This window comes from Bacillus sp. PS95 (assembly GCF_037963565.1).
Taxonomy (GTDB): domain Bacteria; phylum Bacillota; class Bacilli; order Bacillales; family Bacillaceae; genus Bacillus; species Bacillus subtilis.
The window spans coordinates 2,905,162-3,366,534 of record NZ_CP150160.1 but is presented as its reverse complement, the minus strand read 5'-3'; the positions used below and the strand labels follow the sequence as shown (position 1 = coordinate 3,366,534).

Genomic DNA, 461,373 nt, shown 5'->3' with positions numbered 1-461,373 from the left:
CTTCAGTTGGAGCTGTTGTGACTCTGTTCTTAGGTCTGCACCTTCCTGTCATCGGAGAGTTTACACTCCCGGTTGTGAGTGTAGCCGCGGCACTTGCCACGATGGCGGCGGTCCTTTTCTTCAGCCGCCTCGTTCATGCTTCGATGTCTGTTTCCACCCTCATTTTGACCGGTGTCATCACTAACTCTTTTTTGGGCGCATTTATTTCTCTTATCATCGCCTTGACAGGAGACAACCTGCTTCCGATTGTGCATTGGCTGCTTGGCAGCGTCTCAATGAGGGGCTGGAGCTATGTTATTTTGTTTCTCCCGTTTTTTCTTTTGGGAACCATTTTATTGATTATAAACGGAAGGGAACTAAACGTGATGACATATGGAGAAGATAAAGCAAAGCTTCTTGGAGTCAGCGTTCAGCAGAGGAAGATGATGATTCTAATAGCCGGATCTCTTTTGACGGGAAGCGCTGTGGCAGTATCGGGTACGATTGGCTTTGTCGGCCTTGTGATTCCGCATATCACAAGGTTTTTGTGGGGAACGGACCATCGGCATTTACTGCCGCTGTCCGCCTTGCTCGGGGCAGGATTTCTCGTTTTAGCCGATCTGCTTTCCAGAACCATCATTGAGCCGATTGAACTGCCGATCGGGATCATTACGTCCTTGGCGGGAGCGCCTGTGTTCGCTCTTATTTTAATTCGGCAGCACCGCGGGAGGAGAAGCTTATGATGAAGGCAGAAGGGCTGTCGGGAGGATACGGTGACAGCCGCCTAATCAACAATGTCAGCTTAACAGTGGAGAAGGGAGAATTTCTCGGAATTCTTGGCCCTAATGGAAGCGGAAAAACCACGCTTTTGCACTTGCTGACAGGTACGCTGCCGGCCAAGGAAGGCAGGGTTTATCTGGCCGGAAAACTGCTGGCGGACTATAAACCGAAGGAACTGGCGCAAATCATGGCTGTCCTGCCGCAAAAAATGGATCAAGCCTTCACCTTTACCGTCGAAGAAACTGTAGCCTTTGGCAGATATCCATTCCAAACGGGGCTGTTCAGACAGCAGACTGAAAAGGATGAAGCCATTGTACAGGAAGCAATGGAGCAAACAGGAGTGGCCGATTTTGCGCAAAAGCCGATTCGCGAACTAAGCGGAGGGGAACAGCAGCGGGTGTATTTGGCACAAGCTTTGGCGCAGCAGCCGCGTATTTTATTTTTGGACGAGCCGACTAATTTTCTCGATCTGGCTTATCAAAAAGACCTGCTTGATCTGATCAAACGCCTGACGAGAGAAAGCGGATTGGCAGCTGTCAGCGTTTTTCATGATCTGAACACCGCAAGCCTGTACTGTGATGAGCTCATGTTTATGAAAAACGGTACCGCCGGGCCTAAGCAAAAACCGGAATATGCTGTTACAGAACAAAGCATAAAGGCGGTGTACGATACAGATGTCACCGCCTTGGTTCATCAAAGCTCACCTAAACCGATGATTGTGATTCAGCCTGAAAAAGATAGCGTGAAGCGGCAGTCTATCCCATTTGAAGCATTGCTCCAAGCGGGGCGTGATGACATTCTTCTGCAAACGGAAATCCCGCTTCGAACATTGTCCTCGACGCCTATCGGTGCAGGGTTTTCGTGGAGCAGGACGCTGATCCATAAACGGCTGCCAGATCAGCCAGATCCGATAGAAGGACTTACGGCCTGTCTTTCAGAAAGCGGTTTTCAACTGCAGGAGACGTGTGCGATGGCTTCTTCAGAAAGACTTGACCGTTTCGTATATCGAACTTATGAAGACGGAGAGTTATCCGTTTTCATATGCGTTCAGACCGGCTTTTCGATTTGGATTTTGATTAACGGCTATGCGGCAGATCAATTCTTCATCAAAGCTCTTATGGCTGCCGAAGCAGAACGGACGAAAGTGCTGGGAGACGGAGGAGGCACAGGTGATATTCTCATCGCCGCGACTCAAACTCAGCAATCCGAAAACATAGAACAGCGGCTGAACCAATTGATAAAGAAAGGGACAGCTGAATGTGTAAAAGAGGCTGCTGAGTTGTTTGAATAAGTCTGTAAAGGAGATTCAGGGTATGAAACTATATACAAAAACAGGCGATAAGGGACAAACGGGCTTAGTCGGGGGCAGAACGGACAAGGACAGCCTACGCGTCGAAAGCTACGGCACGATTGACGAGCTTAACAGCTTTATCGGGCTTGCTTTGGCAGAGCTTTCCGGGCAGCCCGGCTTTGAAGATCTGACAGCCGAGCTGCTGACCATCCAGCATGAGCTGTTTGACTGCGGAGGCGATCTGGCAATCGTCACAGAAAGAAAAGACTATAAACTAACGGAAGAATCTGTTTCCTTTTTAGAAACGCGCATTGATGCCTATACAGCAGAAGCGCCGGAACTGAAGAAATTTATTCTTCCAGGCGGATCAAAGGGTGCTTCGCTTCTCCATATCGCACGCACCATTACAAGGCGGGCAGAACGAAGAGTGGTGGCGCTGATGAAATCGGAGGAGATTCATGAAACAGTGCTGCGTTATCTCAATCGTCTGTCCGATTATTTCTTTGCCGCCGCCCGGGTTGTGAATGCAAGAAGCGGTATTAGCGATGTAGAATATGAAAGAAGTGCCATTGTGTTTCGGGACCGAAACAGCAGCGAATCATAAAAAGTGAAAAGGAAAGCCGGCGTGTTCAAATATATGCCGGCTTTTTTTGTTTTTCACTCTGTCAATTTCCCATTTTACGACAAAAAATGAACCTTATGAATTATTGACTGAAAAATGGAAAAATGAGATATTGTAATAAATAGATGTAAAAAATAGGCAACGGGGGGCTCTGATGGATGGTGAAATTGATTGAAAGTGATAGCATCTGGAAGAGAAATTTCAATTATCTGTTTTTCTCAAGAATAGTCAAGATATCCGGCGATATGTTCGCATTTAATTCAATATTATGGTTTTTAATTTATGACGGCAAAGGTGCGATCGGCACTGCTTTATTGATTGCTGTCACGTTTTTGCCGGAAGCCGTTCTGGCGCCTGTGACGGGGCCTTTTATGAAACAGACCACGCTGAAATTTTGGATGTACTTTTCAGATCTGACAAGGGCTGCGATTGTTTTGATTATCCCTCTATGTCATTTTGCGGGCTTCTCTCCGCTGTGGTTTGTCATGACGCTTATGATTGTGCATTCAGCTACTGGAGCTGCCTACAATCCCGCCTCTATCGCTTTGATTCCTCAAATCGTCAATGAACAGGGCATTCAAAAAGCAAACGCTGTGCTGCAATCCTCCGCTCAAATTGTCCGGCTTGGGGCTGTCACATTATGCGGCGCTTTTCTTACATTTATCAGTCCTTCTTATACCATGCTTATCGCACTTGTGCTCTATTTGGTGTCAGGTTTTCTCGTTCTTTTTATTAAGTACACTGCGGTTGAATCTCAATCAGAGTCTGCGGTTGTTACACAGAGAGGCACATATATCGGAAGACTGAAACGCGGCTTTAGGCTCGTCAGAAAACACCAGATTTTATATCCGCTCGCCATTTACTGTATCTTTATGAATTTCGCGGCTGCCCCATGGGAAGCGCTCTCTGCCGTATACGTTGCGGAAGATTTAAACGGCCAGCCGATCGTATACTCGCTTTTAAAGGCCACCACCGCCGCGGGCGCGTTTTTATTAGGGTTTGTGCTGGCGAAAGTCAAGGTAAACAGGTACGGCTTGTTATTCGTCACTGCCGGTATTATTGAAGGATTTGCTTTCTTTATTACCGGGATGAATACCTTTTTGCCGCTCGTCTTTTTCGCTGCTTTTACCTTTGGCGCCGCAGTCAGTGCTGTTAATGTTCCTGAGTACACGATTATCCAGACGTCTGTGGATAGTGAGGATCAGCCGCAGGTTTACGCCGTTATACATATGATCTCCAATATTTCGATCCCAGCCGGAGCTGTCATTTGCGGGTATGCCGCTAATGCTTTCGGCTCAGGTAAAGTGATCGCTGCCGGCGGGATTGTCGAAATTATTGCGGGTATCGGAATTTTGCTGTTTACAAAACTGGCCAAAGCAGAAAGGTCCGACCTGATTAAAGAAAGGGAAGCAAGTGTTCATCTGTAAAGGGTTTTAAAACGCCATGCCTCGTGCATGGCGTTTTTTTGTGCCAATGGGTCCGGTGCGAGATACGACTCCGGTCTTATATAAAAATCAATCTCTGATTCGTTTTGCATATCTTCCAACTTGTATAAGATGAAGACAAGGAAAACGAAAGGAGGATCTGCATGAAGATAAACAAGAAAACAATAGGCGGATTCTTATTAATTGTATTTGGGATCTCTGTCTTTTTTGGAGGAGGAAGCTTCGGCTTTATCATCCCGCTCGCCATCGGGAGCTTGATGACATACGCAGGAATCAAAAGGTTTGCCGCGGGAAAAACCATCACGGGAATCATCGTGGGCGGTATCGGAGCCATTATGCTCATCTGCTCACTTCCGTTTGTCGTCGGAATCGCATTGGCGGCCGCTATGGTGTATTACGGCTGGAAGCTGATGAAAAACGGATCAGCTGATAACGGTGTATCATCTTTTGATCCTGAACCGGCTTCTGCTGCCTACCAATCTCACTTTGATGATGAATGGGAAGAATTTTTGAAGAAAAAATAATATCAATATATTAGGAGGAATTAGGTATGGTATTAAAAAGAATCAGAGATATGTTTGTTGCGTCAGTTCATGAAGGACTTGATAAAATGGAGAATCCAAAGGTGATGCTGAATCAATATGTACGCGATATGGAAAGCGACATCGCAAAAGCAAAGCAAACAATTGTGAAACAGCACACGATTGCCTATCAATTTAAGAAAAAATATGAAGAAGCCGCTGAAGTGGCTGGAAAACGGAAAAATCAGGCACAGCTCGCATTTGACGCAGGTGAAGAAGAACTGGCGAAAAAGGCGCTGACTGAAATGAAGTATTTAGAAGGAAAGGCGGCTGAGCATAAAGCTTCCTATGAACAGGCAAACAGTCAGCTGGCCGATCTGAAAGAGCAACTGGCTGCACTTGAAACAAAGCTTCAGGACGTAAAGGATAAAAAACAGGCGCTGATTGCGCGGGCAAATGCGGCGAAAGCTAAAGAGCATATGAATACCACATTTGACAAAATTGACAGTGAAAGCGCGTATCGTGAATTTTTGCGTATTGAAAATCGTATTGAAGAAATGGAAATCCGCGCGAATTATTCAAAGTCAGCGGAAGCCGGCACAGAACTTACACGTAAAGAATTCGCAGACGATGTAGAAGCGGAGATTGAAAAAATGCGGACACTTTCACTGCAAAAATCAGACCAGACACAAGCGGCAAATGAATAAGCGGAACGGGGAAGGATTTGCGGTCAAGTCCTTCCCCTTCCGCACGTATCAATTCGCAAGCTTTTCCTTTATAATAGAATGAATGAGAAGGATGAAACCGAATGAAAAAAATGCTTGGCAAACTGTTGATCACTGCCGGTATTCTGGTTTTTTTCGCTGTTGTCGTAAAAGATGTGTTTGCTGCAGGCCTAGGTTTCATAAATGGCACAGAAGCTGATTCAGCCAGCGCATCGCCGCGGGACATTGACAGCATGGTCATTGAGTCGGATAGCAAGGATGTCCGGATTATAGCGGAAGAACGAAGTGACATATCGGCAGGCATTTCAGGAGACTCAGGAAAGTTATTTGTTACTGAAAACAGAAGAAAACTGGAGCTGACCGTAAAGGAAAAAGAATTTCAATTTTTGAATGGATTTAACCGTTCAACTCTTATCGTCAGGCTTCCGTATGATTATAAAGGTGATCTGGCAGTACGAACCTCAAGCGGTGACGTGTCTGTGGCCGGGAATGACCATCTTGCGCTTTCCGGGCTGAACGCAGTATCTGCGAGCGGAAATACGAGCGTGACGGACGTCCGCATTCAAGATCTGAAAGTGAAGGCATCATCGGGGGATGTTTCCATTTCAAATACCGTCTCCAAAACAGCCGGCATTGATTTAGCTTCAGGGGACGCAAATCTGGTTCATGTATCAGGCTCTCTTGATGTGAAAATGACTTCAGGAGATTTTAATGCTGTATTGAAAAAGGTAACCGGTCCCGTATCTGTCACGCTGACAAGCGGTGATGCTAATGTAAGCCTTCCCCAAAACGGCAGCTTTGCAGTCAATGCTTTATCAGCAAGCGGTGACGTCAGTTCGCCGTATTCATTTGCTGATAAAGCACATAAAGAACAGCATCACATCACAGGCACGCAAGGAAGCGGCCAGCATCCAATCGACATCAAAACGGACAGCGGGGATCTAGCGATACGGTAGCACTAGGCAGAAGAAAGGAGGCGGACACCAGGAATGACAAAAAAACAGCTTCTCGGATTGATCATTGCTTTATTCGGCATCAGTATGTTTTTGCAAATTATCGGAATAGGCGATCTGCTGTTTTGGCCGCTCTTTTTTCTGATTGCCGGCTATTTCCTTAAAAAATATTCCCGTGATTGGCTTGGCTCCGTCATGTATATCTTTGCCGCGTTTCTATTTTTGAAAAACCTCTTCAGCATCACCTTTAATTTATTCGGCTATGCGTTTGCCGCATTTCTGATTTACGCCGGCTACAGGCTTGTCAAAGGGAAGCCGATATTCGAACCGAATGAGAAACAGGTCAACCTCAATAAAAAAGAACATCATGATCCGCCAAAAGATGTAAAACATCCCGACATGCGCAGCTTTTTTATCGGTGAGCTGCAAATGATGAAGCAGCCGTTTGACCTGAATGATTTAAATGTCTCTGGTTTTATCGGTGATATCAAAATCGATTTATCTAAAGCGATGATTCCTGAGGGAGAAAGTACAATCGTCATTAGCGGAGTCATTGGAAACGTTGATATTTATGTACCATCGGACCTTGAAGTGGCTGTCAGCTCAGCTGTTTTTATAGGTGACATCAATCTGATCGGCTCGAAGAAAAGCGGATTAAGCACGAAGGTATATGCCGCGTCAACCGATTTCAGCGAGTCAAAGCGCCGTGTCAAAGTGTCCGTTTCCTTATTTATCGGTGATGTGGATGTGAAGTACGTATGAGAAAAAAAATGCTTGCCAGCCTCCAATGGCGCGCCATCCGCATGACAACGGGAATCAGCCTGCTCCTTTTTGTTTGCCTGATTTCCTTTATGATGTTTTACTATCGGCTCGATCCGCTTGTTTTGCTGTCATCTAGCTGGTTCGGAATTCCGTTTATCCTGATTTTGCTTCTGATCAGCGTGACCGTCGGTTTCGCCTCAGGGTATATGTACGGCAACCGGTTGAAGACAAGGATTGATACATTAATTGAATCCATTTTAACCTTTGAAAACGGCAATTTCGCTTATCGGATACCGCCGCTCGGTGATGATGAAATCGGCCTGGCCGCTGATCAGCTGAACGAAATGGCGAAGCGCGTGGAGCTTCAAGTCGCATCCCTCCAGAAACTTTCCAATGAACGTGCGGAATGGCAGGCTCAAATGAAGAAGTCGGTTATCTCAGAAGAACGCCAGCGATTGGCTAGAGATCTTCATGATGCGGTCAGCCAGCAGCTCTTTGCCATATCGATGATGACATCAGCCGTGCTGGAACATGTCAAGGATGCTGATGACAAAACAGTCAAGCGGATCAGGATGGTAGAGCATATGGCAGGCGAAGCCCAAAATGAGATGAGGGCGCTGCTGCTCCATTTACGGCCTGTTACCCTTGAAGGAAAAGGGCTGAAGGAGGGCCTTACGGAGCTTTTGGACGAGTTCCGAAAAAAGCAGCCGATTGATATTGAGTGGGATATACAGGACACAGCGATATCCAAGGGTGTTGAAGACCACTTGTTCAGAATCGTGCAGGAGGCCCTTTCAAACGTATTTAGACATTCAAAAGCGTCAAAAGTAACCGTGATTCTGGGCATAAAGAACAGCCAGCTCCGTCTGAAGGTGATTGATAATGGAAAAGGCTTTAAAATGGACCAGGTGAAAGCCTCCTCATACGGCTTGAATTCTATGAAAGAACGTGCAAGTGAAATCGGCGGTGTCGCCGAAGTGATTTCAGTAGAAGGAAAAGGCACTCAAATCGAAGTGAAGGTCCCGATTTTTCCGGAAGAAAAAGGAGAGAACGAACGTGATTCGAGTATTATTGATTGATGATCATGAAATGGTCAGAATGGGGCTCGCGGCTTTTTTGGAGGCGCAGCCCGATATTGAAGTCATCGGCGAAGCATCGGACGGCAGCGAAGGTGTTCGGCTTGCTGTGGAACTGTCGCCTGATGTCATTTTAATGGACCTTGTCATGGAGGGCATGGATGGCATTGAAGCTACAAAGCAAATTTGCCGGGAGCTTTCCGACCCGAAAATTATTGTGCTCACTAGCTTCATTGATGATGACAAAGTGTACCCGGTTATTGAAGCTGGCGCGCTCAGCTATCTGTTGAAAACCTCAAAAGCGGCAGAAATCGCCGATGCCATCCGCGCCGCAAGCAAGGGAGAGCCGAAGCTGGAGTCAAAAGTGGCGGGAAAAGTATTATCCAGGCTGCGCCACTCAGGTGAAAACGCGCTCCCGCATGAATCGCTTACAAAACGGGAGCTCGAAATACTCTGCCTGATCGCAGAAGGAAAGACAAACAAAGAAATAGGCGAGGAACTGTTTATTACGATTAAAACAGTCAAAACACATATTACGAATATTTTATCAAAGCTGGATGTCAGTGACCGGACGCAGGCGGCGGTGTACGCACACCGAAATCATCTCGTGAATTAGGCGGCTGCTATTTGTTTGCGCCTTTCGTTCCGAAGTCTCTGACAATCACATTGACCCGGTAGTCTATTTCCGCATTGCTGAAATAATCATCATCCCATTTTCTTGAAATCTTTTTCCATTTTTGAGGATAATGAATTCTGACCTCGTTTCCCAGCCCGGTTACGTCCGCTTTGATCTCTTTCTGCAGCTTCTCTGTAATAAATGACGTTACTGTTTCGTGTACTCGTTTTTCGACTGTCTTTTCAATACTTTTAATATATGAATCCTTAAACGAGTCTTCATTGGGATTCCAGTCCTCAGATAGACGACCTTCAATATTGCGGGTAACGGTGAATTTGAACTTTCCGTCCTTGTATGCCGTCTTGATCTTCCGATTGCTTGAATATACTTCATAAGAAAAGAGATGGCCATCGCGCTTCAAGTCAATGACGCCTCCCTCGACAGTGCCTGAAAATAAGCTGATATTTTGAACCTCAATCGGGGTGAGGTCCCGGTGCCATAATTTATTTTTTATGATAGAGGCTCCGTTTATCGCGAGCTTGCCGTTTTCCTTACCGACATGAGGGATGAGGAATGAATCGTCAGAGGTTAAGTGTTCTGAGATCTCCCCCAATGTAACTGGCTCCATCGTTCTGATCGTCACCTTATTATTCTCTGTCAGATCATATATCACGTTGGATGCGGGTTCGCCTTCATCATTCATGTTAAATATATCCTTAGTTCGGCCGTTGGTGATAAAGACGTAGGAACTCCTCCTTGTTCCGTTGTCTCTGACAAACTGGTTAATAATGGCGTCCATTCCAATTTGATCCGCAATCACGCTTTTGGAAAGCAGAATGAGACGCAAATGCTGTGAAAACGTAGGCTTATGCTTTAATGCAGAGGTTCTCATCATTTGATGGACAGTTTTACCCTTTGTGATAGAAAGCTGTGTCGGATCAGATGAAGAGCCCTCCTTGGCGCTGATTATTTTCGGCACGAGAATTTGCTGTGTCAGCTCTAAATTTTCATCGTCAGGCTTGTCTAGCCCTACTCCGATCACTAAGCTTAATTCCTCGATATTCTCACTGTCCCAGCATCCGGACAGCAATAGGGTGCATATAAACATACATAAAATCCGGATTTTCATTTTGTTGTAATCCTCCTCTTGAGAGCTACAATGAAAAAGAGAATGAACGGAAGCAGAAACAGGGAGACAAAAATATAGCCAAGATAATCGCTATACATCATGACTTGATTGGCGTCATCCGGCCAGAGAGAAAAATAAAAGACCGTTATGCCGATAATCACCATGCTTGTTTTAGTCGATAATCCAAATGTCTTCTTTAGCCCGTTAGCGGCAAAGTATCCGTAAATGACAAATGTGGTGAAAAACTGGATAATCCAGACCACCAGTAAAAAGGATTCAAACCGTTCAATAAATATGCCTTTAAGCTCAAAGGACTGAAAGAGAGAAATAGTCGGCCAAATCAGCGTTTTCACCTCGGGAGCGGTCAAAGCTCCGACAACGATAATATACGTAAGGATATATAAGATAATCGGAATCAGAAATCCTAGAGACGCATATCTGAACGTGTATTTCTTTTTCTTCATATGTTCAGGAAGAAACAGCATCACTTCCATTCCTAAAAAAGAGATGGAAACGACGGTAAGGGAGTTTGCAATGGGTCCAAGGCCTTCGCCTAAAACAGGACGCAAATTATTGATATCAAAAATTTTAAAACTGATCCCGAACACAATCAGCAAAATAATAATGGTTACCGTTAAATAAAAGGGAAACAGCCGCGACACATCGCTTAAGCCCCCAACCATTAAATAAATGCCGCAGCAAATAAACGTTAAAATAATGACTTGAATTGGGGTTCTCTCCAGCAGGAAAAACTTCACCATTTCAGCCATTGCCCGTGTCTCGAAGCTGGCTACGCCGAGGAAATAGCCGCAGATCAAAAGGCCGATGATGCTGCCGATCCATTTCCCAAGCCCTTCCTTCAAATATTCAAAGAGTGAAGGGTATTGATGTTTTTTCTGAATGAGCGTGTTTAAATAAATGAAGAAAATAAAAATGAAACCTTCTAATATCAGCGTGATCCAGCCGTCAGGCGTATTAGCCTTAGTGGTCAGCGCTCGCGGCAATGTTAAAAGTCCGGCCCCAAGCATTGTATTTGCAACAATAGAAATACCTTGAAAGGTATTAAGTTTCAGTGGAGTCTGTTTTTGGCTCATTTGGATTATTCACCTCTTTTGGTTTGTTTTTAATTGGGAGACGGATAATGGAGTCATCCGTATTTTTCAGGCTAAAGAATCCGTTTGGCGAAAAATACGGAGACCCAAAGCTCGTTTGTCTCGTTAAGTGCGTATAAACGACAAGCATAAATAAAATAATGCCGTATAGCCCTAAAATAGCGGCGGAAAACATCGAAATAAAACGCAGCACCCGGAAAGACAGACCCATTCCGTATTGAGGAACGGTAAAGGATGCCAGGGCAATGACACTGACGACAATGACCATAATCGAACTGACGAGATTCGCTTCTACAGCAGCCTGTCCGATGACTACGCCCCCAACGAGGCCGATCGTCTGTCCGAGCGGATTGGGGAGTCGCAGTCCGGCTTCCCTTAGCAGCTCGATGGTTACTTCCATCAGCAGGGCTTCAAATATCGGAGGGAACGGCACGTTTTCCCTGTTCGCCGAAATCGTGACGGCGAGTGCGGTCGGCAGCAGCCCCTGATGGAAGGAAACAAGTGCTATATAAATCGATGACAAAAACAAGGTGATAAAGATAGAAGCAAAGCGCAGCGACCGGATAAGAGATGCTGAAATCCAGCGTTCATAGTAGTCATCCGGGGATTGCATCAGGATGCCGAGAGAAACCGGCACCAGCAGCACAAATGGTGAACTGTCGACCAAAATTGCCACACGGCCGTTAAACAGGGCTGAAGATACTTTGTCAGGTCTTTCCGTATTTTGTATCTGCGGAAATGGTGAATATTTATTATCTTCAATGAGCTCCTCGAGCGTTCCGCTGTCCTGGATATCTTCCAGCTGGATATTTTTAAGCCGCGCCTTCACTTCTTTTATGACGGACTTTTTTGCTTTGCCTTCAATGTACATAATGGCTGCAGGCTTCAGCTTGTTTTCGCCGATCATGATTTTTTTGGTGATCAATTTCGGATGAGAGGTTCTTTGTCTGATCAGAGCGAGATTTGTATCAATATCCTCTACAAACGCTACTTTTGGGCCGCGAACCACTTTTTCAGTTGTCGGCTCTGTCAGGCTTCTTGTTTTTTTCTTTCCTGTGGTCAGAATATAGGCTTTATCCAATCCGTTGATAAACACAGCACAATTGCCGTTGAGAATCGATTCAATCGTTTTTTTTGCAGTTTCAACAGGTCTTGCGTCAAGCTGGTCAAGGCGTTTTTTGACCTGGTCAAGCGTTAAGGTCTCCTCATCTTTAATCAAAGTTTTAATGGCTTCTGACACCTTATTCTCATCAGTCATTTCACTGAAATAGAGATAGTAAAAAACCAGTCCGTTCGCAAGCATTTTTTTGTTTTTCACCAGATCATCGTTTTCTTTTAATTTTGGCAGCACCAATGCTAAATTATCGTGTATATATTCCTTAAACTCTGTTTGTTCCAATGAGGTCACCTCTTATCCAAAACCTTAGTAGAGGTTATCTTTTCCTGTTAAAAAAATGATATACTGTGTTAGAGTATTTCATGGAGTAAGTTTTTTTATGAAAGCGGAGGATACGAAGTGGCACAGGTAAGGCTAGCTGGAAAACAAGAAGAAATTGAACAGCTCATTAGATCATTTGAACAGCATTATGATGTCTCTTATACATCAAAGGAGTACGGCAGGACAAATCCAAAATACAAATATTCAAAGGATTCCCGCGTATATCTTGAATTAAAATTAAAATCTGCCAAGATCGAAAAATAAAAAGGATTTTTTGTGTCATTGGCGAATTATGATCTATTGAAGCAACCGTTATGGAGGGATACATAAATGGAATACAGAATTGAACGAGACACCATGGGAGAAGTAAAAGTTCCTGCTGATAAATTTTGGGGCGCCCAAACACAGCGAAGCAAGGAGAACTTTAAGATCGGTTCTGAAAAAATGCCGATGCGTGTTGTGAAGGCGTTTGCAATTTTAAAACGAAGCACTGCTCTAGCTAATAAACGCCTCGGCAATCTGGACGCTGAAAAAGCAGAAGCGATTGCAGCGGTTTGTGATGATGTGCTCAAAGGCAAGTACGATGACAACTTCCCGCTTGTCGTATGGCAGACCGGAAGCGGCACACAAAGCAATATGAACATGAACGAAGTGGTAGCCAACCGTGCGACTGCTTTATTAAAAGAGAAGAACTCTGATCAAACGATTCATCCAAATGATGACGTGAACCGAAGCCAAAGCTCAAACGACACATTCCCGACTGCGATGCATGTTGCCGCTGTTTTGGCTGTTTACGAGCAGCTTGTGCCGGCGCTTGATCAGCTTCGCAATACACTGGATGAAAAAGCAAAAGCATACAATGATATTGTCAAAATCGGACGCACGCATCTTCAGGATGCTACGCCACTGACCCTCGGACAGGAAATCAGCGGATGGGTTCACATGCTGGACCGTTCGAAGGAAATGATTTTGGAAGCGACAGATAAAATGCGTGCGCTTGCAATTGGTGGAACGGCTGTCGGAACGGGTATCAACGCTCACCCAGAGTTTGGAGAGCTTGTCTCAGAAGAGATCACTAAGCTGACCGGCCAAACGTTCAGCAGCTCGCCGAATAAATTCCACGCGCTGACAAGCCATGACGAAATCACTTATGCGCATGGCGCATTAAAAGCGCTTGCGGCTGACTTAATGAAAATCGCGAACGATGTCAGATGGCTCGCAAGCGGACCCCGCTGCGGCATCGGGGAGATCGTCATTCCTGAAAATGAGCCGGGAAGCTCTATTATGCCTGGTAAAGTCAACCCGACACAAAGCGAAGCGTTAACAATGATCGCAGCGCAAATCATGGGGAACGATGCGACAATCGGCTTTGCGGCGAGTCAGGGGAACTTTGAACTGAACGTGTTTAAGCCTGTTATTATTTACAACTTCCTGCAATCTGTGCAGCTGCTCAGTGACGGCATGAATTCATTCCATGATAAATGTGCTGTCGGTATTGAGCCTAATAAAGAAACCATTCAGGAAAACCTGTCAAATTCATTAATGCTTGTTACGGCGCTGAACCCGCATATCGGTTATGAAAACGCGGCGAAAATCGCCAAGCTTGCCCATAAAGAGGGATTGACGCTCAAAGAAGCAGCTTTGAAGCTTGAATTGCTGACAGAGGAGCAATTTAACGAAATGGTTAAGCCGGAAGACATGGTAAAACCAAAGGCGTAATAGGAAGAAAGAACGGCTGCTTTTTAAGCAGCCGTTCTTCTAAATATGTTGCTGTTTTAATAAATATTTAAGCTGTTCCGCATCTTTGGCGAGAGCTTCAGACTCCGTCAGATTATGAATCATTCCTTTTATGATCGCCAGCTTCGGTGTTTTTTTCTTCATTTCTGCTTCAAGTATGTCTAAGCTCTCCGATAATTCAAGAGAGGAGTTTGTGTTTAAGCTGTTAATTTTGTCACGTAGGCTTTTCACAATTGATTCAGTCAGCGGGTCAGGCCGTCCGTGCGTAAGAGGCCCGAATAAAGAGCTAGCGTCTTCCAATGTGATGAAAGGCTTATCGTTTCGTTCAGACATGCCTTTTACCATATCATCAATTCGATTCATAATGATATTAGCTAATTGAGACGGCTTCACAGTGTACCCGAGCAAAATCATGCATTCCAGGTAAATCTGGCTGATGCCCTCTATTAAAAAACAAAGCTCAGCAGTGTAGGGTTCCGCTTTTTTTCCATAGATGTTCAGCAGGCTGTCGATATGAAATTGAAGTGAGGACTGGCGGATTTTTTTTGCGCATTGCTCCACTTCTTCTGTGTAAGGCAGAGAACCCTCCTTCAACTGCATGCTGATAAAATCTTTGTGTTCAAGAATGTTTTCATAGAGGACGGTCAGCTGTTTACGGTAAGCCGTTCTGGGGCTGTCGCCCTTCGTTTTAATATTTAAAATTCGGGTAAACGTTTTATCATAATAGTAGTTCAGCATAGAGAGAAGAAGCGCTTCTTTCGAAGGAAAATAAATATAAAAAGCGCCTTTAGATATTTTGCATTCTTTTGCGATTTCCTGGACTGATGTTGAGTTGTATCCTTTTTGGGCAAATAGTTTTAAGGCTGTTTCAATAATCAGTTTTTCTTTTTCCTTCAATGGTTCCACCCTTTCGGAGCCCGGAGGCCTGCTAGGATATGACCATATAGTCACACCGTCTGTTATAAAATTAACCTTATTGTAACTTGTTTTTTTATCATGTATTATTTATATTATAAATTGAGATGACCGAATGGTCAAAGCTCAAGTGAAAGGGTGAATCTAGAATGAGAGAATTGGACGAAATGATCAGCCGCTTGCGAAACAGAGGAATCAAAGTGGAGAAAGTCAAATATCCGAAGCAGACCTTGTCAGAGAAAAAATGGGTTCATCAATGCAAACAGCCGCTCAAAACAAATTACAGAGATTTTAACGGCTATTCTTTCACATAAAAAAATAGACTGCAAAACATCTACAGTCTATTTTGGCACTGCTATGCGGTATGTTACACCCGTTTTGTCATTTTCAATTGAGATAGATGCCTTATGAAGAGTTAAAATTCGTTTTACGATGCTTAGACCAATGCCGAATTCGCCTTTCTTCCCTTTATTAAAAGGCTCATAGAGGCTGGAGAGCATCTCATCTTCAATATGCGGACCGTCATTTTTAATGGTGATCACGATATTTCGATCATCTTGTTTCATGCTGATTTCTATTTTTGTCTCAGCATAGCGGATTTGATTTTCCAGAATGTTTTCGAGGAGTTTGTTCCATTGCTCCGGATCGCCCGGCATCAAAATATCCTCTTCTACATCAATTTCCCACGATAGTTCTTTCCGCGCCCACTTCAATCGTTCGATGACTTCTTCTGTCACTTCCACAATACTGAACATGTCGTGCTGCACTTTTTGCTTCGCTAAATAATCCAGCTTCGTTAAATATAATAAATCCTTTATTTTTTTCTCCAGCTTAAGGGCTTCGCATTCAATAACATCTACAGTGTTTTCAAGGTCTCCTTTAGGAAAAATCCCGTCTTTAATTGATTGTGTATAGCCTCTGATGACCATGACCGGCGTTTTTAAATCATGAGAGATATTTTGCAATAGAGTTCTTTCTGTTTCATCCTTTTGCACAAGCTTTTGGCGCATCTCTTCGATGGTATGGCCCAATTTGCCGATTTCATCTTTCCGATCCACTTTTACTGGGTCATCCCAATCCTGTTCAGAAATCCGTTTGACGTGTTTTTCAAATGATACAAGAGGCCTTGATAAATACTTTGCAAGCCAAATAGCCGGAATCCAGCTTAATAAAATGACGACAGCTATAATAAACAGAAGCTGTTTGAACAAGGTATAGGCCAAATCGTCCCGATAAGAATCAAGCGCGTAAGAGAGCATCATCGCTGATTGTCCATTGACGGAAAGTCCCTTTTTAATGACAAAAAACACTTTCTCTCCATTGACGTCGGCGCTGTAACGTTTCTTTTTAGCTTCCTGCTTATCAGCCAGCTTGTACACCTTGTGGATAAATGAAGATGACAGAATGCTTAAATCCTTGTCTGAAGAAGCCTCTTCATTTTCAGGAAGGAGCACGTGCTGTACGGAGCGGACAGTTGTCGGCGCCGTCGCCTCCTCGCTGTAATAGCGCCTTTCAATCGAACCTGGCAGGCGGTACTCTGTCAGCACATGCTGCTCATTTTCAATCGTCGTATACGTTTCATTAGTGAAAAAATCTCGCAGCGTGTTTGAAAATAACACAAGCAGTAAAATCGATATCGCTAACAGGATGCCGGATATGACAACCCATATCTGAAACGCGAGCGGCTTGTTTTTCATGATGACATCATCCTGTAGCCGAAACCGTAAATCGTCTCCACCTTCAATTCAGGCATCTTTCTGCGCAGTCTCCGGACGAGATCATCAACGACCCGATCTGTTCCGAAGTAGTCATGTCCCCACACTTTTAGGAGGATATCCTCACGAGAGTATGGATGCCCTTTATGATGGATAAATAATAGCAGCAGATCAAATTCCTTTGACGTCAAATTGATGATATTTCCGTTTTCGTCATAGACCTCGCGGGCGTCTTCAGCGACCCGATACGAGGAGACGGCAATTTCATTTTTTTGGACAGGAGGAGCTTCCTTATATACGAGCTGCAGCAGCTTTTGCACACGGATAATCAGCTCCCGCGGCAGAAACGGCTTTGAAATGTAGTCATTGCTGCCAAGCTCTAAGCCAAGCACTCTGTCAATATCCGCATCTCGGGCGGAAATAAAAATGACCGGCACGTCAGGATCTTTCGCCTTGATTTCTTTTATTAATGTATAGCCGTCGGTATCCGGCAGCATGATATCGAGAATCCATAGGTGGGGAGACGGTGTCATTTTCTTTCTGGCGTCTTCACCTTTCGTAAAAGATGTAATGTTCCAGCCCTCATTCTCTAAATACTTCGTTAGCAGTTCATTCAGGTTATCCTCATCTTCAACTAGATAAATGGTGTATGACAAGGCTCTTCACATCCTTTCAACGTCATTATAAACTAGTTTTAACATACGGCAGGCAATTTTCATAATTTCACATATTCTTTTCATTTTTATCCCACAATGTTTGTTTATGATATGGTTAAGGGAAGAAAGGAAGAGAAAAAGAGCGAGGAAGATGTAGGATGATCAAACATATTCTATTTTGGTGCTTTGCTTTTCTCCTCATTATTGGGACAATTGAACTTGTACATGCGATGAATATGTAACGATAAATGAATAACCGTTAAAGGAGTGTAAGAACATGGATTATCGACGTGATGGCCAAAACGATCAACATCAAACTGAACCTTCACATACAGAACAGCAGAATACAGAAAACCAGAAGCTGATTGGACATTCTGAACAAGAATTGCTTGACGCGCCTGTGTCGTATGAAGCGGGACGGCAGGAAACGGCTTCTGCTTTAGAAATGGAAAAGCAAGAAACGGCTGTGAAAAAAGAAAAGAAACGGAGAGCCGCATGGCTGAGCCCGATTTTAGGCGGTATTATCGGCGGGGGCCTCATGCTTGGCATCGCGCCTTATCTGCCGTCAGACCAAAATCAGGCGACCGAGACCGCTTCCGCAAATAAACAGGTGCAGTCTGATAATTTTACAACGGCGCCGATAACGAACGCATCAAACATCGCTGATATGGTAGAGGATTTAGAGCCTACGATTGTCGGAATCTCAAATATCCAAACCTCTCAAAATAACACATTCGGCACGGGAGGAGGCTCCAGCTCAGAAAGTGAAAGCGGAACCGGGTCAGGTGTTATTTTCAAAAAAGACAGCGATAAAGCGTATATCATTACAAACAACCATGTCGTTGAAGGCGCGAACAAGCTGACTGTTACGCTATACAACGGAGAAACGGAAACTGCCAAGCTTGTCGGCAGCGATACCATTACTGATTTGGCAGTTTTGGAAATCAGCGGCAAGAATGTAAAAAAAGTGGCGAGCTTTGGTGACTCTTCACAGCTGCGCACTGGCGAAAAGGTAATCGCTATCGGTAACCCGCTCGGACAGCAGTTTTCCGGTACAGTGACACAAGGTATCATTAGCGGACTGAACCGGACAATTGATGTGGATACAACACAGGGGACGGTGGAAATGAACGTGCTGCAAACCGATGCAGCGATCAATCCGGGGAACAGCGGAGGCCCATTAATCAATGCAAGCGGCCAGGTCATCGGCATCAACAGCTTGAAGGTGAGCGAAAGCGGCGTGGAATCACTTGGCTTTGCGATCCCAAGTAATGATGTCGAGCCGATTGTTGACCAGCTGCTGCAAAACGGGAAGGTGGACCGTCCGTTTTTAGGCGTGCAGATGATTGACATGTCACAAGTTCCTGAAACCTATCAGGAAAATACGCTCGGCCTGTTTGGAGATCAATTGGGCAAAGGTGTTTATGTAAAAGAAGTTCAAGCAAATTCGCCGGCAGAAAAAGCAGGTATTAAATCTGAGGATGTCATTGTCAAACTAAACGGTAAAGACGTGGAAAGCAGTGCGGATATCCGTCAGATCCTTTACAAAGACTTAAAAGTCGGAGATAAAACAACAATCCAAGTGCTGCGAAAGGGAAAAACGAAAACGTTGAACGCAACACTGACCAAGCAGACAGAAAGCAGTTCAAGCTAAGAAAAAACAAAAAGCTGAACCCGATTAAGGTTCAGCTTTTTTGTTACCCTAAATAAGAGGAAAGCATCCACACTTGTTTTTCAACTTCTTCAATTAATCCGACAAACAAGTCCGCTGTCGCATTGTCTTGATTTTCTTCAGCCAGGCCGATCACGAATTTAGATTCGCTGCTGATTTGTTTGTAGTCGTTTACCAATGCTTGTACCATTTCTGATGCTGATGTTTCGTTTCCGCCGTCTGTGATAGATGCATGCTCAGTGTATTCTTTCACTGTGGCAACAGGCTGTCCGCCAATCGCCAGCAGGCGCTCAGCGATGGTATCCACTGTTTCAGCCGCATGGTCATAAAGTTCTTCAAATTTCTCGTGCAATGTAAAGAAATGAGGCCCTTTCACATACCAATGGAAACGGTGGAGCTTAGAGTATAAAAGAAACCAGTTTGATAATTGTGTGTTCAGTGAATTCTCAACTAATGTTTGATTTGTTTTTGCGTTTTCAGTTTTCATAAGATAACGTCCTCCTTGTGATCTGTTGTTTTAATTATATCATATACTAAATAAAAATCAATACTAAATTATAATAATTATAATTTAGGTTATTTGAATAGCTTTTTCTTCAGGATAGACTCCCACGCAGACCAAGGAAAAAGCGATCGGAATAGCAGGGTGAGCTTGATGCCCTTTCCGATCGGGTATCGCAATTTCTTTATGTGCTGTTTTGTTGCCAATTGATAAATGAGGTCGGCAACCTCTTGGGGATCTCCGCTTTCTTCTCCGTTTTTTTCAACGTAGGAAAGGATCTTTTTATAGTATTGATGATAGGCTGAATCGTCAGCAGGCACCGACATAAAATTTGATAATGACGTTGACCAGATCGATGTCTTGTATGAGCCCGGCTCGATCAAAGCGGTTTCGATACCGAACGGAAGCAGCTCGATACGCAGGCTTTCAGAAAAACCTTCCAATGCATGCTTAGAAGAAACATATGGCGACAGCGCTGGGAATCCGGTCAGTCCGCTGATGCTGCTCACGTTTATAATCTTTGCGCCGCCATGCTTTCTTATGTAAGGCAGAACGGTTTTTGTCACATGGATCACACCGAAGACGTTCGTTTCAAATTGTTGTCTGAAATGTTCCATCGGCACATCCTCGACAAAACCTCCATAAGCCGTTCCGGCGTTGTTAACGAGTAAGTCGATCGGGGCGTAAGCACTAACGGCTTTTCCGAATGAGACTATAGATTGTTCATCGGTGACATCGAGAGCTGTAATGAGAATGGAATCAGACACATTGTGTGCTGCAGCCAATTCCCGAAGCTGTTCCGCTTTTTCAGGCTGTCTTGATGTGGCTATCACGAAAAATGATCGGGCAAGCTTTACAGCTGCCAGCAGACCGAAGCCGCTGGACGCTCCTGTTACGATGGCTATTTTTTTATTCATCCTAACCCTCCTATTAAACTGCTATAGCTATTGTACAATCCTGAACAGGAAATGACGTCTGAAAAAAGAAATTTTTATACAACAATTCAGAATTGTTCTATAATAGAACGAAAGAAGGAAAGGGGTTTTGTGATATGGCGCTGCAAGGGGTAGGCCAAAGATGGGATCTTGATTCATTTTTTAAGGGCGGGAGCCAATCGGAAGAATTCAAAGGATATATTGAGAAGCTGTCACTAAGTCTGCGTGCATTTCAAGACAGGACTGATGCGTTTCAGGTGCCTGAATCGCCTGAAGAGGCTGAAGGGCTGACCGCGTTGCTTGATTTATTCGAACAGACATCCGTCAAACTTCAGCAGGCCGGCGCTTTTGTTGCTTGCCTCCAGGCCCAGAATATCAATGATCAAAAGGCTATAGAGCATCAGGCACTCATGAACCGGCTTTCCGCAGATTTTCAATCGTCGCTCGTTACATTAGATCATAAACTAATGGACATTGATCAAGACGTGTGGAATGAATTGTTAACAAAACCGGGATTGCGCGATGTTTCTTACATATTAAATGAAAGAAGACAGAGGGTTGCCGAAAAGCTTAGCCCCGGTAAAGAAAAACTGATCGGGAATCTTGCCGTGGACGGATATCACGCTTGGAGTGACTTATACAATATGGTTGTCGGGAAAATGACGATCCCGTATGAGGAAAACGGTGAAAACAAGCAATTGTCTGTCGGTCAGGTGGAGAATATGATGGACCATCAAGACCGTACTGTCAGAAAAACAGTATATGAACGTTTCCGCCAAGCTTGGGAGAGCAAGCAAGATATTTTCAGCAGCACGCTGAATCATTTGGCGGGATTCCGGCTTGAAACCTATAAAGCGCGCGGCTGGGAGAATGTCCTGAAGGAACCGCTGCAAATTAACAGGATGAAAAAAGAAACACTTGATACGATGTGGCAGGTCATCACTGAAAACAAGCAGCCGTTCGTTCAGTTTTTGAACCGGAAAGCATCCATGCTCGGCCTTGAAAAGCTTAGCTGGTACGATGTTGAGGCGCCGATCGGTTCTAACGGAAAGGCCTATTCGTATGATGAAGCCGCAAATATCATTACCAGCCAGTTTTCAACGTTTGGCAAAAAGCTGTCCTCATTCACTGAAAAAGCGTTTCGGGACGGCTGGATTGAGGCGGAAGACAGGAGTGGAAAAAGAGTCGGCGGCTTTTGCACCAGTTTTCCTGACAGCGGGGAATCCCGGATTTTCATGACATTTTCGGGCAGCGCCTCAAATGTCTCTACTCTTGCGCATGAACTCGGGCACGCGTTCCATCAGGAAGCAATGCTCGACGTCAGGCCGTTAAACCGCTCCTATGCCATGAATGTTGCAGAAACAGCTTCAACGTTTGCAGAGATGATAGTCGCGGACGCGACTGTCCAGCAGGCCGAGACGAGGGAAGAAAAGCTTGTTCTTCTGGAGGATAAAGTGCAAAGAAGTGTTGCGTTCTTCATGAACATTCACGCAAGATTTCTATTTGAAACGAGATTCTACGAGGAACGAAAGCGGGGAGTGGTACCGGCCAGCCGCTTGAATGAGCTGATGGAAGAGGCGCAAAGAGAGGCATACTGCAATGCGTTAGAAGAATATCATCCGCTTTTTTGGGCATCAAAGCTTCATTTTCACATCACGAGGGTGCCGTTTTACAATTTCCCTTATACATTCGGCTACCTGTTTTCTCTTGGCATTTACGCGCTGGCGCTTGAAGAAAAAAATGCATTCGAAGAGAAGTATATGGCGCTATTGCGCGATACGGCTTCTATGACAGTGGAGGATTTGGCGATGAAGCATTTGGGCGCTGACATCACAAAGCGCGATTTCTGGGAGAATGCCATCAAGCTGACTGTGCGTGACGCCGAAACCTTTTTACAAATGACCGAATCTTAAAGAAAAAGCCGTGGCGTTAAATGCTCCGGCTTTTTCAATTCTTCTCTGAATGAGGATTTCATTCTCTGGATATACCTAAAATAAATGGAATCCTACAGGGGGGAAACATATGCATTTGATCAGAGCAGCCGGGGCTGTATGTCTCGCAGTGGTTCTGATTGCGGGCTGCCGTTTCAATGAAGACCAGCAGCAGGCAGAAGGAGAAAATACAGCCGTCACCCAGCTGAAGTCCGTTCCCTACAGTAATTTTTCGCTTCGTGTGAGCTACGGGGATGGTGAGCATAACCGTTATGAAGGAATCTATACAAAGAACGGAACTCAGGAAAAAGCGGAAATACAGGATAAGCTCTCCGGTGTCAATCAGGAGGGAGAAGAAGCATTGGATGAGATGAAAATGATTTTGAGCGAGCTTTCCGTAACAGACCAAATGGCTGAAACAGAAGTGATACACAGTGTGCTGGCAGCATTTAATCTGGACAGTCATTATGATCATATCGATTTAAAATTGAAGCTGAAGGACGGCTCCATCAGAGAAATCAAGAAGTAATCTTGTGATAAAAAACCCATAAACGTCAATTATGTCCATAAAACTAATTGAAAATGATTTTCAAAGTCAGTGTTTTCTGCTACAATGAGGGATATATGACCATATCAAATGGCTGAATATCGGAATCACTTGCATTGATGATAATTGACTTAAAAGCATGTATATAGAAAACGTGCAATACATAGTGCTGCTAAAAAGCCAGCAAAAAGGAGCGGTTATGGGTATGAGTGCAATTTCTACAGAAACGCTGAGCTTAGGATACGGGGATGCCGTTATTATTGATGAGTTGAATTTAACAATTCCCAAAGGTGAAATTACCGTATTTATTGGCAGCAATGGCTGCGGAAAATCGACACTTTTACGTTCATTAGCGCGCCTGATGAAGCCGAGAGGCGGTTCAGTGCTGCTGGAAGGAAGAGCGATTGCCAAGCTTCCGACGAAGGAAGTCGCAAAAGAGCTCGCAATCCTGCCCCAAGGTCCTTCGGCTCCAGAGGGGCTGACGGTGCATCAGCTGGTGAAGCAAGGAAGATATCCTTACCAAAATTGGCTGAAGCAGTGGTCAAAAGAGGATGAGGAAGCAGTTGAAAGAGCGCTTAAAGCAACAAAGCTTGAGGACATGGCTGATCGTGCCGTTGATTCTTTGTCAGGCGGACAGCGCCAGCGGGCTTGGATTGCGATGACGCTTGCCCAGGAAACGGATATCATCCTTCTTGACGAGCCGACGACGTATTTAGACATGACGCATCAAATTGAAATTCTTGATTTGCTGTTTGAGCTGAATGAAAAGGAAGACCGGACGATTGTTATGGTTCTCCATGACTTAAACTTGGCGTGCCGCTATGCGCATCATCTTGTGGCCATAAAAGATAAACGGATTTATGCAGAAGGCCGTCCGGAAGAGGTCATCACTTGTGATCTTGTGCAAAATGTGTTTTCTATGAACTGTCAGGTTACACAGGACCCGCTCTTCGGAACGCCTCTTTGCATTCCTCATGGCAGGGGCAGATGCATTGTCCAGGAAGCGGCTTTCACATCACATGGATAAATAACGCAGCGAAGGAGCTTTCAATTGAGAAAGCTCCTTGCTGTTTTTTCGAAAGGAAGATGGAAAATGGAACAAAAACTTCAGGAGCAGCTGGATGGATTGCTGGAGAAGTATACTGAGCTTCTGCTTGGTGAAACAAACGATGAGCTAAAAGAAGAAGTGAAGCAATGGATTTTGTACACCCATATAGCCAAAAGCATGCCTCCGCTCGCTAAGCATTGGAATGCGACATACCCTGATGCAAAGCAGGGCATTAAAGAGATCATTCAGCATATTAAGGAATTAAATGAAGCGCATCGAAACAAACAATAGCCAAAAAGCAGTCTGTTCATTATAGCAGACTGCTTTTTTGTGATTCAGCCGTTTTATCTGGCGTAAAGGAATCCATAAAGGTTCTCAGCGCGCTGCTGATAAACGAATCTTTTCGAACAATAAACTCTGTTTTCATCTGGCTGAGAGCTTCAGGCAGCGGGTACAATCGAATTGATCTTTCTGCTTCATGTTTCTGCACAACCGTTCTTGGCAGCAGCGAGATGCCAAGACCTGCTGTAACCCCGCCGATAATTGCTTCAAGCGTCCCAAATTCCATAATGACCGGCTGTGTGACACCGACGGAACGCAGCCATTTTTCAAGTGTTTCTCGATACGAACAGCCTGTGCTGTAAACGAGAATCGGCTTTGTGATGGCTTCCTCAACATCGGGCACGGAGGCAGCCGAAACAACTACTGGTTCTTCCTCAAACGCAGGATAGGATTCGAGCTCAGGATGATGGCATTCGCATCCGATAAACGCGCCATCCAATTCATAACGAAGAACTTTATCAAGGAGAAATTGCGTATGTCCTGTTGTTAAAGACAGCTGGACGTTTGGATGTTCTTCATAATAAGATGCCAGGAGCTTTGGAAGCCTTACCGCGGCTGTTGTCTGAGTGGAGCCGATCATAAGCGGCCCGCTTGGTTCTGCGGAGGATGAGAGCGCTTTAGACGCTTCATCAAGCAGGCCGATAATTTTATTTGCGTAGTCCAGCAGCAATTTTCCGCTTGCAGAAAGTGTCATGCCCCGATTATGGCGCAAAAACAGTGTGGTACCCAGCTCAGCTTCCAATTGTTGAATTCTGGCCGTGACATTCGATTGTACATAGCCAAGCTGCAGGGCTGCTTTCGTAATGGTCCCTTCACGAGCTACCATTTGAAACACACGTAAATCTCCGCTTTCCATTTTGAACTCCTCCGTTCGTTTGCTATCAATCTGAATGATATCTAGTATCTTTAACAATCATTATACGTAACATCAAAGCTGGATTACAATGGAATCAGAAATATACTTTAGTCAACAGCAAGGAGTGGCGGCAATGAATGTCTTGAACAAAATAGCTCTCGTAACGGGGGGCGGCACAGGAATCGGAAAAGCAGCCAGTATGGAATTGGCAAAGCGCGGGGCGATTGTGGCGGTGAATTATTCACGCTCGCAATCAGAAGCGGAGGAAACAGTGGAAATGATTCAAAAAGCTGGCGGGCAAGCCTTCGCCATCCAAGCAGATGTATCCAAAAACAGCGACGTGCAGGATATGATTCAAGCAATCGTGAACACACACGGCACGGTTGATATTTTAGTCAACAATGCCAGCATTACACGGCATATTCCAATGGATGATCTTGAGGCTGCGACAGAAGACATATGGGATGAGCTGTATGCCGTCAATGTGAAAGGGATGTTTTTCTGCGCGCGGGCAGTGGTTCCGTTCATGAAGAAAAACAGGGCCGGGGCGATTGTAAACGTCGGCAGCATCGCAGGGATAACTGGTGCCGGCTCATCTATGCCTTACGCAGTATCAAAATCAGCGGTGCACGGTTTAACGAAATCATTGGCCCACGCCTTAGCGCCTGAAATCAGAGTGAGCGGTGTAGCACCAGGAGCTGTGGCAACGAGATGGTGGGCCGGACGGGAAGAAAAAATGAAAAGCATGATTGGCTCTTTGCCGCTGCAGTGTATTGCTGAACCAGATGATGTTGCCAAATTGATTTGTTCACTAATTGAACAGGAATCACTCACAGGCCAAATTATCACAATTGACAGCGGACAGACGCTGTAAAGAAAGGGATGCAGGGAGATGCCATTTGTACAGATTCATTTACGGTCGGGAAGAAGCGAAGCGTGGCTTCAAAAACTGAGCAGGACTATCCACCAATCGATGATTGAAGAAATCAATGTGCCGGAAGATGACTATTTTCAAGTCATCAGACAATATGAAAAAAGCGAATTTTTTTATGATCCATTTTATCTCCAAGTCGAGCGAACTGATGAACTGATATACATTCATTTTACACTGAAACAGTCAAGAACAACTGAACAGAAAAAAGCACTTTACCGCTCAATCGCGAGCCGGATTCATTCCGAGCTTGGCGTCAGAAAAGAAGATGTGTTTATCATGCTGGCCGGAAATCAGGCTGAGGATTGGTCTTTCGGAAATGGAAGAGCCAGATGATTGAATAAAAAACCCCGCGGATTGATACCCGCGGGGTGCTCTATTAATGGGAAGGTGATTCAACGGCTTTTGCCGCCTTCTCTTTTTCTTGTTGGTCTTCCGCTTTCTTATTTGATAGCTTGATAGGTTTTAAGAACAAGGTGAATACGGCTCCGACTGCGATAAAGATCAGGCCCGTATAAAACACGCTGTGGAGCGAATCCATCAACGATGTTTTTAAAATCGGCACAATATGGGATGAGAAAGCCGCAGGGATTTGTTTGACCGCGTCCGGACTGAACAGTGATTGCAGCAGCCCTTGCGGATTTGTATCAATCATACCCTTTAGCTGGGCGGCAAACGAGCTTGCCTGTGCCGGAAGAGAGTCTAAATATGGAACCAATTTATCTGTTAATAGATTTCCTGATCTCGCATTCATTACGGCTCCCAGCATGGTAATGCCGAATGTTCCGCCGATAGAACGGAAGAATTGGCTGGATGAAGTGACAACTCCAAGCTCCTCCTTCGAAAAGCTTTCCTGTAAAGCCAATGTCAGAATCGGCATAACAAGACCCATTCCCAGACCAATAATCGCCATAAAAGATGTAGCGACAAGCTTGCTCGTGTCGAGATCCAATGTCGTTAACAGCAGGAATCCGCCGGCCATAACCAGCATGCCTGCAATGATTTGCGGTTTAATCCCGATTTTATAAACAAGCTGTCCGCCGATGATACTTGTAATAATCATAGAAATCATCATCGGTGTCATAATTGTACCCGATTCAGACGCACTTACACCGACAATTCCCTGCATAAAGAAAGGAACAAACGTAATGGCGCCAAACATACCGATACTCATAAAGAAGCCGATCAAGTTTAGAAATGTAAATGTTCTGTTTTTAAATAAATACATTGGCAGGATTGGCTCTTTTGCTTTTGATTCTACGATGATAAAGCTGACAATGCCGATCAGTGCGAGAGCGAACAACCCAAGAATCTGCCATGAATCCCATGCATAATCTTTTCCGCCAAAGCTTAAGGCGAGCAGGAGGCTGACCACACCGACAATCATTGTGAAAATACCAGCGATATCGAAGTTGATCGGACCAGTCTGCTGGCGTCCCTGTAATCCTCTGGCAATAAAAATAACCGCAATAATTCCGACTGGCAGGTTAATATAGAAAACCCATTTCCAGTTTAACGAGTCTACAATCCAGCCGCCGATTTGCGGCCCAATCACTGAAGCCAGCCCGTAAATTGCGCCAAAGACACCTTGGAATTTAGCACGCTGTTTTCCTGTGAATAAGTCACCGATAACAATCATCGCCATCGGCATCATGATGCCTCCGCCGATTCCCTGCAGTCCACGGAAGATAATCAATTCTGTCATGTTGTTGGCCATTCCGCATAAAGCAGAAGCGGCCATAAAAATAATCAAACCTGATACATAGACAATGCGGCGTCCCAATAAATCAGCCAGTTTACCGGCAATTGGAACAATGGTTGTTGATGTTAACAAATATGCAGTTGTCAGCCAGGTCATCATGCTCAAACCGCCCAGATCACCGACAATTTTCGGCATGGCCGTTCCGACAATGGTACCGTCAAGGGCTGAAAAAAACATGGCAATAATTAAGCCTGTTATTAATAACGTTCGTTTTGATTGTTTGCCTTCTTTACTCATTTTCATCCGTTTCCTCTTTTCATGTTTTGCTTTTCATCCGTTTCTGCTGCTTGTGCGAGCTTTGCTGTAATATGCGCCGCCTGCAGCATCTCCTCCTCCGTCAAAAAGGAAAGATAGCGCGCCATAATGGCCTTTCTGCCTGCCAGAATCTCCTCGAACTTTCTGTCTCCTTCGTCAGTAAGACTGAGATCAATCACTCGCCTGTCTTTTGTGTTGTGTGTTCTGGCGATAAGATTTTTTTGTTCAAGGCGATCTGCCATCAGCGTCACCGCGCTTGGCTTCACCTCCATACGCTCGGCAATTTCAGAAACTTTGAGGCTGCCGTGTTTCTTTAGGCTGGCCAGCACAAACAGCTGCGCTGGGGTGACACCTTGTTTCTCCATGCTTTCCAGCATTTCAGGCTGTATCTTTTGAAAGAGCGCCTGAAGCGATAATTGAATATCGGACATTAACTGATCCGCACTCTTCATATTCATTTCCCCTCTGTTACATACACTGTATATATATTTTAATGACAAAATAGTTAATGCTTATTAAATATAAATAAGCGTAAATGAAAAGTCAACTGATTTTAAACAAAAAAAGGATAGATGCCCTAAAGAACATCGTATCCTTTTTACTAATGTTGTTATTGCTGATAAGGAGACTGCTGCTGAATGGTCTGCTGGAATTTTTGATAGGACTGCTGCAGCTTTTGTGCATCCTCCGCTTCAACAGAATACCATCCATATTGGAACATGAGATCATATAGTTTTCTTTGCGCTTTTTGTAACTCATCAAAAATGGATTGAATATCCTGATAAAGAGACTCGTGGCTGAATTCGTGCAAAGCAGTGCAATAAGCTGTTGTCATGTATTTTTCGGTTGTCAGCAATTCGTTGACGAAATCTCTGTCATTCATTTCCGATGTTGTCGGTACAGGTGTCTGCGGGTTGCTGATTTTTTGATTTTGCTGATTCATTCTGGCGCCTCCTTATTGGATGTAGCCGGACTGCTGCTGGCCTGGCTGCAGGTGCTTTAATATTCTTTGATAGTGATCATGATGCATGTGTCCGACGCGGTCGAGTTCTTGCTTTAACGTTTGATCCTGGCACTGCTGCGCCATGAAATGCGCTTTTTTCATCGCGAGCAAATTCCAGTTCAGCATGTCATTGAGATACAAATGATCCTTTGTCGAAATAACGGAAGGCGGCATTTGAGATTGCTGCTGATTATCCATTGTGATCCTCCTTTGGTTTCTGTTCATTTTATAGTTTCCTTCAGACTGGGAGTTATATACAGGTGTTTTGAAGATGACGGCGGGAGGGAGTCGGATGTTGAGACATGTGTTTTTATTCTTATCTCAAAATAAAACACTTACCAAGTTCGCAAAAGCATACGGAACGCGGCTTGGAGCACGAAGGTTTGTCGCAGGGGATACGATTGAATCGGCGGTTAAGACCGTCAAAAGGCTAAACAGATCCGGTTTGTGTGCAACAATTGATTATTTAGGCGAGTATGCAGCTTCGGAAAAAGAAGCAAACCAAGTCGCAGAGGAATGCAAGAAAGCCATTCAAGCCATTGCCGAACATCAATTGGACTCAGAGCTTTCACTTAAGCTGACCTCAATCGGGCTCGATCTTTCAGAAGAACTTGCTCTTACTCATTTGCGCGCCATTCTTTCCGTTGCGAAGCAATATGATGTTGCTGTGACCATTGATATGGAAGACTATTCCCATTATGAACAGACACTTTCTATTTACAGGCAATGCAAACAGGAATTTGAGAAGCTCGGCACGGTCATTCAGGCGTATCTGTACCGGGCGGCAGAAGATATCAGAAAGATGCGGGACTTAAAGCCGAATCTCAGACTTGTAAAAGGCGCTTATAAAGAATCTGCGGCCGTAGCGTTTCCCGACAAAAGAGGAACGGACCTTCATTTTCAGAGCTTAATAAAGCTGCAGTTGTTAAGCGGGAACTACACGGCTGTCGCCACACATGACGATGACATCATTGCATTTACGAAACAGCTCGTCGCCGAACATCAAATCCCCGCATCGCAATTTGAGTTTCAAATGCTATACGGCATCAGGCCGGAGCGTCAGAAGGAACTCGCCAAGGAAGGCTACAGAATGCGTGTGTATGTCCCATATGGAACGGACTGGTTCAGCTACTTTATGAGAAGAATTGCCGAACGGCCTGCCAATGCAGCGTTTGTGTTAAAAGGAATTTTGAAAAAGTGAAAGCAGCCGCGGGAAGCAGCTGCATTATGATTGTTCCATGTTATGTTTTTTATACTGCTGATTTTGACTTGTCCGTTTTCCGCCGCCGTAATGCTGAGTCGGACCGGCATCTCCCTTTACGCTCGCCGCGCTGACTGCCGCTGAAGACGGATTTTTTTTCTCTCGTACCATTCCCTTCACCTCCGGGCTTAAGTTGCCCGACTTTTATAGGCTTCATACAAAAAAAATAACAAATTAGCTATTGAAGTCGAACCGGAAATCTTTTAAGATGAAAGAAGAAACGGGTTTCATTTTTTTTAGTCAAAAAATGAATGACTATTCATTCAATGTTCAAGGGGGATATCTCATGCACAAACACATTCGGAAGGCAGCCGTTTTAGGATCGGGGGTAATGGGTTCCGGGATTGCGGCGCATTTGGCTAACATCGGAATTCCTGTCCTGCTGCTAGATATTGTGCCGAACGATTTGACAAAGGAAGAGGAAAAAAGGGGGCTGACGAAGGACAGTCCGGAGGTGCGCAGCAGGCTGAGCCGGCAGGCGATGAAAAAACTGCTGAAACAAAAGCCCGCTCCCCTCACATCAGCGAAAAATACCTCCTATATTACACCAGGCAATCTGGAGGATGATGCAGAAAAACTGAAAGAAGCAGATTGGATTATTGAGGTCGTTGTCGAAAACCTTGAAGTCAAAAAGAAAATTTTCGCTCTTGTGGATGAACATCGAAAGACTGGAAGCATCGTCTCTAGCAACACATCCGGCATATCAGTGCAGGAAATGGCTGAAGGCCGGTCGGATGATTTTAAAGCCCATTTTCTCGGAACACATTTTTTTAATCCCGCACGCTATTTAAAGCTGCTGGAGATCATTCCGATTAAGGAAACGGATCCTGATATTTTAAAGTTTATGACAGCTTTCGGAGAAAATGTCCTCGGGAAAGGCGTTGTTACAGCAAAGGATACACCGAACTTTATCGCAAACCGCATCGGGACGTACGGGCTTCTCGTGACAGTCCAAGAAATGCTGAAAGGCGGCTATCAGGTCGGGGAGGTTGATTCGATCACAGGACCGCTGATCGGCAGGCCGAAAAGCGCTACCTTTAGAACGCTTGATGTGGTCGGTCTCGATACATTCGCCCACGTTGCCCGAAATGTGTATGACAAAGCTGATGGCGATGAAAAAGAAGTGTTTCGCCTTCCAAGCTTCATGAACGATATGCTGGAAAAAGGGTGGATCGGAAGTAAGGCCGGCCAAGGCTTTTATAAAAAAGAAGGAAAAACGATTTATGAGCTTGACCCAGTGACGCTTACTTACGGCGAGCGGACAAAAATGAAAACACCGGCACTTGAAGCGGCAAAACAGGCAAAAGGGACAAAAGCCAAAATGAAAGCGCTTATTTATTCGGATGACAGAGCCGGCCGATTGCTGTGGAATATCACATCTCAAACCCTGCTTTACTCAGCCGAGCTGCTTGGCGAGATTGCCGATGATATTCATGCGATTGACCAAGCCATGAAGTGGGGATTCGGCTGGGAACTGGGACCTTTTGAGATGTGGGACGCCATCGGCCTCAAGCAGTCAGCAGAAAAGCTCGAGCAGCTTGGAGCAGATATGCCTGGCTGGATAAAAGAGATGCTGGACAAAGGAAATGAAACCTTCTACATCAAAGAGAACGGAACGGTATTTTATTATGACCGCGGCGAATACAGAGCCGTGAAAGAAAACAAAAAACGAATTCATTTACAAGCACTTAAAGAAACAAAAGGCGTGATTGCGAAAAACAGCGGAGCAAGCTTAATTGACCTTGGAGATGATGTGGCCCTTCTTGAATTTCATTCGAAAAGCAATGCGATCGGCCTTGATATCATTCAAATGATCCACAAAGGATTAGAGGAAACAGAACGGAATTACAAGGGGCTTGTCATCGGCAATCAAGGGAAAAATTTCTGCGTCGGCGCGAATCTCGCCATGATCTTAATGGAAGTCCAAGATGACAACTTTTTGGAAGTTGATTTTGTGATCCGCCGTTTTCAGGAGACGATGATGAAGATCAAATACAGTGCGAAACCGGTCGTCGCCGCGCCATTTGGCATGACGCTCGGCGGAGGAACGGAAGTATGCCTGCCTGCGGCGCGTACTCAAGCGGCAAGCGAAGCCTATATGGGCCTTGTTGAATCAGGTGTCGGCCTCATCCCTGGCGGAGGGGGAAACAAAGAGCTGTACATCAATCATCTACGCCGTGGCCTTGATCCGATGAATGCGGCAATGAAAACATTTGAAACGATTGCGATGGCGAAAGTGTCCGCTTCCGCTCAAGAGGCTCGTGAGATGAACATCTTAAAAGAAACGGATCAGATCAGCGTGAATCAAGACCACCTGTTATACGATGCGAAGCAGCTGGCCGCATCTTTATACGATACCGGCTGGCGGCCGCCTGTAAAAGAAAAGGTCAAGGTGCCGGGAGAAACCGGTTATGCGGCACTCTTGCTTGGCGCTGAGCAGATGAAGCTGTCCGGCTATATATCTGAGCATGATTTCAAGATCGCGAAAAAACTCGCTTATGTCATTGCGGGCGGAAAAGTGCCGTTTGGTACAGAGGTTGATGAAGAGTATTTATTGGAGATCGAAAGAGAAGCGTTTTTGAGTTTGGCAGGAGAAGCAAAATCTCAAGCGAGAATGCAGCATATGCTTGTGAAAGGTAAACCTTTACGGAATTAGGAGGGAGCTTATGAAAGAGGCAGTCATTGTGTCAGGTGCAAGAACACCGGTTGGAAAAGCAAAAAAAGGATCGTTGGCCACCGTTCGCCCGGATGATTTGGGAGCGATTTGTGTAAAAGAGACACTGAAACGGGCAGGCGGTTACGAAGGCAATATTGACGATTTGATTATTGGCTGTGCAACGCCTGAAGCGGAGCAGGGGCTTAATATGGCGAGAAATATCGGTGCGCTCGCGGGCCTGCCGTACACGGTTCCGGCGATTACAGTTAACCGTTATTGCTCTTCAGGCCTTCAGTCTATTGCATATGCAGCAGAAAAAATTATGCTGGGCGCCTACGATACAGCGATCGCCGGCGGAGCAGAATCCATGTCGCAAGTTCCGATGATGGGGCATGTTACCCGTCCGAACCTTGCTTTGGCAGAAAAGGCACCGGAATATTATATGAGCATGGGCCACACAGCCGAGCAAGTCGCGAAAAAATACGGCGTCTCCCGTGAGGATCAAGACGCGTTTGCCGTTCGCAGCCACCAAAACGCTGCTAAAGCCCTTGCAGAAGGAAAATTTAAAGATGAAATTGTACCCGTAGAAGTGACGGTGACAGAAATCGGAGAAGACCATAAGCCTATGGAAAAACAGTTTGTGTTTTCTCAGGATGAAGGTGTTCGCCCGCAAACGACTGCAGACATCTTATCGACATTGCGCCCGGCCTTTTCCGTTGATGGGACGGTGACTGCGGGCAATTCCTCGCAGACAAGTGACGGAGCGGCGGCTGTCATGCTGATGGACCGGGAAAAAGCCGATGCTCTTGGCCTGGCGCCGCTTGTGAAATTCCGTTCCTTTGCAGTAGGCGGCGTGCCGCCGGAAGTCATGGGAATCGGACCGGTGGAAGCGATTCCGCGCGCTTTGAAGCTTGCCGGACTTCAGCTGCAGGACATCGGCTTGTTTGAACTGAATGAAGCTTTTGCCTCACAGGCCATTCAAGTAATCAGGGAATTGGGAATTGATGAAGAAAAAGTGAATGTCAACGGGGGCGCAATCGCGCTTGGACACCCGCTTGGCTGTACGGGCACAAAGCTTACACTCTCACTCATCCATGAAATGAAACGGAGAAACGAGCAATTTGGAGTCGTGACCATGTGTATCGGCGGCGGAATGGGAGCGGCCGGTGTATTTGAATTATGCTAAAGGGGGAAAAACAAATGGCAAAAAAAGCGGCTGACGTACAAAAAGGCGGCGGATTTTTAATCGAGGATGTCACATACGATCAAATGTATACACCGGAGGATTTCACTGACGAGCATAAAATGATTGCGAAAACAACAGAGGATTACATCGAGCAAGATGTTCTCCCTCATATAGATGATATCGAAAACCATCAATTCGAGCATTCTGTCAGACTGTTGAAGAAAGCGGGCGAACTAGGGCTGCTTGGTGCCGATGTGCCGGAAGAATACGGCGGGCTCGGCCTAGATAAAATCAGCTCGGCACTCATCACTGAGAAATTTTCGCGTGCGGGAAGCTTTTCTCTTTCTTATGGCGCGCATGTCGGTATCGGTTCCTTGCCGATCGTCTTTTTCGGATCAGAAGAACAAAAGAAAAAATATTTGCCTGGACTCGCTTCAGGCGAAAAGATCGCCGCTTATGCTCTGACTGAGCCTGGCTCTGGGTCTGATGCACTTGGAGCAAAAACAACAGCTGTGCTGAATGAAGCAGGAACCCATTATGTATTAACAGGGGAAAAACAGTGGATTACCAACTCTGCTTTTGCCGATGTATTTGTGGTTTACGCTAAGGTAGACGGCGACAAGTTTTCAGCCTTTATTGTAGAAAAAGAGTTCCCGGGTGTCTCCACGGGACCGGAAGAAAAGAAAATGGGAATCAAGGGATCATCGACAAGAACCCTCATTCTGGATCAAGCTGAAGTGCCAAAGGAAAACTTGCTCGGAGAAATCGGCAAAGGGCATGTCATCGCCTTTAATATTTTAAACATCGGCCGTTACAAACTGGCGGTTGGCACAATCGGCGCATCTAAACGCGTCATCGAGCTGTCTGCGGCATACGCAAATCAGCGCCGCCAATTTAAAACGCCGATTGCTGGTTTTTCATTGACACAGGAAAAAATCGGGACAATGGCCTCAAGGCTGTATGCGATGGAAAGCTCTGTATACAGAACCGTCGGGCTGTTTGAAGACAATATGAGCCAGTTCACGGCAGAAGATCTCAAGGACGGCCGGCAAATCGCCAAATCGATTGCGGAATACGCCATCGAATGCTCTCTGAATAAGGTATTCGGCTCTGAAACGCTTGATTATATCGTTGATGAAGGCGTGCAGATTCATGGAGGCTACGGCTTTATGCAGGAGTACGAAGTAGAAAGGGCCTATAGGGATTCAAGGATCAATCGGATTTTTGAAGGCACAAACGAAATCAACCGGTTAATCGTGCCAAGCACCTTCCTGAAAAAAGCGCTTAAAGGCGAGCTGCCTTTATTCGAAAAAGCGCAGTCGCTGCAGGAAGAACTCATGATGCTTATGCCTGAAGAGCCTGGAAGCGGCGTCTTAGAGCAGGAGAAATATATCGTCAAGCAAGCCAAAAAAATTGCGTTGTTTGCTGCCGGCCTAGCCGCGCAAAAATACGGAAAAGCGATCGATCGTGAGCAAGAAATTCTCGTGAACGTAGCGGATATCGTCAGCAATGTATACGCAATGGAATCAGCCGTGCTCAGAACGGAAAAGGCCATTGCCGCACAAGGCGCTGAAAAAGCAGCGCAAAAGGTGCTGTACACAGAAATTTTCGTTCAAGAGGCCTTTAACGAAATTGAAGCGCATGCGAAGGAATCCCTTATCGCAATGGAAGAAGGAGATTCACTCCGCATGATGCTTTCCGCTCTGCGCAAGCTGACACGCGTAACGCCTAAAAACGTGATTCAGAAAAAACGCGAGGCGGCGGCAGGCATTTTTGAGGCTGAGAAATATATTGTCTGATTGGCCATGAGCTCCGCATGCGCGGAGCTCTTTTTTAAGAAGCACTGTTTTAGGTTTTTAAAACAAACTGTGTTAAAATAACCTCGATTATTTTATTGAGGGGGAAGAAGATGTCGTTAACTTTTTACTGGTACCCTAAATGCGGAACGTGCCGCAAAGCAAAGAAGTGGCTTGAAGAGCATGGGAAAGAAATAAACGAAATACATATTGCTGAGCAGCCGCCAAGCAAAGAAGAATTAAAAGCGCTTTATGAAAAAAGCGGGCTGGATCTCAAGAAATTTTTCAACACGAGCGGCATGAAATACCGCGAGCTCAATCTCAAGGAAAAGCTGTATCACATGTCAGAGGACGAACAGCTCGAGCTGCTGGCTTCAGATGGTATGCTGATCAAACGCCCGCTTACAACAGACGGCGAAAAAGTGACTGTCGGATTTAAAGAAGACCAATTTGAAGAAAACTGGGCTTAATGTAAATTTTTTTTGAAAAGTGTGGTATCTTCTTATTGTAGTGCTGTAAAAAATGGAGGGATTCAATTGAGCATACCAAAAGATTTGCGTTACTCAGGAGAACACGAGTGGGTAAAAGTTGAAGGAGAAAAAGCCAGAATCGGAATTACGCATTTTGCCCAGTCCGAACTAGGCGACATCGTGTTTGTCGAACTTCCTGAAGTGGGCGCTGAAATCAAAGCGGACGAGCCATTCGGCAGTGTTGAATCCGTTAAAACGGTATCTGAGCTTTATGCACCGATTAACGGAACGGTTGTGGAAGTAAACGAAGATCTTGATGACAGTCCGGAATTCGTCAACGAATCTCCGTACGAAAAAGCATGGATGATCGTCGTTGAGCCATCTGACGCTTCTGAAATTGAAAAACTGATGACAGCAGAGCAATACGAAGAGATGACACAAGAAGACTAAAACAGGATAGCCGTAAAAGCAATTGGACACGCTAACGTTATGGGAGGTGTCCAATATGGCTTTCGACAAACAAAAGCTCGATGTCACCAATGACGTGACAGGCCGCTTTCAAAATGGCCGGCTCTCGTTATATCATGATAATGAGATGATCGGCCAAATGACAAGCATGAATGAATATGAGCTTAAGTCCGGTTATTCCTTTGAAAATGAGAAATTTTATAAGACAGCCGATGTGGTCTCTGGAGACGACGCAAAATATGTAGATTGTGACTACGAAAACGGCTGGTGTTAATGTTGGCGGTGAATTTCACTGCCTTCTTTTACAATCTGAACGTTTCAAATTTGACGCGGCAGGTGAACAAGATGAAGATGGATGAGCTGCAAAAGGTTATGATTGTCGAGGGGAAATCAGATAAAGAGAAAATCGAAAGCGTCCTGAATGAACCGATGCGCATTATCTGCACAAACGGAACAATCAGCCAGCTGAGGCTCGAGGAATTGGCTGACGAGCTTTATGATAAAGACGTCTATATATTAGTTGATGCTGATGAATCAGGTGAGAAATTGAGAAAACAGCTGAAGCGTGAATTTAATGAAGCCTGCCATCTCCATATCGACAGAGCCTATAAGGAAGTAGCGGCTGCGCCCAGGCACCATGTCGCTTCTGTATTACTGCGTGCGAATCTGAATGTCCATACTATTTTTCTTGAAAGAAAGTCCCGAGGTGTATAGCATGAAAGAACTCCAAGAACACGAACTTGATCACATTGAAGATGATGTGTACCTTCTATATTTATATACTCCGTTTTGCGGCACCTGCCAGCTTGCAAGCAAAATGCTGACAGTGGTGAAAGAAATGCTGCCGGATGTCGCCTTCTATCAAAACAATGTCAATTACTCTCCGACATTCGCAAAAGCGTATCAAATTGAAAGCGTCCCTTGTTTTCTGCTGTTTAAAGGCGGAAAGGTGGTCGAAAGAGGATATGCATTTCATTCCGTTTCTTATTTATATGAGCTGATCAAACAAAAATCATCTTCCGCATCCCATTTATGACATATTTCTCAGCATATCCAATGAAATTGTCGTTCGTTTTATAAAGGGGTTCTTGCGACAAAGAGAGAAATGTGTATGTATGACCAACAAATAGGAGGTTGTACATATGGAGAAAGCGGAAGTTTTAGAAGATGAGTATCAGCATCTGTTTTTAAAACCCCTTTTGAATGCCTCAACATTGCTCATTACCTTCCAAGGAGAAGCAGAAGCCTTAACCGTCTCAATAAACGAACAGGGAGAAATGAAAAAAGTTTCTCCGCCCCAAACGTCCAACCTGACCTTTTACGGAAACCAAACGGAAATTATTGATTTATTGCACGGAGACATTTCCCTTCAGCACCTGATTCAGAGCGGAAGCCTCAAAGTAAAGGGGTCATTCAGGGCCCTGTTAAAACTGGAAGCCATTCTCTGGCTGACAAATGGATTTTTTCAGAGGATTTTAAAAAATTAAAAAATAATAAATTATTATAATAGTAAAAGTTGACATCATTTATTTTGTTGACATTTAATCATTCGCCGTGCTATTCTACATTAAGAATTTCCGGACGAAAAAGACTATATATTTCTCTTATCAAGAGAGGTGGAGGGAAGTGCCCTATGAAGCCCGGCAACCATCAACGCTGTTGAAATGGTGCCAATTCACACGAAGCGTTCAGCTTTGAAAGATGAGAGAAAGGCATTTTATATAAGCCTTTCTGCTCAAGTGTGCAGAAAGGCTTTTCTTTTGCAGAAAAAACCGGAAGATTTCTTAGAATAGTGTTAAGGCAGGTGATTGCTTTGATCAATCTTCAGGATGTTTCAAAAGTTTACAAGTCGAAACATGGAGATGTCAATGCTGTCCAAAACGTCTCGCTTTCCATTAAAAAAGGTGAGATTTTTGGAATTATAGGATATAGCGGAGCTGGTAAGAGTTCCTTAATCCGTCTGCTGAACGGCCTTGAGAAACCAACCTCAGGAACCGTGGAAGTGGCGGGAACCAAGATTAATGAAGTAAATGGACGCGGTTTAAGAAAAGCACGCCATGAGATCAGTATGATTTTCCAGCATTTCAATTTGCTTTGGTCGCGGACTGTCAGAGATAATATCATGTTTCCTTTGGAAATTGCCGGAGTGAAAAAGAGCGAGCGGATCAAGCGCGCCAATGAACTGATTAAACTGGTAGGTTTAGAAGGAAAAGAAAAATCTTATCCGTCTCAGCTGAGCGGCGGTCAGAAGCAGCGTGTCGGAATTGCCAGAGCGCTTGCAAACAATCCGAAGGTTCTCCTTTGTGACGAAGCGACATCAGCATTAGATCCGCAAACGACAGATTCAATTCTGGATCTATTGTCCGATATTAATGAAAGACTCGGTTTGACGATTGTGCTGATTACGCACGAAATGCATGTCATCCGCAAAATCTGCAACAGAGTCGCCGTCATGGAAAACGGCAAGGTGGTCGAAGAAGGCGAGGTTCTCGATGTCTTTAAAAATCCAAAGGAACAAATGACAAAACGATTTGTTCAGCAGGTGACAGAGCCGGAAGAAACGAAAGAGACGCTTCAGCACCTTCTTGATGATACAGCATCAGGAAAAATGGTTCAGCTCACATTTGTCGGTGAGTCAGCTGAACAGCCTCTGATTACAGAGATGATCAGAAACTTCAATGTCAGCGTCAATATTCTGCAAGGGAAAATTTCGCAGACGAAGGATGGGGCTTACGGTTCATTGTTCATCCACATTGACGGGGACGAGGAAGAAGTGCAAAACGTGATCCGATTCATTAATGACAAACAGGTGAAAGCAGAGGTGATCACGAATGTTTGAAAAATACTTCCCGAACGTTGATTTAACTGAATTATGGAACGCGACATATGAAACACTTTATATGACGCTGATTTCTTTACTGTTTGCTTTTGTCATCGGGGTCATCCTCGGCTTGCTGCTCTTTCTGACGAGCAAAGGAAGCCTCTGGCAGAATAAAGCGGTCAACTCTGTGATTGCGGCCGTTGTTAACATATTCAGATCGATTCCGTTCCTTATTTTAATTATTTTACTATTAGGTTTTACGAAATTTTTAGTCGGCACGATCTTAGGGCCAAACGCCGCATTGCCGGCGCTGGTAATCGGCTCGGCACCATTTTACGCGCGCCTTGTTGAAATCGCGCTGCGTGAGGTGGATAAAGGTGTGATTGAAGCCGCTAAATCAATGGGCGCGAAAACGTCTACGATTATTTTCAAAGTGCTGATTCCGGAATCAATGCCTGCTCTTATTTCTGGCATTACGGTTACTGCCATCGCTTTGATCGGCTCAACGGCAATTGCCGGAGCCATTGGTTCAGGAGGCCTTGGAAACCTTGCGTACGTAGAAGGATATCAGTCTAATAACGCTGATGTTACCTTCGTTGCTACTGTGTTTATTTTAATCATCGTGTTTATTATTCAAATCATCGGTGATCTAATAACAAATATTATAGACAAACGATAAGGGAGGATTTACATTGAAAAAGCTATTTTTGGGTGCATTACTGCTTGTATTTGCAGGAGTTATGGCTGCCTGCGGTTCGAATAACGGCGCTGAATCTGGCAAGAAAGAAATTGTCGTTGCGGCAACAAAAACACCGCATGCGGAAATTTTAAAAGAAGCTGAACCATTGCTGAAAGAAAAAGGCTATACGCTGAAAGTGAAAGTGCTTAGTGATTACAAAATGTACAATAAAGCTTTAGCTGATAAAGAAGTGGACGCGAACTACTTCCAGCACATTCCTTACCTTGAGCAAGAAATGAAAGAAAACACAGATTACAAACTTGTGAATGCCGGCGCTGTTCACTTAGAGCCATTCGGTATTTACTCTAAAACATACAAATCACTGAAAGACCTTCCAGACGGTGCGACAATCATTCTGACAAACAACGTTGCTGAACAAGGACGTATGCTTGCAATGCTTGAAAACGCTGGATTAATCACTCTTGATTCTAAAGTGGAAACAGTTGACGCAACATTGAAAGACATTAAGAAAAACCCGAAAAACCTTGAATTCAAAAAAGTAGCGCCTGAATTAACGGCAAAAGCATATGAAAACAAAGAAGGAGACGCGGTCTTCATCAATGTAAACTATGCGATCCAAAATAAATTAAATCCTAAAAAAGACGCAATTGAAGTAGAATCAACGAAAAACAACCCATACGCTAACATCATCGCAGTAAGAAAAGGCGAAGAAGATTCTGCAAAAATCAAAGCGCTGATGGAAGTTCTTCACTCTAAAAAGATCAAAGACTTCATCGAGAAAAAATACGACGGAGCTGTGCTTCCTGTATCTGAATAAGACTGAAACCCCGGATGAGAATTCCGGGGTTCAATTATTGACAAAGCCCTAAAACGATATTCGTTTTAGGGCTTTGTCATCTTTTCAGCGTGATTGAAAACCCTTGAAGTCTAGGAAGGCCGAGCATTGGAGCGGAGCGAATGTTGCAATTCGTGAGCACCAACGCGCAGGTCTGACAACGAATGCGAGGGTTTGCTGACACGGTGAAACCCCGGATGAGAAATCCGGGGTTTTTTTCGCGTATTTTCCTAAAAGCTGTTCATAATAAAAAGGAATGTTAAACAGATGGAGGGATTTTCTTTGAATCAAGACAGAGGAAGCATGCAGGACGCGTTAAAACAATATAAACATGGTTTAGGTACATTTGAACAAAAGATGCCGCTGATGGGAAGAAAATTTAACGAATTTACTGAACAGTGCTTTGCCGGGAATTCTCTGACTGAAAGAGAAAAACAGCTGATCGCCCTCGGAATTGCCATCAATGCTCAGGACGAATATTGCATGATCTATCATACAAAAGGCTGTCTCGATCAGGGAGCGACAGAAGAAAACATTCTCGAAGCCGTCAGTGTGGCAGCGGCATTTGGAGGCGGCGCGGCTTTCAGCCAAGGCGTGACAGTCGTTCAACAGTGCATTGAGGAATTCGGAAACACCACGCATTAAGAGAAGGAATATTCCGAAAAACCATTCTCATTTGTTCTGAAAGGATGCTTTCGTCTCATCTGCCGCTATTTCACGCCAAATCGTTTTTGCGGCATCCAACGCAGCACTGGTACAATAAAAAGCAAATATATGAAGGGATTGATTCATTATTTGCAGCAGCCAGGACAGACTGAACCTCGATTATACGTCAGAAATGGAAAAAGCGATGCAGCTGTCACACGGAATTGGATACGAGGAATATGGACGCCGGCTGGAAACAAGAATGAAAGTAGAGCGGCAGAGAGAGCTTGATTATGAAAAAAGCAAGCGGATTTCTGCGGGAGCTTATTGAGAAAATCAATCTTTTAAAAAAGGGTGGGAATCCACTCTTTTTCTTTTTCAATCGCTTTAATAAAGTGCTGATCTTTGTTAAACTTGAGGAATGTGCAAGGCACGATAAAAAGTTGTATTTACTTTTCATTTGTTATAAAATTAGAATGAGAATAAAATGAGAATAATGATTATATATTTTTGGAGGTATAGATATGGCTGCTTCAACATTAACGATCAAAGATCTTCACGTTGAAATCGAAGGGAAAGAGATCTTAAAGGGTGTAAACCTTGAAATAAAAGGTGGAGAATTCCACGCAGTAATGGGCCCGAACGGAACTGGTAAATCCACTTTATCAGCTGCTATTATGGGGCATCCTAAATATGAAGTAACAAAAGGCAGCATCACGCTTGACGGCAAAGATGTACTGGAGATGGAAGTGGACGAGCGTGCGCAGGCAGGCTTATTCCTTGCGATGCAGTACCCAAGTGAAATCAGCGGTGTGACAAATGCCGACTTCCTTCGCTCAGCAATCAACGCGCGCAGAGAAGAAGGCGATGAAATTTCTCTCATGAAATTCATCCGCAAAATGGACGAAAACATGGAGTTCCTTGAAATGGACCCCGAAATGGCTCAGCGCTATCTTAACGAAGGCTTCTCAGGCGGGGAGAAAAAACGCAACGAAATCCTTCAATTAATGATGATTGAACCGAAAATCGCCATCCTTGATGAAATTGACTCAGGTCTTGATATTGACGCTTTGAAAGTTGTATCAAAAGGGATCAACAAAATGCGCAGCGAAAACTTCGGCTGCTTGATGATCACTCACTATCAGCGCCTGTTAAACTACATCACTCCGGATGTTGTTCACGTTATGATGCAAGGCCGCGTTGTAAAATCCGGCGGTGCAGAGCTTGCACAGCGTCTTGAAGCAGAAGGTTATGACTGGATCAAACAAGAACTTGGCATTGAAGACGAAACTGTTGGCCAAGAAGCGTAAGCGTTAGGGGGATTAATATGACACTAGGTACAAAACTATCCGTAGATCAGGAGTATCTCAAAAGCTTTTCCGAAAAGCACCAAGAACCTGCCTGGCTGAAGAACCTGCGCTTACAGGCTCTTGAACAAGCTGAGGATCTGCCGATGCCGAAACCTGACAAAACAAAAATCACAAACTGGAACTTCACGAATTTCGCGAAGCATACAGTGGATAACGAACCGCTTTCTTCATTAGAAGATTTGACTGATGAAGTAAAAGCGCTGATCGACATTGAAAACGAAGATAAAACATTATACGTACAGCGTGACCAGACGCCGGCACATCTTTCTCTTTCTCAAGAATTGAAAGACAAAGGCGTCATCTTCACTGATATTCTGACTGCTGCACGCGAGCACAGCGACTTGGTGGAGAAATACTTTATGAAGGACGGCGTGAAGGTTGACGAACATAAGTTAACTGCACTTCACGCGGCTCTTGTTAACGGAGGAGCATTCCTTTATGTTCCGAAAAATGTTCAGGTGGAGACGCCGGTTCAGGCTGTTTATGTCCACGAAAGCAATGATACAGCTCTATTCAACCACGTGCTGATTGTGGCTGAAGACCACAGTTCTGTAACATATGTAGAAAACTACATCAGCACTGTAAACCCGAAAGACGCTGTCTTCAATATTATCAGTGAGGTCATCACAGGTGATAATGCCAGCGTGACATACGGTGCGGTGGATAATCTGTCAAGCGGTGTGACAACTTATGTGAACCGCCGCGGTGCTGCGCGCGGACGCGACAGCAAAATCGAGTGGGCTCTTGGCCTGATGAACGACGGCGACACGATTTCCGAAAATACAACAAACCTTTACGGTGACGGCACATACGGCGATACGAAAACGGTTGTTGTCGGAAGAGGAGAGCAGACAGAAAACTTCACAACACAAATCATCCATTTCGGTAAAGCTTCTGAAGGCTATATCTTGAAGCACGGTGTGATGAAGGATTCCGCTTCTTCTATCTTTAACGGAATCGGCAAAATCGAACATGGCGCTTCTAAAGCGAATGCGGAGCAAGAATCACGCGTGCTGATGCTTAGCGAAAAAGCACGCGGAGACGCAAACCCTATTCTTTTAATTGACGAAGACGATGTAACTGCAGGACATGCGGCATCTGTCGGCCGTGTGGACCCTATTCAGCTTTACTACCTGATGAGCCGTGGAATTCCGAAAGAAGAAGCAGAACGCTTAGTCATTTACGGATTCCTTGCACCGGTAGTAAATGAACTTCCGATTGAAGGCGTTAAGAAACAATTAGTTTCTGTTATCGAAAGGAAAGTGAAGTAATGAATATCACAGATATTCGTGAACAGTTCCCGATCCTTCATCAGCAAGTGAACGGACATGATCTCGTTTATCTCGACAGCGCGGCGACTTCTCAGAAGCCGCGTGCTGTCATTGAAACACTGGATAAGTATTATAACCAATACAATTCCAATGTTCACCGGGGCGTCCATACACTTGGAACCAGAGCGACAGATGGTTATGAAGGAGCGCGTGAAAAAGTCCGCAAGTTTATTAACGCGAAGTCAATGGCTGAGATTATTTTCACAAAAGGCACGACCACATCACTGAATATGGTGGCGTTAAGCTATGCACGCGCCAACCTGAAACCTGGTGATGAAGTGGTCATCACCTACATGGAGCATCATGCGAATATCATTCCGTGGCAGCAGGCTGTAAAAGCAACTGGCGCCACATTAAAATATATTCCGTTGCAGGAAGACGGAACGATTTCTTTAGAAGACGTCAGAGAAACGGTCACAAGCAACACAAAAATTGTTGCGGTGTCTCATGTATCTAATGTCCTCGGCACGGTCAACCCGATTAAAGAAATGGCGAAAATCGCTCATGACAATGGGGCTGTCATTGTGGTGGACGGTGCACAAAGCACGCCTCACATGAAAATTGACGTGCAGGATCTCGATTGCGACTTCTTTGCGCTTTCTTCCCATAAAATGTGCGGACCTACTGGTGTTGGTGTGCTGTACGGAAAGAAAGCCCTGCTGGAAAACATGGAGCCTGCCGAATTCGGCGGTGAAATGATCGACTTTGTCGGGCTTTATGAATCAACTTGGAAAGAGCTTCCGTGGAAATTCGAAGCGGGTACGCCGATTATTGCAGGAGCAATCGGCCTCGGTGCCGCCATTGATTTTCTCGAAGAAATCGGTCTTGATGAGATTTCCCGCCATGAGCACAAGCTTGCAGCTTATGCGCTTGAACGCTTCCGCCAGCTTGACGGCGTAACGGTTTACGGGCCGGAAGAGCGTGCCGGGCTTGTCACATTTAACCTTGATGATGTTCATCCGCACGATGTGGCGACTGTGCTTGATGCGGAGGGAATTGCAGTCAGAGCCGGCCACCATTGTGCGCAGCCGCTGATGAAATGGCTGGATGTAACTGCTACTGCAAGAGCAAGCTTTTATCTGTATAATACAGAGGAAGAGATTGATAAGCTTGTGGAAGCTCTTCAAAAGACAAAGGAGTATTTTACAAATGTCTTTTAATGCAAACTTAGATACATTGTACAGACAGGTGATTATGGATCATTACAAAAACCCGCGAAATAAAGGGGTTTTGAATGACAGCATTGTCGTGGATATGAACAATCCGACATGCGGCGACCGCATCAGACTGACAATGAAGCTTGACGGAGACATCGTGGAAGATGCGAAGTTTGAAGGGGAAGGCTGTTCCATTTCAATGGCATCCGCTTCGATGATGACTCAGGCGATTAAAGGGAAAGATATTGAAACTGCCCTTTCCATGTCTAAGATTTTCTCGGATATGATGCAAGGGAAAGAGTATGATGATTCTATAGATCTCGGGGATATTGAAGCCCTTCAAGGCGTTTCAAAATTCCCGGCCCGTATCAAATGTGCAACCCTGTCATGGAAAGCACTTGAAAAAGGAGTCGCGAAAGAAGAAGGCGGCAATTAAAAGGATTGGAGTGAAAATGGATGGCTAAAAAAATGCCTGATATTGGTGAATACAAGTATGGTTTTCACGACAAGGACGTTTCCATTTTCCGTTCAGAGCGCGGATTGACAAAAGAAATCGTAGAAGAAATTTCTCGCATGAAAGAAGAGCCTCAATGGATGCTTGACTTCCGCTTGAAATCACTTGAGCATTTCTACAACATGCCGATGCCTCAATGGGGCGGAGATTTAAACTCACTGAACTTTGACGAAATTACGTACTACGTAAAACCGTCTGAGCGTTCAGAGCGTTCTTGGGATGAAGTTCCTGAAGAAATTAAACAAACATTCGACAAGCTCGGTATTCCTGAAGCTGAACAAAAATACCTTGCGGGTGTTTCTGCTCAGTACGAATCTGAGGTTGTATACCACAACATGAAAGAAGATCTTGAAGCACAAGGCATCGTCTTTAAAGACACTGACAGCGCGCTGAAAGAGAATGAAGATATTTTCCGTGAGCACTGGGCAAAAGTAATCCCGCCGACTGATAACAAGTTTGCGGCGCTTAACTCAGCTGTTTGGTCCGGCGGATCTTTCATCTACGTGCCTAAAGGCGTGAAGGTTGAAACACCGCTTCAAGCTTACTTCCGTATCAACTCTGAGAACATGGGTCAGTTCGAACGTACACTGATCATTGTTGACGAAGAAGCAAGTGTTCATTATGTTGAAGGCTGTACTGCGCCTGTTTACACAACAAACTCACTTCACAGTGCGGTCGTTGAGATCATCGTGAAAAAAGGCGGCTACTGCCGTTATACAACGATCCAAAACTGGGCGAACAACGTTTACAACCTTGTAACAAAGCGTACAGTCTGTGAAGAAAACGCAACAATGGAATGGATCGACGGCAACATCGGTTCTAAGCTGACAATGAAATATCCGGCTTGTATCCTAAAAGGCGAAGGCGCGCGCGGTATGACGCTTTCTATCGCTCTTGCGGGTAAAGGCCAGCATCAGGATGCAGGTGCGAAAATGATTCACCTTGCACCAAACACATCATCTACAATCGTATCAAAATCGATTTCAAAACAGGGCGGAAAAGTAACGTACCGCGGAATCGTCCACTTCGGACGCAAAGCGGAAGGCGCCCGCTCTAACATCGAGTGCGATACGCTCATTATGGATAACAAATCAACTTCAGACACAATTCCTTACAATGAAATCTTAAATGATAACATTTCATTGGAGCACGAAGCGAAAGTGTCTAAAGTATCTGAAGAGCAGCTCTTCTACTTGATGAGCCGCGGTATTTCTGAAGAAGAAGCAACTGAAATGATCGTAATGGGCTTCATCGAGCCATTCACAAAAGAGCTTCCAATGGAATACGCAGTAGAAATGAACCGTTTGATTAAGTTCGAAATGGAAGGTTCTATTGGATAACTAACGATTAACCCTTGTTTATCAAGGGTTTTTCTTATTTTTGATACGTGCCAAGTTTCTGTCATGCCAACTTTTTGCCAAGCTTTTATTATCTTAATATGTAAGATGCGAATTTTGCAAGTTCATCCTGTTCGATTTTTTCCATTATATGATGGTTTCACTTGTTGTTTTTATGCCCCAATCTTTTCGATACATAAATCAGGGAAGGGATGCACCTCATTCAAGCACAAGACAGTGTGTGGCCCCTATATTCGACCCCCGAAGCTTTATGTTAGTTCTGTTCTTATACAGCTATTTAATTTAGCTGCTCTTTATATTGAATTAACGGGGCAGGATAGTTGAAGAAGAAAGGTTCGTAACATAAACTAAATATGTACATAAATATGGAAGGATTGCTAGAAAAGAAACTTATATCTGGTTCAATAATTAAGAGATAAGGAAACATTTTCTGGAAGGAATGAAAGGGAATTATTATGAGTGAAACAATGCAGCGGATTAATCAATTTAGAGATGAGCGCAACTGGCGGCAATTTCATAATGAAAAAGATCTGGCCATTTCCATCTCTTTAGAAGCCAATGAATTATTGGAATTATTTCAATGGAAAACACCAGAGGAATCCAAGGGAAATCTTGAGCGACTTAAAGAAGAACTGGCAGATGTGCTGATTTACTCTTATATGATGGCTGATAATCTAGGATTTGATATTGATGAAATCATCGCCGAAAAATTAAATAAAAATGCCCGGAAATATCCAGTTCCCAAAAGCTTTGGTCAAAAAAAGAAATATAATGAACTGGATGAGGTAGATTAAGCAATGGCTAAGTACAAATGTATAACATTGAAAGTGAAAAATGGAGAATTGGATGGTTTCGATAGACTTCGTCAGCCTGAACAAAATATCCTTAAAAATGGCAATGTCGTTTATATCTATAAAGGGTCGAAGTCGAAAAAGATTTACATTGGACAAACGAAACAATTTACTGTGCGGAATAAGCAACACTACAATGGTGAAGATGAAAGATTTAATAATGCAGATTTCGACCAAGTGATTATTCTTTGTTCAGTTTATTTAGATGGTGGTACAGCTTTATATGATGTCGAAAGCCAGCTAATCACATACTTTAAGGCAGAGAATTCAAACTCTAGAAAGCAACTGGTTCATTATGACAATGATGACATTACTAATGGAAATAAGGGTATCAGCGTCAATGCCTATCGAGACCAAGAAAAGGTTGCTTCAGAAGTTGTTTTGCCTTTTTGGGAAAACGAGCTATACCCTAATGGATGGGTAAGCACACCGACTTTAAAGAAGTTGCGCAATGAAGCACTGGTCAAATATAGCCCAATCAAAGTAATAACAGAACAGCAAATGGACATTCTAGATGAGATTGAATCAAATCCTGATATAAGCTTTGTGATTAATGGTGATGCAGGTACTGGCAAAACCGTGCTACTGACTCATTTGGTCGCTAAGCTGTTGAATGATAAACCTAATCATAGAATAGCAGTCGTTTTGCAGCCTAACTGGATTAAAACGGCAAAGCAAATCTTTAGAGTATATGGAATGAACAACAGTAACCTTACACTTGCTACTTCGACAAAGTTGATTAATGACGATGAAAATTATGATATTGTAATTGTTGACGAATCTCATAAGCTTTCCAGAAAATTTTCAAAGCAAATGGCATCTTTTAATAGTGTGTATAAAGGAAGATTTGCACAGGATGAGAACCACTTAGAGTGCTTAAAAAAATTAGGTCGTCAAATTGTGTTAATGTATGATGTATTGCAAGCTATTCGCCCTGCCAATATGACACGTGCGCAATTTAAGGAAGCAACCACAGATTTTGAAAAGAGATACTTAACAACGCAATTTAGAATTCAAGCTCCAAAAGGCAAGAACTATACATCAGAGGATTTCGTAAATGGCATAAAATATCTTTTGTATAAGGATACAGGTCTATTAGAACAAGAAGCAACGAATTTTAACCCGAATTTTAACAGAGCGGTTTTTCATGATGATGATGCAGATGCTTATTTTGGATATTTTGAAACAGAACCTTTAAAGAATTTGATTGATTGGGTAGAAGAAGACAGAAATTTCAATCCTGAACACATAAACCGCGTGTTAGGTGGATTAGTTGAACCTTGGAAGCAGGCTGATGGCAAAGACCATTCGATCACTCATTGGCATGAAGGGAATATCAAACGAAGATGGAATTCTACTCAAGAAAATTGGGTTTTTTCAGAGGATGCCGATGCCGAAGATCAGATTGGCTCTGTCTTCGCAGTTCAGGGAATCGATTTGAATAAAGTCGGTGTTTTAATCGGCAATGATCTGCAAGTCGACGCAAAGGGTCGGTTATTCGGTAATCCAGAGAATTTTCATAATGTAAACGGTAAGTTCTCAAAAGACGATGAAAGCCCTAAAAATGCACAAGAGTTTACCTTATTTGTGTTGAACATTTACTATATTTTGATGACTAGAGGAATTGACGGGATTCGTCTGGGATTCTGGAAGAATGAAGCATTTAAAAAGTATATGAAGGAAATATTGGAGATTAAATAAGTATCTGATACTTTGCATGTTCAAATTTTTTACAACTATTAACTAGTATTCTCAGGACTTATCTTTTTAGGATTGGCTGGGTTATTTGAGCCAAGTCACAATAGCTGTCTTCGACGATACATGCGGGTAACCTTATTCACATTGTATAGGAGTAATCAATGCATGAAATAACCATATTTCTAAACGATTTATTGGTGAATTCTAATCAAAAATTATAACTGTATTATTTACGATTAATTAAAGTTCATTCGGTTAATTCCTTCATAAAAAAGGACGTGACTGGTTTTCAGTCGCGTCCTTTTTGTATGCAGAAGAAAAACCGCTGGCCGAGGGGCCGCGGTTTTTTACTCTTCTTCTGTCTCTTGATTGATAATTTGCTTTACAGATGATCTGCTGTTATTTTCTCTGTTCATCTCTCGCAATTGAGTATAAGCCATATCGAATTCCTCTTTTGTCATCTGCTTTGCGGCTAATGCAGAGCATAATATAGCAAAAGCAATTGGCATTGTATCAATGTGAATGTCGATATGGACCTCTGAGTTGCCGCTGTTTTTGATAACAGATTCAGTAGTGGGTATCTCTTGAGTATGTCTGTTGAGAGGAATGATGTTTTCGTTCATTAGTCTTCTCCGTCTTGTGACTGCGCCTGTGCCTGATCCTGATCTGTATTCACGCTGACCACAACTTTTGCATTACCGCTGTTTTGGACTTTTGCGACTGCCGCATCGCGTCTGTTTTCTTCATTTTCATGACGATTTTCGCTCATGGTATCATCCTTTCTCTATTGATAGTGACAGGATATTCGATAGGAGAGTAAAGAGATTGGACGAACTTCGCGGTTTTTCCACATTAGGGCAAAAGGTCGAAGGAAAGCATTCTATTTGGTAAAATGAATAGACATTATAATAGAAAAGGTGTTTGCATATGAAATCGTACATCATCGTCGGCGCAGGGATTCTGGGCGCGTCGACGGCTTATCATCTCGCAAAATCAGGCGCTCGCGTTACTGTCATTGATCGGAAAGAGCCGGGACAAGCGACTGATGCGGCGGCGGGGATCGTCTGTCCATGGCTCTCGCAACGCCGTAATCAGGATTGGTACCAGCTTGCTAAGGGGGGAGCCAGGTACTATAAGGATTTAATCCATCAATTGGAAAAAGACGGTGAAACGGATACAGGATACAAACGTGTCGGTGCCATCAGCATTCATACTGACGCGTCTAAACTCGATAAAATGGAGGAAAGAGCGTATAAGAGACGGGAGGATGCGCCGGAAATCGGCGACATTACCCGCTTGTCTGCAAGTGAAACGAAAAAGCTGTTTCCGATTTTAGCTGACGGCTATGAATCGGTTCATATCAGCGGTGCCGCCCGTGTGAACGGAAGAGCGCTGTGCCGGTCGCTTTTAAGCGCTGCAGAGAAACGCGGCGCAACGGTCATCAAAGGAAATGCGTCCTTGCTTTTTGAAAACGGAACAGTCACCGGCGTGCAAACAGATACAAAGCAGTTTGCGGCTGACGCGGTCATTGTGACGGCGGGAGCATGGGCCAATGAGATATTGAAGCCTCTTGGCATTCATTTTCAAGTGTCATTTCAAAAAGCGCAGATTATGCATTTTGAAATGCCAGATGCAGATACAGGATCGTGGCCGGTTGTAATGCCGCCGAGTGATCAGTACATTCTTTCGTTTGATAACGGCAGAATTGTAGCCGGCGCCACACACGAAAACGATGCCGGCCTTGATGATCTTCGTGTGACAGCCGGAGGCCAGCACGAAGTATTGAGCAAAGCGTTAGCCGTTGCACCGGGTCTTGCTGATGCGGCTGCTGTTGAAACAAGAGTGGGCTTCAGGCCGTTTACACCCGGATTTCTGCCGGTCGTAGGGGCCGTGCCGAATGTTCAAGGCCTGTACGCTGCAAACGGTTTGGGTGCTTCTGGACTGACGATGGGGCCGTTCTTGGGTGCAGAGCTCGCAAAGCTAGTTCTCGGAAAGCAGACAGAATTAGACCTTAGTCCTTATCATCCAGCCGGAGCACTTGCATAATAAGCAAGAGCATAACAAACAAATATAATAAAGCTGTTCTAGCTTTTCTTTTCTGTATGTGTTAGCATTTATCTTTAATGAAAAAGAGGACGTGAACTGATTTTGATAAAAATTGATATACCCGCACCGAATGTCACCATCACTGAACGACAGCAGTCAGCTAATGATAACGAACCGAAGATAAAACCGATTCACGGATTCATCGACTTTCACCAGATCCCAAGGGACAAAGGCGGCATTTTTATGTTTTACAACATTCATGACGAGCTGCTGTTTGTCGGTAAAGCCAGAAAGTTAAGACAGAGAATTAAGAAGCATTTCGAAGACACTGTTTCACCAATCAAACATCACAGAGATGAAGTTTATAAAATTGAGGTATGTGTAGTTGATGATCCAATGGAAAGAGAGATTTACGAAACATATATCATCAATACACAGCACTCGAAGTACAATATAGACAAGGTATTTTTTAAATAAGACGTCAGTCTGCGGATTGAACAGCGAAGCCAGAGCTTAAGTCAAGTTCTGGCTTTTGATTTGGGCATTTTTTCGCATATAGACCCTTTGTCTATCATTCGAATAAATTATTGAGAAATTTCAGAAAATAATATTGACAATCCTACCCGCGGACTTTAATATAACATTATATAATGTTATATAACGTTATATAATAAAAACGGGGAGTGAAGGATTTGAGTCAGGCCACAGCAAAAGTAAATCGTGAGGTTCAAGCTTTCTTGCAGGATTTGAAAGGGAAAACCATTGATCATGTATTCTTTGTCGCATGCGGAGGGTCTTCTGCCATTATGTATCCGAGTAAGTATGTGTTTGACAGAGAGTCAAAATCAATAAACTCCGACCTCTACAGCGCCAACGAATTTATTCAGCGCAACCCTGTTCAGCTTGGTGAAAAGTCTCTTGTTATTTTGTGCTCGCATTCGGGAAATACCCCGGAGACAGTCAAAGCTGCTGCGTTTGCAAGGGGCAAGGGCGCACTTACGATTGCGATGACGTTTAAACCGGAGTCTCCTTTAGCGCAGGAAGCGCAATATGTTGCCCAGTACGATTGGGGTGATGAGGCGCTTGCGATCAATACAAACTATGGCGTTTTGTATCAAATCGTTTTTGGCACCCTGCAAGTATTAGAAAACAATACGAAATTCCAACAAGCAATTGAAGGCTTAGATCAATTGCAGGCTGTATATGAAAAAGCCCTTAAGCAGGAAGCTGACAACGCCAAGCAATTTGCAAAAGCCCATGAAAAAGAAAGCATTATTTATACCATGGCAAGCGGTGCAAACTACGGTGTCGCTTACTCCTACAGCATCTGCATTCTCATGGAAATGCAATGGATTCATTCCCACGCCATTCATGCCGGAGAATATTTTCACGGACCGTTTGAAATTATTGATGAATCCGTGCCGTTTATCATCCTGCTCGGTTTAGATGAAACAAGACCTCTTGAAGAGCGGGCGCTTACCTTCTCGAAAAAGTATGGCAAAAAGCTCACTGTGCTTGATGCTGCATCTTACGACTTCACTGCAATTGACGATTCAGTTAAAGGCTATCTTGCTCCGCTCGTTCTCAATCGTGTGCTGAGAAGCTATGCAGACGAGCTGGCAGAGGCGAGAAATCATCCTTTATCTCATAGAAGATACATGTGGAAAGTTGAGTATTGATCTGAAAATGAAGAACCATTATGCATTAGACTATAATGTTATATAACATTATAGTCTAATGTCCAGAGGAGGCCAACCCTTTGAAGAAAATGTTGTTGTTCTTGATCATTGCAGCTGTCAGTATGTTCACCATTGCAGGCTGTTCGAGCCAAAGCAGTTCATCGGACGGAAAGGTGACATTGAAATTTTTCCACAGATGGCCGAAGGAGCCGGAAAAAAGTTATTTTGAAGAGGTTGTTAAGGAATTTGAAAAAGAACACCCAGATATCGATATTCAAATTGAAGCCGTTTTAAATGACTCCTATAAAGATAAAATTAAGGTCATGCTGGGAACCACCAGCCCTCCTGACATTTACTTCTCTTGGAGCGATGAGTTTGCTTTTAAATTTATCAGAGGCAATAAAGCACTTGATCTCTCGTCCTACTACAAAAATGACACCGATTGGTCATCACAGCTCGTTCAATCGCAAATTACACCATTTACTTATGAAAACAAGCAATATGGCGTACCGTGGCAAATGGACGCTAAATCATTCTTCTATAATAAAGACATTTTCCAAAAGCTGAATCTTGATCCCCCGAAGACGTGGGATGAATTAATCGATGTGTCAAAAAAGCTGAAAGAACATGGCTACACACCGATCAGCTTTGGAACAAAGGCGACTTGGACAATCTCGCACTATATCGGCACGCTTAATCAGCGGATGGTCGATGAAAAAACGCGAGACAAGGACTATAACGCCAAAACGGGTGAATTTACTGATGAAGGCTACGTAAAAGCACTTGAAAAGCTTCAAGAGCTGATGCCTTACTTTAATAAACATGTAAACTCCGTCGACCACGAATATGTGAGACAGCAATTTAAGAGCGGAAAGTCGGCGATGATATATGCGGAAACAGCGGAAATCAAGCTGGTTGAACCGGTTAATCTCGGGATGTTCCCATTTCCTGAAATCAGCGGGCAGAAAGGATCTTCAGAAGCGTTAACGGGAGCGCCGGAAGGATTCATGATTTCCTCAAGAACAAAACATCCGAAGGAAGCGATGGAATTTTTGCAGTTCTTGACGTCGAAAAGAATGGGCGAAAAGCTCGTGAAAGATGTCGGGAAATACAGTGCAGTGCAAGGTACGGCTACTGAAGAAAATGCAACAGCTATTCAGCGTGAAGCCGTTCAGCATATTGTTGATGCCAAATCAATGGTTCCATGGTTTGATATGGATGTCGATGTTGAAGTCGCAGATGCGTACCTAACAGGCGTCCAGCAAATGCTTGGCGGCGACATGACACCGCAGCAGGTGATGAAAGCCGTTCAAAAGGCAGCAAAGCAGGTGAGGGCGTCAGCTGAATAAATCAAAGAAAAGGTGAAGCTTCGCACCTTTTCTTTTTATAAAGGAGATGAGATACCCTTGGTCAATCAGAATAAAATAATCCCCTATTTGTTTTTGGTGCCCGCTCTCGTTTTTTTACTTTTCGTTTATATCCCGATTTTTGAGAATGTATTCCTCAGCCTGTTTCAGTGGAGCTCATTTTCTCCGGAAAAAACGTTTATCGGCTTAAAAAACTATGTTGAATTATTTCATGATCCTGTCTTCTATCAGGCACTGACCAATAATGTGCTTTATGCAGTGATCTCAATTGTATGCCAGGTATTTGGCGGTTTGATTTTGGCGGCGGTGCTTGAGGATAAGCTGGTCAGAAAATGGTCGCCGTTTTTTCGTACCGTTTTCTTTTTGCCGGTTGTCATCTCAATGACTGTGATCGCGCTTTTGTTTGATTTTATTTACAATCCGGAGACAGGGCTTTTGAATCAGCTGCTTCAGGCCATCGGTCTTGATCAGCTGACGAGGGCCTGGCTCGGGGATGACAGCACAGCTATGCTTTCTGTCATTTTTGTGTCCCAGTGGCAATCTGTCGGTTATATTGCGATGCTGTACATCGTGTCGATTCAAAAAATACCGGATGAACTGTATGAAGCGGCCCGGCTTGACGGCGCGGGTAAAATTCAGCAGTTTTTTCATATTACTGTTCCCCAGACGAAAGAGATGTCTTTTGTTGCGGTGGTCATGACGCTGACCGGGGCCTTTACGGTCTTTAATGAGCCGTACATTTTGACAGGCGGCGGGCCGGGAAACGCGTCAGAAGTCTTGAGCACGTTTTTATATAAAAGCGCCTTTACAAAGGATATGATGGGCTACGCCTCAGCGATTGCCACTGTCGTGTTAATCATTACGCTTGCATTATCGCTCATGCAAATGAAGTTCTTTAAAACCGGAAAGGAGGAGTAACTGATGCTGCCTCAGAAGAAGACAGATTCGTTCAGATTGGAGCCTGTGCCTGACCAGCACATTGAGGTGAAAAGAAAGCCTAGACGAAAATGGTATATCGGAGAAACGTCTGTGTGGGTTTTTCTGTTTCTTTATCTGATTGCGATTGCCTATCCGCTTCTCTGGATGGTGATGAGCGCCTTTAAAAACTCTGACGATATTTTTGAGCACAGCTGGTCGCTGCCGTCTTCGTGGCATCCGGAAAATTTTGTTTCCGCCTGGAACCAGGGGATTTCTTCTTATTTTATGAACAGTGTCATCGTTACGGCGCTGACGTGTGTGATCACTGTCTTTATCAGTGCATGGGCAGCGTATGGCCTTTCCCGGTTTGAGTTTAAAGGAAAAGGATTCTTTTTGGTGCTATGTCTTGGCGGATTGATGCTGACGCCGCAGGTCAGTCTTGTGCCGCTTTATTCTATTATTCAGTCGCTTGGCCTGTACAATACGTATTGGGCGTTAATCCTGCCGTATGCGGCTTATCGGATCCCATTCACCATCATTTTGATCCGCTCTTATTTTTTTTCTATTTCAAAAGAATTGGAGGAGGCGGCCTATTTGGATGGGTGTACAAGTTTTGGAGTATTTTTCAGAATTTTCTTACCGATGAGCGTGCCGATTTTGGTGACATCCGGCATTTTGACGGCTTACCATACATGGAATGAGTTTATGTTTGCGATTATTTTCATAGATGATGAGAATTTGCGGACCATTCCAGCCGGGCTGATGCAGTTCAGAGACGCGCTGCAGACAAACTGGGGCGTCCTGCTGGCGGGGTTAACGATTTCAGCCGCGCCGATTATTATTCTATTTTTATTGATGCAGAAATATTTTGTCCGCGGGATTGCAAGCGGCAGTGTAAAAGGATAAAGGAGGAAGCGCTATGAAATTGATTGCGGTTGGAGATAATGTTGTAGATTACTACCAGGATCAAGAAACATTTTACCCGGGAGGAAATGCCTTAAACGTTGCTGTGCTTGCCAAGCGGCTCGGGCATGAGTCTTCCTATATCGGAATCGTCGGCAATGACGAAGCCGCGGCGCATCTGTTGAACGTTCTCAAGCTGGAGCAGGTCAATGCAGATTATATCCGCCAGGCGCACGGGGAAAACGGGATGGCGATTGTCACCCTTGATGAACAGGGGGACCGTATTTTTGTCAGGTCAAATAAAGGCGGCATTCAGTCCCGGCTTCGGCTCGTGTTCCAGGAGAAAGATATAGCCTTTATCAGCGGACATGATCTGCTGCATACGAGCGTGTACAGCAGGCTTGAGAACGATCTTCCGAAGCTGTGCGGGCTTGTCCCGGTCTCATTTGATTTTTCAACCAATCGGGAGGATGATTATTTGAGGAGGGTCTGTCCTTATGTGACGTATGCGTTTTTTTCAGGAAGCGATTTGAGTGAGTCGGAATGCGGTGAGCTTGCCAAAACAGCTCATGGATACGGAGCCAAAATGGTTTGTATGACCCGAGGGGGCCAAGGAGCAATCCTGTCTGCGGGTGATCGAGTCTATCATCAGCCGATTGTGGAAGCTGATATAATAGATACACTTGGGGCGGGAGATTCTTTTATAGCAGGCTTTTTGACTGCCTTTTGCGTGAAGCAGGATATAACGTACGCTTTGCGCCAGGCTGCTGAAACGGCTGCGAAAACATGCGGTGTGTACGGAGCTTTCGGCTATGGCTATCCTTATCGCTTGGAGGACGGGGGAAGCAGTGAAAAAACGAGAATACTATAAGCAGTGTCTCGTTTTTTATGCCTGTTATGTGTAGGGGCTGTTGATGGTAAAAGTGACACGGTTTGTGTGCATCAAAAACAATGAGCAATAGATTGGCTGGTCGTTTGATGTAAAAGCCGTTTTATCAATTTCAAACAGCGCATCCCCGATATCACAATCCAGGTATTTGCTTTCCTCCTGCTGGGCATATACAACGTTTAATAGCTTCGTATTGTGCGTGGGTACAACTTTGTATTGCTGTTTCAAAATATCATGCATGGAGACGCCGTCAGCAATAAAGGTATCAATGCCGGGAAACAAATCAAGCGGATAATGCGTCACTTCAAAGGTGAGAGGCTGATCATCATTATATAAAATCCGTTTTAATTCAACGACAGGGCTCTCGGGTTGGATTTGAAGCTTTTCTGCGATGGGTTTTGACGCTGGAATGATGTCATGGGACAGCACATGATGCTTCGGTTTTTTGCCGGTTGATTCCATAAATTCCGAGTAGCCGTTTACAGCGATCAGCTCTCGTTTTAATTTAGGGCTTTTAACGAACGTTCCCTTTCCCTGCTGCCTGATCAGATAGCCTTCTTCGACTAAATCGAGAATGGCTTTCCTGACGGTGATGCGGCTGACGTTATACTTGGTGCAAAGCTCGTTTTCGGTAGGCAGCTTGGCGGTTGGGGAATACACGCCCTTTTTGATGTCATCAGTGATGATTTGTTTTAGCTGAATGTATAAAGGTGTAGAACTTCCGTTGTTTAACAAAGGGTAGCCTCCTTTTAACCTATTATTTATATTATAATGTATTATGACGTTATAATACAAATTTACATTTTTTATTTTAGAAATATAGCAAAAATGGGAATCGATTACTCTAAAAATAACAGAAAGACCAAGTTGTTTCCAGTGACGAAATAACGGGTCAAAAGATAGGGGGACTTTTCTGATGGCTTCATTAACATTTGAACACGTCAAAAAATCATATCACTCACAATTAACCGTGAAGGACTTTGATTTAGATGTAAAGGATAAGGAGCTTTTGGTGCTGGTGGGGCCGTCAGGATGCGGAAAATCAACAACGCTGCGGATGGTGGCTGGATTAGAAAGCATTTCTGAAGGAAATCTTCTTATTGATGGGGAGCGGGTCAATGATCTTCCGCCGAAAGAACGTGATATTGCGATGGTATTCCAGAACTATGCGCTTTATCCGCATATGACGGTTTTTGATAATATGGCGTTTGGATTAAAGCTCAGAAAGATGGCGAAACAGGAAATTGCCGAGCGGGTTCATGCGGCAGCCAGAATTTTAGAAATTGAACATTTGCTGAAGAGAAAACCGAAGGCGCTCTCCGGCGGGCAGCGGCAAAGGGTGGCGCTTGGCAGGTCGATTGTGAGGGAGCCGAAGGTCTTTTTAATGGACGAGCCGCTTTCTAATCTGGATGCAAAACTAAGAGTGACGATGCGGACAGAAATCAGCAAGCTGCACCAGCGATTAGAGGCAACGATCATTTATGTCACGCATGACCAGACCGAAGCAATGACTATGGGAGATCGGATTGTCGTCATGAATGAAGGGGAAATCCAGCAAGTGGCGAAACCTCATGACATTTATCATTACCCGGCCAATTTGTTTGTCGCAGGCTTCATTGGCTCTCCTGGGATGAACTTTTTGAAAGGCATCATAGAACAGCAGCATGGCGAGCTGTTTTTCACAAATTCTTCGATCCGGCTTCATATTCCTGAAGAAAAAGCAAAGCGGCTGAAGGAAAAGGGATATGCCGGAGAACAGATGATTGCCGGTGTACGGCCGGAGCACATCACACAAATGACAGGAAATGACCAGTTGTTTGATTCAGTGTTTCAAGCGAAGGTGGAAGTGAATGAAAATCTGGGCTCGGAGCTCATAGTGCATGTCATGGCTGGGGACGAGCGGCTCAAGGTCCGCCTGGACGGAAACACGCGAATCGATGCAGGCGATTCAATCCAGCTCTCAGTGAAAATGGACCACGTCGTCTTTTTCGATGCGGAAACGGAAGAGGCTGTGTATTAGAAAAAGGTGCTCCTAAAAAGGAGCACCTTTTTCTTACGGCCAAATCTCATCCGCCCATTCAGGGTGGTCGATAAATGGATTGCGGTTGTGCTGATATTTTTCATAAATGATTTCATTTCTTTTCCGCTCGCGGTCGTCAACCGGATCCTGCTTATTCCATTCGAGCAGGACAGATTGTTTGCCATGATAAGGAGCTGAGCCGTTGCCTGTCTTATCATTAAGCTCAAGATCAGGATAGCCGTCATCACCCTCGTAACGGACAGCCATGTAAAACAGCATGCGGGCAACATCGCCTTTCACATCATCGCGGGGCTCCCATGAATCGCCGTCATAATAATTTCCGGGTGCCTTCGCATATTCAGTGCCGCCATTGTCAAAATCCATATTTCCTCTGGCGCTGTTAACTTGAACATCAGCCGGGCGCAAATGATGAATATCAGTACCAGGTCCCTTGCTCGTACCAAAATCGCCATGGGATTTCGCCCAGACATGCTCGCGGTTCCAATCGCCGACATTGCCGCCGTTCAGGTTTTTGGAACGCGATTCATTCGTATAGAGCAGGATGACGTTATTCGGATTTCTTGGGTCTTCATCCGTTTCTTTCAGCGCGTTCCACACTTCGCTGTAGGACAGCATCGTGTGTCCGCTGATAATACGGTGCAGGGTGCTTTTTAGCGAGTCTCCTGTTTTACCTTCAGCCCCTTCATAATAGGTATCTGTGTCAGCATAGGGTGCAGCGGGGGCGGCTAATGAGAGAAGGCTTCCCGTTCCTGAAGGGGAAGACGCCAATCGGTCATTAAGGCTTAATGTGGTTTGCGCGCTTGCTGAAGCTGCTGGCGCAAGCCATCCGGAAATCAGTAATACACAGACGAGCGGCAGAAACCATGCTTTTTTTGTCATCACTTGCCCTCCTTTTATCAGATCATGTCTATTATCTAAAATTGAAATAAAGGATAGAAGTGTCATTTTGTATATTTTTCATTAAAATTGTAAATTAGTCCCTTTGGAGGAGGCGGAAATCTCCTGTTTCCATATCTTTAGGTCCTGTTTTTGCGGGCTGCCGGCATTTCTGTTTTCATCCGTTCCGCGAACATCGCCTCTCCAGCTTAGCTTGTTCATATGAAAGGCATTTTGACCCTCTCTTTCGCTCTTGCTGGCTCTCTTCCTTACCGTGTTTTCTTTTGACCTTTACATCAAAATAGTTGTGACATGTAGGGTGTATCTGGTTGCTGGATGGATACTGTGGCTAAAAAATAAACGTTTTTTTGGTTAATCTGTCAATGAACTATCATGTTGCTCCTTCTATAATGAAGTCACCATAGCGGCCAGAGGGGGGAGTACATGGAAAAGCAGAAGCTTTCAGTAAAAAACAGCATCACAGATTATATTGAATGGCTCGCCCAATACGGTGCGTCTGCGGATGGCGGCGTAACGAGGCTTTTATACACAAAAGAGTGGATGGACGCACAGCTTGCTGTGAAAACGGAAATGTCTTCTTTCGGGCTTGACACAAGATTCGACGATGTCGGCAATGTGTTTGGAAGGCTTTCGGGCACCCAGTCTCCGGATGAAGTCATTGTAACCGGGTCACATATCGATACTGTCATCAATGGGGGGAAATACGACGGCGCCTATGGTGTTCTGGCGGCAATGCTTGCGATAAAGCGGCTCAAAGAGACATATGGAGCGCCGAAAAAAACACTCGAAGCGGTATCCTTATGTGAGGAGGAGGGCAGCCGTTTTCCAATGACCTATTGGGGATCAGGGAATATGACGGGTGTTTTTTCATTACAGAATGGAGCAGAGCCAAGAGACGAATCAGGAGTCTCGCTGCAACATGCGATGCATGAGAACGGTTTTGGCAAAGGTGTGTTTCAGGCAGCATATCGGACAGATATCAGCGCTTTTGTTGAGCTCCATATTGAACAGGGACAGACATTGGAAATGTCAGGACGGGATCTCGGGATTGTGACAAGCATTGCGGGACAGAGGCGCTATCTCGTCACGCTGGAGGGGGAATGCAATCATGCGGGAACCACCTCCATGAAATGGCGCAAGGACCCGCTCGCAGCCAGCAGCCGTATCATTCATGAGCTGTTGCTGCGGTCGGAGGAGCTGCCGGATGAGCTCCGTCTGACATGCGGAAAAATAACGGCAGAGCCCAATGTAGCCAATGTCATACCGGGCCGCGTCCAGTTTTCAATCGATATTCGCCATCAGCATCAGCATGTGCTGGAACAGTTTCATCAAGACATGGTTGCTTTGATCAACGGCATTTGCCATCAAAAAGGAATTCGCGCCGTGATTGATGAATATATGCGAATAGAGCCTGTGCCGATGGACGAAAGGCTGAAGGCTGCGGCTTTTGAAACAGCATTAGAAAACGGCTTCAGCTGTGAGAAAATGGTGAGCGGAGCAGGGCATGACGCGCAAATGATCGGAAGGCGCTATCCTGCTTGTATGCTGTTTGTGCCAAGCCGAGGCGGCGTCAGCCACTCACCGAAGGAATATACGTCAGCCAGACAGCTTGAGATCGGCATCCGCGCACTGACTGATTTATTATACAAACTGGCTTACTGATAAAGGAGGAATGGCTGTGTCAGGCAGAAGAGAATTATGCACCCCGTTAAGAACGATTATGACGCCGGGGCCTGTTGAGGTTGATCCGCGTGTATTAAGAGTAATGAGCACCCCGGTTGTCGGCCAATTTGATCCGGCGTTTACAGGCATTATGAATGAAACGATGGAGATGCTTCGGGAGCTGTTCCAAACAAAAAACCGCTGGGCATACCCGATTGACGGCACTTCACGGGCGGGAATTGAAGCAGTGCTGGCTAGTGTGATAGAGCCGGAAGATGATGTGCTCATTCCCATTTACGGCCGTTTCGGTTATTTGCTGACTGAAATCGCCGAGCGATATGGGGCAAATGTTCATATGCTTGAGTGCGAATGGGGAACGGTTTTTGACCCGGAGGACATCATACGGGAGATAAAAAAAGTGAAGCCGAAAATTGTGGCCATGGTGCATGGAGAAACATCGACAGGACGGATTCACCCGCTGAAAGCCATCGGCGAAGCCTGCCGCACCGAGGATGCATTGTTTATCGTCGATGCAGTCGCAACAATTGGGGGCTGCGAGGTTAAAGTCGATGAATGGAAGATTGACGCTGCCATCGGCGGAACGCAAAAATGTTTATCTGTGCCCTCAGGAATGGCGCCGATTACATATAATGAGCGGGTGGCGGACGTGATTGCAGCTCGCAAAAAGGTGGAGCGGGGGATTGCGTCACAAGCTGACAGGGCAGCGCTTTCGGGAAATCGGCCAATTACAAGCAACTACTTTGATTTGAGCCAGCTTGAGGATTATTGGAGCGAAAGACGGCTCAATCATCATACAGAAGCGACGACGATGCTGTACGCCTTACGTGAGGGAGTCAGACTGGTGCTTGAAGAAGGCCTTGAGGCGCGTTTTGAGCGGCATCGGCACCATGAAGCCGCATTAGCAGCAGGGATAAAGGCAATGGGGCTAAGATTGTTTGGAGATGACAGCTGCAAAATGCCTGTTGTCACCTGTGTCGAAATTCCCGGCGGCATTGACGGCGAGTCTGTCCGTGATATGCTGCTGGCACAATTCGGCATTGAAATCGCCAGCTCATTCGGCCCGCTTGCAGGGAAGATCTGGAGGATCGGCACGATGGGGTACAGCTGCAGAAAAGAAAACGTGCTATTCGTGCTTGCCGGGTTAGAGGCTGTGCTTCTCAGACATAACGCAGGAATCGAAGCAGGAAAAGCGCTCCAAGCAGCGCTGGATGTGTATGAAAACGCTGGCCGCCAGGCGGCGGTGTAAAGAAAAGCTTGCGGAACTCCGCAAGCTTTTTAACGATATGATTTCGTGTTTTCTCCAATCTGATTTTCTTCGTTTGACTCTTTTTACAAATCCTCTTTCTATGTGTTTCATTTTCTGACAAATCATGAGTCATTTTTTCTTCCATCGTCTATTCTTTATACAAGTTACCTATAAAATCATGCTGAACTAGTTGTTTCTCACGGCAATTTTCGAGAGGAGGATGCAGCATTGGGGAATTTTCACAAGATGTTAGATGCGCTCCTGGAAGACCAGGAGGAGGCTGTACTGGCGACAATTGTTCAAGTTGAAGGCTCCGCGTATCGAAAAGCAGGCGCCTCTATGCTCTTTAAGAAAAATGGCAGACGGATTGGCTTGCTGAGCGGCGGGTGTGTGGAAGAAGATGTATTCCAAAGAATCAGTGCGCTGGGCGATCAGCTCACACCAACGCTGATTCCCTACGACATGAGGTCAGAGGACGATCTTTCTTGGGGCATGGGAGCCGGGTGCAATGGCATTATTCATGTTCATGTGGAGCGAATCACTCAGGAAAAAAGGCGGCACTATGAGAAAGTGAGGGATTGCCTTCATTCAGGCAAAGCTGTCACTTCTGTTATAAAGATTGGATCCTCACATTATTTATTTCTGACGGAGAACGGGCATTTTGGCAACTGGCCGGACGCGCCTCTGCAAGATATTCAACGTACTGTTTCAACGCTTCATTTACCGCATTTCGATCAAACCACTAACATGTTTATTCAGCGAATTGAACCGAAGCCGCGTTTCATTCTGTTTGGGGCGGGACCGGATACTGTACCGCTGGCCAATTTGGCGGCTGACACAGGGTTTTCTGTTATCGTGACGGATTGGCGGTCCGCTTATTGTACATCCTCTCTTTTTCCAAAAGCGGATCAGCTGATCACCGCTTTTCCGGAACAAATGCTTAGCGAATTTCAATTTTTTCCGCATGATGCAGCTGTTGTGGCAACGCATCATTATCAGCACGATAAAACGATCATCAACTTCTTATTTTCTCAAAACCTCCATTATATTGGACTGTTGGGTTCGGCAAACCGCACGAAACGGCTGCTGAACGGAAAACATCCTCCGTCGCACTTTTACAGTCCGGTCGGGCTGAAAATCGGTGCGGAAGGTCCCGAGGAAATTGCGGTAAGTGTAGTTGCAGAAATTATTCAAACAAGAAAACGGCTGGCGGTTGTATGAGAAACCCCTATCTGATCGGCGTGTTTCTCGCTGCTGGCAAAAGCAGAAGAATGGGTCAAAACAAGCTGGCTTTGCCGCTAAAAGGAGAAAACATAGGCTCCCTTTCTTTGAAAACTGCTCTGTCGTCCCGCCTTGATCACGTGCTGGTCGTCGAGCGGACAGAACATGCTTCCCTTGAGTGGATAGGGGCGCCGTATCACGCTCCGCCTTTTCAAAAACGCTGGAGCCTGCACGTTTGCCAAGACGCAGAAAAGGGTCAGGGGCATTCAGTCAGCAGCGGGGTGAGAAAAGCAGAAAGCATGGGGGCGGACGGCGTTGTCATTTTGTTAGCCGACCAGCCTCAGCTTTCCGTCGATCATCTCGATGCCCTTATGGCACTGGCTCCTGAGTCATTTGCCGTGTCATCGTTTTTAGGGGCGTTCACCCCGCCAATCTACTTCTCGTCGGCTTGTTTTCCTTATGTAAAGGGGTTAACGGGAGATGAAGGGGCTCGCAGGCTCCTGAAAAGCGGACAGCTTGGAGCAGGAGCGGTTTTGGAGGCAAAGGATACCGGCGAGTTGGACGATATTGATACACCCGAGGAATATGACATGGTAAGGAGGGCGATGGCTTGAACGGCCAAGTGACAAAAGCAAGGATGAATATTCAATTATGGAGGCCGACAGCGCTTGATGAGGCCTATTCGCTTTTAGAGAAGCTTGCTCCGGATGTGTGTGCCGCATCGGGAAGCACGCTGCTTCAGCTTCAGTGGGACAAAGGAACTCTGCCGAAACAGCACCTTGTCAGCCTTGAAGGGATTGACGAGATGCGAGGGATCAGCGCCAGTGACACCCACGTGTCGATCGGGGCGCTCACATCACTGAATGAATGCAGAAAGAACCCTTTGATCAAGAGCGCGCTTGGCTGTTTCAGTGACGCTGCTTCCGCTGTCGCTGCACCGGGGATTCGCAGCCGTGCCACGATTGGCGGCAACATAGCGAGTAAAATCGGTGATTTCATTCCGCTTCTGCTTGTGCTTGGTGCTGAGCTTATCGTATATCAAAAGGAGCTAATCAGGCTGCCGCTTGGCGCTTGGCTCAGTGAGGAAGACTTTAGAACGGCTATCGTCACGCGTGTCATCATTCCGCGGGCGGAGGGAGAGCGTGTATTTTATCACAAGCTTGGAAGGCGCCAGGCTTTTACAGGAGCGGCTGCTGTTGCAGCTGGACGTTTTTTGAAAGACGGCGGCATTCGCCTCGCCGCTGGCCATGCCGATATCACTCCTAGGAGATTATTGGACAGCGAAGCGAAATGGATGGCACCAGGGTGGGACTCGCATGAGCTGTACAAAACACTTATTCATGAGCTGCCGTTTTCCTCAGATGCTTTTATGTCAGCGGCATACAGAAAAAAAGCCGCTGCCAACGTCATCATGGCAGAGCTGATGGCTGAGGGAGGGGAATAAATGATCACCAACAAACCGTCAAGAGTCAGACCGGATGGAAGGGATAAGGTCACAGGGGAATTGAAATATATGACCGATCTCAGCTTTCCAGGAATGCTGTATGGCAAGGTGCTGAGAAGTGCTTATCCTCATGCAGAGATTGTGTCGGTTTGCACTATAAAAGCTGAGAAAATGGAAGGCGTGCAGGCCGTCGTCACACATAAAGACGTTCCCGGCTTAAACCGATTTGGCATTGTCATCCCTGATCAGCCGGTTTTATGTGAGGACAGGGTGCGGTATGTCGGGGATGCGATCGCCGCAGTTGCTGCGGAAACGGAAGAAATCGCGGAAGCGGCGCTGGAGCTGATTCGAGTTGAGTATAAAGAGCTGGAAGTCATGGATTCACCAGAAAAAGCGCTTCGGCCGAATGCGCAAAGACTGCATGAGGACGGGAATATCCTGCACCGCGCATTTTTTTCAAACGGCGATGTGGAAGAAGGGTTTCAAGCATCTGACACAGTCCTTGAAGAAACCTATGAGCTGCCGCGGCAGATGCATACGTATATGGAAACGGAGGGAGGCGTAGCCGTTCCGGAAGACGACGGGGGTTTTACGATGTATGCAGGAACCCAGCACGGCTATAAAGACCGTTTCCAGCTTGCCCGTATTTTTGACATTCCTGAAGAGAAGATCAGGATTGTGTCAAGTCCGATGGGCGGCTCGTTCGGAGGGAAGGATGAGCTGAATATTCAGCCGTATGCCGCGCTTTTGTCACTGAAAAGTGGACGTCCTGTCAAAATCCATCAGACACGAAAGGAATCTGTACGGTCTGGCATTAAGCGCCATCCGATGAAGATTACGATAAAAACGGGTGCGGATCATTCGGGAAATCTATTGGCGCATGACGTGAAAATTGTGGCGGACACAGGCGCATATGCTACGCTCGGACCGGCTGTTCTTGATTTTTCTGTCGAGCATGCCGCGGGGCCGTACCGTATTCCGAATATCCGGACTGAAGGAATATCAGTATTTACGAACAACGGGGTGGCGGGGGAATTTCGAGGTTTTGGCGGCAACCAAATCACATTTGCACTCGAAACCCATCTCGATCGTCTCAGCGGCATGCTCGGCATCGACCCGCTCGAGCTGAGAAGAAAAAATATCAGAAAACCGCATGACTTGGGGCCGCTTGAGCATCGAATTACACCAACTGACGGAGCGGCACAGGTGTTGAATGCCATATCTAAATCTCCCATTCTTACAAGAACCAGCCGGAACTGCGGGTATCTGCAAAGAGGCACGGGAGCGGCAATTACAATGCACGGCGGCGGGCTGGGGTATGGCCGAATGGATGCGGCAGGAGGCCGTTTGTCCCTTTCGAGTGAAGGCAAAATCACAGCATCGTTCGGATTTGAAGAATGCGGACAGGGGATTCTAGCAGCGATTGAACAGATTGTCATGGAGGAGCTAGGTTGTGCCGCAGAAGATATTTCCATTGTTATTGGGGATACCGCAAAAGTGCCGAAGTCAGGCTCCTCCACAGCATCCCGCGGCACAAGCATGGTGTGGCACGCGATCCAGCGTTTGAAGAAGCCGTTTCTAGCCCAGTTGAAAAAACGGGCGGCAGAATGGAGCGGCTGTTCAGCGGAAAATCTTATTCCCGGCGCTGCAGGCTTGCGTGACAAAAACACAAAGGCGCTCGTGGTGACGTATAAGGAGCTGGCTGAAAAAGGCCCTTTGGCAGAGGAAACGGCCTTTGACTTTCCAACAACGCCTGATCCTGTGGTGGGCGGCCATTTCCTCTACTCATTTGGAGCGGCTGCCGTTGAGGTGGAGGTAGATCTGTTAACAGGCGATGTCAAATTGATAGATTGTGAGCACGCTATTGCGGCAGGTCCGGTTGTCAGTCCGCAGGGATATCGAGGTCAAATTGAAGGCGGCGCTGCCATGGCACTCGGCTACACACTGATGGAGGAAGCGAAAATGACGGATGGCCATTATGCTGCGGAAAATCTCGATCACTATTTGATTCCCGGAATCAAAGATGTTCCTGACATGAAGCTGATTGCAATAGAAGACTTAATGAAGGGAGACGTATATGGACCACGCGGTGTTGGCGAAATCGGAACAATCGCCATCACTCCGGCGATTGTAAAGGCAGTACATGATGCGGTCGGATGCTGGATAAACAAGCTGCCAATTTCAAGAGAAGAGCTGCTTGAAGCGATAGACAGAAAGGGGCTGAAGCAATGGACGTAAAAGAGGCCGGGCCATTTCCTGTAAAAAAGGAACAGTTCCGGATGACCGTGAATGGGCAGGAGTGGGAGGTTGCTGCCGTTCCTACGACACATCTGAGTGACCTGCTTAGAAAGGAATTTCAGCTGACCGGGACAAAGGTGTCCTGCGGAATCGGCCGCTGCGGAGCCTGCTCTATTTTAATCGACGGAAAACTGGCCAATGCGTGTATGACCATGGCTTATCAAGTGGACGGCCACTCCATTACAACAATCGAGGGCGTACAAAAAGAGGAACTGGATATCTGCCAAACCGCTTTTTTGGAAGAAGGAGGCTTCCAATGCGGCTACTGTACCCCAGGAATGATAATTGCGCTTAAAGCACTGTTTCGGGAAACCCCTCAACCTTCTGACGAAGATATAGAAGAAGGGCTGGCGGGGAATTTGTGCCGGTGTACCGGGTACGGCGGGATTATGCGGTCAGCTTGCAGGATTAGAAGAGAGTTGAACGGAGGGAGACGGGAGTCCGGCTTTTAAAAGCCGGACTTTTTTAGCCTCAGTCAGACAGCGCGATCAAGACGCAGAAGCGTTGTGGGAAAACACACGATAAATCTCGTAGAACTTGACAGCTTCTGAATTACAAAAAGATTAGTGAGCACATAGCAAAGACGCCATAAAAACTTCTTATGGCGTCTGTCGGACAGGGAGGTGTTGGATACGGCGGAGGCAAGGAAAGTTAAACTTAATAATTAAAGATAGCTGCTCCAACAATGATCAACAAAATGAATAGCACCACGATCAAAGCGAAGGAGCTCCCGAAACCGTTTGAGTAACCAGAGTTTCCACTGTATCCACCAGAATTGTAGAATCCCATAATGTCACCTCCTTTAGTGGAGATAGGATAAGATATGCCAACGATTATTTTCGACATAGATTTAAGTCTAAAAAAGAAAAAATGAATATTTTGTCTAAAGGTGTAAGAGAGAACGCGTTATCAAAACTATTAAAAACGCAGCAATTGTCTTCAGAGTATTTTTTCGAGAAAAAACGCGGTCTGTTTATAGGATTGGAGAAGGGAGCTCGGCTGCTAAGAGCTGACTTATTAGTTTGAAACCTCGATTTATAAATGAAAGGACTACAGGATATTTTTCTCGTAGGCAATTATCCTGAAAAATATAGGTGAATGTTTATTCTAGCTGTTGTTTCACTAAGTGTGGGGATCACTTCAAGTACTGTCCTAGGATCAAAAGTTTATTGAAGTGCAAAAAGAAGCCCGCCGGTGAGGCGGGCTTCCTTCTTAACTCCCCCTATACACCTGATAACCAAACGGCGACAGCAAGAGCGGGATATGATAATGTGCATCTGGATCTGCTAGCTGAAAACGGACGGTGACTATGGTTAAAAACGGCTGGTCGACCGTATTCACGTTTTTATTCGCAAAATAGTCTCCTGCATGAAATTCCATCACATACTCTCCGGACACCAGCTCTTCACCAGCCAGCAGAGGGACATTGACTCTGCCGTCATTGTTAGTGTAAACCTCTTTCAAAATACTTTCGCCCAGCCGCTTCAATTCAATTTTTACGTTCGCCGCTGGTTTGCCGCTGGTTAAATCTAAAATATGGGTTGTCAGTTTTCCCATCAGGCTTTCAGGCTCCGACATTTTTCAGCGGCTTTCTGTTTTTCTTTCTCGGCGTCTTCTCTTGTCACGGTAAAATATTGGAAACCGTATGGCGGGCGCGGTTCGGTGTAGACTTTTCCTTTTGAGCCCGGGATTTCTTCGACAACCGTATCCCACGTGTGATTTTGAGATTGGAAGCTGACATCAGTGAGCTGCGGGAACCTCGCTAATATTCTGCAGCCGATATGATAGATTAGGTTTTGGATTGAAGGGGTTTCGAGCTCGTGAAAAACGGTGCTCGCTAAGTCGCGGACTTGTTCAGCCGCAACGTAGCGGGCTGGATCAAAAGCGTATGCGTCATTGGTATTTTCATATTGCCAGCTGATGTTTAAATAGACAAACAGCGGGCGGTTGCCGTCTTCCGGGAGAGTCGTATATTCGTCCCGGATGAAGCCGACGAAGGAGTTGCCGCTCACCTTGACGAGCTGAAGATCCATGATTTCGCTGTATTGCTCTGTAATCGTTATGGTATTCCCGCTTCGTTCTGCTTTCAGCACAGAGCGGCTTCGTTCATTACGCGATCTTCTGAAGACGAGGCGGCTTGTGCTGAGCTCTTTCTCCTCGTATGCAGGCATTGCTTCAAACGGAATGTCTTCGCCAGTCAGAGTGATCGTGTCCATATGAGAATAAGTATCTAAAAATCGGTGAGCTACATAGTGTAGGAACCCCTCGGTTGTCGTTCCTTCATAGGATGCGAGATGGCGCTGGATAAAGTTTTTCATTGAATCCGTTGCCACGACGAGAGTGTTGTCTCCGTCTGTAAATGATGGCAGGAAGGCTTCTCCGCCAATTTCGCATGTCACATCAACGCCGACAACGGTATTGCTTCTCCCGGCAAAAGATGATTCTGGGATTTGCTTCACTCCAGTGAGCGGTTTTAAAAACGTTCGGTATGCAAATACATTTCCTTTGCCATAAGACATGGTTCTTTTCATTTGCGTCTCTCCTTTTTCAGTGATGATGTCAGCCAGACGAAAGCGGGCGATTCGGTAAATTTCTATAAGGGCCTGCTGGAACTCCGTTTCTCGTTCGCTCTCAAGCCTTGCCAGCAGGGCTTGGTGAATGTCCTGTTTCGTCTTTCCCTTCACCGCTAAAATAAAAGGAAAGCCGAAGCGATCATAATAGTGTTCATTCAGCATGAGAAACTCCTCGTATTCCTGCTGTTCTAATTTGCTGAGCCCCGCGTTCTGCTGCTCTCGTACCGAGTCATCGCTCATTGTTTTCTTTGTTCCGAGCCGGGGATGCTTTTTGATTAAATCAAGCTGTGTCTCGCGATCCGCGGCTTTTACAATGCCAGTCATTTTGCGGTGAAGATCAGAAAGCGACGAAAACGGCCGTAGTGCTGCGGATCTCTCCGCAATCCATGAAGAGTGTTCAAAAATAGAGCCAAGTGTGTCTGTCAGTGTTTGTGTGTCCATTTGGTTCAGGTCATCCATTGTGAACATTGGCACCTTCCTTTACGTTTTTATGTCTGCGCCATTCGACTGTTTGGTTTGAAAAAAAGCGTGCAGTGCAATGGCCGTCAAACTGCCGATCACAATTCCGCTTCCTGCCAAGACAGAGGCCGCGCCCGGAAGAGATGAAAACAACGCGGGAACTGTTGTAGCGCCAAGCCCCAAGCTGACGGAAGAGGCGATAATCAGCAAGTTGCCTTGCGAATCAAGGTCAACGCTGGATAGCATTTTGATCCCGTAAGAAATGACCATGCCGAACATGACGATCATTGCGCCGCCGAGAACTGGGGTGGGGATCACTGTTGTCAGGGCCGCTGCTTTTGGAACCAGCCCGATCGCGACCAGTATGATTCCTGTGATGGCGATGACGTTGACACTTTTCATCTTTGAGAGCTGAACGATGCCGACATTCTGCGAGAAAGCTGTATAGGGAAACGCGTTAAATAAGCCGCCCAGCAAAATCGCAAGGCCTTCTGCCCGGTAGCCTTTTTCCAGATCCTTCTCCGACAGCCTGCGGTTTGTGATATCAGCGAGGGCAAAATAAACGCCTGTCGATTCAACGAGGCTGACAATCGCAACGAGAAGCATCGTGACAACAGCCGGCAGCTCAAAGGTTGGCGGTCCGAAATAAAACAGAGACGGAACATGAAGCCAAGACGCCTCCAAAACCTCAGAAAAATCGACCTTTCCCATGAAATATGCAGCCGCTGTTCCTGCGATAAGACCGAGTAAAATCGCTATGGAGCGGATAAAGCCTTTAAAGAAATAAAACAGCAATAAGATAAAAGCTGTGACGCCAAACCCGAGGAGCACGTTGTCGAGTGAGCCGAATTCTTTGCTTCCTTCACCTCCGGCCAGGTTATTCATTGCCGTTGGAATCAGGCTGATGCCGATGATCATGACGACTGATCCGGTTACGACAGGCGGAAAAAAACGGACAAGCTTCCCGAAGAAGCCCGCGGCTAAGACGACAATCAGTCCTGCGGCGATAATGGCACCATATATCGCTGGGACACCGTAAGTGCTGCCGATGGAAATCATCGGGCCGACTGCGGTAAACGTACATCCGAGCACAACGGGAAGGCCGATGCCGAAATATCGGTTTCTCCAGAGCTGCAAAAGAGTTGCCGCCCCGCACATAAACAAATCAATCGCGATTAAATACGTCAGCTGCCCCGCATTCAGCCCGATCGCCGCTCCGACAATCAGCGGAACGAGAATGGCTCCCGCATACATGGCAAGCATGTGCTGAAGCCCCAGCATCATCAGCTGTAAGGCATTGTGCTGTTCCTTCATCTTTTTTACACCTCTTTTTCTAATACGAGTGTATGTTCTAATACCGGAAGTTCTGTTTGCTGTGCTGTTAATTCTTTTTTGTCGCGCAAGCTGAAAAATAGATTCAAAAAGATGGCGGTCAGGCTTCCAGTGATGGTGCCGTCACTGACCAGAATTCTAATCGGAGCGGGGAATTCAGCAAAAATCCCGGGGGCCGTGCTGGCGCCGATGCCGAGTGCGATTGAGCATGCGATGGTCAGGAGGTGGTATTGATTTTTGAGATCCGCTGTGCTGAGCATTTTGACGCCGGAGGCAATCACCATGCCGAACATGACGACGGTCGCGCCGCCAAGTACAGCAGCAGGAACGGCAGATGCAAGGGCGGCAATCTTCGGAATCAGTCCGAGACAGACAAGGATACAGCCTGCGGTAACGACGATGTTTCTTGTTTTCACTTTGGTCAGCTGCAATAAGCCGGCGTTTTGCGCAAAGGTATTATAAGGAAAGGCATTGAACAGTCCGCCGATGAGAATGGCGATTCCTTCCGCTCGATAGCCTTTGACGAGATCTTTTTCAGTTAAAGGTCTGCCGCATATCTTTCCGATTGCGTAAAAAACGCCGGTTGATTCCACAATAATGACGATTCCGACGATCAGCATCGTTAAGATCGGACCGATTTCAAACGCAGGGGCTCCGAAGTAAAAAGGCTTCGGGATTTGGAAGAACGGTGCTTCTGTAACAGAAGAAAAGCTGACTTTGCCCATGATCGCTGCTGCCGCTGTTCCGGCGGCGATGCCGATCAGAACGGACAGTGTTCGGGCAAATCCTTTGAGAAAGCGGTTGAGGACTAAGATCAGAACAAGGACACCGACAGAGAGAAGAAGGTTTTCGAGCGAACCGTATTCGGGGTTGGCGCTGCCGTTTATTTTTTCGCCGCCAGCCATATTTTTCACACCTGTCGGAACAAGTGAAAGGCCGATCAAGGTCACAACGGTACCTGTTACGACAGGAGGAAATAACACAGTCAGCTTGCCGAAAAAACGCGCAAACAAAAAGATGAACACACCGGCCACGATGATGGAACCGTAAATCGCGTGAATGCCGTAATTGCTGCCGATTGCAATCATCGGGGTGACGGCCACAAATGAACTGCCAAGCATGACGGGAAGCCCGATGCCGATGTATGCTCCGCGCAAGGTTTGCAAAAGCGTCGCGACGCCGCATGTTAACAGGTCAATCGCCAATAGGTAGGACAGCTGTTCAGTTGTTACATTCAGCGCCCTGCCGACAAGCAGGGGCACCAAAATCGCACCTGCATACATGGCGAGCACATGCTGCAGGCTAAGCGTAAACACCTTAAACGATCTTTTTTTCACTATAGTCCCTCCTTGTATGTGAACTTTAGTAACATGATATCGTGCCGATCGAGGGGTGTCATTGGATACAGTAGCTGAAAAAGACAGGTGTGATTGCTGAAAGTGACGAAAAATGATTCATTTTGTAATAAAATGTAACAAACATTAGCTGATCAGCCGCTGCATACGTAATGCAAGCCGCAAACGCATCGTTGTTTCAGGATCTTTTAAGCTTTTCCCCAGAAGCTCTTCGCATTTTTCAAGGCGGTATATGACCGTATTGCGATGAACGTACAGACGCTTTGCCGTCTCTGAAATTTGGCAGTGTGTCTCTAAATAGACGGAAAGCGTATGAAGCAGGCTTTGATCCTCCTGCTGTTTTTCAGCGAGGCTCTGAAGCGTGGAGTTGTAAAATTTCTTCAAATCCTCAACCGGGAGCAAGCGCAGAAGCTCAGGCACATCTTTGGCGTGATACACCTGGATAAATGCGGTGCTTCTTGACAAATGCCCCGATTGCAGAGCATCAGAAGCTTCTGTGAAAGCGTCGGGAACATCAATGAGCTTTTGGCAGATATTGCTGATGCCAAAGGACACGGTTCGTTTAAATTGAGTGCTGACCTGTATTTGAAACTGTTCTAAAAAGCTGATCACCGAGGCGTGCATTTCACTCCAGCTGTCTGTCGCCTCGATTAGAATAATGCCGACATTTCCTTTCATAAAGAAGTGAGGCGGAAACGGGAAGGCTGATAATTCACCTTCAAGAAATTCGAATACGCTGTCGGAAGCGAGCTGATTTTCTGTAAAGCTGATTGATTCGTCATTGCGATCGAGTTTGCCGGCAATGCACATGTATTTTTGATCCCAGCGCAGCTTGAATTCTTTCGCCCGGTTTTTGATTTCGTCATCTGAAGAAAAGGACCGCTCAATAAAATTGTTGAAAAACTCATTGCGGGCCCGCCGGCTGAACTGCTTCAGCGCATTTTCCTTCAGCAGTTCAAAGGAAATGACGTTGGCCGCTTGTTCAATCGTGAGGATCAATCCTTTGTCGCCTGCCTGCACCATGTCGGGTATCAGCAGGTAGCCGCAGTTTTTTTCGTGATTATAAATAGGCAGGACAGAATATGTTTTCTGATCTGAGATTGTAGAGAAACAAGTGAAAAATGGCCCGGATACGGTATTCAGGGTGCCTTTCAGCTTTTCGGTCTCAACTGAAATCTGATGAGACGCAGACAGCATTTTGGCATGCTGGTCAAGCAGCAGCACGGGAAGCTGAAGGAGGTCTGACACCTTTTTGAGGAGGGATTGCAGCCCCTTGCCGCTCATAATGTGGTTTGTGAATTTTTTGTGCGCGTAAATGGCTTGCTGCAGCTCGTTAGAACGCATATCGAGAATATGGCTGAGTGTGGCATTCACAATATCGCCGAGTCGGATGTGTTCCGGAAGCTCAATGATCGGAAACGCATATGAATCGGCCAGTTCGATGATTTCCTTCGGGATATCTTCCAGATAGCGCTTTGTTTTAATGCCGAGGCCCGCGCAGCCGCGTTTTGCCATTTGCCGAATCAGTTCAGATAATTGATGCGGGTGATCCTTCAGGTGATAGGCGGTGGTGACGAGCAATTCATTCTTATGCAAAAAGTCTGCGATATCCGGAGCGTCCATCATATTGACATGCTGAACCTCTCTTTCCCCTCCTGCTTTTCCAGCGATTAAATTGGCGTTTTTAAAAGCCGGTATTTTCATCACATCAAAAATATTCATAGCGCATTCTCCTTTTCTATAAAAACATTGGTTAAGGTGAATAATTTTCAATAGGAATTCTAGCGGTTTTGCTGATGTAATACGATCATAGTAGCAGTAAACTGTTGAAAATAGAACTGGTTGTGTTACATAAACTGACATGAAAAATCGTCATCCTTACATGGGGGGATCAATATGGCTTACGATATGGTGATAAAAGGTGCGAAGGCAGTTACGCCAGATGGCGTTATAGAAGCTGATATTGCAGTTCAAAACGGTGTCATTGCCGAGATAGGTTCTGACATTGAAGCAAGCGGGACGGAAATCATCCAGGCAGACGGGAAATACGTGTTTCCTGGTGTGATAGACTGCCATGTTCATTTTAATGAACCGGGCAGGGAGGATTGGGAGGGGTTTGAAACAGGTTCTCAAATGATGGCCGCAGGCGGCTGCACCACCTATTTTGATATGCCGCTCAACTGTATTCCATCAACCGTGACGGCAGAGCATCTTCTCGCAAAAGCTGAGCTAGGCAGGCAAAAATCTGCCGTGGATTTTGCGCTATGGGGCGGCCTTGTGCCAGGCCATATTGAGGACATCCGTCCGATGGCTGAAGCGGGAGCGATCGGGTTTAAAGCGTTTTTATCAAAGTCAGGCACTGATGAGTTCCGCTCTGTTGATGAACGGACATTGCTCAAAGGCATGGCAGAAATCGCGGCTGCAGGAAAAATCCTCGCTCTTCACGCAGAAAGCGACGCGATCACAAGCTACTTGCAGATGGTTTTGGCCAATAAAGGAAAGGTGGACGCGGATGCGTACGCCGCCTCCCGCCCGGAGGAAGCAGAAGTTGAAGCGGTGTATCGCACGATTCAGTATGCGAAGGTGACAGGCTGTCCGGTTCATTTTGTCCATATCAGCACGGCGAAAGCGGTCCGGCTGATCAGAGAGGCGAAACTGGAAGGTCTTGATGTTTCGGTTGAAACATGTCCGCATTATGTCTTGTTCAGCCATGACGATTTACGGCAAAGGGGCTCTGTCGCAAAATGCGCGCCTCCGCTCCGGTCGCGGCAATCAAAAGAGACGCTGATCGAGACGCTCATTGCCGGGGACATTGACATGGTTTCCTCAGACCATTCCCCCTGCCGTCCATCCTTGAAGCGGGAGGATAACATGTTTTTATCATGGGGCGGAATCAGCGGCGGGCAGTTCACTTTATTAGGAATGCTGGAACTGGCGCTTGAGCATCAGATTCCATTTGATACCATCGCAGAATGGACAGCGGCGGCCCCTGCAAAACGATTCGGCCTTCAGAAAAAAGGGCGGCTTGAGGCGGGGTGTGATGCAGATTTCGTGCTCGTCAGCATGGAGCCGTACACTGTTACAAGAGAATCGATGTTTGCAAAGCATAAAAAAAGCATTTACGAAGGACATACATTTCCCTGCAGCATTACGGCCACTTACAGCAAAGGCCGGTGCGTGTACAATGATGGGGAAAAAGTCATTGAAATAGACGGAGCTCTGGTCGTTCCTTCGTAAGCCCGGCGGATTTTACCGCCGGGTTTTTTGATTTCCTCGGTTCTAGTTTTTAAAATCTCATCAACGTGGTATCTTTTTTTAAAGGAGGCGGAGGCAATGGAGCATGTCAAATACATACTTAAGCAATCCTGGTCGCGCCATTCGAGCTCTAAATGGACGGAAGAATGCCCGTCATGCGGCCAATGCGGCGTGACGGCATTGGTGATTCAAGACCATTTCGGCGGCACGATTTTCAAAACAAAAGTCGGTGAGAGCTGGCATTTTTACAACAGCATCAATGGTGTGATGTACGATTTTACGAGTGAGCAGTTTCAGGCGCCTATTGAATATCAGCATATTCCTTCCTCAAGAGAAGAGGCGTTTTTAGATACGAATGAGGAACAATATCAGCATCTTCGTTCTGCATTTTCCCGCCATATGAACAGCATTTCCAAGGAAACCTGAAAACACGTGTGATAAACTGGAAGAGAGGTGAATGAGTGTGATTTATATCGGACTGACGGGGTGGGGGGATCATGACAGCATCTATCCGCCGAAAACGGCCAGCCAGAAAAAATTGCAGGCCTATTCCTCCCATTTTCCGATCGTGGAATTAGACGCGAGCTTTTACGCGATTCAGCCGGCGCGCAATAATGAAAAGTGGGTGAAGGAAACGCCCGAAACCTTCCAATTTATCGTGAAAGCATATCAGGGCATGACAGGGCATCAGCGCGGCGAAATTCCCTTTGACTCAAAAGAGGAGATGTTTGATGCGTTTAAGGTGTCTCTAACGCCATATTTACATAGCAATAAGCTCGCCATGGTGCTGTTTCAATTTCCGCCGTGGTTTGACTGCAAGAAGGAGAATGTCGCCTATTTGAGATGGTGCAAGCACCAAATGGGAGATATTCCTTGCGCGCTTGAATTCAGAAACCGTTCCTGGTTCTCGCCGCCATTTTATGAGCAGACGCTTTCATTTATGAAAGCGGAAGGCTGGATTCACAGTGTCTGTGATGAACCGCAAATCGGAGAAGGCAGCGTTCCTACTGTGCTGCGCGCGACCGATGAAAACAAAACGCTCGTCAGGTTTCACGGACGCAACAAGCAGGGCTGGATGAAGCCTGATGGCGGGAAAAACTGGCGGGAGGTCAGGTACTTATACCGCTACAACCAACAGGAGCTGGAGGATTGGAAAAAGCACCTGAATGAATTGCAGCAGCAATGTAAGGATGTTTTTGTCCTGTTCAACAATAATTCCGGCGGTGACGCTGCGGATAATGGCAAGCAGATGCTTGAACTGCTTGATATCGAGTACAGCGGACTTGCTCCGAGACAGCTCGATTTATTTTAGAAAAGAGGTTTTTATTGATGTCGTTTGTGATTTTGGTCGTACTGGGATTAATCGCAGGTACGGTAGGAAGTCTGATCGGGCTTGGCGGCGGAATTGTCATTGTGCCGTCTCTGATGTTTTTAAGCACAGTGACGCAGCTGTTTCAGGATGTGACGCCGCAGGTTGCGATTGGAACTTCGCTTTTGGTCATTATTTTTACGGGCCTTTCTTCAACTTTGGCTTATATTAAATATAAAACAGTTGATTATAAGAGCGGGCTCATTTTCTTTATCGGTTCAGGTCCCGGCAGCATGATCGGGGCTTACGTGTCAAAGCTGTTCAATTCAAACTCGTTTTCCGTTTGGTTTGGCATTTTTATGATTCTGATTTCATTATCCTTAATGCTGAAAGCGAAAGCCCGGCCAATCAACAAAGCGCACAAAGGAATTATCCGGACATTTCAGGATGATGCCGGTGAGCCTTATACGTACTCATATCAGGCCCCTGTCGGTATTGCCATTGCCTTTGTTGTCGGTTTTTTAGGCGGACTTTTCGGTATAGGCGGCGGATCACTGATGGTTCCGGCGATGATGCTGTTATTTCTGTTTCCGCCGAAGGTTGCGGTGGCAACGTCCATGTTTATTATTTTCCTGTCTTCTATGACAGGGTCTGTTTCACATATGATTTCCGGGCACGTCAATTGGCTGTACGCCCTCGCGCTTGTGCCCGGCGCTTGGTTCGGCGGAAAGCTTGGCGCCGCCATCAACAGAAAAATGCAGACGAAAACGATCGTTATGATCATGCGGATCGTATTGATTTTGATCGGCTGCCAGCTCATTTATGAAGGCATTTTCAGCTGAACGATTAGGGAGAGATATTATGAAGGAGAAGCTCCGCTTATATCATACAAATGATTTGCACAGCCATTTTGAAAACTGGCCGAAAATTGTAGATTATATCGAGCAGAAAAGAAAAGAGCATCAGTCAGACGGCGAAGAGACGCTCGTTTTTGATATTGGCGATCATCTAGATCGTTTTCAATTCGTGACAGAGGCGACATTCGGAAAAGCGAATGTCGATCTCTTAAACCGCCTTCACATTGATGGAGCGGCGATCGGCAATAACGAAGGGATTACGCTTCCGCATGAAGAGCTTGCTGCCTTATATGATCATGCTGAATTTCCTGTCATCGTCTCTAATCTGTTTGATAAAAATGGAAACCGTCCGTCCTGGGCGGTGCCTTACCATATCAAATCATTGAAAAACGGCATGTCCATTGCTTTCTTAGGTGTAACTGTGCCGTATTATCCTGTATATGACAAGCTGGGATGGACAGTAACGGATGCCCTTGAAAGCATAAAGGAAACCATTCAGGAAGTGAAAGGGCAGGCTGATATTATCGTTCTGCTGTCACATTTAGGCATTCTTGATGATCAGGCAGTGGCTGAAGCGGTACCTGAGATTGATGTAATCCTCGAATCACATACCCATCATTTGCTCGAAGATGGACAAGTGGTTAATGGGGTACTGCTGGCCAGCGCCGAGAAATACGGCCATTATGTCGGCTGTGTAGAAATCACGGTGGACAGCGTACAGCGAAGCATCATCAGCAAAACGGCTTCTGTGCAGAACATGGCGGAATGGACAGGAGAATCCGCAGAAACAAAAGCGTTTCTCAATGAAAAAGAACGTGAAGCCGAGGAGAAGCTGTCCGATGCCGTTGCAGAGCTTGCACAAGATGCTGAGGTGAAGTGGTTTGAAGAATCAGAGCTGCCTTTGCTTTTGGCATACGCCTTAAAGGAATGGTGCGAGACGGACATCAGTATGGTCAATTCAGGTGTCATTCTCGGTCCGCTAAAAGCAGGTCCTGTGACAAAGCTGGATCTGCACCGCATCTGTCCGCATCCGATCAACCCGGTGGCTGTCCGCCTGACGGGAGAAGAACTGAAGGAAACCATTGTCCATGCCGCTTCCGAACAAATGGAGCAGCTCCGGATCAAAGGACTCGGCTTCCGCGGAGAAGTGATGGGGAAAATGGTGTATGCCGGCGTTGAGGTAGAAACGAAACGGCTCGATGACGGGATCACCCACGTCACTCGGATCACACTGAACGGGGAAGATATTGAAAAACATAAACAATACTCCGTTGCGGTGCTTGATATGTTTACGCTCGGCAAACTGTTTCCGTTGATTCGCGACGCTGCAGAAAAAGAATATTTTATGCCGGAATTTTTGCGGGATCTGCTGGCTTGGAAGCTTGCGCAATAAGGCAGTCAGCCCACAACAAGCTGTGCCCTTCATCATAAAGTGATGAATGAAGGGAGTGGTTGACGTGGTAAACCTGACACCGATCATGATAGAAGGACAGCCTTTTACAGCTGTGACAGTAAAGCTTCCCAAAACTAATTTTATGGCCGTCACCAATGATCACGGATACATTATGTGCGGCGCGCTTGATGTGGCGCTGCTGAATGAAAAATTAAAGGAGCGCGGCATCGTGGCGGGGCGGGCAGTTGGTGTCCGCACCATTGACCAGCTGTTAGACGCACCTTTAGAATCCGTCACGTACGCCGCGGAAGATCTTGGCATTCAAGTCGGCATGAGCGGCAGAGAAGCGCTTTTAAAAATGGTGAAATAAAATAAATTGGCTCCGGCTATTACTATGTCCCCTCTTACAAGCATACATTGTGATATGTAAGGGGGGATTTTCTTGCCAAGATATCGCGGCCCTTTTCGCAAGAGAGGACCTTTGCCTTTCCGTTACGTGATGCTCCTGTCCGTTGTCTTTTTTATCCTGTCAACAACGGTCAGCCTTTGGATGATCAATGGCTCGATCAAACCTGTTTTAATGGACATCGGCGAGATGGAAACGAAGCGTATAGCGACAGAGGTGATCCAGGATTCGATTGAGGACTATATGTCTGACAGTGAAAATATGAAAGATATGTTTCAAATGAATTCTGATGAAAACGGAAACTTAACGACAATCGATTTTAATACACAGGTTGTAAACAGTGTGAAAACAAAAGTGACAAAGCAGCTTCAGGCTCATTTGAAAGAGATGGAAACCCATACCGGACACAGCGGCGCCAGTGAAAACATTATGATCAACATTCCGCTGGGACAGGTAACCGGCAACAGCCTTCTTGGAAACCTCGGGCCGAAAATCCCGGTCCGGTTCAATTTAATCGGTGACGCTTTTACAGATGTCAAAACCAAAATCAAGCCGTATGGCATAAATAACGCACTTATTGATATCAGCATCTTTGTCGAAATTAAAGTGAAGGTCATCATTCCATTTGCCAGCAAAACCGCTGTCGTCACAAATAATGTTCCTGTATCGATTAAAGCAGTGCAGGGCGAAGTGCCGCAGTTTTATAATGGAAGCGGCGGCTCGGGTGTCACGCCTTCTGTCCAGCTCCCGAGCAGCAAAGAAGAAGACGGTGCTGATTCAAAAAAAGAAAAAAGCAGCAAATAAGCCGCCTGTCGAAGAGGCGGCTTTTTGTTACTTCTTTTTTTGGTATTCATATCGCTCCCACGCCCTCAAATGCGGGTATGGATCAAATGACCATTCGGTTCTTCCGTTATCTTTGTACATGCCATAGTGCAGATGCGGCGGGAACTTCCCGGCGGTTCCCGGCGGGCCGTATCCGGAGCTGCCGACTGATCCGATCACTTGGCCAGGCTCAACGATTTGTCCTGTTTTAATCCCTTTGGCAAACCCATTGAGATGGGCAAAATAATGATACGTATTGTTAATGTCCCTGATGCCGATTCTCCATCCTCCGAAGCGGTTCCAGCCCTTCATTTCAACTACGCCGTAACATGTGGATTTGACAGGAAGGCCGTAATGGGCAAAGATATCCGTACCTTCATGAATCCGCCTTCCACCGAAGCCGCGGGCATCTCCCCACGTGCTTCGGTAGCTGTAATCGGTTCTGATCGGAAGCGGGAATGCATGCTCGCCCAGATCAATATGGCCGTAGGCTTTAAACAGCTTCATGAATTCAGATATAATCCCCACTGTCTGATCACGCCGATAATAATTCCAAAGCCCGATCCGGATGTTGTCTTCATCTGTGCCATACGACAGTAAGTATTGGCTGAACGTATACAAGATATCTTCATCGTTGCTGACCTCGGCTTTCCCGTCTCCATCGCCATCCATTCCGATTCCGTCAAACACTTTAATGCTTAACGGCGCATCATCTTTCGGATTCGGGTTTTCAGGCCCGCTCCAGATATCATCGGGTATATAGATGCTGATGATTCCCGCCTTGTCAGGCAGATCTTTCCGGTTGCTCCGCACGTTTTCTTCGTATTGATCAACAGCCGCGAGCGCATACCAAGGGATCTGCGTCACAGCTTCGATTTTATGATATAATTCCATCCGTTTCGACAGCACTGGATCTGAAAGCTTTTTTCCAGACGCAGAAGGCTCAAATGCAAACAAAAGGAGAAGAAGAGCGGATAACAAAACTTTCACAAAATAATCTCCTTTCATATTGAATACACATAGTTTGCGGCAACCCGGCTTAAAAATGTCAGTAATCATCTTCCCTTGTCGAGAAATTTTTCCTATGTTAAAGTGTCTAAAGAAAAGACTTTCTTTAGTTAGAAAAACATTATTTTTGTTGCAGAACTAAAACCTGCACCTTTCTCGTTTTCAGAATGTTTCGTGTCAGAAATTGAGTATATTGGATATTGGAGATGATGGGAATTGGCAAAGAAAGACGAACACCTCAGAAAGCCCGAATGGCTTAAAATTAAATTAAATACAAATGAAAACTATACAGGGCTCAAAAAACTCATGCGGGAAAACAACCTTCATACCGTATGCGAAGAAGCAAAATGTCCGAATATTCATGAATGCTGGGCTGTCAGACGTACAGCGACATTTATGATTTTAGGTTCTGTTTGTACAAGAGCATGCCGTTTCTGTGCTGTCAAAACAGGCCTTCCAACTGAGCTTGACCTGCAAGAGCCGGAACGCGTAGCGGATTCAGTCGCGCTTATGAATCTGAAGCACGCGGTTATTACGGCTGTTGCGCGTGACGATCAGAAAGATGGAGGGGCAGGCATTTTCGCGGAAACTGTCCGTGCGATCCGCAGAAAAAGCCCGTTCACAACAATTGAGGTGCTGCCGTCTGATATGGGCGGAAACTACGATAACCTAAAAACCTTAATGGATACACGCCCAGACATCCTGAATCACAATATCGAAACGGTTCGCCGCCTGACGCCAAGAGTCCGCGCGCGTGCGACGTACGACCGTTCATTGGAATTTTTGCGCCGTGCGAAGGAAATGCAGCCTGACATTCCGACAAAATCAAGTATCATGATCGGGCTCGGCGAAACAAAAGAAGAGATTATTGAAGTAATGGACGACCTCTTGGCGAACAACGTGGATATTATGGCAATCGGCCAATATCTGCAGCCGACGAAGAAACACTTGAAAGTCCAAAAATACTACCATCCTGATGAATTTGCAGAATTAAAAGAAATCGCGATGCAAAAAGGCTTCAGCCATTGTGAAGCCGGCCCGCTTGTCCGTTCCTCTTACCATGCGGATGAACAAGTAAACGAAGCATCTAAAAAGCGTCAAGCACAAGCATAATGCCAAAACGCCAGATTATCTGGCGTTTTTGTCATTCCTATCGATTTTCATGTCCTGACGCGTTTCTCCATTGGCATTTTCATTCTCTGAGACAGGGCTTCCTTGCGGGGAGGTTTTCATTTCTTGAATCGTCCCCGACATGATCTCTCTGATATCCCTTGAACCAGAGCCGAGATTGCTGTAATTTTCGACGGATTGCATATGGTTTGGATTATCGGAAATATACACGTGATAGTATCGCGGTATCACGGAGGCCGCTGTTTTTTTCACCTGATCGGCGGTCAGCTCCCGGTTTTTAGAATCGGTTTTGTATACGACAAGCGCTTCTCGGTCAGTCACCAATGTCGCAGCATCTTGAATATGGGGGAGCTGAACCGTTAAACTTGATATCATGTGAGCGGTTTCTTCCCGGTTCATCACCGGCGTTTTCTGCTGGTCTCCGTCAAATTGTTCTCTTTGATAGCGGACATAGCCAAATTGTTCGTTCTCATTATGCCTGTTAAAAGCCTCGTTGCGGTCCGACACATGAATGGGTTTGGTTTGATTCTGCGTCTGATTCCGGACATTTTGGGCATTATCCAATCCTGCGCCTCCGCACCCGGATAATAGTCCGGTTAGCAGGAAGAGGCTGACAGCGGTTCGTTTCATTTATCAATCCCTCCTCATGTGTAGGGTAGCCAAATCGCATGATTTATTCTTTAGCAATTGATGGGGACGGGGCAATGAATTATGATAGGAATGAGTGAAAAAGAGGTGAGATCATGATTCTTATTCAAAATGCCGAATTTGAATTGGTGCACAATTTCAAAGACGGCTTCAACGAAGAGGCTTTTAAAGCCCGCTACTCCGATATATTAAATAAATACGATTATATTGTGGGAGACTGGGGATACGGTCAGTTAAGGCTCAAGGGCTTCTTTGACGACCAGAATCAAAAGGCAACCTTCGAAACGAAAATCAGCACATTAGATGAATATATTTACGAATACTGCAATTTCGGCTGTGCGTATTTTGTCTTGAAACGGATCAGAAAATAAATATACACAAAGGGGATGCTGTCATGTATTTTGTTGACAGAAGCAAAATCGAGAAAACACTAGGGTTCTTCGAGCACCAGCTGGCGCTATTTGACTCACAAACAGACTGGCAGTCTGAAATCGGGGAATTGGCACTTCAGCGTATAGGCCATCTGTTAATCGAATGCATTTTGGATACAGGCAATGACATGATTGACGGCTTTATTATGCGGGACCCGGGCAGCTATGACGACATTATGGATATACTTGTTGATGAGAAAGTTGTCACAGAAAAAGAGGGTGATGAGCTCAAGAAATTGATCGCCTACCGCAAAACGTTGGTTCAACAGTATCTGCTCGCTGACAGCGGCGAGCTTTACAGACTGATCAAGGCGCATCAAACAGCTCTTCAGGACTTCCCGAAACGGATCAGAAGCTATTTGGAAACAGAGCTAGGACCTGTTTCCGCGTTTAAATAACAACTGGAAAGCCACAGGAGTGTTGGATATGAAAACATATAAAGGGTATTTAATTGATTTAGACGGAACGATGTACAATGGCACGGAAAAAATCGAGGAAGCGTGTGAATTTGTCAGAACGCTGAAAGATCGCGGCGTTCCTTATCTTTTCGTGACAAACAACTCTTCGCGTACACCGAAGCAGGTAGCGGACAAGCTCGTGTCTTTTGATATTCCGGCAACAGAAGAGCAGGTCTTCACGACCAGCATGGCAACTGCCCAGCACATTGCACAGCAGAAAAAAGACGCGTCTGTGTATGTGATTGGGGAGGAAGGAATCCGCCAGGCGATTGAAGAAAACGGCCTGACATTTGGCGGAGAAAACGCGGACTTTGTCGTTGTTGGCATCGACCGTTCCATTACATACGAAAAATTTGCTGTCGGCTGCCTGGCAATCAGAAATGGCGCCCGCTTTATTTCCACTAACGGAGATATTGCGATTCCGACTGAAAGAGGGCTTCTGCCGGGAAACGGCTCACTGACATCGGTGTTAACCGTATCTACAGGTGTACAGCCTGTATTTATCGGCAAGCCGGAATCAATTATTATGGAGCAGGCGATGCGCGTTCTCGGCACAGATGTGTCTGAAACACTCATGGTCGGCGACAACTACGCCACTGATATTATGGCCGGCATAAACGCGGGTATGGATACGCTGCTCGTTCACACAGGCGTAACGAAAAGAGAACATATGACAGACGATATGGAAAAACCGACTCACGCCATTGACTCTCTGACTGAATGGATTCCATACATTTGAAAAAAGGGCGCCCTAAAAGGGTGCCCTTATTCTGTATGCCGCGCGCGGTGAGCAAGTCTGCTTGAAGCCGCGGCGGAAATCGCTCCGACGATGTCATCTAAAAAGGTATGGCATTCACCGGTTGATTTATCATTCAATCGTTTAAGGATTCCGGGTTTTTCTTTGTCGATGTAACCGTAGTTCGTAAACCCGATCGATCCGTAAATGTTCACAATGGAAAATGCCAGAACTTCATCTACTCCATATAGGCTTTCATCTATTTCCAGCATCGTTTGCAGCGGTTCAGACAGTTTTTTCTGCTCAGCAAGAACATCCAATTCAATGCCCGTTAAAATCGCGTTTTGCACCTCGCGTTTTGCGAGAACACGATTGACGTTCAGCGTGCATTCATCAATGGTTAAATCCGGATGATATTTTTTCTGCAGAAAAAAGACAAGCTCGGCAATGTCTGATACCTCAACGCCGCGCTCCTTCATCCGTGCTCTTGCTTTAGCTTCCATCTGACTGAATTGTTCGTTTTCTGACATCAGCTTCACCCAATCTTTTTTACTAGTTTATACAAAATGCTTGAGAAGTTTACGACTTTTTCTTGCGCCTTCTTCGGATTAAAATATGTATTCATAATTCCGGCTGTGTATGACTACGATGTGATGAGCCCTAATTCAACAGGCAGGTGATCATGGTGAAAGGTACAATAAAAGAAAAATACGGCATTCACATCAGGCAGCTTTCCATGTACCAGCACACATATCAATGCTTTCAGACGCCTAATTCATACTTTCTGATTGTCCCCGTTTCCCAATTCTCAGAAACAGAGCTGGCGGAGCTTTATTACATGAGTCAGTATTTACAAGAACAAAGTGACCCATACGTTTCGGTTTTTATCTTTACAAAAGAAGGTGAACTGACATTTGAACATGAGGGAAAAACGTACGCTCTGCTGAAGGCGGCCCCCCCTTATTCAAACAGGGCGTTCTCCATTGGAGCGGAGCTTGCGGAATTTCACCGAAAAGGCCGAGGATATCCATATGAGGTGAAGGCGGCCGGAAGAATCGGCCAGTGGAAGGATCTGTGGGGAAAACGAATTGATCAGCTGGAAGCATTTTGGCAGAGAAAGGTTCAGACCCCTCCGCATGAGCCATTCGATAAAAAAATGATCGAATCATTTCCATATTATTTAGGACTGTCAGAAAACGCGATACAATATTTAGTGGACACTGAGCTGGATGACAAGCCCCAAGCCGCTGATTCAGGAACGATATGCCATCAGCGGATGGAAAGGCATACATGGTCACCGGAATCATTGATCAGGATTCCGGCGGATTGGGTGTTTGACCACGCTTCCCGTGATTTGGCTGAATATATGAGGCATACGTTTTTGCATCACAGACAAGATTTTAATCAGCAGGGCTTTCTCTTTTTACAGGAATACGAGCAAGTCACACCGCTGTCTTCATTTTCGAAACGCCTTTTATACAGCCGTCTGCTTTTCCCGCTTCATTATTTTGAAATCGTAGAAAGCTATTACATGTCATCAGAATCAGAAAAGCATTATTTTGAAGAACAGCTTAACTTCATTCTTAATGACTGTGGGCGTTATGAACAATTTCTCAATACAGCGCAGGAATTCATGAATATGCGGGCGCAGAAGCTGTTTGTTCCACGCGTCAGCTGGCTCGGCAAAGGCAGCTCAGGGTGAGGAGAAAATCTGACAAAAATAATTAGAAAATAAAGAATCTTGTCATATCAATGCGTTAAGCGTTTACATTCGCAAAATTCAGCCTAATGCTGTCTTGTCAAAACAGGAGCGGGCTTATATAATGTTTGTAACTTATATGTCTGTGTTGAGTTAACAATTGTCTTTTCCAAGAGGACAATCAAAAGAAAGGTGGAGTTTTTTTGAAAGCGATTCGTGTAGGGCTTTTAGGTTTAGGTACCGTCGGAAGCGGTGTCGTTAAAATTATTCAAGACCATCAGGATAAGCTTATGCATCAGGTCGGCTGTCCGGTTACGATAAAAAAAGTGCTTGTAAAAGATTTAGAGAAAAAGAGAGAAGTAGATTTGCCGAAGGAAGTGCTCACGACAGAAGTGTATGATGTCATTGATGATCCAGATGTTGATGTCGTCATCGAGGTGATCGGCGGCGTTGAACAGACAAAACAATATTTGGTCGACGCGCTGAGATCGAAAAAGCATGTTGTCACAGCAAACAAGGACTTAATGGCTGTGTACGGCTCCGAGCTGCTTGCCGAAGCGAAGGAAAATGGATGCGATATCTACTTTGAAGCCAGTGTTGCCGGCGGGATTCCGATTCTGCGCACGTTAGAGGAAGGCCTCTCATCAGATCGAATTACAAAAATGATGGGAATTGTGAACGGCACAACAAACTTTATCTTAACCAAAATGATCAAAGAGAAAAGCCCATACGAGGAAGTGCTCAAGGAAGCGCAGGATCTCGGTTTTGCCGAAGCTGATCCGACTTCTGACGTGGAAGGGCTTGACGCCGCACGGAAAATGGCGATATTGGCGCGCCTCGGCTTCTCGATGAACGTGGATCTGGAAGACGTCAAAGTAAAGGGGATCTCCCAAATTACAGACGAGGACATCAGCTTCAGCAAACGCCTCGGCTATACAATGAAGCTGATCGGGATTGCTCAGCGTGACGGCAGCAAAATCGAGGTCAGCGTACAGCCGACACTGCTTCCTGACCATCATCCGCTTTCTGCTGTTCATAATGAGTTTAACGCTGTTTATGTATACGGCGAGGCTGTCGGTGAGACGATGTTCTACGGGCCGGGAGCCGGAAGCATGCCGACAGCGACATCCGTTGTTTCTGACCTCGTCGCTGTCATGAAAAATATGCGCCTAGGTGTAACCGGCAACAGCTTTGTCGGACCGCAATATGAGAAAAACATGAAATCGCCGTCTGACATTTATGCACAGCAGTTTTTAAGAATTCATGTAAAAGATGAGGTTGGTTCATTCTCGAAAATTACATCTGTGTTCTCAGAGCGGGGCGTGAGCTTTGAAAAAATCCTTCAGCTGCCAATTAAAGGCCATGATGAGTTAGCTGAAATCGTAATTGTCACACATCATACATCAGAAGCTGATTTCAGTGATATCCTGCAAAACCTAAATGATTTGGAAGTCGTTCAAGAAGTCAAAAGCACATATCGTGTAGAAGGGAACGGTTGGAGCTAATGTGGAAAGGACTTATCCATCAATATAAAGAATTTTTACCTGTAACAGATCAAACACCGGCGCTAACTTTACATGAAGGAAACACACCTCTTATTCACCTGCCGAAGCTGTCTGAGCAGCTCGGAATTGAGCTTCATGTCAAAACGGAAGGCGTCAATCCTACGGGATCATTTAAAGATCGCGGAATGGTTATGGCTGTGGCAAAGGCAAAAGAAGAAGGCAATGACACGATTATGTGCGCGTCAACAGGTAACACTTCCGCTGCTGCGGCAGCATATGCAGCCCGTGCTAACATGAAATGCATTGTCATCATCCCGAACGGAAAAATTGCATTTGGAAAACTCGCTCAAGCTGTCATGTACGGAGCCGAGATTATCGCAATTGACGGAAACTTTGACGATGCGCTTAAAATTGTCCGTTCCATCTGTGAGAAATCACCGATTGCCCTTGTCAACTCAGTCAACCCTTACCGCATTGAAGGCCAAAAAACTGCTGCCTTCGAAGTGTGCGAACAGCTGGGGGAAGCGCCTGATGTTTTAGCGATCCCGGTCGGAAACGCGGGAAACATCACTGCGTACTGGAAGGGCTTCAAGGAATATCATGAGAAAAACGGCACAGGCCTTCCGAAAATGCGTGGCTTTGAAGCTGAGGGTGCGGCGGCAATCGTGCGCAATGAAGTGATTGAAAATCCTGAAACAATAGCGACAGCCATTCGTATCGGAAACCCGGCAAGCTGGGACAAAGCTGTAAAGGCAGCCGAGGAATCCAATGGGAAAATTGACGAAGTCACTGATGATGAAATCCTTCACGCATATCAGCTGATCGCCCGTGTAGAAGGCGTGTTTGCAGAACCGGGTTCTTGCGCGTCTATCGCAGGAGTGCTGAAACAGGTGAAATCCGGAGAAATTCCGAAAGGCAGCAAGGTCGTAGCTGTGTTAACAGGAAACGGACTGAAAGATCCGAACACAGCGGTCGACATTTCAGAAATCAAGCCTGTCACATTGCCGACTGATGAAGACAGCATCCTTGAATATGTAAAAGGAGCGGCCCGTGTATGAACGAAGCCGACATGCTGTTCTCTGTCACTGTTCCCGGAAGCACAGCTAACCTAGGCCCCGGCTTTGATTCAGTCGGAATGGCGCTCAGCAGATATTTGAAGCTGACCGTCTTTGAAAGCGACAAATGGTCTTTTGAGGCTGAAACAGAAACAGTCGCCGGAATTCCGGCGGGTACAGATAACCTGATCTATCAAGTGGCTAAACGGACCGCAGATTTGTACGGAAAAGAAATACCTCCTGTCCATGTGAAGGTGTGGAGCGACATCCCGCTTGCACGCGGCCTTGGCAGCAGCGCCGCGGCGATTGTAGCGGCCATTGAACTGGCTGATGAATTATGCGGCTTAAAGCTGTCTGAAGCGGACAAGCTGCATTTAGCCAGTCTAGAAGAAGGACACCCGGACAATGCTGGCGCTTCTCTCGTCGGCGGACTTGTGATCGGCCTGCATGAGGATGACGAGACCCAAATGATCCGCGTCCCGAATGCTGACATTGACGTAGTCGTTGTCATTCCTTTTTACGAAGTGCTGACAAGAGACGCGAGAGACGTGCTTCCGAAGGAGTTTCCATATGCCGACGCCGTAAAAGCAAGTGCTGTCAGCAATATACTCATTGCTGCGATCATGTCCAAGGATTGGCCGCTTGTCGGGAAAATCATGAAGAAGGATATGTTCCATCAGCCGTACCGGGCGATGCTTGTGCCTGAGCTGTCAAAAGTAGAGCACGTCGCCGAGATGAAGGGCGCATATGGAACGGCTCTCAGCGGAGCAGGCCCGACGATTCTCGTCATGACCGAAAAAGGAAAGGGAGAAGAGCTAAAAGAACAGCTCGCGCTTCATTTCCCTCATTGTGAAGTAGACGCTTTGACCGTCCCGAAAGAGGGAAGTATAATAGAGCGAAATCCTTTATATCAAGTAAAAAGTGTATAGATCATGCCAAGCGTTCCTCAGCGTCAGCAGAGGGCGCTTTTTTTGCTGGAGATAAAGGAGTTTTTATTTAGAAAAACGAAATACATGTAAAAAGGAGGAGATGAATATGAAAAAGCTGATAACCGCAGACGACATCACAGCGATTGTCTCTGTGACCGATCCTCAATACGCCCCAGACGGCACCCGTGCCGCATATGTAAAATCACAAGTGAATCAAGAGAAAGATTCGTATACATCAAATATATGGATCTATGAAACGAAAACGGGCGGGTCTGTTCCTTGGACACATGGAGAAAAGCGAAGCACCGACCCAAGATGGTCTCCGGACGGGTGCACGCTTGCCTTTATTTCTGATCGAGAAGGCGATGCGGCACAGCTGTATATGATGAGCGCTGAAGGCGGAGAAGCGAGAAAACTGACTGATATCCCGTATGGCGTGTCAAAGCCAATATGGTCCCCGGATGGCGAATCGATTCTGGTCACTGTCAGTTTGGGAGAGGGAGAAAACATTGATGACCGAGAAAAAACAGAGCAGGACAGCTATGAACCTGTTGAAGTGCAAGGCCTCTCCTACAAACGGGACGGCAAAGGGCTGACGAGAGGTGCGTATGCCCAGCTTGTGCTTGTCAGCGTAAAGTCGGGTGAGATGGAAGAGCTGACAAGTCACAAAGCTGATCATGGTGATCCTGCTTTTTCTCCTGACGGCAAATGGCTTGTTTTCTCAGCTAATTTAACTGAAACAGATGATGCCAGCAAGCCGCATGATGTTTACATAATGTCACTGGAGTCTGGAGATCTTAAGCAGGTTACACCTCATCGCGGCTCATTCGGATCAAGCTCATTTTCACCAGACGGAAGGTATCTTGCTTTGCTTGGAAATGAAAAGGAATATAAGAATGCTACGCTCTCAAAGGCGTGGCTCTATGATATCGAACAAGGCCGCCTCACATGTCTTACTGAGATGCTGGACGTTCATTTAGCGGATGCGCTGATTGGAGATTCATTGATCGGTGGTGCTGAACAGCGCCCGATTTGGACAAAGGACAGCCAAGGGTTTTATGTCATCGGCACAGATCAAGGCAGTACGGGCATCTATTATATTTCGATTGAAGGCCTTGTGTATCCGATTCGTCTGGAAAAAGAGTACATCAATAGCTTTTCTCTTTCACCTGATGAACAGCACTTTATTGCCAGTGTGACAAAGCCGGACAGACCGAGTGAGCTTTACAGTATCCCGCTTGGACAGGAAGAGAAACAGCTGACTGGCGCGAATGACAAGTTTGTCAGGGAGCATACGATATCAATACCTGAAGAGATTCAATATGCTACAGAAGACGGCGTGATGGTGAACGGCTGGCTGATGAGGCCTGCACAAATGGAAGGTGAGACAACATATCCACTTATTCTTAACATACACGGCGGTCCGCATATGATGTACGGACATACATATTTTCATGAGTTTCAGGTGCTGGCGGCGAAAGGATACGCGGTCGTTTATATCAATCCGAGAGGAAGCCACGGCTACGGGCAGGAATTTGTGAATGCGGTCAGAGGAGATTATGGGGGAAAGGATTATGACGATGTGATGCAGGCTGTGGATGAGGCTATCAAACGAGATCCGCATATTGATCCTAAGCGGCTCGGTGTCACGGGCGGAAGCTACGGAGGTTTTATGACCAACTGGATCGTCGGGCAGACGAACCGCTTTAAAGCTGCCGTTACCCAGCGCTCGATATCAAATTGGATCAGCTTTCACGGCGTCAGTGATATCGGCTATTTCTTTACAGACTGGCAGCTTGAGCATGACATGTTTGAGGACACAGAAAAGCTCTGGGACCGGTCTCCTTTAAAATACGCAGCAAACGTGGAGACACCGCTTTTGATACTGCATGGCGAGCGGGATGACCGATGTCCGATCGAGCAGGCGGAGCAGCTGTTTATCGCTCTGAAAAAAATGGGCAAGGAAACCAAGCTTGTCCGTTTTCCGAATGCATCGCACAATTTGTCACGCACCGGACACCCAAGACAGCGGATCAAGCGCCTGAATTATATCAGCTCATGGTTTGACCAATATCTCTAATAAAAAAAGCCAGGCTGATCAAATATCAGCCTGGCTGCTTTATTAAAAGACTTGTTCTACTTCAACGACACCCGGCACTTCTTCTAGAAGAGCGCGCTCAATTCCGGCTTTCAGCGTAATTGTTGAACTTGGGCAGCTGCCGCATGCGCCTAGAAGACGAAGCTTAACGATACCTTCATCTACGTCTACAAGCTCACAGTCACCGCCGTCACGAAGTAAAAACGGACGAAGTTTGTCCAGTACTTCCTGCACCTGTTCTTTCATTTCAACTTCAGTCATGACATTCGCTCCTTTCGTCGTCATAAAACCATTATATTCAGTGTAACAATAAAAATCTATTGTTTGGTTTGCAAAGTTGCTTTCCCTATTATAGCACATTCAGACTTCAACACAAAAACGGTTTTTTTCTATAAAAACGCCCTTTGGCTCTGTATACTTAAAAGAAAGGACTTACATAGGAGAAGGGGGCGTCTACAAGTGATGAAACCAGTCATTCTAAGCGTGTACGGGGCAGAAACCGTTTGTGCGAGCTGTGTCAATATGCCGACAGCCAAGGATACATACGAGTGGCTTGAGGCTGCGCTGAAAAGAAAATATCCAAATCAGCCTTTTGAGATGCAGTACATCGATATTCATGAGCCGCCTGACAATGAACATGCGAAAGAGCTTGCGGAAAAAATCAGAAATGACGAGTATTTTTATCCGCTTGTGCTCGTAGAAGACAAAATTGTCGGTGAAGGCAATCCAAAATTAAAAGACGTTTATGAGGAAATGGAGAAGCATGGGTATACAGAAAACCGCTGACTTGATCAGCGGTTCTTCTCTATCATTAACCGTTATGGTGTTTATACATCCACAGCAAGCCGGATTTCAGCATACGCGGAACACGGCCGATCAGCGGACGGTCAGCAACAAGCCCGAAGCCGGCTTTTTTTCCGAGTGAACCGAGGACGCCTTTCAGCTTAAACTGCGGCATTGATTCAGGCAGGGCTTCTCCATTCCAGCGTTTTTGCAAGATTTGGACAATCTGCTCTGCTTGAGCCTCTGCCAGCTGGGCGCTCGGTGCATGAGGAAGGCTGGCGCAATCGCCGACAACGTACAGATGTTCATCACCTGGAAGATTGTGATGAGGCGTTAATACAATACGCCCTTGTGCGTCCTTCTCCACATCTAAGTCTCTGACGACTTTGTTTGGCTGGATGCCGGCTGTCCACACGATGGCGTCTGCAGAAATCGGATCATCGTGGTTATACACAACGCCTTCTTCTACTTTTGTGATATTTGCCCTGTTAATAATGCGGACACCGTGCTCTTCGAACCATTTTTGCACATATTTGCTTAAACGCTCGGGAAAGCTTGATAAAATGAGATTACCGCGGTCGAACAAAATAATGTTCAGGTCATCACGGCTTTCTCTCAATTCACTTGCAAGCTCAACGCCGCTTAAGCCCGCTCCGACAATGGCGACGGTGGCATTAGCGCTCAGATTATTCAGCTTTTGGTAGGTTTCGCGGGACTGATCGATGGTTTGAATACTGTAGGTGAATTCAGGCGCTCCCGGCACGTTGTGATATTTATCCTCACAGCCGAGCCCGATTACGGCGTCATCGTAAGAAATCGGTTCACGATCTTGGAACAGCACTTGTTTTTGTACAATATCAATTGATGTGATATCACCGTATTGGACATCCAGGCGAGGGTGCTCTGGGAATGACACTCTGATATGATGGTCAGAAATTGTGCCTGCGGCAAGGGCATAATATTCTGTTTTCAAGCAGTGATAAGGATTTCTGTCAATTAACGTGATTGAAACATCATCAGGCAGCTGGTTTGGCAATAAGCGATGAAGAACACGCATGTTCCCGTAACCTCCGCCGATCAAGACCAATTTTTTCATTTGAATTCCCCTTTAATCCGAAGAGTATGATAGATACATTGAAGAAAATACGAACTATGTAAAATAACATCTAGAATTATATCGAATTTGATCTAAAATCACAATAATAGTTTCAAAATAACCTACAATTTAGCCTGAAAACACAAATTAGTAAAACGTTATTTGAGAAATAATATGTTACGATAATAAATTTTGAATCATCCGTTGTCTTTGACGAATAGTGAAAAATTCGCGATAATGGACATATGTGAGGTGAAACCGCATGAATCCAATGATTGAATTTTGTGTCAGCAATCTGGCTCACGGCTCTCAGGAAGCCCGGGCGATTTTGGAGAAGGATCCCAACCTTGATGTCCTTGAATATGGCTGCTTAAGCTACTGCGGGACATGCATGGAATCGCTTTTCGCTCTGGTAAACGGAGAAGTCGTCATGGGTGAAACGCCTGCTGAGCTTGTTGAGAATATATATACCTTTATTGAAGAAAATCCAATGTTTTAAAGAAAAGGGCCTGGACAGGCCCTTTTTTATTTTGCTGTACAAAAGAACTAAAAAAATGTGTAGACATCAAAAAATATTATTGTTATCGTATAAAAGATATTTTTTTAAATAAAATTTAAGAGGTGTACGAGTATTCATGAATGTTCTGTGGGGGCTGCTGGGCGCAGTTGCGATCATTGCTATCGCGTTTTTATTTTCAGAAAAGAAAAGCAATATTAAGATAAGAACCGTCATCGTTGGTTTATGCACACAGGTGGCGTTTGGATACATCGTGTTGAAATGGGAAGCGGGACGCGCTGTTTTTTTATGGTTTTCAAGCCGTGTACAGCTTCTGATTGACTATGCCAATGAAGGCATCAGTTTTATTTTTGGACCGCTTCTAAAGGTCGGAGACAGTCCGGCCTTTGCATTAAGTGTACTGCCCGTTATCATTTTCTTCTCAGCACTGATTGCAGTTTTATATCATTTGAAAATCATGCAGCTCGTTTTCCGTGTCATTGGCGGCGGATTGTCGAAGCTCCTTGGAACAAGCAAAACGGAATCTCTGGCGGCTGCTGCCAATATTTTTGTAGGACAATCAGAATCTCCGTTAGTGATCAAACCCCTGATTGCGGGACTGACGCGCTCTGAGTTGTTTACGATTATGACGAGCGGTCTATCGGCAGTTGCGGGATCTACCTTGTTTGGGTACGCGCTTCTCGGTATTCCGATTGAATACTTGCTGGCGGCCAGCTTTATGGCTGCTCCAGCTGGACTAGTCTTTGGTAAATTGATTATACCCGAAACGGAAAAAACGCAAACCGTAAAAAGCGATTTCAAAATGGATGAAGGCGAAGGCGCAGCCAATGTCATTGACGCAGCGGCAAAGGGAGCGTCAACAGGACTGCAAATTGCGTTAAACGTTGGGGCGATGCTGCTTGCGTTTGTTGCGTTAATCGCTGTAGTAAACGGTATTCTCGGTGGGGCTTTCGGCTTGTTCGGTTTAAAAGGCGTAACATTAGAATCCATTCTCGGCTATGTGTTTTCTCCTATCGCCTTTTTGATTGGCGTGCCTTGGCATGAAGCATTGCAGGCGGGAAGCTATATCGGCCAGAAATTGGTGCTGAATGAGTTTGTCGCTTATTCTAACTTCGGTCCGCACATCGGCGAGTTTTCTAAGAAAACTGCTACCATTATCAGTTTCGCGTTATGCGGATTCGCCAATTTTTCATCAATTGCGATTATGCTTGGTACGCTGGGCGGATTAGCACCCAGCCGCCGTTCAGATATCGCGCGTCTCGGCCTGAAGGCTGTTCTTGCAGGAACATTAGCCAATCTGCTCAGCGCAGCCATTGCCGGCATGTTTATATAAACGATAAAAGCTCCTTGCGTCAGTGCAAGGAGCTTTTATGTATGAAAAACGGGGGATAATTGTATTGTGTCCGCTTATAATAGCTTTTATACTAAGAAAAAGAAAAAAAGTTGGAGGCACCTATGAACTCATTTCGATTTACCAAAATGCACGGCCTAGGAAACAGTTATATTTATGTGAATCAATTTGAAGAACAGCTTCCAGAAGAAAAACTGTCAGAGATTGCAATTCAGGTTTCTTCTGTTTATACAGGGATCGGATCCGACGGAATGATCCTGATATGCCCATCAGACCAAGCGCCTGTTAAAATGCGGATTTTTAATAATGACGGGTCTGAAGGGCAAAACTGCGGCAACGGCCTGCGCTGCGTCGCAAAATACGCATATGAGCATAAGCTAGTTGAGGAAACATCTTTTCTGATTGAAACTCTCTCCGGGCTTGTGAAAGCGGAGGTTCAAGTCGAAAACGGAAAAGTGAATGTGGTCACTGTCGATATGGGCGAACCGCGCTTGACAAAATCCGAGCTTCCGATGCTTGACGGCGGGGAAGAGCACACAATCAATGAAACGATGGCATTTGGTGAAGTAGAACTAACAGGCACTGCCGTTTCAATGGGAAATCCGCATATCGTTTTTCCGATCGCAGACATTGAACAGGCACCCTTAACGACACTGGGACCGGTGATTGAGAAAGATCCGAGATTTCCGGAAGGCATCAATGTGGAATTCGTTGAAACCGTGAATGAACAAGAATTGCATTTCCGCGTCTGGGAACGGGGATCAGGGATTACTCAGGCATGCGGGACAGGAGCTTGTGCAGCGGCAGTCGCATCTGTATTAAACGGCGTATCAAAGCGAAATCAAGACATCACGGTGCATTTAGCAGGCGGGGATTTGGTGATAAACTGGAAAGATAACGGCCATGTAATGATGACAGGGCCGGCTGAAACCGTTTGTGAGGGTGTCTATTTCTTGTAAAACACCTTGTTTGAGAATTGGAACGATCATGTTTATAATAAAAGACAGCAACCGGTTTTTAAAAGGAGGTTCACAATGATGAGCAACCCGGTAACAATTACAGAAGCAGCAGCTTTGCATATAAAAGATATGATGAAAGAGCATGAAGAAGAAAACGCGTTTCTGCGTGTAGGCGTCAAAGGCGGCGGCTGCAGCGGACTTTCTTACGGCATGGGCTTTGAGCATGAAAAGAGTGAATCAGACAGTGTGTTTGATCAGCACGGCATCACTGTTCTAGTTGACAAAGAAAGCCTTGACATCATGAACGGCACCGTGATTGATTATAAACAATCCATGCTCGGCGGCGGCTTCACCATCGACAATCCAAACGCCATCGCTTCATGCGGCTGCGGTTCTTCGTTCAGAACAGCAACGAATGCAGGCAAGCCTGAAGAGTGCTAAGCACTAAAAACGGATAGCAACTATTACTGACGCTTTTCTTAGCGATAAATCATCGTTAAGGGAGGCGTTTTTATTATGGGGAAATGATGCAGAGAGTTCCGGGAACTTCGGCAAGAGAAACGCTGCTTTGTTGTTTGATTTTTGTTGTAAATACAGCAAAGTTACGCTATATTTAATGCGGAGTATATTTTATTGCATTTACAACAAAATCACGATAGGGAGTTGGTGATGAAGAAGATTTTTGGAATGGTAACAAGGTCAGTATGTGTTCCGTGTTTAAATATATAAAAGGGACACAAGACAATTGAATTTTAAATAAAGGGGCTGAATCCGAACAATGAGTGTAAAAATGAAAAAATGCAGCCGGGAAGATTTACAAACACTTCAACAATTGAGTATTGAAACATTCAATGACACTTTTAAAGAACAGAACTCACCTGAAAATATGAAAGCCTATTTAGAAAGCGCATTTAACACTGAGCAGCTGGAAAAAGAGTTATCCAATATGTCTTCGCAATTCTTTTTTATTTACTTTGATCATGAAATCGCTGGATATGTAAAGGTCAATATCGATGATGCTCAGTCTGAAGAAATGGGTGCTGAATCACTTGAAATCGAGAGAATTTATATAAAGAACAGCTTTCAAAAACATGGGCTTGGCAAACATCTGCTGAATAAAGCGATAGAAATTGCGCTGGAACGTAATAAAAAGAACATTTGGCTAGGTGTGTGGGAAAAAAATGAAAATGCCATTGCCTTTTATAAGAAAATGGGGTTTGTTCAGACCGGCGCCCACTCATTTTATATGGGTGATGAAGAACAAACGGATTTAATCATGGCTAAAACACTCATATAATATTTTTCGAAGGGTGGATGATGATGTATATTCCAAAATATTTTAAAGTCACAAATGCTGAAGAAATTTGGAATTTTGTACAAGAAAACTCCTTTGGTACGGTTGTCACAACAGAACAAGGAAAACCAATTGCCACACATTTGCCGTTAGGATTCAATAAAAAAGACGATCATTACTATATTACGGGGCATTTCGCTTATGGAAATCCTCAGTGGAGAACGTTTGAAGCCTGTGAAGATGTGCTTGTGATGTTTCAGGGACCGCACGCTTATATTTCTTCTTCCTGGTATGCGCGCGAAAATGTTCCGACGTGGAATTATCAGGCTGTCCACATGTATGGAAAAGCAAGTATGTTAGAGAAAGATGAATTAGCAGAAGAATTAACAATCATGCTGGAGAAATACGAAAAACATCGTGACAATCCTGTTTTATGGGATAAGCTTTCTCCAAAACTCTTAGAACGTGAATTGAAAGGTATCGTTGGATTTAAGATTAAGGTGGAAGACATTCAAGCGGCATATAAATTAAGCCAGAACCGAAATGAAACGGATTATATGAACATCATTGAACAGTTGCAAAATGAAGAAAATCCAAATGCAAAACAAATGGCAGAACTGATGGAAAATAAATTCAAAAAGCAAATATAAGCTTACTTTGCTGAAGAAGTAGCAGAAAACGCCAAGTCAAGCGGAGAACCGCTGACTTGGCGTTTTTTTATGATTAATATTTATCCCCATTAAAAATGGAATTTTTCACAATCACATAATCCACATTGCGGATGGCTTCAAGCTTTGTTCCGCCTGCATAAGAAATAGAAGATTGAAGATCCTGCTCCATTTCAATCAGTGTATCCTTGATTGAGCCTTTATGCGCCACGTGCATTTTTTTGCCTTCGACATTTTTCTTTTCGCCTTTTTGGAATTCAGAGGCTGAGCCGAAGTACTCCTTGTAAAGCTTTCCGTCTTTTTCGATCGTTTGGCCTGGCGACTCTTCGTGTCCGGCAAATAGTGAACCGATCATGACCATCGTTGCGCCGAATCGGATTGATTTTGCGATGTCGCCATGGGTACGGATGCCGCCATCCGCGATAATCGGTTTGCTGGCAGCCTTGGCACACCAGCGCAGCGCCGCTAATTGCCAGCCGCCTGTGCCGAAGCCGGTTTTGATTTTCGTAATACATACTTTTCCCGGTCCGATGCCGACTTTAGTGGCATCCGCTCCCGCATTTTCAAGCTCTCTGACCGCTTCTGGCGTTCCGACATTGCCAGCAATAACAAAGCTGTCCGGCAAATGTTTTTTAAGGTGCTGGATCATTTCAATGACAGCATTTGAGTGCCCGTGAGCAATGTCAATTGTCACGTATTCAGGCGTCAGATTTTCTTCTGCCAGCTGGCGGACAAATTCATACTCCTCATCTTTGACGCCCACGCTGATAGAAGAGAATAACCCGCGTGCGTTCATATCTTTAATAAAATCAATTCGTGTCTCAGGCTCAAATCGGTGCATGACATAAAAGTAGCCATTTTCGGCTAATTGAATCGCTAGCTTTTCATCTATAATCGTCTGCATATTGGCAGGGACGACGGGTAATTTAAATGTACGTCCGCCTAAACGTACGGATGTATCACATTCTGAACGGCTATTTACAATGCATTTTGCAGGAATTAGCTGAATATCTTCGTAATCAAATACGTTTTCCATGGTTTTCACTCCTAAAAACGAATATTTAAAAGTATAATATATGAAATGTTCGCCTTCTATAATGTACTCTGTTTTATTTAGGATGTCAAACATTATGATTTGCTGGCAGGTGTGGTGCAAGTGCCGAAGCTTGTCATGCAGGGTGAGTTTAGGTATCATAGTTTTAACGAATGGTCTTAGAGAGCGGATCAAAACGCGAATGATATACGTTCAGCAAAGCTTGGTCGTTCAGCACCAGGCTTTCTTTATGGCATGGACATGGGAAAGGAGCGAATAAGATGGCCCAAAACGAAGAAAAAACACCGAAGTCCCAAAAGATTCAGGACCGCATTATTATGGCAATGATCTGGGTAGTCGCAGCCCTTGTGATTGCGCTGGTTGTAGGAACTGCATTGAATTATATAAATATCTTCAAATAAAAAAGGAGCTGTGTCGCAGACACAAGCTCTCTTTTTTTATTATTTATTTTCAAAAAGACTTGTTGAGTGAAGAGGCTGTACGCGGGCTTTCGGGTCCATGTAAGCCTTGGCGTTGTTCACTGCTGTCGGTGCCTCGCCGAAGCCGCTGGCAATCAGGTTGACTTTTCCTTCGTATGTACAAATGTCACCTGCTGCAAAGAAGCCTTCGATATTTGTTTCCATTGTTGATTTCACGACAATGGAATTTTTCTCGATGTCCAGGCCCCAGTTTTTGATCGGTCCAAGAGATGAAACGAAACCGTAGTTGACGATTAAGTCATCAATTTCTAAAATCTCTTTGCGGTCGCCTTTCACTTCTTCAAGCACTAGCTGTTCGATTTTGTCTTCGCCGATCAGCTCCGCAGGGACGAATGGTGTCAGGACATTAACCTTCGACGCATGAAGGTTTTCCACACTGTGCTCGTGCGCACGGAACTTGTCGCGGCGGTGAATGATCGATACTTCTTTTGCGATTGGCTCAAGCATAAGCGCCCAGTCAACCGCGGAATCTCCACCGCCAAGGATCGCAACGCGTCTGCCGGCGAATTTTTGCAGATCATCAACGAAGTAATGGAGGTTTTTGCCTTCATACTGCTCGGCATTTTCAAGTTCCAGCTTTCTCGGTTTGAATGCGCCGTTTCCTGCAGTTATGATGACCGTTTTAGAGTAGTGGGTTTCTTCATTTGTTACAAGCTTAAACACGCCGTCCGCTTGTTTCTCAACAGATTCAACCGCTTGCTCCAGACAAATGGCTTGGTCGAATTTCGCCATTTGCTCTTTTAGGTTATTGATAAGCTCTTGCGCGCGGATTTTCGGGAATCCCGCTACATCATATATATACTTCTCAGGGTATAGGGCGCTAAGCTGTCCGCCGAGCTGAGGCAGGCTTTCGATAATTTTGACGCTTGCCTGTCTCATCCCGCCGTAAAAAGCGGTGAATAAGCCGACCGGTCCCCCGCCTATAATTGTAATATCATAAACCTTTGTATCCTCTCGCATACGAAAATTGCCTCCTAAATGAAAATTGTTATTAATTATACCATATTGCCGTTCAAATTGACGAGTCAGCAGAAAAAATCGTAAGGATCTAACGTGCCCATCCGTTCTTGAAAATATTTCCGCAGGCCGCTACGATAATAACCAAATGAAATGATCTTTTTCTGAATGTTTCTTGGGCCAGCCGGATAAACATGATAATAGTGCTACGGGTAAGGACTTCACAAAAAACTTTTCAATATATTTCATAAAATCCCGCCAATAAGCTGAAGCTAACACAAATGATGATTTTATTATGGGTCTAACAAAAGCAAAAAAAGAGAAGGTGGATGTGATGGCATTGAATAAGCCCAAAATCGTGATTTTAGGTGCAGGATATGGCGGATTGATGACGGTGACAAGGCTGACGAAGTATGTCGGGCCGAATGATGCTGACATTACGCTTGTAAATAAACACAATTATCATTATGAAACGACATGGATGCATGAAGCGAGCGCGGGTACGCTCCATCATGACCGCTGCCGTTATCAGATAAAAGATGTAATCAACCAGTCACGGGTGAATTTTGTACAGGATACCGTAAAGGCAATCAAAATTGATGAGAAAAAAGTTGTGCTTGCGAATGGAGAACTGCAGTACGATTATTTAGTCATCGGGCTCGGCGCCGTGCCTGAAACGTTCGGCATTAAAGGCTTAAAAGAATATGCGTTTCCGATTGCCAACATCAACACGTCGCGCCTGCTGCGGGAACATATTGAGCTGCAGTTTGCGACTTACAATACGGAAGCGGAAAAACGGCCGGACAGGTTAACGATCGTTGTTGGCGGTGCCGGATTTACGGGAATTGAATTTCTTGGCGAACTGGCTGCTCGCGTGCCGGAGCTCTGTAAGGAATATGACGTTGACAGAAGCCTTGTCCGCATCATTTGTGTGGAAGCAGCGCCGACCGTTTTGCCGGGCTTTGATCCGGAACTTGTTGACTATGCCGTACATTATCTTGAAGAAAACGGAGTTGAGTTCAAGATCGGCACGGCTGTACAAGAATGTACACCGGAAGGAGTCAGAGTCGGCAAAAAAGATGAGGAACCAGAGCAGATCAAATCGCAAACCGTTGTATGGGCGGCAGGTGTCCGCGGTCATCCGATTGTGGAGGAAGCCGGTTTTGAGAATATGCGCGGCCGAGTCAAAGTCAACCCTGATCTCCGCGCCCCGGGACATGACAATGTCTTTATTCTCGGCGACAGCTCGCTGTTTATGAATGAAGATACAGAGCGCCCGTATCCGCCGACTGCGCAAATTGCAATGCAGCAGGGCATAACGGTCGCTAAAAACCTTGGCAGGCTTATTAAAGGCGGAGAGCTTGAGGAATTCAAGCCGGACATTAAGGGAACAGTGGCTTCTCTTGGCGAGCATAACGCGGTTGGGGTTGTTTATGGCAGAAAGCTAAAAGGCACGCCCGCTTCGTTTATGAAAAAAGTCATTGATAACCGCTCGCTGTTTATGATTGGCGGACTCGGACTGACATTGAAAAAAGGCAAGTTCAAGTTTTTCTAAAAACCCGCGGAAGCGGGTTTTCTTTATTAAAAAACGCCAAAATAAAAAGAGAACGAGAGGAAAATAAGTATGTTTCCGCTTACATCAAAAGATTTGTCACATGATCTGACTTTATTGTTGACAGCTTGATATGATATATTATCAGAAAATTAAGAAAAAGGGTGATGATTAGATGAAAACTGCAACGACAACCGCTTCACATGCATGCCCATTTTGTTCAGGAAAAGGATATTTTCAATTGATTCTCGGCGGTTCAGAGACTTGTCCGTCTTGCCAGGGGACAGGAAAAGACAGTCATTCTTTTTCCAGCCGTTGACTTTATTTCAGCCCCCGCGTTACACTAAAAACAACGCAGGGGGGTGGAATAGGTTGATTAGTCTGCCAGTCGTAATCATCTCAATTGTTTTGTTTTTTGTCTTGTTTTTTGGAATCGGTTTCTTATTAAACATGCTGCTGAGAATGTCTTGGATTATGGCTGTGATTTATCCAATTGTATGCCTTTTCATTATCAGCAAAGAAAAGCTGATCAGCTATGTCCAGTCGCCGGGAGAATCCTTTGCCAGTCTGTTTCATCGTGTCTTATCATTAGCGGCTGCTGATGTGCTGATTTTAGTCAGCGGTTTGGCCGGCGCCATCGTGTCCGGTATAGCGATCAACATGCTCAGAAAAAGAGGATATCAAATGTTTTAAATGCCGCTTTCTTCTAAAGAAAGCTTTTTTTATGCGTTCAGCTCATTCACCATTTTGAATAATGCTCTCTCCACTTGGGAACAATGATTCGGAGGAGAGGTGAATGATGTTGAATATGATCAGACGTTTGCTGATGACCTGTTTATTTCTGCTTGCATTTGGCACGACATTTTTATCAGTGTCAGGAATTGAAGCGAAGGACTTGTCAAAATGGGTGCAGGAACATCAGGAAAAGCACTTGAAGCATGCAGGACTGACATTAAAAGCATTGCAGCAGAAACAAACACAAACCACGTCCGCGGCTGAGGATAAAACAAAACCGTTAGAAGAGGCATTTGATTGGGATGAATATCCAGTCCAAAGAGTAACAGCAACAGGCTACACAGCAGGAGCTGAGTCGACGGGCAAAAATCCCGGTGATCCATTATACGGGCTTACATATTCAGGTGTGAAAGTGAAACGGGATTTATATTCCACGGTTGCTGCTGACCCGTCCGTTTTCCCGATCGGAACAATTTTATTCATTCCGAACTACGGTCTCGGAGTTGTGGCCGACACAGGATCAGCTATTAAGGGAAACCGCCTTGATCTGTACTTTGAGACAGTCAAAGATGTATACAATGAATGGGGCAAAAAAACCCTTGATGTATATGTGATTAAAAAGGGAACGGGAAAGATTACCGAGGATGAGCTTGAGAAGCTCAATGAAACAAAATCTTTGCAAGTGTTCAGAAATCAATATAAAACTGTGAAAGAATAAAACGCTCCAGCGAAAGCAGGAGCGTTTTTTTACATGAAAAAGTAAGCGAGTACCAATGTCAGTAAAATACCTGTTAATCCTCCGAAAAAGACTTCGATCGGCTGATGTCCGAGAAGCTCTTTCAGCTTTTTTTGCTTTTCTTTCTCTGCAGCCTTAGGGAAGTCCTTCGCTTCATTTACGAAACGGTTAAAATCAATGACAAGCTTATTAATGACTGTTGCCTGCTCACCGGCGTGGCGTCTGACGCCAGTTGCGTCAAACATGGTTATGACGGCGAAAATGGCGGAAACCGCAAAGAGTGAGGAGTCTAATCCATGCTCCAAGGCTACGCCTGTTGAAAGTGCAGTGACCGCTGCGGAGTGAGAGCTGGGCATGCCGCCTGTGCTTGTGACCAGCGACCAGTCCAGTTTTCTGGACACGATAAACTGTATGGGCACTTTGATGACCTGAGCAAAAATAATTGCGGCCAGGCTTGATAATAAAGGAAAATTCGTTAAAAGTTCCATCGGCGACATCCTTTCTATTTGAAAAATCCTTCGTGTTTCAAAAGAAAAAAGCAAGTCTTAGACTGTTGTTTGTTAAAATAAGTATAGTGGAAAGAATGTTTTTCCTATTATACCATTGTTCATTACAAATACCCATTACGTTAGGAGTGTAAGCCTCATGTTTTATGCGGTTCAACAATCAGAGCATACAGAAACCCTTGTGGTCGGGCTTTTTCAAAAAAGCCAGCTGACAGGAAAAGCGTTGGAAATTGATGAAATGCTCGAAGGCCATCTGACACAGCTTTTAAAAGAGGGTGATGTCTCTGCGAAACCGAATCAAGTATCAAAAGTATTCCCTCCATCTTCTGCGGGTATGAAACGGATTTATTTCGTTGGTCTGGGGAGAGAAGCAAATTATTCGTTTGAACAGGTGAAGGAACGTTTTGCTCATGTTTTTCAAGCCATTCATAAAGATCGAAAACAAGAAACTGCTGTTCTGCTTGATACGTTTATTTCGGAAGACGTGCCTCCAGCCGATGCCGCTCATGCTTTAGCTGAGAGCTGCCTGCTTGCTTCCTATGAGGTGCAGGATTATAAGCACAAATCAAATGAGCCTGACAAACAAATTGAAGCCGTGTATGTTGTAACAGATGAAGATACACAGGAAGTGCAGGCAGGGCTTCGCGTCGGCCAGGCATACGGACAAGGGACAAATTCGGCTAGAACGCTGGTGAATATGCCGGGAAACATGCTGACAGCGACTGACCTCGCTTCGTATGCTGAAGAGCTTGCGGCGAAATATGATTTTGAGTGTGAGATATTGGAGAAATCAGAGATGGAAGAGCTCGGTATGGGCGGAATACTTGCGGTAAACCAAGGCTCCACCGAACCGCCGAAAATGATTGTGTTGAAATATCAGGGCAAAAAGGAATGGGAAGACGTCGTCGGACTAGTCGGGAAAGGAATTACCTTTGACACAGGCGGCTACTCCATTAAAACGAAATCTGGAATTGTCGGCATGAAATCAGATATGGGAGGAGCAGCTGCGGTTCTCGGGGCTATGGAAACGATCGGAGAGCTTCGTCCTGAGCAAAACGTGCTGTGCGTTATTCCATCAACCGATAATATGATCTCCGGCGGGGCCATGAAGCCGGATGACGTGATCGTATCTTTAAGCGGAAAAACAATAGAAATCCTTAATACGGATGCTGAAGGAAGGCTAGTGCTTGCAGATGGCATTACATACGCGAAACAGCATGGCGCGTCAGTTCTTGTCGATGTAGCTACGCTTACCGGCGGCGTCGTTGTGGCATTAGGAACAGAAACAACCGGTGCAATGACAAATGATCAAAGCTTTTACCAGCAGGTAGCTGATGCTGCACAAGAGTGCGGCGAGGCGATCTGGCAGCTGCCGATAACAGAGAAGGATAAAAAACGCGTGAAAAGCAGCCAAATGGCGGATCTCAGCAATTCGCCGGGACGCGAAGGGCATGCGATTATGGCTGGAACGTTTCTTGGTGAATTCGCTGAGTCAACACCTTGGGTTCACCTTGATATTGCAGGAACAGCGACTGCCAATAAAGCAACCTGCTTCGGGCCGGCCGGGGCTACTGGCGTTATGGCAAGAACACTGGCTACACTTGCGGAGCGATTTACATTGGAAGAAGATAAAAACGAGTAATGAAAAATCCCTGCTGTATGATGAGGCAGGGATTTTTTTCTTCTGGAATCTTTAGTTGACTAAAGTGGATCGGTTATGATACGATACGTTTGTACTTTATTTATCTACTACATTAGCAAACTAAAGGGTTTTTGGAGGGGTATCATCATGAATGCAGTCGTCATCGCAGTCCTGCTTATGCTTGTATTAAGCCTGCTGCGTGTCAATATTGTTATCGCATTAATTATAGGCGCCTTGGCCGGCGGGTTAACAGGCGGGCTCGGTCTTGGCGAAACGGTTAAAGCTTTCACAGACGGTCTCGGCGGAAATGCCACCGTTGCAGTTAGCTATGCCATGCTTGGCGCGTTTGCCGCCGCTTTGACGAAAACGGGTCTTCCGGACGCAATGGTGGAAGCCTCCGTTAAATTAATCGGAAATAAAGAAGATTCTCGAAAAAAAGCACTGTCTAAGGTGCTGATTGTGCTGATTATTTTAATTGTATCTTGTTTTTCGCAAAACGTCGTTCCGGTTCACATCGCGTTTATTCCGGTGCTGATTCCGCCGCTTTTGAAAATCTTTAATGAACTTGAAATGGACCGCCGTCTGATCGCGTGTGTAATTACATTTGGCTTAACGGCTCCTTATATTTTGCTTCCGGTCGGTTTCGGCCAAATCTTCCAAGGCATGCTGAAGGACAATATGGCGGATGCCGGGTTAAACGTTCCGCTTGCTGATATTCCGTACGCACTGATTATTCCAGTTGCAGGTATGGTTGTCGGCCTTATTTTATCAGTGATCGTATACCGTAAACCGAAACAATATGAAACAAAAGACATTTCAGGTGCAGAAGCATCGCCATATACGAGAAAAAGTATTGGTATCGCGGTTCTAGCCATTGTTGTGTCACTCGGCGTCCAGCTTTACTTATCTCAGACTTTGGGAGTAGAAGGAATGATTATGGGGGCGCTCGCTGGTCTGATTGTTCTGTTTGTCAGCGGTGTGATGAAGCGTGATGAAGCGGACTCACTGATTACTGATGGAATGGTTTTAATGGCCTTTATCGGCTTTGTCATGCTTGTTGCAGCCGGGTTTTCAAACGTATTGACGAAAACCGGGGATGTCGAGTCACTGGTCAAAACGTCAGCTGGTTTTATCGGACACAGTCAGTCCTTGGGCGCATTGCTGATGCTCATTGTCGGCTTATTAATTACAATGGGGATCGGATCTTCTTTTGCGACCATTCCTGTTATCACAACCATTTTCGTGCCTCTATGCATGCAGCTTGGATTCAGCCCGATGGCAACGATTGCGATTATCGGGGCTGCTGCTGCGCTTGGCGATGCCGGTTCACCTGCCAGTGACAGTACGCTTGGGCCGACTTCAGGTTTGAGTGCGGACGGCCAGCATCACCACATTTGGGATACTTGTGTGCCGACATTTATATTTTATAATATTCCGCTTGTCATCTTTGGCTGGATTGCAGCGCTTGTTTTATAGGAAAAAGGCTCCCCTTTACTGGGGAGCCTTTTCTCGTTATGATAAAAAAACCGTCCAATAGAACGGTTTTTACGTAGATGATATGTGATTTCTGTTAAAGCCGGTTGCTTTATGAATAGAGCGGTAGATTGCTGGTGCGATAAACGACAGTATCACAGCCAGCGCTGTATCTTTTACCATAAACCAAATCATAAAGCCCCAAGCCGTGCCGTAGCTCACTGGCGTATGAATCCACAGCTTCAGTGCAAGATACATATAGGTAGTGCCGATGAGATACATGATCGCCGTTCCGATAAGTGAAGCAATGAGAAATCGAATTTTACTTGGCTGAATGTTTCGTTCTAAAAACCATCCCGCTGCAAATGCTGCCGGAATGTATGAGATAATAAACCCGCCGCTTTTCCCTGCAAACGGTGCGAAGCCTGCTGAAAATTGAGCAAACACAGGCGCTCCGGCCAATCCCACAAGTGCATATACAATCATGGCAATCGCTGCTCGTTTGCTGCCAAGAAGCAAAGCTGCCAAGAGACAGAAAAACGGCTGCATCGAAAGCGGAATGCCGGCTACTTGTAAAAAGGGTGCTACTGATGTAATGTTGGCCCCGACAGCCATAAGTGCGGCGAACATGCCAATCAGCGCCATATCTCCCGCACGAAGTTTACGTTGTTTCATCGTTGTTCCCCCTTAGGTTGACATACACAATCATAGAGTAATAAAGAACAAAAAGATTGTCAACATGATTTTAAATTAGGTTAACAAAAAGGAGGCCCATATGTATTTCGGAAAAACAAGACAGTCCGATCAATCTGGAAGAGTGCCGCCAAATCAAAACGTCACCACTTCATTTCCTGTGCTTCATACCGGAGATGTCCCATATTACGAAGATATGACGAAATGGAATCTTCAAGTATACGGTTTGGTTGACCATCCGATGCTGCTAAGCTTTGAAGATGTCAAAGCCTTTCCACGGTATGAATCGAAAAACGACATTCATTGCGTCACGGGATGGTCAAGGCTTGATAATGTGTGGCAAGGCGTGCGGGCTTGTGATATAGCGGAAAAAGCGGGTGTAAAAGAAGAAGCGGGCTACGTCATTTTACATGCTGAAGAGGGCTGGACGACCAATCTGCCGCTTGATGATTTCTTAGCGGAAACTTCCCTTCTGGCTTATGCGCATAATGGCGAACCTTTAACCCCTGAACACGGCTTTCCGCTGCGGGGTGTATTTCCGCATCTATATTTTTGGAAAAGCGCCAAGTGGCTGCGCGGCATCCAATTTACGAAAGAAAATCACCCTGGCTTTTGGGAGCGGAATGGCTATCACATGAGAGGCGACCCTTGGCAAAATCAAAGGTTTACATGGGATTAAGGTTCTATTTCAAATAGGACAATACGCATCTTTATTAGGTTTTTACTTCCATATTGATAGTCTGCAGGTACCTTATTTGATCAAGGTACCTTTTTTATTCGGGAAAAAGTTGACTTTCTTTGGAAGAAAACCTATTATTTGAGGTGTCTAGTTGATAGTGAAAATCATTATCATACATTGCGGTTTAGTTTAAGGAGAGGAATGTCGTACTGCATGAAAGAACAAACAACAGACCGGACAAATGGCGGGACATCAAACGCATTTACGATTCCTGGTACGGAAGTGCGTATGATGTCTTCACGCAATGAAAACCGTACCTATCACATTTTTATCTCGAAACCTAGTACGCCGCCGCCACCCGCTGGTTATCCTGTGATTTATCTGCTGGATGCCAATTCTGTCTTCGGAACGATGACGGAAGCCGTTCGAATACAGGGACGCCGACCCGAAAAAACCGGGGTGATCCCTGCAGTGATCGTCGGCATTGGCTATGAGACAGCGGAGCCGTTCTCCTCAGCACGCCACCGGGATTTTACAATGCCAACAGCCCAATCGAAGCTGCCGGAAAGGCCCGACGGCAGAGAATGGCCGGAGCATGGCGGAGCAGAGGGCTTTTTCAGATTTATTGAAGAGGATTTAAAACCGGAGATAGAACGAGATTACCAGATTGATAAAAAAAGACAAACAATCTTTGGCCATTCGCTCGGAGGGCTTTTCGTGCTGCAGGTGCTGCTAACAAAGCCCGATGCGTTTCAAACGTATATCGCAGGAAGTCCGTCCATTCATTGGAATAAACCGTTTATTCTCGAGAAAACGGACCATTTCGTCTCTCTCACCAAGAAAAACAATCAGCCTATCAATATCCTGCTTGCCGCAGGAGAATTAGAGCAGCATCATAAAAGCCGGATGAATGATAATGCAAGGGAGCTTTATGAGCGGCTGGCCGTTTTATCTGAACAAGGCATACGAGCAGAATTTTGCGAGTTTTCAGGAGAAGGACATATTTCAGTTCTTCCTGTTTTGGTCAGCAGGGCGCTGCGTTTTGCGCTTCACCCTGACGGACCGCATCTATCAATGGGCTGAGATATACTCAGCCTTGCCTTTAAAAAAATATTTGTCACTGAAATTATATTTGACTGTCACATGACATTTGGATATGATTATTTTTATAATTGATAATGATAATCATTATCAATAGATTGCGTTTTTCAAGGCGCAGCAGTCTTTTTCGCTGGATGTCTGTTCGGCATTTAGAGCGAAGAAAGGAATTGATGATATGAATGCAAAGAGTATAGAGGGAAAAATTGCTTTTATAACAGGGGCTGCCCAAGGAATAGGCGAAGCTGTTGCGCGGACGCTTGCCAGTCAAGGCGCACATATTGCGGCAGTTGATTATAATCCTGAAAAGCTGGAAAAGGTTGTGAGCAGCCTCAAAGCAGAAGGCCGCCATGCAGAAGCTTTTCCTGCGGATGTGAGAGACAGCGCGGCGATTGACGAGATCACGGCGCGCATCGAACGTGAAATGGGGCCGATTGATATTTTAGTGAATGTAGCGGGTGTCCTTCGCCCGGGACTGATCCATTCGCTTAGCGATGAGGAATGGGAGGCGACGTTCTCAGTGAATTCGACTGGCGTATTTAACGCCTCGCGTTCAGTCAGCAAATATATGATGGACCGAAGATCAGGTTCGATTGTAACAGTCGGATCGAATGCTGCCGGTGTACCAAGAACATCTATGGCGGCATATGCGTCCTCAAAGGCTGCGGCTGTGATGTTTACGAAATGCCTTGGTCTTGAGCTTGCAGAATACAATATTCGCTGCAACATTGTATCTCCCGGATCAACGGAAACAGACATGCAGTGGTCATTATGGGCCGACGAGAATGGAGCGGAGCAAGTCATAAAAGGATCACTTGAGACATTTAAAACAGGGATCCCGCTCAAAAAACTAGCCAAGCCTTCGGATATTGCGGATGCGGTGCTCTTTTTGGTTTCTGGCCAGGCAGGGCATATTACGATGCATAATTTATGCGTAGATGGCGGCGCGACCTTAGGCGTGTAACTGAATTTAAAGGAGGTTCATGAGAATGTTGGATCAAAACGTTATAACAGAAACAAAAGCGGAGCATTTGCTTCATGAATATCAGCCGGGCGCCTTTTTCTTAGCGTCTCCTCATCGTGTACTGTTAGCGAAAGGCATATGTGAAATCGTACCGGAGGCAGACGGGCAAAACCAAATGGAAACCCTTTCTGGCCGAATTGCAGAGGCGTTACGTCAGGCAAAACAATCAGGGCAAAACCGGCCGCTTGTTGTCGGGGCCGTTCCTTTTGATCAAGTAAAAGCAGCGCGGCTCGTTGTACCTGAAGAAGTGCGCTGGTCAGGACCGCTTCAATTTGATCATGAGGAAAAGGAACAGCAGGCTGGGCATACATACCACATAAAGCCTGTTCCTGAACCTGAGGATTATAAAAATGGTGTTGAACAAGGGCTGGCGCGCATTGCCGATGGAACACTCAGCAAAATCGTCCTGTCCAGATCGCTGCATTTGACATCGCCTGAACCGATTCAGACGGATGAATTGCTTCGCCATCTGGCTCAGCATAACACGCATGGCTACACGTTTGCCACAGACGTGTCCAGTCAGGAGGAAACGTCTCCCCGCCGAACATTGCTCGGAGCAAGTCCGGAGCTTCTCGTTTCAAGGATGGGAACACAGGTCGTTTCCAACCCATTAGCCGGCTCAAGGCCGCGCAGTAATGATCCTGTTGAAGACCAGCGCCGGGCAGCTGAATTGCTTTCTTCCGCAAAGGATCTTCATGAGCACGCGGTTGTCGCTGACGCGGTTGCGGCAGCGCTGAGACCTTTCTGCCGGACGCTAGAGGTTCCGGAGAAGCCTTCACTGATCAAAACGGAAACGATGTGGCACCTGTCCAGCGTGATTAAGGGAGAGCTTTCCGACCCGTCTGTAACCGCACTTGAATTGGCGGCGGCTCTCCACCCGACGCCAGCAGTCTGCGGAACACCGACTGATCTTGCAAGAGAAGCGATTCTCAGCATTGAACCATTTGACCGCGGTTTCTTTACCGGCATGGTCGGATGGTGTGACGATGCCGGTGACGGAGAATGGATCGTGACCATCCGTTGTGCAGAAGCAGAAGAACGCTCTCTCCGCCTGTATGCTGGAGCTGGTGTTGTGGCCGGTTCAAAGCCCGAGGACGAGCTTCAGGAGACGTCCGCAAAGTTTCGGACAATGCTGCGGGCAATGGGCGTGGATCACATATGAACAGAATGAATTGCTGGAGGGATGCAACATGCTGAAAGGATTTACGCCTTGGCCTGATGAGTTAGCTAAGACCTATCGAAAGAACGGCTGCTGGGCCGGTGAGACGTTTGGAGATTTGTTAAGGGACCGGGCAGCCAAATATGGTGATCGCATTGCCATTACATGCGGAAACACCCATTGGAGCTATCGAGAGCTTGACACAAGAGCTGATCGCCTGGCTGCCGGATTTCAAAAGCTCGGCATTCAACAGATGGATCGTGTTGTGGTGCAGCTGCCAAATATCAAAGAGTTTTTTGAAGTCATTTTCGCGCTTTTCCGTCTGGGGGCGCTTCCAGTCTTCGCACTGCCTTCTCATCGAAGCAGTGAAATTACATATTTTTGCGAGTTTGCTGAAGCGGCTGCATATATCATTCCCGACGCTTATTCCGGTTTTGACTACCGTTCGCTTGCCAGACAGGTTCAAAGCAAGCTGCCGACTTTGAAAAACATCATTGTCGCAGGTGAGGCAGAGGAATTTTTGCCGCTGGAGGATTTGCATGCAGAACCTGTAAAACTGCCTGAAGTCAAATCTTCGGATGTGGCGTTCCTCCAGCTTTCTGGCGGGAGCACCGGGCTATCGAAACTGATTCCGAGGACCCACGATGACTACATATACAGCCTGAAGCGGAGTGTGGAGGTCTGCTGGCTCGACCACAGCACGGTGTACTTGGCCGCGCTGCCGATGGCACACAATTATCCGCTGAGCTCACCCGGCGTTCTCGGCGTATTATACGCTGGAGGAAGAGTGGTATTATCTCCTTCTCCAAGTCCAGATGACGCATTTCCTTTAATTGAACGGGAAAAGGTCACGATAACCGCTCTTGTTCCGCCTCTTGCGATGGTATGGATGGATGCGGCATCCTCACGCCGTGATGATTTATCCAGCCTTCAAGTGCTGCAGGTCGGCGGTGCCAAGTTTAGTGCTGAAGCCGCGCGCAGGGTAAAAGCTGTTTTCGGCTGCACGCTGCAGCAGGTGTTCGGAATGGCAGAGGGTCTCGTCAATTATACGAGATTGGATGATCCTGAGGAGATCATTGTCAACACCCAAGGAAAACCGATGTCTCCATATGATGAAGTGCGTGTTTGGGATGATCATGATCGCGACGTAAAACCTGGTGAAACAGGCCATCTGCTGACGCGGGGACCGTATACAATTCGAGGTTACTATAAGGCGGAAGAGCATAATGCCGCTTCATTTACTGAGGATGGTTTTTACCGTACGGGTGATATCGTCAGGCTGACACGAGACGGCTATATTGTCGTTGAAGGCCGGGCGAAGGATCAAATTAACCGTGGAGGAGAAAAGGTTGCGGCTGAAGAGGTGGAAAATCATCTGCTGGCGCATCCGGCTGTCCATGATGCGGCAATGGTCTCCATGCCTGATCAATTTCTTGGCGAAAGATCTTGTGTGTTCATTATTCCCCGGGATGAAGCCCCAAAAGCCGCAGAGCTCAAAGCATTTTTGAGAGAGCGCGGACTGGCGGCATATAAAATCCCTGACCGAGTTGAATTTGTCGAATCCTTTCCGCAAACAGGGGTAGGAAAGGTAAGCAAAAAGGCTCTTCGTGAAGCCATTTCCGAGAAACTTCTTGCAGGGCTAAAAAAATAAAACAACAATTTGAGAGGAAGTGTTCAAATGGCTATACCTGCCATTCAGCCGTATCAAATGCCGACAGCATCTGATATGCCGCAAAACAAAGTATCATGGGTGCCTGATCCGAATCGGGCTGTCTTGTTAATACACGATATGCAAAACTATTTTGTCGATGCTTTCACAGCGGGAGCGTCTCCGGTAATAGAGCTTTCAGCGAATATACGAAAGCTGAAGAATCAATGTGTTCAGCTTGGGATTCCTGTTGTCTATACCGCACAGCCGGGAAGCCAAAATCCGGATGACCGTGCGCTGCTGACAGACTTTTGGGGCCCGGGATTAAACAGCGGTCCTTATGAGGAGAAAATTATAACCGAGCTGGCACCAGAGGATGATGATCTTGTGCTGACAAAATGGAGATACAGCGCGTTTAAGAGAACGAATCTGCTTGAAATGATGCGCAAAGAGGGACGCGATCAGCTGATCATTACAGGAATTTACGCCCATATCGGCTGTCTTGTTACAGCATGTGAAGCATTTATGGAGGATATTAAAGCCTTTTTTGTGGGAGATGCAGTTGCTGATTTTTCATTAGAAAAACATCAAATGGCGCTGGAATATGCGGCTGGACGCTGTGCGTTTACCGTGATGACTGACAGTCTTCTTGATCAGCTGCAGAATGCGCCGGCAGACGTTCAAAAAACGTCAGCAAACACTGGCAAAAAGAACGTGTTTACATGTGAGAATATCCGTAAACAAATTGCTGAGCTTCTACAAGAAACACCGGAAGACATCACAGATCAAGAGGATTTGCTCGATCGTGGTCTTGATTCGGTAAGGATCATGACATTGGTGGAACAATGGCGCCGTGAAGGGGCAGAGGTGACTTTCGTGGAATTGGCTGAACGCCCAACGATCGAAGAATGGCAGAAATTGCTCACAACCCGCAGCCAGCAAGTGCTGCCAAACGCGGATTATTTATAAAAGGAGGGTAAACAAACGGATGCCTGATACAAAAGATCTTCAATATTCTTTGACCGGGGCGCAAACTGGCATATGGTTTGCTCAGCAGCTTGATCCGGACAATCCAATCTACAATACAGCGGAATATATAGAAATCAATGGACCAATCAATATTGCTCTTTTTGAAGAAGCTTTGCGGCACGTGATCAAGGAAGCGGAATCGCTGCATGTCCGCTTCGGTGAAAATATGGACGGGCCTTGGCAGATGATAAACCCGTCTCCGGATGTACAGCTGCACGTCATTGACGTCAGCTCTGAGCCTGATCCGGAAAAAACAGCATTAAACTGGATGAAAGCTGATTTAGCAAAGCCGGTTGATTTAGGGTATGCCCCTTTGTTCAATGAAGCTCTGTTTATTGCCGGGCCTGATCGTTTCTTTTGGTATCAGCGCATTCACCATATAGCGATCGACGGCTTCGGTTTTTCCCTGATAGCCCAGCGTGTGGCAAGTACATATACTGCCCTTATAAAAGGACAAACAGCTAAAAGCCGTTCCTTTGGGTCTCTCCAGGCCATTTTGGAGGAGGATACAGATTATCGCGGATCAGAGCAGTATGAGAAGGATCGTCAATTCTGGCTGGACCGTTTTGCAGATGCACCTGAAGTTGTGAGCTTGGCTGATCGGGCGCCAAGAACATCTAACAGTTTTCTTCGTCATACGGCATATCTGCCTCCGTCTGATGTAAACGCGTTAAAAGAAGCGGCGCGCTATTTCTCAGGAAGCTGGCATGAAGTCATGATTGCGGTGTCAGCTGTTTATGTGCACCGTATGACCGGCTCTGAGGATGTTGTGCTCGGCCTGCCCATGATGGGTCGGATAGGGTCCGCGTCACTGAATGTACCGGCTATGGTGATGAACCTTCTCCCGCTCCGGCTGACGGTAAGCTCTTCGATGAGCTTTTCTGAACTGATTCAGCAAATTTCCCGGGAAATCCGCAGTATTCGGCGACATCATAAGTATCGCCATGAAGAGCTTAGGCGCGATCTGAAATTGATAGGAGAAAATCATAGATTATTTGGCCCTCAAATCAATCTTATGCCGTTTGATTACGGTCTCGACTTTGCCGGCGTCCGGGGCACAACGCATAATCTTTCAGCCGGTCCTGTTGATGATCTATCAATCAATGTATATGACAGAACAGACGGCAGCGGGCTGCGAATTGATGTTGATGCGAATCCCGAGGTATACAGTGAGTCTGATATTAAGCTTCATCAGCAGCGTATTTTGCAGCTGCTGCAAACGGCTTCTGCCGGAGAGGACATGCTGATTGGGCAAATGGAGCTTCTGTTGCCAGAGGAGAAAGAAAAAGTCATTTCTAAATGGAATGAGACGGCAAAATCCGAGAAGCTGGTCAGCCTTCAGGACATGTTCGAAAAGCAGGCAGTTCTTACGCCAGAACGTATCGCTCTCATGTGTGATGACATTCAAGTCAACTATCGAAAGCTCAATGAAGAGGCAAACCGCCTCGCGCGTCTGTTGATCGAAAAAGGGATTGGTCCGGAGCAATTTGTCGCTTTGGCGCTGCCGCGTTCCCCTGAGATGGTGGCTTCAATGCTTGGTGTGCTCAAGACTGGTGCGGCGTATCTCCCCCTTGATCCGGAGTTTCCAGCCGACCGCATTTCTTACATGCTGGAGGATGCGAAACCTTCATGCATCATAACGACTGAGGAAATAGCAGCCAGTCTGCCTGATGACCTGGCTGTACCTGAGCTTGTGCTTGATCAGGCTGTTACACAGGAGATTATAAAACGCTATTCGCCGGAAAATCAGGATGTATCGGTTTCGCTTGACCATCCTGCGTATATCATCTATACCTCAGGATCAACAGGAAGACCGAAGGGAGTCGTTGTGACACAGAAAAGCTTAAGCAATTTTCTGCTGTCTATGCAGGAGGCATTTTCTCTAGGAGAAGAAGACAGGCTGTTGGCTGTGACGACTGTCGCTTTTGATATTTCAGCATTGGAGTTATATCTTCCGCTGATTAGCGGAGCGCAAATCGTGATCGCAAAGAAAGAAACGATCCGTGAGCCGCAGGCATTAGCTCAAATGATTGAAAATTTCGATATTAACATTATGCAGGCGACACCGACACTGTGGCACGCTTTGGTAACGAGTGAACCTGAGAAACTTCGGGGGCTTAGAGTGCTTGTAGGAGGCGAGGCGCTGCCGAGCGGTCTTTTGCAGGCGCTTCAAGACCTTCATTGTTCAGTCACGAACTTATACGGTCCCACTGAAACAACGATTTGGTCTGCCGCAGCTTTTCTTGAAGAAGGGCTGAAGGGCGTTCCTCCGATTGGGAAACCGATTTGGAACACGCAGGTGTATGTGCTTGATAATGGATTGCAGCCGGTGCCGCCGGGCGTTGTCGGAGAGCTTTATATTGCAGGAACCGGCTTGGCCAGAGGTTATTTCCATCGTCCTGATTTAACGGCGGAGCGCTTCGTTGCAGATCCATACGGACCGCCGGGAACTCGGATGTATCGGACCGGAGACCAGGCCCGCTGGCGCGCCGATGGGTCTTTGGATTATATCGGGCGGGCGGATCATCAAATCAAAATTCGCGGATTCCGAATTGAACTTGGAGAAATTGATGCCGTGCTTGCCAATCACCCGCACATTGAACAGGCCGCGGTTGTCGTACGGGAAGATCAGCCGGGAGACAAACGATTGGCGGCTTATGTAGTCGCTGATGCTGCTATTGATACTGCAGAGCTTCGTCGTTATATGGGGGCCAGTCTTCCTGATTATATGGTACCGTCGGCGTTTGTGGAGATGGACGAGCTGCCGTTAACACCTAATGGCAAGCTTGACCGGAAAGCACTGCCGGCACCAGACTTCAGCACATCTGTCAGTGATCGGGCCCCGCGGACTCCTCAGGAAGAGATATTGTGTGACTTGTTTGCAGAGGTTCTCGGTTTGGCACGCGTCGGTATCGATGACAGTTTCTTCGAGCTTGGGGGCCATTCTCTTCTTGCAGCCCGTCTGATGAGCCGCATTCGCGAGGTAATGGGAGCCGAACTTGGTATCGCCAAGCTCTTTGACGAACCGACAGTAGCCGGACTCGCTGCCCATCTTGATTTGGCGCAGAGTGCACGTCCCGCTTTGCAGAGAGCTGAGCGGCCTGAAAAGATCCCGCTCTCATTTGCCCAGCGCCGGCTATGGTTCCTGCATTGTCTGGAAGGACCGAGTCCTACTTATAATATTCCGGTTGCTGTCCGTTTGTCAGGTGAGTTGGATCAAGGATTGCTGAAAGCGGCACTTTATGACCTCGTCCGCCGTCATGAAAGTCTTCGGACGATCTTCCCTGAATCACAGGGGACATCCTATCAGCATATTTTAGATGCCGATCGAGCCTGTCCCGAGTTACATGTTACTGAAATTGCTGAGAAGGAGCTTTCTGATCGGCTTGCCGAAGCTGTACGCTACAGCTTTGATCTTGCAGCTGAACCTGCTTTTCGTGCCGAGCTTTTTGTGATCGGTCCTGACGAGTACGTGCTGCTTCTTCTCGTCCATCATATTGTCGGGGACGGCTGGTCCTTAACACCGCTGACCAGAGACCTTGGGACAGCTTATGCGGCTCGCTGCCACGGACGATCTCCCGAATGGGCGCCTCTTGCTGTGCAGTATGCAGACTATGCGCTTTGGCAGCAAGAACTGCTTGGAAACGAGGATGATCCAAATAGCTTGATTGCCGGACAGCTTGCTTTCTGGAAAGAAACCTTGAAAAACCTGCCTGATCAGCTTGAACTGCCAACCGATTATTCACGTCCGGCTGAGCCGAGTCATGATGGAGATACGATTCATTTTCGTATTGAGCCCGAGTTTCACAAGCGATTGCAGGAGCTGGCTCGCGCAAATAGGGTGAGCCTGTTTATGGTGCTTCAATCCGGTCTCGCCGCTTTATTGACAAGGCTCGGGGCGGGCACCGATATTCCGATCGGCAGTCCGATCGCGGGACGGAATGATGATGCGCTGGGCGATCTTGTAGGGCTGTTCATTAATACATTGGTGCTCAGAACTGATACGTCCGGTGACCCAAGCTTTCGTGAGCTTCTAGACAGAGTACGGGAAGTGAATCTGGCCGCCTATGACAATCAGGATCTGCCGTTTGAGAGACTTGTAGAGGTGCTCAATCCGGCTCGTTCGCGTGCGACGCATCCTTTATTCCAAATCATGCTTGCGTTCCAAAACACACCGGACGCTGAACTGCATCTTCCTGATATGGAGAGCAGCCTGCGAATCAACAGTGTCGGTTCTGCCAAGTTTGATTTGACGCTGGAAATTAGTGAAGATCGCCTTGCTGACGGGACACCAAACGGAATGGAAGGACTGCTTGAATACAGCACTGATCTTTTCAAGCGGGAAACTGCTCAGGCTCTTGCTGACCGATTGATGCGCCTGTTGGAGGCTGCCGAGTCTGATCCTGACGAGCAAATCGGAAATCTGGATATTCTTGCGCCAGAGGAACGCAGCAGCATGGTGACTGATTGGCAAAGTGTATCTGAAAAGATTCCGCACGCATGTTTGCCAGAGCAATTTGAGAAGCAGGCTGCTTTACGTCCTGATGCCATTGCCGTTGTATATGAAAATCAGGCACTGAACTATGCAGAGCTGAATGAAAGAGCAAACCGGCTTGCCCGAATGCTGATTAGTGAAGGTGTCGGGCCGGAGCAATTTGTGGCATTGGCACTGCCCCGATCGTTGGAAATGGCTGTCGGCCTATTGGCGGTGCTAAAAGCCGGGGCTGCTTATCTCCCTCTTGATCCGGATTATCCGGCTGATCGAATTGCTTTTATGCTAAAAGATGCCCAGCCTGCGTTTATCATGACGAACACTAAAGCTGCAAATCACATTCCGCCAGTTGAAAACGTGCCGAAAATCGTGCTGGATGATCCCGAGCTGGCAGAGAAACTAAACACGTACCCTGCAGAGAATCCAAAAAATAAGGATAGGACTCAGCCGCTTTCGCCTTTGAATACGGCGTATGTCATTTATACATCCGGCTCAACAGGTGTTCCAAAAGGTGTGATGATTCCTCACCAAAATGTAACACGTTTATTTGCAGCGACCGAGCACTGGTTCCGTTTCAGCTCAGACGATATCTGGACCATGTTCCATTCCTATGCGTTTGATTTTTCGGTGTGGGAGATCTGGGGTCCTCTGCTGCATGGCGGACGTCTTGTAATCGTGCCTCACCACGTCAGCAGATCGCCAGAAGCGTTTCTGCGCCTGCTTGTCAAAGAGGGGGTGACTGTTCTGAACCAGACACCGTCTGCTTTCTATCAGTTTATGCAGGCGGAACGGGAACAGCCGGATCACGGACAGGCACTCAGTCTGCGCTATGTCATTTTTGGCGGAGAAGCGCTTGAACTCAGCCGTTTAGAGGATTGGTACAACCGCCACCCTGAAAATAGACCGCAGCTTATCAATATGTATGGTATTACAGAAACGACGGTGCATGTGAGCTATATCGAATTAGACCGAAGCATGGCAGCTTTACGGGCAAACAGCTTGATCGGCTGCGGCATTCCCGATCTTGGTGTATACGTGCTGGATGAACGCCTGCAGCCGGTTCCGCCGGGTGTTGCCGGAGAGCTGTATGTATCAGGAGCGGGGTTAGCACGAGGTTATCTAGGCCGGCCTGGTTTAACATCTGAACGCTTCATAGCTGATCCGTTCGGTCCTCCAGGCACTCGGATGTACCGCACTGGGGATGTGGCCCGCCTCCGCACTGACGGTTCTCTCGACTATGTAGGCCGTGCAGACCATCAAGTGAAAATTCGGGGATTCCGGATTGAATTGGGAGAAATTGAAGCCGCGCTTGTTCAGCATCCGCAGCTTGAAGATGCGGCAGTGATCGTTCGTGAGGATCAGCCGGGAGATAAACGGTTAGCAGCTTATGTCATCCCTTCGGAAGAAACATTTGATACGGCGGAACTGCGCAGATATGCTGCTGAGAGACTGCCGGATTACATGGTGCCTGCTGCCTTTGTGACGATGAAAGAATTGCCGCTGACACCGAATGGAAAGCTTGATCGTAAAGCGCTGCCCGCTCCGGATTTCGCAGCGGCAGTGACAGGACGAGGACCGAGAACGCCGCAGGAAGAAATTCTCTGTGACCTCTTTATGGAGGTGCTTCACTTGCCGCGTGTCGGCATTGATGACCGTTTCTTTGATTTAGGCGGACATTCCTTGCTTGCTGTACAGCTCATGAGCCGCATTCGTGAAGCGCTCGGCGTTGAACTCAGCATCGGCAACTTGTTCGAAGCACCTACTGTAGCTGAGCTCGCTGAAAGACTTGAAATGGGATCAAGCCAAAGCGCTCTTGACGTTCTGCTGCCGCTCCGAACAAGCGGAGACAAGCCTCCTTTATTCTGTGTTCATCCAGCAGGGGGACTCAGCTGGTGCTATGCCGGTTTGATGACGAATATAGGAACGGATTATCCGATCTACGGCTTGCAGGCACGGGGAATCGGGCAGCGCGAGGAGCTTCCGAAAACACTTGATGACATGGCTGCCGATTACATTAAACAAATCCGAACGGTCCAGCCGAAAGGCCCGTACCATCTGCTGGGCTGGTCTCTGGGCGGGAATGTCGTTCAAGCGATGGCTACCCAGCTGCAAAATCAAGGAGAAGAAGTATCCCTGTTGGTGATGCTGGACGCCTATCCGAACCACTTCCTTCCTATAAAAGAGGCACCGGATGATGAGGAAGCGCTTATTGCCCTTCTGGCGTTAGGCGGGTACGATCCAGACAGCTTAGGGGACAAACCGCTAGATTTTGAAGCGGCGATTGAGATTCTTCGCCGTGACGGCAGTGCGCTTGCGAGCCTGGATGAAACGGTCATTTTAAATTTGAAGAATACGTATGTCAATTCTGTCGGCATTTTAGGTTCCTATAAGCCGAAAACCTTCCGTGGAAATGTTTTGTTTTTTAGATCAACAATCATTCCTGAATGGTTTGACCCGATTGAACCTGACTCATGGAAGCCTTATATTAACGGACAGATTGAACAAATCGACATCGACTGCCGTCATAAAGATTTATGTCAGCCGGAACCTCTGGCTCAAATCGGCAAGGTTCTCGCTGTCAAATTGGAAGAGTTGAATAAATGGGAGGAGAAATAGAATGGCAAATCCTTTTGAAAATGCGGATGGCACATATTTGGTGCTGGTCAATGAAGAAGGCCAATATTCCCTATGGCCGGGTTTTATAGATGTGCCGAGCGGCTGGACAGTCGTTCATGAGGAAAAAGGGCGTGAAGCTTGTTTGGACTATATCCAATCGCATTGGAGCGATATGAGGCCAAACAGCCTAAAGACTGTTGAAAATGTGTAATCGTATCAAAAAGAGACTGCTCGCCGCAGTCTCTTTTTCTATCTTACGCAGACGTTTGGGTATGATCACAATCCCTGACCGGGTTTCCGTTTTCATCGGTACACCAAGATTGGGATAAAAACGCTAAAAACACAGCGGCCCACTGATCTGCAAACTGAATCAGAATACCCCCGTCATGCCAAGAGCCGTTGTCTTTTTTCCAGCGGGTATCCATTGCATTCCCTTGATTCATATGGATATTGTGCATTCCGTTGGTCGGGGTAAAGCCGAATATTTTATCTGCAGCCTGTTCAGGTCCGAATTTTGAACCAAATATATAAACCGGCGCTTTCTCATCTTGTGCTTTCTTCATATAGGTTTCAATAAAATCATTTAAATCATTATCAGGTCCTGTGATTTCATGAGGCAAAGGCTTCATTTCCCGCGGGTCAAACAAATTGCCCCGCACATAATCCAGTGCCACTTCACGGTTTGCTTCATTGATCCTTGTATATCCATACGGCATGTTCGGAAGGATGGTAATTGAGCCCGAATCAAACTGATCGTCAGCCAAATACAATACTTCAGATTCCTCAGAACTGGACATCACATTGATGGCGCACCTGTAATACGTATTCTCTTCACCGAGCATTTTGACTTGGAAATGAGGACTGTCATCATCTGTTTCCCGCTTCATGTCTAAGACTATGCCTTTTAACACGCCATATTGCTGAACAGCCATATGAATCCTCCTTTATGATCAACTTCATAGTCATAATTCGTGAAATGGTCTCTTTTTTCCTTTTAAAAAATAAAAAAGCCTGCAGAAATCTTTCTGCAAGCTCATTGTGAATTAAGCACCCGCCACAGATGATTCATCCTGTAAAGCTTTCTCGGCAGGAACATACTCATAGCCTAGATCTCTTGCTACAGCTTCATAGGTCACGTGTCCGTTTGCGGTGTTTAAACCCGCTCTCAGTGCTGCATTGTCTGCGAGCGCTTTTACTGCCCCTTTGTTCGCGATTTGCAGCGCGTATGGAACAGTAACGTTAGTCAGGGCGATTGTTGATGTACGAGGGACTGCGCCTGGCATGTTCGCTACAGCATAATGCACAACCCCGTGTTTTTCATATGTTGGCTGATCATGTGTTGTGATATGGTCGACAGTTTCGACGATGCCGCCTTGGTCGATCGCTACATCAACAATGACTGAACCGGGTTTCATTTGTTTTACCATTTCCTCAGTGACAAGAGTCGGAGCTTTAGCACCCGGAATTAATACCGCGCAAATGAGGAGATCCGCTTCCGCCACAGCATCAGCGATATTGACCGGATTAGAAATTAACGTTTTAATCTGATGGCCGAAGATGTCATCAAGCTGGCGCAAGCGGTCTGCGTTTAAGTCAATGATCGTCACATCTGCACCGAGGCCGACAGCCATTTTCGCCGCGTTTGTCCCGACAACGCCTCCTCCGATAATTGTTACTTTTCCGCGGGAAACGCCAGGCACCCCGGCAAGCAGAATGCCTTTTCCGCCTTTAGGCTTTTCTAAGAATTGAGCGCCGATTTGTGCTGCCATTCTGCCCGCAACCTCTGACATTGGCGTCAGAAGAGGCAATGTCCGGCCTTCACTGACCGTTTCATATGCGATGGCAGTTACTCCTTTATCCTTCAAGGCCTGTGCAAGCTCAGGCTCAGCTGCTAAATGAAGGTACGTAAACAGCACAAGTCCTTTGCGGAAATAAACATATTCTTCCGGCAGCGGTTCTTTTACCTTCATGACCATTTCGGCGTCCCAGACCTGCTTCGGATCAGCAATGATTTCCGCTCCTGCTGACTCATAGGCTTCATTTTCAAATCCGCTTCCAAGGCCCGCGCCTGTTTCAACCAGCACCCGGTGGCCGTTTGAAATGAGCTGAGAAACGCCCCCGGGTGTTAATGCGACACGGTTTTCATTGTTTTTTATCTCTTTAGGAACCCCTATGATCATATCTGTCTCCTCCTGTATCTGTGATATTTTTAGTGTAGCTTGATATTTTGGAAAATTCTTTGTTTGATTAAGAAAATAAAAAAACATGGATTTGTGAAATTTCACAAATCCATGTGCCGAAGTTTGATATCTAAATAGATGGTGAATTTTTGATTCACATTTTTCAAATCAATTTCAGCGATCTGGCTGATCCGCTTAAGGCGGTAATTCAACGTATTAACGTGTATATTTAACAGCTTAGAAGCGGTATTCACGTTGCTGTCTGCTTCAATAAAGCGCTCTAGTGTTTCTACCATATTTGACTGGTGATCCCGGTCATATTGTTCCAGTTTGGAAAGCGAGTAATTATAATGGCCCGCCTGTTTACGTTTTTCATTTAAGACATCTAAGTATTGATAAATGCCTAACTCAGAAAAGCTGAAAAGATGTTTGGTCTCTTCAGCGAACCGTTCCTTCGTTTTTAAGACGGACAATGCTTCCTGATAGGAGCGGGAGACAAAAGAAATAGAGTTGTATATTCCGCCAAAAGCGATAGAAACGTCTTCTATTTTATACCGCTCCTTCAGCTGTTTTTGCGTACTTAAAGCAAACTGTTTTAAATCTTGAAAAGGATGATCTGTTTTGGGTGAGGTTAATATAATAAGTTCATTGGAATCTACGGTCGCCAGCAGCACGTAAACCTGCTGGGTCGTTTCCTGTAAATATTGCAGCTGCTGTTCGATTTTTTCAGTCAGCTCGCCATTTATGCGGATGATCATAACGGAAAACTCTGAAGGAGCGGCCATTCCAAGCTTATGGAACCCATCCGCCATATCATCCTCCTGATGGATGTGTCCGGTCAGCATTTTCCAGAAAAATTCTTGGCTGCGTTCTTCATTTTTCGTTTTTCTGATTTGAAGTTTGAGAAGCTTGTTTTTCACTGCTTTTGCTGCCATTTGCAATGTCAGCAGATCTTCATCGGACAATGTTTTTTGGATCTCAAGCGCCCATATGAAGCCAAGTACTTGCTTGTTTTTCCAAATCGAAATAGCGACGCGATTGCTCAGCCCGACTTCATCAATTTGCTTGACTCTGATCGGCTGGTCCGTTTTTAAGAGAGCTGGAATTGTCCCATCTTTCCACAACTTGTTAATCACCTTCTCCGGTACCCTTCTGCCAATAATGGTAGACGTCCGGGCAGGGTCTGTGCAGTCGCTGTGTGTACTGTAGGCAAGCAGCTTGTGGTTAACATCCTCTATGGTGATCGGGCACCGCAGAACGTCGCTGATATGATCAGCCACATCTTCAAGTCTGTCAAAACTATATTTAAACGGATCATTCGGCATGGTCATAAATCTCCCTACTTTTCGTGCTTGATTTCTCTTTGACATCTCATCCCCTTCCTTTTATTATGATTGTTGTTGTTTGTGAAAATCAACAACAAAGAACAGAAGCAAAAAAACAATTTCATGAGAGAAACATTCTATATACATTTGGCGGTGTAATCGCCTTTTTGCAGGACAGTTGTATGCCTCATATAATACGACAGCTTATCCTATTAATCTTCTAAGTAAGTCATCGGAGGCGAGACTAATTAAGGAAAGAAAAAATTGAACCTTTCAGAAATGGTGCTGTAGCATCAAATTTTCTGAAAGGTTTTTTTTGGGAGTTGGGGAGTTATTTGGGTCTTTTGGATTATTCGGAGAATGAAGAGAAGATTAAGAAAATAAACCTATTTACTTTACAGTATATGTCATTTTTAAGTGATTCGGGGTAAACCATTGGACTCATTTTGTAAAATTAAAACATATTTGTTTGACTATGCCGAAAAACTGTTTTTATAATAATGACGTTCTAAAAATAAGTGAATTAGCCCATATTTAGGCTGATGGCACAGGAGGTAATGAGGAATATGGCAGGATTAATTCGTGTCACACCCGAAGAGCTAAGAGCGATGGCGAAGCAATACGGCGTTGAAAGCCAAGAAGTATTAAATCAGGTTGATCGTTTAAACCGAATGATCTCTGATTTGAAAAGCATGTGGGAAGGTGCTTCAAGCGAAGCGTTCGCAGATCAATACGAGCAGCTCAAACCTTCATTTATCAAAATGTCAGATTTGCTTCAAGATGTGAATCAGCAGCTTGATCAAACAGCAAATACACTTGAGTCTACTGACCAAGACATCGCAAATCAAATCCGCGGATAACAGTATGAAAGGGAAGGAGCGCCTGATTCAAAAGAAGACGGCGCTCTTTCTATGTAAGGGTGATCCTAAATGTATATTGATATTACAATAGATTTGAAACATTATAACGGCAGTGTCTTTGATCTCAGATTGTCAGATTACCACCCGGTGAAAAAAGTAATTGATATTGCTTGGCAGGCCCAAAGCGTATCTATGCCTCCGCGCGAAGGGCACTGGATCAGAGTGGTGAACAAGGATAAGGTGTTTTCCGGAGAATGCAAGCTGTCTGATTGCGGCATTACAAACGGAGACCGGCTTGAAATATTATGAAAGGATCTGGTTGAATGTCAGGTGAACAAAAATCATATTTAGAAAACCAATTAGAAGCTGTTGCCGAGAAAACAGATGCCGGCTATACATTTACCTTTCAACGGGAAAAAATAAAGCTTCTCGACGGTCTTGAAGCTAATGTGATCAAAGATATAAATCCATTTTTTCATAAAGAAATCGATGTGACGGATGATGAAGTAATCATCACAATCCAACCTCCCTCCTCCTATAAAGCATTCCGCTTCATGAAAGCTAAGGATAAAAAAAGTAAATGGCAGTTTGCCTATCAGCTTGTTCAAGCCGTACAGCAGCACAATCTGTCGAGGCTGAATTTGATTGTCGCTCCTGAAAACATTGTATTCGATAAAGGGCTTACGCCTTATTTTCTCCATTATGGAGTAAAAGAAAGCATTCCTCCTTACGAGCGTGATGAGGAAAGAGTATGGCAGGAGCTGAAAGCGGCAGCGGCTTTGGCAGTTGACGGCGCTTTTGCGTTTGAAGACTACCTGAAATTCAATGAAACGCTGACGTTCTCCGCAGAGGCAAAGGCGATATTAGATGCTGAATCCTATGATGATTTGCTCGAGCTGATTCAAACCCATATTGATGAGCTCGAAGCCAAAGCAAAAACATACATACATATCCCGAGAAAGAAGTGGAACATCCAGCGATATATCGGCCTGGGGCTTATTGTTTTGCTTGTACCGGCACTTATTTATTCGATGTACGCCTTATTTTTCGCGCAGCCAAAGCACCAGGCGATAGTGGACAGCAACCGTGCGTTCTTAAACAAGCAGTACAGTGAAGTCATCAGCACACTGTCCAAGTACGATGCGGAAAGCCTGCCTGAATCGGTGCAGTATCAGCTGGCGACGTCCTATGTTGAGGTCGAAAACCTGGGGAGTGCAAAAACCAAAAATATAGAAAATAATTTAGTTACTCTTCAATCAGACCCTCAGCATTTCTTATATTGGATTGATTATGGTAGAGGAGAATACAAAGAAGCGATCAGTATCGGCCGTAAGCTTGAATACAATGATTATATTTACTTTGCCCTAGCTAAATATAAACAGCAGCTTTTATCTGAGGATACAAATGATGAAGACATACAAAAAGAACTTGACTCAGTAAATAGTGAGCTTGAAAAAGCCCAAAAAGAACGTCAAGAAAATAAACAGTCTAATTCTGAAACATCGTTAGTCGATACAAGCGAAGAACAGACACAAACAGACGAAGAAAAACAAGCAGAAGAGAAAGCGGCAGAAGAAAAAGCCGCAGCCGAGGAAAAAGCGAAAAAAGAAGAACAGAAGAAAAAAGAAGACGAGAAAAAAGAAACAGAAAAGAAAGATGAGAAAAAAGATGACAAATAACGTGAGACATGAAGCGCAGGTCATCGCATGCTGCCATTCGGCCGTAAGGGGGTTCGCCATTTGAGTCTATTATGGGTTTTTTACCAAAATAACGTTCAAAAATTAAATCTGTCTAACCTCCCGTCGTCTCATCCGGTGACCATAGGGCCTGATGTGAAGGATTCTGTTACGATCAGCACCATTCCATTTAATAGCGGCGTGGTTTCTCTTAAAAGAAAGGAATCCGGCGGCCAATACGAAGTTTTCCTGGGAAATGATTGTCTCGGCACGATTGAGACGGATATATCATTTACTCTCCAAACGGATCAGCAGGATATACGCTTGATATTGACAGGCAGTGAACCTGAGAAATCCGTTTATTTTACGGGAAATCGGGATGAAATTGTATGTTCCTCAAAAAAAACGAATGCAGATATTTATCTGAATCCGCAAGACTTTGCATTTGCAGAACAAAGCACGTTTTCTTTGCTTCGTTCAGGCGGCAGCTGGTCGGTCCGCCCTGAAAACGGGTCTATCTTCTTGAACGGAGAGAAAATCAACGCCAATACGCCGCTTAAGCCGGGGGACGAAATATTCTGGAACTTCACGCAAATGAGGGTGACGGAACAAGACCTTTTAGAAATTGTTCATTATGCCCAGTTTGAAACAGCGTTAACAGAAACGGTCAAACCGAGTACAGAGATGCAGAAAAAATATCCGCAGTACAGAAGAACGCCGCGGATGGTATACGATCTGCCGGATGACCGCGTTTCTTTCAGTTTTCCCTCTCAGGAGAGCGATCAAACCAACAGAGGGCTGTGGCTCGTCATCCTGCCTCCGCTTGTGATGCTGATCGTGATGGGCGTAGTTGCCATCATCCAGCCGCGCGGCATATTTATACTCGTTTCTTTGGCGATGTTTATGATGACTCTCATTACCTCGACAGTGCAATATTTCCGGGATAAAAACCAGCGGAAAAAACGCGAGGAAAAACGGGAGCGTGTATATAAGCTTTACTTAGACAATAAGCGGAAAGAGCTTCAGGCACTTGCTGAAAAGCAAAAGCAGGTTCTTGAATTTCACTTTCCTTCATTTGAACAAATGAAATACTTAACAAGTGAAATCAGTGACCGGATCTGGGAAAAATCACTTGAAAGCAAGGATTATCTCCAGCTGCGGCTTGGGACGGGAACAGTTCCGTCAAGCTATGAAATCAATATGAGCGGCGGAGACTTGGCGAATCGTGATATCGATGACCTCATGGAGAAATCGCAGCACATGCAACGCGTCTATAAAGATATCCGTAATGCGCCGGTGACGGTCGATTTGGCAGAAGGTCCGATGGGGCTTGTCGGTAAATCACAAATTGTGAAAAATGAGATTCACCAGCTAATCGGACAGCTGTCGTTCTTTAACAGCTATCACGATTTGCGTTTTGTATTTATTTTTCATGAAGAAGAGTATAAAGACTGGGAGTGGATGAAGTGGCTTCCGCAATTTCAAATGCCCCATATTTATGCAAAAGGATTTATTTATAATGAGCAAACGCGAGATCAGCTCCTGTCTTCACTTTACGAATTGATCAGAGAGCGTGATCTCGAAGATGACAAAGAAAAACTGCAGTTCAAACCGCATTTTGTATTTGTCATCACGAATCAGCAGCTGATCTCTGAGCATGTCATTCTCGAATATTTAGAAGGACAGCATGAGCATCTGGGCATCTCGACAATTGTCGCGGCGGAAACAAAGGAAAGCTTGTCGGAAAACATTACAACTCTTGTCCGCTACATCAATGAGCATGAAGGCGACATTTTAATACAAAAGAAAAAAGCGGTAAGAATTCCGTTCCGTCTCGATCATCATCAGCGTGAGGACAACGAACGGTTTTCACGCACACTGCGGACGCTGAACCACCAGGTCGGCATTACGAATTCCATTCCGGAAACGGTATCGTTCCTGGAGCTTTTTCATGCGAAGGAAGTAAAAGAAATCGGCATTCAGCAAAGATGGCTGACAAGTGAATCGTCGAAGTCGCTGTCAGTGCCGATCGGCTATAAAGGGAAAGATGACATTGTGTATCTGAACCTTCACGAAAAAGCACACGGTCCGCACGGCTTGCTTGCGGGGACAACGGGATCAGGGAAAAGTGAATTTCTCCAGACCTACATCTTGTCACTTGCAGTGCATTTTCATCCGCATGAAGCGGCTTTCTTACTAATTGACTATAAAGGCGGAGGAATGGCGCAGCCGTTCCGCAACATTCCCCACCTCCTCGGCACGATCACAAATATTGAAGGAAGCAAAAACTTCAGTATGCGTGCGCTTGCTTCCATTAAAAGCGAGCTGAAAAAAAGGCAGCGCCTGTTTGACCAGTATCAAGTCAATCACATCAATGACTATACAAAGCTATACAAGCAAGGGAAAGCAGAAGTGGCGATGCCTCACTTGTTCTTAATTTCTGATGAGTTTGCCGAGCTGAAAAGCGAGGAGCCTGATTTTATCAGGGAGCTTGTCAGTGCCGCGCGTATCGGACGAAGCCTCGGCGTTCATTTGATTTTGGCGACACAGAAGCCAGGCGGCATCATCGACGACCAGATCTGGAGTAACTCGCGCTTTAAAGTAGCGCTCAAGGTCCAGGATGCCACCGACAGTAAAGAAATTTTGAAAAACAGCGATGCCGCAAACATTACCGTAACAGGCCGCGGCTATTTGCAGGTCGGAAACAATGAAGTGTATGAGCTGTTCCAATCTGCATGGAGCGGGGCGCCTTACTTAGAGGAAGTCTACGGTACCGAGGATGAAATCGCGATCGTTACAGATACGGGTCTGATCCCGCTTTCTGAGGTTGATACCGAAGATAACGCGAAAAAAGACGTTCAAACCGAAATCGAAGCTGTAGTTGACGAAATTGAACGCATCCAAGATGAAATGGGAATCGAGAAGCTGCCAAGCCCTTGGCTGCCGCCGCTTGCGGAACGTATTCCGCGCACTCTTTTCCCTTCAAACGAAAAAGACCATTTCCACTTTGCGTATGTAGATGAACCTGATCTGCAAAGACAGGCGCCAATTGCTTATAAGATGATGGAAGATGGAAATATCGGCATCTTCGGCTCTTCGGGCTACGGAAAATCGATTACAGCCGCAACGTTCCTGATGAGTTTTGCGGACGTATACACACCTGAAGAGCTTCATGTCTATATCTTTGATTTCGGAAACGGAACGCTGCTGCCATTAGCGAAGCTCCCGCATACCGCGGATTACTTCCTGATGGACCAGTCAAGAAAAATTGAAAAGTTCATGATTCGCATCAAAGAAGAAATTGACCGCCGTAAACGTTTGTTCCGGGAAAAAGAAATCAGCCACATCAAAATGTACAATGCGCTGAGCGAAGAAGAGCTTCCGTTCATTTTTATCACCATTGACAACTTTGACATTGTCAAGGATGAGATGCATGAGCTTGAATCGGAATTTGTCCAGCTTTCCAGAGACGGACAAAGCTTGGGTATCTACTTTATGCTGACAGCAACGAGGGTGAATGCTGTCCGCCAGTCATTGTTAAATAACTTGAAAACAAAGGTTGTCCATTATCTCATGGATCAATCAGAAGGATATTCCATTTACGGCCGTCCGAAATTCAATCTTGAGCCGATTCCGGGACGCGTCATCATTCAAAAGGAAGAGCTTTATTTCGCGCAAATGTTCCTGCCTGTTGACGCCGATGATGATATCGGCATGTTCAACGAGCTGAAATCAGACGTACAGAAACTTCAAGGGCGATTTGCTTCAATGGAGCAGCCGGCACCGATTCCGATGCTGCCTGAGAGCTTGTCTACGAGAGAATTGTCTATCCGCTTCAAGTTGGAACGCAAGCCTTTATCTGTACCGATCGGGCTTCATGAAGAAACAGTCAGCCCAGTCTATTTTGATTTAGGCAAGCATAAGCACTGCCTGATTTTAGGCCAGACTCAGCGCGGGAAAACAAACGTCTTAAAAGTCATGCTCGAACATCTGATTGATGATGAAACTGAAATGATCGGCCTGTTTGACTCGATTGACCGCGGCTTATCTCATTATGCGAAGGAATCAGATGTTTCATATTTGGAAACGAAAGAAGATATTGAGCAGTGGATTGAAACAGCTGAAGACATTTTCAAAACAAGAGAGGCCATGTATGTAGAAGCCGTCCGCCAAGGAGACGCACAAAATCTGCGATTCTCACAAGTCGTGCTGATGATTGACGGGATAACGAGATTCCAGCAGACGATTGATACGAGAATACAAGATCGTCTCGCTAACTTCATGAAATCATACGCTCATCTTGGGTTCAGCTTTATCCCGGGCGGAAACCACAGCGAATTCTCAAAAGGCTATGACTCCTTGACGACTGAGATGAAGCAAATCCGCCACGCGATTCTGCTGATGAAAAAGTCTGAGCAAAATGTCATTCCTCTCCCGTACCAAAGACAGGAGCCTGAGATTCAGCCGGGCTTCGGATATGTTGTGGAAAACGGGAAGGAGCAAAAAGTTCAAATTCCTTTATGTTCTGCTGAAAGGGAGAGTGCTAGATGACAGAACAACGAAAAAGCTTGATCAAGTTAATATCCGCCGTCATCATCATTTTGCTGCTGCCGGTTTTGTTTTTCCGATTTATCGGAGACGATCCGACGAAAAAAGCAGTCAATTCCACCCGGCAAATCGCGGTGGTGAATGAAGACACAGGCGTATTGAGTGATGAGGTAAAGTCTGATGAAGAGGACAAATCCGCCCAGTTCGGCAAGGAAGTAGCGGCCGTTCTGGGTGAACGTCCTGATTATTCGTGGACGGTCGTAAACCGAAGCGCGGCCGAGACCGGTCTCGCTTCAAAGAAATACGATGCGATTGTCTACATTCCCTCAGACTTCTCAAAAAACATTTTGAGCTATGACAAAGACCATCCTCAAAAAGCAACGCTCGAATTCAGCATTCAAGATAACCTGAACGCGGTTAACAAAGAAAAAGTTCAGCGTGAGCTTGAGGATGCCCAAAAGACAATGAACAAAAAAATGTCGGCCTTATACTGGAATTTTGTTTCACAAAAAGTGGACAACATCAGAGGAGAATTTGACAAGATCGTCAATAAAGAATCTGAATTCCAGAATGTCATGTACAACTTTTACAAACCAAGCTCTAATGATTTAGCAGGTGAAATCAAACAGCAAAAAGACTTAATCGATGAGCTGAAGAAATCAATGAATGAAGCGCAAGGCACGACAAAAGAAAAAGCTTCTACAGCGGAGGAAGCCAAAAATACGCTGAAAGAATTCATTGATACAGTTGAAAGATACAAGGAATATCAAGAAAATCAGAAAAAGCTGCTTTTGGCAGCCCAGGATTCAACACAGCAGCAAATCCGGACAGGTCTGGATGCCATCCAGGCACAGCAAAAGGCGAATCAGTTCAGCGAACGCATGAGCGGATTGGCAACCGGGATCAGCCAAGCGAAGACACAGCTCGGACAAACCAGCAATGTGCTGGCAAACGCCCAGCAAATTAGGGAAGGGCAAGTGTCCCAGCAGGAACTTGGCATGGCAAAAATCCAAAGTAATTTAATCGAACAATATCAGGCCGCATCAAGACAGGCTGCACTAAATCAGGTGTATGAATTGCTTGTCCCGGCACGTCAGGCATTGACAGTTGCGAAAGGGGACGACCCAGTCATAGACGATGGCTCTGACAACAATGATAAAGATAAAGACCCGAAAGAAGAAAATCCTGAAGAACTGAAAATCGATCTTGAAAAACAGCGTGAAGAACTGAAAAATATCGCTGCTGATATTCAGGATATTTCAGATAATCTGAAAGAGCCTGAAAAAGAGGACTCTACTCCAGAGCCGGATACAAATTCCGGAAATAATGATGGAGACGGGACAATTCCAAATGATCAAAATGGTAATTCTGGAGAAGACAATAACAGCAGTGATACCGGTAATGACGGACAAACGGACGGCAATACTCAGGATCAGGACCAGCAGCAGGGAACTGACGGTCAGAAGCAGAACGATGATGCCTCTAATGGCGAGTCGAACAGCGGACATACCGAAACGGGTACATCTGCTGAACAGACTGCTTCATCTGATTCAGCCCTTCAATTGATCCGGCTGGCAAATGAAGACGGAACCGGAGATTCAGGAGACAACGGCGGCACGACTCAGCCTGAAGATGACGGTGAGGTTTCGGATATTGCAAAAGCAAAAGAACAGCTCAGCAAAGCGTCTGAGCGAATCAAACAGATCGAAGAAGAGCTCGAAGAAAAAGAAACGGCTCATAATGAAGAGCTGAAAAAGAAACTAGAAGAACTAAAAGAGCAAATGGATGGTCTCAACGATGAAATAGATGATCTCAAAGGCCAAGTGAAAACGCTCGAAGATAAACTTAAAAAGCTTGAAGCGAAACGCAAGCAAGAACTTGAAGGTATTTATAGAGATATGTATAATGCCATTCAAGAACTTGAAAATAAAGCTCAGCTGCCATTTACCGAAGCAATCTATATAAATAAAGAAAATATAAATGCAGCAATGAGATATTATAAATATCTATCTGTTTATGACTCTGTATTATCCGGCACGATAGACAGCGCTGCGAAAACCAATGCCATTGAAGGCCAGCAGGGCAACGTCAAATCAGTCCTGGCTCTCACACCTGAAGAATCAGCCAGCTGGGAAGCTCTCAAAAACAACACGATGCAAACTGATGAAGATATTAACAGCTTCATCGACGGCATGACCAAATTTGCGGACGACTACAGCGGCTATATCCGTGACTCTCAAGCAGGTGTTCTCGACGAACTGACGAAAATCTCTGAAAGTGCCGCAAAAGCGTCAGAACAGCTTGTAACGGGCGCAACACAGGAATCTGCGACGTTCAGCAACGATGGGCTGTCTGGCACCATGGCACTGAGTGTCCAAGATACGGTCGGCCAGGAAGTGCTGCAAATGTCAGACATGATGGGTTCATTGTCTGATCGCCAGTCAGGCATCATTGATTACACAACCAACATGCAGCAAAGCGTCAATGATGTTCAAGCGAAAGCCGACACCTTAAACAACAACTGGGGGAAAAATGTAGCCTCCACGAAACTCGTGCGAAATGACGTATACGGCATACTCGGAAATACATTAGTAGACGGGCAAAACAATGGCTATGTATATGATTACTTAGCGAATCCGCTTAAAATCAGCGGAGAGGTTCCGGAAGAAAAAATTCAGACGGTACCTCCGGTTGTCATCCTTGTCATTGTGTTGATCAGCAGTCTGTTAATAGGCTATTTCAGCTCGTATTACCAAAACGCACCGCTTCTCGTTAAAGGAGCGTTATTCGGAATTCTGAATATCCTTGTCGGACTTATGATCAGCTTGTTCGGCTTGAATATTTATTCACTGCCGGACGATCAGATGATTAAGTGGTCGGTGTTTACGATTCTATTGCTGGTCGCAAGCTCTGCCTTCATCCGGACGGCATTCAGATTCGGATCAATCCCTGGCTGGGTTGCTTCAGCGGCAATGATTCTATTCTATGTCGCACCGCTTATTGATTTGATCATGCCGAACTTTACATTTGAAGATCCGGTTTCGAAAGTATATATCGACATCCAGTACGGTACTGGGCACTTGTTTACAATGGGAATAACAGTTCTGCTGATCATTACGGTGATTGCCGCGGCTCTGCCGCTGATTATCCGGCTGATGGCTGAACACACAGCAGAAAGCGATGAAACGTATGAAGCGTGATCGCAGCATGGAAAAGGGGATCATGATTTGTATGCTCTCCTTTTCCCTTTTCATACCCTCTGCAGCGGCTGCCCAAACTGAAGAAAATACAGATGTCGCGCCAAACCAGTATGAGAAAAAAGACATCGAAATCGATACGAATTATTTGCATGAAGATACCTACTATGAAGAAAAAACAGAACTGCCTGAGGAACAGAAGGATATTACTTTTGATAAACCGAAGGACAAGGACGCCGAGCTGATAAAAGATTTGTTTACATCAACAAATGCCGAGGATTCCAACACGATTGCGGCCCAGTCGAAACAGCTTGGAATTACATTTGCAGAAAAACCAATAACAAAGACATCATCAACGGAAACAGAAGATGAAGAAGAAACATCATCATTGCTGCTGCCGATGATCTATGTCGTACTGATCCTGCTCGGAATTGCAGGCATCGTGTTCCTCATCCCAAAAGTCACAGCGCAGGAAAACAAGAAGGCGTAGGCCGCGTGCTTGTGTTGTGTAAAAGCGGTGCCGTACAATAATAACGGAAAAGGAGGTTTCCAATGGAACTTTATATCATCACCGGAGCGTCAAAAGGGCTGGGTCAAGCCATTGCATTACAGGCTTTAGAAAAGGGGCATGAAGTCCATGCCTTATCCAGAACGAAAACAGATGTCTCTCACAAAAAACTAACGCAGCATCAAATAGACCTCATCAATCTCGAAGAAGCTGAACAGCAATTTGAAACATTGCTCTCATCCATCGATCCAGATCGTTATTCTGGTATTACCCTGGTCAATAACGCCGGAATGGTAACGCCGATCAAACGTGCCGGCGAAGCTTCTCTTGACGAGCTTCAGCGCCATTATCAGCTGAACCTGACTGCGCCCGTGCTTTTGAGTCAGCTGTTTACAAAACGGTTTGCTTCATACAGCGGCAAAAAGACGGTTGTCAACATTACTTCAGGAGCCGCCAAAAATCCATATAAGGGATGGAGCGCGTATTGCAGTTCAAAAGCCGGGCTCGACATGTTTACGAGGACATTCGGATTTGAACAGGAGGATGAAGAGCTGCCGGTGAACATGATTTCGTTCTCACCTGGAGTGATGGACACTGAGATGCAGGCCGTAATCCGTTCTTCATCGAAAAAGGATTTCCACCACATTGAACGATTCCGGAAATTAAATGAAACAGGAAGCCTTCGCAGTCCGGACTTTATTGCCGGCACGCTGCTTTCTTTACTAGAAAAAGGGACGGAAAACGGCCGCATTTATGATATTAAAGAGTTTTTGTAGAGCAGATATTTTCTGCTCTTTTTTTATACAAAAGGCTACAGCCAGCGCATTTTATTGAACAGCCGCATATACTGACTGAAACGCTGCTTTTAGGGTATAACAATGATGATAAGAAGATCAAAATGATGTGACATAAGAATTGAGTTTCTCTGCAAATTATGTTAGGATTCTAAAAATATCTAAAGGAGGGGTTTCCATGAGAAAGGTTACATTAATGGATGTTTTCACCCATCCAATTGCACAAAAATATCTTCAGCGTTCCGGCGTGGCACATGCGATTGCCTGCGCTTATCATGCATACAGGCTGTCTGTGAAGGCTGACATTAATCCTGATTTAGCAGCAAAAGCGGCACTGCTTCATGACATCGGCCATTATGAATGGTATACAGACGGAAAGTGGGATTATGAGAAATACAAAAGAAATGACATTCATGCCATTAAAGGGGCGGAACGGGCGCATAAGCTTCTGATTCGGCTTGGCGAGGAACCGAAAGCGGCAAAAGAGATTGCACTAGCCATTTTGCTTCATACAGATTCCTATTTGCCTGAAGGCGAATTAGATAAAAACACGCTGCAGCAGATTGTCAAAAAAGCGGACGAACTGGATGAAGAGCCGGGCGGCCACCATCATTACCGCCAAATTGATCCTTCAACCGCACGAAAAAAAATAGAAAAGCTGGACCAATTAATCGACCAAGCCCAGGCATCCGTGATAAAGCCTGTATAAGTACGGAACAGCGCCAGCTTTCTTCGCTGTCTCCGCTTCATCGATACTTCCTTTACACCCGCTTCCAAACGTATTCTCCTAAAATCTCCGCACTCCTTTGTTTTATCAGGTAAGCCTGTGTCATTATCCATAAGCGCGGCATAAGCTGAGATAAAACACACAAAGGGGATAAAAGTATGGTCAACCAAGGTAGTCCGCAACTGGTCTCTTTAGTCGATCCTTATGTCTATCAGACCATTAAAAAGCTCATCGGCTCAAGGTTCGTTATACAGACAGTACGAGATACGGTCAGAGGCAGACTGATCGATGTAAAACCTGACCATATCACAATTGAAGGAGCCCGAAATTCTGTTTGTTTGATCAGAATCCAGCACATGATTTCCGTCACCCCAGATTACAGTGAGCGGGTCTAACAGTGCTTGCGCATGAAAAATAGGCGTACACCGGGACGTCCTATTTTTCAGTTAAGCGCTGTAAAAACGCACTATGATACATTGTTCCATCAAGGTCAAAGCCGGCAAATTCCTGATCGTCACCATCTGAAAAACAGAAAGTGACACCGTACACCGTATAGCAGGAACGGACTGAAGCATGCTGGCAGACCCGAAAATGATAACCGTCTGAAACTTTTACATATAGCCGGTATTTCCCGGCAAATGGGGCACAGAGGTGTGCTGCCTCACCAAAACATTCGAATCCGGCAATTTTGCCGTCTTGGTCGATATACAGCAGGATACAATCATTGACTTTAAGCTCCTCAGACCGTATATTCCTGTTCCTTTTCGGAGGAAGAACATAGATATAAGCCAGTTCTGAATCTGTATCGTATGTCACGGCCTTCATCACCAACACTCCTTTCATTATATTAAGAGTTCTGATATGGGTTCATTTTTGTTACAATGATGGGGTATAAGTTCTTTTATCTGACAGACAAAGAAAAACTAGGAGGAACAAAGCTTGTTGAAATCAAAAGTCCATTTTTGGACATTGCAGATTTTATTTGTTTTGCTGATTATTTATGTAGCAACAAAAGTTTCATTTGTATTTCAGCCGTTTATTGTTTTTATCTCGACATTGTTTTTCCCGATGCTGATTGCGGGAATTTTGTATTTCATATTTAATCCGGTCGTCCGCCTGCTTGAGAAAAAAATTCCGCGGACATTATCCATCCTATTGATCTATTTACTGTTTATCGGTTTGCTTGCCTTTATTTCAGCGTCAGTCGGACCTATCATCACCTCACAGGTGACAGGGCTGTTTAACAACCTTCCTGATTATATAAAACAGATTCAGGCGCTGACAAAGGATTTGTCCCATTCTCAATGGTTTACCTGGATGATGAACCAGGATTATGTATCGATATCAAAAATTGAACAGTCATTGACAAGTTTTCTCCAAAACCTGCCGCAAAATATCACGTCCAGTTTATCTGCGGTGTTTGGTGTCGTGACAAACATCACGCTTGTTATTATTACTGTTCCATTTATCCTTTTTTACATGCTGAAAGACGGACACCGCTTTCCACATTTGGCAGTAAAAATTCTACCGGCTTCTTATCGGACAGAAGGCTTAAAGATTTTTAAAGATTTATCCGATACGCTTGCGGCATATTTCCAGGGGCAGCTGTTAATCTGTCTTTTTGTCGGAACAGCGTGTTTTATCGGCTATTTAATTGCCGGACTGCCGTATGCCCTGATTCTTGGGATTGTCATGGCGATTACCAATATCATTCCCTATGTCGGGCCTTTTCTCGGTGCCGCGCCGGCTGTCATTGTCGGTTTTATGGACTCGCCGGCCAAAGCGCTGTTTGCGATTATTGTGGTCGTCATCGTTCAGCAGCTGGACGGAAACCTGCTGTCTCCTCTTGTGATCGGAAAGCGGCTGAATACCCATCCGCTTACGATTATTTTGCTATTAATCGGAGCGGGAAGCTTCGGCGGAATTCTCGGCATGATTTTAGCGGTGCCGGTTTATGCGGTAGTGAAGGCGTTCTTCCTGAATATTGTCCGCTTGATCAAGCTGCGCCAGCGGTCACGACTCGAGGAAAACGCAAAGCCAGCTGAATAGGCGGGCACCATTATCGGCTCTTTGCATATGATGCTGTAAATCAATGCGGAGGTGGGGAAATGCCTGCAATTGTGGGGCCGATTTATATCATGTCAGTTACGGGTAATGCCGCGGCAAGCTTTGGAGACGTATTTGCGATTTCGCCCAAAAGCGTCGCTCATTCAGGGGCGGGGTCAGGCACATTTCAGCTTGGTGATTTTGTGAAGATTAACAACCAAACGAGTAAAACTCTTTTCAAAGATGCCGATATCACTGATGGAACAGTTTCGTTTAACGGGTAACAGCCTTTTCACAAGAGGCTGTTGCTTTTTTATTGTATAATATGGGTAGTCTTTGAATAGAGAGGTCATGTTATGAAAATCAGAAAAGCAAATATCAATACGCAAACCGGAATGATCACGGACGTGTATCTGCATGAAAACAGAAAAGAACTGCGCACGCTTGTAGCGGTACCGCAGCTGGAGTGGAGCACGATCATTTCCTATGAAGAAGATAAAGCAACTCTGCCTGAACGGCTGGAAGCGTCGTTGCGCCGGCATACAGAGGAAATCCCTGCTGGTGAGCTGGCCAAAAAAATCATTCATTGGGTAACAGAAATGTAAACGGCGCTTGAAAGTTTAGCTCCTGCCTGATCAGGTGATAATGAAGACAAACAAGACGGGAGGACAGGCTTTTGAGTGAAGATAAAATGGATCTCTATTTGCAGCAAGGAATGTATGGGCCTTTGGAGACAAAGCCTGACGAGCGCCACTTGTTTTTAGGTTCTCTAAGAGAAAGAGTCGTTTTGGCACTGACGAAAGGACAGGTGCTTAGAAGCAAACCGTATAAAGAGGCGGAGCACGAGCTGAAAAACAGCCATAACGTCACCCTTTTGATTAATGGAGAGCTTCAGTATCAGTCTTACTCTCCTTATATCCAAATGGCGAACCGGTACGGAGTGCCCTTCAAGATTGTATCTGATCTTCAGTTTCATACGCCTTTAGGCATCGTCATTGCGGCTGACATCGCTGTGAATCGTGAATTGATATATATTCAGGACGACATTTATAATCGGTCAGTGCTGAAATCTTAAGAGACAAACGGACCGTTTGTCTTTTTGTTCATGGCAATTCACTTACAACTGGAGATAAGATATAATGTTCTCATACTGATGGCGGGGAGGCCGGCTATGAAAAAAGCACTTATTTGTATTGATTATACGAATGATTTTTTGGCGAGTGACGGAAAATTGACCTGCGGGGAGCCCGGCAGAATGATTGAAGAGGCGATCGTCAATTTAACTGAAGAATTCATCACAAACGGTGATTACGTCGTATTAGCAGTAGATTCTCATGATGAAGGGGATCAATTTCACCCTGAAACCCGTCTTTTTCCTCCGCATAATATAAAAGGCACGGAAGGAAAAGATCTGTACGGAAAGCTTTTGCCTCTATATCAGAAACATGAACATGAGCCTAATGTTTACTACATGGAAAAAACGAGATATTCTGCTTTTGCGGGAACTGATTTAGAGCTCAAACTCAGAGAGCGGCAGATTGGCGAACTGCACCTTGCCGGTGTCTGCACAGATATTTGTGTGTTGCATACAGCTGTTGACGCATATAACAAAGGTTTTCGGATTGTTGTGCATAAACAAGCTGTTGCCAGCTTTAATCAGGAGGGGCACGCATGGGCTCTTTCCCATTTTGCAAACAGCATCGGAGCGCAAGTGGCAGAGTAAGGAAGGGGAAAAACAGTGTTAGAGTACGGATTTAAAGATGACAGCCTGTCATTACATACAGACCTTTATCAGATCAATATGGCGGAAACGTACTGGAGAGACGGCATTCATGAAAAGAAAGCGATTTTTGAGCTGTTTTTCAGAAGGCTTCCGTTTGAAAATGGCTATGCCGTATTTGCGGGCTTGGAAAAAGCCATTGAATACTTGGAAAATTTCAAGTTTACGGATAGCGATTTGAGTTATTTACAGGATGAACTCGGGTATCATGAAGATTTTATTGAATATTTGCGCGGCTTATCTTTTACAGGTTCACTTTACTCCATGAAAGAAGGAGAGCTCGTTTTTAACAATGAGCCGATTATGAGGGTGGAGGCACCCCTGGTAGAAGCGCAGCTGATTGAAACAGCTTTGCTCAACATTGTGAACTATCAAACATTAATCGCAACAAAGGCTGCCCGGATTAAAGGCGTCATTGGTGATGAAGTTGCGCTTGAATTCGGAACAAGACGGGCGCACGAAATGGATGCGGCCATGTGGGGAGCGAGAGCAGCCTTAATCGGCGGCTTTAGCGCGACAAGCAATGTAAGAGCCGGAAAGCGCTTTAATATCCCGGTTTCCGGCACACATGCGCATGCGCTTGTGCAGGCTTACCGCGATGAATATACAGCTTTCAAAAAATACGCGGAAACACATAAGGATTGCGTCTTCTTAGTTGACACGTATGACACGCTTCGTTCAGGCATGCCGAACGCGATTAGGGTTGCCAAGGAATTCGGCGACCGCATTAATTTCATTGGCATCCGTCTGGACAGCGGCGATTTGGCGTACCTGTCAAAAAAAGCCCGGAAAATGCTTGATGAAGCAGGATTTACAGATGCGAAGGTGATTGCTTCAAGCGATTTGGATGAGCACACCATTATGAATTTAAAGGCTCAGGGAGCGCGCATTGATGTCTGGGGTGTCGGTACGAAGCTGATCACTGCCTATGACCAGCCGGCTCTCGGCGCAGTTTATAAACTCGTTGCCATTGAAGAAGACGGGAAAATGGTCGACACGATCAAAATTTCGTCCAATCCTGAAAAAGTGACGACACCGGGCAGAAAGAAAGTCTACCGCATTATTAATCAGTCCAACCATCATTCTGAAGGCGACTATATTGCGCTTTATGATGAGCAGGTGAATGATCAGAAGCGGCTCAGAATGTTCCACCCGGTTCATACATTCATCAGCAAATTTGTCACGAATTTTTATGCGAAGGATCTTCATGAGCTGATTTTTGAGAAGGGTATTCTTTGCTACCAAAACCCTGAGATTTCAGACATACAGCAGTATGTGCAGGATAACCTCAGCCTGCTTTGGGAGGAATATAAGAGAATCAGCAAGCCGGAGGAATACCCGGTTGATTTAAGCGAGGACTGCTGGAGCAATAAAATGCAGCGGATCCACGAAGTGAAAAGCAGAATTGAAGAAGAGCTTGAGGAAGAATAAAGAAAAACTGGCCTTTCATTCGCGAAGGGCCAGTTTTCTTTATGTATATATTATTTTTCATGTTTAGACAATTTTCGTCAAATTATTTGATATACTTAGGGGTGAAAGCCGCGCGTATTGTAAGGGGGATAAATCAATGAGGGTGTTTGTTGCAAGACAGCCTATTTTTAATAGAAAAGAACAGGTTGTTGCTTATGAACTGCTGTATAGAGAAAGCGAAGAGAACGTGTATAGCGCTAAAGACGGCGATCAGGCAACAACAGATTTGGTGATCAACAGCTTTTTAAACATCGGAATTGAGAAGCTGACGGAAGGGAAACGCTGTTTTGTTAATTTTACGGAAAGCCTGATGTTTTCGAATCTTCCCACCTCCTTCAATCCGAAACAGCTTGTCATTGAAATCCTTGAAGATATACCGATCACGCCGGCCCTCATTTCTAGATGCAAAGAATTGAAAAAAATGGGGTATATGCTGGCGCTTGATGATTTTTATGCAATAAATCCGCAAGATGAGGACTTACTGGAAAAACTCATGAGCTATATTGATATATTGAAAATTGATTTTCTCAAAACAACACGAATGGAACGCAGAACAATTTTGCAAACCTACGGCTGCCGCGGCCTGATTTTTTTAGCGGAAAAAGTAGAGACCCGAAAAGAATATAAACAGGCGGTCCAAGACGGATTTCAATTATTCCAAGGCTACTTTTTCAGCGAGCCGCGCATCATCAGCGGGCATGACCTATCGACTCATTTCTATTCTTACTATGAACTGCTTAACGAACTGAGCAAAGAGCAGCCTAACATAAAGCGTGTGACAGAGTACATAGAGCGGGATTTATCACTGTCCTATCAAATTTTAAAATTTTTAAACTCATCCCACAGCCGTTTGAGCCAGAAAATTGAAAGCATTCAACAAGCCATTATGCTGCTGGGTTTTAATGAAATCAAACGGTGGATCTATATTCTTTCCTTTAAGGATTTAAGCAGGAAAGGGCATTCCAGCAAGCACGAAATCATTAAGATTTCTTTGATAAGAGCAAAGCTTTGCGAACTGCTGGCGAGAAAGACATCCCGGCCGCAGCCTGCTTCTTATATGCTGATCGGAATGTTTTCTCTCATAGACACCCTCCTGCATAGAGAAATAGAGGAAATTGTTCAAGAATTGCCTTTAAAAGATGAAGTCGGGCAAGCATTATTAGGCGATCAAAACGACTACTACCAAATGCTTGAGCTTGTGAAATTAATTGAAAGCAACAACTGGGACACTTGCTCAGAATTAGGCAATCAACTCGACAAAGAAGAAGCGTATGAATGTTATCTTGAGGCTCTGGAATGGTGTCATAATCTTATGGACGCAAAATGATTGCGGTCCTCTGACCACCGCAAAGCAAGAATCATTCGGCTTTGCGTTCCGATAAGGCTGATATAGATGCCGTCGGGATTAAAGACCGTATCCACTTCATGCCGGACGCCCATTTGTTTGATCAGGCGCTTGATGGTTTGTTTATCGGACTGCTCGGCTGCCGTCAGAATGCGGCGCGAAAGCTCCCGCGAGCCCGCAATGCGGCCGAGAACGAGCTGGGCATCCGCAAATATCCCTGCGGCCTGCTTCGCTGAACGGATAAAGGTATCAATATTGTTGGCAGGAGCGGGCAGACGGCGTACCTCATACGGATACACGTAAAACCAGGGATAACGATATCTCATGGGAGCACCTCACAAAAAAAGGATGTTTCTATATGTATAGATCCCTAATTGCCGAATATGACAAAGCGAAAAGGCCACAACTTTAGCGTTGCGGTCTTTTTCGGTGTTTGTCGGTCAGGAAACGCCAAGAATCGCATATTCAATTTTGAAAATACGGTATGAAGGACTATAGTCTTGCTTAATGAAAATGCGAAACCCGTTAAAATCAAGGAGATTAAGAATCTTTCTCAATTTCAGCACATATAAACGCTCTTTCGCATAGAAAGATAGTCCCGTTCTTGTTGTGATTCCTTTGAGTATAAGGACCTATTGAGATTTGCGGTGTCACGCAGGACTTTTTTGCATACTTTTCGGTGAAAAATGAGCCGAAAGCAGATACACTATTAGTAACAGATCAAATACCTAGGACTCGTTCACCATACACAATTCATTGATCTTTCAAAAAAAGGAGTGTGGAAACGATGGAAAAGAAACTTGAAGAAGTAAAACAATTGTTATTCCGACTCGAACTTGATATTAAAGAAACGACAGATTCATTACGAAACATTAACAAAAGCATTGATCAACTCGATAAATACAATTATGCAATGAAAATTTCGTGAAAAAGACTTGGAAACAAGTCTTTTTTTTCGTTCTACCGATACAATAAATGGATAAAGTATTATATGATTGTTAAAAAACGAAAAACCTGCTGTCCTTTAAATGTCCCATTTAGTAAAATGGAATGGGAGGGGGGAAGTCGTTATTGAGCAGATATGTTTAGATTCTGTCCGGATCAAGGAGAAAATGAAGGAGATTGTAAGCCAAAAAATAATGAATCAGGACTTGGAACGATATCTTCAGAATTTTATTGAGTCTAAGGATACGTTTGAGTTTGCCGATTTGGCTCTTCATCATTATTTAGCTTTTAACGGTCAGGACCAAAAAGCAATCGAATGGCTAGCTGCCGGAATTGAATTGCTTATACTCTCATTCGATATTTATGATGACTTAGAGGATCAAGATAATGGAAGTGCTGTCTGGATGAAGATTGACTCGTCAATCGCTTTAAATGCAGTTACAGCTCTTTACACCCTAAGTATACAAGTGATGTGTCAAGCTAGTCATGAACCAGAATTTTCACAAGAGATATTGAATTTTGCGTTACAATCAATTCAAGGCCAGCATGATGATATTGTGAATGCGCCGCAAACTGAAGAAGCCTGTCTTGAAATGATCAAAAATAAATCAGGAGCGCTAACGGCATTGCCCTGTGTAATGGGAGTAATGCTGGCAACAGGCAAATACCATCCCATTGTAGCTTCTTATTCTTATGAACTTGGGATTATTGCACAAATCGAAAATGATTACCGAGGTTTATATTATCTAAATAACGATTTTATTCAGAAGAAAAACACATTGGCATACTTATACTTAAATAAACGTTTTAATGCAGCTTCTGCAGAAATCTTGAGTTGGTATGAAAATACTGAGTTGTTCTTATCATTGAATTCCAAACAAATAAAAGAAAAATTAACTGAGGCAGGCGTAGTGCAATATTTACTTGTAATGAAACACTTGTCATTACAAAAACTAAAGAAAGAAATTGCTAGCTTAGAATTGCAAGAGAATAAAATAAAAAAATTAATAACAGGAATCATAAAATAAAGGAGGATTTATATGCAGGAAATAGTCGGATACTTAGTAAAAAATCCAGAAGTTTTAGATGAGGTCATGGAAGGCAGAGCCTCTTTATTAAATATAGATAAGGATCAATTGAAAAGTATAGTTGATGCCTTTAGAGGGCTGCAAATTTATACTAATGGTAATTGGGTTCCTTCGTGAGGCTTTAATAAATGAAGGCATGGTACAACAAAGTTTCAATTTTTTTGATTTTAGTTAGTTTAGTCTATGTAACTTATTTAACGTATATAAGTTCGAGTAAACTTTTAGTTGGTGCAGCAGTAGCTGAAAATCAAGACAATGAAGTTGTAATAACAAATATTGAGGAATTTTCTACGGCTTATTACTCAGGCATACAAAAAGGGGACGTCATCAAAAGTATCAATAATCATAAAGTTAAGCGTCCTCTTGAAGTTCAAAAATATAATTCAAACCATGTGAGTTCTATAGTCGTCGAGAGAGATGGAGAAAAGGTTAAAATTAAGCCTGATTTAATGAATGATGGGAATTTTACTACTTTTGTGATCCCATTAATATTTTATATAGCCTGTCTATTTTGCTGTTTCTTCATTCTAAAAATAAATGAATCGAAAAAACTACTCTCTGCTTTGATTTTAATCATTTTCTTGTTATCTGCTTCTTTAGCATACTTAAGTGCGGGTGGATCTGCAAAGGGAGATTGGTTAAGCAGATGTATAATGGTATTCACTTTAACTTCTGTAATGTTTAATTATCTTCTTTTCTTGTATCAGTATTTTAAAGAACTAGGCACTGTGTTATTCAACAAAAAAGTTTTTATATTATATGCAATTCCAGTACTAAATCTAGTTTTTGAATTGTTGCGAACTCAACTTTTCTTTAGACATTATGTGCCTAAAATAAATTTACTTTCGTTCTTTATTTCATTTATAATCGTGAGCGTATATTTTGGATCTATTTTAATTAAAAGTAAGGATACTGAACAAGCACATATTATAAAAGTTCTTACCATAATTAATATCTTATCTTTTTCGCCGTTTTTGTTTTTATATATAATACCTTATGTATTCTTAAGCACTGATGGGATTTCTTCTTTTGTAGCTGCTTCATTTATGTTCCTAATACCATTTTCTTTGGTTTATCAATTTATGACAAATAAAATTTATAATGTGGATTTTATTTTAAGTAGGTTAAAATATTATGGAATATTAGCATTAACGCCCACAATTATTTTAGTTACGGTATTCGAGTTAATAGGAAATCCAGCTGGAGATTTCTATTATTTCAGACTGGCGATTCTTATGTATATTATTATGGTGGCGGTCTTTTATTATAAAGAAGTACTTGATTTCAGATTTAGATTAAAAAGGGTTTCGGAAAAATTCAATTATCAAGACAGTATATATAAATTTACGCAGTTGATTAGAGATTCAACTTCTTTGACCCAAGTATTTGAGGAACTGAAAACCACGATACTTGAGGTTTCGCTTGTAAGCCGAGCCCATATTTATGAGGTTTCAGTTGATGGAAGTATTAAACTCTATGAAGAACTTAATCAAAATTCATTTGAAAAAGTCTATGAAAAAGAATTTAGAAAAGTAACATCCGAAATAGGGAAAATCGTTGAATTTAATAAAGGCTTTGTCATGAAAATAGGTGAACGCGGTGGTAAATCATTTGTGATCCTTTGTTTATCTAAAATGAATACGCCTCGTCTCACACTCGAAGAACTTTCTTGGCTGAAAACTTTGGCTTTTTATACAAACGTATCGATCGAAAACGTCATGAAAATCGAAGAACTGATGAGTCATTTAGAAGAAATAAAACAACAAGAATCCAACCCCGTATGGCTCAAAAAACTCATGTACACGATCGAGGAAAAACAACGCTCGGATCTCGCCCGCGATCTCCACGATTCGGTTCTTCAGGATTTGATTTCCTTAAAACGCCAGTGTGAGCTGTTTTTGGGTGATTTCAAGAAGGATGATAATCCGTGCCGTGAAGAGGTGCAGGACAAGCTTGTACAGATGAATGAGCAGATGTCTGATGTGATTTCGATGACGAGGGAGACGTGTCATGAGCTGCGGCCGCAGCTTCTGTATGATCTCGGATTGGTGAAGGCGCTGTCGAAGCTGGTGGCGCAGCAGCAGGAGCGGGTTCCGTTTCACATTCGTTTAAATACCGGGAGATTTACGGCTTCCCTTGATCTGGATTCGCAGCTGAATTTGTACCGGATCATTCAAGAGTTTCTGTCTAATGCGGTCAAGCACTCTCAGGCGACGGATGTGCTGATTATGCTCATCAGTATTCAAAACAAAATCGTTCTTCATTATGAGGATGATGGCGTAGGGTTTGATCAGGAAAAGAATACTGAGCATTCCATGAGCATGGGGCTTTCTGGCATTAAGGAGAGAGTCAGGGCTTTAGATGGGCGCCTTCGGATTGAAACAAGTGAAGGAAAGGGCTTTAAGGCTGATATTGAAATCGAATTGTAATGGATTTATAACGGAAACGACTTGGCACAGGCCAAGTCTTTTTTATAAAATGGAAAAGAGTGAGTAAAAGGGAGGAAAACATGAAAAAGATACTAGTGATTGATGACCATCCGGCTGTCATGGAAGGCACCAAGACAATTTTGGAAACGGATTCGAATTTGTCTGTTGATTGTCTCAGTCCTGAACCGAGCGAACAGTTTATCAAGCAGCATGATTTCTCGTCATATGATCTCATTTTAATGGATCTGAATTTAGGCGGCGAGGTCAATGGGATGGAGCTTTCTAAACAGATTTTACAAGAGAATCCTCATTGTAAAATTATCGTGTATACCGGTTATGAGGTCGAGGATTATTTCGAGGAAGCGATTCGTGCGGGTCTGCACGGTGCCATCAGCAAAACGGAATCTAAAGAAAAGATCACCCAATACATATACCACGTACTCAACGGAGAAATTTTAGTCGATTTTGCTTACTTTAAACAGCTGATGACTCAGCAAAAAACAAAGCCGGCTCCTTCCTCTCAAAAAGAACAAGATGTGCTCACACCTAGAGAATGCCTGATTCTTCAAGAAGTTGAAAAGGGATTTACAAACCAAGAAATCGCAGATGCCCTTCATTTAAGCAAGCGGTCCATTGAATACAGCTTGACATCGATTTTCAATAAGCTGAATGTCGGTTCACGGACGGAAGCGGTTTTGATTGCGAAATCAGACGGTGTACTTTAAATGTTGGGGGTGTAGATGATGGATACGAAACACACATTGCTTGAAGCGCTTGGTATAGAGATTGTTGAAAACACAGCGGAACGATGCGTTGCGGTCATGCCGGTGGATCATCGGACGGTTCAGCCGTTCGGATATTTGCATGGGGGCGCTTCAGTGGCCCTGGCGGAAACAGCGGCGAGCGCAGGTGCACAGAACCTGATTGATCATTCAACACAGGCTTGTGTCGGTTTGGAGATTAACGCCAACCATTTAAAATCTGTAAAGGAAGGAACGGTAAAGGCGATAGCCGAGCCCGTTCATATCGGCAGAACGACGATTGTCTATCACATTCACATATATGACGAGCAAGAGAGGCTGATCTGTATATCCAGATGCACGCTGGCTGTCATCAAGAAATAAAAAAACAGCCGGAACTCTGCTTGTCCGGCTGCTATTATTTTTATAGATAAGAATCCTCTTTTCGTTTAATCACAAAGTTTCTGATTCCGTTATAGTCATCCTGTACGCTTCTCTCATCAAGCTTGACGCCGGAGTTATACGCAGCACGGCAGATCAAGTGCCCGCCGATAGGCGACGTAATAAAGATAAAGAGAATTCCAAGCAGGATTTTAGCGGAGAGCTCCCCCGTCACAAACCACAAATAGAAGAAGACACCGAGCAGAATCATATTGACACCTAATGTTGAGCCTTTAGAAGCAGCATGAGCGCGTGTAAACACATCGGGAAGGCGAAGTACGCCAAATGAAGCAATGAGGCATATAAGAGCACCCAGCAAAATGAATACAGCCACAACGACCTTAGCGGTTTCGATCATTTTCGATAATCTCTCCTTTCTCCAGGAACTTGGAAAATGCGATCGTTCCGATAAACGATAAAATCCCCAGCAGCAAAATAATATCTAAAAACGCACTTGTTTTCAGCAAGATGGAGACAAGCGCCGTGATTGCGATCAGATTGATGCCGATTGCATCCAGAGCCACGACCCGGTCAGGCACAGTCGGCCCTTTAATGACACGAATGACATACAAAAAGGTAGACACTGCCATAATGCCGAGCGCGATTTGCAGGATCAGCGTAAACATCACCGGCTCACCTCCTGTATGGCTTTTTCAAATGACTCCCGAATGTCAAAAATCGCTTTTTCCGCATCCTCGATATCCATTGCATGAATATAAAGTATTGTTTTGTCATCTGAAATATCCATCACCAAGGTTCCCGGCGTTAATGTAATGAGCAGAGAAAGCAGGGTGATTTCCCAGTCCTTCGTCAGTTCAGTTTTAAAAGCAAAAATACCCGGTCTGATATTCAGTTTTGGAGATAAGACTGATTTCATCACACTGACATTGGCAAGGTACAGTTCCTTTATAAAAATGAAACAGAGCTTGATGATAGAAATCAATTTCCATAGATAAAACTGGCGAGTGAAAAAGCGCCGGAAGAAAAAGAGAGAGAGCATTCCCAGAATATAGCCTGTAATGAATCCTGCGGCGCTTGGACTGTTGCTCAAGAACATCCAGCAAAAAGCGAGAAACACATTTAATAAAATTTGAAATGCCATGCGATCTACTCCTTCAGAACAGCTTCGATATATTTTTCCGGATTCAGCAGCGTCTCGGCCGCTTGATCAACGTAAGGCGACACCCATTCTGTACCCAATCCGAAGAGAAGGGACAGCAAGAGAAAAATAGCTGCCGGATAAAGAAGTCCTTTAGCTGTTCGATGATTTGGTTTTGGCGTTTCTTTTTCTTCGCCCCAAAACGCATGTATAAAGATCCTCAGCACAGAGTACAGTACGAGCAGACTTGAAAGCAGAATCAGCATGGATATCGTAAATTCACCTTCTGCGAAGCCGCCCTCCGCAATTTTAAATTTGCCGACAAATCCGCTCAGTGGCGGAATGCCTGCAAGAGAAATAGCGGAAATGAAAAACATCCATCCAAGAACAGGATAGCGTTTGATCAGCCCGCCCATTTTATGCAGGCTCGCGGTTCCAGTCAATGCGATCAGCGTACCCGCCAGCATAAACAAAGCGCCCTTAATCAGCATATCGTGAATTAGATAGTAGATCGCGCCCTGAATGGATGCGGGGGTGTGTACTGCCACACCGAACAAAATCACGCCGACAGCGGTAATAATGTTATAGATCACAATTTTCATGACATTCGAATAAGCGAGTGAACCGATCACACCGAAAATCACAGTCAGCGCCGCCAGCCAAATCATCAGCTGATGGGTAAAGGCAGTATCGTGAATAAAAATCAATGTGAAAACCCTCGTAATCGCATATAACCCGACTTTTGTCAGCAAAGCGCCGAACAACGCGGAGATTGCCGCCGGTGGCGCGTAATAAGAGCCTGGAAGCCAAAAGTAGAGGGGGAAGATTCCGCCCTTCATGCCAAATACCAAAAGCAGCAGGACACCAATCACAGTGATCAGCCCGGTTTGTCCTGATTCGCTGATTTTCACGCTAAGATCCGCCATGTTTAACGTACCGGTTACAGCGTATAAAAAGCCGACCCCTATGACAAACAGGGCAGACGATACAATATTAAACACAATATATTTAAGGGATTCCCGCAGCTGAATTTTTGTGCCGCCTAATACAATCAGCATATAGGAAGCAATAAGCAGAAGCTCAAAAAATACGTACATATTAAATAAATCGCCTGTTAAAAACGCTCCGCTGACGCCGGCAAGCAAGAACTGAACGCCGGAGTAGTAAAAGGAGCGCTCCCGTTTTTCACCGACAGAACGGAAGGAATAAAGCCCAACCAATAAACCGATGATCGCTGTTGTGAGAACGAGAAGGCTGGCGAATTGGTCTGCGGCAAGCACAATGCCGTACGGCGCTTTCCATCCGCCTAGGCTGAGTGTCTGGATGCCTTTTGTGAAGACAGTCTGTACAAGTATGCCGCTAATCACAATCCCGATGGCCGATGCCGCCGTGCTGAAGATTCTCATGAGCATAAGATTCTTCGTCATGAAAATCAGAAGAATAGCCGACAAAAGCGGGATCAGGATTGGCAAAATAACAAAATTATTCATGTTGATCATTTCCCCTCATTTGATCCATATCGTCCGATTTCAATTCCTGATAAGCGCGAAAGGCCATGACGAGGATGAATGACGTAACGCCAAAAGAAATGACAATTGCGGTCAAAATCAGGGCTTGCGGAAGCGGATCGACAAATGATTTGGCATGCTCGCTCAAAATCGGAGCGGCGCCTTTCTTTAATCCTCCCATAGTCAAAAGCATTAAATGAACGCCATGGCTTAACAGTGCTGTTCCGATAATGACGCGAAGCAGGCTTTTAGACAGCAGCAAATACGTAGCAGCCATAAAAATAATACCGGCTAATACAGCCATTAAGATTTCCATTATTCTTCCTCTCCAATCGTTTGAATAATGGTCATCGTTATGCCTACGACAACAAGATAAACGCCTAAATCAAATATCGTCGCTGTGGCGAGCTCCGTTTTCCCAAGGATCGGCAGCTGAAAGTATCCGAATGTGTGGGTTAAAAAAGGAGCCCCGAAGACAAAGGAGCCAACGCCTGTTAATACAGCGAGCAGAAGGCCGGCTCCCGCGACATAAATGAAATTGACAGGCAAAAGGGAACGCACGGTTTTTAAATCATATGCCAAGAGCAAGAGAACGATGGAAGAGGACGTGATCAGTCCGCCGACAAAGCCTCCTCCGGGCGCGTTATGCCCTGATAAAAATAAATAGAAAGAGAAAAGCAAAATGATAAAGGATACAAGCTTTGTCGCGGTTTGAAGAATCAAGTCATTTGTTTTTTGTTCATTCACCGCTTTTCCCCTCCTCTTTTACTTTTGTTTTAATCATGCTGTAAATGCCGAGAGCGGCTATCGTTAATACCGTAATTTCAAACATTGTATCAAATCCCCTGAAATCAACGAGAATGACATTGACGACATTATCCCCTCCGCCGAGATCGTGGCTGTGTTTGACAAAGAAGGACGCAATGCTGTCTTTTGTCCGCTGGCTTGAGGATGCGATGCCGAGCAGAGTAACGATAACACCGACGCCTAAAGAAATGATAAAATTCGTCATCCGGAACGTTCTCGTTTTTGTTTTCAGCCTCAGTTTCGGCAAATGGTAGAAGCAAAGCAGAAACAGTGCCACAGAAATCGTTTCAATGACGAGCTGAGTCAATGCCAAGTCCGGCGCTCTGAAAATGACAAAAAACAATGCAAGCGTATAACCGACAACACCGAGTGCAATGATCGCCGTCAGTCTTGACCTAGCAAAAACAGTCGCCACTGTGGCGCTGATCATGACAAGCGTCAAAATGATTTCGTATACACCGATTTTAGCCATGCCTTCCGTTTTAAATGAAAATCCGCCTTTAATGGCAAAAGCTCCGCCTATCAGAATGATGAAACCAGCGAAGATATACAGCAAATAATCTCTTAAAAACCCGGTCATATATTGTTTTGTGACCCGGTAAGAGCCTTTCTCCATCAGAGTCAAAAGCTTATCGTATAACCGGTTGAGTGTGAGTTTCGAAGGAAACAGTTTATAGATTCCCTTCCACTTATTCAGCGACAAATAACCAATTGTTCCGATCACAACAATACCCGCAGTCATGAGCAATTCCGTTGTAACCCCATGCCACTGTGAAATGTGAACGTGGAATTTCTCATGGCCGTCAAGCAGTGTCGGATAGATTGAGTTCATCGCAGGCTCTATCAGGCTGTACGACAATATATTCGGGAAAAAGAAGAGACTGACAGCCAAAGCGACAAGAATGACCGGTGGAACGAGCATACCGACAGGCGCTTCGTGAGCCTGTTTTTCAAGCTGTTCAGGCTGGTAATTTCCTCTGAATGTTTTAAACAGCAATTTCATGCTGTAGATAAACGTAAATACACTTCCGATCCAGGCGAAAAGAGGGAACAGAACGCCCCATGTCTGCACGTTGAACAGGTCAAAATGTGTCACGCGAAGCATGCTTGTGAAAAACATTTCTTTACTCAAAAATCCGTTAAACGGCGGTAGGCCGGCCATTGAAAATGTCCCGATTAAGGAAATGGTAAAAGTAATCGGCATAATCGCCATCAGGCCGCCTAGCTTCCGGATATCCCGTGTGCCTGTTTCGTGATCGATAATCCCGACTGCCATAAACAAGCTTCCTTTAAAGGTTGCGTGGTTGATCAAATGGAAAATGGCAGCCATAGCGGCAACTGTATAATATTCTGTATGTCCGTAATGAAGGGCCGCAGCACTGACTCCGAGCATGGAGATGATCATGCCGAGCTGGCTGACGGTTGAAAACGCCAAAATCGATTTTAAATCAGTTTGTTTCACGGCATGGAATGAACCCCAAACCATCGTAAAGAGGCCAACGAGGGACACGATCCAAAACCACTGAGCTGAAAAGGCGAAAATAGGGCTGAATCTCGCAATCACATAAATGCCGGCTTTTACCATAGTAGCTGAATGGAGATAAGCGCTGACAGGCGTCGGAGCTTCCATCGCGTCAGGGAGCCAGATGTAAAAAGGAAATTGCGCTGATTTCGTAAAAGCCCCTAATAAAATGAGAATCATAGCCGGGATAAACAATTCGTGGCCGGCAATTAATTGAACCTGGTGAACCATCTCTCGAATACTGAAGGAATCCGTTATCAAATAAAGGAGAATAAAGCCGCCGAGCATGCACAGCCCGCCGCTGACCGTAATCAAAAGTGATTTGGCTGCGCCATAGCGCGACTTTTCCCGCTTATACCAATAGCCGATCAGCAAAAAAGATGAAAGGCTTGTAAGCTCCCAGAACATGTAGAGAACCATGACATTGTCTACTAGAACGACGCCGAGCATGGCGCCCATGAACATCAATAAGTAGACATAAAAGGGCCCAAGCTGTTCTTTTTCTTTCGATAAATAAAAAATGCTGTAAAGAGTGACCAAAGAGCCAATGCCTGTGATCAGTAAAGCGAATAATAACCCGAGGCCGTCTATATAAACGGTAAAGTTAATGCCGAGTGACGGAATCCACTCTAATACCGATCGAAGTGTTTCTCCAGACTGTGTCATCCTGATCATTGGGAGAAAGTATATAAACAGCAAGACGGGCAGGATCAACACAAACCAGCCCGTATGCACTCTTTTTGCGTATTTTGCCAAGAAGGGAATGATAAAAGCAAATAAAAAAGGCGATAAAATAGCAAGATGTAAGAGCTGCAAAGATAAGACCTCCTTTTCTCGTTCTCAATTGAAAAATGCGCTATGTATGAAATATACGGTCAAACGACCTAGTCCAAATTATATCGCACTTTTATGCAAGCTGCCACGCTTCGAACTGCTGTAATGGGTTTTATGAGTTCTTTTGACCTCAAAATAAGTCTAACAAAAAAGAGGTTATTTGTATATTTAAAATCAATCCTGATCAAGCTGAAGGAAAGGAGCTGGTCATGTGAAAAGAAAAGTCGTGATGTGCTCAGGTTTATTCTGCTCAGTATTTGCAGGGGCATTCATGTTGAATCAATATGACGGGCGCAGCGGTGTGGCGGCTAGTGATGAGTGGGAGCTGTATTTACTGGAGCACCACCTGTCAGCCAGAATGAGTGAGATGGAATCAAAGGATCTGCCGTTTGGTCCCCGAGAGTATATTCGGATTGTGAATAAATAAAAAAAGAGTTCCGCATAAAACGGAACTCTTTCTGTTTATGAAGTGAAAAAACGAAGCAGCACTGTCGCGCAAATAACTGTGCCTGCACCGCCGAGACGGGTTGAAATTTGGGCAAACGGCATAAGGCCCATTCTTCCTGATGCCGATAAAATGGCAACATCACCCGTTCCGCCGAGGCCGCTGTGGCAGCAGGTAACGATTGCGGATTCAACCGGATACATGTTCATCAGCTTGCCTACGAAATATCCAGAACCAATCATCGCGATAACAACTGAAATACAGATGATGACAAACGGTATAGAAATCACAGACGCTACGTCATCCAACGGAATAAAGAGGATGCCGAGACCGACCATCAGCGGCCATGTAAAGCTTGAAGAAATAAACTTATAAAGCTGGTAAGCGCCTTCTTCCATTTTTTTCGGAAGAATATTTGCATACTTGACAGCCGCAGCTGAAATAATCATTAAGATCGCGCCCGGGATGAAGATGAATTTCTCCAATAACCCGCCAAAAATAAAGAATGTACACGCGAGCAGAACTCCTGCTCCCATTAGTTTAAAATCAATTTTTGCTTCGGCTTCTTTTTGATTGAAAATCTCATTTGCTTTTTTAGATTTTACGAGACGTCCGTTCCCATTTAGATCTGGACGCTTGTCGCCAAGCTTTTTCATTAAGGCTGCACATATGATAGCAAAAACGTTTCCTATAATTGCGGCTGGAACCAACTGAGACACAAATACATCGGCGGATGAGCCCAGTATTTGTGAATAGGCGATTGAAAGCGGCAAAATCCCTTCACCTATTCCCCCGGCAATAATCGGGACAACAACAAAGAAAAAGGAATCATAGGCACTATAGCCAAAAATAAATCCGACAAGGATGCCGGCTGCAACGGCCGCGATCGTTCCTGCAACCAGTGGAACGAACATTCTGATAAACCCCTGTATTAAAACAATTCTGTTCATACCGAGGATACTTCCCACAACAAGGCACGCGATATAGAAATAAAGGAAGTTAGACGTTTTCATCAAGTTGGTTACAGCGTCTAAAGATGTTGAATTCAGTACATTGTAAAAGACTAAAAATGAAGGAACAAACAAAGATAAAATAGCAGGGCCGCCTATATCCTTCAATATCGGTATGCGTTGGCCTATGTCTCCGAGAAACACACCAAGAATCATAATGATGGCAAACCCGCCAAGCATATTTGCCGGCAGCTCATTGTAATAGGCTGCAAGAATAATAATAACAGCTAATACTGTGTATAATGGCAAAGGAATCACACCGATTTCCCAAGACCAAATTTTTTGAAACAGGTTTTTCTCCTGTGAGTCTTTTTGCTCAGGTGAAATTGTCCCCGTTTTTGGAATTGCTCCCATGTCATACACCCCCATGTATTGTTTGTTACAGTCTACAAGAAAGCGTTAACACTTCATATTTTTTTAAGTTAAAAAACTAATAAACAATTAAATTAAGAGGGTCTTTTGAATTAGAAAAAAACCCCTGAGAATCGTCTTCCCAGGGGAGAATGTTTATCTTTTTCCTTTAATATAAGGCACGCCATTGGCTTTTGGCGCATCTGCCCGCCCGATAAAGCCGGTTAAAGCGAGAATCGTTAAGACATAAGGAGCCATCAGCATATACACATTTGGTATGTCTTTAAAAAGAGGGAGCAGCGATCCAATGATGCTTAAGCTTTGGGCGAATCCGAAAAACAGGGCGGCCCCCAGTGCTCCGATCGGATGCCATTTTCCGAATACAAGCGCTGCCAGGGCGATAAAGCCTTGCCCGGAGATGGTAGAGTGCGTGAAATCAAGCGCAATTGTGGAGGCATATACGCCGCCGCCGAGACCGCCGAACAATCCGCTGATCATCACACCGATGTAGCGCATTTTATATACGTTGATTCCCATCGTATCGGCCGCCATCGGATGCTCGCCGACAGAACGGATACGAAGGCCGAACGGCGTTTTGAACAAGATAAACCAGGAAATAAAGGCAAGTGCTATTGCAAGAATAGACGTATAATAGACATCCGAAAAGAAGATCTTTCCCAAGACGGGAATATCGCCCAAACCGGGGATTTTCGTCTTATAAAAAGGCTCTGGAATTTTGTCTGTCTGCGCTTTGCCGTAGATCAGTTTGACGATAAATAAAGTTGCCCCAAGCGCCAGCATGTTAATGGCGACACCGCTGACTGTCTGGTCGGCGCGAAACGAAATCGCCGCTGCCGCGTGAATCAGTGAAAACAGGGCGCCTGCTGCCATGGCGGCAAGGAGCGAAAGCCAAGGTGCGGCGGCACCTAATTCCGGGCCTAAAAATAGATTAAATAGCACGCTGGTGAACGCCCCGATAATCATGAGGCCTTCTAAGCCGATATTTACAACGCCTGATCTCTCGGAAAACACGCCGCCGAGAGCAGTTAAAATAAGCGGGGCCGCATAGACGAGTGTGGCAGGGACAATGATAGATAAAATCTGCACAATGTCCACTTAGTTCGCCCCCTTTTTCTTCAATTTGCCCATGACGAAACGAATCGCATAGCTTGAAGCCACAAACAGAATAATAATAGCAATCACAATATCAACGACCTCTGATGGAACGCCTGATTCAATCGGCATATTTAATGCGCCGATTTTCAGCCCGCCAAGCAGGCATGCTGCCAGTACAACGCCGATGGCTGTGTTTCCCCCGAGAAGAGCGACAGCGATACCGTCAAAGCCTACGCCGGTAAATGCGCCTTTCACTGCGGCGTATTCGAATGTTCCTAGCCCCTCCATGGCTCCGGCAAGGCCTGCAAAAGCGCCGGAGATAAGCATGGAGGTCATGATATTCTTCCGCACGCTCATGCCGGCATACTGGGAAGCGTGCTGGTTAAACCCGACCGCCCGGAGCTCAAATCCTTTTGTAGTTTTGTTGATGATAAACCACATGATAACTGCTGCGAGAAGGGCAACGATGATTCCCAAATGCAGCCGTGAGTAATCGGTGATCTGTTCAAGAAAAGGAGAGCGGAGGGAGGCGGATTCGTGAATTTTCCCCGTCTTGTCCTGATGATCTGTCAAGACGTTTGAAATGATGTAATTGGTCATGTGCAGCGCGATATAATTCATCATAATGGTGACAATGACTTCATGAACGTAAAATCGCGCTTTCAAAATGCCGGGAATAAACCCCCATAATCCTCCTGCAGCTGCCGCTGTAATCAATGCGAGCGGCAAGTGAATATATGCCGGTCCGTCAAACGCCGTACCGACCCAAACCGCTGCTGTCCAGCCGACGAGCAGCTGTCCCTCGACACCGATATTAAAGAGTCCGGTTCGGAATGCAAAGGCGACAGCCAATCCGGATAAAATATAAGGCGTAATTTGCCGGATTGTTTCTCCGACATAATAGATTTCTCCGAATATCCCATTCCACAAAGCCGAATATCCGCTAGCCACACTGTAGCCGCTCACAAGCATAATCAACGCGCCGGCCGCAAGACCAAGTATGATTGCGATGAGCGGCACGAGTAAATGAGAGAGTCGTTTAACCATTTGCTTTCCCCGCTTCCTTTTGCGTGCTTCCTGCCATCAAGAGACCAAGCTCCTGTTCAGTGGTTTCCTGCGGATTAACGCTGGCGATAATGCGTCCTTCAAAAATAACGGCGATTCTGTCACTGAGATTCATAATTTCTTCAAGCTCAAACGAGAGGAGAAGAACGGCTTTCCCGGCATCACGCTGCTCAATGAGCTTTTTATGGACAAATTCAATCGCTCCGACATCAAGGCCGCGAGTCGGCTGGGCGGCAATTAATAAATCAGGATTTCGGTCTATTTCCCGCCCGATAATCGCTTTTTGCTGGTTTCCGCCTGACAATGCCCGAGCGTGTGTATATTCATCCGGCGTTCTGACGTCGTACTCGCTGATCAGGCTGCGTGCTTTTTTGTACATTTCGCCTTTATGTAAAACGCCCAATGCTGAATACGGCTTTTTGTAATAGCTTTGCAGCAGGATATTCTCTCCGATTGGAAAATCAAGGACGAGACCGTGTTTATGGCGATCCTGAGGAATATGCCCGATCCCGGATTCAGTGATTTTTCTTGGCGTCAGGTTTTGGATCTGTTTTCCGTTTAAGGTGATTGTTCCTGAATCTGTTTTGCGGAGTCCTGTCACCGCTTCGATCAGCTCTGATTGCCCGTTTCCGTCGACGCCTGCTATGCCGACTATTTCTCCCGCTTTGACAGAAAGAGACAAATCTCTGACTGTCTCTATTCCGCGGGTATCCTTTACAGTTATGCCGTCAATCGCAAGCACTTCCGCTCCCGGCTGAGCAGCTCTCTTTTCAGTTTTGAACGATACCTCGCGGCCGACCATTAGACTGGCGAGTTCGTCTTGGTTTGTATCACGGACATCAAGGGTTTTGATGCCTTTTCCTTTACGGATAACCGTAACGCGGTCACAAATCTCCATAATCTCTTTCAGCTTATGGGTGATTAAGATGATGGACTTCCCTTCTTTGACCAGGTTCTTCATAATTTGCATCAGTTCCTTAATTTCATGAGGCGTCAAAACAGCCGTCGGTTCATCAAAAATCAGAATGTCGGCACCGCGGTAGAGGGTTTTTAATATTTCTGCGCGCTGCTGCATACCGACTGATATGTCAGCTGCTTTTGCTTCAGGATGGATCTGCAGGCCGTATCGATCGGAAATGTCCTGCACCTCTTGGCCAGCACGCTTCCGGTCAATTCTGCCAAACTTCTTTGGCTCCTTCCCGAGAATAATATTTTCAGCAACTGTAAAGGTGTCAACAAGCATAAAGTGCTGGTGCACCATTCCAATTCCAAGGTCATTCGCTTGTTCGGGCTGTTGATGTGCACCTTCTCGCCGCGCACCCGAATTTCACCCCGCTCCGGCTGATACAGCCCGAAAAGGACATTCATCAACGTTGATTTCCCCGCTCCGTTTTCACCGAGCAACGCGTGTATTTCGCCTTTTTTGACTTGAAGATTGATATTGTCATTGGCGACGATACCTGGAAACGCCTTGCGGATATTGAGCATTTCAATGACATATTCCATTGATTGACCGCTCCTTTATTTCAAAATAAAAGAAAAACAAGGGATAAGGGCTCGACCTCCTTATCCCTGCGATTCTTATTCAGCTTTGAAGGTTTTCAGCTCTTTCTCAGTTGCCGGGATTTCCAATCCGTCGATGATTTTTTTCTTCCATTTAGCGACCGCTTTGATCACATCATCCGATAGATTTTGTTTAGATGGAGAAATGCCGACTCCGTCTTGATCAAGCCCGTAGGTAAGTGTTTCGCCGCCCGGGAACTTTCCGTCACTCGCTTTTTTCGTTACATCTTCAACGACTGTATCTACTTTTTTCACCATGGAAGTGAGGGTGACGTTATCATCTGTTCCTTCTACCTGGCCTTCTGCGTATTGGTCTTTATCGACACCGATGACCCAGACATCGCGTTTTGGATCTTCTTTTTTCAGGTTTTTCGCTTCAGTAAAGACGCCTGTGCCAGTGGCGCCCGCAGAGTGATAAATAACATCTACGCCTGATTTATACATGCTTTCGGCGGTTGCTTTACCGACATCGGTTTTATCGAAACCCCCTGCGTATTTCACTTCTACAACGGCTTTAGGGTTAACTGCTTGCACGCCGGCACGGAAGCCGACCTCGAATTTTTTGATTAACTCTGATTCCATGCCGCCTACAAAGCCGATTTTTCCTGATTTGCTTGATAGGGCTGCGGCCACTCCGACGAGAAATGAGCCTTCCTGCTCTTTAAACGTAATACTTGCGACGTTGTCTTTATCGACAACAGCATCTATAATCGCAAAGTTTGTATTTTTACGCTGGTCAGCAATTTCGCTGATTGAATCCTCCATTAAGTAGCCGACGCCGTAAATTAAGTCAAAATTCTCACGCGCCAATTTATTTAAGTTCGTTGTATAGTCTGCATCAGATTTGGATTGAAGATAGTCGTAACCGTTTTTGCCTTTTTTCAGCCCATTCTCTTTCCCAAAGGCTTGGATGCCTTCCCAGGCTGATTGGTTGAAGGATTTGTCATCCACTCCGCCTACGTCAGTAACCATCGCCACACTGAATTTGTTTTTGCCTTCGCCTGAGCCGCTGCTTTTTTCGCTGTTTCCGCATGCTCCTAATATGGTGCCTGCTGCGATCACAAGTGACATCGCCAATCCGATTTTTCGTTTATTCAAGATATAACCCCCCAGAAAAATTTGGTTCAAAGCTGATCCGGCCAGTCATGTGATGGGCTGTCCTGAACAATTTCTTAGAATCGATAAAATTTTCTGATAATAACAAATGGAATGCGCTGAGACAGTTCTATTCTTCCCTGAATAAGCGTGGTGTGAGTATTTCCTTCGAAAGGCGGGGAAGAGAAGGATGCGGAAGGCGTTCCGGGCGGAAAACCGTGACATCGTTTTCTGAAGTAAGACTTATGACTTAGTTTTTCGGGATCAACTAACCAATCATAATTTATCATTTAACTAATAAGAAATAAATAGAATTTCACATAATTTTTTAAAAAGTATCTATTTTTAGAATTATTTGCTTAAAAATGTGAAAGCCCTTTGTTATTCTTGTATAACTTATCAACAATAGAATCAAGCATCTTGGCAAGAGATATGACAGAAAAACGCACTGCTCAAAGCAAGCAGTGCGTTTTCTTATAGATATTGCTTTATTCCGTTAAGGTTACTGTTGTTGACGTTGTACTGAAACACAGGTCTTCCGATCGTTCCGTACGCCATTTCTACATTCAGAACTTGTATATCTTCAAGAAACTTTAAGTATTTTCGTATGGATACTTGAGAGATTTCTGTGTGCTTTGCCAAGTCTTCTGTCGTAAAAGATTCATTTTCAAATGACTGGATACTGGACCAGATCAGCTTCAGCGTGCTTTTTGTCAGGCCTTTAGGAAGCTGCACTTTTTCTGTTGCTTCTTTCTTTTGAAAAAGCTCGGCGTCCAGTTCTTTTTGGCTCATGTTGCGATGGGTTGAATACACCTTTTGTTTTCGTCTGTAATCAGACAAAGCCGTTTGGAAACGTTCAAATTCAAACGGTTTGATTAAATAATCGACAGCTCCGTACCGAAGTGTTTTCTTGATTACGTCAAGCTCGCTGGCCGCTGAGATGACAATCACGTCAACCGCTTCATTTTGGGCTCTCAATTCCGTCAGCAGTTCCAGCCCGTTTTTTCCCGGCATATAAATATCAAGCAAAATGAGGTCGATATGGTGCTCGCCTAAAATATGCAGAGCGCTTTGAAAGGAAGAAGCGATGCCTTTCAGCTGAAAGCCATCTATTTGGCTTAAGTATCGTTTATTTAATTCACCCACCATGGGGTCATCTTCAACTATTAGTACATTAATCATGATTTTCCTCCTTCGGTTCGTACGGGATGCGAATACTGAATGTCGTTCCTTCATTCTTTTCGCTTGTGAGGATCATTTGGCCTTTTAAATTTTCGATGCTTTGCTGTGTGAAATAAAGGCCGAATCCCCGGTTTTTGCCCTTTGTTGAATAGCCTTGTTCAAATACTTTGGCTTGGTCTTCTTCAGACATGCCTGCTCCAGTATCGGTAATTTCAATATCAAGTATGCTGTTATGGAAGCGCATGGACATGGTGATTTGTTTTTTCGGCATATCGGCAACGGCGTCTAAGCCATTGTTGATGAGATTTCCGATGATTGTAATAAGTTCATGGATGACAGAAGGGTCTGCCGCGTTCGGGATGACACCGTTGCATTCAATATCAAGATTTGCGCCCTGCTCACGTATAAAGCTTTGCTTTCCGAGCAGAAAACCGGCCAGTACGGAGCTTTTGACATCATTTATAATTTCACTTGTTTCTGATTTTTGCTGTATGGCTATATCTTTAATATAATCTCCAAGATCATCATACTCTTTCAGCTGGACGAGACCTAATATCACATGCAGTTTGTTCATAAATTCATGAGACTGCGCTCTCAGTGCGTTTGCATACATTTTAACACCGGAAAGCTGTTCAGCTAAATGTTTTACCTCGGTCTTGTCGCGGAATGTTGCAATCGCTCCGACAGTTTGTCCTTTCAGCTGGATAGGAACTTCATTAAACACAAGCTCCAGCCCGTTAATGCGGACGTCTCTGTCTTGAAGAGGTTTTTTTGTCTCAATGACCTTTTTCAAGCGGCTTTTCGGCAAGATGTCATCTACATCCTGATCAATGGGATTTGTGTTGATGCCCATTTTGACGAATAGGCGTTTTGCTTCCGCGTTGGCAAGTTTAATTTTGCCATGTTCATCGACAGCGAGTATTCCTTCCTTCGTCGATTCCAGCATCGCGCTCCGTTCTTCAAGCAGAGTCGCAATTTCATAAGGTTCAAGTCCGTACATGATATTTTTCACTGTACGGGCGACGATAACGGCTCCGATCACACCGACGAAGATGCTGACGCAAATAATAAAGTAAAGCGGCCGTAAGCTATGGCTGATCACTTCATCAATTTCATTTACGGTGATACCGACCGCGACTGCACCGACCTGTTTTCCATTCTCTGCGTAGACAGGGACGAACGCTCTCTGCGATTTCCCGAGCGTGCCAGAGGCTGTGCTGATATGGACATGCCCTTTTAATACCTCGGACTCATCACCGCCCCTGAATTTTTTTCCGATTTTGCTCGGGTCAGGATGAGTTTTGCGGATACCGTTCATATCCATGACGACAACAAATTCCGTGCCGGTGATTTTCTGAACCCGCTTTGTGTAGCTCTGCAGTTCCTTTTGTTTTTTTCCGCTTTCTAAAGCAGCGGCTGTCATCGGCGCTTCAGCTACCATTTCAGCAGTCTGCAGCGCAGTGGCCTTTTCCTGATCTCTAATTCGTTTGGTGGTTTGGGCACCGACTGTAAAAAACGTAATAAGCAATGCGATTAATACAACGATACAAACAAATATGGTGAGTCTGGTTTGCAGTTTTAATGTTTTTTTCATATAAAACTTCCTTACGTTTTATGATTCCTGCGTACTACTTTACTCTCAAAATGCTGCTTTGTGAAGATTTGGGACCGTAATTCGTAAAAAGGAGAAAAAATGGAATAATTTATCTTGTCAATGTGTTTTAAGTCCTCCATAATAAATGAGGTAGATTATAGAAAGGGACTTTTTTATATGAAAAATACTTATTTGACAGGATATTTTCCGCTGATTGCGATCCTGCTTTTTAGTTCGTCCTTATCCATCTCAACTTCACTTTATGCGTTGAAGATGCTGTCTTCATTTGGAATGTATGATGGAATGCTCGATTATTTTTCAGAGAAAGGAATCAGGCTTGCGTTATTTGCTGCCTTTGCACTTTTATATTTTATGGTTCTGTCCGCTCTGAAATTAATTGCAAATACCGTGACCGAGCTGTCATTGCTGTTTTTTGCTAATGATCCGGAAGGGAACAACCTGAAAAAACTCAGAATGGGTTCCATGATTTATTTGGGCGGCGGGATTTTATCCTTTGTGCTTTTGCAAAATGTCATTTGGATTGTGATCTGGTTTGCGGTCGTCACGCTCGCTTACTTTGTGTTTACCGTGTACCGGATTTATTCGACGCTTTCTCTCATGTCATTAGTCGGATTCATTCTATTGGAACTGCTGTTTTGGTTTACCTTTGTTATCGGTATTCTGTTCATATTTATCAAGCTTTATAATAGCATAATGGCTAGCTTACCTGTGTAAGCTAGCCATTTCAGCGTTTGGTGGTCAGATTTGCGCTTCGTGCTCTGTACGCAATGAAACGGCGGTAGATTCTCAGGTTTCCGCCGTTTCACAACTTCAAAAGTTTTCAATCACGCTGAATAGATGACAAAATCCTAAAACGAAGCCGTTTTAGGATTTTGTCAACAATCTGTGATGGCTAGCGTCCTAGCCATTTTTTATTTACGGTAAAAATCTTTTTTTAATAGAAGGGGAGGGGAGCATACATTCATTTTTTTTGCCAAACCACTTATAGCGGTTTTTGGCAATGAAAGAATAGACCATATCTCTGACAGGCTTCGGCACTGCGAAAAAAAGGACGAAGAGCCGCCATGGGCCTCGCAGATGCCTGAAAACCTTAATGGCTGCAGTTGACTTTGTGTACACTTGGCCGTCTTCAATAAAGACAAAGCTGTCAAACCGATCAGTCGGAAGCCCGCTTTTTTTCAGCAGGCTCTGTCCTGTTTCCGACTGCAGCGATGTGAAAGAAATCAATCCGTCCGGATCACGTTTAATGATAAATTGCACGGCGCCATTGCATAAATTGCAGACACCGTCAAACAGCAAAACGCGATTTGGAATTTGTTCTGAAGTCACCCCATATCCCCTCCGATCCTTTAATAAGCAGCTTGCAGCGTTCCTTTCCAGATGGAAAGCTGAGGGCTGATGCTGTGAAGATATTCAACGCTGGTCGGTGTATCCTTTCCGACCCAGACACCCATTGTATACGTATCAGTCAGGCCGACAAACCACATATCGTGATAATCATTTGATGTTCCGGTTTTACCGCCGATGTAAGGCGCATTGAAATATGCTTTTTTCCCTGTTCCGCTTTTCACAACGGAAGACATCAGTTTTTTCAGCTGCATGTTCGTGCGGACGCTGAATATTTGAGTCGCTTTATCATTCCATTTATAAAGTGTTTCTCCTTTAAGGTCTGTCACCTTTGTAATCGCATGGCTCGGCGTATAGCTTCCGCTGTTGCCGAATGTCGTATAAGCCTTTGTCATCTCAAGAGGCGTCATGCCGTTTGTAAATCCGCCAAGCGCCGCCGGAAGAAGATAGTCACTGTCGACAAGTTTGGCAAAATGATACGGCTCAATATAACTGAATGCCTTTTGGATGCCGACGCGGTCGAGCATTCTAATAGCCGGTGTATTATATGAATTTTTAAACGCCGTATCAAGCGTCACTGTGCCGTAAGTGCGGTTATTGTAGTTTTGCGGACAGTAGTCTTTGCTGCAAAACTTGCTGGCATCAATGGTGCTGCTTGTTGTCGCGCCGGTCTGTTCAATATAAGGGCCGTAATCAAGAAGCGGCTTAATGGATGAACCCGGCTGCCTGTACGCCTGGTAGGCGCGGTTAAAGTCATATTTTTGATAGTTTTTCCCGCCGGATAGAGCGATGATTTGATGCGTCTGGTGATTAATCACAGCCGCTCCGCCCTGTACGTCCGCATACGGGAGCTTGGAATTCATTTGTGCCACAACTTGATTTTGCATATACGGATCAAGTGCAGTATAAATTTTCACACCGTCTTTCATCAGCGTGCTGACTCTTGCGGACAGCTCGTTTTCGATCTTTTCTTTTTGTTTTCCTGATGCTTTTTGAAGGCGTTTATCAAAGCCTTCTGATTCAGACACCAGCTGAGTGAATTCATCATTGACGTAGGAAACGTAGTCAGGATATTTGTCTTCTCTTTTTTCAACATCCAGTTTGATTTTTTGTTTTACGGCTTTTTTCAGCTCTTTGTCCGTAATGACCCCGGCATCTTTTAGCCCTTTAAGCAAACGTTCTTGACGGCTTTTCGTGTAGTCAAAATGCTTGAGAGGATCATATAATGTAGGGTTATTAGGTATAGCACAGATAAAAGCCATTTCTCCCACTGTGAGAGATTTCAGCGGTTTGCTGAAATAGAATTCAGCCGCTGAACCGACGCCATAAACACCATTGTTAAAATAAATGGTATTTAAGTAAGCTTCAAGAATTTCATTTTTCGTATATTTTTTCTCCAGCTGATAGGAATACGCGAGCTCTGTCAGCTTGCGGCTGAAGGAGCGTTCGTGGCTCAAATATAAGTTTCTTGAAAGCTGCTGTGTGATGGTGCTGGCACCCTGGTCAATTTTCTTGTCTTTTACGTTAGAAGCAGTAGCCCGCACCATTCCCATAAAGTCAAAGCCTTTATGCTCGTAAAAATGGCGGTCCTCAGATGTTAAGAAAATCTGTTTGACTTCCTCGGGAATCTTGTTAAATGGAACGAGCACACGGTTTTCGTGGTCGCTGACGATTTCCGAGACAAGGGAGCCGTCCCTGTCATACATGTAGCTGTTCTGAACAAGGCTGATATCTTTCAGATTAATATTTTTATCAAGCACCTGATCCAGGGACTTCATTTGTTTTACTTCTTTTCCGGAAGCGATAACTGTAAATGCAAACAATGGGATTATGCAAAGGAGCAAAATCCATCCGATTATTTTTCGTAACATGGTCACTCTCTTTTCTCCTAAATTCTAGCCATATCGTACCATTCTTTTGAGATTACGAGAAGGTTAAATTTAGAAGATTCCTCAGTTTTTTCTCGGAATCAGCTTGCTTTGGCATAAGAATCTTTCCGAAGTTTCTGCATGATCCAAAGCATGCAGGCGCCGGCGAAAAAGAGAAACGCTGTGACGTAAAAGGTGGCCGAAATGGTAAAGTGGCTCGATATGATTCCGCCGAGCAGAGGCCCGAGCACGTTTCCTAAAAAGCGAAAGCTGACATTGTAGCCGAGAACTTCACCTTGAATGCTGCCGGGAGCCTGAACGCGGATCGCTGCCGTAATGCATGGCAGCAAACCGCCCATCGCCATTCCGAATAAAAATCTGAAAACAAGGAGCACGCTGAGTGAGGACACGAGCGCCTGCGGAATAAAAAAGAAAGAGGCGGCGAGCAAAAGTCCGATTAAAATGCGGCGGTGGCCGTAGCGGTCGCCCAGATCACCCCATTTTCTAGCCAGCAGCAAACTTCCGAGCCCCGTTGCTGAAAATGCCATGCCGGAGAAAAAGGCAAGATTGACAGGTCCGTGCAGCTCATTTACATATAAAGCGAGCAGGGGCTGGATACTGAAATTGCCTGTTTGAATCAGCATGGTTAACAGCATCATGACCCACAGCGCCGGATGGTGAAAAATATAGGAGAGCACTTCTTTTCTCGAGTAAGACGTACGTTTGGCTGTTTTCTCTGCAAGAGGCTTTTCTTTGACACCAAATAACACGAGAAGAACAGACGAGAAAATCACAAAGGATGTGATAAAAAAGGTATACGTAAAGCCGAAACGATCAGCAAGCATGCCTCCCAAAAGCGGGCCGAACAAGCTTCCGGACACTTGCCCCATTTGCAGCGTGCCGAGTGTTTTGCCAGCTGAGCTCTTCGGAGTCTGTGCCGAAATCATCGCAAGAGATGTCGGGATGAATCCGGTTACAAGACCCATTGCCATACGCAGAAAAAACAATTGGTACACCGATGTAACAAAGCCCATGAAGAAAATGCTGAGGGCAATGCCTGTTCCGGTTGCCATAAGGATTTTCTTGTATCCGCGTTTGTCTCCGAACCGTCCCCAAAACGGGGATACCAAAAACGCCATGAGAAATGTAATGCCGAACACATAGCCGCTCCACCTTTGCACAAAGCCGTTTGAAAAAGAGCTGAGCGTCTCAATGTATAAGGAGAGAAAAGGAACGATCATCGTTGTGCTAGCGGAGACAAAAAAGTTCGCCAGCCACACAATGACAAAGTTTTTCTTACGGATAGAAATAACATCACCTTCTTATTATTTCGGGTTCCTTACTAATTATAAAGAAACGATTCACAATTTAAAAGAAACGAAGCGGCTGGGAAAATTCATTATTTTTAGAAAATGAAGAAATGTCGAGAAGGGGAATTGATATACTATAAAGATAGCATTTTCTGATCGGAGGAAAGGCAGGTGTAAAAAGGTGACGACAAACAGCTTACTCATTATTGATTTCGAATTTACAATGCCTGATGGAAAGTACAGTCCTCAAAACTTCTTCCCGGAAATCATTGAAGCCGGAATTGTAAAGTCGATTGATGATGAAGTGGTTGAGACGTTTTCTAGCTATGTTAGACCGAAAAAGTTCCCGAAGCTTACGAAACGATGCAAATCATTTTTAAAAATAACCCAAAAACAGGTAGACGAAGGAATGAGATTCGAGGATTTCATCCGTAAACTAAACGAGCTGGATCCTGAGAAAAACAGCACAATTATTACGTGGGGAAACATGGATATGAAAGTGCTGAAGCAAAACTGTATGTTTAACCATATCCCTTTCCCGTTTAAGGGAGAAATGAGAGATTTATCGCTTGAATACAAAAACTTTTTTGGAGACCGGACATTGACGGGTTTATGGAAAGCTGCCGAAGAGTATGGAGATTCCGGAACCGGCACCCATCATAAAGCGCTTGATGATGCCCTTACAGCATATAAACTTTTTAAGCTTGTTGAGCAGGATAAGCAGTATCTCGAAAAGCCAAAACCGCCCACAATCGGCGAAAGAATCGATTTAACCGAACTGTTGAAGCGCGCGACGTGAAAAACCCAATTTATGGCAGGTTAAAATATTCTTTTTCTAAAATGTCCAGATTATGAAGGGAGCGCTTTGCCCACTCCGAACCATCCTCATTCAATTTGGCTCTCATCTGTGCTGTCGCCTCTCGCAGAGATTCGGTATAATCCGGCACTTCACCGTCATAAGGCTTCACCATATGGTGGGGGATATTGGTCTGTTCACCATGTGCGAGCGCTTTTCTCTCATGAAAAAATGGCACATCCGCCTGTTTTGGATGATGAAGGTCTCCCTGAGCGGGATGGGTAAGAACCGCTTTCACTTTCACTAAATAATGCTGCGGCCTGCAAGCCGTGATTTCTCCTATGTATACACCTGTTTTGTAAAATCCTTTAACGATAGAGCCTGTCTCAAACGTGCTCATCTGTCATCACCTCGCATTTATTCTATTAAAGTTCCAATCGATTTGCTAGTGAGGAAGATCAGCGGGAAGCTTAATGGTCACCGTAGTGCCTTTTTGGAAGCTGCTGTTAAATGAAATGGTCCCGTGATGATGTTCAATAATGGAAAAGGTTACGGTGAGGCCGAGTCCCGTTCCGTTCGTTTTTAAGGAATAATAAGGTTCGCCGAGTTTTTGCATTTGATGGTCTGTCATCCCGACCCCATTGTCTGTGATGTTAATCATGATCGTATGGCCGTTTCTTTTGGCTGATATGTGGATCATCCCCTTCCCGTGAGGAACCGCTTCAATACTGTTTTTCATCAGGTTGATGACAGCCTGCTTCAGCTTTGTTGCGTCTCCGTATATCAAAAGGTCCGGTTCTGTTTCAGCCTCGACGGTTACTGACTTGTAATTGGCGTACGACACCATAAGGGAGCTTGTCTCTTTGATAAGGGCAGATAGGTCAAAAACCTCTTTTTCGTATAATTGCTGTTTGGCCATATCGAGATAGTTTGTGATAATGCCTTGCGCCCGGTCAAGCTCTGACAGTACAAGCTTTTTGTAATCTGCACTCGACTTGTTTTGTAAGGTTTCATCATTAAAAAGCAGCTGGACAAACCCGCGGACAACTGTCAGCGGATTCCTGACCTCATGAGCGACGCTCGCTGCCAGTTCACTCACAATCGTCATTTTTTCAGAATGGATAAGCTGTGAGCGCAGGGCGATATTTTCGGCGATGCTTTCGATAATATAGATGCTTAATAGAAGAACACTGGAGCGGAAAAGCCCTGAGACTGCCGCCTCGTAAACGAAAATTCCTGATTTTTGAAAATTTAAAATATTCAAGGCGGAAAGAATCCAGCTTGAGGCGAAAAATAGGAAAATCTCCACGCAGCTGATCAATAAAGACAGCAGCAGTTTTTTCGCTTTGGACATGAATGGCCATTTTTTCTGAAATAAGATTGGGATAATGATAAGAAAAGGCAGCAAAGTGAAAACAAACATTGCGGAAGGTTCGTAAAAAAGCAGTTCAAAACATAGGACAGATGCGGCGACTGTAAGTCCGGAAGCGGTACTAATGTAAAATAAACAAATGATAACGGGAATCATCTGAAGGCCGTATTGTATGTAGTCCATTTCATGAATCGGGAAAATAATGCATAAAACGGAGGCGCCGCAGGCGAAGAGCGTGACCAAACGGCTGTTTATTTTTGGCACAAGAATCGCAGGTTTTCCAAGCCAAAACACTTGGTAAAGAAGAATAGGAAACAAAATAAAGCAGATGTGCAGAAGATAGTCTTTTAGAATTTCCATTCGTGTGAAATCCTTTCGTATAAAATATGAATCTATTATAACACTAATTATTAGAAGTAAAATATAAAATTCCTTTATTAAGAACGCCTTTACAAATGAAGACGTAAAGGCGTTTAACAGCTATATTTACGATAATGCGGCTTTGATGCGGCGCAGGCCGTCCTGCAGGGTTGCAAGAGAGCATCCTGCGTTCAGGCGCATAAATCCTTCTCCGCCAGGCCCGTATTTCGTCCCGGGCTCTAAAATAACTTTTCCTTTTTTTAGCATTCTTTGCTGAAGCTCTGCATCGGACAAGCCGTAAGCGCTGAAGTCGAGCCAAATCAAGTATGATGCATCCGGCTTCATCATTTTGACCTTTGGCAGCTCGGTGCTCAAAAAGGCTTCCGCTTCGTTCATGTTTCTCTCAATGTAAGAGATCAATCCATCAAGCCACGGTCCCCCTTTTGAATACGCGGCTTCGATTGCAGTGACGGCAAACGCGTTCAGTCCGCCTAAACCATTGCGCTGAAGGCTTGCGGAAAACTTGGCGCGCTTCAGGCGATCCGGAATAATGATTGCTGAAGCCTGCAATCCGGCGATATTAAATGTTTTGCTTGGAGCAGCACATGTCACAGAAATATCAGCGAAATCGTCAGAGAGCGAAGCGAACGGCGTGTGTATGTGTCCGTACAGCATTAAATCAGAATGGATTTCATCCGATACAACTGTGACGCCATGCTCAAGGCACAATTCGCCTAGCTTCAGTAAGTCTTCCCGGCCCCATGAACGCCCAGAAGGGTTATGAGGATTGCATAAAATAAACAATGTAACACTTGGGTCACTAAGCTTCGTCTCCAAATCTTCAAAATCCATTGCATATGCGCCGTCTTTTTCTAGCAGCGGATTATGTAAAATGTGCCGGCCGTTTTTCTCCACCATATGGTAAAAAGGCGTATAAATTGGAGGCTGAACAACTACTTGATCGCCCGGCTCCGTAAAAGCTTGTACCGCCATGCTCAAAGCCGTTACAACGCCGGGGCTGAATGTGATGCTTTCCGGATTCACCTTCCAGCCGTGCCTGTTTTGCATCCATCCGCACACAGCATCCCTCGTTTTTTGATCTGGAGTTGTATAACCAAAAATACCGTGGTCAAGACGCTCTTTTAAAGCTTCAGTTATCGCTTCTGGCGCGCGAAAATCCATATCCGCCACCCACATCGGGAGTGCGTCTGTCACGCCAAATAATTCGCCTGTTTTGTCCCATTTGACCGATTGGGTGCCAAGGCGTTCTTCTCGTTTATCAAAGTTCATTCTGTTACCCCCTCATGTATGTTTATTCTTCTAAGCTTCACTATGATAAGATAGAACTGCAAATTTTATTATAAGCGGTGATGAATATGGAAGAAAGTCAAGCGGTCAGGGAAATGATTAAGATCATTGCCAAATGGGACCCGTTTAAATATGGAGAAGAGTTTTACGAAACGGAGGCTGTTGATGTCGTGCAGGCAGTCTATGATGAAGACGATCCCGACGTGCTGGCGAAAAGCATTCAGCAAATATTTGAAACTTCTTTTGAACAAACGCTGCCGATCGCCAGCTGCCGGGAAGTGGCTGGCCAGCTTTTATTCATTAAAAACAGCAGCTCCTGCACGCCTTAAAAAAACCGGTTCAGCACCGGTTTTTTTAATTGATAAAATCAGCAATGTGTTCAGAAACAAGTTCAGGCCGTTCTTCAGGCACCAGATGTCCGGTCTGGCCAAGTGAGTACAGCACGGAATTAGGCAAATCTGCGTGCAGCCGTTTACCGATCTCCATTGGGACAATTCGATCCTCCTCGCCCCAAATCAATAGAGCAGGCTTGTTCATTTTCTTCAATTGCTCGGGTTCTAAATCTCCTTCTCTGTGGCGGATAAACCTTGTCATGGCTTTGAAAATCTGCTCGTCCTGAAACGGTCTGCCATAGCCGTCGATCATCTCCTCATCAATCAGCGATTTGTCATGCACCACATTTAATAAATTTTTCATCACGCCTTCTTTCGAGAGCCAGCGTTTGATGTAAAGATGAAAATACGGGATATGGGTCCCGAAAATGATCGTCGGGTGTGAACGTTTTAAATACCCTGAACTGCAAAGCAGCACAACCTTTGAAAAAAGCTCAGGTTTTTGGAGAGCAGCAGACAGCGATATCTGCCCGCCCATAGAATGCCCGACAAGCACAGCCTGTTTCACTTGCAAGTGCTCCAAAATCCCAATGACAAGCTTAGCAAGGTTTTGATAGGTATAGATAAACGTTCTTGATTTTTCAGATTGGCCGAAAGGAGGCAAATCAAGCGCGATGATGTCGTACTTGTCCCGAAGGAGAGGGATTACTTTTCTGAAGCTGAATGCAGATGATAAAAAACCGTGTACGCAGACCAGCGTTTGCCTGCCGGGATTTTGATAATGTTCGTAGTATACATTGACTCCATCGACCGTAAACCGCCTTATTGGTGAAACCGCCTCCATTCTGTGTCACTCCCTTTTTTTGATGGTTGTATTATGCCCTGAAATTGTAAATTCTAGCGGAAGTTTCTCCTCGTTTTTTCTTAGCATTCGTCAAAAAACGTGATATAATGTCATGAGATTTCTTGACATTGCAAAGGTGTGAATCAAATGAAATTGACAGAAAAAGAAACAGAAATATTAGAAATTTTAGACGAAAACAGCCGCGCCGATTTAGAAACAATCGCAAAGATGGCGGGCATCCCTGTAAATGAAGTAAAAACAATTATTGACAAACTGGAGAAAGAAAAGGTTATTATCGATTATTCCGCTATGATTGATTGGCGAAAAGTAGACGGACATGAGGGCGTTACGGCCATGATCGACGTCAAAGTAACGCCGAAGCGGGGCGTCGGTTTTGATGAAGTGGCGGAACGGATTTACCGATTCCAAGAGGTTGAATCAGTTTACCTGATGTCAGGCGTATACGATTTGTCTGTCGTGATTCGCGGCAATTCGATGTCTGACGTAGCGCGTTTTGTTTCGGATAAACTGTCAACGCTTGATTCAGTTGTATCTACGACAACCCATTTTATCCTGAAAAAATACAAGCATGACGGCAAAGTGTTTGAAACAGGAGACGACGACAAAAGAATCGTGGTGTCACCGTAAATGACTTCGTATTTATCAGACTATGTACAACAAATAAAACCATCCGGCATCCGCAAATTCTTTGATTTGGCGGCAACGATGGAAGGCGTCATTTCTTTAGGCGTCGGCGAGCCTGATTTTGTTACCGCGTGGAATGTCCGCGAAGCAAGCATTCTCTCTCTTGAACAAGGATATACGTCATACACGGCCAATGCGGGTTTATACTCATTGCGGGAGGAAATCAGCCGTTATTTGAGCAACAGGTTTGATCTTAGCTACTCGCCAGATAATGAGCTGATTGTGACAGTGGGGGCAAGTCAGGCTTTGGATATTGCGATCCGCGCCATTGTGAATCCAGGTGAGGAAGTCATCATTCCTGAGCCGTGTTTTGTGGCGTATGATGCGCTTGTTTCTTTGGCAGGCGGTATCCCGGTTCACGTTCATACAACGGCAGACAAAGGATTTAAAGCAACGGCTGCTGATTTTGAAGCGGCAGTCACTGAAAAAACAAAGGCCATTCTCATCTGCTCACCATCGAATCCGACAGGTTCGGTTTATTCGAAGGAAGAGCTGAATGAGATTGCTGAGTTTGCCAAAAAACATGATGTCATCGTCTTAGCCGACGAGATCTACGCGGAGCTGACATATGATGAGGAATTTACAAGTATAGCGGCATTACCGGGAATGAAGGAACGGACGGTAGTCATCTCAGGCTTTTCAAAAGCATTTGCAATGACGGGCTGGAGGCTCGGTTTTGCCGCGGCACCATCCTTGCTTCGGGATGCCATGCTTAAAATTCATCAATATGCGATGATGTGTGCGCCCGCAATGGCGCAGTTTGCCGCCCTTGAAGGCCTGAAGAACGGCATGGAAGACGTAGAAAAAATGAAAAAAAGCTATCGAAGAAGACGGAATCTGTTTGTAGAATCGCTCAATGAAATCGGTCTCAGCTGTCATCATCCGGGCGGCGCTTTCTATGCTTTTCCATCAATTAAAAGCACGGGGATGAGTTCAGAACAGTTTGCCGAGGAGCTTCTTACGCAGGAAAAAGTGGCAGTTGTTCCTGGAAGTGTGTTTGGTCCGAGCGGTGAGGGATATATCCGTTGTTCATACGCAACCTCGATTGAACAGCTTCAAGAAGCGTTAGTCAGAATGAAACGCTTCCTGCACAAAACAACATAAAAAAAGATACGAACCTTTTGTTCGCATCCAATAAAAGGGGGGAATACTAGAAAGCCTTTGGTATTTTCAGTTTACCCCCTTTTTGCTGTGCATAAACCTGATTTTTTTATGAAAAAGTTTTCTTTGCGGAAATAAGACATGTGTGATATAATTTTAAATTGCGTATAAACAGATATTTAATTTAACTTAGGAGTTGTTATGAATGGCAGCAAAATTTGAAGTGGGCAGTGTTTACACTGGTAAAGTTACAGGATTACAAGCGTATGGTGCGTTTGTTGCATTAGATGAAGAAACTCAAGGTTTAGTACACATTTCTGAAGTGACTCACGGTTTCGTAAAAGATATCAACGAGCACCTTTCAGTTGGCGACGAAGTACAAGTAAAAGTACTTGCTGTTGATGAAGAAAAAGGCAAAATCAGCCTTTCAATTCGTGCGACACAAGCTGCGCCTGAGAAAAAAGAAAGCAAACCAAGAAAACCTAAAGCTGCTCAAGTAAGCGAAGAAGCTTCTACACCACAAGGTTTCAACACATTAAAAGATAAGCTTGAAGAGTGGATCGAAATGTCCAACCGCAAAGACCTTATCAAAAAATAAGCATGAAAAAAAGCACCGGACAGGAATGTTCGGTGCTTTTGATTTAATACAAAATCCTATTTCAGCGTGATTGATATCCTATCGCATTTCAGGATTTGCTGCTTCTTCACGTGATCTTTCCTCGTTTGGCTTAAATAGCAGACCGAGGTTGATTAAGCCGGCGATTCCGACAAGTCCGTAAATGATTCGGGAAAGAGCTGACCCTTGGCCGCCGAAGATAGCCGCTACTAAGTCAAATTGGAAAAATCCGATCAGTCCCCAGTTAATGGCGCCAATGATGGTTAATACAAGACAAATTCTTTGAATGGTACTCATGTTTTGCAACCTCCTCCATGAATTATTAAAACAGTTATAGATTGTGACATATTGGAGAATCTATACATGCATTCTCCATATGAGGGAAGCTGGCCTGCCCTCGCTTATATCAGCTTCTTTCCCAGCATCTTGCAAAATAAAACCATCTGGTATGCTGACCGGTGAGAGCTGATTGCTTTACATGTGGTGAGGACATTCTGCATAATAAAAAATCTAAGGAGGAGATGTCATGCAAAACTTTACATACTGGAATCCGACCAAATTAATTTTCGGGCGCGGCGAAGTGGAAAGACTTCCGGAGGAACTCAAACCTTACGGAAAAAACGTATTGCTTGTGTACGGAGGCGGCAGCATTAAACGCAGCGGCCTGTATGATCAAGTGATTGAACAGCTGAATAAAGCCGGAGCGACCGTGCATGAATTAGCAGGTGTGGAACCGAATCCTCGTGTGTCAACTGTTAATAGAGGTGTTGCCATCTGTAAAGAACAAAACATTGATTTCTTGCTGGCTGTCGGAGGCGGAAGCGTAATCGACTGTACAAAAGCGATTGCCGCAGGAGCGAAGTATGATGGTGATGCGTGGGATATCGTTACGAAAAAGCATCAGCCAAAAGATGCTTTGCCATTCGGAACGGTATTGACTCTCGCTGCGACTGGTTCAGAAATGAACTCAGGATCTGTTATTACAAACTGGGAAACAAAAGAAAAATACGGCTGGGGCAGCCCGCTCGTATTCCCTAAATTCTCGATTCTTGATCCGGTGAATACATTTACCGTACCTAAAAACCACACGATCTACGGGATGGTTGACATGATGAGCCACGTATTCGAACAATACTTCCATCATGTATCAAACACGCCGTATCAGGACCGCATGTGTGAATCACTTCTGCGTACAGTCATTGAAACAGCGCCTAAGCTGATTAATGATCTCGAAAATTACGAATTGCGTGAGACGATCCTGTACACAGGAACAATTGCATTAAACGGCATGCTTTCTATGGGTGCAAGAGGGGATTGGGCTACTCATAATATTGAACATGCAGTATCAGCCGTTTATGATATTCCGCATGCCGGCGGACTGGCAATTTTGTTCCCGAACTGGATGAGACACACATTGTCTGAAAACCCTGCCCGCATGAAACAGCTTGCAGTTCGCGTGTTTGATGTTGAAGAAGCAGGTAAAACAGATGAAGAAATCGCACTTGAAGGTATCGATAAGCTGTCCGCATTCTGGACAAGCCTTGGCGCTCCGAACCGTCTTGCTGATTATGATATTAATGATGAGCAGCTTGACACAATTGCTGACAAGGCAATGGCTAACGGTACATTCGGCCAATTTAAATCACTCAACAAAGAAGATGTGCTGTCAATTTTGAAAGCATCACTATAAAAAAGGGGAAATAGCCGTTTGGCTGCTTCCCTTTTTCTTTTTGTCAACTTATGTTACAATGGAAAATCTGTTTTTCACCAGCATCATTTGGAGGTTTTACTATGGAAAATTTCACTTATTATAATCCGACAAAGCTGATTTTTGGAAAAGGTCAGCTTGAACAATTAACAAAAGAATTCAAACGATACGGCAAAAATGTACTGCTTGTTTACGGGGGCGGCAGCATTAAACGCAACGGCCTTTATGATCAAGTCACAGGCATTTTAAAAGAAGAGGGCGCTGTTGTTCATGAGCTGTCAGGTGTAGAGCCGAACCCGCGTCTTGCAACAGTGGAAAAAGGCATAGGCCTTTGCAGAGAGCATGACATTGATTTTCTGCTTGCTGTCGGCGGAGGCAGTGTGATTGACTGTACAAAGGCAATCGCAGCTGGCGTCAAATACGATGGCGACGCTTGGGATATTTTCAGCAAAAAAGTAACAGCGGAGGATGCGCTGCCGTTTGGCACTGTTTTAACGCTTGCTGCAACAGGCTCTGAAATGAACCCTGATTCCGTGATTACAAACTGGGAAACAAACGAGAAATTTGTATGGGGCAGCAATGTCACTCATCCGCGTTTCTCTATTTTAGACCCTGAAAATACGTTCACGGTTCCGGAAAATCAAACAGTATACGGCATGGTTGACATGATGAGCCACGTATTCGAACAATACTTCCATAATGTTGAAAATACGCCGCTTCAGGATAGAATGTGCTTTGCTGTTTTGCAGACGGTCATCGAAACAGCTCCTAAGCTTCTTGAAGATCTGGAAAACTACGAGCTTCGTGAAACGATTTTGTATGCTGGTACAATCGCTTTAAACGGCACGCTCCAAATGGGCTACTTTGGTGACTGGGCTTCTCATACAATGGAACACGCCGTTTCAGCTGTGTATGATATTCCGCACGCGGGCGGTTTGGCGATACTGTTCCCGAACTGGATGAGATATACTCTTGATACAAATGTAGGCCGCTTCAAAAACCTCATGCTCAACATGTTTGACATTGATACTGAAGGCAAAACAGATAAAGAAATTGCGCTTGAAGGAATCGATAAACTATCTGCGTTCTGGACAAGCCTCGGTGCGCCTTCTCGTCTTGCTGATTACAATATTGGAGAAGAAAAACTTGAGCTGATTGCTGATATCGCAGCCAAGGAAATGGAACACGGCGGCTTCGGCAACTTCCAAAAACTGAACAAAGATGACGTGCTTGCCATCCTTCGCGCGTCTCTATAAACTCAAAGGGCGGAATCCAGTCATTCCGCCCTTTCTTCTTGACTTGATTTCACAGATAAGTTCATATAAAGTGAAAGATGAAAACATTATACCGTTATGGAGGGACAAGCAATGACGCATGTACGCTTTGACTACTCAAAAGCGTTGACTTTCTTCAACGAACATGAACTTACATATCTGCGGGACTTTGTAAATACAGCACACCATAATATCCATGAAAAAACAGGCGCGGGCAGCGATTTTCTAGGCTGGGTGGACCTCCCTGAACATTATGATAAAGAAGAATTCGCGCGCATCAAAAAAAGCGCGGAAAAAATCAAATCTGACTCTGATGTCTTGCTTGTTGTCGGCATCGGCGGTTCTTATCTTGGAGCGCGGGCAGCGATTGAAGCGCTAAATCACGCGTTTTATAACACTTTGCCAAAAGCAAAACGCGGCAATCCGCAAGTCATTTTTATCGGGAACAACATCAGTTCATCTTATATGAGAGACGTCATGGATCTTCTTGAAGATGTTGACTTCTCTATTAATGTGATTTCTAAATCAGGTACAACAACTGAACCTGCAATCGCTTTCCGTATTTTCCGCAAGCTTCTTGAAGAGAAATACGGTAAAGAAGAAGCGAAAGCGCGGATTTATGCAACAACTGATAAAGAGCGCGGCGCATTAAAAACGCTTTCTAACGAAGAAGGCTTCGAATCATTTGTTATTCCTGACGATGTCGGCGGCCGTTATTCAGTTTTAACAGCTGTAGGTCTCTTGCCGATTGCTGTCAGTGGCGTCAACATTGATGACATGATGAAAGGCGCCCTGGATGCGAGCAAAGATTTTGCAACATCTGAACTGGAAGATAACCCAGCATACCAATATGCGGTTGTTCGCAATGTCCTTTATAATAAGGGCAAAACAATTGAAATGCTCATCAACTACGAACCGGCGCTTCAATACTTTGCGGAATGGTGGAAGCAGCTGTTCGGAGAAAGCGAAGGGAAAGATGAGAAGGGCATTTATCCTTCTTCAGCGAACTATTCAACAGACCTTCATTCTTTAGGCCAGTATGTACAAGAAGGCCGCAGAGATTTATTCGAAACGGTCCTGAACGTAGAGAAACCTAAACATGAACTGACAATTGAGGAAGCGGATAACGATCTTGACGGCTTGAACTATTTAGCCGGTAAAACTGTTGATTTCGTTAACAAAAAAGCATTCCAAGGTACAATGCTTGCCCATACAGACGGAAATGTTCCGAACTTAATCGTTAACATTCCTGAGCTGAATGCATATACTTTTGGATACCTTGTATATTTCTTCGAAAAAGCCTGCGCGATGAGCGGTTACCTCCTTGGCGTCAATCCGTTTGACCAGCCTGGTGTAGAAGCGTATAAAGTCAATATGTTTGCGTTACTCGGCAAACCTGGCTTTGAAGAGAAAAAAGCAGAGCTTGAAAAACGTCTGGAAGATTAATGTGAGAAAGCTGACTGGCATTTGCCGGTCGGCTTTTTATAAAATCAGAAAGGGTGCTGATGTTCATGAAACAATTGGTTAAACATCTCATCATTGCCGGTTTTTCTGCAGCTATTTTAAGTTTCCTTATCTCCTTTGATGCCGTGTATACAGAGTTTTCTTCAAGCTTTGGCGGCACGCTTTCACATTTTTTCATCCACGCCTTTCTTCTCATTGGTTTGCCGCTTGCCCTTTTTACCGATGCAGTACATCGGATTTTGCATTTAAAACGAACCCATACTCTTTTCACTAAATTAGGACTCTATGCAACGGTTGTTTATGTGTCTTGGGATTCAGCTGTATGGCTTGCAGCGGCAATGGCTGTTTACTTCTTAATTGAATGCGCTTTCTTTTCTGTTGGCCGCGCGAAAGAAACAACGATTTCCATGTAGGCGCCTCTGAATGAAGTCTTGTTCGGCAGGACAGGATAAGTGAAAAAAGGGGCATTCTGATGATACCAATACCTTCCGCGATAGATGGGCAGTCTTTTCTGCTTCAAGAACTGGAACAAGTGATGAAGCCGCTCGGTTATGTGATAAACGGCGGCTGGGAATACGATCATGGCTACTTTGATTATAAAATTGATGATAGAGACGGCTATTTATTTTTAAGAATTCCCGTCAATTCGGTACAGGGCAGTCTCGATGAACGAGGGGCGGCCGTCCGGATCGGAACGCCATTTATGCTGAGACAGGTGTTTCAGGCGGATGTTGACGATCACGCCGAGGGAGGGCCTTTCCAATCACTGTTTAATCAATTTTCCGAACCGGAAAGGCGGGACGCGGAAATTGATCCGGCATTTTTGGATATCGGCGCCTCTCTCGTGAAAGAATTGGAGGATGTTCTGTTACACTAGATGGCAAGGAATTGATCTGTTTCGAGCACCTTGTATGTAAGAGGAGGGGAAAGCATCGGCCCCTCCTTTTTTTGTACGCCTATAATTGTTGTGTTGTGATCAAGGAAATAGAGAACACAGGTTTTGTAAGCCGCTCCCTTTAGTTCGTCAGGAACAGCAAGAAGCTCCACATGCTGATCAAGTGTCAGCTTGATTCCGTTCTGCTGTTTAGGCGGCCGTAACTTGACTTGGTAATGCTGCAGCATCGCCCGGCTGATAAATTCTGAAGTTCCGATGATTTGGTTTGCGCCTGCCCGCTCTGCATTTGTGACAAAACGGTCAGTCAAAATCTCGACGATGCAGTAAGCAAGGGGATTAAGCCCTTTAACAGATAAAAGAGTCAGCACTGACAGCATATCAGCATCAGTTTCACTTTTATACTGATCGGCAGTAATCATCACTGATTCCGCTTCAGTGATATTGGCCCGTTTCAGTGTCCCATCATCGGCAGCGTGCCCGCGTATGAAATGAACGTTTTCAATAAGCGGGCCTTCTGTTAAGGATTCATCGATTAGTACGACCGTTTTGGAAGGGGCGGCAAGCTGAAGGTCCTTCAGAAGCCGGTTTGTTTTTTCATTCCACCCGATCAGAATGATGTGGTCACGGCCTTTGTAAGCAACTTTTCCTTCGATGTAGCGATGCTGTCTGCTGAATGCGGCCGCTGATAACGTAGCGAAATATGCTGTGACAAAGCTTGCTCCGCTCAAAATCAGCAGTATTCCGGCTGCCTGTCCCAGCGGCGTGTGCGGCACATAGTCTCCATAACCGACTGTCGAAACTGTAACGACAGCCCACCAAATGCCTTCGAATACCGAAGTGAACTGCTTAGGCTCAAGTATATAAATGATTTGGCCGAACAAAAGAATCAGACATAAAATAATAACCCCGATTCGGATAAATAACGGCCACCTGAGCCATGAAATAAATATCCGATTTGATTTCATTCTTTTTCTCCTTCTTCAGATACTGAGATGGATAAAATCTGTTTAATAATTGTATTTAATTTTTCATTTAGCTTTTCCTGGCCGTACTTATCTCGGGCCTGCTTCATTAACTCGGCTGTATCATCATCAAGCTGAATAAGCGGTTCATCTATTTCCGATTCATTATAAAGCTGGATAAACGCGTCCAGTCCTTCATTCATTCGGTCGATTGCTGTGCTCAGCTGTTCCTTTTCCTCACTCGTCACTTTCATAGCTTCCATCACACCCGTGCTTTTTTCTAACAGTATGTCCCACTTCCGGTGATGTTTTTCAAAAAATGTACAAAACATATAAAACTGGATTTCTCCATAAACTAAAACAAAAAGGATGAAAAAGATGACGATCTTTCAAAAAACGATCGTGGTTTTAATCGGTACGCAGCTGGCGGCATCCGCGATGATTTTGTTTATTTTCGATTTGAACTCATATAATCACTTTTCCGGAAGCTTCTCATGGCTTCATTTTCTGAAAGAACTGGCCGGCAGTTTCGCCTTTTATTTGTTTTCAGCAGGCCTGTTCTTTCTGCTGATTGGATTGTGTGCTCCAAGCCGGAAGAAAAAGCGCATTTCTGTACACGGGAAAGAAAACTCATTAAAATAATCGTAATAGAGAAATGATCATGGAAAAAGGATGATGAAAAAATGCTGTTTATATTTTTAACAATAGCCGCATTGGGATTGTCGTTTTGGGCACAATTTAAAGTAAAGAGCAACTTTGAAAAATATTCAAAAGTGGAAGCCTCAAGCGGACGTACAGGGGCAGAAACGGCAAGACGGATTTTAGATATAAACGGTCTTTACGACGTGCCGGTCGAACCGGTAAGAGGCACTTTAACAGACCATTACGACCCGACAAGACGGGTAGTGCGTTTATCTGAGCCGGTCTATTACGGCCGCTCAATTTCCGCCATATCCGTAGCTTCCCATGAAGTCGGACATGCCTTGCAGCATCAGGAGTCATATGGTGCGCTTGTGCTGAGACATAAAATCTTCCCAGTCGTGAATTTTGCATCCGGTGTAGCTCCTTTGCTTTTCTTAGGGGGCATGCTTCTCGGCAGCCTGAATTTGATCGGGCTTGGCATCATACTGTTTTCAGCGGCAGTCTTTTTCCAGCTGATTACATTGCCTGTCGAATTCAATGCAAGCTCACGCGCGAAGCAGATTATTGTGTCAGAAGGATTCATCCGAAACAATGAAGAAAATGGGGTAAATAAAGTGCTGAGCGCTGCTGCCTTAACGTATGTGGCCGCCGCCCTGGTTTCCCTGTTTGAACTACTTCGTTTTGTGATGATCTTCTTAAACGGTCGTGATGAGAATTAACGTTAAGGAGGTGGCCCCTTACCATTTATGGTAAGGGCTTTTTTTGCTTATTTTACAATTGATCGCCATTTTTGTTTTGATTGGCATTACGGCTGTTTTCGTTGCAGCGGAATTTGCGATCGTCAAAATTAGAGGTTCAAAAATCAATCAGCTCATCGAAAGCGGTGACAGCCGAGCACTAGCCGCACATAAAATCATCTCCAATCTTGACGAGTATTTATCAGCCTGCCAGCTCGGGATTACGATTACAGCCCTCGGCCTTGGGTGGCTTGGTGAACCTACATTTGAACGTTTTCTTCATCCCTTATTTACAATGACAGGCATGCCGGAACCGTTTAACCACATTGTCACATTTGTAGTTGCATTTATCATCGTCACTTTTTTGCATGTGGTGATGGGGGAGCTTGCCCCGAAAACGGTTTCTATTCAAAAAGCTGAAGCTGTAAGCTTATGGATTGCAAAGCCGCTGATCTGGTTTTATAAAATCACGTACCCGTTTATTAAGGCATTAAACGGCTCTGCAAGCTTTCTTGTGAAATTGTTTGGCTTTCATTCAGTAAAGGAGCATGAGGTTGTCATCAGTGAAGAGGAACTAAGGCTGATCCTTTCTGAAAGCTATGAAAAGGGAGAAATCAATCAGTCTGAATTCCGCTATGTAAATAAGATTTTTGAATTTGACAACCGGGTAGCGAGAGAGATTATGATTCCGCGGACAGAAATTGCGGTTATCTCTCTGGAGCAGTCGCTTGAAGAGGCAATTCATCACATCATTAATGAACGGTATACACGCTACCCTGTCATCAAAGATGACAAGGATCATATTTTAGGGATCATCAACAGCAAAGATATGTTTAAAGCTTATTTTCTCGGCCAGCCGATAAAGCTGGAGCAAATCATGAGGCCCGTTATCAGAGTCATTGAAAGCATTCCTGTTCAACAGCTTTTAATCCGCATGCAGAAGGAGCGGATTCACATGGCGATTCTCGTCGATGAATACGGGGGAACGGCGGGGCTTGTCACTGTAGAGGATATTATAGAGGAAATCGTCGGGGAAATCCGCGATGAGTATGATCAGGATGAAACACCGCACATCCTGAAAAAGGGCGAGCACCATTATGTGATGGATGGAAAAGCGCTAATAGACGAAGTGAATGACCTTCTCGACATTGCGATTGAAAATGAAGAAATTGATACGATTGCAGGCTGGCTTCTAATGCAAAAAATGGAGCTGAAAGCAGGAGATGTGATACACGCGGAGGGCTGTGAATTTAAAATCCTCGACGCCGAAGATCATCACATCCGTTTTGTAGAAATTAAAAAAACTGATTTTTAATAAAAAACAGTCGGGGAACGAACGGCTGTTTTTTGTGTCATCAAGTCATTTCTTAAAAAGCAATGCTGTAAAGACCTTTTTCTACATAGGATATATAAGACCGGTACACTGGGAAGGAGTGGCTGTATGAAAAAGGCTTGGTGGAAGGAAGCCGTTGTTTACCAAATTTACCCCCGCAGTTTTAAAGATTCAAATGGCGACGGAATCGGGGATATTCAAGGAATCAGATCCAAGCTTTCTTACATAAAAGAGCTGGGCGCTGACGTCATATGGATTTGCCCGCTGTATGACTCACCGAATGCTGATAATGGCTATGATATCCGGGATTATCAAAACATATTAAGCGAGTTTGGCACCATGGAAGATTTTGATGAACTGCTTGGTGACATTCATGATCTGGGGATGAAGCTGATTATGGATCTCGTTGTGAACCACACAAGCGACGAACATCCATGGTTCATAGAATCCCGTTCATCCATACACTCGGAAAAGCGCGACTGGTATATTTGGAAAGACGGCAAAAACGGAAAAGCGCCCAACAATTGGGAAAGCATTTTCGGCGGGCCGGCTTGGGAGTATGATCAAAAGACAAGCCAGTATTATCTGCACCTTTTTGATAAAAAACAGCCTGATTTGAATTGGGAAAATGAACAGGTGAGGAATGCCGTTTATGACATGATCAATTGGTGGCTTGATAAAGGAATTGACGGATTTCGGGTGGATGCCATTACGCATATTAAGAAAAAAGAAGGGCTTCCCGACATGCCGAATCCAAAGGGATTGGACTATGTCCCTTCCTTTCCTTATCATATGAATGCTGACGGCATTATGGATTTGTTAACAGAGCTGAAGGAAAACACATTTTCCCGCTATCCGATTATGACAGTTGGTGAAGCAAACGGCGTCGCTGCAAAAGAAGCAGCTGATTGGGCTGGAGAAAAAAACGGCATATTCAGCATGATTTTTCAATTTGAGCATCTCGGCCTGTGGGATGTAGAGATCAATGAAAGTATTGATATCGTTGCATTTAAACGAATTTTAACTGACTGGCAGGACAGTCTGGAAGGGATCGGCTGGAATGCTTTGTTTATGGAGAATCACGACCAGCCCCGTTCAGTTTCTGTGTGGGGAGACGACGGAGTGTACCTGAAAGAAAGTGCAAAAGCGCTTTCCTCTGTTTATTTTCTCATGAAAGGCACACCGTTTATTTATCAGGGACAGGAACTCGGGATGACGAACGTGGCTTTTCCCTCTATTGAGGACTATGATGATGTCGCAATGAAACGCCTGTATGAAACAAAAACAGCGAAAGGCACATCACACGAGGATGTGATGAAGATTGTCTGGAAAAAGGGAAGAGACAATTCAAGAACGCCGATGCAATGGAATGCAGGTCCATACGCCGGATTTTCTGAGGCCAAACCGTGGATCGGAATCAATGAGAATTACAAATGGCTGAATGCCGAGGCGCAAAAAAACGATAAAACATCCGTTTACCATTTTTACAAAAGCTTGATCAAGCTGCGCCAAACATATGATGTTTTTATTAACGGGACATACGAGCTCATTTTACCGGAAGATCAGCAAATCTTTGCATATCTTCGGAAAAACGAGAGCCATACTGCACTGATTGCGGCCAATCTGACAGGAACACCGGCGTTGTTCAGGCACTCTGGATTGCCATTGTCATCAGATGCACTCGTCTTGTCAAATATTGAAACAGAGCCGCACAAGCATATGACATCAGTACTCTTAAAGCCGTATGAAGCAAGAATATATCTATGGTGCTAAACTCCAGCCTTAGACTGGAGTTTTTTTGTTTTATCGGGTTTATGAGAGCGGTTTAACAGGAAAAAAAGAACACAGAACGAATTAAGCGATGAGAGCGGACAAACGAAAGGAGAAACAAATGCTGAAAACACTGCAAATCAAAACAACCAAACGAGATGAAATGATTGATATCACCCGGGAGGTGGAAGCGTTTCTTCAAGAAACAGGTATAACGAGCGGCGCAGCGCTGATTTACTGTCCGCATACGACTGCGGGCATTACAATTAATGAAAATGCCGATCCGGACGTCAAAAAAGATATGCTCAGAAGGTTTGATGAGGTATATCCGTGGAAACATGAGCTGGACCGCCATATGGAGGGCAATACAGCTGCACACATGAAGTCGAGTACGGTCGGAGCTTCACAGCATGTCATTGTGGAAAACGGCCGGCTTATTCTTGGAACGTGGCAGGGCATTTATTTCTGCGAATTTGACGGCCCTCGCACCCGGACATGCTATATCAAAATGATGGGATAATAGGCTGTTTTTTTGACAAAAGCATGATCGCTGAACAAACGCCGATAGCCGGAGGGCTTGTCACACCCGCCCACGCTGCGGCTTTATCGAATGAAGGCGCGCTTGGCATTCGTCCATATGCGAAATAAAAAGCGAGGGAAAGAGACACGCGCCTCACCCTTTGTTTTCAGGAAAGCCTGCATGAGGGATAGTCAATCAATGGATGTGAACGTACCGAGCTTTGCCGAACGTAACTTGATAAACTGAGGTGACAGATATGAACATTCTTCAATATTCTTATAAAAAAAGAGGGAAAATTGAGTTTGTATTTGAAGGCTGGCCTCACTCAAAAGTTACAATGGTTCCTATCAAAGGCTACTATTTTGTCCGCTTTATCAAATGGAGCAGCCAGGATCCAATCGTGACAAGAAACGACCTTGAAAAAATGGAGTGGGCTGCGAACCAATATTTCGGCACAGCCCCCTTCTATCGAAAACGAAAGGCATTTGAAACCCCATCGTCCCGAAAATAGGCGATGGGGCTTTTTAGCGGACGATGCGGAAAAGAGACGGAACATCCAGTCTGGTCGCCTGAGACAGAAGGTAGGCTGACTGTAAGGCTCCTTTTTTCCTAAAAGAATTCAGCTTATCAATAATTTGCTTTCCGTTTAAGATTCCAAGACCATGGGCAAAATATTTATCTTCCCCCAGTAAAATCACATTTTCGCCTCTCCATTGCGCTTTTTGCGGATCAAATTCAGGATTCTTAAAATACAAACAATCTCCAAGGAAAAAGTGGTGTCCTGTTTCCGTATATATCGGCAATTTCTCATAATGCCAGTCATATAAAATAATTCTGTCAAAGCTGGCATTGAATTTATCTTCACCGATTGTATCGATTAAGGCCAAGTAATAAATGATAACGATTGCGGTTGCGCATTCAAACGCATAAAACGGGCCGTTCTCTGCAATGTCCCGAATCGCTTTTGAAGGCGGCATTCTGTATTTCAGCTCCAAGGCGCCCTCCGGTGAAACCCTCCAATACGTTGTATTCCCGTATGTTTTTAAAAAAGTGGCAAACTTCGCCCCGCTTTTGTGCAGCGTCTTTGCCGCTGCTACAATATTCATCCGCAGTTTAAGCTCAAACATCAGTTCAGCAATTGAATGATAATCAAACTGAACAGGCGTCTCAATCATCTCTTTTAACAGCGGGTTCAGATTTTGATCAATCTGCCAATTTTCAATATCCTGGGGACGGAGCAATTGTCCTGATACAATAATCATGTTTAGCCCCCCTTGTTTTTTATAAGATATGCAAAGAGCTTGGGCAATGAAAGTTAAAAAGACAGAAGACAGCCAAAAAGAACTTCTTCCATTTTTATTTTAAAACTTTTTTAAGCAGCCGATATATACTGTATCAAACCTGAAGGAGCAAGTGACATGAAGACTTTTATCAATTGGTTGAAGAAACCGTCTATTTCAAAGAAATTAATCGTCTCATTTATTGCGATTCTCATTATCCCTATTCTTATATTAGAATTTAGCTCTTACCGAAGCGCCAGCGGAAAGCTGGATCAGGAAATTATGGGAAATGCGAAAAACAGTGTCGATACATTTAATACAACTGTTACAAATGATCTGGGAGAAAAAGCGAAAGCAGTCACCTTTTTCAGTGAATCTCTTAAAAGGTCCGCATTCAAAGGGAAATCGAATCAAGAAGAGATCAAAGCTAAATTTTCACAATATGTATCTATTAATCAAGGAGTAGCCAGAATTTATGGGGGCGCAGATAACGGCACTTATGTACAAGCGCCAAAAGAAAAATTGCCGGAAGGATACGACCCGAGACAACGGCCTTGGTACCAGGATGCGATGAAGGCCGGCGGTGAAATTGTCGTGACAGATCCTTACGTGGCTGCGAGTGACGGAAGCATGGTCATTACCATTGCACAGGAGCTGAAGGACGGATCTGGCGTTGTCGCCATGGATATTACCATTGATAAATTGTTAGAACAAATGAAACAAATCAAGGTCGGAAAAGAAGGTTATGCTTTCATTGCAACAAAAAACAAAACCTATGTCGCCCACAAGAACCATAAGGCTGGAGAAAAGCTTTCAGGCGACTGGGTAGCCAAAATGTATGCGAATGACAGCGGTGAACTCCAGTATACTCTTAATAACGAAGATAAAAAGATGACCTATACTACAAACGAACTGACTGGTTGGAAAATAGCCGGCACAATGTATATGGATGAAATTAAGGATGCCTCAAAGTCTGTGCTGACAACAGGAATGATTGTGCTGATTGCTTCCATTGTGGCAGGCGGAATTTTAATTCTGTTTATCGTTCGTTCGATTACAAAACCGTTAAAACGTCTTGTTCAATCATCGAAAACGATCAGCAGGGGGGATCTGACCGAAACGATCGAAATCCATTCAAAGGATGAGCTTGGAGAGCTTGGGGAAAGCTTCAATGAAATGGGACAATCTCTCCGCTCTCTGATCAGCGCTATTCAGGACTCGGTGAACAATGTGGCCGCATCTTCCGAACAGCTTACCGCATCTGCCGGGCAGACGAGTAAAGCCACCGAGCATATTACGATGGCGATTGAGCAGTTCTCAAACGGAAACGAGGAGCAAAGCGAAAAGGTTGAATCCAGCTCTCATCAGCTGAACTTAATGAATGAAGGACTGCAGCAAGTCTCACAAACATCGTCAGATATTACAAAGGCATCTATCCAATCAACGGAAATCGCCGGAACGGGTGAGAAGTTTGTGCAGCAGACAGTCGGACAAATGAACTCGATTAATCAATCTGTTCAGCAGGCTGAAGCTGTTGTCAAAGGCTTAGAAGGAAAATCAAAAGACATCACAAGCATTTTGAGAGTCATCAACGGAATCGCTGACCAAACAAATCTGCTTGCACTAAACGCAGCCATTGAAGCGGCGCGTGCCGGAGAGTCAGGACGCGGCTTCTCTGTCGTAGCGGAGGAAGTGCGCAAGCTGGCTGTCCAATCAGCCGATTCAGCAAAAGAAATCGAAAAGCTGATCCAAGAAATCGTCGCAGAAATCGACACCTCTCTTCACATGTTTAAAGAGGTCAATCAGGAAGTACAGTCCGGACTTGTTGTCACAGACAATACAAAAGAAAGCTTCCAGAGCATTTTCAGCATGACAAACGAAATCGCGGGCAAGCTGCAGACGATGAATTCCACCGTCGAGCAGCTGTCAGACCGTTCACAGCATGTTTCAGCAGCAGTCAGCGGCATTGCAGACGTGTCGAAAGAAAGCTCGGCAAGCATCCAGGACATTGCCGCATCAGCTGAAGAACAGCTTGCTTCCATGGAAGAAATCAGTTCCTCAGCGACGACTCTTGCGCAGATGGCAGAAGAGCTTCGCGATCTGACGAAACAATTTAAAATCGAGTAAAAGCCGAAAAACAGCGCTATCAAAGCGCTGTTTTTTTATATGGTAAACAATAATAAAGTCCTAGTTTAACAGGTGAATTTAGAACTATTTTTCATTTTTTCCTCCATTTTCAATGTAATTTAAAGGAAGATCCGCCGATATAATTTGTAAATTATTGAAAGAAGGTTCAAAAGGAAATGAAAAAAACACTCACCACTATTCGCAGATCATCAATTGCAAGGAGACTTATTATTTCTTTCCTGCTGATCTTAATTGTTCCGATAACCGCCCTTTCGGTTAGCGCTTATCAATCAGCAGTTGCCTCACTTGATGTACAGATGACGCAAAGCGCAAAGGAAAATGTTCAGATATTAGATCACATCATTGATGATAAAATCAGCACGACTGAAAAAAGCCTCGCATATTTCAGCGATTGGGCTACAGAAGAAAAATTTCAGGATAAAAAGAAAACAGAGCTGAAACAGGAATTTAAACAATTTATCCAAATGAATGATAATGCCGCTGCGGTATTTTCAAGCGGCAAAGACGGGGAATTCACCCGTTATCCGTACGCTGACATGCCAAGTGACTTTAATGCTTTGGAACGAGATTGGTACAAAGAAGCAATGGCCAATAAAGGCAAAACAATTGTCACTGAGCCTTATGAATCGATTTCATCAGGAAAAATGGTCGTCACCATCGCCCGTCAAACGGTGGATGGGTCAGGCGTTGTCGCCATTGATATGAAAATTGATGACTTAGTCACTACCGCGAAAGGAATCAATATCGGAAAAGAAGGCTATGCTTTTATTTTGAGCCAAAACAAGAAAGTCATCGCCTACTCCGGAGAAAAAGCGGGAACAGAGCTAAAAGGGGACTGGGTTGATAAGCTCTACAAGGATAAAAGCGGGGACTTTGAATATACGTACAAAGGCAAAAAGAAAAAAATGGCATTTGCAACAAGCGAAACAACAGGCTGGAAAATCAGCGGCACGATGTATGCAAACGAGATTCACGATGCTGCAAGCAGGGTTCTGATCATGGCTTCAATCGTTCTGGCGATTGCCATCGCAGCTGGAATGACGGCGATTTATTTTGTGATTCGATCCATCACAAAGCCATTGAGACGTATTGTCGCATCCGCTGAAAAAATTAGTGAAGGCGATCTAACCGAAACGATTGAAATCAATTCAAAAGATGAACTCGGTGTTCTGAGCGAGAGCTTCAATCATATGGCACACTCGCTTCGCTCGCTCATTCACGGGATCAAAGACTCAGTAGAGCACGTTGCCTCATCGTCTGAAGAGCTGACTGCATCGGCAGACCAGACAAGCAGAGCCACTGAGCACATTACGATGGCTATCGAGCAATTTTCAAACGGCAGTGAAAGCCAAAGCGAGAAAATAGTAACGACAACCGAACAAATTAATGAAATGAATGACGGATTGGCAGAGCTGGCGCGGGCTGCAGCAGTAATTACAGAAACATCCGCAGATTCAACAGAAGTGTCAAGTAAAGGGGAGACACTCGTCCAGAAAACAGCCGGCCAAATGAACACAATTGACCATTCTGTAAAAGCAGCGGAACAAGTGGTGAAAGGGCTGGAGATCAAATCAAAGGATATCACGAATATTTTGCGTGTCATCAACGGCATTGCGGATCAAACCAATCTTTTGGCTTTAAATGCCGCCATTGAAGCGGCCAGAGCGGGTGAATACGGACGGGGCTTCTCAGTCGTCGCTGAGGAAGTGAGAAAGCTCGCGGTACAGTCGGCTGACTCGGCAAAAGAAATTGAATCGCTGATCAGTGAAATAGTAAAAGAAATTCACACATCACTGAACGTGCTTCAGTCCGTAAACAAAGAAGTTGAAACAGGGCTTGTCATGACGGATGAAACTAAACAGAGCTTCAAACATATATCGCAAATGACCAATCAAATTGCTTCCGAGCTGCAAAACATGAATGCGACGGTTGAGGAGCTGTCAGCGGGAGCTCAAGAAATTTCCGCAGCTTCAAATGATATCACAGCCATTTCTAAGGAAAGCTCGGATGGCATCCAAGATATTGCTGCTTCAGCTGAGGAACAGCTGGCATCCATGGAGGAGATTAGTTCATCTGCACTGACGCTTGAAAGAATGTCTGAAGAACTCCGTGATCTGACAAAACAATTTAAAGTAGATAAATAATAGGTCTAAAATACTATTTATTTATGGGAAATTAGTTACTTTTGTTAAATTTCTTCTTTTTTGCTGTATATATTTACCCATTTCCAGCCGATATGAAGGGTAGCATAAAAAAGGAGAAATGAATGATGAAAAAAATACTCCAACTCATAAAACAAAGATCAATTACACGGAAGCTTCTCGTTTCCTTTCTGTCGATCCTCATCATACCGGTTGTTATATTGGCGATCTTTGCCTATCAATCGGCTAGCAGCTCACTCGACAGACAGATGATGGGGAGCGCATTGGAAAATGTACAGCAATTAAACGAAATCATTAACACCAGCATCGGCGAAAAAGAAAACAGTGCTGATTATTTCAGCGAATGGCTGACAAAAGAGAAATACAATGCAAAAAGCAATGCAAGCATTGCAGAGAAATTCTCACAATATATCAGCATTAACAAGGATGTAGAATCCATTTATACAAGTGACACAAAAGGGCACTTTACCCGCTATCCGGATCTTCCGATGCCAAGCGGCTATAATCCGGTTGAACGCGACTGGTACAAAAAAGCGGTTGCAAATAAAGGAAAAGTCGTTGTGACAGATCCTTATAAAACTGCTTCTACAAATACGATGGTTGTGACAATCGCCCAGCAGACAAAAGATGGTTCAGGCGTTATCGCAATCAACATGACGATTGAAAATCTGTTGAAAACAACCAAAAAAGTCAACATCGGCACACAAGGCTACGCATTTATCATGACGAAGGACAAAAAAGTTGTCGCTCATCCTAATGAAAAATCAGGAACTGAATTAAAAGGCGACTGGCTCGATAAGATGCTGAACGCTGATAAAGGCGATTTTCAATATACCATGGATGGCGATAAGAAAAAAATGGCCTTTGACACAAACAAGTTGACGGGATGGAAGATCGGCGGCACCATGTATTTGGATGAAATCCATGAGGCAGCCCAGCCTGTCCTTCACCTTGCTTTAATTGTCTTGGCCGCAGCTATTATCATAGGGATTATCGTCATGACTTTGATCATTCGGTCGATTACAACACCGCTGAAACAGCTTGTCGGTTCCTCTAAGCGGATCAGCGAGGGAGATTTGACGGAAACCATTGATATCCGTTCAAAAGATGAATTGGGCGAGCTTGGCAAAAGCTTTAACAATATGGCGTCGTCACTTCGTTCTCTCATACACGCCATCCAGGATTCGGTAGATAATGTTGCCGCTTCCTCTGAGGAGCTCACTGCATCAGCTGCGCAAACGAGCAAGGCAACAGAGCACATTACATTGGCGATTGAACAATTTTCTAACGGCAATGAAAAACAAAACGAAAACATTGAAACGGCAGCAGAGCACATTTATCAAATGAATGACGGGTTGACGAATATGGCTCAAGCTTCTGAAGTGATCACTGATTCATCTGTTCAATCGACAGAAATTGCAAGTGAAGGCGGCAAGCTTGTTCACCAAACCGTCGGCCAAATGAACGTCATTGACAAGTCCGTTAAAGAAGCGGAGCAAGTTGTACGCGGATTGGAAACGAAATCGAAAGACATTACAAACATTTTGCGTGTGATCAACGGCATCGCAGACCAGACGAACCTGCTTGCCTTAAACGCAGCAATTGAAGCAGCGCGCGCAGGCGAGTACGGCCGCGGCTTCTCCGTTGTAGCGGAAGAAGTAAGAAAACTGGCAGTACAGTCAGCAGATTCAGCAAAAGAGATTGAAGGATTAATCATCGAAATTGTGAAGGAAATCAATACATCTCTCGGCATGTTCCAATCTGTCAATCAAGAGGTGCAGACAGGCCTTGACATCACAGATAAAACAGAAATGAGCTTCAAACGCATTTCTGAAATGACGAACCAAATCGCCGGCGAACTGCAAAATATGAGTGCGACGGTTCAGCAGCTTTCTGCCAGCTCCGAAGAAGTTTCGGGAGCGTCTGAGCACATTGCATCGATTTCAAAAGAAAGCTCAGCGCATATACAAGATATCGCGGCGTCAGCCGAAGAGCAGCTTGCTTCCATGGAAGAAATCAGCTCGTCTGCAGAGACCCTTTCCTCTATGGCGGAAGAGCTTCGCGATATGACCAAACGATTCAAAATCGAATAATAAGCCTTAACACCCAAGCTTGTTGCGCTTGGGTGTTTTTTTTAGTTTTTTTATTAAACCTTTTATCCTAGTTTGACGATATTAGATTTATCTTAAAGGAGGAGTCAACAAGAATGGGAAAATTCATACAATGGATCAAACAGCCATCGATCAGCAAACCGCTAATCGCTGCGTTTCTGGCAGTGCTTATTTTGCCGGTTGGGGTTTTAGCATATTTCAGTTATCAATCAGCTTGGAACGCGTTAGACAGAGAGCTCATAAGCAGTGCGAAGGGAAATGTTGAAGAACTAAACAGTACGCTGCAAAATAAATTAGAAGATAAAGTAAAAGCAATAGATTATTATAGTGAGACAGTCGATAAAGACGTATTGTTAGGCAAAAACAAAACATTACTGAAAGAGAAATTTAAGCAGTACACGACACTTAACGACGATGTAGGCGCAATCTATGCTGCTTCAGAAGATAAGAAGCTTTATAAATATCCGGATAGCGGTGTTCCGAAAGGTTTCGATCCGACAGGACGTGACTGGTACAAACAGGCGGTTGCGGAAAAAGGACAAGCTGTTTTCTCAGAACCGTATACCGATGAAGCGACAGGAGATATTGTTGTCACAATTTCAAAACAATTAAAAGACGGTTCAGGGGTTATAGCGCTGGATTTAAACCTGGATGAAGTGCTTACTGCATCACAAAGAATCAAAATCGGTAAAGAAGGCTTTGCATTTATTACGACAGGCAACAAAAAATATATCGCCCATCCGACCATTAAGCCGGGGACAACTGGATCCGGCGATTGGACAAACCAAGTATATTCCAAAAAAGAAGGCTCATTTGAATATACATTCGAAGGCAAAGAAAAGAAAATGGCCTTTACGACAAATAAACTGACTGGCTGGAAAATCGCAGGCACATATTTTGTCAGTGAATTGCAAGATGCTTCAAGTCCGGTGCTGAACACTGCGGTTATCATTCTATGCGTGTCAATTGTAATCGGCGGCATACTCATACTCTATATTATCCGTGCCATCACCAAGCCGTTAAGAAAACTTGTCTCAACGTCTGCAAAAATCAGCAGCGGAGATCTCACAGAAGTCATTGACATTCACTCGAAAAACGAGTTTGGCCAGCTTGGTGAAAGCTTTAATGAAATGTCTGCATCATTGCGTTCTGTAATCGGCGTTATTCAAACGTCTGTAGAAAACGTTGCTTCATCCTCTGAGGAGCTGACGGCAAGCGCAGCCCAAACGAGCAAGGCAACTGAACATATTACACTTGCCATCGAACAGTTCTCAGATGGCAACGAGGCACAAAGCGAGAAACTGGAAACAAGCTCAAATCATCTTTCTCAAATGAACGAGGGGATTTCAAAAGTGGCTCAGGCCTCTTCAACCATTACGAAATCATCAATTCAGTCCTCTGAGGCAGCGGGCAGCGGAGAAAAGCTGGTGGAGCATACAGTCGGCCAGATGAAAACAATTGACCAATCCGTTCAAAAAGCGGAAGCGGTTGTGAAGGGCCTTGAAACAAAATCGCAAGACATCACAAGCATCTTGAATGTGATTAACGGCATTGCTGATCAAACCAACCTGCTTGCATTAAATGCTGCGATTGAGGCGGCAAGAGCGGGAGAATACGGAAGAGGTTTCTCAGTAGTTGCGGAAGAGGTTAGAAAACTTGCTGTACAATCAGCAGACTCCGCCAAGGAAATTGAAGGATTAATTCAAGAGATTGTCAGGGAAATCAGCACCTCACTTTCGATGTTCCAATCCGTGAATCATGAAGTGAAAGAAGGCTTGCAGATTACGGATCAAACAGCGGAAAGCTTTAAACAAATCTATGAGATGACAACCCAAATTTCCGGCGAATTGCAAAACTTGAACGCGACGGTTGAACAACTGTCAGCCGGATCACAGGAAGTGTCAAGTGCTGTTGAAGATATTTCTGCAGTGGCGAAAGAAAGCTCAGCAGGCATTCAGGATATCGCAGCTTCGGCGGAAGAACAGCTTGCGTCCATGGAAGAAATCAGCTCTTCAGCGGAAACGTTGGCAAACATGGCGGAAGAACTTCAGGACATTACGAAGAAATTTAAAATTGAATCTTAATAAAAAAAGAAAGCGGCATATCTGCTGCTTTCTTTTTTGTTAAAAGCAAAAATAAACAAAAACGATTCAAAAACAAACAGAAATCATATATAATGAAAACGGATACAAATAAAAGGGGATGGAGGAATATCAAATATGGCGAAACATATATGGGATTCAGAGCGAGCTGCACGGCTGCCTAAAGGTGTAGAGGAATTGGTGTACAGGTCCAATCTGATCGGGTCAGACCGCACTGTCTGCAACTGGGGTGGGGGGAATACATCTATGAAAACAACGGAAAAGGATTTTAGAGGCCGTGAAATAGAAGTCATGTGGGTAAAAGGAAGCGGTTCGGATTTGGCAACAATGACAGCGCATAACTTTACCGGTTTGAAATTAGATGATATCCGCCCGCTGATTAAAAGGGACCAAATGCCCGATGAAGAAATGGTAGACTACCTGTCTCATTGTATGATAGACAGCAAACATCCCCGCCCTTCAATTGAAACGCTATTACACGCTTTTCTGCCATACAAACATGTTGACCATACCCATCCAGATGCGATTATCAGCATATGCTGTGCAGATAATGGAAAACAAATCGCTGAAGACATTTACGGAAATCGGTTTGTATGGGTGCCATACGTCCGCCCTGGATTTACTTTGTCTAAAATGATCTCTGAAGGCGTAGCAAACAATCCCCACGCCGAGCTTGTATTAATGGAGAAACACGGCTTAGTCACTTGGGGAGAGACGTCTGAAACATGTTATCAAAAAACGATATCCATCATTCAAGAAGCCGAGCAGTATATTAACGATCGTATCAATCAGCATGAGGTATTCGGAGGCAAAAGGTATCAGCCGCTGCCGGAGGATAAAAGAAAACAAATCTTGGCAGGCATCATGCCTGTGATCAGAGGAGCAGTAAGTGAAGAAAAGAAAATGATCCTTTCCTATGATGATCATGACGATGTCTTGGAATTTGTAAACAGTGTCCAAGCGCCAGCACTTTCGCAAATCGGTGCGGCATGCCCGGATCACCTTGTTCACACAAAACGGGTTCCGCTGTACATTGATTGGAATCCGGAAACTCAAGATGTGCACAAGCTTGCAGATCTGATCAAGTCAGGAGTCGAGACCTTTACATCAGAGTACCAGGCTTACTTTACACGCAATCAGCAGGATGGGGATCAAATCTTTGAATCCGCCCCGCGGGTGATATTGATTCCTGGAGTCGGAATGGTGAATACAGGAAAAAGTTATGCCATGTCTAAAGTAAGCGGGGCTTTATATCGGAGGGCCATCGCCGTGATGAAAGGAGCAACCGCTCTGGGGCAATTTGTTTCTTTACATGAAAATGAATCCTACCATGTCGAATATTGGCCGCTCGAACTATATAAACTCACGCTGGCCCCGCCGGAAGCAGAATTTTCCCGAAAAGTAGCGTTGATAACTGGAGGAGCCGGCGGAATCGGCAGTGCAGCATGCCGCCGATTTGCAGTTGAGGGAGGGCACGTGATCGTAGCTGATCTGAATATAGAAGGTGCACAGAAAATTGCCGGGGAAATAAACGATGCATACGGAGAAGGACGGGCAATGGCTGTCAAAATGGATGTGACAAAGGAGGAAGACGTACAATCAGCTTTTGAACGAGCGGCGCTTGCTTACGGCGGCATTGATATCGTCGTCAATAATGCCGGGCTGGCCACATCAAGCCCATTTGACGAAACAAGTCTAAAAGAATGGAATCTTAATATGAATGTTTTAGGAACAGGCTATTTCCTTGTAGCCCGTGAAGCGTTTAAACAGATGAAACACCAAAATAGAGGCGGAATCATGGTATTTGTCGGATCGAAAAATTCGGTTTATGCGGGCAAAAACGCCTCTGCCTACAGCTCGGTTAAGGCGCTTGAAACCCATTTAGCAAGATGCATTGCTGCAGAAGGTGGAGAATTCGGCATTAGGGTCAACTCCGTTTTGCCTGATGCGGTTCTTCAAGGATCGGCAATCTGGGGTTCAAGCTGGCGGGAGGAACGAGCCGCGGCGTACGGGATTGAACCAGATCACCTAGAGGAACATTACCGGAAACGGACAGCATTGCTCGTCAATATTTACCCGGAGGATATTGCTGAAGCCATTGCATTCTTCGCTTCTTCTAAAGCCGAAAAAACAACGGGCTGCATGATCACGGTAGACGGCGGCGTCCCTGCTGCTTTTACGCGTTAGAAATATGCTATGATAAAAAATATAAGACGGACTACGATATGAGGAAGGGCGTTACCGATGCTAGTAGCAGAACGGCAGCAAAAAATAGTGGAAATAGTAAATAAGCGTTCAAGCATCCGCGTTTCCGAATTAAGTGACATATTTTCAGTCACAGAGGAAACCATTCGGCGTGATCTTGAAAAGCTTGAAAAAGAACATAAACTGAGCCGGAGCCACGGAGGAGCGGTCAGTATTCAGCAGAAGGAATCAGAAATTCATTTTTCTGAACGGGAAATCACGAATGTCATCGAAAAAAAAGCCATCGCTCACGAAGCGGCCAAATATGTAAAAAGCGGAGACCGAATCATTCTCGATGCAAGCACAACCGCTTGGTACATGGCAAAAATACTCCCTGACATTGAGCTCACCGTGATTACAAACTCAATGAAAGCAGCTATTGAACTCAGCAATAAAGAAAACATATCAGTCATTTCAACAGGCGGCATTTTGCTGGAAAAATCATTATCATTTGCCGGCCCGTTAGCAGAGCGTTCACTTGAGACCTATCATGTCAATAAAACCTTTCTGTCATGTAAGGGATTTGACGTACACAACGGGATGAGTGATTCAAATGAGTGGCAGGCGCTGCTCAAAAAACGGATGATCGAAAGGTCGGACCAGACCATTTTGATGGCCGATTCAAGCAAATGGGGGAACCGCGAGTTTTCACATATCGCCTCGCTGCAAGATGTCAGCCGCCTAATTACGGATTCTGGACTTGATCCGGCATCGGTAAAAGCTCTTGAGGACAAAAAGGTGAAGGTGACAGCTGTTCCTCTTTCGAAGAGAGGGTGAAAGAATGATTTATACTGCCATTGATATAGGCGCATCAAGCGGGAGAATCATGGTAGGTGAACTGAATGAAGGGAAGCTTGACATACAAGAGATTCACAGGTTCGCTAATGGTTTCAGTCAAAGAGACGGGCATTGCTTTTGGGATATTGATCATTTGCTAAAACAAATCCTGCAAGGACTGCAAAAAGTAAAGACGCTTGGGTATGAACACTGCACCGTAGGCATTGATACATGGGCAGTTGATTATGTCTTACTGGACGAAAAAGGCGATCGGTTGCGGGAAGCAATCTCCTACCGTGATAGAAGAACAGATCATACAATAGACAAACTGGAACATACCCTCTCAAAAGCCGCAATTTATCAAAAAACAGGAATACAATTTCAGCCTTTCAACACGATCTATCAATTGTATGAAGAAGACCGTGAGCTGCTGAAAAAGACAGACAAAATTATGATGGTTCCTGATTATTTAGGCTATTGTTTAACCGGAAAAGCTGTAACGGAAATCACAAACGCGTCCACAACACAGCTTTTAAACGCCTCAACGGGAAATTTTGATCCTGAATTGCTTGAAGCCGTGTCTGTTCTGGAACAGCAATTTGCGCCGCTGACTGAACCGGGGGGTGAGCTCGGGAAGCTAAGAAATGAGTGGTTCCCGGATTATGATCTCCCGGCGTGCAAGGTGATGACAGTCGCAACACATGATACGGCCTCGGCCGTCATTGCGGCGCCAGGCGTACATGATGGCTGGGCGTATATCAGCAGCGGAACATGGTCGTTAATCGGGGTTGAAAACAAAACACCGATAATAACTGATCTTGCTTTAGAAAACAACTATACAAATGAACGCGGCGCAAACAACACCATTCGCTTTCTCAAAAACATTATAGGCATGTGGGTGATACAAGAAGTCAGACAGCGGTTACAAGCAGATTACTCTTTCCAGCAGCTTGCAGAAGAAGCCGAAAAAACAGAACCATTCCAGCAATTTATAAACTTAAATGATAAACGATTCCTGAATCCAGAAAACATGATAAAGGAAATACAACATTATTGCAGACAAACCCGCCAAAAGATTCCCCGCACTGCAGGCGAACTTGCCTGCTGCATCTACAGCAATTTAGCCATCATCTATGCGATAGCCATCAAAGAGCTCGAAACAATCACAGAAAAACCGATCGAGCAATTTCATATCATCGGCGGCGGAGCCCGGAATGATTTCTTAAATCAATTAACGGCAGACATGAGTGGAAAAGCGGTATATGCAGGGCCGATAGAGGCAACTGCCACCGGAAATCTTTTGATGCAAATGATTGCTGCCAAAGAAGTCAAAGACATAAAAGAAGCCCGGCAAGTCGTCAGAAATTCCTTTCCGATCAAAGTGTTTACACCTAAAGACATTGACAGAAGCACAATCATTCAGTCATTTCAGCAAACTGTTTTGAAAGCGCTATCTAAATGATGAAGAGGTGAAAAGGTTTGAAAAGAAAAGCCAGTATCATGTTTGTCCATCAAGACAAGTACGAAGAATACAAACAGCGGCATGATGACATTTGGCCTGAGATGGCAGAAGCACTCAAAGCTCATGGAGCACACCATTATTCCATTTTTCTAGACGAGGAAACAGGCAGGCTTTTTGCATATTTAGAAATAGAGGATGAAGAGAAATGGAGAAAGATGGCGGACACGGAAGTTTGCCAAAGATGGTGGAAATCGATGGCGCCATTAATGAAAACAAATTCGGATTTCAGTCCTGTTTCGATAGATCTAAAGGAAGTTTTTTATTTGGATTAAAAAACCGATAAAGGGAGAGAGCCGCATGACCATAAAAGCCAATTATGACAGTGCAAAACAGGCATATGAAAAATGGGGAATTGATGTTGAAGAGGCGCTTCGGCAATTAGAGCAAGTGCCCATTTCGATCCATTGCTGGCAGGGTGACGACATTGAAGGCTTTGAAGTAAATAAGGGCGAGCTTTCAGGCGGAATTAACGTGACTGGCAATTATCCCGGAAAAGCGCAAACTCCTGAAGAATTAAGAAGAGATTTGGAGAAGGCTCTTTCTCTCATTCCTGGAAAGCACCGCGTAAACCTGCATGCGATATACGCAGAAACAAACAGGGAAGCGGTAGAACGTGACGAATTGAAGCCGCAGCATTTTGAAAACTGGGTGAAATGGGCAAAAAACCTTGGGCTCGGTTTAGATTTTAATCCAACCTTGTTTTCGCATGAGAAAGCGGCTGACGGACTCACCCTTTCACACCCTGATCCGGACATCAGAGAATTTTGGATCAGGCATTGCATCGCTTGCCGCCGTATCGGGGAATACTTCGGGAAAGAATTAGGAACACCTTGCTTGACGAATATTTGGATTCCCGACGGCTATAAGGATATCCCGAGTGATAGAATGACACCGCGTAAAAGACTAAAAGAATCACTGGATCGGATCTTCGCAGAGGAGATCAGTGAACAACACAATCTTGATGCAATCGAGAGCAAGCTGTTCGGGCTTGGCTCCGAATCATATGTTGTCGGATCTCATGAATTTTATTTAGCTTATGCTTTGATGAATCATAAGCTTTGTTTACTTGATACAGGCCATTTCCATCCGACTGAGACGGTATCAAACAAGATCTCGTCCATGCTGCTTTACACAGACAAGCTTGCCTTGCACGTATCGCGGCCTGTTCGTTGGGATAGCGACCATGTAGTGGTTTTGGATGATGAATTGAGAGAAATCGCTCTTGAAATTGTACGAAATCATGCTCTTGAGAAGGTCGCCATCGGTCTGGATTTTTTCGATGCCAGCATTAACCGTGTAGCCGCCTGGACCATCGGAACGAGAAATATGATCAAAGCTTTATTGTATGCCCTGCTTCTCCCGAACGGCTATTTAAAACAATTGCAGGAAGAGGGCCGCTATACAGAAAGGCTGGCCCTGATGGAGGAATTCAAAACATATCCTTTCGGAGCCATCTGGGATTCCTACTGTGAGCAAATGGGCGTTCCGGTAAAAGAGGCATGGCTTCATGACATCAAAGAATATGAGCAACAGGTGCTTTTAAAAAGGAAGGCGTCTTCTCCGATTGTCTAATAAAAAATCCGCCGCGGCATTTGCACGCGGGCGGATTTTTTTAAGCTTGATCAGCAGGGTATACAATCCCCATTTGCTTTCTTGCTTCTTCCATAATCTTTGCAGTGGTCAAAGACCGTTCAAATGTATTTTCTTCAGATTCCAGCTTATTTTCTTTTATGAGCGTGACAAATTCTTCTGCTTCATAGAACATCGCTGGTTTAGGATCAGGGATCGCGATGTTTTCAAGGCGGCCGTCCCGGTAGCGGATTTCAACACGTTCAGGCCGGTGAATCGTATCGATTACAATCGTCCCGTCTTCACCCTGGATTTCAGCCGGGGCATAGGAAGTAGAGATTTTGGAATGCATCAGAACAGCTTCGAACCCGTCGTAAGACAGAATGACAGTTCCTTCTCCGTCCACTCCGGAGGATAAAGCATATCCGTTTGCTTTTACATCCTTCGGCGCGCCAAACAACACAACAGCCGGATAAATACAATAGACGCCAATATCCATTAATGACCCATTGGAAAGCTCAGGCTGAAACGCATTCAAAACAGTTCCGCTTCTGAACGCGTCATATCGTGAGGAATACTGGCAGTAGCTTGCGGTAAATCTGCGGACAGTGCCGATTTTATGCAGGTGTTTTTTCAGCTCTTTGAAATTCGGCAGGAAAGTGGTCTTCATTGCTTCCATGAGAACAACGCCGTTTGCCTTAGCCGCTGAGATCATCTCTTCTGTTTCTTTTGTATTCGAAGCAAACGGCTTCTCACAAAGCACATGCTTGCCATGGTTCATAAAGAGAACGGCTTGTTCCTTGTGAAGAGCGTTCGGGCTCGCTATGTATACGGCATCAAAGCAATCGCTCGCCGCCATTTCCTGAAGGTCTGAGAAGGCATGCGTAGCGTTGTGTTTAGCAGCAAACTCGCCAGCGCGTTCAGCAGATCTTGAATAAACAGCAGTCAGCTGAAAATCTTCGATATCCGCTGCTGACTCAAGAAAGCGGTCTGTAATCCAGTTGGTTCCTATTATTGCAAAACGTATCACTCGTATCGCTCCTTTTGTATGATATAGCTAAATTATAGCTTAAAAAGAACAAAATCACATGATAGATATAAATAGAATGTTAAAACCGTGAAAGCTTTTCCAGCAATTAACGGTTTTTATTTTTCATTATAGGGACGATAGTGTACAATTTAATTAAACTATGTATGACGGAGGAACGATAGTGGAGACGTTGCAAACATGGAGCGGCAGATTCAAGCGATTCTTCTTGGATAATAAGTTTGTTTTATTTTTGCTTGTGCTGCTGCTGATTGGTTTAAATATTCTAGTATTTACAAAAACATCATTTATTTTCACCCCGATTATTGTTCTGCTCAAAACGATATCACTTCCGATTATTTTGACAGGCATTGTTTTTTATCTGTTAAACCCAGTCGTCGATTTTCTGGAGAGAAGAAGAATAAGAAGAATCTATTCTATATTGCTGCTATATCTATTGGTTATCGGGCTGATCACGATCACGATCGTGTCCATCATTCCCTTCTTAAAAGAACAAATTATGAGTTTGATTGACAATATCCCAAGATATGTGGACGTCGTAGAAAATCAGACGAAACAGCTGATCGGCAGCAACTTCGTCAACCAGGCCCAGCAAACGATGAACATTAATATATCTGATCTTGCTACAAAGGTTTCGGATCAGGCAGCGACGATCGTGAACAGCACCTTTACCGGTGTTGGGAATTTTATCGGCGCACTGACTGAGATTATCATTTCGATCGTCACGGTTCCGTTTATTCTATTTTATTTGCTAAAAGACGGAAGAAAATTACCGGTCTACATACTGAAGTTTGTGCCGACTCGATTGAAAGAACAGACATATACAGTCTTAAGCGAAATGAATCATCGGTTAAGCTCTTATATCAGAGGCCAGATCATTGTCAGCTTCTGTATCGGGTTTTTGCTGTTTATCGGTTATTTGATTATCGGGCTGGATTATGCTTCATTGCTTGCAGTCATTGCGGCTTGCACAAGCATCGTTCCATATTTAGGGCCAACGATTGCCATTACGCCTGCGATTATCATTGCCATAGTGACATCGCCGCTCATGCTGCTTAAGCTGGTGATCGTTTGGACGATTGTTCAGCTGATTGAAGGGAAGCTGATCTCTCCGCAAATTATGGGAAAAAACCTTCACATCCATCCGATTACGATTATTTTTCTGCTGTTAACAGCCGGCAAGCTGTTTGGTGTTGTTGGAATCATTCTTGCCATTCCTGGCTATGCAGTTGCCAAAGTCATTACGACACATTTATTTGACTGGTTTAAAATGCGGTCACATTTATACGATGAAGAAAAAAATGAAAATACGCCGGGGCATAAAGTGTGATTTTCGTTTATAGTTATATAAGACGGGCTTTCCATTTATGGAAAGCTCCCGTTATGTAAAAAAATAAATGTCTAATGGGGAGAATCAAAATCATGACTCTATGGGAATTGTTTGTAGCCGCCATTTTAGGAATCGTAGAAGGATTAACAGAGTACGCGCCGGTTTCTTCGACAGGACATATGATCATAGTAGACGACATCTGGCTTAAATCAAGTAATCTGATGTCAGAAGAAGCTGCTAACTCATTCAAGGTGGTTATTCAGCTAGGCTCCATTTTAGCAGTAGCTATCGTGTTTAAAGACCGAATTTTAAATTTACTCGGCTTGAAAAAAAATATTACAAGCGACCAGGAGCAGGGACATAAATTAAGCATTGCCCAAATTGCTGTCGGACTCGTGCCTGCAGCTGTTCTCGGCTTTTTGTTTGAAGATTACATTGATGAATATTTATTTTCTGTCAAAACTGTGGCCATCGGTTTAATTGCCGGGGCAATCCTCATGCTTTTTGCTGACTGGGTCAATAAGCGGAAAACAGCGACAGACACACTTGACCGCATTTCCTATAAACAGGCGATAGCCGTCGGCTTATTCCAATGTCTTGCCCTTTGGCCGGGTTTCTCGCGTTCGGGTTCAACCATTTCCGGCGGTGTTATTCTCGGATTAAACCACCGAGCTGCAGCCGACTTTACGTTTATTATGGCGATGCCGATCATGATGGGAGCCAGCTTTCTAAGCCTCGTGAAGCATTGGGACAGCTTAAGCTCGGATCTGATGCCATTTTTCATCGTCGGCTTTATCTGTGCCTTTGTGGTCGCACTGTTTGTCGTCCGTTTCTTCTTGAGGCTGATTAACAAAATCAAACTTGTCCCATTTGCAATCTATCGAATTATTCTCGGTGTGATTTTACTTTTGATCATGATGTAAGTCGAAAAATAAGGCTCTTTTCCGAGCCTTATTTTTTCTGTCAATTCAAGAGGAAACAGCTTGTTTTTCAAAAAAAAATCATCTATAATAAACATGACGTTACATACGGGGCCATAGCTCAGCTGGGAGAGCGCTACGCTGGCAGCGTAGAGGTCAGGGGTTCGAGCCCCCTTGGCTCCATACCTTTAAACCCTTATTCTATAAGGGTTTTTTGTTTTGAGGAAAAGGTTCATTCTCTGAATCCTCCAGTTGAGCGAAGTCAAAGTGAGCAGTTTATCTGTCAATCATGAATTTTCCAATACCTCCTTTTGTTCCTCAAAGACCGTCATGTCTTCCAAAGGAGGAGAGTAGACATGAAGAGACACCATTCGTTCGGATGTGGGATTGGACATTTTGTGAATTAAACCTTTGGTTGAAATAAGGCATTCTCCTTCGTGGACAAAGTATGAATTGGAGAGTTCTGCGTGTTCGCCGGCTGAGCGATAAATAGAATTAAGAAGCTTTCCTTCTAACACCATTGCACAACCAATGGATTGACCATGATCATGTACAGTTGTCTCCTTGTTTGGCGGAATGTTAATCACGATAATTTCCAATTCATTATTTCGATAGATGGCATTTCGGCCGTAAGCGTACTGGTCTGGTTCCTTAATATACGGTTGACTTAATTTTGCTGCGTTTGGAATTTGTTTTAAAGACGTTGCTAAATCTTTAACCGATGGATTTTTCAAGCCGCCAAAAATGTCTTGGATACACTCATACAGTTCCATTCGTTTTTGCCTCCCGGAATATTTAGAATTTCCTTACATTGGTATTTCATAGGTTAATTCATGGTATTTACCCATATACAATTTAGAGGCGGCAAACGCCCAGTGAACACAAAAAAATGTGCGGCCAAAATGTTGTCTTATCACCAACTTATTCGAGTTTATTAGTTGGAATAGTGGATTGAAAGGATTAAAACGGCCTGATTTAATTCGCTTGAGGGAACGAGCAGGGATTCATAAGTGCAGTTCTAGACACAATATCGGGGAAAAGCTTTTTATGTTGTGCTTGAAATTTACTCCATTGACAAAACACAATCGATTTGAAATAATATTTGATTATATGCTCATTTATTCACATAATTATAATAAAATAATATCATTTCCCCTGAAAGGGATAATATTAGAATGAAAGCTAATGGTATGCAAAATCTATTAGCTTCTTTTGGTTTCAAAAAATGATGTGTTTCGCATGTATTCATATAGGAAGGAATGACAACATGAAGACAAAACACTATTGGGTGATTTCTTTGCTCGCCGTCTTAGCGGTCGGGCCGGGATTGATGTCTAACACGGCATTGTCGTCAGTTCAAGGCCTTGTTCAGAAAGCGGTTGGAACAAGTGTCTTCACATCAGTAAATCCGATATTGATCGGCAATATGGCCTTTGCCTTATTAGTTCCGGCAGGACCGCTTCTGAGGAAAAAATTCGGTGCGCGTCCCGTCTATCTGGCTTCATTACCTGTTTTTATACTAGGCTCACTGCTCATCGCATGTTCAGGCGATATTGCATGGATGGCGGCAGGGCGCTTTTTACAGGGGGCGGCAACAGGCATCATGCTGATGATTATGATTCCAATGCTTGTACTGTCATTCCCGATTGAACGCAGGAACTATGCACTGTTTGTGCTGATCGGGGGATTCTATGGTTCTGTTATCATCGGCACAATCCTCGGAACCATTGCAACAAGCTGCGGGCATTGGAGATGGCTGTTTTTCATCTTTGGCACCTTGTCCCTGATCGGTGTCGCGGTGAGCTATTTCTTTCTCCATGACGAACATCACGGAGCGGCGGATCAAGAACAGCCGCTTGATCGTGCGGGAATTCTTTTATCTGTTTTCCTTGCCGCAGCCTCAGCGGTTTCATTCATTTTTCTGCAAAAATGGGGGCTGTCATCGGGTTATGTATGGATTGGTTTCGGGGTGACGTTATGTTTGCTCATTGGTCTATTGATTGTGGAATATAAAGTGAAAAACCCATTCATATCTATTAAACTGATGCTGCTGCCAAAACCGGTGCTTGGCTTATTGATCATAGCTGCAGGGACGATAACGGTAGCTGTCAGCCTGTCTGCTTTTCAAGGCTTGCTCCGTCAAATGTATGATATTTCTCAGGAGCATCTCATTCTTTTAAACTTGACTCTTTTAATCGGAGTGGCGATCGCGGCCATTTTGAGCGCTCTGTTTTACGATAAAGTCGGACCAGGGATGCTCGGTATTATCGGCGGACTCATTCTCGTCTTTGTGAATTTTCAATGGCTGCATATGCAGGATCGATCATCTCTTTATATGTTCGCGGCACTGTTTATCATGCTTGCAGCGGGAACAGGCCTGACAGTCGCCGCAGGGCTGATGGGAGCTGCCATGGGAGGCCCGCTGCCTGATTTGGTCAAGAGAATGACAGCTGTTCAGTTTTTAAGATTGTTTGTCTATATGGGAGTTCCTATTCTCATCGGCTTTTTCACGAAAAAAGATGCTGCCAGACAAAGCGGTTCGGTACAGGATTCTATGATGACTGCTTATCATGATCTCTTCTTCATTTCTTTTATCCTTAGCGTGCTGCTCGTCTGCCTGTCATTTTGTATGAATGCCACTGGAATGGGGCACAAGCTGGCACATAAACCAAATGATAAAGCGAAAACAGCTCCGGAAAAACCGGCCGTTTCAGCACAAGGTTTGTCGAAGGCAACTGTCAAATCATATAAAGTAATAAATGATACGGAATATCGGAATGCACTCAGAAATTTACAAAAATAGAAACATGGTAAAAACCTTTTCATTGAGCGAAAAGGTTTTTATTTTGCAATCTTTTCCCAACTTTATCCCTAAAGAATTGAAAAATATTAGAAGTGCAAGTAAAATTCTAAAAGGTAGATTCTTTTACATTCGTAATCTTTTAATTCGAAGGAAGGTTTTCATGGCCCGTAAAAAACTTAAAAAACGTAAACTCTTGATTTCACTATTTTTCATTGTATCGATTCCGCTAGCTCTGTTTGTTTTAGCGACAACTTTATCAAAACCGATTGAAACATCCAAAGAAACTGAAGAAATCGATGAACAGCAAGTATTTATAGACAGTCTGTCCGGACATGCCCAAATTTTGTATGAAAAATACCATGTTCTCCCCAGCATCACAATTGCTCAGGCCATTCTCGAATCGGACTGGGGGAACAGTGAACTGGCTGCTAAGGCCAACAACCTTTTTGGCGTAAAAGGGAATTATAAAGGCCATCATGTCACGATGGAAACGGACGAAGTTGAAAAAGGGAAAAGAAAAACCATTCGCGCGAAGTTTCGAAAATACAGCACGTTTTTTGAATCTATGGATGATCACGCCCAATTGTTCGTCCGTGGCACATCGTGGAATAAAAAGAAGTATAAACCGGTGCTTGAGGCAGGGAATTATAAGGAAGCGGCAACCGCCCTGCAAACATCAGGATATGCTACAGACCCTGACTACGCTGACAAAATCAGCGCTATTGTGGAAAAATACGATTTAGATGAGTACGATGAGGTAAATCCATCCCTCAAATCTGTGGATTTAAACGCCTCTATTAAAGACAGTGCCGTTCAAGACGTATGGTCCAAGCCCTCTACTGATGATCGGTCCATAAGGCTTACCTCTGCCCAATCTTACGTCGGCAAAGACATAAAGGTTGTGTCTAGAAAACAGAAAGGCCAGTCTGTATGGTACCAATTCCAAATCAATGATAAACTTATCGGCTGGATTGATGATTCAGCTGTTGAAATAAAGGAGGCAACCTAAGCCCTTTTTACTGGTATTTTTAATTCTTTGTTCCATTACGGGGAATTTGAGGTATAATATTCCACGGAAGTTATCACTTTTTAACTATGCTTTCGGGAGGGAACAAAGGTGCAGAAATATAGACGCAGAAACACGGTTGCCTTTACAGTATTAGCTTATTTTACTTTTTTTGCGGGAGTATTTTTGTTTAGTATCGGACTCTATAATGCTGATAACCTGGAACTCAATGAAAAAGGTTATTACATCGCTGTTATGATACTTGTAGCAGTTGGTGCGATTCTTACACAAAAAGTGACCCGTGATAACGCGGAGGATAACGAAATCATCGCGGAACAGGAAAAAAGACAAAATCAATCTCATATCGAATCATAAAAAAATCCGGCGACTGCACGCCGGATTTTTTGATATCACCCTGTAAACACTTCGCCGTCAGGGTAACGGATATTTGATTGCTCTGTTTTTGCGAATGAAAACACGAACGTTAAAGGACCAATTCTTCCGATAAACATGATGACAATAATGATACACTTGCCAGCTGTTGTCAGTTCAGGAGTAAGCCCCATCGTAAGGCCGACAGTTCCGAATGCGGAAAAGGTTTCAAACACAATTTGAAGAAATGGCGCTTGTTCTGTGATCGTCAGGGCGAAAATCCCTAAAAACACGATGAACAAACTGGTGACGCTCACAGCTAAAGCTTTAATGATAATCGGATATTTGATGGAACGGCGGAAAATAACCGTTTCTTTTTTACCTCTCAAGTAAGCAATAACAGATGTTAAAATCACGATGAACGTAGTCAGCTTAATGCCGCTCGCCGTTGATGCGCTTCCTGCTCCGATAAACATCAATAATAAAGTAAATACAATTGTTCCTTCTCTCATGCTTCCAAAATCTAGAGAATTGAAGCCTGCGGTTCTCGGCGTCACTGCCTGAAAATAGGACGCCCACAGTTTATCCACTATATGCAGGTGGCCGAGCGTGCCGGGGTTGCTGTATTCTAAAATAAAGACCGTAAGCATAGCAATCGCATTCAACATCAGCGTTCCTGTAAGCATGAGCTTTGTATGTAAAGAAAAAGCTTTAAAACGCCGATTTTTCATCACATCAAACAGAACCGTAAATCCGATCCCTCCTGTGATAAATAAGAAAGTAATCACGAGGTTTACTGTAGGATCGCCAACGTAGCTCATCAAATTATCAGGCCACAGCGAAAACCCGGCATTGTTAAAAGCAGAAATTGCGTGAAACAAACTTGCAAACAAGCCGGATGACCAGCCGTACTGAGGTACAAGCCGGATGGATAAAATGAGTGCTGCTATCAATTCAATACTGATCGAAAACAGAAACAGGACTTTGACAAGGCCAATGACACCGCCGATTGTCGGCTGGTTTAAGGCTTCCTGGACGAGCATTCGTTCTTTTAAGCCGATTTTTTTTCCTAATATCATGACGATCAAGACCGCAAATGTCATAAATCCAAGCCCGCCAATCTGAATCAGCCCCATAATAACTGTTTGCCCGAATACCGTAAATTGAGTACCGGTATCGACAACAGCAAGCCCTGTAACAGTTGTAGCGGAAGCCGCAGTAAAAAGGGCATCTATCCATGACAATGGCTTCGTAGTGGAAATCGGAAGCATTAATAGGACAGCCCCGATGATAATGGTAAGGAAAAAACCAATGGCAAGCACTTGAGGCGGTGTAAACCGAACCCATTTGATCACTTTATCCCTTTGAAGTGTCACTTTTGTCTACATCCCTTCGTTTTCAAAACGTTTAATATCCTTTTTGTGGCCCATGATCACCAGGCAATCTTGCTCGTGAATGATGTCTTCAGGCGCGGGGGAAAGACAGATATCTCCATGATGTTTAATGGCCAGGATCGTGCAGCCGTACTTTGCTCTTACATTCAGGTCAATAATCGATTTTGAATCAAGCTTGCGCGTAGCCAGCAGCTCGACAATACTGTATTCATCAGATAGATCAATGTAATTCAAAACATTTTCGTCTGAAAGGCTTTGTGCGATTTTAACTCCCATATCTTTTTCAGGATGAATAATGCGGTCAGCGCCTATTTTTTCAAGCACCTTGTGATGATAATAGTTTTGAGCCTTCACCCAAATATTTGGAACATCAAGCTCCTTTAATAATAGGGTGGTCAGCGTACTCGCTTGAATATTTGCTCCGATGGCAACAATCACATATTCAAAATTGCGTATTCCTAATGAAAGCAATTCGTTTTCTTCGGTGGCGTTGGCAATTACCGCATGAGTGGCGTAAGAAGCATATGCATTGACCTTTTCTTCGTTGATATCAACCGCAAGGACCTCATGCCCCATTCTATGAAGTTCTTTACAAATGCTGCCGCCAAATCGGCCCAGCCCGATCACGGCAAATTGCTTATTTTTAATTCTTCCCAATGTTCATATCTCCCTTAGTGAATTAACGTTTTTGAAGCAAAAAAGACCATTGCAAAGAATGGCCGATAATAGACCTCCTCTCTGTATACGCCTACGAGGTTAGCTGTCGGATTAGGGATTCAGAGTACCCCCTCTTACTTAGTAAGATTCACCCCAAGGCTGTTAATAAAACAGCCAATCGTTGGTTCCCCCGTTCGTGTTTGATTAAGCGGTAAAAGAGACTGTATGAAATTGAACACTCAAGAATTTACTCCTGTTTCTAGTGTTTGTCAATTTAAATTTTAAACCAGAAAAAAGATAACGGGAATTAGAGAAAAAGGGGAGGGTAAAACGCAAAAAAGACCGGCGTTAACCGGTCTTTTACATTAGTTGCAACCGCAAGGCTGAGTCGGAGGAGTGCTGCGCTTAGCCACGTCAATGCTGGCTTCTGCGTAAAATTTATTTCCGATGCTTAATGATTTATTCTCTGCACGGAAAGTATATGTACCTGCGGCAGGAAGTGTTTTGTTATTCAGTTTTAATTTGAATTCGCCAGCTCCTAATAAATCAAGTGCCAAAGGAACTCTTACTGTTTTCCCGTTATTGAGGATCTGTGTTGTACGCAAGGCATTTCCGTTCAATGTGTCTTTCGTGTTTGCAGTAAATCCGCTTGGCAATGTAAACTCCATAACGCCAAGGCTGAGAAGCGTGTTTGGACGGTAAGTCAATTCGATATCTGAGAAAGACCATTCCGTTTTGCTGGCGCCAGTGATTGTTGCGAACAATGAAGCTGTAGACTGTGTTCTCATAGTAGATCCAGTATGAGCTTTAGTTGATGTAGATTCAGCCGCGAAAGAAGCTGTAGGTGCAGAAACGAGTAACCCGAGACTTAATGCACTAATTGCCAAAGAAGATAATAATTTGCGTTTCATAACAAAATTCCCCCTAAAAAATGATAAATTAAACAGGCCTGCCCGCTTTTCACCTCCTCTGAAAGGCCAAATACAAATTTTACCTACATAAAATTACCATCAAATATTTTGGAAGTAAATGGGGTGTTTTTCCCGTATTTTTCAAATTTGTAGTAGTTACATCAAAAAACGCCTGCTTTCCCAGGCGTTTTCTGCTTTACTTTGTTTCGATCGGTATAAATTTAAAAATTTCTCCGGTCTGCACCGATTCAGCAAGCCGTTTCAGCCAGTCATAGTAAGCTTTAGAGCTTTCCAGCTGATCATATAACTGCAGTGCTTCATTTTTGATATCCTCATCGAGATCTTCCTTGCATAAAACCTTTTGTAAATCATCTTGAGCTTCCTCGATCGCTGCTACATTCACTTGAACCTCCCGCTCCCATTTAGGTGGAAAGAAATTTGTGAAAAATTTAAAGAAATCCTTCTCAGCCACAAATGTATGCTTACGGATGCCCCGGTGAAATGTTTTTTTCACTACATTTAAGTCTTGAAGCTTTTTGACGCCTGTGCTCATGCTTGGTTTGCTCATTTGCAACTCCTCACGCATTTCGTCAAGCGTCATCTCATCCCTCATATACATCGTCCCATATAAAATCCCGACACTGCGGGTAATTCCGTAAAGATCCATCGTTTCAGCAATGGAGTCAATAACAAGATCCCGAGCCTGTTCTATAGCTGCAAATTCTGGATTTTCATCCATACTGACCCTCTTTTCCTTTAGAAAATTAAATTCGTTAAGTTATTTCTTTATGTTCTTTATCTTAACGAAACATGAGGAAAAGTCAAAAAGAAAAATCGAAATGGGACTTTGACAGTTTAAAAACCATGTGTTAGATTAAGGTTGTTAAAAACATTAAATTTTTATTTAACGAACTTTATTTACGTCAAGGAGGCTTATATGAGTCAAACATTATTCATTGACGGAGAATGGATCAGTGCCGAAAAAGAACAGATCCGCAGTATTATCAACCCATTTAATCAAGAAGAAATTGCAACTGTAAGCGAGGGAGGGCGAGAGGACGCCATCAAAGCAATCGCAGCCGCACGCAGAGCATTTGACAAAGGAGAATGGTCTGCGCTATCCGGGCTTGAACGCGGGAAAATTGTTCTGAAAATTGCGGAATTAATCAGACGCGATCTTGAGGAGCTGGCTGAGCTTGAATCTCTTGATACAGGAAAAACACTCGAAGAAAGCAAGGCCGATATGGACGATATCGCCAATGTTTTTCAATATTACGCCGGCTTGGCAGACAAAGATGGCGGAGAGATCATTTCATCTCCGATTCCTGATTCAGAAAGCAAAATTATTAGGGAGCCAATCGGGGTTTGCGGCCAGATCACTCCATGGAATTATCCGCTCCTTCAAGCGAGCTGGAAAATCGCCCCTGCACTGGCCGCAGGAAACACAATCGTCATGAAGCCGAGTGAGATTACGCCGCTGACGACAATCAAAGTCTTTAAGCTGATGGAAGAAGCCGGTGTTCCAAAAGGTGTCGCAAATCTTGTTCTTGGACCGGGAGCCACAGTGGGCGACGAGCTTGCCGTAAACAAAGACGTCGATTTGATTTCATTTACGGGCGGAATTGAAACAGGCAAAAAAATCATGCGGGCGGCAAGCGGAAACGTCAAAAAAATCGCCCTTGAACTTGGCGGGAAAAACCCAAATATTGTTTTCAAGGACGCGGATTTAGAAGTTGCGGTTGATCAGGCCTTAAACGCTGTATTTTTCCACGCCGGCCAAGTATGCTCTGCAGGTTCCCGCTTGCTTGTTGAGGATGCCATTCATGATCAATTTTTGGCGGAGCTGGTCAAACGGGCAAAACGCATAAAACTCGGAAACGGTTTTCATGCTGAGACAGAAAGCGGTCCGCTTATTTCGGCTGAGCACAGGGCAAAGGTAGAAAAATATGTAGAGATCGGAATAGAGGAAGGCGCGAAGCTGGAGACAGGAGGCAAACGCCCGGAAGATCCTGAGCTTCAAAACGGCTTTTTCTATGAACCTACTATTTTCTCAAACTGTAATTCTGACATGAGAATCGTTCAGGAAGAGGTTTTCGGTCCTGTATTGACAGTCGAAACCTTCAGCTCTGAAGAAGAGGTAATCGAGCTTGCGAATGATACCATCTATGGCTTGGCTGGAGCGGTATGGTCAAAAGACATTGAAAAGTGCGAACGGGTAGCAGCCCGCTTGAGAATGGGAACCGTTTGGATCAACGATTTTCATCCGTACTTTGCACAAGCGCCATGGGGCGGATATAAGCAATCCGGGTTCGGACGCGAGCTTGGAAAAATAGGCCTTGAAGAATACACAGAAGTCAAACATGTATACCGCAATACAAAACCGGCAGCGGTTAACTGGTTTAATTCATAAGAGGGGGAGATTGATGATGACATTAAATATGAAGGTAGAAAGCATGCAGAAATTCCACACATTTGAAATTCCGACTGTGATTAAGCATGGAATCGGAGCCATCAAGCATACGGGTGAGGAAGTAGCTGCACTGGGCGTTTCAAAAGCGCTCCTTGTCACAGACCCAGGGATTTATAAAGCCGGTGTTGCTGATCCTGTAATCGAATCACTTAAAGAAGCAGGCATTGAAGTGGTGCTCTTTAATAAAGTTGAGCCAAACCCGCCTGTCCGTCTGGTGAATGAAGGATCTGAGCTTTACAAAAAAGAGAACTGTAATGGTTTGGTGGCAGTCGGAGGCGGAAGCTCCATGGATACAGCTAAAGCAATCGGAGTAGAAGCGACTCACGAAGGAAGCGTGCTTGATTATGAAGCGGCAGATGGGAAAAAACCGCTGGAAAACCGCATTCCTCCGCTGACGACAATTCCCACTACAGCTGGAACAGGATCAGAAGTAACTCAATGGGCGGTTATCACAGATGAAGAAAGAGAATTCAAATTCAACACGGGCGGTCCGCTGATTGCAGCGCACTTGACCATCATTGATCCTGAGCTTCATGTTTCAATGCCTCCGCATGTAACAGCTATGACGGGAATTGATGCGCTCGCCCATGCCATTGAGTGCTATACAATGAAATTTGCACAGCCAATCACGGATGCGGTTGCCCTAATGGCGATTGAGTATGCCGCTCATTACATTAAGAGGGCATTTGCTGACGGAGAGGATCTGGAAGCAAGGTACGGAATGGCGCAGGCAGCGATGCTTGCCGGTCTTTCTTACGGAAGTGAATCAGCGGGCGCGGCTCATGCGATGAGCCAAACGCTTGGCGGTATTATCCCAGTCGCTCACGGCCAATGTGTAGCGGCGATGATGGGCCCTGTCATGGAATACAACTGGAAGGGCTATCCTGAGAAGTTTGCGCGTATTGCGAAAGCGTTCGGTATTGATACAAGCAAGATGACAACAGAAGAAGCTGCGAAAGCATCTGTCAATTGGATGTATGATCTGGTCGAAGATTTAGAAGTGCCGACTTTAGAAGAGCAGGGAGTATCACCTGATATGATCGAACGCTTGTCTAAAGAAGCAATGAAAGATCCGCAAACCTTCGGAAACCCTAGAGATTTAAATGAAAAAGCATACAACTGGATCTACAAGCGCTGCTTTAACCTTACGCCTAAAACGGTATAATCAAAATCCCGCTCCTTTACAGAGCGGGATTTTTTGGGATAATGAAGCATAGGTGGAAATTTTAGATAAGAAAGAAGGTGCCAGCTGATGTGGAAGCGGATGACTGCAAAAGCAGAAGGCTTATATATCGCAGATACAGAAAGTTTCGTAACAAAGCAAATGGACAAGCTTGATTTTGATTATGGCGGCATCCCTGGCGATTTGCATTTTGGCCTGACTAAAAAAGCGGGAGCCAGAGAACCAATGTTTTCAAGAGGGACTGAAATTTTCAACCGCAGACAAATTTCAATTGTTTCAATAGAGGAATGCAACGAAATCGCTTTAAAAATGGGAGTGCCGAGGATTTTGCCGGAATGGCTCGGGGCGAATGTGGCAGTCAGCGGTATGCCAGATCTTACTTCATTAAAAGAAGGAAGCCGGATTATTTTTCCAAGCGGAGCGGCTCTGCTGTGTGAGGGCGAAAATGATCCGTGTATCCAGCCGGGAGAAGTCATTCAGTCTTATTATCCGGACCAACCGAAGCTGGCGTCGGCTTTCGTCCGCCACGCACTGGGCATTAGAGGGATTGTCTGTATTGTGGAGAGACCTGGTGCTGTTTACACAGGTGATGAAATAGAAGTTCATTCCTATCAGCGAAAAGTCAAACGAAAAGCAGAAAGGGTCTGATTAAATCAGGCCCTTTCTATCTTTTCTTTAATTTCTTTCATTTGGCTGAGGTGCCGTTTTTCATGATGGCCGATAAAATCGATCCACTGTCTGACAGTCAGCTCTTGAAACACAGGATGCGGAAGCACTCTTTCAAAATCTTCTTCTTTCAGAGAGGCAATCGCAGCAGTCAGCTGCTCTCTTACCACATCAAGCTCACGTTTCATTTGGCTGCCTGAAATAAAATCATGCGCAGGCTCAAGATGACTCGGGGCTTTCCGTTTATTATTTCTGTCCTGTGCTACCTCAAGCGGTTTTTCTTCAATTTCTTTAATCGGAGCGTCCTTTACACGTTCCTTCAACATTTTTTGTGCGGTCATATCGATTTTTTTCAAATGGTCAAGAACTTCCCGTATGCTCCATTCTTCAGCAGAAGGCTTTTGATTCAGCTTTTCGTCAGAAAGTCCTTTCAATTCGTTCCACGTTTCTAATCTGGCTTCATTAAAGATACTCATCATATCTCCTCCTAAAATGACATTACCATATATATAAGCAATTATCATTTATAAAGCACTTCAAATGGGTTATTTATCTTAAAATTTTGAAACTTTTCCTGGGGTGTCTCGTATTAATGGTAACGGCAGCCGTTCATCAATGCATTGATGAAGAAAGGATGAGGAAATTGGAGTTATTTGGAGTACCTATACAAACAATTTATCTTTATACGCTTATTATTGCGGGCAGCCTTACGCTGTTATTCCTGTTTTTCGGAGATGTATTTGCAGGGCTGCCAGAAGGCATTCCGTTTCTTAATCCGACATTAGTGCTCTCATTTTTCACATGTTTTTCAGCGGGCGGATATATAGGTGAACTCGTATTGCCTCTGTCAAGCTTGCTGATTGCGCTTTTATCTTGCATCCTTTCAATCATGCTGGTGGTATTGCTTCACATCTTTGTACTGGTACCATTATCATCTGCAGAAGAATCATTGGCATATAGAGAAGATGATCTCAGAGGAAGACTCGGTAAAGTGATTACAGCTGTTCCGGTTGACGGGTTTGGTGAAGTGGTCATAGAAGGGATAGGCGGCACCATTTCAAAGTCAGCGGTCAGTTTTGATAATCAGCAGATCAGTTACGGGACAACGGTGTTAGTCGTAGATATTAACAACGGAGTTCTTTCGGTTACTCCGCATGAACCCATTTAACATAAAAGGAGGAATTTGATATGACAATGCCGATTATAATGATCATCGGAGTTGTATTCTTTTTATTAATTGCACTAATAGCTGTGTTTATTACGAAGTATCGTACAGCAGGGCCTGATGAAGCGTTAATTGTAACAGGGAGCTATCTGGGCAATAAAAATGTTCATGTCGATGAAGGCGGCAACCGTATTAAAATCGTCCGCGGCGGAGGAACCTTTGTCCTTCCCGTCTTCCAGCAGGCAGAGCCGCTAAGCTTATTATCAAGCAAACTCGATGTTTCGACACCTGAAGTCTATACAGAACAAGGAGTGCCAGTAATGGCCGATGGAACTGCGATTATTAAAATCGGCGGTTCTATAGGAGAAATCGCTACAGCGGCCGAACAATTTTTAGGGAAATCAAAAGACGACCGTGAGCAGGAAGCGCGGGAGGTTTTAGAAGGCCACCTTCGTTCCATTCTCGGCTCAATGACAGTTGAAGAAATCTATAAAAACAGGGAGAAATTTTCTCAAGAGGTGCAGCGTGTCGCTTCACAGGACCTCGCGAAAATGGGGCTTGTGATTGTTTCCTTTACCATTAAAGATGTGCGTGATAAAAACGGTTATCTTGAATCATTAGGGAAACCGAGAATTGCCCAAGTAAAACGCGATGCTGATATCGCGACAGCAGAGGCTGATAAAGAAACCCGAATTAAGCGGGCAGAAGCCGATAAAGACGCAAAAAAATCAGAACTTGAACGGGCGACGGAAATCGCTGAAGCTGAAAAAATCAATCAGCTCAAAATGGCTGAATTCCGCAGAGAACAAGATACGGCAAAAGCGAATGCCGACCAGGCATATGATTTAGAGACTGCCAGAGCGCGCCAGCAAGTCACAGAGCAGGAAATGCAGGTTAAAATTATCGAACGCCAAAAACAAATAGAACTAGAAGAAAAAGAAATTCTTCGCCGTGAACGTCAATACGACTCAGAGGTAAAGAAAAAAGCCGATGCAGACCGTTATTCTGTTGAGCAGTCCGCAGCAGCTGAGAAAGCCAAACAGCTCGCGGAAGCCGATGCCAAGAAGTACAGTATAGAAGCAATGGCAAAGGCTGAGGCGGAAAAAGTAAGAATTGACGGGCTAGCAAAAGCAGAAGCGGAAAAAGCGAAAGGAGAGACAGAAGCAGAGGTTATCCGCCTGAAAGGTCTTGCAGAAGCGGAAGCAAAAGAGAAAATTGCGGCCGCCTTTGAACAGTACGGGCAGGCGGCGATTTTCGATATGATTGTCAAAATGCTTCCGGAATACGCGAAACAAGCAGCGGCACCTCTTTCAAATATTGATAAAATCACCGTTGTCGATACAGGAGGAAGCGGTGAATCAAGCGGAGCAAACAAAGTAACCAGCTATGCGACGAACTTAATGTCAAGTCTGCAAGAAAGTTTAAAAGCATCCTCAGGAATTGATGTAAAAGAAATGCTTGAGAACTTTTCAGGAAAAGGAAACGTAAAACAAAGCATTAATGAATTAACAAATGAAATCAAAGAAGCCAAAACGATCCAAAAATCAGAGTAAGGAAAGGGCAGAACCGTATGGTAACTGTACGTGAAGCGAAGTTAGAGGATATAAAGGACATTGCAAAAGTGCATGTAGACAGCTGGAGGACAACATACCACGAAATTATCCCGATTGATTATTTAAACAGCCTGAACTATAAGGAATATGAAGACAAATGGAAAAGTCGCTCGTTAAAGGGAGTATTTGTTGCTCAGGACGAAAAGGGTTCAGTATTCGGCTTTGCTTCATTTGGACCTATTCGCTCTGAACAAGAAGGCTATGACGGCGAGTTATACGCTATTTATCTTCTGGAAGAGCGCCAGCGGCAAGGTGCAGGCAGGGCGCTCTTAGCAAAAGGAGCGGAGTTTTTGCTTCAACATGGTTTTTCAAGTATGTTTGTTTGGGTTATTGAGCAGAATCCCTCGATTATATTTTATCAGGCCTATTCACCTGAAAGAGTAGCGGAGGACAACTTTGAAATTGCCGGAGTAAGGCTGAAAGAAGTAGGTCTTGGCTGGCCGGATCTTTCAGCTTTAAAAACACTTCTTAACAGATAACGAACAATCCCCCAGCGGAATTCGCTGGGGGATTGTTACTTTTACGCTTTGTCACTTTTAAGCAAACGGGGTGCTGTCATAAATAATAAACATAGGACAATTGCACAAATAATGAATGAAGGAACCATGTAAGTCGCATTATAAGTTAAAGAATAAATCCATACCGGTGTTCCTTTTGGAGCAAAGCTGCCGAAAAACACAGCTCCTGAAATGACATGCGCGGCATAGCGCAGCAAACTGCCGATAAAAACTGCGCTGACCACTGAAACAATCAATTTCCCTTTTGTTTTTGATACAGCGGCTTTACGGACAGAAGAAGCGAAACAGCCGCTTATGCCGATTGCTGCGAAAGCGACAATGTAATCTAACAATAGCTGTACAGGATGTTGAGCAAACAAGTTTCCGATTGCTATTTGTACTAGACCTGTCAACAAACCTGTAGTAAGACCTGCTTTGACACCCCAGCGAAACGAAATTAAAAAGATCGGAATCATCATGATGGAGACCGAGCCTCCTTGAGGCATGCTAAGAAACATTCCTGAGACAATGTCTAAAATAACGGCTGCCGCTGTCATAATGGCAATTTCAATAAGGCGAACCAGTTGCTTAGATTGATTCATATCTATCTCCTTCCATTGACAGACAACCAAAAGGACAACAAAAAAGCAGCACGCGGAAGGATGAGAAAAGTTCCACGCACTGCTTTACGATCTGCAATTCATTTGACTTTGCCACATCCCTACGCCAGCGTTAACTAACAGGTTCAAAGGGTCAGAACGATACCGCTCACTCTCAGCTTTAATGCTCCCCTTGTGGTCATCAGTATTTAGTTCGTTTCTACTATACAAGAAAACGAAAAAAACAACAAGATCACATGACTGATGTATATGTTCTTTTAAGAAAGTTATATGATACACACGCTTTAGAAATCATGGCGAGGATTATAGTTTATTTGTTTTATAGATTTTTTAAAAAAACTATTGCAATAAATAAATACAGGTGTTATATTATTAAACGTCGCTGATGCACAGCGGACACAAACTAGATGCTTCAAAACAACTTGAAAAAAGTTGTTGACAAAAAAGAAGCTGAATGTTATATTAGTAAAGCTGCTTCATTGAGAAGTAACGAAATGATCTTTGAAAACTAAACAAGACAAAACGTACCTGTTAATTCATTTTTATAAATCGCACAGCAATGTGCGTAGTCAGTCAAACTAGGGCCTGCACGACGTAGGTCACACAGGTGTCACCGCGGGATGCGGTGAACTTAACCTGTGATCCATTTATCGGAGAGTTTGATCCTGGCTCAGGACGAACGCTGGCGGCGTGCCTAATACATGCAAGTCGAGCGGGCAGATGGGAGCTTGCTCCCTGATGTTAGCGGCGGACGGGTGAGTAACACGTGGGTAACCTGCCTGTAAGACTGGGATAACTCCGGGAAACCGGGGCTAATACCGGATGGTTGTTTGAACCGCATGGTTCAAACATAAAAGGTGGCTTCGGCTACCACTTACAGATGGACCCGCGGCGCATTAGCTAGTTGGTGAGGTAACGGCTCACCAAGGCAACGATGCGTAGCCGACCTGAGAGGGTGATCGGCCACACTGGGACTGAGACACGGCCCAGACTCCTACGGGAGGCAGCAGTAGGGAATCTTCCGCAATGGACGAAAGTCTGACGGAGCAACGCCGCGTGAGTGATGAAGGTTTTCGGATCGTAAAGCTCTGTTGTTAGGGAAGAACAAGTACCGTTCGAATAGGGCGGTACCTTGACGGTACCTAACCAGAAAGCCACGGCTAACTACGTGCCAGCAGCCGCGGTAATACGTAGGTGGCAAGCGTTGTCCGGAATTATTGGGCGTAAAGGGCTCGCAGGCGGTTTCTTAAGTCTGATGTGAAAGCCCCCGGCTCAACCGGGGAGGGTCATTGGAAACTGGGGAACTTGAGTGCAGAAGAGGAGAGTGGAATTCCACGTGTAGCGGTGAAATGCGTAGAGATGTGGAGGAACACCAGTGGCGAAGGCGACTCTCTGGTCTGTAACTGACGCTGAGGAGCGAAAGCGTGGGGAGCGAACAGGATTAGATACCCTGGTAGTCCACGCCGTAAACGATGAGTGCTAAGTGTTAGGGGGTTTCCGCCCCTTAGTGCTGCAGCTAACGCATTAAGCACTCCGCCTGGGGAGTACGGTCGCAAGACTGAAACTCAAAGGAATTGACGGGGGCCCGCACAAGCGGTGGAGCATGTGGTTTAATTCGAAGCAACGCGAAGAACCTTACCAGGTCTTGACATCCTCTGACAATCCTAGAGATAGGACGTCCCCTTCGGGGGCAGAGTGACAGGTGGTGCATGGTTGTCGTCAGCTCGTGTCGTGAGATGTTGGGTTAAGTCCCGCAACGAGCGCAACCCTTGATCTTAGTTGCCAGCATTCAGTTGGGCACTCTAAGGTGACTGCCGGTGACAAACCGGAGGAAGGTGGGGATGACGTCAAATCATCATGCCCCTTATGACCTGGGCTACACACGTGCTACAATGGACAGAACAAAGGGCAGCGAAACCGCGAGGTTAAGCCAATCCCACAAATCTGTTCTCAGTTCGGATCGCAGTCTGCAACTCGACTGCGTGAAGCTGGAATCGCTAGTAATCGCGGATCAGCATGCCGCGGTGAATACGTTCCCGGGCCTTGTACACACCGCCCGTCACACCACGAGAGTTTGTAACACCCGAAGTCGGTGAGGTAACCTTTTAGGAGCCAGCCGCCGAAGGTGGGACAGATGATTGGGGTGAAGTCGTAACAAGGTAGCCGTATCGGAAGGTGCGGCTGGATCACCTCCTTTCTAAGGATATTATACGGAATATAAGACCTTGGGTCTTATAAACAGAACGTTCCCTGTCTTGTTTAGTTTTGAAGGATCATTCCTTCGAAACGTGTTCTTTGAAAACTAGATAACAGTAGACATCACATTCAATTAGTAACACAAGATATCACATAGTGATTCTTTTTAACGGTTAAGTTAGAAAGGGCGCACGGTGGATGCCTTGGCACTAGGAGCCGATGAAGGACGGGACGAACACCGATATGCTTCGGGGAGCTGTAAGCAAGCTTTGATCCGGAGATTTCCGAATGGGGAAACCCACCACTCGTAATGGAGTGGTATCCATATCTGAATTCATAGGATATGAGAAGGCAGACCCGGGGAACTGAAACATCTAAGTACCCGGAGGAAGAGAAAGCAAATGCGATTCCCTGAGTAGCGGCGAGCGAAACGGGATTAGCCCAAACCAAGAGGCTTGCCTCTTGGGGTTGTAGGACACTCTGTACGGAGTTACAAAGGAACGAGGTAGATGAAGAGGTCTGGAAAGGCCCGCCATAGGAGGTAACAGCCCTGTAGTCAAAACTTCGTTCTCTCCTGAGTGGATCCTGAGTACGGCGGAACACGTGAAATTCCGTCGGAATCCGGGAGGACCATCTCCCAAGGCTAAATACTCCCTAGTGACCGATAGTGAACCAGTACCGTGAGGGAAAGGTGAAAAGCACCCCGGAAGGGGAGTGAAAGAGATCCTGAAACCGTGTGCCTACAAGTAGTCAGAGCCCGTTAACGGGTGATGGCGTGCCTTTTGTAGAATGAACCGGCGAGTTACGATCCCGTGCAAGGTTAAGCAGAAGATGCGGAGCCGCAGCGAAAGCGAGTCTGAATAGGGCGCATGAGTACGTGGTCGTAGACCCGAAACCAGGTGATCTACCCATGTCCAGGGTGAAGTTCAGGTAACACTGAATGGAGGCCCGAACCCACGCACGTTGAAAAGTGCGGGGATGAGGTGTGGGTAGGGGTGAAATGCCAATCGAACCTGGAGATAGCTGGTTCTCTCCGAAATAGCTTTAGGGCTAGCCTCAAGGTAAGAGTCTTGGAGGTAGAGCACTGATTGGACTAGGGGCCCCTACCGGGTTACCGAATTCAGTCAAACTCCGAATGCCAATGACTTATCCTTGGGAGTCAGACTGCGAGTGATAAGATCCGTAGTCGAAAGGGAAACAGCCCAGACCGCCAGCTAAGGTCCCAAAGTATACGTTAAGTGGAAAAGGATGTGGAGTTGCTTAGACAACCAGGATGTTGGCTTAGAAGCAGCCACCATTTAAAGAGTGCGTAATAGCTCACTGGTCGAGTGACTCTGCGCCGAAAATGTACCGGGGCTAAACGTATCACCGAAGCTGCGGACTGTTCTTCGAACAGTGGTAGGAGAGCGTTCTAAGGGCTGTGAAGCCAGACCGGAAGGACTGGTGGAGCGCTTAGAAGTGAGAATGCCGGTATGAGTAGCGAAAGAGGGGTGAGAATCCCCTCCACCGAATGCCTAAGGTTTCCTGAGGAAGGCTCGTCCGCTCAGGGTTAGTCGGGACCTAAGCCGAGGCCGAAAGGCGTAGGCGATGGACAACAGGTTGATATTCCTGTACCACCTCCTCACCATTTGAGCAATGGGGGGACGCAGGAGGATAGGGTAAGCGCGGTATTGGATATCCGCGTCCAAGCAGTTAGGCTGGGAAATAGGCAAATCCGTTTCCCATAAGGCTGAGCTGTGATGGCGAGCGAAATATAGTAGCGAAGTTCCTGATTCCACACTGCCAAGAAAAGCCTCTAGCGAGGTGAGAGGTGCCCGTACCGCAAACCGACACAGGTAGGCGAGGAGAGAATCCTAAGGTGATCGAGAGAACTCTCGTTAAGGAACTCGGCAAAATGACCCCGTAACTTCGGGAGAAGGGGTGCTCTGTTAGGGTGCAAGCCCGAGAGAGCCGCAGTGAATAGGCCCAGGCGACTGTTTAGCAAAAACACAGGTCTCTGCGAAGCCGTAAGGCGAAGTATAGGGGCTGACGCCTGCCCGGTGCTGGAAGGTTAAGAGGAGCGCTTAGCGTAAGCGAAGGTGCGAATTGAAGCCCCAGTAAACGGCGGCCGTAACTATAACGGTCCTAAGGTAGCGAAATTCCTTGTCGGGTAAGTTCCGACCCGCACGAAAGGCGCAACGATCTGGGCACTGTCTCAACGAGAGACTCGGTGAAATTATAGTACCTGTGAAGATGCAGGTTACCCGCGACAGGACGGAAAGACCCCGTGGAGCTTTACTGCAGCCTGATATTGAATGTTGGTACAGCTTGTACAGGATAGGTAGGAGCCTTGGAAACCGGAGCGCCAGCTTCGGTGGAGGCATCGGTGGGATACTACCCTGGCTGTATTGACCTTCTAACCCGCCGCCCTTATCGGGCGGGGAGACAGTGTCAGGTGGGCAGTTTGACTGGGGCGGTCGCCTCCTAAAAGGTAACGGAGGCGCCCAAAGGTTCCCTCAGAATGGTTGGAAATCATTCGCAGAGTGTAAAGGCACAAGGGAGCTTGACTGCGAGACCTACAAGTCGAGCAGGGACGAAAGTCGGGCTTAGTGATCCGGTGGTTCCGCATGGAAGGGCCATCGCTCAACGGATAAAAGCTACCCCGGGGATAACAGGCTTATCTCCCCCAAGAGTCCACATCGACGGGGAGGTTTGGCACCTCGATGTCGGCTCATCGCATCCTGGGGCTGTAGTCGGTCCCAAGGGTTGGGCTGTTCGCCCATTAAAGCGGTACGCGAGCTGGGTTCAGAACGTCGTGAGACAGTTCGGTCCCTATCCGTCGCGGGCGCAGGAAATTTGAGAGGAGCTGTCCTTAGTACGAGAGGACCGGGATGGACGCACCGCTGGTGTACCAGTTGTTCTGCCAAGGGCATCGCTGGGTAGCTATGTGCGGACGGGATAAGTGCTGAAAGCATCTAAGCATGAAGCCCCCCTCAAGATGAGATTTCCCATTCCGCAAGGAAGTAAGATCCCTGAAAGATGATCAGGTTGATAGGTCTGAGGTGGAAGTGTGGCGACACATGGAGCTGACAGATACTAATCGATCGAGGACTTAACCATATTTTTGAATGATGTCACACCTGTTATCTAGTTTTGAGAGAACACTCTCAATTTGTTTGGTGGCGATAGCGAAGAGGTCACACCCGTTCCCATACCGAACACGGAAGTTAAGCTCTTCAGCGCCGATGGTAGTCGGGGGTTTCCCCCTGTGAGAGTAGGACGCCGCCAAGCAATTGCACGTTAGTGCAAGTATGGAGGATTAGCTCAGCTGGGAGAGCATCTGCCTTACAAGCAGAGGGTCGGCGGTTCGAGCCCGTCATCCTCCACCATTTTTCATTATACATATCGGTTTTACATATATGCCGGTGTAGCTCAATTGGTAGAGCAACTGACTTGTAATCAGTAGGTTGGGGGTTCAAGTCCTCTTGCCGGCACCACTTTTATATGATATAATATTCAAGTCTCTTGTAAGAAGAGCCATTAGCTCAGTTGGTAGAGCATCTGACTTTTAATCAGAGGGTCGAAGGTTCGAGTCCTTCATGGCTCACCATTTACATGTTGCGGATGTGGCGGAATTGGCAGACGCGCTAGAATCAGGCTCTAGTGTCTTTACAGACGTGGGGGTTCAAGTCCCTTCATCCGCACCATTTCTGCGGAAGTAGTTCAGTGGTAGAACACCACCTTGCCAAGGTGGGGGTCGCGGGTTCGAATCCCGTCTTCCGCTCCAACTATACCATCCACGCCGGGGTGGTGGAATTGGCAGACACACAGGACTTAAAATCCTGCGGTAGGTGACTACCGTGCCGGTTCAAGTCCGGCCCTCGGCATTAAGTTTTGCGCCCGTAGCTCAATTGGATAGAGCGTTTGACTACGGATCAAAAGGTTAGGGGTTCGACTCCTCTCGGGCGCGCCATGATCTATATGAAATCGGGAAGTAGCTCAGCTTGGTAGAGCACATGGTTTGGGACCATGGGGTCGCAGGTTCGAATCCTGTCTTCCCGACCATTCTTGGGGCCTTAGCTCAGCTGGGAGAGCGCCTGCTTTGCACGCAGGAGGTCAGCGGTTCGATCCCGCTAGGCTCCACTTGATTTCAAAAATATTTGGCGGTGTAGCTCAGCTGGCTAGAGCGTACGGTTCATACCCGTGAGGTCGGGGGTTCGATCCCCTCCACCGCTACCAATGGACCTTTAGCTCAGTTGGTTAGAGCAGACGGCTCATAACCGTCCGGTCGTAGGTTCGAGTCCTACAAGGTCCACCACTATACGGAGGAATACCCAAGTCTGGCTGAAGGGATCGGTCTTGAAAACCGACAGGGGTGTCAAAGCCCGCGGGGGTTCGAATCCCTCTTCCTCCGCCATACATATTCCTAATCATCGCGGGGTGGAGCAGTTCGGTAGCTCGTCGGGCTCATAACCCGAAGGTCGCAGGTTCAAATCCTGCCCCCGCAACCAAATTTTAAAATGGTCCGGTAGTTCAGTTGGTTAGAATGCCTGCCTGTCACGCAGGAGGTCGCGGGTTCGAGTCCCGTCCGGACCGCCATTTAAATACTTAGGCTCGGTAGCTCAGTTGGTAGAGCAACGGACTGAAAATCCGTGTGTCGGCGGTTCGATTCCGTCCCGAGCCACCATTTATCAATATATTTTGGCGGTTGTGGCGAAGTGGTTAACGCACCAGATTGTGGCTCTGGCATTCGTGGGTTCGATTCCCATCAATCGCCCCAAATAAAAATTGCGGGTGTAGTTTAGTGGTAAAACCTCAGCCTTCCAAGCTGATGTCGTGGGTTCGATTCCCATCACCCGCTCCATTTCTATATCGTCATGGGCCTGTAGCTCAGCTGGTTAGAGCGCACGCCTGATAAGCGTGAGGTCGATGGTTCGAGTCCATTCAGGCCCACCATGACTTTTGTTCCACAGTAGCTCAGTGGTAGAGCTATCGGCTGTTAACCGATCGGTCGCAGGTTCGAATCCTGCCTGTGGAGCCAAATGGAGAAGTACTCAAGTGGCTGAAGAGGCGCCCCTGCTAAGGGTGTAGGTCGTGTAAGCGGCGCGAGGGTTCAAATCCCTCCTTCTCCGCCATATGATTACAGATATCATAATTATCGGCCCGTTGGTCAAGCGGTTAAGACACCGCCCTTTCACGGCGGTAACACGGGTTCGAATCCCGTACGGGTCATCCAGAAGCCTTGCATATCCTGCAAGGTTTTTTTGTTTTTATAAATCATGATATGTCTTAGATTTTGTTCTTTATTTTAAAAACAGACTACAAAAATCTCCATATATTTCGTTTTTCTTCAGAAAATGAAGTTAATTGTCTATAAGTATAAGCGCTTTCAGGAAAGGGCTTTTTTTTATTTCTTCGAATAAATACTATAAATGAAAACTATGATGTCAGAAAGGATGATTACATGGCCGCTGCCAGCCCGACAGCACATGATGTTTATCTTTTTCACGAAGGCAGTCTGTTTAAAAGCTATCAGCTGTTTGGCTCGCATTACCGCGAGCTGAATGGCAAAAGCGGATATGAATTCTGTGTGTGGGCGCCTCATGCGTCGGAAGTACGAGTGGCTGGAGATTTTAACAGCTGGTCTGGAGAAGAGCATGTGATGCACAGAGTGAATGATAATGGCATTTGGACGTTATTTATTCCAGGTATAGGAGAAAAGGAACGATATAAATATGAAATCGTGACGAATAACGGTGAGATCAGGCTGAAGGCAGATCCATACGCTATTTATTCAGAAGTCAGACCAAACACAGCGTCACTTACTTACGATTTGGAAGGGTACAGCTGGCAAGATCAAAAATGGCAAAAGAAACAGAAGACTAAGACGCTGTATGAAAAACCTGTTTTCATTTATGAACTGCATCTTGGGTCTTGGAAGAAACATTCTGATGGCAGGCATTATTCCTATAAAGAAATAAGTCAGACGCTTATCCCTTATATCAAGGAGCATGGGTTTACCCATATTGAACTGCTTCCGGTGTATGAGCATCCATATGATCGTTCATGGGGGTACCAAGGAACGGGGTATTACAGCCCGACAAGCAGGTTTGGCACGCCGCATGATCTGATGAAGTTTGTTGATGAATGTCATCAACAAAATATCGGAGTCATTTTGGATTGGGTCCCCGGACATTTTTGTAAAGATGCACATGGCCTTTATATGTTTGATGGAGAACCGCTTTATGAATACAAAGAAGAACGTGATCGGGAGAACTGGTTATGGGGCACGGCAAACTTTGACCTGGGAAAACCGGAAGTTCATAGTTTTTTAATTTCGAATGCGTTGTACTGGGCGGAATTCTATCATATAGATGGATTTAGGGTTGATGCAGTGGCTAATATCCTGTATTGGCCAAATCAGGATGAACGCCACACGAATCCATATGCTGTTGATTTTTTTAAAAAACTCAATCAAACCATGAGAGAGACATATCCCCATGTGATGATGATTGCGGAAGATTCTACAGAATGGCCTCAAGTGACAGGTGCCGTTGAGGAAGGGGGGCTTGGTTTTCATTATAAATGGAATATGGGATGGATGAATGACGTACTGAAATACATGGAGACGCCGCCCGAAGAAAGGCGGCATTGTCATCAGCTTATCTCTTTTTCATTACTATATGCGTTTAGTGAGCATTTTGTATTGCCGTTTTCTCATGATGAAGTCGTATACGGGAAAAAATCACTTCTTAATAAAATGCCTGGCGACTACTGGCAGAAATTTGCCCAGTATCGGCTTTTGCTGGGCTATATGACAGTGCATCCCGGAAAGAAATTGATCTTTATGGGATCAGAGTTTGCCCAATTTGATGAATGGAAAGATACAGAACAGCTTGATTGGTTTTTGGACTCCTTCCCCATGCATCAGAAAGCCAGCGTTTTTACGCAAGATCTTCTCCGCTTTTACCAAAAAAGCAAAATCCTTTACGAGCATGACCATCGTGCACAATCGTTTGAATGGATTGATGTCCATAATGACGAACAATCAATCTTTTCTTTTATTCGTTATGGCAAAAAGCACGGTGAGGCGCTTGTCATCATTTGTAATTTTACACCCGTGGTCTATCATCAATATGATGTTGGAGTTCCTTTTTTTACTCAATACATTGAAGTGCTTAACAGTGACAGTGAAACATATGGAGGCTCAGGGCAAATCAACAAAAAGCCGTTATCGGCCAAAAAGGGAGCACTTCATCATAAACCGTGTTATATCACGATGACCATCCCCCCTTACGGCATCTCGATTTTACGGGCGGTTAAAAAAAGAGGAGAGATAAAAAGATGAAAAAACAATGTGTAGCCATGCTCCTTGCCGGCGGGAAGGGCAGCCGTCTCAGCGGATTAACAAAAAATATGGCTAAACCGGCTGTATCTTTCGGGGGAAAATACAGGATTATTGATTTTACCCTAAGCAACTGTTCAAATTCAGGCATAGACACAGTCGGGATTTTAACGCAATATCAGCCGCTTGAGCTGAATTCCTATATTGGGATCGGCAGTGCATGGGACCTGGATAGATATAATGGCGGCGTGACGGTTTTACCCCCTTATGCCGAGTCATCAGAAGTCAAGTGGTATAAAGGGACGGCAAGCGCCATTTATGAAAATCTCAATTATTTGAATCAGTATGATCCTGAGTATGTACTGATTTTATCAGGAGATCACATATACAAAATGGACTACGGCAAAATGCTTGATTATCACATTGAAAAGAAGGCAGATGTGACCATCTCTGTCATCGAAGTGGGCTGGGAGGAAGCAAGCCGGTTCGGCATCATGAAGGCCAATCCAGATGGGACGATCACACATTTTGATGAAAAGCCCAAATTCCCTAAGAGCAATCTTGCCTCAATGGGAATTTATATATTCAATTGGCCGCTTTTGAAACAGTATCTTGAGATGGACGATCAAAACCCTTATTCTAGCCACGACTTCGGCAAAGACATTATTCCTCTGCTTTTGGAAGAGAAAAAGAAGCTTTCTGCTTATCCGTTCAAGGGATATTGGAAGGATGTCGGAACGGTGCAGAGCTTGTGGGAAGCCAATATGGATTTGTTAAAAGAGGACTCGGAGCTGAAGCTGTTTGAACGCAAATGGAAAATTTACTCCGTCAATCCAAATCAGCCTCCGCAATTTATTTCATCTGATGCGCAGGTTCAAGATTCGCTTGTGAACGAAGGTTGTGTTGTATATGGAAATGTGTCTCACTCCGTTCTTTTTCAAGGTGTGACTGTTGGTAAGCATACGACTGTTACATCATCCGTCATAATGCCGGATGTGACGATTGGGGAGCATGTAGTCATTGAAAATGCCATTGTTCCTAATGGGATGGTGCTGCCGGATGGCGCAGTGATTCGCTCCGAAAAAGACATTGAAGAGGTGCTGCTCGTTTCAGAGGAATTTGTAGAAAAAGAATTGATTTAATTACTGAAGAGGGGGCAGAGTCAGTGTTCAATAATCAAATGTTAGGTGTTATAGATGAAACCACATATAAGCATTCTCTTCAGGATTTAACAGCACAGCGGTCGCTCGGGGCGATCCCTTTTGCCGGCAGGTACCGACTGATTGATTTTATGCTTTCCAACATGGTGAATGCGGATATTAGGAGTGTTGCAATTTTTCCGAAGTATCGTTACCGTTCGCTCATGGATCACCTTGGGGCGGGTAAGGAATGGGATTTGCACCGGAAAAAGGACGGCCTCTTTTTTTTCCCGTCTCCCCATCTTCATCACGAATACGATGAATTCGGTTCCTTTCGCCAGTTTTCGGACCATCTAGATTACTTCCACAGAAGCACTCAGCAATATGCTGTAATCTCCAACAGCCATACCGTATGCAACATTCAATTTCAATATGTGCTGAAACGCCATCAGGAGGTTGGCTGCGATGTCACCGAGGTATTTCAGGACGGCCAGTCGCTGCAAATCTATATCATGTCAACAACGCTTTTAAAGGATCTGATCTACGGACATAGCGAAAAAGGCTATAAAACCATTCAGGAGGCTGTTGAAAAGGAATCTTCCGCCCTGACCATTTGCCCTTATGAATATTCAGGTTATGCCGCTGTCATTGATTCGGTGGAAAAATATTATACCCACAGTATGGAGCTCATTCAGCCTCGTTTTTGGCAGCAGGTGTTTTTGCCGCAGCAGCCGATCTATACAAAAGTGAAGGATGAGCCGCCTACGAAATACGGAAAGCACAGCACTGTCAAAAATTCTTTGGTGGCAAACGGCTGTGTGCTTGAAGGAGAGGTTGAAAACTGCATTTTGTTCAGGGCGGTTCATGTCGGAAAGGGTACGAAGCTGAAAAACTGTATTATTATGCAAAAAACGCAGATTGGCGAGGATTGTCTTCTTGAGCAGGTCATTTCGGATAAGGACGTTAAAATCGGCAAGGCGACGGAAGCTGTAGGAACAGCTGAGCAGCCGCTTGTATTAAGAAAAGGTTTGGTGCAAGGAGAGCTGATGAATTCTTGAAGATATTATTTGCTGTGTCTGAATGCACCCCATTTGTGAAATCAGGAGGTCTTGCCGATGTAGCAGGCGCTCTTCCGAAGGCGCTTGCGCGATTAGGCAATGAAGTATATGTGATGCTGCCGAAGTACAGCCAAATACCTGAACCGTGGAAAAAGCGTATGAAAAAAAAGGCTGAGTGTACGGTAGCTGTCGGCTGGCGTCAGCAATATTGCGGAATTGAACATATGGCCGAAGACGATGTGAATTATTACTTCATCGACAATAAGTACTATTTCAACAGGGATTCGTTGTACGGGCATTATGATGACGGTGAGCGGTTTGCCTTTTTTTCAAGAGCTGTACTGGAGGCTGCCAAAGTTGTGAATGTTCAAGCCGATATTGTTCATACTCACGATTGGCATACAGCGATGGTCAATTATTTGCTGAAAGAGGAGTACAGAAAACATCCTTTTTATGAACGGATGAAAAGCGTGCTCACGATCCACAACCTGCAGTTTCAAGGTATTTTCCCTCCTGATGTCACACATGACTTGCTGGGTCTTGAGATGGATCATTTTCATTATGAAAGGTTAGAATGCAACGGATTTGTTAATTTTATGAAGGCGGGCATCATTGCGGCTGATCATGTGACAACTGTGAGCCCCACTTACAGAAATGAAATATTGACTCCGTATTATGGTGAGCAGTTGGAACAGGTTTTGCAATATAGGGAAAATGATGTAACCGGCATATTAAATGGCATTGATGATACGTTCTATCAGCCGAAAAGCGACCCTTATATAGAGGCGCAATACGATTCAGGGGATCTTGCATGCAAGTTGGAAAACAAAACGAAGCTTCAGCGGCGAATGGGGCTTCCAGAGAAAAACGATATTCCGCTGATCAGTATGGTGACAAGGCTCACTAAACAAAAGGGGCTTGATCTTGTCCGCAGAATTATGCACGAACTTCTTGAGGAGCAAGACATACAGCTGGTTGTGCTAGGCACAGGAGAACGTGAATTTGAAGATTATTTCCGGTATGCAGAATTTGCTTTTCATGAGAAGTGCCGAGCTTATATCGGGTTTGATGAGCCGCTAGCTCATCAAATTTATGCGGGCTCTGATATGTTTTTGATGCCGTCGAAATTTGAGCCGTGCGGTTTGGGGCAGCTCATTGCTCTTCAATATGGCGCCATTCCGATTGTCAGGGAAACGGGCGGTCTTTACGACACTGTCCGTTCCTATCAGGAGGAAGAGGGAACGGGCAATGGTTTTACGTTTTCCGCCTTTAATGCGCATGATTTGAAATTTACGATTGAACGAGCGCTGGCGTTTTATCGCCAACAGGATGTATGGAAGAGCATCGTGAAGACCGCAATGAATGCAGATTACAGCTGGGGGAAGTCGGCTAAAGAGTATCAGCGTATTTTCGAGCAGGTGACAAGGAGTGGACGGGATGTTCTCGAGTAAAGAACGCTTTGCAGACTTATTTTTAAAGCGTCTGGAAATGACGTGCGGAAAAAGCTTTAAAGATTCTGCCAAGCTGGATCAATATAAAACGTTGGGCAATATGGTCAGAGAGTATATCAGCGCTGATTGGATCGAAACGAATGAAAAAAGCAGATCAAATTCCGGGAAGCAGACATATTATTTATCAATCGAATTTCTGCTCGGTCAGCTCCTTGAGCAAAACTTAATGAATCTTGGTGTTCGTGATGTTGTAGAAGCTGGTTTAAAGGAAATCGGCATCAATTTAGAGGAAATCCTTCAGATAGAGAACGATGCAGGTCTCGGCAACGGCGGGCTTGGCCGCTTGGCCGCTTGCTTTTTAGATTCTCTTGCTTCGTTGAACCTGCCGGGGCACGGGATGGGCATACGTTATAAGCATGGCTTGTTTGAGCAAAAAATTGTAGACGGACATCAGGTGGAGCTGCCTGAGCAATGGTTGAAAAACGGGAACGTATGGGAAGTAAGGAATGCAGATCAAGCAGTGGACGTGCCGTTTTGGGGCGAAGTCCATATGACAGAAAAAAGCGGGCGCCTGCATTTTCGCCACGAACAAGCGACAATTGTTACCGCTGTTCCTTATGATATCCCGATCATCGGCTATGAAACGGGCACTGTCAACACGTTAAGGCTTTGGAACGCCGAGCCCTATGCGCATTATCACGGCGGTAATATTTTGTCTTATAAGCGAGAAACAGAAGCGGTTTCTGAATTCTTATATCCCGATGACACCCATGATGAGGGGAAAATTTTACGGCTGAAGCAGCAGTATTTTTTAGTATGCGCAAGCTTAAAAAGCATTGTGAACAATTACCGTAAAACACATAAATCTTTATCCGGCCTGCATAAAAAAGTGAGCATTCATATTAATGACACTCACCCTGCGCTTGCGGTGCCTGAGCTGATGCGGATTTTGCTCGATGAAGAGAACATGGGCTGGGAAGAAGCTTGGCATATCACTGTACATACGATTTCTTATACAAATCATACAACATTGTCAGAAGCGCTCGAGAAATGGCCGATTCATTTGTTTAAGCCGCTGCTCCCGCGAATGTACATGATTATTGAAGAGATCAATGAGAGGTTTTGCCGTGCAGTTTGGGAAAAGTATCCTGGAGACTGGAAAAGGATAGAGGACATGGCGATTACAGCGCATGGTGTTGTCAAAATGGCTCATCTGGCCATAGTAGGCAGCTACAGTGTAAATGGCGTTGCAAAAATACATTCCGATATATTAAAGGAAAGGGAGATGCGCGACTTTCACCTGCTGTTCCCGAATCGTTTTAACAATAAGACGAATGGAATTGCCCACAGGCGCTGGCTGTTAAAAGCGAATCCAGGCTTGTCTGCCATCATTACAGAGGCGATCGGTGATGAATGGGTCAAGCAGCCGGAATCGCTGATCCGTTTAGAACCGTACGCCTCTGATCCTGCATTTATTGAACAGTTTCAAAACAACAAAAGCAAGAAAAAACAAGAGCTTGCCGATTTGATTTTTTGCACGGCCGGGGTGGTTGTGAACCCTGAGAGCATATTCGACGTACAGGTGAAACGGCTTCATGCATATAAACGGCAGCTGTTGAATGTTCTTCACATTATGTATTTGTATAACCGCCTCAAGGAGGATTCGGGGTTTTCAATCTACCCGCAAACCTTTATTTTCGGGGCAAAGGCTTCACCAAGCTATTATTATGCCAAGAAAATCATTAAGCTGATCCATTCTGTCGCAGAAAAAGTCAATTACGATCCAGCGGTCAAACAGCTGATCAAAGTTGTTTTTTTAGAAAATTATAGAGTTTCTATGGCTGAGCGAATTTTTCCGGCATCAGACGTAAGTGAGCAAATTTCAACTGCAAGCAAGGAAGCGTCTGGTACAGGGAATATGAAGTTTATGATGAACGGGGCTTTGACGATCGGCACGCATGACGGCGCAAATATCGAGATCTTTGAGCGGGTGGGCCCTGACTGTATTTACACGTTCGGCTTAAAGGCGGATGAGGTTCTATCGTATCAGGAAAATGGTGGCTATAGATCGAGGGAATATTATCAGCATGACAGAAGAATCAGGCAGGTAGCGGATCAGCTGATCAATGGTTTTTTTGAAGGAGAAGCAGATGAATTTGAATCGATCTTTGACTCGCTGCTTCCGCATAATGATGAGTATTTTGTGCTGAAGGATTTCAGCTCATATGCAGATGCGCAGGAGCGAATTCAAGCTGATTATCGAGAGCGAAGGAAATGGTCTGAGCGTTCGATTGTAAACATTGCTCATTCAGGATATTTCTCCAGCGACCGCACGATCCGGGAATATGCGAAGGACATTTGGGGCATCAAGCCGATGATGTGAAAAAGCCGCTGTATAAGCGGCTTTTTTTGTTCACAGATCCATTGAATTGATTGTAAAGGATAAGAACGTCGCAAATGCACTCCATAAAAAATAAGGCAAAAGAAGATAGCTTGCGGCTCTGCTGTATTTTTTGGCAATGATCAGTAATACGATTGCTGTGATGGCGACAAGCAGGCAGTCAAGCGATGCAGCCAGCAGATTTTTTTGCGTAAACTGGAAATAGCTGAAGGCTTGATTGAGCACGTAATTTATCAAAAGTGTAAACCAAAAGCTTTTCGCACCTTTAAATGAAAACGCAGCATATACAATGGCTGCTGAAAGGGAGATCAGGGCAAACAGGATGGCCCAAATGATGCCGATCGCAGTTCCGCTTGGCGTCCAGTCCGGTTTTTTCAATGAATTGTACCATTCTTGGTCCACAGGAAACAGGTAGCCTGCGGCTGAAAACAGCGCATATGTAATCACAAAAACGGCTAAAGCGCCGACAATCTTTTTCATATTTGCAACCTCCGCATGTATTTAATTACCCTTTATCTTATAAAGATCAAACCCCCGATATGCGGGGGAAATGATGGTCTTAAATAAGCTGCCGCAATGCGTTTGCTTTAATGCGTTCATATTCAAAAGCTGATTCTAATTCTTCCTTCGGTAAAGCAGACTTGCGGACGTATTTTTCGCGAATGACATCGTAAAGCTCGTAAGGAAACAGCATATCAATAAACATGACTTGTTTTTGTTCTTCAGTTAATGGGGCTCTGGATTCGTATGCGTTCAGCATGACATGAAATGTTTCTTCATCCCAAACGCCCGTCGTATCCAAAAGCGGAATAATCATTTTGCGCAAATCGCGAATAGGCAGATCAAATGAAACGGTATCTAAGTCAATGACCCAAATCTGTTCATTTTCCCCTAAGAGTGTATTTCCGGTTCCGTAATCCTGGTGGCAAAGGTTAGGGCTTTTTTTCAGCTGTTCAGTCCATGGAACATAGGTCGACTGCAAAAGCTGGTCTTTGATGCGCAGCCCGTCTTCAATAAAGCCATCTATCTCCTGAAGATAAAACTGTGAGAAAGGATCTTCTTTTTCCGCCTCCGCCATCAGCTTCCACGTTTCCATCTGTTTGCATCGTTTCGTGTAGTGATTCGGCCAGCGACCTAATTTGGTAAATACGGGAACGCCATTTGGCGGCTGATATCCGACGGAAGCTGTATGAAAATCAGCAAGGCCTTTCATGATAAACTCCAAGTCCTGCTTTACAGTCAGCTCAAACGGCCTTCCTTCGATCCAGTCATATACGACAAATAGAAATGAGCCGTGCTTGGAATATAGGCTGCCTTTTTTGTTTGGGAGTATGCCAGGAACATTCATGCCTTTTTTTGCTAAATAGTCCTGCGCGAAAATGGAAAACAACGCTTTCTTTTCTGGCCTGTGTATTCGTTTTAGACAAACCGCGCCGGAGTCTGTGTGGACCTTCCAGACAAGCGCCATCTGGTTTCCCTGAATGACGTCTATTTTTTCAGCCTGCACATCCCATCCTTGAAGCACATTTTCAGCCAGCTCCGTTAATTTTTTTGCATCTTCTGCTGATAAAGGAAGCTCTGATGAATTCCCCTCCTCAATGACTTCATGGTTTTCTGCCATTAAAGGACACATCCTTACCTGTTTTACTCCTACCTTATGAATCAAAAGGAAAAAATGATTGAGATATTTGACTATATTTAATAGATGAATCTGGTTGTTTACCCGTTTTGTTTTTAGGGCAGTCCCATTCCGCACAAGTTGGTTGTTCAGCCGTATCATGATTCTAACTAGTTAAAAATCATGCAGGAATGGAGGCTATGTATGAAAATAGCACTGATCGCCACAGAGAAGCTTCCTGTCCCATCGGTTCGAGGAGGCGCCATTCAAATCTACCTCGAAGCGGTTGCCCCTTTAATTGCCAAAAAACATGAGGTGACTGTGTTTTCTATTAAAGATCCGAATCTCGCTGATAGAGAGAAGGTAGACGGTGTCCATTATGTGCATTTGGATGAAGACCGTTATGAAGAAGCCGTTGGAGCAGAGCTGAAAAAGAGCCGTTTTGATCTTGTGCATGTTTGTAATCGCCCAAGCTGGGTTCCGAAATTGAAGAAACAGGCGCCGGATGCTGTTTTTATTTTAAGCGTTCACAATGAAATGTTCGCTTACGATAAAATCAGCCAGGCGGAAGGCGAGATTTGCATCGACTCCGTAGCGCAGATTGTTACGGTCAGCGATTATATCGGACAGACGATCACAAGCCGTTTTCCGTCAGCACGATCAAAAACAAAAACGGTGTATTCTGGTGTGGATTTAAAAACGTACCACCCTCGCTGGACGAATGAAGGGCAGCGGGCTCGCGAAGAGATGCGTAGCGAGCTGGGGCTTCACGGCAAAAAAATCGTCTTGTTTGTCGGCCGGCTTAGCAAAGTCAAAGGCCCGCACATATTATTGCAAGCTTTGCCGGACATCATTGAGGAGCACCCCGATGTCATGATGGTGTTTATCGGGTCAAAATGGTTCGGAGATAATGAATTAAATAACTATGTCAAACATCTTCATACCCTTGGTGCGATGCAAAAGGATCATGTCACATTTATTCAATTTGTGAAGCCAAAGGACATTCCGCGCCTTTATACCATGTCAGATGTATTTGTATGCTCTTCGCAATGGCAGGAGCCTTTAGCAAGGGTGCATTATGAAGCGATGGCTGCGGGACTTCCTATTATTACAAGCAATCGGGGAGGCAATCCAGAGGTCATAGAGGAAGGGAAAAACGGCTACATCATTCATGACTTTGAAAATCCTAAACAATATGCCGAACGTATCAATGATTTGCTGAGCAGCTCGGAAAAGCGGGAACGGCTTGGGAAATACAGCCGCCGTGAGGCAGAAAGCAATTTTGGCTGGCAGAGGGTGGCTGAAAATCTGCTCAGCGTCTATGAAAAGAACAGATAGAAGGGGTGAACAGAGTGTACCAAAAAGAGCATGAAGAACAGATTGTGTCCGAAATTCTCAGTTATTATCCGTTTCATATCGACCATGTGGCGCTGAAATCGAACAAAAGCGGGCGCAAAATCTGGGAAGTCGAAACTGATCATGGCCCAAAGCTGCTAAAAGAAGCGCAAATGAAACCGGAGCGGATGCTTTTTATCACTCAGGCACACGCCCATTTACAAGAGAAAGGGCTGCCGATAGCGCCGATTCATCAAACAAAAAATGGCGGTAGCTGCTTGGGCACGGATCAGGTTTCTTACAGCTTATATGACAAAGTGACAGGAAAAGAAATGATTTACTATGATGCAGAGCAAATGAAAAAAGTCATGTCATTTACCGGCCAATTTCATCATGCCTCAAAAGGATATGTTTGCACAGATGAAAGCAAGAAGAGAAGCAGGCTGGGGAAATGGCATAAATTGTACCGATGGAAGCTGCAGGAACTTGAAGGGAATATGCAGATCGCGGCATCCTATCCTGATGACGTATTTTCGCAAACTTTCTTAAAACATGCTGATAAAATGCTGGCAAGAGGAAAAGAAGCTCTTCAGGCGCTTGATGACTCAGAATACGAAACCTGGACAAAAGAAACGCTCGAGCATGGCGGATTCTGTTTTCAGGATTTTACATTGGCACGTTTGACAGAGATCGAAGGGGAGCCTTTTTTAAAGGAGCTTCACTCGATTACCTACGATTTGCCGTCAAGAGACCTTCGTATTCTGCTGAATAAAGTGATGGTTAAGCTTTCTGTATGGGATACTGATTTCATGGTCGCACTGCTTGCGGCCTACGACGCAGTGTATCCGCTCACAGAAAAACAGTACGAGGTACTTTGGATTGATCTCGCGTTTCCGCATTTGTTCTGTGCAATCGGGCACAAATATTATTTGAAGCAAAAGAAAACGTGGTCAGATGAGAAATATAACTGGGCGCTGCAAAACATGATTTCTGTTGAAGAATCTAAAGATTCGTTTTTGGATAAACTGCCGGAACTGTATAAAAAGATAAAAGCGTATCGGGAGGCGAATTGACATGAGGTCATCGAGACAAAAAGCCTCTATTTCTAAACTGGATCTCGACCAATTCGTATTTACACCGCCTGGACCGATGGGATGGCAGGCTCATGACTCAATCTCAGCTGAGAAGGAAGAAGAGGAGAAGCATTTAGATGTGGGCAGCATTCGAGAGCTCCCTCACATCAATGCACCGAAAGAATATCAAAAAGAAACGAAGGAAAAGGAAACAGATCGCAAAATCGTCGATGATGAAGAAGAAACAAAATTCGAAACCACTCTGGAGCCTGAGGAGGAGCGTGATTCGAAACGCTCAGCGCCCCCATATGAAGAAGAGGATGAAGATGAAGAACCAGACTTAGCGGAAGAAGCTAAAGTGGAAATCATCATTCTTCCAAGTGAATCTAAACCAGCTCCATGGTTTTCTCAAACTGTAAAGCGCAAGGCATAAAGTCACATTTATGCCTTTTTTTAAGTTCTCTGTAGCGAAAAAACAGCCCGTTTTGCAACACGAGCTGTAGGTTTTATGTTTTTGCTTTCACAAAAAGCTGATTGATAGATGATAAATCAAAATTTTGCGTCAGAAAAGGCGGCGGAAATTGTTTGTTTTTCGGGGTCAGAACGGATTGGTAAACAGTATTGAGCCTTTTGGCAGCATGGGTAAAGGTAAATAAAGCTTCTACATGCTTTCGGGCGTTTTTTGTCATTTTGTTCATTAATTCTTGATCTGTAAAGGCTCTGTCAATTGCTTTTGCAAATGAAGAAGGTTTGTTGTAGCTATCGATGACAAGGCCGGTGACTTCGTGTTTTACGACTTCACCGTTTCCGCCCCGGTTTGTGGTAATTAAGGGCGTGCCGGCCGCCATTGCTTCATAATTCACACGGGCGAGGGGTTCGTTCCACTGAGAGCTGCACACAAATACATCTGCCATCAGAAAAAGGTTTGGGATATCGTCTGCGGGAATGAATTTTGTAAAGATTATGTGGTCTCTGTATGGCAGCGCCAGCGTGCGCAGATAGGTGACATATTGGTTTTCGCTGTCATCGCTGAACCACTTCCCGCCTGCTATGACCAGTACAGCATCAGGGTGCTGCTGCAAAATCCGTCTCATGCTGTGAATGAGAAGGTGAGGCCCTTTTGTCGGGCTTAAGCGGCCGGCGAATAAAATAACTTTTTTATCTTCAATACCGTATTTTTTCCGGTATGTTTTTCTGACAGCCGAGCCTTTCATCGTCCAGACGGGCGGATAAGAGTTTAAATCAACGCCGGAATACACAACTTTTGTGATGTCCTCGGCTTCAGGGAAACGTTCAATGACGGTTTGTTTAATAAATTCGCTCACTGTTGTGATCATGGAGACATTGTCGAGTACTTCTTTTCCTTGCGCGAAGGTCATCTTTTTTTCAGAAAACATTTCGTTATGCAGGCTCAGAACGATCTTGCTGTTTGGTGAGGCTTTTTTATATAAAGAGACATTTAAAGGCCTGTTGAACACATGAATGAGGTCAAAGGAAGAGGCTCGCAGCTCTTCGGCTACCGCCTCGCGGTAATGTTCTTTTGGCAGATGGATATAATGTACGCCGTCTTTTGTTTCTCTTTTTGGGAGCGATGGATCTTCTATTGAAAAAATGGTCAGGTTGTACCTGCTACTGAAATAGGGCGTGACACCGTCAATCATCATTTGAATAGCGCCGCCGCGTACTGCGGGCGCCGGCAGCTTTTCTGTACAGATAAAGGCAAGCTTCATTTTTATTCCCCCTGATACAGCGACGATAAATAGGCGATTTCGTTGGTCAAGCCATCCTTTAAGGATGTGGCGGGATCATAATGCAAGAGCTGTTTTGCTTTTGAAATATCCGCCCACGTGTTGCTCGGTTCCCCTGCTATTTTGTCCGAAAAGTGCAGTGTTGCTTTTCTACCGGAAATATCCTCAATGAGGGAGACAACCTTTAAGACTGAGGCACGCTCTGCGCCGCCGATATTTACTGTTTCACCAATAAGGTGGGGTTTCCCAAGAACAGCGGTGATGCCTTTGACACAGTCGCCGATATAAGTGAAATCTCTTGACTGCTGCCCATCACCGAAAATGGTAAGCGGCTTTTGCTGAAGGTGCTGCTTAATGAGCCGGTGAAAAGCCATATCCGGCCGCTGTCTTGGCCCGTATACGGTAAAAAAACGGAGAATCACAATTGGAATGCCAAAGCTCTGTTGATACACATGGCAAAGCTTTTCTCCCGTAAGCTTTGTTACCCCGTACGGAGATAAAGGAGAAAGCGACGTGTTTTCGCTGACTTTTCCTTGTTTTTCGCCATAGACGGAAGAGGTGGATGCAAAGACGAACGTTTGAATAGAATGTTCCCGGCACGCCTCGAGGAGCCTTTGGAGCGCCTGGATATTATGTGCGGCATATGGGTGAAAATGATTGCCCCAGCTTGAGCGGACACCCGGTATGGCCGCCAAATGAAAGATGACGTCCACTCCTTCCAGTAAGGGAGCAAGATCCGCTGTCAGCAGATTTTCCTTTATGAACGTAAATCGCTTTTCTTGCAGCAGGTTTTTAAGGTTTTTTAATTTCAAGGAAAATGGAGTAGGACCGATAAAGTCATCGATTCCGATAACGTTATGTTTCTTATCTTTTAGTAATTCTTCGCAGAGGTGGGAGCCGATAAAGCCCGCTGCTCCTGTGACGAGTATTTTCATGGACGGCCAACTCCCGTACAGATCAGGCCGCAAGCCTCGATCAGTTCTTTTTTTAGTACGTTGCGTCCGTCAATCACAAGACGCCCTTTCATGATATCTGCAGCCTTTTTCCAATCAAACGCTAAAAACTCAGACCATTCTGTCGCCAAAAATAAAAAGTCACTCTCTTCGATCGCATCAAAAGCTTGAGAATGCTGAGTTACATGTTGCCGCAAATGTTCTGGAAGTACAGCTTCAGGATCATATGCATGAACATCACATCCCAGCTCCGCCAGCCTTTCCATCAGTCTGACAGCCTGAGAATTCCGGATGTCATCAGTATTCGGTTTGAAGGAAATGCCGAGTACAGCCGCTTTCTTGCCTTGAAGTGTTTCGAAGAATGACTGTATTTTTTTGATATACAGGCCAAGCTGGGTGTCATTAATGTGCTGCACGGCCCGGAGCAGGAAGGTCTCCGTGTTTTTTTCCTGGGCAGCAAATTGCAGCGCCTGCAGATCCTTTGGAAAACAAGAGCCTCCGTATCCGATGCCTGCCTGCAAAAAGTGCTTCCCGATCCTTGGGTCTAGACCGATAGCGCGGGAAATATCTGAGATATCTGATTGATAGGCTTCACATATGCGGGCCATTTCGTTAATAAACGAAATTTTGGCCGCTAAAAAGAAATTGTTGGCATATTTGATCAGCTCTGCTCCCGCTAAGCTTGTAACGATAAAAGGGGTATCAATGTGTTTGTAAATGGATTTGACGATGGCTGCCGATACGTGATCTTCTTCCTGAACACCGATGACTGTTTTGTCAGGATGCAGCATGTCATATAAGGCATTGCCTTCCCGCAGAAACTCCGGATTGGATACGATATTAAAGAGGTTTTTAGACACTCCGGAGGCAATCAGCTGTTTTGCTATGTTTTCATTTGTCCCGGGCGGAACAGTGCTTTTCGTAATAATGGTTTTATACGATCGGATCGCCTCGCTTAAATCACCGATGACGGACTGCAGGGCTTTCGTATCAGCTGATCCGTCCGAACGCGGCGGAGTTCCGACTGCGATAAAAATAACGGGACATTCCTCCATGCTCGATTTCACTTCAGAAGAAAACGAGAGATTGCCGCAACGAAGTATTGCATCTGAAAGCCCAGGCTCGTAAAAGGGAATGACTCCTTTTTTCAGCTGCCCGATTTTTTTGACGTCTTTGTCTGTGCATATCATGTCATGTCCGATGGATGCCAGTGCCGCTGATAGGGTTAAACCGACATACCCGGCGCCAACCACACAAATTTTCATCACCTGAGCTCCTTTACAAGATTACTGGTCATATATCAATATCCTATTAAAAAAGGGCTGGTTCGTGATTCCGCTTTCTGCCCAGTTGCTTCCGCCTAATTTCAGATGTACAAACATCGGGATGCGCTCTTGGAATATCATGTAATAAACATGAGCTGAGGGGAAAATACCATGATAAAAAAAGCGATTATTCCTGCAGGCGGATTCGGCACGAGAAATCTGCCGGTGACGAAGGTGATTCCGAAAGAAATGTTTCCGGTAGGATCTAAGCCTGTGATTCATTATCTTGTTGAAGAATTAAAGGAGTCAGGCATTGAGGACATTTTGATGGTTGTATCGAGCCATAAAAATCTGATTGTCGACTATTTTGATTCCTCTTTGGCACTTGAGGCTTTTTTGGCCTCTAAGAATAAACTGCATTTACTTAGAGAGCATCCCATTCCGGATATACGGATTCACTATGTGCGGCAGCCTTATGCAAAGGGTCTTGGCGACGCCATTTCTTTCGGAAAGCAATTTGCAGGCGGAGAGCCTTTTGCCGTCGTTTTGCCAGATGATCTGATTTTTTCCGCCAATCAGCCGGCTTTGGGGCAGCTGATTGAAGCGTATACGAAATATCAGTCCAGTGTGATCGGCTTAAAAGAAACAAAAACGGAGGATTTACATCATTACGGGGTGATAAAAGGGGAGCCTGTTGAAAAAGGGCTTTATCGCATACAGGATATTGTGGAAAAGCCTAAACAAAACCCTCCGTCTCATTTTGCCGCAGCAGGGCGTTATATTTTCACACCGGATATTTTTAATGAGCTGGAGGCATTAGAAGCTGATAGCGGAGGAGAAGTGCAGGTAACGGATGCGATAAAAGCTTCGCTTGGGGCATGTACCGTATACGGGAAATTGCTAGAGGGCGAGCGGTATGACATCGGCCTGCAAAAGGATTATCTGAAGCTGATTTACGATATGCTGAAAACTGAAAAGAACCCCCAATAATCGGGGGTTCAATCAGCGTGGAGATCGCCGAATGTGGTCATGATTCCCTCTTCGTCAAGTTCTTCTTCATAGCGCTCATGGGCTCTGCTTTGATAAACGGTAATTTCTTTTCCAGTGATATCTGTAGCGATGAAATTTTCGTAAGACTCCGTATTGCCGATATTCTCTTCGGCATTCATCGTCATATCATCATAGCTGAGCGGAGGGTTTTCCATATCCTGCGGCGTTTGTGAGTTACCATATTTTTCGACATCCTGATAGGAATCCTCACTGTCATATGGCGCTCTGATTTCTTCATCATCATCAAATTCAAATTGCCCGAATGGTGTTTCTTCTTCAATCGGACGGTCTTTGGAAACCACGTCCTGTGACGAATACTCCGCGAGGGTTGTGGCAGTCGGAAGCGCTTCAAGTCGTTCGTAAGGGATTTCCTTTCCGCTGACTTCACAAATGCCATACGTACCGTTTTCTATCGCCTTCAATGAATGCTCAATGTCCCGAAGGTGCTCTCGCTCATGCAAGTCTAGAGCGATGTCTTTCTCACGCTCGTAAAGTTCTGTCGCCTGATCGCCGGGATGGTTGTCGTATGCCGAAAGCTCACCCCACGAATCATAAGGAAATGCTGAGTTAAGCTGAAAATGATCATTGTCTTTGAAACGGTTTAAGATATCTTTTTTCGTTTGTTCCAGTTCATTTTTTAAATGCTGAAGCTGTTCTTTCGTAAGCAATGTGATCGCCTCGTTTCTCTGTGATGCATACCTTTAGTATGAACAGATCGCCTGAGAACTTTCATAAATGGCGGGTGGAGGAATATAGGAGGTTTTCCTTTTATGGTAAGCGGATACAACCTTTGCTATCAGTGGAGAAAGAAATTTAAGCTTTGTTTCTTTTTCATTTCTGAAATTAGGTTTATAATAGGTAAGGCAGGCCATTTGGACTGCATGATCTGTGTTTGACACAAAGGAGACACAGGTGTATGGTATTAAAAGCATTTTAAGGATTATGGAGGAATGTCTCATGGTGACAACGGTGCAGCGTACGTTCCGAAAGGAAGTTCTACATGCATTACATAAAGCCAAAGAAGTCAACCATGCTGTCTTAATAAGCTATTCGAGACAAATCGAGTCTCTTGACCCTCTATCATTTTTCAATTACGGAGCAAAAAAATATACAGGCAATCGATTTTTTTGGTCAGATCCTGAAAGTGAATTGACAATAGTCGGTCTTGGCAAAGAAGCGGTTTTCCAGACAAATCAAAAAAACAGCGAGCGGTATCGTGAGGTTTTTGAACAATGGGAGCGCTTTAAAAAGACGGCTTTTCATATTTATGAAGAAGAAAAGCTGCAGCATTCTGCAGTGGGACCTGTGTTATTCGGAGGATTTTCTTTTGACCCTTGCGAAGAAAGAGGTTCACAATGGGACCATTTCTCGGAAGGGGATTTCTTTGTGCCTGCGCTTATGCTGACGATGACTGCTGAAGGCCCGTTCTTAACAGTTAACAAATGGGTAAGCGGAGGAGAAGATGCAGAAGCTGTTTTAGAAGGCTTAAAAGTTTTTGCAGCGGAATTTATGGTTCCCGATTTCAAGCAAGAAGATCAGGCTGTGATTGCAGTAGCCGAAGAGCTGGATAAGGATGATTGGCTGAAAGCAATCGAAACGGCCACAAGCCAAATTAAAGAGAAACAATATGATAAGGTTGTTCTTGCCCGAGAGCTGTTGCTCACGTTTGACGGTCCAATCCAAATTGAACCGGTGCTTAAAACGCTTTTGGACGATCAGCAGACAAGCTATGTTTTTGCAATTGAACAAGAATGCAAAACCTTTGTCGGCGCGTCTCCGGAAAGACTGATCAAAAGAGACGGCGGCACTGTTATGTCTTCCTGTCTGGCAGGCTCCATTAAACGAGGCGTGAATGAAGAAGACGACCGCCGGATAGGCCTTGAATTATTAAACGATGAGAAAAACCTGCTTGAGCATGATATTGTGGTAGGTATGATTCATAATGCTTTTGTATCAAGCTGTTCAGAGGTTGAAAAGCCTGATGGACCTGTTTTGTACAAAACAAAAAGCGTTCAGCACCTGTTTACGCCGATTGTCGGACAGCTGCGCGAGTCTGCTTCAATTTTTGACTTAATTGAGAAGCTGCATCCCACTCCGGCGCTCGGGGGAGCACCTCAGGAAAAAGCTGTTGACGTGATCAGGGAGATTGAACCGATGTCTCGCGGCTGGTATGCTGCCCCTATCGGCTGGATTGACAGCCAGGATAACGGGGAATTCGCGGTAGCCATTCGTTCAGGGCTGATCGAAGGAAGCACTGCAAGGCTGTTTGCCGGGTGCGGTATTGTGGAAGACTCGGAACCAATCTCGGAATATGAAGAAACACAGATTAAATTGAAGCCGATGATCTCTGCATTAGGAGGTGAGAGGCGTTGACAGTCAACCCGATTACTCATTACATCGGAAGTTTTATTGATGAATTCGCCCTTTCCGGAATTACGGACGCCGTCGTTTGTCCGGGCTCAAGATCTACACCGCTGGCTGTTCTTTGTGCTGCGCATCCCGATATCAGCGTCCATGTCCAAATTGATGAAAGATCTGCCGGGTTTTTTGCCTTAGGTTTGGCAAAAGCGAAGCAGCGTCCCGTACTATTGATCTGTACATCTGGAACAGCCGCGGCCAACTTTTATCCGGCTGTGGTTGAAGCCCATTATTCAAGGGTGCCTATTATTGTGTTAACTGCTGATCGGCCTCATGAGCTGCGCGAAGTAGGCGCACCGCAGGCTATTAATCAGCACTTCTTATTCGGTAACTTTGTTAAGTTTTTCACAGACTCTGCTCTTCCTGAAGAGTCTCCGCAAATGCTGAGATACATCCGAACGCTGGCAAGCCGCGCTGCCGGAGAAGCACAAAAGCGCCCGATGGGGCCTGTCCATGTGAATGTGCCGCTGCGCGAACCGCTGATGCCGGATCTTTCAGATGAGCCGTTTGGAAGAATGAGAACAGGCCGTCATGTGTCTGTGAAAACGGGTACGCAGTCTGTTGACCGAGAGTCCCTGTCTGATGTGGCTGAGATGCTCGCAGAGGCTGAAAAAGGAATGATCGTCTGCGGGGAGCTCCATAGTGATGCGGATAAGGAAAACATTATTGCGCTGTCAAAAGCGCTTCAGTATCCAATTTTAGCGGATCCGCTGTCTAATCTGCGGAATGGTGTTCATGATAAAAGCACTGTTATTGATGCGTATGATTCGTTTTTAAAAGATGATGAGCTGAAGCGGAAACTTCGTCCTGATGTTGTCATTCGGTTTGGACCGATGCCTGTTTCAAAACCGGTTTTCTTATGGCTTAAGGATGATCCGGCGATTCAGCAAATAGTGATTGACGAGGATGGAGGGTGGAGAGACCCGACACAGGCAAGCGCGCATATGATTCATTGTAATGCGTCTGTTTTTGCTGAGGAGATCATGGGAGGCCTTACTGCTGCTGCCAGATCCTCAGAGTGGCTGGAAAAGTGGCAGTTTGTCAATGGGCGGTTCCGCGAGCATCTGCAAACAATCAGCAGTGAAGATGTTTCGTTTGAAGGCAATCTCTATCGAATCCTTCAGCATCTTGTGCCTGAAAACAGCTCGCTGTTTGTGGGAAACAGCATGCCGATCAGGGATGTTGATACGTTTTTCGAAAAGCAGGACCGCCCTTTCCGGATTTATTCAAACCGGGGAGCAAACGGGATAGACGGTGTCGTCTCCTCTGCCATGGGGGTATGTGAAGGAACAAAAGCGCCTGTTACCCTTGTGATTGGAGATTTATCTTTTTATCACGATTTAAACGGCTTGCTGGCGGCCAAAAAGCTGGGTATTCCACTTACTGTGATTCTTGTCAATAATGACGGGGGAGGGATTTTCTCCTTTTTGCCGCAGGCTTCTGAGAAGACACACTTTGAAGATTTGTTCGGCACACCGACAGGGCTCGATTTCAAGCATGCCGCTGCACTTTACGGCGGAACGTATTCATGCCCGGCTTCTTGGGATGAATTCAAAACAGCTTACGCGCCGCAGGCAGACAAGCCCGGACTCCATTTGATTGAAATCAAAACGGATCGCCAATCAAGAGTCCAGCTTCATCGCGATATGCTGAATGAGGCTGTGCGGGAAGTGAAAAAACAATGGGAACTGTAAACATAACGGTATCAGATGGTGTCCGATATGCAGTGGCAGACGAGGGACCGAATGCTTCCGAAGCCGTCGTCTGTCTGCACGGGTTTACCGGCAGCAAACAATCATGGACTTTTCTTGATGAAATGCTGCCTGATTCCCGTTTGATCAAAATTGATTGTTTAGGGCATGGGGAAACCGATGCCCCGCTGAATGGGAAAAGATACAGCACAAGCCGGCAAGTTTCTGACCTTGCCGAGATTTTTGATCAATTAAAACTTCACAAAGTGAAATTGATTGGGTATTCTATGGGAGGAAGGCTTGCTTACTCTTTCGCGATGACATATCCCGAGCGGGTATCGGCACTTGTGCTTGAAAGCACGACGCCGGGGCTCAAAACACTTGGGGAACGGCGGGAACGAATCATGCGGGACCGGAAGCTTGCTGATTTTATTTTACGAGACGGACTCAAAGCGTTTGTTGCGTATTGGGAGAATATCCCTTTGTTTTCATCTCAGCAGAGGCTGGCTGAAGATATTCGGCACAGGATACGATCGGGCCGTCTGCGGAACAATAAGATTGGGCTTGCGAACAGTTTAACCGGCATGGGCACCGGTTCACAGCCTTCCTTGTGGAGCCGTGTAGAGGAAATAGATGTTCCTGTGCTTCTTATCTGCGGGGAGTGGGACGAAAAATTTTGCGCCATCAATCAAGAGGTGCATAAGATGCTTCCTTCTAGTAGAATAGAGATTGTTCCAAAAGCAGGACATACGGTCCATGTGGAACAGCCGCGATTGTTTGGTAAAATAGTGAGTGAGTTTTTGACAAGCATCTGACTCATTCACATAGAGAATAAAAGGAGGTCATCATATGGCTGAATGGAAAACAAAACGGACATACGATGAGATATTGTATGAAACGTATAATGGCATTGCAAAAATAACAATCAACCGACCTGAGGTACATAATGCGTTTACCCCTAAAACGGTTGCTGAAATGATTGATGCGTTTGCTGACGCAAGAGACGACCAAAACGTTGGGGTTATCGTGCTTGCCGGTGCAGGGGACAAGGCATTTTGTTCTGGCGGAGACCAAAAAGTGCGCGGCCACGGTGGATATGTAGGAGACGACCAGATCCCGCGTCTTAACGTATTGGATCTTCAGCGTTTAATCCGCGTCATCCCGAAACCGGTTGTTGCGATGGTGTCCGGATATGCGATCGGCGGAGGCCATGTGCTTCACATCGTATGTGACTTGACAATTGCTGCGGACAACGCAATTTTTGGACAAACAGGCCCTAAAGTGGGAAGCTTCGATGCAGGTTACGGTTCTGGCTACCTGGCTCGAATTGTAGGACATAAAAAAGCACGTGAAATCTGGTACCTATGCCGTCAGTACAACGCACAGGAAGCACTGGACATGGGTCTTGTCAACACAGTCGTTCCTTTGGAACAGCTTGAAGAAGAAACGATTAAATGGTGTGAAGAAATGCTTGAAAAAAGCCCGACCGCACTGCGCTTTCTTAAAGCTGCGTTTAACGCGGACACAGACGGACTTGCTGGAATTCAGCAGTTTGCAGGGGATGCTACCCTTCTTTACTACACAACAGATGAAGCAAAAGAAGGCCGTGATTCCTTTAAGGAAAAACGCAAACCTGATTTCGGACAGTTCCCTCGTTTTCCGTGATCAGCAATACCTAGTAAACCAACAGCTTGAGACTTTGCGGTCCAAGCTGTTTTCTTTTCAATACAGACATTTTACCTCGGAGATGATGACATGCTGACAGAACAGCCCAACTGGCTCATGCAGCGGGCACAGCTGACACCTGAGAGAATCGCTCTCATCTATGAAGACCAAACCGTGACATTTGCAGAATTGTTTGCCGCGTCTAAACGAATGGCGGAACAGCTTGCCGCTCATTCGGTTCGGAAAGGGGATACTGCAGCTATTTTGCTCCAAAACCGTGCAGAAATGGTATACGCTGTTCACGCTTGTTTTTTGCTTGGTGTTAAGGCGGTGCTTTTGAATACGAAGCTGTCAACACATGAAAGGCTGTTTCAGCTGGAGGATTCGGGATCCGGCTTTTTATTGACAGATTCAAGCTTTGAGAAGAAAGAATATGAACACATCGTTCAAACGATTGATGTGGATGAACTGATGAAAGAAGCAGCAGAGGAAATTGAGATCCAGGCTTATATGCAAATGGATGCAACGGCAACGCTGATGTATACGTCGGGTACGACAGGAAAGCCCAAGGGAGTTCAGCAAACGTTCGGAAACCATTATTTCAGTGCGGTGTCGTCCGCTCTTAATTTGGGTATAACAGAACAAGACCGCTGGCTTATCGCATTGCCGCTCTTTCATATCAGCGGATTGTCCGCATTATTTAAATCTGTGATCTATGGAATGACTGTCGTGCTTCACCAGCGTTTTTCCGTAAGCGATGTGCTGAATTCTATCAACAGGCATGAAGTGACAATGATATCTGCGGTGCAGACTATGCTGGCCAGTCTTTTGGAAGAAACAAACCGCTGCCCTGAATCCATCAGATGCATTCTTCTCGGCGGCGGTCCTGCACCGCTGCCATTGCTTGAGGAATGCCGTGAGAAAGGATTCCCTGTCTTTCAGTCATATGGAATGACAGAAACATGCTCACAAATTGTTACCCTGTCGCCGGAATTCAGTATGGAAAAGCTCGGATCTGCGGGGAAACCGCTGTTTTCATGTGAAATCAAAATAGAGCGGGACGGACAGGCATGTGAACCGTTTGTACACGGTGAAATCATGGTCAAAGGCCCGAATGTTATGAAAAGCTATTTTAACCGAGAGAGCGCAAATGAAGCCTCCTTTCAAAATGGCTGGCTGAAAACAGGTGATCTTGGTTATTTGGACAATGAAGGCTTTTTATATGTATTAGACAGACGTTCAGATCTGATCATATCCGGCGGAGAAAACATTTATCCGGCCGAAGTGGAGTCAGTGCTGCTTTCACACCCCGCTGTGGCCGAAGCCGGGGTTTCAGGGGCTGAGGACAAAAAATGGGGGAAAGTGCCTCACGCCTATCTTGTCCTTCACAAGCCTGTGAGCGCAGGAGAATTGACTGACTACTGCAAAGAACGCTTGGCGAAGTATAAAATTCCGGCAAAATTCTATGTGCTTGACCGCCTGCCGCGCAATGCGTCTAATAAGCTCTTGCGAAATCAGCTGAAGGATGCGCGTAAAGGAGAACTGCTATGATCGAAATAGAAAAAATCACGCTTTACCATTTGAGCATGAACTTAAAGAAACCGTTTAAAAACAGTATCGAAACGCTTCAAGAGCGTAAATTTCTGATCGTGGAAGCCATTGATACATCAGGTGTCACAGGCTGGGGAGAAGTTTCCGCTTTCTCTTCGCCTTGGTACACCGAGGAAACCATTGGAACATGTTTGCATATGCTAAAAGATTTTTTTATCCCAAATGTCGTCGGCCGTGAATTCAATCACCCTTCAGAAGTGCCGGACAGCCTGGCGCGGTATAAAGGAAACCGGATGGCAAAAGCGGGACTTGAATCGGCTGTATGGGATATTTATGCCAAAAAGAAGGGCGTATCCCTTGCTGAGGCATTGGGCGGAACAAGAGATAAAGTCCCTGCCGGGGTGGTAGTCGGCCTGGCGCCTCTTGACGATATGCTGAAGGAAATTGAGAGCTATCAAAAAGAAGGTTATCAAAGAATAAAAATTAAAATTCAGCCTGGGCAGGATGTGGAATTGGTCAAGGCCATCCGCAGCCGATTCCCAAACATCCCGCTTATGGCCGATGCCAATTCCTCTTACGAACTGAAGGATATCAGCCGTTTAAAGGAGCTTGATGACTATCATTTAATGATGATTGAGCAGCCGCTCCAAGCTGACGATATCGTTGACCACCGCCACCTGCAGAAACATTTGAAAACGGCCATTTGCCTTGATGAGAGCATTTGTTCAGTTGATGATGCGAGACGGGCGATTGAGCTAGGAAGCTGCAAAATTATTAATATAAAACCTTCTCGTGTCGGCGGCTTAACAGAAGCCTTAAAAATTCATGATTTATGCAAAGAGCATCATATGCAGGTTTGGTGCGGAGGAATGCTGGAAACAGGCATATCAAGAGCGCAGAACGTGGCGCTTGCTTCACTGCCTCAATTCACAATACCTGGCGATATATCTTCATCCTCACGCTATTGGGATGAAGATATTGTAACTCCTGATATTCGTATTGATAATGGATTTATTTCTGTGTCAAAACAGCCTGGTTTAGGGGTTGAGGTAAACCAAGACATTATGCGAAAATATGTGACCAAAATGGATGTTTTCACACAGCATGGTTAAGAAAAAAGCATTTTGCTATTTTGAATAAATGACACTGTGCTGTTACAGTAAAAGTGTTCGTTGAATACATCCCTTCTCGTTTGGACCGGCTGCTGACCCAGCCGGTTTTTTTATGTAAATCAGCTTGACAAAAATGGCCAAACGCGATAATTTTGCACAAAGGAAACTTTTTGTCCTGTGTAAATAAAACATGCTTTTGGCTAATTTAATGTCACATGTCTAAGAGCTGACAACATAAGATAAAACAATCGGACATTGATGGCAAAGAGGAGGAGAAATATGAGACAAGGGCTGATGGCAGCAGTGCTTTTTGCGACCTTTGCTTTAACGGGATGCGGAACGGATTCAGCCGGAAAAAGCGCTGATCAGCAATTACAAGTGACAGCGACAACATCTCAAATTGCCGATGCAGCAGAAAACATCGGAGGTAAGCATGTAAAAGTCACCTCTTTAATGGGACCGGGGGTTGATCCGCACCTTTACAAAGCTTCCCAAGGTGACACGAAAAAATTAATGTCTGCCGATGTTGTTCTGTACAGCGGGTTGCATTTGGAAGGGAAAATGGAGGATGTCCTCCAAAAAATCGGCGAACAAAAACAATCGGCGGCAGTAGCTGAGGCCATTCCGAAAAATAAGCTTATTCCCGCGGGGGAAGGCAAGACGTTTGATCCCCACGTCTGGTTCAGCATTCCGTTATGGATCTATGCGGTGGATGAAATTGAAGCGCAATTCAGCAAAGCAATGCCTCAGCACGCAGATGCCTTTCGGAAAAATGCCAAAGAGTACAAAGAAGATTTGCAATATTTAGATAAGTGGTCGCGTAAGGAGATCGCACATATTCCGGAGAAAAGCCGTGTGCTTGTGACTGCTCATGATGCGTTTGCGTACTTTGGGAATGAGTATGGATTTAAGGTAAAAGGCCTCCAGGGACTCAGCACAGATTCGGACTATGGATTAAGGGATGTTCAGGAGCTGGTTGATCTTCTGACAGACAAACAAATAAAAGCTGTGTTCGTAGAAAGCAGTGTATCTGAAAAATCAATCAATGCAGTGGTGGAAGGCGCTAAAGAAAAAGGCCATACAGTCACAATCGGCGGTCAGCTTTATTCGGATGCCATGGGTGAAAAGGGCACAAAAGAAGGCACATACGAAGGAATGTTCCGCCACAATATCAACACGATTACTAAAGCGCTTAAATAAAGAAAAGAGGTGGAGGATATGTTCCCTGTTGAGCTTGATAATGTGACGGTTGCTTATCATAAAAAGCCTGTACTGCAGGACATTTCGCTGCAGGTGCCGGAAGGAAAACTCATTGGCATTATCGGCCCGAACGGCGCGGGAAAATCAACCTTGATCAAAACGATTCTCGGTCTTGTGCCCCGAGCTTCCGGAGACATCTCTATTTACGGCAAAGACTATAAGGATCAGCGGACCAGAATCGGATATGTTCCGCAGCGCGGCTCGGTTGACTGGGATTTCCCCACAAGCGCGCTCGATGTCGTCCTAATGGGAAGATACGGGAGAATCGGTTTATTAAAGAGGCCAAAGAAAGCGGATGTGGAGATGGCGAAGGCCGCATTAGCAAAAGTCGGGATGCATGATTATGCGAAGAGGCAAATCAGCCAGCTGTCAGGCGGACAGCAGCAGCGGGTGTTTCTTGCCCGGGCACTCTGCCAGAACGCTGACATTTATTTTATGGATGAACCGTTTGCAGGTGTCGATGCAGCGACGGAGCGCGCGATTATGACGCTGTTGGCAGAACTCAAAGAAAAAGGAAAAACCGTGCTTGTCGTCCATCATGATCTGCAGACCGCCGAGGATTATTTCGATTGGATCTTACTGCTTCATTTAAGAAAAATCGCTTTCGGACCGGCGGAAAACGTTTTTACGATCGAAAACCTGCAAAAAACATATGGAGGAAGGCTTACGTTTTTAAAAGATAAAGTGCTGGCAGAAGGACATAAGGAGTGAACGCAATGTTTGAAAGTTTGTGGCTGCAGCTCCAGCATCCGAATACACAGTGGGTGCTGGCCGGTACGCTTTTGCTCGGGACGGCAAGCGGTGTTTTGGGCAGCTTTGTGCTGCTGAGAAAGCAAAGTTTAATCGGCGATGCGATGGCCCATTCAGCTCTGCCGGGAGTGTGTCTCGCTTTTCTGTTCACCGGGCAAAAATCACTGCCTTTCTTTTTGCTGGGGGCAGCGCTCGCCGGACTGCTCGGAACGTTTTGTATTCAGCTGATTCCTCGGCTTTCAAAAACAAAGGAGGACTCGGCGATCGGGATTGTTCTTTCTGTGTTTTTTGGCGTCGGGATCATTCTGCTGACATATATTCAGCAACAGGGGGCGGGAAGCCAAAGCGGGCTTGATTCTTTTTTATTCGGCCAGGCTGCTTCATTGGTCAGGCAGGATATCATCCTTATTGCAGGGATATCCGCTGTTCTGCTGCTCCTATGTATTGTTTTCTTTAAGGAATTTACATTGATTACTTTTGATCTCGCGTTTGCAAAGGGATTAGGAATCCCGGTGCGTTTTTTAAACGGGCTTTTGGCTTGTCTGATTGTCTGTGCTGTCGTCATTGGGCTTCAGACTGTTGGTGTGATATTAATGGCGGCTATGCTGATTACACCTGCCATAACCGCGAGATATTGGACCGAACGATTAACCGGGATGATCATCATTGCCGGGATTACAGGCGGGGTCAGCGGAGTGGCCGGAACCCTGCTTAGCACCACGATGAAGGGAATGGCGACAGGGCCATTAATGATCTTATCTGCAACGCTGCTCTTTCTTGTTTCAATGATTTGCGCGCCTAAGCGGGGATTGGCTGCTAAAGCCATAAGGCTGATGAGGCTGCGGCGCAGAACAAGCAGGGAGCAAGTGCTTTTGGAGATTTATGAACAGTATGAAAAGAATAATCTTTGTGTAACTGTTGAAAGTGTAAGAAAGAAAAGACGCCTATCCCCTTCATTATGCCTTAAGGCATTAAATGACTTGGAACAAGAGAGGTGCATTGAGCGTATCGAAAATGGGATTTGGCAAATCACAAGCAAAGGGATAGAAAAAGGCTATCACACAGCTTTGAAGCAGCGGATGTATGAAGTGTATCTCATGCATGAAATGGAACTTGCCAATATAGAATCCGATCAGGACTACTTTGACCCGGACCGTTTACCGAGAGAAACGAGAGAGCGGCTTTATTCACTCTTAAAGCTGTATGGACGGATGCCTGAGCGTCGAAAAGCGTCTCATGATGCCGAGAAGGGACAGATCGCAAATGAGTTTTGAAGCATGGATTATAGCTACGGGTGTATTAGTCGGTGTAAGCTGCGGATTGATCGGCACATTTCTTGTGCTGAGAAGCATGGCGATGCTGGCCGACGCAATCAGTCATACAGTGTTGCTTGGCATTGTCGGCGCTTTTCTAGTGACGGGAAGTCTCGACGGGATTTCTATGTTTATCGGCGCAGCCGCAACCGGTCTGTTAACGGCTTTCTTGGTTCAGCTTCTTCATAGCAAGGGGGTTCAATCAGATGCTGCCATAGGAGTTGTGTTTACATCCTTATTTGCAATCGGGGTTATATTGCTTTCTGTGTATGGAGCGAATGTCCATCTCGATATTGAGCACTCGTTAATGGGAGAAATCGCTTTTGTGCCGTGGAATACGGTGACGGTATTCGGGGTTGATATTGGGCCGAAAGCGTTTTGGATGCTGGCATCTGTTCTGGTTTTAAACGTAGTGTTGATCAGTGTGTGCTATAAGGAGTTTAAAATCGCTTCGTTTGATCCTCAAATGGCTTTAGCCTTGGGAATACCGGTTTTGCTCATTCATTACGTGCAAATGGGCATGCTGTCCTTGACGACTGTTGCTTCCTTTGATTCGGTGGGTGCAGTATTGGTTGTGGCCATGCTGATTGTTCCGCCGGCTGCGGCACATTTGCTGACAGACCGGCTTCTTTATATGCTGATTCTCAGCGCGTTGATTGGCGGGCTGTCGGCGGTCATGGGCTATTTTTTCGCAACGTGGCTTAATGTTTCGATTTCAGGAGCGATGGCGGCCATGACAGGTGTATGTTATGCAAGCGCCTTTTTGTTTTCACCTGCAAACGGGGTCATAACTAAAAAGCTGAGAACACTCAACATGCAAAAAGAAAGAGCTGGCTGATGCAGCTCTTTCTTTTAATTACAAATCATGCGGCTTAAACGTTTTGCAGTCTGTTTCCCGGCTGTTTTCAGCCGTTTCACCAGTATGGCTGACAACATAAATGGCATCAGCGGTGCATTTGTTACCTTTGCCCCAATAAGAACAGTTGTTGACCTCACATAGAATTTTCTGCTCCATGCCATCCCCTCCTTATAAAGGTTCTGGATTAGTATAGCCGGCTGGCTTGCCCTCTATTCCTCCTGGCGGATATAGCGTTTATCTCGCATAAACATTTTCCAGAAGAAAAAGAAGCCCGGAAATAGAATGATAAATGCAACGATATACGTTGCAAACAGCGCTCTGAACGTTGCTGGCTCTGTGAAGCCTGACATGACTGTCACATCGGGATAAATCATATACGGAAGATGCGCCCGCCCGTACGCGTAGCTTGCGAGAAAATACTGTATCCCAATCGCGACAAGTGCAAGCCGCGGTTTTCCGATGTTTTGCCCAAAGCTCTTATTAGGCAGAAAAAGGGCGATTCCAGCAATGACAAATGTAATGAACGATGCAATAATCCAAGTAAAATCATTCATCATTCCGCTGTACAGCCAGTTTGCTTCATTCCGCATTGTCACCATAATGCATACTGCAAACAACAGTGAAATCGGGCCGGTAATCAGGGCGCTTTTTCTGTAGGCTCGGTACGCATCCTGTTCCTCTGCCACATTTGAAACATCTGCAAGCAGCAGCGAGGACAAAAATAAGGTGCTTAAAATCGCAAACCCGATAAATGAATAGGCGTTGGGGCTTGAAAAGATTTTAGACATATTTAAGTTATAGATTCCATCCGTTTTTTCTATAAACCCTCCGTGTGTCACAGGAAGCACCAAAATTAAAATAGCAGGAATGATAAAGCCGGAGATGCCGGAAATATATCTTAGCGTTTTCCGCTCCTTTGCTGTATTTGAAAACACGAGAAATCCGCTTCGAATCGCTAAAAGCAGTAAAATCATGCTTCCGGGAATTAATAAAACGGTGCCGAGCACAAATGTCGCGCCGGGGAAAAAACTGAAAAGCGCCACGACGATGGCCACAATAAAGACATTTGTGACCTCCCAAGTCGGGGACAAAAAGCGATTCGCAATATCGGTGGCCTTCATATGCTCCTTGTTTAAATAGATCATAGACCAAAATCCCGCTCCAAAATCCATTGTCGCCATGACGGCGTAAATAAACACAAAGCCCCAGATAATTGAGATGGCGATCAGAGCGTCAGTTGAAATCTCCATTTGTCGATCTTCCTTCCATTTGGTTTCCTGTTTGCGGAGCCATTACGACTCCGCTGTATTTAAATCTTCGTCAACCGGGTGCTTGCGGAAATAGTACAGCAGCACGTAGACGACAGCAGCGCCTAACACGGCATAAACAAATGTGAAAAACAAGAAGAGCACTCCGATCGAACCAGTCGTTGTTACGACATCCGATGTTTTCAGCAGATGATAGATGACCCAAGGCTGCCTCCCTGTACAGGCGAAAATCCAGCCGAATTCAATGCCGATAAGACTAAAAGGCCCTGCTGTCATGAAAATGACCAAAAGCCACGTCGGGAAACGGTCTTTCTTAAGCACCTTTCTCCAGACCACACCGATGATGGAATAAAGAATCAACAGCATGCCTACTCCGACCATCGCATTAAACAGCGTGTGAATAAAAAGCGGCGGCCATTCATCTCTAGGAAATGCATTCAATCCCTTTACAACAGTGTCAAAACGGTTCGCTGCCAAAAAGCTTAAAGCCCATGGAATCTCGATAGCCCATTTTACTTTTTCTTCATTCGGGTCGGTAAAACCGCCGATAGCGAGCGGGGCGTGGGATCTTGTTTCAAATAGGCCTTCCGCACCGGCTAATTTTTCGGGCTGGTATTCGTACAGCATCTGTGCAGATTCGTGTCCGTTCAAAGCGGTCAGCAATGAAAAAATACCGCCGATCGTCAGTGCGAGCAAAAGGGCTTTCCGGTGAAAGCGATAGACCTTTTCCTTTTTCCTCGTTCGGATCATTTTATACGCCGCAACAGAAGCCACGATAAACGCACCGGTCATAAACGCGGACAGCACGACATGGCCGGCAGTGATAAAAAAGCTAGGATTAAAAAACGCAGCCCACGGGTCAACATCTGTAATTTTTCCGTTTAAAATTTTAAAACCGGCGGGCGTACCTTCAAAAGCGTGAACATTCGTGATCAGAACAGCGGATGCTGCTGCCCCGACTAACACAAAGAAAACAGCAACAATCCTCATTGCAGGTGACAAACGGTCTGCAGCGTATACATAAATCGACATGAATAGGGCTTCAACAAAAAAAGCATAGATTTCAATTTGAAATGGCAGGGACATCACCCGGCCGATGACTTCCATAAATCCCGGCCATAAAAGCGCGAGCTGAGTGCCCGCGATCGTTCCGGTCGGTATGGCGACCCCCAGCAAAACGGCTTGTGCTTTCGTCCATCTTTTCGCCATGATCGCATAATGGTCATCTTTCGTTTTTTGATAGATCAATTCCGCCACTAAAATCATGAGCGGCAGACCGACTCCGAGTGTTGCGAAAATAATATGAAAGCCCATTGTCGTGCCAAAGAGGCTTCTGGCCAAAACTAAATCATCCACAATCGTAAACCACCTTTCCAAAAAGACGTTCTGTATGTATTTTGGGTTTATTATTTGCTTCCTCGGTTAGATTATTCTTCCTATTCTTAAATGCCATGAGGTTTACGATGTGAAAACAGAGGGAAGGATATAAGAAGATTGACAAAACGTTTGTAAGGTTATAAAATAAAACGTAATTATTACGATTTATTGAAAGGAGATTCACATGAAAGAAGGAATTCATCCGAAGAACCACAAAGTGATATTTCAGGATGTCAACAGCGGCTACCGTTTTCTCAGCACCTCTACGAAAACATCTAATGAAACAGCAGAGTGGGAAGACGGAAACACATATCCTGTCATTAAAGTAGAGGTAAGCTCTGACACGCATCCGTTTTATACAGGCCGCCAGAAATTCAATGAAAAAGGCGGACGAGTTGAGCAGTTCAAAAAACGCTATAACATGGGGAAATAAGGCAGGCCTGAGGGTTTGTCTTTTTTTATTATGACGAATAAACAAGGGTTGTGATATATTGAAGAGTAAAAAGAATAGAAAGGGACAACGAACATGAGTCTTCTAAATGATATTCTCGAATTTAACAAGACATTTACTGAACAAAGAGAGTATGAAAAGTATCAAACATCAAAATTTCCAGATAAAAAAATGGCGATTCTTTCTTGCATGGATACTCGTCTGGTTGAACTGCTGCCGCATGCGATGAATTTGCGAAACGGTGATGTGAAAATCATTAAAAGTGCCGGTGCGCTTGTGACACACCCATTCGGAAGCATCATGAGAAGTATACTCGTCGCAGTGTACGAGCTGAATGCAGATGAGGTGTGTGTGATCGGGCATCACGATTGCGGCATGAGCAAAATCAGCAGCAAAAGCATGCTTGAAAAAATCAAAGCAAGAGGGATTCCGGAAGAACGCATCGAAACAATAAAGTACTCCGGTGTAGACTTTGATCAATGGTTTAAAAGCTTTGATTCAGTGGAAGCGAGTGTGAAAGACAGCGTAGATGTTATTAAACATCACCCGCTGTTCCCTGAAAACGTTCCGGTCCATGGCTTAGTCATTGATCCTAAAACCGGAAAACTGGATCTTATCGTAAACGGTTATAACAATTAATGTTTTTGTTTCTTTTCAGGAACGGGATCGACTCCTCCCGGATGGAACGGGTGGCATTTCAAAATCCGTTTGATTGTCAGCCATCCGCCTTTTAAAGCGCCATGTGTTTTAATCGCTTCGATTCCATATTGGGAACAGGTCGGATAAAAGCGGCACGTTGGCGGTGTCAGGGGCGAGATGAATTTTTGATATCCTCTGATCAGAGCGATGAATAGGGTTTTCATGTTTCTTCAGCAACCTTTCTGATGCAAGTATAAGAAAAAAAACACAGATTGAAAAGTTAATCAATAATTCTTATCGGAAAAGTATGTTATAATGAAATTACATTTTTAAAAAAGGGGAGAGTGCCATTATGCCTTCAGTAGAAAGTTTTGAGCTTGATCATAATGCGGTTGTTGCTCCATATGTAAGACATTGCGGCGTGCATAAAGTGGGAACAGACGGCGTTGTCAATAAATTTGACATTCGTTTTTGCCAGCCAAATAAACAGGCGATGAAGCCTGACACCATTCACACACTCGAGCATTTGCTCGCGTTTACGATTCGTTCTCACGCTGAGAAATACGATCATTTTGATATCATTGATATTTCTCCAATGGGCTGCCAGACAGGCTATTATCTAGTTGTGAGCGGAGAGCCGACATCAGCGGAAATCGTTGATCTGCTTGAAGACACAATGAAGGAAGCGGTAGAGATTACAGAAATACCAGCTGCGAATGAAAAGCAGTGCGGCCAAGCGAAGCTTCATGATCTGGAAGGCGCTAAACGTTTAATGCGTTTCTGGCTTTCACAGGATAAAGAAGAATTGCTAAAAGTATTTGGCTAATATAGAAAGGACCTTTTTGCGCTTAAGCAAAAAGGTCTTTTTTGTGACGTCTCATATTTTGTGTACCATTTGCTGTAAGCGTTTGCTACTATTTAGGTAAACGATGAAAGGGTGATGGCATGAAAAAGATGTTGGTTGTTCTGCTTTTTTCTGCTTTTTTGCTTAACGGATGCGGATCTGGTGAAAGCAAAGCAAATACGGCTGAGACGCCCGAGGTTTTGGATGTCAAGCTGACCGGGCCTGAAAAAGTAAATCCCGGAGAAAGCGCTGCTTATGAAGCAGCCGTATCATATGGTGATGAAGCTGTGACGGATGCCGATGAAGTAGAGTTTGAAGTATGGAAAGAAGGGGAAAAAGACGCAAGCCAAATGTTTAAGGCGAAACAAGAAAAAGGCGTATACCGATTGGAAACGACGTTTAAGGAAGATGGTGTATACACTGTCCAATCTCATGTCACAGCAAAAAAACAGCATAGCATGCCGACCTTAAAAGTCCAAGTCGGAGACGCCGATGCTGCCAGCAATCAGTCAGAAGAGGAGCATTCACATCATCATTGATTGTGTGAATCAGAGTGATTTTCTTGTGGTGGATCAATGGTATGCTTTACATTATAGGCTTTTACAGTCGTCCAAATGGTTACAAGCAAAACAGCCAGCACAATCAAAATACTTATCGTAATGAGAAGCGTCATGACATTCCACCTCCCGTTTTTTAACAATTGTAGCATAATAGAAGAAATCGTGACAGATAAGGGTAAAAAAGAGGTTTTAGCGTACGATATTAAGGGTATACATAGTCATATAACAAGGAGGAGATACCATGTCAGAACAATTGATTCAAGCAGTGAACAAACAAGTAGCCAACTGGACGGTCATGTATGTGAAACTACATAATTATCACTGGTATGTGAAAGGGAAAGATTTCTTCACTCTTCATGAAAAGTTTGAGGAGCTGTACAACGAAACAGCAACTTATATTGATGACTTAGCAGAACGTCTTTTGGCGCTGAACGGAAAACCGATTGCAACAATGAAGGAATCCTTAGAAACGGCTTCTGTCAAAGAAGCTGCTGGAAATGAAACAGCTGAACAAATGGTTCAAAGCGTATATGATGATTTCACAGTCATCGCGGAAGAGCTGAAAAACGGCATGGATTTAGCTGATGAAGTCGGTGACGAAACAACAGGGGACATGCTTCTTGCGATCCATCAAAATATTGAAAAACATAACTGGATGCTAAAAGCTTACCTAGGTTAAGTTCAAAAATAGAACGGCCGGATGTCTTAAAAAAGACGTCCGGCTTTTCTTTTTGTATCTGAAAAATAGGCGACAACCAGTCCATTTTTCTGAAAAATCCAATCCGTTTGGCTTGTTTTCCATAGAATATCGTAAGGCCGTTTCTGTGAAAGGATGTTGGGATAAATGGATAGAGACTTTGGCATCTTTTCGTTAATAGCAGTCAGCGTTTCAGCAGCGGGTTTTTTCTTTGGAGGTTTTCAGTATTCATTTCTGATTTTGCTCTCTCTTATGGCAATTGAATTTATCAGTACGACTTTGAAGGAAACGATTATTCACAAACTGTCGTTTAAGAAGATATTTGCCCGGCTTGTCAAAAAATTAGTCACGCTGGCTCTGATCTCTGTATGCCACTTTTTTGATCAGCTGCTGAATACAGAGGGATCAATTCGTGACTTGGCTATTATGTTTTATATTCTTTATGAATCTGTGCAAATTGTTGTGACAGCCAGTTCTCTTGGCATACCGGTTCCTCAGATGCTTGTCGATCTTTTAGAAACGTTAAAAAATAAATTTAAGCGCAAACCGTAACTTTTCCCTGTTCGCGGGTCATAATAAAGCCCAGAGCGTCGGTCGCACTTTTCGGCAAAAGCTATCGCAAAAAAACTGTACGAGCTAGTCTGCATGCAGAACCTGACGGCGTGCTGGGTTTCCCCTTATTTTTTGATAAAAGGCTTCCGAAGAAACGTAACTGTGGTATGATGTATGGAAGATAGCTAGGAACGGATTTGAGGGATAAACATGTACGAGTTTAAAGATTATTATCAGAATACTGTTCAGCTTTCCTTTGACGATCAGCCTTTCTCGGACAGCCCGAAGCATGTCTGGGTGATTTGCCGTTTTGGCGGCAAATGGCTTTTAACAGAACATGAGGACAGAGGCTATGAGTTTCCAGGCGGGAAAGTAGAGCCGATGGAGTGCGCAGAAGAGGCTGCGCTCCGGGAAGTAAAGGAAGAGACGGGCGCGAGAGTCAAAAGCCTCAAGTATCTCGGACAGTATAAAGTTCTCGGAAAAGAAAAAGTGATTGTGAAAAGTATATATTTTGCAGATATAGAAAAGCTTGAAAAGCAAGCTGATTACTTTGAAACGAAAGGCCCGGTTTTGTTTCACGAGCTTCCGGAGAACCTTTCCCGCAATAAAAAATTCAGCTTTATTATGAAGGATTCCGTACTTCCGATCAGTTTGAAAAAACTGAAAGAATCTGGATGGATTGAATAAAAAACCCGGCACATGTGCCGGGTTTTTTATGTCCTCCCCTTCGTCCATTTCTTTTCCAGCAGCTCGACGCCCTGATACATCAGAGTGGCGAAGATGGCGATGATCAGCAGGCTTAAGAAGACGAGTGTAAAATTGAAGACTTGGAATCCGTAAATAATCATATATCCTAATCCGACCTTCGAAACGAGGAATTCCCCTACAATGACGCCAACCCATGATAAACCGACGTTCACTTTTAGTGTTGAAATAATCGCGGGGGAGGATGCAGGCAGTATGACTTCTTTAAAAATAACCCACTTTTTTGCGCCGAATGTTTTCATGACTTTCGTATAGTTTTCGTCGACCTCCTGGAAGGCGGTATAGACAACGATGGTTGTGATAATGACGCTGATGATGGCTCCCATCGCAATGATGCTGATAAAACTGGGGCCGAGCGCGACAATCAGGATCGGGCCCAGGGCTACTTTCGGCATTGCATTCAAAATCACAAGGTACGGATCTAAAATTCTGGCAAGTCGGTTAGACCACCATAACAAAGCGGCGAGGCACGTGCCCATAAACGTCCCAAGCAAAAAGCCAAGCACCGTTTCAAATAAAGTGACGCCGATGTGTGACAGTAAAGAACCGTCACCAAGTTTCTCCAGCAATAATCGCCACACAGCTGATGGAGAGCTGAAGATCAGCGGATCGATCCAGCCCTGCCTGCTGGAGGTTTCCCAGCCCGAGAAAAAGAGAATAAATATGGCAAGCTGAAAGGAATGGACCTTCCACTTTTCCTTTTTCTGTTTGAATTGATACTGCTCGTGAAGCAGATCAATGGTTTCTTTGCTGTTTCTCAAGAGAATTCAGCTCCTTCCATATCGTTTGAAACAGTGTCTGGAAGGAAGGTTCCTGACGGGCGTCAAAAGGCAACATTGCGGCCAATTCCTTAGGAATGGTAAAAATCTGATGGATGGTGCCCGGCTGATTTGAAAATAAAAAGATCGTATCGCTCATCGCTATCGCTTCCCCTATATCATGAGTGACAAGCACTGCTGTTTTTTGATATTCCTTTAATGTGCGGAATACCAGGTTTTCCAAAGACAGCTTTGTCTGAAAATCAAGCGCGGAAAATGGCTCATCCAGCAAAAGCAGACTAGGGTTAGGCGCAAGTGTTCTTGCAAGCGCAGCCCGCTGGCGCATCCCGCCTGACAGCTCTTTCGGATATTTTTTCTCCACATCTATGAGGCCGAACTCCGGCAATAGACCGAGTGCAGCGGCTTTGCTTTCTTCTGTCAGCGTGTCGGCGATTTTTAAACCGAGAAGCACATTTTCCTCGATAGATTTCCAGGGAAATAAGTAATCCTGCTGAAGCATATAGCCAATATTATGTTCTTTTTGATTCGGCTCACGGCCTTCAATCAGAACTCTGCCTTCTGATGGCTCAATCAAACCGGCAATAATGGAAAGCAGTGTTGTTTTTCCGCAGCCGCTTGGGCCGAGAAATGAGATGAAATCACCTTTTTCGGCATCGAAATGAATATCCCGCACAGCCGTTGTTTTTTCTTTAATAGAAAAATAAGTATGGGTTACATGGTCGACATGTAAGAAAGACATAGATGGCGCCTCCTATTTCTCCGAGGTGACTTTTTCAGCAATATGTTTATTTACAAGCTGATTGTATGGAATGTGCTTCGGCAGTTCTCCCGATTGATCCATAATGGTTTGGAGAAGCTCCCATTCTTTTTCGTTAAGCAGAGGGTCTGGCGAATATGAATGCTGTTTTTTATAGCGTTCAATGGATGTTTCGATGACGTCTGGGTCGGTATCATCAAATTCATCTTTAATGGCATCTGTGATGTCCTTCGCAGAATGATTTTCAACCCACTGCTGCGCCTTATAAATGGCTTTTGTAAACTTGACGGCTGTGTCTTCATTTTTCTTCAAATAGCTTTGTTTCGCCATAAAAGTCGTATAAGGAACCTCTCCTGATTCTTCTCCGAATGAAGCAACGATATGGCCGATGCCTTTTTTCTCAAAGAGAGAAGCCTGCGGTTCAAAGAGCTGTACATACTCACCGGTTCCAGAAGCAAACGCATTGGCAATATTGGCGAAGTCTATGTTCTGGATAAGGTCTATATCCTTATGCGGGTCAATCTTATGTTTGTTCAGCACATACTCGCCGACCATTTGCGGCATGCCGCCTTTTCGCTGGCCGAGAAACGTTTTTCCTTTCAGCTGATCCCAGTCGAAGTGTTCAACATCTTCTCTCGCGACAAGAAACGTTCCGTCTGTCTGAGTCAGCTGGGCGAAATTAATGACGGGATCTTTAGCCCCTTGCGCTTCGACATAAATAGATGTTTCTGACCCGACAAGCGCGATGTCGGAGCCGTTGGAAAGAAGCGATGTCATCGTTTTGTCTCCGCCCCAGGTCGTATTCACATCGACATCAAGCCCTTCTTCCTTAAAAAAACCTTTAGACTCAGCAACATATAAAGGTGCGTAAAAAATTGAATGGGTCACTTCAGCTACTTTGACTTTGGTGAGCGTTTCTTCCTGCTTGCAAGCCGCCAGGGCGATCATCAGAAAGATACTGCCGACACAGGCGAAGCCCAGCCTTAACCATCTGTTCACATAGACAACCTCCTTATTTCGCATCAAGTTAATATCCTTTTTTGCTTTACATATCGTATGATGGGTATAAAAATGTGTGAATGCCTAACCAGGTTCTCCGGATGTAATTTTGGAGTAAGGAAAGCATATAGAAAAAAAGGAGGCGGCTGTTTTGATTGTAGAGAAAAGAAGATTTCCGTCGCCAAGCCAGCATGTGCGTTTGTATACGATCTGCTATCTGTCAAATGGATTACGGGTTAAGGGGCTTCTGGCTGAGCCGGCGGAACCGGGACAATATGACGGATTTTTATATTTGCGCGGCGGGATTAAAAGCGTGGGCATGGTTCGGCCGGGCCGGATTATCCAGTTTGCATCCCAAGGGTTTGTGGTGTTTGCTCCTTTTTACAGAGGAAATCAAGGAGGAGAAGGCAATGAGGATTTTGCCGGAGAAGACAGGGAGGATGCATTTTCTGCTTTTCGCCTGCTTCAGCAGCACCCAAATGTCAAGAAGGATAGAATCCACATCTTCGGTTTTTCCCGCGGCGGAATTATGGGAATGCTCACTGCGATCGAAATGGGCGGGCAGGCAGCTTCATTTGTTTCCTGGGGAGGCGTCAGTGATATGATTCTTACATACGAGGAGCGGCAGGATTTGCGGCGAATGATGAAAAGAGTCATCGGCGGAACACCGAAAAAGGTGCCTGAGGAATATCAATGGAGGACACCGTTTGACCAAGTAAACAAAATTCAGGCTCCCGTGCTGTTAATCCATGGAGAAAAAGACCAAAATGTTTCAATTCAGCATTCCTATTTATTAGAAGAGAAGCTAAAACAACTGCATAAGCCGGTGGAGACGTGGTACTACAGTACATTCACACATTATTTCCCGCCAAAAGAAAACCGGCGTATCGTGCGGCAGCTCACACAATGGATGAAAAACCGCTGACAGTGAAATATGTTATGATAAAGAAAAAAGAGAACGAAAGGGGATTTCACTTTGGGAATGCCTATTGAATTTAATACACTGATTGTGACAAAAGGAAAAGAAGTTCGCATAGATGAAAATATATTCACGTTAGAGAAGGACGGATACCGAGTATATCCGATGGAGATTCCAATGGATGTACGCAAAACAAAGTTTGGCGAAAAGTCAGGCACAGCTGAAGTGCAGAAGCTTCAATGGGAAGAAGGCCGGACCATCATTACATACAAGCTGACTTCTTTGCATTCCGTCAATTAAAACAAGCCAAGAGCACAATTGCTCTTGGCTTTTGTTTTTTATACGAGAGGGCCGCCTGCCTGGGCGATGGCATCGGTATGTGCGAACTTTTTAAAGTTCTCTTTGAATTCATTTGCAAGGTAGACTGCTTTTTCTTTGTATTCTTCCTTGTTGGTCCACGTGTTTTCAGGCTGAAGGATATGATCAGGAACGCCAGGAACATGGGCCGGAATGTGCAGGCCGAAAATATCGTCAGTTATCATTTCAGCATCCTCTAATTTACCTTCAATCGCTGCTTTGACCATTGCTCTAGTGTAAGAAAGCTTCATTCGTTCGCCTGTACCGTATCCGCCCCCGGTCCAGCCGGTATTGACTAAGAAAACGTCTGCGCCGTGTTCATCGATCTTTTTGCCGAGCATTTCAGCATAGACGTGAGCAGGAAGCGGCAGGAACGGTGAGCCGAAGCATGTAGAAAACGTCGTTTCAGGAGACGTGACACCACGTTCGGTTCCAGCAAGCTTACTCGTGTAACCGCTCAAGAAATGGTACATGGCCTGCTCCTTCGTTAGTTTGCTGATCGGCGGCAGGACTCCGAAGGCATCAGCCGTCAAAAATACAATTGCTGACGGATGGCCGGCCATGCTTGGAGTCACGATGTTGTCAATCATATGAATCGGGTAAGCTGCCCGCGTGTTTTCAGTATAGAAGGAATCATCATAATTGGCTTCGCGTGTATCTTCATCCACAACGACATTTTCGAGAACAGACCCGAAGCGGATCGCGTTAAAGATTTGCGGCTCCTTTTCCTCGCTTAAATGAATGCACTTAGCGTAGCACCCGCCTTCAATATTAAAGACGCCTGTATCAGACCAGCCATGTTCATCGTCACCGATCAGCTTGCGGTCAGCATCTGCCGACAGGGTGGTCTTGCCTGTTCCTGACAGTCCGAAGAAAAGGGCGACATCGCCTTTTTCACCGACATTGGCGGAGCAGTGCATAGATAAAATATCTCTTTCAGGCAGCAGGAAATTCATAATGGAGAAAATGGACTTCTTCATTTCACCGGCATACTCAGTTCCGCCGATTAAAATTGTCCGCTTTTCGAAAGAGACAATAATAAACGTTTCGGAATGAGTGCCGTCTGTTTTTGGATCCGCTTTGAAGTGCGGAGCAGAAAGAATGGTGAACGGCTGCTCAACTGTTTTCTTATCATTTCCTTCCGGACGGATAAACAGCTGCCGCGCAAATAAATTGTGCCATGCGAACTCATTTACGACAGTGATCGGAAGCCTGTATTTCTCGTCTGCTCCGGCAAATCCTTCGAAAACAAACAGTTCATCTCGCTCCTTTAAATAGCTGACAACTTTCGTGTACAGCCGCTCAAACGCTTCTTCTGAAATCGGCTGATTCACCGGGCCCCAATCGATCTTATTTTTCGTGCTTTCTTCCTCCACGATGAATTTATCTTTAGGTGAGCGTCCTGTGTAAGCGCCTGTAGTCGCGCGAACAGCACCTGTGGATGTTAAAATGCCTTCGTTTCGGGAGAGGACTTTTTCTGTTAGCTGTGCTGCTGATAAATTATGACGCACATTTGGACATGTTAATAAGGCTTGTAAATCAGCGGTCAAATCAACTGAGTTCATATGAAACCTTCCTTTATCGTTTTTTGTGTTTTGCTAATTGTGAATTAGTATAACATATATTTTCAAATAGTCTATACTATTTATTATTTTTTGTGTGTGCATTTCCATTGTTTTCCCTCAATATAGGTGCCTATTTCTTCTGAATCATATTGACATTGCAAACCCTTTTACGATAAGATATTTCATTGAGCGGATACTCTTATCCCGAGCTGGCGGAGGGACAGGCCCTATGAAGCCCAGCAACCGGTTTCTCTGTTATTTATTATGTTCAACTGAGTGAGACAACCAAGGTGCTAACCTGTTGCAAGGTTGTATGATTCCTTGAGCGATAAGAGTGAAAGGCACAAAGACCAAACCCTTTCCTCGATGGAAAAGGTTTTTTTATTTCATAAATATGCCAATTAACATTCTCTAATATAACTGTACATTGTATAAGAGGGAGCGAGTTCCGTATCATATATACAAGGTCTTTCGGGAGGCCTTGTGCAGGAGGAAGCAAATCATGAGTAAAAATCGTCGTTTATTTACATCAGAATCTGTTACGGAGGGGCATCCGGATAAAATCTGTGACCAGATTTCTGACAGCATTTTAGATGAAATTTTAAAGAAAGACCCTAACGCGCGTGTTGCTTGTGAAACATCTGTGACAACAGGTTTGGTTCTTGTAAGCGGAGAGATCACAACTTCTACGTATGTTGACATTCCGAAAACGGTTCGCCAAACCATTAAAGAAATCGGATACACACGTGCAAAATACGGATTTGATGCGGAAACTTGTGCGGTTTTAACATCAATTGATGAGCAGTCTGCTGATATCGCGATGGGCGTAGACCAAGCGCTTGAAGCCCGTGAAGGCACAATGAGCGACGAAGAAATTGAAGCGATTGGTGCGGGTGACCAAGGATTAATGTTCGGTTATGCGTGCAACGAAACGAAAGAGCTTATGCCTCTTCCAATTTCACTTGCCCATAAATTAGCCCGCCGCCTAAGTGAAGTCCGTAAAGAAGATATTCTTCCGTACCTTCGCCCTGACGGCAAAACACAGGTAACGGTTGAGTACGATGAAAATAACAAACCAGTCCGCATTGACGCGATTGTGATTTCAACTCAGCATCATCCTGAAATTACACTTGAGCAAATTCAGCGCAACATTAAAGAACATGTAATCAATCCGGTTGTTCCTGAAGAGCTGATTGATGAAGAAACAAAATATTTCATCAACCCTACAGGACGTTTCGTAATCGGAGGCCCTCAAGGGGATGCGGGACTTACAGGACGCAAAATCATCGTTGATACGTACGGCGGCTATGCACGCCACGGCGGAGGCGCGTTCTCAGGTAAGGACGCGACGAAGGTAGACCGTTCTGCAGCTTATGCGGCAAGATACGTTGCGAAAAACATCGTTGCGGCTGAGCTTGCTGATTCTTGCGAAGTACAGCTTGCTTACGCGATCGGTGTTGCACAGCCTGTGTCAATCTCAATCAACACATTCGGTTCCGGAAAAGCTTCTGAGGAAAAACTGATTGAAGTTGTTCGCAATAACTTTGATTTACGACCTGCCGGCATTATCAAAATGCTTGATTTGCGCCGTCCGATCTACAAACAAACTGCTGCGTACGGCCACTTTGGACGTCACGATGTTGACCTTCCATGGGAGCGCACAGACAAAGCGGAGCAGCTGCGTAAAGAAGCGTTAGGAGAATAATTTTATAGCCGCTTACTGGTTAAGCGGCTTTCCCTTTTTTATCGTTGTATTCATGTTTATTTTTTTACATAACTGTGAAACCAAATACTATTCACAGCGTCTATAAATAGGGGTTCAATGATGACAATTTTAATTATGGAGGCAATACTATGTGTGGATTTGTCGGGGTTTTTAACAAGCATCCGTTAGCTCAAACCGCTGATCAAGAAGAACTAATCAAACAAATGAACCAAATGATCGTTCACCGCGGTCCTGACAGTGATGGATATTTCCATGATGAGCACGTCGGCTTCGGATTCAGACGGCTCAGCATTATTGATGTAGAAAATGGCGGACAGCCTTTATCATATGAAGATGAAACATATTGGATTATCTTTAACGGAGAAATCTATAACTATATCGAACTGAGAGAAGAACTTGAAGCAAAGGGGTACACATTCAACACGGATTCGGACACAGAGGTTCTTCTTGCGACTTACCGTCACTATAAAGAAGAAGCGGCGTCCAAACTGCGCGGTATGTTTGCCTTTCTGATTTGGAATAAAAACGATCATGTGCTTTATGGGGCAAGAGATCCATTCGGCATTAAACCGTTGTACTACACAACGATCAATGATCAGGTTTATTTTGCCTCAGAGAGAAAAAGTTTAATGGTTGCTCAGAATGATATTGAAATAGATAAAGAGGCATTGCAGCAGTACATGTCTTTCCAATTTGTTCCTGAACCAAGCACGCTTGATGCCCATGTGAAAAAAGTAGAGCCGGGTTCACAATTCACAATCCGCCCGGACGGCGATATCACATTCAAAACGTATTTCAAAGCGAACTTCAAGCCGGTTCAGACTGAAGAAGACAAGCTTGTGAAAGAAGTCCGAGACGCGATCTATGACTCTGTAAACGTTCATATGAGAAGTGACGTTCCTGTCGGTTCGTTCCTGTCTGGCGGGATTGATTCTTCCTTTATTGTGTCTGTTGCGAAGGAATTTCATCCAAGCTTAAAAACATTCTCTGTCGGCTTTGAACAGCAGGGCTTCAGTGAGGTTGATGTAGCGAAAGAAACGGCAGCGGCGCTGGGCATTGAAAATATCAGCAAAGTCATTTCGCCTGAGGAATACATGAATGAGCTTCCGAAGATCGTTTGGCATTTTGATGACCCGCTTGCTGATCCGGCAGCGATTCCGTTGTACTTTGTTGCAAAAGAAGCGAAAAAACATGTAACGGTTGCTTTATCAGGTGAAGGAGCGGATGAGCTCTTCGGCGGATATAACATTTACCGTGAACCGCTTTCGCTTAAACCGTTTGAACGGATTCCGTCCGGCTTGAAAAAGATGCTTCTGCACGTTGCTGCCGTTATGCCTGAAGGTATGAGAGGGAAGAGCCTGCTTGAGCGCGGCTGCACTCCGCTTCAGGATCGTTATATCGGTAACGCGAAAATCTTTGAAGAGTCTGTCAAAAAGCAGCTGTTGAAGCATTATAATCCGAACCTTTCATATCGCGATGTGACGAAGACTTACTTTACAGAAAGCAGCTCGTACAGCGATATCAACAAAATGCAGTATGTCGATATCCACACTTGGATGCGCGGCGACATTTTGTTAAAGGCGGATAAAATGACGATGGCGAATTCTTTGGAACTGCGTGTGCCGTTCTTGGATAAAGTCGTATTCGACGTCGCTTCAAAAATTCCTGATGAGCTGAAAACGAAGAACGGCACGACGAAGTATCTTCTTCGCAAAGCCGCTGAAGGAATTGTGCCTGAGCACGTATTAAACCGCAAAAAGCTTGGTTTCCCTGTACCGATCCGTCATTGGCTGAAAAACGAAATGAACGAATGGGTGCGGAATATTATTCAAGAAAGCCAAACGGATGCTTATATCCATAAGGATTATGTCCTTCAGCTTCTTGAAGACCATTGTGCGGACAAGGCTGATAACAGCCGTAAAATCTGGACTGTACTGATCTTTATGATCTGGCACAGCATCAATATTGAAAAACGGTATATGCCTGAAGAGCTGAGCCATCAGCCTAAAGAAGTCATCTTTGTGTAACAGACAACAAGGCTTTCGAGTAGTCGAAAGCCTTGTTGTTATCCTTTTATTTCTCCATCATCATTGATTTACCCAATCCATACGGAATATTCAGAAAAATGATATAATGATATTTTTTTCTAGGGGAGAAGAAGCATGCAAAAACAAAAACAAGAGCTGCACCGCGGACTCGAAGAAAGGCATATTTCTTTAATGTCTTTAGGAGCTGCTATAGGAGTAGGGTTGTTCCTCGGCTCCGCATCAGCTATTCAATTAGCAGGGCCTGGTATTTTGGTAGCGTATGCCGCAAGCGGCCTGGTCATGTTTTTTATTATGAGAGCGCTTGGGGAAATTGCCATTCAAAAACCGGTCGCAGGCTCCTTCAGCAGGTATGCGCGTGATTATTTGGGACCGCTTGCAGGCTATTTAACAGGGTGGAACTACTGGTTTTTATGGGTTGTCACCTGTATGGCCGAAATTACTGCTGTCGGTATCTATATGGGGTTCTGGTTTCCTGACGTGCCAAACTGGATTTGGGCATTATCGGCACTGGTCATTATGACGGGTGTTAATTTCCTGGCTGTCAAAGCTTACGGTGAGCTGGAATTTTGGTTCGCATTGATTAAAATTGTTGCGATCTTATCCATGATTGCTGTCGGTTTATTGATGATTATTGCAGGAGTCGGCAATGGGGGCATTGCAACCGGAATCAGCAATTTGTGGAACAACGGTGGATTTTTCCCTCATGGAATAAAAGGGGTTTTATTGTCACTTCAAATGGTGATGTTCGCCTATTTAGGGATTGAAATGATCGGGGTGACGGCTGGCGAGGTGAAAAACCCGCAAAAATCGTTAGCCAAAGCAATTGATACAGTATTTTGGCGGATTTTGATTTTTTATGTAGGCGCTTTATTCGTCATTATGTCTATTTATCCGTGGCAGGAAATTGGCTCTCAGGGAAGCCCATTTGTTCTCACGTTCCAAAAAGTGGGCATTCCATCAGCTGCAGGCATCATTAACTTTGTCGTGTTGACAGCCGCGCTGTCTTCATGCAACAGCGGTATTTTCAGCACAGGGCGGATGCTGTTTAACTTGGCGGAACAGAAAGAGGCCCCACAAGCATACGGTCAGCTGACGAAAGGCGGCATCCCGGGTAAAGCTGTTCTGGCTTCAGCGGGGGCTTTATTAGTCGGAGTGCTCTTAAACTATGTTGTCCCTGCGAAGGTATTTACTTGGGTTACAAGTATTGCGACGTTCGGAGCGATTTGGACGTGGGCAATCATTTTGCTTTCTCAAATCAAATACAGGAAAAGTTTGAAGCCGGAAGAAAAGAAACAATTAAAGTACAAAATGCCTTTATTTCCGTTTACGTCTTATGTGTCATTGGCATTTCTAGCATTCGTCGTCATTCTTATGGCTTACAGCCCTGATACAAGAGTAGCCGTGATTATCGGGCCGATATGGTTTCTCATCTTGCTGGCTGTGTACTATGGAAAAGGGTTTCACAAAAAAAATGCGGCTGCTGCCAGCGAACGAAATATCAGCTGACAAAAAGAGCTCCCAGTGGGCTCTTTTTGTGTGTGCTCATAGAAAATAGAGAACAGGAAAGAATAGGTATGTGTGTTTGCAGAGGCTGTTTATAGTTTTGTGATAAGATAAAAGTCATACGTTTCATGCTATATGTGAACGTTTTATGGAAAAATCGAAACCCGAACTGTTATGACGTCCGGGTTAACGATGGTTATTGCTTTCAAATATAATTTGAAAAATGGTAAAGTAAGACGAAGCAGGTCTTATGTTTGTTGAAGAAATTTATAATATTGGCCCTTTTCTACATATTCTGACCGTATTCTTTGCATATCTTTTCGGTCTTCTTCCGTCAAAGGGCGGATGACTTTTGCAGGGCGGCCAAAGGCGAGATGGTTAGGCGGAATGATTTTTCCGGGCGGGACAAGACTGCCGGCACCAATAAAAGCGCCTTCGCCAATTTCGGCTCCGTCTAAAATGATTGAGCCCATCCCGATTAAGGCGTTCTTGCGGATAACAGCGCTATGAAGTGTAACCTGATGGCCTATCGTGGCGTCATCTTCAATGAGTAGCGTCTTGTTCGGGCTTTGATGGAGGCAGCTTAAATCTTGGATATTGACTCTGTTTCCGATTCTGGTCGGCGCAACATCTCCCCTTATGACAACAGAAAACCAAATGCTGGACTGTTCTCCGATCACGACATCACCGGTAATTGTTGCATTATCAGCTATAAAGGCTGTTGGGTGGATATCTGGCTTGTGTTCCTTATAAGGGTAGATCATAAGATTCATCCTTCTTTCTCTATTTAAATTTCGTATGAGGTGAAGAGCATGTGGACCTGGAAAGCAGACAGACCTGTTGCAGTGATTGTAATCATTCACGGGGCAAGTGAATATCACGGACGATATAAATGGCTGATTGAAATGTGGCGGTCTTCGGGTTATCACGTTGTCATGGGCGATTTGCCTGGACAGGGAACAACGACAAGAGCGAGAGGGCATATTCGCTCGTTTCAAGAATACATTGATGAAGTAGATGCTTGGATAGATAAAGCGCGAACCTTTGATCTGCCGGTTTTTCTTCTAGGTCACAGCATGGGCGGTCTGGTCGCAATTGAATGGGTTAAACAGCAAAGAAATCCCCGGATTACGGGAATTATTTTATCATCACCGTGTCTCGGACTGCAAATTAAAGTCAATAAAGCGCTTGATCTTGCATCAAAAGGTCTGAATGTCATCGCTCCGTCACTTAAGGTTGATTCGGGATTATCAATTGATATGGCGACGCGCAATGAGGACGTCATCGAGGCTGACCAAAATGATTCGTTATACGTCAGGAAAGTTTCTGTCAGATGGTACAGAGAGCTTTTAAAGACAATTGAATCGGCAATGGTGCCGACAGAGGCATTTTTGAAAGTTCCGCTTCTTGTGATGCAAGCCGGTGATGACAAGCTTGTTGACAAAACGATGGTCATCAAGTGGTTTAATGGTGTTGCTTCTCATAATAAAGCATACAGAGAGTGGGAAGGGCTTTACCATGAGATCTTCAATGAACCCGAGAGAGAAGATGTTTTTAAAGCAGCAAGAGCGTTTACTGATCAATATATTTGAACTAGTAGGGGGTGCATGTGTTGACAGTACCGGAACATCCTTTTGGATTGATGGCAAAGGTATATCGAGATATTTTTCCGCTCGTTCATCAAGAGCTGGACATATGGAAGCAAAAATCAGAATCGATTCATAACAGTGAATTGAAAGCACAGGCAACCGCAAGTATTCGGGACAAAACGTTTCACTGTGAAGGCGGCGGCATACTGGCCTTATTGTCAGGCAGCCAAAAGCAGAAATGTGTCGAGTTTATCATCGCGTATCAAACGATTAGTGATTATTTGGACAATCTGTGTGACCGCAGCACCTCGCTGGACCCGCAGGATTTTCGGATGCTCCATGCCTCAATGCAGGATGCACTGACAGTTGGGGCGGAACTGCAAAACTATTATCAATTCAGGGAAGAACAGGATGACAGCGGATATCTGCACGAACTGGTCAAAACGTGCCAGCGTGTCCTTGGTTCCATTGAGCACTATGACATGATTAAACCTTATCTGCTTGAACTGTGCGGCTATTATTGCGATTTGCAGGTGCATAAGCACGTTATTGAGCATGAGCGTGTTCCGCGGCTTGAAAAGTGGTTTACTCAATATGAATCAGAGCTGCCTGAGATGGAATGGTATGAATTTTCAGCCTGTGCAGGCTCAACGTTAGGCATTTTCTGTCTGGTTGCGTATTCGTTTCAGCCTGATTTCACAGAAAGCACCGCTAAAAAAATCCGCGACAGTTATTTTCCTTACATACAGGGCCTTCATATCCTGCTTGATTATTTGATTGATCAAGAGGAGGACTTGCTGGAAGGAGACTTGAATTTCTGCTCGTATTATCAGTCTCATGAAGAGATGATGGACCGGCTTGAACACTTTATCCATAAAGCCGACGAGCATTTACAAGGCATTCCGCATGAAAACTTCCATCGTTTAATCAATCGCGGCTTGCTTGGTGTTTATTTGTCGGATGATAAAGTGGCAGGCCAAAAGGAAATGGGCCGGCTCGCAAAGAAGCTGATCAAAGCCAGCGGAAAAACCTCCCTTTTCTTTTATATCAACGGCAGAGCCTATCGGAAATTTCAAAAAATGTCCTGGATGAAAAACTCAAAGAAAAAAGCTCAAATCATTTGCTGATCTGAGCTTTTTTTTCGATGGCGACAATAAATGGCGGGTCATTTTGCTGATTGATAAATCCGTATGTTAATACACGGGCTGTTTGCTGGTCCAAGTCCCGGCAAAACTCGAGCACGTCGTTTTTTTCAGCTTTGCCTTCCGGGTGGCCATGATAGACGACGAGAACAATCAGACCTTCGTCTTTCATGATGCTGAGAAGCTGTTCAATGGCTTTGATCGTAGAACTGCCGTTTGTCGTAATTGATTTGTCCCCGCCCGGCAAATAGCCGAGGTTAAATACCGCGGCCGCCACTTTGCCATGTGTTTCAGGCGGGAGGGATTCAGCGATTTTGTCATGGCTTTTGTGAAATAACGTTGTTCGCGCTTGATACATGTCACCGAGCCGTTCCTTTGTATTGGCCACGGCTGATTCTTGGATGTCGAACGCGTACACATGGCCGTTTTCGCCAACAAGCTCCGCTAAAAACTGTGTATCATGTCCGTTGCCCATTGTCGCATCTACGACAATATCTCCTTCTCCCGCGGCCATTTTCAGCAGTTCTTTGCTATAAGGGAGAATTTTCTTCAAAATCATAGCGCTGATTCCTCCTCAAGGCGCTGAAAGAACTTTCCTTGATAGCTGCCTCGATTTTCTAGCTCTTTATTAATGGCGCCAAGCACTTCCCATTTGTTGACGCTCCACATTGGCCCGATCATCAACTCAATCGGTCCGTCACCTGTAATGCGGTGGACGATCATTTCAGGCGGAATGATCTCAAGCTGATCGCAGACGAGCTGCACATAATCATCTTGAGAAAGAAATTCCAGCTTTCCCTTTTCATATTGCTTGACCATCGGCGTGCCTTTCAGTAGGTGAAGCAGATGGATTTTAATGCCCTGGACGTCCAAATCTGCGACGGCCTTTGCCGTTTCCATCATCATGTCCCGGTCTTCCAAAGGCAGCCCGTTGATAATATGCGAGCAGACACGTATGCCGTGTTTTCTTAATTTATTGACGCCTTCCACATAGCAGTTAAAATCATGTGCGCGGTTGATCAGAAGTGCAGTCCGTTCATGAACTGTTTGAAGCCCAAGCTCCACCCACAAATAGGTGCGTTCATTCAGCTCTGCCAGGTAATCAACGACATCATCAGGCAGACAGTCAGGGCGTGTGGCGATCGAAATGCCGACCACATCATCTAAGGCGAGGACGGATTCGAATTTTTCGCGAAGCACCTCAACCGGCGCATGCGTGTTAGTGAAAGCCTGAAAATAAGCGATGTACTTGCCGTCCTTCCATTTTTCGTGCATGCGGTTTTTGATGTCATGGAATTGCGTAATTAAATCATCGGCCCGGTTCCCGGCAAAATCGCCGGAGCCTGCTGCGCTGCAAAACGTACAGCCTCCGTGGGCTACGGTGCCGTCCCGATTCGGACAGTCAAAACCGCCGTCAAGCGCCACTTTAAACACCTTATGGCCGAAATGTTCTCTGAGATGATAATTCAATGTATGATAGCGTTTTTCCGTATTTGAATAAGGAAAAGGATTGTTCTGCATCACAATTCATGTGCCTCCTTGCGTACGATTGCATCCTAAAATTGTAGCACGCATTTCACAAGAGAACAAATGAATATCGACCATAAATTACTTTATTGAACAAAGTCAGATGAGGCTACAATATGAATGATGGATGATTTCCATTACCAAGAGGAGGGGTTACTGTGGCAACAAGACAATCAGTAGATGAACATCTCCAGCAATGTATGCAGGCCTATGATTATGCTGAAGAACAGCTGAAAATCGCTTCTAAACAAGAGCATTATAACGATCAAGAATATAGTGATGCACAAATGCAGCTTGAAGATGCGGTAAATGCCTTGAATAAGCTATGGCTGTCGTCAAATGATCAGCAGAGAGAACAGCTGTACAGAATGAGGCTTCAGCTTCAATCTTTGCAAAATAATATGATCCTGCAGCACCCTCTTGATGTGTAGGAAAACGGACCCTTTTAAAAGGGTCCGTTTTTTTTGTAAAAAAAGGATTGACTTTGTGAGTCAAAGTATTTATTGTATTAAGTGTACTAATTGAAGTAATACACTATAGACACTAATATAAAATCATTTATATATTGACATTAAGGGAGGCAGTTATGAAACATAAAAAACGAAACAAACGTAACGTGCCAATGCTGATTGCGGCATCTGTGATCGCTTGTTCTTTTTTTCTTGTTCTTGTGATGATCGGTTTTGAATGGCAAAAAAGTATAATTGATCATTTTTATCTATAAAAGGTTCAGATCGTATAGAAAGTAGGGAAGTAAATGATTCAAATCGATCCAAGAAGCTCAACACCCATTTACGAACAAATTATTCAGCAAATGAAAGAGCTTTGTTTGAAAGGGATCATGAAGCCTGGTGATAAGCTTCCTTCTGTCAGAGAATTGGCAACGATCATTATTGCGAATCCGAACACTGTCAGCAAAGCGTATAAAGAACTTGAGCGAGAGGGGATTATTGAAACGCTGCGGGGCAGAGGGACCTATATATCGGAGAATGCAAAAACGACACTGGTTGAAGGGAAGATGACGATGATTAAAGAGCAACTCAAACAGCTCATCATCGATGCACACTATGCAGGGGTTGAGCTGGAAAAACTGCACGAATGGATAAAGGAAATCAGCGCAGATGTGAAGGGAGGCAAAAAAAATGATTGAACTACGGCAGCTGTCAAAAGCGATTGACGGCAATCAAGTATTAAAAGATGTTTCATTAACAATCGAAAAAGGAGAAATCTTTGGATTGCTTGGACGCAACGGATCAGGGAAAACGACGATGCTTCGCTTAATCCAGCAAATCATTTTCCCTGACAGCGGAACGATTTTATTTGACGGCGTAGAAATCAAAAAGCACCCGAAGGTCAAACAAAATATCATCTACATGCCTGTTCAAAATCCTTTTTACGACAAGTATACATACAAGCAGCTTGTTGATATCCTGAGAAGAATATATCCGAAATTTGATGTCACGTACGCGAATGAACTGATGAACAGATACGAAATTCCAGAAACGAAAAAATACCGTGAGCTGTCGACAGGCTTGAAAAAACAGCTGTCGCTCGTTCTGTCGTTTGCGGCGAGACCGGCGCTGATCCTCCTTGATGAGCCGACGGATGGTATTGATGCGGTAACTAGACATGATGTGCTGCAGCTGATGGTCGATGAAGTGGCAGAGCGTGATACGAGTATCCTGATTACGTCCCACCGGCTTGAAGACATAGAGCGGATGTGCAACCGAATTGGTTTTCTTGAAGATAACAGGCTGACCAACGTCATGGATCTTGATGAGTTAAAAGAAGAATACATCAAAATTCAAATGGCGTTTGATACAGATGTCAATTTGGCCATCAGAGAGCAAAACATTCCGATGCTCGATCAGGCCGGCGTGTTTTACACAGTGCTGATTCCGAAAAGCGATGAGGAGAAAAAGAGCTTTTTGAGAGAGCTGAAGCCAAAAGTATGGAATGAGCTTCCTGTCAACCTGGAAGAAGTGTTCATTGCGAAGTTTGGAGGGAAGCGGAGATGGTAGACCGAGGTCTCCTCTATCGAGAGTGGAAGCAGAATCAAGTGGTGATTTTGTTAAGTATCGCGTTTTTAGTATTGGCAAATCCGCTTTCTATCGTTAATACGTATTTGTCTTATCAAGGGTGTCTGGCTCATCAAGACCCGCAATATTGTGAATTTATTGTGAATTATCATAGGAGCAATCTAATAGATATCAACTGGGTGCCGGGGGTCATTTTGGCGGTCTGCTTCCTCGGAATGGAACGTTCGAAAGGCACGATGGATTTTATATTAAGCCTCCCATATAACAGAAGCCAAATTTTTCAGACGAAATTTTGGTTAGGCGGTTTTGTGATTGTGCTGTCGCAATTAATTGGCTTTTTATTTGCGTGGCTGCTGATTCTTGTCTATAACCCTGAACACGTCTACTTTTTTGAGCACAGCAGCGTTGGAGTAATTGTGATTAGTTTTATGGCTTATTGTTTGTTGATGGCTGCTGGTGCATTAACGGGGAATGTTTTTGCCCAGTTATTAACGGCATTTGCTGCTGCGGTATTGCCGTATTTAATTGTTGCATTGCCGGTTGGAAACTTTGAAGTTGTTTTTGGTGTGAATATATGGGAAATGTTCCCTTCCCCTGAGGCGTATTTCTCTCTGACGAGCAATTTATTATATCTTGTGCCCATTGGTTATGTTGCAAGTGACTGGCTTATCGATAGTAAATATATTTTAATGATTCCAGCTGCCATGAGCATTCTGTTTTACTTGATTGGTTTGATAAGCTTCAAAAAGCTTCCAAGTGAACGAAACGGACACTTTTTCTTATGGAACAGATTAGACCGTCCGGTGCAAATTCTGATTATGGCTTTTGGTATTCTTGGATTTGGTTTGTTTGGATACTCTGCCGGACAATCAATGATTGGTTATATTTTAGGAATGATCATTGGGGCAGTTGTTGGATTCTTTGTGAGCTACTTCGCTATTAATAAGAAAATGAAACATTAAGGAATACTTTCGGTTTGGAGGGAAGTGGTGTGCCAGATTCCGGGCTATTTTATAAAGAGTGGAAGCAAAATAAAGCTCTGCTAACCACGGTTTTTTTCGTACTTATGCTTAGCAATCCTTTTACCGTTTTAAATACGTACATCTCATATCAAGGCTGCGTTGATCATCAGAACGAGTGGGTCGGAAACTGCGTATTTTCGATTAACTATTTAAACGGTACATTTATCTCAGTGTTCTGGATTTGGGGTGTCGTTTTAGCGGTCAGCCAGCTAGGGATTGAACGAAGCAAGGGCTTTTTTGATTTTACATTAAGCCTTCCGTATACAAGAGGGCAGATATTTCATACGAAGTTCTTTACCGGCGGAATGGTGATTGTGGTGCCGCAACTCATAGGTTATGTTTTGTCTGTTTTGCTGATCATGATTTTGAAGCCAGATCAGGCCGTTTATTTTCACAATTACAGCTTGGGAATGATTATTGTCAGCATGCTGGCTTATTCTTTGGTTATGGCCGGAGGAGCTTTGACAGGCAATAGTTTCGCACAGCTTCTAGTCTCATTTACCGTGGCCATTTCGCCATTTTTGCTCATCAGCCTGCCTGCGATCAACCTCGAGATCCTTTTTGGCGGATCAATAGATTTTATCCATGGTCCAGTACCTAAATGGGTGCAGTATTTCATTCCGATAATTTATGTAGACTCGAAATGGGCCGAGAATTCACCATATTATTTAGTCATTCCGGCTATCATGACTATCATTTTTTACATTATCGGCTATATTAGCTTTGTCAAACTGTCTAATGAAAGAAACGGATATTTCTTCTTATGGAAGCCGCTTAACCGCCCGGTGCAGATCATCGTTATTATCATAGGAATCATGGGCTTCGGCTATTTTGGATTTACTGCAAGCGAGAGCTTTGCCGGTTATCTCATTGGCATGTGTACAGGTGCGGTAATCGGTTTCTTGATTAGTTATTTTGCGATTTATAAAAAAATGAAACTTTTGTAAGGGAGAGAGAACATATGATTGATGTTCAGCATATCGACCATTCTTTCACGATCGGAAAAAAGGGCCGTGAGAATGAAGTTCCAGTATTGAAGGATGTTTCATTGAGCGTGGCGAAAGGGGAAATCGCCTGCATTGTCGGACGAAGCGGCTCAGGTAAATCAACGCTTTTGAATTTAATTTCCGGCTACATATCGCCGACAAAAGGGCGGATTGTCATTAATGGCACTGATGTTACGGGGTTTAATGAAAAGGAATGGGCGCAATATCGGCTTGACCATTTCGGGTTTATTTTCCAGAGCTTTCAGCTCATCCCGGGTTTAACGACGTATGAGAATGTGGAAATGCCGCTGGCGTTAAAAGGGATCAAGCCCTCTGAGCGGAAGCAAAAGGTGCAGGACATGCTGAAACGCGTCGGTCTGGAAAACCACGCCGCTCATTATCCGAATGAACTGTCAGGCGGCCAGCAGCAGCGTGTCAGTATTGCTCGAGCATTGATTTTAAATCCTTCGATTATCTTAGCAGATGAGCCGACGGGAAGCCTTGATTCAGAAACGGAACATGAAGTGCTGGAATTGATCCAGCAGCTGAATCGTGAGCGTGGCATTACATTTGTGATCATTACTCACGATGATGAAGTCGCTTCTATCGGACATTCAAAATTTCAGCTTCATGATGGTGTGCTAAAAGGAGGAATTACCGTTGAGGTTTAAGGATCAGGTTCATTTTATCAGAAGAAATATGAAGAAAAACAGACTTCGCGTCTTTATGACGATTCTTGCGACAACAATGGCGTGTGCGTTTTTGGTTGTGCTGTCGTCCGTTGGATTTGGGATTCAAAAGACAATTACAGATATGACAATGAGCCAGCAGATTGTAACGAAAGTCAGTGTAATGGGCAAGGAAGGAGACAAGCCTATTAAAAAAGCTGATTTAGAGAAGTATGATCACGTAAGGTCAGTTGTAGAAAGAACGCAAGTGTATGAACCAAACAAAGCTACTTTAGGCAATCGTACAAATGAAAGCTCAAATCTCATTTTTACTAATATGAATGATGAATTAAAGGCCAATATGGAATTGGAAAAGGGAAGAGTCGCAAAGTCGGAAAATGAAATCGTAGTAGGATACGACTTCGCAAAGAGATTATTGACGAAAAAAGAATCGGAAGAATATAACAAAAAAATCGAAGAAGCAAAAGGAAATCCAGAAGATATAAAAGAACCAAAGGGCTATACGAAAGATATTCTGAACAAAACAATAGAACTAAGTGTATCGAAGACAGATCCTAAAACAGGGGATGTTACAAAAACAAAAACATATGACTTTAAAATTGTCGGTATTACAAAAAAACCATCTCAAGACTGGATGGAGGACTCAAACATTTTTATCAGTGATCAATTCAAAAAAGATTTTTCGGAATTCTTAGATTTCAAAGGCGGAAATGTTGAAACGAACATTGGTGTTTTTGCTGATAAGTTTGAGAATGTGGAACAGCTGACAAATGATCTAACAGATGACGGGTACTATGTCACATCAGTGACTACCGAACTTGAGGGAGCCAATACCTTCTTCATGGTCTTCAAAATCGGACTGATCTTTGTCGGATGTATCGCAGTTATCATTTCAGCGATCGGCATTTTTAACACGATGACGATGGCGGTGACAGAGAGAACGCAAGAGATCGGCATTATGAAAGCGATTGGGGCGAGCCCGTCAATCATTCGCCGAATGTTCTTGATGGAAAGCGCATATATCGGGATTTTAGGCTGTGTGATTGGGATTATCATTTCTTACGGCGTGAGCTACCTTGTCAACCTGGCCGTTCCGATGATTCTTGCGGCCACAAGCGGAAGTGATGCGGGCGACTTGAATTACACATTCTCCTACATCCCGGCGAGTCTTGTGATCATTGCCGTTGTGATTTGCGGAGGGGTCGCAGTCATTTCCGGAATGAACCCGGCGAGAAAAGCAACAAAAACCAACGTGCTGACAGCGTTGAGAAGAGAACTATAATGCGAACGAGCCGGCTAAGACAGCCGGCTTTTTCTATAGCACATGCTGGTGTTTTGCTATACACTTGATAAAAAAGGAAAAAGTGCGGTGAGTTGATTGTTTAAACTTTTGCTGATTGAAGATGATGAATCGCTGTTTCATGAAATCAAGGATCGTTTAACGGGATGGTCTTATGATGTATACGGCATTCAGGATTTCAGTCAGGTGCTGCAGGAATTTGCGGCGGTTAATCCTGATTGTGTCATTATTGATGTGCAGCTGCCTAAATTTGACGGCTTTCATTGGTGCCGGCTGATCCGCTCCCGGTCAAATGTTCCGATTCTCTTTTTATCCTCCCGGGATCATCCTGCTGATATGGTGATGTCCATGCAGCTCGGGGCAGATGACTTTATTCAAAAGCCATTTCATTTTGATGTGCTGATCGCGAAAATCCAAGCGATGTTCCGGCGTGTGCACCATTATAATACGGAGCCGAATACGATTAAAACGTGGTGCGGCGCTGCTGTAGACGCGGAGCAGAACCTCGTCAGCAATAACAAAGGATCTGTTGAACTGACCAAAAATGAAATGTTCATTCTAAAACAATTAATAGAGCAAAAAAACAAGATCGTCAGCCGGGAAGAGCTGATCAGAAGCTTGTGGAACGATGAGCGTTTTGTTAGTGATAATACGCTGACCGTCAATGTCAATCGCCTGCGAAAAAAACTGGACGCCCTGCAGCTTGGCGCATATATCGAGACGAAGTTCGGCCAAGGCTATATCGCGAAGGAAGACGATCATTTCTATGATTAAAGCATTCCTTATCGAAAGGCGGAGCTGGATTGCCGCGTTTTTGTTTCAGCAGGCTTTGATGCTGTTCATTGCTTTTGTCGATCCTTCCATATCATTTGGGAATGTACTTTATATGGTGTATTTGTGCATCTTGTTTTTTATCATATTCCTTTGGTTCCGCTATCGGAAAGAAACAGCGTTTTATAAAAGCTTGAAAACATGGGAGAACAATCTCGATGTGACAGCCATAAATGAACCGGAAACGCCGTTTGAAGCAATGGTTGAAAGAAGCATTGCCGGGCAAACAGAACACTTGAAGCAGACCGCAGCACGGCATCGCTTAGCATTGGAAAATGAAAAAGATGAGCTGATGGCATGGATCCATGAGGTCAAAACCCCATTAACAGCGATGCATTTAATCATTGATAGAATGGAAGAAAAAGCACTGAAATCCCAGCTGTCATATGAATGGCTGCGTATTCACCTGCTTCTTGATCAGCAGCTTCATCAAAAACGCATATCATTTATTGAAAACGATCTGTCAGTAGAATTCATTCAGCTTCAGCCTTTGATCTTTAAAGAAATCAAAGATTTGCAATCGTGGTGTATCCAAAAAGGGATCGGTTTTGACATAAAGCTCGAGGCCAAAGAAGTGCTGAGCGATGCAAAATGGCTGGCGTTTATCATCAGGCAGCTGCTGACAAACGCGGTGAAATACAGCGAAGCCTCTGAAATCGAGATCAAAAGCTTTCAAAAAGGGGAACAGACACAGCTCCAAGTGAAGGACTGTGGCAGGGGCATTGATCCAAAAGATGTACCGCGTATTTTTGATAAAGGGTTTACATCCACAACGGATCACCATGATCAAGCGTCAACTGGCATGGGCCTGTACTTGGCAAAAAAAGCAGCGGCGCCGTTATTGATCCATATTGATGTTGAGTCGGAGTTTGGTGCGGGAACAGTTTTTACATTAACCTTTCCAATACGGAATCAATTTGAACATGTCATAAGCGTGTGACGAAAATGTCACATGCTTTTCTTTTTTGTTCGCCGTATCGAAGGAAAAGCCCGGCATTCCTTTTTATAATGAGATTATCCAATATAAAGGAGACTGCGTAAATGGTGATTTTAGAAGCGAATAAAATTCGAAAAAGTTATGGAAACAAGCTGAATAAACAGGAAGTGCTGAAGGGCATCGATATTCACATTGAAAAGGGCGAATTCGTCAGTATTATGGGTGCTTCCGGGTCGGGAAAAACCACTTTGCTCAACGTTCTGTCCTCAATCGATCAGGTCAGTCACGGAACCATTCATATTAATGGAAATGACATGACGGCTATGAAGGAAAAGCAGTTGGCTGAATTTAGAAAACAGCATTTAGGCTTTATCTTTCAGGATTACAATTTGTTAGACACATTGACAGTGAAAGAGAATATCCTTCTGCCTTTATCGATCACGAAACTATCAAAAAAGGAAGCCAATCGCAAGTTTGAGGAAGTTGCAAAGGAACTGGGAATATATGAATTGCGGGATAAGTACCCGAATGAAATTTCCGGAGGCCAGAAGCAGAGAACATCCGCCGGAAGAGCGTTTATTCATGACCCGAGCATTATTTTCGCTGATGAACCGACCGGCGCGCTTGATTCGAAATCGGCCTCTGATCTATTAAATAAGCTGAGCCAGCTCAATCAAAAACGAAACGCCACCATTATTATGGTTACCCATGATCCCGTCGCTGCCAGCTACTGCGGCAGAGTCATTTTTATTAAGGACGGGCAAATGTATACACAGCTGAATAAAGGGGGCCAGGACAGGCAGACGTTTTTCCAGGATATTATGAAAACGCAAGGCGTGTTAGGCGGGGTGCAGCATGAACATTAATCAGCTCATCCTGCGAAATTTGAAAAAGAATCTCCGGAATTACTATTTGTATGTGTTTGCGCTCATCTTTAGCGTGGCGCTTTATTTCGCCTTTGTCACGCTGCAGTATGATCCAGCAATTAACGAAGTGAAGGCTTCAATCAAGGGAGCTGCGGCTATTAAAACCGCTTCGATTTTGCTTGTGGCTGTGGTCGCGATCTTCATTTTATATGCCAATACGATTTTTATTAAGAGACGGAGTAAAGAAATCGGGCTGTTTCAATTAATTGGAATGACGAAGCATAAAATTTTTCGCATCTTAAGTGCAGAAAATGTCATGCTGTATTTCAGTTCATTAGCGATCGGGGTAGCGGCCGGGTTTTCGATATCGAAGCTTGTCTTGATGATTCTGTTTAAAATTGTCGATGTCAAAGCGGATGCGAAACTGCATTTTTCTGAGCAGGCCTTGGTCCAAACGGTCATTGTGTTCTGCGGCATTTACCTTTTGATCATGATCATGAATTATACGTTTATCAAAAAACAGAGTATTTTATCTTTGTTTAAAGTAACGTCCTCCACTGAAGACAAAGTGAAGAAAATATCATTTTTCCAAATGCTGATCGGCGCTTTAGGCATCTTGTTGATTTTGACAGGATACTATGTGTCTTCTGAGCTGTTTGGCGGAAAATTTAAGACCATTAATGAACTGTTTGTTGCGATGAGCTTCATTCTGGGGAGCGTCATTATCGGGACGTTTTTGTTTTATAAAGGATCAGTTACGTTTATCTCGAATATCATTCGAAAAAGCAAGGGCGGCTACTTAAATATTTCTGAGGTCCTGTCACTGTCATCGATCATGTTCAGAATGAAATCGAATGCGCTGCTGCTGACGATTATTACAACCGTTTCAGCGCTCGCCATCGGGCTGTTATCTCTTGCTTACATCTCGTATTACTCGTCGGAAAAGACCGCTGAACAAAATGTAGCTTCTGATTTTTCATTCATGAATGAGAAAGATGCCAAGTTATTTGAAAACAGATTGAGGGAAAGCAACATCTCGTTTGTAAAAAAGGCAACACCTGTCCTGCAAGCAAATGTTGACATTGCAAATATCATGGATGGAACTCCGAAAGAGATGCAGGGCGATCCCGGCAATATGCAGCTTGCTGTTGTTAGCGACAAAGATGTAAAAGGAGTCGATGTGGCGGCTGGAGAAGCCGTTTTCTCAGGATACACCGACTTGCTGCAAAAAATAATGGTTTTCAAGGACTCTGGTGTTATTAAAGTAAAAAGCAAACATGAGACGCAGCCATTAAAATATAAAGGATTAAGAGAAGAGTTTCTTGTGTCCTACACGTTTACAAGCGGGGGCATGCCCGCTGTCATTGTGGATGACAGCCTGTTTAAACAGTTGAACAAGGATAAAGACCCCCGCATTCAGCTGGCGCAATCTGTCTTTATCGGCGTCAATGTGAAACATGACGATCAAATGGAAAAAGCAAATGAGCTTTTTCAACAGGTGAACAAGAAAAACGAGCATTTATCAAGACTGGATACAAGCGCTGCGCAAAAATCACTGTTTGGTATGGTGATGTTCATCGTCGGCTTCTTAGGGTTAACGTTCCTGATTACATCAGGTTGTATCCTTTATTTTAAACAAATGGGTGAAAGTGAAGATGAAAAACCGAGCTATACGATTTTAAGAAAACTCGGTTTTACGCAGGGCGACCTGATAAAGGGGATACGCATCAAACAAATGTACAACTTCGGCATTCCGCTCGTTGTCGGCCTCTTCCACAGTTACTTTGCCGTCCAATCCGGCTGGTTCTTATTCGGATCAGAGGTATGGGCGCCTATGATTATGGTGATGGTGTTATATACTGCGCTCTACTCCATTTTTGGTTTTCTGTCAGTTCTTTATTATAAGAAGGTCATTAAATCGTCGTTGTGAAACAGAAAAAGCTCCAGACATTCTGGAGCTTTTTGTTTATCGTTTTGGCGCCCTATAACCGGCGGCTTCAGCTTCTTCAACTGAGCAAAACATTTCAGCCGGATCGGTTGTCCGGTCATAGTATGTACTGCCTGGCGTGTGGTAGATGCCGTTTTTGCTTCCTTTGATATTACAGCCTTCTGCTTTGTCAGCTGTTTTGGTTTCATCACTTTTACTCGTATTGTTTGAAGAACTTCCAGTGTCTTCATGAGAACTGGCGGTTTGGCTTTCCGTCTCTTTTAATTGATTTTCAAGCTTTGTTTTATCTTGTCGGAGTGTTTCATTTTCAGCCTTTGCCGTTTTTGCATCTTCTTTGAGCTGCTTTTGATTTTCTTGAAGCTCTTTAATCTCAGCTTTTAATGATTTCTGAGTCTTTTTTAGATCGCTATTTTCGTTTTTAAGCTTCTCAAGCTTGTCTTGATCTTCTTTGTTGTCTTTTAATTTTTTTGCTTCAGAGCTGACAGATTTATATTCTTTCTCAAGTTCTTCATGCTCTTTTGTGAGGTTTTTGTATTCGGCGTTTAGCGCTGAATATTTTTTCTCGGCATTTGCTGCGGAAGTGTCAGGTTCTGCCAATGCTGCTCCGGTAAAGAGCAGCACAAGGCCTCCAATGAAAAGCGGCCAAAAAAGTCTCTTGGAGAAACGTTTTTCCTTTTTCAGTACATATCTGACAAGGTGATATAATCCATAGCCCAGTGCAATGAGACATGCCAGAAAACCTAAGAATGCTAATACCATTTCCATAATATGACCCCTTTTTCTATTTATTTTACATTTTTCAAACAATATTTGTTAGATTTTTTCACGCTCATCAGTTGAAAAATGTGAGAGAGACAGATAGAATGAATGTGCTATGATAACTGGATTCGTACGGAGCCGTTTTAGGTTTCGTTTTTTTCATGAGCTTTTTTAGGTAAGAAAGGGGGATGAGTATGCCGCGTGCTCTTAAAATTTTAGTCATTGGAATGTTTATCAATGTGGCGGGTGCTTCTTTTTTATGGCCGCTGAATACGATTTATATCCATAATCATTTAGGAAAGTCGTTAACAGTAGCCGGACTTGTCCTGATGCTGAATTCCGGCGCCAGTGTGGCTGGTAATTTATGCGGAGGTTTTTTGTTTGATAAAATCGGCGGTTTTAAATCGATTATGCTTGGGATAGCCATTACGTTAGCAAGCCTGATGGGCCTTGTCTTTTTTCATGATTGGCCAGCCTATATTGTGCTGCTGACGATTGTGGGCTTTGGCTCCGGTGTTGTTTTTCCGGCCAGCTACGCAATGGCAGGATCGGTATGGCCTGAAGGGGGAAGGAAGGCATTTAATGCGATATATGTCGCGCAAAACGCAGGTGTGGCTGTCGGTTCAGCGCTTGGCGGTGTCGTGGCGTCTTTCTCGTTTTCATATGTATTTTTGGCGAATGCCGCGCTGTATCTGGTCTTTTTCTTTATTGTATATTTCGGATTTCGAAATATTCAGACGGGAGATGCGTCCCAAACGTCTGTGCTTGATTACGATGCTGTGAACAGCAAAGCAAAATTTGCCGCACTGATCATTTTAAGCGGAGGCTATGTACTGGGATGGCTGGCTTATTCTCAATGGTCAACCACAATTGCTTCGTACACACAAAGCATTGGAATATCTCTTTCCTTATACAGTGTGCTGTGGACGGTTAACGGAATTCTCATTGTGCTCGGCCAGCCGCTCGTCAGTTTTGTGGTGAAAAAATGGGCCGAGTCGTTAAAAGCGCAAATGGTCATCGGCTTTATCATTTTTATTGTGTCTTTCAGCATGCTGCTGACTGCAAAGCAATTTCCGATGTTTCTCGCTGCGATGGTGATCCTGACGATCGGAGAAATGCTTGTTTGGCCTGCTGTGCCGACTATTGCCAATCAGCTTGCCCCTAAAGGGAAAGAAGGCTTTTATCAAGGCTTTGTCAACAGTGCGGCGACAGGCGGCAGAATGATTGGTCCCCTGTTCGGAGGAGTGCTTGTCGATCATTACGGCATTAGGGCTCTTGTTTTATCTCTGTTGGTATTGCTGCTGATCAGTATTGCCACAACGCTTCTATATGACAAACGGCTAAAATCAGCTAAAGAAACAAATAAGCAGGCATCAATCTCTTCATAATAAAAGATCCCGCCGGATGAGCGGGATCTTTCAGCGTGTCGACAAACCCTCGCATTCGTTGTCAGGCCTGCGCTTCGGTGCTCACGAATTAGAACATTCGCTCCGCTCCTATGCTCGTCCTTCCTAGACTTCAAGGGTTTTCAATCACGCTGAAAAGATGACAAAATCCTAAAATGAAAACCATTTTAGGATTTTGTCAACAATCTGAAAGATCCCGCTGGGTGAGCGGGATCTTTTTACATAATCGGAAGCACTTTAACAGCATCCTTTACATTTGAATATGTTTTCAGCGACGAAAAATTGGCATCCAGTTTATTCATTTTCATGGCCAATTCAGGCTTAATGCCGGTAATGATTAACTCAGTTCCGGTCAATTTCAGCAAATGGCTCAGCTTGAAAATTTGGTCGGCCGTTTGTTCGTTCACTTGGGCCAATCCGGATAAATCAATGATCAAATAATCATCTTTGGATGTTGATAAGATATTCGTCAATGTGCAAACGATGGAATTAAATCGCTCCTCTGTCAGGTTTCCGACTAGCGGAAGAGCCGAAATGCCATTGCGAATCGGGACAATAGGAGTTGAAAGTGCAGTAATTTCCGTGAGGGAATCCTCGAGAAGCTTTTCATACTCTTTTTGCTTGGTGATGTCTTTCTGAATTCCGACAAAATACGTTTTATCCTCTATTTCCATTGGATCAATATTTAATTCATTCCAGAACATCGTTCCGTCTTTTTTGTAGTTTTGAATCTGAACGGTGACCGGTTCTTTATTTTGTAAAGCGGTTCTGATGTTGTCCACTTCTGCAGGATCTGTGTGTTTCCCCTGTAAGAAGCGGCAGTTCTTTCCTAAAATTTCCTCGGTCTCGTAGCCGGTCATTTGAACAAAGCCTTGATAGATAATAGGATTATCTTCAAGTGCGGGATCTGTAATTACCACACCGACTCGCACGTGATCAAGCGCTTTTTTGATGACTTCCAGCTGTCCTGGTATCCCAAATGATTGAAAACTAGCCATATAAATCCCCCTTAGGCCGTCAGCTTGCTATGCGAAAGCCTGATATTCCCCTTTTTAAAATGAATTCTACAGTAACCGTAGCACAACACATGTTCTGATTCAAGCAAGTGCAGTTTGTTGTTTGTCATTAGGGCTTGTCCTCGTATACACTAAAAATAAGAACAGAATTTGAACATATGAACGGAAAGGTTTTCTACATGCTAAATAGGTGACTAGGTCAATGTCACTGGGTGAAAAATGAATCCAATGCATCAAGCTTACCGATCATGTGTTCACATATAATGGAAGAAACAAGCTTTTTACAGATTTGCCGGTATGTAGATATCGAAAATCATCGGAATCGTTTAAGGGGGCTGGATGGCCTGAAGTCGCTTTACGAAATAAGGGCTTTAGGAAGGTGATGATGAAGATGCTGCATCAGGTACTCATTGCTTGTGTAATTGGAGGAATCATGGGGATTCTCGGTCATGTGAAAAAGAGAGGCAGGCTGGAGAAGCCCAGAATGACGAAGCGGTTTATCTACCTTGGATTTTTGGAAGATTGGTTTATCGGCATGACGGCTTCCATTTTACTTGTATTATCCGCTGACCCCGATTCAGGAATTCAACTTGTCATCTTATCCATTATCTCAGGCTACGGCGGTGAAGCTGTTCTCAGAAGTTTTGACTTTGTGAGAGAACTGAACAGCGGCGGCGAACCGGCCGAGTCCAAACGTCAAACCAAAACTCCACCCGAATAATTGTCCTCAATCTCCGCCCGTTCAGGGTACATTCCCATTGTATACAAACCTGCTTGCACTTATGAACAGAATTCTATAAAATACAGTTAGATTACGGTTGCGATAAGAACAATGAAGAGGAGCAGTAAGAAACAGATATTGTTGCAGAGAGTTGACGGCTGGTGAAAGTCAATCAAGTTTGTTTCCGAACTCACCTCAGAGTTGCAGCGGTGAAAAGCCGTTGACGCATAACTGCGTTAAAAGTATCAAGTGAGTGCGGCGTATGCCGCGCTAACGAGGGTGGTACCGCGGGAAAACGAAAGTCTCTCGTCCCTTTTAGGGATGAGGGAGTTTTTTTTAGTTTGGGAATATTCTGAATAATCCTCTCCTTCCCGTCAATACTTGAACCATACACGCCGTATTCAATCAGAAGGAGGTTTTTACTTTGAGTTTTCAGCACAAAGAGATAGAAAAGAAATGGCAAACATATTGGCTTGAAAACAAAACATTTGCCACTCTTGATAATAATGAAAAACAAAAATTCTACGCGCTGGACATGTTTCCTTACCCGTCTGGAGCTGGGTTGCACGTCGGCCATCCTGAAGGATACACAGCTACGGATATTCTGTCCCGCATGAAGCGCATGCAGGGCTATGATGTCCTTCATCCAATGGGCTGGGACGCATTCGGCCTGCCAGCTGAACAATACGCGCTTGACACAGGGAACGACCCCGCTGTGTTTACGAAGCAGAATATTGATAACTTCCGCCGCCAAATTCAAGCGCTTGGCTTCTCATATGACTGGGATCGCGAAATCAATACGACTGACCCTGAATACTATAAATGGACGCAATGGATTTTCTTAAAGCTATACGAAAAAGGCCTTGCTTACGTTGACGAAGTGCCTGTAAACTGGTGCCCTGCGCTCGGTACTGTTCTTGCCAACGAAGAAGTCATTGACGGCAAGAGCGAACGCGGCGGCCATCCGGTAGAGAGACGCCCAATGAAGCAGTGGATGCTGAAAATCACCGCTTATGCGGACAGGCTCCTTGAGGACTTGGAAGAGCTTGATTGGCCGGAAAGCATTAAAGATATGCAGCGCAACTGGATCGGCCGTTCGGAAGGCGCTCACGTTCATTTTGCTATAGATGGACATGATGATTCCTTTACGGTGTTTACAACAAGACCAGATACGCTGTTTGGCGCTACATACACTGTCCTTGCCCCGGAACACGCATTGGTGGAAAACATCACAACGGCAGAGCAAAAAGAAGCTGTTGAAGCTTATATCAAAGAAATTCAATCAAAGAGTGACCTAGAACGCACAGATCTTGCGAAAACAAAGACAGGCGTATTTACAGGAGCGTATGCGATCAATCCTGTAAACGGAGAAAAACTGCCGATTTGGATTGCGGATTATGTTCTTGCATCATACGGAACAGGTGCTGTCATGGCAGTTCCTGGACACGATGAGCGTGATTTTGAATTCGCCAAAACATTCGGCCTTCCGGTGAAGGAAGTCGTAAAAGGCGGGAACGTTGAGGAAGCAGCCTATACTGGCGACGGCGAGCACGTGAACTCTGATTTCCTGAACGGCCTTCACAAACAGGAAGCGATTGAGAAAGTGATCGCTTGGCTGGAAGAAACGAAAAACGGTGAGAAGAAAGTGACGTACCGTCTTCGTGACTGGCTCTTCAGCCGCCAGCGTTATTGGGGCGAGCCGATTCCGGTCATTCATTGGGAAGACGGAACGTCAACAGCTGTCCCTGAAGAGGAGCTGCCGCTGATTTTGCCGAAAACGGATGAAATCAAACCGAGCGGAACGGGCGAATCACCGCTTGCGAACATTAAAGAGTGGGTGGAAGTCACAGACCCTGAGACAGGGAAAAAAGGAAGAAGAGAAACGAATACAATGCCGCAATGGGCGGGAAGCTGCTGGTATTTCTTGCGCTATATTGATCCGCACAATCCGGATCAGCTGGCATCACCAGAAAAATTGGAAAAATGGCTTCCGGTCGATATGTATATCGGCGGTGCAGAGCATGCCGTGCTTCACCTTCTGTATGCCCGCTTCTGGCATAAGTTCCTTTATGATATCGGCGTAGTGCCGACGAAAGAACCGTTCCAAAAGCTGTACAACCAAGGAATGATTCTCGGTGAAAATAACGAAAAAATGAGTAAATCTAAAGGGAACGTTGTCAACCCTGACGAAATCGTGGCCTCTCACGGTGCTGATACGCTGAGATTGTACGAAATGTTCATGGGACCTCTTGATGCTTCAATCGCCTGGTCTGAATCAGGATTAGACGGTGCGCGCCGTTTCCTTGACCGTGTATGGCGCCTATTTATTGAAGACAGCGGTGAGCTTAATGGAAAAATCGTTGAAGGCGCGGGTGAAACATTGGAGCGCGTCTATCATGAAACGGTCATGAAAGTCACAGACCATTATGAAGGCCTTCGTTTCAACACGGGTATTTCCCAGCTGATGGTCTTTATTAATGAAGCTTATAAAGCAACAGAACTGCCGAAAGAATATATGGAAGGCTTCGTGAAGCTTCTTTCTCCTGTCGCGCCACACTTAGCGGAAGAGCTATGGGAGAAGCTTGGCCATTCCGGCACAATTGCCTACGAAGCTTGGCCTGTATATGATGAAACAAAACTTGTGGATGATGAAGTTGAAATCGTTGTTCAGCTGAACGGAAAAGTAAAAGCGAAATTACAGGTTCCTGCCGATGCAACGAAAGAACAGCTGGAACAGTTTGCTCAAGCAGATGAAAAGGTCAAAGAGCAGCTTGAAGGCAAAACGATTCGGAAAATCATCGCAGTGCCTGGGAAGCTTGTCAATATTGTGGCAAACTAAGCCTAGAAAAAATCCCCTTTGCCAAAAGGGGATTTTTTTCATCAGTCTCAGAATGGCAATCGTTCAGCTGACTTTGATATACTGAACATGATCACTGTGAATAGGAGTGTTTTCTTTGGAAATAAAAGAAATCAGCACAGCCGCTTTGAAAGAAAAAATTGAGGCGGACGAAGAATTATATTTAATTGATGTCAGAGAAGATGAAGAGGTAGCGGAAGGCATGATCCCGCAAGCCGTTCATATTCGCATGGGGGATATTCCTGAAAAAATGGAAACCCTTGATAAAGACAAAGAGTACGTATTTATCTGCCGCTCAGGAATGCGCAGCATGAACGTCTGCAAGTACCTGGATGAGCAAGGCTTTAAAACAGTCAATGTTGAAGGCGGCATGATGGCCTGGGAAGGCGAAACAAAACCAAAAAACTAGGGGAGAGCGGTCCCCTAGTTTTTATTTGTATTCCGGAAGCCAATCGCCGTGCGCTGCAAATAAATCGTCGCACATGGAGATGATGTCCTTCATGGAAAGCTCCGCGCTTGTATGCGGATCAAGCATTGCAGCTTGGTAAACCGCTTCTTTTTTCCGTGTGACAGCCGCTTCGATTGTCATCAGCTGTGTATTAATATTCGTCCGGTTTAAGGCGGCAAGCTGCTCAGGCAGTTCTCCGGCGAAGCACGGTGTAATTTTTTTTCTGTCGGCGACGCATGTCACTTCCACAACCGCTTTTGAAGGAAGGTTGGTGATCAGCCCTGTATTCAAGACGTTTCCTCCGAAGGTGAATGGTTCGTTTGTTTCCATTGCTTCTATAATTCTTGAACCATATTCCTTTGAGCGTTCGTGCGTAAGGTTTTTATTATTGACGATGTCATCCCGCATTTTCTCCCAATTTTCAATCTGCTTGACGCACCTTCTCGGATATTCGTCGAGCGGGATTTGCAGCTCGCTGATCAATTCAGGGTAATTCCGTTTAATAAAGTATGGGTGATACTCTGCGTTATGTTCGGACGATTCCGTGACATAATAGCCGAACTTATCCATTAATTCAAACCGCACCATATCATGATGCTTTGTTTTTTGTTTTTCTTTCGCTCTCCTTTTGATTTCTGGATATAAATCTGTGCCGTCTTTTTTGACTTCCAAAAGCCAAGCCATATGATTGATTCCTGCGATGCGTTCCTCAATTCCTTCATGCTCCATTCCGAGAGCTTTAAATAAATCCTTCGTGCACACTTGAACACTGTGGCAGAGCCCGATTGTTTTGATATTGGTATAGCGGAGCATGGCGCCTGTAAGAGTGGCCATTGGATTTGTATAGTTTAAGAACCATGCGTCAGGGCACATTTCCTCCATATCTTTTGCGATATCAATTAAGACCGGGATTGTTCTGAGAGATCTGAATATCCCGCCGATGCCGACTGTATCGGCGATCGTCTGGCGCAGCCCATACCGTTTAGGAATCTCGAAATCGATGACTGTGCTCGGTTTGTATCCTCCAACCTGAATCGCATTGATGACATAGCCTGCATTTTGCAAGGCGAGTTTTCTGTCATCATAGCTGTTGATGGCCACACTTGGGTTATAACGGTCTCTTAGATTTTCGAGCATGAGCTGGGATTCCTGCAGGCGTTTGGGATCAATGTCATAAAGCGCGAACTCAAATCCATTCAGTGCCTCTGTTAACAGGCAGTCTCCCAAAACATTTTTGGCGAAAATCGTGCTCCCTGCACCGATAAATGTAATCTTTTTCATATTGCTTCCCCCTTTAATGTTAACCCTTTACCGCTCCGGAAGACAGGCCGGCAATAAAGTATTTTTGCAGCGCCAAAAACAGAACAACCATCGGCAGCATTGCCATAAGTGCCGCTGCGGCAACTAAATGAAGGTTGTTTGCGTTTTCTCCGAAAAAACCTGCCATGGCTACTGTTAATGTCTGAACCTTTTGATCTTGTAAAAAGAAAATGGCAAATTGATAGTCGTTCCAAATAAAGACACAAGAAATGATACAGATGGTCGCAGTGATCGGCTTCAGCAGAGGAAACACAATCGTAAAAAAGATTTTCAGCATGCCTGCGCCGTCAATTCTTGCGGCTTCTTCAAGCTCTTTTGGAATGGTCGATCGGATAAAGCCTGAATATAAGAATACGGTTAACGGCATGTAAGCCGCTGTATTGATGAAAATGGCGATTGCGTGTGTATTGACCATTCCGGCGTCCACGACCATTCGGTACAAAGGAACCATGGACGTTAACGGAGGGATGATCATAATGGAAATCAGCAAGGCAAAAACGGCTTTATTCAGTTTCGTTTCCCGCCGGGCAAGCGGGTAGGCGGCAAGTGAGCCGAATATAATTAATAACAAGGCAGAAAAACCTGTGATGATCATGGTGTTTATAAAAGAGTTTCCTAGCGAAGCGCGCTCCCACGCCTCTGAAAAATTATGAAAGGAGATGTCGGCTGGAAATATCCATTTCGAACTGTAGTCTCCTTTTGCTTTCAATGAAGTGGTCAGCAGGATATAAAAAGGAATAAAATGCGCACAGGCCACAATGGCTGCAAGAAGCGTAATGATCCGCATGCTTTTTGTACGGGCGGCTCTCATGACATTTCCGTCTCCTTTCTTTTAAAGTACGCAAGCGCGCAAAAGCTGATGATCAAAATGACAAATGCCATAAATATGCCTTGCGTTGCGGCATAGCCGGCATCCTGCCGTTTGAAATACAAATCATACATAAACGTGGACATGGATTGTGACGCATTTCCGGGTCCGCCTGCGGTGAGTGCAATGATGACGTCAAACAGCTTTAAGCCTCCGATAATGTTGATGACCATATTAATGGTAATGGAGGGCATTAACAGCGGCAGCGTGATGGTAAAAAACTGCTGGCCTTGTTTTGCGCCATCCATTTGCGCCGCTTCATAGTAGTCTTTCGGAATGCTTTGCAGACCGGCTAAGTAGACAACCATAGCGATCCCGACATATTGATAGGTGTTAATCATGACAATGATCCATGGATTGAGCGAGGGACTGGCGAGCGCATTAATAGGGCTGATGCCGAAGACCCCGAGCAAATCGTTGAGCGCACCTCCGTCATAGGAGAAGAAAAAGTACCAAATGTAGCCCATAATGAGCGGGCTGATCATCACCGGCAAATACACAATTGTTCTTGTTACCGCTTTCGTTTTAATGCTTTGATTTAAGAGCAGAGCGTACAGAAGCCCGACCACATTTTGAAAAAAGGTGCTGCCAAGTCCGTAAAGCAGCGTGTTTTTTAAGATATGCCAAGTGTCAGGATCAGAAAACAGCCTTTCATATTGCGCGAATCCAACCCATTGGTAAACTTGTGAAAAGCCGTTCCAGTTTGTAAAGGTAATCAATGTGCCTTTCACAAATGGATAAATCATAAAGACCAGAACGGAGAGCAAAGCAGGAATGTACATCCACCAAAGTGAGGACTGCTTTTTTGGCTTAATCTGTTTCACATGAACGTCCCTTGCGATCTCACTCATTGTTTTCAGCTCCCTGTGTTTCCGATTGCTCCCGGAGTCGTTTATATTCTCTTCCCAGCTTCTGCGAAATGTCTTGAGGCGCCAAAATGTCAGCCGCCAGCTCCTGCCCGACCGTGCCTAGGACATCCCACATTCCGTTTGGCAAGTATAAACGGTCAAAGTAAGGCTCGACTTTGATATCTTGATAATGCTCATAATCGTTTGCGTAGAAAATATCAGCTTTCACATTCGTCAGCCCTGAAGGAAGCGATGTGGCTTCAGCCATTTGTTTGGCATTGGCCGGGCGGGCCATAAATGCGATAAATTCTTTTGCCTCTTTTAATTGAGGCGAATCTTTCCATGCTGCAAGCGTGTAGCGTTCACCGCCGATCCATATCGGGTCATCACCGGGATGTATGGCGGGTGTCGGGATAATGCCGACCTTGACGTTCGGATTGATCTGGGCAACGTCTTGGCCGAGTGTGCCGCCTTGCATTGTAAAGGCGATTTTGTTTTGGGCCATTAATTCAATGAGCTGTGATTTTTTTGCCGTGACGGCGTCGATGTTAATCAATTTTTCTTTCTGCATTTGTTTGAGGATTTCTGATAAATAAGTGAATTTACTCCATTGAAAAGTGCCGTTGATGAGCTGTTTTTTTTCATTATGGGCAGGGTCTGTGATGAGAAGAGGTGTAGCGAATTGGTCGTAATATTGAGCGAATGAGCTTTTGTCATAGCCGGCAAACCAGAAGGGAACAATGCTTCCCTTGCTCTTTTCTTTAATCGTTCTCAGTGCTTTGATAAAGTCATCCATGGTTTCCGGCGGAGCAATGCCGTAACGGTCTAAAATATTGCGATTATACGCCAGACCGTCTTTTGCCTGATTGATCGGATAGGCATACACCTTTCCGCTTTTATTTTTGAGGATGCTGTTTAAATTGGGATCAAGATCTTGAGTCCATTCCATATCCCGGAGATCTGCTGTATATTCTCCGTACCTGATTTTCCCCCAGCCATGTGTATCGAATAGATCTGGCAAATCATTGGCCGCCATTCTGACACGCATCATATTTTCATAGTCATTGCCTGGGAAATGAAGGCTGACATGAATGTTACTGTGTTCCTTTTCGAATGTTGCTGCCAGTTTTCTGAACGTATCTCTTTCACTGTCGGTTGACATTGTAGAATAAATGGTTAACGTCTTTTTTGCGGTATCTGCTGAGCTTTTCTCTGCTGAACACCCGGGGAGAACAAGCAGAATAAGAGAGAGAAATAAAACAAAAGTGTGTTTCATCTTTTCCTCCTTATCATCGTGATGAATCTTTGCTTATGTCACCTCCTTTGCTGTACATCCGCAGCTTTGTCTTACGATTAATGTTGTAGGCAGGGTGACATGGTGGGGAAGCGTTCGGCCATTGAGACGGTCAAGCAGCAGTTTTACGCCTGTCCGGCCCATTTCCTCTGTGTATACCTTCACCGTCGTTAAAGGTGTGCTGGCAAATTCAGCTTCCTCAATGCCGTTAAAGCTGACGATTGCGGTATCCCGCGGCACTTGCAGTCCGGCTTCCTGCAGCGCTTTTAATGCGCCGATCGCCATAGAATCGCTGGCAATAAAGAATGCTTCCGGCAGATGGCCTTGATCGATTGCTTTCTTCATCAGGCGATAGCCCTCACGCATGCTGTATTCTCCGATCAGCACATGCTCAGGCTGGGGGGCGGCTGACTCCAAAAAAGCGGTCAGGCGTTTATCTTCAATCGTTCTGCGAATGCTTTGGCCGTCCTTCAGCGTATGCTCTTTTTCTTGTCCGCCAATGTAGCCTAACCGTTTGTAGCCTGAGTCGAAAAGGTGATCAATCGCCTGGCGTGAAGCCGATTCAAAATCGATTCCAATCGAATCGTATGCTTGCGGATCTGGTGAATGATTGATAAATACGGCATGCTCCAGCCTCCCGCTGATATGCTTAACCGCTTCATCATGAACACGGCCGATGACAATGACACCATCCAATTCCCGAAAGATATGTTCCTGAAAGGAGCCGAGATGAATCGAATTTGTAATGAAAATTTCCTGTTCAAAGCATTCCTTTTCAATCCCTTTCCGAATGGAAGAAAAATAAGGGTCCTGCCTTTCCTGATCAGGGGACAGACAACTCAGCACACCGATCAGCGGCTGGGCCCGCTGTTTTTGCCCGCGGGCTTTTCGGCGTTTGGCAACGGTTTGATAACCAAGCTCTTCAGCGATGTTGATGACTCTTTGTCTCGTTTCGCCCGCAACAGAAAGCGACTCATCTTCATTTAAAATTCTGGACACAGTTGCGCTGGAAACTTTAGCTTTCAAGGCGATATCTTTAATACGAACCATGGGTATCCCTCTCATCTATTTAGTAAAATATTAACTCATCTGTTTTTGATAAATTGATACTATCATATAAAAGTAAGCGGTTACAATAATTGTTTTCAAAATATTTCATAATATTTACTAAATATTTAGTAAATGATGTGATTTATGTTGGAAAAATAAAGGGGAACCCAGATCTGTCTCGTAAATGTGAAGTAAGCGAATAAGGAAGGGTGATGGGATGAGAGCCGAAAGAAGAAAGCAACTGTTTCGATTGCTTGGTGATTTGCCTGATCGGAGGCCAATCAGTGTTGAGACATTACGTATTGAAGAAAGAGAAGAAAATATCGTTGAAACGCTCCTGCTCGATTTAAATGGACATGAAAAGGTGCCCGCTTATTTTGTGAAGCCGAAGAAAACAGAAGGACCGTGCCCAGCCGTATTGTTTCAGCATTCGCATGGGGGCCAGTATGATAGGGGAAAAAGTGAGCTGATTGAGGGAGCGGATTATTTGAAAGCGCCTTCTTTTTCTGATGAGCTTACTTCTCTCGGATACGGCGTTCTTGCGATTGATCATTGGGGATTTGGAGATCGGCGGGGAAAAGCGGAAAGCGAGATATTTAAAGAAATGCTTCTCACCGGAAAAGTGATGTGGGGGATGATGATTTATGACAGTTTAAGTGCGTTAGACTATATGCAGTCACGCTCTGATGTTCAGCCTGACAGGATCGGAACCATCGGAATGTCTATGGGAGGTTTGATGGCGTGGTGGACAGCGGCGCTCGATGACCGGATTAAGGTGTGTGTGGATTTGTGCAGCCAAGTGGATCATCACGTGCTGATCAAAACACAGAATCTTGACAGGCACGGCTTTTATTATTACGTCCCATCGCTTGCAAAGCATTTTTCCGCATCGGAGATCCAAAGCCTGATCGCGCCGCGCCCGCACCTTAGTCTTGTTGGTGTACACGATCGGTTAACGCCGGCCGAGGGCGTGGACAAAATCGAAAAAGAATTGACAGCTGTCTATGCTGGACAGGGAGCTTCTGATTGCTACCGAGTGGTCCGTTCTGCTTCGGGACATTTCGAAACAGCAGTTATGAGGCATGAAGCTGTCCGGTTTTTGCAAAAGTGGCTGTGACTGTTAAAAGAAATCGAAAAAGACCGTTTTATGTGAAAACGGTCTTTTTGTTTCCTTTTAACCAACTGCCATAAATCGATGCTTTCTTCTATTGACAGAAACAGGAGAGAATAATATATTCTAATTGTTAACCTTAAAATATAATTGGTTAACAATTAAAATGAGAAGCACTGCACGTTCTTCAGTTATCAGTGAAAGGGCGAGAAATGATGCAAGAAGAAACTTTTTATAGTGTCAGAATGAGGGCTTCTATGAATGGATCTCATGAAGACGGCGGAAAGCATATATCCGGCGGAGAACGGCTTATTCCTTTCCATGAGATGAAGCATACAGTCAATGCTTTATTAGAAAAAGGGTTATCCCATTCAAGAGGAAAACCTGATTTTATGCAAATTCAATTTGAAGAGGTATATGAATCGATAAAAACCATTCAGCCATTGCCTGTGCATACGAATGAAGTGAGCTGCCCGGAAGAAGGGCAAAAGCTGGCCCGATTGTTATTGGAAAAAGAAGGCGTTTCACGAGACGTGATTGAAAAAGCATATGAACAAATCCCTGAATGGTCAGATGTCAGGGGTGCGGTGTTGTTTGATATTCATACAGGAAAGCGAATGGATCAAACAAAAGAAAAAGGGGTGCGGGTCTCCAGAATGGATTGGCCGGACGCTAATTTTGAAAAATGGGCGCTTCACAGTCACGTGCCAGCTCATTCAAGAATAAAAGAGGCCCTTGCTCTCGCTTCAAAGGTAAGCCGGCACCCGGCAGCCGTTGCAGAATTATGCTGGTCGGACGATCCAGATTACATAACAGGCTATGTTGCGGGTAAGAAAATGGGCTATCAGCGTATTACAGCAATGAAAGAATACGGGACTGAAGAGGGCTGCCGAGTCTTTTTTGTTGATGGATCCAATGATGTAAACACGTACATACATGATCTGGAGAAGCAGCCTATTTTAATAGAGTGGGAGGAAGATCATGACTCATGATTTGATAGAAAAAAGTAAAAAGCACCTCTGGCTGCCATTTACCCAAATGAAAGATTATGATGAAAACCCCTTAATCATCGAAAGCGGGACTGGAATCAAAGTCAAAGACATAAATGGCAAGGAATACTATGACGGTTTTTCATCAGTTTGGCTTAATGTCCACGGACACCGCAAAAAAGAACTAGATAATGCCATAAAAAAACAGCTCGGAAAAATTGCGCACTCCACGTTATTGGGCATGACCAACGTTCCAGCAACCCAGCTTGCCGAAACATTAATCGACATCAGCCCAAAAAAGCTCACGCGGGTCTTTTATTCAGACAGCGGCGCAGAAGCGATGGAAATAGCCCTAAAAATGGCGTTTCAGTATTGGAAGAACATCGGGAAGCCTGAGAAACAAAAATTCATCGCAATGAAAAACGGGTATCACGGTGATACGATTGGCGCCGTCAGTGTCGGTTCAATTGAGCTTTTTCACCACGTATACGGCCCGTTGATGTTCGAGAGTTACAAGGCTCCGATTCCTTATGTGTATCGCTCTGAAAGCGGTGATCCTGATGAGTGCCGTGATCAGTGCCTCCGAGAGCTTGAACAGCTGCTTAAGGAACATCACGAGGAAATTGCCGCGCTTTCCATTGAATCAATGGTACAAGGGGCTTCCGGTATGATTGTGATGCCGGAAGGATATTTGGCAGGGGTGCGCGAGCTATGTACAACATACGATGTCTTAATGATCGTTGATGAAGTTGCTACAGGCTTTGGCCGTACAGGAAAAATGTTTGCGTGCGAGCACGAGAATGTCCAGCCTGATCTGATGGCTGCCGGTAAAGGCATTACAGGAGGCTATTTGCCAATTGCCGTTACGTTTGCCACTGAAGACATCTATAAGGCATTTTATGATGATTATGAAAACCTAAAAACCTTTTTCCATGGCCATTCCTATACAGGCAATCAGCTTGGCTGTGCGGTTGCGCTTGAAAATCTGGCATTATTTGAATCTGAAAACATTGTGGAACAAGTAGCGGAAAAAAGTAAAAAGCTCCATTTTCTTCTTCAAGATCTGCACGCTCTTCCTCATGTTGGGGATATTCGGCAGCTTGGCTTTATGTGCGGTGCAGAGCTTGTCCGGTCAAAGGAAACCAAAGAACCTTACCCGGCTGATCGGCGGATTGGATACAAAGTTTCCTTAAAAATGAGAGAGTTAGGAATGCTGACAAGGCCGCTTGGGGACGTGATTGCATTTCTTCCTCCTCTTGCCAGCACAGCTGAAGAGCTCTCGGAAATGGTTGCCATTATGAAACAAGCGATCCACGAGGTTACGAGCCTTGAAGATTGATTCCTGGTTGAACAAGCGGTTAGACATAGTAAAGGAAGCCGGCGTACATCGTAACCTGCGGTCAATGAATGGGGCACCGGTTCCAGAGAGGAACATTGATGGCGAAAATCAAACGGTCTGGTCCTCAAACAATTATTTAGGGCTCGCAAACGATAGACGTTTGATCGATGCAGCCCAAACAGCATTGCAGCAATTTGGGACAGGAAGCAGCGGTTCACGTTTAACGACAGGCAATTCGGTCTGGCATGAAAAGCTAGAAAAGAAGATTGCCAGCTTTAAGCGGACAGAAGCGGCCCTGCTGTTTTCGAGCGGTTACTTGGCCAATGTCGGTGTCCTTTCATCCTTGCCAGAAAAGGAAGATGTCATTTTAAGTGACCAGCTCAATCATGCAAGTATGATCGACGGCTGCCGACTTTCTAAGGCTGATACAGTTGTTTATCGGCATATTGATATGAATGATCTTGAAAACAAGCTGAATGAAACACAGCGTTATCAGCGCCGTTTTATCGTAACAGACGGGGTATTCAGCATGGATGGCACAATCGCCCCTCTTGATCAGATCATCTCACTTGCGAAACGCTATCATGCCTTCGTGGTCGTTGATGACGCCCACGCAACAGGAGTTTTAGGCGATTCGGGACGAGGAACGAGTGAATACTTTGGTGTTTGTCCCGACATTGTGATCGGCACCTTAAGCAAAGCTGTTGGCGCGGAAGGAGGTTTTGCGGCAGGATCAGCGGTCCTCATCGACTTTTTGCTGAACCATGCCAGAACATTTATCTTTCAAACCGCTATTCCGCCAGCCAGCTGTGCGGCTGCTCACGAGGCTTTCAACATCATTGAAGCCAGCAGGGAAAAACGACAGCTTTTATTTTCTTATATCAGTATGATCAGAACCAGTCTGATGAATATGGGGTATGTGGTGAAAGGAGATCACACACCGATTATTCCCGTGGTCATCGGCGATGCCCATAAAACGGTCATATTTGCTGAAAAACTGCAGGGCAAGGGAATTTATGCTCCTGCCATTCGGCCGCCGACCGTTGCGCCGGGTGAAAGCCGTATTCGAATTACAATCACGTCTGACCACAGTATGGGTGATATTGATGATTTGCTGAAAACATTTCATTCAATCGGAAAGGAGCTGCATATCATTTGAGGGGTTTTTTTGTGACGGGAACTGATACAGAAGTGGGGAAAACGGTTATATCCAGCGGTCTTGCTGCCTTATTGAAAGAACATAATAGAGATGTCGGTGTGTATAAACCATTTTTAAGCGGGATATCGCGTCATCATCCAGATAGTGATACAAGTCTGCTGAAAGACATGTCGCAGACCAGTCTTTCTCATGAAGACATTACGCCTTTTGCCTTCAAAGCGCCGCTTGCACCATACGTTGCAGGGAAACTTGAAGGAAAGACTGTCACCATGGAAGAGGTTTTAAGCCATTGGGGGCGGATTAGAGAAAAACATGAATGCTTCATCGTAGAAGGTGCAGGCGGTATTTCTGTGCCATTGGGAGAGGACTATTTGGTCAGTCATGTCATAAAAGCGTTGCAGCTTCCCCTGATTATTGTGGCACGTCCTCACCTTGGAACCATTAATCATACCTTTTTAACTGTCAAATATGCAGAAAGCATGGGGCTTCCAATTGCCGGAATTATCATCAATGGAATCAGTGACTCTCCTGATGAAGATGAAAAAACCAATCCTGAGATGATTGAGCGCTTATGCGGTGTTCCGATTTTAGGGGTTACGCCAAAGCTTGCCAACGTTACGAAAGAAACGGTTCTACATATGGTAAAAGACCATATCAATCTATCATTACTGATGAATCAAATGGGGGTATGAGAATGAATCAATGGATGGAACTCGCAGACCGGGTGCTGGCTGGAGCAGAAGTGACTGACGAAGAGGCGCTTTCAATATTACATTGTCCTGATGAAGATATTTTGCTATTAATGCATGGAGCTTTTCATATCAGAAAACACTTTTATGGAAAAAAAGTAAAGCTCAATATGATTATGAATGCGAAATCCGGGCTCTGCCCGGAAAACTGCGGCTATTGTTCACAGTCTGCCATTTCGAAAGCGCCAATTGAGTCTTACCGGATGGTGAATAAGGAAACGCTGCTTGAAGGCGCGAAGCGGGCGCACGATCTGAATATCGGCACATATTGTATCGTGGCAAGCGGCAGAGGTCCGTCTAACAGAGAAGTGGATCAGGTCGTAGATGCGGTTCAGGAAATTAAAGAGACGTATGGACTGAAGATTTGTGCATGTCTTGGACTGTTGAAGCCAGAGCAGGCGAAGCGGCTCAAAGATGCAGGAGTAGACCGCTATAATCATAATTTGAATACGTCACAGAGAAACCATTCAAACATCACAACCTCACATACATACGATGACAGAGTCAATACGGTTGAAATCGCAAAAGAATCGGGGCTGTCTCCGTGTTCAGGCGCCATTATCGGGATGAAGGAGACGAAACAGGATGTCATTGACATCGCCAAAAGCTTGAAGGCTCTTGACGCGGATTCCATTCCTGTGAATTTTTTGCATGCAATTGATGGCACGCCGTTAGAAGGCGTCAACGAATTAAACCCGCTGTATTGTTTAAAAGTGCTGGCGCTGTTCCGTTTTATCAATCCATCAAAAGAAATTCGCATTTCCGGAGGAAGAGAGGTCAATCTCCGCACATTGCAGCCATTAGGGCTTTACGCCGCAAACTCCATTTTTGTCGGAGACTACTTAACAACTGCCGGGCAAGAGGAGACGGAGGATCATAAAATGCTGAGTGATTTAGGCTTTGAAGTTGAATCAGTCGAAGAAATGAAGGCTAGTTTAAGTGCGAAAAGCTGAAAGAATCAATAAAAGCAATCGGTATGATGTCGATTGTTTTTATTTTTGAACAGAAAGGAGAAAATCACGTGACAATTGTATCGTCAACTGCATCTTCTGAGTTTTTGAAAAACCCATATTCTTTTTACGACACATTGCGAGCTGTTCATCCTATCTATAAAGGGAGTTTCTTAAAATACCCGGGCTGGTATGTCACAGGATATGAAGAAACGGCTGCTATTTTGAAAGATGCGAGATTCAAAGTCCGCACCCCGCTGCCTGAGAGCTCAACCAAATATCAGGACCTTTCACATGTGCAAAATCAAATGATGCTGTTTCAGAACCAGCCTGATCATAGACGATTGCGGACGCTTGCCAGCGGAGCGTTTACGCCGAGAGCGACAGAGAGTTATCAGCCGTATATCATTGAAACTGTCCATCATTTGCTTGATCAAGTGCAAGGTAAAAAAAAGATGGAGGTCATTTCGGACTTTGCTTTTCCTTTAGCAAGCTTTGTCATAGCTAACATTATAGGTGTACCGGAGGAAGATAGGGAGCAATTAAAGGAGTGGGCTGCGAGTCTCATTCAAACGATTGATTTTACCCGATCAAGAAAGGCATTAACAGAGGGCAATCATATGGCTGTGCAGGCTATGGCATATTTCAAAGAGCTGATTCAAAAGCGAAAACGCCACCCTCAACAGGATATGATCAGCATGCTCTTAAAGGGGAAAGAAAAGGATAAGCTGACGGAAGAGGAGGCGGCATCTACGTGCATATTGCTGGCGATCGCCGGACATGAGACAACGGTCAATCTCATCAGCAATTCAGTCCTTTGTCTGCTGCAGCATCCAGAACAGCTTTTGAAACTGAGAGAAAATCCAGATCTTATTGGTACCGCAGTTGAGGAATGTTTACGCTATGAAAGCCCCACGCAAATGACAGCCAGAGTTGCGTCAGAGGATATTGACATCAGCGGGGTGACGATCCGTCAAGGAGAACAAGTCTATCTTTTGTTAGGGGCGGCTAATCGAGACCCAAGCATTTTCACGAACCCCGATGTCTTCGATATTACGAGAAGTCCTAATCCGCACCTTTCATTCGGTCATGGCCATCATGTTTGCTTAGGGTCCTCGCTGGCGCGATTAGAAGCGCAAATTGCGATTAACATTCTTCTGCAGCGGATGCCCAGCCTTAAGCTCGCGGATTTTGAATGGCGGTATCGGCCGCTTTTTGGATTTCGGGCGCTTGAGGAGCTGCCGGTGACTTTTGAATAAGCCTAAGAATGTGAGTGCCAAAAAAGTGTCAGCCCCGCCGAAAATGGGCAATCTATAAAAAAGGGGAGTGAACATCGTGAAAAAAGTGCTGATTGCCGGCGGAAATGGTGTGATTGGGAGACTGCTTGCTGAAGGGCTTATTTCAGACTATGAAGTGACAGTGCTTGATAAAGATCATTTCGATGGCAAAGCCTCTTCCATTCAGGCTGACGCGGCAAATTATGAGGAGCTGTTGAAGAAGATTCCAAAAGATACCGATGCCATCTTGAATTTACTCGCTGTGAAAATCAAATACGATATTATGGACATCGCTGAGTTTGAAAAAATGACGGATGTTTTCTATAGGGCAAGCTATTATCTGTGCCGTGCGGCAGCGGAGCTCGGCATTCAAAAGCTCGTGTTCGCCAGCAGCAATCATGTCACAGATGTATATGAAAAAGACGGGCGCTCGCTCTTAGGACGGGAAATCACAACAAGCGATTATCCGCTGTCAAAAAACTTGTACGGTGTATTAAAGCTGACCTCTGAACAGATCGGCCATTTGTTTTATTTGGAAAATAAGCTATCAGTAATCAACCTTCGAATCGGAACAGTCGTGACAGATGAAATGGATACGCTGCATGAAAAAGAACGGACGAAAAAGACACTGCTTTCTCACCCCGATCTGCTGTCGATTTTCAAAGCCGCCATTGAGACCAACATCCGGTATGGCACTTATTACGCCGTCTCTGATAATCCGGGCCGGCCATGGTCCATTGAATCTGCCGTGAATGAACTTGGGTTTTCGCCACAAATCAATACGGCTGAACTTCTGAACGAGGAGGAGAACGGAGCATAATCATTTTCTAAGATTATGCTCTTTTTCTTTTGTTATCGGTCTCAATTCGCGGCAGCCCCCGCCCGGCCGGGGACACTGTTCAAATGATTATAGACATGGCAATCACAGACTGCTACATTTTAGACACGATATCGTCACATGCTGAGCTCGGTTTCCAAAAATATGATAACGCTTACAAAGAGAGGTGGGAGCTATCGCACATTCACTGAAAAACCGTCTGTTTGATATGTTGATTTATGGTTTCTTGCTGATGTTCGCTTTAATATGCGTACTTCCGTTCATTCATGTCATCGCAGCATCTTTCGCCACAGTAGAAGAAGTCGTGTCGAAAAAATTCATTTTAATACCGACCACTTTTTCGCTAGATGCTTATCGCTACATTTTTTCAACAGATATTATTTATAAGAGTTTGCTTGTTTCTGTGTTTGTGACAGTGATAGGCACTGCGGTCAGCATGTTTCTTTCGTCACTGATGGCTTACGGGTTATCCCGCCGTGATTTAATCGGCCGGCAGCCGCTCATGTTTCTCGTCGTATTTACGATGCTGTTTAGCGGCGGCATGATTCCGACTTTCCTTGTGGTCAAATCGCTTGGATTACTCGATTCTTACTGGGCGCTTATTTTGCCGACAGCCATTAATGCCTTTAACCTGATCATTCTGAAAAACTTCTTTCAAAATATCCCATCAAGCCTGGAAGAGTCCGCGAAAATTGACGGGTGCAATGATCTGGGCATATTCTTTAAAATTGTGCTGCCGCTGTCTCTTCCTGCGATCGCAACGATTTCACTATTTTATGCGGTCACGTATTGGAACACGTATATGACAGCGATCTTGTACTTAAATGATTCAGCAAAATGGCCGATTCAGGTTCTTCTGCGCCAAATCGTCATTGTATCAAGCGGTATGCAAGGGGATATGTCTGAAATGGGGTCGGGCAGCCCGCCGCCTGAGCAAACCATTAAAATGGCGGTCATAGTGGTGGCGACCATCCCTGTTCTGCTTGTCTATCCGTTTATACAAAAGCATTTTGCAAAAGGAGCTTTGCTGGGATCTGTCAAAGGATAAAGAAATATGAAACGGAGGGGTACGATGGGAAACAAATGGAGGGTGCTTTTGATTGTGCTTGTACTGGCACTCGGCGGAGTGCTGGCGGGCTGTAAAGGAACTGATCAGTCTTCGGCTGAAGGCAAAGCTGGCCCAGATTCAAAGGTAAAGCTGTCTTGGATGGCGATTTTGTATCATCAGCAGCCGCCGAAAGACAGGGCGATTAAAGAAATTGAAAAGCTGACAAATACAGAACTCGACATCACCTGGGTTCCAGACGCGGTGAAAGAAGACAGGCTGAATGCAGCGCTTGCAGCCGGGAATCTTCCGCAAATCGTGACCATCCAGGATATTAAAAATTCGTCAGTCATGAATGCCTTCCGGTCAGGAATGTTCTGGGAAATCGGTGATTATATCAAGGATTATCCCAACTTAAATAAAATGAACAAACTTATTAATAAAAATGTGACAATTGACGGCAAGCTCTACGGGATATACAGAGAGCGCCCGCTTTCCAGACAGGGGATCGTCATTCGGAAGGACTGGCTGGACAATTTAAATTTGAAAACCCCGAAAACGTTGGATGAGCTTTATGAAGTGGCCAAAGCATTTACGGAGGACGACCCGGACAAGGATGGGGAAGATAATACGATCGGGCTGGCAGACCGTAATGACTTGATTTACGGCGCGTTTAAAACGATTGGCTCGTATGAAGGCATGCCGACAGATTGGAAGGAATCGGGCGGCAAATTCACGCCTGATTTCATGACACAGGAATACAAAGACACGATGAACTATATGAAAAAGCTGCGTGATAACGGGTATATGAATAAGGATTTTCCCGTCACGAGCAAAACCCAGCAGCAGGAGCTGTTTTCTCAAGGAAAAGCCGGAATTTATATTGGCAATATGGTAGATGCGGTCAATCTGCGCGACCATGCCTCTGATAAATCAATGAAGCTCGAGGTCATCAACCGCATAAAAGGCCCAGATGGGAAAGAGCGGATATGGGCATCAGGAGGCCATAACGGCGTGTTTGCTTTCCCGAAAACGAGTGTGAAAACGGAAGCTGAGCTTAAACGGATCTTGGCTTTTTTTGACCGAATTGCCGAAGAAGATGTCTATAGCCTGATGACTTATGGCATTGACGGCGTTCATTACAACAAAGGTGAGGACAAAACGTTCACACGCAAAGAAAGCCAGGTAAAAGACTGGCAGACTGATATTCAGCCGCTGTCCGCCTTAATTGCCATTGATAAAGCCTACTTAAAAAACACTGGAGATCCGCTTCGGACGGCGTACGAGGAGCTGACCGAGGACAATGAAAAGATTATCGTCTCAAACCCGGCTGAAAGCCTGTATTCCGCATCGGAGTCGGAACGGGGTGATGAACTGAAGAAAATCATTGATGACGCGACTTATAAATATATGATTGGAGACATCACAGAAAGCCAGTTCGATAAAGAAGTGGAAAAATGGGAGTCAAGCGGAGGAAAACAAATTATTCAGGAATACGAAGAAGCGTTTAAACAAGCAAAATAACGTTGGAAAAACCCAAAACGCGCAAGCAGTTTTGGGTTTTTTTACATGCTTCTTTTTTGCTGGCGGTAGTTTCCCGGTGTAATCCCTTCCAGCTTCTTAAATGATCTGATGAAATTTTGCGAGTTTTTATATTTCAGCTTTTCGGCAATGTCCTTGACCGCCATGTCTGTTTCGGCAAGCCAGCTTTTTGCCATATGGTGTCGGTAGCTTGAGACATACTCGCTGAATGAAATACCCATTTCTTTTTTGAAGATGCTGCTTAAATAATTTGGGTTGTAATGCAACCTGCGCGCGATTTCGTCCAGTGTCAATTCGGATTCAAACTCATGATGGATGATATGAATGATGTTGTCGGAAATATTTTTGTACTGGGCATCCGCGCGGGTGTTCACTTTGTCTGTCATCGGATCAATAAACTCATTCTTTAGCCAGTTTTCGGTATCCTCGAACGTTTTCAGCTCAAAAATTTGGTCATACAGCATTTTGTTTTCTTCAAGCTCAAACAATTCGATCCCGAGCACATGCATCAGCTCAATCACATGGTTCAAAAAACGGGCGATGGCGATTTGAAATTGATACGGGTTGGTGTTCTGGGTGAAGATGGCTTGCAAAATCGCGTGCAGGCATTTATCCGCTTTCTCCTTGTCTCCTGCTTTAACGGCATCGAACAGCTCATGCTGAAGCTGCTTTGGAAAATGGGTTTTGAAGGTTTTTTTCTGGTCAAGGTCTTCGTAAAAGATGATCGACTTGTTTTCCGCTTTAAGCCGGTATTTCAACGCTTCTGAGCCTTCCGCATAGGCTGTTTTCGCTTTTGTCAGCACATCAAACGGCTGGCTGATGCCGATGCTGACAGACAGCTGCAGCTCAGCTTCCGCTTTTTCCTGAATCATCCTTGCAGTCTCATTCAGCTCAGCCATGAATTCTTCCTTTGTCCCGCTTTGGTTGATCAAAATCGTCGCCTGCTGTTTGTCAACTACGGCGGGGGCAAGATGTTTGTCCGTCGGGATGCTGCGCTCAATCAGGCTGTTGACGGCAAACAAAAGCAGATCCATATCTTTTTTCTCATAAGGCGTATGATTCAGTGTGTCAATTTGGAGCACAAGCAGGGCAAGGTGCCGCCAATTTTGCTTTAAGCCGAGGCTTTCAAAGCGGTTATCGACCTCCTCATCCGTCAGTTTTCCAAGCATAAGCCTGACCATAAAATATTGCTGCAGATGAGTGGCCTGCTGCTTCATCGTTTCCTCAAGGTCGTCATTTCGGTCCTTCAGCTGTTTAAAGCTCTGTTCAATTAACTCAAATTCATTTTGAGGAGTCTGTTGTTTCTCTTGTATGGCTCCATGTCTTGCGAATGATTCGTAAAGCACCCTGATCGGCTTGTAAAAATGGCGGGAGCCCAGCCAAGAGAACAATAATGAAAGCGTTAACAAAATAAGGCATACTGCAAAAGTGATCCAGCCGATTGATTTGGCTTCTTTTTTTAGCTCAGGCAGGGAAACGAGAGAAAAATAAGTCCATGTATTATAGTCAGATTTTTGATAGGTGACTTTATAATGAATCCGGTCAATCACTGTTTCAAACTGTCCGCTATTGGCGTTTTGCGCCAGCACTTTTTGGACAAAGCCGTCGTTATGAAGAGATTCACCAATGTCAGACATGTTGTTATGAAGGATAATGCGGCCTTTTTCATCGATGATAAACAGGTTGTTGGCGTTTGAATAGCTAGGCATATTTTTGACAAGCGAACAGCTCGGAATGCTTGCGGCGGCCAATCCTTTTGTATTTGTGCTGTTCAAAGGAAGCTGCTTAATTAAATTGATATTGTAGCGGCAGTTTTCTGATGTGCCTTCTTTGGTTGAAATCAAATGATTGTTTTCCTCAAGCGTCCAATAGGAGCGGCTCGCTTTGTGTTTCGTGTACGCTGAGGCTGCTTCATGAAGAGTGTCTGTATTCAAACGGTACAAACCGGAATTGTTCATGTACCATTTTTTCGTATAACTGACTAACGTCATGTTGGACAGGTCGGTATCAAAGCTTTGCAGATAATTGAGCTCTTGGTTTACTTGGTTATAGATTTGAAATTGGTCTGAGTGCAAAGGCTCGGACAATGTGCGAAGGAGAGGCGGCGAACTCACATAGTGGGTTAAAGAGTGATCGACGGTTTTCAATATATGTTCGATGCTTTGCTGGGTCTGCTGGAGTGTGTCGAATTTTTCCTCCGAAACGTTGGAAATAGCCGTTTTCTGAGAGTGCTCGTACGAAAACAATCCGACCAAAATAACCGGAATGGTGCTGAGCAGGCAGAAAAACGTGATCAGTTTGTAGTAAAACTTGTATTGGCTTCTTTTCATAAAACCCCCCCATTTCATAACATCCACTTCACCTTAATACAATTAATCCAAAGATTGATAGATATTGTCAATAATCATTTTCTAATATCGGTGTCTTTTTTTCAGGTGGACCGGCTGAACCCTTGATTATAAAGGGATAAAACAGGATGTGATCATATGATTGTAGACGGACTTTTGCCTGCTGCGCTACAGTGAATGCAAGAACCCGTGAAAGGAGGCTGGGAAAAAATGAAAACAGCAGAAGCGCAAGCGCCGGCTGTTGATACAGTCATTTTTAAAAAAGAAAAAAGAAAGCGCTTACTAAGTAAGCTGATTCAGCAAAAATATTTGTACTTGATGATTTTGCCGGGGTGTATTTATTTTTTGCTTTTTAAGTATGTCCCGATGTGGGGAATTGTGATTGCGTTTCAGGATTATCAGCCGTTCCTCGGCATTTTGGGCAGTGAGTGGGTGGGGCTGAAGCATTTTATCAGGCTGTTTACTGAGCCTACATTTTTTCTCTTGTTAAAAAACACGCTCGTGTTATTTGCTTTGAACCTGGCCATATTTTTCCCGGTGCCGATACTGCTGGCGCTTCTATTGAACGAAGTGCGGATTGCTCTCTTTAAAAAATTTGTTCAGACGCTGATTTATATCCCGCATTTTATGTCTTGGGTCATTGTTGTATCGCTTTCGTTTGTGCTTTTAACGGTAGACGGAGGCTTGATTAATGAACTGATTGTGTTTTTTGGCGGTGAAAAAATCAATTTTCTGCTGAACGAAGAATGGTTCCGGCCCCTGTATATTCTGCAGGTTATCTGGAGGGAAGCAGGCTGGTCGACGATCATTTATCTGGCGGCCATTACAGCGGTTGACCCCCAGCTGTATGAAGCGGCGAAAATGGACGGAGCGGGACGGCTGCGGCAAATGTGGCATATTACGCTGCCCGCCATTAAAAGCGTTATCGTCGTTTTGCTGATTTTGAAAATCGGAGACACGCTGGAGCTTGGCTTCGAGCATGTGTATTTGCTGTTAAATGCGACTAACAGGGAAGTGGCGGAAATTTTTGATACGTATGTTTATACTGCAGGGCTGAAACAGGGCCAATTCAGCTACAGTACAGCAGTCGGCGTATTTAAAGCGGCGGTCGGGCTGATTTTGGTCATGCTAGCGAATCGTTTAGCGAAGAAATTTGGCGAGGAAGGAATTTATTAAGAAAGGGATGGGATCAATGGATCAATCAATCGCTGTAAAATCGCCTCTTACGTACGCGGAGGCATTGGCAAAAACCATTATGAATACGTACACAGTCCAGGAGCTGCCTCCTGCAAACCGCTGGCACTACCACCAGGGTGTTTTCTTATGCGGTGTATTGCGGCTGTGGGAAGCAACCGGGGAAAAGCGGTATTTTGAGTATGCGAAGGCCTATGCAGATCTCTTAATCGATGATTATGGCAATCTATTATTTAGAAGAGATGAACTGGACGCCATTCAAGCGGGTCTCATTCTTTTTCCATTATACGAGCAGACGAAGGATGAACGGTATGCCAAAGCGGCAAAAAGGCTGCGCGGTTTATATGGAACACTGAACCGGACGTCTGAGGGCGGTTTTTGGCACAAAGACGGTTATCCATACCAAATGTGGCTTGACGGCTTATACATGGGGGGGCCGTTCGCACTGAAATATGCCAATCTGAAGCAGGAGCCGGAGCTGTTTGATCAGGTCGTGCTGCAGGAGTCATTGATGAGAAAGCATACGAAGGATGCAAAAACCGGACTCTTTTATCACGCCTGGGATGAAGCGAAAAAAATGCCTTGGGCCAATGAAGAGACAGGCTGTTCACCGGAATTTTGGGCACGTTCCATCGGCTGGTACGTCATGTCTCTTGCTGACATGATTGAAGAGCTGCCGAAGAAGCATCCAAACCGTCATGTGTGGAAAAACACGCTGCAGGACATGATGGAAAGCATCTGCTGCTATCAAGACAAAGAGACGGGGCTATGGTATCAGATTGTTGATAAGGGAGACAGGTCTGATAACTGGCTGGAAAGCTCAGGATCCTGCCTGTACATGTACGCATTTGCGAAGGGAATCAATAAAGGCTATTTAGACAGAGCTTACGAAACAACACTGCTAAAAGCGTATCAAGGCTTGATTCAGCATAAAACCGAAACATCAGAAGACGGCGCGTTTCTCGTCAAAGACATATGTGTCGGAACGTCAGCCGGTTTCTATGACTATTATGTCAGCCGCGAAAGAAGCACAAACGACCTGCACGGGGCTGGTGCGTTTATTTTGGCTATGACAGAGCTGGAGACTCTTTTTAGGTCAGCAGAGAAATGATGACAGGTATACGTACGGCTTTGTGTGTGATCGTCTCAGTCCTCTTTTTGGCATCATGCTCAAGCAGGCCGGACGGAATGCATGTCATTCTCTTTTCTGATATGCAGGCTGGCGTACAGGAAAAAATAAAAAAGGCCGCCGAGCAGAATGCCGGGAAGGTCGATATCTTTCCAGCTTTTCAGGAAAAACTGCTGACTGAAATTACCGCTCATGAGGGAGATGTTTTCATCGTGCCTGAAGACATGTTTCAAGCTTACGATGATCCGGAAAATTTTCAGCCGTTAAACGGATTGCCTCCTGAAAAAACATCTCCTTATACAACTGTTAATAAAAAAACAGGAGAAAAAACGATCTATGCCGTTCAGATCGAAAAAGGGAAAAAACAGCTGAACGGCTATTCTTTTCAATTGAATCGCGATATGGCGGCGTTTATCCCTGTGTATGCTGAAAAAACAGAGGAAGCGCTGCAGCTGATTTCTCAACTAACTGAAGCCCGATAGAGGTGAGGATATTGAAGAACATCGTCTTTTGCGGATTGAGCAGCAGAGCATTCAGTATGTTTATCAAACCGCTGTTGGAGCGGTTTTCAACTCATTATGAGATTACGGGATTGCTGGATGCCGATCCGAAACGTTTTGCCGTTTGCAAGAAGAAATTTCCCGAGCTGGCCCACGTGCCCGAGTTTAGCGAAGATGCTTTTGACGAGATGATGCGCGTGTCAAAGCCTGATATCGTCATTGTGGCAGGCAGGGACGATACGCATGTCACATATATTGTAAAAAGTCTTCAGTGGAATACAGATGTGATTACTGAAAAACCAATGGTGACAACAGTGCAGGATGCGAATCGGGTGCTTGAAGCGGAGGCCAAAAGCGAAGGAAAAGTCACCGTCGCGTTTAACTATCGCTACAGCCCGTTTCATCGGAAAATAAAAGAAATGATTCTGGACGGAAAAATAGGCAGGGTCACCTCCGTTGATTTAAATTGGTATATTGATACGTATCATGGCGCCAGCTATTTTAAACGCTGGAACAGGTCGAGACAGTTTTCCGGGGGCCTTTCTGTCCATAAATCAACACATCACTTTGATCTCGTCAATTGGTGGCTCGGGCAAAATCCGGAAGAGGTATTTGCTTATGGCGCCTTGAATTACTATGGGCCGGACAGTGAGTGGAACCCCTTGCCGGAAGAAGACGGGCGTTTTTGCGGGACGTGCCGGGTCAAAGAAAAATGCCACTACTATTCAAGGTGGCATCCCCGTTCCTCTAAAGCTTCTATAAAGGATGATCATCTCGAAGCAGGAGACCAGTCTAGCTTATACACTTCATACAGGCCTGACGCGTGTATTTTTGACGAGGAAATTGACATCGAGGATACGTACGTGGCGGCAGTCAAATATGATGGCGGCGCACTGTTAAGCTACTCGATTATTTTTTCGGCACCGTATGAAGGCTACCGGCTGACGATCAACGGCACAAAAGGGCGTATTGAATCAAATGAATTTCACGAACCTTCCAGAATTCCGTTTGCTTTTCCTGAGCAGACAATCGAATACTATCCGCTTTTTGAATCAAAGCAGACGATACAAGTGGTCAAAAATGAAGGGGGGCATGGCGGAGGTGATCCGCTTTTGCTTGAGGATCTTTTTTTAGGAAAAGACCCGCTGCGCCGCTATGATATTTTAGCCGGGGCTGAAGCTGGAGCCTACTCCATCGCGGTTGGTGAGGGAATGTGGCGCTCGGTTGCCGAAAAGAAGCCGATCGGCATGAAAGAGCTTTTTCAGATGCAGAATGTATAATGCAAAAAAGGAGGGGGCGCCATGGAACATGATGGCTCACTGGGACGGATGCTGCGTTTTTGCGAATGGATTATGAGATTTGCGTATACAAACTTGCTGTGGCTGTTTTTTACGTTACTCGGTCTCGGCGTGTTTGGCATCATGCCCGCGACCGCGGCTTTATTCGCTGTCATGCGGAAGTGGATCCAGGGGCAGGACAACGTTCCGGTGCTCAAAACGTTTTGGCAGGAATATAAGGGTGAATTTTTTCGTTCAAATCTGCTCGGCGCTGTACTGGCGCTCATCGGAGTGATCATTTATATTGATTTGGCCTTCATCTATCCAAGTCATTTCCTTCTGCACATCCTGCGCTTCGCCATTATGATATTTGGCTTTTTGTTCGTATCCATGCTTTTTTATGTGTTTCCGCTGCTTGTCCATTTTGACTGGAAAAAACGTCTGTATGTGAAATTTTCGCTCTTGCTCAGTGTGGCGTATTTGCAATATACGCTTGCTATGCTTGCGCTGACTGTTGCTCTTTTTTTCTTGCTTGCGTACCTGCCGGGCATTGTCCCTTTTTTCAGCGTCAGCCTTATCAGCTACTGTCATATGCGCATTGTTTATGCCGTGCTGCTGAAAGTGGAGCAGCACGGCGGCGAGCCACAGAGGAAATCCCATATACGGAAAGCTTTTTATCCGGAAACGAGATAATCATCATTTCTCTATCATAACGCTGTTCCAAACGGAATAGATTGATAGAGAAAGGAGAGCGGATAAAATGCTGAAGGTAGCGGTATTTGATGAAGAGCATGAAAAAGACTTACAGACGGAAATCAATTCATTTTTAAAAGGGATATCGGAGGAGCAGCTGATTGATATCAAATATACGGTTTCGGCGGCGTGCGACCCAGATGGCGAGCAGCTTTACTGTTTTTCCGCCCTTATTTTATATCGCAAATAAAAAGATCTTTCCGCAGGCGCGGAAAGATCTTTTTGGTTAATATGCTTTTTTCACTCTAGGACTTCTCGGTTTATCGAGTTTCTCCGCTTTTTTGATCTCTCTTCTTTCTTTTGAGAGCGATTGATAGAGAGAGGCAATCATCAGCAGGATAACGATAGAAAACGGCAGCGCTGCCAGAATCGCTGTGTTCTGCAAAGCGGCAAGCCCTCCGGAATATAGGAGCACAGCCGCCATGGCGGACTGAATGATACCCCAGCTGAGTTTCACAGAATTCGCCGGATTTAAAGAACCGTACGACGTCTGCATGCCCAGCACGAATGTAGCTGAATCAGCAGACGTGATAAAGAATACTGCGATCAGAATCAATGCAAGGATCGATGTCACCATTGTCAGCGGATAGTGATCAAGTGTTCCGAACAGCATCGTTTCAGTGGACAGCTTTGCTACATTGAACGTGCCTTTTTGCTGGAGATCCATGGCTGATACGCCGAAAATGGAGAACCATAGAAATGTCAAAATACAAGGTGTCACCAAGACGCCAATTAAAAATTCTCGGATCGTCCGGCCTCTGGATACACGGGCGATGAAAATGCCGACAAATGGAGACCAGGAAATCCACCATGCCCAATAGAAAATCGTCCAGCTGTTAATCCATTCGCGTTTTTCAGGATCGTTCGGTGTCAGTCTGAAGCTCATTTGAACGATATTTTGAATGTATTGTCCGATAGAATCTGTAAATGAGTTCATGATCAGCACTGTAGGCCCGACAACGAGCATAAACAACATTAACAATCCGGCCAATACCATGTTTGTGTTGCTTAAATACTTAATTCCTTTTCCGAGTCCGCTCCACGCAGAAAGTAAAAAGAGCACTGTCACAATAATGATTAAAATCAATTGGACGATAAACGCATTCGGAATGCCGAACAGGTAATTCAAACCGCCGTTAATTTGGGTTGCGCCAAGACCAAGACTTGTTGACACCCCGACAACAGTGGCGAAAACTGCAATACAGTCAATGGCCTTTCCGATCGGTCCGTTTACTTTATCCCCGAGAATCGGTGACAGTGTGCTGCTGATTAACCCGGGTGCGCCTTTGCGGAATTGGAAATAGGCAATGCATAATGCCACAATGGCATAAATGGCCCAAGCGTGCAAACCCCAGTGGAAAAACGTATAGCGGAGTGCATCTCTGAAGGCTTGGGGGGTTTCTGTTTCACCTGATGGAGAGCTAATTGCGTAATGGCTGATCGGTTCAGCCGCACCGTAGAATACTAAGCCGATTCCCATGCCTGCGCTGAACAGCATGGCAAACCATGATAATAACCCGAATTCCGGTTTTTCATCAGGCTTTCCGAGTTTGATTTTTCCGATCGGGCTGAAAATCAAAAAGAGACAAAACCCGACAAACAAAGAGACAACTAAAAGATAATACCAACCAAATGAATCGGTAATAAATGCTTGTGCCGATTGAGACACATTTTGCAGGCTGTCAGGAGAAATAACACCCCATAATACAGCTGCAGCTGTGATTGCAATCACAATCCAAAATACACTAGATATATGTTTCAACATTTCTCACCCTCTAATTTTTTGTGTACGCCTATATCTTGCTCGCAGGCTTAGTATGGTCGTACGATGGCAGCTCATTCCTCTCTTAAAATTACCCCGCAATCAGGTGAAACAAAACAAGTCTCACCCTAACATGAATGCGGGGAATGTTCAAATGTGAGTTTGGCGGCAAGAGATTTAAAGAGTAATGATTAAGAACGGGCGTATTGCCCGGCATTTAGCCCTGCAAGCCTGCCTGTGACAAGGGCGGAGGTAATATTGTATCCGCCTGTGTAGCCGTGGATATCCAGAATTTCACCGCAAAAATAAAGCCCCTCCATTTTTTTAGAAGCCATCTTTTTCGGGTCAATTTCTTTTACAGATACCCCGCCTCCCGTGACAAATGCCTTATCAAGCGACAGTGTGCCATTTGCGAGGACAGTAAACTGCTTGCAGTCCCTTACAAATTGTCTGAAAGGATCCTTCGGCAGCTCAGAAAACGATACGTTCGGAGAGATGCCGTTTTTTTCGAGCAGGAATAGGAGATAGCGCTCCTGCATCCAAGGCTTCAGCACGTTTTTAATGGTTTTTTTCGGTGCTTCCTTCAGTTCTTTATACATCTTTTGGAAAAGCGTTTCTTCATTGATATCCGGATACAAGTCGATTCTGATCGGCACTTGAGGCTGTTTTTTCAGCTCTTTTACGACAAATTGGCTGCATCTGAGAATGGCAGGTCCTGAGAGGCCGAAATGGGTAAACAGCATGTCCATTTTATGTGTGATAATCGGTTTGCCTTTTTTATTTAACACACTGACGGCTACATCTCTTAGTGATAAGCCCTGAAGTGTTTTTTGCTTAATGAACGGTTCGCCAGAAGTGACGGGAACCTCTGTCGGAAACAGCTCTGTTATGGTATGGCCCGCGGCTTCAGCCCATTCATAGCCGTCTCCCGTGCTTCCGGTATGAGGCACGCTTTTACCGCCTACAGCGATAATGACTGCCTGGCTATGGATCATTTCGCCATTATTCGTCACAATCCCTGCTGCCTGTCCATCTTCATATAAAACAGATTTAATTTTCTCGTTCGTTCTGATTGTTACGCGGAGCTGCTTCAGCCTGTTTAACAGCGCGTCAACGACACTTTGGGCTTTGTCGGTCACAGGAAACATCCGGCCGTGATCCTCTTCCTTCAATTGAATGCCGAGGTTTTCAAAAAACTTGATAATGTCCTCATTATTAAATTCAGAAAACGCGCTGTATAAAAAACGCCCGTTGCCGGGAATGTGCTTGATAATTTCTTCCACAGGAAGGCGGTTCGTCACATTACAGCGGCCGCCCCCGGAAATCGCGAGTTTCCGTCCTAATTTATTTCCTTTATCTATCAGCAACACGCCAGCGCCCTGTTCTCCTGCTGCAATCGCAGCCATCAAGCCTGAAGGGCCTCCGCCGATTACGATTACGTCATATTGTTTCATCTTTATCATCAACTTTCTTTTCATTTCGTGTGCGGACACCCCGTCCGCAGTACTATTATAGCGAAAGAAAGCCGCTCCTTAAACGTCTTTTGCCGCGGACATGAATGTTCACAGGATTGCTTTTGTATTTATTACCGTCTAAATGCCCAGTTGTGGTAAAATAGAAAAGTTGAATCTTCGTAGAAAATGGTGATGAAGAAACATGTCAAGCAAACTGTTAAGAGGCACGTTTGTATTAACGCTCGGTACATATATATCGCGGATTCTGGGGATGGTCTATTTAATTCCCTTCAGCATTATGGTCGGGGCGACAGGCGGTGCATTATTTCAATACGGATACAACCAATACACTTTATTTTTGAATATTGCTACGATGGGCTTTCCGGCCGCTGTTTCTAAATTTGTTTCCAAATATAATTCAAAAGGGGATTATGAGACAAGCAGGAAAATGCTCAAGGCGGGCATGTCGGTTATGCTCGTCACAGGAATGATAGCCTTTTTCATTCTGTATCTATCGGCTCCGATGTTTGCGGAAATATCGCTGGGAGGCAAGGATAATAACGGCCTGACAATTGATCATGTTGTTTATGTCATCCGCATGGTCAGCTTAGCGCTTTTGGTCGTACCGATTATGAGCCTTGTCCGCGGATTCTTTCAAGGGCACCAAATGATGGGTCCGACAGCTGTTTCCCAAGTCGTTGAACAGATTGTCCGCATCATCTTTCTATTGAGTGCGACATTCTTGATTTTGAAGGTTTTCAACGGCGGCCTTGTCATCGCTGTGGGCTATGCAACCTTCGCAGCGCTGATCGGTGCCTTCGGAGGGCTGGTCGTGCTTTATATTTATTGGAACAAACGGAAGGGCAGCCTGCTGGCGATGATGCCGAATACGGGTCCGACAGCAAACCTAAGCTACAAGAAAATGTTTTTCGAGCTGTTCAGCTATGCTGCTCCGTACGTTTTTGTCGGACTAGCCATCCCTTTGTATAACTATATTGATACAAATACGTTTAACAAAGCGATGATTGAAGCCGGTCATCAAGCCATCAGCCAGGACATGCTTGCGATTCTAACCCTGTATGTTCAGAAGCTCGTGATGATCCCGGTTTCCCTAGCAACTGCTTTTGGACTGACATTAATTCCAACGATTACTGAATCGTTTACAAGCGGAAACTATAAGCTGTTAAATCAGCAGATTAATCAAACGATGCAGACGATCCTGTTTTTAATTATTCCGGCTGTTGTCGGGATCTCTCTATTGTCAGGACCGACGTATACGTTCTTTTACGGGTCAGAGAGCCTTCATCCTGAACTGGGGGCAAACATTTTGCTTTGGTATTCGCCAGTCGCAATTCTGTTCTCTTTGTTTACAGTCAACGCAGCTATTCTGCAGGGCATCAATAAGCAAAAATTTGCGGTTGTCAGCCTTGTGATCGGTGTCGTGATCAAGCTTGTGCTGAATGTTCCGCTGATCAAGCTGATGCAGGCTGACGGAGCGATTTTAGCGACGGCGCTTGGATATATCGCTTCCCTTTTATATGGGTTTATCATGATTAAGCGCCATGCAGGCTATTCGTATAAGATACTTGTTAAACGAACTGTTTTGATGCTGGTCTTATCAGCCATTATGGGTATTGCCGTGAAAATCGTGCAGTGGGTATTAGGCTTCTTTATTTCCTATCAGGATGGCCAGATGCAAGCTGCGATTGTTGTGGTGATCGCGGCCGCTGTTGGCGGAGCTGTCTACCTGTATTGCGGCTACCGATTAGGATTTTTGCAGAAAATTTTAGGCCGCCGTTTGCCAGGTTTCTTAAGGAAAGGCAGACATGCAGGCTGATGAACTAGATATGATGAAACTGAGGGCTCGCATGCTGCGGGCTTTCTTTTATAAAGGAGAGATTGGGAATGAGACTTGATAAGCTGCTTGCCAACAGCGGGTATGGTTCCAGAAAAGAAGTCAAAGCCGTTGTGAAGGCTGGAGCCGTGATGATCGACGGCAAACCTGCCAAAGATGTAAAGGAGCACGTTGATCCTGATACGCAGGAGGTGACCGTATACGGGGAACCGGTTGATTATCGAGAGTTCATTTATCTTATGATGAATAAACCGCAGGGCGTGCTGTCGGCGACTGAGGACAGCCGGCAGCAAACAGTGGTCGATCTGCTGACGCCGGAGGAGATGAGATTTGAGCCATTTCCAGCCGGCAGGCTTGATAAAGATACAGAGGGCTTTTTGCTGCTCACAAATGACGGCCAGCTCGCACATCGGCTCCTTTCTCCTAAAAAGCATGTTCCAAAAACGTATGAAGTCCATTTAAAATCACAGATTTCTCGGGAAGACATTTCCGATTTGGAAACGGGTGTCTACATAGAGGGCGGCTATAAAACAAAGCCGGCAAAAGCGGAAATCAAAACAAACGACAGTGGCAATACCGTTATATATCTGACAATTACAGAAGGAAAATACCATCAGGTCAAGCAAATGGCAAAGGCAGTCGGCAATGAAGTGGTTTATCTGAAGCGGCTTTCGATGGGACGCGTTTCCCTAGATCCCGCTCTGGCACCCGGAGAATACCGTGAGCTGACAGAGGAAGAGCTTCATTTGCTAAATGAGCCGCAAGCATGACAAAAACCCCGCATACCGAATGCGGGGTTTTATTTATAAGCACACAAAAACAAGGCTCAGTAGTTTCTTCGCCCTGTTATCTATCGGACCGCTCTCAGGCGGCCCTATGTAATTTTCAATTTATGAGGTAATCTTTACTTTCTTTCTCGTTGTCTCCCACTTGCCACGGCTTGGACTATGAACAAGATCATTATATGCCAACACATTTAAGTCTCTTTGAATCGTTCTAGGTGTAATGCCGAATTCGTCAACCAGTTCCTGTGTTGTCACAAGACCTTTTTCTTGAATAAACATGTAAACTGATTTGATTCGAGTTAGCATACGGTTTGTTGAAGGTTTCAAAAAACCACTCCCTATCATAAGATCGGATGGACTTGACTAACCACAACTCACGACTATCAACTGCGTACGAAATAGCAACAAAGGCAGACATCTGTAATTGTTAAAATAATTCGCCCTCATTATACACGATATTGCAGTGATGAATCTAGGGATAACTCCTATTAATTTTTTCCAATTTCGCGTTGGGCAGCCATCCTTGTTGGATTACTATGTATTTCGGCTCAATATTATTATGGTTAAAGAAACTTTTTTTATTCTATTTCGTAGTAAATTTTGGAGGTGGGAGAGTTTTGACAAATTTGCTTGAAGCTTCAATAGAACAGGCCGGGTATACAAGCCGAAAAAAAGTGCTCACCGATGTTTTTCTGGAAGTCAGAAAAGGGGAACTGGTTGGACTGATCGGAGCTAACGGCGCAGGAAAAAGCACCGCAATCAAGGCGATACTCGGCCTTTCAGAAGATTTTAAAGGGCATATTGCCTGGAACGACTGTTCATTTGCATATATTCCGGAGCATCCGTCCTTCTACGAAGAACTGACGCTGTGGGAGCATTTGGATCTGATCAGCACACTTCACGGCATTGAAGAGAGTGAATTTGCGCATCGGGCCCAAAGCCTGCTGCAGACGTTTTCGCTAGATCATGTCAAACATGAGCTGCCTGTCACCTTTTCGAAGGGCATGCAGCAAAAACTAATGCTTATCCAGGCCTTTCTCTCTAAGCCGGATATGTATGTGATTGATGAACCGTTTATCGGCCTTGATCCGATATCGACGAAACGCTTTGTGGACATGCTTAAGGCTGAAAAAGAACGTGGAGCCGGAATTCTTATGTGCACGCATGTACTCGATACCGCGGAAAAAATCTGTGACCGGTTTTATATGATTGAGAAAGGTTCATTATTTCTCCAAGGCACGTTAAAAGATGTTCAGGACAAGACCGGATTAGAGGGGCAGTCATTGCTTGACTGTTTTTATAAGGCAGTTCAAGGTGATCGGCTATGAACGGGCGTACGCTCTTTTTTCGAAGGCTGTTTGACTATTATAAGTATCAGTTTAAAGTGTTGCATGCGGTCATTGACTGGACAGTCGCTCTCTATATCGTTTTGCCGGCGATTGCTTTTGTCATCTATCAGTATATTGATTTGATGAACGGAAGAGGCCTTCTTTATGAGTGGTCTGAAGTGGCGGAATGGAGATGGCTGTATGCTGTGTGTGTGCTGATCATGTTTACAGGTTCGATTCGTACATTTTTAATGGAAGCGGACAAAGTGTTTTTGCTGCAAAAGAAGGAAATCATCTATCAGCTCAAACGGTATGCGCTTTTGTATTCTTTTCTGGCCACGCTGGCTAAATGGCTGCTTCTCTTTTTCATTGTCCTTCCCTTGATCAGTCATTCTGTTCTCATCACATTCGCAGAAAGCACTGCTCTATTGTGTTATTTGTTTGGCCTTCATATATTCTTTTTATCCTTAAAGCAAGACAGGATCAGAAAGCCGCGCTCCATTTCGAGATGGATTGGCGATACCCTTGTCAGAGCTATTCTTTTTGCTGGTTCTGCTATCCTGATTGTTTTTACTGAGCGGCACTTGCTTGCGCTTTTTGGCATTTTATTTTTGTTTTTCTCAGTTATCCGCAGTTTGAAAAAGACAGCCTCGTTCACGGCTTTTGAAGCTGAGGTGACTGAAGAGAAAAAAAGCAGGCTTGCCCTTGCAGGACTTGTGATGATGATGAGTCAGGAGGCGGGAATGCCAAAAGTAAAAGACAGGATGAGAAGAAAACCATTATTATACCGAAATTCAAAAAGGATATTTAAAAGACGAACGATCTGCACAGGCTATAAGGAGTTGTTTTTTAAAGTTATGCTGAGGAATGGCGAGTATGCAAGGCAGATGTACATGCTACTGTCAGCTTTCACTGTTCTCATATTTGTTTCCCCAATTTGGCTGAAGGTGATTGCGCTGCTGGTATACACAGGGGTTTGCCGTTATATCCTGACGCTTATTTTTGACAAGGTCATGGATGCCCCTTTTTTAATTGGCACCGATAAGGAAAGTGATGAATATTATCGGGCCAGAAAAAGCTGTATCAACATCCTGCACTATGCGTTTGCCGCCTGTTGTTTTTTAGCGGCCGCTGTCTCTTTATTGTTTACATAAAAAACCCAAACGGCGACGTTTGGGTTTTTTGGTCTATCCTTATAAAATAAACAGCTGGATGAAAAACAGAATGGCGAAAACGATGACGAGCGGATGAATCTCTCTCCATTTTCCCCGCGCCGCTTTTACAATTGGGTACGAAATAAAGCCAAGCGCGATTCCTGTAGAAATGCTCGAGGTCAAAGGCATGGCTAGAATGACGAGAAACGCAGGAAATGCCTCGTCCATCTCTTTCCAGTTCATATTGGAAACTGAGCCCATCATCAGGCTGCCGACGATAATCAAAGCAGGCGAGGTGATGGCGGCTATACCTGACAAGGCGCTGACAAGCGGACTGAAAAACATTGAAGCCGCAAACATCACCGCGACAGTCAAAGCCGTAAGCCCCGTTCTTCCCCCGGCTGCGACACCGGCGGAAGACTCGATAAATGCAGTCGTCGGACTTGTGCCGAAAACAGCTCCTACTGTCGTCGCGGTTGAATCAGCAAGCAGCGCTTTTCGCACGTTCGGCAGCTTGTTGTTTTTCATCAGCCCGGCTTGCTCGGCAACTCCGATCATCGTGCCTGTCGTATCAAAAATGGTGACTAATAGAAAAGAAAAGACGACAGCGTACAGGCCGTGATGAATGACATCGCCAAAAGCGGTAAATGGATTTGAGATCATCAATCCTTCCGGCAAATGAGGAAGCGACATAAATCCCTTTGAAAAATGGAGCTGACCGGTGAAAAAGGCGATCAAAGCGGTAGCTGCCATTCCGATAAATAAAGCGCCGCTTACATTCAGCACCATCAGGACCACGCTGATCAAAAGGCCGACCAGCGTTAAGATAACACCAGGTGAATGCAGATTGCCGAGAGTGACCAGGTTTGACTCATCAGCTGCCACAATTCCCGCTTGACGCAAACCGATAAAAGCAATAAACAGCCCGATCCCTGTTGTGATCCCGTATTTTAAATTGTTTGGAATCGCTTCTATAAGTTGTTTTCTTAAAGGCGTTAACGATAGAATAATGAAGAGAACCCCTGCTGTAAATACTGCGCTGAAAGCTGTTGCGTACGTGATGCCGCCATCGCTTGCGCTTACGACATGAAAGGCTAAATAAGCGTTCAAGCCCATGCCGGGCGCAATAGCAATCGGATAATTTGCTGCCAGGGCCATCCACAGCGTTCCGACAATGGAGGCAATAATCGTTGCGGTGAACACCTGGTCGAAAGGAACCCCGGCGTTAGCCAGAATGACCGGATTGACCACGACGATATAGACCATTGTGAAAAAGGTCGTCAGCCCTGCTATGATTTCTTGCTTTATGGATGTTTGCTGCTCTTTTAGATGAAACATAGTATCCTCCAATTACGAACGTTTTAACAAAACACCATTAATATTATTCGTTTTATTTGGTTTTTGCAAGTCATTTCTTGCGGAAAGGGGATCATTATGAACTGGGAAGTTGAAGTGATCAGAAAAAAAGAGGATTTAATTCGTGATACACAGGAATTTTTGAGAATCAACAGTGTCATGGACGAAACAACCGCCGGACCCGGTAAACCGTTTGGAGAAGGGGTAAATGCCAGCCTGACTTCATTGCTGGAGCTTGGAGAAAAAGAAGGCTTTACAACAAAAAATCTTGACGGCTTCGCAGGTCATATTGAATGGGGGGAGGGCGATGACATTATCGGCGTACTTTGCCATGTTGACGTCGTGCCGCCGGGAGATGGGTGGACGAGTGATCCATTTTCAGCTGAAATCCGCAACGGACGGATTTATGCAAGGGGCGCCATTGATGACAAAGGCCCGACAATGGCGGCATTCTACGCGCTGAAAATCGTGAAAGACATGAATTTGCCCCTGTCCAAGCGAGTCAGAATGATTATCGGAACAGATGAAGAAAGTGATTGGAGATGCGTAGAGCATTATTTCAAGCATGAAGAAATGCCAACAATGGGCTTTGCGCCTGACGCCGATTTTCCGATCATTAATGCGGAAAAAGGGATCATCGATGCTTCTTTACTTATTCCGCACCGCCCAAATCAAGCTGAACCAAAGGCAGTGCTTGTCTCGTTTCAATCAGGCCTTCGCTTAAACATGGTGCCCGACGCTGCGGAAGCTGTCATTGAAGGGCCGAAAAATGAAGAGATTCTGTCTTCATTTAAAGACATGCTCCGCACGACGGACCAAAAAGGGGAAGCTGCAATAGAGAACGGACAGCTCATTTTGCGTATGTACGGTCTTTCCTGCCATGCGATGGAACCGAACAATGGGATCAATGCCGGCATTTTATTGTGCGAATTTCTCCAGCAGACTGAGCTTGACGATGCAGGAAAGCGGTTTGTGCAAGTTGTGACAGATAAGTTCTCAGGTGATACAAGAGGAAAAAAACTGGACATCGACTGTGAGGATGAAATCAGCGGAGAGCTGACATTAAATGTCGGAACACTGCGCTATAAAGAAGGGCAAGGAGGCGAGCTCGGGATCAATATCCGCTATCCTGTGACAGCAGAAAGCAAAGTGATCCGCGATACATTCGAAAGCGCATCTGAATTTGAGCTGGGAGAATTCAAAGACAGCAAGCCGCATCACGTGTCCGCAGATCATCCGTTAGTCAAAACCCTGCAAAAGGTTTATGAAGGCCAGCTGGGTAAAAAAGCTGATTTAATCTCAATCGGCGGGGGGACTTATGCGAGATCCTTAAAAGCCGGTGTCGCGTTCGGCCCGCTGTTCCCCGGACGCCCTGACAGCGCACACCAAAAGGATGAATATATCGAAATTGATGACCTGCTGAGATCGACAGCGTTATATGCTCAGGCCATTTACGAGCTTGCAAAATAAAAGGACCGGCTTCTGCTGAAGCCAGTCCTTTTTTTAAATAAATGACCATAAATCAGTTGATAAGTACCGTTCTCCTGTATCAGCTGTCATGCAGACCACAACTTTGTCAGGAGAGAGGCGTTTCGCTGTTTCGATTGCCGCGAAGCAGGCAGCGCCTGATGAAGGACCGACAAGAATTCCTTCTTCAGCAGCAAGCCGTCTTGTCGTCGTATACGCGTCTTCATCAGAGATTTTGATAATTTCATCATAAACGTCTTCATTTAAAATCGGCGGTATAAAGCCTGGGCTCGTTCCTACAAGTTTATGAGCGCCAGGTTTTCCGCCGGATAATACAGGCGAACCCGCTGGCTCAACAACATGGACCGTGATATCCGGAAAAAGCTCTTTGAGCGCCTCACCTGTTCCGGTAATGGTTCCGCCCGTTCCAGAGGAGGCTACAAAAGCGCCGAGCGGTTTTCCGATTTCCTCTATTGCCCGGGCGATTTCAGGCGCTGTTGTTTTCCGGTGCGCATCAGGATTGGCAGTGTTATCGAACTGCATTGGAATATAGCTGTTCGGAATTTGTTCGGCAAGCTCCTTCGCTTTTTTGATGCTGCCCGGCATTCTTTCCTCTCCGGGAGTTAATACAACCTCTGCGCCGTAAGCTTTAAGCAGGTTGATCCGTTCCTTCGTCATTGTATCAGGCATAACTAAAATTGCTTTATATCCGCGTGCTGCCGCATTCATGGCGAGCCCGATGCCGGTATTTCCGCTTGTCGGCTCTATAATAACTGATCCCGGCTTGAGTAAACCGTTTTGTTCAGCTTCTATGATCATTTGATAAGCGGCTCTGTCTTTCACACTGCCGCTCGGATTGAAAAATTCAAGCTTTAAATAGACTTGTGCCGCATTTTCCGGCTGAAGCCGATTCAATCTCACTAGCGGTGTATCTCCTATCAGATCAGCTGTGTTTGCAACGATTTTCAACATTGTCATTCCTTTCTGAATAAAACAAGTGTCATATAATATCCTAACATAATAAACGTTTGTGCGAGAGTGTTTTCATACACTATTCCTCTATCCGCACAGCCTCTTTATTGATAAAATAATAGCTGTCAAAGAAGGGAGTGTCAGACGGATGCCAGATATACGGCCTCATTATTTCATCGGCGTTCCCATACCTGAGGGAATTGCAAATCCGATCTACCAGGCTGCGAAAAACGAACCGGTATTGGCGTTTCAAAAATGGGTGCACCCGCTTGACTATCATATCACGTTAATTTTTCTCGGAGCGGCGGATGAGACACAAATAAAGAAGCTTGAAGGTTCGCTAGCAGAGATTGCTTCAGAAATTGACCCATTTTCAATTGAGTTTGGCAAGATAGATGTATTCGGCGACCGCAGAAGGCCGCGCGTTTTACATCTGGAGCCAAAGAAAAACAAAACGCTTGATAGACTGCGGGAACATACGAAGCAGGCTGTCCTTCAGGCCGGCTTTCAAGTGGAAAAAAGACCGTATCATCCTCATATGACGCTGGCAAGAAAATGGACAGGCGAAGAAGGATTTCCAGCTCATGTTCCGTTTGAAAGCGGCGAGGTTTCGATGATGGCTGAGCGGTTTTCGCTCTTTCAAATACACTTGAACCAATCACCAAAATACGAGGAAATATTCAAATTTCAATTATCTTAATTCATTGCGGAGTGGAGAAACAAACATGGCACAAATCATCAAAATTCATGATTATATATCAAGATATGAGCTTGATCCGTACCATTATATCAACCAGTTTGTACGTCTGAAAAAAGAGCGCTGGCTTTCACTAGTAGAAGCAGCGGAACGCCAGCATGAAGAAAGGCAAGCCAGAGCTGAAGAACCGGAACCGGTGCAGAAACGAAAAAAATTTTCATTGAAAAGAAGAAAAGAAGAGATAAAAGCCGATATACAAGAAGAGAGACACCAATGGTTTGAGGACGAAGAAGATATTCATGTAAGGCTCCCGAAGAGCAGGGTGGCGCTTGCTTCTTTTTATAAAAGGCATTTATATGATTTTCAGCTCAAATGGGCAAGCTCTACTCTTTCAGAAATATCTCAACTCTCAAACCAGGTGAAGCAGGACCGCATTTTGCGTTATCTGACCCAGCAGCTGCCTGATTCTTATTTTATTATGTATAAGCCTGTGCTGAAAATTCAGCAGGCGGCGGTTGAATTAAGCATTGTGATTATTTCTCCTCTGGAAATTTATTGCGTTTCTTTTTTAGAGGCTGAGGAAGACAGTGTCTACATAGGGTCTAAAAATCGTTTTTGGGACAAGAAAACAGCCTCTCAGACTGCATCAGTGTTAAATCCAGGGCTTAGCCTGTTTCGTACGGACTCGGTTGTGTCAAAGATCGTAAAGGAAAAACAGGCTGAGATCCCGGTTCGAAAATTGCTTCTGAGCAGAACGTCGTACATCGATTACCCGGAGCCGCCATACGGCTTAGAAATAGCGGATAAGCGGAGCGCGGAAGAATGGATTGAGCGGCAGAAGAAAAACACTGCTCCGATCAAACATCATCAGGTAAAGGCTGCAAAGGCTCTATTGTCTTACTGCATGTCTGACTCCTATCGCAGACAGGAGTGGCTGGAGTAAAAGAGAACGATTTGAGCGGTTTTCTCATAACATAAGCAGGTGAGAAAGATGAGCCATTGGTTTTTTATTATTAATCCGACAGCAGGACATCGAAACGGCCTGCGTGTTTGGAAGTCCATTCAAAAAGAATTGATCAAACGAAAGGTTGAGCACCGTTCATTTTTAACTGAACATCCGGGACACGCAGAGGTGCTCGCCAGACAGATTTCAACGATACAGGAATATAAGCTGAAGCGCCTGATCGTCATTGGCGGAGACGGAACCATGCATGAAGTTGTCAACGGGCTGAAAGATGTTGACGATATTGAGCTGAGCTTTGTGCCGGCGGGCGCGTATAATGATTTTTCGCGAGGGTTCTCTATTAAAAAAATCGATCTGATACAGGAAATCAAGAAGGTAAAGCGCCCGTTAACAAGAACCTTTCATTTAGGGAGCGTCAATTTCCTTCAGGATAAATCACAGATTCTTTATTTTATGAATCATATCGGGATCGGGTTTGACGCATATGTCAATAAAAAGGCGATGGAATTTCCGTTGAGACGGGTTTTTCTTTTTCTCCGCCTTCGATTTCTTGTGTATCCGCTTTCTCATTTGCACGCTTCGGCAACCTTTAAGCCGTTTACGTTAGCTTGTACGACGGAAGACGAGACGCGCGAATTTCATGATGTCTGGTTTGCCGTTGTATCCAACCATCCGTTTTACGGGGGAGGCATGAAGGCGGCGCCCTTAGCAAATCCGCGCGAGAAGACATTTGATATCGTAATCGTTGAAAACCAGCCGTTTTTGAAAAAATATTGGCTTTTATGTCTCATGGCATTTGGAAAACATACAAAGATGGATGGCGTTACGATGTTTAAAGCGAAGGACATTACATTTTACACGAAGGACAAAATCCCGTTCCATGCTGACGGTGAAATCATGGGCACTACCCCGTTTCGTCTGGCATCTAGTCCTTCCCCCCTAAGAATCAAAACATAAACGTGTTTGGAGGAGAGAGCTTCCGATGGTCAGCATCCGCCGCAGCTTCGAAGCGTATGTCGATGACATGAATATCATTACTGTTCTGATTCCTGCTGAACAAAAGGAAATCATGACACCGCCGTTTCGGCTTGAGACAGAAATAACAGATTTTCCTCTGGCTGTCAGGGAGGAATACTCCCTTGAAGCAAAATACAAGTACGTCTGCGTATCCGACCATCCTGTGACATTTGGAAAAATCCATTGCGTCAGAGCATCCAGCGGCCACAAAACGGATCTCCAAATTGGCGCGGTCATCCGGACGGCAGCGTTTGATGACGAATTTTATTATGACGGAGAGCTGGGCGCCGTTTATACCGCGGATCATACCGTATTTAAAGTATGGGCGCCTGCTGCAACCTCAGCTGCTGTCAAGCTTTCACACCCCAATAAAAGCGGGCGCACATTCCAAATGACTCGGTTGGAAAAAGGCGTCTATGCCGTTACGGTCACAGGTGACCTTCACGGATATGAGTATTTGTTTTGCATCTGCAACAATTCAGAATGGATGGAAACAGTTGACCCGTATGCCAAGGCTGTGACTGTAAATGGAGAGAAGGGCGTCGTCTTGCGCCCGGATCAAATGAAATGGACTGCTCCTCTTAAACCATTCTCACACCCTGTGGATGCCGTCATCTATGAGACGCATCTTCGCGACTTCTCCATCCATGAAAACAGCGGCATGATAAACAAGGGAAAATACTTAGCGCTGACGGAAACTGATACACAAACCGCAAATGGCAGTTCTTCGGGATTAGCGTATGTAAAAGAGCTTGGTGTGACACATGTGGAGCTTCTGCCGGTGAATGATTTTGCCGGAGTTGATGAAGAGAAGCCGCTTGATGCATACAATTGGGGATATAACCCGCTTCATTTCTTTGCCCCGGAGGGAAGCTATGCCTCAAATCCTCATGATCCTCAAACGAGAAAAACAGAGCTGAAACAAATGATCAATACCCTGCATCAGCACGGTCTGCGAGTCATTCTGGATGTTGTTTTTAACCATGTGTATAAGAGGGAGAATTCCCCCTTTGAAAAGACAGTGCCAGGTTATTTTTTCCGGCACGACGAATGTGGGATGCCATCAAACGGCACCGGCGTTGGCAATGATATTGCATCAGAAAGAAGGATGGCAAGAAAATTCATTGCGGATTGCGTGGTCTATTGGCTTGAAGAATACAATGTTGACGGCTTCCGCTTTGATCTCCTCGGGATTTTAGATATTGACACCGTGCTTTATATGAAAGAGAAAGCAACTAAGGCAAAGCCCGGAATCCTGCTTTTTGGAGAAGGTTGGGATCTGGCTACACCGCTGCCGCATGAACAGAAAGCTGCTTTGGCGAACGCGCCAAGAATGCCGGGCATCGGCTTTTTTAATGATATGTTTCGTGACGCTGTAAAAGGGAACACCTTTCACCTTAAGGCAGCAGGGTTTGCGCTCGGCAGCAGTGAATCAGCACAAGCTGTGATGCATGGAATTGCCGGGTCTTCCGGATGGAAGGCATTAGCACCGATTGTTCCGGAACCAAGCCAGTCCATCAATTATGTCGAATCACACGACAATCACACCTTTTGGGATAAAATGAGCTTCGCGCTTCCTCAAGAAAATGACAGCCGAAAGCGAAGCAGGCAAAGGCTTGCAGCCGCGATTATTTTGCTTGCCCAAGGGGTGCCGTTTATTCACAGCGGCCAGGAATTTTTCCGGACGAAGCAGGGAGTGGAAAACAGCTATCAATCCAGTGACAGCATCAACCAGCTCGACTGGGATCGCCGTGGAACGTTCAAAGAAGATGTTCATTATATCTGCAAGCTGATCTCGCTGAGAAAAGCGCATCCTGCATTCCGTCTTAGGTCCGCTGCAGACATCCGGCGCCATCTTGAATGCTTGACGCTAGAAGAACACCTTATCGCATACAGGCTTTATGATCTTGACGAGGTTGACGAATGGAAAGATATCATTGTTATCCATCACGCGAGTCCAGACTCCGTCGAGTGGAGGCTGCCAAACGACATACCTTATCGGCTTTTATGTGATACATCAGGATTTCAGAAAGACCCGGCAGAAATCAAGAAAACGGTTGCAGTAAACGGCATCGGAACGGTTATCTTATATTTAGCATCAGATCTTAAGAGTTTTGCTTGACGAAGTTTGTGCTATAGCGCTAAAATTTAAAGGACGGCTATTGATTAGCATATGAGACTCTCAATAGCTGTCTTTTTTATTTTTATACGATTCGTACGAAAAAGGCATTCGCTGGATAGACTAGAAACGATTAGCCTTAATTCTAAAATATTTTAAGAAATGATGGGTTGAACATTGATATGAACTGGTTGGGACAATTACTAGGTAGCGATTGGGAGATCTTCCCCGCCGGAGGAGCTACAGGAGATGCATATTATGCGAAACATAACGGGCAGCAGCTTTTTTTAAAACGTAATAGCTCACCTTTTTTAGCTGTTTTATCCGCCGAAGGCATTGTTCCGAAGCTGGTTTGGACAAAACGGATGGAAAATGGGGACGTCATTACGGCCCAGCACTGGATGACCGGCAGAGAGCTGAAGCCTAAAGACATGAGCGGACGGCCCGTTGCTGAATTGCTTCGTAAAATACACACATCAAAAGCCTTGCTGGACATGCTGAAGAGACTTGGAAAAGAACCGCTGAACCCGGGGGCTCTTTTGTCTCAGCTGAAGCAGGCTGTATTTGCTGTGCAGCAATCTTCGCCGCTGATTCAAGAAGGGATCAAGTATTTGGAAGAACACCTGCATGAAGTGCATTTCGGTGAGAAAGTCGTTTGCCATTGTGATGTCAATCATAATAACTGGCTATTGTCTGAAGACAACCAGCTGTATTTAATTGACTGGGACGGCGCCATGATCGCTGATCCGGCGATGGACCTCGGGCCTTTGCTGTACCACTACGTCGAAAAGCCAGCTTGGGAGAGCTGGCTGAGCATGTACGGCATAGAGCTGACAGAAAGCCTTCGGTTGCGAATGGCTTGGTATGTGTTATCTGAAACAATTACTTTCATTGCCTGGCATAAAGCAAAAGGCAATGATAAGGAATTTCATGATGCAATGGAAGAGCTGCATATCCTCATGAAACGAATTGTTGATTAATCAGGAATACGAATCCATTTGCTCTACCCATTGAGACAGGCTGTTCTGATGCTCTTGTATGTGTGAGTCGATGGATTTGGACGATATTCCTGATTGGCTGTAGCGGTAAACATCTTCAAGCACGTTTTTGAAATTTGAATCAAGCTCGGTGTTTGCCATCAGTGATTTAATCACACGCTCAAGCTGCTCGTACTCTGCGACTGTTCCGCAGCAGTCCAATTGATGGTCAGTCAATATATCCTTCAATAAATGAACTTGATGCTCATAATGTAAACCCATAACGGTACACATCCCTTCAGTATCATACGGGTTAAATTGTTCAAAACAGAGCGTTTTTATACATGTGAAAGGAGTGTTCCAGCAGACGGGACCCTCTTTTTTTATGCGCTCGGTCTTAAGAGAGATACACTGGAAAAACGAGCTTGCGGGTCTTTTTAATTCATGGTATGTTGTTAGTCGAAATAATAGATAGAGGTGTCAATCATATGAGAATGCGCCACAAGCCGTGGGCTGATGACTTTTTGGCTGAAAACGCAGATATTGCCATCAGCAATCCTGCTGATTATAAAGGGAAATGGAACACAGTGTTTGGCAACGACAATCCGATCCATATCGAGGTTGGTACAGGAAAAGGCCAATTTATTTCTGGTATGGCCAAACAAAATCCCGACATCAATTATATTGGTATTGAGTTATTTAAAAGCGTCATCGTGACAGCCGTCCAAAAAGTAAAAGACAGCGAAGCGCAGAATGTAAAGCTTCTGAATATAGATGCGGACACGCTGACGGATGTGTTTGAGCCGGGGGAAGTGAAACGGGTCTACTTGAACTTTTCTGATCCTTGGCCGAAGAAACGGCATGAAAAACGCCGCCTGACATATTCCCACTTCCTCAAAAAATATGAAGAAGTAATGGGCAAAGGCGGATCGATTCATTTTAAAACGGACAACCGAGGTTTATTTGAGTACTCTTTGAAGAGCTTCTCTGAGTACGGCCTCCTGCTGACATACGTCAGTCTCGATTTGCATAACAGCAATCTGGAAGGCAATATTATGACAGAATATGAAGAAAAATTCTCTGCACTCGGCCAGCCGATCTATCGGGCTGAGGTTGAATGGAGAACGTAAAGACAGACTCTGACAGGAGTCTGTTTTTTTTATGGGCCGTTTGCTACCATGATGACAGGGGGGGATGAAAATGGAAACAATGAAAATTGGAAACATCACGTTGACCTGGCTTGACGGAGGCGTGACGCATATGGACGGAGGCGCCATGTTCGGCGTTGTGCCAAAGCCGCTTTGGTCTAAAAAATATCCAGTCAATGAAAAAAACCAGATTGAACTAAGAACAGACCCTATTTTGATTCAAAAGGATGGGCTCAATATCATCGTTGACGCCGGAATTGGGTACGGCAAGCTGACTGATAAACAAAAACGAAACTATGGCGTGACACAAGAGTCGAATGTGAAACCCTCATTAGCTGCACTCGGATTAACGGTTGCCGATATAGATGTGATCGCAATGACACACCTTCATTTTGATCATGCATGCGGTTTAACGGAATATGAAGGTGAACGGCTCGTCTCTGTCTTTCCGAATGCAGTGATTTATACATCTGCTGTTGAATGGGACGAAATGCGCCATCCGAATATCAGGTCGAAAAATACGTATTGGAAAGAAAATTGGGAGGCTGTAGCTGGCCAAGTCAAAACCTTTGAAGACACCTTAACGATCACAGAGGGTATTACAATGCATCACACCGGAGGCCATAGCGACGGACACAGTGTCCTGATATGCGAGGATGCGGGTGAAACTGCCGTACATATGGCAGATCTGATGCCGACACATGCCCACCGCAATCCGCTATGGGTGCTGGCTTACGATGATTATCCGATGACCTCTATCCCGCAAAAGCAGAAATGGCAGGCGTTCGCAGCAGAAAAAGATGCTTGGTTTATTTTTTACCATGATGCCGAGTATCGCGCCCTTCAATGGGAGGAGGACGGAAGTATCAAAAAGTCAGTTAAGCGAATGAAGCGATAGCATATTTTTATGTTTACCCTGCATGTTTTCCGGCTAATAATGCAAACCTAGTACTAATTATGCTCAGAAAGGAAGAGGCAGGGTGAAACAATTCAGAGTAACAAACGAAGGAGACATTCAAACAACATTAAGAGGCCTTGAAGTGCTCTCTGTTCCTTTTTTGAACAAAGGTGTTGCTTTTACTGAGGAAGAAAGAAAAGAACTTGGTTTAAAAGGCTTTCTGCCGCCCAAGGTATTAACAATTGATGATCAGGCGAAAAGAGCGTATGAACAATATTCCGCACAGCCTGACGATTTGAGCAAAAATGTCTATTTAACGGCGCTGCACGATCGGAATGAAACGCTGTTTTACCGCCTGTTAAATGACCATTTAGGGGAAATGCTCCCGATTGTCTACACACCGACAGTCGGAACGGCAATTCAGAGATACAGCCATGAATACAGAAAACCACGAGGGCTCTATCTGTCAATCGATGACCCGGACGGTATGAAAGAAGCTTTTAAACAGTATAAAGATCAAAGCGATACGATCGATTTAATTGTTGCAACTGATGCGGAAGGAATTTTAGGAATCGGTGACTGGGGCGTCGGAGGAATCGCAATTTCTATTGGCAAGCTGGCGGTTTATACAGCGGCTGCGGGCATTGATCCGAGCAGAGTGCTGGCTGTTGTTTTAGATGCGGGGACAAATCAGGAGAGCCTCTTGAACGATCCGCTTTATGTCGGCAACCAGCATTCTAGAGTGCGCGGAGAACGCTATGACCAATTTATTGACGACTACGTTGCGCTTGCGAGAGAAACATTTCCGAATGCATTGCTGCATTGGGAGGATTTCGGGGCGAAAAACGCGCGAAGCATTTTGAAACGCTATAAAGATAAAGTGTGTACCTTCAATGATGATATCCAAGGAACTGGCGCTGTTTCTTTGGCCGCAGTCTTATCCTGTGCAAAAGCGTCTAAAGTTCCGCTGAGAGATCACAGAGTTGTTATATTCGGAGCGGGAACGGCAGGAATCGGAATTGCCGAACAGCTGCGGGAAGCTTTGGTGCGCGAGGGACTGAGTGAAGAAGAATCATACAAGCGCTTCTGGTGCATAGACAGAAACGGGCTGTTAACAGATGATATGGATCAGCTTCTTGATTTCCAAAAGCCGTATACTCGTTCGGCTGATGAAGTGAAGGATTATCAGCGGAACGGAGACGGCGGAGGCATTGATCTTCTTGAAGTGGTCCGGCAGGCGAAACCGACGATCCTGATCGGCACATCTACAGTTTCCGGCGCTTTCACTGAAGAAATTGTAAAAGAAATGGCGTCACATGTGAAACGGCCGGCGATTTTGCCAATGTCAAATCCGACAACTCTTTCTGAAGCAAAACCGGAGGATTTAATCGAATGGACAGAAGGCCGTGCGCTGATCACGACAGGAAGCCCGTTCCCGCCAGTTGAATATAACGGAGTTACGTATCATATCGGGCAGGCAAACAACGCGCTTGTCTTCCCTGGTCTCGGTCTTGGAACAATTGTTACCAAATCAAAATTAATTACCGACGGCATGTTTGAAGCATGTGCCCGGGCAATCGCAGGTATGGTCAATGTCGGGGTGCCTGGCGCGCCGATGCTTCCAAAAGTTGAAGATTTGCGCACTGTTTCGGCAACCGTTGCTGTTGAAGTTGCAAAAACCGCAATGGAGGAAGGCGTCGCTACGGAAGAGCCTGAAGACATTATACAGGCAGTGCAGGATGCGATGTGGTATCCGGTATACAAACCGATTCGCGCGATATAATAAAAAAGAGCCGCTGCATAGGCAGCGGCTTCTATTTTTTGCTTGTCCGGTGTTAAGAGGCGATTGTATCAATGACATCAACAATTTCTCCTGTTTTCGCATCCACCATGACTTCATACTGTTCTAATTCTCCGAAAGCTGATCGTGTAATGCCGGTTTTGTATACTTGTACCGTTTCTCCGTTAATATTGTAAGGCTCCGGCTGGGTGTAAATCCATGATCCGTCAATCGGGCCCCGCTGCTTAAAAGCAGATTTTACAATTCGAAGCGCTTTTTCTGAAGAAATATAAGGCTTCATCACATATTGTTTCACAACGACAGCCGCACAGATTCCAAGTCCTGCTCCTAAAAGAAGATGACGCAATTTCAAAATAAAGCACCTCCTGGTTGATCGTACTTTTCATTATACAGAAACAGCCAAATCCTGTTAAGCAATACGCGGCTGATCGAGCAGATTGGGTCAGGGTGCTTGGAAAACTTCATTGTTTCTAATAAAATAAAAGGACTACATAGAAATGAGGGGAAAACATGAATCAAGAAACGAAAGCGCTTTTCCAAACACTGACGCAGCTTCCCGGCGCGCCGGGCAATGAGCATCAGGTTCGTGCTTTTATGAAGCAGGAGCTAGCCAAATATGCCGATGACATCGTTCAGGACAGACTGGGAAGTGTTTTCGGAGTCAGACGAGGCGCAGAGGACGCACCGAGAATTATGGTAGCCGGGCACATGGACGAAGTCGGCTTCATGGTGACATCCATTACAGACAACGGGCTGCTCAGATTCCAGACGCTCGGAGGCTGGTGGAGCCAAGTTTTGCTTGCGCAGCGGGTTGAAATTCAAACAGATAACGGGCCGGTTCCGGGTGTGATTTCAAGCATACCGCCGCATTTATTGACAGATGCGCAGCGAAACCGACCGATGGATATCAAAAACATGATGATCGACATTGGAGCGGATGATAAGGAAGACGCCATCAAAATCGGCATTAGACCGGGACAGCAGATCGTGCCTGTTTGTCCGTTTACGACGATGGCGAATGAAAAGAAAATTTTATCAAAAGCATGGGATAACAGATATGGATGCGGCTTAAGCATTGAACTTCTGAAGGAATTACACGGTAAAGAGCTTCCGAATACACTCTATGCGGGTGCAACGGTTCAGGAAGAAGTAGGGCTAAGGGGCGCGCAGACGGCTTCTCATATGATTAAACCGGACTTGTTTTTCGCCCTTGACGCCAGCCCGGCAAACGATATGAGCGGAGACAAAAATGAATTCGGCCAGCTTGGAAAAGGCTTTTTGCTGCGCATTCTTGACAGAACGACAGTCATGCATCGCGGAATGAGGGAATTCGTTCTTGATATGGCTGAAACGCATGATATTCCATATCAATATTTTGTATCCGGCGGGGGAACAGACGCAGGCAAGGTTCATATTTCGAACAGCGGTGTGCCGTCAGCGGTTATCGGAATATGTTCCCGCTATATTCATACAAACGCTTCTATCATTCATATTGATGATTATGCTGCTGCTAAAGAAATGCTCATCAAACTTGTAACAGCCTGCGATAAGCAGACGGTGGATGCGATTAAAGAAAATATGTAGGTTTCATAAAAGCTTGTTGAACGAGCAGTAAGCCCGGATCGACAAGCTTTTTTCTTATTCTGTTTCAAATAGATAGGAAAGGGCCTTAATGGCTTGGTTAACGGTTTCAACCGTAATATTCGCTTTATTGGAAAGCTCTTTTAAAGGATGGTGGAGCGATTCCGGCCGGATGATAATCAGGGGTTTTCCTTTTGCGATCGCATATGATGCATCCATTGCCGTGTTCCACTGTTTGTACTTTTCGCCAAACAGGGCGATCACAAAGTCTGCTTTATTCATCAGGACGGCGGTTCTGAAGTTGTTGATGTCAGAGGCTTTGTCATCCTTTAAAACGGCATTTGGCTGTACGCCCATAATTTCTTCACCAATATTGTCTGAGCGGTCATGATTCTCCATCGGACCAACAAACGTAATCGGGAGCTTCAGTGATTTTGTTTTCTCTTTAATTTCCTCGCGCCAATTGCTGTGGATTTCTCCTGCTAAATAGACGATAAACTCCATATAAAAATTCCTCCTTATGTATGTCCATCTGTAAATTTTACCCTCATGTACACGATGTTAAACGAAACGAGCTTGATAATGCAAATAAAATATGATAATGATAATGGGAAAGCCAATCTTACATATTCATTCGTTGCATATAAGTGGTTTTGCCTCAAGCAGTTTGGTATGATCCAAATGGACGAGTATCGATAAAAAACATGTAAGAACATAAACAACTGGAGGGATATGAAATGAAAAAAATTGAATCAACTCAAGAGCTGGAAAAAGCGGTAAAGGATGATTGGTCTGTATTTATGTTTTCAGCCGATTGGTGCCCGGATTGCCGTTTTGTAGAGCCTTTCCTGCCTGAACTGGAAGCGAATTTCCCTGAATTCACCTACTACTACGTAGACCGTGACAAATTCATTGATACATGTGCAGAGTGGGAAATTTACGGAATCCCAAGCTTTGTGGTGTTTAATGAAGGAAAAGAAGTAAATCGTTTTGTGAGCAAAGACCGCAAAACAAAAGAAGAAATTGAACAGTTTTTAACAGACTCTCTCGCTAAAGCGTAAAGGAGGACATCGGTTTGAAAATGACCTCAAGGAAGCTGTCAGATATACTGAAACAGCGCCTTCAGCACGAGAATCGCTCCTTTCTGTTTGACAGAGAAAAAGACACCCTCCGTGTTGAGGATCAAACGACTAAAAAAGGGATTACACTCGATTTGCCGCCGATTATTGCAAAATGGGAACTGAAAAAAGACGAAGCCATTGATGAGATCGTGTACTATGTCTCCGAAGCGATGACGGCAATGGAAGGGAAGGCTCAGGAAATGACCGGGAAAGAAACTCGCATTTATCCGGTCATCCGCTCGACTTCCTTCCCGGACAAGTCCAGTGAAGATATCCCGCTCATTTATGACGATCATACCGCAGAGACAAGAATTTATTACGCGCTTGATCTCGGGAAAACCTACCGTTTAATTGACCAGCGCATGCTTGAGAAAGAAAACTGGACAAAAGAGCGGATCAGAGAGACGGCCGCATTTAATCTCCGTTCCCTGCCGACGGTTGTCAAAGAAGATACGGTTGCCGGCAATTACTTTTATTTCTTCAGGGCAAACGACGGATACGACGCAAGCCGGATTTTGAACGAAGCGATCTTAAATGAGTATAAGCAGCATGCAGAAGGGGAGCTGGCGATCTCTGTTCCTCATCAGGACGTTTTGATTCTTGCTGACATCCGGAATGAATCGGGGTATGATATTCTAGGACAAATGTCGATGAGCTTCTTTGCAGGCGGCACCGTCCCGATTACCGCCCTTTCATTTTTGTACAATGAAGGAAAGCTGGAACCGGTGTTTATCCTGGCGAAAAGCCGTCCGAAAAAGGATTAGAAAGGATTTTTACTTATGAACGCTTTTTATAATAAAGAAGGTGTGGGAGACACGCTCCTGATCTCTCTTCAAGATGTGACACGCGAACAATTAGGCTATGAAAAACACGGCGACGTCGTCAAAATTTTCAATAACGAGACAAAAGAAACAACGGGCTTCAACATTTTCAACGCGTCTTCTTACTTGACCATTGATGAAAACGGCCCTGTTGCGCTCTCAGAAACATTCGTGCAAGATGTGAATGAGATTTTAAACAGAAACGGCGTTGAAGAAACATTAGTCGTTGATTTATCTCCGAAGTTTGTTGTGGGTTATGTAGAATCAAAAGAAAAACATCCGAATGCGGATAAATTAAGCGTATGTAAAGTCAACGTAGGAGAAGAAACGCTTCAGATCGTCTGCGGCGCGCCTAACGTTGACAAAGGCCAAAAAGTTGTCGTTGCCAAAGTCGGTGCTGTGATGCCTAGCGGACTTGTCATTAAGGATGCAGAGCTTCGCGGCGTTCCGTCAAGCGGGATGATCTGCTCAGCGAAAGAGCTTGATTTGCCGGATGCCCCTGCTGAAAAAGGAATCCTTGTGTTAGAAGGAGACTATGAGGCGGGAGACGCATTTCAGTTTTAGACTCCCATAAATCCGCCAAAAAAAACGAATCATGTGAAAAGCCGCTAAGCCCTTGTTTAGCGGCTTTGTTTCTGCTGATAGCTTAATCTTTTCTGGGCCGACCAGCAGTGGTATACTAAAAACCGTCCCAGAAAACTATAAGGGAGTTAGAGATAAATTATGAGTTGGCTTCATAAATTTTTTGATTTGTTTTTAGGCGAAAGCGAAGAGGATGCTGAACGGGAGACAAAACCCGCTCAAATTCCGCAGCAACAAGAAGTACATCATCCTGAAGGACAATTAAAAAGATTGGAAGATCCTAAAATATATTATGAATATCCAAAAGGCAAATTCCGTTTTCCAGTCGTGCCTGACGGATACAAAAATCATGACCTGAGAAGGCGCCGCACACCATCGGACGAACCGAAACCCGCGCCTCGTCCAAGTGCTGCACTTTACAGAGAGCGTCCCAGAAATGAAGAAGAGCAGCATACATATCAAGCAGCAGAGCCGGCGAAGAAACCGTTTAAACCGACAAATATCCCTTCGCCTATCTATGGATTTAATCAAAAACCATCTGTTAAAAAGGATGTGCCGAAAAAGCCTTCTGAAACATTGAACGAACCGGATAAATCGGTAAAAGAGAAGGTAACACTGCTGTCAGAAGAGATTGAACGTGAACGCGGCTATCCTGCTTCAGACACACAGGCGCATTCCAAAAAAGAAAGTCCTTTCTTCCCGGATACCCAATTTGAAAAACAGCCTTCTGGCGTTTTAAACAGAAAGGATACGGAGCATGATGAGGCGCTGGCGAAACGGCCAGCCGAGCCGTCAGGTAACAAAGTGCCATTTGAGTCAGGCGTTCAACAGCCGGAAAAAGAGGAGCCTTCCTTCCCAGCTGAACATGCCGAAGAGCAAACACCGCCTGAGATGCTCACAGATACGGCGGCTGAAGGGCTTTCAGACAGTGAAGTAGGCCGCGAAGAGGAGGAAGAACAAAGGGAGCAGCAGCCAGAGAAACTTGAAGAGCCTGTTTTCTCCGCTGAACTTGATGAAGAGCAAATAGCTCCTGAATCTCAGACAGAGGCAGTATCTGAGGATGAAAAAGCAAAAGAGCCGTCAGACAGCCCAGTATACAATCATCATGAAAACGCGGCAGAAGGTGCTGAGTCCCCGTTCGTTCAAGAAGAACAAATGGACATTCGTCAGGAAGACCCTTTATTTACTGATCATGAGTATTCATCAGAGGCTCTGGCTCAAGCAGAAACTGTGGCAAAAGAATCAGAAGAGCCATCAGACAGCATAATAAATAATCATTATGACATCCTGGGAGAGGCTCAGGAAACGAAGATAGATGTTCAGCCAGACAGCCATACAGAGCTTGAGAAAACTGAACACATGGAGCAGGGTTCCAAATCGTCTACTGCACCTCTTGAAAATCGGCAGGGAATTCGCGCAGACAAACCTCGCGAAGCTTCAGAAGAGCCGAAAAAAAGGCCTGGTGTACAGGAGAAAAGGACTGAACAAAGCGCATCTTCTCAAAAAGGGCCATCCGTTCCTTTTAATGTGATGATGCTGAAAAGAGATACGCATAAACAGCAAAAAGCAGAGGAGCGCCGCGGCAGCTATGTATTTCCGAATGTTGCACTGCTTGATGTCCCGCCAGCGCAGGTTCAAGATGATACTGCGTGGATCGAAGAACAGCGTCAGCTTCTTGATTTAACCTTGAAAAACTTCAATGTCCGCGCCAATGTGGTCCATGTAACCCAGGGTCCGTCTGTCACGAGATTTGAAGTGCATCCTGAACCGGGTGTAAAGGTGAATAAAATCACCAACTTGTCCGATGATATTAAACTCAGTCTCTCAGCGAGAGATATTCGGATTGAAGCGCCGATTCCGGGGAAAAACACGATCGGAATTGAAGTGCCGAACCGCACGAGCAAGGTGGTTGATTTGCGCCAAATGATTCGCAGCTCAGCTTTCAGGACAAGCAAGTCACCGCTCACAGCTGCGCTGGGATTAGATATTTCAGGAAATCCTGTTGTTATCGACTTGAAGAAAATGCCGCATGGCTTGATTGCCGGCGCTACAGGCTCCGGAAAAAGCGTATGCATCAATACAATATTAGTCAGCCTGCTTTATAAAGCTGACCCGAGTGAGGTAAAGGTGCTGCTGATTGATCCGAAAATGGTAGAGCTGGCCCCTTACAATAAAATTCCTCACCTCGTCAGCCCGGTCATTACTGATGCTAAAGCGGCTACAGCTGCTTTGAAATGGGTCGTTGAGGAAATGGAGCGCCGCTATGAGCTTTTTGCCCATTCAGGTGTCCGCGATATTGACCGCTTTAATCAATTAACCGCTGAACACCAAATGGGTGAAAAGCTGCCATATTTAGTTGTCATTATTGATGAGCTTGCAGATTTGATGATGGTGGCTCCAAACGATGTGGAAGAAAGCATTGCGCGGATCGCCCAAAAAGCCAGAGCGTGCGGTATCCATCTTCTCGTCGCAACTCAGCGTCCGTCAGTCGATGTCATAACAGGTCTGATTAAGGCGAATATCCCGACGAGAATCGCCTTTTCTGTCTCAAGCCAGGTTGATTCCCGAACAATTATTGACATAGCCGGTGCAGAAAAGCTTCTCGGAAAAGGGGATATGCTCTTTTTGGAAAACGGATCGGGAAAACCGGTACGTCTGCAAGGTAACTTTGTGTCAGACCGGGAAATCGACCGCGTCGTTTCCCACGTCAGAAGCCAAATGCCGCCGACCTATTTATTTGAACAAGAAGAGCTCGTAAGACAAGGATCAGCCCTGAAAGAAGAGGACGAACTGTTTTACGAAGCGTGTGAGTTTGTTGTAGAGCAAAACAGTGCGAGCACTTCAAGCCTGCAAAGAAGATTCAGAATCGGTTACAATCGTGCGGCAAGGCTGATCGACATGATGGAAGCGGAAGGCATGATCTCTGAGGCAAAAGGAAGCAAGCCTCGAGAGGTGCTGATCACAGCAAGTGATTTAATAAACGAATAATATGGGTTCATTTTCACACCAAACATGGTATGATAGTGTTTAGAGCATTTAACAGCTATGCCGCTTTACAGCAGCTGTGCATAGACAAATCTTGATATCTGGGTTTAATCGGAAAGAAATAACCTGATACTAAACATAACAAAACATATAAAATACGCCGCTAAGGGAGGCTTTTCAGCCGCCGCGGTCGCAAATTGAAATGAGCGTCATATACTGGGGAACAGATAGACGTTTGTTGGAGGTACAATTATGACTGTTTATCATTTTGTTGGAATAAAAGGGACCGGTATGAGTCCGCTTGCCCAAATACTTCATGATAATGGATATACTGTCCAAGGATCGGATATCGAAAAATTTATTTTTACGCAAACAGCGCTTGAAAAAAGAAATATTACGATTCTTCCTTTTAGCGCGGAAAATATTAAACCCGGCATGACAGTCATCGCCGGAAACGCATTCCCAGACACGCATCCTGAAATAGAAAAAGCGATGTCTGAGGGAATTCCGGTGATACGTTATCATAAGTTTTTAGGCGACTACATGAAAAAATTCACGAGTGTTGCCGTTACGGGCGCACACGGCAAAACGTCGACTACGGGTCTGCTGGCTCACGTGATCCAAAACGCAAAACCGACGTCTTTCTTAATCGGAGACGGAACAGGCCAGGGAAATGAAAACAGCGAATACTTTGTGTTTGAAGCGTGCGAATACCGCCGCCATTTCTTAAGCTATCAGCCAGATTATGCGATTATGACGAATATTGATTTTGATCACCCTGATTACTTCTCAAGCATTGACGATGTATTTGACGCTTTCCAAGAGATGGCTCTTCAAGTCAACAAAGGCATTATTGCCTGCGGAGACGATGAGCATCTGCCGAAAATCCATGCGAACGTCCCGGTTGTGTATTATGGCACGGGGGAAGAAAATGATTTTCAAGCCAGAAACATCGTAAAAAGCACGGAAGGGACAACTTTTGATGTCTTTGTCCGCAATACGTTCTATGATACGTTTTATATTCCTGCGTACGGCCACCACAATGTATTAAACTCATTGGCGGTCATTGCGTTATGCCATTATGAAGAAATTGATTCCAGCATCATTAAGCATGCTCTCAAATCCTTTGGGGGCGTCAAACGCAGATTCAATGAGAAGCAGCTTGGGGATCAAGTGCTGATCGATGACTATGCTCATCATCCGACAGAAATAAAAGTGACAATCGAGGCGGCAAGACAGAAGTATCCTGATCGGGAAATTGTCGCGGTATTCCAGCCTCATACATTTACACGGACGCAGCAGTTCCTTGACGAATTTGCAGAAAGCCTGAGCGGCGCTGACTGTGTGTATTTATGCGATATTTTCGGCTCAGCCCGTGAGAATGCCGGAAAGCTGACGATCGGCGATCTCCAGGGAAAAATTCATAATGCCAAGCTGATTGAAGAAGATGACACATCTGTTTTAAAAGCTCATGATAAAGCCGTTCTCATCTTCATGGGAGCAGGAGATATCCAAAAATATATGAGAGCCTACGAAAACGTCATGGCATAATAAAAAGCAGTGATCTCACTGCTTTTTATTTATCTGATGGGAAAGCTTATTAAAGGATTTTCTTACATAACGGAGAATAGTATGTATACAGCCCAGTACACATGTTTATGATTGAAGAAAACGGGTAAACAGCAGTATATCCTGCAGCAAGGAGGTTTGAGATGATTATTATTCTTTATTTGAGCGTTGCACTCATCGCAGTTGCATTTCTCGTATTAGTGATCTACTTGTCTAAAACATTGAAGTCATTGCAGCTGACACTAAAAAACGTCGCATCCACTCTTGAAGGGCTGGAGGGACAAATGAAGGGCATCACAACTGAAACAGCCGAGCTTTTACATAAGACCAACCGCCTGGCTGAAGATATTCAGGAAAAATCAGAAAAGCTGAACACGGTCGTTCATGCTGTTCAAGGAGTGGGAGCTTCTTTACAGCAGTTCAATACATCCATGAAACAAGCGGCAGGGTCTGTATCGGCATCAGTTAGAGAAAATCAAGATAAGATCAATCAAGTTGTCACATGGAGTCAAGCAGCAATGGAAATTTGGGAGAAATGGAAGCAAAAGAAAAAATCAGCCCTGTAAGAGAAAAAAATACTAAGAGGAGGAATAATGATGAGCAAAGATGGAATTAATAGTAAAGATTTTTTAATCGGAACTTTAATCGGGGGAATCATCGGTGCCACTACAGCTCTTTTTCTAGCACCTAAATCAGGCAAAGAACTTCGCGACGATCTCGGCAGCCAGGCTGTTGCTTTACGGGACAAAACTGATAAAATGACGGCAGATGCGAAGGAAAAAGGCACGCAATATGTCAGCATCGCAAAAGACAAAACTTCCAACATCACACAGCTTGTAGCGGATCAGTCTGGGCAGATCATGAACAAGGTAAAGGATTTAAGAGACCGTTCCAAATCTGACAAAACGGATTCATCGACTGCAATGCAAGATATGCGGGAAGAAGCGATGCAGGCGGCTGATGAAACAAAAGATCAAGTCCTCCAGACGAAAGAAGATGTAAAAGACGAACTGAAAGATGCACAAAAACAGGCTGAGCAGTTGAATCGCTGAGCAGGGAAGGAAGAGCTTGAGTCATGGCTAAACAGCTTATTCAATCTGAGGAAGAATTTAAACGGATTGCAGAACAGGAAGGCGTTTTCGTCTTCTTAAAACACAGCACCACATGCCCGATCAGCCAGGCAGCATTTCATGAGTTTGATGCCTTTGCAAATCAGCATGAGGATGTGCCGGCTTACTATCTTCAAGTACAAGAAGCCCGGCCGCTGTCCAATTTCATTGCAGAAACATATGGGGTCAAGCATGAAAGCCCTCAGATATTCATCATCCAGAACGGTGAAGTGAAATGGCATACCTCACATTCACAAATTACAGAAGCCGCTATTGAGCAGCATTTGTCATAGAAAAAAGCGTCCAGATATCATCTGGCGCTTTTTTTTGTAAAAAACCCTTGAACATTGCCCTCACATCATGTAGGATAGCTTCATAGATTACTTTATCACTTAAAAGCGTTTGGGTAATAAAGTAGAGTTTTTATAAAATTTTTTGTATTTCAGTATTTCCATTTGGAATTACTTATAGTAAGATGCATGATAACTACAAAATAAAAAATGAATGTGCAGGGAAAGGATGAAAAAAATGAGCAACACAGAGTTAGAGCTTTTAAGGCAGAAAGCAGACGAATTAAACCTACAAATTTTAAAACTAATCAACGAACGCGGAAATGTTGTAAAAGAGATCGGTAAAGCGAAGGAAGCACAGGGTGTCAACCGATTTGACCCTGTCAGAGAACGCACAATGTTAAACAATATCATTGAAAACAATGACGGGCCGTTCGAAAATTCAACCATCCAGCACATTTTTAAAGAGATATTCAAAGCCGGTTTAGAGCTTCAGGAAGAAGATCACAGCAAAGCGCTGCTTGTCTCCCGCAAGAAAAAACCTGAAGATACAATTGTTGATATCAAAGGCGAAAAAATCGGAGACGGCCAGCAAAGATTCATTGTCGGCCCATGTGCAGTAGAGAGCTATGAGCAGGTAGCTGAAGTCGCTGCAGCTGCGAAAAAACAAGGGATTAAAATTTTGCGCGGTGGAGCCTTTAAGCCTCGTACGAGCCCATACGATTTCCAAGGGCTTGGTGTTGAAGGCCTTCAAATTTTAAAACGTGTAGCGGATGAATTTGATCTGGCGGTTATCAGTGAAATCGTAACTCCGGCTCATATCGAAGAAGCGCTGGACTACATTGATGTCATTCAAATCGGAGCGCGCAACATGCAAAACTTCGAATTGCTGAAAGCGGCCGGCGCCGTGAAAAAGCCAGTACTTCTGAAGCGCGGTCTTGCTGCAACGATCTCTGAATTCATCAATGCTGCTGAATACATCATGTCACAAGGAAATGACCAAATTATCCTTTGTGAGCGCGGAATCAGAACATATGAAACAGCAACGAGAAACACGCTGGATATTTCAGCTGTGCCGATTTTGAAACAAGAAACGCATTTGCCAGTCTTTGTTGATGTTACGCATTCAACAGGCCGCCGTGACCTCTTGCTTCCGACAGCTAAAGCCGCTTTAGCGATCGGTGCTGATGGCGTAATGGCTGAGGTTCACCCTGATCCGTCAGTCGCACTTTCTGACTCTGCTCAGCAAATGGCGATTCCTGAATTCGAAAAATGGCTGAATGAACTGAAGCCAATGGTGAAAGTCAACGCTTAATTGAACAATCCAAAAGGCCGCGCCTGCGGCCTTTTTTTATGCTTTCTCGTTTATTTAGTTATAAAAACCAAGTATACGTTTTCATCATCTATAAAAACGTGTATAATTTCATGAGAAGTAATTAAATTTGATGAATAATGAAAAATAATGTACACTACTGACTTACGCTTACAAATCATAAACGACATAAATTCGGACATTATGACATTTCTCTACATAAAGTGTTTATGCTATAGATAAGGATAAGTGTATCCAGTAAAAGGAGTGGTTTTAGGATGAGCAATATTACGATCTACGATGTAGCGAGAGAAGCTAATGTAAGCATGGCAACCGTTTCCCGTGTCGTGAACGGCAACCCGAATGTAAAACCGACAACGAGAAAAAAAGTCTTGGAAGCCATTGAACGTCTCGGTTACCGTCCAAACGCGGTGGCAAGAGGACTGGCAAGTAAAAAAACAACAACTGTAGGTGTCATCATTCCCGATATCTCAAGCATTTTCTATTCAGAGCTTGCGCGCGGAATTGAAGATATCGCGACAATGTATAAATACAATATTATTTTGAGCAACTCTGACCAAAACATGGAGAAAGAGCTGCACTTGTTAAACACAATGCTCGGCAAACAAGTGGACGGCATCGTGTTTATGGGCGGAAACATTACGGACGAGCATGTGGCGGAATTTAAGCGTTCTCCAGTGCCGATTGTACTTGCCGCTTCTGTAGAAGAGCAGGAGGAAACACCGTCAGTCGCTATCGATTACGAACAGGCGATTTATGATGCCGTGAAGCTTTTGGTTGATAAAGGACATACAGACATCGCGTTCGTTTCCGGACCAATGGCAGAACCGATCAACCGTTCGAAAAAACTCCAAGGCTACAAACGTGCGCTTGAAGAAGCGAACCTTCCGTTTAATGAACAATTTGTAGCTGAAGGGGATTACACATATGATTCCGGACTCGAAGCACTGCAGCATCTGATGAGCCTGGATAAAAAACCGACAGCCATTCTTTCTGCAACTGATGAAATGGCACTCGGCATTATCCATGCCGCTCAGGATCAGGGCTTATCCATTCCGGAGGATCTCGACATTATCGGCTTTGATAATACAAGATTAAGCCTCATGGTTCGTCCTCAGCTTTCAACAGTTGTTCAGCCGACATATGATATCGGCGCCGTTGCGATGAGACTGCTGACGAAGCTCATGAATAAAGAGCCGGTTGAAGAGCATATCGTCGAACTGCCGCACCGTATAGAGCTTAGAAAGTCAACCAAGTCATAAGAAAAACAAAGAGCAAGCTTCACCTTTATGGTGAATTCTTGCTTTTTTCATGGGGAGAAATGATGAAACGTTTTGATTATCTTACACCTGTTGGATTTGTGTTAGGAACGATTATTATTGTTATCGGGATTATTTCAGGATCGGGAGTAAGCGGTTTCCGCTCTTTTCTTGATCTGACCTCTTTCTTCATCGTAACAGGGGGACTTTGCGCCGCTGTTTTTATCAGTTTTCCGCCAAGAGAGCTGAAAAAAGCGCCCTCTGTGTTAAAGCAGGCATTCATCCGCCAGGAAGACAATGTGAAAGATCTTGTGAAAACCTTTGTTTCCCTTTCCGATCACGCGCGAAAACACGGGCTTTTATCATTGGATGATCAGGCTCGGGAAATCAAAGATCCATTCTTGAAAAAAGGGCTGCTTTTAGCGATTGACGGCTGGGATGAAGAAACGATTCGGCTCGTCATGGATTCAGAAATCGCAGCAATGGAGGAACGGCACCGAAAAGGGCGGCGAGTTTTTGAAAAAGCGGGAGAATTCGCTCCGGCATGGGGAATGATCGGAACACTCGTCGGGCTTGTGCTGATGCTCAAAAACTTAAACGACCCGCATATGCTCGGACCAAACATGGCCATTGCGCTTCTGACGACTTTATATGGTTCATTACTGGCAAATATGGTCTTCAACCCGATCGCGGCTAAGCTTGAAGAGAAAACAGAAAGTGAAATTTTCATCAAGCAGGTAATGGTGGAAGGGATTATCGGTGTTCAATCCGGAAAAAACCCGCGCAACCTTGAAAGCCAGCTGGTCGTTTTCAGCTCACGGGAAGAATGGCAGAAGCAGCCAAAACAAGTAAAAACAAAAAAGGGATCTGTACATGAAGCTTAGAAGAGAACGTTTTGAAAGAAGGAATGGAAGCGGAAAAAACAGTCAATCTTCATCCAGCTGGATGGTAACCTTTACAGATTTGATCACCTTGATCCTTGTGTTCTTTATTTTACTCTTTTCGATGTCCCAAATCGATCTGCAAAAATTTAAAGCGGCAGTGGACTCGATCCAGAAGGAAGGCAACGGGCTTCAGCCGGACCAAACATCCATAGAAAAAAAGAATACATCCCCATCTGATACGAAGAAGCAAGAGGATCAGCAGGATCAGCTTCTCAAGAAAGTAAATACATATATAAAAGACAATCATTTGAAGGCCCAAATGACAGCCAAACGGGATGAACGCGGTGTCGTGCTCGTTCTTCAGGAGGCTGTGCTGTTTGATACAGGTGAGGCAAAGGTGCTGAAAAATGCCGAAACACTTCTTCACCAAATTGCCGTTCTTCTTCAAACAATTCCAAATGACATTCAGGTGGAGGGGCATACAGACAGCCGAAACATTTCGACATACCGATACCCGTCGAACTGGGAGCTATCAGCAGCACGGGCAAGTGGAGTGATTCAATACTTCACGTCTAAAGAGAAGCTTCCCTCCAAGCGCTTTATTGCTGTCGGTTATGCGGATACAAAGCCGGTGAAGGATAACAAGACAAATGAACACATGAAGGAAAATCGGCGTGTGGAAATAGTGATAAAAAAATCAAAAACGACCTCTTCGTAAAGGTCGTTTTTTACTTTGTTCTTTGCTGTTCAGAACGTATCGCATATAATGCTTTGCTGACAGTTTGGGCATTTTTTTCTGTGATTTCAGGCTTGCGGGGAATCGGAGGATATAAATCAGCCGGATCGCTCCAGCTCGACGGAAGGGCCACGGGGCATTGTTTTTGCCATTTAGCAATCCATTCCGGCGGGATCTCGTGTCCCGGGTCAATTCCCTTCATTTCAAGCCATATTCTGGCCCAGGCGCGAGGCACGACACGCCAAATATCATATCCTCCGCCTCCGACTGCAATCCATTTCCCTCCGCAATATTGATGAGCCAAAGTGTGTGCAAGACGGGGGATTTCTTCGTATATATTGATTGTTGCTGATAAATGCGTCAGCGGGTCGTAGTAATGGGCATCGGCGCCGTTTTGGCTGATAATGACATCAGGCTCGAAATACGCGGCGACTTCTGAAGCTGCTGTCCGGTAAGCCTCAAGAAAAGAATCATCCTCTGTAAAAGCGTCAAGCGGGATATTAAAGGAATAGCCATATCCTTTTCCGCTGCCTTTTTCTTGGATCTGACCGGTTCCAGGGAATAAATACCTTCCTGTTTCATGAATGGACAGCGTGCATACGTCAGGATTATCGTAAAATGTAAATTGCACACCGTCCCCGTGGTGGGCGTCCGTATCAATATAAAGCACTCTGGCGCTATATTTTTTCTGGATATATTGAATCGCCACAGCGCTGTCGTTGTATATGCAGAACCCTGATGCTCTCCCGCGAAAGCCATGATGAAGCCCTCCGCCAAGGTTTGCCGCATGCAGGGCTTGTCCTGACATGACCCAGTCTGCGGCCGTTAAAGTGCCGCCGACCAAGAGTGATGCCGCTTCGTGCATGCCGGCAAAGACGGGTGTGTCTTCAGTGCCGAGCCCGTAGCTTTCTCCTTCTTCAGCGGGAAGCTTTCCGGCGCCCGCAAGCTTTACGGCCTGAATATAATCGTCCGTGTGGACAAGGGAAAGCTCCTCTTCTGAAGCGAGTCTGGGGGTGACAATGTCTCCATCATCAAAGGCATTGATCGTCTTAAGCAAATCATATGTTAACAGAACCCGCTGCTGATTAAAGGGATGCTCCTGATGAAACATATAGGTTTGGTAGGATGGAGAATAAATAAATACACTGTCTCTCATAGCAGGTCCCTTTGCTCTGACGGCCATACGACGTGGTGTCCATTTCTTTGTAATGCCTGCAAAAACGGCAGCGGATTCATCGTTTTTACACGGAAGACAAGGACTTTTACACCGGGATCGTCATGCGGATAAACAAGCACGCTTAATATTTTCACTTGAAGGTCTTGGCAAAGACTGCTGATCTCAGCGAGGCTTTTGGTGATGTCGTTTACTTTTATCTCAATTTGCGATCCCGGCTGGTCAGCGCCTGTCAATTTGACAAACGTCCGCAGCAAATCGGTTTTTGTTAAAATGCCTATTAATTTTTGATGGTGCACCACTGGAAGGCAGCCGATGCCATGCTCGTAGAACACGGCTGATATTTCTTCGACAAAATCTAACGGGTGGGCGCAGACAACATCCTTTTTCATAATTGAATCTACGCTTCGTGTGAGAAATAGGCTTCGTTTGTTTTCTTCAAAAATACTCGGGCTGGCCTGTTTCATGTCTCTGTCTGTAATCATGCCGATCACGTGTCGTTCTTCATCTACAACAGGCAGATGTCTGATATGGAATTCCTTCAGTTTGCATATGGCTGTTTCAAGCGTATCTGTCTTCGTTAATGTAATGACATCTCTTTTCATGATTTGCTCAACAATCATTATTTTTTCCCCTTTGCCAGTGTCAGTTAATACATATAACGATGATAAAAACGGAGCCTGTCAAATTGCTCAATTGATTCTTGGCTGACGTTTTTTCCAATGCGGGCCATCAGACAGTTTGCAGGGTGGGAGCTGATCTCCGGCTCATCCGTTGCAAACCAGACCAATCCGCCTGCATTCATCATCTTTTCCATGATCTTTCTGTATTCCCACACATCTTTGTTCATCCCTTTTAAATCCCAATGCCAGTAATATTCTGTCGTCATCACAATGTAGTTTTCCATTTGTTCATCCATCATGCTGACGGTCAGGAGCGTCTTTCCGACAGCGCATCCCCGATAGTCCGGCGCTACTTCGATGGCTCCGAGCTCAATCAAATCCTCCATATTTCCTTCAGACCATCTTTCGAGCGGGTCAGGATATAAATACGTGACATAGCCGACAATGGTTCGGCCGTCTCTGGCAATAATAATGCGCCCTTCGGGAAGGCCTGCAATGTCGACTAGCGCTTCATGCTGCTCGCGAGGCGGGCGAAATGCGGTTAAATCTTTATGAAACTCATAACCTGCCAAATCCTCTGGAGAGACAGGCCCTTCTATCAGTATAGAGCCGGTTGCTGTTTTGATGTTTGCTGAATGGTATGTTTTATGATGTTCCACTAATTCACCGTCCCATCAATTCTTATAAAAATACATGCCTTCTTTAAGAATACCAAATTATAAAGCGTTTTCAAAATGGTTTATATTTTAAAAATTGAGAAGAATATGAATATATACTATAATAATTGTGACAACTTCAGCAAAGGGGGATGTTTGGGCATGAATTTGAAAGCGTTACCAGCAATAGAGGGGGATCATAACTTAAAAAACTATGAAGAAACGTACCGGCATTTTGATTGGGCCGAGGCGGAGAAACATTTCTCTTGGCATGAGACAGGGAAACTGAATGCGGCGTATGAAGCGATTGACCGCCATGCCGAATCGTTTCGAAAAAACAAAGTAGCGCTTTATTATAAAGACGCAAAAAGGGATGAAAAATACACGTTTAAAGAAATGAAGGAAGAATCAAACAGAGCCGGGAATGTGCTGAGACGGTATGGAAATGTGGAAAAAGGGGACCGCGTTTTTATTTTTATGCCGAGATCACCCGAGCTTTATTTTATTATGCTTGGCGCAATCAAAATTGGCGCCATCGCCGGGCCGCTGTTCGAAGCATTTATGGAGGGAGCGGTGAAAGACCGGCTTGAAAACAGTGAGGCAAAGGTTGTTGTCACAACACCTGAGCTGCTGGAGAGAATACCGGTAGACAAACTGCCTCACTTGCAGCATGTCTTCGTAGTCGGGGGAGAGGCTGAGAGCGGCACGAATATCATCAATTATGATGAAGCAGCGAAACAGGAAAGCACAAGACTGGATATCGAATGGATGGATAAAAAAGACGGCTTTCTGCTTCACTATACATCAGGTTCCACTGGTACGCCAAAGGGCGTGCTGCATGTCCATGAAGCGATGATTCAGCAATATCAAACAGGAAAGTGGGTCCTTGATTTAAAGGAAGAAGACATTTATTGGTGCACGGCTGATCCAGGCTGGGTGACAGGTACGGTATACGGCATTTTTGCACCGTGGCTGAACGGAGCGACAAATGTCATCGTCGGCGGACGTTTCAGCCCGGAAAGCTGGTATGGAACGATTGAACAGCTTGGCGTCAATGTCTGGTACAGCGCGCCGACAGCTTTTCGGATGCTGATGGGAGCGGGAGATGAAATGGCTGCGAAATATGATCTAACTTCACTCCGGCATGTGCTCAGTGTCGGTGAGCCGCTAAATCCGGAAGTCATCAGATGGGGACATAAAGTTTTTAACAAACGAATCCATGATACCTGGTGGATGACCGAAACGGGCAGTCAGCTCATCTGCAACTATCCTTGCATGGATATTAAACCGGGTTCAATGGGTAAGCCGATTCCAGGAGTGGAGGTAGCGATCGTTGACAATCAAGGCAACGAGCTTCCCCCGTACCGAATGGGCAATCTCGCCATCAAAAAGGGCTGGCCTTCCATGATGCATACCATTTGGAATAACCCTGAAAAGTATGAATCGTATTTCATGCCGGGCGGCTGGTATGTGTCTGGGGATTCTGCTTACATGGATGAAGAGGGATACTTTTGGTTCCAAGGCAGAGTTGATGACGTCATCATGACCTCCGGTGAGCGCGTCGGCCCATTTGAAGTGGAAAGCAAGCTTGTCGAACATCCGGCTATTGCAGAAGCAGGCGTAATCGGAAAGCCTGACCCGGTGCGTGGAGAAATCATTAAAGCCTTTATTGCACTCAGGGAAGGATTTGAGCCGTCTGATAAACTGAAAGAAGAGATCCGCCTATTTGTAAAGCAGGGTCTTGCAGCCCATGCGGCTCCGCGTGAGATCGAATTTAAAGATAAACTTCCGAAAACCCGAAGCGGAAAGATCATGAGGCGCGTGCTGAAGGCATGGGAGCTTAATCTGCCGGCTGGAGATCTGTCAACAATGGAGGATTAAAAGGCGGCGTTGACACAGGATTTTATTTATGTTAAAAATGATATAGCTTCATATGAAAAGGTAAAGATTGAGACAAGTAGAATATCCTTACGTTCCAGAGAGCTGATGGCCGGTGAAAATCAGCACAGACGGATATATCGAATACACTCATGAACCGCTTTTGCAAACAAAGCCGCCCAGGCTTTCAGTAGTGAAAGAACGGACCTGATCCGTTATCAGGCAAAGTGATAAGACGAATGTTTGCATTCTCTTATTAGTAGGGTGGTACCGCGATAATCAATCGTCCCTTCGTGTAAACGAAGGGGCGTTTTTTATTTTAATCAAAAAAGGAGCTTTATCTTATGACAAACTTACTTGAAGACTTATCCTTCCGCGGATTGATTCAGCAAATGACAGATGAAGAAGGGTTAAATAAACAGCTGAATGAAGAAAAAATACGCTTGTACTCAGGCTTTGACCCGACAGCAGACAGCTTGCATATCGGACACCTGCTGCCTATTTTAACACTTCGACGTTTTCAGCTTGCAGGGCATCATCCGATTGCGCTTGTGGGCGGCGCGACGGGCCTCATCGGTGATCCAAGCGGAAAAAAAGCAGAGCGTACATTAAACACCGCTGACATCGTATCCGAATGGTCCCAAAAAATCAAAAACCAGCTGTCCAGATTTCTAGATTTTGAAGCAGCAGAAAACCCAGCTGTCATCGCGAACAACTTTGACTGGATCGGCAAAATGAATGTGATCGATTTCCTTCGTGACGTTGGTAAAAATTTCGGCATCAATTACATGCTGGCAAAAGATACGGTCAGCTCAAGAATTGAATCCGGCATCTCGTACACGGAATTCAGCTACATGATTCTTCAATCTTATGATTTCTTAAATCTTTACAGAGACAAAAACTGTAAACTGCAAATCGGCGGAAGCGATCAGTGGGGCAATATCACAGCGGGTCTTGAACTGATTAGAAAATCAGAAGAAGAAGGAGCAAAAGCGTTCGGCCTAACGATTCCGCTTGTCACAAAAGCAGACGGCACGAAGTTCGGAAAAACGGAAGGCGGCGCGATCTGGCTTGATAAAGAAAAAACATCGCCATATGAATTCTATCAATTCTGGATCAACACAGACGACCGTGACGTTGTCAAATACTTGAAATACTTTACGTTCCTTTCAAAAGAGGAAATTGAAGCATACGCTGAAAAAACAGAAACGGCGCCAGAAAAACGTGAAGCACAAAAACGCCTGGCAGAAGAAGTGACATCACTTGTTCACGGACGCGAGGCGCTAGAGCAAGCCATCAACATCTCCCAAGCGCTGTTCAGCGGCAATATTAAAGAGCTTTCCGCTCAAGACGTAAAAGTAGGCTTTAAAGATGTTCCTTCTATGGAAGTTGACAGCACCCAAGAGCTTTCACTTGTAGATGTGTTGGTGCAATCTAAATTATCTCCTTCTAAACGCCAAGCGCGTGAAGACATCCAAAACGGAGCTGTTTACATTAACGGCGAACGCCAGACGGAAATAAATTATACCCTATCAGCAGAAGACCGTATTGAAAATCAATTTACTGTTCTGCGCCGCGGAAAGAAAAAATATTTCCTTGTGACGTATAAATAAGAAAAAGATCCTTTGCCACTGAAGGCAAAGGATCTTTTTGTTTACCGCATAGGAATGAAAGGAAAAGAGTATATTAGATAGGGCAAACACGACCAATCACCACCTTTTAAATGAAAGGAGCGCTAAAGTGTGAATCTCATGTGTACGATTGCAAAAGAACGGCTGCAGCGGGATTATTGGGATCAGCAGGCGCAAGATAGTGTTGGCCAGCAAGAGGCGAATGACGAAACAGACGATAAAAAAACCCCGACCGCATAGCGGCAGGGGTTTTTAAAACGATTAACGAGAGTAGAACTCAACGATAAGCGCTTCGTTAATTTCCGGAGCAAGTTCAGAACGCTCAGGAAGACGAGTGAAAGTACCTTCAAGCTTTTCAGCGTCGAAAGTAAGGTATTCAGGAACGAAGTTGTTCACTTCAACAGATTCTTTGATGATAGAAAGGTTTCTTGATTTTTCGCGAACACCGATTGTTTGACCAGGTTTCACTAGGTAAGACGGGATGTCAACGCGGCTTCCGTCTACAAGAATGTGACCGTGGTTAACCAATTGGCGAGCTTGACGGCGAGTACGTGCTAAACCTAGCTTGTACACAACGTTATCAAGACGAGAATCTAAAAGAATCATGAAGTTTTCACCGTGTTTACCAGCTAGTTTGCCAGCTTTGTCAAACAAAGTGCGGAATTGACGTTCGTTTACACCGTACATGTGACGAAGCTTTTGCTTTTCTTGCAATTGCAAACCGTATTCTGATAATTTTTTACGTTGTCCTGGGCCGTGTGGACCTGGAGCGTAAGGGCGTTTTTCTAATTCTTTTCCTGTACCGCTAAGAGAGATTCCTAGACGGCGGGACAGTTTCCAAGATGGACCTGTATAGCGAGCCATAATGTGACTCCTCCTTTGGTTTTATTTTTGTGGAAAATAAAAACCGTCTGCTCTATTCGACCATGCACATTTTGTTTTCATGTATCCTCGCTCCAGCAGCAGAGAGTTACACGATACACCTTATTGATAAGGAACAAAATGAAAACATAGAAGCTGAACAAAAAGGCTGCAATATTTCACACAAAGGTCATTATATAATTTATTTGTTTTGAAGTCAACCATTCCTCCATTATTGCTTCACCGTTTATGATATAATAAACAAAAATTAGTGGTAAACTTTTAGGTGATAAAAACATGGTAGAACAAACTAAAGATCAATTATCCGCCTTTCATTATCATATGCTCGATTTTTTATTAACCAAATCTGAAAAAGTCACATTCACCGACTCTTTCATATGGCTGATTTCTGCTATTCAAACCTATTTTTCAACCCTTTGTGTTTCGCTTACACCGTCATCATCAGACTTTGTGACAAAACTGGCAGATGGTGAAGCGCATTTTTCCGCTTCAAAAATAAACGCATCATGTTATCTAATTGAGGACGGCTCCGGCAGGTGTTTCCATCTTGCGTGCAGGCAGGATGAAGAGATTCCTGAAGGGCTTCCGGAGGTGGTTGCTTCATTTTTAAACCAGTCGATGAAACAGGAAAGACTCTATAACAAAACGATCTACCAAAAAAAGATATACAAAATGACAGAGCTGTTCCATTCACTGCTTGATCAGACAGATGTGCTGAAGCAGCTTTTAGAAAGCTTGACCAGCACATTTTCTCTTTTTGAGTTTTCTTTATTTATATCGCACGATCAAGACCAATGTTTAGGGATTCCTGCAAAAGAGCTGTATATGGAAGGGGAAAAATCCGATTCCTTTGCGCTCAAAGTGTATTTGTCCGGAGACATTTTGCGGAAAAATGAATCTGCCGCTTATATTCCGATCAAAGGACAGCAGGGCACATACGGGGTGTTGAAGGCTGAAGGAACGGGAGACGGCTTTCTTACTGATGCCTGCCTTGATGAAATGTCGCTGTTAGCAAACGCCGCGGGAAAAGCGTTTGAAAATGCCCAGCTCTACGAACAATCCAAAGCAAGCATCGCAAATTTGGAATTGATTAATGAAACATCACGACGCCTGAATCAGCGGCTGACATTGACTGATACAATGAATGATCTGGCTGTGAGAATGGCAGAATCGTTTCAGGCAGAAGAAGTGGGATTTTTTCATATAGACCATTTTGAAAATCTAAAATTGCTTCCAGGCGGCACAGCATTTTTTAAAGAAGCGAAACCGTCAGATTTTTATAATGAGCTGAAAGAAAAGCTGTATGAAGGTGAAAAAGGGGTTTTCATCGGGAATGGCCAGTCTGTTTTTGGGAAGGCGGGGTACGGCTCGCTGATGGCTGCTCCGATGATTCAAAACGACCGGCTTTTAGGCTTTGCGGTTTTATTGAAACAGGAGCTGTACGCTTTTACATTTGAAATGTACAAGCTGTTTCAGGCGCTGATTCATCACGCGACACTGGCTGTAACCAATTCAATGCTTCGCGACCGCCTTGAGCATCTCGTGAAAACAGATCAGCTGACTGAACTGTATTCACGAGCGTATTTAGATGAAAAAATTCAATACAGCATGAAAATCCATCAAAAGGGTGTTTTTATTCTTGTTGATATTGATAATTTTAAAAATGTAAATGATACGTACGGCCATCAGACTGGGGACGAGATTTTAATTCAAGTCGCTTCAGTGATTAAAAGCAACATCCGAAAGCATGATGTCGGTGCCCGCTGGGGAGGAGAGGAGCTGGCGATTTATTTGCCAAATGTGCCGGTTGCAGTGGGGAAACGGATTACTGAGCGACTGGTTTACGCGGTCAGAAAAAATACGAAACCCGAGGTAACCATTTCCTGCGGTATCTCCTGCTGGACGACAGAAACAAAAAAGTCGCTGAAAGAGCTTGTGCATGAGGCAGACGAAGCGCTCTACAGCGCGAAACGGAGCGGGAAAAACCGCTTGATGGTTCATGACTCAATAAAATAAAAAAAGCCCAAAACGATATCAGTTTTGGGCTTTTATATTACTGCGCTAACGCTTTTTCTAGCGTTTCGGCAAATTGAGTTAAGTATTTTTCATCAATTTCGTCGAAACGGTTTTTCACTGGGCTGTCGATGTCCAAGACGCCGACAATTTTTCCGTCTACACGAATCGGAAGCACAATTTCTGATTGAGACGCTGCATCGCAGGCGATATGTCCCGGAAACGAGTTTACATCCTCAACACGTTCCACTTTTCCGTTTGCGTACGCTGTGCCACAAACCCCTCTGCCGAAAGGAATCCGAACACATGCCGGCAGGCCTTGGAACGGACCTAACACAAGCTGTCCATCCTCTTCTTTGGCAAAATAGAAACCCGCCCAGTTGACTTCAGGCAGCGAATGATACAGCAGTGCTGAGGCATTTGCATAGTTAGCTATTTGGTCTGTTTCGTCTTCGGTCATGGCTTCGAGCTGTTTTAGCAGAAGCTGATAGTCTTTTTCTTTATCTCCAGATTGTTTTTCGACATGGAACATGGAAAACCCTCACTTTTTCTATAATATAAAACAAAGTTCCGGCTTTTCTGCCGGCATTTGTCGATAAGTTCTTACAGGAACAGCGGCTTTCTGCTTGAATAGTATCAAGAGGAAGGAGTGAGCCGTATGAAAGTAAGCACCAAAGACAAAATTATTGAATCTGCTGTCATGCTTTTTAACCAAAAAGGATTTTCTGGCACGTCTGTCCGTGAAATCGCAAAGTCAGCTGATGTAAATGTTGCGCACATCTCCTACTATTTTAAAGGCAAAGGAGGCTTGATGGAACACTTAGTTTCAGAGTTTTACGAGGGCTACAGCAAAACGCTTGAAACAGCGGCAAGCAATATCTCTTCTCAAAGCACTCAGGAACAGCTTCTTCAATTGGTTTTCGATATTTTATCCTATCAGCATAATCATCGTCAATTAACTCGTTTTGTCTACCGGGAAGTCACAATTGACTCCACATTAATCAGGGAAATTATGTCGACATATCTAATGAAGGAAAAGTATATCTTCCAGCTGATCATTGAGGAAGGAGAAAAACAGCGTGAATATTTAACGCTGCCGCTGCCTCATTTTATTCTCCAATTAAAATCTCTCTTGATGATGCCCTATCTCCAGCCTCAATATATTTCAGAAGTACTCTACATGCAGCCGCACGAGCCGTATTTTTATAAAATGTATTTTGAAGAAATCAAGATTTGGATCAGAAGCGTCTTCCGGACAGGAGACGTGGCGCTCACCAACTAGCACCGTTCCAAAAACGCCTCATACGCATATCCGACATCTCCCGCTTGATGGGCATCTGACCCAAACACAAGCGGGATCTTCTTTTGCTTCGCTTCATTCAGCATCCAATCCTCGATATAAATACCGCCAGCGTAAGTTTTTCTTAAGCCGGAAGTATTGAAGTCGAGCTCCATTCCGTTTTCTTCAATGGCATTCAGGCACAGGGAAACGAGGCCGCGAATATGTTCTGACATGCTGTATGGAAACAGCTTGATGAATTTTTGGACGAGTGTGATGTGACCGACTCTTTTTGGCTTATAAACGCCGAGAGATGCTACAATGGAAGAATAGATACTCCGGTAATATTGTTCATATACCGCTTCAATGCTTCCGCAGGCTGAAATTAGCTCTTTGAAGGTATGCTCGTCATAATCAAGGCATAGATAGGAAGAGTCTGTGCGCAAAAAATGAACGGATAAGATGCTGTCATCTAAATATGGCCCGTATGTGTCTAGGAATAATGTAATTTCGTCTTCAAATTCAGCGATATAATCGACTTCAAGTCCTGTCCGTATGCTAAGCTGTCCGCGATATTCTTTTTTTAATCCGGAAATTTCATGAATATAGCGTTCCAAAGAAGCTTGCGCCATCGCGCTGTCTTTCAGCGGCGTGGGATCGGTAAAAGAGGGCGGCAATGGGGCGTGTTCGGTAAAAGTAATCGATTCGAACCCTTTTTTTAAGGCTTCTTCTGCATATTGTCTGAGTGTGTCATTGGAGCCGTGAGGGCAAAATGGTGTGTGAATATGTCCGTCTCGCTTTTGCATTGATGTCACCCCATGAAAAAATAGTCAAATCCTGCCGATTTTGCACAAAAAGTTTTTGATTTCTGGTCAAAAAATGTTTGTTACATGGTATCATAATAACAATGAAAACGACAGTTTTTCTCAATACATATCCTGAAATCTTTCTGAATAAATAAAACACCCTGACAGATTAAGGTAAACAGCAAGGGGGCTCATTATGGAGTTTGTCATTGGATTATTAATTGTACTGCTTGCGCTGTTTGCGGCAGGCTACTTTTTCAGGAAAAAAGTCTACGCCGAAATCGACCGGCTGGAATCGTGGAAGATTGAAATTCTAAATCGGTCGATCGTGGAAGAAATGTCTAAAATAAAACATTTAAAAATGACGGGTCAGACAGAAGAGTTCTTTGAGAAGTGGCGTGAAGAATGGGATGAGATTGTCACAGCCCACATGCCGAAAGTTGAAGAGCTCCTTTATGATGCCGAGGAAAATGCAGACAAATACCGGTTTAAAAAGGCCAATCAAGTGCTCGTTCATATCGACGACCTGCTGACAGCGGCTGAATCAAGCATTGAAAAGATTCTTCGGGAAATCAGCGATCTTGTCACAAGTGAGGAAAAGAGCCGTGAAGAGATTGAACAGGTGAGGGAGCGCTATTCGAAATCTCGAAAAAACCTGCTGGCTTACAGCCACCTTTACGGGGAGCTTTATGACAGCCTTGAAAAGGATCTGGACGAAATTTGGAGCGGCATCAAACAATTTGAAGAAGAAACAGAAGGCGGAAACTATATTACTGCACGAAAAGTACTGCTTGAGCAGGACCGCAATCTTGAACGGCTTCAGTCATACATAGATGATGTGCCGAAGCTGTTAGCTGACTGTAAACAGACGGTGCCCGGACAGATTGCAAAGCTCAAGGATGGCTATGGCGAAATGAAAGAAAAAGGGTACAAGCTTGAGCATATCCAGCTTGATAAGGAATTAGAAAATCTGTCAAACCAGCTGAAACGAGCGGAACATGTCCTGATGACTGAGCTGGATATTGATGAAGCGTCCGCAATCCTGCAGCTCATTGACGAAAATATTCAATCTGTTTATCAGCAGCTGGAGGGCGAAGTTGAAGCCGGTCAATCCGTACTAAGCAAAATGCCTGAATTGATTATTGCTTACGACAAGCTTAAAGAAGAGAAAGAGCATACGAAAGCGGAAACTGAGCTGGTGAAGGAAAGCTACAGGCTGACAGCCGGTGAGCTCGGCAAACAGCAGGCTTTTGAAAAGCGCCTTGATGAAATTGGGAAGCTGCTATCATCCGTTAAAGATAAGCTCGATGCAGAGCATGTCGCTTACTCACTTTTAGTGGAAGAAGTTGCTTCAATAGAGAAGCAAATTGAAGAAGTGAAAAAAGAGCATGACGAGTATCGTGAAAATCTGCAAGCGCTGAGAAAAGAAGAGCTCCAGGCGAGGGAGACGCTCAGCAATTTGAAAAAAACAATTTCTGAGACAGCAAGACTGCTGAAGACTAGCAACATTCCAGGCATTCCGAGCCATATTCAAGAGATGCTGGAGAACGCGCATCATCACATTCAAGAAACAGTCAATCAACTAAACGAACTTCCATTAAATATGGAAGAAGCCGGAGCCCATTTGAAGCAAGCAGAAGAAATCGTCAACAGGGCAAGCCGGGAATCAGAGGAACTTGTCGAGCAGGTCATCCTCATTGAAAAAATCATTCAGTTCGGAAACCGGTTCAGAAGCCAGAATCATATTTTATCTGAACAGCTGAAAGAAGCGGAAAGACGTTTTTATGCTTTTGATTATGACGACTCTTATGAAATTGCAGCTGCCGCTGTAGAAAAGGCTGCGCCAGGTGCAGTTGAAAAAATCAAAGCAGACATATACGCTTAGATAATCACGACTATGAAAAAGAGCCCGCAGTGTAATGAGCAGGCTCTTTTTTTCATTGCAAAACGCCTGCGCAATAACGCAGGCGTTCTGTGACATTAACTTATTTCATTAAGCTGTTTGGATGGTCCGATGAATAAGGTCAGCACATAGCCGATAACCGCTCCGACGATTCCTGGAAGCACCCAGCCGATGCCGAGGCTGTAAAGAGGAAGATTCGCATTTAGAAACGCATCTAAAGATCCAAGTGAAAAACCGGCTGCTTTGATACCGTCTAAAATACTGAAAAGTCCTGTACCGATCAAGCATGCGATGTACACTTCGCGTCTTTCTTTAAAGATCTTATCGATGAAGGAAAGAACGATAATGACAATGGCAAGCGGATAGATAGCTGATAAAATAGGAACAGAAAACGCGATAATTTGCGCGAGTCCAAAATTCGCAATGATCAAGCTGAATAACGTGACAATCGTAACGACAATTTTATATGATAATGCCGGAATAAGTTTTGAAAAATATTGGCCGCAAGATGTGACAAGGCCGATGCTTGTTGTTAAACATGCGACTGTAATCGCTGCTCCGAGTACGATGTTGCCCAATGAACCGAATAAATAATGGGAAGATGCAGATAAAATTTTAGCTCCTTCACCAACAGGACCGATGGCATTTGTGCTTGTTGCACCTAAATAAGCAAGGGATACATAAATGAAAGTCAGGCCTAAAGCGGCAATCACACCTGCTTTAATGCAGGCTGCAGCAAGAGCTTTAGACTGTGTAACGCCTTTGCTTTTTACAGCATTTACAACGACAACGCCAAATACAATTGAAGCAAGTGCGTCCATTGTTTTATAGCCTTCTAAAAATCCTTTAAAAACCGGTGTTCCTTTATATGCTTCTGTCACGGCGCCCAATCCGCCCATCGGCGTGAAGATGGCTTTGAGAACAATGATTAAAATAATTGTGAATTTGATGGGAGTCAGAATTTTTCCGACTCGATCGACAACCTTAGATGGGTTTAACGCTAAATAGTACGTAACGCCGAAAAAGATAAGTGTAAATATTAATAAAGAAAGTCTTTCTGGTACGCCAGTCAAAAACGGAACAGCGCCAATTTCATATGAAACAGTTCCTGTTCTCGGGATGGCGAATAATGGTCCGATTGATAAATAAAGCACGACAGTAAAGATTGTGCCGAAAACAGGGTGCGCTTTGTCAGCAAGGCCTTTAGCGTCCTTACCGGTTAATGCGATGGCGATAATGCCGAGAAGCGGCAGGCCTACCCCTGTCAGTAAAAATCCGCCGATGGCCTTCCAGACGTTGTGTCCGGCTGCTTGTCCAAGTTCCGGCGGATAAATCATATTTCCTGCTCCAAAGAATAACGCAAATAGCATGAAACCAATAATAATGGTATCTTTGACAGGCAGTGAGTGTTTCATGAAAAAAATCCTCCTAATAATTATGTTAAAATATTCTGTCAATTAATTGTCAGATAATATGACGAAACGAACAAATCTTATTATATGGTAAAAAAATTAGAAGTCAATACTAGTTTTTCGTAATTTTCTATTAAATTTTGTTATGGTAACATAAATATCATACCTTGTACCGCTTTCATAAAGGAGTAAAAAAGATGATATATTTAGATAATAGTTCAACGACGAAGCCTTACGATGAAGTCTTGAACGTATATGAACAGACAAGCAGCCGATACTTTGGCAATCCTTCATCTTTGCACCGATATGGAGCCGAAACGGAACAGCTGCTTCAAGCAGCCAAAAATCAAATCAAAAGGTCCTTAGGCCTAAAAAAATATGATATTGTATTTACGTCAGGCGCCACAGAAGCCAATAATGCGGCTTTAAAAGGAGCGGCTTTGTCAAAGATAAAAACAGGCAAACATATCATTGCCACTTCTATTGAACATCCATCTGTTACGGAATCGTTAGAACAGCTGAAAGAGTTGTTCGGGTTTGATATCACTTATCTTTCTGTGAATGAAGACGGATTTGTTTCTATTGAAGATCTAAAAGCAGCCATCCGTCCCGATACCGTGCTTGTCAGTATGATGCATGTGAACAATGAAGTCGGTTCCGTGCAGCCGATTGAAGCGGCAGGGGAAGTGCTGAAGAAGCACCCGAACATTTTGTTCCACGTCGATTATGTGCAGGGCATCTATAAAGTGCCCTTGGCAATTGAAAAGGCCGGCATTGATCTATGTTCAATTTCGGGGCATAAATTTCACGGCCTAAAGGGGACAGGCGCACTTATTGTAAAAGAAGGAACACGCCTTATTCCGCTCATAACGGGAGGCTCTCAGCAAAAAGGCATACGGGCCGGAACAGAACATACTGCTGGAGCGGTTTCGCTTGCCAAGGCCATTAATCTTGCCTCTGCTGATTTTGACACACGGCTTGACACGATGACTGCCGCAAAGGAATTGTTTATGAAAAGGCTGAGTGAAATTGAGGGCGTCGTTATCAACACGCCTCAAATGAATAGCGCGCCGCACATTATTAATTTCTCTGTACCGGGGATTAAAGCGGAAGTGCTTTTACACATGCTTGAGGAACAGGATATTTTCGTCTCCACAACATCGGCTTGCTCGGCAAAAGAACATAAGCCCAGCAAGGTTCTCTTAGAGATGGGCAAAGGAGAGCAGATTGCCGGAAGCAGCATCAGAATCAGTTTAAATTACAGCCAGACAAGCGATGTGGCAGAACCGTTTATGAACACGCTTCGTCCTGGCATCAAAAAATTAAGGAAAATGATGAGGTAGAACATGAATTACGATCATATATTAATTCGTTTTGGGGAAATTTCGACCAAAGGCAAAAACAGAAAAAGCTTTATTGAGCGCTTAAAACAAAACATCAGACTCGTTTTGAAAGACTATCCGAATTTAAAATACTTTTCCAACAGGGATCGTATGACGATTACATTAAATGGAGAGGATCCTGAAGCTCTTTTTCCTCATTTAAAGCAAGTGTTTGGGATTCAAAGCTTCAGCCTGGCAATTAAATGTGACAGCCGCCTTGATGATATTAAGGCAACCGCACTAAAGGCTATCAAAGATCAGTATAAACCAGGTGATACGTTTAAAGTCGCGACAAAGAGAGCGTATAAGCAATTTGAATTAGATACAAACCAGATGAACGCTGAAATCGGCGGCCATATTTTGCGAAATACAGAAGGATTGACGGTCGATGTTCGCAACCCAGACATCCCGCTCAGAATCGAAATCAGGGAAGAAGCAACATTTTTGACAATTCGTGATGAAAAAGGTGCAGGCGGGCTGCCAGTTGGTTCAGCAGGAAAAGCGATGCTGATGCTTTCTGGCGGTTTTGACAGCCCTGTGGCCGGTTTTTATGCGATGAAACGGGGATTGTCGGTAGAAGCTGTTCATTTCTTCAGCCCGCCATACACAAGCGAGCGCGCAAAGCAAAAGGTAATGGATCTGGCGAAATGTCTGTCCCGTTTTGGGGGAAGCATGACACTTCATATTGTTCCATTTACAAAAACGCAAGAGCTCATCCAAAAACAAATTCCTGAAAATTACACAATGACGGCAACCCGCCGCCTCATGCTTCAGATAGCCGACAGAATCAGAGAAAAGAGAAACGGGCTTGCCATTATTACGGGAGAAAGCCTCGGTCAGGTAGCGAGCCAAACGCTTGAAAGCATGTATGCAATTAATGCGGTGACGTCAACACCGATTTTGCGTCCGCTAATCGCCATGGACAAAACAGAAATCATCGAAAAATCACGGGAAATTGGCACATATGAGACAAGCATTCAGCCGTTTGAAGACTGCTGCACGATCTTTACACCGCCAAGCCCGAAAACACGCCCTAAAAAAGAGAAAATTGAACACTTTGAAAGCTTTGTTGATTTCGAGCCGTATATTCAAGAAGCGGTAGATAACATTGAGACAATGACCCTGTATAGCGAACAAGAAGCTAACGATAAATTCGCTGAACTCTTTTAAATCAATTTTCAGCTCCTGTATACAATTACCAAAGTTTTTCTGAATGAAGCCATGTGTTTTGACACATTCTATACTCACAAGGAGGTGAGACACATGGCTAACAATAACTCAGGTAACAGCAACAACCTTTTAGTACCAGGAGCTGCTCAAGCGATCGACCAAATGAAATTAGAAATCGCTTCTGAATTCGGTGTAAACCTTGGAGCAGACACAACTTCTCGCGCTAACGGTTCTGTTGGAGGAGAGATCACAAAACGTCTTGTATCTTTTGCTCAACAAAACATGGGCGGAGGACAATTCTAATTTACAATTTCACATAATGGCTTAGGAGTGGGGGTATCCCCACTCCTTTTCATTTTTTACATATAAAAAAGGACCAGCGGCCTATAAAATCTATGTTTACAGAGGTTGCTTTTAGGCATATCCTTACGGAAAGAGCCTGTATTTATGTATAATGGGTGGAGAAAGTGAGGAGTTGTTCGTGTTAAAACGTGAAGATTTAATTGCCCCTATGCAATATAATTTAGTGAATGAAATGGAAAAGTTCAGTGCCGCTGGACAAAAAACCGCTCTTCTGTGGGAGGACGAGTCGGGTAAGCAAGAATCTTGGTCGTATGAAAAGCTGATGGAAGAAACAAATAAAATCGGAGCGGCCTTAGCTGATCTTGGATTTAAAAAGGGAGACAAGCTGATTGTAATGGTTCCGCGGGTGCTTGAAGCCTATGCCGTTTATTTGGCTATCCTGAAATCAGGAATGGTCGTTATTCCATGCTCCGAAATGCTTCGCGCGAAAGATCTTGAATACCGGATTGAACATGCAGAGGTAAAAGGCGCCATCGTCTACTCAGAATTTATTGGCGCTTTCCGGGATGTCAGTACGACTGACAAACTGATTACACTGTCTATTGGTGAAAATGATGCCGGCTGGAAAAACCTCTTATCAATTGAAGCGGACGGAAGCCAATTTAAAACAGCTGACACAACAAGAGATGATATGGCTTTCTTATCTTATACATCCGGGACAACAGGTCAGCCGAAAGGTGTTGTACATACACATGGATGGGCATTTGCTCATTTAAAAACTTCTGCCGGCGCTTGGCTTGATATTTCTGAAAAGGATATCGTCTGGGCAACTGCTGCCCCTGGCTGGCAAAAGTGGGTATGGAGTCCGTTTTTAGCGGTGCTTGGCAGCGGAGCAACCGGTTTTGTGTACCACGGCAGATTCAAAGCAGAAAAATATCTAGAGCTTTTAAATCGCTACAAAATCAATGTTTTCTGCTGCACGCCGACAGAATACCGCTTAATGGCGAAGGTTGAAGGCTTGGACCGCTTTGATCTTTCTGCCCTGCACAGCGCAGTTTCCGCAGGTGAGCCGCTCAACCGTGAAGTCATTGATGTTTTCCAAAAGCACTTTGGCATTAAGGTACGGGACGGATATGGCCAAACAGAAAGCACGCTTTTGGTTGGTGTTTTGAAAGATACGCCTATTAAACCGGGAAGCATGGGAAAACCGACACCGGGAAACCAGGTGGAGATCATAAATGAAGACGGTGAAATCTGCAAACCTGGTGAGGTTGGCGATATCGCTGTTCACCTCAGTACGCCTGCGCTCTTTAAAGAGTATTTTAAAGATCCGGAAAGAATGAAAACACAAATTCGCGGCGATTATTTCCTAACGGGAGACAGAGCAAGAAAAGATGAGGAAGGTTACTTCTGGTTTGAAAGCCGAAATGACGATATTATTATCAGCTCTGGCTATACGATCGGGCCTTTCGAGGTGGAAGACGCGCTTGTTAAGCACCCAGAAGTAAAAGAATGTGCTGTTGTCGCAAGCCCTGATGAAATCAGAGGCTCCATCGTAAAGGCATATGTTGTCCTGCAAAATCATGAAAAACGCAGTGATGAGCTTGTCAAAATGCTGCAAAACCATGTGAAGACGATTACCGCTCCATACAAATATCCTAGAGAAATTGAATTTGTGGAAAGCCTGCCGAAAACGGCTTCTGCAAAAATCAGACGAGTGGAATTAAGAAAACGTGAAGAACAGCTCAAAGCCAATAAAAAGGCGTAAAGAAAGAGAGTGAACGTGAATGAAGGCGATATGGCACGGCGGTTTCATTTATACGATGCTCGAAGAAGGCGATCGGACTGAGGCAGTTTATGTTGAGGATGGTGTTATAAAAGGCACCGGCAGCTATGAACGTTTGAAGGAAAAGTACGGGTCGCCGGAAACAGAAGAAATCAGCCTGAACGGAGCAGTGATGTTCCCCGGTTTTGTTGACAGCCATCTACATTTGATCGGCCACGGTGAGAAACAGCTTCAGCTCGATCTGTCCGCACTGACGTCGAAAGATTCAATTTTACAGGCTGCGAAGGAAAGAGAGCGGCAGCTTCCTAAAAACGATTGGCTCATTGGAGAAGGCTGGAATGAAAATCAGTTTGAGACACCTGACTACTTGACTAAGCATGATCTTGATCGCCTGTTTCCTGACAGGCCCGTCTTGCTCAAGCGTATATGCCGGCATGCAATAGCTGTCAATTCTGCGGCTCTTCAAGCAGCGGGAATTTCAAGAAATACTCCTGATCCTGACGGCGGAGTCATCGTAAAAGATGCAAATGGCGAGCCGACCGGACTCCTGTTTGATAAGGCGCAGGATTTGATTCTGAAGGCTGTCCCGCCAGTCTCCCAGCACTATGTTGATGAGGCATTAACGGCTGCAATAAAGGATTGCTGGACAAAAGGCCTGACGGGCGGTCATTCGGAAGACTTGTCCTATTATGGTGATGTTTCGGTGCCGTTGAAAGCTTATGAGAAAGCTGCCGCTGGCGGAAAGTATCCGTTCCGCTGCCATTTGCTCGTTCATCATGAAGCGGTCGATCGATGGGAGCAGCTGGAGAAACCGTCCGGCCCGTATGTGGAGTTCGGTGCGATGAAAATCTTTGCGGACGGGGCGCTTGGCGGGAGAACGGCTTTATTGAAAGAACCATATCAGGATGATCCATCAACAAATGGTGTTCAGGTTCACGATGACGAAACCCTTGGCCGGCTCATTCGCAAAGCGAGAGAAAAAGGGATGGAGGTTGCTGTTCATGCAATCGGCGATCTTGCTTTTGAAAAAGTGCTGAACGCAATAGAAAAGCATCCGCCCAAAAACGGCCGGCATGATCGGCTTATTCATGCTCAAGTGCTTGATAACGAATTAATCGAGAGAGCAGCACGCATGCCGATCGCACTTGACCTTCAGCCGCACTTCGTTGCAAGCGACTTTCCGTGGGTCATTGACCGTCTCGGAAAAGACCGGATGAAGACTGCATTTGCCTGGAAAACCCTCATATCTAAAGGCATTTTATGCGCGGGCGGTTCAGACGCCCCGATTGAGCCTGTTGACCCGCTTCTAGGGATCCAGTCCGCGGTCCTCCGGAAAAGCAGTCATGAGCAAAACGGGCCAAGCTATAATGAAAGTGAATGTTTACCTGTATATGAAGCGATAAAGCTTTATACAGAAGGTAGCGCCGGTATCATTTATAAAGAGAAGTCACGCGGAAAAATTGCGGAAGGCTATGACGCGGATTTTACAGTTCTCAGTGGTGATCCGTTTGCCATTGACCCCGCACAGCTTCATCTTTTAGATATTAAAAAAACCGTGATTAACGGCCAGATTGTATATGAGAAATCATAAAAGGACAGGCAGCAGCCTGTCCTTTTATTTTCTATAAAAAAGTACGCTTCACTTTTTCCCAAAATGAATTGTCCTTTAGTTTGACTGTTTTGATTTTCTTATTAGACAGTTTGATTTCGATCGTTTTCACATTTCTCGTGCTGAGTGCTTCATTGTCCAAGCCGATGATTGGGTGTTCGTTGCCGTCCTGCACCACACGAAGGGTCAGCTTTCGGTCAGAGCTGAGGACAAATGGCGAGCCGAGTGTCCGGTAGGTATTATTGTTAAGGGATGCAAGCTCTGATACCTGCATGCATGGAAGCAATGGATCAACAACAGCTCCTGCAACAGACTTGTTATAGGCGGTGCTCCCTGTAGGCGTTGAGATAATCATTCCGTCACCTCTAAACGTTTCAAAGTGCAGATCGTCAATCAGCACGTCCATCACAAAGGTTTTGATGATGCTTGAGCGGATGGATACCTCGTTTAAGCAGTGAAAAGGACTGGCTTGATCCACTGTCACTTCAATCAGCGGGTATTTTCTCACTTCAATTTGTTCAAACGTCATTGCATCGACCATTTTTTCTCGCTCATCACTATGAAAGTCGCAATATAAATGAGCTTTCCCCTTTTTGGTAATGCCGACGTACAAGCAGTCATCACGAAAATTCGTCTTTCTGACTGCCTGCAAAAATGTGCCGTCCCCGCCAATGCTAGCGATAATATTGGCGTCTGATTGCTGGTTCACAACGGTAAATCCATGCTCTTCCGCCAATTGTGTTAACGAGCGGGCTTGTTCGTTCGTTTCCTGATCCTGTTTGTGAAAAAAATAAACATTACGGCGTTGATCGGTCATATCCCATTTCCCCTTTGCTGTCATATTTAAGTTTTTCTGCCATCCAGTATTTGTGATAAAATACCTTTGGCCATAAGTGTACCACGTTTGCCGGCAGCCCGTTAAGCCGGAGCTTTCTCATGAAGTGAAACATTTTTCATATTGAATCGTATAATGAGAGAGTTTAGGAAAAAGGAGGAGAAAAAATGAATGCAAAAAGATGGATTGCATTAGTGATTGCTCTGGGGATTTTCGGCGTGTCTATTATCGTCAGCATCTCTATGAGTTTCTTTGAAAGCGTCAAAGGCGCTCAAACGGATCTCACATCACTGACGGATGAATCGCAGGAAAAGACGCTGGAAAACGGCAGTCTCTCAAGTAAAATTGCCGTATTAGAGGTCAGCGGCACCATTCAGGATAATGGGGACTCAAGCAGTCTGCTTGGTGCAGACGGATATAACCACAGAACGTTCTTAAAAAACCTTGAGCGCGCAAAAGATGACAAGACGGTCAAAGGTATCGTTCTGAAGGTGAATTCTCCGGGTGGCGGAGTGTATGAAAGTGCTGAAATACATAAGAAACTGGAAGAAATCAAGAAAGAAACGAAAAAACCGATTTACGTGTCAATGGGTTCGATGGCAGCATCAGGAGGCTATTACATCTCAACAGCGGCTGATAAGATTTTTGCGACACCGGAAACCCTGACCGGGTCACTCGGCGTCATTATGGAAAGCGTCAATTATTCAAAGCTTGCCGATAAGCTTGGCATTTCTTTTGAAACGATTAAGAGCGGGGCCCATAAGGACATTATGTCTCCGTCCCGTGAGATGACGAAAGAAGAAAAAAACATCATGCAATCGATGGTTGATAATTCGTATGAAGGCTTTGTTGATGTCATTTCAAAAGGGCGCGGCATGTCGAAAGCAGAGGTAAAGAAAATTGCGGACGGCCGCGTGTATGACGGACGGCAGGCGAAAAAACTGAACCTCGTTGATGAGCTTGGTTTTTATGACGATACCATTACGGCGATGAAAAAGGATCACAAGGATTTGAAAAACGCCTCTGTCATTTCTTATGAGGAAAGCTTCGGATTAGGTTCACTGTTTTCCATGGGCGCGAACAAAATGTTTAAAAGTGAAATTGATTTTTTGAATATGAGAGAAATTCTATCGCAATCCGGTTCGCCGAGAATGATGTATCTCTATGCGAAGTAGGAGGGAACAATAATGGACGCGACATATGAAGAGTTAGAGCGCAATGACATCAAAGGCCCGCAAGAAGCGGAGCAGCTGACACATGCCTATGCTGGCTTTTGGGTTCGTTTCTGGGCTTTCTTGCTTGATTGGCTCGTGATATGGGGATTAAACCATTTGCTCGTTTCTCCCCTCTTTACTGTATTGGATCTGCCGAAAACATCCGGCATGTTTACCTTCTCGGCTTACAGTGTAACAACGCTTATTGTGTATCTTGCCTACTTCGCACTCATGACTAAATACTTCAGGCAGACGCTTGGTAAAATGGTGTTCGGCCTCAAAGTGGTTTCTGTGAATCAAGATAGCAAGCTGACATGGAGTACAGTGATTTTTCGTGAAGTGGTTGGACGGTATATTGATAAGATTTGGATTTTATATATCGTTGTTGCTTTTTCACCTACAAAACAAGGGATTCATGATTACATCGCGGATACTACCGTGGTGCATGAAAAATTATACCGCAAATAACCGATAACCCGGACCTCCGTCCGGGTTTATTTTTTTAGGAATTGGCGATAATGCTCCTAGAGGAAGTGAAGAATATGGTGTATGTACTGACAGCCATTCTTATTCTCATAGGGATCGTACTGCTTCTCAGAATGAAAATCCATGTTGCGCTGGAGTATCTTCATGCCGGTGATAATGACAAATTGACCTTGAAGATTACGGCGCTGTTTGGCCTTATAAGGATCAAAAAAACAATCCCGGCGATTAAGGTGAACAAAGAAGACGGAACAGTGGATATCAAACAAAAAACTGAATCCAAAATGAAAAAAAGCAGCGGAAAGAAAAAAATTACACAAAACGATGTGCAGCAAAGCATTAATAAAATCGAAATGCTTTTGCATCAGGTCACCAGACTGCGGAAAATCAGCGCGTCTTTTCTCGCGCATTTACATATCACAAAACTAGAATGGGTTACAGTAATCGGAATTCAGGACGCGGCAGTGACAGGTGTGTTAACAGGTGCTGTATGGGGCGTGAAGGGCGGTATCGCAGCAATGCTTTACGACCACCTGGACTTTGTGAATAAACCTGTCTATGAGGTGATCCCGTCGTTTCAAGTCCCTGTTTCCAAGACCCATTTTCAGTGTATATTCTTTTTTCGCTTTGGACATGCTATGCTTGCAGCTTTCAAATTCGTCAAATACGGACGGGAGCTATCCGTATTAAAGAAGAATCCGTCGGCTAGAATGACTTCAAAGAATGATTCATCAGTTTAAGGAGGAAGCGTATATGGCAGACCATCCCATCCAAGGTTTAATGAAAACCGCAATGGAAAACTTGAAGGAAATGATTGATGTTAACACCATCATCGGAGATCCAGTAGAAACGCCTGATGGAAGTGTGATTTTAACTGTTTCTAAAGTTGGATTCGGATTCGCCGCAGGCGGAAGCGAGTTTGGCGGAAAGCCGGCCGAAAAGAAATCGGAAGACGATGAGACAAGAGAACAGAAACTTCCTTTCGGAGGCGGAAGCGGGGGCGGTGTGTCCATTACGCCGATCGCGTTTTTAATTGTCGGATCGACAGGCATCAGAATGCTTCATTTAGATGAAAATACCCATTTAATAGAGAAAATTTTAGACGCAGCCCCTCAAACACTCGAACGCATCCAGCAAATGTTCAAGAAAAATAACAAGAACCAAGGCCAGGGCCAAAATCAAAACCAAATGAACAATATGAATTATTAAAAAAAGGTTAACTGCGCTGGCCGCAGTTAACTTTTTTTTGGCATAAACTTTGCAGTTTGCAGGAAACTTTACTATGATAGAGACATACATACAAAAGGGAGGAATTATAATGGCTGAAATTACATTCAAAGGCGGTCCGGTTACACTTGTCGGACAAGAAGTGAAGGTAGGAGATCAAGCTCCTGATTTCACAGTGCTGACTAACAGCCTTGAAGAAAAATCGTTAGCTGACATGAAAGGAAAGGTAACGATTATTTCTGTTATCCCTTCAATTGATACAGGTGTTTGTGATGCACAAACACGCCGTTTTAACGAAGAAGCTGCAAAGCTTGGAGATGTTAACGTCTACACAATCAGTGCAGACCTTCCATTCGCGCAAGCGCGCTGGTGCGGCGCTAACGGAATTGACAAAGTGGAAACACTGTCTGACCACAGAGATATGTCATTTGGCGAAGCGTTCGGTGTGTATATTAAAGAACTTCGTCTGCTTGCTCGTTCCGTATTTGTCCTTGATGAGAACGGAAAAGTCGTTTACGCTGAATATGTAAGCGAAGCAACAAACCACCCGAACTATGAAAAGCCAATTGAGGCTGCTAAGGCATTAGTGAAGTAAGCAGGGAAAAAAGCTCCAGGCTGCCGCCGGAGCTTTTTTCATGGCAAGGAGGAACACAATATGCAAAAAGACCATGTAGGTGCGGTGTATGAGCTGTTAAACGAAGCCGCGATTATGATAAAGAATGAATTGCAGATTTCATATATAGAGGCGCTGGCCGAAGCAGGAGAAATGTATTTTCTTGAAAAAACGGATCAGCTGAAACTGCCTGCTGATCAGAAAACCAAACAACTTCAGGCTCTGCTTGAAAAAGCGGAATTCGGCACGTATGAGCATGAGTGGGTACGCAAGGCTTTTCAGCTTGCCGTCCTTAAAGGAATGAAAGATATCTCTCATCCAAACAGACAAATGACGCCGGATACGATCGGGCTTTTCATCAGCTATTTGGTGAATAAGTTTATGGCGGACAAAAAGGAACTGACCATTCTTGATCCAGCCTTGGGAACTGGGAACCTTCTGTTTACCGTGCTGAACCAGCTGTCTGAAAAAACGGCAAACAGCTTTGGCATTGAAATTGATGATGTGCTCTTGAAAATCGCCTATGCCCAAGCGAATCTTCTGAAAAAAGAGCTTGAGCTTTTCCACCAGGACAGCCTTGAGCCGTTGTTTATTGATCCAGTTGACACGGTCATTTGTGATCTGCCAGTCGGCTATTATCCGAATGACGAAGGAGCAGAAGCGTTTGAGCTCAAAGCTGACGAAGGCCATTCCTTCGCTCATCATCTGTTTATTGAACAGAGCGTCAAGCATACCAAACCGGGCGGCTACTTATTTTTTATGATTCCGAATCATTTGTTTGAGAGCTCCCAAAGCGGCAAGCTGAAACAGTTTTTCAAAGATAAGGTTCATATCAACGCACTGTTGCAGCTGCCAAAATCTATTTTTAAAGACGAAGCTCATGCCAAAAGCATCCTTGTGCTTCAGAAACAAGGAGAGTATACGAAAGCGCCGGGGCAAATTCTGCTTGCGAATCTTCCGTCTTTCTCCAATCAAAAGGCGATGCTTGATATGATGGCTCAATTTGATGAATGGTTTAAAAAAGAAAAGTAAGTGTTTTAAAAGCAGCTTAGGCAGCCGTATGAGGCGATGCCTAAGCTGCTTTTATTTATGCTTTTGAAGACCGGACTTGACGAATTGAATCCAGCTTTGAAACACAAAATACAGAGGGAAAAACCGCAAATTGTAAGCGTTCATCAATACAAAACCTATAGGGAATGTGTCTGAAAATAACGACTTCTTATTGTAAGCGTTATCAATACGCAAGTTGACTTGAAAAGCCGACATGACAATGTTTAAATGGAAAAGTCAGATATTTTTCGGAGAAGATGTTGATATTCACCGGGAAAAAAGTACGAAAAACGAAGTTGTTGATACAGAGTATAAAGGAGCGTCAATCATGTCCAAAATTATTGCAATTAACGCAGGAAGCTCGTCTTTGAAATTTCAGCTTTTCGAAATGCCTTCAGAAACCGTTTTAACGAAGGGTTTAGTTGAACGAATCGGTATCGCCGACAGTGTATTCACAATTTCTGTGAACGGCGAAAAAAATACAGAAGTAACTGATATTCCGGATCATGCGGTAGCTGTTAAAATGCTGCTGAATAAGTTAACGGAATTCGGCATTATTAAAGACTTGAATGAAATTGACGGAATTGGCCATCGTGTCGTTCACGGCGGAGAAAAATTCAGCGATTCTGTTTTATTAACGGATGAAACCATTAAGGAAATCGAAGATATTTCTGAATTGGCACCGCTTCACAATCCGGCAAATATCGTTGGAATTAAAGCGTTCAAAGAAGTGCTTCCAAATGTTCCTGCTGTAGCTGTATTTGATACGGCATTCCACCAAACAATGCCTGAGCAGTCTTACCTGTACAGCTTGCCGTATGAATACTATGAAAAATTCGGCATCCGTAAATACGGCTTCCACGGCACTTCACATAAATATGTAACTGAGCGTGCGGCAGAGCTTCTCGGCCGTCCGTTAAAAGACTTGCGCCTGATTTCCTGCCACCTTGGAAACGGAGCAAGTATTGCGGCTGTTGAAGGCGGAAAATCAATTGACACATCCATGGGCTTTACGCCGCTTGCCGGTGTAGCAATGGGTACACGCTCTGGAAACATCGACCCTGCCCTGATTCCATACATCATGGAGAAAACAGGCCAAACGGCTGACGAAGTATTGAATACATTAAACAAAAAAAGCGGACTGCTCGGCATTTCCGGTTTCTCAAGCGATCTTCGTGACATCGTTGAAGCAACGAAAGAAGGAAATGAGCGCGCGGAAACGGCTCTTGAAGTATTCGCAAGCAGAATCCACAAATACATCGGTTCTTACGCTGCAAGAATGAGCGGTGTAGATGCGATCATCTTTACTGCCGGTATCGGTGAAAACAGTGTGGAAGTCAGAGAACGCGTTCTTCGCGGTTTAGAATTCATGGGCGTATACTGGGATCCTGCGCTTAATAACGTGCGCGGCGAGGAAGCTTTCATCAGCTATCCGCATTCTCCAGTAAAAGTCATGATCATTCCGACTGATGAAGAAGTCATGATTGCGCGCGACGTTGTTCGTTTAGCAAAATAAATCGCATGAAAGCACATTCTCTTGAATGTGCTTTTTTGTTGATGCATGATAGTGACAGACAGAAAACATAAAAGAGGTGGGCCAATGAGCGTTCAAGAGCATAAACAAGAAGCTCCCGATATCGTTCGGTGCAAAGTGATTACTGTCAGTGACACGAGGACAGAGGAAACCGATAAAAGCGGCAAGCTGATGATCTCATTTTTAGAAGAAGCCGGTCATCATATTGCTGCATATGAAATTGTAAAAGACGAAAAGGATGCTTTGCAGCGGTCAGTGCTTGCGGGCTGCATGGATGAACAGACAGACGCGGTACTCTTAAACGGAGGGACAGGCATAGCAGATCGGGATGTCACAATTGAAGCCATAACGCCGCTGTTTTCGAAAGAACTGCCGGGCTTTGGAGAAATATTTAGGATGCTGAGTTATACAGAGGATATCGGCTCTGCCGCAATCATGTCGAGAGCAACTGCCGGCGTCATTCAGCATACCGCTGTTTTCTCAACGCCAGGCTCAAGCGGCGCAGTAAAGCTGGCAATGAATAAGCTGATTATTCCCGAACTTGCACATGTGGTCAGAGAAATCAGAAAAGACAAGTAAATGAATAAATACTATGAAACTTCACCTGAAATTTAGGTGAAGTTTTTTTTATAAAAGGCTTGAAAAAACGAAACGTACTTGTTAAAGTGTATACATACAAAATGTATTTTTATTAAATATAATTTATTTTTATACAAAATAGAAACACGGTTGAGAGGGGATTTTTATCATGTCAGAACAGAAAAAAGTCGTATTAGCATACTCAGGAGGTCTTGATACTTCCGTCGCAATAAAATGGCTTCAGGAGCAAGGATATAATGTTATCGCCTGCTGCCTGGATGTCGGTGAGGGCAAAGATTTGGCATTTGTTCAGCAGAAAGCGCTTGAAGTCGGCGCGACAAACTCCTACGTGATCGATGCAAAAGAAGAATTTGCACAGGATTACGCGCTTATCTCTTTGCAGGCCCACACAATGTATGAAGGAAAATACCCGCTTGTTTCGGCATTATCTCGACCGCTGATCGCGAAAAAACTGGTTGAAATTGCGGAAAAAGAAGATGCACAGGCGATTGCCCACGGATGCACAGGGAAAGGAAATGACCAGGTTCGTTTCGAAGTCTCCATTAAATCATTAAACCCTGACCTTGAAGTCATCGCGCCGGTTCGCGAATGGCAGTGGTCACGTGAAGAAGAAATTGAATATGCGGCTAGCCGCGGCATTCCGATTCCGATCAATCTTGACAGCCCGTATTCTATCGACCAAAACCTCTGGGGACGCGCCAATGAGTGCGGCATTTTAGAAGATCCATGGGCGGCGCCGCCAGAAGGTGCATACGATTTAACAGCTCCGCTGGAAAAAACGCCGGACACGCCGGAAGTGATTGAAATTGCATTTGAACAAGGCGTGCCTGTCTCCATTGACGGTGTTTCCTACTCGCTTTCTGAGCTGATCTTGAAGCTGAATGAAATGGCGGGCGCGCACGGTGTCGGACGTATCGACCACGTGGAAAACCGCCTCGTCGGCATTAAATCCCGGGAAGTATACGAATGCCCTGGTGCGATGACACTGATCAAAGCGCATAAAGAATTAGAAGATTTGACACTGGTGAAAGAGGTAGCCCACTTTAAACCGATCATCGAGCAAAAAATGTCAGAAATCATTTACAACGGCTTATGGTTCTCGCCGTTAAAAGATGCGCTGCACGCTTTCTTAAAAGAAACGCAAAAGCATGTCACAGGCATTGTCCGCGTGAAGCTGTTTAAAGGCCATGCAATTGTAGAAGGACGTAAATCAGAATACTCTCTATATGATGAAAAACTTGCAACATATACAAAAGACGATGCATTTGATCACCATGCAGCAATTGGATTTATCGAGCTTTGGGGACTTCCGACAAAAGTGAACAGCATCGTAAAAAAGAAGGAGCAGATTAAAGCATGAAGAAGCTCTGGGGAGGCCGATTTCAAAAAACACCGGAAAAATGGGTCGACGAGTTCGGCGCGTCCATATCATTTGACCAAAATTTAGTTGCTGAAGACATTACAGGGTCTCTCGCGCATGCTGCCATGCTGAAAAAATGCGGTATTCTGACAGCAGAAGAAGAGTTGAAAATCCGAGAGGGCCTGAATACCCTTTTGCAAAAAGCAGAGGAGGGAGCATTGGAATTCTCAGTCGATTATGAGGATATTCATTTGAACATTGAGAAAATGCTCATTGACGAAATCGGTCCTCTTGGCGGCAAGCTGCATACCGGCAGAAGCCGGAATGACCAGGTGGCGACTGACATGCATTTATACTTGAAGAATCATGTCGGCCACATCATCGAGCTGATTGAGGCATTCCAAAGTGCGCTGATTGAAAAGGCGGATGCGAACGTTGAAACGATTCTGCCGGGCTACACACATCTGCAGCGCGCCCAGCCGATTTCATTCGCTCACCATCTGCTTGCGTATTTCTGGATGCTTGAGCGCGACAAGGAGCGTTTTCAGGATTCAATGAAGCGGATTAACAAATCTCCGCTCGGTTGCGGGGCGCTCGCGGGAACAACCTTCCCAATTGACCGTGATTATTCAGCAGAACTGCTCGGCTTTGATGCCATTTATGAAAACAGCTTGGACGGCGTCAGCGACAGAGACTTCATTTTGGAGTTTTTAAGCAACAGCAGTATGCTGATGATGCACCTATCCCGTCTCGCTGAAGAAATCATTTTATGGTGCTCGCAGGAGTTTAAATTCATCGAGCTTGACGATACGTACGCAACAGGAAGCAGCATGATGCCGCAAAAGAAAAACCCTGATATGGCGGAGCTGATCCGCGGCAAAACAGGGCGCGTATATGGCGATATGATGGGGCTGTTTACGATCATGAAAGGACTTCCGCTCGCTTACAACAAAGATCTGCAGGAAGACAAAGAGGGCATGTTTGACACGGTGAAAACGGTGGAGGGCAGCCTGCAAATCTTCACAGGCATGATCCAAACAATGACTGTAAACAAAGACGTCATGAAGCAAGCAACAAAACAAGACTTTTCAAACGCGACGGAACTGGCCGATTATTTAGCTAAAAAAGGAATGCCGTTCAGAGAAGCGCATGAAGTGGTCGGGAAACTTGTGTACACATGCATCGAAAGAGGGATCTATTTAAGCGATATGCCGTTTGGCGAGTTTCAGCAGGCGAGCACACTATTCGAAGAAGATATTTACACTGTGTTAGACCCTTACTACGCAGTTGAAAAAAGAATGAGCGCCGGGGGCACCGGATTCAAACAGGTAAAGCAGGCGCTTGAAAAAGCGAAAGCTTGCGTAGCAGCAGGAGTTTGTTAAAATTTCCTTCATAAAATCCCGTCATTAAAGCCAACCTACCTCTATAATGATGGGAGGCAGAATGATGAAAAAAGAACCGGAACGCTATATTTATGATGAACAAGAAAGCCAGGAGACAACAAGGCTGATTTCAGAAGCATATCAAAGCGGTTATGTCGATATGCCTGATCAGGAGTCTTCATCTCCTGCAGAATAAGCTGTCTGTACAGGCAGCTTTTTTTGTATGCCAAAGTGTAAAAAGTGATATTGCAAGCCTTTTATAGTAAAGTAGAAGAAGAAACACTTTATTGAAAGCGGCGACGTTGCTTTGGGAGGTATTCATGTGCGACATGCTTTAATTACTGCCGGTTCGAAGGGTTTAGGCCGCAAAGTGACTGAAACGTTGCTTGCAAAGGGGTATTCAGTAACAGTCAATTACAGACAGGATGAGGAGGCAGTCAGCCGCCTGAAGGAAGCCTGTCCCGATTGTCTTGACCGGCTGCAATTTGTAAAAGGTGATGTCACCAAAAAAGAAGATCTGCTGCTTATTGCAGAGGCTGCCTTAAACCGCTTCGGAAGGATCGACTTTTTGATTAACAACGCGGGACCATACATATTTGAACGTAAAAAGTTAGCCGATTATACTGATGATGAATGGTATGGCATGCTGGAAGGAAATTTAAGCGCCGTCTTTCATTTATTCAAAGCGGTTATTCCTATTATGAGAAAACAGCAATTTGGACGCATCATTACGTACGGATTCCAAGGTGCGGCTCACGCGCCCGGCTGGCTTCACCGATCGGCATTTGGCGCTGCGAAAGTGGGCTTGGCTTCTTTGACGAAGACAATTGCCATTGAAGAAGCCGAATTCGGCATAACCGCCAACATGGTTTGCCCAGGAGACATTGTCGGCGACATGAAAGAAGCATCGATAGAGGAAGCCAGAATGCGAATTGGCAAAGAAAAAACGCCGATAGGAAGATCCGGTACAGGCGAGGATATCGCCCGGATTATCGCTTTCTTGTGTGAGGAGAACTCAGACCTTGTGACAGGGACTGTCATTGAAGCCACCGGAGGCCTCAATGTCATTAACAAGAATCAAACAACATAAGTTTTTCAGCTTTTTAAAAAGGGAAAATAAAAAAAACAAAATCATGTGACGAGGTGAAAGAAATGAAAGTGACATATCACGGACATTCTGTAATCACAGTGGAAACGAAGGACCATCATATTATTTTTGATCCGTTTTTAACAGGGAATTCATTAACGGATATAAAGCCGGAGGATGTAAAAGCGGATGTCATCTTACTAACGCACGGCCACAATGACCATGTCGGTGATACTGAACAAATCGCCAAGCAAAATAACGCGCTGGTTATAGCCCCGAACGAGCTCGCTGTGTACTTAGGCTGGAAAGGCTTGAATGTTCATCCAATGCACATCGGCGGCTCCCGCCAGTTCGATTTTGGAAAAGTGAAGCTCACACAGGCCTTTCATGGATCAGCCATCACAGATGAAGAAAACAAAACGATCACTTACACAGGCATGCCTGCCGGTATTTTGCTGACTGTAGAAGATAAAACGATTTTCCACGCGGGCGATACGGCTCTTTTCTCTGATATGAAACTCATTGGCGAATTGAATCATATCGACCTTGCTTTCCTTCCGATTGGCGATAACTTTACAATGGGGCCTGAAGACGCCAAGCTTGCCGCTGAATGGCTGCGTGCAAAACAGGTCGTGCCGGTGCATTACAATACATTCCCGGTCATCGAACAAGACCCAGAAGCATTCGCTGACAGCCTGCCGGGCGGAGTCGGCAAAGTCATGTCGGTCGGTGAGACGATCGAGCTTTAAACCGTGAAACCATCTCCTGATGAATCAGGAGGTGGTTTTTATTTTTTCAGTTATCCTGTAATGGTCTTATCAGAGGTTCCTTCCAATTCTTTGCTGCGCTGCTGAAAACGTTTGGTTATCCGGGCGATCAAGTCCTTCGTGGCGCGGTCAAAATGAACTTCTTTTTGATTTGTCAACAGCCCTATGGGCGGGGTGATATCCAGGTTCAGAATTGGAATGACTTTAGTGCCGTTGAACGGTTTAGAATGTGCGGTGCTGGTAAAGATTGAAATTCCGATGTTTTCACGTACGTAATATTCATGTGACATGCTGCTTGTGAGCTCCATTTTTTTGTAGCGATTCCCGAGTTCTCTATGTAAATGCTGTTCAATTTGTAAGCGAATGGGGCAATTGGCGGGCGTAAATATGAAGCGCTCTTCTGCTAAATCAGACAAATGGACAGCCTTCTTCTCAGCGAGCGGATGTTGATCAGATACAATCACATTTAATGTGTCATAAAAAAATGGATGGTAGTAATTTTCAAGAATCAGCTCCGGCTCGCCGCAGACTGCAAAATCAATCGTCCCGTCTAAGAGCTTTTGACTGCAGGTATTGGCGTCATCAACCTTGATATTAACTGTTATCTTTGGGTAATCCTTTAAGAAATCCTTTAAAATCTCGGGGAATATCAGACTGGCGGTTGGCTCTGAAACCCCTATGTTGATAATGCCTGCCTCTTCTTCCTTTAAGTCGGAGAGGTTGTGTTTAAGCGCCTCGTATTGGATCAAAAGATCTCCTGTTCGTTCATAAAAAAGTTTCCCTGCTTTTGTCAACTGCAGGCTTTTTCCTCTTTCAAACAGCAGTACGCCTAAATCCTGCTCCAATTGCTTCATACGCATCGATATCGTCGGCTGCGAGTAGTTGAGTATTTCTGCAGCTTTATAGAAGCTTCCAAATTTTACAATCGTATGAAACGTTTTGATTGAGCGTAACTCCAATGTGCTCCCTCCTGTTTTTCATCATTAAAAATACTGAAGTGAAGGTTTACTTTTTTTGATTAGTCAAAGATCAGAGTATGCTTTATAGTATAAACAATAAAAGCTTAGTAAACAAATAGGAATTATATATTTTGTGAAGAGGAGTGACAAAAATGAGTGAGGATATTTTTCGACTGGCAACTGTTGAAGATGCATCGGAGCTGTTGAAACTGGTTAACAGCGCATTTCAGCCCATTCGGCAGCTGGATATTGATTGGCCATCCACGAGAGCTGATATCCAAATGGTATCAGAAAATATTGAACATCATTCAGTGATTGTGCTGGAGCGGGATGGGAAGCTGATTTCAACGATTACAATCAGGTTCCCGTGGGAGAGTGAGACGCCTCCTTCAAAATATCCGTTTGTATGGTGGTTTGCGACAATGCCGGAATATAAAGGGCAAGGCGCCGGAAGTAAGCTGCTTACGTATGTTGAAGAAAAAGTGCTTCGAGATATGCTGAAGGCTCCTGCGCTGACACTCGGCACATCGGCGCGCAAACATCCTTGGCTTGCTGACATGTACAGAAGGAGAGGGTATGAAGTGTATTTTGAGCAGGAAAAAGACGGGGACATAGGTGTGATGATGCACAAGGTTCTGATTCCGGAACGATTTAACCCAACGCTTTTAGGTGCGCCCAGCTGGGCATGATGTGAGGCAGCCTATGAATAAGCGTAAAGGATTGGTTTTGCTGCTGTCAGTGTTTGCATTACTTGGCGGGGGATGTTCGCAAACAAATAACAAAACAGATCCTCAAGCTCAAACGGTCATAGTCGGCACTGGAACAGATTTTCCGAATATTGCGTTTTTAGATGAAAAAGGCGATTTGACCGGGTATGACATTGAAGTGATGAAAGCCATCGATAAGGAGTTGCCTCAATATACATTTGAATTTAAAACGATGGATTTCTCAAATCTGCTGACGAGTCTCGGAAATAAAAAAATTGATGTGATTGCGCACAATATGGCCAAAAATAAAGAACGAGAAAAGCGTTTTTTGTATCATAAAGTCCCATATAACTACTCGCCGATGTACATCACGGTGAAAGAGGATAATCACAAGATTCATACATTAAAAGACTTGCACGGAAAAACAGTCATAGTTGGCGCCACGTCAAATGCGGCAGATTATATTACAAAGTACAACAAAACGCACGGCAGCCCGATTCATTTGAAATATGCGGGACAGGGAAGCAATGACACCGCCAATCAAATTGAAACCGGGCGCGCAGATGCAACGATAGCTACACCGTTTGCCGTCGATTTTCAGAATAAAACGCACGCCTTCCGCCAAAAGACAGTCGGTGACGTGTTATTAGATACCGAGGTGTACTTTATGTTTAATAAAGGCAGCCAAACCTTGGCGGATGACACAGATCAAGCGATTAAAAAGCTGGAGAAAAACGGAACGCTAAAAAAACTAAGCCGAAAATGGCTCGGGGCAGATTATTCAAAATCAAGTTTTGAAAAATAAATGGGGCGATGAGATGAAAACGAAAGCAGCATTCATGGCAATATTATTTTCGCTTATAACAGTTCTGTCAGCTTGCGGTGCAGGCAGTCAAACGACGGGAGCCGGGCAAAAGAAGGTACAGACGATCACGGTCGGAACTGGAACCCAATTTCCGAATATTTGCTTTATCGATGAAAAAGGCGATTTAACCGGTTATGATGTCGAACTGATCAAAGAGCTTGATAAGCGCCTGCCACATTATAAATTCACATTTAAAACGATGGAATTTTCCAACCTGCTTGTCAGCCTCGGACAGCATAAAGTCGATATCGTGGCACATCAAATGGAGAAAAGCAAAGAGCGTGAGAAAAAATTTCTGTTTAACAAGGTTGCTTACAACCATTTTCCTTTAAAAATTACTGTGCTTCAAAATAACGATACGATCCGTGGAATTGAAGACTTAAAAGGAAAACGGGTGATTACGAGTGCAACCTCCAACGGAGCGCTTGTACTGAAAAAATGGAATGAGGATAATGGACGGCCGTTTGAGATTGCCTATGAGGGCCAAGGCGCAAATGAGACTGCGAATCAGCTGAAATCGGGGCGTGCGGATGCAACGATCTCAACGCCTTTTGCAGTAGACTTTCAAAACAAGACGAGCGCTATTAAAGAAAAAACCGTCGGTCATGTGCTTTCAAATGCCAAAGTGTATTTTATGTTTAACAAAAATGAACAAACGTTAAGTGACGATATTGATAAAGCCTTACAGGAAATCATTGATGACGGAACGCTGAAAAGGCTCAGTTTGAAATGGCTTGGTGACGACTATTCCAAAGAGCAGTATTAGGTAAAAAGAGAGGGAGCAGTGATGGAAAAAGCGTTTGATATGAACATGATTGGAGATTTTGTGCCGACGTTAACCGCTTATTTACCGGTTACATTATACATTTTAACACTGTCCTTGCTTTTCGGTTTTGTATTAGGACTCTTTCTGGCACTGCCCCGCATCTACAATATTCCAATTGTAAATCAATTGGCAAAAGTGTATATCTCATTTTTCAGGGGAACGCCTATCATGGTGCAGCTTTTCATCGTGTTTTACGGAATCCCGGCGCTTACGGGGCTTATCGGGATTGATACATCAAAAATGGACCCGTTTTATGCTGCTGTCGCAACCTACGCGTTAAGCAATGCAGCGGCAGCTGCAGAAATCATTCGAGCGGGGGTGGGCAGTGTAGATAAAGGCCAAACGGAAGCGGCGTACAGTATTGGCTTAAGCGGTAGTCAGGCCTTCAGGCGAATCGTTCTGCCCCAGGCACTTGTCCAGGCGTTTCCGAATATGGGAAACATGGTGATCAGTTCTTTAAAAGATACGTCTCTAGCCTTTTCAATAGGTGTTATGGATATGTCCGGAAGGGGCCAAACACTGATTACCTCAAGCAACCATTCTCTTGAAGTTTACATTGCGCTATCGATTGTTTATTATGCTGTAGCGGTTTTATTCGAATGGTTCTTTCGAGTGGCAGAAAAACGAATCAAGAAGAATCAAACAAGGATTGTTACTGTTTTTGACATGAACATACATTGATATATTTCTTCGGATGAGGGGGGAGAAGATTGCAATTTGACTTTCCATTTATCGTTTCCGCCATGAAAGAAATGGTAAAGACCATTCCTCTGACATTGATGATGGCTGTTTTGCCGATTGTGTTTGGATTTCTCGTGGCTCTTGGAAATATAATTGTTAGAATTTTTAGAATTAGGGGCTTGGTGGCTTGCTCAAGGTTTTATGTGTCTTTCTTTCGAAGTACACCTGCAATTCTTCACATTATGTTGATTTATTTAGGGATACCGCCTGTTGCAGATCAAGTCAGCAGTTTTTTTCATCTCGGCTGGTCCGCCAATGAGATACCGGTCTCCATGTTTGTCATCATGGCCTTGTCTTTAACTGCCGGAGCTTATCTCACAGAAATCATCCGGTCGGGCATTCTGGCGATGGATACCGGACAGGTCGAAGCGGCTTATTCAATCGGCTTGACATACAGCCAAACCTTTCGGCGTGTAATATTGCCGCAGGCGCTGATGGTTTCCATCCCAAACTTCACAAATTTGGGTATCGGCTTTTTGCATACCACCTCTATCGCGGCTATAGTGGCTGTCCCAGAGATTACAGGGACGGCGACTATCGTTGCTTCTGATAATTATGCATTTTTAGAAGCGTTTATCGGAGCAGCGATTATCTATTGGGTGCTGACTCTAATCCTAGAATCCGTAAATGGAGTATTAGAGAGAAAGGCAGCCAGATTTCAAGGAGGCACTTTATGATTGAGATTAAAAATATCAATAAACAGTTTGGCATCCACCATGTATTAAAAGGGATAAATCTCACGGTACGCAAGGGAGAAGTTGTGACGATTATCGGGCCGAGCGGATCAGGGAAAACCACCTTTTTACGGTGCCTGAATTTATTAGAACGTCCAGACGAAGGGATCATTTCTATACATGACAAAGTGATTAATTGCAGCTTTCCGTCCAAAAAAGAGGTTCACTGGCTCAGAAAACAGACGGCAATGGTATTTCAGCAATACCACCTGTTTGCTCACAAAACGGTGATTGAAAATGTCATGGAGGGCTTGACGATTGCCCGGAAAATGAGAAAACAAGACGCGTATGTCGTAGCAGAAAATGAACTGAGAAAGGTCGGGCTTCAAGATAAATTGAACGCTTATCCGAGTCAGTTATCGGGAGGACAAAAGCAGAGGGTAGGGATAGCAAGGGCGCTTGCCATTCATCCTGATGTGCTGCTGTTCGATGAGCCGACGGCAGCGCTTGATCCGGAGCTGGTCGGTGAAGTGCTTGAGGTAATGCTGGAAATCGTGAAAACCGGAGCCACCATGATTGTTGTTACACATGAAATGGAGTTTGCAAGAAGGGTCTCTGATCAAGTTGTTTTTATGGATGAAGGAGTCATTGTTGAACAAGGAACCCCGGAGGAAGTCTTCCGCCATACCAAAAAAGACAGAACGAGGCAGTTTCTCCGCCGTGTTTCGCCGGAATATTTATTTGAACCAAAAGAACACATAAAGGAGCCGGTGATATGATCCGCTTAAGTATTTTAGACCAAAGCTTGATTGGTGAAGGGGAGACAGCAGCTGATACATTACAGCATACAGTGAAATTGGCACAAATGGCTGAAGAATGTGGATATCACCGATTTTGGGTGGCCGAACATCACAACAATGATGAGATTGCAGGGTCTGCACCCGAGGTTCTTTTAGGCTATCTTGCTGCAAGCACAAGAAAAATTCGTTTAGCATCAGGCGGAGTGATGCTGCAGCATTACAGCTCTTATAAAGTAGCGGAGCAATTCCATCTTCTATCAGCGTTAGCTCCCGGCCGTATAGATCTTGGAGTGGGCAAAGCGCCCGGCGGGTTTCAGCTGTCCACAGACGCGCTGCAGGCCGAATATAAAAAACCGGTGCGTCAGTTTGATGAAAAACTGGAGGAGCTTACTCATTTCGTTCGGGATGATTTTCCTGATACCCACCGCTATGCCGCATTGCGTCCTAGGCCGCAGGTTGATCGGAAGCCGGGTATTTTTCTATTGGGAGGAAGCACAGAGAGTGCCATTTCTGCTGCAAAACTGGGAATCTCTTTTGTCTTTGCTTACTTTATTAACGGTGAAGAGGAAGTGCTGAAGGAAGCCCGCCGAGCATTTGACGCGCATCTCCCCCCAGGATCTGAGGCTGAATTTCATCTTGCCCCCGCTGTTTTTGCGGCACATACAAAAGAAGAAGCGGAAAAACATATTGTGTCGCGTGAATCGATAAAAGTGGTTTTGAAAGACGGGCGTAAGGTCAACGTCGGTTCCCGCGAACAGGCTGAGGCCTATCTGGAAAACGTCACAGAGCCCTATGACATCATCGTGCAAAAAACCGGGATTATTGCCGGAACAAAGGAAGAAGTGGCAGAAGAATTAACACGTTTATCAGGCACATACAAAATCAATGATTTTGTTATTTTTACACCTATCAAAAATGCTGTAGAAAAACAGCTGTCTTATCAGCTGCTGAGCGATGCAGTTTTAGCTGCAAAACGTTAAGGAGGGACAGAAGAATGAGTGATGTTGTGAACATTGTGGTTTGGAGTAAAAAAGGCTGTTCGTATTGTGAGGAAGTCAAGAATTATTTGAATGAAAAAGGGTTCCCGTTCCAAAATATCGATGTTTCAGAGAAAGAGGAACTTCGGGATATTTTACAGGTGAAATATGGGGTACGCCATGTGCCTGTGGTCGAAATCGGGCGCGGCAATCAGTATCAAGGGATAACTGAAATCGGCATTGAACACCTTGATCTTGCACTTGCTAATCATGCACAGATAAAGGAGGCAAAAAGATGACACGTGCAGATTTTATTCAGTTTGGAGCCATGATTCACGGTGTCGGGGGAACAACTGACGGCTGGCGTCATCCCGATGTTGATCCCTCGGCCAGCACGAATATTGAATTTTACATGAAAAAGGCGCAAACAGCTGAAAAAGGTTTGTTTAGTTTTATTTTCATTGCAGACGGCTTATTTATTTCTGAAAAATCGATTCCTCATTTTTTAAACCGTTTTGAACCGATCACCATTTTATCTGCGCTGGCATCGGTTACCAAAAATATTGGTTTAGTAGGGACGTTCTCTACATCTTTTACTGAGCCATTCACTATCTCCAGACAATTGATGTCGCTGGACCATATCAGCGGGGGCAGGGCTGGCTGGAATCTTGTTACTTCTCCACAGGAAGGAGCGGCGCGCAACCATAGTAAGTCTAATTTGCCAGAACACACTGAACGTTACGAGATCGCACAAGAGCATTTGGATGTTGTGCGCGGGCTGTGGAATTCCTGGGAGCATGACGCATTTATACACAATAAGAAAACAGGGCAGTTTTTCGATCCGGCGAAGCTTCATCGCCTGAATCATAAAGGAAAGTATTTTCAAGTAGAGGGGCCCTTGAATATCGGGCGCTCTAAGCAGGGAGAGCCTGTAGTGTTTCAAGCGGGTTCATCAGAAACAGGCCGGCAGTTTGCTGCTAAAAATGCGGATGCGATTTTTACCCATTCCAATTCATTAGAAGAGACAAAAGCGTTTTATGCGGATGTGAAAAGCCGAGCTGCTGATGAAGGGCGTGATCCTTCAAGTGTGCGGATTTTTCCAGGGATCAGCCCGATTGTGGCAGATACGGAAGAAGAGGCGGAAAAGAAGTATCGTGAATTTGCAGAATTGATACCAATTGAAAATGCTGTTACTTATTTGGCCCGTTTTTTTGATGATTATGATCTGAGTGTTTACCCGTTGGATGAGCCATTTCCCGATATTGGCGATGTGGGAAAGAATGCGTTTCAAAGCACAACAGACCGGATTAAGAGAGAAGCAAAAGCCAGAAATCTGACATTGCGGGAGGTAGCACAGGAAATGGCTTTTCCACGGACTCTATTCATCGGAACACCAGAGCGTGTCGCATCCTTAATTGAAACTTGGTTCAACGCTGAGGCGGCGGATGGGTTTATCGTTGGGTCGGATATACCGGGAACACTTGATGCTTTTGTAGAAAAGGTGATTCCGATTCTTCAAGAAAGAGGGCTTTATCGTCAAGATTATCGCGGCGGGACATTGCGGGAAAATCTCGGTCTTGGCATTCCGCAGCATCAATCCGTTTTACATTCATCACATCATTAGGTTTCGTCTGATCGAATGCGGAAGCTGAGAGAGGAGGCTGACTTTTTTGACGATCATTGCCGGTACGGTTGTGAAAGGAAAACAATTAGGCAGAAAGCTTGGATTCCCCACGGCAAATGTAGATGCAAAAATACATGGGCTGCGTAATGGAGTTTATGGGGTTCTGGCGACAGTCAATCATCAATTTCATTTAGGGGTTATGAATATCGGTGTGAAACCGACGGTGGGCTCTAACCTTAAAAGGACATTGGAGATTTTTTTGTTTGACTTTCATAGAGACATCTATGGAGAAAAAATCGAATGCAGCATTCTCTTTAAAATTAGAGAAGAAAGAAGGTTTGATTCTTTGGAGTCTTTAACAAAGCAAATTAAAAAGGATATTTCGTGCGTTGCAAAACGCTTTGAGCTGATTGGGATTATGGCACCGAACAAAAAAGAAAGCCTGCTTTCCCATCAGGAGTTAAATCTTCCGGATCTCTGCTTTTACAAGAAATGTAACAACCTATATGGCGTCAACCGAGGCGTATACAATGTCATTGATAACTGGTTTTTTGAGTACGGAATTACACAAGTAGCTTACAGGCGCATTTATATTTTATCTTTTTTAAGCTTTTTGAAAGAAGATAATCCGAAAGTTTCCAGCAAGTATATAAGATTTGGGGCGGGCGGTCTTGCTGATAAATTGAACCGATTTATTTCATCTTATGTTGAAGAGTCTGAAGAAAATATATTGGGATAGGGAAAGGAGCGGTACATATGTCTTTGGATTATTGGAGAAATATAGAAGGCTCCTATCCATATCAGACTACAGGAAATGACATCCTGACGTTGAAAGAGGAGTCTAATCCCGTAAATCTCTCAACGCTAGAAAAGCAGCTCATCGGCATTCGCCGGCACCTGCACCAATATCCTGAACTGTCAAAAGAAGAATTTGAAACAACTGCTTTTATAAAAAAATGCCTTAAAGAAAAGGGGATACAGATTCGCCCTACTGCTCTAAAAACGGGTGTGTTCGCAGACATAGCAGGGGAGTCAGAAGGTCCGGCGATTGCTTTGAGGGCTGATATTGACGCCTTGCCAATTGAAGAAAAAACAGGATTGCCTTATGCGTCTAAACATAAAGGGATCATGCATGCGTGCGGTCATGATTTTCATACGGCAGCGCTTCTTGGTGCGGCCTTTTTATTGAAGGAAAATCAAGACAGTCTGAAAGGGAAGATTCGTTTATTATTTCAGCCGGCAGAGGAAGCGGGTGCAGGCGCTGCAAAAGTGATAGAGGACGGCCAACTGGATGGCATTGATGCGGTTATTGGCCTTCACAATAAACCGGATATCGCGGTTGGGACTGTAGGGTTAAAAACAGGCCCGCTTATGGCTGCTGTTGACCGATTTAAAGTAGAGATAGAAGGGAAAGGTGCTCATGCAGCATTGCCGCATAATGGTTTTGATCCAATTGTCGGCGCCTCTCAGCTTATTGTCGCCCTGCAAACGATTGTAAGCAGAAATGTAAACCCGCTGCAAAGCGCGATTTTAACCATAGGGAAAATCAACGGCGGCAGCACTTGGAATGTCATTCCGGATACAGTTGTCATTGAGGGCACTGTTCGTACATTTGATTCAGAGGTTCGTAATCAAGTGAAACAGCGTTTTTTGGCAGTCACAGAGCAGATTTCTGCTGCTTTCTCGTTAAAGGCAAATGTGAAGTGGCATTCCGGACCGCCGCCGCTTTGTAATGATGAGGCAATTACGGGGCTGGTGCGAGACGCTGCGCATAAAGCGAAACTTCAAGTCATTGATCCCGCCCCATCAACCGCGGGGGAAGATTTTGCTTATTATCTTGAGCATATTCCGGGATCCTTTGCGTTTTTTGGAACAGACGGTGATCATGATTGGCACCACCCTGCATTTACAATTGATGAAACTGCCATTATCAAAGCCTCTTATTTTTTATATGAAAGCGCCAAGAGATTGTTAGATTCGAATGAAGAGTCAAAAATATCTGATTGATATAGATGGGGTGTTCTGATGAAGAAATTAATCGTTTTTGCATTTATTGGTTTATTGTCGCAGTTAATAGACGGTTCGTTAGGTATGGCTTATGGGGTTACCTCAACTTCTTTGTTATTGGCGTTTGGCATCACACCTGCTGTGGCTTCAGCTTCTGTCCATTTAGCGGAAGTCGTAACGACTGCCGCATCGGGAGTGTCGCATATTAAATTTGGCAATGTTGACAAACAAACCGTTTATCAGCTTGTCATTCCCGGCTCTATAGGCGCTTTTTTAGGCGCGGCATTCCTCAGCCAATTACCTGGAGATGTGGCGAAACCCTATATTTCTTTGTTTTTGCTCCTTCTGGGCGGATATGTATTGATCAGGTTTTTATTTCAATATAAGCCGGCTCTTGAGAAGAAGCATGTGCCGTTAAACCGAAAACAATCCATCCCATTGGGAGTGATCGCTGGTTTTGCAGATGCCACAGGCGGAGGCGGCTGGGGACCGGTGACCACTCCGATTTTATTATCCCGCAAAGGCTTGAGCCCGAGGAAAGTTGTCGGGACTGTAGACACAAGTGAATTTGCCATCGCCGTATCTGCAACTGCCGGTTTTCTTATTTCATTAGGATGGGAGGACGTCAATTGGTTATGGGTGTTTTCACTAATGGCCGGTGGAATTATCGCTGCCCCTATCGCAGCATGGCTGGTGCAGAAGTTTCATCCGCAATTGATGGGTGTGCTTGTAGGAGGATTTATTATTCTGGTAAATGCCAGAACATTAATAAGTGAATGGATCACAAACACAGCTGTTCATCCATTGATCTATACGGCCATAGGGGCGATATGGCTATCCGCAGTTTTATTTGTTTTATCTAAAATAGGGAATCGAAATATTGTTAAGACAGCGGTTGATGTCCATTTAAAAGAAAAATAAAGGTTTTTCCGCTTTACGATGTAAAAGGAATCACGAGGTCCTTGCGTTTGACTGAAACGAAATCAACGCTGTAAGAAGCCGGTCGGGCTTCTTTTTTATTTTCCAGCCTCATTGCGTATAAATCCTTTGAAACCTTATAATAAAAACAAGAAGACTGTCCTTAGAGGTGAAAGGCTTGGCAACGAAGCATGAACAAATTTTAATGTATATCGATTCACTGCCTGTCGGTGAAAAAATTTCTGTCCGAAGAATTGCAAAGGAAATGAAAGTAAGCGAAGGAACCGCGTACAGAGCGATCAAGGAAGCAGAGAATAAAGGGTTTGTCAGCACGATTGAACGTGTGGGCACAATCAGAATTGAACAAAAGAAAAAAGAGAACATTGAAAAGCTTACCTATGCAGAGGTTGTAAATGTTATAGACGGACAAGTGCTCGGAGGCAGGGCAGGGCTCCATAAGACATTGAATAAATTCGTCATCGGCGCGATGGAGCTTGACGCGATGATGCGTTACACCGCAGCGGGGAATCTTTTGATTGTCGGAAACAGAATCAATGCACACAGGCAGGCGCTTGAAGCGGGTGCGGCCGTATTGGTGACCGGGGGCTTTAACACGGATGACAGCATTGTGCAGCTGGCAGATGAGCTTGAACTGCCGATTTTATCCACGAGCTATGACACCTTTACAGTTGCCGCGATGATTAACCGGGCAATATATGACCAGCTGATCAAAAAAGAAATTGTTTTGGTGGAGGACATCCTAACACCTGCTGACCGCACGGTATATCTTTCGCCTAAGGATAAACTTGAAAAATGGTATGAGAAAAATTTTGAAACGGGGCACGGCCGCTTCCCGGTTGTCGACGATCAAATGAAAATCCATGGCATTCTGACATCAAAAGATATTGCTGGCCATGACCGAAATGCATCTATAGAAAAAGTCATGACCAAAAATCCCGTCACGGTTATTGGGAAAACATCTGTCGCTTCAGCTGCGCAAATGATGGTATGGGAAGGGATCGAAGTGCTTCCCGTCACTGATGGCCACCAAAAACTCATCGGCATGATCAGCCGCCAAGACGTATTGAAAGCTCTTCAAATGATTCAAAAGCAGCCGCAGGTCGGGGAGAAGCTTGATGATATCGTTTCAAGGGGGTTTAAAGATGAGGGTGATGATAAAGAAGATCAAACGGTTTACGAGTATGAAGTCACGCCGCAAATGACAAATCAGCTTGGAACCATTTCTTATGGCGTATTTACGACCATTTTGACGCAAGCGGCAAACCGATTTTTGCGCTCGAAAAAGCGCGGCGAACTCGTCATAGAGAGCATCACCATCTTCTTTTTGAAGCCTGTGCAGATGGAATCAGTCATCGAAGTCAAACCTCGCATCTTGGAGGCTGGCAGAAAGTTCGGGAAAATGGAAGTGGAAGTGCACAGCCAAGGTCATATCGTGTCTAAAGCGATGCTGATGGTTCAGCTGATGGAAAGAAGCTAAGGGACGTTCAGGCGCCCCTTACGCGTGATCTCTTTCAGCTTCTTTGGCGTGAAGGGGATTGTAATGCCTGAAGGCTTTATAACCTGCCCAAGCGCTTCCTGCTCCTATGACGATAAAGATACCGCCGATTACTAACGTTAATACTGAATGGAATAATATCATTTGGTTGAGCCCGTAGAACAGGACTAGTGACCCTAAGGCCATGCTTGATTTTGCTGAACATATTTCTTTTGCCAAAGATGGCTTTGCCCGTACGCCTTTTACTTTATAGTACACATAAAAGCAGGCTGAAAGCCCAATCAAAAAAACAAGAACCAGCATAAATGAAATCCTCCATCGTAAAAGTTTACAAACCCATTTTATACAAAAACGGGCTTGGTTTTGACGTTATTTTTCTTTTCCGTCGGCAGAGAATGTGATTTAATGAATAAAAACAATAAAGGAGTATCAAATGAAAACAGAATTGATCAGAACCATATCATTATATGACACGATTATCTTACATAGACATGTGCGTCCTGATCCGGATGCCTACGGATCACAGTGCGGGCTTACGGAAATCCTGCGTGAAACATATCCTGAAAAAAATATTTTTGCGGTCGGCACGCCTGAACCGTCCCTCTCTTTCTTATATTCCCTTGATGAGGTGGACAATGAAACATATGAAGGCGCACTTGTCATTGTCTGCGATACGGCAAATCAGGAAAGAATCGACGATCAGCGTTATCCTTCAGGCGCCAAACTAATGAAAATCGACCACCATCCGAACGAAGATCCATACGGTGACCTTCTCTGGGTCGATACAAGCGCCAGCTCAGTAAGTGAAATGATTTACGAGCTGTATTTAGAAGGAAAAGAGCACGGCTGGAAGCTGAATACGAAAGCGGCAGAGCTGATCTACGCCGGCATTGTTGGAGATACCGGACGCTTTTTATTTCCGAATACCACGGAAAAAACATTAAAATATGCAGGCGAGCTCATTCAGTATCCATTCTCTTCCTCAGAGTTATTTAATCAATTGTATGAAACAAAACTGAATGTGGTGAAGCTTAACGGCTTTATCTTTCAAAATGTGTCTTTGTCCGAAAACGGGGCGGCTTCTGTTTTCATCAAAAAGGATACGCTTGAAAAATTCGGCACAACGGCTTCTGAAGCGTCGCAGCTTGTCGGGACGCTCGGCAATATCTCAGGTATTCGCGCCTGGGTGTTTTTCGTAGAAGAAGACGATCAAATCAGAGTCAGATTCCGTTCGAAGGGGCCTGTCATTAACGGACTTGCCCGGAAATATAACGGCGGAGGGCATCCGTTAGCTTCAGGCGCCTCTATTTACAGCTGGGATGAAGCTGATCGGATTTTAGCTGATCTGGAAACATTATGTAAAGAACACGAGTAGAGGGGAGACCCTCTCTCTTAGTGTTCATCTGTGACGGGGATGAACCAGCAGCCGAAATCAGTAAGGTCCTCGTAGACTTGGAGATTGTGTGATTGAAGTTCTTTTTTGATGAGGGAAGCGAGTGAGTTTGTTTCGGCATATGCAGAAAAACCTTGTCTGAGACGGGCTGCTTGATCTTTTGCTAACTGACGGTCACTGTAAACCTCCATTTCCCTTCCTCCTTCCTTTCGCCATTAAGCCTCACATATAGTTTATAAAAAAGAATGGGAAAAAGCGACAGAAGTTTGGAGAATTTAAAAAAAATCCATAATTATGTGGCGAAAGATATTTCAAGTTCCACTGTCAGCCTCGTATAAATAATCAATTCTCTGACGGTTGCCTCGTATTTTTTTTCATTGATCATATAGACTTTATTTTCAATTGTCCGCTTCAAGAGATCCTTTGTTTGATAGACGCTCTCTATGTCTTTTGTAATCACCTCTGAAATATCATCCTTTACATGCTCCTCGAATTTCGTTTTATCCGGCTGTGATATTTTATATTTATCCCCATTCAGCAATTTGACGCTGACGCTTTGAATCAGCAGTTTTCTTTTATTATCTTCATTCAGTTTATGGAGATCTTCCTGATAGATCGAAATTTGATTGTTCAAGTCTTTTACATGCTCTTTTTGCTTTTCGATGAGGCTGACCTGCTCCTCTTGGAATGTTCCGTAAGTAAACAGGAAAAAGAACCAGCTAATTACGGCTCCGCACATCATTCCCGCGAAAAAACGCTGCCATCCCGGTTTTTTGTAATGCTGGGGGACCCTCATGAAGAAAGATGCTCCTGGGTCAGCCATGATATAATAAGCCAGCCGCTTTGCGCGCCTCCCATGGCCGAAATAATTAAAAGAAGCTGTTTAAAGATATCTCTCGTATTGCCTTCGAGTATGCCGCGTTCAAAGCTGTATACCGCATCAAAGGTGCCTCCGATAGCTGCGACAAGCGCCCATATTTTTAACCGGTTGGCAAGCTTTGTAATGGCTGTAAGCGGGGGTTCGCCTGCCAAATATGCTCCGAGCCCTCCAATGAGTGCGCCCCCGATCAGCACCCCTAACGCAATGAAGTAGCTATTGATAAAATTCACCATAAATCCTGCTTCCTGATCCATCTTTATCACCTCACCTTTTATATCATATTGAGCTTTCAGGACAAGTATGATGATGAGTCAAAAAAGAACATTTGTTTCTTTTGGAAACCGGCCTTATAATGAGGGAAGAAATGAATCGTAATGAGAAAGAGGTGATAGCATGTCTTTTGTTCACCTGCAAGTGCATAGCGGGTACAGCCTGCTAAACAGCGCCGCGGCTGTGGAAGAGCTCGTCAGTGAAGCTGACAGGCTCGGATATGCGTCTTTGGCGCTGACAGATGATCATGTCATGTACGGAGCTATTCAATTTTATAAAGCTTGCAAGGCGAGAGGGATCAACCCAATAATCGGTTTGACGGCTTCTGTTTTTACGGATGACAGCGAGCTTGAAGCATACCCGCTCGTCCTGCTGGCAAAATCAAATACAGGCTATCAAAACCTGCTGAAAATCAGCAGCGTTCTGCAATCTAAATCAAAAGGCGGACTGAAGCCGAAATGGCTTCACAGTTATCGAGAAGGGATTATCGCAATAACGCCCGGCGAAAAAGGATATATTGAAACGCTTCTTGAAGGAGGGCTGTTCGAACAGGCTGCTCAAGCCTCGCTGGAATTTCAGTCTATATTCGGAAAGGGAGCTTTTTATTTCTCCTATCAGCCTTTTAAAGGGAATCAAGTCTTGTCTGAGCAGATTCTAAAGCTGTCAGAAGAAACGGGTATCCCTGTTACGGCCACAGGCGATGTGCATTACATAAGGAAGGAAGATAAGGCTGCCTACCGTTGTCTGAAAGCGATTAAAGCGGGGGAAAAACTGACGGATGCACCCGCTGAAGATTTGCCTGATCTCGATTTGAAACCACTCGAAGAAATGCAAAACATTTATCGAGAGCATCCCGAGGCACTGCAAGCTTCTGTAGAGATCGCGGAACAATGCCGGGTTGACGTCAGTCTCGGGCAGACCCGTCTACCGTCTTTTCCGACCCCAGACGGAACGTCCGCTGATGATTATTTAACGGATATCTGTATGGAGGGACTCCGCAGCCGTTTCGGCAAGCCTGATGAACGATACCTTCGCCGTCTTCAATATGAGCTTGATGTCATCAAGCGGATGAAGTTCAGCGATTACTTTCTGATCGTGTGGGATTTTATGAAGCACGCCCATGAAAAAGGGATTGTTACAGGACCGGGAAGGGGTTCTGCGGCAGGTTCTCTTGTGGCATATGTGCTGTATATCACAGATGTTGACCCGATTAAGCATCACCTTCTGTTTGAAAGATTTTTAAATCCCGAGCGCGTCAGCATGCCGGATATTGATATTGACTTTCCCGATACTAGAAGGGATGAAGTCATTCAATATGTTCAGCAGAAATACGGTGCAATGCACGTCGCACAGATTATCACCTTTGGAACACTTGCGGCAAAGGCGGCGCTCCGGGACGTCGGCAGAGTATTCGGCGTCAGCCCGAAGGAGGCAGATCAGCTTGCAAAACTCATTCCTTCAAGACCGGGAATGACGCTGGATGAAGCGAGACAGCAGTCACCGCAGCTGGATAAGCGGCTTCGGGAGTCAAGCCTGCTTCAGCAAGTCTATTCAATTGCCCGGAAAATAGAAGGGCTGCCAAGGCATGCATCAACCCACGCAGCGGGCGTTGTCCTGAGTGAAGAACCGTTAACAGATGTTGTTCCGCTTCAAGAAGGGCATGAAGGGATCTATTTAACGCAATACGCGATGGACCATCTTGAAGACTTGGGCCTTTTAAAAATGGATTTCTTAGGTTTGAGGAATCTGACACTTATTGAATCTATCACTTCAATGATTGAAAAAGAAGAAAATATTAAAATAGACCTTTCAAGTATTTCCTACAGCGATGACAAAACGTTCTCCTTGCTGTCAAAAGGGGATACGACAGGCATTTTCCAGCTTGAATCTGCAGGGATGAGAAGCGTCTTGAAACGGCTGAAACCTTCGGGCCTAGAAGATATTGTGGCGGTCAATGCACTGTACCGGCCGGGTCCGATGGAAAATATTCCGTTATTTATCGACCGTAAACACGGCCGGGCGCCTGTTCACTATCCTCATGAAGATTTAAGGAGCATTTTGGAAGATACATATGGCGTCATTGTGTATCAGGAACAAATTATGATGATTGCTTCCCGTATGGCGGGGTTTTCTTTAGGCGAAGCGGACCTATTGAGAAGGGCGGTCAGCAAAAAGAAAAAAGAAATCCTGGACAGAGAGCGAAGCCATTTTGTTGAAGGGTGCTTAAAAAAGGAGTATTCTGTAGACACTGCAAATGAGGTCTACGATTTAATCGTCAAATTCGCAAACTATGGCTTTAACAGAAGCCATGCGGTGGCATACAGCATGATCGGGTGCCAGCTTGCGTATTTGAAAGCTCATTATCCGTTATATTTTATGTGCGGATTGCTGACAAGCGTCATTGGCAATGAGGATAAAATCTCTCAATATCTTTACGAAGCAAAGGGGAGCGGGATTCGTATCCTTCCTCCGTCAGTGAATAAAAGCAGTTTTCCGTTTACAGTTGAAAACGGATCTGTCAGATACAGCCTCCGCGCGATAAAAAGTGTAGGCGTCTCAGCAGTCAAAGATATATATAAAGCAAGAAAAGAGAAACCATTTGAAGATCTTTTCGATTTCTGCTTTCGCGTGCCGTCAAAAAGCGTAAATCGCAAAATGCTTGAAGCACTTATCTTTTCTGGTGCGATGGACGAATTCGGCCAAAACCGGGCCACGCTGCTCGCATCCATTGATGTTGCTTTGGAACATGCTGAGCTATTCGCCGCGGACGATGACCAAATGGGATTGTTTTTAGATGAATCGTTTTCAATTAAGCCGAAGTATGTGGAGACGGAGGAGCTTCCTCTGGTGGATTTACTTGCGTTTGAAAAGGAAACGCTTGGCATTTATTTTTCAAATCATCCCCTCTCCGCCTTCCGAAAACAGCTCACTGCGCAAGGAGCAGTCTCCATTCTGCAGGCTCAGCGGGCAGTCAAAAGGCAGCTTTCACTAGGCGTTCTGCTGTCGAAGATCAAAACGATTCGGACGAAAACAGGTCAAAACATGGCGTTTTTAACGCTCAGTGATGAAACCGGCGAGATGGAAGCCGTAGTCTTCCCTGAACAATTCAGACAGCTTTCTCCCGTTTTAAGAGAAGGCGCTCTTTTGTTCACAGCGGGGAAATGTGAAGTTAGACAAGATAAGATCCAATTCATCATGTCCCGGGCAGAATTATTAGAAAATATGGATGCAGAAAAAGCGCCATCGGTTTATATAAAAATAGAAAGCAGTCAGCACAGCCAGGAGATCCTGGCAAAGATTAAGCGCATTTTGCTGGAGCATAAAGGGGAAACAGGCGTTTATCTCTATTATGAAAGGCAAAAACAGACGATTAAGCTACCTGAGTCGTTCCATATCAATGCAGATCACCAGGTGTTATATCGCTTAAAAGAGCTGTTGGGTCAAAAAAACGTCGTTTTAAAACAGTGGTAACGATTCGCTTTTTGTTATACAATTGGAGCAATTATGTGATCCTGTTTAAATATTCAGATAGATTTACTCCGCAGAATGCAGCAATCAACGCAGCAGTATACGAATCAAAAAATATCCATAAGGAGTGTTTAGGAGAATGTCATTAAGAGAAGAAGCATTACACCTGCATAAAGTCAACCAGGGGAAACTGGAGTCTAAATCAAAAGTAGAGGTCAGAAATGCGAAAGATCTAAGCCTCGCGTATTCTCCGGGTGTTGCAGAACCGTGTAAGGATATTCATGAAGACATTAACAAAGTATATGATTATACAATGAAGGGGAACATGGTAGCAGTTGTAACTGACGGTACAGCTGTACTTGGCCTTGGAAACATCGGCCCTGAAGCGGCGCTTCCTGTTATGGAAGGGAAAGCAGTTCTTTTCAAAAGCTTTGCGGGCGTAGATGCGTTCCCGATTGCTTTAAACACAAACGATGTTGATAAAATCGTTGAAACTGTAAAATTGCTGGAACCAACATTTGGCGGCGTCAACCTTGAAGATATTGCAGCGCCAAACTGCTTTATCATTGAAGAGCGCCTCAAAAAAGAAACAAACATCCCGGTTTTCCATGATGATCAGCACGGTACTGCCATTGTAACCGTAGCAGGTCTTGTGAACGCGCTGAAACTGTCTGGAAAATCCATGTCATCCATTAAAGTTGTCGCAAACGGCGCGGGTGCGGCTGGCATTGCGATTATCAAGCTTCTTCATCATTATGGCGTTCGCGACATTGTGATGTGCGATTCCAAAGGGGCCATTTATGAAGGGCGCCCGAACGGCATGAACGATGTCAAAAATGAAGTGGCGAAGTTCACGAACCAAGATCGCAAAGACGGTTCTCTGAAAGATGTCATCGTTGATGCTGACGTATTTATCGGTGTCTCTGTAGCAGGCGCGTTAACAAAAGAAATGGTTCAAAGCATGGCAAAAGATCCGATTATCTTTGCAATGGCAAATCCAAATCCGGAAATCATGCCGGAAGATGCGCGTGAAGCCGGAGCAAGCGTTATCGGAACTGGCCGTTCTGACTTCCCGAACCAAGTAAACAATGTTCTTGCATTCCCTGGTATTTTCCGCGGAGCACTTGATGTGCGTGCCACTCATATTAACGAGGAAATGAAAATCGCAGCGGTTGAAGCCATTGCTTCACTGGTTTCAGAAGATGAGCTTAGCGCAGACTATGTCATCCCTGCACCGTTTGATAAGCGTGTTGCGCCTGCTGTTGCGAAGGCTGTGGCAAAAGCTGCGATGGAAACAGGTGTTGCAAGAATCACTGTTGACCCTGAGGAAGTCGCAGAAAAAACAAGAAAACTTACGATTATTGGTGAATAATTTTAATTCATTCCAAAAATGGCAGCGCGTTGGCGGAGACCGGCGCGCTGTTCTCAAGTTAAACTGACGGCTGAAATTTTTTTAGGGGGTTAGCCTTAAAAAAATTTCAGCCGGGTTTAACATTATTTTTGAATGCGCTGTCAACCTTGTCGTTTCAACACCTTATCTGATTTCATACAAGCCTTTCCGAGCACGTCATCGAATAAAAAGTTGTCGAATTGAGGATGACAGCGTTTGACAAAAAAAGTACAATAGTTTCGGTAAAGTTATTAGCAAGTCTATCTGTTTGATGACATGCGGTGAAGAGAACCCTTCACAAAAGGGAGGTAATCATTTGTTAAAGGATATATTCACGAAAAAGAAAAAGTATGCTTCCGTACCATCTGATCAAGCGAAGCACGATGTTCCGGAAGGCATTATGACAAAATGTCCTAAGTGTAAAAAAATCATGCTCACTAAAGAGTTGGATAAAAATATGCGGGTATGCATGAACTGCGATTATCATTTCCCAATGAACGCAAAACAGCGTATCGAAAGCTTGATGGATGAAAAATCCTTTGAGGAATTCAATCAGGGAATGCTCTCGGAAAATCCGCTTGGTTTCCCGGGATATCTGGAAAAGCTTGAAAAAGATCGCGAGAAAACATCCTTAAACGAGGCTGTTGTGACAGGCAAGGGCACCATCGGCGGACACCCGGCTGTAGTCGCCGTCATGGACTCTTCATTCAGAATGGGCAGCATGGGTTCAGTCGTCGGTGAAAAAATCACGCTTGCGATTGAAAAAGCAAAAGCTGATAAAGTTCCGTTTATTATTTTTACGGCTTCAGGCGGCGCTAGAATGCAGGAAGGCGTATTAAGTTTGATGCAGATGGCTAAGACAAGCTCTGCGTTAAAACTGTTCAGTGAAGAACAGGGTCTTATTATTTCAGTAATGACGCATCCGACTACCGGGGGCGTATCAGCAAGCTTTGCATCCCTTGGCGATTACAATTTCGCTGAGCCTGGCGCGCTGATCGGTTTTGCCGGAAGACGGATTATTGAACAGACAATAGGAGAAAAACTGCCTGAGGACTTCCAAACGGCTGAATTTTTATTAAAACATGGACAGCTTGATGCGGTTATTCATCGCGACGATATGAAAAAAACGTTAGAAAATCTGCTGGATATGCATCAAACAGGAGGTGACATTGAGTGGCTCCAAGATTAGAATTTGAGAAACCGGTGATTGAACTGCAAACCAAAATCGCCGAACTAAAAAAATTCACCCAAGATTCCGATATGGATCTAAGTGCGGAAATCGAACGGCTCGAAGACCGTCTCGCTAAGCTTCAGGATGATATTTACAAAAATCTGAAGCCATGGGACCGGGTTCAAATCGCGCGTCTGGCGGACCGTCCGACAACTCTTGATTATATCGAACACCTGTTTACCGACTTTTTTGAATGTCACGGAGACAGAGCGTACGGGGACGATGAAGCCATTGTCGGCGGGATTGCGAAGTTCCACGGCCTCCCTGTAACGGTAATCGGGCATCAGCGCGGCAAAGACACGAAGGAAAACCTAGTCCGCAATTTTGGGATGCCGCATCCTGAAGGCTACAGAAAAGCGCTTCGTCTGATGAAACAGGCTGACAAATTTAACAGACCAATTATCTGTTTTATTGATACGAAGGGGGCATACCCTGGACGAGCAGCTGAAGAAAGAGGACAAAGTGAAGCTATTGCCAAAAACCTGTTTGAGATGGCCGGTCTTCGAGTGCCTGTTATCTGCATCGTCATTGGTGAAGGCGGAAGCGGCGGAGCCCTTGGTCTGGGTGTAGGGAATCACTTGCATATGCTGGAAAACTCTACTTATTCTGTTATTTCTCCGGAAGGTGCCGCGGCACTTTTATGGAAGGACTCCAGTCTTGCTAAAAAAGCAGCAGAAACAATGAAAATCACTGCGCCGGATTTAAAAGAATTAGGTATTATAGATCATATGATTAAAGAAGTAAAAGGCGGAGCGCACCATGATGTGAAGCTGCAGGCAAGCTATATGGACGAAACCCTTAAACAATCGTTAAAAACTTTGCTGAAGCTGAGCGAAGAAGAATTAGTTCAGCAGCGCTATGAAAAATATAAAGCAATTGGCAAAGTCTCGGTTGAAGATCAATATATCGGGGTAAACTAAATAAACGTGAAGCCTTTGGCTCACGTTTATTTTTTGTGACATTCCTTAAATTTTATTTAAAAACAATTTATTTAATTGTATAATAGGTAAGGTTTCATAGGGAGGATGGAGATCCCTTTTCATTGTTTTTAGGGCAATGATCATGTTATGTTTAATCATATATGTTGCTGAGGTGAATGGAGAATGAAACGTATAGGGGTATTAACGAGCGGCGGGGATTCCCCGGGAATGAACGCAGCAGTTCGCGCAGTAGTCAGAAAAGCGATCTATCATGACGTTGAAGTTTACGGTATTTACAACGGATACGCGGGATTGATCAGCGGAAAGATTGAAAAGCTTGAACTCGGATCAGTAGGCGATATTATACATCGTGGAGGGACTAAGCTTTATACGGCGAGATGTCCTGAATTCAAAACAGTTGAAGGCCGTGAAAAAGGGATAGCAAACTTGAAGAAGCTTGGTATTGAAGGCCTTGTTGTTATCGGCGGAGACGGTTCCTATATGGGTGCGAAAAAATTAACGGAACACGGGTTTCCATGTGTAGGTGTACCGGGTACAATTGATAATGACATTCCGGGCACTGATTTTACAATCGGTTTCGATACAGCTTTAAATACAGTAATTGACGCAATTGATAAGATTCGCGATACAGCGACTTCTCATGAACGTACATATGTAATCGAAGTAATGGGTCGTCATGCCGGCGATATCGCATTGTGGGCCGGTCTTGCAGGGGGCGCGGAATCGATCTTAATCCCTGAGGCAGACTATGACATGCACGAAATCATTGCCCGCTTAAAACGCGGCCACGAACGCGGCAAGAAGCACAGTATTATTATTGTTGCCGAAGGTGTAGGCAGCGGTGTTGAATTCGGGAAACGCATTGAAGAAGAAACAAATCTTGAAACTAGGGTATCTGTATTGGGCCATATCCAGCGCGGCGGTTCTCCGAGTGCTGCTGACCGTGTGTTAGCAAGCCGTCTCGGCGCATATGCAGTTGAACTGCTGCTTGAAGGAAAAGGCGGACGCTGTGTAGGTATACAAAACAATAAGCTTGTAGACCATGATATTATAGAAATACTGGAGACAAAACACACAGTTGAGCAAAACATGTATCAGCTTTCAAAGGAACTGTCTATCTAATGTACAGCTGAAGGCTGAAGATTTCAGAAGGAAGTGAACCAAATGAGAAAAACTAAAATTGTTTGTACCATCGGTCCGGCAAGTGAAAGTATTGAAATGCTTACGAAATTAATGGAGTCAGGAATGAACGTGGCTCGATTAAACTTTTCTCACGGAGATTTTGAGGAGCACGGTGCAAGAATTAAAAATATCCGCGAAGCAAGTAAAAAACTTGGCAAGAACGTTGGAATTCTGCTTGATACAAAAGGTCCTGAAATCCGCACACATACAATGGAAAACGGCGGTATTGAGCTTGAAACAGGCAAAGAGCTCATTATTTCAATGGACGAGGTTGTAGGAACAACAGATAAAATTTCAGTGACATATGAAGGTTTAGTCCATGACGTTGAACAAGGTTCAACGATTCTGTTAGATGACGGCCTTATCGGTCTTGAGGTACTTGATGTAGATGCCGCTAAACGCGAAATCAAAACAAAAGTATTAAACAACGGAACACTCAAAAATAAAAAAGGTGTTAACGTACCGGGCGTAAGTGTCAATCTTCCGGGGATTACTGAAAAGGATGCGCGAGACATCGTTTTCGGTATTGAGCAAGGAGTAGACTTCATCGCACCATCTTTCATTCGACGTTCCACGGATGTGCTCGAAATCCGTGAGCTTCTTGAAGAGCACAACGCTCAGGATATTCAAATCATCCCTAAAATCGAAAACCAAGAGGGCGTTGACAACATCGATGCGATTCTCGAAGTGTCTGACGGCTTAATGGTTGCACGCGGAGACTTAGGTGTGGAAATTCCAGCTGAAGAAGTGCCGCTTGTGCAAAAAGAACTGATAAAAAAATGCAACGCGCTGGGCAAACCTGTTATTACAGCAACACAAATGCTTGACAGCATGCAGCGCAACCCGCGTCCGACTCGTGCGGAAGCAAGTGACGTTGCAAACGCGATCTTCGACGGAACAGATGCGATCATGCTTTCTGGTGAAACTGCTGCCGGAAGTTACCCGGTTGAAGCAGTTCAAACAATGCATAACATCGCGTCCCGTTCTGAAGAAGCATTAAATTATAAAGAAATTCTCTCAAAACGCAGAGACCAAGTGGGCATGACAATTACAGACGCAATTGGACAATCTGTCGCACATACGGCGATTAACCTGAATGCTGCTGCGATCGTAACGCCGACAGAAAGCGGCCATACAGCACGTATGATTGCAAAATACCGTCCGCAGGCTCCGATTGTTGCGGTTACTGTAAATGACTCTATTTCCAGAAAGCTTGCCCTCGTATCTGGTGTATTCGCGGAAAGCGGCCAAAATGCGAGCTCAACAGATGAGATGCTTGAGGATGCTGTCCAAAAATCATTGAACAGCGGAATTGTAAAACACGGCGATCTTATCGTTATTACAGCTGGCACTGTCGGTGAGTCCGGCACTACGAACTTAATGAAGGTTCATACTGTCGGCGATATCATCGCTAAAGGCCAAGGCATTGGACGCAAATCAGCTTACGGTCCGGTTGTCGTTGCACAAAATGCAAAAGAAGCTGAGCAAAAAATGACTGACGGTGCGGTACTTGTTACCAAAAGCACTGACCGTGATATGATTGCATCCCTTGAAAAAGCGTCTGCTCTCATTACAGAAGAAGGCGGCTTGACTAGCCATGCTGCGGTAGTCGGATTAAGCCTTGGCATCCCGGTTATCGTGGGTCTGGAAAATGCGACATCTATTTTGACAGATGGCCAGGATATTACAGTTGACGCTTCCAGAGGCGCAGTCTATCAAGGCCGTGCGAGCGTTCTTTAATTACAGGTGAAAACGGAAGGGGAATCCCTTCCTTTTCTCTTTATCATGCCTTTTGTTGAACAGAACGTGTTACACGTGTGGGGGGCTTGGATATGAGATTTTTGTTTTTGCTTTTTATTGTGTTTCCGGCAATAGAAATCGGCATATTCCTATTTTTAGGCAAGCTGATTGGCATTTTACCGACAGTTCTATTCATGATTATGACTGGCATTATCGGCGCAGCAGCTGCAAAAAAACAAGGAACCGAAGTGTATTATAAGGTTCAGCGTGATCTTCAATATGGCAAAATGCCGGGAGAAGCGATTGCTGACGGTCTGTGCATTTTCATTGGCGGTCTATTGCTGATGCTTCCGGGCTTTTTATCAGATTTGGCCGGCGCCTGTCTTCTTATCCCGTTTACCCGCGGCTGGTGTAAGCCGATTCTGTTCAAATGGCTGAGAGGTATGTCGAAGAATAAGCGGATCATCATCAAATAAAAAACGGCAGCCATGAAAAAACGGCTGCCGTTTTATTTTTGCTGAACGGTGATATAGGACCATATTTCTTTTAATGCGCCTGTTGTGATGAAGGCTTGGATGATGACGAGTACAGCCGGTCCCGCAATCAGTCCTAAAAACCCGAATAATTTAAAGCCGGCAAACAGGGCGATGAGTGTTGCCAGCGGATCGATCCCGATAGATTTACTTAGTATCTTGGGCTCTGTCAGCTGCCGCTGAATAAGAACGACGAGGTACAGGATACCAATTCCGATTGCTTGGGGCAGCTGGCCCGTAATCGATAAATACAAAATCCAGGGCACAAATACGGAGCCGGCACCTAAGTAAGGGAGAAGATCTACAAGCCCGATTAAAAAAGCAATTGTTGCGGCGTGTTCAACCTTTAAGAGAGAAAGGCCGATAAATACAATCACCATCGTGATGAAAACGAGGACGGCTTGTGCTTTGATAAAACCAGCCATTGCTTTTTTTAATTCGCTGCTGATCGCTTTGCTGTTAGCTGTCACACGATCCGGCAGAATTAAAACAAGCATGGCTTTAAGCTTATGCCAATCCTTTGTCATAAAAAAGGTTGCCAGAAGAGAAAAAATCAGAACCGCCGCCGTATTGGGAAGAAGAGCGAAAAATCTCGGGATCATCTCTAGAATGTGGGACAGCAGGAGCCCGGCATTTTTAGCGGCAGAATCTCCGAGTGTCTGGATATGAGTGACGATGGAAGCCTGCTGGTTCGTTTCCAATTCTTGAAACAAAAGAGTTAACTCGTTATAGAGCGGCTGAATATGAGTTGTAAACAATTTTTCGCAATATGAAATAAACGTGCTGATATGCGGAGGCAGCGTTTTTGCTAGATAGGCTGTTCCCGTTACGATTTCGGCTACCAGAATGGTAAGGACGCCGAAGGCTGCGAGCAGAAAAAAAGCAAGAACGCCCAGAACATTTATCGTTCGGGGGAATCCTGTCACTTTGTCCAAATAATCGACAACAGGATGAATCACTGAAGAAAGAATAAGGGCGATCAGGAACGGATAAGTTAACGGAAACGAATAATAGGCCGCAGCTATCGACCCTGCGGTCATTGATATGACAAAGAGGGTTCTGAAAAAAATAGTGATATAAGATTGATTCACGAAAACGGTCCTCCTCTCGTCAGCATGTCCTATTTTTTATATGTATTCACGCTGCGGCTGAATATGAATACATTCATCTTAAAGGAGGGATGGCATGTGTTTACACAAGCGAATTTATTTTTAATTTTACTCTTGGCTATCGCACTTATCGCAAAAAACCAATCATTGCTCTTTGCTGTATCCGTCCTTTTGATCATCAAAATCGTTGGGCTTGATCAGAAATTATTTCCGACCATCCAGTCAAAAGGCATTAACTGGGGTGTGACCATTATTACCATCGCCGTTCTTGTCCCGATTGCCACGGGAGAAATCGGATTTAAGCAGCTTGGAGAAGCAATGCGGTCTTCCTACGCATGGATCGCCCTTGGAGCGGGGATCGCAGTGGCGCTGATTGCAAAAAACGGCCTGGCCCTGCTTGAAAATGATCCGCATATTACAACTGCTCTCGTGATCGGGACCATTCTTGCAGTCGCGCTTTTTGGAGGAGTTGCGGTGGGGCCGCTGATCGGAGCGGGGATTGCTTATTTAGCCATGCAGATCGTAAAACTGTTCACTTCATAACAAAAAGCGGCCTTAAAGCCGCTTTTTTTTGTATGCAAAAACCCGCAAATAAAGGCGTTTTTTCGGGGAAATCACAGAATGAAAAAAAAAATTATAGGTAAACATTTAACAAATGTCTGATTATTGTTTATAATGAGAATAGGCTTAAACTTAAATAAGCTTATAAGAATTTGTTATGTTCTTTCATAAGCAAAGGGTTTTAGTTCCAGCAGCCAGTAAAATGTAAGCATTTTCTTTTTGGGGGAGAGAAATACTTGCATCGTGCTTTTTAAGTAAGCCTCATGTTTTTACAACACTCTTAAAGGGGAAATTTATTGAAAAGGAGATGTTATATATGACAGCGACACGCGGTCTTGAAGGGGTTGTAGCAACAACATCATCTGTTAGTTCTATTATTGATGATACCCTTACATATGTGGGGTATGATATCGATGATTTGACAGAGAATGCAAGTTTTGAAGAAATCATCTACTTGCTTTGGCATCTAAGGCTGCCAAACAAAAAAGAGCTTGAAGAGTTAAAGCAGCAGCTTGCAAAGGAAGCTGCCGTTCCGCAAGAAATTATTGAGCACTTCAAATCTTATTCCCTCGAAAATGTTCATCCCATGGCTGCTCTTCGGACAGCAATTTCATTACTAGGCCTGCTAGACAGCGAGGCTGATACCATGAACCCGGAAGCCAACTACAGAAAGGCGATCCGCCTTCAGGCAAAGGTGCCTGGCCTGGTTGCAGCGTTTTCCAGAATTCGCAAGGGTCTTGAGCCTGTTGAACCGAGAGAAGATTACGGTATTGCGGAGAATTTTCTTTACACATTAAACGGTGAAGAGCCTTCACCAATTGAGGTTGAAGCCTTCAACAAAGCATTGATTTTACATGCTGACCATGAGCTGAACGCGTCAACGTTCACAGCGAGGGTCTGCGTCGCAACACTTTCAGACATCTATTCAGGCATTACTGCAGCAATCGGCGCGCTGAAAGGGCCTCTTCACGGCGGAGCGAATGAAGGCGTTATGAAAATGCTGACAGAAATCGGTGAAGTGGAAAACGCTGAGCCGTACATCCGCGCTAAACTTGAAAAGAAAGAAAAAATCATGGGATTCGGCCACCGTGTGTATAAGCATGGTGATCCGCGCGCGAAGCATCTGAAAGAAATGAGCAAGCGCCTGACCAACCTGACAGGCGAAAGCAAATGGTATGAGATGTCGATTCGTATAGAAGACATCGTCACATCAGAGAAAAAGCTTCCGCCTAACGTTGATTTCTATTCGGCTTCTGTATATCACAGCCTCGGTATTGACCATGATTTGTTTACACCGATTTTTGCTGTAAGCAGAATGTCCGGCTGGCTCGCTCATATTCTTGAGCAGTATGACAACAACCGTCTGATCCGCCCGCGGGCAGATTACACAGGCCCTGACAAACAAAAATTCGTTCCGATTGAAGAAAGAGCCTAAAGAACCATTGGAGGCTGGCTTGCGTCAATGAGGTTAGCCTCTTGTTCAGAACATCAAAATTGGGTTACACTTTAAATTGAATGTTAGGAAAAAACATTTTATTTTCTATATAAGAAAAATAAAATGTTTTCTAAATATGAATTACATACTGGGAGGTTTTTATTGTGGCACAAGGTGAAAAAATTACAGTCTCTAACGGAGTATTAAACGTACCAAACAACCCGATTATCCCATTTATCGAAGGAGACGGAACCGGTCCTGATATTTGGAACGCGGCTTCGAAGGTTTTGGAAGCAGCAGTAGAAAAAGCATACAAAGGCGAAAAGAAAATTACATGGAAAGAAGTTTACGCCGGAGAAAAGGCTTATAATAAAACAGGTGAGTGGCTCCCTGCTGAAACATTAGATGTGATCCGCGAATATTTCATCGCGATTAAAGGCCCGTTAACGACACCTGTCGGCGGCGGTATCCGTTCTTTGAACGTAGCGCTCAGACAAGAGCTTGACCTATTCGTCTGCTTAAGACCTGTAAGATACTTTACTGGAGTGCCGTCACCGGTAAAACGCCCTGAAGATACTGATATGGTCATCTTCCGTGAAAATACAGAAGATATTTACGCAGGCATCGAGTATGCAAAAGGCTCTGAAGAAGTGCAAAAGCTTATCAGCTTCCTTCAAAATGAGTTAAACGTCAACAAAATCCGTTTCCCTGAGACATCAGGTATCGGCATTAAGCCTGTTTCAGAAGAAGGAACAAGCCGCTTGGTCAGAGCTGCCATTGATTATGCGATCGAGCATGGCCGCAAATCTGTAACGCTTGTTCACAAAGGAAACATCATGAAGTTCACAGAAGGCGCCTTCAAAAACTGGGGCTATGAACTTGCTGAAAAAGAATACGGAGATAAAGTCTTTACATGGGCTCAATATGACCGCATTGCTGAAGAACAAGGAAAAGACGCTGCCAACAAAGCGCAAAGCGAAGCGGAAGCAGCAGGAAAAATCATTATCAAAGACAGCATTGCTGACATTTTCCTTCAGCAGATCTTAACGCGTCCAAACGAGTTTGATGTCGTTGCGACAATGAACTTGAACGGAGATTACATTTCAGATGCTCTTGCTGCGCAAGTCGGCGGAATCGGCATTGCTCCTGGAGCGAACATCAACTACGAAACAGGACATGCGATTTTCGAAGCGACGCACGGAACGGCTCCTAAATATGCAGGCCTTGATAAAGTAAACCCATCTTCGGTTATTCTTTCAGGTGTTCTGCTTCTTGAGCATTTAGGATGGAACGAAGCGGCTGATTTGGTTATCAAATCTATGGAAAAAACAATCGCTTCCAAAGTCGTAACTTACGATTTTGCCAGATTAATGGACGGGGCGACTGAAGTGAAATGTTCAGAGTTCGGAGAAGAACTGATCAAAAACATGGACTAAGCAAGGAAAAAGCCTAAAACTAGCCATAAAGGAGAAGAGAGACATGGGAAATACTCGTAAAAAAGTTTCTGTTATCGGAGCAGGTTTTACCGGAGCTACAACTGCATTTTTAATCGCTCAAAAAGAGCTGGCAGACGTTGTTCTTGTTGACATTCCGCAATTGGAGAACCCGACAAAGGGAAAAGCGCTTGATATGCTTGAAGCAAGCCCGGTTCAAGGCTTTGACGCAAAAATTACGGGAACATCCAATTACGAGGATACAGCTGGCTCTGACATTGTTGTCATTACAGCCGGTATCGCAAGAAAACCTGGTATGAGCAGAGATGATCTGGTCTCTACAAACGAAAAGATTATGAGAAGCGTTACGCGGGAAATCGTGAAATATTCTCCTGACTCTATTATTGTGGTGCTGACAAATCCTGTTGATGCAATGACATACGCGGTGTACAAAGAATCAGGCTTCCCTAAAGAGCGTGTAATCGGCCAGTCCGGTGTGCTTGATACGGCAAGATTCAGAACATTTGTGGCAGAGGAATTAAACCTGTCAGTGAAAGATGTGACTGGTTTCGTACTCGGCGGACACGGTGACGATATGGTTCCGCTTGTGCGTTATTCTTATGCTGGCGGTATCCCGCTTGAAACTCTTATTCCGAAAGAACGGATTGACGCAATTGTGGAGCGTACTAGAAAAGGCGGAGGCGAAATCGTGAATCTTCTTGGAAACGGAAGCGCGTATTATGCGCCTGCGGCTTCTCTGACAGAAATGGTCGAAGCGATCTTGAAAGATCAGCGCCGCGTCCTTCCTACAATTGCTTATCTTGAAGGGGAATACGGCTATGAAGGCATCTACCTTGGTGTTCCGACAATTGTAGGCGGCAACGGTCTTGAGCAAATCATTGAACTTGAACTGACAGACTATGAAAGAGCGCAGCTGAATAAATCAGTTGAATCTGTCAAAAATGTCATGAAAGTATTATCCTAATAAAAAGGGAGAAAGGCTTGCTTAATACAGCCTTTCTCTTTTTACTATAAATGAAAGCGTTATCATAAACGTCTTTATTTCTTTTAAAAATGATGTAAAAGGCGAATTGTCGGAATGTCCTGCTTTCGCTAAAATAAAATCATGAAACATGTTAAGATGACATAAAATAGAGAAATAGGATGTCGGGGAATTATAATACTGGAGGCACAGCATGAACAAGAAAATTTTAGTTGTGGATGATGAAGAATCTATTGTTACTCTTTTACAGTACAATTTGGAACGGTCAGGCTATGATGTCATTACCGCCTCGGATGGGGAAGAAGCACTCAAAAAAGCGGAAACAGAGAAGCCTGATTTGATTGTGCTTGATGTGATGCTTCCAAAATTGGACGGAATCGAAGTATGCAAGCAGCTGAGACAGCAAAAACTGATGTTTCCCATTTTAATGCTGACAGCGAAGGATGAGGAATTCGACAAAGTATTAGGGCTGGAGCTCGGTGCTGATGATTATATGACCAAGCCGTTCAGTCCAAGGGAAGTAAATGCGAGAGTCAAAGCGATTTTAAGGCGTTCGGAAATAGCTGCGCCCTCTAGTGAGATGAAGAACGATGAAATGGAAGGCCAGATCGTAATCGGCGATCTGAAAATCCTGCCTGATCATTATGAAGCGTACTTTAAAGAAAGTCAGCTTGAACTGACACCGAAAGAATTCGAACTGCTGCTCTATTTAGGCAGACATAAAGGCAGAGTTCTGACAAGAGACCTGCTGCTGAGCGCAGTCTGGAATTATGATTTTGCCGGAGATACGAGAATTGTTGATGTGCACATCAGCCATCTTCGCGACAAAATTGAAAACAATACCAAAAAACCGATCTACATTAAAACGATTAGGGGATTGGGGTATAAACTGGAGGAGCCAAAAATGAATGAATAAATACCGTGTGCGCCTTTTTTCTGTATTCGTTGTCTGTATGATTCTGGTGTTTTGTGTCCTCGGGCTGTTTTTACAGCAGCTTTTTGAAACATCTGATCAAAGGAAAGCAGAGGAACACATTGAAAAAGAAGCAAAATACTTGGCTTCGCTTCTTGATGCCGGCAATCTGAATGATCAAGCAAATGAGAAAATCATTAAAGATGCAGGCGGCGCGCTTGATGTGAGCGTATCCGTTATCGATACAGACGGCAAGGTGCTGTATGGGTCAAACGGGAGAGCGGCTGATTCCCAAAAGGTGCAGGCGCTTGTTTCTGGCCATGAGGGTATTCTGTCAACAACAGATAACAAGCTTTATTACGGACTTTCACTTAGAAGCGAAGGGGAAAAAACAGGATATGTGCTGCTTTCCGCCTCTGAAAAAAGCGACGGCTTAAAAGGCGAATTGTGGGGAATGCTGACGGCCAGTCTTTGTACCGCATTTATCGTCATTATTTATTTTTATTCCAGCATGACCTCACGTTATAAAAGGTCAATTGAGTCAGCGACAAATGTAGCCACAGAACTCTCTAAGGGCAACTACGATGCACGGACGTACGGCGGCTATATTAGGCGTTCTGATAAGCTAGGACATGCGATGAACAGCCTTGCCATTGATCTGATGGAAATGACGCGAACGCAGGAAATGCAGCGGGATCGGCTGCTGACAGTCATTGAAAACATTGGCTCCGGGCTGATTATGATCGACGGAAGAGGCTTTATTAATCTCGTAAACAGATCTTACGCCAAGCAGTTTCATATCAATCCGAATCATATGCTGCGCCGTCTTTATCACGATGCATTTGAACATGAAGAAGTGATCCAGCTTGTCGAAGACATTTTTATGACGGAGACAAAGAAATGCAAGCTGTTAAGACTGCCGATCAAAATAGAACGGCGTTATTTTGAAGTGGACGGCGTTCCGATTATGGGGCCGGACGATGAATGGAAAGGAATTGTGCTCGTTTTCCATGACATGACGGAAACGAAGAAATTAGAGCAGATGAGGAAGGATTTTGTGGCCAATGTTTCTCATGAGCTGAAAACACCGATTACGTCCATAAAAGGGTTTACGGAGACGTTATTGGACGGGGCGATGGAAGACAAAGAGGCGCTTTCTGAATTTCTCTCTATTATTCTTAAGGAAAGCGAAAGGCTTCAGTCTTTGGTTCAGGATTTGCTCGATCTCTCAAAAATCGAGCAGCAAAATTTCACGCTCAGTATCGAAACGTTTGAGCCGGCCAAAATGCTTGGTGAGATTGAAACGCTTCTGAAGCATAAGGCGGATGAGAAAGGCATCTCCTTGCAACTGAATGTCCCGAAAGACCCTCAATATGTATCTGGTGACCCGTACAGGCTGAAACAGGTATTTCTTAATCTCGTAAACAATGCGTTAACCTACACGCCTGAGGGGGGCTCCGTGGCTATCAATGTAAAGCCCAGAGAAAAAGACATTCAGATTGAGGTTGCTGATTCTGGAATCGGAATTCAGAAAGAAGAAATTCCGCGCATCTTTGAACGCTTTTACCGCGTAGATAAAGACAGAAGCAGGAATTCGGGCGGAACCGGACTGGGCCTTGCGATTGTCAAGCATTTAATAGAGGCTCATGAAGGGAAAATTGATGTCACAAGCGAGCCTGGACGGGGAACTGTCTTTACCGTGACGCTGAAACGGGCCGCTGAAAAGTCCGCCTAATGTTTACAAAGGTTTAACAATATCTTCATGCACTGTTAAACCTATGCTGGTAGGATGTAGTAGAACCCCTTCATCCAAGGAGCCAATTTTGACGGCGGGAACCTATTTGTGTTCCCGTCCTTTTTTGTGTCTTCTCTTATAGTTCACGTATTTTCCTTTCAAATTGAACTTTGTTAAAATAAGAGGAGCTAATGACTATGTAAGAGATGAATGGAAGCCTGAGGCTTCTTAGGAGGAAATTGAATGACGGAACGAAAAAAATTAGTGCTTGTAGACGGAAACAGTCTGGCTTACCGGGCGTTTTTTGCATTGCCGCTGTTAAGCAATGATAAAGGTGTTCATACAAATGCTGTATACGGCTTTGCGATGATTTTGATGAAAATGCTTGAGGATGAAAAACCGACGCACATGCTGGTTGCGTTTGATGCCGGGAAAACAACATTTCGTCACGGCACATTTAAAGAATATAAAGGCGGCAGACAGAAAACCCCGCCTGAGCTTTCCGAACAAATGCCGTTTATCCGCGAGCTGCTGGATGCCTACCAGATCAGCCGCTATGAACTGGAACAATATGAAGCGGATGATATTATCGGCACACTGGCCAAATCGGCTGAAAAAGACGGATTTGAAGTTAAGGTTTTCTCAGGAGATAAGGATTTAACCCAGCTGGCAACGGACAAAACGACAGTTGCCATTACGAGAAAGGGAATTACCGATGTTGAATTTTACACACCGGAGCATGTCAAAGAGAAATACGGGCTTACGCCTGAACAAATCATTGACATGAAGGGTTTGATGGGCGATTCCTCAGATAATATCCCGGGTGTGCCCGGCGTCGGAGAAAAGACTGCGATTAAGCTTTTAAAACAATTTGATTCCGTTGAAAAGCTGCTGGAGTCCATTGACGAGGTGAGCGGAAAGAAATTGAAGGAAAAGCTTGAGGAGTTTAAGGATCAAGCATTGATGAGCAAGGAGCTTGCGACAATTATGACGGATGCTCCGATTGAGGTATCTGTTTCCGGCCTGGAATATCAAGGCTTTAATCGTGAACAGGTCATTGCCATCTTTAAAGATCTTGGCTTCAACACGCTTCTTGAACGGCTTGGAGAAGACAGTGCAGAAGCAGAACAGGATCAATCGTTGGAAGACATTAATGTCAAAACAATCACAGACGTGACAAGCGATATATTTGTTTCTCCATCCGCATTTGTCGTTGAACAGATTGGCGATAATTATCATGAAGAGCCGATTCTCGGATTTTCGATCGTAAATGAAATGGGAGCTTATTTCATTCCGAAAGACATTGCGGTTGAGTCTGAGGTGTTTAAAGAATGGGTGGAAAATGACGAGCAGAAGAAATGGGTCTTCGACAGCAAGCGGGCTGTTGTCGCTTTGCGCTGGCAGAGCATTGAGCTGAAAGGAGCCGAGTTTGATACGCTCCTTGCGGCTTATATCATCAACCCGGGCAATTCATATGACGACGTTGCGAGTGTGGCTAAGGATTACGGCCTGCATATCGTTTCAAGTGATGAATCAGTTTATGGAAAAGGAGCAAAACGGGCAGTGCCGTCAGAAGACGTACTGTCTGAGCACCTTGGCCGAAAAGCGTTAGCGATTCAAAGCCTTCGGGAAAAGCTCGTTCAGGAGCTGGAAAACAACGACCAGCTTGAACTGTTTGAAGAGCTGGAAATGCCTCTTGCGCTTATTCTCGGCGAAATGGAATCAACTGGCGTCAAGGTCGATGTTGACCGTTTAAAACGGATGGGTGAAGAACTGGGTGCGAAGCTGAAGGAATATGAAGAAAAAATCCATGAGATTGCGGGAGAGCCGTTTAACATCAATTCTCCGAAGCAGCTAGGCGTCATCTTATTTGAAAAGATCGGTCTTCCTGTCGTAAAGAAAACGAAAACAGGCTATTCTACGTCTGCTGATGTGCTTGAAAAGCTGGCTGACAAGCATGATATTGTCGACTATATTTTACAGTACAGACAAATTGGCAAGCTTCAATCAACATATATCGAAGGGCTTTTAAAGGTGACGAGACCGGATTCGCATAAAGTGCACACGCGATTTAACCAGGCCTTAACGCAAACTGGCCGTCTCAGCTCGACTGATCCGAACCTGCAAAACATTCCGATCAGGCTTGAGGAAGGGCGGAAAATTCGCCAAGCTTTTGTGCCGTCTGAAAAAGACTGGCTCATTTTTGCAGCCGATTATTCACAAATCGAGCTGCGGGTGCTTGCCCATATTTCAAAGGATGAAAATCTGATCGAAGCTTTTACAAATGATATGGATATTCACACGAAAACGGCAATGGATGTGTTCCATGTCACTAAGGATGAAGTGACATCTGCGATGAGACGCCAGGCGAAAGCGGTCAACTTTGGCATTGTTTACGGGATCAGCGATTACGGTCTGTCACAGAACCTCGGCATTACTCGGAAGGAAGCGGGAGCATTTATCGACCGCTATCTGGAAAGCTTCCAAGGCGTAAAAGCGTACATGGAAGATTCAGTACAGGAAGCGAAGCAAAAAGGATACGTAACAACGCTTATGCATCGCCGCCGCTACATCCCTGAGCTGACGAGCCGGAACTTTAATATCCGAAGTTTTGCGGAGCGGACGGCCATGAATACGCCGATTCAAGGAAGCGCCGCTGATATTATCAAAAAAGCCATGATTGACATGGCTGCCAAGCTGAAAGAAAAACAGTTGAAAGCAAGGCTTCTGCTTCAAGTACACGATGAATTGATTTTTGAGGCGCCAAAGGAAGAAATTGAAATTCTTGAAAAGCTTGTTCCTGAAGTGATGGAGCATGCGCTTGCATTAGATGTGCCGTTAAAGGTGGACTTTGCATCAGGCCCATCTTGGTACGATGCGAAATAAACAGAGATAGGAAGTGATGGATGTGCCGGAATTACCAGAGGTTGAGACGGTCCGGCGCACTCTGACCGGGCTTGTAAAGGGAAAAACAATCAAATCGGTAGAGATCAGATGGCCGAATATCATCAAACGGCCTGCCGAACCGGAGGAATTTGCGCGAAAACTAGCAGGAGAAACGATACAGTCCATCGGAAGACGGGGAAAGTTTTTACTGTTTCATTTAGATCATTATGTTATGGTTTCTCACCTTCGAATGGAAGGAAAATACGGTCTTCATCAAGCCGAGGAGCCTGATGATAAACACGTGCATGTCATATTCACGATGACGGATGGAACCCAGCTCCGGTACAGGGATGTGCGGAAATTTGGAACCATGCACTTATTTAAACCGGGAGAAGAAGCGGGCGAGCTCCCGCTTTCTCAGTTAGGTCCGGAGCCGGATGCAGAAGAATTTACGAGTGCGTATTTAAAAGAACGGCTTGCGAAAACAAACCGCGCTGTCAAAACTGCCCTACTGGATCAAAAAACGGTAGTTGGACTAGGAAACATTTATGTGGATGAGGCTCTTTTCAGAGCGGGTGTTCATCCCGAGATAAAAGCAAATCAATTATCAGATAAAACAATCAAAACCCTTCACGCTGAAATCAAAAACACTCTGCAGGAGGCGATTGATGCGGGCGGAAGCACAGTCCGTTCATATATCAACTCCCAAGGGGAAATCGGAATGTTCCAGCTGCAGCATTTTGTGTACGGAAAAAAAGACGAGCCATGCAAAAATTGCGGAACGATGATTTCGAAAATTGTCGTTGGAGGAAGAGGCACGCATTTTTGCGCAAAGTGCCAGAAAAAAAAGTAGCATAATGCTTCATCGTCCAAGCTGTCGGTGCATATATCAGTAACTCTGTAATGGAGGATGCCATTTTCGAAACACGGATTTTTCACTTTCCCATATATATGATTGTGATGAATCCCGGGCATTTCACATCTGATACAAGAGCACCAACAGAAAGGAAGAAACGGATATGCAAATGGTTTCTATACTGCTGCTGGCGTTGGCTGTCAGCTTGGACAGTTTTTCAGTCGGATTTACGTACGGATTGAGAAAAATGAAAATACCGTTTAAAGCGATTTTGGTTATCGCCTGCTGTTCCGGTGCTGTCATGTTTATATCCATGCTGATCGGAAGCTTTCTCACGAAGTTTTTTCCTGTATATGTGACGGAGAAGCTTGGCGGTTTGATATTGGTTGGAATCGGTGCGTGGGTTCTGTACCAATTCTTCAAACCGGCAAAAGATAAAGAATACCTATTGCATGAAAAAACGCTGCTTAATTTAGAGGTTCGGTCATTAGGGATTGTGATTCATATTTTGAGAAAACCCATGAGTGCGGATATCGACAAATCGGGTGTGATCAATGGAATTGAGGCGGTCTTATTGGGATTTGCCTTATCAATTGATGCCTTTGGAGCAGGCATAGGCGCAGCCATTCTCGGTTTTTCACCGATTGTGATGAGCATCGCCGTGGCAATCATGAGCTCGCTGTTTGTATCAATTGGAATCAATGCCGGCCATTTTCTGTCTAAGTGGAAATGGATCGATAAAATGGCGTTTTTGCCGGGGCTTCTGTTAATCACGATTGGGCTCTGGAAATTGTAAAAAGGAGTGGATCTCTTGACCTTAGTCATTGGTTTAACGGGAGGAATAGCTAGCGGCAAAAGCACGGTAGCCAATATGCTGATTGAAAAAGGAATAACAGTTATAGATGCAGATATCATTGCAAAACAAGCGGTAGAAAAAGGGATGCCGGCCTACCGGCAAATCATTGACGAATTCGGTGAAGACATACTGCTCTCAAATGGCGATATAGATAGAAAAAAGCTTGGAGCGCTGGTATTTACAAATGAACAAAAGCGTCTCGCTTTAAATGCAATTGTTCATCCCGCAGTCAGGCAGGAAATGCTCAATCGCCGTGATGAAGCCGTTGCAAATCGGGAGGCATTTGTTGTATTGGATATCCCGCTATTGTTCGAAAGCAAATTGGAATCATTGGTTGATAAAATTATTGTGGTCAGTGTGACAAAAGAGCTTCAACTGGAACGTCTGATGAAGCGCAATCAGCTGACGGAAGAAGAAGCAGTCAGCCGTATCCGCTCTCAAATGCCCTTAGAGGAAAAAACAGCAAGAGCAGATCAAGTCATTGATAACAGCGGCACGCTTGAAGAGACCAAAAGGCAGCTTGATGAAATCATGAACAGCTGGGCATAATCAAAAAACACCGTTCATATTGAACGGTGTTTTTTTGCCATTAAAAATCAAAGTTGTCCGGATCAGGACCGACGCGCAAGTTTTCATTCAGTGCATCGATTCGGTTCATGTCATCCTGCGTTAATTCAAAGTCAAATACGCTAGCATTTTCTTTAATGCGGTGTTCCTTCGTTGATTTAGGAATCGTTATAATGCCATGCTGCAGATCCCAGCGCAAGATAATTTGTGCGACAGATTTGTTATATGTTTGAGCGATGTCAGCCAATACAGGATGATCCAGCAGCTGCCCCTGCATTAAAGGTGACCAAGCCTCCATCTGGATGCCCTGATTTTGGCAGTATCTTATCAACTCTTTTTGTGTGAGGCGCGGGTGAAATTCCACTTGGTTAATCATAGGCTTAATTTCAGCTGCCGTCATCAGATCTTCAAGATGGTGAATTTGGAAGTTGCTTACGCCAATCGCTTTGATACGGCCTTCTTTATACAGCGTTTCAAGTGCTCTCCAAGCTTCTTTATACTTTCCTTCTACAGGCCAGTGGATGAGGTATAGATCCAAATAATCCAGACCGAGTTTGGATAGGCTTGTTTCAAACGCGGCGAGTGTTTCTTCGTAGCCTAAATCCGCATTCCATACTTTCGATGTGATAAACAGATCCTCTCTTGAAATGCCTGCTTCTTCAATGCCTTCCCGAATCCCTTCTCCAACGCCAGCTTCATTTCCATAAATAGCTGCGGTGTCAATACTGCGGTACCCGTGAACAATGGCAGTTTTAACTGCATTTACCAGTTCAGATCCTTCTTCCACTTGGAACACGCCGAGGCCGAACCAAGGCATTTCCACCCCATTATGAAGTGTTGCTTTTGCTTGTAAATGTGTTGTCATGTTCATTTCCTCCTTTAAAATTGTCAGGCTTCCTGCCGATCTCGTTTTTCCATTAAGCGGCTCCAGCCTGTTAAAATGACTGCACCGACCACCATTAATCCGCCTATCCAAGCGGTATGAATCAATCCGATTGAATCGGTGATCACACCGCCAAGGTATGACCCAAGCGCGATTCCTGCATTAAAGGCAGCGATATTCATTGCGGATGCGACGTCAACTGCACTCGGGACAAAACGCTCAGCCAGCATTACGACATACACCTGAAGGCCTGGCACGTTCATAAAGGCCAGCAATCCCATACAGAGAATGGTAATGAGCCCTGCTGCTTGATAGGGGGCTGTAAATGTCAGTACGAATAGAACGATTGCTTGTACGATAAACATATAGAATAAAGCGGCAATCGGATTTCGGTTTGACAGCTTTCCGCCAATCATATTGCCGATAGCAATAGCTATTCCGTATCCGAGCAGAATCACTGCAACAGTCCCGGCTTTGAAGCCTGTTACTTCCTGAAGCAGGGGAGACAGATACGTGAACACAACGAATGTTCCTCCATATCCAAGCGCTGTAATGACAAATAAAAGCAATAACCGACTGTTTGTCACAAGCTTCAATTGATCCCGCATCGTTGTTTTCGTCCCTTTTCGTAATTTGGACGGTACAAGAATGCCATTTGTAATGAAAGCAATGATTCCGACGGCGATAATGACCATAAAGGCGAAACGCCAGCCGAACTGCTGGCCGATAAATGTCCCAAAAGGAACTCCGGTTACAGTTGCCACAGTGAGGCCGGTAAACATAATTGAAATCGCGCTAGCCCTTTTATCTTCCGGGACAATATCCGCTGCGATTGTCGAACCGATCGACATAAACACACCGTGCGAAAATGCCGATATCACACGTGCTGCTAGTAAAATCCCGATGCTTGAAGCGGTTGCTGCCATCGTATTACCGGCAATAAAAATAAACATGATCCAAAGCAATAGTGTCTTACGCGACATGCTTGAGGTCAATGAAGTTAATATAGGTGCCCCAAATGTAACGCCGAGCGCATAAAGGGAAACGGTTAATCCTGCTGTCGTGACTGGAATATGCAGGTCATCAGCAATGAGCGGCAAAAGGCCGACACTGATAAATTCAGTTGTCCCTATTGCGAATGCACTTACGGCCAAAGCCAGTAGTGCAGGAATACTGCTTTTGGCTGAAGTCATGATGTTCCTCCTTTGTAAGATGTGTTGTATGATTGAAATTCTGCCGAGTAAGCTATATAAATAAAAAAGAGCAGATTCAAATCAGCCGGCAAATGTGATTATGAAACATATCGTTAAGAAATAAAAGTACGTACTTTGAAGTGCTATAGTCACTTTTTGGTGCCTGTGAGGAGAATGGATTGTATGGAGAAGAAAAAATATAACATTTCTGTTGAAGCGACTCTTGAAGTGATCGGTGGGAAATGGAAATGCGTCATTTTATGCCATCTGACGCACGGAAAAAAACGCACAAGTGAATTAAAACGCCTAATGCCCAACATCACGCAAAAAATGCTGACTCAGCAGCTGCGCGAGCTGGAAGCGGACGGTGTCATTAACCGAATCGTATATAATCAAGTTCCTCCCAAAGTGGAATACGAGCTCAGCGAATACGGCCGCAGCTTAGAAGGGATTTTAGATATGCTGTGTGCTTGGGGAGCGAATCATATTAACAGAGTGTACGGGGATACATTTTCTGTGCTAGAAGAAAGTGTGCTCAATGATAAGTTAAAACAGGAATCATAAAGCATGAGGGCAGTCAGTGCAGAGCGCTGGCTGCTTTTTGGTTCTTACGCCTGATATTCTGTGCAAGAAAACATAAGATGCATCATAAATTAGCGTTATAATCGTTGATTTTTATCAATATGTACTGGCGAATTTGTTTTAATGTGTTATACTAATTTTAGATAGTAACAAATTAGGATGGCATAATTGATAAGGGGTGTCCAACATGAAGGTAAAAGTAGCGATCAACGGGTTTGGAAGAATCGGAAGAATGGTTTTTAGAAAAGCGATGTTAGACGATCAAATTCAAGTAGTGGCCATTAACGCCAGCTATTCCGCAGAAACGCTGGCTCATTTAATAAAGTATGACACAATTCACGGCAGATACGACAAAGAGGTTGTGGCTGGTGAAGACAGCCTGATCGTAAATGGAAAGAAAGTGCTTTTGTTAAACAGCCGTGATCCAAAACAGCTGCCTTGGCGGGAATATGATATTGACATAGTCGTCGAAGCAACAGGGAAGTTTAATGCTAAAGATAAAGCGATGGGCCATATAGAAGCAGGTGCAAAAAAAGTGATTTTGACCGCTCCGGGAAAAAATGAAGACGTTACCATTGTGATGGGCGTAAATGAGGACCAATTTGACGCTGAGCGCCACGTCATTATTTCAAATGCGTCATGCACGACAAACTGCCTTGCGCCTGTTGTAAAAGTGCTGGATGAAGAGTTTGGCATTGAGAGCGGTCTGATGACTACAGTTCATGCGTATACGAATGACCAAAAAAATATTGATAACCCGCACAAAGATTTGCGCCGGGCGCGGGCTTGCGGTGAATCCATCATTCCGACGACAACAGGAGCGGCAAAGGCGCTTTCACTTGTGCTGCCGCATTTGAAAGGAAAACTTCACGGCCTCGCCTTGCGTGTCCCTGTTCCGAACGTCTCATTGGTTGATCTCGTTGTTGATCTGAAAACGGATGTTACGGCTGAAGAAGTAAACGAGGCATTTAAACGCGCTGCCAAAACGTCGATGTACGGTGTACTTGATTACTCAGATGAACCGCTTGTTTCGACTGATTATAATACGAATCCTCATTCAGCGGTCATTGACGGGCTTACAACAATGGTAATGGAAGACAGGAAAGTAAAGGTACTGGCGTGGTATGACAACGAATGGGGCTACTCCTGCAGAGTTGTTGATCTGATCCGTCATGTAGCGGCACGAATGAAACATCCGTCTGCTGTATAAAATAAGGTCATGGACACATTTTAAAGAAAAAACCCTTAACAGCATATTTCTGAAAAAACGCACCTTGCAAATTAGACTTAAACACAGTATACTATTTTTCGTGAACTTCTTGCTTGAGACTGTTTCGGAATTACTTAAAGGGTTAGGACCTCTCCGGACTAACTTTCCCCCGTGGTAAATGGCCGACCCAGTTGTTGGAATTTCACTTTTTAATTCTTGTTAAGGGGGGTCCATGACTATGGAAACAATGGGGCGTCACGTTATCTCCGAGCTATGGGGATGCGATTTTGATAAGCTGAATGACATGGATTTTATTGAAAAAACGTTTGTAAATGCTGCTCTAAAATCAGGTGCTGAGGTGCGCGAGGTTGCATTTCACAAATTTGCACCGCAAGGCGTAAGCGGAGTTGTGATTATTTCTGAATCACACTTAACGATTCACAGTTTTCCTGAGCACGGATATGCGAGCATTGATGTTTATACTTGTGGAGACTTAGATCCTAATGTCGCTGCTGATTACATTGCAGAGGCATTACATGCTGATACAAGAGAAAACATTGAAATACCAAGAGGAATGGGGCCTGTGCAAATTAAACAGGCGCAAGCGAAAGTACTATAAAGTAAATTGCGAACACAAAGGGAGCTGGAGCTAGAAAGCCATTATGCGCTTTTTAGCTTATGCTCCTTTTATTTTTATAAAGAAACGAGAGTGTCAGCTTTTTCTTTTTTCATTTTTTTTGTAAAATAAGAAGGAGATTTTCACAAACCACCTAATGCTATAGAAACAAATTTAACAACGGCTCTCCCGACAGATGCTGTCACATCTATTTTTAAAAGGCGGAGGCTGCCGAAAATACATTGCAGGGAACGATATAGTTGGGAGCTGATTTTATTGAAATGTCCTTCATGCCAGCATAACGGAACACGAGTCCTTGATTCACGGCCTGTGGATGACGGAAAGTCGATTCGCCGAAGACGCGAGTGCGAATCCTGCCACTACCGGTTTACGACCTTTGAGAAAGTGGAGGAAACCCCGCTCATCGTCGTGAAAAAAGAAGGTGTGCGTGAGGAATTCAGCAGAGAAAAAATGCTGCGCGGCCTCATAAAAGCATGTGAAAAAAGGCCTGTTTCACTCAAAACGCTTGAAGACATGTGCTTTGATATTGAAAAAGAGCTTCGCAATCAAGGCTGCTCCGAGGTGAAGAGTGAGCTCGTCGGAGAAATGGTCATGGACCGGCTGGCTAAGATTGACGAAGTCGCATATGTGCGGTTCGCGTCCGTCTATCGGCAGTTTAAAGATATAAACGTCTTTATCGACGAATTAAAAGACTTAATAAAGAAAGAGCGTTAAAAGAGCTAAGAGGATTCTTCTAGCTCTTTTCTCATGTGCAAAATTGGCATTTGATAGATATAAGAAACGGTGTAAAATGAAAGGTAGAAACAAATTCGGAAGGTTTGAGAATGTATGGCTGACTATTGGAAAGATGTACTGCCTGTAGACCCGTATGTGGTTAAAAGCAGATCGATGCTGCAGGATATTGACAGACAAATTATTACACAACTGTACCAGCCCTTAATCGGCCCTGTTGCATTCTCTCTTTATATGACATTGTGGGGAGAGCTTGAACAAAACCGTCTGTGGGGCGGAGAGTCCACACATAGACAGCTGATGGGGATGACACAGTCCAACTTAAAAACGATCCATCAGGAACAGGGGAAGCTCGAGGGCATCGGATTGCTGAAAGTATATATGAAAGAATCCGAGCGGCAGGAGCGCCTCTTTATATATGAACTCCTTCCGCCGCTCAGACCAAATGAATTTTTTGAAGACGGAATGCTGAATGTTTTTCTGTATAATAGGGTCGGAAAAACGAAATATCAGCAATTAAAACAATTTTTTACGCACCCGGCCATTTCAGAAGATGCGAAGGACATTACGCGTCCGTTTAATCATGCGTTTGAATCGCTGCAGCCGAGTGAATGGAAGCTCACATCCGATATGGAGGAAACGGTAAGGCTTGCCGAGGGGTCCGAGTATACTTCTGTCGGACAGTCTCCGTCCTACACCATAACGGAGGATGTGTTTGATTTTGATTTGTTTTTAGCGGGACTTTCTGAGACGATGATACCGAGAAAAGCGATGACCCAGCAGGTTCGGGACACGATCAAAAAGCTTTCTTATCTGTACGGAATTGACCCTTTGCAAATGCAAAACGTTGTGATGAGCGCAATTGATGAGCGTGACGTCATTACGACGGAGGCTTTAAGAAAAGCGGCGAGCGACTGGTATCAAATTGAAAGAAACGGACAGCTGCCCGATTTGGTGGAAAAAACACAGCCGGTGCATCTGCGTGAAGGCGAACAACCGGCAGAAGAGGATTCTCTGGATGGGAAGCTGATCGCATTGCTGGAGGCGATTTCCCCGAAGAAGCTTCTGCAGGACATTGCTGACGGAACAGAGCCGTCAAAAGCTGATCTGAAGATCATAGAAGAAATTATGTTCGAACAGAAGCTCGAGCCAGGCGTCACAAATGTGTTAATTTATTATGTCATGCTGAAAACCGACATGAAGCTGTCGAAAAACTATATCCAAAAAATCGCTTCGCATTGGGCACGCAAAAAGGTGAAAACGGTCAGGGAAGCGATGAAGCTCGCAATAGAAGAAAACCGCCAGTATCTTGAATGGGCTGAGGGAAAAACAAAGTCTTCGAAACGAAACCAAAAAGTGATTCGTGAAGAAAAGCTTCCTGATTGGATGACAGAAAAGGAAACAGCGTCCGATTCAGAATCCGGACAGCAGAAGCTGCATCCGCAGGATTTGGAAGAACAGAAGAAAAAAATGATGGAAGAAATGCAAAAACTGAAAAAATACTCTGCCTATTAAAGACAGAGATGCGGGGTGAAGGAATAGATGGAACCAATCGGCCGTTCCCTGCAGGGCGTAACCGGCAGGCCGGATTTCCAAAAACGTCTTGAACAAATGAAGGAAAAAGTCATGAAAGATCAAGATGTTCAAGCATTTTTGAAGGAAAACGAAGAAGTGATTGACCAAAAAATGATCGAAAAGAGCTTAAATAAGCTTTATGAATATATCGAACAAAGCAAGAATTGCTCCTATTGTTCGGAAGATGAAAACTGCAACAATTTGTTGGAGGGCTACCATCCGAAACTTGTTGTCAATGGGCGGTCTATTGATATCGAGTATTATGAATGTCCAGTCAAACGGAAGCTCGACCAGCAGAAGAAACAAAAGTCTCTTATGAAAAGCATGTATATCCAGCAGGATCTTCTCGGAGCGACGTTCCAGCAAGTTGATATCAGTGACCCGAGCAGGCTCGCGATGTTTCAGCATGTTACAGACTTCCTGAAAAGCTATAATGAGACGGGAAAAGGGAAAGGATTATATTTATACGGGAAATTTGGGGTAGGAAAAACGTTTATGCTCGCTGCGATTGCCAATGAGCTGGCGGAAAAAGAGTATTCTTCCATGATTGTCTATGTGCCTGAATTTGTGAGAGAGCTTAAGAATTCGCTGCAAGACCAGACATTGGAAGAGAAGCTCAATATGGTAAAGACCACACCCGTCTTGATGCTTGATGACATCGGAGCAGAATCAATGACAAGCTGGGTAAGGGATGAAGTCATCGGAACGGTGCTTCAGCACAGAATGTCCCAGCAGCTGCCTACTTTCTTTTCTTCTAATTTCTCACCTGACGAGCTGAAGCATCATTTTACGTATTCGCAGAGGGGAGAAAAAGAAGAAGTAAAAGCGGCAAGATTAATGGAGCGGATATTATATTTGGCTGCTCCGATCCGCCTTGACGGAGAAAACCGCCGACATCCATAATTGCTGCGGTTCAAAGGGGAAGGAACTGAGGGTATGAAACGAAAAACGGCTGTAAAATGGCTGGCAGTGCTTGCAGGTGCTGGTTTACTCTATTGGGGAAATAAAACGTATTTGAATGTATCGCCGAAAGAAATCAGGGTATGGGTATTGTCGTTCGGAGTCTTTGCACCTCTGATGTTTATCGGGATATCCATCGTCAGGCCACTTGTTTTATTTCCGGTGTCTGTTATTTCAATAGCTGGCGGACTTGCGTTTGGCCCGCTTCTCGGCACGCTTTATACGTTATTCGGTTCGATGTGCGCTTCAGCTGTTTCGTTTTTTGCGGCCGGTTTGTTTTCGGCGAAAAAGAACGGGCATTACGAAAGGCTTGAAGCCATACAGAAGCAAATGGAGGATAACGGATTTTTCTATATCTTTCTTTTGAGAATCCTGCCGATCAATTTTGATTTCGTCAGCTATGCGGCAGGCCTTTCCAATGTCAAAGCGCTGCCGTATTTTGCCGCAACGGCTGTGGGAATCATCCCTGGGACGATTGCGCTTAATGTGCTGGGTGCGAGCTTTTTGGCTGGCAATCTGCCCGCTTTCTTTATGGTGCTCGCTTTGTATATCGTGTTTATCTCACTGCCGTTCATCTTCAGAAAGAAAATGCAAAACTTGTTCCAAGAATCAAATTAAGATTTGCCAGTGACCTTTACGTCTATTTTAAAAACATCCCCCATATACTTGTAACAGATGCCGTAAGGGGGGACAAACATGCTTGAAATAATCTTTGAAGATGACCATGATGCAGCCGCTTTTTTACATCTCATTCAGCATTCGGACGATCGGAACAATATCATTGTCCGTGAAGGCATACGAAAAATCGGGATTGAAAAAGCGAATCCGGATTTTCCTATTCAGCGTTTTATGGAGCCGATTCTGGTCAAATTTTTTTTGGAATGCAAAGAAGACGAGCATATGCTGTCATTGATTGAGGAAACGTATTGTTTCACGGACCAGGATGAACAGCAGCAAATCCTTCAGCTCGCACACAGTATTATTGAAGGTGAAGCAGACGATCTTCCGTTTGAGCCGCTGAAGCTTTCACGGAAACAATCTATTTTGAATGAACTCCAAACGATCTGTTTAGAGGAAGGAGTATTTTACATTCGCTCCTTTCAGACCTTCCGACTTGGATCATACTATAAGCAGCTGAGAGATATTACAGAAGCAGCGATTGATGAATATAAGATGGAACAGGAATATCAAAACTTTATTCAAACACTCAGAGACTATGTAAACGCCAAACAGCCGCGAATCAAAAAAGTGCATATTGTCCATGATGGTTCCTTTACATTATGGGAGCTGCGCTATGTGCCGGAACGGGAAAAAATGAAATACATAGACAGAAGATTTGTCCGGGATCATCCTATGTATATTGATTCTCATTTGCTCGCGCCGCTGATTTCCATTGCGCCTGATGAAGTCGTGCTTTATACCGACCAGCCCGAGCACATGATGGCAAGGACCATTCAAAACGTATTTCAAGAGAGAGTGGAAATGCTCCCGCTGCATGCTTTTACAGATGCAGAAATACCGGTGAAGCACTCGGAAGGATGAGGGCCGGCAGCCTGTCTATATAAGGCTGTCGGTTTAAAAAAAGGAAACGCGATCGTGTTGATTTTTTGGATTGAACAATTTATAATACATAGGAGATTAAGAAAGACACACGTATTGATAAGGACACGAAGGAATGATACCGGCTCAAAGAGAGGGAAGCCCTGGCTGCAAGCTTCCCAGCTAAGGACCATTCGCTTTACCGCCTTTGAACTTCAGCTGTGAACCTCTTGAAAAGGAACAGTAATGGCTGACGGGAACTCCCGTTACAGAGCTTAGAGCCGCAGGTGCCGTATTGGCTTTGCGGAAAAAAGGGTGGAACCACGATTCCGTTTATTCAACCTCGTCCCTTTCATAGGGGGCGGGGTTTTTATATGCAAAAAAAGGAGTGACAAAGATGTCAGATATGGTAAAAATCACATTTCCTGATGGAGCAGTCAAGGAGTTTGCGAAAGGAACAACAACAGAAGATATCGCGGCATCCATCAGTCCGGGATTAAAGAAAAAATCATTAGCCGGAAAACTGAACGGAAAAGAAATCGATTTGAGAACGCCGATCAATGAAGACGGTACAGTGGAAATCATTACAGAAGGCTCAGAAGAAGGTCTTCAAATTATGCGCCACAGTACGGCTCACTTGCTGGCTCAAGCGATTAAACGCATCTACAAGGATGTTAAATTCGGCGTCGGTCCGGTTATCGAAAACGGGTTTTACTACGATGTAGAAATGGACGAAGCGATTACACCGGAGGATCTGCCGAAAATCGAGAAAGAAATGAAAAAAATCGTTAATGCGAACCTTCCGATCGTTCGAAAAGAAGTCAGCCGTGAAGAAGCGAAAGCCCGTTTTGCGGAAATCGGCGACGATCTGAAGCTTGAACTATTGGATGCGATTCCTGAAGGAGAAACCGTTTCGATCTATGAGCAAGGCGAATTCTTTGACCTGTGCCGCGGCGTCCATGTTCCTTCAACCGGAAAAATCAAAGAATTTAAGCTGTTAAGCCTTGCAGGCGCATACTGGCGCGGCGACAGCAAAAACCAAATGCTTCAGCGCGTATATGGTACAGCTTTCTTCAAAAAAGCTGATCTTGAAGAGCATCTTCGTATGCTAGAAGAAGCGAAAGAACGCGACCACAGAAAGCTCGGCAAAGAATTAAAGCTGTTTGCAAACTCTCAAAAAGTCGGACAAGGCCTGCCGCTTTGGCTGCCAAAAGGCGCGACAATCCGCCGCGTCATCGAGCGTTACATTGTCGATAAAGAAATCAGCCTCGGCTATGAGCACGTATACACACCTGTGCTTGGCAGCAAAGAGCTGTATGAAACATCAGGGCATTGGGACCATTATCAGGAAGGCATGTTCCCTCCGATGGAAATGGACAATGAAACACTTGTATTGCGTCCGATGAACTGTCCGCACCATATGATGATTTACAAACAAGACATTCACAGTTACCGCGAGCTTCCGATTCGTATTGCGGAGCTTGGAACGATGCACCGCTATGAAATGTCAGGTGCGCTGTCAGGGCTTCAACGCGTACGTGGGATGACGTTAAATGATGCACACATCTTTGTGCGCCCGGATCAAATTAAGGATGAGTTTATCCGCACAGTCCGTTTAATCCAGGATGTATATGAAGACTTCGGTTTAAGTGATTACACATTCCGTCTGTCTTACCGCGATCCGGAAGATACAGAGAAATATTTTGATGACGATGAAATGTGGAACAAAGCGCAATCCATGCTGAAAGAGGCAATGGACGAAATCGGCCACGACTATTACGAAGCAGAAGGTGAAGCGGCATTCTACGGCCCTAAACTTGATGTTCAGGTGAAAACTGCGATCGGAAAAGAAGAAACACTGTCTACGGTACAGCTTGATTTCTTATTGCCGGAACGTTTCGACCTGACATACATCGGTGAGGACGGCAAGCAGCACCGTCCGGTTGTCATTCACAGAGGTGTCGTTTCAACAATGGAACGCTTTGTTGCCTTCTTAATCGAAGAACACAAAGGCGCCCTGCCGACATGGCTTGCACCGGTTCAGTTCCAAGTCATCCCGGTTTCTCCGGCTGTGCATTTAGACTACGCGAAAAAAGTGCAGGAACGCCTGCAGCGTGAAGGCCTGCGTGTTGAAGTCGACAGCCGCGATGAAAAAATCGGCTACAAAATCCGTGAAGCGCAAATGCAAAAAATCCCGTACATGCTGGTGGTCGGTGACCAAGAAGCAGAAAACGGAGCGGTAAACGTGCGTAAATACGGAGAACAGAACTCTGAAACGATTTCTCTTGATGAGTTTGTGAAAAAGGCAGTAGCTGAAGCGAAAAAATAAAATAAAAAAGCATGATCTCATTGAAGAGATCATGCTTTTTTATTTCTCTAATATAGGAAACAAATCATGAAGGCTGCTGATGATGTAATCAGGCGTTACGTCAGTTTCGTTTTTCTTATCCGTCCGGTTGATCCAAACGGTTTTGATTCCGGCTCTTGAAGCGCCTAAAATATCAGTATTCAAATTATCGCCGACCATGATGGCATCGTCTTTTTCAATATTCATCAGCTTAAGGCAGTGTTCAAAAATTGTAACATCCGGTTTGCCCTTGCCGAATGCGCCCGAGATGACGATTTCATTGAAGTAAGGAGCGAGCTCAGGTACGCCGGCAAGCTTCTCCTTTTGCAGACTCGGATCGCCATTTGTCAAAAGCAATAATTCATACTTGCCTTTTAATTGATCGAGTACAGCAAATGTTTCATCATATACAAACGGGCGTTTTCTGCGCTCTGCCGCAAAAAACTCTCCCAAGTATTCGCCATATGCAGGATCATCGATCCCAAGCGCTTTCAGTCCGTTTGTCCATGCATTTCTTCTGTACTCCGGCACAATCTTGTTCAGCTTTTGAAAGCCTTCACTGATTGGCTCTGAGAAATTGGACCACAGTCCTTCAAACGGGTTAATGCCGATCATCACTGTATATGGATACGTCTCATATGACATGTACAATTCTCTCGCTGCTTCGCGAACAGCTGCTTCGAATTCCTCAGGGGCAAGGCCATATTTTTTCTCCGCTTTTAAGCAAGTTTCTGCAAATGTTGTTCTGACGCTTTTTTCGTCCCAAAGTAGTGTATCATCTAAATCAAAAAATACGGCTTTCATGATCTTCTCCTCTGCTTCAGATTCAAATCTTTCTGCCAAAAGGCTCATGTTTTATTTTACAATAGATAAAAGCCTTGTGAAATATGTTTTCAGACGATTTTAAAAAAACAGTCAGCCGTAAAACGAAAACATGCTAGAATGAAAACGGAAAGAATAGGTGACATGAATGATTCATTTAATGATTATGATGCTGGAGAGAGTGGGGATTATTGTTATATTAGGGTTCATTCTCGCCCATACGAAAATTTTCAGACAAGCTCTTCAGAATCAGGACGGCTATAAAGGAAAAGCGATTTTAATTTCAATTTTTTCTCTTTTCAGCATCATCAGCAATTATACAGGCATCGAAATTCAAAGAAATATGATTGTAAACAATGACTGGGTGTTTACGATAGATCCATCGGGCTCTATCGCGAATACCCGTATTTTGGGCGTGGAAATTGGGGGCCTTCTCGGAGGTCCGTTTGTAGGGGCTGGGATCGGCATACTGGCGGGCCTGCATCGTTTTTCACTCGGTGGCAGCACGGCTTTAAGCTGTGCCGTATCATCTATTTTAGCGGGTGTTCTTGCAGGCTTGATCGGCAGGTATTTTACGAAGCGATATCGAATGCCGACACCGCGCATCGCCGCTCTTGTGGGAATCGGCATGGAGTCACTGCAAATGATCATTATTTTGCTGATGGCAAAGCCGTTCAGTGACGCTTGGGAGCTTGTCAGCATGATCGGAATTCCGATGATACTCATCAATGGAACAGGCAGTTTTATTTTTCTGTCTATTATTCAAGCGATCATTCGCAAGGAAGAACAGGCAAGGGCTCTCGAAACGCATCGAGTGCTGACGATTGCTGATCAGACACTTCCATTTTTTCGCCAAGGATTAAATGAAAACTCCTGTAAAAGTGTAGCGGCTATTATCCATAAGCTGACAGGAACAGATGCGGTGTCTCTCACTGACAAAGAAAAGATCCTTGCGCATGTCGGTGCGGGAATGGATCACCACATCCCATCGAAAAGTTTGATCACCGGGCTGTCCAAAAAGGTGATTAAAACAGGGCATATTATGAAGGCGATTTCGCAGGAAGAGATTGAATGCACGCATGCTGAATGCCCTTTGCACGCTGCAATTGTTCTGCCGCTGACATCGAACGGCAATACAATCGGCACCTTAAAAATGTACTTTAAAAGCCCGGCAGGCCTGAGTCAGGTAGAGGAGGAACTTGCCGAGGGGCTGGCCATGCTATTTTCGACACAGCTTGAGCTTGGGGAAGCAGAGCTGCAAAGCAAACTTCTCAAGGATGCTGAAATTAAAGCGCTTCAAGCACAGGTGAATCCGCATTTTTTATTTAATGCGATCAACACGATTTCTGCGCTATGCCGTACAGATGTTGAAAAAACCCGTAAGCTCCTATTGCAGCTCAGTGTTTATTTTCGTTCAAACCTTCAAGGAGCGAGACAGCTGCTGATTCCGCTCTCAAAGGAGCTGAACCATCTTAACGCCTATTTGTCATTAGAACAGGCGCGTTTTCCCGGGAAATATAAAATTGAGCTCAATATCGACAGCAGACTGGAGCAGATTGAAATCCCTCCGTTTGTTTTGCAGGTGCTTGTCGAGAACGCGCTTCGGCACGCGTTTCCGAAAAAACAAGACATGTGCAAGGTTACAGTCTGTGTCTTATCTGATGATGCATCCGTCTATATGAAGGTGACGGATAACGGACGCGGAATTCCGCCGGACGTCTTGCCGGAACTGGGAAAGAAACCGTTTCCGTCTAAGGAGGGAACCGGTACAGCGCTTTATAACCTAAATCAGCGGCTGATCGGTTTATTCGGACAGCAGGCTGCACTGCATATCAGCAGTGAGGTTCATAAAGGGACAGAGGTTTCCTTTCAAGTGCCAATGCAACAGATGAAAGAGGGAGAAGAACATGCTCAGGGTGTTAATAGTTGATGATGAGATGCTGGCAAGAGATGAACTTGCTTACTTGCTTAAGCGGACCAATGAGGAAATGGAAATCAATGAAGCGGAAAATATCGAATCCGCTTTTGACCAAATGATGGATCAAAAACCTGATTTGCTGTTTTTAGACGTTGATTTATCCGGAGAAAACGGTTTTGATATCGCAAAGCGATTGAAGAAAATGAAGCATCCTCCTGCTGTTGTGTTTGCGACAGCGTATGACCAGTATGCGCTCAAAGCGTTTGAGGTGGACGCTCTTGATTATTTAACCAAGCCTTTCGATGAAGAAAGAATTCAGCAAACGCTGAAAAAATATAAAAAAGTCAATCGGGATATTGTAGAAACAGAGCAAAACAGCCATGCCGGCCAGCACAAGCTCGCGCTATCTGTGGGGGAATCGATTGTGATTGTGGATACGAAGGACATTATCTATGCGGGAACAGAAGATGGTCATGTCAATGTAAAAACCTTCGATCATTCTTATACGGTCAGCGATACACTCGTTGTGATTGAGAAAAAGCTGCCGGATTCTGATTTTATCCGCGTCCATCGGAGCTTTGTCGTGAATACCGAATATATTAAAGAAATTCAGCCATGGTTTAATTCAACGTATAATCTGATCATGAAAGACGGATCGAAAATACCGGTCAGCCGGACATATGCGAAGGAATTGAAAAAGCTGCTCCATATTTGATGGGCGGCTTTTTGCATTTCAGCCATTTGATTCTGCAACTCAGACCCGCTATTCGGCATGTTATCTTGTAAGCGCTTTATAACAGGGGATTCTTATTTATAATGAGGGTACCAAAGAGAAAGAGGTGAAGAAAATGAGTGCTAAAAAAGTGTACGGGTTTTTAACACAAGCATTTATTTTTGCCGTCATTATGCTGGTTTCAAATATGATTGCCGCTATTGTCCCAATACCTATCCCGGCATCGGTTGTAGGGTTGGTCTTATTATTTCTCCTATTATGTTTGAAAGTCATTAAACTGGAACAAGTGGAAACGCTCGGAACGTCTTTAACCTCTCTGATCGGATTTTTATTTGTTCCGTCAGGTATATCTGTTATGAATTCGCTTGGTGTGATGCAGCAATACGGCCTGCAAATTGTTCTTGTCATTCTGCTCGCAACGATTATTTTGCTGGGGGCTACGGGATTGTTTTCTCAGCTGATTCTGTCGCTGAGCGGAAAACGCAAAACCGCAGCGGACATGAAAACAAAAACAGTGCAAAGCCCGCAGAACAATAACGAACTCGTTCACCATTAAGGGAAACAGGAGGTTCTTCACATGGAAAGCACAATGAGTCCTTATTTTGGGATTGTCGTATCACTTGCTGCATTCGGCATCGGCACCTTTTTATTTAAGAAAACGAAAGGCTTCTTCCTTTTCACTCCTTTGTTTGTTGCCATGGTGCTGGGGATCGCATTTTTAAAAATCGGCGGTTTTTCCTACGCGGATTATAATAACGGGGGAGAGATCATTAAGTTTTTCCTTGAACCGGCAACGATCGCATTTGCAATTCCGTTGTACAAACAAAGAGATAAGCTTAAAAAATACTGGTGGCAAATCATGGCCTCCATTATTGCAGGCTCTATCTGCTCTGTCACGATTGTTTATTTGCTTGCTAAAGGCATTCATCTCGATTCGGCCGTAATGAAAAGCATGCTTCCGCAGGCGGCTACAACGGCAATTGCGCTTCCTTTATCAAAAGGCATCGGGGGCATCAGCGACATCACAGCCTTTGCGGTCATCTTTAACGCTGTCATCGTATATGCGCTCGGAGCATTGTTCTTGAAGGTGTTTAAAGTGAAAAATCCGATTTCTAAAGGATTGGCTCTTGGAACATCCGGACATGCACTTGGTGTAGCGGTCGGGATTGAGATGGGAGAAGTTGAAGCTGCGATGGCAAGTATTGCTGTTGTCGTAGTAGGAGTGGTAACGGTTCTGGTCATCCCTGTGTTCGTGCAGCTGATCGGAGGATAAGCCAAGGCTGAATGCCTTGGCTTTTTTTATTTTATGGTGCGTCTTCGGGATCGATATACCCTTGTTTAATGCCCCATTCTACTTGATCGTCATGCCACTTTTTTCGTTCTTCATAACCATAACCATCGTCATCAGGAAGCTCTGAAGCTGGCTGTTGAATGGTTTTATCTGTCTGACTCGAGGAAGATGGTGGATTTTTACTATTAGATGAGGGTGCCTCGGTCTGCTGCCGTTGTGCCTGTGATTGCCGCTTTTTCTCAGCGTTCGCTTTCTGCTCTTTTTGGATTGCTGCCTGCCGCTGTCTTTCAAGTTCAGCTTGTCTTTTTGCTTCCGCTAATCGCTGATTCTCCGCCGCCTGCTGCTCTGCTAATCGCTGTCTCTCCGCTTTTTCCTCCTGCTGTTTCTTTCGTTTCGCCTCCCGCTCTTTTTCAAGCTTTTTCTCTGCGGCGATTTGTCTTTGCTTTTCAGCTTCTTCTTTTGCCTTCCGCTTTCCTAACTCAGTAGCAAGTGGACTCTCGAACTTCATGTCCAATGAAACGGGTTTTAGTTTTTTTAGCTCTTTCTCCAGCCCCTTTTGAGGAAATGCTGCAGTTGTCTTAACAGTTTCGACTTTTGATTCGGAAGATGTGCTGATATTCGAGCAACCGGTTAATATCAATGTGAAAAATAAAGCAAGCTGTATCAGTTTGTTCATGTGTCAGGCTCCCTTCTGCTTCTTATATCGGTCAAAGATTAACTTTGTTTTACATTTCTTCCTGTCAGTGGTTTTATTGTAAATTGCGAAATAAGGGGGGAATTGTTGGTTTTTTGCATCTTGGTGAGGCTGAAAGATTTTCTTTTTCTCTCTTGCGCTCATAGAAAACCCATGTTACAATGTAAAAGTTGTTCCGGATAAGTCGTCCTTGACTAAAGATCCGGTATTGTGTAGAATAGTTATTGAATTGAATATAAATCACAAGCAGAAGCACCCGCTTCTCACCTGATTGACACATGCATGTAGTTGGCAGGTTGACCGTACATTTTTATTGATACAGATGTTCGTAGTGTGGGTGTTTTATAATGCCCACACTTTTTGTTTGCCTGCAAAATGCATTCAAAATGAGTTGTGAATCAATTCGAAGAAACTATGGAGGTGGCTCATTATTAGCAAAGATCAATTGGTTAATGAGGGTATCCGTGCACGTGAGGTCCGTTTAATCGGACAAAATGGCGACCAGCTTGGAATCAAGTCCCGTCAGGAAGCACTTGAAATCGCCGGCCGCGCAAATCTTGACCTTGTGTTAGTTGCAGCGAATGCAAAACCGCCTGTCTGCCGAATCATGGACTACGGTAAGTTCCGATTTGAGCAGCAGAAAAAGGAAAAAGAAGCACGCAAGAATCAAAAAATCATTAACTTAAAAGAAGTTCGGTTAAGTCCGACAATCGATGAGCATGACTTTAACACGAAATTGCGCAATGCGATTAAATTCCTTGAAAAAGGCGATAAAGTGAAAGCTTCTATCCGCTTTAAAGGACGCGCAATCACTCATAAAGAAATCGGTCAGCGTGTATTAGACCGTTTCTCCGAAGCATGTGCTGAGGTTGCGACAGTCGAAACAAAACCAAAAATGGACGGCCGCAGCATGTTCTTAATGCTTGCACCGAAAAACGAAAAGCAATAAGGAGGAAATCCCATGCCAAAAATGAAAACTCACCGCGGATCTGCTAAACGTTTTAAAAAGACAGGTTCTGGGAAGTTAAAACGTTCTCACGCGTACACAAGTCACTTATTCGCCAACAAATCTCAAAAGCAAAAGCGTAAGCTTCGCAAGAGTGCTGTTGTAAGCGCAGGAGACTTCAAACGTATCAAACAAATGCTTGCTAACATCAAGTAATCGGATAAGGAACAATTAGGAGGGAAATTCAATGCCAAGAGTAAAAGGCGGAACTGTTACACGTAAGCGTCGTAAAAAGGTTCTTAAATTAGCAAAAGGTTATTTCGGTTCAAAACATACATTATACAAAGTAGCTAACCAGCAGGTCATGAAATCTGGAAACTATGCTTTCCGTGACCGTCGTCAGAAAAAACGTGATTTCCGTAAACTTTGGATCACTCGTATCAACGCAGCTGCTCGCATGAACGGCCTTTCTTACAGCCGTTTAATGCACGGTCTTAAGCTTTCTGGTATCGAAGTAAACCGTAAAATGCTTGCTGATCTTGCTGTAAACGATCTTACTGCATTCAATCAGCTTGCTGATGCTGCTAAAGCTCAATTAAACAAGTAATCATATAGAGCCGCTCTCCAGCAGAGCGGCTTTTTCTATATAAAGGATGAGGCAACATGATTATTGCTGCTTATTTGGTGTTGATTAATCTGTGCGGTTTTTGGGTGATGGGCATTGACAAACGCAAAGCGCAGCAGCACAAGTGGAGAATTTCTGAAGACCGGCTGTGGCTGATAGCCATCGTGTTTGGAGCGCTCGGTGTCTGGCTTGGCATGCAAACCTTCAGACATAAAACGAAACACGCTTCTTTTAAGTACGGAGTACCGCTTCTTCTGGTAATTGAAGCGATTCTCATCGCTATTTACTACAGCCCGTTTGATTTATAAAAAGCAGAAAAGCGTTTAACGCTCTTCTGCTTTTTTTGCGAGTTTAATGGGCTGGTCCCAGTCAATCTTACAATTTGGATATCGTTCCAGCACTTTTTCTTCAATGCTCTCAAAATCTTTTGCAGAGAAATGCTTCAGCTTCTCAGGAGATTCTGTCCAGACAAAGATCGTGTGAATAAACAGCGGATGATCCTTGGAAGGAATATGCTTTTCTCCCTCAAAAAGCACGCCTTTATACGTCAGCTGAAAATTCTTCCGGGTATTGTTTTGTTCATCAATAATATAAAAATGTTCTTTTGATTGGGCCAGCTTAAGCCTTCTCTTAGGATTCGCGACATATTTGACCACGGCATAAATACAATAAGCAAAAAGTGCAAGCAAAATAATCCTTAGAACCATGACAAACATTGTGTGAAGGCACCTCCCTTATGGTGATGATCTGATGTAATACGAAAAGCATAGAAAAAGGTTTCACTTTTTCTAAAAGAAAGCTGTAAAAACATATACCCGATTTTCAAGTGAAATAGTCGTATGGTTAGCGCTATGTTCTGTATAATAAGAATGCAGGACTGATGAAGGAGGGTTTGGAACATGGCAAAATTAGATGAAACATTGACCATGCTGAAAGATTTAACAGATGCAAAAGGCATACCGGGCAATGAAAGAGAAGTAAGGCAAGTGATGAAATCATACATAGAACCATTTGCTGATGAGGTGACAACAGATCGCCTTGGCAGTTTAATTGCCAAAAAAACTGGTGCAGAAAACGGCCCGAAAATTATGATCGCCGGACATTTGGATGAAGTCGGCTTTATGGTGACACAAATCACAGATAAAGGCTTTATCCGTTTTCAAACCGTTGGCGGCTGGTGGGCTCAGGTTATGCTTGCTCAGCGGGTCACCATTGTCACAAAAAAAGGAGAAATCACTGGGGTTATCGGATCTAAGCCGCCTCATATTTTGTCTCCTGAAGCAAGAAAAAAATCAGTGGAAATAAAAGACATGTTTATTGATATTGGAGCTTCAAGCCGGGAAGAAGCCTTGGAGTGGGGGGTACTTCCGGGAGATATGATCGTTCCGCATTTTGAATTTACGGTCATGAACAATGAAAAATTCCTACTCGCAAAGGCGTGGGACAACCGCATCGGCTGTGCGATTGCAATTGATGTGTTAAGAAACTTACAAAACACAGACCATCCAAATATAGTGTATGGCGTCGGAACCGTGCAGGAGGAAGTTGGGCTGAGGGGAGCGAAAACGGCTGCACACACCATTCAGCCTGATATTGCGTTTGGTGTTGATGTAGGGATAGCAGGAGACACGCCTGGCATTTCCGAGAAGGAAGCGCAGAGCAAAATGGGCAAAGGCCCGCAGATTATCGTTTACGATGCATCCATGGTCTCTCACAAAGGTTTGCGTGATGCAGTTGTGGCAACTGCAGAGGAAGCCGGCATTCCGTACCAATTTGATGCCATTGCCGGCGGCGGAACTGATTCGGGTGCCATCCATTTGACGGCAAATGGCGTTCCTGCACTGTCCATTACCATTGCAACCCGCTACATTCATACGCACGCGGCCATGCTGCATCGTGATGATTATGAAAACGCGGTAAAGTTAATTACAGAAGTCATTAAGAAGTTAGACCGAAAAACGGTTGACGAAATTACGTACCAATAAAGATACGGAAGAATCCGCCTATTGAGGCGGATTCTATTTTTTTGTCTGTACAAATTACAGCATAGTGACTACAATAAAGGGGATACCGAAAATTTCCTGAACATGACGATATACGATACGCAGCTCGATTTGACAGGAAGGGAGGATAAATAATCTAATTTGTAAGCGCTTTCTAATATAAAGGAGGTTGAACAAAATTGAAAAAGAAAAAAACATGGAAACGCTTCTTACACTTTTCGAGTGCCGCTCTGGCTGCAGGTTTGATATTCACTTCTGCTGCTCCCGCAGAGGCAGCATTTTGGGGTGCATCCAATGAGCTGCTTCATGACCCGACTATGATTAAAGAGGGGAGCTCATGGTATGCGCTCGGAACAGGGCTTACTGAAGAACGGGGACTGCGGGTTTTGAAGTCTTCAGACGCTAAAAATTGGACCGTACAAAAATCCATTTTCACTACACCGCTATCGTGGTGGTCCAATTATGTGCCGAATTATGGTCTAAACCAGTGGGCGCCGGACATCCAATACTATAACGGCAAGTACTGGCTGTATTATTCCGTTTCTTCTTTTGGAAGCAATACATCTGCCATTGGCCTGGCATCTTCAACAAGCATCAGTTCGGGGAGCTGGAAGGACGAGGGCTTGGTGATCCGTTCGACAAGCTCCAATAATTATAACGCCATTGATCCGGAGCTGACATTCGACAAGGATGGCAATCCGTGGCTTGCATTCGGCTCGTTTTGGAGCGGCATTAAGCTGACTAAGCTCGATAAGAGTACGATGAAGCCTACAGGCTCGCTCTATTCGATTGCAGCTAGACCGAATAATGGGGGTGCCTTAGAAGCTCCTACTCTTACGTATCAAAATGGCTATTACTATTTAATGGTTTCATTTGATAAATGCTGTGACGGGGTAAACAGTACGTACAAAATTGCTTACGGAAGATCCAAAAACATTACAGGCCCTTATCTTGATAAAAGCGGAAAAAGCATGCTTGAAGGCGGAGGCACCATTTTGGATTCGGGCAATGACCAATGGAAAGGACCTGGAGGCCAGGATATTGTGAACGGAAACATTCTTGTTCGTCATGCCTATGATGCCAATGACAACGGCATTCCAAAGCTTCTCATCAATGATTTGAATTGGAGCTCGGGCTGGCCGTCCTATTGAATCAAAAAGCCGGGCTCTGCCCCCGGCTTTTTTTAAAAGAAAAGATTGACAGTATAATAGTCAATTACTATAATAAAATTGTTCGTACAAATATTTATTTATAGGTTTATTTTCTATCATTAGTACGTATCTTTTGTATTTGAAAGCGTTTTATTTTATGAGAAAGGGGCAGTTTACATGCTTCAGACAAAGGATTATGAATTCTGGTTTGTGACAGGAAGCCAGCACCTATACGGGGAAGAGACGCTGGAACTCGTAGATCAGCATGCTAAAAGCATTTGTGAGGGGCTCAGCGGGGTTTCTTCCAGATATAAAATCACTCATAAGCCCGTCGTCACTTCACCGGAAACCATTAGAGAGCTGTTAAGAGAAGCGGAGTACAGTGAGACATGTGCTGGCATCATTACATGGATGCACACATTTTCCCCTGCAAAAATGTGGATAGAAGGCCTTTCCTCTTATCAAAAACCGCTTATGCATTTGCATACCCAATATAATCGCGATATCCCGTGGGGTACGATTGACATGGATTTTATGAACAGCAACCAATCCGCGCATGGCGATCGAGAGTACGGTTACATCAACTCGAGAATGGGGCTTAGCCGAAAAGTCATTGCCGGCTATTGGGATGATGAAGAAGTGAAAAAAGAAATGTCCCAGTGGATGGATACGGCGGCTGCATTAAATGAAAGCAGACATATTAAGGTTGCCAGATTTGGAGATAACATGCGTCATGTCGCGGTAACGGACGGAGACAAGGTGGGAGCGCATATTCAATTTGGCTGGCAGGTTGACGGATATGGCATCGGGGATCTCGTTGAAGTGATGGATCGCATTACGGACGACGAGGTTGACACGCTTTATGCCGAGTATGACAGACTATATGTGATCAGTGAGGAAACAAAACGTGACGAAGCAAAGGTAGCGTCCATTAAAGAACAGGCGAAAATTGAACTTGGCTTAACCGCTTTTCTTGAGCAAGGCGGATACACAGCGTTTACGACATCGTTTGAAGTGCTGCACGGAATGAAACAGCTGCCGGGACTTGCCGTTCAGCGACTGATGGAGAAAGGCTACGGGTTTGCCGGTGAAGGAGATTGGAAGACAGCGGCCCTTGTACGGATGATGAAAATCATGGCTAAAGGAAAAAGAACTTCCTTCATGGAAGATTACACGTACCATTTTGAACCGGGAAATGAAATGATTCTGGGCTCTCACATGCTTGAAGTGTGTCCGACTGTCGCTTTGGATCAGCCGAAAATCGAGGTTCATCCGCTTTCGATTGGCGGCAAAGAGGACCCTGCGCGTTTTGTATTTAACGGCATCAGCGGTTCTGCCATTCAAGCTAGCATTGTTGATATTGGCGGGCGTTTCCGCCTTGTGCTGAATGAAGTCAACGGCCAGGAAATTGAAAAAGACATGCCGAATTTACCGGTTGCCCGTGTTCTCTGGAAGCCGGAGCCGTCATTGAAAACAGCAGCGGAGGCATGGATTTTAGCCGGCGGTGCACACCATACCTGCCTGTCTTATGAACTGACAGCGGAGCAAATGCTTGATTGGGCGGAAATGGCGGGGATCGAAAGTGTTCTCATTTCCCGTGATACGACAATTCATAAACTGAAACACGAGTTAAAATGGAACGAGGCGCTTTACCGGCTTCAAAAGTAGAGGGGGATGTCACATGGCTTACACAATAGGGGTTGATTTTGGAACTTTATCAGGAAGAGCGGTGCTCGTTCATGTCCAAACAGGGGAGGAACTTGCGGCTGCTGTAAAAGAATACAGGCATGCTGTCATTGATACCGTCCTTCCAAAAACGGGTCAAAAGCTGCCGCGTGACTGGGCGCTGCAGCACCCTGCTGATTACCTCGAAGTCTTGGAAACAACCATTCCGTCTTTACTCGAACAGACGGGCGTTGAACCGAAAGACATTATCGGGATTGGAATTGATTTCACGGCATGTACGATCCTTCCTATTGACAGTAGCGGGCAGCCGTTATGCATGCTGCCTGAATATGAAGAGGAGCCGCACAGCTATGTGAAGCTCTGGAAGCATCATGCGGCCCAAAAACATGCTGATCGGCTCAATCAAATTGCGGAAGAAGAAGGAGAGGCTTTTTTACAGCGGTACGGAGGAAAAATTTCATCAGAATGGATGATTCCAAAGGTCATGCAAATTGCCGAGGAAGCGCCTCACATTTATGAAGCGGCTGACCGGATCATCGAGGCTGCGGACTGGATCGTGTACCAGCTGTGCGGCTCGCTCAAGCGAAGCAATTGTACTGCAGGGTATAAAGCGATGTGGAGTGAAAAAGCGGGGTATCCGTCAGATGATTTCTTTGAGAAATTAAATCCTTCAATGAAAACGATTACAAAGGACAAATTGTCAGGTTCTATTCATTCAGTAGGAGAAAAAGCCGGCAGTCTGACTGAAAAAATGGCAAAGCTGACAGGGCTTCTCCCGGGAACGGCTGTTGCGGTTGCCAATGTGGACGCTCATGTTTCGGTACCGGCGGTCGGCATTACAGAGCCAGGGAAAATGCTGATGATTATGGGGACCTCGACGTGCCATGTTCTACTTGGTGAAGAGGTGCATATCGTTCCCGGAATGTGCGGCGTTGTGGACAACGGAATTCTCCCGGGCTATGCGGGATATGAAGCCGGGCAGTCCTGTGTCGGCGATCATTTTGACTGGTTTGTGAAAACATGTGTCCCGCCAGCTTATCAAGAGGAAGCAAAGGAAAAAAACATTGGCGTTCATGAGCTGCTGAGTGAGAAAGCAAACCATCAAGCGCCAGGTGAAAGCGGCTTGCTTGCTTTAGATTGGTGGAATGGAAACCGTTCAACTCTTGTTGATGCAGATTTAACAGGGATGCTGCTTGGCATGACACTGCTGACGAAGCCTGAAGAGATTTATAGAGCGTTAGTTGAAGCGACAGCTTACGGAACCCGGATGATTATCGAAACATTCAAAGAAAGCGGTGTTCCGATTGAGGAACTATACGCAGCCGGCGGAATAGCTGAGAAAAACCCGTTTGTCATGCAGATTTATGCGGATGTGACAAACATGGACATTAAAATCTCTGGTTCACCGCAAGCCCCAGCCTTAGGATCTGCCATTTTCGGCGCGCTTGCAGCAGGCAAAGAAAAAGGCGGCTACGATGATATCAAAGAGGCAGCGGCGAACATGGGAAAACTGAAAGATATAACTTATACGCCAAATGCCGAAAACGCCGCGGTTTATGAAAAATTGTACGCTGAATATAAAGAGCTGGTTCATTATTTCGGAAAAGAAAACCATGTCATGAAGCGTCTGAAAACGATCAAAAATCTTCAATTTTCATCTGCCGCCAAAAAGAATTGAAAAAGGGTGATGGAGCATGCTTGAAACATTAAAAAAAGAAGTGCTGGCTGCCAACCTGAAGCTTCAAGAGCATCAGCTGGTAACCTTTACGTGGGGAAATGTCAGCGGCATTGACCGTGAAAAAGAAAGAATTGTCATCAAACCTAGCGGAGTCGAATACAGCGATCTGACAGCAGATGACTTGGTTGTTTTGAACCTTGATGGAGAGGTCGTCGAAGGCTCGCTTAAGCCTTCTTCAGATACACCTACCCATGTTTATTTATATAAAGCCTTTCCGAATATCGGGGGAATTGTCCATACCCATTCTCAATGGGCGACAAGCTGGGCACAATCGGGCAGAGACATCCCTCCGTTAGGCACGACCCATGCTGATTATTTTGACAGTGCGATTCCATGTACTCGAGAAATGTATGATGAAGAAATCATTCATGACTACGAACTGAATACAGGAAAAGTCATAGCGGAAACCTTTCAGCATCATAATTACGAACAGGTGCCGGGTGTGCTCGTGAATAATCACGGACCGTTCTGCTGGGGCACTGACGCCTTAAATGCCATTCATAACGCAGTTGTATTAGAAACGGTTGCCGAAATGGCCTATCACTCCATTATGCTGAACAAGGATGTAACCCCAATCAATACAGTCCTGCATGAAAAGCATTTTTATCGAAAACACGGAGCAAATGCGTATTATGGCCAGTCATGATACGCCTGTGTCACCGGCTGGCATTCTGATTGACTTGGACGGTACTGTATTCAGAGGAAATGAGTTGATCGAAGGAGCAAGAGAAGCGATCAAAACGCTTAGGAGAATGGGAAAGAAAATCGTCTTTTTAAGCAACCGGGGGAATATCTCCCGTGCCATGTGCAGAAAAAAACTTCTTGGCGCGGGGATTGAAACGGACGTAAACGACATTGTTCTGTCATCAAGCGTGACAGCGGCTTTTCTGAAAAAACATTATCGTTTTTCAAAGGTATGGGTGCTTGGGGAGCAAGGCTTGGTTGACGAGCTGAGGCTGGCCGGTGTGCAGAACGCGAGCGAACCGAAGGAAGCGGATTGGCTCGTGATCTCCCTTCATGAAACGCTCACGTACGACGATTTAAATCAAGCCTTTCAAGCGGCTGCCGGCGGCGCTCGTATTATCGCTACAAACAAAGACCGCTCTTTTCCGAACGAAGACGGAAATGCCATTGATGTGGCTGGAATGATTGGGGCGATAGAGGCTTCCGCACAAGCGAAGACTGAACTTGTTGTCGGAAAACCGTCATGGCTGATGGCGGAGGCTGCCTGTACAGCAATGGGGCTGTCCGCACATGAATGCATGATTATAGGAGACAGCATTGAATCTGACATTGCGATGGGGAAGCTTTATGGCATGAAAAGCGCCTTAGTGCTAACTGGTTCTGCGAAACAGGGTGAACAGCGTTTGTACACGCCGGATTATGTGCTGGATTCTATTAAGGATGTAACCAAATTGGCTGAGGAGGGGATTCTGATATGAATCGTATCGCAGCTGACGTTCAGCGTGCTTTTGAAAACGCCGGAGAAAAGACGTTACCTATAAAAGTTGAAGAAATTGTTCTCGGTAAACAAGCAGCTGATTCGCTTTTGGATTATGTAAAACGAAAAAACAATAAACATATTGTCCTTGTCTGCGACGCGAATACACACCGCATTGCAGGAATTGATCTGGAAAATCAGCTGAATCAAGCAGGATTTCAGGCCGAGTGCCTGATCATTCCAGAAAATGAAGCTGGAGATGTGACAGCTGATGAACGATCGCTCATTCATGTGCTGATCCATACGAAACAAACAACGGATGTCATGATCGCAGTCGGTTCGGGCACGATTCATGATATCGTCCGCTTTGCAGCGTTTCAAAGAGATTTGCCGTTTATTTCTTATCCGACTGCTCCATCTGTAGACGGTTTTACATCAGC

General features: G+C 44.8%; 451 protein-coding genes, 22 tRNA genes, 3 rRNA genes, 4 pseudogenes, 4 riboswitches and 3 other annotated features (2 of these 487 cut by a window edge). Of the genes and pseudogenes, 354 read left to right on the top strand and 126 right to left on the bottom strand.

The window, feature by feature from the left end; translation table 11 throughout:
* From NSQ12_RS17635 to liaR, 10 genes are all read left to right on the top strand, one after another.
* Positions 1-722, top strand: partial view of an iron ABC transporter permease gene (locus tag NSQ12_RS17635; RefSeq protein ID WP_042974729.1) — the 3' portion only. The gene continues 340 nt to the left of window position 1, outside the view; 722 of the gene's 1,062 nt are visible here — the last part of the coding sequence; its start codon lies beyond the left edge, outside the window; it ends in the stop codon at positions 720-722.
* A complete protein-coding gene (locus tag NSQ12_RS17630) occupies positions 722-2,050 on the top strand; it encodes an ATP-binding cassette domain-containing protein (protein WP_204551516.1) in 1,329 nt (442 codons plus the stop codon). Before NSQ12_RS17635 ends, NSQ12_RS17630 begins: the two co-directional genes overlap by 1 nt.
* Before the next feature lie 22 nt (positions 2,051-2,072).
* Positions 2,073-2,654 carry a cob(I)yrinic acid a,c-diamide adenosyltransferase gene (locus tag NSQ12_RS17625; RefSeq protein ID WP_198878512.1) on the top strand — a complete coding sequence of 194 codons (582 nt, stop codon included), beginning with the start codon at positions 2,073-2,075 and terminating at the stop codon, positions 2,652-2,654.
* A gap of 176 nt (positions 2,655-2,830) precedes the next feature.
* On the top strand, positions 2,831-4,099 hold the full coding sequence (locus NSQ12_RS17620; protein ID WP_029318421.1) for an MFS transporter: 1,269 nt from the start codon (positions 2,831-2,833) through the stop codon (positions 4,097-4,099).
* A 161-nt stretch (positions 4,100-4,260) separates the two neighbouring features.
* Positions 4,261-4,641 carry a cell envelope stress-induced membrane anchor protein LiaI gene (liaI, locus tag NSQ12_RS17615; RefSeq protein WP_003243447.1) on the top strand — a complete coding sequence of 127 codons (381 nt, stop codon included), beginning with the start codon at positions 4,261-4,263 and terminating at the stop codon, positions 4,639-4,641.
* Positions 4,642-4,667: 26 nt separating this feature from the next.
* On the top strand, positions 4,668-5,345 hold the full coding sequence (locus tag NSQ12_RS17610) for a PspA/IM30 family protein (RefSeq protein ID WP_003228506.1): 678 nt from the start codon (positions 4,668-4,670) through the stop codon (positions 5,343-5,345).
* Positions 5,346-5,446: 101 nt separating this feature from the next.
* On the top strand, positions 5,447-6,319 hold the full coding sequence (locus NSQ12_RS17605) for a DUF4097 domain-containing protein (RefSeq protein WP_198878513.1): 873 nt from the start codon (positions 5,447-5,449) through the stop codon (positions 6,317-6,319).
* A gap of 33 nt (positions 6,320-6,352) precedes the next feature.
* The gene (liaF, locus tag NSQ12_RS17600) at positions 6,353-7,078 is read left to right on the top strand and encodes a LiaRS two-component regulatory system accessory protein LiaF (RefSeq protein ID WP_003228510.1); all 726 of its coding nucleotides are present in this window, start codon (positions 6,353-6,355) and stop codon (positions 7,076-7,078) included.
* Positions 7,075-8,157 carry a two-component system sensor histidine kinase LiaS gene (gene liaS / locus NSQ12_RS17595; protein ID WP_003244464.1) on the top strand — a complete coding sequence of 361 codons (1,083 nt, stop codon included), beginning with the start codon at positions 7,075-7,077 and terminating at the stop codon, positions 8,155-8,157. The genes liaF and liaS overlap by 4 nt, the downstream gene beginning before the upstream one ends.
* Positions 8,135-8,770: a two-component system response regulator LiaR gene (gene liaR / locus NSQ12_RS17590; protein ID WP_003243201.1), complete on the top strand. Its 636-nt coding sequence runs from the start codon at positions 8,135-8,137 to the stop codon at positions 8,768-8,770. The genes liaS and liaR overlap by 23 nt, the downstream gene beginning before the upstream one ends.
* A gap of 7 nt (positions 8,771-8,777) precedes the next feature.
* On the opposite strand, the gene gerAC is transcribed toward liaR, so the two are convergent.
* From gerAC to gerAA, 3 genes are read right to left on the bottom strand one after another with little or no spacing between them, the layout of a single operon-like run.
* A complete protein-coding gene (gene gerAC, locus NSQ12_RS17585) occupies positions 8,778-9,899 on the bottom strand; it encodes a spore germination receptor protein GerAC (RefSeq protein WP_003243203.1) in 1,122 nt (373 codons plus the stop codon).
* Positions 9,896-10,993 (bottom strand): spore germination receptor protein GerAB, encoded by a 1,098-nt coding sequence (gene gerAB, locus NSQ12_RS17580; RefSeq protein WP_009968145.1) that lies wholly within the window; start codon positions 10,991-10,993, stop codon positions 9,896-9,898. Before gerAB ends, gerAC begins: the two co-directional genes overlap by 4 nt.
* Positions 10,962-12,410: a spore germination receptor protein GerAA gene (gerAA, locus tag NSQ12_RS17575; protein WP_003243555.1), complete on the bottom strand. Its 1,449-nt coding sequence runs from the start codon at positions 12,408-12,410 to the stop codon at positions 10,962-10,964. Before gerAA ends, gerAB begins: the two co-directional genes overlap by 32 nt.
* A 117-nt stretch (positions 12,411-12,527) precedes the next feature.
* On the opposite strand from gerAA, the gene NSQ12_RS17570 reads away from it, so the two are divergent.
* Both NSQ12_RS17570 and fumC read left to right on the top strand, forming a co-directional pair.
* Entirely contained in the window at positions 12,528-12,713 is a 186-nt protein-coding gene (locus NSQ12_RS17570) for a YvzF family protein (RefSeq protein WP_003244599.1), read from the top strand.
* Positions 12,714-12,779: 66 nt separating this feature from the next.
* A complete protein-coding gene (gene fumC, locus NSQ12_RS17565; protein ID WP_003228523.1) occupies positions 12,780-14,168 on the top strand; it encodes a class II fumarate hydratase in 1,389 nt (462 codons plus the stop codon).
* A 39-nt stretch (positions 14,169-14,207) separates the two neighbouring features.
* Here fumC and NSQ12_RS17560 read toward each other — a convergent pair whose 3' ends face one another.
* Entirely contained in the window at positions 14,208-15,083 is an 876-nt protein-coding gene (locus tag NSQ12_RS17560) for a TetR/AcrR family transcriptional regulator (protein WP_198878514.1), read from the bottom strand.
* A 167-nt stretch (positions 15,084-15,250) separates the two neighbouring features.
* Here NSQ12_RS17560 and spxO point away from each other — a divergent pair, with 167 nt between their 5' ends.
* A complete protein-coding gene (spxO, locus tag NSQ12_RS17555; RefSeq protein WP_003221681.1) occupies positions 15,251-15,415 on the top strand; it encodes an anti-adapter protein SpxO in 165 nt (54 codons plus the stop codon).
* A gap of 27 nt (positions 15,416-15,442) precedes the next feature.
* Here the strand turns inward: spxO and cssS are convergent, their stop codons facing one another.
* Both cssS and cssR read right to left on the bottom strand, forming a co-directional pair.
* On the bottom strand, positions 15,443-16,798 hold the full coding sequence (gene cssS / locus NSQ12_RS17550) for a secretion stress-responsive two-component system sensor histidine kinase CssS (protein ID WP_003228527.1): 1,356 nt from the start codon (positions 16,796-16,798) through the stop codon (positions 15,443-15,445).
* A complete protein-coding gene (gene cssR, locus NSQ12_RS17545) occupies positions 16,795-17,472 on the bottom strand; it encodes a secretion stress-responsive two-component system response regulator CssR (RefSeq protein WP_003228529.1) in 678 nt (225 codons plus the stop codon). Before cssR ends, cssS begins: the two co-directional genes overlap by 4 nt.
* 277 nt (positions 17,473-17,749) lie before the next feature.
* Here cssR and htrB point away from each other — a divergent pair, with 277 nt between their 5' ends.
* Positions 17,750-19,126 carry a serine protease Do-like protein HtrB gene (gene htrB, locus NSQ12_RS17540; RefSeq protein WP_003228534.1) on the top strand — a complete coding sequence of 459 codons (1,377 nt, stop codon included), beginning with the start codon at positions 17,750-17,752 and terminating at the stop codon, positions 19,124-19,126.
* Between the two features lie 43 nt (positions 19,127-19,169).
* Here the strand turns inward: htrB and mrgA are convergent, their stop codons facing one another.
* Positions 19,170-19,631, bottom strand: a complete 462-nt coding sequence (mrgA, locus tag NSQ12_RS17535; RefSeq protein ID WP_003228537.1) for a metalloregulation DNA-binding stress protein MgrA — start codon at positions 19,629-19,631, stop codon at positions 19,170-19,172.
* A gap of 89 nt (positions 19,632-19,720) precedes the next feature.
* Entirely contained in the window at positions 19,721-20,563 is an 843-nt protein-coding gene (locus tag NSQ12_RS17530) for an oxidoreductase (protein ID WP_033884689.1), read from the bottom strand.
* 134 nt (positions 20,564-20,697) lie between these two features.
* Between NSQ12_RS17530 and NSQ12_RS17525 the strand changes: the two genes are divergently transcribed.
* From NSQ12_RS17525 to NSQ12_RS17510, 4 genes are all read left to right on the top strand, one after another.
* Positions 20,698-22,494 (top strand): M3 family oligoendopeptidase, encoded by a 1,797-nt coding sequence (locus tag NSQ12_RS17525; RefSeq protein ID WP_198878515.1) that lies wholly within the window; start codon positions 20,698-20,700, stop codon positions 22,492-22,494.
* A 109-nt stretch (positions 22,495-22,603) separates the two neighbouring features.
* Positions 22,604-23,041 carry a YusW family protein gene (locus NSQ12_RS17520; RefSeq protein ID WP_014477935.1) on the top strand — a complete coding sequence of 146 codons (438 nt, stop codon included), beginning with the start codon at positions 22,604-22,606 and terminating at the stop codon, positions 23,039-23,041.
* 217 nt (positions 23,042-23,258) lie between these two features.
* Entirely contained in the window at positions 23,259-24,086 is an 828-nt protein-coding gene (locus tag NSQ12_RS17515) for an ABC transporter ATP-binding protein (RefSeq protein WP_010886609.1), read from the top strand.
* A 24-nt stretch (positions 24,087-24,110) separates the two neighbouring features.
* On the top strand, positions 24,111-24,398 hold the full coding sequence (locus tag NSQ12_RS17510; protein ID WP_003228549.1) for a YusU family protein: 288 nt from the start codon (positions 24,111-24,113) through the stop codon (positions 24,396-24,398).
* Between the two features lie 19 nt (positions 24,399-24,417).
* On the opposite strand, the gene NSQ12_RS17505 is transcribed toward NSQ12_RS17510, so the two are convergent.
* On the bottom strand, positions 24,418-25,305 hold the full coding sequence (locus tag NSQ12_RS17505; RefSeq protein WP_217011536.1) for a LysR family transcriptional regulator: 888 nt from the start codon (positions 25,303-25,305) through the stop codon (positions 24,418-24,420).
* Between the two features lie 133 nt (positions 25,306-25,438).
* Between NSQ12_RS17505 and NSQ12_RS17500 the strand changes: the two genes are divergently transcribed.
* Both NSQ12_RS17500 and NSQ12_RS17495 read left to right on the top strand, forming a co-directional pair.
* Positions 25,439-26,179 carry an SDR family NAD(P)-dependent oxidoreductase gene (locus NSQ12_RS17500; protein WP_217011535.1) on the top strand — a complete coding sequence of 247 codons (741 nt, stop codon included), beginning with the start codon at positions 25,439-25,441 and terminating at the stop codon, positions 26,177-26,179.
* 18 nt (positions 26,180-26,197) lie between these two features.
* Positions 26,198-26,572, top strand: a complete 375-nt coding sequence (locus NSQ12_RS17495) for a tautomerase family protein (protein ID WP_339175257.1) — start codon at positions 26,198-26,200, stop codon at positions 26,570-26,572.
* A 43-nt stretch (positions 26,573-26,615) separates the two neighbouring features.
* On the opposite strand, the gene mdtP is transcribed toward NSQ12_RS17495, so the two are convergent.
* The 4 genes from mdtP to NSQ12_RS17475 all read right to left on the bottom strand — a co-directional run bounded on the left by mdtP (position 26,616) and on the right by NSQ12_RS17475 (position 29,454).
* Entirely contained in the window at positions 26,616-28,241 is a 1,626-nt protein-coding gene (mdtP, locus tag NSQ12_RS17490; protein ID WP_021480565.1) for a multidrug efflux MFS transporter MdtP, read from the bottom strand.
* A complete protein-coding gene (gene mdtR, locus NSQ12_RS17485; RefSeq protein ID WP_192858003.1) occupies positions 28,238-28,705 on the bottom strand; it encodes a MarR family transcriptional regulator MdtR in 468 nt (155 codons plus the stop codon). Before mdtR ends, mdtP begins: the two co-directional genes overlap by 4 nt.
* A 158-nt stretch (positions 28,706-28,863) precedes the next feature.
* On the bottom strand, positions 28,864-29,196 hold the full coding sequence (locus tag NSQ12_RS17480) for a spore coat protein (protein WP_339175254.1): 333 nt from the start codon (positions 29,194-29,196) through the stop codon (positions 28,864-28,866).
* Positions 29,197-29,208: 12 nt separating this feature from the next.
* Positions 29,209-29,454 (bottom strand): hypothetical protein, encoded by a 246-nt coding sequence (locus tag NSQ12_RS17475; RefSeq protein WP_003228567.1) that lies wholly within the window; start codon positions 29,452-29,454, stop codon positions 29,209-29,211.
* 94 nt (positions 29,455-29,548) lie between these two features.
* On the opposite strand from NSQ12_RS17475, the gene NSQ12_RS17470 reads away from it, so the two are divergent.
* Positions 29,549-30,457, top strand: coding sequence for a proline dehydrogenase (locus tag NSQ12_RS17470; protein ID WP_032722491.1), 909 nt, complete (start codon positions 29,549-29,551; stop codon positions 30,455-30,457).
* Between the two features lie 24 nt (positions 30,458-30,481).
* On the opposite strand, the gene NSQ12_RS17465 is transcribed toward NSQ12_RS17470, so the two are convergent.
* The gene (locus NSQ12_RS17465; RefSeq protein ID WP_003240817.1) at positions 30,482-30,628 is read right to left on the bottom strand and encodes a YuzL family protein; all 147 of its coding nucleotides are present in this window, start codon (positions 30,626-30,628) and stop codon (positions 30,482-30,484) included.
* 175 nt (positions 30,629-30,803) lie between these two features.
* Here NSQ12_RS17465 and NSQ12_RS17460 point away from each other — a divergent pair, with 175 nt between their 5' ends.
* From NSQ12_RS17460 to NSQ12_RS17360, 21 genes are all read left to right on the top strand, one after another.
* A complete protein-coding gene (locus tag NSQ12_RS17460; RefSeq protein WP_131228072.1) occupies positions 30,804-33,173 on the top strand; it encodes a 3-hydroxyacyl-CoA dehydrogenase/enoyl-CoA hydratase family protein in 2,370 nt (789 codons plus the stop codon).
* A 10-nt stretch (positions 33,174-33,183) separates the two neighbouring features.
* On the top strand, positions 33,184-34,359 hold the full coding sequence (locus NSQ12_RS17455; RefSeq protein WP_003228574.1) for an acetyl-CoA C-acyltransferase: 1,176 nt from the start codon (positions 33,184-33,186) through the stop codon (positions 34,357-34,359).
* Between the two features lie 14 nt (positions 34,360-34,373).
* Entirely contained in the window at positions 34,374-36,158 is a 1,785-nt protein-coding gene (gene fadE / locus NSQ12_RS17450; RefSeq protein WP_015714672.1) for an acyl-CoA dehydrogenase FadE, read from the top strand.
* A 110-nt stretch (positions 36,159-36,268) separates the two neighbouring features.
* Positions 36,269-36,625, top strand: a complete 357-nt coding sequence (locus tag NSQ12_RS17445) for an arsenate reductase family protein (protein ID WP_003222779.1) — start codon at positions 36,269-36,271, stop codon at positions 36,623-36,625.
* A gap of 66 nt (positions 36,626-36,691) precedes the next feature.
* Positions 36,692-37,075 carry a glycine cleavage system protein GcvH gene (gene gcvH / locus NSQ12_RS17440; RefSeq protein WP_003222781.1) on the top strand — a complete coding sequence of 128 codons (384 nt, stop codon included), beginning with the start codon at positions 36,692-36,694 and terminating at the stop codon, positions 37,073-37,075.
* Positions 37,076-37,130: 55 nt separating this feature from the next.
* Positions 37,131-37,367: a YusG family protein gene (locus NSQ12_RS17435; protein WP_003228581.1), complete on the top strand. Its 237-nt coding sequence runs from the start codon at positions 37,131-37,133 to the stop codon at positions 37,365-37,367.
* Between the two features lie 77 nt (positions 37,368-37,444).
* Positions 37,445-37,807, top strand: a complete 363-nt coding sequence (locus NSQ12_RS17430) for a toprim domain-containing protein (RefSeq protein WP_041850618.1) — start codon at positions 37,445-37,447, stop codon at positions 37,805-37,807.
* A gap of 1 nt (position 37,808) precedes the next feature.
* A complete protein-coding gene (locus NSQ12_RS17425; RefSeq protein ID WP_014480792.1) occupies positions 37,809-38,129 on the top strand; it encodes a thioredoxin family protein in 321 nt (106 codons plus the stop codon).
* A gap of 106 nt (positions 38,130-38,235) precedes the next feature.
* The gene (locus NSQ12_RS17420) at positions 38,236-38,580 is read left to right on the top strand and encodes an SCP2 sterol-binding domain-containing protein (RefSeq protein WP_003228587.1); all 345 of its coding nucleotides are present in this window, start codon (positions 38,236-38,238) and stop codon (positions 38,578-38,580) included.
* Between the two features lie 114 nt (positions 38,581-38,694).
* A riboswitch (SAM riboswitch) is annotated at positions 38,695-38,801 on the top strand.
* Positions 38,802-38,906: 105 nt separating this feature from the next.
* Positions 38,907-39,932 carry a methionine ABC transporter ATP-binding protein MetN gene (metN, locus tag NSQ12_RS17415; protein ID WP_003242531.1) on the top strand — a complete coding sequence of 342 codons (1,026 nt, stop codon included), beginning with the start codon at positions 38,907-38,909 and terminating at the stop codon, positions 39,930-39,932.
* Positions 39,925-40,593 carry a methionine ABC transporter permease MetP gene (gene metP, locus NSQ12_RS17410; RefSeq protein ID WP_003228593.1) on the top strand — a complete coding sequence of 223 codons (669 nt, stop codon included), beginning with the start codon at positions 39,925-39,927 and terminating at the stop codon, positions 40,591-40,593. The genes metN and metP overlap by 8 nt, the downstream gene beginning before the upstream one ends.
* Before the next feature lie 13 nt (positions 40,594-40,606).
* Positions 40,607-41,431, top strand: coding sequence for a methionine ABC transporter substrate-binding lipoprotein MetQ (metQ, locus tag NSQ12_RS17405; RefSeq protein WP_003228595.1), 825 nt, complete (start codon positions 40,607-40,609; stop codon positions 41,429-41,431).
* 285 nt (positions 41,432-41,716) lie between these two features.
* Positions 41,717-42,094, top strand: a complete 378-nt coding sequence (locus NSQ12_RS17400; protein WP_014477920.1) for a carboxymuconolactone decarboxylase family protein — start codon at positions 41,717-41,719, stop codon at positions 42,092-42,094.
* 193 nt (positions 42,095-42,287) lie between these two features.
* On the top strand, positions 42,288-42,425 hold the full coding sequence (locus NSQ12_RS17395) for a hypothetical protein (RefSeq protein WP_003228600.1): 138 nt from the start codon (positions 42,288-42,290) through the stop codon (positions 42,423-42,425).
* A 193-nt stretch (positions 42,426-42,618) separates the two neighbouring features.
* A complete protein-coding gene (gene sufC, locus NSQ12_RS17390; RefSeq protein WP_003151872.1) occupies positions 42,619-43,404 on the top strand; it encodes a Fe-S cluster assembly ATPase SufC in 786 nt (261 codons plus the stop codon).
* A 17-nt stretch (positions 43,405-43,421) separates the two neighbouring features.
* Entirely contained in the window at positions 43,422-44,735 is a 1,314-nt protein-coding gene (gene sufD, locus NSQ12_RS17385) for a Fe-S cluster assembly protein SufD (RefSeq protein WP_003228602.1), read from the top strand.
* Positions 44,735-45,955, top strand: coding sequence for a cysteine desulfurase SufS (gene sufS, locus NSQ12_RS17380; protein WP_003228604.1), 1,221 nt, complete (start codon positions 44,735-44,737; stop codon positions 45,953-45,955). The genes sufD and sufS overlap by 1 nt, the downstream gene beginning before the upstream one ends.
* Positions 45,945-46,388, top strand: a complete 444-nt coding sequence (sufU, locus tag NSQ12_RS17375) for a Fe-S cluster assembly sulfur transfer protein SufU (protein WP_003222809.1) — start codon at positions 45,945-45,947, stop codon at positions 46,386-46,388. The genes sufS and sufU overlap by 11 nt, the downstream gene beginning before the upstream one ends.
* A gap of 20 nt (positions 46,389-46,408) precedes the next feature.
* Positions 46,409-47,806, top strand: a complete 1,398-nt coding sequence (gene sufB, locus NSQ12_RS17370; protein WP_003228608.1) for a Fe-S cluster assembly protein SufB — start codon at positions 46,409-46,411, stop codon at positions 47,804-47,806.
* A 473-nt stretch (positions 47,807-48,279) separates the two neighbouring features.
* Positions 48,280-48,618 carry a nucleotide pyrophosphohydrolase gene (locus NSQ12_RS17365; RefSeq protein ID WP_103803712.1) on the top strand — a complete coding sequence of 113 codons (339 nt, stop codon included), beginning with the start codon at positions 48,280-48,282 and terminating at the stop codon, positions 48,616-48,618.
* 3 nt (positions 48,619-48,621) lie between these two features.
* Entirely contained in the window at positions 48,622-50,376 is a 1,755-nt protein-coding gene (locus NSQ12_RS17360) for a DUF2075 domain-containing protein (RefSeq protein ID WP_116315891.1), read from the top strand.
* Positions 50,377-50,720: 344 nt separating this feature from the next.
* Here NSQ12_RS17360 and NSQ12_RS17355 read toward each other — a convergent pair whose 3' ends face one another.
* Positions 50,721-50,996, bottom strand: coding sequence for a hypothetical protein (locus tag NSQ12_RS17355; protein WP_003243521.1), 276 nt, complete (start codon positions 50,994-50,996; stop codon positions 50,721-50,723).
* Complete coding sequence (gene sspG, locus NSQ12_RS17350; RefSeq protein ID WP_003228613.1) at positions 50,996-51,142, bottom strand: acid-soluble spore protein SspG; 147 nt, start codon at positions 51,140-51,142, stop codon at positions 50,996-50,998. Before sspG ends, NSQ12_RS17355 begins: the two co-directional genes overlap by 1 nt.
* Positions 51,143-51,300: 158 nt before the next feature.
* On the opposite strand from sspG, the gene NSQ12_RS17345 reads away from it, so the two are divergent.
* The 7 genes from NSQ12_RS17345 to frlD all read left to right on the top strand — a co-directional run bounded on the left by NSQ12_RS17345 (position 51,301) and on the right by frlD (position 58,157).
* Positions 51,301-52,419, top strand: coding sequence for an FAD-binding oxidoreductase (locus NSQ12_RS17345; RefSeq protein WP_198878517.1), 1,119 nt, complete (start codon positions 51,301-51,303; stop codon positions 52,417-52,419).
* A gap of 102 nt (positions 52,420-52,521) precedes the next feature.
* The gene (locus NSQ12_RS17340; protein WP_003228617.1) at positions 52,522-52,896 is read left to right on the top strand and encodes a nucleotide excision repair endonuclease; all 375 of its coding nucleotides are present in this window, start codon (positions 52,522-52,524) and stop codon (positions 52,894-52,896) included.
* 215 nt (positions 52,897-53,111) lie between these two features.
* Positions 53,112-54,098, top strand: coding sequence for a fructosamine deglycase FrlB (frlB, locus tag NSQ12_RS17335; protein ID WP_015251278.1), 987 nt, complete (start codon positions 53,112-53,114; stop codon positions 54,096-54,098).
* An 80-nt stretch (positions 54,099-54,178) separates the two neighbouring features.
* A complete protein-coding gene (locus NSQ12_RS17330) occupies positions 54,179-55,447 on the top strand; it encodes an ABC transporter substrate-binding protein (RefSeq protein WP_198878518.1) in 1,269 nt (422 codons plus the stop codon).
* 57 nt (positions 55,448-55,504) lie between these two features.
* Positions 55,505-56,383, top strand: coding sequence for a sugar ABC transporter permease (locus NSQ12_RS17325; protein WP_014477910.1), 879 nt, complete (start codon positions 55,505-55,507; stop codon positions 56,381-56,383).
* A 3-nt stretch (positions 56,384-56,386) separates the two neighbouring features.
* Entirely contained in the window at positions 56,387-57,289 is a 903-nt protein-coding gene (locus NSQ12_RS17320; protein WP_339175248.1) for a carbohydrate ABC transporter permease, read from the top strand.
* Positions 57,290-57,302: 13 nt separating this feature from the next.
* Complete coding sequence (frlD, locus tag NSQ12_RS17315; protein WP_088326899.1) at positions 57,303-58,157, top strand: fructosamine kinase FrlD; 855 nt, start codon at positions 57,303-57,305, stop codon at positions 58,155-58,157.
* A 24-nt stretch (positions 58,158-58,181) separates the two neighbouring features.
* Here frlD and frlR read toward each other — a convergent pair whose 3' ends face one another.
* Positions 58,182-58,910 (bottom strand): transcriptional regulator FrlR, encoded by a 729-nt coding sequence (gene frlR, locus NSQ12_RS17310; RefSeq protein ID WP_003228628.1) that lies wholly within the window; start codon positions 58,908-58,910, stop codon positions 58,182-58,184.
* Between the two features lie 181 nt (positions 58,911-59,091).
* Here frlR and ugpC point away from each other — a divergent pair, with 181 nt between their 5' ends.
* Entirely contained in the window at positions 59,092-60,195 is a 1,104-nt protein-coding gene (gene ugpC, locus NSQ12_RS17305) for a sn-glycerol-3-phosphate ABC transporter ATP-binding protein UgpC (RefSeq protein WP_024572486.1), read from the top strand.
* A 33-nt stretch (positions 60,196-60,228) separates the two neighbouring features.
* Here ugpC and NSQ12_RS17300 read toward each other — a convergent pair whose 3' ends face one another.
* Complete coding sequence (locus NSQ12_RS17300) at positions 60,229-61,095, bottom strand: endonuclease I family protein (RefSeq protein WP_009968119.1); 867 nt, start codon at positions 61,093-61,095, stop codon at positions 60,229-60,231.
* An 81-nt stretch (positions 61,096-61,176) separates the two neighbouring features.
* Positions 61,177-61,314 (bottom strand): hypothetical protein, encoded by a 138-nt coding sequence (locus NSQ12_RS17295; RefSeq protein WP_003228634.1) that lies wholly within the window; start codon positions 61,312-61,314, stop codon positions 61,177-61,179.
* Positions 61,315-61,536: 222 nt separating this feature from the next.
* Here NSQ12_RS17295 and allC point away from each other — a divergent pair, with 222 nt between their 5' ends.
* The 7 genes from allC to pucE all read left to right on the top strand — a co-directional run bounded on the left by allC (position 61,537) and on the right by pucE (position 69,457).
* A complete protein-coding gene (gene allC, locus NSQ12_RS17290; RefSeq protein ID WP_163138387.1) occupies positions 61,537-62,775 on the top strand; it encodes an allantoate deiminase in 1,239 nt (412 codons plus the stop codon).
* A gap of 16 nt (positions 62,776-62,791) precedes the next feature.
* Positions 62,792-64,042 carry a (S)-ureidoglycine--glyoxylate transaminase gene (gene pucG / locus NSQ12_RS17285; RefSeq protein WP_160243215.1) on the top strand — a complete coding sequence of 417 codons (1,251 nt, stop codon included), beginning with the start codon at positions 62,792-62,794 and terminating at the stop codon, positions 64,040-64,042.
* A 228-nt stretch (positions 64,043-64,270) separates the two neighbouring features.
* Positions 64,271-65,263 (top strand): XdhC family protein, encoded by a 993-nt coding sequence (locus NSQ12_RS17280; RefSeq protein WP_198878521.1) that lies wholly within the window; start codon positions 64,271-64,273, stop codon positions 65,261-65,263.
* Complete coding sequence (gene pucB, locus NSQ12_RS17275) at positions 65,260-65,877, top strand: xanthine dehydrogenase accessory protein PucB (RefSeq protein WP_339175242.1); 618 nt, start codon at positions 65,260-65,262, stop codon at positions 65,875-65,877. The genes NSQ12_RS17280 and pucB overlap by 4 nt, the downstream gene beginning before the upstream one ends.
* Complete coding sequence (gene pucC / locus NSQ12_RS17270; RefSeq protein WP_097080579.1) at positions 65,874-66,707, top strand: xanthine dehydrogenase subunit C; 834 nt, start codon at positions 65,874-65,876, stop codon at positions 66,705-66,707. The genes pucB and pucC overlap by 4 nt, the downstream gene beginning before the upstream one ends.
* Positions 66,708-68,945 carry a xanthine dehydrogenase subunit D gene (gene pucD / locus NSQ12_RS17265; RefSeq protein WP_327839262.1) on the top strand — a complete coding sequence of 746 codons (2,238 nt, stop codon included), beginning with the start codon at positions 66,708-66,710 and terminating at the stop codon, positions 68,943-68,945.
* A complete protein-coding gene (pucE, locus tag NSQ12_RS17260) occupies positions 68,936-69,457 on the top strand; it encodes a xanthine dehydrogenase subunit E (protein WP_032722466.1) in 522 nt (173 codons plus the stop codon). Before pucD ends, pucE begins: the two co-directional genes overlap by 10 nt.
* A 205-nt stretch (positions 69,458-69,662) precedes the next feature.
* On the opposite strand, the gene yuzJ is transcribed toward pucE, so the two are convergent.
* The 6 genes from yuzJ to pucR form a co-directional block, all read right to left on the bottom strand.
* Positions 69,663-69,794 carry a YhzE/YjcZ family sporulation protein YuzJ gene (yuzJ, locus tag NSQ12_RS17255; protein WP_009968115.1) on the bottom strand — a complete coding sequence of 44 codons (132 nt, stop codon included), beginning with the start codon at positions 69,792-69,794 and terminating at the stop codon, positions 69,663-69,665.
* Between the two features lie 423 nt (positions 69,795-70,217).
* On the bottom strand, positions 70,218-70,562 hold the full coding sequence (gene uraH, locus NSQ12_RS17250; protein ID WP_044052460.1) for a hydroxyisourate hydrolase: 345 nt from the start codon (positions 70,560-70,562) through the stop codon (positions 70,218-70,220).
* Positions 70,562-72,046: a factor-independent urate hydroxylase gene (pucL, locus tag NSQ12_RS17245; protein ID WP_327839263.1), complete on the bottom strand. Its 1,485-nt coding sequence runs from the start codon at positions 72,044-72,046 to the stop codon at positions 70,562-70,564. Before pucL ends, uraH begins: the two co-directional genes overlap by 1 nt.
* A 12-nt stretch (positions 72,047-72,058) precedes the next feature.
* Positions 72,059-73,351 carry a uric acid permease PucK gene (gene pucK, locus NSQ12_RS17240; protein WP_124072762.1) on the bottom strand — a complete coding sequence of 431 codons (1,293 nt, stop codon included), beginning with the start codon at positions 73,349-73,351 and terminating at the stop codon, positions 72,059-72,061.
* A gap of 5 nt (positions 73,352-73,356) precedes the next feature.
* The gene (gene pucJ / locus NSQ12_RS17235) at positions 73,357-74,706 is read right to left on the bottom strand and encodes a uric acid permease PucJ (RefSeq protein WP_327839264.1); all 1,350 of its coding nucleotides are present in this window, start codon (positions 74,704-74,706) and stop codon (positions 73,357-73,359) included.
* A gap of 144 nt (positions 74,707-74,850) precedes the next feature.
* Positions 74,851-76,446, bottom strand: coding sequence for a purine catabolism transcriptional regulator PucR (pucR, locus tag NSQ12_RS17230; RefSeq protein ID WP_327839265.1), 1,596 nt, complete (start codon positions 76,444-76,446; stop codon positions 74,851-74,853).
* Positions 76,447-76,620: 174 nt separating this feature from the next.
* On the opposite strand from pucR, the gene NSQ12_RS17225 reads away from it, so the two are divergent.
* The 7 genes from NSQ12_RS17225 (at position 76,621) to yunB (ending at position 82,748) form a co-directional block, all read left to right on the top strand.
* Positions 76,621-77,961, top strand: a complete 1,341-nt coding sequence (locus NSQ12_RS17225) for an allantoinase (protein WP_339175237.1) — start codon at positions 76,621-76,623, stop codon at positions 77,959-77,961.
* A gap of 96 nt (positions 77,962-78,057) precedes the next feature.
* On the top strand, positions 78,058-78,405 hold the full coding sequence (locus tag NSQ12_RS17220) for a hypothetical protein (RefSeq protein ID WP_014480757.1): 348 nt from the start codon (positions 78,058-78,060) through the stop codon (positions 78,403-78,405).
* A gap of 37 nt (positions 78,406-78,442) precedes the next feature.
* Positions 78,443-79,291 (top strand): DUF72 domain-containing protein, encoded by an 849-nt coding sequence (locus NSQ12_RS17215; protein WP_003243895.1) that lies wholly within the window; start codon positions 78,443-78,445, stop codon positions 79,289-79,291.
* 17 nt (positions 79,292-79,308) lie between these two features.
* Complete coding sequence (locus NSQ12_RS17210) at positions 79,309-80,130, top strand: sulfite exporter TauE/SafE family protein (RefSeq protein ID WP_017696724.1); 822 nt, start codon at positions 79,309-79,311, stop codon at positions 80,128-80,130.
* A 19-nt stretch (positions 80,131-80,149) separates the two neighbouring features.
* The gene (locus tag NSQ12_RS17205; RefSeq protein WP_101501431.1) at positions 80,150-81,538 is read left to right on the top strand and encodes a bifunctional UDP-sugar hydrolase/5'-nucleotidase; all 1,389 of its coding nucleotides are present in this window, start codon (positions 80,150-80,152) and stop codon (positions 81,536-81,538) included.
* A gap of 64 nt (positions 81,539-81,602) precedes the next feature.
* Positions 81,603-81,908 (top strand): YunC family protein, encoded by a 306-nt coding sequence (locus tag NSQ12_RS17200; RefSeq protein ID WP_014665249.1) that lies wholly within the window; start codon positions 81,603-81,605, stop codon positions 81,906-81,908.
* Positions 81,909-81,980: 72 nt separating this feature from the next.
* Positions 81,981-82,748: a sporulation protein YunB gene (gene yunB / locus NSQ12_RS17195; RefSeq protein ID WP_015483652.1), complete on the top strand. Its 768-nt coding sequence runs from the start codon at positions 81,981-81,983 to the stop codon at positions 82,746-82,748.
* A 27-nt stretch (positions 82,749-82,775) separates the two neighbouring features.
* On the opposite strand, the gene lytH is transcribed toward yunB, so the two are convergent.
* Positions 82,776-83,756, bottom strand: coding sequence for an L-Ala--D-Glu endopeptidase (gene lytH / locus NSQ12_RS17190; protein ID WP_015714649.1), 981 nt, complete (start codon positions 83,754-83,756; stop codon positions 82,776-82,778).
* A 234-nt stretch (positions 83,757-83,990) separates the two neighbouring features.
* On the opposite strand from lytH, the gene lipA reads away from it, so the two are divergent.
* Positions 83,991-84,887 carry a lipoyl synthase gene (gene lipA, locus NSQ12_RS17185; protein ID WP_003222888.1) on the top strand — a complete coding sequence of 299 codons (897 nt, stop codon included), beginning with the start codon at positions 83,991-83,993 and terminating at the stop codon, positions 84,885-84,887.
* A gap of 15 nt (positions 84,888-84,902) precedes the next feature.
* Here the strand turns inward: lipA and NSQ12_RS17180 are convergent, their stop codons facing one another.
* Positions 84,903-85,535 (bottom strand): YhcN/YlaJ family sporulation lipoprotein, encoded by a 633-nt coding sequence (locus NSQ12_RS17180; RefSeq protein WP_015251302.1) that lies wholly within the window; start codon positions 85,533-85,535, stop codon positions 84,903-84,905.
* A 113-nt stretch (positions 85,536-85,648) separates the two neighbouring features.
* Here NSQ12_RS17180 and NSQ12_RS17175 point away from each other — a divergent pair, with 113 nt between their 5' ends.
* From NSQ12_RS17175 to nucF, 3 genes are read left to right on the top strand one after another with little or no spacing between them, the layout of a single operon-like run.
* Entirely contained in the window at positions 85,649-85,924 is a 276-nt protein-coding gene (locus tag NSQ12_RS17175; RefSeq protein ID WP_003228682.1) for a YutD family protein, read from the top strand.
* 23 nt (positions 85,925-85,947) lie between these two features.
* Positions 85,948-86,382 (top strand): DUF86 domain-containing protein, encoded by a 435-nt coding sequence (locus NSQ12_RS17170; RefSeq protein ID WP_003228684.1) that lies wholly within the window; start codon positions 85,948-85,950, stop codon positions 86,380-86,382.
* Positions 86,383-86,410: 28 nt separating this feature from the next.
* Positions 86,411-87,181 (top strand): 5' nucleotidase NucF, encoded by a 771-nt coding sequence (gene nucF, locus NSQ12_RS17165; protein ID WP_003243196.1) that lies wholly within the window; start codon positions 86,411-86,413, stop codon positions 87,179-87,181.
* 26 nt (positions 87,182-87,207) lie between these two features.
* On the opposite strand, the gene NSQ12_RS17160 is transcribed toward nucF, so the two are convergent.
* Entirely contained in the window at positions 87,208-87,708 is a 501-nt protein-coding gene (locus tag NSQ12_RS17160) for a phosphatidylglycerophosphatase A (RefSeq protein ID WP_003243814.1), read from the bottom strand.
* A gap of 152 nt (positions 87,709-87,860) precedes the next feature.
* Here NSQ12_RS17160 and cotNH point away from each other — a divergent pair, with 152 nt between their 5' ends.
* The 5 genes from cotNH to NSQ12_RS17135 all read left to right on the top strand — a co-directional run bounded on the left by cotNH (position 87,861) and on the right by NSQ12_RS17135 (position 94,446).
* Entirely contained in the window at positions 87,861-88,880 is a 1,020-nt protein-coding gene (gene cotNH / locus NSQ12_RS17155; protein ID WP_014480751.1) for a spore coat-associated protein CotNH, read from the top strand.
* 200 nt (positions 88,881-89,080) lie between these two features.
* A complete protein-coding gene (locus NSQ12_RS17150) occupies positions 89,081-90,382 on the top strand; it encodes a homoserine dehydrogenase (protein WP_003228694.1) in 1,302 nt (433 codons plus the stop codon).
* Positions 90,382-91,440, top strand: coding sequence for a threonine synthase (thrC, locus tag NSQ12_RS17145; RefSeq protein ID WP_003228697.1), 1,059 nt, complete (start codon positions 90,382-90,384; stop codon positions 91,438-91,440). Before NSQ12_RS17150 ends, thrC begins: the two co-directional genes overlap by 1 nt.
* A complete protein-coding gene (gene thrB / locus NSQ12_RS17140) occupies positions 91,437-92,366 on the top strand; it encodes a homoserine kinase (protein WP_032730335.1) in 930 nt (309 codons plus the stop codon). Before thrC ends, thrB begins: the two co-directional genes overlap by 4 nt.
* A 106-nt stretch (positions 92,367-92,472) precedes the next feature.
* Positions 92,473-94,446 (top strand): S9 family peptidase, encoded by a 1,974-nt coding sequence (locus tag NSQ12_RS17135; RefSeq protein WP_163138390.1) that lies wholly within the window; start codon positions 92,473-92,475, stop codon positions 94,444-94,446.
* A gap of 42 nt (positions 94,447-94,488) precedes the next feature.
* Here the strand turns inward: NSQ12_RS17135 and NSQ12_RS17130 are convergent, their stop codons facing one another.
* Positions 94,489-94,824 carry a NifU family protein gene (locus NSQ12_RS17130; RefSeq protein ID WP_010886606.1) on the bottom strand — a complete coding sequence of 112 codons (336 nt, stop codon included), beginning with the start codon at positions 94,822-94,824 and terminating at the stop codon, positions 94,489-94,491.
* Between the two features lie 99 nt (positions 94,825-94,923).
* On the opposite strand from NSQ12_RS17130, the gene NSQ12_RS17125 reads away from it, so the two are divergent.
* Positions 94,924-95,250, top strand: a complete 327-nt coding sequence (locus NSQ12_RS17125) for a YuzD family protein (protein ID WP_015714646.1) — start codon at positions 94,924-94,926, stop codon at positions 95,248-95,250.
* 25 nt (positions 95,251-95,275) lie between these two features.
* Here the strand turns inward: NSQ12_RS17125 and NSQ12_RS17120 are convergent, their stop codons facing one another.
* Positions 95,276-96,343, bottom strand: coding sequence for an NAD(P)/FAD-dependent oxidoreductase (locus tag NSQ12_RS17120; protein WP_003228707.1), 1,068 nt, complete (start codon positions 96,341-96,343; stop codon positions 95,276-95,278).
* 262 nt (positions 96,344-96,605) lie between these two features.
* Between NSQ12_RS17120 and NSQ12_RS17115 the strand changes: the two genes are divergently transcribed.
* The 6 genes from NSQ12_RS17115 (at position 96,606) to paiB (ending at position 101,114) form a co-directional block, all read left to right on the top strand.
* Complete coding sequence (locus NSQ12_RS17115) at positions 96,606-96,842, top strand: YuzB family protein (RefSeq protein WP_003222913.1); 237 nt, start codon at positions 96,606-96,608, stop codon at positions 96,840-96,842.
* 136 nt (positions 96,843-96,978) lie between these two features.
* Positions 96,979-98,193 (top strand): NupC/NupG family nucleoside CNT transporter, encoded by a 1,215-nt coding sequence (locus NSQ12_RS17110; protein WP_003228710.1) that lies wholly within the window; start codon positions 96,979-96,981, stop codon positions 98,191-98,193.
* Positions 98,194-98,315: 122 nt separating this feature from the next.
* Positions 98,316-99,170: a diaminopimelate epimerase gene (gene dapF / locus NSQ12_RS17105; RefSeq protein ID WP_339175232.1), complete on the top strand. Its 855-nt coding sequence runs from the start codon at positions 98,316-98,318 to the stop codon at positions 99,168-99,170.
* A gap of 78 nt (positions 99,171-99,248) precedes the next feature.
* Positions 99,249-99,611 carry an iron-sulfur cluster assembly accessory protein gene (locus tag NSQ12_RS17100; protein ID WP_003244166.1) on the top strand — a complete coding sequence of 121 codons (363 nt, stop codon included), beginning with the start codon at positions 99,249-99,251 and terminating at the stop codon, positions 99,609-99,611.
* 337 nt (positions 99,612-99,948) lie between these two features.
* Positions 99,949-100,467: a spermidine/spermine N(1)-acetyltransferase gene (gene paiA, locus NSQ12_RS17095; protein ID WP_003244000.1), complete on the top strand. Its 519-nt coding sequence runs from the start codon at positions 99,949-99,951 to the stop codon at positions 100,465-100,467.
* Positions 100,468-100,490: 23 nt separating this feature from the next.
* Entirely contained in the window at positions 100,491-101,114 is a 624-nt protein-coding gene (paiB, locus tag NSQ12_RS17090; RefSeq protein WP_339175230.1) for a protease synthase/sporulation negative transcriptional regulator PaiB, read from the top strand.
* Positions 101,115-101,187: 73 nt separating this feature from the next.
* Here paiB and guaC read toward each other — a convergent pair whose 3' ends face one another.
* Complete coding sequence (gene guaC / locus NSQ12_RS17085) at positions 101,188-102,168, bottom strand: GMP reductase (RefSeq protein WP_015714642.1); 981 nt, start codon at positions 102,166-102,168, stop codon at positions 101,188-101,190.
* A 278-nt stretch (positions 102,169-102,446) separates the two neighbouring features.
* On the opposite strand from guaC, the gene NSQ12_RS17080 reads away from it, so the two are divergent.
* Positions 102,447-102,587 carry a hypothetical protein gene (locus tag NSQ12_RS17080; RefSeq protein WP_003228723.1) on the top strand — a complete coding sequence of 47 codons (141 nt, stop codon included), beginning with the start codon at positions 102,447-102,449 and terminating at the stop codon, positions 102,585-102,587.
* 39 nt (positions 102,588-102,626) lie between these two features.
* Here NSQ12_RS17080 and yumC read toward each other — a convergent pair whose 3' ends face one another.
* Positions 102,627-103,625 (bottom strand): ferredoxin--NADP reductase 2, encoded by a 999-nt coding sequence (gene yumC / locus NSQ12_RS17075; RefSeq protein WP_163138391.1) that lies wholly within the window; start codon positions 103,623-103,625, stop codon positions 102,627-102,629.
* Between the two features lie 331 nt (positions 103,626-103,956).
* On the opposite strand from yumC, the gene NSQ12_RS17070 reads away from it, so the two are divergent.
* The 4 genes from NSQ12_RS17070 to spsC all read left to right on the top strand — a co-directional run bounded on the left by NSQ12_RS17070 (position 103,957) and on the right by spsC (position 106,627).
* The gene (locus tag NSQ12_RS17070) at positions 103,957-105,177 is read left to right on the top strand and encodes an NAD(P)/FAD-dependent oxidoreductase (RefSeq protein ID WP_010886605.1); all 1,221 of its coding nucleotides are present in this window, start codon (positions 103,957-103,959) and stop codon (positions 105,175-105,177) included.
* A 172-nt stretch (positions 105,178-105,349) separates the two neighbouring features.
* A complete protein-coding gene (locus tag NSQ12_RS17065; protein WP_003243733.1) occupies positions 105,350-105,493 on the top strand; it encodes a YuiA family protein in 144 nt (47 codons plus the stop codon).
* 53 nt (positions 105,494-105,546) lie between these two features.
* The gene (locus NSQ12_RS17060; RefSeq protein ID WP_003243877.1) at positions 105,547-105,867 is read left to right on the top strand and encodes a YuiB family protein; all 321 of its coding nucleotides are present in this window, start codon (positions 105,547-105,549) and stop codon (positions 105,865-105,867) included.
* A gap of 103 nt (positions 105,868-105,970) precedes the next feature.
* Positions 105,971-106,627 (top strand): stationary phase survival protein SpsC, encoded by a 657-nt coding sequence (gene spsC, locus NSQ12_RS17055; RefSeq protein ID WP_072175151.1) that lies wholly within the window; start codon positions 105,971-105,973, stop codon positions 106,625-106,627.
* Between the two features lie 29 nt (positions 106,628-106,656).
* Here the strand turns inward: spsC and NSQ12_RS17050 are convergent, their stop codons facing one another.
* A complete protein-coding gene (locus tag NSQ12_RS17050; protein WP_003244337.1) occupies positions 106,657-107,133 on the bottom strand; it encodes a divergent PAP2 family protein in 477 nt (158 codons plus the stop codon).
* 157 nt (positions 107,134-107,290) lie between these two features.
* Here NSQ12_RS17050 and NSQ12_RS17045 point away from each other — a divergent pair, with 157 nt between their 5' ends.
* Both NSQ12_RS17045 and NSQ12_RS17040 read left to right on the top strand, forming a co-directional pair.
* On the top strand, positions 107,291-108,793 hold the full coding sequence (locus NSQ12_RS17045; protein ID WP_339175225.1) for a leucyl aminopeptidase: 1,503 nt from the start codon (positions 107,291-107,293) through the stop codon (positions 108,791-108,793).
* A gap of 147 nt (positions 108,794-108,940) precedes the next feature.
* Positions 108,941-110,269, top strand: coding sequence for a Na+/H+ antiporter family protein (locus NSQ12_RS17040; RefSeq protein ID WP_003228736.1), 1,329 nt, complete (start codon positions 108,941-108,943; stop codon positions 110,267-110,269).
* 69 nt (positions 110,270-110,338) lie between these two features.
* On the opposite strand, the gene NSQ12_RS17035 is transcribed toward NSQ12_RS17040, so the two are convergent.
* On the bottom strand, positions 110,339-110,941 hold the full coding sequence (locus NSQ12_RS17035; RefSeq protein WP_003228737.1) for a BioY family transporter: 603 nt from the start codon (positions 110,939-110,941) through the stop codon (positions 110,339-110,341).
* A 100-nt stretch (positions 110,942-111,041) separates the two neighbouring features.
* Here NSQ12_RS17035 and NSQ12_RS17030 point away from each other — a divergent pair, with 100 nt between their 5' ends.
* From NSQ12_RS17030 to NSQ12_RS16995, 8 genes are all read left to right on the top strand, one after another.
* Positions 111,042-111,638, top strand: coding sequence for a sulfite oxidase-like oxidoreductase (locus tag NSQ12_RS17030; protein WP_003228739.1), 597 nt, complete (start codon positions 111,042-111,044; stop codon positions 111,636-111,638).
* Positions 111,639-111,851: 213 nt separating this feature from the next.
* On the top strand, positions 111,852-112,721 hold the full coding sequence (gene besA, locus NSQ12_RS17025) for a ferri-bacillibactin esterase BesA (RefSeq protein ID WP_015714637.1): 870 nt from the start codon (positions 111,852-111,854) through the stop codon (positions 112,719-112,721).
* A gap of 193 nt (positions 112,722-112,914) precedes the next feature.
* On the top strand, positions 112,915-113,700 hold the full coding sequence (locus NSQ12_RS17020; RefSeq protein ID WP_014480725.1) for a 2,3-dihydro-2,3-dihydroxybenzoate dehydrogenase: 786 nt from the start codon (positions 112,915-112,917) through the stop codon (positions 113,698-113,700).
* Between the two features lie 25 nt (positions 113,701-113,725).
* Positions 113,726-114,922 (top strand): isochorismate synthase DhbC, encoded by a 1,197-nt coding sequence (dhbC, locus tag NSQ12_RS17015; RefSeq protein WP_339175222.1) that lies wholly within the window; start codon positions 113,726-113,728, stop codon positions 114,920-114,922.
* Positions 114,923-114,950: 28 nt separating this feature from the next.
* Complete coding sequence (locus NSQ12_RS17010) at positions 114,951-116,570, top strand: (2,3-dihydroxybenzoyl)adenylate synthase (RefSeq protein ID WP_003228746.1); 1,620 nt, start codon at positions 114,951-114,953, stop codon at positions 116,568-116,570.
* Between the two features lie 27 nt (positions 116,571-116,597).
* On the top strand, positions 116,598-117,536 hold the full coding sequence (locus NSQ12_RS17005) for an isochorismatase (RefSeq protein WP_019712935.1): 939 nt from the start codon (positions 116,598-116,600) through the stop codon (positions 117,534-117,536).
* Positions 117,537-117,555: 19 nt separating this feature from the next.
* Positions 117,556-124,704: a non-ribosomal peptide synthetase DhbF gene (gene dhbF, locus NSQ12_RS17000; protein WP_339175219.1), complete on the top strand. Its 7,149-nt coding sequence runs from the start codon at positions 117,556-117,558 to the stop codon at positions 124,702-124,704.
* A 1-nt stretch (position 124,705) separates the two neighbouring features.
* A complete protein-coding gene (locus NSQ12_RS16995; RefSeq protein WP_029725880.1) occupies positions 124,706-124,915 on the top strand; it encodes an MbtH family protein in 210 nt (69 codons plus the stop codon).
* Between the two features lie 43 nt (positions 124,916-124,958).
* Here the strand turns inward: NSQ12_RS16995 and NSQ12_RS16990 are convergent, their stop codons facing one another.
* The 3 genes from NSQ12_RS16990 to adeR form a co-directional block, all read right to left on the bottom strand.
* Entirely contained in the window at positions 124,959-125,636 is a 678-nt protein-coding gene (locus NSQ12_RS16990) for a YukJ family protein (protein ID WP_003228755.1), read from the bottom strand.
* Between the two features lie 111 nt (positions 125,637-125,747).
* Positions 125,748-126,884: an alanine dehydrogenase gene (ald, locus tag NSQ12_RS16985; protein ID WP_014480718.1), complete on the bottom strand. Its 1,137-nt coding sequence runs from the start codon at positions 126,882-126,884 to the stop codon at positions 125,748-125,750.
* A gap of 101 nt (positions 126,885-126,985) precedes the next feature.
* On the bottom strand, positions 126,986-128,254 hold the full coding sequence (gene adeR / locus NSQ12_RS16980; protein WP_010886604.1) for a sporulation transcriptional activator AdeR: 1,269 nt from the start codon (positions 128,252-128,254) through the stop codon (positions 126,986-126,988).
* 521 nt (positions 128,255-128,775) lie between these two features.
* Here adeR and NSQ12_RS16975 point away from each other — a divergent pair.
* The 9 genes from NSQ12_RS16975 (at position 128,776) to NSQ12_RS16935 (ending at position 140,914) form a co-directional block, all read left to right on the top strand.
* Positions 128,776-129,069, top strand: coding sequence for a WXG100 family type VII secretion target (locus NSQ12_RS16975; RefSeq protein WP_003220661.1), 294 nt, complete (start codon positions 128,776-128,778; stop codon positions 129,067-129,069).
* A gap of 69 nt (positions 129,070-129,138) precedes the next feature.
* The gene (gene yukD, locus NSQ12_RS16970; protein ID WP_003228763.1) at positions 129,139-129,378 is read left to right on the top strand and encodes an ESX secretion system protein YukD; all 240 of its coding nucleotides are present in this window, start codon (positions 129,139-129,141) and stop codon (positions 129,376-129,378) included.
* Between the two features lie 14 nt (positions 129,379-129,392).
* On the top strand, positions 129,393-130,748 hold the full coding sequence (gene essB, locus NSQ12_RS16965) for a type VII secretion protein EssB (protein WP_003228765.1): 1,356 nt from the start codon (positions 129,393-129,395) through the stop codon (positions 130,746-130,748).
* Between the two features lie 60 nt (positions 130,749-130,808).
* Complete coding sequence (gene essC / locus NSQ12_RS16960; RefSeq protein ID WP_339175217.1) at positions 130,809-135,296, top strand: type VII secretion protein EssC; 4,488 nt, start codon at positions 130,809-130,811, stop codon at positions 135,294-135,296.
* Positions 135,293-138,493: a type VII secretion protein EsaA gene (gene esaA, locus NSQ12_RS16955; protein WP_339175215.1), complete on the top strand. Its 3,201-nt coding sequence runs from the start codon at positions 135,293-135,295 to the stop codon at positions 138,491-138,493. The genes essC and esaA overlap by 4 nt, the downstream gene beginning before the upstream one ends.
* A 31-nt stretch (positions 138,494-138,524) precedes the next feature.
* On the top strand, positions 138,525-138,980 hold the full coding sequence (essA, locus tag NSQ12_RS16950) for a type VII secretion protein EssA (protein WP_072175169.1): 456 nt from the start codon (positions 138,525-138,527) through the stop codon (positions 138,978-138,980).
* Between the two features lie 62 nt (positions 138,981-139,042).
* Positions 139,043-139,774 (top strand): (S)-benzoin forming benzil reductase, encoded by a 732-nt coding sequence (locus NSQ12_RS16945; RefSeq protein ID WP_101172176.1) that lies wholly within the window; start codon positions 139,043-139,045, stop codon positions 139,772-139,774.
* A 196-nt stretch (positions 139,775-139,970) separates the two neighbouring features.
* Positions 139,971-140,501: an HD domain-containing protein gene (locus NSQ12_RS16940; protein WP_003244444.1), complete on the top strand. Its 531-nt coding sequence runs from the start codon at positions 139,971-139,973 to the stop codon at positions 140,499-140,501.
* 176 nt (positions 140,502-140,677) lie between these two features.
* Positions 140,678-140,914, top strand: a complete 237-nt coding sequence (locus NSQ12_RS16935; protein WP_003220677.1) for a YuzF family protein — start codon at positions 140,678-140,680, stop codon at positions 140,912-140,914.
* A 40-nt stretch (positions 140,915-140,954) separates the two neighbouring features.
* On the opposite strand, the gene NSQ12_RS16930 is transcribed toward NSQ12_RS16935, so the two are convergent.
* Complete coding sequence (locus tag NSQ12_RS16930) at positions 140,955-141,344, bottom strand: DUF2283 domain-containing protein (RefSeq protein ID WP_339175213.1); 390 nt, start codon at positions 141,342-141,344, stop codon at positions 140,955-140,957.
* Between the two features lie 114 nt (positions 141,345-141,458).
* Between NSQ12_RS16930 and NSQ12_RS16925 the strand changes: the two genes are divergently transcribed.
* The 7 genes from NSQ12_RS16925 (at position 141,459) to pdeH (ending at position 147,142) form a co-directional block, all read left to right on the top strand.
* Positions 141,459-142,568, top strand: a complete 1,110-nt coding sequence (locus tag NSQ12_RS16925; RefSeq protein ID WP_015483636.1) for an AI-2E family transporter — start codon at positions 141,459-141,461, stop codon at positions 142,566-142,568.
* A 59-nt stretch (positions 142,569-142,627) separates the two neighbouring features.
* Positions 142,628-142,849: a spore germination protein gene (locus NSQ12_RS16920; RefSeq protein WP_339175211.1), complete on the top strand. Its 222-nt coding sequence runs from the start codon at positions 142,628-142,630 to the stop codon at positions 142,847-142,849.
* A 72-nt stretch (positions 142,850-142,921) separates the two neighbouring features.
* Positions 142,922-143,170 carry a YueH family protein gene (locus tag NSQ12_RS16915; protein WP_021480501.1) on the top strand — a complete coding sequence of 83 codons (249 nt, stop codon included), beginning with the start codon at positions 142,922-142,924 and terminating at the stop codon, positions 143,168-143,170.
* 71 nt (positions 143,171-143,241) lie between these two features.
* On the top strand, positions 143,242-143,640 hold the full coding sequence (locus NSQ12_RS16910) for a YueI family protein (RefSeq protein WP_015251331.1): 399 nt from the start codon (positions 143,242-143,244) through the stop codon (positions 143,638-143,640).
* 96 nt (positions 143,641-143,736) lie between these two features.
* A complete protein-coding gene (locus NSQ12_RS16905; protein ID WP_339175209.1) occupies positions 143,737-144,288 on the top strand; it encodes an isochorismatase family cysteine hydrolase in 552 nt (183 codons plus the stop codon).
* 15 nt (positions 144,289-144,303) lie between these two features.
* Positions 144,304-145,776 carry a nicotinate phosphoribosyltransferase gene (locus NSQ12_RS16900; protein ID WP_003228788.1) on the top strand — a complete coding sequence of 491 codons (1,473 nt, stop codon included), beginning with the start codon at positions 144,304-144,306 and terminating at the stop codon, positions 145,774-145,776.
* A gap of 136 nt (positions 145,777-145,912) precedes the next feature.
* A complete protein-coding gene (gene pdeH / locus NSQ12_RS16895; RefSeq protein WP_128738183.1) occupies positions 145,913-147,142 on the top strand; it encodes a cyclic di-GMP phosphodiesterase in 1,230 nt (409 codons plus the stop codon).
* On the opposite strand, the gene NSQ12_RS16890 is transcribed toward pdeH, so the two are convergent.
* A complete protein-coding gene (locus tag NSQ12_RS16890; protein WP_326146021.1) occupies positions 147,118-147,486 on the bottom strand; it encodes a hypothetical protein in 369 nt (122 codons plus the stop codon). The two genes, pdeH and NSQ12_RS16890, sit on opposite strands and share 25 nt — an antisense overlap.
* A 114-nt stretch (positions 147,487-147,600) precedes the next feature.
* Entirely contained in the window at positions 147,601-147,726 is a 126-nt protein-coding gene (locus tag NSQ12_RS16885) for a hypothetical protein (protein ID WP_121549029.1), read from the bottom strand.
* A gap of 221 nt (positions 147,727-147,947) precedes the next feature.
* On the opposite strand from NSQ12_RS16885, the gene degQ reads away from it, so the two are divergent.
* The 6 genes from degQ (at position 147,948) to NSQ12_RS16855 (ending at position 152,746) form a co-directional block, all read left to right on the top strand.
* Positions 147,948-148,088: a degradation enzyme regulation protein DegQ gene (gene degQ, locus NSQ12_RS16880; protein ID WP_003220708.1), complete on the top strand. Its 141-nt coding sequence runs from the start codon at positions 147,948-147,950 to the stop codon at positions 148,086-148,088.
* 184 nt (positions 148,089-148,272) lie between these two features.
* Entirely contained in the window at positions 148,273-149,133 is an 861-nt protein-coding gene (locus NSQ12_RS16875; RefSeq protein ID WP_339175206.1) for a polyprenyl synthetase family protein, read from the top strand.
* A 12-nt stretch (positions 149,134-149,145) separates the two neighbouring features.
* Entirely contained in the window at positions 149,146-149,310 is a 165-nt protein-coding gene (gene comX / locus NSQ12_RS16870) for a competence pheromone ComX (RefSeq protein WP_015384519.1), read from the top strand.
* 11 nt (positions 149,311-149,321) lie between these two features.
* Positions 149,322-151,622, top strand: a complete 2,301-nt coding sequence (locus tag NSQ12_RS16865) for a histidine kinase (protein ID WP_088300729.1) — start codon at positions 149,322-149,324, stop codon at positions 151,620-151,622.
* Positions 151,623-151,702: 80 nt separating this feature from the next.
* The gene (gene comA, locus NSQ12_RS16860) at positions 151,703-152,347 is read left to right on the top strand and encodes a two-component system response regulator ComA (RefSeq protein WP_003220716.1); all 645 of its coding nucleotides are present in this window, start codon (positions 151,703-151,705) and stop codon (positions 152,345-152,347) included.
* Positions 152,348-152,365: 18 nt separating this feature from the next.
* Positions 152,366-152,746 (top strand): hotdog fold thioesterase, encoded by a 381-nt coding sequence (locus tag NSQ12_RS16855; RefSeq protein WP_017695528.1) that lies wholly within the window; start codon positions 152,366-152,368, stop codon positions 152,744-152,746.
* Positions 152,747-152,786: 40 nt separating this feature from the next.
* On the opposite strand, the gene mnhG is transcribed toward NSQ12_RS16855, so the two are convergent.
* Genes mnhG through NSQ12_RS16820 form a run of 7 tightly spaced genes read right to left on the bottom strand, consistent with a single transcriptional unit; the run spans position 152,787 to position 158,555 of the window.
* Positions 152,787-153,161 carry a monovalent cation/H(+) antiporter subunit G gene (gene mnhG, locus NSQ12_RS16850; RefSeq protein WP_003244302.1) on the bottom strand — a complete coding sequence of 125 codons (375 nt, stop codon included), beginning with the start codon at positions 153,159-153,161 and terminating at the stop codon, positions 152,787-152,789.
* Entirely contained in the window at positions 153,145-153,429 is a 285-nt protein-coding gene (locus NSQ12_RS16845; protein WP_003228814.1) for a Na(+)/H(+) antiporter subunit F1, read from the bottom strand. Before NSQ12_RS16845 ends, mnhG begins: the two co-directional genes overlap by 17 nt.
* Positions 153,429-153,905, bottom strand: a complete 477-nt coding sequence (locus tag NSQ12_RS16840; protein ID WP_029318490.1) for a Na+/H+ antiporter subunit E — start codon at positions 153,903-153,905, stop codon at positions 153,429-153,431. Before NSQ12_RS16840 ends, NSQ12_RS16845 begins: the two co-directional genes overlap by 1 nt.
* A 5-nt stretch (positions 153,906-153,910) precedes the next feature.
* Positions 153,911-155,392: a Na+/H+ antiporter subunit D gene (locus NSQ12_RS16835; protein ID WP_003244432.1), complete on the bottom strand. Its 1,482-nt coding sequence runs from the start codon at positions 155,390-155,392 to the stop codon at positions 153,911-153,913.
* Positions 155,385-155,726 carry a Na(+)/H(+) antiporter subunit C gene (locus NSQ12_RS16830; protein WP_003220730.1) on the bottom strand — a complete coding sequence of 114 codons (342 nt, stop codon included), beginning with the start codon at positions 155,724-155,726 and terminating at the stop codon, positions 155,385-155,387. Before NSQ12_RS16830 ends, NSQ12_RS16835 begins: the two co-directional genes overlap by 8 nt.
* Positions 155,726-156,157 carry a Na(+)/H(+) antiporter subunit B gene (locus NSQ12_RS16825; protein WP_003228819.1) on the bottom strand — a complete coding sequence of 144 codons (432 nt, stop codon included), beginning with the start codon at positions 156,155-156,157 and terminating at the stop codon, positions 155,726-155,728. The genes NSQ12_RS16830 and NSQ12_RS16825 overlap by 1 nt, the downstream gene beginning before the upstream one ends.
* Complete coding sequence (locus NSQ12_RS16820; protein ID WP_339175202.1) at positions 156,150-158,555, bottom strand: Na+/H+ antiporter subunit A; 2,406 nt, start codon at positions 158,553-158,555, stop codon at positions 156,150-156,152. The genes NSQ12_RS16825 and NSQ12_RS16820 overlap by 8 nt, the downstream gene beginning before the upstream one ends.
* 229 nt (positions 158,556-158,784) lie before the next feature.
* Between NSQ12_RS16820 and NSQ12_RS16815 the strand changes: the two genes are divergently transcribed.
* Positions 158,785-159,000: a hypothetical protein gene (locus NSQ12_RS16815; RefSeq protein ID WP_015251336.1), complete on the top strand. Its 216-nt coding sequence runs from the start codon at positions 158,785-158,787 to the stop codon at positions 158,998-159,000.
* A gap of 35 nt (positions 159,001-159,035) precedes the next feature.
* Here NSQ12_RS16815 and maeN read toward each other — a convergent pair whose 3' ends face one another.
* The 7 genes and pseudogenes from maeN to maeL all read right to left on the bottom strand — a co-directional run bounded on the left by maeN (position 159,036) and on the right by maeL (position 167,994).
* Positions 159,036-160,382 (bottom strand): sodium/malate symporter MaeN, encoded by a 1,347-nt coding sequence (gene maeN, locus NSQ12_RS16810; RefSeq protein ID WP_003244241.1) that lies wholly within the window; start codon positions 160,380-160,382, stop codon positions 159,036-159,038.
* A gap of 153 nt (positions 160,383-160,535) precedes the next feature.
* Positions 160,536-161,495 carry a guanosine ABC transporter permease NupQ gene (gene nupQ / locus NSQ12_RS16805; protein ID WP_128993335.1) on the bottom strand — a complete coding sequence of 320 codons (960 nt, stop codon included), beginning with the start codon at positions 161,493-161,495 and terminating at the stop codon, positions 160,536-160,538.
* On the bottom strand, positions 161,496-162,542 hold the full coding sequence (gene nupP / locus NSQ12_RS16800; protein WP_029318495.1) for a guanosine ABC transporter permease NupP: 1,047 nt from the start codon (positions 162,540-162,542) through the stop codon (positions 161,496-161,498).
* Positions 162,535-164,066 (bottom strand): annotated as a pseudogene (gene nupO / locus NSQ12_RS16795) (guanosine ABC transporter ATP-binding protein NupO). Before nupO ends, nupP begins: the two are co-directional and overlap by 8 nt.
* A gap of 75 nt (positions 164,067-164,141) precedes the next feature.
* Positions 164,142-165,221 carry a guanosine ABC transporter substrate-binding protein NupN gene (gene nupN, locus NSQ12_RS16790; RefSeq protein ID WP_106073430.1) on the bottom strand — a complete coding sequence of 360 codons (1,080 nt, stop codon included), beginning with the start codon at positions 165,219-165,221 and terminating at the stop codon, positions 164,142-164,144.
* A gap of 471 nt (positions 165,222-165,692) precedes the next feature.
* The gene (gene maeM / locus NSQ12_RS16785) at positions 165,693-166,400 is read right to left on the bottom strand and encodes a two-component system response regulator MaeM (protein ID WP_014477821.1); all 708 of its coding nucleotides are present in this window, start codon (positions 166,398-166,400) and stop codon (positions 165,693-165,695) included.
* Complete coding sequence (gene maeL, locus NSQ12_RS16780) at positions 166,393-167,994, bottom strand: two-component system sensor histidine kinase MaeL (protein WP_003228835.1); 1,602 nt, start codon at positions 167,992-167,994, stop codon at positions 166,393-166,395. Before maeL ends, maeM begins: the two co-directional genes overlap by 8 nt.
* Before the next feature lie 177 nt (positions 167,995-168,171).
* On the opposite strand from maeL, the gene NSQ12_RS16775 reads away from it, so the two are divergent.
* A complete protein-coding gene (locus NSQ12_RS16775) occupies positions 168,172-168,729 on the top strand; it encodes a YufK family protein (protein ID WP_003228837.1) in 558 nt (185 codons plus the stop codon).
* Between the two features lie 201 nt (positions 168,730-168,930).
* On the opposite strand, the gene NSQ12_RS16770 is transcribed toward NSQ12_RS16775, so the two are convergent.
* The 3 genes from NSQ12_RS16770 to NSQ12_RS16760 all read right to left on the bottom strand — a co-directional run bounded on the left by NSQ12_RS16770 (position 168,931) and on the right by NSQ12_RS16760 (position 172,510).
* Positions 168,931-169,344, bottom strand: coding sequence for a thiol-disulfide oxidoreductase DCC family protein (locus NSQ12_RS16770; protein ID WP_003228839.1), 414 nt, complete (start codon positions 169,342-169,344; stop codon positions 168,931-168,933).
* 20 nt (positions 169,345-169,364) lie between these two features.
* Positions 169,365-171,239 (bottom strand): transglycosylase domain-containing protein, encoded by a 1,875-nt coding sequence (locus NSQ12_RS16765; RefSeq protein ID WP_080287629.1) that lies wholly within the window; start codon positions 171,237-171,239, stop codon positions 169,365-169,367.
* Positions 171,240-171,331: 92 nt separating this feature from the next.
* On the bottom strand, positions 171,332-172,510 hold the full coding sequence (locus tag NSQ12_RS16760; RefSeq protein ID WP_339175199.1) for a multidrug efflux MFS transporter: 1,179 nt from the start codon (positions 172,508-172,510) through the stop codon (positions 171,332-171,334).
* Here NSQ12_RS16760 and NSQ12_RS16755 point away from each other — a divergent pair.
* The gene (locus tag NSQ12_RS16755; protein ID WP_003243502.1) at positions 172,443-172,646 is read left to right on the top strand and encodes a hypothetical protein; all 204 of its coding nucleotides are present in this window, start codon (positions 172,443-172,445) and stop codon (positions 172,644-172,646) included. The two genes, NSQ12_RS16760 and NSQ12_RS16755, sit on opposite strands and share 68 nt — an antisense overlap.
* Positions 172,647-172,721: 75 nt before the next feature.
* Complete coding sequence (gene kapD / locus NSQ12_RS16750) at positions 172,722-173,339, top strand: 3'-5' exonuclease KapD (RefSeq protein ID WP_003228846.1); 618 nt, start codon at positions 172,722-172,724, stop codon at positions 173,337-173,339.
* A gap of 10 nt (positions 173,340-173,349) precedes the next feature.
* Here the strand turns inward: kapD and kapB are convergent, their stop codons facing one another.
* The 3 genes from kapB to patB all read right to left on the bottom strand — a co-directional run bounded on the left by kapB (position 173,350) and on the right by patB (position 176,358).
* Entirely contained in the window at positions 173,350-173,736 is a 387-nt protein-coding gene (kapB, locus tag NSQ12_RS16745) for a kinase-associated lipoprotein KapB (RefSeq protein WP_187956691.1), read from the bottom strand.
* Positions 173,737-173,781: 45 nt separating this feature from the next.
* Entirely contained in the window at positions 173,782-175,068 is a 1,287-nt protein-coding gene (gene kinB, locus NSQ12_RS16740; protein WP_339175195.1) for a sporulation sensor histidine kinase KinB, read from the bottom strand.
* A 126-nt stretch (positions 175,069-175,194) separates the two neighbouring features.
* Positions 175,195-176,358 (bottom strand): cystathionine beta-lyase PatB, encoded by a 1,164-nt coding sequence (gene patB, locus NSQ12_RS16735; protein WP_339175193.1) that lies wholly within the window; start codon positions 176,356-176,358, stop codon positions 175,195-175,197.
* 86 nt (positions 176,359-176,444) lie between these two features.
* Here patB and NSQ12_RS16730 point away from each other — a divergent pair, with 86 nt between their 5' ends.
* A complete protein-coding gene (locus NSQ12_RS16730; protein WP_032722422.1) occupies positions 176,445-176,705 on the top strand; it encodes a YugE family protein in 261 nt (86 codons plus the stop codon).
* A 25-nt stretch (positions 176,706-176,730) separates the two neighbouring features.
* Here the strand turns inward: NSQ12_RS16730 and NSQ12_RS16725 are convergent, their stop codons facing one another.
* Entirely contained in the window at positions 176,731-177,552 is an 822-nt protein-coding gene (locus NSQ12_RS16725) for an alpha/beta hydrolase (RefSeq protein ID WP_014480683.1), read from the bottom strand.
* A gap of 147 nt (positions 177,553-177,699) precedes the next feature.
* On the opposite strand from NSQ12_RS16725, the gene NSQ12_RS16720 reads away from it, so the two are divergent.
* The 3 genes from NSQ12_RS16720 to yugI all read left to right on the top strand — a co-directional run bounded on the left by NSQ12_RS16720 (position 177,700) and on the right by yugI (position 179,956).
* On the top strand, positions 177,700-178,200 hold the full coding sequence (locus NSQ12_RS16720) for an Lrp/AsnC family transcriptional regulator (protein ID WP_009968070.1): 501 nt from the start codon (positions 177,700-177,702) through the stop codon (positions 178,198-178,200).
* A complete protein-coding gene (locus NSQ12_RS16715) occupies positions 178,201-179,361 on the top strand; it encodes an aminotransferase (RefSeq protein WP_003228862.1) in 1,161 nt (386 codons plus the stop codon).
* A gap of 202 nt (positions 179,362-179,563) precedes the next feature.
* Positions 179,564-179,956 carry a S1 domain-containing post-transcriptional regulator GSP13 gene (yugI, locus tag NSQ12_RS16710; protein ID WP_003228864.1) on the top strand — a complete coding sequence of 131 codons (393 nt, stop codon included), beginning with the start codon at positions 179,564-179,566 and terminating at the stop codon, positions 179,954-179,956.
* 78 nt (positions 179,957-180,034) lie between these two features.
* Here yugI and NSQ12_RS16705 read toward each other — a convergent pair whose 3' ends face one another.
* Positions 180,035-180,271: a DUF378 domain-containing protein gene (locus tag NSQ12_RS16705; protein WP_003220771.1), complete on the bottom strand. Its 237-nt coding sequence runs from the start codon at positions 180,269-180,271 to the stop codon at positions 180,035-180,037.
* 229 nt (positions 180,272-180,500) lie between these two features.
* Here NSQ12_RS16705 and NSQ12_RS16700 point away from each other — a divergent pair, with 229 nt between their 5' ends.
* The 5 genes from NSQ12_RS16700 to NSQ12_RS16680 all read left to right on the top strand — a co-directional run bounded on the left by NSQ12_RS16700 (position 180,501) and on the right by NSQ12_RS16680 (position 185,297).
* Positions 180,501-181,664, top strand: coding sequence for an iron-containing alcohol dehydrogenase (locus NSQ12_RS16700; RefSeq protein ID WP_017695513.1), 1,164 nt, complete (start codon positions 180,501-180,503; stop codon positions 181,662-181,664).
* A gap of 101 nt (positions 181,665-181,765) precedes the next feature.
* Positions 181,766-182,938: an iron-containing alcohol dehydrogenase gene (locus NSQ12_RS16695; protein WP_339175191.1), complete on the top strand. Its 1,173-nt coding sequence runs from the start codon at positions 181,766-181,768 to the stop codon at positions 182,936-182,938.
* Between the two features lie 111 nt (positions 182,939-183,049).
* A complete protein-coding gene (locus tag NSQ12_RS16690; protein ID WP_339175189.1) occupies positions 183,050-184,402 on the top strand; it encodes a glucose-6-phosphate isomerase in 1,353 nt (450 codons plus the stop codon).
* A gap of 59 nt (positions 184,403-184,461) precedes the next feature.
* Positions 184,462-184,833: a hypothetical protein gene (locus NSQ12_RS16685; protein ID WP_015251349.1), complete on the top strand. Its 372-nt coding sequence runs from the start codon at positions 184,462-184,464 to the stop codon at positions 184,831-184,833.
* A 59-nt stretch (positions 184,834-184,892) separates the two neighbouring features.
* On the top strand, positions 184,893-185,297 hold the full coding sequence (locus NSQ12_RS16680) for a YugN-like family protein (protein ID WP_029318502.1): 405 nt from the start codon (positions 184,893-184,895) through the stop codon (positions 185,295-185,297).
* Here NSQ12_RS16680 and kbfO read toward each other — a convergent pair.
* Both kbfO and mstX read right to left on the bottom strand, forming a co-directional pair.
* Positions 185,294-186,280, bottom strand: a complete 987-nt coding sequence (gene kbfO / locus NSQ12_RS16675) for a potassium channel protein KbfO (protein ID WP_029318503.1) — start codon at positions 186,278-186,280, stop codon at positions 185,294-185,296. The two genes, NSQ12_RS16680 and kbfO, sit on opposite strands and share 4 nt — an antisense overlap.
* Positions 186,277-186,609 carry a biofilm formation protein MstX gene (gene mstX, locus NSQ12_RS16670; RefSeq protein WP_021480479.1) on the bottom strand — a complete coding sequence of 111 codons (333 nt, stop codon included), beginning with the start codon at positions 186,607-186,609 and terminating at the stop codon, positions 186,277-186,279. The genes kbfO and mstX overlap by 4 nt, the downstream gene beginning before the upstream one ends.
* Before the next feature lie 46 nt (positions 186,610-186,655).
* Between mstX and NSQ12_RS16665 the strand changes: the two genes are divergently transcribed.
* From NSQ12_RS16665 to NSQ12_RS16635, 7 genes and pseudogenes are all read left to right on the top strand, one after another.
* Positions 186,656-186,919, top strand: coding sequence for a hypothetical protein (locus tag NSQ12_RS16665; protein ID WP_339175187.1), 264 nt, complete (start codon positions 186,656-186,658; stop codon positions 186,917-186,919).
* A 41-nt stretch (positions 186,920-186,960) separates the two neighbouring features.
* A complete protein-coding gene (locus NSQ12_RS16660) occupies positions 186,961-187,638 on the top strand; it encodes a zinc metallopeptidase (RefSeq protein WP_003228889.1) in 678 nt (225 codons plus the stop codon).
* A 43-nt stretch (positions 187,639-187,681) separates the two neighbouring features.
* A complete protein-coding gene (locus NSQ12_RS16655) occupies positions 187,682-188,971 on the top strand; it encodes a hemolysin family protein (RefSeq protein ID WP_339175185.1) in 1,290 nt (429 codons plus the stop codon).
* A 126-nt stretch (positions 188,972-189,097) separates the two neighbouring features.
* Complete coding sequence (locus NSQ12_RS16650; protein WP_339175183.1) at positions 189,098-190,762, top strand: alpha-glucosidase; 1,665 nt, start codon at positions 189,098-189,100, stop codon at positions 190,760-190,762.
* Between the two features lie 25 nt (positions 190,763-190,787).
* Positions 190,788-190,921 (top strand): annotated as a pseudogene (locus NSQ12_RS16645) (hypothetical protein).
* Positions 190,881-191,279, top strand: coding sequence for a secondary thiamine-phosphate synthase enzyme YjbQ (locus tag NSQ12_RS16640; RefSeq protein ID WP_326146011.1), 399 nt, complete (start codon positions 190,881-190,883; stop codon positions 191,277-191,279). Before NSQ12_RS16645 ends, NSQ12_RS16640 begins: the two are co-directional and overlap by 41 nt.
* A gap of 256 nt (positions 191,280-191,535) precedes the next feature.
* A complete protein-coding gene (locus NSQ12_RS16635) occupies positions 191,536-191,790 on the top strand; it encodes a hypothetical protein (protein ID WP_014480675.1) in 255 nt (84 codons plus the stop codon).
* A 13-nt stretch (positions 191,791-191,803) separates the two neighbouring features.
* Here NSQ12_RS16635 and NSQ12_RS16630 read toward each other — a convergent pair whose 3' ends face one another.
* On the bottom strand, positions 191,804-192,541 hold the full coding sequence (locus NSQ12_RS16630; protein WP_003228904.1) for a protein-glutamine gamma-glutamyltransferase: 738 nt from the start codon (positions 192,539-192,541) through the stop codon (positions 191,804-191,806).
* 156 nt (positions 192,542-192,697) lie between these two features.
* Between NSQ12_RS16630 and mcpB the strand changes: the two genes are divergently transcribed.
* From mcpB to rhaA, 9 genes are all read left to right on the top strand, one after another.
* Positions 192,698-194,686 carry a methyl-accepting chemotaxis protein McpB gene (gene mcpB, locus NSQ12_RS16625; protein ID WP_003243461.1) on the top strand — a complete coding sequence of 663 codons (1,989 nt, stop codon included), beginning with the start codon at positions 192,698-192,700 and terminating at the stop codon, positions 194,684-194,686.
* A gap of 176 nt (positions 194,687-194,862) precedes the next feature.
* The gene (gene tlpA / locus NSQ12_RS16620; protein WP_339175180.1) at positions 194,863-196,851 is read left to right on the top strand and encodes a methyl-accepting chemotaxis protein TlpA; all 1,989 of its coding nucleotides are present in this window, start codon (positions 194,863-194,865) and stop codon (positions 196,849-196,851) included.
* Positions 196,852-196,976: 125 nt separating this feature from the next.
* Entirely contained in the window at positions 196,977-198,962 is a 1,986-nt protein-coding gene (gene mcpA, locus NSQ12_RS16615; protein WP_042974482.1) for a methyl-accepting chemotaxis protein, read from the top strand.
* A 113-nt stretch (positions 198,963-199,075) separates the two neighbouring features.
* Positions 199,076-201,064, top strand: coding sequence for a methyl-accepting chemotaxis protein TlpB (gene tlpB, locus NSQ12_RS16610; RefSeq protein ID WP_326224932.1), 1,989 nt, complete (start codon positions 199,076-199,078; stop codon positions 201,062-201,064).
* A 135-nt stretch (positions 201,065-201,199) separates the two neighbouring features.
* A complete protein-coding gene (locus NSQ12_RS16605) occupies positions 201,200-203,269 on the top strand; it encodes a bifunctional aldolase/short-chain dehydrogenase (protein ID WP_339175176.1) in 2,070 nt (689 codons plus the stop codon).
* 57 nt (positions 203,270-203,326) lie between these two features.
* Positions 203,327-204,103, top strand: coding sequence for a rhamnose catabolism operon transcriptional regulator RhaR (rhaR, locus tag NSQ12_RS16600; protein ID WP_029318508.1), 777 nt, complete (start codon positions 203,327-203,329; stop codon positions 204,101-204,103).
* 4 nt (positions 204,104-204,107) lie between these two features.
* Positions 204,108-205,565, top strand: a complete 1,458-nt coding sequence (rhaB, locus tag NSQ12_RS16595) for a rhamnulokinase (protein ID WP_110109470.1) — start codon at positions 204,108-204,110, stop codon at positions 205,563-205,565.
* Between the two features lie 17 nt (positions 205,566-205,582).
* The gene (gene rhaM, locus NSQ12_RS16590) at positions 205,583-205,897 is read left to right on the top strand and encodes an L-rhamnose mutarotase (RefSeq protein WP_015714599.1); all 315 of its coding nucleotides are present in this window, start codon (positions 205,583-205,585) and stop codon (positions 205,895-205,897) included.
* A gap of 25 nt (positions 205,898-205,922) precedes the next feature.
* Entirely contained in the window at positions 205,923-207,197 is a 1,275-nt protein-coding gene (gene rhaA, locus NSQ12_RS16585; protein WP_110109469.1) for an L-rhamnose isomerase, read from the top strand.
* A 40-nt stretch (positions 207,198-207,237) separates the two neighbouring features.
* Here the strand turns inward: rhaA and iolU are convergent, their stop codons facing one another.
* On the bottom strand, positions 207,238-208,224 hold the full coding sequence (gene iolU, locus NSQ12_RS16580) for a scyllo-inositol 2-dehydrogenase (protein ID WP_072175130.1): 987 nt from the start codon (positions 208,222-208,224) through the stop codon (positions 207,238-207,240).
* 181 nt (positions 208,225-208,405) lie between these two features.
* Between iolU and NSQ12_RS16575 the strand changes: the two genes are divergently transcribed.
* The 3 genes from NSQ12_RS16575 (at position 208,406) to NSQ12_RS16565 (ending at position 210,675) form a co-directional block, all read left to right on the top strand.
* The gene (locus NSQ12_RS16575) at positions 208,406-209,572 is read left to right on the top strand and encodes an AI-2E family transporter (protein WP_038429517.1); all 1,167 of its coding nucleotides are present in this window, start codon (positions 208,406-208,408) and stop codon (positions 209,570-209,572) included.
* A gap of 92 nt (positions 209,573-209,664) precedes the next feature.
* Positions 209,665-210,495 (top strand): undecaprenyl-diphosphate phosphatase, encoded by an 831-nt coding sequence (locus tag NSQ12_RS16570; protein ID WP_014477785.1) that lies wholly within the window; start codon positions 209,665-209,667, stop codon positions 210,493-210,495.
* A gap of 107 nt (positions 210,496-210,602) precedes the next feature.
* Positions 210,603-210,675 (top strand) — tRNA-Ala (locus NSQ12_RS16565).
* 104 nt (positions 210,676-210,779) lie between these two features.
* Here NSQ12_RS16565 and cdoA read toward each other — a convergent pair.
* Entirely contained in the window at positions 210,780-211,265 is a 486-nt protein-coding gene (gene cdoA / locus NSQ12_RS16560; RefSeq protein ID WP_015251362.1) for a cysteine dioxygenase, read from the bottom strand.
* A 494-nt stretch (positions 211,266-211,759) separates the two neighbouring features.
* Between cdoA and NSQ12_RS16555 the strand changes: the two genes are divergently transcribed.
* The 3 genes from NSQ12_RS16555 to NSQ12_RS16545 all read left to right on the top strand — a co-directional run bounded on the left by NSQ12_RS16555 (position 211,760) and on the right by NSQ12_RS16545 (position 214,676).
* Positions 211,760-213,295 (top strand): MFS transporter, encoded by a 1,536-nt coding sequence (locus NSQ12_RS16555; RefSeq protein ID WP_339175170.1) that lies wholly within the window; start codon positions 211,760-211,762, stop codon positions 213,293-213,295.
* Positions 213,296-213,455: 160 nt separating this feature from the next.
* A complete protein-coding gene (gene lytG / locus NSQ12_RS16550; RefSeq protein ID WP_031315317.1) occupies positions 213,456-214,304 on the top strand; it encodes an exo-glucosaminidase LytG in 849 nt (282 codons plus the stop codon).
* Between the two features lie 108 nt (positions 214,305-214,412).
* Positions 214,413-214,676, top strand: a complete 264-nt coding sequence (locus tag NSQ12_RS16545) for a YiaA/YiaB family protein (RefSeq protein WP_003222348.1) — start codon at positions 214,413-214,415, stop codon at positions 214,674-214,676.
* 35 nt (positions 214,677-214,711) lie between these two features.
* Here the strand turns inward: NSQ12_RS16545 and ktrB are convergent, their stop codons facing one another.
* The 4 genes from ktrB to gbsR all read right to left on the bottom strand — a co-directional run bounded on the left by ktrB (position 214,712) and on the right by gbsR (position 218,374).
* The gene (gene ktrB, locus NSQ12_RS16540; RefSeq protein WP_080529717.1) at positions 214,712-216,049 is read right to left on the bottom strand and encodes a Ktr system potassium transporter KtrB; all 1,338 of its coding nucleotides are present in this window, start codon (positions 216,047-216,049) and stop codon (positions 214,712-214,714) included.
* A 6-nt stretch (positions 216,050-216,055) separates the two neighbouring features.
* On the bottom strand, positions 216,056-216,724 hold the full coding sequence (ktrA, locus tag NSQ12_RS16535; RefSeq protein ID WP_029318513.1) for a potassium uptake protein KtrA: 669 nt from the start codon (positions 216,722-216,724) through the stop codon (positions 216,056-216,058).
* A 72-nt stretch (positions 216,725-216,796) separates the two neighbouring features.
* Positions 216,797-216,945, bottom strand: a riboswitch (cyclic di-AMP (ydaO/yuaA leader).
* Between the two features lie 144 nt (positions 216,946-217,089).
* Positions 217,090-217,635, bottom strand: coding sequence for a biofilm surface layer hydrophobin BslA (gene bslA, locus NSQ12_RS16530; RefSeq protein WP_339175167.1), 546 nt, complete (start codon positions 217,633-217,635; stop codon positions 217,090-217,092).
* A 196-nt stretch (positions 217,636-217,831) separates the two neighbouring features.
* The gene (gene gbsR, locus NSQ12_RS16525) at positions 217,832-218,374 is read right to left on the bottom strand and encodes a transcriptional regulator GbsR (protein ID WP_339175166.1); all 543 of its coding nucleotides are present in this window, start codon (positions 218,372-218,374) and stop codon (positions 217,832-217,834) included.
* A gap of 198 nt (positions 218,375-218,572) precedes the next feature.
* On the opposite strand from gbsR, the gene betB reads away from it, so the two are divergent.
* From betB to NSQ12_RS16510, 3 genes are all read left to right on the top strand, one after another.
* A complete protein-coding gene (gene betB, locus NSQ12_RS16520) occupies positions 218,573-220,045 on the top strand; it encodes a betaine-aldehyde dehydrogenase (protein ID WP_029318514.1) in 1,473 nt (490 codons plus the stop codon).
* Between the two features lie 16 nt (positions 220,046-220,061).
* Positions 220,062-221,270: a choline dehydrogenase gene (gbsB, locus tag NSQ12_RS16515; RefSeq protein ID WP_003243227.1), complete on the top strand. Its 1,209-nt coding sequence runs from the start codon at positions 220,062-220,064 to the stop codon at positions 221,268-221,270.
* Positions 221,271-221,357: 87 nt separating this feature from the next.
* A complete protein-coding gene (locus NSQ12_RS16510; RefSeq protein WP_015251367.1) occupies positions 221,358-221,936 on the top strand; it encodes an MOSC domain-containing protein in 579 nt (192 codons plus the stop codon).
* A gap of 5 nt (positions 221,937-221,941) precedes the next feature.
* Here NSQ12_RS16510 and NSQ12_RS16505 read toward each other — a convergent pair whose 3' ends face one another.
* The gene (locus NSQ12_RS16505; RefSeq protein WP_003242867.1) at positions 221,942-222,430 is read right to left on the bottom strand and encodes a DinB family protein; all 489 of its coding nucleotides are present in this window, start codon (positions 222,428-222,430) and stop codon (positions 221,942-221,944) included.
* A 167-nt stretch (positions 222,431-222,597) separates the two neighbouring features.
* Here NSQ12_RS16505 and NSQ12_RS16500 point away from each other — a divergent pair, with 167 nt between their 5' ends.
* The 3 genes from NSQ12_RS16500 to NSQ12_RS16490 are packed head-to-tail and all read left to right on the top strand — an operon-like array spanning position 222,598 to position 225,211.
* The gene (locus NSQ12_RS16500) at positions 222,598-223,122 is read left to right on the top strand and encodes an NfeD family protein (RefSeq protein WP_015251368.1); all 525 of its coding nucleotides are present in this window, start codon (positions 222,598-222,600) and stop codon (positions 223,120-223,122) included.
* A 20-nt stretch (positions 223,123-223,142) separates the two neighbouring features.
* Positions 223,143-224,672: a flotillin lipid rafts scaffold protein FloT gene (gene floT, locus NSQ12_RS16495; RefSeq protein WP_003228960.1), complete on the top strand. Its 1,530-nt coding sequence runs from the start codon at positions 223,143-223,145 to the stop codon at positions 224,670-224,672.
* Between the two features lie 17 nt (positions 224,673-224,689).
* Entirely contained in the window at positions 224,690-225,211 is a 522-nt protein-coding gene (locus NSQ12_RS16490; RefSeq protein ID WP_339175162.1) for a GNAT family N-acetyltransferase, read from the top strand.
* Positions 225,212-225,252: 41 nt separating this feature from the next.
* Here NSQ12_RS16490 and thiT read toward each other — a convergent pair whose 3' ends face one another.
* A complete protein-coding gene (gene thiT / locus NSQ12_RS16485) occupies positions 225,253-225,831 on the bottom strand; it encodes an energy-coupled thiamine transporter ThiT (RefSeq protein WP_003228966.1) in 579 nt (192 codons plus the stop codon).
* A gap of 99 nt (positions 225,832-225,930) precedes the next feature.
* Positions 225,931-226,032, bottom strand: a riboswitch (TPP riboswitch).
* 464 nt (positions 226,033-226,496) lie between these two features.
* Here thiT and NSQ12_RS16480 point away from each other — a divergent pair.
* The 29 genes from NSQ12_RS16480 to glgP all read left to right on the top strand — a co-directional run bounded on the left by NSQ12_RS16480 (position 226,497) and on the right by glgP (position 241,400).
* A 16S ribosomal RNA gene (locus NSQ12_RS16480) occupies positions 226,497-228,046 on the top strand.
* A gap of 170 nt (positions 228,047-228,216) precedes the next feature.
* Positions 228,217-231,144, top strand: a 23S ribosomal RNA gene (locus tag NSQ12_RS16475).
* A gap of 55 nt (positions 231,145-231,199) precedes the next feature.
* Positions 231,200-231,315 (top strand): 5S ribosomal RNA (gene rrf, locus NSQ12_RS16470).
* Together the 16S, 23S and 5S rRNA genes with 21 tRNA genes alongside form the textbook arrangement of a ribosomal RNA operon.
* 22 nt (positions 231,316-231,337) lie before the next feature.
* Positions 231,338-231,413 (top strand) — tRNA-Val (locus NSQ12_RS16465).
* 32 nt (positions 231,414-231,445) lie between these two features.
* A tRNA-Thr gene (locus tag NSQ12_RS16460) sits at positions 231,446-231,521 on the top strand.
* Between the two features lie 37 nt (positions 231,522-231,558).
* Positions 231,559-231,634 (top strand) — tRNA-Lys (locus NSQ12_RS16455).
* 10 nt (positions 231,635-231,644) lie between these two features.
* Positions 231,645-231,731, top strand: a tRNA-Leu gene (locus tag NSQ12_RS16450).
* A 5-nt stretch (positions 231,732-231,736) separates the two neighbouring features.
* A tRNA-Gly gene (locus NSQ12_RS16445) sits at positions 231,737-231,811 on the top strand.
* Between the two features lie 14 nt (positions 231,812-231,825).
* A tRNA-Leu gene (locus NSQ12_RS16440) sits at positions 231,826-231,911 on the top strand.
* Positions 231,912-231,920: 9 nt separating this feature from the next.
* Positions 231,921-231,997, top strand: a tRNA-Arg gene (locus tag NSQ12_RS16435).
* A 15-nt stretch (positions 231,998-232,012) separates the two neighbouring features.
* Positions 232,013-232,089: transfer RNA gene (locus tag NSQ12_RS16430), tRNA-Pro, on the top strand.
* Positions 232,090-232,094: 5 nt separating this feature from the next.
* Positions 232,095-232,167 (top strand) — tRNA-Ala (locus NSQ12_RS16425).
* Positions 232,168-232,186: 19 nt separating this feature from the next.
* Positions 232,187-232,263, top strand: a tRNA-Met gene (locus NSQ12_RS16420).
* 2 nt (positions 232,264-232,265) lie between these two features.
* Positions 232,266-232,342: transfer RNA gene (locus NSQ12_RS16415), tRNA-Ile, on the top strand.
* Between the two features lie 6 nt (positions 232,343-232,348).
* Positions 232,349-232,441, top strand: a tRNA-Ser gene (locus NSQ12_RS16410).
* Positions 232,442-232,458: 17 nt separating this feature from the next.
* Positions 232,459-232,535: transfer RNA gene (locus tag NSQ12_RS16405), tRNA-Met, on the top strand.
* A gap of 11 nt (positions 232,536-232,546) precedes the next feature.
* A tRNA-Asp gene (locus NSQ12_RS16400) sits at positions 232,547-232,623 on the top strand.
* Positions 232,624-232,635: 12 nt separating this feature from the next.
* Positions 232,636-232,711 (top strand) — tRNA-Phe (locus NSQ12_RS16395).
* Positions 232,712-232,728: 17 nt separating this feature from the next.
* Positions 232,729-232,804 (top strand) — tRNA-His (locus NSQ12_RS16390).
* Positions 232,805-232,814: 10 nt separating this feature from the next.
* Positions 232,815-232,888 (top strand) — tRNA-Gly (locus NSQ12_RS16385).
* Between the two features lie 15 nt (positions 232,889-232,903).
* Positions 232,904-232,980: transfer RNA gene (locus NSQ12_RS16380), tRNA-Ile, on the top strand.
* 10 nt (positions 232,981-232,990) lie between these two features.
* Positions 232,991-233,065: transfer RNA gene (locus tag NSQ12_RS16375), tRNA-Asn, on the top strand.
* Between the two features lie 3 nt (positions 233,066-233,068).
* Positions 233,069-233,159, top strand: a tRNA-Ser gene (locus NSQ12_RS16370).
* A 25-nt stretch (positions 233,160-233,184) separates the two neighbouring features.
* Positions 233,185-233,256, top strand: a tRNA-Glu gene (locus tag NSQ12_RS16365).
* Between the two features lie 232 nt (positions 233,257-233,488).
* Positions 233,489-235,372: a 1,4-alpha-glucan branching enzyme gene (gene glgB, locus NSQ12_RS16360; protein ID WP_160221777.1), complete on the top strand. Its 1,884-nt coding sequence runs from the start codon at positions 233,489-233,491 to the stop codon at positions 235,370-235,372.
* Positions 235,369-236,511, top strand: a complete 1,143-nt coding sequence (locus NSQ12_RS16355; RefSeq protein WP_003229018.1) for a glucose-1-phosphate adenylyltransferase — start codon at positions 235,369-235,371, stop codon at positions 236,509-236,511. The genes glgB and NSQ12_RS16355 overlap by 4 nt, the downstream gene beginning before the upstream one ends.
* A 23-nt stretch (positions 236,512-236,534) precedes the next feature.
* A complete protein-coding gene (glgD, locus tag NSQ12_RS16350; protein WP_015251371.1) occupies positions 236,535-237,566 on the top strand; it encodes a glucose-1-phosphate adenylyltransferase subunit GlgD in 1,032 nt (343 codons plus the stop codon).
* Positions 237,563-239,017 carry a glycogen synthase GlgA gene (gene glgA, locus NSQ12_RS16345; RefSeq protein WP_339175158.1) on the top strand — a complete coding sequence of 485 codons (1,455 nt, stop codon included), beginning with the start codon at positions 237,563-237,565 and terminating at the stop codon, positions 239,015-239,017. Before glgD ends, glgA begins: the two co-directional genes overlap by 4 nt.
* Positions 239,004-241,400 carry a glycogen phosphorylase GlgP gene (gene glgP / locus NSQ12_RS16340; protein ID WP_273796599.1) on the top strand — a complete coding sequence of 799 codons (2,397 nt, stop codon included), beginning with the start codon at positions 239,004-239,006 and terminating at the stop codon, positions 241,398-241,400. The genes glgA and glgP overlap by 14 nt, the downstream gene beginning before the upstream one ends.
* 30 nt (positions 241,401-241,430) lie before the next feature.
* Here glgP and NSQ12_RS16335 read toward each other — a convergent pair whose 3' ends face one another.
* Positions 241,431-241,898 carry a TspO/MBR family protein gene (locus tag NSQ12_RS16335; protein ID WP_204551355.1) on the bottom strand — a complete coding sequence of 156 codons (468 nt, stop codon included), beginning with the start codon at positions 241,896-241,898 and terminating at the stop codon, positions 241,431-241,433.
* A gap of 79 nt (positions 241,899-241,977) precedes the next feature.
* A complete protein-coding gene (gene cotI, locus NSQ12_RS16330) occupies positions 241,978-243,051 on the bottom strand; it encodes a spore coat kinase CotI (protein WP_080478419.1) in 1,074 nt (357 codons plus the stop codon).
* 189 nt (positions 243,052-243,240) lie between these two features.
* Here cotI and cotSA point away from each other — a divergent pair, with 189 nt between their 5' ends.
* Genes cotSA through NSQ12_RS16315 form a run of 3 tightly spaced genes read left to right on the top strand, consistent with a single transcriptional unit; the run spans position 243,241 to position 245,877 of the window.
* The gene (cotSA, locus tag NSQ12_RS16325; RefSeq protein WP_003229028.1) at positions 243,241-244,374 is read left to right on the top strand and encodes a spore coat protein CotSA; all 1,134 of its coding nucleotides are present in this window, start codon (positions 243,241-243,243) and stop codon (positions 244,372-244,374) included.
* A gap of 14 nt (positions 244,375-244,388) precedes the next feature.
* The gene (gene cotS / locus NSQ12_RS16320) at positions 244,389-245,444 is read left to right on the top strand and encodes a spore coat putative kinase CotS (RefSeq protein WP_327839362.1); all 1,056 of its coding nucleotides are present in this window, start codon (positions 244,389-244,391) and stop codon (positions 245,442-245,444) included.
* 1 nt (position 245,445) lies between these two features.
* Positions 245,446-245,877: a hypothetical protein gene (locus tag NSQ12_RS16315; RefSeq protein ID WP_004399071.1), complete on the top strand. Its 432-nt coding sequence runs from the start codon at positions 245,446-245,448 to the stop codon at positions 245,875-245,877.
* A 73-nt stretch (positions 245,878-245,950) separates the two neighbouring features.
* On the opposite strand, the gene NSQ12_RS16310 is transcribed toward NSQ12_RS16315, so the two are convergent.
* Genes NSQ12_RS16310 through NSQ12_RS16300 form a run of 3 tightly spaced genes read right to left on the bottom strand, consistent with a single transcriptional unit; the run spans position 245,951 to position 249,410 of the window.
* Entirely contained in the window at positions 245,951-247,174 is a 1,224-nt protein-coding gene (locus NSQ12_RS16310) for a glycosyltransferase family 4 protein (protein WP_029318307.1), read from the bottom strand.
* 2 nt (positions 247,175-247,176) lie between these two features.
* Entirely contained in the window at positions 247,177-248,127 is a 951-nt protein-coding gene (locus NSQ12_RS16305) for an NAD-dependent epimerase/dehydratase family protein (protein ID WP_326149999.1), read from the bottom strand.
* A complete protein-coding gene (locus tag NSQ12_RS16300) occupies positions 248,124-249,410 on the bottom strand; it encodes a UDP-glucose/GDP-mannose dehydrogenase family protein (RefSeq protein WP_004398478.1) in 1,287 nt (428 codons plus the stop codon). The genes NSQ12_RS16305 and NSQ12_RS16300 overlap by 4 nt, the downstream gene beginning before the upstream one ends.
* 171 nt (positions 249,411-249,581) lie before the next feature.
* Between NSQ12_RS16300 and NSQ12_RS16295 the strand changes: the two genes are divergently transcribed.
* A complete protein-coding gene (locus NSQ12_RS16295; RefSeq protein WP_003229044.1) occupies positions 249,582-250,400 on the top strand; it encodes a UTP--glucose-1-phosphate uridylyltransferase in 819 nt (272 codons plus the stop codon).
* A gap of 8 nt (positions 250,401-250,408) precedes the next feature.
* On the opposite strand, the gene NSQ12_RS16290 is transcribed toward NSQ12_RS16295, so the two are convergent.
* A complete protein-coding gene (locus NSQ12_RS16290) occupies positions 250,409-251,128 on the bottom strand; it encodes a yteA family sporulation protein (RefSeq protein WP_041340313.1) in 720 nt (239 codons plus the stop codon).
* A gap of 289 nt (positions 251,129-251,417) precedes the next feature.
* Here NSQ12_RS16290 and NSQ12_RS16285 point away from each other — a divergent pair, with 289 nt between their 5' ends.
* The 10 genes from NSQ12_RS16285 (at position 251,418) to mntD (ending at position 263,058) form a co-directional block, all read left to right on the top strand.
* Positions 251,418-252,833: an isochorismate synthase MenF gene (locus NSQ12_RS16285; RefSeq protein ID WP_217024354.1), complete on the top strand. Its 1,416-nt coding sequence runs from the start codon at positions 251,418-251,420 to the stop codon at positions 252,831-252,833.
* Complete coding sequence (gene menD / locus NSQ12_RS16280; protein WP_015714576.1) at positions 252,830-254,572, top strand: 2-succinyl-5-enolpyruvyl-6-hydroxy-3-cyclohexene-1-carboxylic-acid synthase; 1,743 nt, start codon at positions 252,830-252,832, stop codon at positions 254,570-254,572. The genes NSQ12_RS16285 and menD overlap by 4 nt, the downstream gene beginning before the upstream one ends.
* Positions 254,560-255,384, top strand: a complete 825-nt coding sequence (gene menH, locus NSQ12_RS16275; protein WP_015714575.1) for a 2-succinyl-6-hydroxy-2,4-cyclohexadiene-1-carboxylate synthase — start codon at positions 254,560-254,562, stop codon at positions 255,382-255,384. The genes menD and menH overlap by 13 nt, the downstream gene beginning before the upstream one ends.
* Before the next feature lie 34 nt (positions 255,385-255,418).
* Positions 255,419-256,234 carry a 1,4-dihydroxy-2-naphthoyl-CoA synthase gene (gene menB / locus NSQ12_RS16270; protein ID WP_003229054.1) on the top strand — a complete coding sequence of 272 codons (816 nt, stop codon included), beginning with the start codon at positions 255,419-255,421 and terminating at the stop codon, positions 256,232-256,234.
* 90 nt (positions 256,235-256,324) lie between these two features.
* The gene (locus tag NSQ12_RS16265; protein WP_248719372.1) at positions 256,325-257,785 is read left to right on the top strand and encodes an o-succinylbenzoate--CoA ligase; all 1,461 of its coding nucleotides are present in this window, start codon (positions 256,325-256,327) and stop codon (positions 257,783-257,785) included.
* Positions 257,782-258,897: an o-succinylbenzoate synthase gene (menC, locus tag NSQ12_RS16260; protein ID WP_003229057.1), complete on the top strand. Its 1,116-nt coding sequence runs from the start codon at positions 257,782-257,784 to the stop codon at positions 258,895-258,897. Before NSQ12_RS16265 ends, menC begins: the two co-directional genes overlap by 4 nt.
* Positions 258,898-259,176: 279 nt before the next feature.
* On the top strand, positions 259,177-260,097 hold the full coding sequence (mntA, locus tag NSQ12_RS16255; protein WP_124058879.1) for a manganese ABC transporter substrate-binding protein/adhesin MntA: 921 nt from the start codon (positions 259,177-259,179) through the stop codon (positions 260,095-260,097).
* Between the two features lie 18 nt (positions 260,098-260,115).
* Positions 260,116-260,868, top strand: a complete 753-nt coding sequence (gene mntB / locus NSQ12_RS16250) for a manganese ABC transporter ATP-binding protein MntB (protein WP_217024352.1) — start codon at positions 260,116-260,118, stop codon at positions 260,866-260,868.
* A 5-nt stretch (positions 260,869-260,873) separates the two neighbouring features.
* On the top strand, positions 260,874-262,181 hold the full coding sequence (gene mntC / locus NSQ12_RS16245) for a manganese ABC transporter permease MntC (protein ID WP_217024350.1): 1,308 nt from the start codon (positions 260,874-260,876) through the stop codon (positions 262,179-262,181).
* On the top strand, positions 262,171-263,058 hold the full coding sequence (gene mntD, locus NSQ12_RS16240; RefSeq protein ID WP_033884531.1) for a manganese ABC transporter permease MntD: 888 nt from the start codon (positions 262,171-262,173) through the stop codon (positions 263,056-263,058). Before mntC ends, mntD begins: the two co-directional genes overlap by 11 nt.
* Positions 263,059-263,076: 18 nt before the next feature.
* Here the strand turns inward: mntD and NSQ12_RS16235 are convergent, their stop codons facing one another.
* The 3 genes from NSQ12_RS16235 to NSQ12_RS16225 are packed head-to-tail and all read right to left on the bottom strand — an operon-like array spanning position 263,077 to position 265,703.
* Complete coding sequence (locus NSQ12_RS16235) at positions 263,077-263,235, bottom strand: DUF1540 domain-containing protein (protein WP_003229069.1); 159 nt, start codon at positions 263,233-263,235, stop codon at positions 263,077-263,079.
* A 53-nt stretch (positions 263,236-263,288) separates the two neighbouring features.
* Positions 263,289-264,329, bottom strand: coding sequence for a cytochrome d ubiquinol oxidase subunit II (locus NSQ12_RS16230; protein ID WP_014480631.1), 1,041 nt, complete (start codon positions 264,327-264,329; stop codon positions 263,289-263,291).
* A 42-nt stretch (positions 264,330-264,371) separates the two neighbouring features.
* Entirely contained in the window at positions 264,372-265,703 is a 1,332-nt protein-coding gene (locus tag NSQ12_RS16225) for a cytochrome ubiquinol oxidase subunit I (protein WP_003229073.1), read from the bottom strand.
* A gap of 205 nt (positions 265,704-265,908) precedes the next feature.
* On the opposite strand from NSQ12_RS16225, the gene NSQ12_RS16220 reads away from it, so the two are divergent.
* Both NSQ12_RS16220 and NSQ12_RS16215 read left to right on the top strand, forming a co-directional pair.
* The gene (locus NSQ12_RS16220; RefSeq protein WP_003219346.1) at positions 265,909-266,157 is read left to right on the top strand and encodes a type B 50S ribosomal protein L31; all 249 of its coding nucleotides are present in this window, start codon (positions 265,909-265,911) and stop codon (positions 266,155-266,157) included.
* Between the two features lie 93 nt (positions 266,158-266,250).
* Positions 266,251-266,814, top strand: a complete 564-nt coding sequence (locus NSQ12_RS16215; RefSeq protein WP_003229074.1) for a carbonic anhydrase — start codon at positions 266,251-266,253, stop codon at positions 266,812-266,814.
* Here NSQ12_RS16215 and yidD read toward each other — a convergent pair.
* On the bottom strand, positions 266,811-267,038 hold the full coding sequence (gene yidD / locus NSQ12_RS16210) for a membrane protein insertion efficiency factor YidD (protein WP_003229076.1): 228 nt from the start codon (positions 267,036-267,038) through the stop codon (positions 266,811-266,813). The genes NSQ12_RS16215 and yidD overlap by 4 nt on opposite strands.
* 128 nt (positions 267,039-267,166) lie before the next feature.
* Between yidD and NSQ12_RS16205 the strand changes: the two genes are divergently transcribed.
* Together NSQ12_RS16205 and NSQ12_RS16200 are read left to right on the top strand one after the other, a co-directional pair.
* Complete coding sequence (locus NSQ12_RS16205) at positions 267,167-267,640, top strand: S-ribosylhomocysteine lyase (protein ID WP_003219361.1); 474 nt, start codon at positions 267,167-267,169, stop codon at positions 267,638-267,640.
* A gap of 119 nt (positions 267,641-267,759) precedes the next feature.
* Complete coding sequence (locus NSQ12_RS16200) at positions 267,760-268,197, top strand: FixH family protein (protein WP_014480629.1); 438 nt, start codon at positions 267,760-267,762, stop codon at positions 268,195-268,197.
* Here NSQ12_RS16200 and ytzI read toward each other — a convergent pair.
* Positions 268,191-268,331 (bottom strand): YtzI protein, encoded by a 141-nt coding sequence (ytzI, locus tag NSQ12_RS16195; RefSeq protein ID WP_003229081.1) that lies wholly within the window; start codon positions 268,329-268,331, stop codon positions 268,191-268,193. The genes NSQ12_RS16200 and ytzI overlap by 7 nt on opposite strands.
* Positions 268,332-268,459: 128 nt before the next feature.
* Here ytzI and NSQ12_RS16190 point away from each other — a divergent pair, with 128 nt between their 5' ends.
* The 3 genes from NSQ12_RS16190 (at position 268,460) to ytkD (ending at position 270,154) form a co-directional block, all read left to right on the top strand.
* Entirely contained in the window at positions 268,460-268,897 is a 438-nt protein-coding gene (locus NSQ12_RS16190) for a Dps family protein (protein ID WP_003229083.1), read from the top strand.
* Between the two features lie 165 nt (positions 268,898-269,062).
* On the top strand, positions 269,063-269,467 hold the full coding sequence (locus NSQ12_RS16185) for a holin family protein (protein WP_024573054.1): 405 nt from the start codon (positions 269,063-269,065) through the stop codon (positions 269,465-269,467).
* A 210-nt stretch (positions 269,468-269,677) separates the two neighbouring features.
* Complete coding sequence (gene ytkD / locus NSQ12_RS16180; RefSeq protein ID WP_273796590.1) at positions 269,678-270,154, top strand: RNA deprotection pyrophosphohydrolase; 477 nt, start codon at positions 269,678-269,680, stop codon at positions 270,152-270,154.
* A 26-nt stretch (positions 270,155-270,180) separates the two neighbouring features.
* Here ytkD and NSQ12_RS16175 read toward each other — a convergent pair whose 3' ends face one another.
* The 3 genes from NSQ12_RS16175 to NSQ12_RS16165 are packed head-to-tail and all read right to left on the bottom strand — an operon-like array spanning position 270,181 to position 272,767.
* Positions 270,181-270,993: an ABC transporter permease gene (locus NSQ12_RS16175; protein WP_014477740.1), complete on the bottom strand. Its 813-nt coding sequence runs from the start codon at positions 270,991-270,993 to the stop codon at positions 270,181-270,183.
* A complete protein-coding gene (locus NSQ12_RS16170) occupies positions 270,968-271,750 on the bottom strand; it encodes an ABC transporter ATP-binding protein (protein WP_003229092.1) in 783 nt (260 codons plus the stop codon). The genes NSQ12_RS16175 and NSQ12_RS16170 overlap by 26 nt, the downstream gene beginning before the upstream one ends.
* Positions 271,751-271,762: 12 nt before the next feature.
* Positions 271,763-272,767 (bottom strand): ABC transporter substrate-binding protein, encoded by a 1,005-nt coding sequence (locus tag NSQ12_RS16165; protein ID WP_033884525.1) that lies wholly within the window; start codon positions 272,765-272,767, stop codon positions 271,763-271,765.
* Between the two features lie 151 nt (positions 272,768-272,918).
* Here NSQ12_RS16165 and NSQ12_RS16160 point away from each other — a divergent pair, with 151 nt between their 5' ends.
* Entirely contained in the window at positions 272,919-273,692 is a 774-nt protein-coding gene (locus tag NSQ12_RS16160) for a prolyl oligopeptidase family serine peptidase (RefSeq protein ID WP_003246204.1), read from the top strand.
* Between the two features lie 51 nt (positions 273,693-273,743).
* Complete coding sequence (locus NSQ12_RS16155; protein ID WP_015251393.1) at positions 273,744-273,986, top strand: DUF2584 domain-containing protein; 243 nt, start codon at positions 273,744-273,746, stop codon at positions 273,984-273,986.
* 38 nt (positions 273,987-274,024) lie between these two features.
* Here NSQ12_RS16155 and pckA read toward each other — a convergent pair whose 3' ends face one another.
* Positions 274,025-275,608 (bottom strand): phosphoenolpyruvate carboxykinase (ATP), encoded by a 1,584-nt coding sequence (gene pckA, locus NSQ12_RS16150; protein WP_014480627.1) that lies wholly within the window; start codon positions 275,606-275,608, stop codon positions 274,025-274,027.
* 196 nt (positions 275,609-275,804) lie between these two features.
* Positions 275,805-275,943, top strand: a riboswitch (SAM riboswitch).
* A gap of 167 nt (positions 275,944-276,110) precedes the next feature.
* On the opposite strand from pckA, the gene metK reads away from it, so the two are divergent.
* The 3 genes from metK to alaP all read left to right on the top strand — a co-directional run bounded on the left by metK (position 276,111) and on the right by alaP (position 280,888).
* Complete coding sequence (metK, locus tag NSQ12_RS16145; protein ID WP_003229102.1) at positions 276,111-277,313, top strand: methionine adenosyltransferase; 1,203 nt, start codon at positions 276,111-276,113, stop codon at positions 277,311-277,313.
* Positions 277,314-277,462: 149 nt separating this feature from the next.
* Positions 277,463-279,361, top strand: coding sequence for an asparagine synthase (glutamine-hydrolyzing) (gene asnB, locus NSQ12_RS16140; RefSeq protein WP_004398625.1), 1,899 nt, complete (start codon positions 277,463-277,465; stop codon positions 279,359-279,361).
* A 135-nt stretch (positions 279,362-279,496) separates the two neighbouring features.
* The gene (gene alaP / locus NSQ12_RS16135; protein ID WP_339175145.1) at positions 279,497-280,888 is read left to right on the top strand and encodes an alanine permease AlaP; all 1,392 of its coding nucleotides are present in this window, start codon (positions 279,497-279,499) and stop codon (positions 280,886-280,888) included.
* Positions 280,889-281,133: 245 nt separating this feature from the next.
* On the opposite strand, the gene NSQ12_RS16130 is transcribed toward alaP, so the two are convergent.
* Positions 281,134-281,649 carry a gamma carbonic anhydrase family protein gene (locus NSQ12_RS16130; protein WP_163259798.1) on the bottom strand — a complete coding sequence of 172 codons (516 nt, stop codon included), beginning with the start codon at positions 281,647-281,649 and terminating at the stop codon, positions 281,134-281,136.
* A 48-nt stretch (positions 281,650-281,697) separates the two neighbouring features.
* Here NSQ12_RS16130 and ytpA point away from each other — a divergent pair, with 48 nt between their 5' ends.
* The gene (gene ytpA, locus NSQ12_RS16125) at positions 281,698-282,477 is read left to right on the top strand and encodes a phospholipase YtpA (protein WP_004398545.1); all 780 of its coding nucleotides are present in this window, start codon (positions 281,698-281,700) and stop codon (positions 282,475-282,477) included.
* Positions 282,478-282,497: 20 nt separating this feature from the next.
* On the top strand, positions 282,498-283,601 hold the full coding sequence (tbcS, locus tag NSQ12_RS16120) for a tetraprenyl-beta-curcumene synthase (protein ID WP_004399076.1): 1,104 nt from the start codon (positions 282,498-282,500) through the stop codon (positions 283,599-283,601).
* Here the strand turns inward: tbcS and NSQ12_RS16115 are convergent.
* Positions 283,591-284,175 carry a class I SAM-dependent methyltransferase gene (locus tag NSQ12_RS16115; RefSeq protein WP_004398483.1) on the bottom strand — a complete coding sequence of 195 codons (585 nt, stop codon included), beginning with the start codon at positions 284,173-284,175 and terminating at the stop codon, positions 283,591-283,593. The two genes, tbcS and NSQ12_RS16115, sit on opposite strands and share 11 nt — an antisense overlap.
* A complete protein-coding gene (locus NSQ12_RS16110; RefSeq protein ID WP_024572829.1) occupies positions 284,172-285,140 on the bottom strand; it encodes a TIGR01212 family radical SAM protein in 969 nt (322 codons plus the stop codon). The genes NSQ12_RS16115 and NSQ12_RS16110 overlap by 4 nt, the downstream gene beginning before the upstream one ends.
* Before the next feature lie 161 nt (positions 285,141-285,301).
* Between NSQ12_RS16110 and NSQ12_RS16105 the strand changes: the two genes are divergently transcribed.
* The 12 genes from NSQ12_RS16105 (at position 285,302) to bceB (ending at position 295,743) form a co-directional block, all read left to right on the top strand.
* Positions 285,302-285,574: a YtzC family protein gene (locus tag NSQ12_RS16105; RefSeq protein WP_003229117.1), complete on the top strand. Its 273-nt coding sequence runs from the start codon at positions 285,302-285,304 to the stop codon at positions 285,572-285,574.
* 155 nt (positions 285,575-285,729) lie between these two features.
* The gene (locus tag NSQ12_RS16100; protein WP_003229119.1) at positions 285,730-285,867 is read left to right on the top strand and encodes a hypothetical protein; all 138 of its coding nucleotides are present in this window, start codon (positions 285,730-285,732) and stop codon (positions 285,865-285,867) included.
* Positions 285,868-285,900: 33 nt separating this feature from the next.
* Positions 285,901-286,293: a GntR family transcriptional regulator YtrA gene (ytrA, locus tag NSQ12_RS16095; protein ID WP_003229121.1), complete on the top strand. Its 393-nt coding sequence runs from the start codon at positions 285,901-285,903 to the stop codon at positions 286,291-286,293.
* Entirely contained in the window at positions 286,286-287,164 is an 879-nt protein-coding gene (ytrB, locus tag NSQ12_RS16090) for an ABC transporter ATP-binding protein YtrB (RefSeq protein WP_144483335.1), read from the top strand. The genes ytrA and ytrB overlap by 8 nt, the downstream gene beginning before the upstream one ends.
* Positions 287,158-288,144, top strand: coding sequence for an ABC transporter permease YtrC (ytrC, locus tag NSQ12_RS16085; protein ID WP_029726914.1), 987 nt, complete (start codon positions 287,158-287,160; stop codon positions 288,142-288,144). Before ytrB ends, ytrC begins: the two co-directional genes overlap by 7 nt.
* A gap of 29 nt (positions 288,145-288,173) precedes the next feature.
* Positions 288,174-289,151, top strand: coding sequence for an ABC transporter permease YtrD (gene ytrD, locus NSQ12_RS16080; protein ID WP_106073701.1), 978 nt, complete (start codon positions 288,174-288,176; stop codon positions 289,149-289,151).
* Between the two features lie 14 nt (positions 289,152-289,165).
* A complete protein-coding gene (ytrE, locus tag NSQ12_RS16075; RefSeq protein WP_106073700.1) occupies positions 289,166-289,861 on the top strand; it encodes an ABC transporter ATP-binding protein YtrE in 696 nt (231 codons plus the stop codon).
* Positions 289,851-291,161 (top strand): ABC transporter permease YtrF, encoded by a 1,311-nt coding sequence (gene ytrF, locus NSQ12_RS16070; protein ID WP_015251399.1) that lies wholly within the window; start codon positions 289,851-289,853, stop codon positions 291,159-291,161. The genes ytrE and ytrF overlap by 11 nt, the downstream gene beginning before the upstream one ends.
* Positions 291,162-291,257: 96 nt before the next feature.
* Positions 291,258-291,953, top strand: coding sequence for a two-component response regulator BceR (gene bceR / locus NSQ12_RS16065; protein WP_339175140.1), 696 nt, complete (start codon positions 291,258-291,260; stop codon positions 291,951-291,953).
* Positions 291,946-292,950, top strand: a complete 1,005-nt coding sequence (bceS, locus tag NSQ12_RS16060) for a two-component sensor histidine kinase BceS (RefSeq protein ID WP_003229135.1) — start codon at positions 291,946-291,948, stop codon at positions 292,948-292,950. The genes bceR and bceS overlap by 8 nt, the downstream gene beginning before the upstream one ends.
* Before the next feature lie 101 nt (positions 292,951-293,051).
* On the top strand, positions 293,052-293,813 hold the full coding sequence (gene bceA / locus NSQ12_RS16055; protein ID WP_003229137.1) for a bacitracin ABC transporter ATP-binding protein BceA: 762 nt from the start codon (positions 293,052-293,054) through the stop codon (positions 293,811-293,813).
* Complete coding sequence (bceB, locus tag NSQ12_RS16050; protein WP_080529693.1) at positions 293,803-295,743, top strand: bacitracin ABC transporter permease BceB; 1,941 nt, start codon at positions 293,803-293,805, stop codon at positions 295,741-295,743. The genes bceA and bceB overlap by 11 nt, the downstream gene beginning before the upstream one ends.
* 36 nt (positions 295,744-295,779) lie before the next feature.
* On the opposite strand, the gene NSQ12_RS16045 is transcribed toward bceB, so the two are convergent.
* Positions 295,780-296,526, bottom strand: a complete 747-nt coding sequence (locus NSQ12_RS16045; RefSeq protein ID WP_048655239.1) for an LMBR1 domain-containing protein — start codon at positions 296,524-296,526, stop codon at positions 295,780-295,782.
* A gap of 188 nt (positions 296,527-296,714) precedes the next feature.
* On the opposite strand from NSQ12_RS16045, the gene NSQ12_RS16040 reads away from it, so the two are divergent.
* Positions 296,715-297,908, top strand: a complete 1,194-nt coding sequence (locus NSQ12_RS16040) for an MFS transporter (RefSeq protein WP_339175138.1) — start codon at positions 296,715-296,717, stop codon at positions 297,906-297,908.
* Positions 297,909-298,144: 236 nt separating this feature from the next.
* On the opposite strand, the gene NSQ12_RS16035 is transcribed toward NSQ12_RS16040, so the two are convergent.
* The gene (locus NSQ12_RS16035; protein ID WP_339175136.1) at positions 298,145-298,924 is read right to left on the bottom strand and encodes a blue-light photoreceptor; all 780 of its coding nucleotides are present in this window, start codon (positions 298,922-298,924) and stop codon (positions 298,145-298,147) included.
* Between the two features lie 403 nt (positions 298,925-299,327).
* Between NSQ12_RS16035 and NSQ12_RS16030 the strand changes: the two genes are divergently transcribed.
* From NSQ12_RS16030 to NSQ12_RS16020, 3 genes are all read left to right on the top strand, one after another.
* On the top strand, positions 299,328-299,663 hold the full coding sequence (locus tag NSQ12_RS16030; RefSeq protein WP_003246114.1) for a DUF4257 domain-containing protein: 336 nt from the start codon (positions 299,328-299,330) through the stop codon (positions 299,661-299,663).
* Between the two features lie 102 nt (positions 299,664-299,765).
* Positions 299,766-299,980: a binding site (T-box leader), on the top strand.
* 107 nt (positions 299,981-300,087) lie between these two features.
* Positions 300,088-302,502, top strand: coding sequence for a leucine--tRNA ligase (gene leuS, locus NSQ12_RS16025; protein ID WP_033884845.1), 2,415 nt, complete (start codon positions 300,088-300,090; stop codon positions 302,500-302,502).
* A gap of 115 nt (positions 302,503-302,617) precedes the next feature.
* Positions 302,618-302,929 carry a rhodanese-like domain-containing protein gene (locus NSQ12_RS16020; RefSeq protein ID WP_004398993.1) on the top strand — a complete coding sequence of 104 codons (312 nt, stop codon included), beginning with the start codon at positions 302,618-302,620 and terminating at the stop codon, positions 302,927-302,929.
* 21 nt (positions 302,930-302,950) lie between these two features.
* On the opposite strand, the gene melA is transcribed toward NSQ12_RS16020, so the two are convergent.
* Genes melA through NSQ12_RS15995 form a run of 5 tightly spaced genes read right to left on the bottom strand, consistent with a single transcriptional unit; the run spans position 302,951 to position 308,348 of the window.
* Entirely contained in the window at positions 302,951-304,249 is a 1,299-nt protein-coding gene (gene melA / locus NSQ12_RS16015; protein ID WP_339175133.1) for an alpha-galactosidase MelA, read from the bottom strand.
* A gap of 19 nt (positions 304,250-304,268) precedes the next feature.
* The gene (locus NSQ12_RS16010) at positions 304,269-305,099 is read right to left on the bottom strand and encodes a carbohydrate ABC transporter permease (RefSeq protein ID WP_014480612.1); all 831 of its coding nucleotides are present in this window, start codon (positions 305,097-305,099) and stop codon (positions 304,269-304,271) included.
* A complete protein-coding gene (locus NSQ12_RS16005) occupies positions 305,096-306,007 on the bottom strand; it encodes a sugar ABC transporter permease (RefSeq protein WP_038427851.1) in 912 nt (303 codons plus the stop codon). The genes NSQ12_RS16010 and NSQ12_RS16005 overlap by 4 nt, the downstream gene beginning before the upstream one ends.
* On the bottom strand, positions 306,000-307,280 hold the full coding sequence (locus tag NSQ12_RS16000; RefSeq protein WP_015714553.1) for an ABC transporter substrate-binding protein: 1,281 nt from the start codon (positions 307,278-307,280) through the stop codon (positions 306,000-306,002). The genes NSQ12_RS16005 and NSQ12_RS16000 overlap by 8 nt, the downstream gene beginning before the upstream one ends.
* A 33-nt stretch (positions 307,281-307,313) precedes the next feature.
* Positions 307,314-308,348 (bottom strand): LacI family DNA-binding transcriptional regulator, encoded by a 1,035-nt coding sequence (locus NSQ12_RS15995; RefSeq protein WP_003229188.1) that lies wholly within the window; start codon positions 308,346-308,348, stop codon positions 307,314-307,316.
* A gap of 217 nt (positions 308,349-308,565) precedes the next feature.
* Between NSQ12_RS15995 and NSQ12_RS15990 the strand changes: the two genes are divergently transcribed.
* The 10 genes from NSQ12_RS15990 to NSQ12_RS15945 all read left to right on the top strand — a co-directional run bounded on the left by NSQ12_RS15990 (position 308,566) and on the right by NSQ12_RS15945 (position 319,329).
* Positions 308,566-309,465: an alpha/beta hydrolase gene (locus tag NSQ12_RS15990; protein WP_339175131.1), complete on the top strand. Its 900-nt coding sequence runs from the start codon at positions 308,566-308,568 to the stop codon at positions 309,463-309,465.
* 209 nt (positions 309,466-309,674) lie between these two features.
* A complete protein-coding gene (bioW, locus tag NSQ12_RS15985) occupies positions 309,675-310,451 on the top strand; it encodes a 6-carboxyhexanoate--CoA ligase (RefSeq protein ID WP_049141002.1) in 777 nt (258 codons plus the stop codon).
* Entirely contained in the window at positions 310,441-311,787 is a 1,347-nt protein-coding gene (gene bioA, locus NSQ12_RS15980; protein ID WP_032726441.1) for an adenosylmethionine--8-amino-7-oxononanoate transaminase, read from the top strand. Before bioW ends, bioA begins: the two co-directional genes overlap by 11 nt.
* The gene (gene bioF, locus NSQ12_RS15975; RefSeq protein ID WP_339175128.1) at positions 311,777-312,946 is read left to right on the top strand and encodes an 8-amino-7-oxononanoate synthase; all 1,170 of its coding nucleotides are present in this window, start codon (positions 311,777-311,779) and stop codon (positions 312,944-312,946) included. Before bioA ends, bioF begins: the two co-directional genes overlap by 11 nt.
* Positions 312,943-313,638: a dethiobiotin synthase gene (gene bioD, locus NSQ12_RS15970; protein WP_339175126.1), complete on the top strand. Its 696-nt coding sequence runs from the start codon at positions 312,943-312,945 to the stop codon at positions 313,636-313,638. The genes bioF and bioD overlap by 4 nt, the downstream gene beginning before the upstream one ends.
* A gap of 2 nt (positions 313,639-313,640) precedes the next feature.
* On the top strand, positions 313,641-314,648 hold the full coding sequence (gene bioB, locus NSQ12_RS15965) for a biotin synthase BioB (RefSeq protein WP_004398967.1): 1,008 nt from the start codon (positions 313,641-313,643) through the stop codon (positions 314,646-314,648).
* A 68-nt stretch (positions 314,649-314,716) separates the two neighbouring features.
* Complete coding sequence (gene bioI, locus NSQ12_RS15960; protein WP_339175124.1) at positions 314,717-315,904, top strand: biotin biosynthesis cytochrome P450; 1,188 nt, start codon at positions 314,717-314,719, stop codon at positions 315,902-315,904.
* A gap of 76 nt (positions 315,905-315,980) precedes the next feature.
* Positions 315,981-316,742, top strand: coding sequence for an NAD(P)-dependent oxidoreductase (locus NSQ12_RS15955; RefSeq protein ID WP_003245974.1), 762 nt, complete (start codon positions 315,981-315,983; stop codon positions 316,740-316,742).
* A 205-nt stretch (positions 316,743-316,947) separates the two neighbouring features.
* Positions 316,948-317,808, top strand: a complete 861-nt coding sequence (locus NSQ12_RS15950) for a carbohydrate ABC transporter permease (RefSeq protein WP_010886597.1) — start codon at positions 316,948-316,950, stop codon at positions 317,806-317,808.
* A 24-nt stretch (positions 317,809-317,832) separates the two neighbouring features.
* Positions 317,833-319,329 carry an extracellular solute-binding protein gene (locus NSQ12_RS15945; protein WP_339175122.1) on the top strand — a complete coding sequence of 499 codons (1,497 nt, stop codon included), beginning with the start codon at positions 317,833-317,835 and terminating at the stop codon, positions 319,327-319,329.
* A gap of 41 nt (positions 319,330-319,370) precedes the next feature.
* Here the strand turns inward: NSQ12_RS15945 and NSQ12_RS15940 are convergent, their stop codons facing one another.
* On the bottom strand, positions 319,371-321,695 hold the full coding sequence (locus tag NSQ12_RS15940; protein ID WP_217024339.1) for a helix-turn-helix domain-containing protein: 2,325 nt from the start codon (positions 321,693-321,695) through the stop codon (positions 319,371-319,373).
* A gap of 210 nt (positions 321,696-321,905) precedes the next feature.
* On the opposite strand from NSQ12_RS15940, the gene rmgP reads away from it, so the two are divergent.
* The 6 genes from rmgP to NSQ12_RS15910 all read left to right on the top strand — a co-directional run bounded on the left by rmgP (position 321,906) and on the right by NSQ12_RS15910 (position 326,738).
* Entirely contained in the window at positions 321,906-322,871 is a 966-nt protein-coding gene (gene rmgP, locus NSQ12_RS15935; protein ID WP_015251423.1) for a polygalacturonan/rhamnogalacturonan ABC transporter permease, read from the top strand.
* Between the two features lie 7 nt (positions 322,872-322,878).
* Entirely contained in the window at positions 322,879-324,000 is a 1,122-nt protein-coding gene (gene rmgQ, locus NSQ12_RS15930; RefSeq protein ID WP_162868979.1) for an unsaturated rhamnogalacturonyl hydrolase, read from the top strand.
* On the top strand, positions 323,997-324,500 hold the full coding sequence (gene rmgS, locus NSQ12_RS15925; protein WP_116316202.1) for a rhamnogalaturonan transport/degradation protein RmgS: 504 nt from the start codon (positions 323,997-323,999) through the stop codon (positions 324,498-324,500). Before rmgQ ends, rmgS begins: the two co-directional genes overlap by 4 nt.
* A gap of 11 nt (positions 324,501-324,511) precedes the next feature.
* Positions 324,512-325,798, top strand: a complete 1,287-nt coding sequence (locus NSQ12_RS15920; RefSeq protein WP_116316203.1) for a Gfo/Idh/MocA family oxidoreductase — start codon at positions 324,512-324,514, stop codon at positions 325,796-325,798.
* 21 nt (positions 325,799-325,819) lie between these two features.
* Positions 325,820-326,488 (top strand): YesL family protein, encoded by a 669-nt coding sequence (locus NSQ12_RS15915; protein WP_015251427.1) that lies wholly within the window; start codon positions 325,820-325,822, stop codon positions 326,486-326,488.
* A gap of 67 nt (positions 326,489-326,555) precedes the next feature.
* The gene (locus tag NSQ12_RS15910) at positions 326,556-326,738 is read left to right on the top strand and encodes a sporulation protein Cse60 (RefSeq protein WP_003223398.1); all 183 of its coding nucleotides are present in this window, start codon (positions 326,556-326,558) and stop codon (positions 326,736-326,738) included.
* 36 nt (positions 326,739-326,774) lie between these two features.
* On the opposite strand, the gene opuD is transcribed toward NSQ12_RS15910, so the two are convergent.
* Both opuD and NSQ12_RS15900 read right to left on the bottom strand, forming a co-directional pair.
* On the bottom strand, positions 326,775-328,313 hold the full coding sequence (gene opuD / locus NSQ12_RS15905; protein WP_339175119.1) for a glycine betaine transporter OpuD: 1,539 nt from the start codon (positions 328,311-328,313) through the stop codon (positions 326,775-326,777).
* Between the two features lie 188 nt (positions 328,314-328,501).
* Positions 328,502-329,764: an NAD(P)/FAD-dependent oxidoreductase gene (locus NSQ12_RS15900; RefSeq protein WP_003229222.1), complete on the bottom strand. Its 1,263-nt coding sequence runs from the start codon at positions 329,762-329,764 to the stop codon at positions 328,502-328,504.
* Between the two features lie 202 nt (positions 329,765-329,966).
* Between NSQ12_RS15900 and murJ the strand changes: the two genes are divergently transcribed.
* Both murJ and NSQ12_RS15890 read left to right on the top strand, forming a co-directional pair.
* A complete protein-coding gene (murJ, locus tag NSQ12_RS15895) occupies positions 329,967-331,601 on the top strand; it encodes a lipid II flippase MurJ (RefSeq protein WP_110109462.1) in 1,635 nt (544 codons plus the stop codon).
* Between the two features lie 68 nt (positions 331,602-331,669).
* A complete protein-coding gene (locus NSQ12_RS15890; protein WP_003229226.1) occupies positions 331,670-332,389 on the top strand; it encodes a pseudouridine synthase in 720 nt (239 codons plus the stop codon).
* Positions 332,390-332,509: 120 nt separating this feature from the next.
* Here NSQ12_RS15890 and NSQ12_RS15885 read toward each other — a convergent pair whose 3' ends face one another.
* The gene (locus NSQ12_RS15885) at positions 332,510-332,731 is read right to left on the bottom strand and encodes a DeoR family transcriptional regulator (RefSeq protein ID WP_003152337.1); all 222 of its coding nucleotides are present in this window, start codon (positions 332,729-332,731) and stop codon (positions 332,510-332,512) included.
* Between the two features lie 290 nt (positions 332,732-333,021).
* On the opposite strand from NSQ12_RS15885, the gene NSQ12_RS15880 reads away from it, so the two are divergent.
* On the top strand, positions 333,022-333,732 hold the full coding sequence (locus tag NSQ12_RS15880; protein WP_003229230.1) for an ABC transporter ATP-binding protein: 711 nt from the start codon (positions 333,022-333,024) through the stop codon (positions 333,730-333,732).
* A complete protein-coding gene (locus tag NSQ12_RS15875) occupies positions 333,729-334,886 on the top strand; it encodes an ABC transporter permease (protein ID WP_003229232.1) in 1,158 nt (385 codons plus the stop codon). Before NSQ12_RS15880 ends, NSQ12_RS15875 begins: the two co-directional genes overlap by 4 nt.
* A gap of 39 nt (positions 334,887-334,925) precedes the next feature.
* Here NSQ12_RS15875 and pbuO read toward each other — a convergent pair whose 3' ends face one another.
* Positions 334,926-336,224: a hypoxanthine/guanine permease PbuO gene (gene pbuO / locus NSQ12_RS15870; RefSeq protein WP_003229234.1), complete on the bottom strand. Its 1,299-nt coding sequence runs from the start codon at positions 336,222-336,224 to the stop codon at positions 334,926-334,928.
* Positions 336,225-336,320: 96 nt separating this feature from the next.
* Between pbuO and pepV the strand changes: the two genes are divergently transcribed.
* Complete coding sequence (gene pepV, locus NSQ12_RS15865; RefSeq protein ID WP_004399126.1) at positions 336,321-337,712, top strand: dipeptidase PepV; 1,392 nt, start codon at positions 336,321-336,323, stop codon at positions 337,710-337,712.
* A gap of 33 nt (positions 337,713-337,745) precedes the next feature.
* Here the strand turns inward: pepV and cysK are convergent, their stop codons facing one another.
* Positions 337,746-338,681 (bottom strand): cysteine synthase A, encoded by a 936-nt coding sequence (gene cysK, locus NSQ12_RS15860; RefSeq protein ID WP_003229237.1) that lies wholly within the window; start codon positions 338,679-338,681, stop codon positions 337,746-337,748.
* Between the two features lie 148 nt (positions 338,682-338,829).
* On the opposite strand from cysK, the gene thpR reads away from it, so the two are divergent.
* The 5 genes from thpR to NSQ12_RS15835 all read left to right on the top strand — a co-directional run bounded on the left by thpR (position 338,830) and on the right by NSQ12_RS15835 (position 344,458).
* The gene (thpR, locus tag NSQ12_RS15855; RefSeq protein WP_160245741.1) at positions 338,830-339,381 is read left to right on the top strand and encodes an RNA 2',3'-cyclic phosphodiesterase; all 552 of its coding nucleotides are present in this window, start codon (positions 338,830-338,832) and stop codon (positions 339,379-339,381) included.
* 25 nt (positions 339,382-339,406) lie between these two features.
* Positions 339,407-340,321, top strand: a complete 915-nt coding sequence (locus NSQ12_RS15850) for a hypothetical protein (protein WP_029726421.1) — start codon at positions 339,407-339,409, stop codon at positions 340,319-340,321.
* Between the two features lie 48 nt (positions 340,322-340,369).
* Positions 340,370-341,299: a diacylglycerol kinase family lipid kinase gene (locus NSQ12_RS15845; protein ID WP_003229243.1), complete on the top strand. Its 930-nt coding sequence runs from the start codon at positions 340,370-340,372 to the stop codon at positions 341,297-341,299.
* A 25-nt stretch (positions 341,300-341,324) separates the two neighbouring features.
* Positions 341,325-343,481: a type I pullulanase gene (pulA, locus tag NSQ12_RS15840; RefSeq protein WP_110109461.1), complete on the top strand. Its 2,157-nt coding sequence runs from the start codon at positions 341,325-341,327 to the stop codon at positions 343,479-343,481.
* 179 nt (positions 343,482-343,660) lie between these two features.
* On the top strand, positions 343,661-344,458 hold the full coding sequence (locus NSQ12_RS15835; protein WP_009967993.1) for a phosphotransferase family protein: 798 nt from the start codon (positions 343,661-343,663) through the stop codon (positions 344,456-344,458).
* Here the strand turns inward: NSQ12_RS15835 and NSQ12_RS15830 are convergent, their stop codons facing one another.
* Positions 344,459-344,737 carry a YtzH-like family protein gene (locus NSQ12_RS15830; protein ID WP_003237926.1) on the bottom strand — a complete coding sequence of 93 codons (279 nt, stop codon included), beginning with the start codon at positions 344,735-344,737 and terminating at the stop codon, positions 344,459-344,461.
* Positions 344,738-344,943: 206 nt separating this feature from the next.
* Here NSQ12_RS15830 and trmB point away from each other — a divergent pair, with 206 nt between their 5' ends.
* The 3 genes from trmB (at position 344,944) to NSQ12_RS15815 (ending at position 348,284) form a co-directional block, all read left to right on the top strand.
* The gene (trmB, locus tag NSQ12_RS15825) at positions 344,944-345,585 is read left to right on the top strand and encodes a tRNA (guanosine(46)-N7)-methyltransferase TrmB (protein WP_004398646.1); all 642 of its coding nucleotides are present in this window, start codon (positions 344,944-344,946) and stop codon (positions 345,583-345,585) included.
* Between the two features lie 70 nt (positions 345,586-345,655).
* Positions 345,656-346,501 (top strand): MBL fold metallo-hydrolase, encoded by an 846-nt coding sequence (locus NSQ12_RS15820; protein WP_038427838.1) that lies wholly within the window; start codon positions 345,656-345,658, stop codon positions 346,499-346,501.
* 82 nt (positions 346,502-346,583) lie between these two features.
* Positions 346,584-348,284: an NAD-dependent malic enzyme gene (locus NSQ12_RS15815; protein WP_110109460.1), complete on the top strand. Its 1,701-nt coding sequence runs from the start codon at positions 346,584-346,586 to the stop codon at positions 348,282-348,284.
* Positions 348,285-348,336: 52 nt separating this feature from the next.
* Here NSQ12_RS15815 and NSQ12_RS15810 read toward each other — a convergent pair whose 3' ends face one another.
* Positions 348,337-348,654, bottom strand: a complete 318-nt coding sequence (locus NSQ12_RS15810; RefSeq protein ID WP_014480575.1) for a PepSY domain-containing protein — start codon at positions 348,652-348,654, stop codon at positions 348,337-348,339.
* A gap of 158 nt (positions 348,655-348,812) precedes the next feature.
* Between NSQ12_RS15810 and NSQ12_RS15805 the strand changes: the two genes are divergently transcribed.
* A complete protein-coding gene (locus NSQ12_RS15805) occupies positions 348,813-349,886 on the top strand; it encodes a M42 family metallopeptidase (protein WP_015251442.1) in 1,074 nt (357 codons plus the stop codon).
* A gap of 54 nt (positions 349,887-349,940) precedes the next feature.
* Here NSQ12_RS15805 and NSQ12_RS15800 read toward each other — a convergent pair whose 3' ends face one another.
* Positions 349,941-350,387 carry a YtoQ family protein gene (locus tag NSQ12_RS15800; protein WP_003229263.1) on the bottom strand — a complete coding sequence of 149 codons (447 nt, stop codon included), beginning with the start codon at positions 350,385-350,387 and terminating at the stop codon, positions 349,941-349,943.
* Between the two features lie 78 nt (positions 350,388-350,465).
* Here NSQ12_RS15800 and NSQ12_RS15795 point away from each other — a divergent pair, with 78 nt between their 5' ends.
* The 13 genes from NSQ12_RS15795 to motS all read left to right on the top strand — a co-directional run bounded on the left by NSQ12_RS15795 (position 350,466) and on the right by motS (position 362,554).
* Positions 350,466-350,582 (top strand): hypothetical protein, encoded by a 117-nt coding sequence (locus NSQ12_RS15795; RefSeq protein WP_004399150.1) that lies wholly within the window; start codon positions 350,466-350,468, stop codon positions 350,580-350,582.
* Positions 350,583-350,620: 38 nt separating this feature from the next.
* Positions 350,621-350,944, top strand: coding sequence for a thioredoxin family protein (locus tag NSQ12_RS15790; protein ID WP_003229265.1), 324 nt, complete (start codon positions 350,621-350,623; stop codon positions 350,942-350,944).
* A gap of 14 nt (positions 350,945-350,958) precedes the next feature.
* On the top strand, positions 350,959-351,768 hold the full coding sequence (locus tag NSQ12_RS15785; protein ID WP_009967991.1) for a DUF1444 domain-containing protein: 810 nt from the start codon (positions 350,959-350,961) through the stop codon (positions 351,766-351,768).
* A gap of 15 nt (positions 351,769-351,783) precedes the next feature.
* Positions 351,784-352,389, top strand: a complete 606-nt coding sequence (ytpR, locus tag NSQ12_RS15780; RefSeq protein WP_076458270.1) for a YtpR family tRNA-binding protein — start codon at positions 351,784-351,786, stop codon at positions 352,387-352,389.
* A gap of 159 nt (positions 352,390-352,548) precedes the next feature.
* Positions 352,549-355,395, top strand: a complete 2,847-nt coding sequence (gene sftA / locus NSQ12_RS15775) for a DNA translocase SftA (RefSeq protein WP_110109459.1) — start codon at positions 352,549-352,551, stop codon at positions 355,393-355,395.
* Positions 355,396-355,644: 249 nt separating this feature from the next.
* Positions 355,645-356,943: a UDP-N-acetylmuramate--L-alanine ligase gene (gene murC / locus NSQ12_RS15770; protein ID WP_003229274.1), complete on the top strand. Its 1,299-nt coding sequence runs from the start codon at positions 355,645-355,647 to the stop codon at positions 356,941-356,943.
* A 161-nt stretch (positions 356,944-357,104) separates the two neighbouring features.
* Positions 357,105-357,527: a DUF948 domain-containing protein gene (locus NSQ12_RS15765; RefSeq protein ID WP_110109458.1), complete on the top strand. Its 423-nt coding sequence runs from the start codon at positions 357,105-357,107 to the stop codon at positions 357,525-357,527.
* Between the two features lie 30 nt (positions 357,528-357,557).
* The gene (locus NSQ12_RS15760; RefSeq protein ID WP_004398549.1) at positions 357,558-358,013 is read left to right on the top strand and encodes a YtxH domain-containing protein; all 456 of its coding nucleotides are present in this window, start codon (positions 357,558-357,560) and stop codon (positions 358,011-358,013) included.
* Positions 358,014-358,036: 23 nt separating this feature from the next.
* The gene (gene ytxJ, locus NSQ12_RS15755; protein WP_003229280.1) at positions 358,037-358,363 is read left to right on the top strand and encodes a bacillithiol system redox-active protein YtxJ; all 327 of its coding nucleotides are present in this window, start codon (positions 358,037-358,039) and stop codon (positions 358,361-358,363) included.
* Between the two features lie 235 nt (positions 358,364-358,598).
* Entirely contained in the window at positions 358,599-359,675 is a 1,077-nt protein-coding gene (locus tag NSQ12_RS15750; RefSeq protein ID WP_003223454.1) for a bifunctional 3-deoxy-7-phosphoheptulonate synthase/chorismate mutase, read from the top strand.
* A 275-nt stretch (positions 359,676-359,950) separates the two neighbouring features.
* Positions 359,951-360,955 carry a catabolite control protein A gene (ccpA, locus tag NSQ12_RS15745; RefSeq protein WP_003229285.1) on the top strand — a complete coding sequence of 335 codons (1,005 nt, stop codon included), beginning with the start codon at positions 359,951-359,953 and terminating at the stop codon, positions 360,953-360,955.
* A gap of 62 nt (positions 360,956-361,017) precedes the next feature.
* Entirely contained in the window at positions 361,018-361,836 is an 819-nt protein-coding gene (motP, locus tag NSQ12_RS15740; RefSeq protein WP_014477672.1) for a flagellar motor protein MotP, read from the top strand.
* Complete coding sequence (gene motS / locus NSQ12_RS15735; RefSeq protein ID WP_003229290.1) at positions 361,826-362,554, top strand: flagellar motor protein MotS; 729 nt, start codon at positions 361,826-361,828, stop codon at positions 362,552-362,554. The genes motP and motS overlap by 11 nt, the downstream gene beginning before the upstream one ends.
* 10 nt (positions 362,555-362,564) lie before the next feature.
* Here motS and NSQ12_RS15730 read toward each other — a convergent pair whose 3' ends face one another.
* Genes NSQ12_RS15730 through acuA form a run of 3 tightly spaced genes read right to left on the bottom strand, consistent with a single transcriptional unit; the run spans position 362,565 to position 365,028 of the window.
* Positions 362,565-363,728, bottom strand: a complete 1,164-nt coding sequence (locus NSQ12_RS15730) for an acetoin utilization protein AcuC (RefSeq protein WP_015251447.1) — start codon at positions 363,726-363,728, stop codon at positions 362,565-362,567.
* Entirely contained in the window at positions 363,725-364,369 is a 645-nt protein-coding gene (locus tag NSQ12_RS15725; RefSeq protein ID WP_003229294.1) for an acetoin utilization AcuB family protein, read from the bottom strand. The genes NSQ12_RS15730 and NSQ12_RS15725 overlap by 4 nt, the downstream gene beginning before the upstream one ends.
* 26 nt (positions 364,370-364,395) lie before the next feature.
* On the bottom strand, positions 364,396-365,028 hold the full coding sequence (gene acuA, locus NSQ12_RS15720; protein ID WP_029726417.1) for an acetoin utilization protein acetyltransferase AcuA: 633 nt from the start codon (positions 365,026-365,028) through the stop codon (positions 364,396-364,398).
* 159 nt (positions 365,029-365,187) lie between these two features.
* On the opposite strand from acuA, the gene acsA reads away from it, so the two are divergent.
* From acsA to NSQ12_RS15705, 3 genes are all read left to right on the top strand, one after another.
* Positions 365,188-366,906: an acetate--CoA ligase gene (gene acsA, locus NSQ12_RS15715; RefSeq protein WP_195727746.1), complete on the top strand. Its 1,719-nt coding sequence runs from the start codon at positions 365,188-365,190 to the stop codon at positions 366,904-366,906.
* Between the two features lie 54 nt (positions 366,907-366,960).
* Positions 366,961-367,197 (top strand) — a binding site (T-box leader).
* Between the two features lie 50 nt (positions 367,198-367,247).
* Positions 367,248-368,516, top strand: coding sequence for a tyrosine--tRNA ligase (gene tyrS / locus NSQ12_RS15710; RefSeq protein WP_014480566.1), 1,269 nt, complete (start codon positions 367,248-367,250; stop codon positions 368,514-368,516).
* Between the two features lie 129 nt (positions 368,517-368,645).
* Positions 368,646-368,774: a hypothetical protein gene (locus NSQ12_RS15705; RefSeq protein ID WP_256682934.1), complete on the top strand. Its 129-nt coding sequence runs from the start codon at positions 368,646-368,648 to the stop codon at positions 368,772-368,774.
* Positions 368,775-368,795: 21 nt separating this feature from the next.
* Here NSQ12_RS15705 and rpsD read toward each other — a convergent pair whose 3' ends face one another.
* The gene (rpsD, locus tag NSQ12_RS15700) at positions 368,796-369,398 is read right to left on the bottom strand and encodes a 30S ribosomal protein S4 (RefSeq protein WP_003229304.1); all 603 of its coding nucleotides are present in this window, start codon (positions 369,396-369,398) and stop codon (positions 368,796-368,798) included.
* 294 nt (positions 369,399-369,692) lie between these two features.
* Here rpsD and NSQ12_RS15695 point away from each other — a divergent pair, with 294 nt between their 5' ends.
* On the top strand, positions 369,693-371,432 hold the full coding sequence (locus tag NSQ12_RS15695) for a diguanylate cyclase (RefSeq protein ID WP_195727747.1): 1,740 nt from the start codon (positions 369,693-369,695) through the stop codon (positions 371,430-371,432).
* Between the two features lie 37 nt (positions 371,433-371,469).
* On the opposite strand, the gene NSQ12_RS15690 is transcribed toward NSQ12_RS15695, so the two are convergent.
* A complete protein-coding gene (locus NSQ12_RS15690; RefSeq protein WP_195727748.1) occupies positions 371,470-371,961 on the bottom strand; it encodes a GAF domain-containing protein in 492 nt (163 codons plus the stop codon).
* A gap of 126 nt (positions 371,962-372,087) precedes the next feature.
* Between NSQ12_RS15690 and refZ the strand changes: the two genes are divergently transcribed.
* Complete coding sequence (refZ, locus tag NSQ12_RS15685) at positions 372,088-372,711, top strand: transcriptional regulator RefZ (RefSeq protein ID WP_014477663.1); 624 nt, start codon at positions 372,088-372,090, stop codon at positions 372,709-372,711.
* On the opposite strand, the gene hisJ is transcribed toward refZ, so the two are convergent.
* Positions 372,708-373,514 carry a histidinol-phosphatase HisJ gene (gene hisJ / locus NSQ12_RS15680; protein WP_003229318.1) on the bottom strand — a complete coding sequence of 269 codons (807 nt, stop codon included), beginning with the start codon at positions 373,512-373,514 and terminating at the stop codon, positions 372,708-372,710. The genes refZ and hisJ overlap by 4 nt on opposite strands.
* A 196-nt stretch (positions 373,515-373,710) precedes the next feature.
* Between hisJ and ezrA the strand changes: the two genes are divergently transcribed.
* Positions 373,711-375,399: a septation ring formation regulator EzrA gene (ezrA, locus tag NSQ12_RS15675; protein WP_195727749.1), complete on the top strand. Its 1,689-nt coding sequence runs from the start codon at positions 373,711-373,713 to the stop codon at positions 375,397-375,399.
* A gap of 95 nt (positions 375,400-375,494) precedes the next feature.
* Here the strand turns inward: ezrA and brnQ are convergent, their stop codons facing one another.
* The gene (brnQ, locus tag NSQ12_RS15670) at positions 375,495-376,832 is read right to left on the bottom strand and encodes a branched-chain amino acid transport system II carrier protein (RefSeq protein ID WP_017695726.1); all 1,338 of its coding nucleotides are present in this window, start codon (positions 376,830-376,832) and stop codon (positions 375,495-375,497) included.
* Between the two features lie 194 nt (positions 376,833-377,026).
* Here brnQ and NSQ12_RS15665 point away from each other — a divergent pair, with 194 nt between their 5' ends.
* The 5 genes from NSQ12_RS15665 to NSQ12_RS15645 all read left to right on the top strand — a co-directional run bounded on the left by NSQ12_RS15665 (position 377,027) and on the right by NSQ12_RS15645 (position 383,061).
* On the top strand, positions 377,027-378,172 hold the full coding sequence (locus tag NSQ12_RS15665; RefSeq protein WP_153529843.1) for a cysteine desulfurase family protein: 1,146 nt from the start codon (positions 377,027-377,029) through the stop codon (positions 378,170-378,172).
* Between the two features lie 3 nt (positions 378,173-378,175).
* Entirely contained in the window at positions 378,176-379,381 is a 1,206-nt protein-coding gene (gene thiI, locus NSQ12_RS15660; RefSeq protein WP_003229326.1) for a tRNA uracil 4-sulfurtransferase ThiI, read from the top strand.
* Positions 379,382-379,474: 93 nt separating this feature from the next.
* A complete protein-coding gene (gene sspA / locus NSQ12_RS15655; protein ID WP_003223491.1) occupies positions 379,475-379,684 on the top strand; it encodes an alpha type acid-soluble spore protein SspA in 210 nt (69 codons plus the stop codon).
* A 178-nt stretch (positions 379,685-379,862) separates the two neighbouring features.
* Entirely contained in the window at positions 379,863-381,452 is a 1,590-nt protein-coding gene (locus NSQ12_RS15650; RefSeq protein ID WP_151262374.1) for an acyl--CoA ligase, read from the top strand.
* 19 nt (positions 381,453-381,471) lie between these two features.
* Positions 381,472-383,061, top strand: a complete 1,590-nt coding sequence (locus NSQ12_RS15645; protein ID WP_033884423.1) for an amidohydrolase — start codon at positions 381,472-381,474, stop codon at positions 383,059-383,061.
* Positions 383,062-383,092: 31 nt separating this feature from the next.
* Here NSQ12_RS15645 and NSQ12_RS15640 read toward each other — a convergent pair whose 3' ends face one another.
* Positions 383,093-383,896, bottom strand: coding sequence for an NAD kinase (locus tag NSQ12_RS15640; RefSeq protein ID WP_015714517.1), 804 nt, complete (start codon positions 383,894-383,896; stop codon positions 383,093-383,095).
* A 185-nt stretch (positions 383,897-384,081) separates the two neighbouring features.
* Here NSQ12_RS15640 and sppA point away from each other — a divergent pair, with 185 nt between their 5' ends.
* The 14 genes and pseudogenes from sppA (at position 384,082) to NSQ12_RS15570 (ending at position 395,213) form a co-directional block, all read left to right on the top strand.
* Complete coding sequence (gene sppA, locus NSQ12_RS15635; protein WP_015714516.1) at positions 384,082-385,089, top strand: signal peptide peptidase SppA; 1,008 nt, start codon at positions 384,082-384,084, stop codon at positions 385,087-385,089.
* A gap of 12 nt (positions 385,090-385,101) precedes the next feature.
* Positions 385,102-385,596 (top strand): RDD family protein, encoded by a 495-nt coding sequence (locus tag NSQ12_RS15630; RefSeq protein ID WP_106073672.1) that lies wholly within the window; start codon positions 385,102-385,104, stop codon positions 385,594-385,596.
* 74 nt (positions 385,597-385,670) lie between these two features.
* The gene (locus NSQ12_RS15625; protein WP_106073671.1) at positions 385,671-386,351 is read left to right on the top strand and encodes a DUF2953 domain-containing protein; all 681 of its coding nucleotides are present in this window, start codon (positions 385,671-385,673) and stop codon (positions 386,349-386,351) included.
* 13 nt (positions 386,352-386,364) lie between these two features.
* Positions 386,365-386,820 carry a GerW family sporulation protein gene (gene ytfJ / locus NSQ12_RS15620; RefSeq protein WP_003223504.1) on the top strand — a complete coding sequence of 152 codons (456 nt, stop codon included), beginning with the start codon at positions 386,365-386,367 and terminating at the stop codon, positions 386,818-386,820.
* Positions 386,821-386,929: 109 nt separating this feature from the next.
* Entirely contained in the window at positions 386,930-387,433 is a 504-nt protein-coding gene (tpx, locus tag NSQ12_RS15615) for a thiol peroxidase (protein ID WP_003223506.1), read from the top strand.
* Positions 387,434-387,493: 60 nt separating this feature from the next.
* Positions 387,494-388,483, top strand: coding sequence for a class I SAM-dependent methyltransferase (locus NSQ12_RS15610; RefSeq protein WP_014480552.1), 990 nt, complete (start codon positions 387,494-387,496; stop codon positions 388,481-388,483).
* Positions 388,455-388,657, top strand: a pseudogene (locus tag NSQ12_RS15605) (hypothetical protein). The gene NSQ12_RS15610 and the pseudogene NSQ12_RS15605 overlap by 29 nt, the downstream one beginning before the upstream one ends.
* Positions 388,658-388,829: 172 nt before the next feature.
* Positions 388,830-390,017, top strand: a complete 1,188-nt coding sequence (locus tag NSQ12_RS15600) for an acetate kinase (RefSeq protein WP_003223511.1) — start codon at positions 388,830-388,832, stop codon at positions 390,015-390,017.
* Positions 390,018-390,101: 84 nt separating this feature from the next.
* Positions 390,102-390,614, top strand: a complete 513-nt coding sequence (locus tag NSQ12_RS15595; RefSeq protein ID WP_003229354.1) for a molybdenum cofactor biosynthesis protein B — start codon at positions 390,102-390,104, stop codon at positions 390,612-390,614.
* Between the two features lie 169 nt (positions 390,615-390,783).
* Positions 390,784-391,995, top strand: coding sequence for an argininosuccinate synthase (locus NSQ12_RS15590; RefSeq protein WP_003229357.1), 1,212 nt, complete (start codon positions 390,784-390,786; stop codon positions 391,993-391,995).
* A complete protein-coding gene (argH, locus tag NSQ12_RS15585; RefSeq protein ID WP_339175104.1) occupies positions 391,992-393,377 on the top strand; it encodes an argininosuccinate lyase in 1,386 nt (461 codons plus the stop codon). Before NSQ12_RS15590 ends, argH begins: the two co-directional genes overlap by 4 nt.
* 64 nt (positions 393,378-393,441) lie before the next feature.
* Positions 393,442-393,573 (top strand): hypothetical protein, encoded by a 132-nt coding sequence (locus NSQ12_RS15580; protein WP_009967976.1) that lies wholly within the window; start codon positions 393,442-393,444, stop codon positions 393,571-393,573.
* A gap of 126 nt (positions 393,574-393,699) precedes the next feature.
* Positions 393,700-394,467 carry an SDR family oxidoreductase gene (locus NSQ12_RS15575; RefSeq protein ID WP_339175102.1) on the top strand — a complete coding sequence of 256 codons (768 nt, stop codon included), beginning with the start codon at positions 393,700-393,702 and terminating at the stop codon, positions 394,465-394,467.
* Between the two features lie 62 nt (positions 394,468-394,529).
* A complete protein-coding gene (locus NSQ12_RS15570) occupies positions 394,530-395,213 on the top strand; it encodes a metal-dependent hydrolase (protein WP_003245964.1) in 684 nt (227 codons plus the stop codon).
* 50 nt (positions 395,214-395,263) lie between these two features.
* Here NSQ12_RS15570 and ytlI read toward each other — a convergent pair whose 3' ends face one another.
* On the bottom strand, positions 395,264-396,190 hold the full coding sequence (gene ytlI, locus NSQ12_RS15565; RefSeq protein WP_119899686.1) for a LysR family transcriptional regulator YtlI: 927 nt from the start codon (positions 396,188-396,190) through the stop codon (positions 395,264-395,266).
* Between the two features lie 152 nt (positions 396,191-396,342).
* On the opposite strand from ytlI, the gene snaA reads away from it, so the two are divergent.
* The 13 genes from snaA (at position 396,343) to NSQ12_RS15500 (ending at position 407,827) form a co-directional block, all read left to right on the top strand.
* Positions 396,343-396,879, top strand: coding sequence for an N-acetyltransferase SnaA (gene snaA, locus NSQ12_RS15560; RefSeq protein WP_120028474.1), 537 nt, complete (start codon positions 396,343-396,345; stop codon positions 396,877-396,879).
* A 13-nt stretch (positions 396,880-396,892) separates the two neighbouring features.
* Positions 396,893-397,702 (top strand): sulfur-containing amino acid ABC transporter substrate-binding protein TcyJ, encoded by an 810-nt coding sequence (gene tcyJ / locus NSQ12_RS15555; RefSeq protein ID WP_339175098.1) that lies wholly within the window; start codon positions 396,893-396,895, stop codon positions 397,700-397,702.
* 13 nt (positions 397,703-397,715) lie between these two features.
* The gene (gene tcyK, locus NSQ12_RS15550; protein WP_024572165.1) at positions 397,716-398,528 is read left to right on the top strand and encodes a sulfur-containing amino acid ABC transporter substrate-binding protein TcyK; all 813 of its coding nucleotides are present in this window, start codon (positions 397,716-397,718) and stop codon (positions 398,526-398,528) included.
* A gap of 21 nt (positions 398,529-398,549) precedes the next feature.
* A complete protein-coding gene (tcyL, locus tag NSQ12_RS15545) occupies positions 398,550-399,269 on the top strand; it encodes a sulfur-containing amino acid ABC transporter permease TcyL (RefSeq protein ID WP_004399112.1) in 720 nt (239 codons plus the stop codon).
* A 29-nt stretch (positions 399,270-399,298) separates the two neighbouring features.
* Positions 399,299-400,006, top strand: coding sequence for a sulfur-containing amino acid ABC transporter permease TcyM (gene tcyM / locus NSQ12_RS15540; RefSeq protein ID WP_339175095.1), 708 nt, complete (start codon positions 399,299-399,301; stop codon positions 400,004-400,006).
* The gene (gene tcyN / locus NSQ12_RS15535) at positions 400,003-400,782 is read left to right on the top strand and encodes a sulfur-containing amino-acid ABC transporter ATP-binding protein TcyN (RefSeq protein WP_339175093.1); all 780 of its coding nucleotides are present in this window, start codon (positions 400,003-400,005) and stop codon (positions 400,780-400,782) included. The genes tcyM and tcyN overlap by 4 nt, the downstream gene beginning before the upstream one ends.
* A complete protein-coding gene (locus NSQ12_RS15530) occupies positions 400,779-401,783 on the top strand; it encodes an LLM class flavin-dependent oxidoreductase (protein ID WP_004398798.1) in 1,005 nt (334 codons plus the stop codon). The genes tcyN and NSQ12_RS15530 overlap by 4 nt, the downstream gene beginning before the upstream one ends.
* 14 nt (positions 401,784-401,797) lie before the next feature.
* Positions 401,798-402,079: a glutaredoxin family protein gene (locus tag NSQ12_RS15525; RefSeq protein ID WP_076458255.1), complete on the top strand. Its 282-nt coding sequence runs from the start codon at positions 401,798-401,800 to the stop codon at positions 402,077-402,079.
* Positions 402,076-403,404 carry an LLM class flavin-dependent oxidoreductase gene (locus NSQ12_RS15520; RefSeq protein WP_317680536.1) on the top strand — a complete coding sequence of 443 codons (1,329 nt, stop codon included), beginning with the start codon at positions 402,076-402,078 and terminating at the stop codon, positions 403,402-403,404. Before NSQ12_RS15525 ends, NSQ12_RS15520 begins: the two co-directional genes overlap by 4 nt.
* 46 nt (positions 403,405-403,450) lie before the next feature.
* A complete protein-coding gene (gene ribR / locus NSQ12_RS15515; protein ID WP_339175089.1) occupies positions 403,451-404,143 on the top strand; it encodes an RNA-binding riboflavin kinase RibR in 693 nt (230 codons plus the stop codon).
* Positions 404,144-404,160: 17 nt separating this feature from the next.
* Complete coding sequence (gene sndA, locus NSQ12_RS15510; protein WP_339175087.1) at positions 404,161-405,411, top strand: S-alkyl-N-acetyl-metabolite deacetylase SndA; 1,251 nt, start codon at positions 404,161-404,163, stop codon at positions 405,409-405,411.
* Positions 405,412-405,429: 18 nt separating this feature from the next.
* Positions 405,430-406,332 (top strand): sulfite exporter TauE/SafE family protein, encoded by a 903-nt coding sequence (locus NSQ12_RS15505; RefSeq protein ID WP_160245735.1) that lies wholly within the window; start codon positions 405,430-405,432, stop codon positions 406,330-406,332.
* Between the two features lie 175 nt (positions 406,333-406,507).
* Positions 406,508-407,827, top strand: coding sequence for a CBS domain-containing protein (locus NSQ12_RS15500; RefSeq protein ID WP_106073659.1), 1,320 nt, complete (start codon positions 406,508-406,510; stop codon positions 407,825-407,827).
* Between the two features lie 18 nt (positions 407,828-407,845).
* On the opposite strand, the gene NSQ12_RS15495 is transcribed toward NSQ12_RS15500, so the two are convergent.
* Entirely contained in the window at positions 407,846-408,148 is a 303-nt protein-coding gene (locus NSQ12_RS15495; protein WP_003229401.1) for a YtpI family protein, read from the bottom strand.
* Between the two features lie 130 nt (positions 408,149-408,278).
* Between NSQ12_RS15495 and nrnA the strand changes: the two genes are divergently transcribed.
* On the top strand, positions 408,279-409,220 hold the full coding sequence (nrnA, locus tag NSQ12_RS15490) for a bifunctional oligoribonuclease/PAP phosphatase NrnA (RefSeq protein ID WP_004398971.1): 942 nt from the start codon (positions 408,279-408,281) through the stop codon (positions 409,218-409,220).
* Positions 409,221-409,237: 17 nt separating this feature from the next.
* On the opposite strand, the gene NSQ12_RS15485 is transcribed toward nrnA, so the two are convergent.
* The 3 genes from NSQ12_RS15485 to ytrH all read right to left on the bottom strand — a co-directional run bounded on the left by NSQ12_RS15485 (position 409,238) and on the right by ytrH (position 410,372).
* Positions 409,238-409,429: a hypothetical protein gene (locus NSQ12_RS15485; RefSeq protein ID WP_003229407.1), complete on the bottom strand. Its 192-nt coding sequence runs from the start codon at positions 409,427-409,429 to the stop codon at positions 409,238-409,240.
* Positions 409,430-409,530: 101 nt separating this feature from the next.
* Entirely contained in the window at positions 409,531-410,034 is a 504-nt protein-coding gene (gene ytrI / locus NSQ12_RS15480) for a sporulation membrane protein YtrI (protein ID WP_003229408.1), read from the bottom strand.
* Positions 410,031-410,372 (bottom strand): sporulation membrane protein YtrH, encoded by a 342-nt coding sequence (ytrH, locus tag NSQ12_RS15475; protein WP_003229410.1) that lies wholly within the window; start codon positions 410,370-410,372, stop codon positions 410,031-410,033. The genes ytrI and ytrH overlap by 4 nt, the downstream gene beginning before the upstream one ends.
* A gap of 139 nt (positions 410,373-410,511) precedes the next feature.
* Between ytrH and dnaE the strand changes: the two genes are divergently transcribed.
* From dnaE to NSQ12_RS15440, 7 genes are all read left to right on the top strand, one after another.
* Positions 410,512-413,859 carry a DNA polymerase III subunit alpha gene (gene dnaE / locus NSQ12_RS15470; protein ID WP_014480547.1) on the top strand — a complete coding sequence of 1,116 codons (3,348 nt, stop codon included), beginning with the start codon at positions 410,512-410,514 and terminating at the stop codon, positions 413,857-413,859.
* Positions 413,860-413,995: 136 nt separating this feature from the next.
* A complete protein-coding gene (gene maeB, locus NSQ12_RS15465; protein WP_014664951.1) occupies positions 413,996-415,228 on the top strand; it encodes an NADP-dependent malic enzyme in 1,233 nt (410 codons plus the stop codon).
* A gap of 334 nt (positions 415,229-415,562) precedes the next feature.
* On the top strand, positions 415,563-416,435 hold the full coding sequence (gene accD / locus NSQ12_RS15460) for an acetyl-CoA carboxylase, carboxyltransferase subunit beta (protein WP_024573337.1): 873 nt from the start codon (positions 415,563-415,565) through the stop codon (positions 416,433-416,435).
* Positions 416,420-417,397 carry an acetyl-CoA carboxylase carboxyl transferase subunit alpha gene (gene accA, locus NSQ12_RS15455; protein ID WP_003229417.1) on the top strand — a complete coding sequence of 326 codons (978 nt, stop codon included), beginning with the start codon at positions 416,420-416,422 and terminating at the stop codon, positions 417,395-417,397. Before accD ends, accA begins: the two co-directional genes overlap by 16 nt.
* A 183-nt stretch (positions 417,398-417,580) precedes the next feature.
* On the top strand, positions 417,581-418,540 hold the full coding sequence (gene pfkA, locus NSQ12_RS15450; RefSeq protein ID WP_003229420.1) for a 6-phosphofructokinase: 960 nt from the start codon (positions 417,581-417,583) through the stop codon (positions 418,538-418,540).
* A 42-nt stretch (positions 418,541-418,582) separates the two neighbouring features.
* On the top strand, positions 418,583-420,340 hold the full coding sequence (pyk, locus tag NSQ12_RS15445) for a pyruvate kinase (RefSeq protein ID WP_004398560.1): 1,758 nt from the start codon (positions 418,583-418,585) through the stop codon (positions 420,338-420,340).
* Positions 420,341-420,432: 92 nt separating this feature from the next.
* The gene (locus NSQ12_RS15440) at positions 420,433-420,816 is read left to right on the top strand and encodes an FxsA family protein (RefSeq protein WP_038429450.1); all 384 of its coding nucleotides are present in this window, start codon (positions 420,433-420,435) and stop codon (positions 420,814-420,816) included.
* Between the two features lie 32 nt (positions 420,817-420,848).
* Here NSQ12_RS15440 and ytvI read toward each other — a convergent pair whose 3' ends face one another.
* Positions 420,849-421,964 carry a sporulation integral membrane protein YtvI gene (gene ytvI, locus NSQ12_RS15435; RefSeq protein ID WP_029318231.1) on the bottom strand — a complete coding sequence of 372 codons (1,116 nt, stop codon included), beginning with the start codon at positions 421,962-421,964 and terminating at the stop codon, positions 420,849-420,851.
* 96 nt (positions 421,965-422,060) lie between these two features.
* On the opposite strand from ytvI, the gene NSQ12_RS15430 reads away from it, so the two are divergent.
* From NSQ12_RS15430 to coaE, 10 genes and pseudogenes are all read left to right on the top strand, one after another.
* Positions 422,061-422,525, top strand: a complete 465-nt coding sequence (locus tag NSQ12_RS15430) for a DUF441 domain-containing protein (protein ID WP_015251478.1) — start codon at positions 422,061-422,063, stop codon at positions 422,523-422,525.
* Positions 422,526-422,859: 334 nt separating this feature from the next.
* A complete protein-coding gene (gene citZ / locus NSQ12_RS15425) occupies positions 422,860-423,978 on the top strand; it encodes a citrate synthase (RefSeq protein WP_004398810.1) in 1,119 nt (372 codons plus the stop codon).
* A gap of 164 nt (positions 423,979-424,142) precedes the next feature.
* Entirely contained in the window at positions 424,143-425,414 is a 1,272-nt protein-coding gene (icd, locus tag NSQ12_RS15420) for an NADP-dependent isocitrate dehydrogenase (RefSeq protein WP_003229433.1), read from the top strand.
* A gap of 43 nt (positions 425,415-425,457) precedes the next feature.
* On the top strand, positions 425,458-426,396 hold the full coding sequence (mdh, locus tag NSQ12_RS15415) for a malate dehydrogenase (protein ID WP_003237775.1): 939 nt from the start codon (positions 425,458-425,460) through the stop codon (positions 426,394-426,396).
* A gap of 211 nt (positions 426,397-426,607) precedes the next feature.
* Positions 426,608-427,330, top strand: a complete 723-nt coding sequence (gene phoP / locus NSQ12_RS15410; protein ID WP_003229442.1) for a two-component system response regulator PhoP — start codon at positions 426,608-426,610, stop codon at positions 427,328-427,330.
* Positions 427,323-429,062, top strand: coding sequence for a sensory box histidine kinase PhoR (gene phoR / locus NSQ12_RS15405; protein WP_106073655.1), 1,740 nt, complete (start codon positions 427,323-427,325; stop codon positions 429,060-429,062). The genes phoP and phoR overlap by 8 nt, the downstream gene beginning before the upstream one ends.
* Before the next feature lie 243 nt (positions 429,063-429,305).
* Entirely contained in the window at positions 429,306-431,948 is a 2,643-nt protein-coding gene (gene polA, locus NSQ12_RS15400; RefSeq protein ID WP_163138223.1) for a DNA polymerase I, read from the top strand.
* Between the two features lie 22 nt (positions 431,949-431,970).
* Positions 431,971-432,801, top strand: coding sequence for a DNA-formamidopyrimidine glycosylase (gene mutM, locus NSQ12_RS15395; protein ID WP_019712903.1), 831 nt, complete (start codon positions 431,971-431,973; stop codon positions 432,799-432,801).
* A 148-nt stretch (positions 432,802-432,949) separates the two neighbouring features.
* Positions 432,950-433,600: pseudogene (gene ytaF, locus NSQ12_RS15390) on the top strand (sporulation membrane protein YtaF); the annotation flags it as partial.
* Positions 433,601-433,615: 15 nt separating this feature from the next.
* Positions 433,616-434,209: a dephospho-CoA kinase gene (gene coaE, locus NSQ12_RS15385; protein WP_004398928.1), complete on the top strand. Its 594-nt coding sequence runs from the start codon at positions 433,616-433,618 to the stop codon at positions 434,207-434,209.
* A gap of 40 nt (positions 434,210-434,249) precedes the next feature.
* Here coaE and ytbE read toward each other — a convergent pair whose 3' ends face one another.
* Both ytbE and NSQ12_RS15375 read right to left on the bottom strand, forming a co-directional pair.
* A complete protein-coding gene (gene ytbE / locus NSQ12_RS15380; RefSeq protein ID WP_003229455.1) occupies positions 434,250-435,092 on the bottom strand; it encodes an aldo/keto reductase YtbE in 843 nt (280 codons plus the stop codon).
* Positions 435,093-435,115: 23 nt separating this feature from the next.
* Positions 435,116-436,303: an MFS transporter gene (locus tag NSQ12_RS15375; RefSeq protein ID WP_072175322.1), complete on the bottom strand. Its 1,188-nt coding sequence runs from the start codon at positions 436,301-436,303 to the stop codon at positions 435,116-435,118.
* A gap of 183 nt (positions 436,304-436,486) precedes the next feature.
* Between NSQ12_RS15375 and NSQ12_RS15370 the strand changes: the two genes are divergently transcribed.
* From NSQ12_RS15370 to thrS, 9 genes are all read left to right on the top strand, one after another.
* Positions 436,487-436,867 (top strand): winged helix-turn-helix transcriptional regulator, encoded by a 381-nt coding sequence (locus tag NSQ12_RS15370; RefSeq protein WP_003229458.1) that lies wholly within the window; start codon positions 436,487-436,489, stop codon positions 436,865-436,867.
* Between the two features lie 205 nt (positions 436,868-437,072).
* On the top strand, positions 437,073-438,095 hold the full coding sequence (locus NSQ12_RS15365) for a glyceraldehyde-3-phosphate dehydrogenase (RefSeq protein ID WP_003229459.1): 1,023 nt from the start codon (positions 437,073-437,075) through the stop codon (positions 438,093-438,095).
* Between the two features lie 238 nt (positions 438,096-438,333).
* Positions 438,334-438,714: an adenosylmethionine decarboxylase gene (speD, locus tag NSQ12_RS15360; RefSeq protein WP_003223584.1), complete on the top strand. Its 381-nt coding sequence runs from the start codon at positions 438,334-438,336 to the stop codon at positions 438,712-438,714.
* Positions 438,715-438,987: 273 nt separating this feature from the next.
* Positions 438,988-439,446 carry a transcriptional regulator NrdR gene (nrdR, locus tag NSQ12_RS15355; protein WP_003223586.1) on the top strand — a complete coding sequence of 153 codons (459 nt, stop codon included), beginning with the start codon at positions 438,988-438,990 and terminating at the stop codon, positions 439,444-439,446.
* Positions 439,447-439,560: 114 nt separating this feature from the next.
* Positions 439,561-440,979, top strand: a complete 1,419-nt coding sequence (gene dnaB, locus NSQ12_RS15350) for a replication initiation membrane attachment protein DnaB (protein WP_003229464.1) — start codon at positions 439,561-439,563, stop codon at positions 440,977-440,979.
* 27 nt (positions 440,980-441,006) lie between these two features.
* The gene (gene dnaI, locus NSQ12_RS15345; protein ID WP_014480531.1) at positions 441,007-441,942 is read left to right on the top strand and encodes a primosomal protein DnaI; all 936 of its coding nucleotides are present in this window, start codon (positions 441,007-441,009) and stop codon (positions 441,940-441,942) included.
* A gap of 33 nt (positions 441,943-441,975) precedes the next feature.
* Positions 441,976-442,617, top strand: a complete 642-nt coding sequence (locus NSQ12_RS15340; RefSeq protein WP_003229468.1) for a TVP38/TMEM64 family protein — start codon at positions 441,976-441,978, stop codon at positions 442,615-442,617.
* Positions 442,618-442,695: 78 nt separating this feature from the next.
* Positions 442,696-443,541 carry a putative sporulation protein YtxC gene (gene ytxC, locus NSQ12_RS15335; RefSeq protein WP_174223137.1) on the top strand — a complete coding sequence of 282 codons (846 nt, stop codon included), beginning with the start codon at positions 442,696-442,698 and terminating at the stop codon, positions 443,539-443,541.
* A 394-nt stretch (positions 443,542-443,935) separates the two neighbouring features.
* Complete coding sequence (gene thrS / locus NSQ12_RS15330) at positions 443,936-445,867, top strand: threonine--tRNA ligase (RefSeq protein ID WP_014480529.1); 1,932 nt, start codon at positions 443,936-443,938, stop codon at positions 445,865-445,867.
* A gap of 39 nt (positions 445,868-445,906) precedes the next feature.
* Here the strand turns inward: thrS and NSQ12_RS15325 are convergent, their stop codons facing one another.
* Positions 445,907-446,689 (bottom strand): HAD family hydrolase, encoded by a 783-nt coding sequence (locus NSQ12_RS15325; RefSeq protein WP_032722331.1) that lies wholly within the window; start codon positions 446,687-446,689, stop codon positions 445,907-445,909.
* A gap of 166 nt (positions 446,690-446,855) precedes the next feature.
* On the opposite strand from NSQ12_RS15325, the gene lytS reads away from it, so the two are divergent.
* The 4 genes from lytS to lrgB all read left to right on the top strand — a co-directional run bounded on the left by lytS (position 446,856) and on the right by lrgB (position 450,631).
* Positions 446,856-448,637, top strand: a complete 1,782-nt coding sequence (gene lytS / locus NSQ12_RS15320; protein WP_032722330.1) for a two-component system sensor histidine kinase LytS — start codon at positions 446,856-446,858, stop codon at positions 448,635-448,637.
* The gene (gene lytT / locus NSQ12_RS15315; RefSeq protein WP_015251493.1) at positions 448,615-449,340 is read left to right on the top strand and encodes a two-component system response regulator LytT; all 726 of its coding nucleotides are present in this window, start codon (positions 448,615-448,617) and stop codon (positions 449,338-449,340) included. Before lytS ends, lytT begins: the two co-directional genes overlap by 23 nt.
* 133 nt (positions 449,341-449,473) lie before the next feature.
* On the top strand, positions 449,474-449,914 hold the full coding sequence (lrgA, locus tag NSQ12_RS15310) for an antiholin-like murein hydrolase modulator LrgA (RefSeq protein ID WP_014477620.1): 441 nt from the start codon (positions 449,474-449,476) through the stop codon (positions 449,912-449,914).
* Between the two features lie 21 nt (positions 449,915-449,935).
* The gene (gene lrgB, locus NSQ12_RS15305) at positions 449,936-450,631 is read left to right on the top strand and encodes an antiholin-like protein LrgB (RefSeq protein ID WP_003229482.1); all 696 of its coding nucleotides are present in this window, start codon (positions 449,936-449,938) and stop codon (positions 450,629-450,631) included.
* Between the two features lie 31 nt (positions 450,632-450,662).
* Here lrgB and NSQ12_RS15300 read toward each other — a convergent pair whose 3' ends face one another.
* Positions 450,663-451,325, bottom strand: a complete 663-nt coding sequence (locus NSQ12_RS15300) for a hypothetical protein (RefSeq protein WP_048654953.1) — start codon at positions 451,323-451,325, stop codon at positions 450,663-450,665.
* 256 nt (positions 451,326-451,581) lie between these two features.
* Positions 451,582-451,712 (top strand) — a sequence feature (ribosomal protein L20 leader region).
* 58 nt (positions 451,713-451,770) lie between these two features.
* Here NSQ12_RS15300 and infC point away from each other — a divergent pair.
* Genes infC through NSQ12_RS15280 form a run of 4 tightly spaced genes read left to right on the top strand, consistent with a single transcriptional unit; the run spans position 451,771 to position 453,222 of the window.
* A complete protein-coding gene (infC, locus tag NSQ12_RS15295) occupies positions 451,771-452,292 on the top strand; it encodes a translation initiation factor IF-3 (RefSeq protein WP_010886591.1) in 522 nt (173 codons plus the stop codon).
* A 12-nt stretch (positions 452,293-452,304) separates the two neighbouring features.
* Positions 452,305-452,505 carry a 50S ribosomal protein L35 gene (gene rpmI, locus NSQ12_RS15290; RefSeq protein ID WP_003222418.1) on the top strand — a complete coding sequence of 67 codons (201 nt, stop codon included), beginning with the start codon at positions 452,305-452,307 and terminating at the stop codon, positions 452,503-452,505.
* A gap of 31 nt (positions 452,506-452,536) precedes the next feature.
* Positions 452,537-452,896: a 50S ribosomal protein L20 gene (gene rplT / locus NSQ12_RS15285; protein WP_003222420.1), complete on the top strand. Its 360-nt coding sequence runs from the start codon at positions 452,537-452,539 to the stop codon at positions 452,894-452,896.
* A gap of 56 nt (positions 452,897-452,952) precedes the next feature.
* Positions 452,953-453,222: a DUF1294 domain-containing protein gene (locus NSQ12_RS15280; RefSeq protein ID WP_003229490.1), complete on the top strand. Its 270-nt coding sequence runs from the start codon at positions 452,953-452,955 to the stop codon at positions 453,220-453,222.
* A gap of 15 nt (positions 453,223-453,237) precedes the next feature.
* Here NSQ12_RS15280 and ysdB read toward each other — a convergent pair whose 3' ends face one another.
* The gene (gene ysdB / locus NSQ12_RS15275) at positions 453,238-453,630 is read right to left on the bottom strand and encodes a sigma W pathway protein YsdB (protein WP_029318219.1); all 393 of its coding nucleotides are present in this window, start codon (positions 453,628-453,630) and stop codon (positions 453,238-453,240) included.
* 183 nt (positions 453,631-453,813) lie between these two features.
* On the opposite strand from ysdB, the gene NSQ12_RS15270 reads away from it, so the two are divergent.
* The 7 genes from NSQ12_RS15270 to egsA all read left to right on the top strand — a co-directional run.
* Positions 453,814-454,899, top strand: a complete 1,086-nt coding sequence (locus NSQ12_RS15270; protein WP_003229495.1) for a M42 family metallopeptidase — start codon at positions 453,814-453,816, stop codon at positions 454,897-454,899.
* A gap of 197 nt (positions 454,900-455,096) precedes the next feature.
* Entirely contained in the window at positions 455,097-456,068 is a 972-nt protein-coding gene (abnA, locus tag NSQ12_RS15265) for an arabinan endo-1,5-alpha-L-arabinosidase AbnA (RefSeq protein WP_144500644.1), read from the top strand.
* 177 nt (positions 456,069-456,245) lie between these two features.
* Positions 456,246-457,736, top strand: a complete 1,491-nt coding sequence (gene araA / locus NSQ12_RS15260; protein WP_014477615.1) for an L-arabinose isomerase — start codon at positions 456,246-456,248, stop codon at positions 457,734-457,736.
* 13 nt (positions 457,737-457,749) lie between these two features.
* Entirely contained in the window at positions 457,750-459,432 is a 1,683-nt protein-coding gene (araB, locus tag NSQ12_RS15255) for a ribulokinase (RefSeq protein WP_015251499.1), read from the top strand.
* Between the two features lie 16 nt (positions 459,433-459,448).
* On the top strand, positions 459,449-460,138 hold the full coding sequence (araD, locus tag NSQ12_RS15250; protein ID WP_003229501.1) for an L-ribulose-5-phosphate 4-epimerase: 690 nt from the start codon (positions 459,449-459,451) through the stop codon (positions 460,136-460,138).
* Positions 460,116-460,934, top strand: a complete 819-nt coding sequence (gene araL, locus NSQ12_RS15245) for a sugar-phosphatase AraL (protein ID WP_015251501.1) — start codon at positions 460,116-460,118, stop codon at positions 460,932-460,934. The genes araD and araL overlap by 23 nt, the downstream gene beginning before the upstream one ends.
* Positions 460,931-461,373, top strand: partial view of a sn-glycerol-1-phosphate dehydrogenase gene (egsA, locus tag NSQ12_RS15240; RefSeq protein ID WP_160221731.1) — the start only. The gene runs 742 nt beyond the window's last position; the window shows 443 of its 1,185 coding nt (coding positions 1-443); its start codon is at positions 460,931-460,933; the stop codon falls past the right edge of the window. The genes araL and egsA overlap by 4 nt, the downstream gene beginning before the upstream one ends.

Bases quoted from the DNA above. Each gene is read 5' to 3' on its own strand.
- NSQ12_RS17630 (WP_204551516.1), top strand. From the start codon at position 722: ATGAAGGCAGAAGGGCTGTCGGGAGGATACGGTGACAGCCGCCTAATC.
- NSQ12_RS17625 (WP_198878512.1), top strand. From the start codon at position 2,073: ATGAAACTATATACAAAAACAGGCGATAAGGGACAAACGGGCTTAGTC.
- NSQ12_RS17620 (WP_029318421.1), top strand. From the start codon at position 2,831: ATGGTGAAATTGATTGAAAGTGATAGCATCTGGAAGAGAAATTTCAAT.
- liaI (WP_003243447.1), top strand. From the start codon at position 4,261: ATGAAGATAAACAAGAAAACAATAGGCGGATTCTTATTAATTGTATTT.
- NSQ12_RS17610 (WP_003228506.1), top strand. From the start codon at position 4,668: ATGGTATTAAAAAGAATCAGAGATATGTTTGTTGCGTCAGTTCATGAA.
- NSQ12_RS17605 (WP_198878513.1), top strand. From the start codon at position 5,447: ATGAAAAAAATGCTTGGCAAACTGTTGATCACTGCCGGTATTCTGGTT.
- liaF (WP_003228510.1), top strand. From the start codon at position 6,353: ATGACAAAAAAACAGCTTCTCGGATTGATCATTGCTTTATTCGGCATC.
- liaS (WP_003244464.1), top strand. From the start codon at position 7,075: ATGAGAAAAAAAATGCTTGCCAGCCTCCAATGGCGCGCCATCCGCATG.
- gerAC (WP_003243203.1), bottom strand. From the start codon at position 9,899: ATGAAAATCCGGATTTTATGTATGTTTATATGCACCCTATTGCTGTCC.
- gerAB (WP_009968145.1), bottom strand. From the start codon at position 10,993: ATGAGCCAAAAACAGACTCCACTGAAACTTAATACCTTTCAAGGTATT.
- fumC (WP_003228523.1), top strand. From the start codon at position 12,780: ATGGAATACAGAATTGAACGAGACACCATGGGAGAAGTAAAAGTTCCT.
- spxO (WP_003221681.1), top strand. From the start codon at position 15,251: ATGAGAGAATTGGACGAAATGATCAGCCGCTTGCGAAACAGAGGAATC.
- cssS (WP_003228527.1), bottom strand. From the start codon at position 16,798: ATGAAAAACAAGCCGCTCGCGTTTCAGATATGGGTTGTCATATCCGGC.
- htrB (WP_003228534.1), top strand. From the start codon at position 17,750: ATGGATTATCGACGTGATGGCCAAAACGATCAACATCAAACTGAACCT.
- mrgA (WP_003228537.1), bottom strand. From the start codon at position 19,631: ATGAAAACTGAAAACGCAAAAACAAATCAAACATTAGTTGAGAATTCA.
- NSQ12_RS17530 (WP_033884689.1), bottom strand. From the start codon at position 20,563: ATGAATAAAAAAATAGCCATCGTAACAGGAGCGTCCAGCGGCTTCGGT.
- NSQ12_RS17525 (WP_198878515.1), top strand. From the start codon at position 20,698: ATGGCGCTGCAAGGGGTAGGCCAAAGATGGGATCTTGATTCATTTTTT.
- NSQ12_RS17520 (WP_014477935.1), top strand. From the start codon at position 22,604: ATGCATTTGATCAGAGCAGCCGGGGCTGTATGTCTCGCAGTGGTTCTG.
- NSQ12_RS17515 (WP_010886609.1), top strand. From the start codon at position 23,259: ATGGGTATGAGTGCAATTTCTACAGAAACGCTGAGCTTAGGATACGGG.
- NSQ12_RS17505 (WP_217011536.1), bottom strand. From the start codon at position 25,305: ATGGAAAGCGGAGATTTACGTGTGTTTCAAATGGTAGCTCGTGAAGGG.
- NSQ12_RS17500 (WP_217011535.1), top strand. From the start codon at position 25,439: ATGAATGTCTTGAACAAAATAGCTCTCGTAACGGGGGGCGGCACAGGA.
- NSQ12_RS17495 (WP_339175257.1), top strand. From the start codon at position 26,198: ATGCCATTTGTACAGATTCATTTACGGTCGGGAAGAAGCGAAGCGTGG.
- mdtP (WP_021480565.1), bottom strand. From the start codon at position 28,241: ATGAAAATGAGTAAAGAAGGCAAACAATCAAAACGAACGTTATTAATA.
- mdtR (WP_192858003.1), bottom strand. From the start codon at position 28,705: ATGAAGAGTGCGGATCAGTTAATGTCCGATATTCAATTATCGCTTCAG.
- NSQ12_RS17480 (WP_339175254.1), bottom strand. From the start codon at position 29,196: ATGAATCAGCAAAATCAAAAAATCAGCAACCCGCAGACACCTGTACCG.
- NSQ12_RS17475 (WP_003228567.1), bottom strand. From the start codon at position 29,454: ATGGATAATCAGCAGCAATCTCAAATGCCGCCTTCCGTTATTTCGACA.
- NSQ12_RS17470 (WP_032722491.1), top strand. From the start codon at position 29,549: ATGTTGAGACATGTGTTTTTATTCTTATCTCAAAATAAAACACTTACC.
- NSQ12_RS17465 (WP_003240817.1), bottom strand. From the start codon at position 30,628: ATGGTACGAGAGAAAAAAAATCCGTCTTCAGCGGCAGTCAGCGCGGCG.
- NSQ12_RS17460 (WP_131228072.1), top strand. From the start codon at position 30,804: ATGCACAAACACATTCGGAAGGCAGCCGTTTTAGGATCGGGGGTAATG.
- NSQ12_RS17455 (WP_003228574.1), top strand. From the start codon at position 33,184: ATGAAAGAGGCAGTCATTGTGTCAGGTGCAAGAACACCGGTTGGAAAA.
- fadE (WP_015714672.1), top strand. From the start codon at position 34,374: ATGGCAAAAAAAGCGGCTGACGTACAAAAAGGCGGCGGATTTTTAATC.
- NSQ12_RS17445 (WP_003222779.1), top strand. From the start codon at position 36,269: ATGTCGTTAACTTTTTACTGGTACCCTAAATGCGGAACGTGCCGCAAA.
- NSQ12_RS17435 (WP_003228581.1), top strand. From the start codon at position 37,131: ATGGCTTTCGACAAACAAAAGCTCGATGTCACCAATGACGTGACAGGC.
- NSQ12_RS17430 (WP_041850618.1), top strand. From the start codon at position 37,445: ATGGATGAGCTGCAAAAGGTTATGATTGTCGAGGGGAAATCAGATAAA.
- NSQ12_RS17425 (WP_014480792.1), top strand. From the start codon at position 37,809: ATGAAAGAACTCCAAGAACACGAACTTGATCACATTGAAGATGATGTG.
- NSQ12_RS17420 (WP_003228587.1), top strand. From the start codon at position 38,236: ATGGAGAAAGCGGAAGTTTTAGAAGATGAGTATCAGCATCTGTTTTTA.
- metP (WP_003228593.1), top strand. From the start codon at position 39,925: ATGTTTGAAAAATACTTCCCGAACGTTGATTTAACTGAATTATGGAAC.
- NSQ12_RS17400 (WP_014477920.1), top strand. From the start codon at position 41,717: ATGGAGGGATTTTCTTTGAATCAAGACAGAGGAAGCATGCAGGACGCG.
- NSQ12_RS17395 (WP_003228600.1), top strand. From the start codon at position 42,288: ATGGAAAAAGCGATGCAGCTGTCACACGGAATTGGATACGAGGAATAT.
- sufC (WP_003151872.1), top strand. From the start codon at position 42,619: ATGGCTGCTTCAACATTAACGATCAAAGATCTTCACGTTGAAATCGAA.
- sufD (WP_003228602.1), top strand. From the start codon at position 43,422: ATGACACTAGGTACAAAACTATCCGTAGATCAGGAGTATCTCAAAAGC.
- sufS (WP_003228604.1), top strand. From the start codon at position 44,735: ATGAATATCACAGATATTCGTGAACAGTTCCCGATCCTTCATCAGCAA.
- sufU (WP_003222809.1), top strand. From the start codon at position 45,945: ATGTCTTTTAATGCAAACTTAGATACATTGTACAGACAGGTGATTATG.
- sufB (WP_003228608.1), top strand. From the start codon at position 46,409: ATGGCTAAAAAAATGCCTGATATTGGTGAATACAAGTATGGTTTTCAC.
- NSQ12_RS17365 (WP_103803712.1), top strand. From the start codon at position 48,280: ATGAGTGAAACAATGCAGCGGATTAATCAATTTAGAGATGAGCGCAAC.
- NSQ12_RS17360 (WP_116315891.1), top strand. From the start codon at position 48,622: ATGGCTAAGTACAAATGTATAACATTGAAAGTGAAAAATGGAGAATTG.
- NSQ12_RS17355 (WP_003243521.1), bottom strand. From the start codon at position 50,996: ATGAACGAAAACATCATTCCTCTCAACAGACATACTCAAGAGATACCC.
- sspG (WP_003228613.1), bottom strand. From the start codon at position 51,142: ATGAGCGAAAATCGTCATGAAAATGAAGAAAACAGACGCGATGCGGCA.
- NSQ12_RS17345 (WP_198878517.1), top strand. From the start codon at position 51,301: ATGAAATCGTACATCATCGTCGGCGCAGGGATTCTGGGCGCGTCGACG.
- NSQ12_RS17320 (WP_339175248.1), top strand. From the start codon at position 56,387: ATGCTGCCTCAGAAGAAGACAGATTCGTTCAGATTGGAGCCTGTGCCT.
- frlD (WP_088326899.1), top strand. From the start codon at position 57,303: ATGAAATTGATTGCGGTTGGAGATAATGTTGTAGATTACTACCAGGAT.
- ugpC (WP_024572486.1), top strand. From the start codon at position 59,092: ATGGCTTCATTAACATTTGAACACGTCAAAAAATCATATCACTCACAA.
- NSQ12_RS17300 (WP_009968119.1), bottom strand. From the start codon at position 61,095: ATGACAAAAAAAGCATGGTTTCTGCCGCTCGTCTGTGTATTACTGATT.
- NSQ12_RS17295 (WP_003228634.1), bottom strand. From the start codon at position 61,314: ATGAACAAGCTAAGCTGGAGAGGCGATGTTCGCGGAACGGATGAAAAC.
- allC (WP_163138387.1), top strand. From the start codon at position 61,537: ATGGAAAAGCAGAAGCTTTCAGTAAAAAACAGCATCACAGATTATATT.
- pucB (WP_339175242.1), top strand. From the start codon at position 65,260: ATGAGAAACCCCTATCTGATCGGCGTGTTTCTCGCTGCTGGCAAAAGC.
- pucD (WP_327839262.1), top strand. From the start codon at position 66,708: ATGATCACCAACAAACCGTCAAGAGTCAGACCGGATGGAAGGGATAAG.
- pucE (WP_032722466.1), top strand. From the start codon at position 68,936: ATGGACGTAAAAGAGGCCGGGCCATTTCCTGTAAAAAAGGAACAGTTC.
- yuzJ (WP_009968115.1), bottom strand. From the start codon at position 69,794: ATGGGATTCTACAATTCTGGTGGATACAGTGGAAACTCTGGTTACTCA.
- uraH (WP_044052460.1), bottom strand. From the start codon at position 70,562: ATGGGAAAACTGACAACCCATATTTTAGATTTAACCAGCGGCAAACCA.
- pucL (WP_327839263.1), bottom strand. From the start codon at position 72,046: ATGTTCACAATGGATGACCTGAACCAAATGGACACACAAACACTGACA.
- pucK (WP_124072762.1), bottom strand. From the start codon at position 73,351: ATGAAGGAACAGCACAATGCCTTACAGCTGATGATGCTGGGGCTTCAG.
- pucR (WP_327839265.1), bottom strand. From the start codon at position 76,446: ATGAATATTTTTGATGTGATGAAAATACCGGCTTTTAAAAACGCCAAT.
- NSQ12_RS17225 (WP_339175237.1), top strand. From the start codon at position 76,621: ATGGCTTACGATATGGTGATAAAAGGTGCGAAGGCAGTTACGCCAGAT.
- NSQ12_RS17220 (WP_014480757.1), top strand. From the start codon at position 78,058: ATGGAGCATGTCAAATACATACTTAAGCAATCCTGGTCGCGCCATTCG.
- NSQ12_RS17210 (WP_017696724.1), top strand. From the start codon at position 79,309: ATGTCGTTTGTGATTTTGGTCGTACTGGGATTAATCGCAGGTACGGTA.
- NSQ12_RS17205 (WP_101501431.1), top strand. From the start codon at position 80,150: ATGAAGGAGAAGCTCCGCTTATATCATACAAATGATTTGCACAGCCAT.
- NSQ12_RS17180 (WP_015251302.1), bottom strand. From the start codon at position 85,535: ATGAAACGAACCGCTGTCAGCCTCTTCCTGCTAACCGGACTATTATCC.
- NSQ12_RS17175 (WP_003228682.1), top strand. From the start codon at position 85,649: ATGATTCTTATTCAAAATGCCGAATTTGAATTGGTGCACAATTTCAAA.
- NSQ12_RS17170 (WP_003228684.1), top strand. From the start codon at position 85,948: ATGTATTTTGTTGACAGAAGCAAAATCGAGAAAACACTAGGGTTCTTC.
- nucF (WP_003243196.1), top strand. From the start codon at position 86,411: ATGAAAACATATAAAGGGTATTTAATTGATTTAGACGGAACGATGTAC.
- NSQ12_RS17160 (WP_003243814.1), bottom strand. From the start codon at position 87,708: ATGTCAGAAAACGAACAATTCAGTCAGATGGAAGCTAAAGCAAGAGCA.
- cotNH (WP_014480751.1), top strand. From the start codon at position 87,861: ATGGTGAAAGGTACAATAAAAGAAAAATACGGCATTCACATCAGGCAG.
- thrC (WP_003228697.1), top strand. From the start codon at position 90,382: ATGTGGAAAGGACTTATCCATCAATATAAAGAATTTTTACCTGTAACA.
- thrB (WP_032730335.1), top strand. From the start codon at position 91,437: ATGAACGAAGCCGACATGCTGTTCTCTGTCACTGTTCCCGGAAGCACA.
- NSQ12_RS17135 (WP_163138390.1), top strand. From the start codon at position 92,473: ATGAAAAAGCTGATAACCGCAGACGACATCACAGCGATTGTCTCTGTG.
- NSQ12_RS17130 (WP_010886606.1), bottom strand. From the start codon at position 94,824: ATGTGCTATAATAGGGAAAGCAACTTTGCAAACCAAACAATAGATTTT.
- NSQ12_RS17120 (WP_003228707.1), bottom strand. From the start codon at position 96,343: ATGAAAAAATTGGTCTTGATCGGCGGAGGTTACGGGAACATGCGTGTT.
- NSQ12_RS17115 (WP_003222913.1), top strand. From the start codon at position 96,606: ATGAATCCAATGATTGAATTTTGTGTCAGCAATCTGGCTCACGGCTCT.
- NSQ12_RS17110 (WP_003228710.1), top strand. From the start codon at position 96,979: ATGAATGTTCTGTGGGGGCTGCTGGGCGCAGTTGCGATCATTGCTATC.
- dapF (WP_339175232.1), top strand. From the start codon at position 98,316: ATGAACTCATTTCGATTTACCAAAATGCACGGCCTAGGAAACAGTTAT.
- NSQ12_RS17100 (WP_003244166.1), top strand. From the start codon at position 99,249: ATGAGCAACCCGGTAACAATTACAGAAGCAGCAGCTTTGCATATAAAA.
- paiA (WP_003244000.1), top strand. From the start codon at position 99,949: ATGAGTGTAAAAATGAAAAAATGCAGCCGGGAAGATTTACAAACACTT.
- paiB (WP_339175230.1), top strand. From the start codon at position 100,491: ATGTATATTCCAAAATATTTTAAAGTCACAAATGCTGAAGAAATTTGG.
- guaC (WP_015714642.1), bottom strand. From the start codon at position 102,168: ATGGAAAACGTATTTGATTACGAAGATATTCAGCTAATTCCTGCAAAA.
- NSQ12_RS17080 (WP_003228723.1), top strand. From the start codon at position 102,447: ATGGCCCAAAACGAAGAAAAAACACCGAAGTCCCAAAAGATTCAGGAC.
- yumC (WP_163138391.1), bottom strand. From the start codon at position 103,625: ATGCGAGAGGATACAAAGGTTTATGATATTACAATTATAGGCGGGGGA.
- NSQ12_RS17070 (WP_010886605.1), top strand. From the start codon at position 103,957: ATGGCATTGAATAAGCCCAAAATCGTGATTTTAGGTGCAGGATATGGC.
- NSQ12_RS17065 (WP_003243733.1), top strand. From the start codon at position 105,350: ATGAAAACTGCAACGACAACCGCTTCACATGCATGCCCATTTTGTTCA.
- spsC (WP_072175151.1), top strand. From the start codon at position 105,971: ATGATGTTGAATATGATCAGACGTTTGCTGATGACCTGTTTATTTCTG.
- NSQ12_RS17050 (WP_003244337.1), bottom strand. From the start codon at position 107,133: ATGGAACTTTTAACGAATTTTCCTTTATTATCAAGCCTGGCCGCAATT.
- NSQ12_RS17045 (WP_339175225.1), top strand. From the start codon at position 107,291: ATGTTTTATGCGGTTCAACAATCAGAGCATACAGAAACCCTTGTGGTC.
- NSQ12_RS17040 (WP_003228736.1), top strand. From the start codon at position 108,941: ATGAATGCAGTCGTCATCGCAGTCCTGCTTATGCTTGTATTAAGCCTG.
- NSQ12_RS17035 (WP_003228737.1), bottom strand. From the start codon at position 110,941: ATGAAACAACGTAAACTTCGTGCGGGAGATATGGCGCTGATTGGCATG.
- NSQ12_RS17030 (WP_003228739.1), top strand. From the start codon at position 111,042: ATGTATTTCGGAAAAACAAGACAGTCCGATCAATCTGGAAGAGTGCCG.
- besA (WP_015714637.1), top strand. From the start codon at position 111,852: ATGAAAGAACAAACAACAGACCGGACAAATGGCGGGACATCAAACGCA.
- NSQ12_RS17020 (WP_014480725.1), top strand. From the start codon at position 112,915: ATGAATGCAAAGAGTATAGAGGGAAAAATTGCTTTTATAACAGGGGCT.
- dhbC (WP_339175222.1), top strand. From the start codon at position 113,726: ATGTTGGATCAAAACGTTATAACAGAAACAAAAGCGGAGCATTTGCTT.
- NSQ12_RS17010 (WP_003228746.1), top strand. From the start codon at position 114,951: ATGCTGAAAGGATTTACGCCTTGGCCTGATGAGTTAGCTAAGACCTAT.
- NSQ12_RS17005 (WP_019712935.1), top strand. From the start codon at position 116,598: ATGGCTATACCTGCCATTCAGCCGTATCAAATGCCGACAGCATCTGAT.
- dhbF (WP_339175219.1), top strand. From the start codon at position 117,556: ATGCCTGATACAAAAGATCTTCAATATTCTTTGACCGGGGCGCAAACT.
- NSQ12_RS16995 (WP_029725880.1), top strand. From the start codon at position 124,706: ATGGCAAATCCTTTTGAAAATGCGGATGGCACATATTTGGTGCTGGTC.
- NSQ12_RS16990 (WP_003228755.1), bottom strand. From the start codon at position 125,636: ATGGCTGTTCAGCAATATGGCGTGTTAAAAGGCATAGTCTTAGACATG.
- ald (WP_014480718.1), bottom strand. From the start codon at position 126,884: ATGATCATAGGGGTTCCTAAAGAGATAAAAAACAATGAAAACCGTGTC.
- adeR (WP_010886604.1), bottom strand. From the start codon at position 128,254: ATGTCAAAGAGAAATCAAGCACGAAAAGTAGGGAGATTTATGACCATG.
- NSQ12_RS16975 (WP_003220661.1), top strand. From the start codon at position 128,776: ATGGCAGGATTAATTCGTGTCACACCCGAAGAGCTAAGAGCGATGGCG.
- yukD (WP_003228763.1), top strand. From the start codon at position 129,139: ATGTATATTGATATTACAATAGATTTGAAACATTATAACGGCAGTGTC.
- essB (WP_003228765.1), top strand. From the start codon at position 129,393: ATGTCAGGTGAACAAAAATCATATTTAGAAAACCAATTAGAAGCTGTT.
- esaA (WP_339175215.1), top strand. From the start codon at position 135,293: ATGACAGAACAACGAAAAAGCTTGATCAAGTTAATATCCGCCGTCATC.
- essA (WP_072175169.1), top strand. From the start codon at position 138,525: ATGCTCTCCTTTTCCCTTTTCATACCCTCTGCAGCGGCTGCCCAAACT.
- NSQ12_RS16945 (WP_101172176.1), top strand. From the start codon at position 139,043: ATGGAACTTTATATCATCACCGGAGCGTCAAAAGGGCTGGGTCAAGCC.
- NSQ12_RS16940 (WP_003244444.1), top strand. From the start codon at position 139,971: ATGAGAAAGGTTACATTAATGGATGTTTTCACCCATCCAATTGCACAA.
- NSQ12_RS16935 (WP_003220677.1), top strand. From the start codon at position 140,678: ATGGTCAACCAAGGTAGTCCGCAACTGGTCTCTTTAGTCGATCCTTAT.
- NSQ12_RS16930 (WP_339175213.1), bottom strand. From the start codon at position 141,344: ATGAAGGCCGTGACATACGATACAGATTCAGAACTGGCTTATATCTAT.
- NSQ12_RS16920 (WP_339175211.1), top strand. From the start codon at position 142,628: ATGCCTGCAATTGTGGGGCCGATTTATATCATGTCAGTTACGGGTAAT.
- NSQ12_RS16915 (WP_021480501.1), top strand. From the start codon at position 142,922: ATGAAAATCAGAAAAGCAAATATCAATACGCAAACCGGAATGATCACG.
- NSQ12_RS16905 (WP_339175209.1), top strand. From the start codon at position 143,737: ATGAAAAAAGCACTTATTTGTATTGATTATACGAATGATTTTTTGGCG.
- pdeH (WP_128738183.1), top strand. From the start codon at position 145,913: ATGAGGGTGTTTGTTGCAAGACAGCCTATTTTTAATAGAAAAGAACAG.
- NSQ12_RS16890 (WP_326146021.1), bottom strand. From the start codon at position 147,486: ATGAGATATCGTTATCCCTGGTTTTACGTGTATCCGTATGAGGTACGC.
- degQ (WP_003220708.1), top strand. From the start codon at position 147,948: ATGGAAAAGAAACTTGAAGAAGTAAAACAATTGTTATTCCGACTCGAA.
- NSQ12_RS16875 (WP_339175206.1), top strand. From the start codon at position 148,273: ATGAAGGAGATTGTAAGCCAAAAAATAATGAATCAGGACTTGGAACGA.
- comX (WP_015384519.1), top strand. From the start codon at position 149,146: ATGCAGGAAATAGTCGGATACTTAGTAAAAAATCCAGAAGTTTTAGAT.
- NSQ12_RS16865 (WP_088300729.1), top strand. From the start codon at position 149,322: ATGAAGGCATGGTACAACAAAGTTTCAATTTTTTTGATTTTAGTTAGT.
- comA (WP_003220716.1), top strand. From the start codon at position 151,703: ATGAAAAAGATACTAGTGATTGATGACCATCCGGCTGTCATGGAAGGC.
- NSQ12_RS16855 (WP_017695528.1), top strand. From the start codon at position 152,366: ATGGATACGAAACACACATTGCTTGAAGCGCTTGGTATAGAGATTGTT.
- mnhG (WP_003244302.1), bottom strand. From the start codon at position 153,161: ATGATCGAAACCGCTAAGGTCGTTGTGGCTGTATTCATTTTGCTGGGT.
- NSQ12_RS16845 (WP_003228814.1), bottom strand. From the start codon at position 153,429: ATGTTTACGCTGATCCTGCAAATCGCGCTCGGCATTATGGCAGTGTCT.
- NSQ12_RS16840 (WP_029318490.1), bottom strand. From the start codon at position 153,905: ATGGCATTTCAAATTTTATTAAATGTGTTTCTCGCTTTTTGCTGGATG.
- NSQ12_RS16835 (WP_003244432.1), bottom strand. From the start codon at position 155,392: ATGAATAATTTTGTTATTTTGCCAATCCTGATCCCGCTTTTGTCGGCT.
- NSQ12_RS16830 (WP_003220730.1), bottom strand. From the start codon at position 155,726: ATGGAAATCTTAATGGCTGTATTAGCCGGTATTATTTTTATGGCTGCT.
- maeN (WP_003244241.1), bottom strand. From the start codon at position 160,382: ATGGGAGCAATTCCAAAAACGGGGACAATTTCACCTGAGCAAAAAGAC.
- nupP (WP_029318495.1), bottom strand. From the start codon at position 162,542: ATGGTTAAACGACTCTCTCATTTACTCGTGCCGCTCATCGCAATCATA.
- maeM (WP_014477821.1), bottom strand. From the start codon at position 166,400: ATGATTAATGTACTAATAGTTGAAGATGACCCCATGGTGGGTGAATTA.
- maeL (WP_003228835.1), bottom strand. From the start codon at position 167,994: ATGAAAAAAACATTAAAACTGCAAACCAGACTCACCATATTTGTTTGT.
- NSQ12_RS16775 (WP_003228837.1), top strand. From the start codon at position 168,172: ATGAAAAATACTTATTTGACAGGATATTTTCCGCTGATTGCGATCCTG.
- NSQ12_RS16755 (WP_003243502.1), top strand. From the start codon at position 172,443: ATGTATAAGGAGAGAAAAGGAACGATCATCGTTGTGCTAGCGGAGACA.
- kapB (WP_187956691.1), bottom strand. From the start codon at position 173,736: ATGAGCACGTTTGAGACAGGCTCTATCGTTAAAGGATTTTACAAAACA.
- kinB (WP_339175195.1), bottom strand. From the start codon at position 175,068: ATGGAAATTCTAAAAGACTATCTTCTGCACATCTGCTTTATTTTGTTT.
- patB (WP_339175193.1), bottom strand. From the start codon at position 176,358: ATGAACTTTGATAAACGAGAAGAACGCCTTGGCACCCAATCGGTCAAA.
- NSQ12_RS16730 (WP_032722422.1), top strand. From the start codon at position 176,445: ATGGAAGAAAGTCAAGCGGTCAGGGAAATGATTAAGATCATTGCCAAA.
- NSQ12_RS16725 (WP_014480683.1), bottom strand. From the start codon at position 177,552: ATGGAGGCGGTTTCACCAATAAGGCGGTTTACGGTCGATGGAGTCAAT.
- NSQ12_RS16720 (WP_009968070.1), top strand. From the start codon at position 177,700: ATGAAATTGACAGAAAAAGAAACAGAAATATTAGAAATTTTAGACGAA.
- NSQ12_RS16715 (WP_003228862.1), top strand. From the start codon at position 178,201: ATGACTTCGTATTTATCAGACTATGTACAACAAATAAAACCATCCGGC.
- yugI (WP_003228864.1), top strand. From the start codon at position 179,564: ATGGCAGCAAAATTTGAAGTGGGCAGTGTTTACACTGGTAAAGTTACA.
- NSQ12_RS16705 (WP_003220771.1), bottom strand. From the start codon at position 180,271: ATGAGTACCATTCAAAGAATTTGTCTTGTATTAACCATCATTGGCGCC.
- NSQ12_RS16700 (WP_017695513.1), top strand. From the start codon at position 180,501: ATGCAAAACTTTACATACTGGAATCCGACCAAATTAATTTTCGGGCGC.
- NSQ12_RS16695 (WP_339175191.1), top strand. From the start codon at position 181,766: ATGGAAAATTTCACTTATTATAATCCGACAAAGCTGATTTTTGGAAAA.
- NSQ12_RS16690 (WP_339175189.1), top strand. From the start codon at position 183,050: ATGACGCATGTACGCTTTGACTACTCAAAAGCGTTGACTTTCTTCAAC.
- NSQ12_RS16685 (WP_015251349.1), top strand. From the start codon at position 184,462: ATGTTCATGAAACAATTGGTTAAACATCTCATCATTGCCGGTTTTTCT.
- NSQ12_RS16680 (WP_029318502.1), top strand. From the start codon at position 184,893: ATGATACCAATACCTTCCGCGATAGATGGGCAGTCTTTTCTGCTTCAA.
- kbfO (WP_029318503.1), bottom strand. From the start codon at position 186,280: ATGAAATCAAATCGGATATTTATTTCATGGCTCAGGTGGCCGTTATTT.
- mstX (WP_021480479.1), bottom strand. From the start codon at position 186,609: ATGTTTTGTACATTTTTTGAAAAACATCACCGGAAGTGGGACATACTG.
- NSQ12_RS16665 (WP_339175187.1), top strand. From the start codon at position 186,656: ATGACGATCTTTCAAAAAACGATCGTGGTTTTAATCGGTACGCAGCTG.
- NSQ12_RS16660 (WP_003228889.1), top strand. From the start codon at position 186,961: ATGCTGTTTATATTTTTAACAATAGCCGCATTGGGATTGTCGTTTTGG.
- NSQ12_RS16650 (WP_339175183.1), top strand. From the start codon at position 189,098: ATGAAAAAGGCTTGGTGGAAGGAAGCCGTTGTTTACCAAATTTACCCC.
- NSQ12_RS16640 (WP_326146011.1), top strand. From the start codon at position 190,881: ATGCTGAAAACACTGCAAATCAAAACAACCAAACGAGATGAAATGATT.
- NSQ12_RS16635 (WP_014480675.1), top strand. From the start codon at position 191,536: ATGAACATTCTTCAATATTCTTATAAAAAAAGAGGGAAAATTGAGTTT.
- NSQ12_RS16630 (WP_003228904.1), bottom strand. From the start codon at position 192,541: ATGATTATTGTATCAGGACAATTGCTCCGTCCCCAGGATATTGAAAAT.
- mcpB (WP_003243461.1), top strand. From the start codon at position 192,698: ATGAAGACTTTTATCAATTGGTTGAAGAAACCGTCTATTTCAAAGAAA.
- tlpA (WP_339175180.1), top strand. From the start codon at position 194,863: ATGAAAAAAACACTCACCACTATTCGCAGATCATCAATTGCAAGGAGA.
- mcpA (WP_042974482.1), top strand. From the start codon at position 196,977: ATGAAAAAAATACTCCAACTCATAAAACAAAGATCAATTACACGGAAG.
- tlpB (WP_326224932.1), top strand. From the start codon at position 199,076: ATGGGAAAATTCATACAATGGATCAAACAGCCATCGATCAGCAAACCG.
- NSQ12_RS16605 (WP_339175176.1), top strand. From the start codon at position 201,200: ATGGCGAAACATATATGGGATTCAGAGCGAGCTGCACGGCTGCCTAAA.
- rhaR (WP_029318508.1), top strand. From the start codon at position 203,327: ATGCTAGTAGCAGAACGGCAGCAAAAAATAGTGGAAATAGTAAATAAG.
- rhaB (WP_110109470.1), top strand. From the start codon at position 204,108: ATGATTTATACTGCCATTGATATAGGCGCATCAAGCGGGAGAATCATG.
- rhaA (WP_110109469.1), top strand. From the start codon at position 205,923: ATGACCATAAAAGCCAATTATGACAGTGCAAAACAGGCATATGAAAAA.
- NSQ12_RS16570 (WP_014477785.1), top strand. From the start codon at position 209,665: ATGACTCTATGGGAATTGTTTGTAGCCGCCATTTTAGGAATCGTAGAA.
- cdoA (WP_015251362.1), bottom strand. From the start codon at position 211,265: ATGGAACTGTATGAGTGTATCCAAGACATTTTTGGCGGCTTGAAAAAT.
- NSQ12_RS16555 (WP_339175170.1), top strand. From the start codon at position 211,760: ATGAAGACAAAACACTATTGGGTGATTTCTTTGCTCGCCGTCTTAGCG.
- lytG (WP_031315317.1), top strand. From the start codon at position 213,456: ATGGCCCGTAAAAAACTTAAAAAACGTAAACTCTTGATTTCACTATTT.
- bslA (WP_339175167.1), bottom strand. From the start codon at position 217,635: ATGAAACGCAAATTATTATCTTCTTTGGCAATTAGTGCATTAAGTCTC.
- gbsR (WP_339175166.1), bottom strand. From the start codon at position 218,374: ATGGATGAAAATCCAGAATTTGCAGCTATAGAACAGGCTCGGGATCTT.
- betB (WP_029318514.1), top strand. From the start codon at position 218,573: ATGAGTCAAACATTATTCATTGACGGAGAATGGATCAGTGCCGAAAAA.
- gbsB (WP_003243227.1), top strand. From the start codon at position 220,062: ATGACATTAAATATGAAGGTAGAAAGCATGCAGAAATTCCACACATTT.
- NSQ12_RS16510 (WP_015251367.1), top strand. From the start codon at position 221,358: ATGTGGAAGCGGATGACTGCAAAAGCAGAAGGCTTATATATCGCAGAT.
- NSQ12_RS16505 (WP_003242867.1), bottom strand. From the start codon at position 222,430: ATGAGTATCTTTAATGAAGCCAGATTAGAAACGTGGAACGAATTGAAA.
- floT (WP_003228960.1), top strand. From the start codon at position 223,143: ATGACAATGCCGATTATAATGATCATCGGAGTTGTATTCTTTTTATTA.
- NSQ12_RS16490 (WP_339175162.1), top strand. From the start codon at position 224,690: ATGGTAACTGTACGTGAAGCGAAGTTAGAGGATATAAAGGACATTGCA.
- thiT (WP_003228966.1), bottom strand. From the start codon at position 225,831: ATGAATCAATCTAAGCAACTGGTTCGCCTTATTGAAATTGCCATTATG.
- glgB (WP_160221777.1), top strand. From the start codon at position 233,489: ATGGCCGCTGCCAGCCCGACAGCACATGATGTTTATCTTTTTCACGAA.
- NSQ12_RS16355 (WP_003229018.1), top strand. From the start codon at position 235,369: ATGAAAAAACAATGTGTAGCCATGCTCCTTGCCGGCGGGAAGGGCAGC.
- glgP (WP_273796599.1), top strand. From the start codon at position 239,004: ATGTTCTCGAGTAAAGAACGCTTTGCAGACTTATTTTTAAAGCGTCTG.
- NSQ12_RS16335 (WP_204551355.1), bottom strand. From the start codon at position 241,898: ATGAAAAAGATTGTCGGCGCTTTAGCCGTTTTTGTGATTACATATGCG.
- cotI (WP_080478419.1), bottom strand. From the start codon at position 243,051: ATGTGTCCTTTAATGGCAGAAAACCATGAAGTCATTGAGGAGGGGAAT.
- cotSA (WP_003229028.1), top strand. From the start codon at position 243,241: ATGAAAATAGCACTGATCGCCACAGAGAAGCTTCCTGTCCCATCGGTT.
- NSQ12_RS16315 (WP_004399071.1), top strand. From the start codon at position 245,446: ATGAGGTCATCGAGACAAAAAGCCTCTATTTCTAAACTGGATCTCGAC.
- NSQ12_RS16310 (WP_029318307.1), bottom strand. From the start codon at position 247,174: ATGAAGCTTGCCTTTATCTGTACAGAAAAGCTGCCGGCGCCCGCAGTA.
- NSQ12_RS16305 (WP_326149999.1), bottom strand. From the start codon at position 248,127: ATGAAAATACTCGTCACAGGAGCAGCGGGCTTTATCGGCTCCCACCTC.
- NSQ12_RS16300 (WP_004398478.1), bottom strand. From the start codon at position 249,410: ATGAAAATTTGTGTGGTTGGCGCCGGGTATGTCGGTTTAACCCTATCA.
- NSQ12_RS16295 (WP_003229044.1), top strand. From the start codon at position 249,582: ATGATAAAAAAAGCGATTATTCCTGCAGGCGGATTCGGCACGAGAAAT.
- NSQ12_RS16285 (WP_217024354.1), top strand. From the start codon at position 251,418: ATGGTGACAACGGTGCAGCGTACGTTCCGAAAGGAAGTTCTACATGCA.
- menH (WP_015714575.1), top strand. From the start codon at position 254,560: ATGGGAACTGTAAACATAACGGTATCAGATGGTGTCCGATATGCAGTG.
- menB (WP_003229054.1), top strand. From the start codon at position 255,419: ATGGCTGAATGGAAAACAAAACGGACATACGATGAGATATTGTATGAA.
- NSQ12_RS16265 (WP_248719372.1), top strand. From the start codon at position 256,325: ATGCTGACAGAACAGCCCAACTGGCTCATGCAGCGGGCACAGCTGACA.
- menC (WP_003229057.1), top strand. From the start codon at position 257,782: ATGATCGAAATAGAAAAAATCACGCTTTACCATTTGAGCATGAACTTA.
- mntA (WP_124058879.1), top strand. From the start codon at position 259,177: ATGAGACAAGGGCTGATGGCAGCAGTGCTTTTTGCGACCTTTGCTTTA.
- mntB (WP_217024352.1), top strand. From the start codon at position 260,116: ATGTTCCCTGTTGAGCTTGATAATGTGACGGTTGCTTATCATAAAAAG.
- mntC (WP_217024350.1), top strand. From the start codon at position 260,874: ATGTTTGAAAGTTTGTGGCTGCAGCTCCAGCATCCGAATACACAGTGG.
- mntD (WP_033884531.1), top strand. From the start codon at position 262,171: ATGAGTTTTGAAGCATGGATTATAGCTACGGGTGTATTAGTCGGTGTA.
- NSQ12_RS16235 (WP_003229069.1), bottom strand. From the start codon at position 263,235: ATGGAGCAGAAAATTCTATGTGAGGTCAACAACTGTTCTTATTGGGGC.
- NSQ12_RS16230 (WP_014480631.1), bottom strand. From the start codon at position 264,329: ATGGAGATTTCAACTGACGCTCTGATCGCCATCTCAATTATCTGGGGC.
- NSQ12_RS16220 (WP_003219346.1), top strand. From the start codon at position 265,909: ATGAAAGAAGGAATTCATCCGAAGAACCACAAAGTGATATTTCAGGAT.
- NSQ12_RS16215 (WP_003229074.1), top strand. From the start codon at position 266,251: ATGAGTCTTCTAAATGATATTCTCGAATTTAACAAGACATTTACTGAA.
- yidD (WP_003229076.1), bottom strand. From the start codon at position 267,038: ATGAAAACCCTATTCATCGCTCTGATCAGAGGATATCAAAAATTCATC.
- NSQ12_RS16205 (WP_003219361.1), top strand. From the start codon at position 267,167: ATGCCTTCAGTAGAAAGTTTTGAGCTTGATCATAATGCGGTTGTTGCT.
- NSQ12_RS16200 (WP_014480629.1), top strand. From the start codon at position 267,760: ATGAAAAAGATGTTGGTTGTTCTGCTTTTTTCTGCTTTTTTGCTTAAC.
- ytzI (WP_003229081.1), bottom strand. From the start codon at position 268,331: ATGACGCTTCTCATTACGATAAGTATTTTGATTGTGCTGGCTGTTTTG.
- NSQ12_RS16190 (WP_003229083.1), top strand. From the start codon at position 268,460: ATGTCAGAACAATTGATTCAAGCAGTGAACAAACAAGTAGCCAACTGG.
- NSQ12_RS16185 (WP_024573054.1), top strand. From the start codon at position 269,063: ATGGATAGAGACTTTGGCATCTTTTCGTTAATAGCAGTCAGCGTTTCA.
- ytkD (WP_273796590.1), top strand. From the start codon at position 269,678: ATGTACGAGTTTAAAGATTATTATCAGAATACTGTTCAGCTTTCCTTT.
- NSQ12_RS16170 (WP_003229092.1), bottom strand. From the start codon at position 271,750: ATGTCTTTCTTACATGTCGACCATGTAACCCATACTTATTTTTCTATT.
- pckA (WP_014480627.1), bottom strand. From the start codon at position 275,608: ATGAACTCAGTTGATTTGACCGCTGATTTACAAGCCTTATTAACATGT.
- metK (WP_003229102.1), top strand. From the start codon at position 276,111: ATGAGTAAAAATCGTCGTTTATTTACATCAGAATCTGTTACGGAGGGG.
- asnB (WP_004398625.1), top strand. From the start codon at position 277,463: ATGTGTGGATTTGTCGGGGTTTTTAACAAGCATCCGTTAGCTCAAACC.
- alaP (WP_339175145.1), top strand. From the start codon at position 279,497: ATGCAAAAACAAAAACAAGAGCTGCACCGCGGACTCGAAGAAAGGCAT.
- NSQ12_RS16130 (WP_163259798.1), bottom strand. From the start codon at position 281,649: ATGATCTACCCTTATAAGGAACACAAGCCAGATATCCACCCAACAGCC.
- ytpA (WP_004398545.1), top strand. From the start codon at position 281,698: ATGTGGACCTGGAAAGCAGACAGACCTGTTGCAGTGATTGTAATCATT.
- NSQ12_RS16115 (WP_004398483.1), bottom strand. From the start codon at position 284,175: ATGATTTTGAAGAAAATTCTCCCTTATAGCAAAGAACTGCTGAAAATG.
- NSQ12_RS16100 (WP_003229119.1), top strand. From the start codon at position 285,730: ATGAAACATAAAAAACGAAACAAACGTAACGTGCCAATGCTGATTGCG.
- ytrA (WP_003229121.1), top strand. From the start codon at position 285,901: ATGATTCAAATCGATCCAAGAAGCTCAACACCCATTTACGAACAAATT.
- ytrB (WP_144483335.1), top strand. From the start codon at position 286,286: ATGATTGAACTACGGCAGCTGTCAAAAGCGATTGACGGCAATCAAGTA.
- ytrC (WP_029726914.1), top strand. From the start codon at position 287,158: ATGGTAGACCGAGGTCTCCTCTATCGAGAGTGGAAGCAGAATCAAGTG.
- ytrE (WP_106073700.1), top strand. From the start codon at position 289,166: ATGATTGATGTTCAGCATATCGACCATTCTTTCACGATCGGAAAAAAG.
- bceS (WP_003229135.1), top strand. From the start codon at position 291,946: ATGATTAAAGCATTCCTTATCGAAAGGCGGAGCTGGATTGCCGCGTTT.
- bceA (WP_003229137.1), top strand. From the start codon at position 293,052: ATGGTGATTTTAGAAGCGAATAAAATTCGAAAAAGTTATGGAAACAAG.
- bceB (WP_080529693.1), top strand. From the start codon at position 293,803: ATGAACATTAATCAGCTCATCCTGCGAAATTTGAAAAAGAATCTCCGG.
- NSQ12_RS16045 (WP_048655239.1), bottom strand. From the start codon at position 296,526: ATGGAAATGGTATTAGCATTCTTAGGTTTTCTGGCATGTCTCATTGCA.
- NSQ12_RS16040 (WP_339175138.1), top strand. From the start codon at position 296,715: ATGCCGCGTGCTCTTAAAATTTTAGTCATTGGAATGTTTATCAATGTG.
- NSQ12_RS16035 (WP_339175136.1), bottom strand. From the start codon at position 298,924: ATGGCTAGTTTTCAATCATTTGGGATACCAGGACAGCTGGAAGTCATC.
- NSQ12_RS16030 (WP_003246114.1), top strand. From the start codon at position 299,328: ATGAAGATGCTGCATCAGGTACTCATTGCTTGTGTAATTGGAGGAATC.
- melA (WP_339175133.1), bottom strand. From the start codon at position 304,249: ATGAAAAAGATTACATTTATCGGTGCAGGGAGCACGATTTTCGCCAAA.
- NSQ12_RS16010 (WP_014480612.1), bottom strand. From the start codon at position 305,099: ATGAGAGCCGCCCGTACAAAAAGCATGCGGATCATTACGCTTCTTGCA.
- NSQ12_RS16005 (WP_038427851.1), bottom strand. From the start codon at position 306,007: ATGAGTGAGATCGCAAGGGACGTTCATGTGAAACAGATTAAGCCAAAA.
- NSQ12_RS16000 (WP_015714553.1), bottom strand. From the start codon at position 307,280: ATGAAACACACTTTTGTTTTATTTCTCTCTCTTATTCTGCTTGTTCTC.
- NSQ12_RS15995 (WP_003229188.1), bottom strand. From the start codon at position 308,348: ATGGTTCGTATTAAAGATATCGCCTTGAAAGCTAAAGTTTCCAGCGCA.
- NSQ12_RS15990 (WP_339175131.1), top strand. From the start codon at position 308,566: ATGAGAGCCGAAAGAAGAAAGCAACTGTTTCGATTGCTTGGTGATTTG.
- bioW (WP_049141002.1), top strand. From the start codon at position 309,675: ATGCAAGAAGAAACTTTTTATAGTGTCAGAATGAGGGCTTCTATGAAT.
- bioA (WP_032726441.1), top strand. From the start codon at position 310,441: ATGACTCATGATTTGATAGAAAAAAGTAAAAAGCACCTCTGGCTGCCA.
- bioB (WP_004398967.1), top strand. From the start codon at position 313,641: ATGAATCAATGGATGGAACTCGCAGACCGGGTGCTGGCTGGAGCAGAA.
- NSQ12_RS15945 (WP_339175122.1), top strand. From the start codon at position 317,833: ATGGGAAACAAATGGAGGGTGCTTTTGATTGTGCTTGTACTGGCACTC.
- NSQ12_RS15940 (WP_217024339.1), bottom strand. From the start codon at position 321,695: ATGAAATGGGGGGGTTTTATGAAAAGAAGCCAATACAAGTTTTACTAC.
- rmgP (WP_015251423.1), top strand. From the start codon at position 321,906: ATGAAAACAGCAGAAGCGCAAGCGCCGGCTGTTGATACAGTCATTTTT.
- rmgQ (WP_162868979.1), top strand. From the start codon at position 322,879: ATGGGATCAATGGATCAATCAATCGCTGTAAAATCGCCTCTTACGTAC.
- rmgS (WP_116316202.1), top strand. From the start codon at position 323,997: ATGATGACAGGTATACGTACGGCTTTGTGTGTGATCGTCTCAGTCCTC.
- NSQ12_RS15915 (WP_015251427.1), top strand. From the start codon at position 325,820: ATGGAACATGATGGCTCACTGGGACGGATGCTGCGTTTTTGCGAATGG.
- NSQ12_RS15910 (WP_003223398.1), top strand. From the start codon at position 326,556: ATGCTGAAGGTAGCGGTATTTGATGAAGAGCATGAAAAAGACTTACAG.
- opuD (WP_339175119.1), bottom strand. From the start codon at position 328,313: ATGTTGAAACATATATCTAGTGTATTTTGGATTGTGATTGCAATCACA.
- NSQ12_RS15900 (WP_003229222.1), bottom strand. From the start codon at position 329,764: ATGAAACAATATGACGTAATCGTAATCGGCGGAGGCCCTTCAGGCTTG.
- murJ (WP_110109462.1), top strand. From the start codon at position 329,967: ATGTCAAGCAAACTGTTAAGAGGCACGTTTGTATTAACGCTCGGTACA.
- NSQ12_RS15890 (WP_003229226.1), top strand. From the start codon at position 331,670: ATGAGACTTGATAAGCTGCTTGCCAACAGCGGGTATGGTTCCAGAAAA.
- NSQ12_RS15875 (WP_003229232.1), top strand. From the start codon at position 333,729: ATGAACGGGCGTACGCTCTTTTTTCGAAGGCTGTTTGACTATTATAAG.
- pbuO (WP_003229234.1), bottom strand. From the start codon at position 336,224: ATGTTTCATCTAAAAGAGCAGCAAACATCCATAAAGCAAGAAATCATA.
- pepV (WP_004399126.1), top strand. From the start codon at position 336,321: ATGAACTGGGAAGTTGAAGTGATCAGAAAAAAAGAGGATTTAATTCGT.
- cysK (WP_003229237.1), bottom strand. From the start codon at position 338,681: ATGTTGAAAATCGTTGCAAACACAGCTGATCTGATAGGAGATACACCG.
- thpR (WP_160245741.1), top strand. From the start codon at position 338,830: ATGCCAGATATACGGCCTCATTATTTCATCGGCGTTCCCATACCTGAG.
- NSQ12_RS15850 (WP_029726421.1), top strand. From the start codon at position 339,407: ATGGCACAAATCATCAAAATTCATGATTATATATCAAGATATGAGCTT.
- NSQ12_RS15845 (WP_003229243.1), top strand. From the start codon at position 340,370: ATGAGCCATTGGTTTTTTATTATTAATCCGACAGCAGGACATCGAAAC.
- pulA (WP_110109461.1), top strand. From the start codon at position 341,325: ATGGTCAGCATCCGCCGCAGCTTCGAAGCGTATGTCGATGACATGAAT.
- NSQ12_RS15835 (WP_009967993.1), top strand. From the start codon at position 343,661: ATGAACTGGTTGGGACAATTACTAGGTAGCGATTGGGAGATCTTCCCC.
- NSQ12_RS15830 (WP_003237926.1), bottom strand. From the start codon at position 344,737: ATGGGTTTACATTATGAGCATCAAGTTCATTTATTGAAGGATATATTG.
- trmB (WP_004398646.1), top strand. From the start codon at position 344,944: ATGAGAATGCGCCACAAGCCGTGGGCTGATGACTTTTTGGCTGAAAAC.
- NSQ12_RS15820 (WP_038427838.1), top strand. From the start codon at position 345,656: ATGGAAACAATGAAAATTGGAAACATCACGTTGACCTGGCTTGACGGA.
- NSQ12_RS15805 (WP_015251442.1), top strand. From the start codon at position 348,813: ATGAATCAAGAAACGAAAGCGCTTTTCCAAACACTGACGCAGCTTCCC.
- NSQ12_RS15800 (WP_003229263.1), bottom strand. From the start codon at position 350,387: ATGGAGTTTATCGTCTATTTAGCAGGAGAAATCCACAGCAATTGGCGC.
- NSQ12_RS15795 (WP_004399150.1), top strand. From the start codon at position 350,466: ATGCAAATAAAATATGATAATGATAATGGGAAAGCCAATCTTACATAT.
- NSQ12_RS15790 (WP_003229265.1), top strand. From the start codon at position 350,621: ATGAAAAAAATTGAATCAACTCAAGAGCTGGAAAAAGCGGTAAAGGAT.
- ytpR (WP_076458270.1), top strand. From the start codon at position 351,784: ATGAACGCTTTTTATAATAAAGAAGGTGTGGGAGACACGCTCCTGATC.
- sftA (WP_110109459.1), top strand. From the start codon at position 352,549: ATGAGTTGGCTTCATAAATTTTTTGATTTGTTTTTAGGCGAAAGCGAA.
- murC (WP_003229274.1), top strand. From the start codon at position 355,645: ATGACTGTTTATCATTTTGTTGGAATAAAAGGGACCGGTATGAGTCCG.
- NSQ12_RS15765 (WP_110109458.1), top strand. From the start codon at position 357,105: ATGATTATTATTCTTTATTTGAGCGTTGCACTCATCGCAGTTGCATTT.
- NSQ12_RS15760 (WP_004398549.1), top strand. From the start codon at position 357,558: ATGAGCAAAGATGGAATTAATAGTAAAGATTTTTTAATCGGAACTTTA.
- ytxJ (WP_003229280.1), top strand. From the start codon at position 358,037: ATGGCTAAACAGCTTATTCAATCTGAGGAAGAATTTAAACGGATTGCA.
- NSQ12_RS15750 (WP_003223454.1), top strand. From the start codon at position 358,599: ATGAGCAACACAGAGTTAGAGCTTTTAAGGCAGAAAGCAGACGAATTA.
- ccpA (WP_003229285.1), top strand. From the start codon at position 359,951: ATGAGCAATATTACGATCTACGATGTAGCGAGAGAAGCTAATGTAAGC.
- motP (WP_014477672.1), top strand. From the start codon at position 361,018: ATGAAACGTTTTGATTATCTTACACCTGTTGGATTTGTGTTAGGAACG.
- motS (WP_003229290.1), top strand. From the start codon at position 361,826: ATGAAGCTTAGAAGAGAACGTTTTGAAAGAAGGAATGGAAGCGGAAAA.
- NSQ12_RS15730 (WP_015251447.1), bottom strand. From the start codon at position 363,728: ATGAGAGACAGTGTATTTATTTATTCTCCATCCTACCAAACCTATATG.
- NSQ12_RS15725 (WP_003229294.1), bottom strand. From the start codon at position 364,369: ATGATTGTTGAGCAAATCATGAAAAGAGATGTCATTACATTAACGAAG.
- acsA (WP_195727746.1), top strand. From the start codon at position 365,188: ATGAATTTGAAAGCGTTACCAGCAATAGAGGGGGATCATAACTTAAAA.
- tyrS (WP_014480566.1), top strand. From the start codon at position 367,248: ATGACAAACTTACTTGAAGACTTATCCTTCCGCGGATTGATTCAGCAA.
- rpsD (WP_003229304.1), bottom strand. From the start codon at position 369,398: ATGGCTCGCTATACAGGTCCATCTTGGAAACTGTCCCGCCGTCTAGGA.
- NSQ12_RS15695 (WP_195727747.1), top strand. From the start codon at position 369,693: ATGGTAGAACAAACTAAAGATCAATTATCCGCCTTTCATTATCATATG.
- NSQ12_RS15690 (WP_195727748.1), bottom strand. From the start codon at position 371,961: ATGTTCCATGTCGAAAAACAATCTGGAGATAAAGAAAAAGACTATCAG.
- refZ (WP_014477663.1), top strand. From the start codon at position 372,088: ATGAAAGTAAGCACCAAAGACAAAATTATTGAATCTGCTGTCATGCTT.
- hisJ (WP_003229318.1), bottom strand. From the start codon at position 373,514: ATGCAAAAGCGAGACGGACATATTCACACACCATTTTGCCCTCACGGC.
- ezrA (WP_195727749.1), top strand. From the start codon at position 373,711: ATGGAGTTTGTCATTGGATTATTAATTGTACTGCTTGCGCTGTTTGCG.
- brnQ (WP_017695726.1), bottom strand. From the start codon at position 376,832: ATGAAACACTCACTGCCTGTCAAAGATACCATTATTATTGGTTTCATG.
- NSQ12_RS15665 (WP_153529843.1), top strand. From the start codon at position 377,027: ATGATATATTTAGATAATAGTTCAACGACGAAGCCTTACGATGAAGTC.
- thiI (WP_003229326.1), top strand. From the start codon at position 378,176: ATGAATTACGATCATATATTAATTCGTTTTGGGGAAATTTCGACCAAA.
- sspA (WP_003223491.1), top strand. From the start codon at position 379,475: ATGGCTAACAATAACTCAGGTAACAGCAACAACCTTTTAGTACCAGGA.
- NSQ12_RS15645 (WP_033884423.1), top strand. From the start codon at position 381,472: ATGAAGGCGATATGGCACGGCGGTTTCATTTATACGATGCTCGAAGAA.
- NSQ12_RS15640 (WP_015714517.1), bottom strand. From the start codon at position 383,896: ATGACCGATCAACGCCGTAATGTTTATTTTTTTCACAAACAGGATCAG.
- sppA (WP_015714516.1), top strand. From the start codon at position 384,082: ATGAATGCAAAAAGATGGATTGCATTAGTGATTGCTCTGGGGATTTTC.
- NSQ12_RS15630 (WP_106073672.1), top strand. From the start codon at position 385,102: ATGGACGCGACATATGAAGAGTTAGAGCGCAATGACATCAAAGGCCCG.
- NSQ12_RS15625 (WP_106073671.1), top strand. From the start codon at position 385,671: ATGGTGTATGTACTGACAGCCATTCTTATTCTCATAGGGATCGTACTG.
- ytfJ (WP_003223504.1), top strand. From the start codon at position 386,365: ATGGCAGACCATCCCATCCAAGGTTTAATGAAAACCGCAATGGAAAAC.
- tpx (WP_003223506.1), top strand. From the start codon at position 386,930: ATGGCTGAAATTACATTCAAAGGCGGTCCGGTTACACTTGTCGGACAA.
- NSQ12_RS15610 (WP_014480552.1), top strand. From the start codon at position 387,494: ATGCAAAAAGACCATGTAGGTGCGGTGTATGAGCTGTTAAACGAAGCC.
- NSQ12_RS15600 (WP_003223511.1), top strand. From the start codon at position 388,830: ATGTCCAAAATTATTGCAATTAACGCAGGAAGCTCGTCTTTGAAATTT.
- NSQ12_RS15595 (WP_003229354.1), top strand. From the start codon at position 390,102: ATGAGCGTTCAAGAGCATAAACAAGAAGCTCCCGATATCGTTCGGTGC.
- NSQ12_RS15590 (WP_003229357.1), top strand. From the start codon at position 390,784: ATGTCAGAACAGAAAAAAGTCGTATTAGCATACTCAGGAGGTCTTGAT.
- argH (WP_339175104.1), top strand. From the start codon at position 391,992: ATGAAGAAGCTCTGGGGAGGCCGATTTCAAAAAACACCGGAAAAATGG.
- NSQ12_RS15580 (WP_009967976.1), top strand. From the start codon at position 393,442: ATGAAAAAAGAACCGGAACGCTATATTTATGATGAACAAGAAAGCCAG.
- NSQ12_RS15570 (WP_003245964.1), top strand. From the start codon at position 394,530: ATGAAAGTGACATATCACGGACATTCTGTAATCACAGTGGAAACGAAG.
- snaA (WP_120028474.1), top strand. From the start codon at position 396,343: ATGAGTGAGGATATTTTTCGACTGGCAACTGTTGAAGATGCATCGGAG.
- tcyJ (WP_339175098.1), top strand. From the start codon at position 396,893: ATGAATAAGCGTAAAGGATTGGTTTTGCTGCTGTCAGTGTTTGCATTA.
- tcyK (WP_024572165.1), top strand. From the start codon at position 397,716: ATGAAAACGAAAGCAGCATTCATGGCAATATTATTTTCGCTTATAACA.
- tcyL (WP_004399112.1), top strand. From the start codon at position 398,550: ATGGAAAAAGCGTTTGATATGAACATGATTGGAGATTTTGTGCCGACG.
- tcyN (WP_339175093.1), top strand. From the start codon at position 400,003: ATGATTGAGATTAAAAATATCAATAAACAGTTTGGCATCCACCATGTA.
- NSQ12_RS15530 (WP_004398798.1), top strand. From the start codon at position 400,779: ATGATCCGCTTAAGTATTTTAGACCAAAGCTTGATTGGTGAAGGGGAG.
- NSQ12_RS15525 (WP_076458255.1), top strand. From the start codon at position 401,798: ATGAGTGATGTTGTGAACATTGTGGTTTGGAGTAAAAAAGGCTGTTCG.
- NSQ12_RS15520 (WP_317680536.1), top strand. From the start codon at position 402,076: ATGACACGTGCAGATTTTATTCAGTTTGGAGCCATGATTCACGGTGTC.
- sndA (WP_339175087.1), top strand. From the start codon at position 404,161: ATGTCTTTGGATTATTGGAGAAATATAGAAGGCTCCTATCCATATCAG.
- NSQ12_RS15505 (WP_160245735.1), top strand. From the start codon at position 405,430: ATGAAGAAATTAATCGTTTTTGCATTTATTGGTTTATTGTCGCAGTTA.
- NSQ12_RS15495 (WP_003229401.1), bottom strand. From the start codon at position 408,148: ATGCTGGTTCTTGTTTTTTTGATTGGGCTTTCAGCCTGCTTTTATGTG.
- nrnA (WP_004398971.1), top strand. From the start codon at position 408,279: ATGAAAACAGAATTGATCAGAACCATATCATTATATGACACGATTATC.
- NSQ12_RS15485 (WP_003229407.1), bottom strand. From the start codon at position 409,429: ATGGAGGTTTACAGTGACCGTCAGTTAGCAAAAGATCAAGCAGCCCGT.
- ytrI (WP_003229408.1), bottom strand. From the start codon at position 410,034: ATGAGGGTCCCCCAGCATTACAAAAAACCGGGATGGCAGCGTTTTTTC.
- ytrH (WP_003229410.1), bottom strand. From the start codon at position 410,372: ATGGATCAGGAAGCAGGATTTATGGTGAATTTTATCAATAGCTACTTC.
- dnaE (WP_014480547.1), top strand. From the start codon at position 410,512: ATGTCTTTTGTTCACCTGCAAGTGCATAGCGGGTACAGCCTGCTAAAC.
- maeB (WP_014664951.1), top strand. From the start codon at position 413,996: ATGTCATTAAGAGAAGAAGCATTACACCTGCATAAAGTCAACCAGGGG.
- pfkA (WP_003229420.1), top strand. From the start codon at position 417,581: ATGAAACGTATAGGGGTATTAACGAGCGGCGGGGATTCCCCGGGAATG.
- pyk (WP_004398560.1), top strand. From the start codon at position 418,583: ATGAGAAAAACTAAAATTGTTTGTACCATCGGTCCGGCAAGTGAAAGT.
- NSQ12_RS15440 (WP_038429450.1), top strand. From the start codon at position 420,433: ATGAGATTTTTGTTTTTGCTTTTTATTGTGTTTCCGGCAATAGAAATC.
- citZ (WP_004398810.1), top strand. From the start codon at position 422,860: ATGACAGCGACACGCGGTCTTGAAGGGGTTGTAGCAACAACATCATCT.
- mdh (WP_003237775.1), top strand. From the start codon at position 425,458: ATGGGAAATACTCGTAAAAAAGTTTCTGTTATCGGAGCAGGTTTTACC.
- phoP (WP_003229442.1), top strand. From the start codon at position 426,608: ATGAACAAGAAAATTTTAGTTGTGGATGATGAAGAATCTATTGTTACT.
- phoR (WP_106073655.1), top strand. From the start codon at position 427,323: ATGAATAAATACCGTGTGCGCCTTTTTTCTGTATTCGTTGTCTGTATG.
- polA (WP_163138223.1), top strand. From the start codon at position 429,306: ATGACGGAACGAAAAAAATTAGTGCTTGTAGACGGAAACAGTCTGGCT.
- ytbE (WP_003229455.1), bottom strand. From the start codon at position 435,092: ATGACAACACATTTACAAGCAAAAGCAACACTTCATAATGGGGTGGAA.
- NSQ12_RS15375 (WP_072175322.1), bottom strand. From the start codon at position 436,303: ATGACTTCAGCCAAAAGCAGTATTCCTGCACTACTGGCTTTGGCCGTA.
- NSQ12_RS15370 (WP_003229458.1), top strand. From the start codon at position 436,487: ATGGAGAAGAAAAAATATAACATTTCTGTTGAAGCGACTCTTGAAGTG.
- NSQ12_RS15365 (WP_003229459.1), top strand. From the start codon at position 437,073: ATGAAGGTAAAAGTAGCGATCAACGGGTTTGGAAGAATCGGAAGAATG.
- speD (WP_003223584.1), top strand. From the start codon at position 438,334: ATGGAAACAATGGGGCGTCACGTTATCTCCGAGCTATGGGGATGCGAT.
- dnaB (WP_003229464.1), top strand. From the start codon at position 439,561: ATGGCTGACTATTGGAAAGATGTACTGCCTGTAGACCCGTATGTGGTT.
- dnaI (WP_014480531.1), top strand. From the start codon at position 441,007: ATGGAACCAATCGGCCGTTCCCTGCAGGGCGTAACCGGCAGGCCGGAT.
- NSQ12_RS15340 (WP_003229468.1), top strand. From the start codon at position 441,976: ATGAAACGAAAAACGGCTGTAAAATGGCTGGCAGTGCTTGCAGGTGCT.
- ytxC (WP_174223137.1), top strand. From the start codon at position 442,696: ATGCTTGAAATAATCTTTGAAGATGACCATGATGCAGCCGCTTTTTTA.
- thrS (WP_014480529.1), top strand. From the start codon at position 443,936: ATGTCAGATATGGTAAAAATCACATTTCCTGATGGAGCAGTCAAGGAG.
- NSQ12_RS15325 (WP_032722331.1), bottom strand. From the start codon at position 446,689: ATGAAAGCCGTATTTTTTGATTTAGATGATACACTACTTTGGGACGAA.
- lytS (WP_032722330.1), top strand. From the start codon at position 446,856: ATGATTCATTTAATGATTATGATGCTGGAGAGAGTGGGGATTATTGTT.
- lytT (WP_015251493.1), top strand. From the start codon at position 448,615: ATGCTCAGGGTGTTAATAGTTGATGATGAGATGCTGGCAAGAGATGAA.
- lrgA (WP_014477620.1), top strand. From the start codon at position 449,474: ATGAGTGCTAAAAAAGTGTACGGGTTTTTAACACAAGCATTTATTTTT.
- lrgB (WP_003229482.1), top strand. From the start codon at position 449,936: ATGGAAAGCACAATGAGTCCTTATTTTGGGATTGTCGTATCACTTGCT.
- NSQ12_RS15300 (WP_048654953.1), bottom strand. From the start codon at position 451,325: ATGAACAAACTGATACAGCTTGCTTTATTTTTCACATTGATATTAACC.
- rpmI (WP_003222418.1), top strand. From the start codon at position 452,305: ATGCCAAAAATGAAAACTCACCGCGGATCTGCTAAACGTTTTAAAAAG.
- rplT (WP_003222420.1), top strand. From the start codon at position 452,537: ATGCCAAGAGTAAAAGGCGGAACTGTTACACGTAAGCGTCGTAAAAAG.
- NSQ12_RS15280 (WP_003229490.1), top strand. From the start codon at position 452,953: ATGATTATTGCTGCTTATTTGGTGTTGATTAATCTGTGCGGTTTTTGG.
- ysdB (WP_029318219.1), bottom strand. From the start codon at position 453,630: ATGTTTGTCATGGTTCTAAGGATTATTTTGCTTGCACTTTTTGCTTAT.
- NSQ12_RS15270 (WP_003229495.1), top strand. From the start codon at position 453,814: ATGGCAAAATTAGATGAAACATTGACCATGCTGAAAGATTTAACAGAT.
- araA (WP_014477615.1), top strand. From the start codon at position 456,246: ATGCTTCAGACAAAGGATTATGAATTCTGGTTTGTGACAGGAAGCCAG.
- araB (WP_015251499.1), top strand. From the start codon at position 457,750: ATGGCTTACACAATAGGGGTTGATTTTGGAACTTTATCAGGAAGAGCG.
- araD (WP_003229501.1), top strand. From the start codon at position 459,449: ATGCTTGAAACATTAAAAAAAGAAGTGCTGGCTGCCAACCTGAAGCTT.
- araL (WP_015251501.1), top strand. From the start codon at position 460,116: ATGCGTATTATGGCCAGTCATGATACGCCTGTGTCACCGGCTGGCATT.